482 protein-coding genes, 5 tRNA genes, 3 rRNA genes, 6 pseudogenes and 2 riboswitches (2 of these 498 cut by a window edge) are annotated in these 440,374 nt (G+C 68.4%); of the genes and pseudogenes, 304 read left to right on the top strand and 192 right to left on the bottom strand.

Annotated elements, in window-relative coordinates; genetic code table 11:
* From ACQP0P_RS37770 to ACQP0P_RS37760, 3 genes and pseudogenes are all read right to left on the bottom strand, one after another.
* Positions 1–72 (bottom strand): annotated as a pseudogene (locus ACQP0P_RS37770) (5-dehydro-4-deoxyglucarate dehydratase); its annotated part reaches 651 nt to the left of the window's first position; the annotation flags it as partial.
* A 36-nt stretch (positions 73–108) separates the two neighbouring features.
* On the bottom strand, positions 109–642 hold the full coding sequence (locus ACQP0P_RS37765) for a hypothetical protein (RefSeq protein WP_433364866.1): 534 nt from the start codon (positions 640–642) through the stop codon (positions 109–111).
* On the bottom strand, positions 639–1,310 hold the full coding sequence (locus ACQP0P_RS37760; RefSeq protein ID WP_433364863.1) for a carbohydrate ABC transporter permease: 672 nt from the start codon (positions 1,308–1,310) through the stop codon (positions 639–641). Before ACQP0P_RS37760 ends, ACQP0P_RS37765 begins: the two co-directional genes overlap by 4 nt.
* A 388-nt stretch (positions 1,311–1,698) precedes the next feature.
* On the opposite strand from ACQP0P_RS37760, the gene ACQP0P_RS37755 reads away from it, so the two are divergent.
* Positions 1,699–4,137, top strand: a complete 2,439-nt coding sequence (locus ACQP0P_RS37755) for a right-handed parallel beta-helix repeat-containing protein (protein ID WP_433364860.1) — start codon at positions 1,699–1,701, stop codon at positions 4,135–4,137.
* Positions 4,138–4,417: 280 nt separating this feature from the next.
* Here the strand turns inward: ACQP0P_RS37755 and ACQP0P_RS37750 are convergent, their stop codons facing one another.
* On the bottom strand, positions 4,418–5,980 hold the full coding sequence (locus tag ACQP0P_RS37750) for a glycoside hydrolase family 10 protein (protein WP_433364857.1): 1,563 nt from the start codon (positions 5,978–5,980) through the stop codon (positions 4,418–4,420).
* 172 nt (positions 5,981–6,152) lie between these two features.
* Complete coding sequence (locus tag ACQP0P_RS37745; RefSeq protein ID WP_433364854.1) at positions 6,153–7,103, bottom strand: LysR family transcriptional regulator; 951 nt, start codon at positions 7,101–7,103, stop codon at positions 6,153–6,155.
* A gap of 110 nt (positions 7,104–7,213) precedes the next feature.
* On the opposite strand from ACQP0P_RS37745, the gene ACQP0P_RS37740 reads away from it, so the two are divergent.
* On the top strand, positions 7,214–8,470 hold the full coding sequence (locus tag ACQP0P_RS37740) for an alpha/beta fold hydrolase (protein ID WP_433364851.1): 1,257 nt from the start codon (positions 7,214–7,216) through the stop codon (positions 8,468–8,470).
* A gap of 166 nt (positions 8,471–8,636) precedes the next feature.
* Positions 8,637–9,953, top strand: coding sequence for a M64 family metallopeptidase (locus ACQP0P_RS37735; RefSeq protein WP_433364849.1), 1,317 nt, complete (start codon positions 8,637–8,639; stop codon positions 9,951–9,953).
* A gap of 115 nt (positions 9,954–10,068) precedes the next feature.
* Here ACQP0P_RS37735 and ACQP0P_RS37730 read toward each other — a convergent pair whose 3' ends face one another.
* Positions 10,069–11,055 carry a M64 family metallopeptidase gene (locus ACQP0P_RS37730; protein WP_433364846.1) on the bottom strand — a complete coding sequence of 329 codons (987 nt, stop codon included), beginning with the start codon at positions 11,053–11,055 and terminating at the stop codon, positions 10,069–10,071.
* A 309-nt stretch (positions 11,056–11,364) separates the two neighbouring features.
* Between ACQP0P_RS37730 and ACQP0P_RS37725 the strand changes: the two genes are divergently transcribed.
* Complete coding sequence (locus ACQP0P_RS37725; RefSeq protein WP_433364844.1) at positions 11,365–11,697, top strand: STAS domain-containing protein; 333 nt, start codon at positions 11,365–11,367, stop codon at positions 11,695–11,697.
* Positions 11,698–11,720: 23 nt separating this feature from the next.
* On the opposite strand, the gene ACQP0P_RS37720 is transcribed toward ACQP0P_RS37725, so the two are convergent.
* Complete coding sequence (locus tag ACQP0P_RS37720; protein ID WP_433364841.1) at positions 11,721–13,007, bottom strand: hydroxyacid-oxoacid transhydrogenase; 1,287 nt, start codon at positions 13,005–13,007, stop codon at positions 11,721–11,723.
* A gap of 179 nt (positions 13,008–13,186) precedes the next feature.
* Between ACQP0P_RS37720 and ACQP0P_RS37715 the strand changes: the two genes are divergently transcribed.
* The 3 genes from ACQP0P_RS37715 to ACQP0P_RS37705 all read left to right on the top strand — a co-directional run bounded on the left by ACQP0P_RS37715 (position 13,187) and on the right by ACQP0P_RS37705 (position 16,223).
* Complete coding sequence (locus tag ACQP0P_RS37715) at positions 13,187–13,768, top strand: hypothetical protein (protein WP_433364838.1); 582 nt, start codon at positions 13,187–13,189, stop codon at positions 13,766–13,768.
* A 965-nt stretch (positions 13,769–14,733) separates the two neighbouring features.
* Positions 14,734–14,913 (top strand): hypothetical protein, encoded by a 180-nt coding sequence (locus ACQP0P_RS37710; RefSeq protein WP_433364835.1) that lies wholly within the window; start codon positions 14,734–14,736, stop codon positions 14,911–14,913.
* 5 nt (positions 14,914–14,918) lie between these two features.
* A complete protein-coding gene (locus ACQP0P_RS37705) occupies positions 14,919–16,223 on the top strand; it encodes a hypothetical protein (protein ID WP_433364833.1) in 1,305 nt (434 codons plus the stop codon).
* Between the two features lie 2 nt (positions 16,224–16,225).
* Here ACQP0P_RS37705 and ACQP0P_RS37700 read toward each other — a convergent pair whose 3' ends face one another.
* Positions 16,226–17,092: a pyridoxal-phosphate dependent enzyme gene (locus ACQP0P_RS37700; protein ID WP_433364831.1), complete on the bottom strand. Its 867-nt coding sequence runs from the start codon at positions 17,090–17,092 to the stop codon at positions 16,226–16,228.
* Between the two features lie 22 nt (positions 17,093–17,114).
* Positions 17,115–18,077, bottom strand: a complete 963-nt coding sequence (locus tag ACQP0P_RS37695) for a hypothetical protein (RefSeq protein ID WP_433364829.1) — start codon at positions 18,075–18,077, stop codon at positions 17,115–17,117.
* Positions 18,078–18,641: 564 nt separating this feature from the next.
* Between ACQP0P_RS37695 and ACQP0P_RS37690 the strand changes: the two genes are divergently transcribed.
* From ACQP0P_RS37690 to ACQP0P_RS37665, 6 genes are all read left to right on the top strand, one after another.
* On the top strand, positions 18,642–20,216 hold the full coding sequence (locus tag ACQP0P_RS37690; protein ID WP_433364826.1) for an L-tyrosine/L-tryptophan isonitrile synthase family protein: 1,575 nt from the start codon (positions 18,642–18,644) through the stop codon (positions 20,214–20,216).
* A gap of 229 nt (positions 20,217–20,445) precedes the next feature.
* On the top strand, positions 20,446–21,639 hold the full coding sequence (locus tag ACQP0P_RS37685; protein WP_433364823.1) for a hypothetical protein: 1,194 nt from the start codon (positions 20,446–20,448) through the stop codon (positions 21,637–21,639).
* A gap of 77 nt (positions 21,640–21,716) precedes the next feature.
* The gene (locus ACQP0P_RS37680) at positions 21,717–22,595 is read left to right on the top strand and encodes a 3-hydroxyacyl-CoA dehydrogenase family protein (RefSeq protein WP_433364820.1); all 879 of its coding nucleotides are present in this window, start codon (positions 21,717–21,719) and stop codon (positions 22,593–22,595) included.
* A 35-nt stretch (positions 22,596–22,630) separates the two neighbouring features.
* Positions 22,631–22,858 (top strand): hypothetical protein, encoded by a 228-nt coding sequence (locus ACQP0P_RS37675; RefSeq protein WP_433364817.1) that lies wholly within the window; start codon positions 22,631–22,633, stop codon positions 22,856–22,858.
* On the top strand, positions 22,845–23,981 hold the full coding sequence (locus ACQP0P_RS37670; protein WP_433364814.1) for an acyl-CoA dehydrogenase family protein: 1,137 nt from the start codon (positions 22,845–22,847) through the stop codon (positions 23,979–23,981). The genes ACQP0P_RS37675 and ACQP0P_RS37670 overlap by 14 nt, the downstream gene beginning before the upstream one ends.
* 45 nt (positions 23,982–24,026) lie before the next feature.
* On the top strand, positions 24,027–25,094 hold the full coding sequence (locus ACQP0P_RS37665; RefSeq protein ID WP_433364811.1) for an HAD-IIIC family phosphatase: 1,068 nt from the start codon (positions 24,027–24,029) through the stop codon (positions 25,092–25,094).
* 72 nt (positions 25,095–25,166) lie between these two features.
* Here the strand turns inward: ACQP0P_RS37665 and ACQP0P_RS37660 are convergent, their stop codons facing one another.
* Complete coding sequence (locus tag ACQP0P_RS37660; RefSeq protein ID WP_433364808.1) at positions 25,167–25,856, bottom strand: PIG-L deacetylase family protein; 690 nt, start codon at positions 25,854–25,856, stop codon at positions 25,167–25,169.
* A gap of 315 nt (positions 25,857–26,171) precedes the next feature.
* On the opposite strand from ACQP0P_RS37660, the gene ACQP0P_RS37655 reads away from it, so the two are divergent.
* The 3 genes from ACQP0P_RS37655 (at position 26,172) to ACQP0P_RS37645 (ending at position 28,462) form a co-directional block, all read left to right on the top strand.
* A complete protein-coding gene (locus ACQP0P_RS37655) occupies positions 26,172–26,801 on the top strand; it encodes a GNAT family N-acetyltransferase (protein ID WP_433364805.1) in 630 nt (209 codons plus the stop codon).
* Between the two features lie 132 nt (positions 26,802–26,933).
* On the top strand, positions 26,934–27,368 hold the full coding sequence (locus ACQP0P_RS37650; RefSeq protein WP_433364802.1) for a YybH family protein: 435 nt from the start codon (positions 26,934–26,936) through the stop codon (positions 27,366–27,368).
* A 32-nt stretch (positions 27,369–27,400) separates the two neighbouring features.
* Positions 27,401–28,462, top strand: coding sequence for an alpha-hydroxy acid oxidase (locus ACQP0P_RS37645; protein WP_433364799.1), 1,062 nt, complete (start codon positions 27,401–27,403; stop codon positions 28,460–28,462).
* Positions 28,463–28,543: 81 nt separating this feature from the next.
* Here ACQP0P_RS37645 and ACQP0P_RS37640 read toward each other — a convergent pair whose 3' ends face one another.
* From ACQP0P_RS37640 to ACQP0P_RS37630, 3 genes are all read right to left on the bottom strand, one after another.
* Positions 28,544–29,671, bottom strand: coding sequence for a glycosyl transferase family 90 (locus ACQP0P_RS37640; RefSeq protein WP_433364797.1), 1,128 nt, complete (start codon positions 29,669–29,671; stop codon positions 28,544–28,546).
* A 160-nt stretch (positions 29,672–29,831) separates the two neighbouring features.
* Positions 29,832–30,269, bottom strand: a complete 438-nt coding sequence (locus ACQP0P_RS37635) for an ATP-binding protein (RefSeq protein WP_433364794.1) — start codon at positions 30,267–30,269, stop codon at positions 29,832–29,834.
* A 53-nt stretch (positions 30,270–30,322) separates the two neighbouring features.
* Positions 30,323–30,613: a hypothetical protein gene (locus ACQP0P_RS37630; protein ID WP_433364791.1), complete on the bottom strand. Its 291-nt coding sequence runs from the start codon at positions 30,611–30,613 to the stop codon at positions 30,323–30,325.
* 292 nt (positions 30,614–30,905) lie between these two features.
* Here ACQP0P_RS37630 and ACQP0P_RS37625 point away from each other — a divergent pair, with 292 nt between their 5' ends.
* The 4 genes from ACQP0P_RS37625 to ACQP0P_RS37610 all read left to right on the top strand — a co-directional run bounded on the left by ACQP0P_RS37625 (position 30,906) and on the right by ACQP0P_RS37610 (position 32,916).
* Positions 30,906–31,232, top strand: a complete 327-nt coding sequence (locus tag ACQP0P_RS37625; RefSeq protein ID WP_433364788.1) for a helix-turn-helix domain-containing protein — start codon at positions 30,906–30,908, stop codon at positions 31,230–31,232.
* Positions 31,233–31,439: 207 nt separating this feature from the next.
* Positions 31,440–31,583: a DUF397 domain-containing protein gene (locus ACQP0P_RS37620; RefSeq protein ID WP_433364785.1), complete on the top strand. Its 144-nt coding sequence runs from the start codon at positions 31,440–31,442 to the stop codon at positions 31,581–31,583.
* Between the two features lie 117 nt (positions 31,584–31,700).
* Entirely contained in the window at positions 31,701–32,756 is a 1,056-nt protein-coding gene (locus ACQP0P_RS37615; RefSeq protein ID WP_433364782.1) for a TolB family protein, read from the top strand.
* Between the two features lie 37 nt (positions 32,757–32,793).
* On the top strand, positions 32,794–32,916 hold the full coding sequence (locus ACQP0P_RS37610; protein ID WP_433364779.1) for a hypothetical protein: 123 nt from the start codon (positions 32,794–32,796) through the stop codon (positions 32,914–32,916).
* A gap of 36 nt (positions 32,917–32,952) precedes the next feature.
* Here the strand turns inward: ACQP0P_RS37610 and ACQP0P_RS37605 are convergent, their stop codons facing one another.
* The 4 genes from ACQP0P_RS37605 to ACQP0P_RS37590 form a co-directional block, all read right to left on the bottom strand.
* Positions 32,953–33,756: an SDR family NAD(P)-dependent oxidoreductase gene (locus ACQP0P_RS37605; protein WP_433364776.1), complete on the bottom strand. Its 804-nt coding sequence runs from the start codon at positions 33,754–33,756 to the stop codon at positions 32,953–32,955.
* 187 nt (positions 33,757–33,943) lie between these two features.
* Positions 33,944–34,471 carry a GNAT family N-acetyltransferase gene (locus ACQP0P_RS37600; protein ID WP_433364773.1) on the bottom strand — a complete coding sequence of 176 codons (528 nt, stop codon included), beginning with the start codon at positions 34,469–34,471 and terminating at the stop codon, positions 33,944–33,946.
* 218 nt (positions 34,472–34,689) lie between these two features.
* Positions 34,690–36,921, bottom strand: a complete 2,232-nt coding sequence (gene katG / locus ACQP0P_RS37595; RefSeq protein WP_433364770.1) for a catalase/peroxidase HPI — start codon at positions 36,919–36,921, stop codon at positions 34,690–34,692.
* Positions 36,922–36,954: 33 nt separating this feature from the next.
* A complete protein-coding gene (locus ACQP0P_RS37590) occupies positions 36,955–37,392 on the bottom strand; it encodes a Fur family transcriptional regulator (RefSeq protein WP_433364767.1) in 438 nt (145 codons plus the stop codon).
* A 398-nt stretch (positions 37,393–37,790) separates the two neighbouring features.
* Between ACQP0P_RS37590 and ACQP0P_RS37585 the strand changes: the two genes are divergently transcribed.
* On the top strand, positions 37,791–38,243 hold the full coding sequence (locus ACQP0P_RS37585) for an NUDIX domain-containing protein (RefSeq protein WP_433364764.1): 453 nt from the start codon (positions 37,791–37,793) through the stop codon (positions 38,241–38,243).
* Between the two features lie 117 nt (positions 38,244–38,360).
* Here ACQP0P_RS37585 and ACQP0P_RS37580 read toward each other — a convergent pair whose 3' ends face one another.
* Positions 38,361–38,744 (bottom strand): DUF427 domain-containing protein, encoded by a 384-nt coding sequence (locus ACQP0P_RS37580; protein ID WP_433364761.1) that lies wholly within the window; start codon positions 38,742–38,744, stop codon positions 38,361–38,363.
* A 112-nt stretch (positions 38,745–38,856) separates the two neighbouring features.
* Here ACQP0P_RS37580 and ACQP0P_RS37575 point away from each other — a divergent pair, with 112 nt between their 5' ends.
* Both ACQP0P_RS37575 and ACQP0P_RS37570 read left to right on the top strand, forming a co-directional pair.
* The gene (locus tag ACQP0P_RS37575; RefSeq protein WP_433364759.1) at positions 38,857–38,991 is read left to right on the top strand and encodes a hypothetical protein; all 135 of its coding nucleotides are present in this window, start codon (positions 38,857–38,859) and stop codon (positions 38,989–38,991) included.
* 42 nt (positions 38,992–39,033) lie between these two features.
* On the top strand, positions 39,034–39,351 hold the full coding sequence (locus ACQP0P_RS37570; protein ID WP_433364756.1) for a hypothetical protein: 318 nt from the start codon (positions 39,034–39,036) through the stop codon (positions 39,349–39,351).
* Positions 39,352–39,584: 233 nt separating this feature from the next.
* Here the strand turns inward: ACQP0P_RS37570 and ACQP0P_RS37565 are convergent, their stop codons facing one another.
* The 3 genes from ACQP0P_RS37565 to ACQP0P_RS37555 all read right to left on the bottom strand — a co-directional run bounded on the left by ACQP0P_RS37565 (position 39,585) and on the right by ACQP0P_RS37555 (position 42,306).
* Positions 39,585–40,244, bottom strand: coding sequence for a rhomboid family intramembrane serine protease (locus tag ACQP0P_RS37565; protein WP_433364753.1), 660 nt, complete (start codon positions 40,242–40,244; stop codon positions 39,585–39,587).
* A 216-nt stretch (positions 40,245–40,460) separates the two neighbouring features.
* On the bottom strand, positions 40,461–41,405 hold the full coding sequence (locus tag ACQP0P_RS37560; RefSeq protein WP_433364750.1) for a sugar kinase: 945 nt from the start codon (positions 41,403–41,405) through the stop codon (positions 40,461–40,463).
* Positions 41,406–41,520: 115 nt separating this feature from the next.
* Positions 41,521–42,306, bottom strand: coding sequence for an IclR family transcriptional regulator (locus ACQP0P_RS37555; RefSeq protein ID WP_433364747.1), 786 nt, complete (start codon positions 42,304–42,306; stop codon positions 41,521–41,523).
* 11 nt (positions 42,307–42,317) lie between these two features.
* Between ACQP0P_RS37555 and ACQP0P_RS37550 the strand changes: the two genes are divergently transcribed.
* The 6 genes from ACQP0P_RS37550 to ACQP0P_RS37525 all read left to right on the top strand — a co-directional run bounded on the left by ACQP0P_RS37550 (position 42,318) and on the right by ACQP0P_RS37525 (position 48,266).
* Positions 42,318–42,479: a hypothetical protein gene (locus tag ACQP0P_RS37550; RefSeq protein ID WP_433364744.1), complete on the top strand. Its 162-nt coding sequence runs from the start codon at positions 42,318–42,320 to the stop codon at positions 42,477–42,479.
* Positions 42,476–43,738, top strand: coding sequence for an extracellular solute-binding protein (locus ACQP0P_RS37545; protein ID WP_433364741.1), 1,263 nt, complete (start codon positions 42,476–42,478; stop codon positions 43,736–43,738). The genes ACQP0P_RS37550 and ACQP0P_RS37545 overlap by 4 nt, the downstream gene beginning before the upstream one ends.
* Positions 43,735–44,673, top strand: a complete 939-nt coding sequence (locus ACQP0P_RS37540) for a carbohydrate ABC transporter permease (RefSeq protein WP_350964520.1) — start codon at positions 43,735–43,737, stop codon at positions 44,671–44,673. The genes ACQP0P_RS37545 and ACQP0P_RS37540 overlap by 4 nt, the downstream gene beginning before the upstream one ends.
* A complete protein-coding gene (locus ACQP0P_RS37535; RefSeq protein WP_355552427.1) occupies positions 44,670–45,509 on the top strand; it encodes a carbohydrate ABC transporter permease in 840 nt (279 codons plus the stop codon). The genes ACQP0P_RS37540 and ACQP0P_RS37535 overlap by 4 nt, the downstream gene beginning before the upstream one ends.
* Before the next feature lie 218 nt (positions 45,510–45,727).
* Positions 45,728–46,474 carry a DUF4253 domain-containing protein gene (locus ACQP0P_RS37530; protein WP_433364737.1) on the top strand — a complete coding sequence of 249 codons (747 nt, stop codon included), beginning with the start codon at positions 45,728–45,730 and terminating at the stop codon, positions 46,472–46,474.
* 423 nt (positions 46,475–46,897) lie between these two features.
* Positions 46,898–47,039: riboswitch (cyclic di-AMP (ydaO/yuaA leader) on the top strand.
* Between the two features lie 234 nt (positions 47,040–47,273).
* The gene (locus ACQP0P_RS37525; protein WP_433364734.1) at positions 47,274–48,266 is read left to right on the top strand and encodes a hypothetical protein; all 993 of its coding nucleotides are present in this window, start codon (positions 47,274–47,276) and stop codon (positions 48,264–48,266) included.
* A gap of 96 nt (positions 48,267–48,362) precedes the next feature.
* Here the strand turns inward: ACQP0P_RS37525 and ACQP0P_RS37520 are convergent, their stop codons facing one another.
* From ACQP0P_RS37520 to ACQP0P_RS37495, 6 genes are all read right to left on the bottom strand, one after another.
* On the bottom strand, positions 48,363–48,734 hold the full coding sequence (locus ACQP0P_RS37520) for a hypothetical protein (protein WP_433364731.1): 372 nt from the start codon (positions 48,732–48,734) through the stop codon (positions 48,363–48,365).
* A gap of 12 nt (positions 48,735–48,746) precedes the next feature.
* Positions 48,747–49,133: a roadblock/LC7 domain-containing protein gene (locus ACQP0P_RS37515; protein WP_433364728.1), complete on the bottom strand. Its 387-nt coding sequence runs from the start codon at positions 49,131–49,133 to the stop codon at positions 48,747–48,749.
* A 61-nt stretch (positions 49,134–49,194) separates the two neighbouring features.
* Positions 49,195–50,055, bottom strand: coding sequence for a hypothetical protein (locus tag ACQP0P_RS37510; RefSeq protein WP_433364725.1), 861 nt, complete (start codon positions 50,053–50,055; stop codon positions 49,195–49,197).
* Positions 50,056–50,059: 4 nt separating this feature from the next.
* Positions 50,060–50,440, bottom strand: a complete 381-nt coding sequence (locus ACQP0P_RS37505) for a hypothetical protein (RefSeq protein ID WP_030911916.1) — start codon at positions 50,438–50,440, stop codon at positions 50,060–50,062.
* Between the two features lie 144 nt (positions 50,441–50,584).
* Complete coding sequence (locus tag ACQP0P_RS37500) at positions 50,585–51,805, bottom strand: DUF4032 domain-containing protein (protein ID WP_433364722.1); 1,221 nt, start codon at positions 51,803–51,805, stop codon at positions 50,585–50,587.
* 95 nt (positions 51,806–51,900) lie between these two features.
* Positions 51,901–52,548, bottom strand: a complete 648-nt coding sequence (locus tag ACQP0P_RS37495; RefSeq protein ID WP_433364719.1) for a class II aldolase/adducin family protein — start codon at positions 52,546–52,548, stop codon at positions 51,901–51,903.
* A gap of 331 nt (positions 52,549–52,879) precedes the next feature.
* Between ACQP0P_RS37495 and ngcE the strand changes: the two genes are divergently transcribed.
* From ngcE to ACQP0P_RS37465, 6 genes are all read left to right on the top strand, one after another.
* Positions 52,880–54,334 (top strand): N-acetylglucosamine/diacetylchitobiose ABC transporter substrate-binding protein, encoded by a 1,455-nt coding sequence (ngcE, locus tag ACQP0P_RS37490; RefSeq protein ID WP_433364716.1) that lies wholly within the window; start codon positions 52,880–52,882, stop codon positions 54,332–54,334.
* Between the two features lie 5 nt (positions 54,335–54,339).
* The gene (locus tag ACQP0P_RS37485; protein WP_433364713.1) at positions 54,340–55,251 is read left to right on the top strand and encodes a carbohydrate ABC transporter permease; all 912 of its coding nucleotides are present in this window, start codon (positions 54,340–54,342) and stop codon (positions 55,249–55,251) included.
* Entirely contained in the window at positions 55,251–56,156 is a 906-nt protein-coding gene (locus ACQP0P_RS37480; protein WP_433364710.1) for a carbohydrate ABC transporter permease, read from the top strand. Before ACQP0P_RS37485 ends, ACQP0P_RS37480 begins: the two co-directional genes overlap by 1 nt.
* A gap of 108 nt (positions 56,157–56,264) precedes the next feature.
* Positions 56,265–56,867 carry a hypothetical protein gene (locus tag ACQP0P_RS37475; protein ID WP_433364708.1) on the top strand — a complete coding sequence of 201 codons (603 nt, stop codon included), beginning with the start codon at positions 56,265–56,267 and terminating at the stop codon, positions 56,865–56,867.
* On the top strand, positions 56,854–57,144 hold the full coding sequence (locus ACQP0P_RS37470; RefSeq protein WP_433364705.1) for a 4a-hydroxytetrahydrobiopterin dehydratase: 291 nt from the start codon (positions 56,854–56,856) through the stop codon (positions 57,142–57,144). The genes ACQP0P_RS37475 and ACQP0P_RS37470 overlap by 14 nt, the downstream gene beginning before the upstream one ends.
* 165 nt (positions 57,145–57,309) lie before the next feature.
* Complete coding sequence (locus ACQP0P_RS37465; RefSeq protein ID WP_433364702.1) at positions 57,310–57,879, top strand: superoxide dismutase family protein; 570 nt, start codon at positions 57,310–57,312, stop codon at positions 57,877–57,879.
* Between the two features lie 27 nt (positions 57,880–57,906).
* Here the strand turns inward: ACQP0P_RS37465 and ACQP0P_RS37460 are convergent, their stop codons facing one another.
* Both ACQP0P_RS37460 and ACQP0P_RS37455 read right to left on the bottom strand, forming a co-directional pair.
* Positions 57,907–58,893, bottom strand: coding sequence for a pirin family protein (locus ACQP0P_RS37460; RefSeq protein WP_433364699.1), 987 nt, complete (start codon positions 58,891–58,893; stop codon positions 57,907–57,909).
* A 96-nt stretch (positions 58,894–58,989) separates the two neighbouring features.
* Positions 58,990–59,838 (bottom strand): spermidine synthase, encoded by an 849-nt coding sequence (locus ACQP0P_RS37455; protein WP_433364696.1) that lies wholly within the window; start codon positions 59,836–59,838, stop codon positions 58,990–58,992.
* Positions 59,839–59,995: 157 nt separating this feature from the next.
* On the opposite strand from ACQP0P_RS37455, the gene trhA reads away from it, so the two are divergent.
* Together trhA and lat are read left to right on the top strand one after the other, a co-directional pair.
* Positions 59,996–60,664: a PAQR family membrane homeostasis protein TrhA gene (gene trhA, locus ACQP0P_RS37450; protein ID WP_350921137.1), complete on the top strand. Its 669-nt coding sequence runs from the start codon at positions 59,996–59,998 to the stop codon at positions 60,662–60,664.
* A 262-nt stretch (positions 60,665–60,926) separates the two neighbouring features.
* The gene (gene lat / locus ACQP0P_RS37445; RefSeq protein ID WP_433364693.1) at positions 60,927–62,333 is read left to right on the top strand and encodes an L-lysine 6-transaminase; all 1,407 of its coding nucleotides are present in this window, start codon (positions 60,927–60,929) and stop codon (positions 62,331–62,333) included.
* Here the strand turns inward: lat and ACQP0P_RS37440 are convergent.
* The 7 genes from ACQP0P_RS37440 to ACQP0P_RS37410 all read right to left on the bottom strand — a co-directional run bounded on the left by ACQP0P_RS37440 (position 62,275) and on the right by ACQP0P_RS37410 (position 68,566).
* A complete protein-coding gene (locus tag ACQP0P_RS37440) occupies positions 62,275–62,529 on the bottom strand; it encodes a helix-turn-helix domain-containing protein (RefSeq protein WP_433364690.1) in 255 nt (84 codons plus the stop codon). The two genes, lat and ACQP0P_RS37440, sit on opposite strands and share 59 nt — an antisense overlap.
* 152 nt (positions 62,530–62,681) lie before the next feature.
* Positions 62,682–62,757 (bottom strand) — tRNA-His (locus ACQP0P_RS37435).
* Between the two features lie 76 nt (positions 62,758–62,833).
* Positions 62,834–63,436, bottom strand: coding sequence for an oligoribonuclease (gene orn / locus ACQP0P_RS37430; RefSeq protein WP_433364688.1), 603 nt, complete (start codon positions 63,434–63,436; stop codon positions 62,834–62,836).
* Positions 63,437–63,457: 21 nt separating this feature from the next.
* On the bottom strand, positions 63,458–64,549 hold the full coding sequence (locus ACQP0P_RS37425; protein ID WP_433364685.1) for a DUF2510 domain-containing protein: 1,092 nt from the start codon (positions 64,547–64,549) through the stop codon (positions 63,458–63,460).
* A 55-nt stretch (positions 64,550–64,604) separates the two neighbouring features.
* Positions 64,605–66,023, bottom strand: a complete 1,419-nt coding sequence (locus ACQP0P_RS37420; RefSeq protein ID WP_433364682.1) for a hypothetical protein — start codon at positions 66,021–66,023, stop codon at positions 64,605–64,607.
* A gap of 19 nt (positions 66,024–66,042) precedes the next feature.
* The gene (locus tag ACQP0P_RS37415) at positions 66,043–67,728 is read right to left on the bottom strand and encodes a protein kinase domain-containing protein (protein ID WP_433364680.1); all 1,686 of its coding nucleotides are present in this window, start codon (positions 67,726–67,728) and stop codon (positions 66,043–66,045) included.
* Between the two features lie 193 nt (positions 67,729–67,921).
* Positions 67,922–68,566: a pyridoxamine 5'-phosphate oxidase family protein gene (locus ACQP0P_RS37410; protein ID WP_433364677.1), complete on the bottom strand. Its 645-nt coding sequence runs from the start codon at positions 68,564–68,566 to the stop codon at positions 67,922–67,924.
* Between the two features lie 67 nt (positions 68,567–68,633).
* Here ACQP0P_RS37410 and ACQP0P_RS37405 point away from each other — a divergent pair, with 67 nt between their 5' ends.
* Complete coding sequence (locus ACQP0P_RS37405; RefSeq protein WP_433382301.1) at positions 68,634–70,028, top strand: PLP-dependent aminotransferase family protein; 1,395 nt, start codon at positions 68,634–68,636, stop codon at positions 70,026–70,028.
* Between the two features lie 34 nt (positions 70,029–70,062).
* Here ACQP0P_RS37405 and ACQP0P_RS37400 read toward each other — a convergent pair whose 3' ends face one another.
* On the bottom strand, positions 70,063–71,148 hold the full coding sequence (locus ACQP0P_RS37400; RefSeq protein WP_433364674.1) for a GNAT family N-acetyltransferase: 1,086 nt from the start codon (positions 71,146–71,148) through the stop codon (positions 70,063–70,065).
* 197 nt (positions 71,149–71,345) lie between these two features.
* On the opposite strand from ACQP0P_RS37400, the gene ACQP0P_RS37395 reads away from it, so the two are divergent.
* Together ACQP0P_RS37395 and ACQP0P_RS37390 are read left to right on the top strand one after the other, a co-directional pair.
* Positions 71,346–72,371: a phosphotransferase family protein gene (locus ACQP0P_RS37395; RefSeq protein ID WP_433364671.1), complete on the top strand. Its 1,026-nt coding sequence runs from the start codon at positions 71,346–71,348 to the stop codon at positions 72,369–72,371.
* Between the two features lie 363 nt (positions 72,372–72,734).
* Entirely contained in the window at positions 72,735–73,988 is a 1,254-nt protein-coding gene (locus ACQP0P_RS37390) for a GH39 family glycosyl hydrolase (protein WP_433364668.1), read from the top strand.
* Positions 73,989–74,013: 25 nt separating this feature from the next.
* Here the strand turns inward: ACQP0P_RS37390 and ACQP0P_RS37385 are convergent, their stop codons facing one another.
* The 9 genes from ACQP0P_RS37385 to ACQP0P_RS37345 form a co-directional block, all read right to left on the bottom strand.
* Positions 74,014–75,231, bottom strand: coding sequence for a DUF418 domain-containing protein (locus tag ACQP0P_RS37385; protein ID WP_433364665.1), 1,218 nt, complete (start codon positions 75,229–75,231; stop codon positions 74,014–74,016).
* A 95-nt stretch (positions 75,232–75,326) separates the two neighbouring features.
* Positions 75,327–78,158 carry a hypothetical protein gene (locus ACQP0P_RS37380; RefSeq protein WP_433364662.1) on the bottom strand — a complete coding sequence of 944 codons (2,832 nt, stop codon included), beginning with the start codon at positions 78,156–78,158 and terminating at the stop codon, positions 75,327–75,329.
* Positions 78,159–78,422: 264 nt separating this feature from the next.
* A complete protein-coding gene (locus ACQP0P_RS37375; protein ID WP_433364660.1) occupies positions 78,423–79,226 on the bottom strand; it encodes a polysaccharide deacetylase family protein in 804 nt (267 codons plus the stop codon).
* Complete coding sequence (locus tag ACQP0P_RS37370) at positions 79,223–80,164, bottom strand: glycosyltransferase family 2 protein (protein ID WP_433364657.1); 942 nt, start codon at positions 80,162–80,164, stop codon at positions 79,223–79,225. Before ACQP0P_RS37370 ends, ACQP0P_RS37375 begins: the two co-directional genes overlap by 4 nt.
* Positions 80,165–80,166: 2 nt before the next feature.
* Positions 80,167–80,997, bottom strand: coding sequence for a glycosyltransferase family 2 protein (locus ACQP0P_RS37365; protein WP_355559619.1), 831 nt, complete (start codon positions 80,995–80,997; stop codon positions 80,167–80,169).
* A 153-nt stretch (positions 80,998–81,150) separates the two neighbouring features.
* Positions 81,151–82,278: a GNAT family N-acetyltransferase gene (locus ACQP0P_RS37360; protein WP_433364653.1), complete on the bottom strand. Its 1,128-nt coding sequence runs from the start codon at positions 82,276–82,278 to the stop codon at positions 81,151–81,153.
* A gap of 521 nt (positions 82,279–82,799) precedes the next feature.
* Positions 82,800–84,584 (bottom strand): sigma factor, encoded by a 1,785-nt coding sequence (locus ACQP0P_RS37355; RefSeq protein ID WP_433364650.1) that lies wholly within the window; start codon positions 84,582–84,584, stop codon positions 82,800–82,802.
* A gap of 190 nt (positions 84,585–84,774) precedes the next feature.
* Positions 84,775–86,556: a substrate-binding and VWA domain-containing protein gene (locus ACQP0P_RS37350; protein ID WP_433364647.1), complete on the bottom strand. Its 1,782-nt coding sequence runs from the start codon at positions 86,554–86,556 to the stop codon at positions 84,775–84,777.
* Positions 86,557–86,778: 222 nt separating this feature from the next.
* Entirely contained in the window at positions 86,779–87,405 is a 627-nt protein-coding gene (locus ACQP0P_RS37345) for a hypothetical protein (protein ID WP_433364644.1), read from the bottom strand.
* A gap of 180 nt (positions 87,406–87,585) precedes the next feature.
* On the opposite strand from ACQP0P_RS37345, the gene ACQP0P_RS37340 reads away from it, so the two are divergent.
* On the top strand, positions 87,586–88,395 hold the full coding sequence (locus tag ACQP0P_RS37340) for a DUF4184 family protein (protein WP_433364641.1): 810 nt from the start codon (positions 87,586–87,588) through the stop codon (positions 88,393–88,395).
* Positions 88,388–89,296, top strand: a complete 909-nt coding sequence (locus ACQP0P_RS37335; protein WP_433364638.1) for a TrmH family RNA methyltransferase — start codon at positions 88,388–88,390, stop codon at positions 89,294–89,296. Before ACQP0P_RS37340 ends, ACQP0P_RS37335 begins: the two co-directional genes overlap by 8 nt.
* A 588-nt stretch (positions 89,297–89,884) precedes the next feature.
* On the opposite strand, the gene ACQP0P_RS37330 is transcribed toward ACQP0P_RS37335, so the two are convergent.
* From ACQP0P_RS37330 to ACQP0P_RS37320, 3 genes are all read right to left on the bottom strand, one after another.
* Positions 89,885–90,331 (bottom strand): RidA family protein, encoded by a 447-nt coding sequence (locus ACQP0P_RS37330; RefSeq protein ID WP_433364635.1) that lies wholly within the window; start codon positions 90,329–90,331, stop codon positions 89,885–89,887.
* 262 nt (positions 90,332–90,593) lie between these two features.
* Entirely contained in the window at positions 90,594–91,532 is a 939-nt protein-coding gene (locus ACQP0P_RS37325) for a D-alanyl-D-alanine carboxypeptidase family protein (protein WP_433364632.1), read from the bottom strand.
* Positions 91,533–91,672: 140 nt separating this feature from the next.
* Entirely contained in the window at positions 91,673–92,152 is a 480-nt protein-coding gene (locus ACQP0P_RS37320; RefSeq protein WP_433364630.1) for a DedA family protein, read from the bottom strand.
* Positions 92,153–92,374: 222 nt separating this feature from the next.
* Between ACQP0P_RS37320 and ACQP0P_RS37315 the strand changes: the two genes are divergently transcribed.
* Positions 92,375–92,920, top strand: coding sequence for a hypothetical protein (locus ACQP0P_RS37315; protein ID WP_433364628.1), 546 nt, complete (start codon positions 92,375–92,377; stop codon positions 92,918–92,920).
* Positions 92,921–92,926: 6 nt separating this feature from the next.
* Here the strand turns inward: ACQP0P_RS37315 and ACQP0P_RS37310 are convergent, their stop codons facing one another.
* Genes ACQP0P_RS37310 through ACQP0P_RS37300 form a run of 3 tightly spaced genes read right to left on the bottom strand, consistent with a single transcriptional unit; the run spans position 92,927 to position 98,314 of the window.
* Positions 92,927–96,298, bottom strand: a complete 3,372-nt coding sequence (locus ACQP0P_RS37310; RefSeq protein ID WP_433364625.1) for a BTAD domain-containing putative transcriptional regulator — start codon at positions 96,296–96,298, stop codon at positions 92,927–92,929.
* A 53-nt stretch (positions 96,299–96,351) separates the two neighbouring features.
* A complete protein-coding gene (locus tag ACQP0P_RS37305; protein WP_433364622.1) occupies positions 96,352–97,413 on the bottom strand; it encodes a lysylphosphatidylglycerol synthase transmembrane domain-containing protein in 1,062 nt (353 codons plus the stop codon).
* A 34-nt stretch (positions 97,414–97,447) separates the two neighbouring features.
* On the bottom strand, positions 97,448–98,314 hold the full coding sequence (locus ACQP0P_RS37300) for a PIG-L deacetylase family protein (protein WP_433364619.1): 867 nt from the start codon (positions 98,312–98,314) through the stop codon (positions 97,448–97,450).
* A gap of 27 nt (positions 98,315–98,341) precedes the next feature.
* On the opposite strand from ACQP0P_RS37300, the gene ACQP0P_RS37295 reads away from it, so the two are divergent.
* The gene (locus ACQP0P_RS37295) at positions 98,342–99,466 is read left to right on the top strand and encodes a glycosyltransferase family 4 protein (RefSeq protein WP_433364616.1); all 1,125 of its coding nucleotides are present in this window, start codon (positions 98,342–98,344) and stop codon (positions 99,464–99,466) included.
* 254 nt (positions 99,467–99,720) lie between these two features.
* Here the strand turns inward: ACQP0P_RS37295 and ACQP0P_RS37290 are convergent, their stop codons facing one another.
* Positions 99,721–100,116, bottom strand: coding sequence for a hypothetical protein (locus tag ACQP0P_RS37290; protein WP_433364613.1), 396 nt, complete (start codon positions 100,114–100,116; stop codon positions 99,721–99,723).
* Positions 100,117–100,249: 133 nt separating this feature from the next.
* Between ACQP0P_RS37290 and ACQP0P_RS37285 the strand changes: the two genes are divergently transcribed.
* Positions 100,250–101,590 carry an APC family permease gene (locus tag ACQP0P_RS37285; RefSeq protein ID WP_433364610.1) on the top strand — a complete coding sequence of 447 codons (1,341 nt, stop codon included), beginning with the start codon at positions 100,250–100,252 and terminating at the stop codon, positions 101,588–101,590.
* A 796-nt stretch (positions 101,591–102,386) separates the two neighbouring features.
* Entirely contained in the window at positions 102,387–102,752 is a 366-nt protein-coding gene (locus ACQP0P_RS37280; RefSeq protein WP_433364607.1) for an STAS domain-containing protein, read from the top strand.
* Between the two features lie 37 nt (positions 102,753–102,789).
* Here ACQP0P_RS37280 and ACQP0P_RS37275 read toward each other — a convergent pair whose 3' ends face one another.
* Positions 102,790–103,680: a nucleoside hydrolase gene (locus ACQP0P_RS37275; protein WP_433364604.1), complete on the bottom strand. Its 891-nt coding sequence runs from the start codon at positions 103,678–103,680 to the stop codon at positions 102,790–102,792.
* 249 nt (positions 103,681–103,929) lie between these two features.
* Here ACQP0P_RS37275 and ACQP0P_RS37270 point away from each other — a divergent pair, with 249 nt between their 5' ends.
* Positions 103,930–104,514 carry an HD domain-containing protein gene (locus ACQP0P_RS37270; RefSeq protein WP_433364601.1) on the top strand — a complete coding sequence of 195 codons (585 nt, stop codon included), beginning with the start codon at positions 103,930–103,932 and terminating at the stop codon, positions 104,512–104,514.
* Positions 104,515–104,632: 118 nt separating this feature from the next.
* A complete protein-coding gene (locus ACQP0P_RS37265; RefSeq protein ID WP_433364599.1) occupies positions 104,633–104,866 on the top strand; it encodes a hypothetical protein in 234 nt (77 codons plus the stop codon).
* A gap of 237 nt (positions 104,867–105,103) precedes the next feature.
* On the opposite strand, the gene ACQP0P_RS37260 is transcribed toward ACQP0P_RS37265, so the two are convergent.
* The 3 genes from ACQP0P_RS37260 to ACQP0P_RS37250 form a co-directional block, all read right to left on the bottom strand.
* A complete protein-coding gene (locus tag ACQP0P_RS37260) occupies positions 105,104–105,250 on the bottom strand; it encodes a hypothetical protein (protein ID WP_433364596.1) in 147 nt (48 codons plus the stop codon).
* A 68-nt stretch (positions 105,251–105,318) separates the two neighbouring features.
* Positions 105,319–106,047, bottom strand: coding sequence for a glycosyltransferase family 2 protein (locus tag ACQP0P_RS37255; RefSeq protein WP_433364593.1), 729 nt, complete (start codon positions 106,045–106,047; stop codon positions 105,319–105,321).
* Between the two features lie 279 nt (positions 106,048–106,326).
* Positions 106,327–106,611: a hypothetical protein gene (locus tag ACQP0P_RS37250; protein WP_030912059.1), complete on the bottom strand. Its 285-nt coding sequence runs from the start codon at positions 106,609–106,611 to the stop codon at positions 106,327–106,329.
* Positions 106,612–106,843: 232 nt separating this feature from the next.
* Between ACQP0P_RS37250 and ACQP0P_RS37245 the strand changes: the two genes are divergently transcribed.
* The 7 genes from ACQP0P_RS37245 (at position 106,844) to ACQP0P_RS37215 (ending at position 112,793) form a co-directional block, all read left to right on the top strand.
* A complete protein-coding gene (locus ACQP0P_RS37245) occupies positions 106,844–108,292 on the top strand; it encodes a helix-turn-helix domain-containing protein (protein ID WP_433364589.1) in 1,449 nt (482 codons plus the stop codon).
* Positions 108,292–109,197: a phosphotransferase enzyme family protein gene (locus ACQP0P_RS37240; protein ID WP_350921239.1), complete on the top strand. Its 906-nt coding sequence runs from the start codon at positions 108,292–108,294 to the stop codon at positions 109,195–109,197. Before ACQP0P_RS37245 ends, ACQP0P_RS37240 begins: the two co-directional genes overlap by 1 nt.
* A 23-nt stretch (positions 109,198–109,220) precedes the next feature.
* Positions 109,221–109,664, top strand: a complete 444-nt coding sequence (locus ACQP0P_RS37235; protein WP_350921241.1) for an SRPBCC family protein — start codon at positions 109,221–109,223, stop codon at positions 109,662–109,664.
* 24 nt (positions 109,665–109,688) lie between these two features.
* A complete protein-coding gene (locus tag ACQP0P_RS37230; RefSeq protein ID WP_433364585.1) occupies positions 109,689–110,435 on the top strand; it encodes an IclR family transcriptional regulator in 747 nt (248 codons plus the stop codon).
* Positions 110,436–110,497: 62 nt separating this feature from the next.
* Positions 110,498–111,673, top strand: a complete 1,176-nt coding sequence (locus ACQP0P_RS37225; protein WP_433364582.1) for a 4-hydroxybenzoate 3-monooxygenase — start codon at positions 110,498–110,500, stop codon at positions 111,671–111,673.
* Positions 111,670–112,350: a protocatechuate 3,4-dioxygenase subunit beta gene (pcaH, locus tag ACQP0P_RS37220; RefSeq protein ID WP_343969861.1), complete on the top strand. Its 681-nt coding sequence runs from the start codon at positions 111,670–111,672 to the stop codon at positions 112,348–112,350. The genes ACQP0P_RS37225 and pcaH overlap by 4 nt, the downstream gene beginning before the upstream one ends.
* Positions 112,350–112,793, top strand: a complete 444-nt coding sequence (locus ACQP0P_RS37215; protein WP_433364579.1) for a protocatechuate 3,4-dioxygenase subunit alpha — start codon at positions 112,350–112,352, stop codon at positions 112,791–112,793. Before pcaH ends, ACQP0P_RS37215 begins: the two co-directional genes overlap by 1 nt.
* 59 nt (positions 112,794–112,852) lie before the next feature.
* On the opposite strand, the gene ACQP0P_RS37210 is transcribed toward ACQP0P_RS37215, so the two are convergent.
* Positions 112,853–114,016, bottom strand: coding sequence for a sensor histidine kinase (locus ACQP0P_RS37210; protein WP_433364576.1), 1,164 nt, complete (start codon positions 114,014–114,016; stop codon positions 112,853–112,855).
* A 359-nt stretch (positions 114,017–114,375) separates the two neighbouring features.
* On the opposite strand from ACQP0P_RS37210, the gene ACQP0P_RS37205 reads away from it, so the two are divergent.
* Together ACQP0P_RS37205 and ACQP0P_RS37200 are read left to right on the top strand one after the other, a co-directional pair.
* Positions 114,376–115,008, top strand: coding sequence for a DUF998 domain-containing protein (locus ACQP0P_RS37205; protein ID WP_433364573.1), 633 nt, complete (start codon positions 114,376–114,378; stop codon positions 115,006–115,008).
* Positions 115,009–115,163: 155 nt separating this feature from the next.
* Positions 115,164–116,606 (top strand): WGR domain-containing protein, encoded by a 1,443-nt coding sequence (locus tag ACQP0P_RS37200; protein ID WP_433364570.1) that lies wholly within the window; start codon positions 115,164–115,166, stop codon positions 116,604–116,606.
* 76 nt (positions 116,607–116,682) lie between these two features.
* On the opposite strand, the gene ACQP0P_RS37195 is transcribed toward ACQP0P_RS37200, so the two are convergent.
* The 5 genes from ACQP0P_RS37195 to ACQP0P_RS37175 all read right to left on the bottom strand — a co-directional run bounded on the left by ACQP0P_RS37195 (position 116,683) and on the right by ACQP0P_RS37175 (position 123,005).
* Positions 116,683–117,192 carry a ricin-type beta-trefoil lectin domain protein gene (locus tag ACQP0P_RS37195; RefSeq protein WP_433364567.1) on the bottom strand — a complete coding sequence of 170 codons (510 nt, stop codon included), beginning with the start codon at positions 117,190–117,192 and terminating at the stop codon, positions 116,683–116,685.
* Between the two features lie 606 nt (positions 117,193–117,798).
* Positions 117,799–120,186, bottom strand: coding sequence for a Tex family protein (locus ACQP0P_RS37190; RefSeq protein ID WP_433364564.1), 2,388 nt, complete (start codon positions 120,184–120,186; stop codon positions 117,799–117,801).
* 311 nt (positions 120,187–120,497) lie between these two features.
* Entirely contained in the window at positions 120,498–121,007 is a 510-nt protein-coding gene (locus tag ACQP0P_RS37185; RefSeq protein WP_433364561.1) for a cellulose binding domain-containing protein, read from the bottom strand.
* A 110-nt stretch (positions 121,008–121,117) separates the two neighbouring features.
* Complete coding sequence (locus ACQP0P_RS37180) at positions 121,118–122,161, bottom strand: lytic polysaccharide monooxygenase auxiliary activity family 9 protein (RefSeq protein ID WP_433364558.1); 1,044 nt, start codon at positions 122,159–122,161, stop codon at positions 121,118–121,120.
* A 361-nt stretch (positions 122,162–122,522) separates the two neighbouring features.
* Positions 122,523–123,005: an N-acetyltransferase family protein gene (locus ACQP0P_RS37175; protein WP_433364555.1), complete on the bottom strand. Its 483-nt coding sequence runs from the start codon at positions 123,003–123,005 to the stop codon at positions 122,523–122,525.
* Positions 123,006–123,161: 156 nt separating this feature from the next.
* Here ACQP0P_RS37175 and ACQP0P_RS37170 point away from each other — a divergent pair, with 156 nt between their 5' ends.
* Positions 123,162–123,380, top strand: coding sequence for an EF-hand domain-containing protein (locus ACQP0P_RS37170; RefSeq protein ID WP_433364552.1), 219 nt, complete (start codon positions 123,162–123,164; stop codon positions 123,378–123,380).
* An 84-nt stretch (positions 123,381–123,464) separates the two neighbouring features.
* On the opposite strand, the gene ACQP0P_RS37165 is transcribed toward ACQP0P_RS37170, so the two are convergent.
* Entirely contained in the window at positions 123,465–123,833 is a 369-nt protein-coding gene (locus ACQP0P_RS37165; RefSeq protein ID WP_433364549.1) for an STAS domain-containing protein, read from the bottom strand.
* Between the two features lie 175 nt (positions 123,834–124,008).
* On the opposite strand from ACQP0P_RS37165, the gene ACQP0P_RS37160 reads away from it, so the two are divergent.
* Positions 124,009–124,323 (top strand): hypothetical protein, encoded by a 315-nt coding sequence (locus ACQP0P_RS37160; protein WP_433364546.1) that lies wholly within the window; start codon positions 124,009–124,011, stop codon positions 124,321–124,323.
* 64 nt (positions 124,324–124,387) lie between these two features.
* Here ACQP0P_RS37160 and ACQP0P_RS37155 read toward each other — a convergent pair whose 3' ends face one another.
* Positions 124,388–124,780 carry an isoamylase early set domain-containing protein gene (locus tag ACQP0P_RS37155; protein WP_433364543.1) on the bottom strand — a complete coding sequence of 131 codons (393 nt, stop codon included), beginning with the start codon at positions 124,778–124,780 and terminating at the stop codon, positions 124,388–124,390.
* 303 nt (positions 124,781–125,083) lie between these two features.
* Between ACQP0P_RS37155 and ACQP0P_RS37150 the strand changes: the two genes are divergently transcribed.
* Positions 125,084–125,704: a uridine kinase gene (locus ACQP0P_RS37150; protein WP_433364540.1), complete on the top strand. Its 621-nt coding sequence runs from the start codon at positions 125,084–125,086 to the stop codon at positions 125,702–125,704.
* Positions 125,705–125,918: 214 nt separating this feature from the next.
* On the opposite strand, the gene ACQP0P_RS37145 is transcribed toward ACQP0P_RS37150, so the two are convergent.
* Both ACQP0P_RS37145 and ACQP0P_RS37140 read right to left on the bottom strand, forming a co-directional pair.
* Positions 125,919–126,191 (bottom strand): hypothetical protein, encoded by a 273-nt coding sequence (locus ACQP0P_RS37145; protein WP_433364537.1) that lies wholly within the window; start codon positions 126,189–126,191, stop codon positions 125,919–125,921.
* A 126-nt stretch (positions 126,192–126,317) separates the two neighbouring features.
* On the bottom strand, positions 126,318–126,530 hold the full coding sequence (locus ACQP0P_RS37140) for a hypothetical protein (protein WP_433364534.1): 213 nt from the start codon (positions 126,528–126,530) through the stop codon (positions 126,318–126,320).
* A gap of 125 nt (positions 126,531–126,655) precedes the next feature.
* Here ACQP0P_RS37140 and ACQP0P_RS37135 point away from each other — a divergent pair, with 125 nt between their 5' ends.
* Positions 126,656–127,333 (top strand): hypothetical protein, encoded by a 678-nt coding sequence (locus tag ACQP0P_RS37135; protein ID WP_433364531.1) that lies wholly within the window; start codon positions 126,656–126,658, stop codon positions 127,331–127,333.
* A 175-nt stretch (positions 127,334–127,508) separates the two neighbouring features.
* Here ACQP0P_RS37135 and ACQP0P_RS37130 read toward each other — a convergent pair whose 3' ends face one another.
* Positions 127,509–127,991, bottom strand: coding sequence for a PepSY domain-containing protein (locus ACQP0P_RS37130; protein WP_433364528.1), 483 nt, complete (start codon positions 127,989–127,991; stop codon positions 127,509–127,511).
* A gap of 77 nt (positions 127,992–128,068) precedes the next feature.
* Positions 128,069–128,215 (bottom strand): hypothetical protein, encoded by a 147-nt coding sequence (locus ACQP0P_RS37125; protein WP_433364525.1) that lies wholly within the window; start codon positions 128,213–128,215, stop codon positions 128,069–128,071.
* Between the two features lie 202 nt (positions 128,216–128,417).
* Between ACQP0P_RS37125 and ACQP0P_RS37120 the strand changes: the two genes are divergently transcribed.
* The 4 genes from ACQP0P_RS37120 to ACQP0P_RS37105 all read left to right on the top strand — a co-directional run bounded on the left by ACQP0P_RS37120 (position 128,418) and on the right by ACQP0P_RS37105 (position 130,948).
* Positions 128,418–129,332 (top strand): helix-turn-helix domain-containing protein, encoded by a 915-nt coding sequence (locus ACQP0P_RS37120; protein ID WP_433364522.1) that lies wholly within the window; start codon positions 128,418–128,420, stop codon positions 129,330–129,332.
* 159 nt (positions 129,333–129,491) lie between these two features.
* Entirely contained in the window at positions 129,492–130,304 is an 813-nt protein-coding gene (locus ACQP0P_RS37115) for an SAM-dependent methyltransferase (RefSeq protein ID WP_433364519.1), read from the top strand.
* Between the two features lie 73 nt (positions 130,305–130,377).
* The gene (locus ACQP0P_RS37110; RefSeq protein WP_433364516.1) at positions 130,378–130,515 is read left to right on the top strand and encodes a hypothetical protein; all 138 of its coding nucleotides are present in this window, start codon (positions 130,378–130,380) and stop codon (positions 130,513–130,515) included.
* Positions 130,516–130,723: 208 nt separating this feature from the next.
* The gene (locus ACQP0P_RS37105; RefSeq protein WP_433364514.1) at positions 130,724–130,948 is read left to right on the top strand and encodes a hypothetical protein; all 225 of its coding nucleotides are present in this window, start codon (positions 130,724–130,726) and stop codon (positions 130,946–130,948) included.
* Here ACQP0P_RS37105 and ACQP0P_RS37100 read toward each other — a convergent pair.
* The 5 genes and pseudogenes from ACQP0P_RS37100 to ACQP0P_RS37080 all read right to left on the bottom strand — a co-directional run bounded on the left by ACQP0P_RS37100 (position 130,923) and on the right by ACQP0P_RS37080 (position 136,504).
* Positions 130,923–132,140 carry a helix-turn-helix domain-containing protein gene (locus ACQP0P_RS37100; protein WP_433364511.1) on the bottom strand — a complete coding sequence of 406 codons (1,218 nt, stop codon included), beginning with the start codon at positions 132,138–132,140 and terminating at the stop codon, positions 130,923–130,925. The two genes, ACQP0P_RS37105 and ACQP0P_RS37100, sit on opposite strands and share 26 nt — an antisense overlap.
* On the bottom strand, positions 132,127–132,990 hold the full coding sequence (locus ACQP0P_RS37095; protein WP_433364508.1) for a hypothetical protein: 864 nt from the start codon (positions 132,988–132,990) through the stop codon (positions 132,127–132,129). The genes ACQP0P_RS37100 and ACQP0P_RS37095 overlap by 14 nt, the downstream gene beginning before the upstream one ends.
* Positions 132,991–133,138: 148 nt before the next feature.
* Positions 133,139–133,525 (bottom strand): annotated as a pseudogene (locus ACQP0P_RS37090) (DUF779 domain-containing protein); the annotation flags it as partial.
* On the bottom strand, positions 133,525–135,042 hold the full coding sequence (adh, locus tag ACQP0P_RS37085) for an aldehyde dehydrogenase (protein WP_433364505.1): 1,518 nt from the start codon (positions 135,040–135,042) through the stop codon (positions 133,525–133,527). The pseudogene ACQP0P_RS37090 and the gene adh, both read right to left, overlap by 1 nt.
* Positions 135,043–135,178: 136 nt before the next feature.
* Positions 135,179–136,504, bottom strand: coding sequence for a GAF domain-containing protein (locus ACQP0P_RS37080; RefSeq protein WP_433364502.1), 1,326 nt, complete (start codon positions 136,502–136,504; stop codon positions 135,179–135,181).
* Positions 136,505–136,914: 410 nt separating this feature from the next.
* Between ACQP0P_RS37080 and ACQP0P_RS37075 the strand changes: the two genes are divergently transcribed.
* Together ACQP0P_RS37075 and ACQP0P_RS37070 are read left to right on the top strand one after the other, a co-directional pair.
* On the top strand, positions 136,915–137,145 hold the full coding sequence (locus ACQP0P_RS37075) for a hypothetical protein (protein WP_355625348.1): 231 nt from the start codon (positions 136,915–136,917) through the stop codon (positions 137,143–137,145).
* A gap of 31 nt (positions 137,146–137,176) precedes the next feature.
* Positions 137,177–137,377, top strand: coding sequence for a type II toxin-antitoxin system PemK/MazF family toxin (locus tag ACQP0P_RS37070; protein WP_433382298.1), 201 nt, complete (start codon positions 137,177–137,179; stop codon positions 137,375–137,377).
* On the opposite strand, the gene ACQP0P_RS37065 is transcribed toward ACQP0P_RS37070, so the two are convergent.
* Positions 137,331–138,254 (bottom strand): helix-turn-helix domain-containing protein, encoded by a 924-nt coding sequence (locus ACQP0P_RS37065; RefSeq protein WP_433364498.1) that lies wholly within the window; start codon positions 138,252–138,254, stop codon positions 137,331–137,333. The two genes, ACQP0P_RS37070 and ACQP0P_RS37065, sit on opposite strands and share 47 nt — an antisense overlap.
* Before the next feature lie 106 nt (positions 138,255–138,360).
* Here ACQP0P_RS37065 and ACQP0P_RS37060 point away from each other — a divergent pair, with 106 nt between their 5' ends.
* The 4 genes from ACQP0P_RS37060 to ACQP0P_RS37045 all read left to right on the top strand — a co-directional run bounded on the left by ACQP0P_RS37060 (position 138,361) and on the right by ACQP0P_RS37045 (position 142,288).
* Positions 138,361–138,531 (top strand): hypothetical protein, encoded by a 171-nt coding sequence (locus ACQP0P_RS37060; RefSeq protein WP_433364495.1) that lies wholly within the window; start codon positions 138,361–138,363, stop codon positions 138,529–138,531.
* 444 nt (positions 138,532–138,975) lie between these two features.
* The gene (locus ACQP0P_RS37055) at positions 138,976–140,409 is read left to right on the top strand and encodes a reverse transcriptase domain-containing protein (protein ID WP_433364492.1); all 1,434 of its coding nucleotides are present in this window, start codon (positions 138,976–138,978) and stop codon (positions 140,407–140,409) included.
* A 308-nt stretch (positions 140,410–140,717) separates the two neighbouring features.
* A complete protein-coding gene (locus ACQP0P_RS37050; RefSeq protein WP_433364489.1) occupies positions 140,718–141,479 on the top strand; it encodes an SDR family NAD(P)-dependent oxidoreductase in 762 nt (253 codons plus the stop codon).
* A 386-nt stretch (positions 141,480–141,865) separates the two neighbouring features.
* Positions 141,866–142,288, top strand: a complete 423-nt coding sequence (locus ACQP0P_RS37045; protein ID WP_433364486.1) for a gamma-glutamylcyclotransferase family protein — start codon at positions 141,866–141,868, stop codon at positions 142,286–142,288.
* A 118-nt stretch (positions 142,289–142,406) separates the two neighbouring features.
* On the opposite strand, the gene ACQP0P_RS37040 is transcribed toward ACQP0P_RS37045, so the two are convergent.
* From ACQP0P_RS37040 to ACQP0P_RS37030, 3 genes are all read right to left on the bottom strand, one after another.
* Positions 142,407–142,889: a winged helix-turn-helix transcriptional regulator gene (locus ACQP0P_RS37040; protein WP_433364483.1), complete on the bottom strand. Its 483-nt coding sequence runs from the start codon at positions 142,887–142,889 to the stop codon at positions 142,407–142,409.
* A gap of 297 nt (positions 142,890–143,186) precedes the next feature.
* A complete protein-coding gene (locus tag ACQP0P_RS37035; RefSeq protein ID WP_433364480.1) occupies positions 143,187–143,435 on the bottom strand; it encodes a DUF397 domain-containing protein in 249 nt (82 codons plus the stop codon).
* Positions 143,426–144,271: a helix-turn-helix domain-containing protein gene (locus ACQP0P_RS37030; protein WP_433364478.1), complete on the bottom strand. Its 846-nt coding sequence runs from the start codon at positions 144,269–144,271 to the stop codon at positions 143,426–143,428. The genes ACQP0P_RS37035 and ACQP0P_RS37030 overlap by 10 nt, the downstream gene beginning before the upstream one ends.
* A gap of 40 nt (positions 144,272–144,311) precedes the next feature.
* Between ACQP0P_RS37030 and ACQP0P_RS37025 the strand changes: the two genes are divergently transcribed.
* From ACQP0P_RS37025 to ACQP0P_RS37015, 3 genes are all read left to right on the top strand, one after another.
* On the top strand, positions 144,312–144,647 hold the full coding sequence (locus ACQP0P_RS37025) for an ATP-binding protein (RefSeq protein ID WP_433364476.1): 336 nt from the start codon (positions 144,312–144,314) through the stop codon (positions 144,645–144,647).
* 10 nt (positions 144,648–144,657) lie between these two features.
* Positions 144,658–144,789 carry a hypothetical protein gene (locus ACQP0P_RS37020; protein ID WP_433364473.1) on the top strand — a complete coding sequence of 44 codons (132 nt, stop codon included), beginning with the start codon at positions 144,658–144,660 and terminating at the stop codon, positions 144,787–144,789.
* A 573-nt stretch (positions 144,790–145,362) separates the two neighbouring features.
* Positions 145,363–145,935: a DUF6461 domain-containing protein gene (locus tag ACQP0P_RS37015; protein WP_433364470.1), complete on the top strand. Its 573-nt coding sequence runs from the start codon at positions 145,363–145,365 to the stop codon at positions 145,933–145,935.
* Positions 145,936–145,964: 29 nt separating this feature from the next.
* Here the strand turns inward: ACQP0P_RS37015 and ACQP0P_RS37010 are convergent.
* Positions 145,965–146,173: pseudogene (locus ACQP0P_RS37010) on the bottom strand (transposase family protein); the annotation flags it as partial.
* An 84-nt stretch (positions 146,174–146,257) separates the two neighbouring features.
* Entirely contained in the window at positions 146,258–148,204 is a 1,947-nt protein-coding gene (locus ACQP0P_RS37005; RefSeq protein WP_433364467.1) for an HsdM family class I SAM-dependent methyltransferase, read from the bottom strand.
* 154 nt (positions 148,205–148,358) lie between these two features.
* On the opposite strand from ACQP0P_RS37005, the gene ACQP0P_RS37000 reads away from it, so the two are divergent.
* On the top strand, positions 148,359–148,580 hold the full coding sequence (locus ACQP0P_RS37000; RefSeq protein ID WP_433364464.1) for a hypothetical protein: 222 nt from the start codon (positions 148,359–148,361) through the stop codon (positions 148,578–148,580).
* Between the two features lie 123 nt (positions 148,581–148,703).
* A complete protein-coding gene (locus ACQP0P_RS36995; RefSeq protein WP_433364461.1) occupies positions 148,704–150,917 on the top strand; it encodes a family 2 encapsulin nanocompartment cargo protein terpene cyclase in 2,214 nt (737 codons plus the stop codon).
* 630 nt (positions 150,918–151,547) lie between these two features.
* On the opposite strand, the gene ACQP0P_RS36990 is transcribed toward ACQP0P_RS36995, so the two are convergent.
* Both ACQP0P_RS36990 and ACQP0P_RS36985 read right to left on the bottom strand, forming a co-directional pair.
* Positions 151,548–152,291: a CbtA family protein gene (locus ACQP0P_RS36990; RefSeq protein WP_433364458.1), complete on the bottom strand. Its 744-nt coding sequence runs from the start codon at positions 152,289–152,291 to the stop codon at positions 151,548–151,550.
* A 19-nt stretch (positions 152,292–152,310) separates the two neighbouring features.
* Complete coding sequence (locus ACQP0P_RS36985) at positions 152,311–152,517, bottom strand: CbtB domain-containing protein (protein WP_433364455.1); 207 nt, start codon at positions 152,515–152,517, stop codon at positions 152,311–152,313.
* A 246-nt stretch (positions 152,518–152,763) separates the two neighbouring features.
* On the opposite strand from ACQP0P_RS36985, the gene ACQP0P_RS36980 reads away from it, so the two are divergent.
* Entirely contained in the window at positions 152,764–153,336 is a 573-nt protein-coding gene (locus tag ACQP0P_RS36980; protein WP_433364452.1) for a histidine phosphatase family protein, read from the top strand.
* A gap of 74 nt (positions 153,337–153,410) precedes the next feature.
* On the opposite strand, the gene ACQP0P_RS36975 is transcribed toward ACQP0P_RS36980, so the two are convergent.
* From ACQP0P_RS36975 to ACQP0P_RS36965, 3 genes are read right to left on the bottom strand one after another with little or no spacing between them, the layout of a single operon-like run.
* On the bottom strand, positions 153,411–159,743 hold the full coding sequence (locus tag ACQP0P_RS36975; protein WP_433364449.1) for an amino acid adenylation domain-containing protein: 6,333 nt from the start codon (positions 159,741–159,743) through the stop codon (positions 153,411–153,413).
* Entirely contained in the window at positions 159,740–160,000 is a 261-nt protein-coding gene (locus ACQP0P_RS36970; RefSeq protein WP_433364446.1) for an acyl carrier protein, read from the bottom strand. The genes ACQP0P_RS36975 and ACQP0P_RS36970 overlap by 4 nt, the downstream gene beginning before the upstream one ends.
* Before the next feature lie 21 nt (positions 160,001–160,021).
* Positions 160,022–161,491, bottom strand: coding sequence for an AMP-binding protein (locus tag ACQP0P_RS36965; protein WP_433364443.1), 1,470 nt, complete (start codon positions 161,489–161,491; stop codon positions 160,022–160,024).
* 398 nt (positions 161,492–161,889) lie between these two features.
* On the opposite strand from ACQP0P_RS36965, the gene ACQP0P_RS36960 reads away from it, so the two are divergent.
* Positions 161,890–162,564, top strand: coding sequence for a YoaK family protein (locus ACQP0P_RS36960; RefSeq protein ID WP_433364439.1), 675 nt, complete (start codon positions 161,890–161,892; stop codon positions 162,562–162,564).
* Positions 162,565–162,590: 26 nt separating this feature from the next.
* Here the strand turns inward: ACQP0P_RS36960 and ACQP0P_RS36955 are convergent, their stop codons facing one another.
* Entirely contained in the window at positions 162,591–162,902 is a 312-nt protein-coding gene (locus tag ACQP0P_RS36955) for a hypothetical protein (protein ID WP_433364436.1), read from the bottom strand.
* A gap of 107 nt (positions 162,903–163,009) precedes the next feature.
* Positions 163,010–163,426 carry a hypothetical protein gene (locus tag ACQP0P_RS36950; RefSeq protein ID WP_433364433.1) on the bottom strand — a complete coding sequence of 139 codons (417 nt, stop codon included), beginning with the start codon at positions 163,424–163,426 and terminating at the stop codon, positions 163,010–163,012.
* A gap of 425 nt (positions 163,427–163,851) precedes the next feature.
* Here ACQP0P_RS36950 and ACQP0P_RS36945 point away from each other — a divergent pair, with 425 nt between their 5' ends.
* The 4 genes from ACQP0P_RS36945 to ACQP0P_RS36930 are packed head-to-tail and all read left to right on the top strand — an operon-like array spanning position 163,852 to position 165,624.
* A complete protein-coding gene (locus ACQP0P_RS36945) occupies positions 163,852–164,277 on the top strand; it encodes a hypothetical protein (protein ID WP_433364430.1) in 426 nt (141 codons plus the stop codon).
* The gene (locus ACQP0P_RS36940) at positions 164,274–164,585 is read left to right on the top strand and encodes an SH3-like domain-containing protein (RefSeq protein ID WP_433364427.1); all 312 of its coding nucleotides are present in this window, start codon (positions 164,274–164,276) and stop codon (positions 164,583–164,585) included. The genes ACQP0P_RS36945 and ACQP0P_RS36940 overlap by 4 nt, the downstream gene beginning before the upstream one ends.
* Positions 164,582–165,289: a thiocyanate hydrolase subunit gamma gene (gene scnC, locus ACQP0P_RS36935; RefSeq protein WP_433364424.1), complete on the top strand. Its 708-nt coding sequence runs from the start codon at positions 164,582–164,584 to the stop codon at positions 165,287–165,289. The genes ACQP0P_RS36940 and scnC overlap by 4 nt, the downstream gene beginning before the upstream one ends.
* Positions 165,286–165,624, top strand: a complete 339-nt coding sequence (locus tag ACQP0P_RS36930; protein WP_433364421.1) for a ScnB — start codon at positions 165,286–165,288, stop codon at positions 165,622–165,624. Before scnC ends, ACQP0P_RS36930 begins: the two co-directional genes overlap by 4 nt.
* A 61-nt stretch (positions 165,625–165,685) precedes the next feature.
* Here the strand turns inward: ACQP0P_RS36930 and ACQP0P_RS36925 are convergent, their stop codons facing one another.
* Together ACQP0P_RS36925 and ACQP0P_RS36920 are read right to left on the bottom strand one after the other, a co-directional pair.
* Positions 165,686–165,865, bottom strand: coding sequence for an ATP-binding cassette domain-containing protein (locus ACQP0P_RS36925; RefSeq protein ID WP_433364418.1), 180 nt, complete (start codon positions 165,863–165,865; stop codon positions 165,686–165,688).
* 61 nt (positions 165,866–165,926) lie between these two features.
* Positions 165,927–166,019, bottom strand: a pseudogene (locus ACQP0P_RS36920) (hypothetical protein); the annotation flags it as partial.
* A gap of 284 nt (positions 166,020–166,303) precedes the next feature.
* On the opposite strand from ACQP0P_RS36920, the gene selD reads away from it, so the two are divergent.
* A complete protein-coding gene (gene selD / locus ACQP0P_RS36915) occupies positions 166,304–167,296 on the top strand; it encodes a selenide, water dikinase SelD (RefSeq protein ID WP_433364415.1) in 993 nt (330 codons plus the stop codon).
* 360 nt (positions 167,297–167,656) lie between these two features.
* Here the strand turns inward: selD and ACQP0P_RS36910 are convergent, their stop codons facing one another.
* Together ACQP0P_RS36910 and ACQP0P_RS36905 are read right to left on the bottom strand one after the other, a co-directional pair.
* Positions 167,657–169,000 (bottom strand): S8 family serine peptidase, encoded by a 1,344-nt coding sequence (locus ACQP0P_RS36910; protein WP_433364412.1) that lies wholly within the window; start codon positions 168,998–169,000, stop codon positions 167,657–167,659.
* A 564-nt stretch (positions 169,001–169,564) separates the two neighbouring features.
* Positions 169,565–170,941 (bottom strand): polysaccharide biosynthesis tyrosine autokinase, encoded by a 1,377-nt coding sequence (locus tag ACQP0P_RS36905; protein WP_433364409.1) that lies wholly within the window; start codon positions 170,939–170,941, stop codon positions 169,565–169,567.
* A 382-nt stretch (positions 170,942–171,323) separates the two neighbouring features.
* On the opposite strand from ACQP0P_RS36905, the gene ACQP0P_RS36900 reads away from it, so the two are divergent.
* Together ACQP0P_RS36900 and ACQP0P_RS36895 are read left to right on the top strand one after the other, a co-directional pair.
* Positions 171,324–172,529, top strand: coding sequence for an O-antigen ligase family protein (locus ACQP0P_RS36900; protein WP_433364407.1), 1,206 nt, complete (start codon positions 171,324–171,326; stop codon positions 172,527–172,529).
* Positions 172,530–172,542: 13 nt separating this feature from the next.
* Positions 172,543–173,460, top strand: a complete 918-nt coding sequence (locus tag ACQP0P_RS36895; RefSeq protein ID WP_433364404.1) for a class I SAM-dependent methyltransferase — start codon at positions 172,543–172,545, stop codon at positions 173,458–173,460.
* Here ACQP0P_RS36895 and ACQP0P_RS36890 read toward each other — a convergent pair.
* From ACQP0P_RS36890 to ACQP0P_RS36875, 4 genes are all read right to left on the bottom strand, one after another.
* On the bottom strand, positions 173,368–174,696 hold the full coding sequence (locus ACQP0P_RS36890) for a polysaccharide biosynthesis C-terminal domain-containing protein (protein ID WP_433364401.1): 1,329 nt from the start codon (positions 174,694–174,696) through the stop codon (positions 173,368–173,370). The genes ACQP0P_RS36895 and ACQP0P_RS36890 overlap by 93 nt on opposite strands.
* On the bottom strand, positions 174,693–176,555 hold the full coding sequence (gene asnB, locus ACQP0P_RS36885; RefSeq protein ID WP_433364398.1) for an asparagine synthase (glutamine-hydrolyzing): 1,863 nt from the start codon (positions 176,553–176,555) through the stop codon (positions 174,693–174,695). Before asnB ends, ACQP0P_RS36890 begins: the two co-directional genes overlap by 4 nt.
* Before the next feature lie 47 nt (positions 176,556–176,602).
* Entirely contained in the window at positions 176,603–177,775 is a 1,173-nt protein-coding gene (locus tag ACQP0P_RS36880; protein WP_433364395.1) for a glycosyltransferase, read from the bottom strand.
* Positions 177,776–178,333: 558 nt separating this feature from the next.
* Positions 178,334–178,528, bottom strand: coding sequence for a hypothetical protein (locus tag ACQP0P_RS36875; RefSeq protein ID WP_433364392.1), 195 nt, complete (start codon positions 178,526–178,528; stop codon positions 178,334–178,336).
* Between the two features lie 618 nt (positions 178,529–179,146).
* On the opposite strand from ACQP0P_RS36875, the gene ACQP0P_RS36870 reads away from it, so the two are divergent.
* The 4 genes from ACQP0P_RS36870 to ACQP0P_RS36855 all read left to right on the top strand — a co-directional run bounded on the left by ACQP0P_RS36870 (position 179,147) and on the right by ACQP0P_RS36855 (position 184,676).
* Positions 179,147–179,605 (top strand): hypothetical protein, encoded by a 459-nt coding sequence (locus ACQP0P_RS36870; RefSeq protein ID WP_433364389.1) that lies wholly within the window; start codon positions 179,147–179,149, stop codon positions 179,603–179,605.
* A gap of 131 nt (positions 179,606–179,736) precedes the next feature.
* Positions 179,737–180,498: a hypothetical protein gene (locus tag ACQP0P_RS36865; RefSeq protein WP_433364386.1), complete on the top strand. Its 762-nt coding sequence runs from the start codon at positions 179,737–179,739 to the stop codon at positions 180,496–180,498.
* Positions 180,495–181,418, top strand: a complete 924-nt coding sequence (locus tag ACQP0P_RS36860; RefSeq protein ID WP_433364384.1) for a hypothetical protein — start codon at positions 180,495–180,497, stop codon at positions 181,416–181,418. Before ACQP0P_RS36865 ends, ACQP0P_RS36860 begins: the two co-directional genes overlap by 4 nt.
* A gap of 3 nt (positions 181,419–181,421) precedes the next feature.
* Positions 181,422–184,676, top strand: coding sequence for a hypothetical protein (locus ACQP0P_RS36855; RefSeq protein WP_433364381.1), 3,255 nt, complete (start codon positions 181,422–181,424; stop codon positions 184,674–184,676).
* 281 nt (positions 184,677–184,957) lie between these two features.
* Here ACQP0P_RS36855 and lgt read toward each other — a convergent pair whose 3' ends face one another.
* From lgt to ACQP0P_RS36840, 3 genes are all read right to left on the bottom strand, one after another.
* Positions 184,958–185,773, bottom strand: coding sequence for a prolipoprotein diacylglyceryl transferase (lgt, locus tag ACQP0P_RS36850; protein WP_433364378.1), 816 nt, complete (start codon positions 185,771–185,773; stop codon positions 184,958–184,960).
* A 778-nt stretch (positions 185,774–186,551) separates the two neighbouring features.
* Positions 186,552–187,829, bottom strand: coding sequence for an ISL3 family transposase (locus tag ACQP0P_RS36845; RefSeq protein ID WP_433364375.1), 1,278 nt, complete (start codon positions 187,827–187,829; stop codon positions 186,552–186,554).
* 1,491 nt (positions 187,830–189,320) lie between these two features.
* A complete protein-coding gene (locus tag ACQP0P_RS36840) occupies positions 189,321–189,551 on the bottom strand; it encodes a hypothetical protein (protein ID WP_433364372.1) in 231 nt (76 codons plus the stop codon).
* A 122-nt stretch (positions 189,552–189,673) separates the two neighbouring features.
* On the opposite strand from ACQP0P_RS36840, the gene ACQP0P_RS36835 reads away from it, so the two are divergent.
* Both ACQP0P_RS36835 and ACQP0P_RS36830 read left to right on the top strand, forming a co-directional pair.
* Positions 189,674–193,213, top strand: a complete 3,540-nt coding sequence (locus tag ACQP0P_RS36835) for an NACHT domain-containing protein (RefSeq protein WP_433364369.1) — start codon at positions 189,674–189,676, stop codon at positions 193,211–193,213.
* A gap of 1,344 nt (positions 193,214–194,557) precedes the next feature.
* Positions 194,558–198,298 (top strand): hypothetical protein, encoded by a 3,741-nt coding sequence (locus ACQP0P_RS36830; RefSeq protein ID WP_433364367.1) that lies wholly within the window; start codon positions 194,558–194,560, stop codon positions 198,296–198,298.
* A gap of 77 nt (positions 198,299–198,375) precedes the next feature.
* Here the strand turns inward: ACQP0P_RS36830 and ACQP0P_RS36825 are convergent, their stop codons facing one another.
* A complete protein-coding gene (locus ACQP0P_RS36825; protein WP_433382295.1) occupies positions 198,376–199,644 on the bottom strand; it encodes an IS256 family transposase in 1,269 nt (422 codons plus the stop codon).
* A gap of 90 nt (positions 199,645–199,734) precedes the next feature.
* On the opposite strand from ACQP0P_RS36825, the gene ACQP0P_RS36820 reads away from it, so the two are divergent.
* The 3 genes from ACQP0P_RS36820 to ACQP0P_RS36810 are packed head-to-tail and all read left to right on the top strand — an operon-like array spanning position 199,735 to position 201,739.
* Positions 199,735–200,166 carry a replication initiator gene (locus ACQP0P_RS36820; RefSeq protein ID WP_433364364.1) on the top strand — a complete coding sequence of 144 codons (432 nt, stop codon included), beginning with the start codon at positions 199,735–199,737 and terminating at the stop codon, positions 200,164–200,166.
* Between the two features lie 23 nt (positions 200,167–200,189).
* Positions 200,190–200,360, top strand: coding sequence for a helix-turn-helix transcriptional regulator (locus ACQP0P_RS36815; RefSeq protein ID WP_433382292.1), 171 nt, complete (start codon positions 200,190–200,192; stop codon positions 200,358–200,360).
* Positions 200,357–201,739 carry a tyrosine-type recombinase/integrase gene (locus ACQP0P_RS36810; protein ID WP_433364361.1) on the top strand — a complete coding sequence of 461 codons (1,383 nt, stop codon included), beginning with the start codon at positions 200,357–200,359 and terminating at the stop codon, positions 201,737–201,739. The genes ACQP0P_RS36815 and ACQP0P_RS36810 overlap by 4 nt, the downstream gene beginning before the upstream one ends.
* Before the next feature lie 246 nt (positions 201,740–201,985).
* Here the strand turns inward: ACQP0P_RS36810 and ACQP0P_RS36805 are convergent.
* A tRNA-Arg gene (locus tag ACQP0P_RS36805) sits at positions 201,986–202,059 on the bottom strand.
* A gap of 199 nt (positions 202,060–202,258) precedes the next feature.
* Here ACQP0P_RS36805 and ACQP0P_RS36800 point away from each other — a divergent pair.
* A complete protein-coding gene (locus ACQP0P_RS36800) occupies positions 202,259–203,137 on the top strand; it encodes a tyrosine-type recombinase/integrase (RefSeq protein WP_433364358.1) in 879 nt (292 codons plus the stop codon).
* A 357-nt stretch (positions 203,138–203,494) separates the two neighbouring features.
* Positions 203,495–203,737, top strand: coding sequence for a hypothetical protein (locus ACQP0P_RS36795; protein ID WP_433364355.1), 243 nt, complete (start codon positions 203,495–203,497; stop codon positions 203,735–203,737).
* Between the two features lie 2 nt (positions 203,738–203,739).
* On the opposite strand, the gene ACQP0P_RS36790 is transcribed toward ACQP0P_RS36795, so the two are convergent.
* Positions 203,740–204,414, bottom strand: a complete 675-nt coding sequence (locus tag ACQP0P_RS36790) for a helix-turn-helix domain-containing protein (RefSeq protein ID WP_433364352.1) — start codon at positions 204,412–204,414, stop codon at positions 203,740–203,742.
* 179 nt (positions 204,415–204,593) lie between these two features.
* On the opposite strand from ACQP0P_RS36790, the gene ACQP0P_RS36785 reads away from it, so the two are divergent.
* The 16 genes from ACQP0P_RS36785 (at position 204,594) to ACQP0P_RS36710 (ending at position 212,303) form a co-directional block, all read left to right on the top strand.
* Positions 204,594–204,884, top strand: a complete 291-nt coding sequence (locus ACQP0P_RS36785; RefSeq protein ID WP_433364349.1) for a helix-turn-helix domain-containing protein — start codon at positions 204,594–204,596, stop codon at positions 204,882–204,884.
* Positions 204,881–205,153 (top strand): hypothetical protein, encoded by a 273-nt coding sequence (locus ACQP0P_RS36780; RefSeq protein ID WP_433364346.1) that lies wholly within the window; start codon positions 204,881–204,883, stop codon positions 205,151–205,153. The genes ACQP0P_RS36785 and ACQP0P_RS36780 overlap by 4 nt, the downstream gene beginning before the upstream one ends.
* Positions 205,150–205,986 (top strand): hypothetical protein, encoded by an 837-nt coding sequence (locus ACQP0P_RS36775; RefSeq protein WP_433364343.1) that lies wholly within the window; start codon positions 205,150–205,152, stop codon positions 205,984–205,986. Before ACQP0P_RS36780 ends, ACQP0P_RS36775 begins: the two co-directional genes overlap by 4 nt.
* Positions 205,983–206,120, top strand: coding sequence for a hypothetical protein (locus ACQP0P_RS36770; RefSeq protein ID WP_433364340.1), 138 nt, complete (start codon positions 205,983–205,985; stop codon positions 206,118–206,120). The genes ACQP0P_RS36775 and ACQP0P_RS36770 overlap by 4 nt, the downstream gene beginning before the upstream one ends.
* An 84-nt stretch (positions 206,121–206,204) precedes the next feature.
* Positions 206,205–206,351: a hypothetical protein gene (locus tag ACQP0P_RS36765; protein ID WP_433364337.1), complete on the top strand. Its 147-nt coding sequence runs from the start codon at positions 206,205–206,207 to the stop codon at positions 206,349–206,351.
* Complete coding sequence (locus tag ACQP0P_RS36760) at positions 206,348–206,644, top strand: hypothetical protein (protein ID WP_433364334.1); 297 nt, start codon at positions 206,348–206,350, stop codon at positions 206,642–206,644. Before ACQP0P_RS36765 ends, ACQP0P_RS36760 begins: the two co-directional genes overlap by 4 nt.
* A complete protein-coding gene (locus ACQP0P_RS36755) occupies positions 206,641–206,901 on the top strand; it encodes a hypothetical protein (protein WP_433364332.1) in 261 nt (86 codons plus the stop codon). The genes ACQP0P_RS36760 and ACQP0P_RS36755 overlap by 4 nt, the downstream gene beginning before the upstream one ends.
* Positions 206,894–207,205 (top strand): hypothetical protein, encoded by a 312-nt coding sequence (locus ACQP0P_RS36750; protein ID WP_433364329.1) that lies wholly within the window; start codon positions 206,894–206,896, stop codon positions 207,203–207,205. Before ACQP0P_RS36755 ends, ACQP0P_RS36750 begins: the two co-directional genes overlap by 8 nt.
* Entirely contained in the window at positions 207,205–207,489 is a 285-nt protein-coding gene (locus ACQP0P_RS36745; protein ID WP_433364327.1) for a hypothetical protein, read from the top strand. The genes ACQP0P_RS36750 and ACQP0P_RS36745 overlap by 1 nt, the downstream gene beginning before the upstream one ends.
* Positions 207,489–207,914 carry a MerR family transcriptional regulator gene (locus ACQP0P_RS36740; RefSeq protein ID WP_433364324.1) on the top strand — a complete coding sequence of 142 codons (426 nt, stop codon included), beginning with the start codon at positions 207,489–207,491 and terminating at the stop codon, positions 207,912–207,914. The genes ACQP0P_RS36745 and ACQP0P_RS36740 overlap by 1 nt, the downstream gene beginning before the upstream one ends.
* Entirely contained in the window at positions 207,914–208,084 is a 171-nt protein-coding gene (locus tag ACQP0P_RS36735; protein ID WP_433364321.1) for a hypothetical protein, read from the top strand. The genes ACQP0P_RS36740 and ACQP0P_RS36735 overlap by 1 nt, the downstream gene beginning before the upstream one ends.
* On the top strand, positions 208,081–209,037 hold the full coding sequence (locus tag ACQP0P_RS36730) for a hypothetical protein (protein WP_433364319.1): 957 nt from the start codon (positions 208,081–208,083) through the stop codon (positions 209,035–209,037). Before ACQP0P_RS36735 ends, ACQP0P_RS36730 begins: the two co-directional genes overlap by 4 nt.
* Positions 209,034–209,378, top strand: a complete 345-nt coding sequence (locus ACQP0P_RS36725) for a hypothetical protein (protein WP_433364316.1) — start codon at positions 209,034–209,036, stop codon at positions 209,376–209,378. The genes ACQP0P_RS36730 and ACQP0P_RS36725 overlap by 4 nt, the downstream gene beginning before the upstream one ends.
* Positions 209,375–209,869 carry a hypothetical protein gene (locus ACQP0P_RS36720; protein WP_433364313.1) on the top strand — a complete coding sequence of 165 codons (495 nt, stop codon included), beginning with the start codon at positions 209,375–209,377 and terminating at the stop codon, positions 209,867–209,869. The genes ACQP0P_RS36725 and ACQP0P_RS36720 overlap by 4 nt, the downstream gene beginning before the upstream one ends.
* Before the next feature lie 446 nt (positions 209,870–210,315).
* Entirely contained in the window at positions 210,316–211,398 is a 1,083-nt protein-coding gene (locus tag ACQP0P_RS36715; RefSeq protein WP_433364310.1) for an RNA ligase, read from the top strand.
* Positions 211,395–212,303: an AAA family ATPase gene (locus tag ACQP0P_RS36710; RefSeq protein ID WP_433364307.1), complete on the top strand. Its 909-nt coding sequence runs from the start codon at positions 211,395–211,397 to the stop codon at positions 212,301–212,303. Before ACQP0P_RS36715 ends, ACQP0P_RS36710 begins: the two co-directional genes overlap by 4 nt.
* A gap of 80 nt (positions 212,304–212,383) precedes the next feature.
* Here ACQP0P_RS36710 and ACQP0P_RS36705 read toward each other — a convergent pair whose 3' ends face one another.
* A complete protein-coding gene (locus tag ACQP0P_RS36705) occupies positions 212,384–212,677 on the bottom strand; it encodes a helix-turn-helix domain-containing protein (RefSeq protein WP_433364304.1) in 294 nt (97 codons plus the stop codon).
* Positions 212,678–212,848: 171 nt separating this feature from the next.
* Here ACQP0P_RS36705 and ACQP0P_RS36700 point away from each other — a divergent pair, with 171 nt between their 5' ends.
* The 27 genes from ACQP0P_RS36700 to ACQP0P_RS36570 all read left to right on the top strand — a co-directional run bounded on the left by ACQP0P_RS36700 (position 212,849) and on the right by ACQP0P_RS36570 (position 228,045).
* Entirely contained in the window at positions 212,849–213,091 is a 243-nt protein-coding gene (locus ACQP0P_RS36700) for a helix-turn-helix transcriptional regulator (protein ID WP_433364301.1), read from the top strand.
* Positions 213,088–213,930 carry a hypothetical protein gene (locus ACQP0P_RS36695; protein ID WP_433364298.1) on the top strand — a complete coding sequence of 281 codons (843 nt, stop codon included), beginning with the start codon at positions 213,088–213,090 and terminating at the stop codon, positions 213,928–213,930. Before ACQP0P_RS36700 ends, ACQP0P_RS36695 begins: the two co-directional genes overlap by 4 nt.
* Entirely contained in the window at positions 213,930–214,535 is a 606-nt protein-coding gene (locus tag ACQP0P_RS36690; protein WP_433364295.1) for a VVA0879 family protein, read from the top strand. The genes ACQP0P_RS36695 and ACQP0P_RS36690 overlap by 1 nt, the downstream gene beginning before the upstream one ends.
* A complete protein-coding gene (locus ACQP0P_RS36685; RefSeq protein ID WP_433364293.1) occupies positions 214,532–215,014 on the top strand; it encodes a hypothetical protein in 483 nt (160 codons plus the stop codon). Before ACQP0P_RS36690 ends, ACQP0P_RS36685 begins: the two co-directional genes overlap by 4 nt.
* Positions 215,011–215,484, top strand: a complete 474-nt coding sequence (locus ACQP0P_RS36680; RefSeq protein ID WP_433364290.1) for a hypothetical protein — start codon at positions 215,011–215,013, stop codon at positions 215,482–215,484. The genes ACQP0P_RS36685 and ACQP0P_RS36680 overlap by 4 nt, the downstream gene beginning before the upstream one ends.
* Positions 215,477–215,728, top strand: coding sequence for a hypothetical protein (locus ACQP0P_RS36675; RefSeq protein WP_433364287.1), 252 nt, complete (start codon positions 215,477–215,479; stop codon positions 215,726–215,728). Before ACQP0P_RS36680 ends, ACQP0P_RS36675 begins: the two co-directional genes overlap by 8 nt.
* 15 nt (positions 215,729–215,743) lie before the next feature.
* Entirely contained in the window at positions 215,744–216,082 is a 339-nt protein-coding gene (locus ACQP0P_RS36670; protein WP_433364284.1) for a hypothetical protein, read from the top strand.
* Positions 216,079–216,348: a hypothetical protein gene (locus ACQP0P_RS36665; protein WP_433364281.1), complete on the top strand. Its 270-nt coding sequence runs from the start codon at positions 216,079–216,081 to the stop codon at positions 216,346–216,348. Before ACQP0P_RS36670 ends, ACQP0P_RS36665 begins: the two co-directional genes overlap by 4 nt.
* A gap of 67 nt (positions 216,349–216,415) precedes the next feature.
* Positions 216,416–217,066: a hypothetical protein gene (locus tag ACQP0P_RS36660; protein ID WP_433364278.1), complete on the top strand. Its 651-nt coding sequence runs from the start codon at positions 216,416–216,418 to the stop codon at positions 217,064–217,066.
* Positions 217,063–217,947, top strand: coding sequence for a hypothetical protein (locus ACQP0P_RS36655; RefSeq protein ID WP_433364275.1), 885 nt, complete (start codon positions 217,063–217,065; stop codon positions 217,945–217,947). Before ACQP0P_RS36660 ends, ACQP0P_RS36655 begins: the two co-directional genes overlap by 4 nt.
* 5 nt (positions 217,948–217,952) lie before the next feature.
* On the top strand, positions 217,953–219,098 hold the full coding sequence (locus tag ACQP0P_RS36650; protein WP_433364272.1) for a DUF6745 domain-containing protein: 1,146 nt from the start codon (positions 217,953–217,955) through the stop codon (positions 219,096–219,098).
* 30 nt (positions 219,099–219,128) lie between these two features.
* Complete coding sequence (locus ACQP0P_RS36645; RefSeq protein WP_433364269.1) at positions 219,129–219,557, top strand: hypothetical protein; 429 nt, start codon at positions 219,129–219,131, stop codon at positions 219,555–219,557.
* A 149-nt stretch (positions 219,558–219,706) separates the two neighbouring features.
* Positions 219,707–220,273, top strand: a complete 567-nt coding sequence (locus ACQP0P_RS36640) for a hypothetical protein (RefSeq protein WP_433364267.1) — start codon at positions 219,707–219,709, stop codon at positions 220,271–220,273.
* 154 nt (positions 220,274–220,427) lie between these two features.
* Entirely contained in the window at positions 220,428–221,054 is a 627-nt protein-coding gene (locus ACQP0P_RS36635; RefSeq protein ID WP_433364264.1) for a hypothetical protein, read from the top strand.
* Positions 221,051–221,383: a hypothetical protein gene (locus tag ACQP0P_RS36630; protein ID WP_433364261.1), complete on the top strand. Its 333-nt coding sequence runs from the start codon at positions 221,051–221,053 to the stop codon at positions 221,381–221,383. The genes ACQP0P_RS36635 and ACQP0P_RS36630 overlap by 4 nt, the downstream gene beginning before the upstream one ends.
* A complete protein-coding gene (locus ACQP0P_RS36625) occupies positions 221,376–221,531 on the top strand; it encodes a hypothetical protein (RefSeq protein WP_433364258.1) in 156 nt (51 codons plus the stop codon). Before ACQP0P_RS36630 ends, ACQP0P_RS36625 begins: the two co-directional genes overlap by 8 nt.
* Complete coding sequence (locus ACQP0P_RS36620) at positions 221,524–221,814, top strand: hypothetical protein (protein WP_433364255.1); 291 nt, start codon at positions 221,524–221,526, stop codon at positions 221,812–221,814. Before ACQP0P_RS36625 ends, ACQP0P_RS36620 begins: the two co-directional genes overlap by 8 nt.
* The gene (locus tag ACQP0P_RS36615; RefSeq protein ID WP_433364252.1) at positions 221,814–222,353 is read left to right on the top strand and encodes a hypothetical protein; all 540 of its coding nucleotides are present in this window, start codon (positions 221,814–221,816) and stop codon (positions 222,351–222,353) included. Before ACQP0P_RS36620 ends, ACQP0P_RS36615 begins: the two co-directional genes overlap by 1 nt.
* Complete coding sequence (locus tag ACQP0P_RS36610; RefSeq protein WP_433364249.1) at positions 222,350–222,769, top strand: hypothetical protein; 420 nt, start codon at positions 222,350–222,352, stop codon at positions 222,767–222,769. Before ACQP0P_RS36615 ends, ACQP0P_RS36610 begins: the two co-directional genes overlap by 4 nt.
* Positions 222,766–222,957 (top strand): hypothetical protein, encoded by a 192-nt coding sequence (locus ACQP0P_RS36605; protein ID WP_433364246.1) that lies wholly within the window; start codon positions 222,766–222,768, stop codon positions 222,955–222,957. Before ACQP0P_RS36610 ends, ACQP0P_RS36605 begins: the two co-directional genes overlap by 4 nt.
* Positions 222,954–223,142 (top strand): hypothetical protein, encoded by a 189-nt coding sequence (locus ACQP0P_RS36600; protein WP_433364243.1) that lies wholly within the window; start codon positions 222,954–222,956, stop codon positions 223,140–223,142. The genes ACQP0P_RS36605 and ACQP0P_RS36600 overlap by 4 nt, the downstream gene beginning before the upstream one ends.
* On the top strand, positions 223,139–224,731 hold the full coding sequence (locus ACQP0P_RS36595) for a DNA cytosine methyltransferase (protein ID WP_433364240.1): 1,593 nt from the start codon (positions 223,139–223,141) through the stop codon (positions 224,729–224,731). The genes ACQP0P_RS36600 and ACQP0P_RS36595 overlap by 4 nt, the downstream gene beginning before the upstream one ends.
* 96 nt (positions 224,732–224,827) lie before the next feature.
* Positions 224,828–225,106, top strand: coding sequence for a hypothetical protein (locus ACQP0P_RS36590; RefSeq protein WP_433364237.1), 279 nt, complete (start codon positions 224,828–224,830; stop codon positions 225,104–225,106).
* A gap of 189 nt (positions 225,107–225,295) precedes the next feature.
* Positions 225,296–225,925: a WhiB family transcriptional regulator gene (locus ACQP0P_RS36585; RefSeq protein WP_433364235.1), complete on the top strand. Its 630-nt coding sequence runs from the start codon at positions 225,296–225,298 to the stop codon at positions 225,923–225,925.
* A gap of 67 nt (positions 225,926–225,992) precedes the next feature.
* Positions 225,993–226,205 carry a hypothetical protein gene (locus ACQP0P_RS36580; RefSeq protein ID WP_433364232.1) on the top strand — a complete coding sequence of 71 codons (213 nt, stop codon included), beginning with the start codon at positions 225,993–225,995 and terminating at the stop codon, positions 226,203–226,205.
* Positions 226,202–227,242 (top strand): hypothetical protein, encoded by a 1,041-nt coding sequence (locus tag ACQP0P_RS36575; protein WP_433364229.1) that lies wholly within the window; start codon positions 226,202–226,204, stop codon positions 227,240–227,242. The genes ACQP0P_RS36580 and ACQP0P_RS36575 overlap by 4 nt, the downstream gene beginning before the upstream one ends.
* Positions 227,239–228,045, top strand: a complete 807-nt coding sequence (locus ACQP0P_RS36570; protein WP_433364227.1) for a hypothetical protein — start codon at positions 227,239–227,241, stop codon at positions 228,043–228,045. The genes ACQP0P_RS36575 and ACQP0P_RS36570 overlap by 4 nt, the downstream gene beginning before the upstream one ends.
* A gap of 68 nt (positions 228,046–228,113) precedes the next feature.
* On the opposite strand, the gene ACQP0P_RS36565 is transcribed toward ACQP0P_RS36570, so the two are convergent.
* Positions 228,114–228,338, bottom strand: coding sequence for a hypothetical protein (locus tag ACQP0P_RS36565; protein WP_433364224.1), 225 nt, complete (start codon positions 228,336–228,338; stop codon positions 228,114–228,116).
* A gap of 150 nt (positions 228,339–228,488) precedes the next feature.
* Here ACQP0P_RS36565 and ACQP0P_RS36560 point away from each other — a divergent pair, with 150 nt between their 5' ends.
* The 13 genes from ACQP0P_RS36560 to ACQP0P_RS36500 all read left to right on the top strand — a co-directional run bounded on the left by ACQP0P_RS36560 (position 228,489) and on the right by ACQP0P_RS36500 (position 234,610).
* A complete protein-coding gene (locus ACQP0P_RS36560) occupies positions 228,489–229,058 on the top strand; it encodes an endonuclease domain-containing protein (protein WP_433364221.1) in 570 nt (189 codons plus the stop codon).
* A gap of 73 nt (positions 229,059–229,131) precedes the next feature.
* Positions 229,132–229,935, top strand: a complete 804-nt coding sequence (locus ACQP0P_RS36555; protein WP_433364218.1) for a hypothetical protein — start codon at positions 229,132–229,134, stop codon at positions 229,933–229,935.
* The gene (locus ACQP0P_RS36550) at positions 229,932–230,171 is read left to right on the top strand and encodes a hypothetical protein (protein WP_433364215.1); all 240 of its coding nucleotides are present in this window, start codon (positions 229,932–229,934) and stop codon (positions 230,169–230,171) included. The genes ACQP0P_RS36555 and ACQP0P_RS36550 overlap by 4 nt, the downstream gene beginning before the upstream one ends.
* Positions 230,168–230,356: a hypothetical protein gene (locus tag ACQP0P_RS36545; protein WP_433364212.1), complete on the top strand. Its 189-nt coding sequence runs from the start codon at positions 230,168–230,170 to the stop codon at positions 230,354–230,356. Before ACQP0P_RS36550 ends, ACQP0P_RS36545 begins: the two co-directional genes overlap by 4 nt.
* On the top strand, positions 230,356–230,766 hold the full coding sequence (locus tag ACQP0P_RS36540; RefSeq protein WP_433364209.1) for a hypothetical protein: 411 nt from the start codon (positions 230,356–230,358) through the stop codon (positions 230,764–230,766). Before ACQP0P_RS36545 ends, ACQP0P_RS36540 begins: the two co-directional genes overlap by 1 nt.
* The gene (locus tag ACQP0P_RS36535; protein WP_433364206.1) at positions 230,763–231,761 is read left to right on the top strand and encodes a DNA-methyltransferase; all 999 of its coding nucleotides are present in this window, start codon (positions 230,763–230,765) and stop codon (positions 231,759–231,761) included. Before ACQP0P_RS36540 ends, ACQP0P_RS36535 begins: the two co-directional genes overlap by 4 nt.
* A gap of 94 nt (positions 231,762–231,855) precedes the next feature.
* A complete protein-coding gene (locus ACQP0P_RS36530) occupies positions 231,856–232,281 on the top strand; it encodes a hypothetical protein (RefSeq protein ID WP_433364203.1) in 426 nt (141 codons plus the stop codon).
* Entirely contained in the window at positions 232,281–232,946 is a 666-nt protein-coding gene (locus ACQP0P_RS36525) for a hypothetical protein (RefSeq protein ID WP_433364201.1), read from the top strand. The genes ACQP0P_RS36530 and ACQP0P_RS36525 overlap by 1 nt, the downstream gene beginning before the upstream one ends.
* A gap of 109 nt (positions 232,947–233,055) precedes the next feature.
* Entirely contained in the window at positions 233,056–233,316 is a 261-nt protein-coding gene (locus tag ACQP0P_RS36520) for a hypothetical protein (RefSeq protein ID WP_433364198.1), read from the top strand.
* Positions 233,317–233,350: 34 nt separating this feature from the next.
* Positions 233,351–233,833 (top strand): hypothetical protein, encoded by a 483-nt coding sequence (locus ACQP0P_RS36515; protein WP_433364195.1) that lies wholly within the window; start codon positions 233,351–233,353, stop codon positions 233,831–233,833.
* Positions 233,834–233,868: 35 nt separating this feature from the next.
* Positions 233,869–234,057, top strand: coding sequence for a BldC family transcriptional regulator (locus ACQP0P_RS36510; RefSeq protein WP_433364192.1), 189 nt, complete (start codon positions 233,869–233,871; stop codon positions 234,055–234,057).
* Complete coding sequence (locus tag ACQP0P_RS36505; RefSeq protein ID WP_433364189.1) at positions 234,054–234,371, top strand: hypothetical protein; 318 nt, start codon at positions 234,054–234,056, stop codon at positions 234,369–234,371. Before ACQP0P_RS36510 ends, ACQP0P_RS36505 begins: the two co-directional genes overlap by 4 nt.
* Complete coding sequence (locus ACQP0P_RS36500) at positions 234,368–234,610, top strand: hypothetical protein (RefSeq protein WP_433364186.1); 243 nt, start codon at positions 234,368–234,370, stop codon at positions 234,608–234,610. Before ACQP0P_RS36505 ends, ACQP0P_RS36500 begins: the two co-directional genes overlap by 4 nt.
* A 4-nt stretch (positions 234,611–234,614) precedes the next feature.
* Here ACQP0P_RS36500 and ACQP0P_RS36495 read toward each other — a convergent pair whose 3' ends face one another.
* Complete coding sequence (locus ACQP0P_RS36495) at positions 234,615–234,800, bottom strand: hypothetical protein (RefSeq protein ID WP_433364183.1); 186 nt, start codon at positions 234,798–234,800, stop codon at positions 234,615–234,617.
* A gap of 141 nt (positions 234,801–234,941) precedes the next feature.
* Between ACQP0P_RS36495 and ACQP0P_RS36490 the strand changes: the two genes are divergently transcribed.
* From ACQP0P_RS36490 to ACQP0P_RS36315, 36 genes are all read left to right on the top strand, one after another.
* The gene (locus ACQP0P_RS36490) at positions 234,942–235,172 is read left to right on the top strand and encodes a hypothetical protein (RefSeq protein ID WP_433364180.1); all 231 of its coding nucleotides are present in this window, start codon (positions 234,942–234,944) and stop codon (positions 235,170–235,172) included.
* Between the two features lie 67 nt (positions 235,173–235,239).
* Positions 235,240–235,440 (top strand): hypothetical protein, encoded by a 201-nt coding sequence (locus tag ACQP0P_RS36485; protein WP_433364177.1) that lies wholly within the window; start codon positions 235,240–235,242, stop codon positions 235,438–235,440.
* Positions 235,441–235,523: 83 nt separating this feature from the next.
* Complete coding sequence (locus tag ACQP0P_RS36480) at positions 235,524–235,739, top strand: hypothetical protein (RefSeq protein WP_433364174.1); 216 nt, start codon at positions 235,524–235,526, stop codon at positions 235,737–235,739.
* Between the two features lie 13 nt (positions 235,740–235,752).
* The gene (locus ACQP0P_RS36475; protein ID WP_433364171.1) at positions 235,753–236,016 is read left to right on the top strand and encodes a hypothetical protein; all 264 of its coding nucleotides are present in this window, start codon (positions 235,753–235,755) and stop codon (positions 236,014–236,016) included.
* 223 nt (positions 236,017–236,239) lie between these two features.
* A complete protein-coding gene (locus ACQP0P_RS36470) occupies positions 236,240–236,650 on the top strand; it encodes a hypothetical protein (RefSeq protein ID WP_433364168.1) in 411 nt (136 codons plus the stop codon).
* A gap of 64 nt (positions 236,651–236,714) precedes the next feature.
* Positions 236,715–236,945, top strand: a complete 231-nt coding sequence (locus ACQP0P_RS36465) for a hypothetical protein (protein ID WP_433364165.1) — start codon at positions 236,715–236,717, stop codon at positions 236,943–236,945.
* A gap of 4 nt (positions 236,946–236,949) precedes the next feature.
* Positions 236,950–237,240 carry a hypothetical protein gene (locus ACQP0P_RS36460; protein WP_433364162.1) on the top strand — a complete coding sequence of 97 codons (291 nt, stop codon included), beginning with the start codon at positions 236,950–236,952 and terminating at the stop codon, positions 237,238–237,240.
* Complete coding sequence (locus tag ACQP0P_RS36455; RefSeq protein WP_433364160.1) at positions 237,237–237,470, top strand: hypothetical protein; 234 nt, start codon at positions 237,237–237,239, stop codon at positions 237,468–237,470. The genes ACQP0P_RS36460 and ACQP0P_RS36455 overlap by 4 nt, the downstream gene beginning before the upstream one ends.
* Positions 237,463–237,801, top strand: a complete 339-nt coding sequence (locus ACQP0P_RS36450) for a hypothetical protein (RefSeq protein WP_433364157.1) — start codon at positions 237,463–237,465, stop codon at positions 237,799–237,801. The genes ACQP0P_RS36455 and ACQP0P_RS36450 overlap by 8 nt, the downstream gene beginning before the upstream one ends.
* Positions 237,788–238,060, top strand: coding sequence for a hypothetical protein (locus ACQP0P_RS36445; RefSeq protein WP_433364154.1), 273 nt, complete (start codon positions 237,788–237,790; stop codon positions 238,058–238,060). Before ACQP0P_RS36450 ends, ACQP0P_RS36445 begins: the two co-directional genes overlap by 14 nt.
* Positions 238,048–238,200, top strand: a complete 153-nt coding sequence (locus ACQP0P_RS36440; protein ID WP_433364152.1) for a hypothetical protein — start codon at positions 238,048–238,050, stop codon at positions 238,198–238,200. Before ACQP0P_RS36445 ends, ACQP0P_RS36440 begins: the two co-directional genes overlap by 13 nt.
* Positions 238,193–238,612, top strand: coding sequence for a hypothetical protein (locus tag ACQP0P_RS36435; protein WP_433364149.1), 420 nt, complete (start codon positions 238,193–238,195; stop codon positions 238,610–238,612). The genes ACQP0P_RS36440 and ACQP0P_RS36435 overlap by 8 nt, the downstream gene beginning before the upstream one ends.
* Positions 238,605–239,003: a hypothetical protein gene (locus ACQP0P_RS36430; protein WP_433364146.1), complete on the top strand. Its 399-nt coding sequence runs from the start codon at positions 238,605–238,607 to the stop codon at positions 239,001–239,003. Before ACQP0P_RS36435 ends, ACQP0P_RS36430 begins: the two co-directional genes overlap by 8 nt.
* Positions 238,996–239,256 carry a hypothetical protein gene (locus ACQP0P_RS36425; RefSeq protein WP_433364143.1) on the top strand — a complete coding sequence of 87 codons (261 nt, stop codon included), beginning with the start codon at positions 238,996–238,998 and terminating at the stop codon, positions 239,254–239,256. The genes ACQP0P_RS36430 and ACQP0P_RS36425 overlap by 8 nt, the downstream gene beginning before the upstream one ends.
* The gene (locus tag ACQP0P_RS36420) at positions 239,256–239,708 is read left to right on the top strand and encodes a hypothetical protein (RefSeq protein ID WP_433364140.1); all 453 of its coding nucleotides are present in this window, start codon (positions 239,256–239,258) and stop codon (positions 239,706–239,708) included. Before ACQP0P_RS36425 ends, ACQP0P_RS36420 begins: the two co-directional genes overlap by 1 nt.
* On the top strand, positions 239,701–239,961 hold the full coding sequence (locus ACQP0P_RS36415) for a hypothetical protein (RefSeq protein ID WP_433364137.1): 261 nt from the start codon (positions 239,701–239,703) through the stop codon (positions 239,959–239,961). Before ACQP0P_RS36420 ends, ACQP0P_RS36415 begins: the two co-directional genes overlap by 8 nt.
* Positions 239,958–240,290, top strand: coding sequence for a DUF2283 domain-containing protein (locus tag ACQP0P_RS36410; RefSeq protein ID WP_433364134.1), 333 nt, complete (start codon positions 239,958–239,960; stop codon positions 240,288–240,290). Before ACQP0P_RS36415 ends, ACQP0P_RS36410 begins: the two co-directional genes overlap by 4 nt.
* Positions 240,287–240,685: a DUF6221 family protein gene (locus ACQP0P_RS36405; RefSeq protein ID WP_433364131.1), complete on the top strand. Its 399-nt coding sequence runs from the start codon at positions 240,287–240,289 to the stop codon at positions 240,683–240,685. The genes ACQP0P_RS36410 and ACQP0P_RS36405 overlap by 4 nt, the downstream gene beginning before the upstream one ends.
* Positions 240,682–240,975, top strand: coding sequence for a hypothetical protein (locus ACQP0P_RS36400; RefSeq protein WP_433364128.1), 294 nt, complete (start codon positions 240,682–240,684; stop codon positions 240,973–240,975). The genes ACQP0P_RS36405 and ACQP0P_RS36400 overlap by 4 nt, the downstream gene beginning before the upstream one ends.
* Positions 240,972–241,412, top strand: coding sequence for a hypothetical protein (locus ACQP0P_RS36395; protein ID WP_433364125.1), 441 nt, complete (start codon positions 240,972–240,974; stop codon positions 241,410–241,412). The genes ACQP0P_RS36400 and ACQP0P_RS36395 overlap by 4 nt, the downstream gene beginning before the upstream one ends.
* A 25-nt stretch (positions 241,413–241,437) precedes the next feature.
* Positions 241,438–241,626: a hypothetical protein gene (locus ACQP0P_RS36390; RefSeq protein ID WP_433364122.1), complete on the top strand. Its 189-nt coding sequence runs from the start codon at positions 241,438–241,440 to the stop codon at positions 241,624–241,626.
* A 105-nt stretch (positions 241,627–241,731) separates the two neighbouring features.
* Entirely contained in the window at positions 241,732–242,571 is an 840-nt protein-coding gene (locus tag ACQP0P_RS36385; RefSeq protein ID WP_433364119.1) for a hypothetical protein, read from the top strand.
* A gap of 921 nt (positions 242,572–243,492) precedes the next feature.
* The gene (locus tag ACQP0P_RS36380; protein ID WP_433364117.1) at positions 243,493–245,163 is read left to right on the top strand and encodes a TROVE domain-containing protein; all 1,671 of its coding nucleotides are present in this window, start codon (positions 243,493–243,495) and stop codon (positions 245,161–245,163) included.
* A gap of 136 nt (positions 245,164–245,299) precedes the next feature.
* Complete coding sequence (locus ACQP0P_RS36375) at positions 245,300–245,527, top strand: MerR family transcriptional regulator (protein WP_433364114.1); 228 nt, start codon at positions 245,300–245,302, stop codon at positions 245,525–245,527.
* Between the two features lie 289 nt (positions 245,528–245,816).
* On the top strand, positions 245,817–246,476 hold the full coding sequence (locus tag ACQP0P_RS36370) for a hypothetical protein (RefSeq protein ID WP_433364111.1): 660 nt from the start codon (positions 245,817–245,819) through the stop codon (positions 246,474–246,476).
* A gap of 43 nt (positions 246,477–246,519) precedes the next feature.
* Complete coding sequence (locus tag ACQP0P_RS36365; protein WP_433364108.1) at positions 246,520–246,708, top strand: hypothetical protein; 189 nt, start codon at positions 246,520–246,522, stop codon at positions 246,706–246,708.
* A gap of 238 nt (positions 246,709–246,946) precedes the next feature.
* Positions 246,947–247,141 carry a hypothetical protein gene (locus ACQP0P_RS36360; protein WP_433364106.1) on the top strand — a complete coding sequence of 65 codons (195 nt, stop codon included), beginning with the start codon at positions 246,947–246,949 and terminating at the stop codon, positions 247,139–247,141.
* A 217-nt stretch (positions 247,142–247,358) separates the two neighbouring features.
* Positions 247,359–248,267 carry a hypothetical protein gene (locus ACQP0P_RS36355; protein ID WP_433364103.1) on the top strand — a complete coding sequence of 303 codons (909 nt, stop codon included), beginning with the start codon at positions 247,359–247,361 and terminating at the stop codon, positions 248,265–248,267.
* Positions 248,264–248,929, top strand: a complete 666-nt coding sequence (locus ACQP0P_RS36350) for a hypothetical protein (RefSeq protein WP_433364100.1) — start codon at positions 248,264–248,266, stop codon at positions 248,927–248,929. The genes ACQP0P_RS36355 and ACQP0P_RS36350 overlap by 4 nt, the downstream gene beginning before the upstream one ends.
* Entirely contained in the window at positions 248,926–249,129 is a 204-nt protein-coding gene (locus ACQP0P_RS36345) for a hypothetical protein (RefSeq protein WP_433364097.1), read from the top strand. The genes ACQP0P_RS36350 and ACQP0P_RS36345 overlap by 4 nt, the downstream gene beginning before the upstream one ends.
* 220 nt (positions 249,130–249,349) lie before the next feature.
* Complete coding sequence (locus tag ACQP0P_RS36340; RefSeq protein ID WP_433364094.1) at positions 249,350–249,589, top strand: hypothetical protein; 240 nt, start codon at positions 249,350–249,352, stop codon at positions 249,587–249,589.
* A gap of 254 nt (positions 249,590–249,843) precedes the next feature.
* Positions 249,844–250,020 carry a hypothetical protein gene (locus tag ACQP0P_RS36335; RefSeq protein ID WP_433364091.1) on the top strand — a complete coding sequence of 59 codons (177 nt, stop codon included), beginning with the start codon at positions 249,844–249,846 and terminating at the stop codon, positions 250,018–250,020.
* Between the two features lie 40 nt (positions 250,021–250,060).
* Positions 250,061–250,285, top strand: coding sequence for a hypothetical protein (locus ACQP0P_RS36330; RefSeq protein WP_433364090.1), 225 nt, complete (start codon positions 250,061–250,063; stop codon positions 250,283–250,285).
* A 69-nt stretch (positions 250,286–250,354) separates the two neighbouring features.
* On the top strand, positions 250,355–250,648 hold the full coding sequence (locus ACQP0P_RS36325) for a hypothetical protein (RefSeq protein ID WP_433364088.1): 294 nt from the start codon (positions 250,355–250,357) through the stop codon (positions 250,646–250,648).
* The gene (locus ACQP0P_RS36320; RefSeq protein ID WP_433364085.1) at positions 250,635–250,913 is read left to right on the top strand and encodes a hypothetical protein; all 279 of its coding nucleotides are present in this window, start codon (positions 250,635–250,637) and stop codon (positions 250,911–250,913) included. Before ACQP0P_RS36325 ends, ACQP0P_RS36320 begins: the two co-directional genes overlap by 14 nt.
* 3 nt (positions 250,914–250,916) lie before the next feature.
* The gene (locus ACQP0P_RS36315) at positions 250,917–251,375 is read left to right on the top strand and encodes a hypothetical protein (RefSeq protein WP_433364083.1); all 459 of its coding nucleotides are present in this window, start codon (positions 250,917–250,919) and stop codon (positions 251,373–251,375) included.
* A gap of 334 nt (positions 251,376–251,709) precedes the next feature.
* Here ACQP0P_RS36315 and ACQP0P_RS36310 read toward each other — a convergent pair whose 3' ends face one another.
* The 3 genes from ACQP0P_RS36310 to ACQP0P_RS36300 form a co-directional block, all read right to left on the bottom strand.
* Positions 251,710–252,360 carry a hypothetical protein gene (locus ACQP0P_RS36310; protein WP_433364080.1) on the bottom strand — a complete coding sequence of 217 codons (651 nt, stop codon included), beginning with the start codon at positions 252,358–252,360 and terminating at the stop codon, positions 251,710–251,712.
* Between the two features lie 807 nt (positions 252,361–253,167).
* Positions 253,168–253,545, bottom strand: coding sequence for a hypothetical protein (locus ACQP0P_RS36305; RefSeq protein ID WP_433364077.1), 378 nt, complete (start codon positions 253,543–253,545; stop codon positions 253,168–253,170).
* A gap of 84 nt (positions 253,546–253,629) precedes the next feature.
* Entirely contained in the window at positions 253,630–254,550 is a 921-nt protein-coding gene (locus tag ACQP0P_RS36300; protein WP_433364074.1) for a hypothetical protein, read from the bottom strand.
* A 270-nt stretch (positions 254,551–254,820) separates the two neighbouring features.
* On the opposite strand from ACQP0P_RS36300, the gene ACQP0P_RS36295 reads away from it, so the two are divergent.
* The 27 genes from ACQP0P_RS36295 (at position 254,821) to ACQP0P_RS36165 (ending at position 276,901) form a co-directional block, all read left to right on the top strand.
* Positions 254,821–255,120: a hypothetical protein gene (locus ACQP0P_RS36295; RefSeq protein WP_433364071.1), complete on the top strand. Its 300-nt coding sequence runs from the start codon at positions 254,821–254,823 to the stop codon at positions 255,118–255,120.
* Positions 255,117–255,773 (top strand): glycosyltransferase family 2 protein, encoded by a 657-nt coding sequence (locus tag ACQP0P_RS36290; RefSeq protein ID WP_433364068.1) that lies wholly within the window; start codon positions 255,117–255,119, stop codon positions 255,771–255,773. Before ACQP0P_RS36295 ends, ACQP0P_RS36290 begins: the two co-directional genes overlap by 4 nt.
* Entirely contained in the window at positions 255,770–257,017 is a 1,248-nt protein-coding gene (locus ACQP0P_RS36285) for an NAD(P)-binding domain-containing protein (RefSeq protein WP_433364065.1), read from the top strand. The genes ACQP0P_RS36290 and ACQP0P_RS36285 overlap by 4 nt, the downstream gene beginning before the upstream one ends.
* Positions 257,014–257,598, top strand: coding sequence for a class I SAM-dependent methyltransferase (locus ACQP0P_RS36280; RefSeq protein WP_433364062.1), 585 nt, complete (start codon positions 257,014–257,016; stop codon positions 257,596–257,598). The genes ACQP0P_RS36285 and ACQP0P_RS36280 overlap by 4 nt, the downstream gene beginning before the upstream one ends.
* A 10-nt stretch (positions 257,599–257,608) precedes the next feature.
* Positions 257,609–258,301 (top strand): glycosyltransferase family 2 protein, encoded by a 693-nt coding sequence (locus ACQP0P_RS36275; protein ID WP_433364059.1) that lies wholly within the window; start codon positions 257,609–257,611, stop codon positions 258,299–258,301.
* 96 nt (positions 258,302–258,397) lie between these two features.
* The gene (locus tag ACQP0P_RS36270) at positions 258,398–258,703 is read left to right on the top strand and encodes a hypothetical protein (RefSeq protein ID WP_433364056.1); all 306 of its coding nucleotides are present in this window, start codon (positions 258,398–258,400) and stop codon (positions 258,701–258,703) included.
* Positions 258,696–258,854 carry a hypothetical protein gene (locus ACQP0P_RS36265; protein ID WP_433364053.1) on the top strand — a complete coding sequence of 53 codons (159 nt, stop codon included), beginning with the start codon at positions 258,696–258,698 and terminating at the stop codon, positions 258,852–258,854. Before ACQP0P_RS36270 ends, ACQP0P_RS36265 begins: the two co-directional genes overlap by 8 nt.
* The gene (locus tag ACQP0P_RS36260; RefSeq protein ID WP_433364050.1) at positions 258,851–259,030 is read left to right on the top strand and encodes a hypothetical protein; all 180 of its coding nucleotides are present in this window, start codon (positions 258,851–258,853) and stop codon (positions 259,028–259,030) included. The genes ACQP0P_RS36265 and ACQP0P_RS36260 overlap by 4 nt, the downstream gene beginning before the upstream one ends.
* A gap of 50 nt (positions 259,031–259,080) precedes the next feature.
* Complete coding sequence (locus tag ACQP0P_RS36255; RefSeq protein ID WP_433364047.1) at positions 259,081–259,689, top strand: hypothetical protein; 609 nt, start codon at positions 259,081–259,083, stop codon at positions 259,687–259,689.
* An 18-nt stretch (positions 259,690–259,707) separates the two neighbouring features.
* Entirely contained in the window at positions 259,708–259,932 is a 225-nt protein-coding gene (locus ACQP0P_RS36250) for a hypothetical protein (RefSeq protein ID WP_433364044.1), read from the top strand.
* A gap of 1,275 nt (positions 259,933–261,207) precedes the next feature.
* Positions 261,208–261,645: a hypothetical protein gene (locus ACQP0P_RS36245; RefSeq protein WP_433364041.1), complete on the top strand. Its 438-nt coding sequence runs from the start codon at positions 261,208–261,210 to the stop codon at positions 261,643–261,645.
* Positions 261,617–263,263 carry a hypothetical protein gene (locus ACQP0P_RS36240; RefSeq protein WP_433364038.1) on the top strand — a complete coding sequence of 549 codons (1,647 nt, stop codon included), beginning with the start codon at positions 261,617–261,619 and terminating at the stop codon, positions 263,261–263,263. Before ACQP0P_RS36245 ends, ACQP0P_RS36240 begins: the two co-directional genes overlap by 29 nt.
* A 22-nt stretch (positions 263,264–263,285) precedes the next feature.
* Entirely contained in the window at positions 263,286–264,689 is a 1,404-nt protein-coding gene (locus ACQP0P_RS36235) for a phage portal protein (RefSeq protein WP_433364035.1), read from the top strand.
* The gene (locus ACQP0P_RS36230; protein WP_433364032.1) at positions 264,676–265,443 is read left to right on the top strand and encodes a hypothetical protein; all 768 of its coding nucleotides are present in this window, start codon (positions 264,676–264,678) and stop codon (positions 265,441–265,443) included. Before ACQP0P_RS36235 ends, ACQP0P_RS36230 begins: the two co-directional genes overlap by 14 nt.
* Complete coding sequence (locus tag ACQP0P_RS36225; RefSeq protein ID WP_433364029.1) at positions 265,398–265,859, top strand: AAA family ATPase; 462 nt, start codon at positions 265,398–265,400, stop codon at positions 265,857–265,859. The genes ACQP0P_RS36230 and ACQP0P_RS36225 overlap by 46 nt, the downstream gene beginning before the upstream one ends.
* 99 nt (positions 265,860–265,958) lie before the next feature.
* Complete coding sequence (locus ACQP0P_RS36220) at positions 265,959–266,564, top strand: hypothetical protein (RefSeq protein WP_433364026.1); 606 nt, start codon at positions 265,959–265,961, stop codon at positions 266,562–266,564.
* A 73-nt stretch (positions 266,565–266,637) separates the two neighbouring features.
* The gene (locus ACQP0P_RS36215; RefSeq protein ID WP_433364023.1) at positions 266,638–267,591 is read left to right on the top strand and encodes a phage major capsid protein; all 954 of its coding nucleotides are present in this window, start codon (positions 266,638–266,640) and stop codon (positions 267,589–267,591) included.
* A 114-nt stretch (positions 267,592–267,705) separates the two neighbouring features.
* The gene (locus ACQP0P_RS36210) at positions 267,706–268,638 is read left to right on the top strand and encodes a glycosyltransferase family 4 protein (RefSeq protein ID WP_433364020.1); all 933 of its coding nucleotides are present in this window, start codon (positions 267,706–267,708) and stop codon (positions 268,636–268,638) included.
* Positions 268,639–268,647: 9 nt separating this feature from the next.
* On the top strand, positions 268,648–269,265 hold the full coding sequence (locus ACQP0P_RS36205) for a hypothetical protein (RefSeq protein WP_433364017.1): 618 nt from the start codon (positions 268,648–268,650) through the stop codon (positions 269,263–269,265).
* A 155-nt stretch (positions 269,266–269,420) separates the two neighbouring features.
* On the top strand, positions 269,421–270,251 hold the full coding sequence (locus ACQP0P_RS36200) for a glycosyltransferase family 4 protein (protein WP_433364014.1): 831 nt from the start codon (positions 269,421–269,423) through the stop codon (positions 270,249–270,251).
* The gene (locus ACQP0P_RS36195) at positions 270,248–270,571 is read left to right on the top strand and encodes a hypothetical protein (protein WP_433364011.1); all 324 of its coding nucleotides are present in this window, start codon (positions 270,248–270,250) and stop codon (positions 270,569–270,571) included. The genes ACQP0P_RS36200 and ACQP0P_RS36195 overlap by 4 nt, the downstream gene beginning before the upstream one ends.
* Before the next feature lie 11 nt (positions 270,572–270,582).
* Positions 270,583–270,888 (top strand): HK97 gp10 family phage protein, encoded by a 306-nt coding sequence (locus ACQP0P_RS36190; protein WP_433364008.1) that lies wholly within the window; start codon positions 270,583–270,585, stop codon positions 270,886–270,888.
* A complete protein-coding gene (locus ACQP0P_RS36185; protein ID WP_433364005.1) occupies positions 270,885–271,262 on the top strand; it encodes a hypothetical protein in 378 nt (125 codons plus the stop codon). Before ACQP0P_RS36190 ends, ACQP0P_RS36185 begins: the two co-directional genes overlap by 4 nt.
* Before the next feature lie 79 nt (positions 271,263–271,341).
* Entirely contained in the window at positions 271,342–271,926 is a 585-nt protein-coding gene (locus tag ACQP0P_RS36180; RefSeq protein WP_433364002.1) for a hypothetical protein, read from the top strand.
* A complete protein-coding gene (locus ACQP0P_RS36175; RefSeq protein WP_433363999.1) occupies positions 271,926–272,270 on the top strand; it encodes a hypothetical protein in 345 nt (114 codons plus the stop codon). The genes ACQP0P_RS36180 and ACQP0P_RS36175 overlap by 1 nt, the downstream gene beginning before the upstream one ends.
* 77 nt (positions 272,271–272,347) lie before the next feature.
* The gene (locus ACQP0P_RS36170) at positions 272,348–272,782 is read left to right on the top strand and encodes a hypothetical protein (protein WP_433363997.1); all 435 of its coding nucleotides are present in this window, start codon (positions 272,348–272,350) and stop codon (positions 272,780–272,782) included.
* Between the two features lie 36 nt (positions 272,783–272,818).
* Positions 272,819–276,901, top strand: coding sequence for an NlpC/P60 family protein (locus ACQP0P_RS36165; protein ID WP_433363994.1), 4,083 nt, complete (start codon positions 272,819–272,821; stop codon positions 276,899–276,901).
* A 15-nt stretch (positions 276,902–276,916) separates the two neighbouring features.
* On the opposite strand, the gene ACQP0P_RS36160 is transcribed toward ACQP0P_RS36165, so the two are convergent.
* Complete coding sequence (locus ACQP0P_RS36160) at positions 276,917–277,414, bottom strand: DUF4429 domain-containing protein (RefSeq protein ID WP_433363991.1); 498 nt, start codon at positions 277,412–277,414, stop codon at positions 276,917–276,919.
* An 85-nt stretch (positions 277,415–277,499) separates the two neighbouring features.
* On the opposite strand from ACQP0P_RS36160, the gene ACQP0P_RS36155 reads away from it, so the two are divergent.
* From ACQP0P_RS36155 to ACQP0P_RS36065, 19 genes are all read left to right on the top strand, one after another.
* A complete protein-coding gene (locus ACQP0P_RS36155; RefSeq protein ID WP_433363988.1) occupies positions 277,500–277,820 on the top strand; it encodes a hypothetical protein in 321 nt (106 codons plus the stop codon).
* Positions 277,810–278,274 carry a hypothetical protein gene (locus ACQP0P_RS36150; RefSeq protein WP_433363985.1) on the top strand — a complete coding sequence of 155 codons (465 nt, stop codon included), beginning with the start codon at positions 277,810–277,812 and terminating at the stop codon, positions 278,272–278,274. Before ACQP0P_RS36155 ends, ACQP0P_RS36150 begins: the two co-directional genes overlap by 11 nt.
* A gap of 68 nt (positions 278,275–278,342) precedes the next feature.
* Positions 278,343–278,828, top strand: a complete 486-nt coding sequence (locus ACQP0P_RS36145; RefSeq protein WP_433363982.1) for a hypothetical protein — start codon at positions 278,343–278,345, stop codon at positions 278,826–278,828.
* Positions 278,829–278,831: 3 nt separating this feature from the next.
* Entirely contained in the window at positions 278,832–279,533 is a 702-nt protein-coding gene (locus tag ACQP0P_RS36140; protein ID WP_433363979.1) for a hypothetical protein, read from the top strand.
* Positions 279,534–279,542: 9 nt separating this feature from the next.
* Positions 279,543–280,622 carry a phage distal tail protein gene (locus tag ACQP0P_RS36135; RefSeq protein WP_433363976.1) on the top strand — a complete coding sequence of 360 codons (1,080 nt, stop codon included), beginning with the start codon at positions 279,543–279,545 and terminating at the stop codon, positions 280,620–280,622.
* A gap of 36 nt (positions 280,623–280,658) precedes the next feature.
* Entirely contained in the window at positions 280,659–282,518 is a 1,860-nt protein-coding gene (locus ACQP0P_RS36130) for a hypothetical protein (protein ID WP_433363973.1), read from the top strand.
* 3 nt (positions 282,519–282,521) lie between these two features.
* Positions 282,522–282,929: a hypothetical protein gene (locus tag ACQP0P_RS36125; RefSeq protein ID WP_433363970.1), complete on the top strand. Its 408-nt coding sequence runs from the start codon at positions 282,522–282,524 to the stop codon at positions 282,927–282,929.
* Positions 282,930–282,941: 12 nt separating this feature from the next.
* On the top strand, positions 282,942–283,067 hold the full coding sequence (locus ACQP0P_RS36120) for a hypothetical protein (protein WP_433363967.1): 126 nt from the start codon (positions 282,942–282,944) through the stop codon (positions 283,065–283,067).
* Between the two features lie 83 nt (positions 283,068–283,150).
* Positions 283,151–283,564 carry a hypothetical protein gene (locus ACQP0P_RS36115; RefSeq protein ID WP_433363964.1) on the top strand — a complete coding sequence of 138 codons (414 nt, stop codon included), beginning with the start codon at positions 283,151–283,153 and terminating at the stop codon, positions 283,562–283,564.
* A gap of 125 nt (positions 283,565–283,689) precedes the next feature.
* Positions 283,690–284,082: a hypothetical protein gene (locus ACQP0P_RS36110; protein WP_433363961.1), complete on the top strand. Its 393-nt coding sequence runs from the start codon at positions 283,690–283,692 to the stop codon at positions 284,080–284,082.
* Positions 284,079–284,249, top strand: a complete 171-nt coding sequence (locus ACQP0P_RS36105; protein WP_433363958.1) for a hypothetical protein — start codon at positions 284,079–284,081, stop codon at positions 284,247–284,249. Before ACQP0P_RS36110 ends, ACQP0P_RS36105 begins: the two co-directional genes overlap by 4 nt.
* Complete coding sequence (locus ACQP0P_RS36100; RefSeq protein ID WP_433363955.1) at positions 284,246–284,980, top strand: CHAP domain-containing protein; 735 nt, start codon at positions 284,246–284,248, stop codon at positions 284,978–284,980. The genes ACQP0P_RS36105 and ACQP0P_RS36100 overlap by 4 nt, the downstream gene beginning before the upstream one ends.
* A 3-nt stretch (positions 284,981–284,983) precedes the next feature.
* The gene (locus ACQP0P_RS36095) at positions 284,984–285,109 is read left to right on the top strand and encodes a hypothetical protein (protein ID WP_433363952.1); all 126 of its coding nucleotides are present in this window, start codon (positions 284,984–284,986) and stop codon (positions 285,107–285,109) included.
* 66 nt (positions 285,110–285,175) lie between these two features.
* Positions 285,176–285,370 carry a hypothetical protein gene (locus ACQP0P_RS36090; protein WP_433363949.1) on the top strand — a complete coding sequence of 65 codons (195 nt, stop codon included), beginning with the start codon at positions 285,176–285,178 and terminating at the stop codon, positions 285,368–285,370.
* 126 nt (positions 285,371–285,496) lie between these two features.
* Positions 285,497–285,604: transfer RNA gene (locus ACQP0P_RS36085), tRNA-OTHER, on the top strand.
* 136 nt (positions 285,605–285,740) lie between these two features.
* Positions 285,741–285,863 (top strand): hypothetical protein, encoded by a 123-nt coding sequence (locus ACQP0P_RS36080; RefSeq protein ID WP_433363946.1) that lies wholly within the window; start codon positions 285,741–285,743, stop codon positions 285,861–285,863.
* Entirely contained in the window at positions 285,863–285,988 is a 126-nt protein-coding gene (locus ACQP0P_RS36075; protein ID WP_433363943.1) for a hypothetical protein, read from the top strand. Before ACQP0P_RS36080 ends, ACQP0P_RS36075 begins: the two co-directional genes overlap by 1 nt.
* Positions 285,988–286,281 (top strand): hypothetical protein, encoded by a 294-nt coding sequence (locus tag ACQP0P_RS36070; RefSeq protein WP_433363940.1) that lies wholly within the window; start codon positions 285,988–285,990, stop codon positions 286,279–286,281. The genes ACQP0P_RS36075 and ACQP0P_RS36070 overlap by 1 nt, the downstream gene beginning before the upstream one ends.
* Positions 286,282–286,548: 267 nt before the next feature.
* Positions 286,549–287,109 (top strand): hypothetical protein, encoded by a 561-nt coding sequence (locus tag ACQP0P_RS36065; protein ID WP_433363937.1) that lies wholly within the window; start codon positions 286,549–286,551, stop codon positions 287,107–287,109.
* A 63-nt stretch (positions 287,110–287,172) separates the two neighbouring features.
* Here ACQP0P_RS36065 and ACQP0P_RS36060 read toward each other — a convergent pair whose 3' ends face one another.
* Genes ACQP0P_RS36060 through ACQP0P_RS36050 form a run of 3 tightly spaced genes read right to left on the bottom strand, consistent with a single transcriptional unit; the run spans position 287,173 to position 288,720 of the window.
* Complete coding sequence (locus tag ACQP0P_RS36060) at positions 287,173–287,430, bottom strand: helix-turn-helix transcriptional regulator (protein ID WP_433363934.1); 258 nt, start codon at positions 287,428–287,430, stop codon at positions 287,173–287,175.
* Positions 287,406–288,278, bottom strand: a complete 873-nt coding sequence (locus ACQP0P_RS36055) for a phosphotransferase family protein (protein ID WP_433363931.1) — start codon at positions 288,276–288,278, stop codon at positions 287,406–287,408. Before ACQP0P_RS36055 ends, ACQP0P_RS36060 begins: the two co-directional genes overlap by 25 nt.
* Positions 288,250–288,720, bottom strand: a complete 471-nt coding sequence (locus ACQP0P_RS36050) for a glycine-rich domain-containing protein (RefSeq protein WP_433363928.1) — start codon at positions 288,718–288,720, stop codon at positions 288,250–288,252. The genes ACQP0P_RS36055 and ACQP0P_RS36050 overlap by 29 nt, the downstream gene beginning before the upstream one ends.
* A 161-nt stretch (positions 288,721–288,881) precedes the next feature.
* Between ACQP0P_RS36050 and ACQP0P_RS36045 the strand changes: the two genes are divergently transcribed.
* Positions 288,882–290,183 carry a hypothetical protein gene (locus tag ACQP0P_RS36045; RefSeq protein ID WP_433363925.1) on the top strand — a complete coding sequence of 434 codons (1,302 nt, stop codon included), beginning with the start codon at positions 288,882–288,884 and terminating at the stop codon, positions 290,181–290,183.
* Between the two features lie 135 nt (positions 290,184–290,318).
* On the opposite strand, the gene ACQP0P_RS36040 is transcribed toward ACQP0P_RS36045, so the two are convergent.
* The 6 genes from ACQP0P_RS36040 to ACQP0P_RS36015 all read right to left on the bottom strand — a co-directional run bounded on the left by ACQP0P_RS36040 (position 290,319) and on the right by ACQP0P_RS36015 (position 293,580).
* The gene (locus tag ACQP0P_RS36040) at positions 290,319–290,441 is read right to left on the bottom strand and encodes a hypothetical protein (protein WP_433363922.1); all 123 of its coding nucleotides are present in this window, start codon (positions 290,439–290,441) and stop codon (positions 290,319–290,321) included.
* Between the two features lie 16 nt (positions 290,442–290,457).
* Positions 290,458–291,438, bottom strand: coding sequence for a hypothetical protein (locus tag ACQP0P_RS36035; RefSeq protein WP_433363919.1), 981 nt, complete (start codon positions 291,436–291,438; stop codon positions 290,458–290,460).
* Positions 291,439–291,531: 93 nt separating this feature from the next.
* Complete coding sequence (locus tag ACQP0P_RS36030; protein ID WP_433363916.1) at positions 291,532–292,026, bottom strand: hypothetical protein; 495 nt, start codon at positions 292,024–292,026, stop codon at positions 291,532–291,534.
* A gap of 4 nt (positions 292,027–292,030) precedes the next feature.
* Entirely contained in the window at positions 292,031–292,369 is a 339-nt protein-coding gene (locus tag ACQP0P_RS36025) for a hypothetical protein (protein ID WP_433363913.1), read from the bottom strand.
* A gap of 119 nt (positions 292,370–292,488) precedes the next feature.
* Positions 292,489–293,076: a hypothetical protein gene (locus ACQP0P_RS36020; RefSeq protein ID WP_433363910.1), complete on the bottom strand. Its 588-nt coding sequence runs from the start codon at positions 293,074–293,076 to the stop codon at positions 292,489–292,491.
* A gap of 9 nt (positions 293,077–293,085) precedes the next feature.
* A complete protein-coding gene (locus ACQP0P_RS36015; RefSeq protein WP_433363907.1) occupies positions 293,086–293,580 on the bottom strand; it encodes a helix-turn-helix domain-containing protein in 495 nt (164 codons plus the stop codon).
* A 98-nt stretch (positions 293,581–293,678) separates the two neighbouring features.
* On the opposite strand from ACQP0P_RS36015, the gene ACQP0P_RS36010 reads away from it, so the two are divergent.
* The gene (locus ACQP0P_RS36010) at positions 293,679–293,834 is read left to right on the top strand and encodes a hypothetical protein (RefSeq protein WP_433363904.1); all 156 of its coding nucleotides are present in this window, start codon (positions 293,679–293,681) and stop codon (positions 293,832–293,834) included.
* 64 nt (positions 293,835–293,898) lie between these two features.
* On the opposite strand, the gene ACQP0P_RS36005 is transcribed toward ACQP0P_RS36010, so the two are convergent.
* The 15 genes from ACQP0P_RS36005 to ACQP0P_RS35935 all read right to left on the bottom strand — a co-directional run bounded on the left by ACQP0P_RS36005 (position 293,899) and on the right by ACQP0P_RS35935 (position 303,085).
* Positions 293,899–294,192 (bottom strand): hypothetical protein, encoded by a 294-nt coding sequence (locus ACQP0P_RS36005; RefSeq protein WP_433363901.1) that lies wholly within the window; start codon positions 294,190–294,192, stop codon positions 293,899–293,901.
* 2 nt (positions 294,193–294,194) lie between these two features.
* Positions 294,195–294,497 (bottom strand): HU family DNA-binding protein, encoded by a 303-nt coding sequence (locus ACQP0P_RS36000; protein WP_433363898.1) that lies wholly within the window; start codon positions 294,495–294,497, stop codon positions 294,195–294,197.
* A 153-nt stretch (positions 294,498–294,650) separates the two neighbouring features.
* Entirely contained in the window at positions 294,651–295,547 is an 897-nt protein-coding gene (locus ACQP0P_RS35995) for a tyrosine-type recombinase/integrase (RefSeq protein WP_433363895.1), read from the bottom strand.
* Between the two features lie 89 nt (positions 295,548–295,636).
* Complete coding sequence (locus ACQP0P_RS35990; RefSeq protein WP_433363893.1) at positions 295,637–295,918, bottom strand: WhiB family transcriptional regulator; 282 nt, start codon at positions 295,916–295,918, stop codon at positions 295,637–295,639.
* The gene (locus ACQP0P_RS35985; protein ID WP_433363890.1) at positions 295,915–296,280 is read right to left on the bottom strand and encodes a hypothetical protein; all 366 of its coding nucleotides are present in this window, start codon (positions 296,278–296,280) and stop codon (positions 295,915–295,917) included. Before ACQP0P_RS35985 ends, ACQP0P_RS35990 begins: the two co-directional genes overlap by 4 nt.
* 193 nt (positions 296,281–296,473) lie before the next feature.
* Positions 296,474–298,780, bottom strand: a complete 2,307-nt coding sequence (locus ACQP0P_RS35980) for a hypothetical protein (protein WP_433363887.1) — start codon at positions 298,778–298,780, stop codon at positions 296,474–296,476.
* Positions 298,780–299,175, bottom strand: a complete 396-nt coding sequence (locus tag ACQP0P_RS35975; RefSeq protein ID WP_433363884.1) for a hypothetical protein — start codon at positions 299,173–299,175, stop codon at positions 298,780–298,782. Before ACQP0P_RS35975 ends, ACQP0P_RS35980 begins: the two co-directional genes overlap by 1 nt.
* A gap of 3 nt (positions 299,176–299,178) precedes the next feature.
* On the bottom strand, positions 299,179–299,625 hold the full coding sequence (locus tag ACQP0P_RS35970; protein WP_433363881.1) for a hypothetical protein: 447 nt from the start codon (positions 299,623–299,625) through the stop codon (positions 299,179–299,181).
* The gene (locus ACQP0P_RS35965; RefSeq protein ID WP_433363878.1) at positions 299,622–299,921 is read right to left on the bottom strand and encodes a hypothetical protein; all 300 of its coding nucleotides are present in this window, start codon (positions 299,919–299,921) and stop codon (positions 299,622–299,624) included. Before ACQP0P_RS35965 ends, ACQP0P_RS35970 begins: the two co-directional genes overlap by 4 nt.
* A gap of 35 nt (positions 299,922–299,956) precedes the next feature.
* A complete protein-coding gene (locus ACQP0P_RS35960) occupies positions 299,957–301,441 on the bottom strand; it encodes a hypothetical protein (RefSeq protein ID WP_433363875.1) in 1,485 nt (494 codons plus the stop codon).
* Between the two features lie 2 nt (positions 301,442–301,443).
* Complete coding sequence (locus tag ACQP0P_RS35955) at positions 301,444–301,638, bottom strand: hypothetical protein (RefSeq protein WP_433363872.1); 195 nt, start codon at positions 301,636–301,638, stop codon at positions 301,444–301,446.
* A complete protein-coding gene (locus ACQP0P_RS35950; protein WP_433363869.1) occupies positions 301,638–301,817 on the bottom strand; it encodes a hypothetical protein in 180 nt (59 codons plus the stop codon). Before ACQP0P_RS35950 ends, ACQP0P_RS35955 begins: the two co-directional genes overlap by 1 nt.
* Before the next feature lie 82 nt (positions 301,818–301,899).
* A complete protein-coding gene (locus ACQP0P_RS35945; RefSeq protein WP_433363866.1) occupies positions 301,900–302,244 on the bottom strand; it encodes a hypothetical protein in 345 nt (114 codons plus the stop codon).
* Between the two features lie 141 nt (positions 302,245–302,385).
* Positions 302,386–302,577 (bottom strand): hypothetical protein, encoded by a 192-nt coding sequence (locus ACQP0P_RS35940; RefSeq protein ID WP_433363863.1) that lies wholly within the window; start codon positions 302,575–302,577, stop codon positions 302,386–302,388.
* A gap of 136 nt (positions 302,578–302,713) precedes the next feature.
* A complete protein-coding gene (locus ACQP0P_RS35935; RefSeq protein WP_433363860.1) occupies positions 302,714–303,085 on the bottom strand; it encodes a hypothetical protein in 372 nt (123 codons plus the stop codon).
* A gap of 57 nt (positions 303,086–303,142) precedes the next feature.
* On the opposite strand from ACQP0P_RS35935, the gene ACQP0P_RS35930 reads away from it, so the two are divergent.
* From ACQP0P_RS35930 to ACQP0P_RS35900, 7 genes are all read left to right on the top strand, one after another.
* Positions 303,143–303,298 (top strand): hypothetical protein, encoded by a 156-nt coding sequence (locus tag ACQP0P_RS35930; protein WP_433382496.1) that lies wholly within the window; start codon positions 303,143–303,145, stop codon positions 303,296–303,298.
* Positions 303,226–303,939, top strand: coding sequence for a GntR family transcriptional regulator (locus ACQP0P_RS35925; RefSeq protein ID WP_433382290.1), 714 nt, complete (start codon positions 303,226–303,228; stop codon positions 303,937–303,939). Before ACQP0P_RS35930 ends, ACQP0P_RS35925 begins: the two co-directional genes overlap by 73 nt.
* Before the next feature lie 186 nt (positions 303,940–304,125).
* Positions 304,126–304,533, top strand: coding sequence for a GntR family transcriptional regulator (locus tag ACQP0P_RS35920; protein ID WP_433363858.1), 408 nt, complete (start codon positions 304,126–304,128; stop codon positions 304,531–304,533).
* A gap of 794 nt (positions 304,534–305,327) precedes the next feature.
* Positions 305,328–306,128, top strand: coding sequence for a phosphotransferase (locus ACQP0P_RS35915; protein ID WP_433363855.1), 801 nt, complete (start codon positions 305,328–305,330; stop codon positions 306,126–306,128).
* Positions 306,129–306,183: 55 nt separating this feature from the next.
* Complete coding sequence (locus tag ACQP0P_RS35910) at positions 306,184–307,101, top strand: cobalamin biosynthesis protein (protein ID WP_433363852.1); 918 nt, start codon at positions 306,184–306,186, stop codon at positions 307,099–307,101.
* Positions 307,098–308,621: a cobyric acid synthase gene (locus ACQP0P_RS35905; RefSeq protein ID WP_433363850.1), complete on the top strand. Its 1,524-nt coding sequence runs from the start codon at positions 307,098–307,100 to the stop codon at positions 308,619–308,621. The genes ACQP0P_RS35910 and ACQP0P_RS35905 overlap by 4 nt, the downstream gene beginning before the upstream one ends.
* Before the next feature lie 118 nt (positions 308,622–308,739).
* On the top strand, positions 308,740–308,946 hold the full coding sequence (locus ACQP0P_RS35900; RefSeq protein WP_433363847.1) for an SHOCT domain-containing protein: 207 nt from the start codon (positions 308,740–308,742) through the stop codon (positions 308,944–308,946).
* An 18-nt stretch (positions 308,947–308,964) separates the two neighbouring features.
* Here ACQP0P_RS35900 and ACQP0P_RS35895 read toward each other — a convergent pair whose 3' ends face one another.
* Both ACQP0P_RS35895 and ACQP0P_RS35890 read right to left on the bottom strand, forming a co-directional pair.
* Positions 308,965–309,999, bottom strand: coding sequence for a 1-acyl-sn-glycerol-3-phosphate acyltransferase (locus ACQP0P_RS35895; RefSeq protein ID WP_433363844.1), 1,035 nt, complete (start codon positions 309,997–309,999; stop codon positions 308,965–308,967).
* Between the two features lie 85 nt (positions 310,000–310,084).
* Positions 310,085–310,918: a patatin-like phospholipase family protein gene (locus ACQP0P_RS35890; RefSeq protein WP_433363841.1), complete on the bottom strand. Its 834-nt coding sequence runs from the start codon at positions 310,916–310,918 to the stop codon at positions 310,085–310,087.
* A gap of 404 nt (positions 310,919–311,322) precedes the next feature.
* On the opposite strand from ACQP0P_RS35890, the gene ACQP0P_RS35885 reads away from it, so the two are divergent.
* From ACQP0P_RS35885 to ACQP0P_RS35875, 3 genes are read left to right on the top strand one after another with little or no spacing between them, the layout of a single operon-like run.
* A complete protein-coding gene (locus ACQP0P_RS35885; RefSeq protein WP_433363838.1) occupies positions 311,323–312,243 on the top strand; it encodes an ATP-binding cassette domain-containing protein in 921 nt (306 codons plus the stop codon).
* Positions 312,212–313,015, top strand: coding sequence for an ABC transporter permease subunit (locus tag ACQP0P_RS35880; RefSeq protein ID WP_433363835.1), 804 nt, complete (start codon positions 312,212–312,214; stop codon positions 313,013–313,015). The genes ACQP0P_RS35885 and ACQP0P_RS35880 overlap by 32 nt, the downstream gene beginning before the upstream one ends.
* On the top strand, positions 313,015–314,037 hold the full coding sequence (locus ACQP0P_RS35875; RefSeq protein ID WP_433363832.1) for a PucR family transcriptional regulator: 1,023 nt from the start codon (positions 313,015–313,017) through the stop codon (positions 314,035–314,037). Before ACQP0P_RS35880 ends, ACQP0P_RS35875 begins: the two co-directional genes overlap by 1 nt.
* 162 nt (positions 314,038–314,199) lie before the next feature.
* Here ACQP0P_RS35875 and ACQP0P_RS35870 read toward each other — a convergent pair whose 3' ends face one another.
* Genes ACQP0P_RS35870 through ACQP0P_RS35840 form a run of 7 tightly spaced genes read right to left on the bottom strand, consistent with a single transcriptional unit; the run spans position 314,200 to position 321,580 of the window.
* Positions 314,200–315,162, bottom strand: a complete 963-nt coding sequence (locus tag ACQP0P_RS35870) for a quinone oxidoreductase family protein (protein WP_433363830.1) — start codon at positions 315,160–315,162, stop codon at positions 314,200–314,202.
* 59 nt (positions 315,163–315,221) lie between these two features.
* Complete coding sequence (locus tag ACQP0P_RS35865) at positions 315,222–317,006, bottom strand: serine/threonine-protein kinase (RefSeq protein WP_433363827.1); 1,785 nt, start codon at positions 317,004–317,006, stop codon at positions 315,222–315,224.
* Between the two features lie 37 nt (positions 317,007–317,043).
* A complete protein-coding gene (locus ACQP0P_RS35860) occupies positions 317,044–317,739 on the bottom strand; it encodes an HAD family hydrolase (RefSeq protein ID WP_433363824.1) in 696 nt (231 codons plus the stop codon).
* The gene (locus tag ACQP0P_RS35855; RefSeq protein WP_433363821.1) at positions 317,729–318,835 is read right to left on the bottom strand and encodes an ABC transporter ATP-binding protein; all 1,107 of its coding nucleotides are present in this window, start codon (positions 318,833–318,835) and stop codon (positions 317,729–317,731) included. Before ACQP0P_RS35855 ends, ACQP0P_RS35860 begins: the two co-directional genes overlap by 11 nt.
* Entirely contained in the window at positions 318,832–319,689 is an 858-nt protein-coding gene (locus ACQP0P_RS35850) for an ABC transporter permease (protein WP_433363818.1), read from the bottom strand. Before ACQP0P_RS35850 ends, ACQP0P_RS35855 begins: the two co-directional genes overlap by 4 nt.
* Complete coding sequence (locus ACQP0P_RS35845) at positions 319,677–320,543, bottom strand: ABC transporter permease (RefSeq protein WP_433363815.1); 867 nt, start codon at positions 320,541–320,543, stop codon at positions 319,677–319,679. Before ACQP0P_RS35845 ends, ACQP0P_RS35850 begins: the two co-directional genes overlap by 13 nt.
* Positions 320,540–321,580 carry an ABC transporter substrate-binding protein gene (locus tag ACQP0P_RS35840; RefSeq protein ID WP_433363812.1) on the bottom strand — a complete coding sequence of 347 codons (1,041 nt, stop codon included), beginning with the start codon at positions 321,578–321,580 and terminating at the stop codon, positions 320,540–320,542. Before ACQP0P_RS35840 ends, ACQP0P_RS35845 begins: the two co-directional genes overlap by 4 nt.
* 526 nt (positions 321,581–322,106) lie before the next feature.
* Between ACQP0P_RS35840 and ACQP0P_RS35835 the strand changes: the two genes are divergently transcribed.
* Together ACQP0P_RS35835 and ACQP0P_RS35830 are read left to right on the top strand one after the other, a co-directional pair.
* The gene (locus tag ACQP0P_RS35835) at positions 322,107–322,862 is read left to right on the top strand and encodes a GntR family transcriptional regulator (RefSeq protein ID WP_433363809.1); all 756 of its coding nucleotides are present in this window, start codon (positions 322,107–322,109) and stop codon (positions 322,860–322,862) included.
* Positions 322,863–322,868: 6 nt separating this feature from the next.
* Positions 322,869–323,201, top strand: a complete 333-nt coding sequence (locus ACQP0P_RS35830; protein WP_433382287.1) for a DUF6504 family protein — start codon at positions 322,869–322,871, stop codon at positions 323,199–323,201.
* Positions 323,202–323,378: 177 nt separating this feature from the next.
* On the opposite strand, the pseudogene ACQP0P_RS35825 reads toward ACQP0P_RS35830, so the two are convergent.
* Positions 323,379–323,909 (bottom strand): annotated as a pseudogene (locus ACQP0P_RS35825) (DUF4328 domain-containing protein); the annotation flags it as partial.
* Between the two features lie 110 nt (positions 323,910–324,019).
* Entirely contained in the window at positions 324,020–324,670 is a 651-nt protein-coding gene (locus ACQP0P_RS35820; protein ID WP_433363806.1) for a response regulator transcription factor, read from the bottom strand.
* A gap of 175 nt (positions 324,671–324,845) precedes the next feature.
* Here ACQP0P_RS35820 and ACQP0P_RS35815 point away from each other — a divergent pair, with 175 nt between their 5' ends.
* On the top strand, positions 324,846–325,349 hold the full coding sequence (locus ACQP0P_RS35815; protein WP_433363803.1) for an RNA polymerase sigma factor: 504 nt from the start codon (positions 324,846–324,848) through the stop codon (positions 325,347–325,349).
* Positions 325,346–326,407, top strand: a complete 1,062-nt coding sequence (locus tag ACQP0P_RS35810) for a hypothetical protein (RefSeq protein WP_433363800.1) — start codon at positions 325,346–325,348, stop codon at positions 326,405–326,407. The genes ACQP0P_RS35815 and ACQP0P_RS35810 overlap by 4 nt, the downstream gene beginning before the upstream one ends.
* Positions 326,408–326,481: 74 nt before the next feature.
* Here the strand turns inward: ACQP0P_RS35810 and ACQP0P_RS35805 are convergent, their stop codons facing one another.
* Positions 326,482–327,501 (bottom strand): LLM class F420-dependent oxidoreductase, encoded by a 1,020-nt coding sequence (locus ACQP0P_RS35805; RefSeq protein WP_433363797.1) that lies wholly within the window; start codon positions 327,499–327,501, stop codon positions 326,482–326,484.
* 110 nt (positions 327,502–327,611) lie between these two features.
* Between ACQP0P_RS35805 and ACQP0P_RS35800 the strand changes: the two genes are divergently transcribed.
* Complete coding sequence (locus tag ACQP0P_RS35800) at positions 327,612–329,102, top strand: sulfatase family protein (protein ID WP_433363794.1); 1,491 nt, start codon at positions 327,612–327,614, stop codon at positions 329,100–329,102.
* On the opposite strand, the gene ACQP0P_RS35795 is transcribed toward ACQP0P_RS35800, so the two are convergent.
* Entirely contained in the window at positions 329,034–329,786 is a 753-nt protein-coding gene (locus ACQP0P_RS35795; RefSeq protein ID WP_350957109.1) for a FadR/GntR family transcriptional regulator, read from the bottom strand. The genes ACQP0P_RS35800 and ACQP0P_RS35795 overlap by 69 nt on opposite strands.
* 74 nt (positions 329,787–329,860) lie before the next feature.
* Between ACQP0P_RS35795 and ACQP0P_RS35790 the strand changes: the two genes are divergently transcribed.
* The 12 genes from ACQP0P_RS35790 (at position 329,861) to ACQP0P_RS35735 (ending at position 346,494) form a co-directional block, all read left to right on the top strand.
* The gene (locus tag ACQP0P_RS35790; RefSeq protein ID WP_433363790.1) at positions 329,861–330,649 is read left to right on the top strand and encodes a (Fe-S)-binding protein; all 789 of its coding nucleotides are present in this window, start codon (positions 329,861–329,863) and stop codon (positions 330,647–330,649) included.
* The gene (locus ACQP0P_RS35785; RefSeq protein WP_433363787.1) at positions 330,646–332,058 is read left to right on the top strand and encodes a lactate utilization protein B; all 1,413 of its coding nucleotides are present in this window, start codon (positions 330,646–330,648) and stop codon (positions 332,056–332,058) included. The genes ACQP0P_RS35790 and ACQP0P_RS35785 overlap by 4 nt, the downstream gene beginning before the upstream one ends.
* A complete protein-coding gene (locus tag ACQP0P_RS35780; RefSeq protein ID WP_433363784.1) occupies positions 332,055–332,675 on the top strand; it encodes a LutC/YkgG family protein in 621 nt (206 codons plus the stop codon). The genes ACQP0P_RS35785 and ACQP0P_RS35780 overlap by 4 nt, the downstream gene beginning before the upstream one ends.
* A 344-nt stretch (positions 332,676–333,019) precedes the next feature.
* The gene (locus ACQP0P_RS35775; RefSeq protein ID WP_433363781.1) at positions 333,020–333,928 is read left to right on the top strand and encodes a sirohydrochlorin chelatase; all 909 of its coding nucleotides are present in this window, start codon (positions 333,020–333,022) and stop codon (positions 333,926–333,928) included.
* A gap of 57 nt (positions 333,929–333,985) precedes the next feature.
* Positions 333,986–335,098 (top strand): nicotinate-nucleotide--dimethylbenzimidazole phosphoribosyltransferase, encoded by a 1,113-nt coding sequence (gene cobT / locus ACQP0P_RS35770; RefSeq protein WP_433363778.1) that lies wholly within the window; start codon positions 333,986–333,988, stop codon positions 335,096–335,098.
* A 155-nt stretch (positions 335,099–335,253) separates the two neighbouring features.
* Positions 335,254–336,486, top strand: a complete 1,233-nt coding sequence (gene cobA / locus ACQP0P_RS35765) for a uroporphyrinogen-III C-methyltransferase (protein WP_433382284.1) — start codon at positions 335,254–335,256, stop codon at positions 336,484–336,486.
* A 1,100-nt stretch (positions 336,487–337,586) separates the two neighbouring features.
* Positions 337,587–339,731: a dynamin family protein gene (locus ACQP0P_RS35760; protein ID WP_433363776.1), complete on the top strand. Its 2,145-nt coding sequence runs from the start codon at positions 337,587–337,589 to the stop codon at positions 339,729–339,731.
* Positions 339,728–341,368 (top strand): GTP-binding protein, encoded by a 1,641-nt coding sequence (locus ACQP0P_RS35755; protein ID WP_433363773.1) that lies wholly within the window; start codon positions 339,728–339,730, stop codon positions 341,366–341,368. The genes ACQP0P_RS35760 and ACQP0P_RS35755 overlap by 4 nt, the downstream gene beginning before the upstream one ends.
* A gap of 139 nt (positions 341,369–341,507) precedes the next feature.
* Complete coding sequence (locus ACQP0P_RS35750; RefSeq protein WP_433363770.1) at positions 341,508–342,317, top strand: single-stranded DNA-binding protein; 810 nt, start codon at positions 341,508–341,510, stop codon at positions 342,315–342,317.
* Between the two features lie 621 nt (positions 342,318–342,938).
* Positions 342,939–344,237, top strand: a complete 1,299-nt coding sequence (locus tag ACQP0P_RS35745) for a GGDEF domain-containing protein (RefSeq protein WP_433363767.1) — start codon at positions 342,939–342,941, stop codon at positions 344,235–344,237.
* A 25-nt stretch (positions 344,238–344,262) separates the two neighbouring features.
* Positions 344,263–345,927 carry an energy-dependent translational throttle protein EttA gene (gene ettA / locus ACQP0P_RS35740; protein WP_433363764.1) on the top strand — a complete coding sequence of 555 codons (1,665 nt, stop codon included), beginning with the start codon at positions 344,263–344,265 and terminating at the stop codon, positions 345,925–345,927.
* Positions 345,928–346,053: 126 nt separating this feature from the next.
* On the top strand, positions 346,054–346,494 hold the full coding sequence (locus ACQP0P_RS35735; RefSeq protein WP_433363761.1) for an acyl-CoA thioesterase: 441 nt from the start codon (positions 346,054–346,056) through the stop codon (positions 346,492–346,494).
* A gap of 89 nt (positions 346,495–346,583) precedes the next feature.
* Here ACQP0P_RS35735 and ACQP0P_RS35730 read toward each other — a convergent pair whose 3' ends face one another.
* The 4 genes from ACQP0P_RS35730 to ACQP0P_RS35715 all read right to left on the bottom strand — a co-directional run bounded on the left by ACQP0P_RS35730 (position 346,584) and on the right by ACQP0P_RS35715 (position 350,437).
* Positions 346,584–348,119, bottom strand: a complete 1,536-nt coding sequence (locus ACQP0P_RS35730) for a glycoside hydrolase family 13 protein (RefSeq protein ID WP_433363759.1) — start codon at positions 348,117–348,119, stop codon at positions 346,584–346,586.
* A gap of 30 nt (positions 348,120–348,149) precedes the next feature.
* On the bottom strand, positions 348,150–348,548 hold the full coding sequence (locus tag ACQP0P_RS35725; RefSeq protein ID WP_433363756.1) for a globin: 399 nt from the start codon (positions 348,546–348,548) through the stop codon (positions 348,150–348,152).
* 19 nt (positions 348,549–348,567) lie between these two features.
* Positions 348,568–349,617, bottom strand: a complete 1,050-nt coding sequence (locus tag ACQP0P_RS35720) for a mechanosensitive ion channel family protein (RefSeq protein ID WP_433363753.1) — start codon at positions 349,615–349,617, stop codon at positions 348,568–348,570.
* Between the two features lie 535 nt (positions 349,618–350,152).
* The gene (locus ACQP0P_RS35715; protein WP_350921562.1) at positions 350,153–350,437 is read right to left on the bottom strand and encodes a hypothetical protein; all 285 of its coding nucleotides are present in this window, start codon (positions 350,435–350,437) and stop codon (positions 350,153–350,155) included.
* Positions 350,438–350,778: 341 nt separating this feature from the next.
* Between ACQP0P_RS35715 and ACQP0P_RS35710 the strand changes: the two genes are divergently transcribed.
* Entirely contained in the window at positions 350,779–352,350 is a 1,572-nt protein-coding gene (locus tag ACQP0P_RS35710; RefSeq protein WP_433363749.1) for an XRE family transcriptional regulator, read from the top strand.
* The gene (locus tag ACQP0P_RS35705) at positions 352,347–352,841 is read left to right on the top strand and encodes a GNAT family N-acetyltransferase (protein ID WP_386323684.1); all 495 of its coding nucleotides are present in this window, start codon (positions 352,347–352,349) and stop codon (positions 352,839–352,841) included. The genes ACQP0P_RS35710 and ACQP0P_RS35705 overlap by 4 nt, the downstream gene beginning before the upstream one ends.
* A 253-nt stretch (positions 352,842–353,094) precedes the next feature.
* Here ACQP0P_RS35705 and ACQP0P_RS35700 read toward each other — a convergent pair whose 3' ends face one another.
* Positions 353,095–353,553, bottom strand: a complete 459-nt coding sequence (locus ACQP0P_RS35700; RefSeq protein WP_433363745.1) for an NUDIX hydrolase — start codon at positions 353,551–353,553, stop codon at positions 353,095–353,097.
* A 140-nt stretch (positions 353,554–353,693) separates the two neighbouring features.
* Here ACQP0P_RS35700 and ACQP0P_RS35695 point away from each other — a divergent pair.
* Positions 353,694–354,885 (top strand): annotated as a pseudogene (locus tag ACQP0P_RS35695) (RNA-guided endonuclease InsQ/TnpB family protein); the annotation flags it as partial.
* Between the two features lie 203 nt (positions 354,886–355,088).
* Positions 355,089–355,943 carry a formyltetrahydrofolate deformylase gene (gene purU / locus ACQP0P_RS35690; protein ID WP_433363742.1) on the top strand — a complete coding sequence of 285 codons (855 nt, stop codon included), beginning with the start codon at positions 355,089–355,091 and terminating at the stop codon, positions 355,941–355,943.
* A 161-nt stretch (positions 355,944–356,104) separates the two neighbouring features.
* On the opposite strand, the gene ACQP0P_RS35685 is transcribed toward purU, so the two are convergent.
* The 16 genes from ACQP0P_RS35685 to ACQP0P_RS35610 form a co-directional block, all read right to left on the bottom strand.
* The gene (locus tag ACQP0P_RS35685) at positions 356,105–356,461 is read right to left on the bottom strand and encodes a hypothetical protein (RefSeq protein ID WP_433363739.1); all 357 of its coding nucleotides are present in this window, start codon (positions 356,459–356,461) and stop codon (positions 356,105–356,107) included.
* Positions 356,462–356,490: 29 nt separating this feature from the next.
* Positions 356,491–357,630, bottom strand: coding sequence for a hydrogenase expression/formation protein HypE (hypE, locus tag ACQP0P_RS35680; protein ID WP_433363736.1), 1,140 nt, complete (start codon positions 357,628–357,630; stop codon positions 356,491–356,493).
* A complete protein-coding gene (hypD, locus tag ACQP0P_RS35675; protein WP_433363733.1) occupies positions 357,627–358,754 on the bottom strand; it encodes a hydrogenase formation protein HypD in 1,128 nt (375 codons plus the stop codon). The genes hypE and hypD overlap by 4 nt, the downstream gene beginning before the upstream one ends.
* A gap of 6 nt (positions 358,755–358,760) precedes the next feature.
* A complete protein-coding gene (locus ACQP0P_RS35670) occupies positions 358,761–359,012 on the bottom strand; it encodes a HypC/HybG/HupF family hydrogenase formation chaperone (protein WP_350921581.1) in 252 nt (83 codons plus the stop codon).
* The gene (locus ACQP0P_RS35665; protein ID WP_433363729.1) at positions 358,987–359,379 is read right to left on the bottom strand and encodes a hydrogenase maturation nickel metallochaperone HypA; all 393 of its coding nucleotides are present in this window, start codon (positions 359,377–359,379) and stop codon (positions 358,987–358,989) included. Before ACQP0P_RS35665 ends, ACQP0P_RS35670 begins: the two co-directional genes overlap by 26 nt.
* Positions 359,380–359,425: 46 nt before the next feature.
* On the bottom strand, positions 359,426–359,530 hold the full coding sequence (locus ACQP0P_RS35660; RefSeq protein ID WP_433363726.1) for a DUF6893 family small protein: 105 nt from the start codon (positions 359,528–359,530) through the stop codon (positions 359,426–359,428).
* Entirely contained in the window at positions 359,524–360,027 is a 504-nt protein-coding gene (locus ACQP0P_RS35655) for a hydrogenase maturation protease (RefSeq protein WP_433363723.1), read from the bottom strand. Before ACQP0P_RS35655 ends, ACQP0P_RS35660 begins: the two co-directional genes overlap by 7 nt.
* Positions 360,024–361,481 (bottom strand): hypothetical protein, encoded by a 1,458-nt coding sequence (locus tag ACQP0P_RS35650; protein ID WP_433363720.1) that lies wholly within the window; start codon positions 361,479–361,481, stop codon positions 360,024–360,026. The genes ACQP0P_RS35655 and ACQP0P_RS35650 overlap by 4 nt, the downstream gene beginning before the upstream one ends.
* Positions 361,478–362,110 (bottom strand): DUF6084 family protein, encoded by a 633-nt coding sequence (locus ACQP0P_RS35645; protein ID WP_433363717.1) that lies wholly within the window; start codon positions 362,108–362,110, stop codon positions 361,478–361,480. The genes ACQP0P_RS35650 and ACQP0P_RS35645 overlap by 4 nt, the downstream gene beginning before the upstream one ends.
* Positions 362,103–362,774, bottom strand: a complete 672-nt coding sequence (locus ACQP0P_RS35640) for a DUF5947 family protein (RefSeq protein ID WP_433363714.1) — start codon at positions 362,772–362,774, stop codon at positions 362,103–362,105. Before ACQP0P_RS35640 ends, ACQP0P_RS35645 begins: the two co-directional genes overlap by 8 nt.
* Positions 362,771–363,403 (bottom strand): NifU family protein, encoded by a 633-nt coding sequence (locus tag ACQP0P_RS35635; protein ID WP_433363711.1) that lies wholly within the window; start codon positions 363,401–363,403, stop codon positions 362,771–362,773. The genes ACQP0P_RS35640 and ACQP0P_RS35635 overlap by 4 nt, the downstream gene beginning before the upstream one ends.
* Before the next feature lie 57 nt (positions 363,404–363,460).
* On the bottom strand, positions 363,461–365,242 hold the full coding sequence (locus tag ACQP0P_RS35630; protein ID WP_433363708.1) for a nickel-dependent hydrogenase large subunit: 1,782 nt from the start codon (positions 365,240–365,242) through the stop codon (positions 363,461–363,463).
* Position 365,243: 1 nt separating this feature from the next.
* On the bottom strand, positions 365,244–366,320 hold the full coding sequence (locus tag ACQP0P_RS35625) for a hydrogenase expression protein HypE (protein ID WP_433363706.1): 1,077 nt from the start codon (positions 366,318–366,320) through the stop codon (positions 365,244–365,246).
* 65 nt (positions 366,321–366,385) lie between these two features.
* A complete protein-coding gene (locus ACQP0P_RS35620; RefSeq protein WP_433363703.1) occupies positions 366,386–367,129 on the bottom strand; it encodes a D-sedoheptulose-7-phosphate isomerase in 744 nt (247 codons plus the stop codon).
* Positions 367,116–367,364 (bottom strand): HypC/HybG/HupF family hydrogenase formation chaperone, encoded by a 249-nt coding sequence (locus ACQP0P_RS35615; RefSeq protein WP_030917862.1) that lies wholly within the window; start codon positions 367,362–367,364, stop codon positions 367,116–367,118. Before ACQP0P_RS35615 ends, ACQP0P_RS35620 begins: the two co-directional genes overlap by 14 nt.
* On the bottom strand, positions 367,361–368,032 hold the full coding sequence (locus tag ACQP0P_RS35610) for a D-sedoheptulose-7-phosphate isomerase (RefSeq protein WP_433363699.1): 672 nt from the start codon (positions 368,030–368,032) through the stop codon (positions 367,361–367,363). The genes ACQP0P_RS35615 and ACQP0P_RS35610 overlap by 4 nt, the downstream gene beginning before the upstream one ends.
* Before the next feature lie 169 nt (positions 368,033–368,201).
* Between ACQP0P_RS35610 and hypF the strand changes: the two genes are divergently transcribed.
* The gene (hypF, locus tag ACQP0P_RS35605) at positions 368,202–370,508 is read left to right on the top strand and encodes a carbamoyltransferase HypF (protein ID WP_433363696.1); all 2,307 of its coding nucleotides are present in this window, start codon (positions 368,202–368,204) and stop codon (positions 370,506–370,508) included.
* 17 nt (positions 370,509–370,525) lie between these two features.
* Here the strand turns inward: hypF and ACQP0P_RS35600 are convergent, their stop codons facing one another.
* The 3 genes from ACQP0P_RS35600 to ACQP0P_RS35590 form a co-directional block, all read right to left on the bottom strand.
* The gene (locus ACQP0P_RS35600) at positions 370,526–370,873 is read right to left on the bottom strand and encodes a VOC family protein (protein ID WP_433363693.1); all 348 of its coding nucleotides are present in this window, start codon (positions 370,871–370,873) and stop codon (positions 370,526–370,528) included.
* A 74-nt stretch (positions 370,874–370,947) separates the two neighbouring features.
* Positions 370,948–371,754, bottom strand: coding sequence for a helix-turn-helix domain-containing protein (locus ACQP0P_RS35595; RefSeq protein ID WP_433363690.1), 807 nt, complete (start codon positions 371,752–371,754; stop codon positions 370,948–370,950).
* Between the two features lie 100 nt (positions 371,755–371,854).
* The gene (locus tag ACQP0P_RS35590; protein ID WP_433363687.1) at positions 371,855–373,927 is read right to left on the bottom strand and encodes a prolyl oligopeptidase family serine peptidase; all 2,073 of its coding nucleotides are present in this window, start codon (positions 373,925–373,927) and stop codon (positions 371,855–371,857) included.
* 318 nt (positions 373,928–374,245) lie between these two features.
* Here ACQP0P_RS35590 and ACQP0P_RS35585 point away from each other — a divergent pair, with 318 nt between their 5' ends.
* From ACQP0P_RS35585 to ACQP0P_RS35575, 3 genes are all read left to right on the top strand, one after another.
* Positions 374,246–374,755, top strand: coding sequence for an HNH endonuclease (locus tag ACQP0P_RS35585; protein WP_030917850.1), 510 nt, complete (start codon positions 374,246–374,248; stop codon positions 374,753–374,755).
* An 89-nt stretch (positions 374,756–374,844) separates the two neighbouring features.
* Positions 374,845–375,666 (top strand): GNAT family N-acetyltransferase, encoded by an 822-nt coding sequence (locus ACQP0P_RS35580; RefSeq protein WP_433363683.1) that lies wholly within the window; start codon positions 374,845–374,847, stop codon positions 375,664–375,666.
* 91 nt (positions 375,667–375,757) lie between these two features.
* The gene (locus ACQP0P_RS35575; RefSeq protein WP_433363680.1) at positions 375,758–375,976 is read left to right on the top strand and encodes an FmdB family zinc ribbon protein; all 219 of its coding nucleotides are present in this window, start codon (positions 375,758–375,760) and stop codon (positions 375,974–375,976) included.
* Between the two features lie 77 nt (positions 375,977–376,053).
* On the opposite strand, the gene ACQP0P_RS35570 is transcribed toward ACQP0P_RS35575, so the two are convergent.
* The 3 genes from ACQP0P_RS35570 to ACQP0P_RS35560 all read right to left on the bottom strand — a co-directional run bounded on the left by ACQP0P_RS35570 (position 376,054) and on the right by ACQP0P_RS35560 (position 379,239).
* The gene (locus ACQP0P_RS35570) at positions 376,054–376,536 is read right to left on the bottom strand and encodes a helix-turn-helix transcriptional regulator (RefSeq protein ID WP_433363677.1); all 483 of its coding nucleotides are present in this window, start codon (positions 376,534–376,536) and stop codon (positions 376,054–376,056) included.
* Between the two features lie 81 nt (positions 376,537–376,617).
* The gene (ilvD, locus tag ACQP0P_RS35565; protein ID WP_433363674.1) at positions 376,618–378,456 is read right to left on the bottom strand and encodes a dihydroxy-acid dehydratase; all 1,839 of its coding nucleotides are present in this window, start codon (positions 378,454–378,456) and stop codon (positions 376,618–376,620) included.
* Between the two features lie 165 nt (positions 378,457–378,621).
* A complete protein-coding gene (locus ACQP0P_RS35560; protein WP_433363671.1) occupies positions 378,622–379,239 on the bottom strand; it encodes a nuclease-related domain-containing protein in 618 nt (205 codons plus the stop codon).
* Between the two features lie 360 nt (positions 379,240–379,599).
* Between ACQP0P_RS35560 and ACQP0P_RS35555 the strand changes: the two genes are divergently transcribed.
* Genes ACQP0P_RS35555 through ACQP0P_RS35540 form a run of 4 tightly spaced genes read left to right on the top strand, consistent with a single transcriptional unit; the run spans position 379,600 to position 382,353 of the window.
* The gene (locus tag ACQP0P_RS35555; protein ID WP_433363668.1) at positions 379,600–381,021 is read left to right on the top strand and encodes an amidase; all 1,422 of its coding nucleotides are present in this window, start codon (positions 379,600–379,602) and stop codon (positions 381,019–381,021) included.
* A gap of 38 nt (positions 381,022–381,059) precedes the next feature.
* Complete coding sequence (locus tag ACQP0P_RS35550) at positions 381,060–381,359, top strand: hypothetical protein (protein WP_433363665.1); 300 nt, start codon at positions 381,060–381,062, stop codon at positions 381,357–381,359.
* 35 nt (positions 381,360–381,394) lie between these two features.
* Positions 381,395–381,757: a TPM domain-containing protein gene (locus tag ACQP0P_RS35545; protein WP_433363662.1), complete on the top strand. Its 363-nt coding sequence runs from the start codon at positions 381,395–381,397 to the stop codon at positions 381,755–381,757.
* A 44-nt stretch (positions 381,758–381,801) separates the two neighbouring features.
* On the top strand, positions 381,802–382,353 hold the full coding sequence (locus ACQP0P_RS35540) for a hypothetical protein (RefSeq protein WP_433363659.1): 552 nt from the start codon (positions 381,802–381,804) through the stop codon (positions 382,351–382,353).
* Positions 382,354–382,420: 67 nt separating this feature from the next.
* Here the strand turns inward: ACQP0P_RS35540 and ACQP0P_RS35535 are convergent, their stop codons facing one another.
* Together ACQP0P_RS35535 and pepN are read right to left on the bottom strand one after the other, a co-directional pair.
* Positions 382,421–383,383, bottom strand: a complete 963-nt coding sequence (locus ACQP0P_RS35535; RefSeq protein ID WP_433363656.1) for a hypothetical protein — start codon at positions 383,381–383,383, stop codon at positions 382,421–382,423.
* 240 nt (positions 383,384–383,623) lie between these two features.
* Entirely contained in the window at positions 383,624–386,191 is a 2,568-nt protein-coding gene (pepN, locus tag ACQP0P_RS35530; protein WP_433363653.1) for an aminopeptidase N, read from the bottom strand.
* Positions 386,192–386,410: 219 nt separating this feature from the next.
* Here pepN and ACQP0P_RS35525 point away from each other — a divergent pair, with 219 nt between their 5' ends.
* Both ACQP0P_RS35525 and ACQP0P_RS35520 read left to right on the top strand, forming a co-directional pair.
* Positions 386,411–387,031, top strand: a complete 621-nt coding sequence (locus ACQP0P_RS35525) for a mycothiol-dependent nitroreductase Rv2466c family protein (RefSeq protein ID WP_433363650.1) — start codon at positions 386,411–386,413, stop codon at positions 387,029–387,031.
* A gap of 218 nt (positions 387,032–387,249) precedes the next feature.
* On the top strand, positions 387,250–388,659 hold the full coding sequence (locus ACQP0P_RS35520; RefSeq protein WP_433363647.1) for an aldehyde dehydrogenase family protein: 1,410 nt from the start codon (positions 387,250–387,252) through the stop codon (positions 388,657–388,659).
* Positions 388,660–388,702: 43 nt separating this feature from the next.
* Here the strand turns inward: ACQP0P_RS35520 and def are convergent, their stop codons facing one another.
* Positions 388,703–389,191, bottom strand: a complete 489-nt coding sequence (gene def, locus ACQP0P_RS35515) for a peptide deformylase (protein ID WP_350929719.1) — start codon at positions 389,189–389,191, stop codon at positions 388,703–388,705.
* A gap of 97 nt (positions 389,192–389,288) precedes the next feature.
* Here def and ACQP0P_RS35510 point away from each other — a divergent pair, with 97 nt between their 5' ends.
* Positions 389,289–389,756, top strand: a complete 468-nt coding sequence (locus tag ACQP0P_RS35510) for a ribose-5-phosphate isomerase (protein WP_433363644.1) — start codon at positions 389,289–389,291, stop codon at positions 389,754–389,756.
* Between the two features lie 3 nt (positions 389,757–389,759).
* Here ACQP0P_RS35510 and ACQP0P_RS35505 read toward each other — a convergent pair whose 3' ends face one another.
* Entirely contained in the window at positions 389,760–389,906 is a 147-nt protein-coding gene (locus ACQP0P_RS35505) for a hypothetical protein (protein WP_433363641.1), read from the bottom strand.
* An 85-nt stretch (positions 389,907–389,991) separates the two neighbouring features.
* Positions 389,992–391,221, bottom strand: a complete 1,230-nt coding sequence (locus ACQP0P_RS35500) for a GNAT family N-acetyltransferase (RefSeq protein ID WP_433363638.1) — start codon at positions 391,219–391,221, stop codon at positions 389,992–389,994.
* A 118-nt stretch (positions 391,222–391,339) separates the two neighbouring features.
* Here ACQP0P_RS35500 and ACQP0P_RS35495 point away from each other — a divergent pair, with 118 nt between their 5' ends.
* A complete protein-coding gene (locus ACQP0P_RS35495; protein WP_433363635.1) occupies positions 391,340–392,455 on the top strand; it encodes a PP2C family protein-serine/threonine phosphatase in 1,116 nt (371 codons plus the stop codon).
* A gap of 13 nt (positions 392,456–392,468) precedes the next feature.
* On the opposite strand, the gene ACQP0P_RS35490 is transcribed toward ACQP0P_RS35495, so the two are convergent.
* Positions 392,469–393,062, bottom strand: coding sequence for a LuxR C-terminal-related transcriptional regulator (locus ACQP0P_RS35490; protein ID WP_433363632.1), 594 nt, complete (start codon positions 393,060–393,062; stop codon positions 392,469–392,471).
* Positions 393,063–393,262: 200 nt separating this feature from the next.
* Here ACQP0P_RS35490 and ACQP0P_RS35485 point away from each other — a divergent pair, with 200 nt between their 5' ends.
* A complete protein-coding gene (locus ACQP0P_RS35485; RefSeq protein ID WP_433363629.1) occupies positions 393,263–394,570 on the top strand; it encodes a M50 family metallopeptidase in 1,308 nt (435 codons plus the stop codon).
* Between the two features lie 53 nt (positions 394,571–394,623).
* Positions 394,624–395,145, top strand: coding sequence for a MarR family winged helix-turn-helix transcriptional regulator (locus ACQP0P_RS35480; protein WP_433363626.1), 522 nt, complete (start codon positions 394,624–394,626; stop codon positions 395,143–395,145).
* A gap of 41 nt (positions 395,146–395,186) precedes the next feature.
* On the opposite strand, the gene ACQP0P_RS35475 is transcribed toward ACQP0P_RS35480, so the two are convergent.
* Positions 395,187–395,693: a DinB family protein gene (locus ACQP0P_RS35475; protein ID WP_433363623.1), complete on the bottom strand. Its 507-nt coding sequence runs from the start codon at positions 395,691–395,693 to the stop codon at positions 395,187–395,189.
* A gap of 150 nt (positions 395,694–395,843) precedes the next feature.
* On the opposite strand from ACQP0P_RS35475, the gene ACQP0P_RS35470 reads away from it, so the two are divergent.
* The 4 genes from ACQP0P_RS35470 (at position 395,844) to ACQP0P_RS35455 (ending at position 401,441) form a co-directional block, all read left to right on the top strand.
* Positions 395,844–397,367, top strand: a complete 1,524-nt coding sequence (locus ACQP0P_RS35470) for a serine/threonine-protein kinase (protein WP_433363620.1) — start codon at positions 395,844–395,846, stop codon at positions 397,365–397,367.
* 3 nt (positions 397,368–397,370) lie between these two features.
* Positions 397,371–400,181, top strand: a complete 2,811-nt coding sequence (locus tag ACQP0P_RS35465) for a BTAD domain-containing putative transcriptional regulator (RefSeq protein WP_433363617.1) — start codon at positions 397,371–397,373, stop codon at positions 400,179–400,181.
* Positions 400,182–400,258: 77 nt separating this feature from the next.
* A complete protein-coding gene (locus ACQP0P_RS35460) occupies positions 400,259–400,900 on the top strand; it encodes a hypothetical protein (RefSeq protein ID WP_433363614.1) in 642 nt (213 codons plus the stop codon).
* Positions 400,884–401,441, top strand: coding sequence for an OmpA family protein (locus ACQP0P_RS35455; protein WP_433363612.1), 558 nt, complete (start codon positions 400,884–400,886; stop codon positions 401,439–401,441). Before ACQP0P_RS35460 ends, ACQP0P_RS35455 begins: the two co-directional genes overlap by 17 nt.
* Before the next feature lie 264 nt (positions 401,442–401,705).
* Here the strand turns inward: ACQP0P_RS35455 and ACQP0P_RS35450 are convergent, their stop codons facing one another.
* The 3 genes from ACQP0P_RS35450 to ACQP0P_RS35440 all read right to left on the bottom strand — a co-directional run bounded on the left by ACQP0P_RS35450 (position 401,706) and on the right by ACQP0P_RS35440 (position 404,877).
* Positions 401,706–402,605 (bottom strand): carbohydrate ABC transporter permease, encoded by a 900-nt coding sequence (locus ACQP0P_RS35450; RefSeq protein WP_433363609.1) that lies wholly within the window; start codon positions 402,603–402,605, stop codon positions 401,706–401,708.
* Positions 402,606–402,607: 2 nt separating this feature from the next.
* Positions 402,608–403,453 carry a carbohydrate ABC transporter permease gene (locus ACQP0P_RS35445; protein WP_433382281.1) on the bottom strand — a complete coding sequence of 282 codons (846 nt, stop codon included), beginning with the start codon at positions 403,451–403,453 and terminating at the stop codon, positions 402,608–402,610.
* Positions 403,454–403,530: 77 nt separating this feature from the next.
* Positions 403,531–404,877 (bottom strand): extracellular solute-binding protein, encoded by a 1,347-nt coding sequence (locus ACQP0P_RS35440; protein ID WP_433363606.1) that lies wholly within the window; start codon positions 404,875–404,877, stop codon positions 403,531–403,533.
* A 356-nt stretch (positions 404,878–405,233) separates the two neighbouring features.
* On the opposite strand from ACQP0P_RS35440, the gene ACQP0P_RS35435 reads away from it, so the two are divergent.
* From ACQP0P_RS35435 to ACQP0P_RS35425, 3 genes are read left to right on the top strand one after another with little or no spacing between them, the layout of a single operon-like run.
* Positions 405,234–407,690 (top strand): glycoside hydrolase family 3 N-terminal domain-containing protein, encoded by a 2,457-nt coding sequence (locus ACQP0P_RS35435; RefSeq protein WP_433363603.1) that lies wholly within the window; start codon positions 405,234–405,236, stop codon positions 407,688–407,690.
* Positions 407,674–407,844 carry a LacI family DNA-binding transcriptional regulator gene (locus ACQP0P_RS35430; protein ID WP_433363600.1) on the top strand — a complete coding sequence of 57 codons (171 nt, stop codon included), beginning with the start codon at positions 407,674–407,676 and terminating at the stop codon, positions 407,842–407,844. Before ACQP0P_RS35435 ends, ACQP0P_RS35430 begins: the two co-directional genes overlap by 17 nt.
* A gap of 7 nt (positions 407,845–407,851) precedes the next feature.
* The gene (locus tag ACQP0P_RS35425) at positions 407,852–408,709 is read left to right on the top strand and encodes a substrate-binding domain-containing protein (RefSeq protein WP_433363597.1); all 858 of its coding nucleotides are present in this window, start codon (positions 407,852–407,854) and stop codon (positions 408,707–408,709) included.
* 95 nt (positions 408,710–408,804) lie between these two features.
* Here ACQP0P_RS35425 and ACQP0P_RS35420 read toward each other — a convergent pair whose 3' ends face one another.
* The 4 genes from ACQP0P_RS35420 to ACQP0P_RS35405 form a co-directional block, all read right to left on the bottom strand.
* Positions 408,805–409,728, bottom strand: a complete 924-nt coding sequence (locus ACQP0P_RS35420; RefSeq protein ID WP_433363594.1) for a coiled-coil domain-containing protein — start codon at positions 409,726–409,728, stop codon at positions 408,805–408,807.
* A gap of 54 nt (positions 409,729–409,782) precedes the next feature.
* Positions 409,783–409,919: riboswitch (cyclic di-AMP (ydaO/yuaA leader) on the bottom strand.
* A gap of 72 nt (positions 409,920–409,991) precedes the next feature.
* Positions 409,992–411,071, bottom strand: a complete 1,080-nt coding sequence (gene galT, locus ACQP0P_RS35415) for a galactose-1-phosphate uridylyltransferase (RefSeq protein WP_433363591.1) — start codon at positions 411,069–411,071, stop codon at positions 409,992–409,994.
* Positions 411,068–411,868, bottom strand: a complete 801-nt coding sequence (locus ACQP0P_RS35410) for a DeoR/GlpR family DNA-binding transcription regulator (RefSeq protein ID WP_433363588.1) — start codon at positions 411,866–411,868, stop codon at positions 411,068–411,070. The genes galT and ACQP0P_RS35410 overlap by 4 nt, the downstream gene beginning before the upstream one ends.
* 86 nt (positions 411,869–411,954) lie before the next feature.
* The gene (locus ACQP0P_RS35405) at positions 411,955–412,551 is read right to left on the bottom strand and encodes an HD domain-containing protein (protein ID WP_433363585.1); all 597 of its coding nucleotides are present in this window, start codon (positions 412,549–412,551) and stop codon (positions 411,955–411,957) included.
* Between the two features lie 211 nt (positions 412,552–412,762).
* Between ACQP0P_RS35405 and ACQP0P_RS35400 the strand changes: the two genes are divergently transcribed.
* Entirely contained in the window at positions 412,763–412,897 is a 135-nt protein-coding gene (locus tag ACQP0P_RS35400; RefSeq protein ID WP_433363582.1) for a 50S ribosomal protein bL37, read from the top strand.
* A gap of 40 nt (positions 412,898–412,937) precedes the next feature.
* On the opposite strand, the gene ACQP0P_RS35395 is transcribed toward ACQP0P_RS35400, so the two are convergent.
* Positions 412,938–413,525 (bottom strand): TIGR03086 family metal-binding protein, encoded by a 588-nt coding sequence (locus ACQP0P_RS35395; protein WP_433363579.1) that lies wholly within the window; start codon positions 413,523–413,525, stop codon positions 412,938–412,940.
* A gap of 185 nt (positions 413,526–413,710) precedes the next feature.
* On the opposite strand from ACQP0P_RS35395, the gene ACQP0P_RS35390 reads away from it, so the two are divergent.
* A complete protein-coding gene (locus ACQP0P_RS35390; protein WP_433363576.1) occupies positions 413,711–415,255 on the top strand; it encodes a choice-of-anchor I family protein in 1,545 nt (514 codons plus the stop codon).
* A 174-nt stretch (positions 415,256–415,429) separates the two neighbouring features.
* Here the strand turns inward: ACQP0P_RS35390 and ACQP0P_RS35385 are convergent, their stop codons facing one another.
* The 3 genes from ACQP0P_RS35385 to ACQP0P_RS35375 form a co-directional block, all read right to left on the bottom strand.
* Entirely contained in the window at positions 415,430–417,103 is a 1,674-nt protein-coding gene (locus ACQP0P_RS35385; protein ID WP_433363573.1) for an ATP-binding SpoIIE family protein phosphatase, read from the bottom strand.
* Positions 417,104–417,147: 44 nt separating this feature from the next.
* Positions 417,148–418,734 carry a phytoene desaturase family protein gene (locus ACQP0P_RS35380; protein WP_433363570.1) on the bottom strand — a complete coding sequence of 529 codons (1,587 nt, stop codon included), beginning with the start codon at positions 418,732–418,734 and terminating at the stop codon, positions 417,148–417,150.
* Positions 418,735–418,918: 184 nt separating this feature from the next.
* Positions 418,919–420,277, bottom strand: coding sequence for a TrpB-like pyridoxal phosphate-dependent enzyme (locus tag ACQP0P_RS35375; RefSeq protein WP_433363567.1), 1,359 nt, complete (start codon positions 420,275–420,277; stop codon positions 418,919–418,921).
* A 429-nt stretch (positions 420,278–420,706) separates the two neighbouring features.
* Between ACQP0P_RS35375 and ACQP0P_RS35370 the strand changes: the two genes are divergently transcribed.
* Complete coding sequence (locus ACQP0P_RS35370) at positions 420,707–421,054, top strand: tyrosine-type recombinase/integrase (protein WP_433363564.1); 348 nt, start codon at positions 420,707–420,709, stop codon at positions 421,052–421,054.
* 16 nt (positions 421,055–421,070) lie between these two features.
* On the opposite strand, the gene ACQP0P_RS35365 is transcribed toward ACQP0P_RS35370, so the two are convergent.
* Positions 421,071–421,144 (bottom strand) — tRNA-Gly (locus tag ACQP0P_RS35365).
* Positions 421,145–421,233: 89 nt separating this feature from the next.
* On the opposite strand from ACQP0P_RS35365, the gene ACQP0P_RS35360 reads away from it, so the two are divergent.
* Positions 421,234–421,307 (top strand) — tRNA-Pro (locus tag ACQP0P_RS35360).
* 142 nt (positions 421,308–421,449) lie between these two features.
* On the opposite strand, the gene ACQP0P_RS35355 is transcribed toward ACQP0P_RS35360, so the two are convergent.
* A complete protein-coding gene (locus ACQP0P_RS35355) occupies positions 421,450–421,959 on the bottom strand; it encodes an ATP-binding protein (protein ID WP_433363561.1) in 510 nt (169 codons plus the stop codon).
* A gap of 243 nt (positions 421,960–422,202) precedes the next feature.
* On the opposite strand from ACQP0P_RS35355, the gene ACQP0P_RS35350 reads away from it, so the two are divergent.
* From ACQP0P_RS35350 to ACQP0P_RS35295, 12 genes are all read left to right on the top strand, one after another.
* Positions 422,203–423,069 (top strand): helix-turn-helix domain-containing protein, encoded by an 867-nt coding sequence (locus ACQP0P_RS35350; RefSeq protein WP_433363558.1) that lies wholly within the window; start codon positions 422,203–422,205, stop codon positions 423,067–423,069.
* Between the two features lie 209 nt (positions 423,070–423,278).
* Positions 423,279–424,664 (top strand): trigger factor, encoded by a 1,386-nt coding sequence (gene tig, locus ACQP0P_RS35345; RefSeq protein ID WP_433363555.1) that lies wholly within the window; start codon positions 423,279–423,281, stop codon positions 424,662–424,664.
* 516 nt (positions 424,665–425,180) lie between these two features.
* Entirely contained in the window at positions 425,181–425,825 is a 645-nt protein-coding gene (locus ACQP0P_RS35340) for a ClpP family protease (protein WP_030917742.1), read from the top strand.
* A gap of 89 nt (positions 425,826–425,914) precedes the next feature.
* Positions 425,915–426,481: an ATP-dependent Clp protease proteolytic subunit gene (locus tag ACQP0P_RS35335; protein ID WP_433382278.1), complete on the top strand. Its 567-nt coding sequence runs from the start codon at positions 425,915–425,917 to the stop codon at positions 426,479–426,481.
* Positions 426,482–426,673: 192 nt separating this feature from the next.
* Entirely contained in the window at positions 426,674–427,954 is a 1,281-nt protein-coding gene (gene clpX, locus ACQP0P_RS35330; RefSeq protein ID WP_030917736.1) for an ATP-dependent Clp protease ATP-binding subunit ClpX, read from the top strand.
* A 173-nt stretch (positions 427,955–428,127) separates the two neighbouring features.
* Positions 428,128–430,764, top strand: coding sequence for a valine--tRNA ligase (locus tag ACQP0P_RS35325; RefSeq protein ID WP_433363551.1), 2,637 nt, complete (start codon positions 428,128–428,130; stop codon positions 430,762–430,764).
* Positions 430,765–431,416: 652 nt separating this feature from the next.
* Positions 431,417–432,941, top strand: a 16S ribosomal RNA gene (locus tag ACQP0P_RS35320).
* 397 nt (positions 432,942–433,338) lie between these two features.
* Positions 433,339–436,467: ribosomal RNA gene (locus tag ACQP0P_RS35315) — 23S ribosomal RNA — on the top strand.
* 131 nt (positions 436,468–436,598) lie between these two features.
* Positions 436,599–436,715, top strand: a 5S ribosomal RNA gene (gene rrf / locus ACQP0P_RS35310).
* The 16S, 23S and 5S rRNA genes sit together here, the layout of an rRNA operon.
* Positions 436,716–436,942: 227 nt before the next feature.
* Positions 436,943–438,235: a bifunctional folylpolyglutamate synthase/dihydrofolate synthase gene (locus tag ACQP0P_RS35305; protein ID WP_433382275.1), complete on the top strand. Its 1,293-nt coding sequence runs from the start codon at positions 436,943–436,945 to the stop codon at positions 438,233–438,235.
* A 49-nt stretch (positions 438,236–438,284) separates the two neighbouring features.
* A complete protein-coding gene (locus ACQP0P_RS35300; protein ID WP_355569452.1) occupies positions 438,285–438,623 on the top strand; it encodes a DUF4233 domain-containing protein in 339 nt (112 codons plus the stop codon).
* A gap of 92 nt (positions 438,624–438,715) precedes the next feature.
* Positions 438,716–440,374, top strand: partial view of a hypothetical protein gene (locus ACQP0P_RS35295; protein ID WP_433363547.1) — the 5' portion only. Its footprint extends 99 nt past the window's final position; only the first 1,659 of its 1,758 coding nucleotides appear in the window; it begins with the start codon at positions 438,716–438,718; its stop codon lies beyond the right edge, outside the window.

Raw genomic sequence — 440,374 nt, 5'->3', positions numbered from 1 at the left:
CACCGGTTCGGCGACCTGGCCGTCGGCTCCGAACGGGGTGACGGGAAAGAACAGAACACCATCAAAGCGCATCTTCAGGAACCTCCAGGGAAGTGCGCCGGTCGATGGTTATCGGATGCCCTCCCGGCGCAGAGTGGCAGCGAGCTTGTGGATGGAGAAGCCCCAGGCGCCCACCGGGAGGATCATCCCGGCGAAGCTGTCGATGAGGTTCACGTGCAGCAAGGGCAGGTCGGCCAGGACCAGCGAGAGCGGCAGCGCGATGATCTCCTCGGGCAGCATCATCGTGGCGAGCATGAGCAGCAGCACGAAGGTCATGCCGCGAAAGCGCTTGCGTGCCAGCGCGTAGGCGGCGAAGACGCTGACCGTCATCTGCAGCAGCAGGCCGAAACCGACCACGATGAAGGAGTTGGCGAGATAGCGGTAGACATCCTTGTCCGCGGTCTGGAGGAAGTTGTCCAGGGTGAAGCCCTGCGGCCACAGCGTGAAAGCGGTCGGATCCAGGGTCTCGCCGAAGGCGCTGACCAGCAGGCCCCACAGCGGGCCCGCGAACACCACCACCATGGCCAGGTAGAGGAGCCCCTTCAGGAGGAGGGTCAGCGGGCCGCGCCGCGCCTCCAGGCCCAGAGCCGTTTCGAACCTCATACGTCCCTCCTACGGCGCGCGAGCCGTACGATCACCGTCAGCGCGAGCGTGACGGTGAACAGCGCGACGCACCCGGCTGCCGCCACCCCCAGGTCGTTGCGCTGGAAGCCGGCCTTGTAGATCAGGGTCATCAGGACCTCGGAGGAGCCGTTCGGCCCGCCGTTGGTGAGCACGTAGACCTCGACGAAGACCCGCAGCCCGCGAATGGCCGCCAGCGTCGCGAGAATCCAGAAGACCGGCCGCAGGGCGGGCAGCGTGATGTGCCAGACGCGCCGCCACGTGGGCGCCCCGTCCACTGCCGAGGCCTCATACATCGTGCGGTCCACGCCGACCAGCCCGGCCAGGAAGATCATCATGTCGTACGGCGCGCCGCGCCAGATGTTCATGCCCATGATCGACAGCAGTGAGGAGTCCTCGTCGGCGAGGAAGGGCTGGGGCGCCACGCCCGCCAGGCCCAGGACGGAGTTGAGCGTTCCCGACTCGCCCGGGTGATACATGATCCGCCAGACCTCGGCCACCGCCGCCATCGTCACCACCACCGGCAGGAACGCGGCGGTCCTGATCAGCCACAGGTGCCGGGCCTTGCCCTCGACCAGCAGCGCGAGCACGAAGCCGAGCAGCAGCGAGCCCGCCGTGGTCCCCACGGCCAGGGTCACGCTGTGCCCCATGGCCGACAGGAAGGCCTCCTGTCAGCACCCGCCGGTAGTTGTCCAGGCCGAGGAACTCATCTCCCAGGAACGGCTGCACCTTGAAGAATGGTCATGCGCGGCGCGGGCATGGGACAGACGACCCTCAGCTTCCGTCCTGACGCCAACACCCGCTACGACGCGCTCACCCCGGACGGCAGCGACTGGGACGAAGACGGCATGACGCATGGTGCGGGCAAGGGCGGCTGGATGTGGCCGGGCCGTGGCCTCCTGCGCGTGCAGACCCGCGAGGTGTCGAGCAAGTACGCCGGCGACTACGCCTCGGCACCCGCCAACCGCAAGGACCAGCGTCAACCAGCACTGGGCCAGCGGCATTCCCCTGCGCGAAGGCACCGCGCTCGGCGGAACCGTGATCAAGCTCGCGACCAACGCGGACATGACCCGCTTCAAGGCGGGCGGCTATCTGTGGGTGGGGGCTGCCAACAGCGTCAAGTTCTACGAGACGCAGACCGTGACCGACACCTCGAAGTACCAGAACCTGCACATGCGGCAGCAGATCTTCCAGATCGCCTCGGTCGACACAGCCGGCCGGAACGTCACGATCGACAAGCCGCTTGAGTACGACCTGCCGCTCAACTCCACCTCCGACGGCTCGGCCGCGATCGGCGGTACGGTCTACCCCAGCCGGGTCACCCCGCTCAAGGTCGTCCAGGGCGTCGGCATCGAGGACCTGACCATCACCCAGGAACTCGACGGCATGCCCAAGAACGGCGGCGGCACCTACAGCGCCAGTCCCGCCGACGCCAAGTTCAACTACGGCAACATCGCGCCCGAGTACGAGATGCACGGCATCGTCCTGAAGTGGGCGGCGAACGTGTGGGTCCGCCGGGTCGGCACCCAGATGACCGGCTCGCATGCCGTGGTGACGGAGAGCGCCAAGAACATCCAGGTCCAGGAGTCGTCCTTCGACGGCTCGTGGAACAAGGGCAAGGGCGGCAACGGCTACTTCCGCGGCTCGCGGGTGTGGGACTCGCTCTACGCCCACAACACCAGCCGTAACCTGCGGCACTTCACCTTCCAGTGGTCGGCCTCCGACAACGTGGCGATCGGCAACGACTTCGACTCCGACCTGAACGTGCACGGCGGGTGGGAGCGGCGCAACCTGTTCGAGAACAACACGGTGCGCGTGCCGTACGAGCACGCCTCGAAGAACTGCAGCGCCAACTGCGGCGAGGAAGGCGGGGGCGCACCGGACGACTCCACCTGGTGGCCGATCTGGTGGGCCGCCGGGCCGAAGGCGGCCAAGTGGTCGGGCTCCAGCGGGCCGCAGAACGTCTTCTACAACAACGCGATGAGCAAGCAGACCACCCAGGGCGGTGCCTACCAGCCGTACTACGCCGACCGGCAGCGGGTCTACCAGATGGGCAGTTCCTCCACCAATCCCTCGCAGTTCCAGCATCTGGCGCTCGGCGGGAGCACGATCCTGGACTGGGCGGGACAAGAGACGGCGGACTACACCGGCTCCGGGGTGCACGCGGGGGTGACCGACTCCTCCGGGTCGCTGTTCCTCAAGGGGCAGGGCAGCGGTGGGGACACCACTGCGCCGAGTGACCCGGGCAACCTGCGGTCGACCGGCACGACGTCGTCCACCGTGTCGCTGGCCTGGGACGCGTCGACGGACAACGTCGAGGTGACCGGGTACGACGTCTACCGGGGCTCCACCCTGGTCGACACCGTCACCGGCACGTCGTTCACCGACACCGGCCGGGCTTCTGCCACCGGTTACACCTACACCGTCAAGGCCCGTGACGCCGCGGGCAACACGTCCGGGGCGAGCAACGCCGTCACGGCCACCACCCAGCCAGGCAGCGGTGGCAACACGGTCGACGTCTCGACCGCCGCCCAGCTCAAGAGCGCCCTGGCCAACGCCCAGCCCGGCCAGACCATCAGGCTCGCGGCAGGCGAGTATCACGGCGACTTCCTCATCCAGCGCCCGGGAACCTCCTCCCAGCCCATCACGCTGACCGGCCCCTCGACCGCCGTGCTGGTCAACGACGGCCCCTCCGGCACCGCCCCGTCCTGCCCGGCCCCGACCGGCGGCTGGGACTCCGGATATGGGCTGTGGCTGTACGGCTCGCCGTACTGGAAACTGACCGGCTTCACGGTCAAGGACTCCAAGAAGGGGATCGTGCTGGACAACTTCCACCACGTGACCATCGACGGCGTGTACGTGCACCACACCGATGAGGAGGGCGTGCACTTCCGCAAGTCCTCGGCGGACGGGGTGATCCAGAATTCGAGGATCTCCCACGCGGGGCTCGTCCAGCCCGGCTACGGCGAGGGCGTCTACCTCGGGTCGGCCAACTCCAACTGGGGCTGCCACGGCAACTCCAGCGGCGTCGACCGCAGTGACCGGGTCAAGGTGCTCAACAACGAGTTCGGCCCCGGCATCGCGGCCGAGCACATCGACATCAAGGAAGGCACCGCCGACGGGGTCGTCCGCGGCAACACCTTCAACGGCACCGGGATCAGCGGGCAGAACTCCGGCGACTCGTGGGTGGACGCCAAGGGCGTCGGCTACCTGATTGAGAACAACACCGGCACGTTCGCCTCGCCCGGGACCTTCGCCAACGGCTACGAGACCCACAACCCGTCCACCACCCCGTCGTTCGACAACGGCTGCGGGAACGTGTGGCGCGGCAACACCTCCAACCTGGGCGGCGTCGGCAAATACGCCATCTACGTCAGCTCCACCTCCAAGTGCGCCGCCAAGCCCAACGTCGTCCACGCGTCCAACACCGTCAGCAACGCCGTGACCGGCCTGACCAACATCAAGGTCACCCCGTAGCGGGAAAGGAGCTCAGCATGTCCTCACCACGGACTGCCACCCATCGTCGGGCGGCCACCTCGACCGCGCTCGCGCTCGCCCTTCCGATGGACTGGCGCGTGTGTGGCGGGGCGTTCCACATCTCCTGATCGAGGCGGGCGCGTGGCAGGACCTCCGGTTCAGGCCGCGCGCCCGCCGTCGAGTCTCGTCAGGGCCTGTCGATCTGGGCTTTCCTCATGGTGTCGCCCCTGGCGGGGGCGCCGGCCGGCCGGTCCCGCTCGCGGGTCCTCGGTGAGTCGGGTCAGCGGACCCGGCGGCCGTGGCTGGGCTCGCTCCGGCGGTTCGCCCGGTCCACGGCCGTCACGTGGTAGTGCGCGCCGCCGGCTCCCTCGGGGTCCACCCAGCGCACGTCGCGGCCCGCGGGGATGACCGCGACCAGGTTGCGGGCGTCGGCGAAGTCACCGGGACCGGCCTGCCGGTCGAACCGGAAGACCGCGAACTGGAATGGGACGTCCCTGCCGGGGGCGACGATGTGCAACTCGGCGCCACCGGCCACCTTGTGCGCGGTGGCCAGGACCGGGCGGCGCGGTGGCCGGCCGCCCGCGAGGCGCGGCAGCAGCGGGGCGAGGGCCGGGCGGGTGTAGTGGTCGGTCACCGCGGTGCTGACGCTGCCCAGCCGGTCCGCACGTACATCGCCGGAGTTGTACCAGATGTCGCCGCCGACCTGGGGGTTGTCCCGGTTGAGAGTGAGGTGCCGGGAAAGCTCGTCCGGCTGGAACCACTGGGCGGGCTGCCCGGCGGCACCGGCCTTGTAGGCGGCCTGGCCGATCCAGAGCTGGACGTCGGTGCCCGCCGCCACGCCGGACCACCAGGGGATCAGCTTGGCGTAGTCGGCGTTCGACTGGCCGATGTACCAGTAGATCTGCGGTGCGATGTAGTCCAGCCAGCCCTTCCTGACCCAGCCCCGAGTGTCGGCGTGCAGGTTGTCGTACGACTGGCTGCCGGCGGTGTCCGAGCCGAGGGGGTCGGTGGACCTGTTCCGCCAGATGCCCGAGGGGCTGATGCCCCAGGCGACCTCCGGCTTGGCCTGCCGTACCCGCTGCTGCATCTCCCGGACGAGCAGGTCCACGTTGTCGCGCCGCCAGGAGGCGAGATCGGGGAAGCCCGCGCCGTAGCGCGCGAAGGCCGCGGCGTCGTCGAAGGCCGCGGTGTTGACCGGGTAGAAGTAGTCGTCGAAGTGCAGGCCGTCGATGTCGTACCTGGTGACCGCGTCCATCATCGCGTCCTGGACGAACGCCCGCACCGCGGGGATGCCCGGGTTGTAGTACAGCTTGCCGCCGTAGGAGACGATCCAGTCCGGATTCCTGCGGCCCGGGTGCTCGGGGTGCAGTTTGGCCGGGTCCGGCTGCATCGACACGCGGTACGGGTTGAACCAGGCGTGGAAGGCCAGGCCGCGCCGATGCGTCTCCTCGACCAGGAAGGCCAGCGGGTCGTAGCCCGGGTCCTGGCCCTGAACGCCGGTCAGGTACTCCGACCACGGTTCGTGCGGCGAGGGCCAGAAGGCGTCGGCGGTCGGCCGGATCTGGACGAAGACCGAGTTGAGCCGACGGGTCCGCGCGAGGTCCAGCCAGGCCAGGTACTCGGCCTGCTGCGCCTCGACGGTCAGGCCGGGCTTCGACGGCCAGTTGATGTTGAGCACCGAGGCGATCCACATCCCGCGCATCTGCCGCAGCGGCGGGACCTTATCGGCGGCGCTGTCGGCGGCGAAGGCGGGCGCCGAGGTGAGGGCCGACAGCGGGAGAGCCGTCGCGGCCGCGGCCAGGGCCAGACCGCTCAGGACGGAACGTCGGGTGGGTGTGCTCATGCGGACCTCCGGGGGGCTGAAGAAGAAGGCGCCGAGCGTGACATTGACAGAAACTTACTTTCAAATCAATGACAATGAAGGAAAATATCGTTGAGATGCGATCCGCTCCACGGCGTTCGGACAGACATGGTCCGCTGCACGCCGAGCGCGGCATCGGCCGGTTCAACCGGGATCACGGCCGGAGGTCCGCCGGGTGGCGGGCGCGCCAGGCGGTGTAGTGCGGCTGACTTTCGAGGGATTCGCGGTGGGCCTCGATGGCGAGGCGCGTCAGCTCCTCGGCCCGGTGGGCGAGGGCGCCGTCGCGGCGCCAGGCCGCCAGGTGCCTGATCCACAACGGTGATCCGGCGAGCGGGCGGACCACGAGCCCGGATCCCGCGGGGAAACTGGCCTGGCAGGGCGAGATCGCATGCTTCTCGGCGATGAGATTACGGATCATCATCGGCTCGATCATGATGTACGGCATCTTCGGGACGAAGCCCTCGTTCTGGCAGGCGGTCACGAAACACTCCGGCCAGCCGGCACCGTCCGGTGGTGAGAGCACCCAGTCGTCGTCCGCCAGCTCCGCCAGTGGCACCTCCTCCAGCACCGCGAGGGGATGGGCCTCGGCCATCGCCACGAAGACAGGTTCCACGGCGATGGGGCGCACGCCCACCGAGGGCGGGATGACCAGTTCGTGGCCGGGGTAGTCGATGAGGGTCGCGGCGTCCAGCCGCCGGGAGGTCAGCAGATCCAGCAGCAGGCGGGGCGAGTGCTCGGTGTGCACGGTGATCGAGGCTCCCGGGACCTCGAACAGCCGCCGCAGCAGGCCGCTGAACAGGGGGTTGGCGTAGCCGCCGATGCGGGCGACGTCCGTCTGGCCGCTGGGCGGCAGGGCACCTGTCATCAGCTCGTCCACGGTGTGCAGCGCGGACCTGGCCCGGGTGAGCACGAACTGGCCGAACGGGGTCGGTGTCACGCCCAACCGGCTGCGCCGGAAGACCTGGCCGCCGAGCGTGGACTCGATCCGGTGCAGCTGGGCGGTCAGGGCGGGCTGGGAGACGCCCAGGGAGGCCGCCGCCTTGCTGAGACTCCCCGCGCCGGCGATGGTGCATAACGCTCGAAGATGCCGTAGCTCCAGCTGCATGGGCCAAATATAGTGCGGCATAACGCTGGATTTATATGTCTCTGGGATAAGACGCGATTCCCTCGTTTGGCGCACAGTTGACGGTGATCCCGACTTTCGAAGGAACCCATATGCCAGTGACCTACCGCCGTTCCGGCCTCGTCTTCACCGATCACACGATCACCGTCCCGCTGGACCACTTCAGCCCGGACGGTGCGACGATCGAGGTGTTCGCGCGGGAGGCGGTCGCGGCGGGGCGGCAGGGGGACGACCTGCCGTGGCTGCTGTACCTGGAGGGCGGCCCCGGCCACAGTGCCCCCCGCTCGCCGGCCGGGTGGCTGCACCGGGCCACCCGGGACTACCGGGTGCTGCTGCTGGACCAGCGCGGCACCGGGCGCAGCACTCCCGCCAACCGGCAGACTCTGGCCGGTCTCGACAACCCCGCCGCCTACCTGCGCCATTTCCGGGCCGACGCCATCGTCAGGGACGCCGAACTGCTTCGCGCGCACCTTCTGGGAGACCGGCCGTGGAGCCTGCTGGGGCAGAGTTTCGGCGGGTTCTGCGCGCTGACCTACCTGTCGCTGGCCCCCGAGGGGTTGCGCGAAGTCATGATCGCGGGTGGACTGCCACCGCTGGCCGGGACACCCGAGGACGTGTATCGGGCTGCCTACCCCCGGGTTCTGGCGCACAACGAGCGGTTCTTCGCCCGCTATCCCGGTGACCAGGCGATCGCCCGTCAGGTGGTCGACCACCTGTACCGGCAGGAGGTTTTCCTGCCCGGCGGGGATCGGCTGACCCCGCGGCGCTTCCAGACCCTTGGCATCACGTTCGGCACGGAGAGCAGGTTCGACACGCTGCATCACCTGCTTGAGGAGGCGTTCGCCGGTGAGAAGGAGTTGTCCGAGGTCTTCCTGCGCCGGGTGGACGCGCTGGTCTCCTACGCCGAGCACCCGCTGTACGCGCTGCTGCACGAGGCGTCCTACTGCCAGGGCGGGGCCTCCGACTGGGCCGCGTACCGCGCGCTGGGCGAGTTCCCCGAGTTCGATGTGGAGCAGGGCGGCCCCGTCCGGTTCTTCGGCGAGATGATCTTCCCGTGGTTCTTCGACGAGGACCCGGCGCTGGTCCCGCTGCGGGCCTGCGCCGAGGCGCTGGCCGTCTGCGAGTCCTGGCCGCGCCTCTACGACCCGGACCGGCTGAGCGGCAACACCGTCCCGGTGGCGGCGGTGATCTATCACGACGACCTGTACGTGGACCGCGACAGCTCCCTCCGCACCGCGAGCACGGTGCGTGACCTGTCTTCCTGGATCACCAACGAGTACGCCCACGACGGGTTGAGCGCCTCGGGCGGGGCCGTGCTGGACCGGCTCGTCGCGATGGTCCGCCGGTGAGCCCATCACTCCATCTCAACTGCCCATAACCCACCGGTTATGAGCAGCCTTGACCTGCGGCTCCCCGGCAGGTACGAACGGGCCGACAAGCTCGACACTCTCGCGTGATCACCCCGTTATCCGACACCGGTGACAATCTGCGGCATTCCCCAAGCAAGGAGAACCCGTGCGCAGATCGTCCGTGGTCGTCGCCACGCTCATGGTCATGGCGTGTCTGTCGACCGGCCCGGCTCACGCCGAGGATCCGGGCCAGACGCGAAAGGTCGAGGTCTTCGGCGAGCACGCCCCCGAGGGCTACACCGAAGTTCCGGTGGAGAGCGGCGACAAGGCGAGGGGCCTGGCCGTGCCGTCCGCCACGGTGACGCCGATCGAGGTCAACGGCCCCAGCGACAAACGCATCGACCTGGTCTACCTCGGTGACGGTTTCACCGAGGCCGAGCAGGACGCCTACACCGCCCAGGTGGCCAACAGCTGGAACATCCTGGCCCAGCGCGAGCCGTTCAAGAGCTATCGCAAGCTGTTCAACGTCTGGCAGGTGAACGTCGTCTCAGGCGAGTCCGGGGTCGACAACGACCCGGTCAAGGGGGTGCGGAAGGACACCGCGCTGGGCGGTGAGTACTGGTGTGAGGACCTGGAGCGCCTGGTCTGCGTGGACATCCCCACCGCTCAGTCCTACGCCGGGCTGGCCCCCGCCTTCGACCAGATCGCCGTCGTGGTCAACAGCCCCACCTACGGCGGTGCCGGCTACATCGAGGAGAACCTGGTCACCTTCTCCGGCGGGCACCGGAGTGGTCCGGAGATCCTGCCGCACGAGTTCGGCCACTCCATCGGCGACCTGGCCGACGAGTATCCCTACTGGGCCTACCCGGACGACGGCAGCACCTACACCGGCGACGAGCCGCCCGACACCAACGTCTCGATCCACAACGCCGGGCAGCAGACCGCGCGGCGGGCCAAGTGGTGGTACTGGCTGGGCGCCGAGACCCCCGACGGCGGCGTGATCGACACCTTCGAGGGTGCCGCCTACTACAACCTCGGCATCTACCGGCCCAGCGACAACTCGCTGATGCGCTCCCTGCTCAAGCCGTTCAACCTGGTCGGCCGTGAGGAGATGGTCCGCACGTTCGTCGAGACGACCGGCCTGATCGACGACTCCACCCCGAGCGGCAAGGTCAGGGCGGGCAGCACCCTGACGGTCACCCCCGTGGGGCTCCCGACCGTGTCCACCCGCTGGTTCATCAACGGCCACGAGATCGCCGAGTGGGCGGGCGGCACCTCGGCGGTGGCTCTGACCAAGAAGCCCAAGGGCCACGGAAAGCCCGAGGCGCCGTGGTGCGGGCGCAAGGACCTGAAGGCCAAGAAGGGCGACTGCACCTACTCGGTGCAGGTCGGTGACTCCACCGACTTCGTGAGGAACCCCGCCTACAAGGCGGACATCCTCACCCAGTTGATCATCTGGACGATCGACAAGCACAAGCACTGAACCAGACGGTCCTGCCGCGCCCCGAGCGGGGCGCGGCAGGAGGACGGCGATCGCCGAAAGATGCTCTGCGGGAGCGGGCGTCTTCCGGCGATCGTGTGCGTTCAGCGCCGGGTCGTCATCCCGTCTTGGCGAGAATCGCCTTGGTCATCGCGTCGAGACCGATCAGGTTGAACTTCTTCCCGAGGGTGCGCATGATCGAGTTCTCCGACGGGCGGTAGATGCCGTACGCGTAGTCGGCGCCCCCCTGGTAGGCGCCGATCACGCCACCGTCGGGAGTGGCCTGACCCAGGTACTGGTACCACTTGCGCCTGCCCGAGGTGAGCTGCGCGGCGGTGTACTTCGACACGTTCGCCGCCGACGGCTCGCCGCCGTTGTAGGTGGTGTTGAGGGTGGAGTACTCGTCCGCGAGGTTACCCATTGAATGTCCGAGCTCGTGCACCACGACCTGGCCGGAGCTCGCGTTGCCGCCCGAGGCGGTGGCGACGCCGCCGCCCGCGCCGTACCCCGCACCGCCGTACTTGGTGCTGTTACCCAGCGCCACCACCTGGTCGACACCGGGTGCCAGTGCGGCGTAGGACTTGGCGGTGGCGGTGTTCACGCAGAGCAGGCGCTCGATTCCCGAGCACCAGAACCCCATCCCGAGCGCGGTGTTCCTGCTGACGCCCTGGGTGGGGTCGTTGTCGACGCCCGACTGGCTAGAGACGACGTTGACCATCCACACGTTGAAGGAGTTCTTGTAGGTGCTGAACGGTTCGACGGCGGTCATCTCGGCCCACTTGCTCGCGGCGTGGGCCTGGAAGGTGGCGATCTCGGCGGAGGTGTAACCGTCGCCCACGAAGACCAGGTCGAAGCGCTGGGAGGAGGGGCCCGTCTGCTGCAGGGCGGTGACCGTGGCGGCCGGCGCGGCGCGCGGGGCGGGAGGCACCTGCCGCTTCGGGATCTCGACCTGCTGGATCGTGCCGTCGGGGGAGAAGACCTCCACCCGCTCGGTGGATCCCGGCGGGGACGGTTCGGCGGCGGCGGACGTTGGTGTGGCGAGGGAGGCGATGACGACCGGGATGACGACCGGTACGAGCAGCGCCAGGCGGAGGGGGCGGGGCACGGCGTCTCCTTGGGGGTGAGCGCAGTGGATCTAGTGCCCACATCGTGAATTACCGCCATACGCCCAGATAATCCCTTTTCGAGATAACCCTCCCGTTATAGTGGTGAATCCTGAGCCCTCACGCCCCCGTCCTGATCCCGGTGCAGAGCGGACAGCAGGCGTAGAGTGGAGATACCGAGGACATTTCAGATATTTGCCTTCAGGTCGACGTCGCCCAAGGCGACAGGTGGCTCCGGTTCCCTTACGGGTCGCGGGCCGCGCCCCTGCCGCCGGTCACCAGGACGCGGATCCTCTCTGAGAGGAGGCATCATGACCGTCCTGCAAACTCAGACTTCTCACGGAGCGGGCCCTCAGGCCGCCGGCCCCGCCGCCACAGTCATCCATCTGTACGGCGAGATCGACGTCTTCACCAGCGCGGCGCTGCGCGAACGACTGCTCCGCGCGTTGCGGCGCGGCGCGAACCCGCTCATCCTCGACCTGTCCGGGGTGTCGTTCTTCGACACCTCAGGGCTGGCCGTACTGGTCGGCATCCAGCGCCGCGCCAGATCGCTCGGAGTCACCTTCGAGCTGTCCGCGCCTCGTCACCAGACGGCGGCCCTGCTCCGGGTCACCGGCCTGGACCGCACCTTCACCATTCGCTGAGCGTCAGCGGAGCGGACTCCCCGTCACCAGAGCGCGATGGAACGGGTCAGGATCCTGGTGAGGTCGTCCTCGGTGACCGGCCGGGGGGCGGTGCTGAGCAGGCGCTGCTGCTTCATCGCGCCCTCCGCCAGCGCGGGGACGTCCGCCTCGGTGTAGCCGACGCCGCCGATCCCGTCGGGGAGGCCGATGTCGCGCATCAGCCCGGTCAGCACGCCGGGCAGGTACTCGGAAAGGTCGTCGGGCCTGGCGGCGGACGGGTCGAGCAGCTCGGCCGCGCGCAGGTGCCGCTCCGGCCGCGCCTCGAAGGTGAACCTGAACGCCTCGGGAGCGGTCAGCGCGACGGCCATGCCGTGCGGCACCATCGGCTCGCCCGCCGGGTAGCCCTCGGGGTGGAAGTCCCTGACCCGCCCGGCGATCGGGTAGGCGTTGGCGTGCGGGATGTGCACGCCCGCGTTGCCGAACCCCAGTCCGGCGAACGTCGCCGCCAGCGCCATCCGCCCCCTGGCTTCGACGTCGTCCCCGTCGCGTACGGCGGTGCGGAAGGACTGCGCGAGCAGCGCGATGGCGCGCTCGGACCACATGTCGGCCACCGGGTTCGAGCCGCAGTAGGGCACCCGCTCCTCGGGGCGTTTGCGCTCGTATGAGGTGTAGGGCCGGGCGGTGTAGCTCTCCAGGGCGTGGCAGAGGATGTCCATCCCGGCGGCCGCGGTGACCCCGGCGGGCTGGGTCATCGTCAGGTCGGGGTCGACGACGGCCAGCACCGGGCGGAGCCGGGCGTGGCTGATCCCGGTCTTCACCTTCAGGTCGAGCACGTCGAGCACGCAGATCGTGGTGCTCTCCGAACCGGTGCCCGTGGTCGTGGGCACCGCGACCAGTGGCTTGAGCGGCCGGGACGGGGCCAGGCCGCCGCCCACCGGCGCGTTGACGTAGTCCATCAGCTCGCCCGGGTTGGTGGTGAGCAGGTTGACCGCCTTGGCGGTGTCGATGCTGGAGCCGCCCCCGACGGCGACGAAGGCGTCCCACGGCCCGGAGGCGCGGGCGTGTTCGATGGCCGCCAGCAGGCTCTCGTCCGTCGGCTCGACGCGTACGCCCTCGTACACGCCCGCCTCCATGCCGAACCCGGAGAGCTGCTCGGCGATCCGCTGCGGCGCGCCGGTCGCGGCCACCCCGGGGTCGGTGACGACGAGGACGCGCCGGGCGCCGTACTGTCCGAGATCGAAGCCGATCTCGGCCGAGGCGCCGGAGCCGAACTTCAGGGCGGGGGCGCCGTAGGTGAAGACGGACTCGGGATTGCCCGGAGTACTGAACACGCCCGGCTCCTCTCTCGCTGGTCTTGCCGGTGTCATCGGGAGGGAGCCGCATGTGTCAGCGGGCATACCCAGCGGTATGTTACGCCCGCCCGGCGAGCTAGGGTCGCACCGGTATGGACTTTTCCGTACGCAAGAAACCTGCAAACCGATGGCAAGCCGGACTTACTACGATCGCCGCCATGATGAAAAGAATGATCGCGGTGACCGCTGTCGCCGGAGCCGCCGTGCTGGCGGCCCAGCTTCCCGCGTCCGCGAGCTCCTCCACCGCGCTGCTCCGGCTGCGCGGCGGTTTGACGCTGGAGATCCCGAACTCCTGGCGGGTGTACGGGACCGCGGACCAGGTCCGGGTGGTGACCGGTGCCTGCGCGCGGCCCAACGGCGGTTACTTCCAGCCCAGGTGCGACAGCTTCTGGGTCATCGGGCCGAAGGCCCTCAAGACCGGTGCCGAAGGCTTCGGGCGCTACAACCCCGACCAGGGGCCGTTCTATCCGGCGTCCGACGTGGTGCCCTGCGCGACCAACCCCAGGTACGGCCAGGTCCTCGGCAAGGCGATCGCGGTCGGCTACCGCGACATCGGGGTGGCCCACAAGGCGCACTACCGGGTGTGGCCCGGCCGGTGCGTGACGTACACCGGCGGTGAGCAGAAGTCGACGTTCAACCAGCGCGAGTGGTACCTGCCCCAGTCGAAGATCCTCATCGTCGACCAGTGGGCCACCCCGGGCCTGGCCACCATCCTGAAGAACGCCGTCTGGGACAACTGACCGCCTGACCCGTTGCCTGGAACCAGAGGCCCGATCCTCTGGGTCCAGGAAGCTCGTTCCGTTCACCGGGAAGCCGGCGGCGTGACACCGGCCGAAAGGTCACGTCCCCGCATGTCGAAGCCGATCTTCCAGACGAGGTCAGAGCGGTGTCGTGCTGGGCGACAGGGTGACGTTGACCTGGTAGTCGACGCCGTTGCCGCCGGCGTTCGGCCGCAGCGCGTACTGGACGTCGTTGGTCAGCGGGTCGAGTTTGATGGAGTGGAGGAAGACGTTGTCATCGGCGAATATGACGTCGTTGTCCCGGACGTTGATGGTGACCCAGCCCCCCCTTGGCGGGGAATGAGGGACTGCTCGCCTCGCTGACCGTCCAGGACCGGCTGTCGTCGCTGCCCGGCGGGCACGGGGCCTTGTTGAAGCTGTAGCAGTAGCCCGAGTCGACCGGCAGGAACGCTCCGTTGGCGGGCCAGACACGCACGGTCCGGGTGCTGAACGGCACCAGCCCCGGTCCGGAGACCTTGGCGAAGATCTCGTCGCCGTTCCTGCCCAGCTGTGGGTTCTCATCTGATCTGGCGAGGACTACCTACCTTGACCTGCGGCTCGCCACTTACCCTGGGGACCTTGTTGGCAGAGTCTTCTCAGCTGACGTGGCGAATTTCCGCCGCTCATGCCGACCCCGGCGGGAGCAGTGTCCGGCGGTGGTGGCGCGTGCGGACGATCCCCGCCACATCAGCTGAGAAAAGGGCTGCTCTCGCCACCGACTTCGCCAGATCACTTGAGAACTCGCCACTTCGGCTGAGACCTCACACCCTGGCCCTCAGCGCTTGGGTCGATCAGCACGAGGTCCGCCGGCCTCCAGCCCACACTTCGCTGTCATCACACTCTGGTACTATCCTGTTACATAGGGTCATGATGTCGATAATTCTGGGAGAGGCGCGACCAGCGCCACATCCGTCACTGGAGGGGACATGGGCGAGACTTATACAGCAGCGAACGCGGGCGCGAAGCGCAAGGTCGTGATCGAGATCGCCGAGGAGCACATCGGGACGGTCGACGATGTTCGCACAGCGCTTCGCAAGCGCATCGACGACGTTACCGACGAGCAACTCAGCTGCGCGCGAGGGATTCAAGTCCTTCTCATGTGCTGAGTCACATGTCGGCGATCCATCGAGATGATCTTACTGCGGACGAGACCACGCGCGAGAACGCCCGCATCAATCTCAGACTGGCACTGGAAGCGTACCCTTTGTGGGTAGAACGGGTGACCTGTCCAGACCTGAAGCGATCGTTCCTTGCGAACTGTTCGGCCGCGGTGCCTTACTACCGGAACCTCTTCAACGGCACCGTGCAGGATCTGGACCGGTTTCCCGTCATTGATCGAGCTGATCACGATGACAGACGCCTCGAATTCATCAGCACTGCTTTCGAGGATCCCCGTAGCGAATTCCTCCGGATTTCCACGAACGGCACCTTCGGCCGCAGCCTTCGCGTCGCCTGGGACCTACCGAGCCTCTTCGATCTCAATCACGCGAGCTACCTTCGGCTCTCGACGGTCCTGCCGAACCTCTTTTCGTCCCTGGTCCGGGGTGAACCCTCGGCCTTCGTGATCTCGGATTCACCTCGCGATCTTCGTACCTCGGTCGTGATGCCCGCCCTGGATGGAGCGATCCTGCGAAGACTGACCCTGGGACGCGACGAGGCGACCGACGCCGCGCTCGTCGAGCATCTTCGCCGCGCGCGGATCGCATTGCTGCACGGCAAGCCCTCGGCGCTGCTGAACCTCGTCGAGCTGGACAGCCTGCATGACGGAGGCGGACGGATCGCACCGGCCAACGTGGTGTGCAGCGGCGAGAACCTCTACGCCGACAACCGCGCACGCATCGAGGCATGGTTTGGGTGCCCGGTCGTCGACGCGTATACCGCCAGCGAAGCGGGCCTGATCGCGTACGAGTGTCAGCACCGCGGCGGCATGCACGTTGTGACGGATCATCTGACGGTCGAGGTGGCAGTGAGCGACGAAAGCCTCAGCCCGACCGGGACGGGGCAGTTGCTCATCACCAATGCGCTCAACTGGCGCCACGCCTTCGTCCGTTACCGTATCGGCGACAGGGCGACGGTGACGTCGGGTGAGTGCGGCTGCGGTCACGACGGACAGACCATCGTCGCCATGCCCGGACGCGAACGGGCGACCTACTGGGATGGAAGCACTTCGATCACCGCCGAGGAGATCAATACAGTGATCGAAGCGACCGATCCTCCAGTGAAGCAGTATCAGGTCGCGCCAGGCGAGGATCATCAGATCGTGATCTCCTGGGTGGGTGAGCCTGGCGGGGACACTGCTCGAACATCGACTGCCCTGGCCGCGGCCTTGCGTGAGCGTTTCCCCGGTAGCAGGTTCGGGCTGTCCAACGTCCCGGCCATCAATCTGCCCGGCGGCAAGCTCCGGCGGTTTCTGTAAGGTCAACCGGTAAGAATCACCACGTGCGCCGATGTCGGATCGAGCTGTGACGCGAATGCCCGCAGGCCCACCAGACCGGCTGCGCCTGCCGGGGACACGCGGAGGTCGGCGTACCTGAACATGCTGTCACTGGCCACGCCCAGCTGTTCGTCCGTCGCGTCGCAGAAGTGGCCACCTGTGCGCAGGACCGCGTCCATCGCCTCGCGGGCATGAAACGAGCGCCAGTTCACGAGCGGCTCGTTCACTTCCGTCTCCAGCAGCTGCGCGGCGTCGAGCTCAATCAGTCGACCTCTGGCGAGGCTTGCCGTCAGCGCGGTGTTCCCGGCGCTTCCCACCACGCCGATGCTCACCGTGAGTGCCCGATGCTGGAGTCGGGCGTACACGCCGGCCGCGCACGTGCCGTTGCCGACGGGCAGCCAGATCGACCCTAGCGGTGCCGGACACTGCGCTATGAGCTCGTCGACGATCGCGCCGTACGCCAGGATCGCGATCCTTCCTCCACGGCCGATGGGGTTGGCATCGAACAGCTGACGCTCCCTGGCGAAGTTCCGGCTCGCCTTGACCGCCGCCTCGTAGTTGTCCCCTCTGGCGACCACCACGGCTCCGAGACCGATCATCTCTTCGGACCGGGTATGGCGATATCGGATCGGCACGAAGACGGTGCACGACAACCCGCGCGCACGACTCGCCCAGCTCAGGGCCACTCCGAGGTTGCCGCAGCTGCCGACCGTGACACCGACCGCTCCGTCGCGGATCGCCGCGAGCACCAGCCCGCCGGCAACCCTGTCTTTGTGCGTTCCCGTCGGGTTCCTCATCTCGCACTTGGCATAGACGTACGGCAGATGCAGACGGTCCTCCAGGTAGCGCAACCGGATCAGTGCCGTCTCCCGCTTACCCCCCATCGGGGTTCCGCACGAGACCCGACCCGAGATAGGCGAGCAGGTCGGGATGTCCTCCGTTGCCCCAGGAAGGCGTCGTGTTGATGTCGATCAGGTAGAGCCCGCCGTGGTCATCGCCGACCACGTCGAAAGCTCCGTACTCCACCTGTGCGGCGTCCGCGACGCGGGCGGACATCGCCGCGACGCCGCCGATATCCGCAGGGAGCGCCGCCGGGCGGTCAGCATCGGCTGTGTTCAGGTAGTAGCTCTCTCGCGTGATCCCCACAGGCATCTTCTTGAAGATCGCCGAGTCGAACACCCGCGATACGACCATGGCCTCACCCGCGAGATAGACACGATGGAAGCGATGGGCCGCATTGGTGATGTACCGCTCGACGACCCAGTGTGCCGAGGTCCAGACAGCCGCGGGGACCTCATCGCGCCTCATCACGTGATAGTCCGCCTCCGCTCTCGACGACGGCATGTCGTGCGGTGACTCGTATCCCAGCATGTCCCTTTGCGGAACGGTCAATTCGCACTCACGCACGCCGTGGTAGTTGCAATTCGTTTTGACCAGCAGCAGCTCGTCAGGATCGCCGTCGCGTGGCGCGATGGCCGAGGAGACCCCGGCGCGGGCGCAAGCTCGTTGGACGGCGCGCTTCGAGATATCGGAGATCCCGGCGTTTCGCACCGTGACGCCTCGGGTCCGCAGTTCGTCGACGAGCTTTTCTCGGTCGAACGGCACCCGGGCGGAAAGCGTCAGGTTGACATGGAACACGAAGACGCGACACATGGCCGGTATTCGTGAAAGCACATCCTGGAACCTTTCTCCGAGGCTGACGCTGATGCGGTGCGCCCCCGGTAAGATAGCCGGAAGCAGGGACCCCTTCCAGGCGCTGTGCTCGTAGACGGCCACCTGATCGAAGCTCCGCATATCGCAGTATCGACACACATCTTCGCGCACGTCAAGCGACATTAATCGATCTCCTGGAGACGATGTCCGTCGGCGTTCCCGAGACTCCGCAGGGCCTTTCGGTCCAGCTCGTATGAATGCGGCCCAAGCGTATGTCGACGATCACAGAATTCCTCATCCAGATCCGCTGAGGCGTCACGTAATAACGAGATCGTTCCAGTAACCTCCGAGCCCGCTCGGACAGCGGCGAAGACGATCTCCGGAGCAGCGGCGACTCGTTCCGGCCACGGAAACGACTGCTTGTTGGAAAAGGTAAGGCTGTGATATTAGTGGGTCAGTCATGTTCCACCCGTGGCACAGTCGGCGGATGGACCGAAGGCACATCATCACTTAGGCCCGCTGAGGCGGGCCGACGGGGCGCATCCCGAGACCGATCAAAAGCACCGCGCCCACACCGGGATTCGCCTCACGGCTCTGTGGGTCGGCCAGGGGAACCGTCTGTCCTGACCACCATCGTGCCCTTCTCAGCGTGCCACTCGACCTCAACTCGAACCTGGAGAAACCACCGATCCAGGCTCAACCAAGGGGGCGTCGACACATGGACCGGATACTCGACGATCTGGCGTCATGAGGTTCCCGCGAGCTCCTTCTTCGGAGCATTTATCCTACCAGGTCGGCCTCGACAAGATCCAAGAGGCCGTGATCAGTTCCCATTTCATGCATGAACTGGCCGCCAATTCGGAGCTTCAACTCTACGATGAGGGTCAGTTCGTCGCGAAGGCACTCGACATCGATGCCGAGGCCGTCCATAACCGCCTGATTCCCGCCATGCGCGAGGCATGCGACACCTTCTCCAAGGATCGGGCCACCGCCGCACGATCTAGGGCGCGTGAGAACTATCGGAAGTACGGACTGGCTGATCCACGCAAGGTCGGAACAGCTCAGTTCATCACGGAAGTCATGTTCGACCGGCAGTATCGCAGGGAGCCTCTGGAAAGCTGCTCCAGGGAACTGCTGTGCAGTACCGTGGCGGAGCGAATCGAGTCCGGCTCCCCGATCGAAATGGTCATTCCGGCGCTGCCGTTCAAATTCTCCTCACCCCTCAAGACCCGCGGTCGACTACCGGACCTGGCCGAGCTCAACTTCATTCTCGGTCTTTACGAGATCGTGTCAACGATCGAGCAGATCTACCGAGCGGCAAGACCTGACCTGCGAGGGCGTCTGGCGGGATTCACAGTCGTTTCGGACGGGAGTCGCTACAACAGACTGGTGAACGAGCCGGACAGCGTCATCGAGCGCTACCGGAATCGCCTCGGACTCTGGATCGAACGATTACGGCTTGAGCAGCACATCAACATACTCGACTATCGATCGCTTCTTCGGGACTCGATGCCGGCGAGTGCCTGGCAGCGGAAGGCCGAAATCGCCGACAGGGCGCGTACAGAGTACGGACAAGCGCTGTGGCCGATATTTGACCCGAACGAGATGGCTTCCGCAATGACCATGGCCGCCCGGGTCGAACCCGATCCGGAATACTCCAATCCTGCGGGCCGGTTCGTCTCCCTACTGAAATCCTTGGTCTACACGATCAAGTATGACTCGCTCAAGATGTTCGAGCGCATGCCGGTTGATGCCTACCACGCTCTCTACCGCGATCTCACAGCACACATCTTCAAGCCGTACACCGCGATCTCGCCCTCCGAACTCGCCCGCATCCGCGCGGAAGCCGACGTCGGCGCGGGGCTCGCACCGACGGAACGAGTGAAGGAGTACCTGAGGCAGACGATGCTGAGGGAGTCCTGGGGCTGTGCGATCGACTACATGGCCGAGATCAAGAGCGACCGGGAGCTTGCGGAAGACCCCATATTGACCTGCCTGCCAGGCCATCTCCGCTGGACCATCCACGCGAAGGCCGGTCAGCTGGCGGTGTCGACGCCGATCGCCGCTGGAATCAGAGTCCAGGCATGGGCGGGAGCCGCCGTGTTCAGGCTCACCAGGAAGAACGACATCAAACTGTGCACCCTTCCGGTCCTCGCCCTGGAGGGAGCCGGCGCCATCCCGGTGCGAGTGAGCGGCATGGACGATGCGCTGGCTCTCGCCGACCAGCCTCTCTTCTACATCTACCCGGACGTCACGTTCGCCGACATGGATGACTTCCTCGCTGTCGTCCGAAGGTCGCTCGTGCGCAGGAGAACGAATTAATTCAGCTCGTTCGACTTTCCGCAAAGTATTGACGATTGCCCTTTGTTTATCACATCTATATTAATGTTAGGTCATCCACACCAAAGCGCGTCGAACCGCAGCGCCGCGCTGCGCAGCGACGACGGCGCCACCAAGTGGGAGGTCCACATGGACGGCGGGGGCGCGACCCGAGGTTTCATCCCGTCCGTTCGCCGCGGTGCCGCGGTCATCTCCGGACCGGAAGTCAACGATGGCGGCTGAGGCGGCGGGCCGCCCACCCAAGAGGGCGATCTTCTTCGTCTACGACGGGGGCACCGGCGTAGGGCACCTGAGGAGACTCGGTTGCATAGCCAGAAGACTTCAAGGGCGTCTTTCCTGCCTCATCGTCACCGGCCACCGATCAGCGGCGCACTGGTTCGTGCCAGAGGAGTGCGAGTACGTCCACCTGCCGAGCTGGGACAGTCTCCTGGAAGCCAAGGCGCGTTACTGGGGCCGCCGGCCGTTCGTCTTCCTGGACGAAGCCGACGCCGTTCGGCTGCGAAAGGCGATCCTGACGGCGGTCGTGGAGGCGTTCGAGCCCGATGTCATTTTCGTCGACCACCTTCCGCTGGGAGCGGGGGAAGAGATCGCGGACGTCATCAAGGACACGCGATGCCTCAAGTACCTGGTGACAAGGGGCGTTCTGAACGAGACCGTGAACCTGCGCGAACTCGTATTCGGCGGAAAGGCCGGCCGGTATCTGGATTCGTACTATCACCGGATTCTGGTCGCGACCGACCGGAAGGTCTTCGATTTCGCGGCGCAGTACAACATCTCGCCCGAAATACGCGAGAAGACGGTCCACACCGGTTACGTCACGGACAGCGTGCCGCAAGGCACGGTGAAGACGGCCCGCGAGGATCGTGGCCTCAAAGACGGTGACACCTGGGTAGTCGCCTCGGCCGGCGGTGGCCAGCTCGGAGAGCCGCTGATCGAGGGCTGTCTGGAACTCGTCCGCGCATACCCGGACGTCACGTTCGACATCGTTCAGGGGCCCCGATCGAACATCGCCTGGACGTGGCGGCACCGCGACGTCATCGAAACAGGCAACCTGCGGCTGCACAGGGAGACCCACCAGATGCCCTTCTTCCATGCCGGCGCGGACCTGGTGGTCTCCTCGGGCGGATACAACTCGCTTCTGGAGGCGCTGCAGGGGAACGCCAAGATTCTCTGCTTCCCGTTCTGGAAGGATCGGCGCGATGAGCAATATCGTCATGCCGCCCGGTTGAGGCAATTCGTCGACCTTGACGTATCGGTCGACCTGTCCGAACTACCGGAACTGTTTGCGCGGGCCATCGGCTCGATCGGCAGCCGTGGAGTGCGCGACCGGCGTGCGGAGCTGGACTTCGATGGCACCGGCGCCATCGAGCGAATAGTCCATCGGGATCTCGGGCTGAGCGGCTGAGCGAGCCGTCGCGCACACTCGCGCACAGCAGTGGACGTACGAGTCAGACGGCGTTGTGACCAGGCAGGGGAATCTCCATGGAATATCCGAACATCGGCGTCATCGGTGCGGGGACCATCGGAACCGAGGTCGCACAGAGCCTTGCTCAGGCCGGGCACCTGGTGGTCCTGGTGGATATCGAGACTGAGATCCTCGACCGGGCACGGTGCGACATCGGCAAGAACCTGAAGTACGCGTCCCTGTTCGATGCCAAGGTCCGCGAGACCAGCCATGCCGACATATTGTCGCGCATCGACTTCACGACCGACTACCGCCGTATGGCCGAGGTCGGCCTCGTCGTGGATAACAGCACCGAAAGCTGGCCGATCAAGGAGGCGGTCTTCAGGCAGCTGGATCGAACCTGCCCACCGGACTGCATTCTGGCAGCCAACACCTCCGCGATCTCGATCACCCGCTTGGCCGGCACGACACAGCGACCCGACCGCGTCATCGGCGTGCACTTTATGAATCCCGTCTTCCGAAAGGCCGTCGTGGAGGTCGTCAAGGGCTGGCACACCAGCGACGCGACCGTGGAGGCGGTCCGATGTTTCCTCGGTGGGCTGGGCAAGCGGGCGATCGTCGCCAATGACATGCCCGGTTTCGTATCGAACCGGGTTCTCATGCTGGCGATCAACGAAGCGATCTTCGTCGTGCAGGACAGGGTCGCCACCCCGGCCGATGTCGACGAGATATTCGTCAAGTGCCTGGCACACGAGATGGGGCCGCTGGCGACCGCCGACTTGATCGGTCTGGACACGGTCCTTCTCACGCTGGATGTCCTCTACGAGAGCTACCGGGACGGCAAGTTCCGCGCGTGCCCGCTGCTGAGACAGATGGTCGACGCGGGCCTGCACGGACGGAAGTCGGGCAAGGGTTTCTTTGACTACTCCGGACAGCGAGGACTTCGATGGACGTGAGAACCAGGATCAGAGGCTACCTCAGGCGGGCGATCGTGGAAGAGATCAGCGACGGGGACGACTTGTTCGAACTGGGGCTCGTCAACTCCCTGTTCGCTCTGCAGCTCGTACAGTTCGTCGAGAACGAGTTTTCGATCACGGCCGAGCGAGAAGACCTGGACATCAACAACTTCTGCTCGATCGACACCCTGACGGCGTTCGTTCTCCGGAAACTGAGCACGCCGACGGAGCCGCCACTCGGACACGGCCATGCGGCTGACTGACGCCCAGACCGGCTGGCGCGACAGGGCACGACAGTTCGCTTCCGAGCAGATCGCCCCGCTGGCAGACCAGATCGACCAGCAACAGATCACCCCCGCTTCCGTCCTGGTCGCGATGAGGGAGAACGGGTACCTCGGTGCGGCCCTTCCTGCGCGGTGGGGCGGGGGTGGGATCGATCCGGTCAGCTACGGCCTGGTCACCGAGGAGATCGGAAAGGCGTGCTCGTCAGTTCGCAGCCTGATGACGGTGCACAACATGGCGGCTCAGGCGCTCGTCGCGCTGGGCGACCGGGATCAGCACCAGCGATGGCTGCCGGAGCTCTGCGCGGGTAAAAAGATCATCGCCTTCGCCTTGAGCGAGCCGAACGCCGGCAGCGCGGCGCATGCGATCGAGACGCAGGCGGTGAAGCTGAGCGACGGCTATCTGGTCAGCGGCACGAAGAAATGGATCACCTTCGGGCAGATCGCCGACCTGTTCCTGGTCTTCGCCCATTACGAACGCAAGCCGGTCGCGCTCGTGGTGGACCGGCACAGTGACGGCCTCACGGTGACACCGGCCAAGGACATCTTCGGCACCCGGGGTTCGATGCTGGCCGAAGTCAGGCTCGACAACGTCCACGTCCCGAGATCGCACCAGGTGGGTCCCACGGGCATGGGAATCAGTTTCGTCGCCAACTGGGCGCTTGACCATGGGCGGTTCTCGGTGGCCTGGGGAAGCACCGGAATCATGCAGGGATGCCTGGACGCCTGCGTCTCCTACACCCAACAGCGACGGCAGGGGGACCACCGGCTGAAAGACCACCAACTCGTCCGCCGGCACCTCACCGACATGCTGGTCGCTCACACCGCCGCCCAGGCGGTCTGCTATCGAAGCGCCTGCCTGCGGGAGGTGGGCGACCCGCGTGCCGTCATGGAGACCGCCATGGCGAAGTATCACGCCGCCGGCGCGGCGATCCGGGTCGCCACCGATGCGGTCCACCTACATGGGGCGAACGGCTGTACCACGGACTATCCGGTCGCCCGGTACCTGCGTGACGCCACCGTCGCGGGGATCATCGAGGGGACCCATGAGATCCACCAGGTGACCCTGGCGGACTACGCCTTCCAGCGGCCGTACCTGCGGTGATTCGATTGGCTTCTGGATTCGTCAATTCAGTTCGGGAGTGCGAGTATGCGGGCTGAGCGCAGCCACGCACCTGCCACGGACGAGCGGCCGGGCATCAAGTGCGTCGTTTGGGACCTCGACGACACGTTGTGGCAGGGCACCTTGCTCGAAGGCGACGATCTGGTCCTCGTACCCGGCGTCAGGTACGTCGTCGAGGAACTCGACAACCGAGGCATACTGCAGTCCGTCGCCAGCAAGAACGACTACGACCTGGCCTGGACGAGGTTGACCGAGTTCGGCCTCGCGGAGTTCTTCCTGTGTCCGCAGATCGGCTGGGCCGACAAGTCGGCGTCGATAAGGATCATCGCGGGTGAACTCGGCATCGGCCTGGACACCTTTGCCTTCGTCGACGATCAGGCATTCGAACGCGACGAGGTGCGACACGCCCTGCCCCAGGTGAGTGCGATCGACGCCGTCGACGTCGACAAGGTGCTGGACATGCCCCGGATGCGGCCCCGTTTCGTCACCGACGAATCGAGGAAGAGACGGCAGATGTGCCAGGCCGACATCCAGCGAAAACGGTCCGAAGACGAGTCTCCCGGCAGCCGCGAGAAGTTCTTCGAAACGCTCGACATGTGCATGACGATTCGCCCGGCCGGCGAACTCGACCTGCGTCGAGCAGAGGAACTCACGATAAGGACCAGCCAGCTCAACACGACCGGCCGGTTTTACTCATACGAGGAACTGAACGATCTCAGGGATTCGCCTGACCATCTCCTCCTGGTTGCCGAGCTGGAAGATCGATACGGGACCAGCGGAACCATCGGCCTGGCGTTGATCGAGCGAGGTTCGGACACCTGGCTGGTCAAGCTGCTTGTTATGTCCTGTCGCGTCATCACCCGCGGAGTGGGCGGGATCATGGTGAGCCACATCATGCAGTCCGCCAAACGCAACGGCGTGCGGCTGCGGGCCGACTTCGTCGCTAACGAACGCAATCGCATGATGTACCTGACCTACAAGTTCCACGGATTCCGCGAAGCCGCGGCCTGGGGCGGCGTGGTGCTACTGGAGCACGACCTCGGCACCATCCGTCCGTTCCCCCACTACGTCACGGTCCGGGTCGACGAACGATGAGTGACGGCACCGAGGTTCACCTTTGAAGGTGGCGTTGAACGCCTCGGCCAGAGCATTGTCCAGGCACGTCTTTCAGGTCGGCGCCGTGACAGTGTGCCGGACGACCTCGAACGCTTCGGCTGCCTGGCATCCGATCTGCGCGCCGCGCAGGCGCGCGGCGGCCAGCAGTGCCTCGGCCGAGCGCGTGTGGGGCCAGGGTCTCATTTCTGATGCGTACAGCTTCAGGGCCTGTTCTTTCACGGCGAGGGCTTGCGGGGTCAGGGGCTGGAACCAGGTGGGCCGGAACGGGGTCCCGGTGCCCCATTCGGTGGCTGAGCGGACCTCCCAGGCCAAGACGGTGCGGACGAGACAGCCGGGTTGCGGCCGGGTTGCGGCCGCGGTGGCTTCGGCGGTGATGCGGTGGTCCAGGGAGAGGTCGGCGACGCTGTGGGTGTAGACGACATCGGGCCGCCACCGGCGGACGGCCTCCTCCACCGTCTGGGTGATCCTCAGCCGGGCAACGGTGTCGAAGCCGTTGTCGGGGAAGTCCGCGACCTCGGCCTCGGCTCCGTAGAGGGCGGCGACCTGGCGGACGCAGTCGGTGCGATGGGCGCGGATCGCGTCCTGGCTCTGGCCGGGACGGCTGGTGGCGCTGGCGCTGAGGACCAGCACGTGTACTCGGTCTCCGGCGCGGACGTGCTCGGCCAGGGTGCCGCCGGCGCCGAGGACTTCGTCGTCGGCGTGGGCGGCGACGGCCAGGACGCTTCGCGCGGTGAGGTTCATGGTGCTCCTGAAGTGCACAGAGGCGGACCGTTACGCGGCTCGCGGCGCGGGCCGCGGGCTGATGAGAAGAGAGAAGGGAAACGTGACGTAGGCAGAGGATTTTCCCGGCGTGAGGCTGCGAATCGGCAAGGGCGTGCGGATCGGCGCGGGGACGGTAATCATAGCCGATGACCTGGTACTTCGTGAGGAGGCGGTGTGGCCGGGGTGCGCTGCCAGATCGCGCAGGAAACCCGGTGGTTTACACTTTTCTCTACATCTCTTGCTCTTGTCGCGCACCAGGGTGCTGTCGTCGCGCCACCAAGGAAGGGAAGGCGGATGAAGTTCGCCAAGCCCGGCCCGCTTTCCGGGCCCTGCGTCGTGCTGGAGCCGCTGACGAGGCAGCATCAAGAGCCGCTGCGAGACGCCGCCGGCGATGATCAGAGCATCTGGACGTACTTCACTACCGTACGTGGAGCCGACTTCGACGACTGGTTCGACTACTCCGTTGAACGGTATGCGAACGGTGAGCTCTACCCGTTCGCGGTCAGGCGCCGGGCAGACGACAGGATCGTCGGCTCGACCCGGTACTACGACATGGCGCCCGAGCACCTCCGCCTTGCCATCGGCTCGACGTGGTACACGAGCAGTGCCCGGGGAACCCTCATCAACTCCGAGGTCAGGTTGCTGACGTTGACGTACGCCTTCGAAACGCTGTCGGTCAACCGCGTGGAGCTGATCACCGACCCGTTCAATCTGAGTTCGAGGGCTGCCATGAAGATTCTGGGAGCCGTTCAGGAAGGTGTGATCCGCCAGCACATGATCTACGACGACGGCCGAGTCAGGGATTCTGTCCTGTTCAGCATCATCAAGAGAGAATGGCCTGGCGTCAGAGACAAGCTGCTGCGAAAGCTCGGTTATACCGAGGACATGATAAACATCAAGCCTTTTCCGACAGACTGCCGGTGACATTATCTCCCCGACGGATCGTCACAGGCACCCGTCCGGCACGGAGAATATTTGCATGTATTGACGTAAATCATACGTCAGTATAGCTTTTCGATTAGCCGGCTGTAGGAGAGTCCCGCATCGGGAGGTCTCGTGGGTGAACTCGACGATTTCCGTACCGACACCCTCGCCCGCCAGACCGAGGCGATGAGGGCGCTGTTCTCGGGAGACCAGGCACCGTTCATACGAATGTGGTCGATACAGGATCCGCTGAGCCTCTTCGGAGCATGGGGGGCGTGCACGACGGGAACCGACGAGCTGAACCGGGTCTACCGCTGGGTGGGTTCGAGGTTCTCCCAGTGCAGCGATCTCAGATTCGACGTGGAGGTCATCGACATCATCGGCGACCTTGCCTACACCGTGGGCTGCGAACGCTTCACCGCGTCCGTGGACGGGCGGCCCGCCGAGCCGATGACGATCCGGGTCACCCATGTCTACCGGCGTGAGAACGGCCAGTGGAAGATCGTGCACCGCCACGGCGACTGGGCCCCCATCGACGAGAGCCTGGCCGCGCCGCCCTCGCCATGACACCGACGGAAACCGGCACCTACGAGAGTCCGGTGAGGATCGACGATTTCAGGATGCTGGCAAGAGAGCGGATTCCACCGCACATATTCGACTACATCGACTGCGGCGCCTGCGACGAGATCACAAGCCGAGCCAACCGTCGCGACCTGGACGAGATTCGCCTACTGCCATTGTGCCTGCGTAACGTCGCCGACCTCGATCTGCGGACCAGTCTGCTGGAGCATTCGTTTAGCTTCCCCATCGGGTTCAGTCCGACGGCTTTTCACCGGCTCGTTCACGAAAGCGGAGAAGTCTCGACCGCGAAAGCCGCGAAGACCCTGAACATTCCGATGATCGTGAGTTCGATGTCCAGTATCGCGCTCGAGGACGTCGTCAGGGGTTCCGCCAACGAGAACCTTTGGTTTCAGACGTACATCTTCAAGGACAGAGCGCTCACGAAGGATCTCATCCAACGGGCGGAGAGTTCGGGCTACCAGGCCATAGTCCTGACCGTTGGGTGTCCGGTCGCCGGAAGACGCTACAAGAACGTCCGCAACCGGTTCGCTCTCCCGGATCACGTGGTCGCCGCCAACTTCAAACAGCGAAAGGTGGTCGTCCACAACAACCCTGTTCACTCGGTTGACGGTGCGGAACTCGATCCCGCGCTGACATGGAACGACGTGGAGTGGCTGCGCGGCCGTACCTCGCTGCCGGTCATGCTCAAGGGCATCATGAACCCGCTTGACGTACAACCGGCCTTGGACCTGCAGGTGTCCGCACTCATCCTGTCCAATCACGGGGGCAGGCAGTTGGATACCACGGAGTCGACGATAAGGATGCTGCCCGAGGTCGCCGCGGCCGTGTCGAAGCGAACCACTCTGCTCATCGACAGCGGATTCCGACGAGGCACCGACGTCCTCAAGGCGATCGCGCTGGGAGCCGACGGTGTCCTGCTCGGCAGACCGGTGATGTGGGCCTTGGCAGCCGGCGGAGAGAAAGGGGTCATCGACGCGGTCGGCCTTCTGCTGGAGGAACTGCGCATCGCGATGCGGATCGCCGGTTGTCAAAGCATCGACGAGATCAGGAAGAACTCGTCGGCCATCATCCGCGGGTGACCTTGGGCACCGGTCCGCGTCGGAGACCCAAAGGACGAGCTCGGCCTGGACATCAGCGGCCGGTCGATGGCCCGCGCCTTTTCAATCAGCACTGTACAACTCGCCGCACCTGTTCACGACTTGGACGAAGAAGGTCTCCAGAACCGTCGGGTGCAGTATTTCCCTGGCGAAGCGCTGCCCGTTGTCGGCGATCGTTCTCGCCTGTGCCGGATGGTCGACCAACCATCGATGAACTTCCGTCAAATCTGAGATGTCGTGCCGGACGGGTGCGTAGTGGACCCAGGGCTTCAGGCCCGGGTAGAAGAACTGGCTCCATTGATGCTGTAGCAGCAGGACAGACCTTGAAGCCAGGATTGTGGGCACGCGTTTCCATGCCGCCACCGCACCGTCCAGCGATATCAGGTACTTGTGGCGCACGAAGCTTTCAGCGGGCAGTTCTTCAGCGGGGTCCCCGAACATCTCCCGCAGGTGTAGTTGCAGTGCGACCGCGGACTCGCTGTCGGTCATGTTGTCATAGGTGATCAGGCGCGCGTCCAACACGTCCGGATGCCTCAGAGAGGCCATCAGGAGTGCGTACCGGGCGAAATCCCGCCGATTGTCGAGGTTCGGATACCCGGGACCCGACAGCGTGCCGCGCCACTTGATCACGCTGAGGCGCTGCTCGAACGCGATCGCGTCAGAGGCCCTCGCGATGGCGACGAGCTCGTCGGCGTACTTGGGCCCCAGGATGCCGAAATCAGGTATCAGAACGGAGTGCGAACTGATGTCGTCGTCGTCACGCCGGTCACATCTCAGCAGCGGCGCACCCTTGAGGAACTGGAGGAACCTGGCGCGATTGGCCGGGGAGACGTACACACTGTCGCTCAACAGCACGAAGAAATCCGCGGGCTGATGTATCCGGTGGAGCGTGCGCCTCAGGGAAGGCAGGAGGGACTGCGTCAGCCTCGGCCGCGATATGGGTTTGTCCACGACCACGCGGAAAGTGAGATCCTGAGCGCTGATCCGGCAGCGCACGATCAGTGACGGGCGAGAGAGAGTCCCGGGGGTGGCCAGGAATGCTTCGAAATCGTCCAAGAAGGATTTCTTGATACCATTCAAAGTGAGATGCCGGAATTGTTCTCGCTGCCGAGTGTGAATCGCCACCATCGCCTCCGATGGCATGGCGGGATCGACGGATACGCTCATCACAAGAAAAGTGTACTGGAGCATTCCCGAATCGTCCCGTGAGCCGTTCGAGGTTGGAACGCGTTGGCGAGGGCGGAGTCGTGCACGGCCGCACCGATCGCCAGGCCGCTGAAGCAACTCGCTGCCCCTTGCAGAGAAACACTGATAATCAGCGAGCGGTCAGCCCATCCTCCTTGACTCTCGATCATTGGATATCTCTGAGCTGCATATTGTTGAGCTGGAACCAGACCGATCTGCCCGGGCCGTCGTGCTGGAATCCCCACTCGGTGGCGAGCAGGTCTACCAGCCACAACCCCCGCCCGCCGTCGTCGTCGGCCTCCGGTACGCGTACGGCGGGCGCGCTCGTGACGGAGCCGTCGTCGGTGACCTGCGCGTGGACCATCGTGGTGGTACGGGCCAGGTAGACGGTCAGGCGCCCGTCCTTCGCACGCCCGGAGTCGGAGTGGGCCACCGCGTTGGCGGCCAGTTCGCTCAGCAGGAGCAGCACGTCGTCGAGCGCCGGGGCCGCGACGCGTCCGGTCAGCAGCTCCCGTGCCCAGGCCCGCACCTCCGGCACGGAGGCCACCCGGCCGGGAAAGACCTTCCGCCACGCGCTGTACGGCTCACCCGCCCACGGCATCATGCCGTGATGTCCGGGGCGCCGGTCCTCTTCCTCCGTTGCCTCCCGTTCGGATCTCAAGCGGTCACCGCCGACATGATCATGTCGGCCGCGTTGTCGGCCTCCGCCCAGACCCATTCCCCGCGCTGCCAGAGCCGCGCCCACCACGGCCGCCAGACGAACGCCCAGCCGCGGTAGCGCCGGACGACCGTGACCCTGACCAGTGCCGTGCCCGTCGCCGACCGGATCTCCAGAATCGGCTGCCCGGCCACCGGAAGGACCAGCGAGGTGCACACCCCGAGGCCGTGCAGATCCCAGCTGAGCAGGGTCAGATGAACGAATCGCGCACGCCGCTCGACCGCCGTCACGCTCCGGTCCTCCGGATGCCCCCGGCGGGCACGACCGAGGCGCGAAAGGTCGCCGTTCTGATCATTCATCACTCGTTCTCGCCCCTGATTTAAAGGTATGAGGATGCTTTCTTTTCTGTCCTGTCGAACCGAGAAGACGTGTGATTAGATTGCCCGCGTGGCAGGTGGATTCATGGCTGGATTGGCACCCCGGTGGATGCTCTGGAATGTCGGGTGAGGGTTTCCCCATACCAGGGCCTGGAATCGCCGCTATAACTAAAAATCCGTTTTTCTCTATTTCAGGAGGAATGCGATGAGCGACGAGATCCCCCCGGACCCGGGCTCCCCCCGCGCGCGCTTCGGCGCCGAGATGCGCCGCCTGCGCGAGGCCGCCCAGCTCTCCCAGAGCGCCGTGGGCAGACGCCTCGGCTGCACCCAGACCCAGATAAGCCGCCTGGAGAGCGCCAGCCGCACCCCGTCGAAATCCGACGCCGAACGACTCGACCTGCTCTTCGGCTCCGACGGCAGTACGTACTTCACCGACATGCGTCAACACATCGTCGCCCGCCACGGCGGCCCTACCTGGTTCGTCGGCTGGGCCGAAGAGATTGAGCCGGTCGCCCTCGTCCTGAGGTCCTGAGATCCGCTGCTCGTTCCGGGTCTTCTACAGACGGGTTTCGGGAGATCCCATCTTTGTGACCTCAATATGGAATCGCTATGAAGCGATACGCCGATGGGCTTACCCTGAACACATGTCCCTAAAAATGATCGAGGAAGTGAGGCGGGAATTCTGAGTGCTGCCGTGTGGCGGAAGTCATCGCTTTCTGGCGACAACGGTGGGCAGTGTGTGGAGGTCGCTGCCAACCTGCCCGGTGCTGTCGCGGTCCGTGACAGCAAGGACCCGCACGGCCCCAACCTGCTCTTCACCCCCGGCCAGTGGCGGACTTTCGTTGGTGGCGTCAAATCCGGGGGTTTCGATCGGCTGACCTGACTGACTCTCAGAATTTTTCTGAAGCGTCATTTATGGCCGGAAGTCAGGAACTCACGTGGTGCTTCATGCGTCTGATAGGCCGTGAATCACGCGCGGATTTTTCGGCTGCTCGCGGTTGTGGCGTTATTCGCCGTCGCGGTCGGTGCGGTGTCGGCATGTACGGCCACCGTCACCGACCGTCGGCCGCTGCCCACCTGGCCTGCGAAGCTGCCGAAGCCGCCCGAATTGAACCCCGCCGTCAAGGTATGGCCCGAGGCTGTCTTCACCCTGCCGGCCAAGCTCAAGAAGGGGCCCAACGTCCAGCCGGTCGCCATGCTGAGTGCGAACGAGGCCCTCATGGTCACCCCGTTCGCCCCGCGTGCCCAGTTCGTGGCGTACGACCGCCGAACAGGTCGGCACCGGGTGCTGGCCACGGCTCCGAAGTGGAGCGACTGTGATCTGTGTTACGAGATTCGAAGCGTGGCCGTGGGTGAGGAGCAGGTCGTCTGGACCGTCGGGGTCTACCGCTCCGAGCGCTGGAACCCGGGCCTGCGGCACGTCGAGCTGTGGGCCATGCCGAGGTCGGGCGGGCAGATGAGGCTGGTGACCTGGCTGACGGGTCACTATGACGAGTTTCCTCTCCAGGATGAGCTGACGATCGACGGTGATCAGATCACCTGGCGGAACGAGAACGGCTCCTATCGGATCCCGCTCTCCGGCGGGAAGCCGCAGGAGATCACCGTTCCGGCCGGAAATCCACCCACGGACCGGTCCGATCCGGATGTGCGGTACATGACCTGCGGGGGCGAATGGTGCGCGGGCGAGCTGGAGCCGGGTTACCACGAACTGACCAAGGGGTTCATCCAGCGCAGGGACGGTTCGGAACGCGTCACGTTTCCCGCGGCTTGGGGAGGCGCGCTGATCGGTGACAGATTCGGTCTTTTCGCCCTGCCATATGTGCATGGAATCGAGGTGCGTGGTTCCGTCAAGGATTCGGGCTCAACCGCGCTCCTGTACGACCGGTGCGCCGCCAGGTCGGTGCGGGTCGGTGTGAAGCACGAGGTCGAAGGCTCCAGCGCGATCGGCAGGGGAGCGTCAGGCCCGGAAGCGCCGATCCTGTTCTGGAGAGAACGGGGCAACCGGTATACGGTGCTGGACCTTTCGCGCATCCCTGATCAGCCTTGCCGGAACTGAGCAGGCGACACCAGAGAGGCTCGTCCAGCAGAGCCTGTTGAAGGCGCGACACCGACAGCTCGCCACACTGGTCAAGACCAAGCTCAAACGGATGCAGTACCGTCCCGCGCTGCTCGACGGCTTCATCGCCCGGACTGGCCTGATCCTCGAACCGTCGTAACTCCGGACTTTCACCCTCAGATGCATGAGGGCGGGGTCAGCCGCCGGGTGGGAGCATGGTCCGGCGACCCGGGGCGGCAGGGGATTGGATGGTCATGCCGCCGTCGACGACGAGGAGTTGTCCGGTGAGGTAGCGCGATTCGTCGGAGGCGAGGAAGACCATGGTGTGGCCGATGTCCTCCGGGCTGCCGAGATAGGGCAGGGCGTTCGTGCGCCTGAGGTCGTCGACGACGTCCTGGGGCAGGTTGGCCAGCAGGGCGGGGGTGACCACCGCGCCCGGTGCCACGGCGTTGCAGCGGACGCGGTACGGGCCGTACTGCACGGCGATCGACTTCGTGAGGTTGATGACGGCGGCCTTCACCGCACCGTAGGAGATCTGCAGGACGTCTCCGACCAGGCCGGCCACCGAGGCGGTGTTGATGATCGACCCGCCACCGGCCTGGATCATGTGGGGAAGTGCGTACCGGGAGCCCAGGAGGGTGCTGCGCACATTGAGGGCGACGGCGCGGTCGAACTCGGCCATGTCCAGCCGCAGCAGGTCCAGGTCCACGCGCGGATTCGTACCGCCGACATGGTTGCAGAGCACGTCCAGACGGCCGAACTCGCGGATGGTGGCACTCACCATGTCGGCCACGGAGTCCTCGTCCATGACGTCGACCGTCATCGCGAGCGAGCGACCGCCGGCGGCGTCGATCAACCGAGCCGTCTCCTGTACGGCGCTCTGGTCGCGGTCGGCCACGGCGACCAGGGCACCCTGTGCGCTCATCAGTCGCGCGGCGGCGCGGCCGATGCCGCTGCCGGCTCCGGTGATCAGCGAGACCTTCTCCTTCAGACGGTCCATCGAGCGGCCCCTCGCTCTCCCATCGGCTTGTCAACAGTGATGACAAATGTATGTCACCTGTGATGGCCGGCCTCTTCGGCGGGAGTGGAAAGAGGTCCGTTCGCGGTAGCGCGGTCACGCGTCCCGGCACGCCGCCGGTTGATGGGAATCGAACAGCGCCCTTCCACGGGGCGCCGAGATGAACCGGTTACCGGCGAATCCGGTACAGCACATGCCGACGCAGTGGCCCGTCGGGCACGTTCGGGTGGTCGAAGTCGGCGGCGGGGGCACGGGTCATGCCGATCCGGCGCATCACCGCCTGGGAACGCAGGTTGGTGGTGGTCGTGATGGCGACGACCTCCGGCAGTCCCAGGGTCTTGAAACCGAAGTCCAGGCAGGCCAGGGCGGCCTCGGTGGCGTAGCCGTGGCCCCACGCCGAGCGGGTCAGCCGCCAGCCGATCTCCACCCCGGTGAACGGCATGCCCTCGTCCGCCGGATCCAGGCCGGTGAAGCCGATGAACTCGCCGGTCGCCAGGACCTCCACCGCCCACCATCCGTAGCCCCGCCGGTCGAGTCCGTCCTGGAAGCGCGCGATCGAGGCGGCACTCTGCTCACGGGTCAGCAGGTCTGGGAAGTGTTCCCGGACCTCGGGATCGGCGTTCATCGCCGCCCAGGGATCCAGGTCGGAGTCCCGCCAGTGGCGGAGCAGGAGGCGATCGGTACGTAGTTCGGACATGCCGCCAAACTAATGTGATCAAGGTCGGCGGGGCGACCGATTTTGCCGGGGGACCGCCGTCCGGAGGGAGATCGTCGTGCTCGCCGCGAAAACCGTCGTCGCGGCCACCGCCGTTCTGGCCCGAGAAGCCGCCGAAGCGGCCCGGGGACGTCCAGGCCGGCCGGCACGGGCCGGCCTGGACGTCACCTGATCAGACGAGGTTGATCAGACGAGGTTGATCAGACGAGGTCGAACCGGTCCAGGTTCATCACCTTGTCCCACGCCGCGACGAAGTCGTTCACGAACTTCTCCTTCGCGTCGTCACTCGCGTAGACCTCCGCGAGCGCGCGCAGCTCGGAGTTCGACCCGAAGACGAGGTCGGCGCGGCTGCCGGTCCACTTGACCTCGCCGGTGGCGGTGTCGCGACCCTCGAAGATGTTCGCGTCCTCGGCCGTCGCCTTCCACGCCGTGCCCATGTCGAGCAGGTTGGCGAAGAAGTCGTTGGTCAGCACCCCGGGGGTCGCGGTGAGGACACCGAGCGGCGACTGCTGGTGGTTCGCGTCCAGGACGCGAAGGCCACCGACGAGGACCGTCATCTCGGGGGCGCTCAGGGTCAGCAGGTTCGCCCGGTCGACCAGCAGGAACTCGGCCGGCAGCCGGTTGCCCTTCCCGAGGTGGTTGCGGAACCCGTCAACGGTCGGCTCAAGCGCGGCGAACGACTCCACGTCGGTCTGCTCCTGCGACGCGTCCACCCGGCCCGGCCTGAACGGGACCTCGACGTCGACGCCGGCCTCCTTGGCGGCCCGCTCGACGGCCGCACCACCGGCGAGCACGATCAGGTCGGCGAGCGAGATCTGCTTGCCACCGGTCTGGGCGGCGTTGAACGCCTCGGCGATCCCCTCCAGGGTGCTCAGCACCGTCGCGAGCCGGTCGGGGTCGTTGACCTCCCACCCGTTCTGCGGCTCAAGGCGGATACGCGCGCCGTTGGCGCCGCCGCGCTTGTCGCTGCCGCGGAAGGACGAGGCCGACGCCCACGCGGTGGACACCAGCTCGGACACCGACAGGCCCGAGGCGAGGATCCGCTCCTTGAGGGAGGCGATGTCCGCGGCGTCGACGAGCTCGTAGGTCACCTCGGGGAGGGGGTCCTGCCACAGCAGCGTCTCGGTCGGGACCTCCGGGCCGAGGTAGCGCGCGACCGGGCCCATGTCGCGGTGGGTCAGCTTGAACCACGCGCGGGCGAAGGCGTCCGCGAACTCGTCGGGGTTCTCGTAGAAACGCCGCGAGATCGGGCCGTAGACCGGGTCGAACCGGAGCGCGAGGTCGCTGGTCAGCATGGACGGCGCGTGACGCTTCGACGGGTCGTGGGCGTCGGGCACCGAGTCCTGACCGGCGCCGTGCTTCGGCCGCCACTGGTGCGCGCCGGCCGGGCTCTTGGTCAGCTCCCAGTCGTAGCCGAACAGGTTCCAGAAGAAGTTGTTGGTCCACTTCGTCGGCGTCGAGGTCCAGGTGACCTCCAGACCGCTACCGATCGTGTCGCCACCCTTGCCGGTGCCGTAGGTGCTCTTCCAGCCGAGACCCTGCTGCTCGATGGGGGCGGCCTCGGGGTCGACGCCGACGTGGTCCGCCGGGCCCGCACCGTGGGTCTTGCCGAAGGTGTGACCGCCCGCGATCAGGGCGACCGTCTCCTCGTCGTTCATCGCCATCCGGCGGAACGTCTCACGGATGTCGCGGGCCGAGGCCAGCGGGTCCGGGTTGCCGTTCGGGCCCTCCGGGTTGACGTAGATCAGGCCCATCTGGACCGCGCCGAGGGGGTTCTCCAGCTCCCGGTCGCCGGTGTAGCGCTGGTCGTCGAGCCAGGTGGACTCGGGACCCCAGTAGACGTCCTCGTCGGACTCCCAGACGTCCGCACGGCCGCCGGCGAAGCCGAAGGTCTTGAAGCCCATCGTCTCCAGGGCGACGTTGCCGGCCAGGATCATGAGGTCGGCCCAGGAGAGCTTCTGCCCGTACTTCTTCTTGACCGGCCAGAGCAGGCGGCGGGCCTTGTCGAGGTTCACGTTGTCCGGCCAGCTGTTGAGCGGCGCGAAGCGCTGCTGGCCGGCCCCGGCGCCGCCGCGGCCGTCGCTGATCCGGTAGGTGCCCGCGCTGTGCCAGGCCATCCGGATCATGAACGGGCCGTAGTTGCCGTAGTCGGCCGGCCACCAGTCCTGCGAGGTGGTCAGCACCTCCGCGATGTCCTGTTTGACGGCCGCGAGGTCGAGGCTCTTGAACGCCTCGGCGTAGTCGAACTCCTCGCCGAGCGGGTTGGAGACGGCGGGGTTCTTGGCGAGGACCTTCAGGTTGAGCCGCTCCGGCCACCACTGGTGGTTTCCACCACCCTGGGTCGGGTGCGGGGCGCGCTCGTGCGCGACCGGGCAACCGCCTCCGCCCTCCGTCTTCGCGTCTACGACGATTGCGTCTTGGTTCTCAGACATGGGAATCCTTCCGAACTATGCGGATCACGGTGCTCAGGAACCGCGGGTGGTGGAACAGCCGGGGCACAGGCCCCAGTAGATGACCTCGGCCTCGTCGATCGAGAAGCCGTGGTTGTCGGACGTGGTCAGGCAGGGCGCCTCGCCGACCGCGCAGTCGACGTCGGCGACGGCACCGCAGGACCGGCACACCACGTGGTGGTGGTTGTCCCCGACACGTCCCTCGAACCGGGCCGGGCTGTCGCCTGGTTCGATACGGCGCAGGAGTCCCGCCGCGGTGAGCGCGTGGAGGGCCTCGTACACGGCTTGCAGGGAGATGTGGCCTACGCGATCGCGCACCCCGGAGGCGATCGCCTCGACGCCGAGGTGGTTACCGTCCCGGACGGTCTCGAGCAGTGCGACGCGGGCGGCCGTCACCCGCAGGCCTGCCCCGCGTAGCTCCTCGGCGGTGGTCGGAGTCCTGGGTGCGGTCATGGTGCCAAACCCTAACGTCATAAACACGAACTGTCCAAGATAACGAATAGTCCAAGTCTAGTACCGTGTCGAGCAACGTTCGTCCCGTTATTGCGTGACATGCCATCCTGATGGTGGTCTTGGGGGCGCAGCACGGTCAGGCCGTCTCGACGGCGGAACGAGCACGCGTACGCGGAATCGCGGCATCCGGCTACGCAAGATCGCCAACAGGGCGAACGCCGTCTGACGCGGCACCGGCTTTCCCACGCCCCCAAGGCGATCACGCAGTAGGGCCGTCACGTGCCGGACACGGTGCCCGGCCGCGGAGAGGCGTCGAAAGCCGAAACCGAGGTGCCATGCCGCCTTTCCCCGGTAGCGTCCGATCTTCAGGCAGGCGCCGACCCGTGGATGGACTCACCGTGAAGAAGCTGATCGTCCGGCTCTGGAGGCTCGTCAACGGCTCGCTCCAGTGGCGCATCCTCTGGCTCCGGCACGCCAAGTTCACGGTCGGTGTGACCGGGGTCGTGCGTGACGCGGACGGCAACGTGCTCCTGCTGAAGCACCGTTTCTGGCCGGAGGGCAGGCAGTGGGGGCTGCCGACCGGCTGTGCGAACAGGTCGGAGACCTTCGAGGACACGGTCTGCCGCGAGGTGCGGGAGGAGACCGGGCTGAAGGTCCGCGCGGGAGAACTCGTTCGGCTGAAGAGCGGCTACCGGCTGCGCCTGGAGGTGGCGTACGAGGCCGAGTTCATCGGTGGCACGCTCGAAATCGACGATTTCGAGATTCTGGAGGCGAGATGGTTCGCCCCGGACGAGCTGCCGGAGGAGATGCAGGAGTCACACCGTCTTCTCATCCACCGCGAGCATCTCTAGCCCCCAGGCCGCGCCTGGCGGCGGGCGGTCACCTCGATCGACGACGCCGACCACGACGGAATCTGGAAGCTCGTGGCCGGCCGGTCGTGCCCTCGGCGGGACGGGTGTCCCCGGGGCTCAGCCGGTCGTCTCTTCGACGATGGAGTCGACCCGGTCGGGATAGCAGGCGATGTGGTCCTTGATCTCGGCGACGGCCGGGTGCGGCGACGCGTAGAACCACACCGCGTCCACCGACCGCTTCCCGTCCACCGTGATGGTGTAGTAGCTCGCGTCGCCCTTGTACGGGCAGTAGGTGGCGGTGCCGGTCCGTTCCAGCAGCGAGCGGTCGACGTCGGCGATCGGGATGTACTGAACCGGCGGGTACGCCGCCTCACGCAGCGTCAGCGCCCGCCGCGAGTCGGCGACCACCCGGCCGCCCACCGAGACGACGATCCGGGCCGGATTCGCCTCGATCGTGATCGGGTGATCGGGGCCGGGCTGCAGGACGGGCTTTTCGGTCATGAGAACTCCTTTCTTCCAAAGGTAGTCCGCCGGAGCCTCGGACCGCGCTCCCGTCACCTCGGAGGTCGCCGAGGAGTGGGGACGGCTGAACGCCATACGCACGCTTCCGACGATGGACGGTCTGATCGCCGCGACGGCCAGGGTGAACGGCTGGACCCTGGTCAGCCGGAACGTCAGGGACTTCGACGGCACGGGGCTGTCCGTCGTCAACCCGTTCGACCCCGCCGAGCATCCGCCGGGCGCATAGGATCCGACAGCCGGACAACCGGGGCGAGTGCGAGGACGTGGCGTGAGTGTTGAACTTGGAGTCTGGCTCGGGGCCGAACCGATCACCGCGCAGGAGGCGCTTCGCAGGTATCTCGTCTGGAGCCGGAGCGACGCCGTCCCCGGTGAGCCGCGCCCGGAGACGGCGGCCTTCTACGAGGAGCTGACCTCGCTCTTCCCCGACCTGACCGCCGAGAACTACGCGGTCTCACCGTGGTCCGCGCCGCTGATCGTGGGGGAGGAGTTCGTGCTGATGGACGCGGTCTTCCCACGCGCCGGAGAGGTGTGCCGCGTGGTGCTGGAGCTGGCCCGGCGGCATCCTCTGGTGCTGTTCGAACCGTAGGCCCGGCGCGCGGTGTAGTACACCGCCATCAGCGTGGTCAATCCGGCGGCGATGGCCGGCGCTCTTCCCCGGCTCGCGTCCAGCGCCGCAGGATCCCTTCTCCCTTCGGGCGGTGCGCCTTCGTCGGCGGCGTCAAGATCGGCGAATTCACCCCGCCGGTCCGATAGGAGGTACGGGGTGTCCCGTCCCGTTGCGCGTTGGCCCGCTTGGCGTGAAGCCGGTGCCTCGGGCGGTCAGAGCCCGAGCTCGTCCAGTTCCTTACGCAGTGAGGTCCGGGGGTCCTGGGGCGAGGAGGCCGGGACCGGCCGGGGACGCCTGCGGTCGCGGAAGAGCCAGCCGCCCAGCACTCCGGCGAGAAAGCCGAACAGGTGGGCCTGCCAGCCGATGCCCTCCTTGGGCAGCAGCCCGGTGAACTGGTAGGAGAAGCACAGGGCGATGACCACGCCTATCACGATGTCGATCACGTGCCGGTCGAACGCGCCGCGCACCAGCACGTAGCCGAAGTAGCCGAAGAGGACGCCGCTCGCGCCCGCTCCTGTGGTCTGCGGGTCGGAGGTGAACCAGGCGCCGAGGCCGCTGACCAGGATGATCAGCCCCGTCACGCCGAGGAACTTGGCGACACCCCGGTAGGCCGACAGGAAGCCGAAGATGAACAGCGGCCCTGAGTTGGCCTGGATGTGCTCCCAGCTCCAGTGCAGGAACGGTGCCGACGCGATGTCGGGCAGGCTCGCCGGGTTCCACGGCTGCACGCCGTGCTCCCAGCTCAGCGAGTAGTCCGACGCCCAGTTGGCAATCTGCATCACCCAGATGAAGGCCAGGAACCCGACCATCACCCAGAACGCCTTGCGCACCTCGGCGATCATGATCTCGGCCGTACCGCCTTTGGCCTCCACCGGTTCCTCCCCAGCTGTCCGCGTCTCGTCTGAGGGATAAGTGTTGGGGGGAAATATTACAGATATGGCAGTGGGCTGCGGCCATTCCCGAGCCGCATGTCCTGCCCGTTAACGGTCGGGTGTCGCCTGCCGCGCCAGGTCATCCGCGAGTGCCGCGGCCTGCTCTCCGCGCCGTGACAGCCGGACGGCGTCGGCCACGGTCAGCGTCGGCCACGGTCAGCGGCTGACCCCGTCGGACGGGCGGAGCAGGTCGAGGTCGGCGCGGCGGGGGAGGCTCTCCCAGTCGCCGTCGGCGGTCACCGCGAAGGCCCCGGCGGCGGAGGCGGTGGCGAGGCGTCGCTCGGAGGTCGCCCCGGCGAGGGTCTCGGCGATCCAGCCGGCGGCGAAGGCGTCCCCGGCGCCCACCGGGTCGAGCTCGACGACCCGGTGGGGCTCCGCGTGCCGTACGGCGCCGTCGGAGAGCTCGATCGCGCCGAGGGCGCCGCGCTTGATGAGGACGTGGCGCGGGCCGAGGTCCGACAGGGCGTGGGCCAGGGTGAGCGGGGCGTCGCCCTCGACGACCAGCCTGGCCTCGGCCTCGGTGGCGAACAGGACGTCCACGGCGGCGACGGTCTCGCGCAGCGTGGCGGACGCCTCGGCGGGCGTCCACAGGGCCCGGCGGTAGTTGATGTCCATCGACACGGTCGCGCCCGCGTCGCGGGCCTCGACGATCGCGGCCCGCACCGCCTCGGCGGCCGACGCCGACAGCGCGAGGGTGATACCGGTGACGTGCAGCACGCGTGCCGAGCGGATCAGCGAGACGTCCAGGTCGGCGGGGCGGAGCCGGGATCCGGCGCTCGCCGAGCGGTAGTAGCGCACGTCGACCACCTCGGACGTGCGTCTGCTCTTGATCATCAGGCCGGTGGGCGCCTCGGGATCGACCAGCATCCCCCGTATGTCGACGCCTTCGCCGGCCAGCGTCGAGCGGAGCAGTTCCCCGAACTCGTCGGCGCCCACCCTGCCGATCCAGGCCGCGCGCCCGCCGAGGCGGCAGACGCCGATGGCCACGTTGGACTCCGCGCCACCCACGCCGAGCCCGAAGTCGCGGGCGTGCCTGAGCGGGCCGGTACGCCGCGCGCTGAACAGCGCCATGCTCTCGCCGAGCGTTACCAGGTCGGTCATGGGAGAGGAGTCGTCCTTAGAGCTCGTGCTGGTTTCGCCGGTCAACGGGGCGTGCCGGTGGTGAGGTCGACACCGGTCTTGGCGTCGGCGGGCGGACCGTGTCCGGTTTCGCCGGTCACCGGGTCGCCCCGAGCTTCCTGGAGATGCGCAGGGCCGTCTCGGCCACCAGGGGTCCCAGCTCTCGTACCCTCGTGGCGGTGATCCGGGAGGTGAGGCCCGAGATGGAGATCGCCGAGATGGCGACGTCGTTGTGGTTGAAGATCGGCGCCGCGACGCAGCGCACCTCGGGCTCGTTCTCCCGGTCGTCGACCGAGTAGCCCCGCTGCCGGATCCGGCTCAGCTCGGTACGGAGGCGCGCGGCGTCGGTGATGGTGTGCCGGGTGACGTGCGGCAGCCCGGCGGCCACGATCTCCTCGACCGCCTCCTCCGGCTGCCAGGCGAGGATCGCCTTGCCCACGGCGGTGCGGTAGACGGGAGCGCGGCTGCCGATGCGCGAGGCCATGCGCACGTTGGTCTCGTTCTCGACCTTGTCGATGTAGACCACGTCGGGCGGGTCGTAGACCACGAGATGGACGGTCTCCCTGGCCTCCGTCATCAGCCGGTGCGACTCCTCGGCGGCCACGGTCCGCAGGTCGAGCGTGGCCAGGTAGGCCTGCCCGAGGTGGAGGGCGCCGTTCCCCAGCCGGTAGGCGCCGCTCCTGCGGTCGCGTTCCAGCAGCCTGGCCTCGATGAGCGGGGTGGCCAGCCGGAGCACAGTGCTCTTGGACATGCCGAGCGCCTCGGCGAGCCGGGTGAGCGACAGGCCGTGGCCCGCGCCCGCGTGGTCGCGTACGTGCGCGAGGACGGCGAGGGCACGCCGGAGCGAGGCCGACTGGTTGCGTTCCGGGGCGGGCTCACTCATCACGGCTTTCCATGGTGCTCTGGCAGATCGAATACCAGGTCAAGATAGGCGAGCACACCACCTCACGCCAGCTTGCAGCACAACCTTCTGCACTGCACAACAAATCGATGATCCGCTTCCCGTGGCGGACGGGGCTTTCTAGGGTCTGCCGCCAACAGGAGGAGGCGCTTTGAAATTCCTGAACATGGCCGTGGCGGGTGTGGCCCTGCTGGCCCTCGCCGCGTGCGCGCCGTCCACCGCCCCGTCGGCGGGCGGCGGCGACGAGAAGTCCGGAACCCTGCGGGTCTGGCTCTTCGACGAGCCCAACCGTGCTCCCAAGGAGAAGGTGGTGGAAGAGGCGATCAAAGAGTTCAGCGCGGCCAACGCGGGGGTGAAGGTCGAGGTCACCTACATCCCGACGACGCCGGCCCGGCACGAGAAGTTCAAGGGCGCGTTCAACGACCCGGCCAGCGCCCCCGACGTCGCCGAGTACGGCAACACCGACCTGGCCGAGTACGCCGCCGCGGGCGGCTTCGCCGACCTGAGCGCCGACCTCGCGAGCTGGCCGGAGGGCAAGGACGTCGGCACGGACCTGCTCGGGTCCGCGACCGTCGACGGCAAGGTCTACGGCCTGCCGTGGTACATCGGCATCCGGGCCCTCTACTACCGCACCGACGTCTTCGGGGAACTCGGCCTCAAGCCGCCCACGACGATCAAGGCCCTGACCGAGACCGCCCGCGAGATCCGTAAGAAGAAGCCCGACCTGTACGGCGTCGCCGTCGGAGGGGAGTACACCTTCGGCGCGCTGCCCTTCGTCTGGGACGCCGGAGGCGACATCGAGAGCCTTGACGGCGACGCCGCCCGCAAGGGTGTGCAGAGCTACACCGACCTGCTCAAGGACGACAACTGCCCGCCGCAGGCGTGTGCGAGCCTCACCGGCGGCAAGACCGTCGAACTGTTCGCCAGTGGCAAGGCCGCGATGGGCATCCTGGGCAACTTCAGCAGGTCCGCGGTGGACGCGGGCGCGGCGGCGGGCAAGTACGCGGTGGTGCCGCTGCCGGGCACCGAGGAGGGGACGATCGCCCCCGCCTTCTCCGGTGGCAACAACCTCGGCGTCATGAAGAACAGCGGGCACCGCTCGCTGGCTGTCAAGTTCGTCCAGCTGCTGGGTGGCAAGACCTACCAGACCAAGATGTACGAGGCCATGGGTAACCTGCCCACCCTGACCTCCGCGCGGGACGAGCTCGCGGCCTCGGACCCCTTCCTCAAGCCGTTCCTCGACACCGTCGCGGCGGGCACCCGCTTCGTGCCGATCGACCCGGCCTGGGTGAAGATCGACAACCAGAAGGTCATCCCGACCATGCTGCAGAAGATCGCCACGGGGCAGTCCACAGTCGAGCAGGCCACCGAGGAGGCCGCCGCGGCGGTGAAGGCGGCGTTCGGCCGGTCATGACCACCGCCACCACGACGACGGCGGGCTCCGGGGCCGGGGTCCGCCGGGCGGTGCCGCGCCCCGGCGGCGGGCTCAGGCCGTGGCTCTACCTGCTGCCCTCTGCTGCCGTGCTGCTGCCGCTCTTCGGCTACCCGATCTACATGCTCGGCCTGCTGTCGGTGTTCGACTACCGGCAGGCCCAGGTCAGCGGGGGAGAGCCGACGAGGTTCATCGGTTTCGAGAACTACGCCACGCTCCTGGGCGACCAGCGCTTCTGGTCGGTGCTGGCGCAGACCCTGGTGTTCGCCGCGGCCCTGGTGGTCGCGACGCTGGCCGTCGGCGCGACCCTCGCCGTCGTGCTCACCAGGGCGGGCCGGGTGCCCCGGCTGCTGCTGTCGCTGGCGGCCATGGCTGCCTGGGCCGCGCCCGCCATGACCGGCTCGACGGTCTGGATGTTCCTCTTCGACGCCGACCTGGGCCTGGTCAACCAGGTCCTGGGCATCGAGGGCTATAACTGGTTCTACGACAAATGGGTGACCTTCGGGGTCGTCGGTGCCACGGTGGTCTGGCACTCCTTCCCATTCGTCATGGTGACCCTCTACGCCGGGATCCAGGCCATTCCGGTCTCCGTCCTGGAGGCGGCGGCCCTGGACGGCGCCTCCGCGTGGAACTCGTTCTGGCGGATCATCGTGCCGATGCTGCGGCCGCTGATCACGATCGTGGTCATTCAGTCGATCATCTGGGACTTCAAGATCTTCACGCAGATCTATGTGATGACCAACGGCGGCGGCATAGCGGGGCAGAACTCGGTGCTCAACGTCTACGCCTACCAGACGGCCTTCGGCTCGTCGGAGTACGGGCTTGGCGCGGCGATCGGCGTCGTCATGACCCTGATCCTGCTCACGGTCACCCTCTTCTACATCCGTGCCCTCTACCGTACGGGGGAGAAGCTGTGAGCAGGTCCCGCCTGGTCGCCAACGCCGTGGCGCTGGTCACCGCGTTCGTCACCTTCTTCCCGATCTACTGGATGGTGCTCTCCGCGCTCAAGCCCGCCGGGGAGATCCAGTCACTCCAGGTGCGCCCGTGGACCCTGGCACCCACCTTCGAGCACTTCCGGCGGGTGCTCGGCGGCGAGAACTTCGGCCGCTACCTTCTCAACAGCCTGGGTGTCGCCCTGACCGTCGTCGTCCTGTCCGCGCTGGTGGCCTTTCTCGCCGCGGTCGCGGTGACCCGGTTCCGCTTCCGGTTCCGTACCACCGTGCTGATCATGTTCCTGGTGGCGCAGATGGTGCCGGTGGAGGCGCTCACCATCCCGCTGTTCTTCCTCGTCCGCGACCTCGGCGGGGTGGTGCCCGGCGTGGGCCTCAACACCCTGGGCTCGCTCGTCCTGGTCCACCTGGCGTTCTCGCTGCCGTTCGCCGTCTGGATGATGAGGGGGTTCGTGGCCGCGGTGCCCGAGACGCTGGAGGAGGCCGCGATGATCGACGGCGCGAGCCGGCCGGTGATCCTGTGGCGGATCCTCTTTCCCCTCGTCGCGCCGGGACTGGTCGCCACGAGCGTCTTCTCGTTCATCACCGCCTGGAACGACTTCATCTTCGCCAGGACCTTCATCATCTCGGCCAGGGACAACCAGACGCTGCCCTCGGCCCTGCTGGTCTTCTTCAAGCCCGACGAGAACGACTGGGGCGGCATCATGGCGGCCTCGACGCTGATGACCGTTCCTGTGCTGATCTTCTTCGTGGCCGTCCAGCGCAGGCTGGTGGCCGGGCTGGGCGGGGCGGTGAAGGACTGACACCCGCCAGGCTCCGTTCTCCTCTGTACCGATAATTTTTGCCTGGACCAGGGCAGAACTGTCCCTTGGGATGGTTGACAGGCCAAAATTGGTCCGTGGTCAGGATCGGATCGGTAGGAATGAGCGATTGCGAGGGTGGGAGGCTTCCGCCAGTTCTGGGCCAGTTGTTCGCTGACGGGGCCGACGGGAGCAGCGGGAGTGAGGGCCGGAGGCTCTCGGTGGACCTGCCACCGGGTGACGTGGTGTGGCCCGACCCCGGTTACGCTCAGCTCTCCTTCCGTCGCCGTCCGGCGTTCTGGCTCAGCGAGGTGGCCGTCTCAGGTGAGTACTGGGCACGGCTGCGGGCGCAGCACGGGCACTCCGGCCTGTGGCCGGTGCTGCTGGAGGACTCGATGCAGCCCTGGTCGGCCGGTCAGATCGCCCCGGACACCGCCGTCGAGATCGACAACTACCACGCCGCCGCGTTCATGGCCGAGGTCTGGTCGGACTGGATCGCCAAGGCGCACATCGACCAGCTCGAAATCCTCGACCCCTTCGGGGTCGAATGTCCAGGTCCGGCCCCGGCGGGAAGGCTCGCCGCCGATCCCGGCGTGGTCGCCGACTGGTACGCCGGCCTGGTGGCCGAGCGCAGGACCCCGCTCGGACTGGTCGCGGTCGAGCGCGGGGCCGACGCCCTCGCCGTCATGGGCTGGCAGGGCGCCCTGAACCACAACGAGTGGATGGTCCCGCTCGCGGCGGTGGTACGGAGCTGGGAGGACAGGTTCGGGGTGCGGCTGGTCGGGATGGGGTTCAACACCCTCGACCTCAGCGTCGCCGCGCCCCCGACGACCTCGGAGCACGCCCTGCACGTCGCCGCGGAGCACTGGACGTTCTGCCCCGACAGCATCATCCAGGGCGCGGGGAACCTCATCGACTACGCCGAGCAGATCAAGGGCAGGAACGCCTGGTCGTTCTGGTGGGACTGAGTTCGCCCGGCGCGGATTCCCGGGAGTGCCCGCCGTCGGAGCCGGAGCCGGAGCCGGAGCCGGAGCCGGAGCCGGAGCCGGAGGCTGGGGGGCGGGGAGTGCGGAGGGGCGGATCCGTGGGTGCGGGGAGGCTTCGGGGGCAGAGGTCGCAGGGCGTGGACTCCCCGTGCGCGTGGGCTTCTCGCGAATGTGGATGGGCCTCGGGTGCGGGCTTCCGGGGGGCGAAGTCCGAGATCGGGAAGATGTTCTCGCTGGTAGGGCGGCTGTTGGCCTGGCGGGGTTCCCGATGGGACTTTCTTTGGGGTAGTAGGTAGATCTTCTGGGGTTTTCATGGCATTTGCTTTGCTTTGTCCGATTTCGGTGGGTAGTGTCCACGGATATCGGTTGGCGACCTGCCCTTCACAAGAGGGAGCGGCCGGCCGACGTCGAATCCCGCCGGGCCCGCAGGGTCCAGGGAGCCGGGGAACCACTTTCCCGGGGTGAATCCGCCGCGAACGTGCGGCGGTAGGGCAACTCCATCGCCCGAACCCGTCAGCTAACCCGGTAGACGAGCTGGAGAGGAGATCCCCCTCATGGATCACCGCGTCACCGCGTCGGTGCCCGCCCTGCCCGTGCCGACCACCTGAACTTTCCTCATATCTCCGTCGCCGCGCCTGAGCGCGGCACCTGGACTGTGCTCCGCGTAGCGATCCGCTGATCTCGCCACGCCGCTTTTCCGAAGAGCGCGTCCCCGCCAGTGCACCCCTTGCCGTGTGTCGCAGCTGGCTGTCCCGTTCCCTCGTGAAAGAGCCACTTTTTCATGCGTCTCCCCTTTGACCTGCCCAAGAACAGCCTGCCCAAGAACCTCCTGTACAAGAACCGTCTCACCACCGCCGCCCTCGTCGGTGCGAGCGTGCTCGTCTCCGGCGGCGTCGCCTCCGCGCTGCCCGCCTCCCCCGCCATCGCCGCCCCCATCGCCGCCCCCGCCGCCCCCGCCGCCTCCCCCGGCGCGGACACCGAGGTGGCCGCCAACGAGGTCGTGCTCCTCCAGGGCTCGACCAGGGCCTCCTACTTCTGGGACGACTCCTCGGGCCGGGCCGGTGACACCGGTCTGCCGGCCAGTGGCAAGCCGATGCAGAAGGGCATGATCGCCAGCCCGAGCTGGCCCCTGTTCACCGAGGGCTACGTCGTCTACAAGGGCAAGAAGGCCAAGTTCTTCGTCGGTGACCGCGGTCCCGGCGTGCCCTCCAACGTGGGCGTCATGATCGACCTTGACGCCAAGACCTTCGCCGATCTGACCGGTGGCCGGTTCAACTCCGCCACGCTCGGTGTGGACGGCAACGGCGGCATGGGCCACATCAACGTCAAGTACGTGGTCACCAAGTGGGGTGACGGCGTGGGCAAGAAGAACCACCCCGTGGCGTTCTCCACCGGTGCCTGGCGTTACCGGGACGCGAACCCGGCGAAGCCTCCGCAGACGGTCCTGGTCAAGGCCGAGCAGTCCAAGAAGGCTGTGAAGACCCAGCAGGCGATCCAGACGTTCGCCAAGCCCAAGATCATGTCCGAACCCCTCATCGCGCCCGGGGCGATCATCGCCGCCAAGCCGGTCGCCCTGTCCGGCGCCGACACCAAGGCGGCCGAGCAGGGTGTCCGGGACCTGGGCGCCAACGCCCCGGTGGCGGCCGCGACCTCGGCCGCTCCCTCCGCCACCACGGCCGCCACCCTGGCCCTGGCGGGAGTGCTCGCCGCGGGTGGTGCCACCTACCTGGTCACCGGCCGTCTCCGTCGCAGGGCGGTCGCTGAGGAGAGCTGAGGCCCGGCGCGATCTCCGGCCACCCCGCACCGGCGCGATCGATGAGCTCCTGCCGCGGCCCGTGCCCTTTCTGAAAGGGCACGGGCCGCGGCAGTATCAGACCTCGAGCCGCTCCTCGATGCCGCGCAGGATGTGCCGCGCGAGCGCGAGGTTGGCCCGGTTCCGGTCGAGGGCCATGTAGATGAACAGGCCTTTGCCGCTCCGGCCGGAGAGCGGGCGGATCACGTGGTACTGCGTGCCGAGCGTGATGAGGATGTCCTCGATGCCGTCCTTGAGGCCGAGCGACTCCATGGTCCGCATCTTGGCCTTGACGACCTCGGTGTTACCCGCGGCCGCCACCTGGAGGTCGAGATCCTTGGAACCGCCGAGCGCGCCCAGCGCCATCCCGCTGTTGTAGTCGACGATGACCGCGCCGACGGCGCCGTCGATCGCCATCATCTCCTTGAGAGAGATGTCCATGTTGCCCATTTCTGTCTCCGATCACTGGGTTATCGATATGCGCGAGGTGATGGCGGCCAGTCTGGCCGCCGTCTTGCGACCCTCCAGCCGGAGCAGCCCGAGGTTGGTCCCCGGGCGTGCCAGGACTGTGAGGACGATCTTGGGTCCGGCGGCGTAGCAGGCCGCGTAGCCGTTGGTGCCGGAGATCAGCGTCTCCTCGAAGGTGCCCTTGCCGGCCATGCCCGTCATCCGGCGGCTGAGGGCCAGGAGCGCGGAGGAGAGCGCGCCGGTCTGCTCGGCGGCGGTGTCGCGGCCCAGATCGCTGGCCAGGGTCAGGCCGTCGACGCTGCACACGATGCTCCCGTCCACGTCGGGGATGCGCTCTCGCAGCAGCGCCATCTCCTGGCGTATCTCCTCACGCAGTTCCACCGGCACCCTCCTTCCGATCAGCTTCAGCGTCCGCAGCCTTATCGGCGGCATCGAACCAGGCTCAAGTCAGTGCCTCCAATGCGTTCCTGAGCCGGATGAGCAGGTTGACGTCGGTCGGGTCCCCGGTGGCTCCGGGGAGCGACGCAGGCGTCGCCAGGGAGCCCGTTCCGGCTGCCGGGATCTCCGTGGCACCCCTCGTCCGTCTCGGCAGCGGGTCCTGCGCGGCGGGTTCCGGGACGCGCAGCAGCCCACGGGAGGCGAGCTGCCGTACGGCGAGCAGCACCGAGTACGCCGGGCGGCCCAGCTTGCGTGCCAGGTCGGCCGGGGTCGCCGTGGAGTCGGCGCCGACCAGCACCTCCCACTGCAGCGAGCTCAGCACCACCCGCTGGGCGGCGATGCGCCTGCGCGGGACGACCGGGAGCGTGTCCAGCTCCGCGGACGGCCAGGTCTGTTCCAACTGCGCCTTCCTCCGCTTGCACTCCCGGAGCAGACCGGCCGCGTCGAAGTACCAGTGCGGTCCGAGCCAGTGCCGCTCTCCCCGTCGGAACCTGGGCCGGTGCCCGGTCGACTCCAGCAGGAAGTAGCCGGCGTCGAGCACCGTGCTCAGCACGCAGAACTCCAGCTCGCCCCTGGTGAGCAGACCCTGGGCGAGGAGCCGGTCGCCTCCGAGGATCTGCGGGGCGGCGAACGGCGGCTCGCCGCCCCGCAGATCCTCGGTCGCGGACTGCCTGGCCTGTCGTACGGCGTGGGTGGAGATCCCGCGGCAGGCCGCCAGCAGGTCCTCCAGCCGGGGGGCCGCCGCGCTCTCGGCGTAGGTCACGCGGCCGTCGGTGAGATAGATGGCGCCCGCCTTGCCGAGGCGGAGCGAGCCGGTGGCGCGATCACTGGCGAGCCCACTGAGGATGATCTCGACGCTCGGCACGGCTTCACGTCGATATCAGGCGGCCGGAAAGGGCCTGGAGGCGGTGGCGGGCCAGTGCCAGGTTCGACCGTTCCAGGTCGAGCCTGACATAAATGACCAGTGGGCCGTCGAAAAGCGTTTCCAACGGCCGCAGCAAATGGTGGCCGCCGTCCGTGGTTATGATCATGTCGTCGATCCGGACGGTGCCGCCCGGTGCGGTGACGGCGAGTCCGTCCAGCGTCGCGCGCAGGGTCTCGCTCAGTCCCGCGGCCGATCGCTCCACGTCACCGTGGCGGCTCGCGCCGCCGGTCGCCACGACCGTCCCGCTGGTCTGATCGATGAGGATCGCGTCCAGGGCACCGGGGATGGCCATTACCTCAGTGAGGCAGTCTTCGATTCCGAGCACGTGCTCTCCCTTGCCGGCGACTTCAGGCGTCGCCCGGTCAGCGTAGGGAAAGCCCTCGGGATTCGTCCTTTCCAGCCAGGGCCTTGATAGGAAAAAGCGTAGGATTCACCAACCGAGTAGGAAGATATACACCCCGGGTGGAAATCAACCCGTTGGTTGGTCGGTGATAATCGCCTTTTCGTCCGGCTTGAAAACAAGAATGTTCTTCACGTAGGAATTCGCCGCGGCGGGCAGGCCGACGTCGTTCCCGGCCTTCTCCGACAGGAACCAGCGGTGGTCGAGCACCTCGTGGAAGAACTGGGCGGGCTCCAGCTTGCCGCGCAGATTCTGCGGGACGGCCTCCACCGTGGGCTGGAAGACCTCGGCCAGCCAGCGGTGGGCCACGATCGCCTCGTCCTCGTGGCGCAGGCCGTACGACACACGGAAGCAGTCGAGGTCGTTGAGGAGCCGCCTGGCCTGGTTCTCCTCCACGTCCAGGCCGGTGAGCCGCAGCAGCCTGCGCTGGTGGTGCCCGGCGTCCACCACCTTGGGGCGGACGATCAGCCGCCCGGTGCCCGCCTTGCGGCGGATCATCATCTCGGCGACGTCGAAGCCCAGCGAGTTCAGCCGGCGGATCCGCTGGTCGATCATGTGCCAGTCGACCTCCTCGATGATGTCGTCGGAGGTGAGCTCGCCCCAGAGGCGGTGGTAGCGCTCGCAGATGGAGTCGGCGACCTGTTCGGGGTCGATGGAGGAGTGCAGCAACCCGCCCGCCTCCAGGTCGAGCATCTCGCCGAAGATGTTGGTGTGCGCCACCTCGATGTCGTACAGCCGCTGGCCCTCACTGATCATGGGATGCAGCTCACCGGTCTCGGCGTCGACGAGGTAGGCGGCGAAGGAGCCCGCGTCCCGGCGGAACAGGACGTTCGACAGTGAGCAGTCGCCCCAGTAGAAGCCGCTGAGGTGCAGCCGTACCAGCAGCACGGCCAGGGCGTCGAGCAGCCGGTTGAGCGTCTCGGGGCGGACCGTTCCGGACATGACCGCCCGGTAGGGCAGCGAGAACTGCAGGTGCTGGGTGATGAGCGCCGAGTCGAGCGGCTCACCGGCGGCGTCGGTCCGCCCGGTGACCACGGCCACCGGCTCCACCGACGGGGTGTCCATCCGGCTCAGGTCCCACAGCAGGCGGTACTCGCGCTTGGCGTAGTACTCGCTGATCTCCTTGATCGCATAGACCTTGCCGGAAAGGCGGGCGAAGCGCACCACGTGCCGGGAGATGCCGCGGGGCAGGGAGACCAGGCGGTGCTCGGGCCAGTCCTCCAGCGGGACGTCCCAGGGCAGGCGGATGAGGTCCGGATCGCTCGGGGCGCCGGTGAGCTGGAGAGGCATCGGGTCAGTCCTCGCGAAGGGGGGTACGGGGCGGGGCCGCGTCGCGCTCGGTCCTCGCGACGAGGGTGTACGGGCGGCGGGCGGTCGTGTCGCGGTCAGTTCCCGCGGCGGGGGAACGTGGGCGGATCGAAGGCGCGCCGGACCACCGCGGCGAGCTGTTCCTCGGTGAGCACGCGGGGCTCGCCGACGCCCTTGGCCCGCACGTAGACCTCGCAGAGCCACTCCAGCAGCCTGGTCGCCTCGAAGGCGGAGTCCAGGTCGTCGCCGATCGTGACCCCGCCGTGGTTGGCCAGCAGCGCCGCGCGCCTGTCCGCCAGCGCGGCCCGGACGGAGGCGGCGAGCTCGGGGGTGCCGTAGGTGGCGTATTCGGCGACGCGGACGGTCCCGCCGAGCAGCAGGGCGTTGTAGTGGATGGGCGGCAGCTCGCTCATGGTCGTGGCGACCACGGTGCCGAAGACGGAGTGGGTGTGCACGATCGCGCCGGCGTCGGTGGTCGTATAGACCGCCAGGTGCATGGGAGTCTCCGAGGACGGCCGCAGGTCGCCCTCGACGAGGTGGCCCTCGACGTCGACGATCGGGCAGGCCTCGGGTTCCAGCCGGTCGAGGGAGACGCCGCTGGGCGTCACGGCGACGAGTTCGCCCGCGCGCACGCTGAGATTTCCCGCGGTTCCGACGACCAGTCCGGTCGTGGCGGCTCGGCGACCGTACTCACACAGCAGGCGGCGCTGCTCGGCCAGCAACATGCCGTCAAAAGTAGGGGCTTGCGGTACCGGGCGGCAAACCCTCATTATCTGGTCTAGACCGGTTGTCGCCCCTTGGCTGCCGGCGAGCACGGTTCCTTTATCTCCCTGGCAGTGGTCGCGTCAATGGTTTCAGGGAAATATCGGCTACTGTGTGCCTTTTTGTCATTGAATTGCACCTCCTCGGCGTTTGGTAGCTAGCGGATAGGTCGCAGGGACATCACGGCTCGGTCTAGACCGGCCGGGAAGTCTTGACGCTGGACTCCGCGGATACGTACCTTCGGGCAAACGTTTAGGAAACTTTCCTAATTGATCCCCCGTTCAGGAGGGTTGCATGTCAAACTCGGTCGGTACGCCCGGAGACATCACCCGGCGGCAGTTGCTCCGCCGGATCGGCATGAGCGCTCTGATCGTCGGCCCAGGCGCCGGGCTGCTCAGCGCCTGCGCCACCGGCGGCGCGGCTCCGACGGCCAGCACCTCCGCGGCCCCCTCCGCGGGTGGCGCGATCTCCGCGGCGAACCCGTTCGGCGTCGCCGCCGACGCGCCGCTTGAGGTGGTCATCTTCAAGGGCGGCCTCGGTGACAGTTACGCCACCGAGGTGCACGAGCCGCTGTACAAGAAGGCGTTCGCCCAGGCGCAGGTCAAGCACGTCGCCACCCAGCAGATCGCACAGACCCTGCAGCCGCGGTTCGCCGGTGGCGACGTCCCCGACGTGATCGCCAACTCCGGCACCGACCTGATGGACAACGGTGCCCTGCAGCAGGAGGGCCAGCTCCTTGAGCTCACCGAGCTGTGGGACGCCCCCTCGATCGACGACCCGAACAAGAAGGTCCGCGACCTGGTCGCGCCGGGCACCGTCGAGTCGGGTCTCCTCGCGGGCAAGCCGTACCTGATGAACTACGTCTTCTCCGCGTACGGCCTCTGGTACGACTCCGTGCTGTTCGAGAAGAACGGCTGGACCCCGCCGAAGACCTTCGAGGAGTTCAAGGCCTTCGCCGAGAAGGCCAAGGCCGCCGGGATCACCCCGTTCGCGTACGCGGGCAAGAACGCCGCCTACTACGCGTACTGGATGATCCTCATCTCCGCCGCGAAGATCGAGGGCAACCAGATCCTGCTCGACGTCGACAACCTCGTCGACGGAGTCTGGCAGCGCGACGCCATGAAGCAGTCCGCCGCCGCCTGGGCTGAGATCGCCAAATACATGGACAAGTCCTTCGAGGGCCTGATCCACACCGAGGTGCAGCTCCGCCAGAACCAGGGCAAGGTCGCCCTCTACCCCTCCGGTTCCTGGCTGGAGAACGAGCAGAAGGAGCAGACCCCCGAAGGCTTCAAGTACGCGCTGTCGCCCACTCCCAGCGTCACCGCGGCCGACAAGATGCCGTTCGAGGCCATCCGCGCCGCCGCCGGCGAGGCGTACATCGTCCCGGCCAAGGCCAAGAACCCCAAGGGCGGCCTGGAGTACCTGCGCATCATGCTCTCCAAGGAGGGCGCGAGGGGCTTCACCGAGAAGTCCGGCAACATCACGGTGGTGACCGGTGCCGCCGACGGCCTGAAGCTGTCGCCGGGCAACGCCAGCCTCAGCGCCGCGCAGAGCGCCGCGGGCCAGAACATCGTCACCTTCAGCAACTTCGAGAACTGGTACAAGGAGTTCGAGACCGAGCTGCGCAAGCAGACCAACGCGCTCATGTTCGGCCGCATCTCCGGCGACGAGTTCTGCGAGAAGATGCAGAAGGCCGCCGACAAGACCAAGGCCGACTCGTCCATCACCAAGCAGACCCGGACGGTGTAGCCCCGATGCGGCAAGGCAAGTATCCGTTCATCGTCGGCTTTCTCGCCGCGCCGGTGCTCCTCTACGCGGTCTTCGTGGTCAGCCCGTACATCCAGGCTTTCTACATCGCGGTGACCAACTGGAAGGGCATCTCGGCGAACCCTCAGTTCATCGGCCTGGAGAACTTCACCAGGCTCCTTGACGACGAGGTCTTCTGGGCTGCGGTGCGTCACCACGGTGTTCTGCTGCTTGTCATGCCGCTGGTCACCATCGTGATCGCCCTGTTCTTCTCCTTCCTGCTCAACCTGAGCGGCGGGCAGCGGGGCGGTCGGATGACCGGGATCTGGGGCTCGAAGGTCTACCGGGTGATCTTCTTCCTGCCCCAGGTCCTGGCCGTCGCCATCGTCGGCGTGCTCTTCCAGGCGATCTACCGTCCGGACGGGACCGGCGTGATCAACAGCCTGCTCGGCAAGGTCGGCATCGAACCGGTCGGCTGGCTCATCGATCCCGACATCGCCCTGCTGGCCATCATCGGCGTGATGGTCTGGCAGGCCGTCGGCTTCTACGTGGTGCTGTTCTCGGCCGGCATGTCCTCCATCCCCAAGGATGTGTTCGAGGCCGCCGCCCTCGACGGCGCGGGCAGGTTCACCCTGTTCTTCAGGATCACGATCCCGCTGCTCTGGGACACCATGCAGGTCGCCTGGGTCTATCTCGGCATCGCCGCCTTCGACGCCTTCGCCCTGGTCCAGGTCCTCTCGGTCGACCGCGGTGGGCCCGACAACGCCACGACGGTGCTCCCGATGGAGATCTGGCGCACGGCGTTCAACTTCTCCAAGTTCGGCTACGCGTCGGCGATGGGCGTGGCGCTGTTCTTCATGACCATCACGTTCGCCGCCCTCACCCTGCGCGTGACCCGGCGCGAGAGGATCGAGTTCTGATGGCCACGGACACGGCTCGCAAGCCCGCCGCCTCCCGCCCCGCCGCCCACGCGCGTGCCCGGCGGAGCAAGGGCTCGCTCGGCCCCTTCGGGGTGCTGTCCCACCTCGCGCTGCTGGTCTGGGCGATCCTGATCGTCGGCCCGATCCTCTGGACGTTCCTGGCCTCCTTCAAGACCAACACCGAGATCTTCGGGGACGCCATCACGCTGCCCGCCTCCTTCGGCTGGGACGCCTGGGGCCGGGCCTGGGAGAAGGCGCACATCGGGCAGTACATGCTGAACACCGTCTTCGTGGTGGCGTGCAGCACGGCCGGCACCATGCTGCTCGGCTCGATGGCCGCGTACGTGCTGGCGCGCTACAGCTTCCCCGGCAACAGGGCGATCTACTTCCTGTTCGTGTCGGGGATGACGTTCCCGGTCTTCCTCGCGCTGGTCCCGCTCTTCTTCGTGGTGAAGAACCTGGGCCTGATCGACACCCACCTCGGCGTGATCCTGGTCTACATCGCCTACTCGCTGCCGTTCACCGTCTTCTTCCTGTCGGCGTTCTTCAAGACGCTGCCCACCTCGGTGGCCGAGGCGGCGATGATGGACGGCTGCTCGCACACCCGGACGTTCTTCCAGATCATGGTGCCGATGGCCAAGCCGGGGCTGGTCAGCATCACGATCTTCAACATCCTGGGCCAGTGGAACCAGTACCTCCTGCCGATCGTGCTGCTGTCGGGCAACGTCGAGAACAAGTGGCTGATCACCCAGGGCGTCGCCAACATCTCCACCAGTGCCGGTTACGAGGCCGACTGGCCCGGCCTGTTCGCCGCGCTGAGCATGGCCATCATCCCGGTCATGATCGTCTACATCATCTTCCAGCGCCAGATCCAGTCGGGTCTCACCTCCGGCGCGGTCAAATGACCGGATCCGGTCAAACTACCGCCTCCGGCGAGTAATCCCGGGAGTGTCGTCAGGAGTCGTTCATATTCGGAACGACTCCTGTCCCCTCTCCACGGAGAAACCCGACCCATGGCCCACCCCGACCAGGACTTTCCCTTCCCCTTCTTCGGAGCGGGGGAGGCGAGTTATTACATGTGGGCCGAGGTGCACGTCCGCTTCGCCCGGCAGCCCACGGCCTCCCAGCGCGCGGTCATCGTCGACACCGTCCCGGCACCCCTGCGCGGGGCGCTCGACTGGTGCGAGGGGCGCCAGCTCATGGTGGCCAGCGGCCTGTTCCTGCACGGCACGGTGGCCCGCTCCTACCCCGCGCTCGGCGGCGAGTCCGACCGGATCGGCGACGACGGCTGGCTGTACGCCGCGCCCTCCCGGATAGCCGCGCTCAACGCCGACATCGAGAGATGGCTGCTCCGCATTCACCGGGAGTGCCCGATCCTGGCCGGCTACCGCGCCGAGGACCCCGACAGCGGCGGCACCCGCCTGTCCGGCTGGCACGACTGGAGCCTGTCCCGGCTGCCCGGTCTGCTGCCCGAACTGGAGCCCCTCCTGGAGGGAACCAGCCACGCCACCGCCATGGCCCAGGGCATCATGGCCATGGCCCGGCGCGCCGGGAGCCTGCCCCGGCTTGGTGTCCTCGCCGGGGACGTGATCTCCTGGGAGGATGAACCTGCTTGACGACTCCGCGGTGCACGACCGGCTCACCGGCCTGCCCGAATGGCGGCGCGAGGGAGACGAGATCCGCCGGAAGATCACCGCCACCGACTTCCCGACCGCGATCCGCATCGTGGACGAGATCGCGGTCGAGGCCGAGAAGCTTAACCACCACCCCGACATCGACATCCGCTGGCGCACCCTCCACCTCGCGCTCAGCACGCACGACGCCGGCGGGCTGACGGAGATGGACTTCACCCTGGCCGCCCGCATCGACGAGATAGCCGCCGCCAACGCCTGAACGCCGAGCGGTTCGGCCGCCGGCACCCGTAGGGGGTCCGGTCTTCGTCTTCGCTCCCGGCCGGGAGCGAAGACGAAGACCGGAAGCGGTCAATACCCAATGTGATCATATGATTACTCGTTATGGTGGGCGCTGCACCGTCCCGGCCCGCCAAGGAGATCATGGATGCGCATTCTGGGAGTTCTCGCCGTCGCCCTGCTCTGCGCCGGCTGTGGTGAGCAGGCCGTCGACACCCATCCTGCGGGGCGCGGCCCGGCCGTCGCCTCAAGCGCCGCGGGGATCCGCCTTACCGGAGGCGGGGTGTTCTCCGCCCCCGGACCTCGTGCCTCCGTCATCGCCTACGACGCCACGCTGGTGCCGCCGGGAGCCACGGCCCGGGTCACCGCGGAGTCGGGGGCGGTGCTCGCCACCTCCACGGTCACCGTCACCGGCATGCTCCCGGGACGCACCTACGGGGTGCACCTGCACGTCAACCCGTGCGGTCTCAAGCCCGAGGACGCCGGGCCGCACTACCAGCACGCCCACGCCCACGCCAGTGCCCAGAACGAGGTCTGGCTCGACTTCACCACCGACGCCCGGGGGGAGGCCACCGCCACCGCCACCCGGGACTGGGCGTTCGTCGCGGGCCGGTTGCCCAGATCGTTGGTGATCCACGCCGAGCCGACCCGCACCGCCGGCGCCGAGGCCGGTGCCGCAGGCCCCCGCGTCGCCTGCGTCACCCTCATCCAGTCTTAGGACGTGTTCTGCCCCGGCGCTCCGCGATCAGGCGTGGCCCGCGGGGATGGTGCCGAGGCGGCCCGCCTGGTAGTCCTCGAACGCCTTGGCGAGCTCCGCCTGGGTGTTCATCACGAACGGCCCGTAGTGCGCGACCGGCTCGCCGATCGGGCGCCCGCCGAGCACGATGACCTCCATGTTGGGGCTCCGGCTCTCCTGGGTGCCGGCCGCCGACAGCGTGATGGTCTCGCCCTCGGTGCCCAGCCCCGGAAGGCTGCCGAAGCCGTCGAAGACGGCCAGCTGGCCCGATTCGATCGGCTGCCGGTCGCCGCCCGCGGTGCCGTGGCCCGACAGGACGTACGCGAGCGCGTTGAAATCCTTGCGCCAGGGGAGCGTCAGCTGGGAGCCGGGGCTCAGCGAGGCGTGCAGCAGGGTGATCGGCGTCCTGGTGGAGCCGGGGCCGGTGAACTCGCCGACCTCGCCCGCGATCAGGCGGACCAGCGCCCCGCCGTCATGGCTGCTGAGCAGGACGACGTTGGTCCTGCCGATGTCCTGGTACTTCGGCGCGACCATCTTCTCCTTGCCGGGGAGGTTGACCCAGAGCTGGATCCCGTGGAACAGGCCGCCCTTGGCGACCAGCCACTCCGGAGGAGCCTCCTTGTGCAGGATTCCACCGCCGGCCGTCATCCACTGGGTGTCGCCGTCGGAGATCGTGCCGCCGCCGCCATGCGAGTCGGCGTGCTCCATCACGCCGTCGATCATGTAGGTGACGGTCTCGAAGCCCCGGTGCGGGTGCCAGGGGGTGCCCTTGGGCTCGCCCGGCGCGTAGTCGACCTCGCCCATCTGGTCCATCATGATGAACGGGTCGAGATACTGGGACTTGATCGTCGCGAGTGCCTTGCGGACCGGGAAGCCCTCTCCCTCGAATCCGCTCGGGGCTGTGGTGATCGCCAGCACCTGGCGCTCGCGGACCGCGTTCAGCGGCTGCGGCAGGCGGGGCAGGGTCAGTAGGTTCTCTACGGTCACGGCCGGCATTGTGGATTCCTTCCTGCGATGTTCGCAGGCGACAACTCAGTTGATGTTTCAACTATTCCATGGCGGACGAGATCGGGGAAACGGGCCGGTCGCGGGTCAGCCGAAGACCGCGGGCGGGGGGACCGGGGTGACCACGGCGTCACCGTCGTGCAGCGGGCGGGCTCCGGCGATGAACCTGACGATGTCCTCGCCGTACACGCAGCGGGCCTGGGTGAGGCCGCCCGCGGCCCTGCGGGTCAGGTCGGAGACGGGGAGCGGCATCCGGGAGGCGGCGACGATGAGGTTGCCGAAGCGGCGGCCCCGCATGATGCCCGGCTCGGCGAGCAGCGCCACCTGGGGGAAGGTCTCGCGGACGGTGGCGAGCACCCGGCGGGTGAAGGCCAGCCCCTTGCCGTCGGCGACGTTGATCAGCACGGTGCCGGTGGCGCGCAGGACGCGGGCGACGTCTCCCATGTACTCGGAGGTGGCCAGCTCGATCGGCATCGTGGCACCGCTGAAGGCGTCCAGCACGAGCAGGTCGGCCGAGTCGTCCCCGAGCCCGGCGGTGGCGGTGCGGCCGTCGAGGACCCTGACCTTGAGCCGGGGCACCGACTTCAGCCGGAGCTGGTCCCTGACGAGCTGGACGAGCCCCTCGTCGGGCTCGGCGACGATCTGCCGGGACCCGGGACGGGTCGCCGCGACGTAGCGGGGCAGGGTGCAGGCGCAACCGCCCACGTGCACCGCGTCCAGCGGGCCCTCGGCGAGCAGGTCGACGACGCCGGCCATCAGCTGGACGTACTCGAAGTCGAGGTAGGTGGCGTCGTCGAGGTCGACGTACGACTGCGGCACGCCGTCCTTGGAGACCACCCAGCCGGAGGGCCTGTCGAGGTCCTGCAGCAGGTCCACCTCGCCGAAGGTCACCGGATACCGTCCCGGCATCGGCTCCCGCGCTTCCCGCCTGCCCATCAGCTGGATCCTCTTTTCCGCGACGTGAACCCGGAGAGAAACCATATGCCCCGTTTCCACTACGGCGGGTCCCGGCTGGAGGGGACACCGGTCCACGGCCGCGGCGTGTAGGGAGAATCACAACCTACGATGACGTAACTTACGCTACCGTAGGTTTATGGCCACGACCGTCGCAGAAACGCTCGCCGAGTCCGTCAAGCCCCGCCTCCGCGGCTGGTTGCACGCCGGGGCGCTCCCCGTGGCACTCGTCGCGGGATTCGTCCTGGTCGCGCTGGGGCCCACTCCGCAGGCGAGGATCGCCGCCGCGGTCTACGCGATCACCTCCGGCCTGCTCTTCGGGATCTCGGCCACCTACCACCGGGGGGTGCTCTCCCCGCGCACGGAGGAGGTGCTCCACCGGCTCGACCACGCCAACATCTACCTGATCATCGCGGGCACCTACACCCCGTTCGCGCTGCTCGCCCTGGACGCTCCGGCCGACGCGGTGGTGCTCGGCGTGATCTGGGCGGGTGCGATCGCCGGGGTGCTCTTCCGGGTGCTGTGGGTCAACGCCCCCCGGTGGCTCTCGACCGCCCTCTACATCGGCCTCGGCTGGACCGCCGTCTTCGTGCTGCCGCAGCTCGTACGGGGCGCGGGCGTGGTCGCGGTGGCCCTGGTCTTCCTCGGCGGGGTGCTCTACACGGCGGGCGGCGTCGTGTACGCCATGAGGCGGCCAGACCCCTCCCCCCGGTGGTTCGGCTTCCACGAGGTCTTCCACGCCTTCACCGTGGCCGCCTACCTGGTGCAGTACGTGGCGGTCTCCCTGGTGGTCTACGCGGCGGCGTAACGTGCCGTTCTCCGGTGAACCGACCTGGCCCAACCTACGGCAGGTCGATTTGACTGATTTGTGGTCTCGGAAGGAGTGGTCCCCGGGAAGGGAGACGGTCATCGAGAGGGGCTCGGGCCGCACGGTCCCGGCGCCCGGGTATTCATGTCCAGGATGTCGGTAAACCGAAAAATCTTCACAAGAACCGCCTCCAGTGCGTAATGTCTCCGTGTAGATGTGTCAATGGCGGGGGATCATCTCTTCGGATCACTGTGGAGGGGACATGGACGTGCACGCCCGTCTCGCTCGTCATCTGCTCGTCGACGGCTACCGGCTGGTGCTGGACCTTGAACGGAGCCGAGGTTCCCGGCTCGTCGACGCCCACACCGGCCGGAGCTACCTGGACTTCTACAGCTTCTTCGCCTCGGCCCCGCTCGGGGTGAACCCGTTCGACGACGACCCCGAGTTCCTGGCGCTCCTCGGCCACGTCGCCGCGAACAAGCCCGCCAACTCCGACCTCTACACCTCCCACCTCGCCGACTTCGCCGACACGTTCGCCAGGGTGCTCGGTGACCCCGAGCTACCGCACCTGTTCTTCGTGGAGGGCGGAGCCCTCGCCGTGGAGAACGCACTGAAGTGCGCCTTCGACTGGAAGAGCCGTCTCAACGCCTCGCGGGGGCGCTCACCCGAGCTCGGCGGCAAGGTGCTCCACCTCACCCGCGCCTTCCACGGGCGCAGCGGCTACACGCTCTCGCTGACCAACACCGACCCGATCAAGACCGACCGGTTCCCGAAGTTCGACTGGCCCAGGATCGAGGTGCCCGCGATCCACCTCGGCGACGTCGAGGCGGCCGAGGAGAGGTCCCTGGCCGCGGCGCGGGCGGCCTTCGAGCGCCATCCCCACGACATCGCCTGCTTCATCGCCGAGCCCATCCAGGGGGAGGGCGGCGACAACCACATGCGGGCGGAGTTCCTGCTCGCGATGGAACGGCTCTGCCACGAGCATGACGCCCTCCTTGTCCTGGACGAGGTGCAGACCGGTGCCGGGACCACGGGTACCCCCTGGGCCTACCAGCAGCTCGGCCTGAGTCCCGATGTGGTGGCCTTCGGCAAGAAGGTCCAGGTGGGCGGGATCATGGCGGGCCGCAGGGTCGACGAGGTGCCGGACAACGTGTTCCAGATCAGCGGCAGGATCAACTCGACCTGGGGCGGAGGACTGGTCGACATGGTCCGCTCCCGCCGGATGCTGGAGATCGTGGAGCGCGACGGCCTGATCCCGCGCGCGGGCAGGCTCGGCGCCGAGCTCCTCACGGCGCTGCTGGAGATCCAGGCCGGCTTCCCCGGCCTGGTGGAGAACGCCCGGGGGCGTGGCCTGATGTGCGCGTTCGACCTGCCGGACGCCGCGCGGCGCGACCTGTTGGTGGCCACGCTCAGGGAGGACGAGGGCGTGCTGGTCCTGCCCTGCGGCGAGCGCTCGGTACGGTTGCGCCCGGCGCTCTCGATCACCTCCGAGGAACTGAGGGAGGGCACGTCCGCCATCGCCCGCGCCCTGGAGGTCTCCCGCCGCCCGAGGCGCCCCGCCCGGTCGGGCCCGACGGCCCCGAAGCGGTCCGGAGACGTCGTGTCGCCGTTCAGCAGTGCTGAGGGTCCTCGCGCGCGGCCCGTTCCAGCCACAGATCGATCGCGGTGACCCGCGAGTCGACCCCCAGCTTGGCGTATATCCGGTTCACATGGTTCTTCACGGTCTTCTCGCTGAGAAACAGGTGCTGGGCGATCTGCCCGTTGGAGCGACCCGTCGCGATCAGTTCCATGACCTCGGTCTCGCGCCTGCTCAAGCCCGTCACGGCTGTGGGTTCCGCGTCGAAGGTGGCATCGTCGACTCTCATCCGGCCTCCGTGGTTGCAACACGGTCAGGTCGCCGAAACCCCCGGTCCTACGGCGTAGCGATAGCTGCGAGCATAACCCGCAATATCCACTTTTGGTGGGTAAAGGGAGTGGAAATGCAGAACGACCGGTCCCGAGGGACCGGCCGTTCTCTTGGGGTGAGCGAGGGGACTTGAACCCCCGGCATCTAGGACCACAACCTAGCGCTCTGCCAACTGAGCTACGCCCACCATCGCCGCCTTGGCAGCACATGAAAAGTGTAGCGGTCTTTGGGAGTCGTTTCGTACCGGGTTTCCCGCGAGCCGGTCAGGGGTTTCGCGCGGACACCGTCTCGGCCAGTTCCCTGGCGGTGGCGGAGTCGGGTCCCGGCTGGGGCACGAAGACCGCCGCGCGGTAGTAGCGCAGCTCCCGGATGCTCTCGACGATGTCGGCCAGCGCGCGGTGGCCGCCCTGCTTCTCGGGCGAGGCGAAGTAGACCCGCGGGTACCAGCGCCGGGCCAGTTCCTTCACCGAGGAGACGTCGATCATCCGATAGTGCAGGAAGGCGTCCACGGCGGCCATGTCCCGGGAGAGGAACGACCGGTCGGTGGAGATGGAGTTGCCGCACAGCGGAGCCTTCTTCGGCTCCTTGATGTGTCCCTTGATGTATTCGAGCACCATGGACTCGGCCTCGGCCAGCGTGACGCCCTCGCTCAGCGCATCCAGCAGGCCGGAGGCGGTGTGCATCTCGCGTACCACCTCCGACATCTGCTCGATGGACTCGGGCGGGGGTTTGATGACCACGTCCACACCGTCGTCAAGCTGGTTCAGCTCGCCGTCGGTGACCACGCAGGCCACCTCGACGAGCGCGTCACGGCCAAGGTCAAGCCCGGTCATCTCACAGTCGATCCAGACCAGCAGGTCACTCATAGCCCTCAGGGTAGTACTCCCTTACGAGAGCTTGAATGACTTGATCACCTTGTCCACCGTTGAGATGCCGAGATTGTCGGGCACGCTGATGTAGGCCAGCGCCGCTCGGCTGCCCTCACCTCGGTCGACGATCAGGAACGCGGCTCGCTCCCGCTTCCACTTCCAGCCGTTGGCCTCGGACTGCTCGGAGAAGTCCAGGTCGAAGACGAACAGCCAGGCGTCCTTGCCGCTCACCTTGACCGCCTTGTCCTCGACGATCTTCCGGCGGTGCGGGGGGCTGTAGAAGTTGGGCTCGACGACCTGCAGCAACGTCGTGGCGACCGAGCGCATGCTCTCCACACCCTGGTAGCCGTACTGGTCGGGAAGCTCGCCGGTCAGCACGTTGCCGACCCAGTTGCCGCCCTTGCCGTCGAAGTTCTCCTGGGCGGTGGCGACGACCGCGCTGTTCCAGGTGAACCCGAGCCCGCTGCCGGAGCTGGGAGGTATCTGCCACGGCCCTTCGGGGATCTGGTAGGACAGGCCGGTCACGGGGTCGGTGACGCGCCCGTCCACCGGCTGGGGCGGCGGGCTCTGCGAGGGCGTCGGCTCGGGGGTCGGCTCCCGGCTCGCTGAGGGAGGCGGCGTACGGGGCGTGACGGGCTCGCCGGCCTCGTTTCTGCTGTCGGGGTTGATCAGATACATCGCGGCGACCACGATCACGACGATCAGGACCAGCGCGCCGCCACCGCCGAGGATCCACGGGAGCGGACCGCTCTTGCGCGGCGGCGGCCCGGACGGGTGAACGCCGTACGGCGGGAGGGGCATCTGCGCCGTGTTGCCGTTCGGCTGCCCCGTACCCGCCGGTCCCTGCTGCATGGTCTGCCGGCTCCACTGGCCGGTCGGGCCCGTTCCCGCGGGCTCTTCCCGCGAGGGCGCCGCCGCCTGCCAGGTGCCCTGCCCCGCGGGGGGAGGCTGGGAGGAGAAGGGGCCGGTCTGTGATCCCTGAGGCGTGCCCTGCCCTGTGGGGACATCCGCCTGATGGGTGGCATCGGTCCACTGGTGGCCGTCCCACCACCGCAACAGCGGCGAGCCGTAGGGATCGGGGTACCAGCCGGAGGGGGTCTGCGTGGTCATGGCCGTCAGAGTAGTAAGAACGGCTTTGTACTGCATTGTGGACCTTGCGGATCACTCATGAACATTTGTAGGTGAAGGTGGCTCTGTCCTGGATCTTCTTGCCCTCGGGGGCCGGCGAGAGCAGCGACAGGGTGACGGTTCCCTTGAAACTTCCCTCGCCCTTGACCGTCCAGTCCAGGTTCACCTCGTGCGAGGTCGCCCCGGACGAGATCTGGTCGGTCTGCACGATCGGCTCCTTGCGGTCGCTCCGCTTCCACTGGTAGCTGACCTCCCCGCCCGCGCCGTTGGTGTGCAGGACACCGGTGATCTTCACCGTCGTGTCGCAGTCCTGGGTCTTCCTGGGGGCGCTGACGTCCACCTTCGTCACCTCAAGCGGTGTCGACGAACCGCGGAACAGCCAGAGCGCCAGCGCGCCCACGACCATCAGCGCGAGGATCGCCGAGGAGAGGATCGTACGACCGCGACGCCGCCGAGCATGGGGGGCCGCGGCGGCCCTGAGCCCGTCGGAGGGCGGCTCGGTCTGCTGCTGGTCCCGGCCGGCCCGCCAGATCTGGGCGGCCGTGGTCTCGGCGGGCACCCCGGGACCGAACCGCAGGACCACGTCCTCGGGCCGGTGCTCGTCGGCCCCCAGGGTTCGCTGCTCGCCGGTTCCCGGAACGTGGAGCAGCGTGACGATCTCCCCCTCGTCGGGGGCGGCCGGCACGGGCGGCGGGGGCCCTCCCCGGCCGGGCGCCTCATACGTCGGCCGCCGGTGCAGGGTCTCCACGAGCCTGTCGCGGGTGGTGAACCCGGAGGGCAGCACGTCACGCCCGGCGAGCAGGGCGTCGCGCGCGGCGGCGAGCCCCCGGATGGAGGCCGTCGCCGCCACCCGTTCCAGCAGCCCCGCGGCTTCCCGGTCGGCCGAGGCCCAGGTGGCGGCCAGCCCCCGGGCGAGTGACGCCCAGGCGGCCACGTCCCGCTCCGGCGCGGGCGGGCGGCCGAGCAGCGCGTCGAGCAGCCCTCGCTCGGCGAGCAGTGCCGACCCGTCCGGGGCGATCACCACGGTGCCCGGGTGAAGCTCACCGTGGACGAGCCCGGAGGAGTGGACGGCCAGCAGCACCCGCGCGGTCTCCATCAGGACCGTGGCCGCGCTGCCCGCGTCGGGCCCGGACGATCCAGGGGCTCCGGACAGCAGGTCGCGCACCGTCGGTGCCGCCGGTTCCGAGGTGATCAGCCAGACCTCGTCCTGGGCCGTGATGAGGTCGGCGATCGGGACCAGCCCGGTCAGGCCGCTCTGCGTGAGCCTGCGGTCGGCGACCACGGCCGCGATCAGCCTCTCGCGGGCCGAGGGATCGGCGACCAGTCGCGGGTCGAACCTGAGCGCGCCTCCCCGCCGTCCGTCGGCCGCGACGGCCGACGACCAGATTCCCAGGTCGCCGGCCCAGGTAGGACCGGTCAACCGGAATCCGGCGACGCCGCCCCGGTCAGTGTTCATGATTCTGCCCGTTTCCTGGTTACCGGCGTTTCCTGTGCCGTCCCGCCACGCCGCGCTTGACGGCCAGTGTGACCGGCACGGCACAGCTTGTCACCAGGCCCAGCGCGAGGAGCGCCGAGGGGGCCGTCTCGACGGGGGGCAGGGGCGAGCCGGTGAGCCGGGGGGTTCCCTCGGCGGTCGGGGTTTCCTCGGGGTTCGTCCCGGAGGGGGAGGGCGAGGACGTGGTCGGCCGCGTCGTCGGCCGCGTCCGGGTGGGGGAGGCCGACGGCTGGGTCGGGGTCGCCGTCGGGGACGGCGGCCTGGTCGCGGGAGTGTCCGGTTTGCCGGGATTGCTGAGCGTGGAGCTCTCCTCGGGGGCGGGAGACTCGGTCGGCGTCCCGGTCGGTTTCCCGGTCGGCCGCGGGGTCGGCCGTGTGGTCGGCCTCCTGGTGGGCTTCGCCGACGCCTTGGGCGTCTTGGAGGGCGTCGCGGTGGTCGGCACGGGCGGGAGGCCCGGGGTGGTGCTGCTCGGCGTGGGTGTCGCGGAGGGCGCGCTCGCGGTCGGCGACGCCTCCGCGGGCTCGTCGAGCTCGTCGCCGTCGTCCCCGGGGAGCACCGTCTCCAGCGGGTCCGAGGGGGTCGGGTCCTTCGTGACGGTGGAGCTCTGCGGCTGGATCTTCGTGGTCTCGCCCGATCCGACCAGTACCGCGGTCAGCCCGCCGATCACCGCGATGCAGCCGACACCAATGAGGATCTTGACGCTCAGCTTGCTGAGCGAGGAGGTCCTTCCCCCTTTGCCGCCGAGCTCGGTGGTGGCCAGCGAGGTGTCGGCCGCCGGGGCGGGCGCGTCCAGCGGGAACAGCCCGGCCAGCAGCCCGACGATCCCCGCCAGGCGGCGGCGGCCGCGCTCCTGCCAGTCGGGACCGTAGGCGTCGGCGGCCACGGCCTCCAACTCGGTGAGGAACGCGGAGGCGGTCGGCGGCCGGTCGGCGGCGTGCTTGGCCAGGCCGCGCTCCACCAGCCCCTGCAGGGCCCGGGGCACCTCCTCGACCGGCGGCGGCATGACCTGGTGCTGGCGGGCCAGTGCGGCGATGTTCGTGGCCCGGAAGGGGCGGGTTCCGGTCAGGCATTCGAAGAACACGACGGTGGCGGCGTAGACGTCCGTGGAGGGCCCGGCCGGTCCGCCCACCCACTGCTCGGGGGCCATGTAGGGCGGAGTGCCCGCGGGGGCGTCGCCGTCGCCGGAGCGGAGCGCGATGCCGAAGTCGACGAGCTTGCTCTTCCCGTCCGCCTCCACCATCACGTTCTCGGGCTTGAAATCGCGGTGCACCACGCCCGCCGAGTGCGCGGCGGCCAGCCCCATGAGCGAGCCCTTGAGTACGAGCAGCGCCGCCTCCGGGCCGGTCGGACCCTCCGAGCGCAGCAGCGCGCGCAGGGCGACGCCGTTGATCAGCTCCATGACGATGGCCGCGCCGTCGCCGGTCTCGACGTAGTCGTAGAGCCGGACGGAGTGCGGGCTGTTCAGGGTGTTGAGCACCCTGGCCTCGTGCCGGAAGCGCGCCACGAAGCCGACGTCGCCCCTGAGTTCGTCGGACAGGTACTTGATCGCTACCAGGACGCCGTCGGCATCGTGACGCGCCATCACCACGCGCCCCGCCGCGCCGGTGCCCAGTTCGCGGATCTCGGTGTATCCGGGGACTCGCCAGGCCGATGGCGTGCCGTACATAACGGTCTCCTCAGTTGTCTGGGCCCCCACCCATAACAGACGGACCGTAGCCTAGCCATAGAGAAACGCATTTCGCGCATTAATCGCGAATCAGTCTCACTCCACAAGGGGCGATCGGTACGAGCGGCGGGGCCTCGCACGGACAGGCGCGCCCCGTGGTGCGCCGGCCCGCCGCGGAGACTTAACGGGAGACTTAACGAACGGGCATGGTTCGTGACGCGATGTGCGCGGGGACGGCCAGGTCCTCGGTCATCGCGGGATCGGGCTCGGGAGCTCCCCAGACCTGGTGGAGCGGCAGGACCCCCGCCCAGATCGGCAGCTCGTAGTCCTCCTCCTCGTCGATCGGCGGGCCCTGTCGCACCTTCACCGACGCCTCGGCGAGAGAGAGGGCGAGCACCGTGGTCGCGGCGAGCTCCTTTCCGGTGGGCGCGCGGCTGGCGTCCCACTGGCCGGGGGCCAGTTGCTCGGTGATCGCCCGCAGCCCGGCCAGGTGCTCCTCGCCGCCCTCCACCCGGCGGACACGGCCGTAGACCATGGCGCAGCGGTAGTTGAGCGAGTGGTTGAAGGCCGATCGGGCCAGCACGACGCCGTCCAGGTGGGTGACCGTGACGCAGACCTCGTCCGCGTTCCGCAGGGAGGTGGCGCCGGTGGAACCGTGCACGTAGAGGGTGTCGCCGATCCGGCCGTAACCGGTGGGGACGACCATGGGGAAGCCGTCGACCACGACGCCCAGATGACAGACCAGCCCGGCGTCCAGCACCGCGTACAGATCCTCGCGAGAGGTCAGGCCCCTGTTCTTCGAGCGGCCGAGGGTGGTGCGGGGAGTCGTAGAGAGCATGGCACTAGCCTAGGGAGAAGTGGATACCGAGAACATGTCCACTTCCATGCGCTTACCGGAGACCACTTTGCCGCGCCTCGCCGTCGACCTGCCCGTTTCGGTGGACCGCGAGTCCGGTACGGCACTCGCCGTCCAGCTCGGTGACCGTCTCAGGGCCGCCATGCGCGACGGCGCCCTCGCCTCCGGCGAGCGCCTGCCCTCCACCCGCGCCCTCGCCGGCCAGCTCGCGGTCAGCCGTACCGTCGTCACCGAGGCCTACCAGCAGCTGTACGCGGAAGGCTGGCTCGAAGGACGCCACGGCTCCGGCACCTACGTGGCCGACATGGTGATCCCTCCCGTGAACGAGCGCGCTCGCGGCCCCCTCGCGCCACCTCCCGTCGCCCTTCCGGGCCAGGACGCCCCACCGGGGGACGGAGGGCAGGTGATCGACCTGCGTCCCGGGCGGCCGTGGGTCCACGACTACGACCGGGCGGCCTGGCGCAGGGCCTGGCGCGGAGCGGCCGACCTGCCGCCGGCGAGCGACCCCGATCCCCGCGGCCTGCCCAGGCTCCGCACGGCCCTGGCCGAGCACCTGCGCAGGACCAGGGCGATCCCCGTCGGACCGGAGAACATCATGGTCACCCGGGGTACCGGCAACGGGCTCGACCTGGTCGCCGCCACGCTCCTGCGGCCCGGTGACCGGGCCGGCGTCGAGGAGCCCGGCTACCGCGTCGCCAGGAACGTCTTCGCCGGGAGGGGAGCGGAGATCGTGCCCTGCCCGGTCGACGAGGACGGGGTCCTCGTCGACCGCCTCCCGGATGACCTGCGTGTCCTCTACACCACTCCGGCCCACCAGTACCCCCTCGGCGGCCGCCTGCCCATCCCGCGCAGGGAGCGCCTTCTCGCCTGGGCCCGACGCACCGGTGCGATCCTCGTGGAGGACGACTACGACGCCGAGTTCCGCTACGACGTCGCGCCGCTGCCCGCCCTGCACGGCCTCGGTCCCGAGCGGGTGGTGCTGCTGGGCAGCCTGAGCAAGGCCCTGACGCCGGACATCGGCGTCGGCTGGCTGGTCGCCCGGCCGAGCCTCATCGAAGCCATCGCCCTGACCAGGGACGACCTGGCCGACCGCACCGGCGGCCCGGCCCAGCAGGCGGTGGCGGTGCTCTGCGAGAGGGGGGACCTGGACCGGCACCTGCGCCGGATGCGGCTGGAGTACGCGCGCCGCCGGGCCGTGGTCGTCGACATCCTCGGCTCCAGGGTCACCGGCGACACCGCGGGCCTGCACGTCATGGTGGAGCTCGCGGAGCACGCGGTCACGCCGCTGGTCGAGGCCGCCCGTGCCCGTGGCGTGCTGCTCGACTCGATGACCCGCCACTACCACGGGCCGCGGCTGCGGCACGGCCTGGTGATCGGCTACGGCTCCGCGTCGCAGGCGGACGTCAGGCGGGGCGTCTCGGTGATCGCCGAGCTGATCGGGTGAGAAAGGACCGTTCCCACACCGCCGCGAACCCTGCTCAGGGAGATTGCAGGGATGTTCGCAGGCGGCCGTACGTCTTGAGCGCGCGGTCGGCGGTGGTGCGCAGGAGCGGGTTGGCCAGGACCGTGCCACGTGCCTTGCGCACCGGCACCCGCAGCATCCAGTGGACCCCGGCACCGGGGCTCAGCCGGGCGACCCGGCCCTCCGAGACCTCGTACTCGCCGTTCTTCAGCTTCTCCTTGTACTCCTTCTCCCCGCGGCCCATGTCGATGACCCCGATCCCGGCCTCGGCGGCCTTCTCGGCCATGGCCAGGTGGTGGATCAGACCGGGGGAGTACTTCGCGAAGGCGGTGTCGTAGGCGGGGAACCAGCCCGCGAGCGTGGTGCCGGTGCGCAGGCCGAAGTGCCCGGCGACCGGCCGGTCGTCCACGTACACCATGTCGAGGACCCCGCCGAAGTGCTCGGTGTCGGTGGCGAGGAACCGTTCGACCAGTTCCACGATCCACGGCCGGGCGAACCTGTCGTTGCGGCCGGTGCGCCGGTACTGCTCGGTCTTCCAGCCGAGCAGCGTGCGCAGCGGCGCCAGGTCGGTGGTGGCGTAGTCGTGCCGGAGCGGCCCGGTGTCACGCTGGAGCTTGCGGCTCTTGTACGCCGTCGAGCGGTAGGTCTTGCCGGAGGTCACCTTGATCGTCTCGATGTACGACTCGAAGCCGTCGCGGAGATCGATGATCGGTGAAGGGTGCCTGCTGTGCCCCGGCTGGAGCAGCGGCTGCCCGGCGATCAGGTGGTCGAACTCGTAGACGGCCAGGCCGCACGCCTTGATCAGGCTCTGCGCGTCGATCTCCACGTCCTTGGCGTGGACCAGCCCCTGCGCGTCGGTCAGGCCCGCGGCCACGGGCATGCCGATGCCCATCGGATGACGTTCGAAGGGGAAGAAGCCCACCACGTCCTGTCCTTCGTGCAACACCGCGACCCGGACGCGTTCCTGCAGGGCGCCTACGGTGACGGTGAACTCCGGCGACAGGAACGGGCTGTCGAAAGCGGCGTCGGCACCCTGGAGAGTCCTCCAGCGGTCGATGTCGACCGGTCCGAGATCACGGGGCTGAACGATTGAGACGCGCATGAGCTCCTACTGGGATGTGCGGGGTCCCTTTACGTCATCCTGTGCAGGATGACGTAAAGCCTAAGCATGCTGGTAGGGACGTAATGTAACGATAAAGTACGGAAGGAATTTCCCCGCAGTGGGGAGACAACGTTTCGGGATCTCATTGTGGGGTCCCGGCTGGCGCCACCCACCCGAGTGGCGTTCTAATGGGGGCCATGAGCACCCCCGGCATCGACTGGTCCCGCCTCGTCGAATGGATCGCGGCCAACGTCCCCGGCGTCGGCGAGCCCACCGGGGTCTCCCTGATCGCCGGTGGCAGGTCCAACCTGACGTACATCGTCGAGACCCCCGGGCGCCGCCTGGTGCTGCGCCGGCCGCCGCTGGGCCACGTGCTGCCGACCGCCCACGACATGAGGCGCGAGTGGCGGGTGATCTCGGCGCTCGCGCCGACCTCGGTCCCGGTGCCGGAGCCGGTCGCCTTCTGCGACGACCAGGACGTGATCGGGGCGCCGTTCTACCTCATGGCGCACGTGGACGGCGCGGCCGTGCGGAGCCAGGAGGACACCCGGGATCTCACCCCCGAGCAGACCCGGAGGCTGTCGGAGCGGCTGGCCGAGGTGCTTGCCGCGATCCACGCGATCGACTACGAGAAGGCGGGCCTGGGGGACTTCGGACGCCCCGAGGGATACATGGCCCGCCAGCTGGAGCGCTGGGGACAGCAGTGGGAACGGTCGAAGACCGGCGAGTTGCCCGCCTACGACCGTCTGGTGGCCCTGCTGCGCGAGCGCCTGCCCGCCCGCTCGGCCTCGACGCTGGTCCACGGTGACTACCGGCTCGACAACACGCTCGTGCGAATCTCGCCGGACCCCGACATCCTCGCCGTCGTCGACTGGGAGATGTCCACGCTCGGCGACCCCCTGGCGGACCTCGGCCTCACCCTCACCTACTGGCAGGACCCCGGCGACACCGAGCGCGCCTCGATCCCGGTCGCGGCGGGCGTCACCGTGGCCCCAGGCTTCCTCACCGCCCGCGAGTTCGCCGCACACTATGCCAAGGTCTCCGGCGCAGACCTGTCCGATCTGGACTTCTACCTGGCCTTCGGCAACTACAAGCTCGCCGTCATCGTGGAGGGCATCCACGCCAGGTTCAAGCAGGGCAAGACCGTCGGTGAGGGCTTCGAGCACATCGGCGCCGCCGTTCCCACGCTCGTCGACCGGGCGTTGCGGGTCCTGGAGGGCTGAACCCGCGGTCGCCGTCCACTCCGGACCCGTGGCGTGGGTGCCGCACGGCCCGGTGAGCGGGGGTATGACGGGAACTACTTCTGACTTTCAACCGTCATGCAAGTCGCCATGGATACGCTGGCGACGCGACCGGTAACGCTTGGCTGTGCAGCGGCTCAGCTCACTGGCACGTCCGTTGTCGCTGTGGAACGCTACATTCGTTGACCTGCGAGGATTGAGGAATCGGTGATACCGACTAACGGACGGCACCAGCGACGGCGCCCGGCCTGGCCGGTCGCACTGGGAGCGATGGCGGTAACGGTGGTGCTGGTGGTGGGTATCATCGCCTTCGCTGTCAAACCGGACATTCCCCGCGGACAGCGTATGACAGTTCCTCCCACGCAGGCGGCGCCGACACTGGAGGAACCACCCGCGGTCCAGGACTGGCCACGCTGGGGCATCACCCACACCGAGTTCAGCGCCGACAACGAGAGCGGCACGGTCACCGAGGCCGCCTCCCACATGCTCAGCCGGATCCCGATGCTGCAGAACCAGCACATCATGGGCTGGGGCGCGGGCAACCCCGAGCCCGCGCCCGGCAAGAACGACTTCCGCGACCTCGACCGTCGTATCAAGTTCATGTCCAGGTCCCAGGCCATCCCGATCATCACGCTCTGCTGCTCGCCCGACTGGATGAAGGGCGGCACCTCCGGCCGGACCGACTGGACGCAGCTGGAGACGGCGCCCCGGCGCGAGCACTTCGACGACTACGCGAAGCTCGCCGCGACGGTCGCCAGGCGCTACCCCACGGTCAAGCACTTCATGGTCTGGAACGAGCTGAAGGGTTTCTGGAACAACGCCCAGAACCGCTGGGACATCGAGGGCTACACCGAGTTCTACAACAAGGTCTACGACGCGCTGAAGGCCGTCGACAAGGACATCAAGGTCGGCGGGCCGTACGTGTCGGTCGGCAGCACCACCGTTCCCGAACAGGGGGCGGAGATCCAGGGGCCGTGGGGGAGCGTCATCCAGCGTGACCTGGAGGCGGTCGAGTACTGGATCGAGAAGAAGAAGGGCGCCGATTTCATCGTCGTCGACGGAGCCTCGGTCACCAGGGAGGCCGGTGCCTACCCCGACGAGTTCACCGCCCTGGGCAAGTTCGGAGCCCTCACCACCTGGCTGCGGCAGAAGAGCGGCGACCTGCCGGTCTGGTGGGCCGAGTGGTACGTCGAGCCGGACAGCAGGGACTGGACTGAGGAGCGCCGCATCGCGGTGCAGACCGCGGCGATGATGGAGTTCGCCACCAGCGGCGTCACCACCTCGCTCTACTGGAACCCCCAGCGCAAGTCCACCGACGACGACCAGATCTGCCTGGGCTGCCTGTGGCACCCGAGCACCGGTGCGGAGATGCCCATGGCGGGCATCCTGAGCGGCTTCACCAAGTGGTTCCCGCTCGGGACCACGCTGGAGACGGTCACCTCCTCCAACGAGAAGGTGCGAGTCCTCGCCCAGGAGCGGCAGCTCGTGATGGTCAACACCACCGACGCGGCCGCGAGCACCACCGTGGACGGCAAGCAGTTCGAGCTGAAGCCGTACGAGGTCAGGTGGAGTGAGCGCACCGGTGGCGCCCAGGGGTGACCCGCCGCAGCATTCACCAGGCAGGCTAGGCACGCTCAGGACGGGAGGGTCTGCGCCAGTTGGTGAACCAGCGCAGTAGCCATTCCACGGGCCCGTACTGATGGCGGCTCAGCCACCACCGGCTCCACACGGCCTGGACCGTGAAGATGGCGATGCCGATCGACACCACGGAGAGCGGGCTGAGCCGGTCGACCAGGCTCATCCCGTAGCCGGTGAAGATCAGCGAGCTGATCAGCGACTGCCCCAGATAGTTCGTCAGTGCCAGCCTGCCGGGAGGCGCGAGCGTCCCGGCCAGGCGAGGTGCCGAGGGGAGCAGGCGCAGCAGGGTGGCGGCGTAGGCCGCGGCCAGTAGCGGCGCGGTGACCAGGTTCACCGACTGGCCGACCATGTGGTACGCGTGCCCGCCGTCCGACCAGGTCGCGTGCGTGTAGACCACGGCCCCGGCGAGGCCGACGGTGAACCCCGCCCACTGCAGCCGCCGCAGCGTCACGGTGTGCCTGGACAGGTCACCCAGCAGGCGCATCTTGCCCAGTGCCAGCCCGACCAGGCAGGCGGCGAGCACCGTGGGCCCCTGGAAGAAGACCCGCAGCACGAGGATCCTGGCCAGTTTGTGCAGGTGCTCGTTGATGATCATGGATGCGGAGCCGTGCAGGGCGCGGTCGGACATGGCGGCCTGGGCGGCGTTCTCGGAGACGGCGCTTGAGGCGTCGGTGCCCAGCGTCGCCAGTAGGGCCAGCAACAGCATCCCCAGCGCCAGCGCCACGGTCAGCGCGATCGCGGAGATCATCGCGGTGCGCGGGGTGATCCGCCGCACCGCCAGCAGGACCAGCCCCACCACCGCGTAGGTGGCCAGGATGTCACCGGGGAACAGCAGGATGCCATGGGCGACGCCGAGCAGGAACAGCCCGCCCAGGCGGCGCAGGAACCTGGGGACGAACGCCGTCGCGGAGGCGTGGGCCGAGTCGAGCTGGAGGGTGAAGCTGTAGCCGAACAGGAAGGCGAAGAGCAGATAGAACTTGTTCTCGAAGAACAACGAGACGACCCAGCGCACCTCCCAGTCGAGCGGCGCGGAGAACGACGGCGCCGCCAGCCCCGCCATCCGGTATCCGGAGGCGAGGTAGGTGATGTTGACCACCACGATGCCCAGCAGCGCGAAACCGCGCAGCGCGTCGACCGCCGCGATTCGCCGCCCCGTGCCCTGGGTGGAGGTCCCCGCCCGGTCACGGGGTTCCCCTGTGAACATCCAACCGTCCTTCGACCAGGCTCTGAGACAGGCGTCTCCCGGCAAACGGTGCTCAGTATGGCGCGGGGAGGCCGTCGGCCAAGCGATTTTGTCCTTTATTGAAGTTGGTAGCCGATGACGATGAAGCGCTCCGCGATCACCGCGAGGGCCAGCACGAAGGCGGGCACCGCGATGAACAGGATGCGCCTCCTGGCCCTGGAACTCTGGCCGCGACCACGCAGCAGGAACACCTCGTAGGTGAACAACGCGATCCAGGTCACGCCCAGCGCGGCCAAGCCGACCGGCGTCCACGGCGAGGTCGGGTCGCTGCCGCCGAGCGGTACCCCGCGCTCGGGAATCTCGGTGCCCTCCGGAAAGGTGTTCAGGACGTAGACGGCGGCGTCCTCGCCGCTGAACACCCGCTTGAGATCCTTGTGAGCGTCCAGCGCGGCACGGAACCGGGGGGCCCAGTCGTTCGGGAAGCCGTGGTTGAGCTGCAGGTATCCGGCCTGTCCCCGGGTCGCCACCAGATAGGTGTTGGGCGGGGACGCGCGGAGTTTGTCGAGCACCGTGGAGAGCTGGGCCGGATCCTTGTGCACCAGCGCCTGCTCGTAGGAGATCTTGTCGAAGTCCCGCTCACCCCACGGGATGATGGGCGTGACCTCCGGGCCGAGCACCGGGGACAGGTAGAGGACGCGGGCGCTGGGCTCGTCGTGGTCGTAGATGTAGTGCATCGCCGCGACCTCGCTCGCCGAGACCCGCTCGAACTGCTCGTTGCCGTATCTGGCGATCAGGAAGACCATCGCCAGCGTCATGGCGCACCCGGCGGCCAGCAGCAGTGAGATCCGGCGCGTCAGCTCCGGGTTGAACCGGATGTTGCGCCTGCGGATCGGCACCGTCTCCTCCGGCGCGTCCTCCGTGCCGGCCGGAAGGTTCGGGAAGAAGGCGTACGCGGCCAGGATGCAGGCACCGGGCAGGGCGAACAGGTAGATCCGCAGGCCGATCTCGCCGCCGTAGCTCTGCAGCCCGAGCGCCAGCACCGGGACGCAGAGCAGGAGCAGGGCCGCGCGGTCGCCGACACCGCGCCGCACGCGGCGCAGCAGGCCGACGGCGGCCAGCGCCAGGATGACGCCGCAGATGCCGAGGCGGGCCATCAGGACGAGCGCGTGCCTGGGATCGCTGCCGTCGATCCGGTCGCCGGTGTTGCGCTGCAGGTTCTCCAGGATCCGGCCCAGCCCGCCGAAGAGCTGGTCGATGTGCCCGCTCCAGAAGGTGACCGTCTGGTAGCTGATCCACGCCAGCACCATCAGGCCCAGGAAGAACGGCAGCGCCCAGCTGAGCGAGGTGCGCCGGAGCAGGAGCAGGCCGGTCAGCGCGCCGAGCATCATGAACGGCGTGATCTGGTGCGAGGCGGTCGCGGTGCCGAACAGTCCGATCAGCACGATCAGCATGATCGTCCGGTCGTAGACACCGGTCGAGTGGGGCAGCTCGCCGGGGGTCAGCCCGTCCAGGCGGGCCAGCAGCCGCCGGATGGGGCCCTTGGCCGGCATCGGTTTGTCGCGGGGCTCGACCTTGCCGAACCAGCGCAGCACGATCGCCACGAAGGCCAGGTAGATCGCGTATGTGAAGCCCTGGGAGGAGAAGTAGTCCTGGCCGATCCACTGGACGATGACGAACAGCAGGGCGGCGAACCAGCGGGCCCGGGTGGTGGCGACCACCTGGCGCAGGATCAGCACGAACGGCAGCAGGTACAGCAGGTTCGACAGCAGCGGCGTCCACCGCATGATCGTCGCCAGGTCGGTGACCCCGGCGGCCTTGGTGACGAACGCCACCAGCGCGAAGAACCCCGGCCAGGCGAGGCGGGCGTCGAGGATCGCGGACGACTCGCCGGTGCGGTTGATGTACTCCACGAAGCCGGCATGGACGTAGGCCGTGGGGAACCTGGCCTCGTCCGAGATCAGAGCCGACGCCCCGTGCAGGGCGAAGGTGATCGCCGCGATCTGGAAGAGCAGCAGGAACTTGCGGTCGGTGTTCTGCGCGATCGTGACGAAGAACGCGACGAGCATCAGCAGGATCGCGGCGAACGCGGTCAGCGGCATGGCCGAGATCAGGCCCAGAGCGTCGATCTTGGTCACGTCGACGCCCCGCAGCGGACCCGGCGCCACGCGCAGGGCCAGCACGTACATGATCAGGCCTTCGACCGTGAGCAACGGCGGCAGCCACACCGCGGCCGACCGCATCACGTTCGGCATTCGCGACGGCCTGGCGGCGGCCGGAGCCGCCTTCCCCGGGCTCCGCTGCGCGCTCTGCGGCTCCCGATGGTCCGGTGGAGCCGTGGCCTCCGAAGCGGTCTCAGGGGTCCCTGGAAGCGGGCTGGACGTCGCGACGGCCCTTTCCCGCGGCCTCCGCTCCGGTGTGCCGCCTTCCGCGGTCACCGGTTCCGCAGGCTCCGGCGCCGGGCGGAGCGGTGCCGAGGGCAGACGCATCTCCGTCGTGGTGTCGATCTCGCTGCCGGAGGCGTCCTCGGACTCGGGAGCGTCCGCCGTGGGCGGTGAGATCGGGCGTGCGGGCAGCCGGATGACGGCGGTGACCTCCGAGTCGTCGCCGTCGGAGGTGTCCGGAGCCCCGCCGGGAGCCTGGTCGGAGATCACCTCCGGTGGCGTACCCGGCACGTCGTCGGCGTCGTCCGACGCACTGTCGCCGCCGTCACGAGGACCTTTGGTGGCCTCGCCGCCGGAAACCCCGCTCTTCGGAACCTCGCCGTCACGGCTGTCACCCGGTGCGGCGTGATCGGGAACCTCGCGGTCGGGCGCCCCCTCCGAAGCCTCGGAGGGCGCCGTGCCGGTGAGCTCGCCGCCGGACCCGGCCCGCGCTCCGTCCGAGGGCGCGGGCCGGGTGGGATCGGTCTCCCCGACCTCGGCAGTTTCCGCCGCCGGTGTCGTCGTCACGTCATTACCTGCCCGTTGCCTCACGTCTAACATCATGGCGGCTACGCGGACCGAGGTGCGACGAGCGAACACGAAGTTACGTCATGTTCGACTGCTTTGCGTAGACCGTTGAAGAGCAATACCGCGACCGAATTCCCGCCCGGTGGCTCCTGTCCCGCCGCCTTCGCTCCCTCGGGGAAGCGAGGACGAGGGCGGAGAGGGGTGGGCGCACCCGGGAGGGCGCCGGCCCGCGGGCCACGCCTCTCCCGGGGGCGGACCGGCCGCTCACACCTGGCCGCGCACCCGGCGCAGGCCGTATCTCGTACGCCTGACGACGGCGTAACCCTTCGTCAGCATCCGTTCTCTCATGTAGATCAGCGGGACCTGGTTTCCCTCGACGGCCCGGCTGAACATTCTCATCGACGTACCCTCGGCGACGGTCAGGCGCGGCAGCGCGAGCACGTCGTGCCGGTCGGCGGCGATGGCGTTGTTCACCGCGCAGGCGGCCCAGTAACCGGCCCGCCTGACCTCGCGCCGCACCCGCACGCTGGAGTAGCCGTACGGGTAGGCCATCGTCGAGACCAGGGAGCCGATCTTGTCTTCGAGCAGGGCCTTGTTGCGCCGCAGCTCCTGACGGAGCTCGTCATCCGGAAGCTGGTCGAGCTGAGGATGGCTGTGGCTGTGCCCGCCGATCTCGATGCCGCACGAGGCGGCCTCGCGCGCCTGGCTCCACGACAGCATCGTGTCCAGCGGCCTGCCCGCCGCGTCCTTGCCCGCGTCGCTGACCCACCCGCTGGTCAGGAAGACGGTCGCGGGGAAGTCGTAGTGCTCGAGCAGGGGCAGCGCCTCGCTGTGGAAGTCGGCGTACCCGTCGTCGAAGGTCACCACCACCGGACGCTCCGGGATGGAGCGGCCGTTGTTCTTGTGCAGCGAGGCGACCAGGTCGGCCACCGTCAGCGGCGTGAACCGGTTCTCCTTCAGGTAGGCCAGCTGCTCGGCGAAGGCGGAGGGTCGTACCGCCAGCGGCTTCGTCTCGGCGTTGGGCCGGTCGGAAACCGAGTGGTACATCAGGATCGGTACGCGGATCATGAACGCACCCGCTTCAGTCGAAGGGAACCGATGACGTAACCCCAGGTGGTCCAGGCGAGGCCGACGACGATCGCGCCGGCCCTGCCGAGACCGGACAGATCACCCCGCAGCGCCTCGCCGATCCCGCGCAACGCGCCCAGCGGCAGCGCCTTCATCGCGTGCGCCCGCTCGCTCGACAGCCCGTCGCTCGCCCCCACACTCTGGGTGACCAGCGCCTTGGACAGGCCCTCCGCGTAACACCGCGAGCGGAAGTAGGCGAAGGTGGCGCGCGCGGCCGGCACCTTGTGGCCGATCACCGCGGCGGGTTCGAACAGCATCCCCGAACCGGGCATCCGTTGCGAGAGCCGGATGCAGAACTCGGTCTCCTCGCAGCCCAGCGGGCGTGGCTTGCGCCCCTGCACGCTGCGGCCGATGCCGGTGTGGAACCCGCCGACCTCCTGCACGGCCTCCCTGCGGAAGGCCGCGTTGCCGCCCATGACGTTGCGGATCCGCGCCCGCCGCGTGGGCATGCCGCGATAGCTGCAGCCCACGGTCCAGTTGAACTCGTAGGGGTACCAGCCGGGCCGGTGCCCGGTGCCCCACAGCGGCCTGGTCAGCCCGCCCACCCCCACGATGGTCGGGTCCTGGAAGCCCTCCTCCAGCGCTTCCAGCCACCCAGGCTCCGCGACGGCGTCGTCGTCCAGGTATGCCACGATGTCGCCGGAGGCGGTCGCCGCGCCGGTGTTCTTGCCACCGGACAGCCCCTTCTCCTGGGCGTTCTCCACCACGACGACGCCGGGGTACTCCTTCTTCAGCCTCAGATGGAGGTCCGGGTTGTAGTCGACGACCAGGATGATCTCATGCGGCCGGCGGCTCTGGCTCTCGACCGACTCGACGGCTGCTCGGATGTCCTCCCAGCGTTCCTCGGTGTAGACGCAGATGACGACACTGCTTCTCATGGCTACGCGGCGCCCTGGTCCGCCGCGCGGGAGGTGGTGGCCGGCTCGTGCACCACGGGAGCCGGGTTGCTCCGCCACTCGCGGATGATGGTCTTCAACACCCGGATGCCGTCGCGGACGGCATGCAGGTTGCTCTCGCCGTGGATACGGCAGCGCTCGTGGCTGGGCACCTCGTGAACCTTGAGCCCGGCCTTGGCGGCGCGGACGTTCATCAGGGTCTCGATCTCGAAGCCGTCACAGTCGAGGTTGAGCACGTCCAGGTGGCGGGCCCAGAAGGCGTTGTAGCCGTAGCACAGGTCGCTGTAGCTGGTCCCGTACATCCTGTTGACCAGCGCGGTCAGCGTCTTGTTGCCGAACTTGCGGATGAACGTCAGGTCGTCGCTGCCGCCGCCGGACGCGTAGCGCGAGCCCTTGACGAAGTCGGCCCCGGTGACCAGCGCGCCCACGAACTGGATGATCTCACGGCCGTCCGTGGACCCGTCGGCGTCGATCATCACGATGATGTCGCCGGTGCAGGCGGCGAATCCGGCCGAGAGCGCGTTCCCCTTGCCCTTGCCGGTCTGGTGGACCACGCGGATGTTGGGGCGCAGTTTCCTGGCCACGGCGACGGTGTCGTCCACCGAGTTGCCGTCCACCAGGACGATCTCGTCGATCCACTGCGGCAGCGTCGCGAAGACGTGCGGAAGGTTCTCCGCCTCGTTCATGGCCGGTACGACGACGCTGACAGTCGGGGAGATCGCCATGTTGGGGGTGATGGGGGTGAACCGCTCGATGGGCGGCACCGCCCTCAGGGGGGGCTTGTTGTTGTAGTGCTTGGCGACTTCGGGACTCATGATGACGGATGTCCTTCCGGGCGGTCTGTCGTCAGGGGCGACTGGCGGACGGACCCGGGGCCATAGACGATCGAAACGATCGGGGGAAATGGCGAATGCGATGAGGGATGCATGCAAGGGTCCTGGCGAATGGGGTGTGATGACGGGAGCGGCCTAACCCACTCCCCATGGTTCCTTGACGACCGGAGTGCTTGATTGGTTCTGCGCGGGGGAGCGCATACGGCCGAACCCCTTCAGCACACGGTCAGCAAGCCTGTACAAATGCGGGCGATCCGTAACGATCGTTCGTGCTTTGTTGACCGGGGTACGGCCGATCCAGTGGACGGCGGCCGCAGGGGAGGGACGTGAGACGCGGCCTTCCGCGACGAAGAGGTCACCGCTCTTCAGCCAGCTCTTGTACTCGCGCCCGCCCTTGCCCATGTCGACCTGCCGCAGCCCTGAGCCGGCGGCGTGCTCGGCCATGTGCAGGTGGTGCATGATGCCGGGGGAGTAGCGCGCGAACTCGGTGTCGTAGGCGGGAAACCAGCCCACCAGGGTCGTCGCGGTACGGAGGCCGAAGTGCCCGGCGACGGGCCTGTCTCCGGCGTAGACCATGGTCAGGACACCCGCGAAACTCTCGGACTTCTCGGCGTGCATCTCGTCGAGCAACTGGACGATCCACGGCTGGGCGAAGCGGTCGACGCGGCCCGTCCTGCGGTACTGGTCGGACTTCCAGTTGGTGAGCGTGCGGAGCGTGCCGAGGTCGGACGAGTCCCACTCGAAGCGGATCTCGCCCTGCTCGCGGCCGAGCTTGCGCTCCTTGTAGCGGACGGTCTTGAGGTTCTTCGGCGAGTTGGCCTTCACCTGCTCGATGTAGGCCTCGAAACCCACGCTGAGGTCCATCACCGGCGCCGGTCGCACGCCGGACTCGTACGCCGCGAACGTCGGCTGGCCGGGGACCAGGTGGTCGAAGTCGAAGACCGAGAGCCTGCAGGCGCGCAGCAGGGTACGGACATCCAGGTCGAGCCCGGGAACCGAGATCAGTCCGTGGCAGGTGGTCAGGAAGCCGCCGAGCGGCTTGCCGATCCCGAAGCTGTGCCGTTCGTAGGGGAAGAATCCCACGATCTTGCCATCGTCCTGGATGACCGCGACGCGGACGTAGTCTCGCAGGCGCCCCATGGCGAGCGTGAACTCCACGGAGAGGAAGGGGTTGTCCAGCGACGGGTCCGCTACCTGCAACTCCCGCCACCGTGAGATCTCGGACTCCCCGAGGTCTCCCGGGCGAACGATGACGATGTTCACCTTGACCTGACCCCCTGTTCGGTCTGCAAGCTCCCGCTCCCCCGATACAACACGCGTAGTACGTATATGAAACCGCCGAGCACCGCGATCGTCGCGACTCCGGCACGAGGCGACCATGCGTCAAAAGTGAGCATCGCAGCGGCCAAGAGAACGTTTACAACCAGGCTTGCCGCTGCCCCCACTGATAGTGCCGCAAGAGGGTCACGATCACGCAACAGTCCTACCACTGCGATGCCTGGGACCGCCAACAGGAACAGAGGGGTGAGAACCAGGCGTAACGGGGTGTCGATGTCCACCAAGGCGATCACGGCCCCCGCGACACATGCGAAGGTGAGCGCCCATTTGAGCACTCTGCGGTTGATCGACATCTCCGAAACTCCCAGTTGGTAATGACGTGACTGATCGCGTCTTCATGTGATCAATCACTCAGCATGGACGTCAATGCCGACGCTCGGCACCAGTCCATGGTTTACCGGATTCCTGGGAGAAGTCTCGGTGTTAGGTAAAACGAGATACGGGAATCAGCCGATCTCCCCCTCGGAACTCGCCCCGGTGGAGGGGGTCGGGGTCGGGTCGGGGGCCGGATCCGGGGGAGGCGCGGAGGCGTCCGCCTCCGGGTTCTCCCAGGAAATCGCGCATCCGGTGTTGCCCCCGGCGGACCTGAACGCGATCCGTCCCGCGCCGCTCTCCGAGGGATCCCTGGCTGTGACCCAGATCACGGCCCTCGCCCCCGCCTTCAGCCGTCCCCGGGCGGGATGCACGTCGAGCCCGCCGGAGGTGGTCGCCGACCAGGAGAGCGTGGCGTTGCGGGCCGCGAGCTGAATCTGCCCGGCGCCCTCTCCGATGTCCGACGGGCACGAGACGGTCAGCCGCCCGGCCGCGGGAGGCGGGGTGGTGGCGCGGGTGGCGCGGGACGGTCCCGCCGAGGACCTGCGGGTCGGCGCCGGACGCGCCGCGGTGGGGGTGGGGGCGGGTATCCCGGTCTCCTGGGTCCTGCGCGGAGTGGGGGTCGGCGCGCTCTCCGTCTCCGGGTCCGCTGTCTCCGGGTCCGCTGTCTCCGGGTCCGCTGTCTCCGACTCCTCCGGCGGCAGGTCGGGCGTCGGCTCCGGGCCGGGCTCCAGGGTGATCAGCGCGGGCTCCGTATCCGGTACGGCCTGGGCGTTCCCCAACGCCCCACCGGCCAGGTCCTGCCCGCCCACCACGACCACCGCCCCGGTGGCCGCCAGCACGCACACCGCCGCCAGCAGCAGCACGGGCCCCCTGCGCCTCCGCTGCCTCCGCCGCTGCGCCGGCAGCACCTCCGTACGCCGCCCCTCGCCATCCGGCGGCGTTGCCACGCGCCGGGACCGGGCGCCCGCGGCGTTCACCGGGGGAGACGCCGCCTGCCCGGTCCCACGGCTCCCCTCGTCGCGCGCCCGCCTACCGGCCGGGTCCTTCCTCCCCGCCCGCCGGCGGCCCGGTGGCCGCTGCCCCTCCGCTGGGAAACCGGTCCTGTCGAAGTGGTCGCCCCGGGCGACGATGGAGGCGCGCTCCTCGCTCAGTTCCGGGTTCAGGCAGGTCTCGATCACCCTGCGGCGCAGCGAGAGCGGCGGGTAGGCGGGCGGCACCAGGTCCAGCAGCCGCCCGGCCGAGACATGCCGGTCCCTGCGCTCCACGCATACCTCGCAGCGGCCGATGTGGGCCGACAGCCGCCTGCGCAGGATCGTGGTGAGGGGACCCTCCCACGAGTCGACCATCGCCGACAGGTCGGGGCAGTGCGCCCGGCCGACCTTGGCGAGCACCACGGCGGCCGCCGCGTTCTCCAGGTGGTCGCGGGCCCGGCAGAGCCTCGCCGTCACCTGCCTGGAGGTCAGTCCGAGCACCGCGCCGACCTCGCCGCCGCCGAGGTCGTGCCGGAGCGAAAGCTCCAGTACCTCGCGTTCCTGCCCGCCCAGCTCCGCCAGCGCCTCGTGGACCAGGGCGGCCAGCTCCCGCTCGCCCGGGTCGTCGTGGACGTCGGGAGGCGGTGCCGTCCCCCGTGGGCCGCCGCGCTCCGCGCCCGCGCACCGGACCCGTACGAGGGCGTACAGCCACGCGCGCAGACGGCCGGGGTCGCGCAGACGGTCCACCTGGCCCTGGGCCGTGACCAGGGCGTCGTGTACGGCGCCTGCGGCGTTATCGCGGTCGCCCAGCAGCGAGTGGGCATAGTCGTGGAGACGTTCGGCATAGGAGTCGTAGAGGCTCGCGGGCGCCGTCGTGTCGGCGCGCCGCAGCGTCTCAACGAGTTGTTGATCGTCGGTTCGGCCGACGGTCGGCCATCCGGGCACGGACATTCCTCCCCGCGGGACGGGCTCGTTCACGGGCTTCACCACTCGCCCGTTCCAGGCCCCACACGCGTAGGACGTCACCTCCCCGCAACCGGTTGACCAGATGGGTCAATATCATGCCGACCTGGTATGACCTGGGAAAATTGGTACGGCTGGTGCCAATGTGACACCAGCCGTACGCGATGGAGGATCAGCAGTTGGGAGCGCAGAGCCGGCGCTTCATGCCCTCCAGGAAGAACTTCCTGACCTCCAGGACGTCCTTGGCGATGTATGCGTCACCGCCGGTCGCCTTGGCCAGGGCATCCATCTGGCGCTTGCCCTGGGGGGCGTCGGGGCCGAACGCGATGATCAGGATGCTGACCGGCTTCTCCGGGTTGAACTGCTCCTTCAGCCGCTTCAGGATCTGCTGGTTGCTGATCCCCCCGTCCGGGTCGTCGTTGCCCGCCCCGTCGGTGAGGATCAGCACTGTGTTGATCTTGTCGCTCTGATACTCGTCGGTCATCTGCCGGTAGGCGGCGGCGAGGGTGTCGTTGAGCCCGGTGTCGCCGGTCGCCTTGGCCTGGGCGCCGATCAGCTTCTGGTTGATCACGTCCCTGCGCAGCACGCCGTTCATGTCCTCGGTGAGCGGGCCGACCGGGACCGTCTCGCGGTAGTCGACCCCCTGGCCGTCGAGGTGCGTGGAGAACTCCCACAGTCCCAGCTCGCTCTTGGCGGGAAAGAGCCTCATGCCCTCGACGGCGATCCTGCTGATCGCCTGCATCCGGGTCATGCCGGTGCCCGGCACCGGCAGGGCCATGGTCCCCGAGACGTCCAGCAGGGTGACCATCCTCGTGCCCAGCTTGATCCGGGACCAGGTCTGCGACATCCTCGCGACGGTCTTGCCGTCGGGCGGCTCGATTGCCTGCGGCGCCTTGGCCTGGAAGCCCGCGGAGCCGGAGATCGCCTTTCCGCCCTTGCCGTCCGGGGTGCGGAAACCCTGATCCTGCAGGGTCTTCCTGGCGGACTCGCTGTCGAGTTCCTTCTGGAACGCCTCGGCGGCCTTGCGCACCGCGGCGTCCTTGGCGGTGATCACCACCGGATAGTCGAGGTTGATGGTCCCCTCGGCCGGGTAGAGCGGCACGGCGGGGACCTCGGGCTTCTTGGCCTTGTTGAACGCCCAGACGCCCTGCTCCGAGGCGATGCCCAGCGGGGCCTTGCTGCCCTTGACACCGAGGCTGGACAGCAGCGCGTCCTGGTCGCGGACCGTCGAGGTCGATCCCGACAGGTTCTTGAGCGCGCCGACCAGCTGCTCCTCGCCCGCGCCCGAGGCCGTGGCCACCCCGGCGGCGGCCAGCAGCGCGCCGAGCCCGGCGGCGTTGAGCGAGGGGTCCAGCACCAGCACGCGCACCTTGCGGCCGGGACCGTCGACGTTGGCCACGTTGGCGGCGCTGATCATGCCGCCCCAGCTGGCCTCGCCGAAGCTCTTCTTCAGGTTCGGTATCACCGAGCCCGAGGCCACCATGACGATGGGGGAGTGCGCGATGGACGCGCCCGCCTCCGGCACATCCCGGTTCCTCGCCCGCAGGTTCGCCACCCACAGCCCCGAGTCCGGGATCCACAGGTCCATCGCGGCGGCCTTGCCGCCGACCCCGCCCAGGGCGGAGGCCACGGTCGCCGAGGCGCCCTTGGTCACCGCGACGGTGGTGCACCTGCCCTCGACCTCGTGGGCCGCCTTGTTGAAGCGCTCGGCGATCTGGGACAGGGCGGGCTGGATGTCCGGCGAGGCGGTGATCCGCAGCGGCAGCGCGTCACCCGCGCACCCGCGGTCGCGGTTGATGACCACGAACGCGGCCACACCGAGCAGCACCGCGAGGGCGACGGAGCCGGCCAGCGGGACCAGCACCTTGCCGCGTCCCCCACGCCTCCGCCTGGGCCGCGCCTCCCTGTAGGAGCTGTAGCCGTCCTCGAGTTCATCCGTACGGTGACGTCCCACGGTTCCCTCTTCGATGTCGATGTCAGGAAGCTAGCGGGTCACCCTATCGGGAGGTTGTCCGCAATATTCACGGAACTGTACTTGGAACGGTTAGTGTGGCAAAACACCCCTTTTGGTGCTGTTATCACCATATGTGTTTAAAGTGATACCCTGCGTTCCGGTGGATCGACCGGTGGCCGCCGGTGCCGGAAGTGCTCGTCCGCCGGCGGGGGAGGCGCGTGGTCAGTGCCGGCAGGAGTGCCCGTGCCATGCCCTGAGTCCCTCCCGCGTCGCCACCGCCGCCAGCAGTACCGCCATGGCGGGATCCACCCACCACCACCCGGCGGTGTTCAGTGCCAGTCCGGCCAGCACCCCCGTGGCGAGCAGCGCGCACATCAGGTTCTGCGTCCCCTCGCCGGCGGTCGCCGCCGAGCGCAACCGGATGGCCAGCCGCCGCTTGGCCACCCCCAGAAACGGCATGCCGATCGCGCTGGTCGCCGTCACGGCGATCCCGAGCAGGCTCGGCAGGGGCCGGTGGCCCGCGTCCAGATCGTGCGCCACATGCAGCACCAGGTAGGGGGCCAGCAGCCAGAAGCTGACCGCCACCGCCTTGCGTGCCCGCTCCTCGGCGTGTGCGGACTCGGTCCTCGAACCGGTGAACCGCCAGACCACGATCAGGCTGGCCGCCGCCTCCACCAGAGCCGACATGCCCCAGCCGATGAGGGCGACGGAGTGCGCTCCCAGCCCCGCGGCGATGCCGAGCACGCTCTCCGCGCCCAGCCAGAGGAGGGTGGCCACGGAGAGCAGGCGGGCCCTGCGGGCGTCGCGCAGCCACTCGGCGCTGGGCGCCAGCACAGTCTGGTCGGTCACGACAACCCCCGAATCCCCGATCAACGGCGTTCGGTAATCTAGTCGTCACAGAGTGTTGGAATGCCGGGAAGCGGCAAAGCTCCTCACAATGCCGTCTCCTCCGCTCCCCGGGGAAGCGCCTCCCCGGGCCAAGCCCTGACCGCACGGCGGCGTGCCCGCGCGCTGTGTTCGTGTCACAGGATGGACCTGCCCCAGTGGATCGTCGGAGGGAAACCCGTGCCGTTCACGCCCAGTCATGTGGCCGCGGTGCTGCCGCTGATCTCCTCGGAGCGGATGCGCCGCCTGCTCGATCCCTGGGCGCTCGCCCTGGGGGCCATGGTGCCTGATCTGCCGATCTTCTTCCCGTTCCTGCCCGACTACATGATCTGGCACTCCTACGAGGGCGTTCTCACGATCGACCCGTTCGCCGTCGTCGTGCTGCTGGCGGTCTTCCATCTGGTGCTCCGCGACCCGCTGACCGCGCTCCTGCCCCCCGGCCTCGCCGGGCGCGCCGCGGCCCTGCCCCCCCGTATGTACGGGGTGCGGCGGCTGCCCGCCGTGATCGCCGGAGGCGCGGTGGGCGCCCTCACCCACAAGCTCTGGGACTCCTTCACCCACTCCTACAGCTCTGCCATGTGGGGCTGGAGCTGGCTGGACACCCGGGTGGCGGACGTGCTTCCGCTGTTCCGCCTGCTGCAGTACACCTCCACGGTGGTCGGCCTGGCGGTCGTGCTCTGGTGGGCCTGGCGCGGCCTGTCCAGGATGGAGCCCCGGCCGGTCCCCGAGCGGCTGATCATCCCCGCCCGCGGGCGGATGGCCGTGTTCCTGGCCACGGCCCTGTCCATCCTGCTGGGCGCGATCGCCTGGCCCATCGCCTTCCCGCCACGTGGCATGGCGGAACTCGTGACGAGGCTGGGCGCGGGAGTGGTCGTCGGCTGCTCCGCCATGCTCCTCGTTCACGCGCTGATATGGCAGCTCAGGCGGGTCATGGCAGTATTCGAGGGTGCCTGAAGCCATCGACCCCCACCTGGCCGACCAGTTGGCCGACTACGCCAATCTGCGTGACGTCGAGCTGCGCAAGAGCCTGGAGGCCGAGCACGGCCTCTTCATAGCCGAGGGGGAGAAGGTCATCCGACGCGCCGTCGCGGCGGGCTACCCCGTGCGCTCCGTGCTGCTCACCCCCCGCTGGGCCGAGCCCCTCGCCGACCTCCTCGACCCCCTCGAAGGCCGGGTCCACATCGTGGACGACGCCGTCATGGAGGGTGTCACCGGCTTCCAGGTTCATCGAGGCGCCCTCGCCGCGATGGAACGCCTCCCCCTGCCGGCTACCGGAGAGGTCCTGTCCGGCCGCGCCTCCTCCCCGGAGAGAGAGGCCCCGGAGCGGGGCGCCGGTCGTGATCCCGGACGGCTGCCCGATGCCCGGCCCCGGCGCATCCTGGTCCTGGAGGACCTGGTCGACCACGGGAACGTCGGCGCGATCTTCCGGTGTGCCGCCGCCCTCGGGGTCGACGCGATCGTCCTCTCGCCGCGTTGCGCCGACCCTCTCTACCGGAGAGCGGTCAAGGTGTCGATGGGCGCGGTTTTCGCGATCCCCTACGCCCGGATGGACAACTGGTACGAAGGACTGGAGGAGATCCGGGTGGCGGGATACCGGATGCTGGCGTTGACCCCGGATCAGGGCGCCACCCCCATGGACACCGCCGAGATGAGTGACCGGGTGGCGTTGCTGCTCGGGTCGGAGGGGGACGGGCTGTCCTCGCGCTGGTTGCGGGAGGCCGACGAGCGGGTGTGCATCCCGATGAGCCCCACCGCGATGTCCGCGGGCGTGGACTCGCTCAACGTGGTGGCCGCCGCCGCGATCGCGTGCCACGGGTTGATGCGCGGTGCCTCCGGGGGAGAGGCGCGAAGGTAGTGGAAGCCGCCCCGCACCGCTGATCTCACCGTGCGGGCTCGGCGGTCCCCGGTCACAACCAGGGGTCATCCCCGTCGGGTTCACGGCGAGGAACCGCGGGTTCGGTTTTCTCAGATGAATTCAAAGGGCCATGTCACAAAGCTCACTATTGGCTTTGGTCGCCATCGTCTCCGAGTCTCGACGTCTCGATGCGAGAGCGCCCGGCTGTGCCTCCCCACCCTGCGCTCCCCCGCGAGGAGTGCTTTCGGTCGCGCAGTCTTGACTTCGGCACGTCTTCCCTCCGGGCGTGTCTCCAGGGCCCCGATGCCGTGCGCTTCAGCTCCTGCCAGGGTATTACCCCGGGCACGTATGCGGGAAGAAATGTCGGACGCGCGACCATTGCTCCATTCGGAAGATCTTGGGGGACGGCGGATGTCGCTCTCCGCGCGGTCGCGCCCGGAGAGGCGGTTCCCGAGAAGGCCGTCCGCTAATCCGGTGACTTATTCAGGAGGTAATTTGGCCAATATTTGATTTGGTGTCATTTGTCGTATTTTTGTCGGCGACCGTCTTCCGGCGGCCGGACAGGTCGAGGTCACGCGCGTTCGACGGTCACGAGTCCGCCGCGGGCGCCGCACCGGGCGCGACGTCACCCGCCCGAACGGCGGCCGGTGCCGCGGGGCGGCGCGCGTCCACCTCGATCTCGATCTTCATGCGGGGGTCGGCGAGGCCGCACACGAGCATCGTCGCCGCGGGGCGGACCTCGCCGAAGCGGTCGCGCAGGGTCGGCCAGCAGGGCTCGAAGTCCTCGCGGTCGGGCAGCAGGTAGCGCACCCGGACGACGTCGGCGAACGAGCAGCCCGCCGCGCTCAGTGCCGCCTCGATGTTGCGCAGGCACTGTCCGGCCTGCTCGACCACGTCGTCGGAGATCGTCATGGTCGCGTAGTCGAAGCCGGTCGTCCCGGACACGTGCACCCGGTCGCCGTCGACCACCGCCCGCGCGTACCCGATCTGCTCCTCGAAGGTCGAACCACTCAGGATCGCGAACCGCTCTGTCATGCGGCAAACCGTAGGCAGCCGACGCCGGTACGTCCAATCCTTCGTGTTCTCGCGGTACGCGCGGTGGATCCGGCCGCCCCTGACGATCCGGTCCGGATGATCCCGGTCAACCGATGGCCGGAGCATCTGTGCCGGGGAAGTATCCCGCCTGGTCGCTCTCGCTCTTCCAGATGGGCGTGCCGTTGTGCTTCGTCAGGTCGATGATGTTCGGGGCACGCGTCATGTGGGGCACCGCCAGGCAGGCGCGGTTCGTACCGCCTGATCACAGCTCGGGCGGCGTCTGCTCGCTCGCCCAGTCCAGGAGTCGCGTCGCGGTCTGGAAGCGCCGGTCGGCGCTGGACTCGCCGAGGATGACGCCGATGAGGCGGTGGCCGTCGCGGTCGGCGGCGAACGACAGGCAGTATCCGGCGGCGCTGGTGTAGCCGGTCTTGAGGCCCAGGACCCCGGGCGTCTTGCCGAGCAGCTTGTTGGAGTTGGTCCAGGAGTGCGCCCGATGGACCTTGGACTTGGCCACCACGTGGCGCCTGCTGGAGGCGATGGTCCGCAGCACCGGGTCGCGCAGCGCGATGTCGGCCAGCTTCGCCTGGTCCAGGGCCGTGGAATGACCGGGGGCCGGCCTCGGCAGGCCGTCGGCGCTGGCGTAGGCGGTGTCGACCAGGCCCATGGAGCGGGCGGTGGCGTTCATCTTCGCCACGAACCTCGCGTTGCCCGGCCCGTAGACACGGGCCAGGGCGTGGGAGGCGTCCGCGGCCGAGGGGAGCATGACCGCGTAAAGCAGGTCCCTGACGGTCAACCGTTCCCCGGCGCGCAGGGAGGCGTGGGTCGCGCCGTTCGAGGCCGCGTGCCGCACGTCCGCCGCCTGGATCGTGACGACGTCGTCCAGCCTCGCCTCCCTGAGCACGACGTACGCCGTCATGACCTTGGTCAGGCTGGCCACCGGCATCCGCTTGCCGGCCTGCTTGTTCAGGTGGACCGCTCCGGTGCCCGTGTCGTACAGGTACGCGGCCCGTCCCGGTACCGAGGGCACGGAGGCACGCCCTTGCTCGGCGGGCGCGGTGCCGAGAACCGGTGCGGCCGCTCCGGTGATCAGGGCGGATACCGGGGGTCCGGTGGCCAGGGCCGGCGTCGGAGACGCGGTGACCAGGGTGGCCGTGGCGACCAGCGCCGCGCGGGTGATGAGGCGGATTCCCCCGTGATGCATGCGAGCCATGCTGGCAGAGGCCACCGTCGATATGCGGAAGTTGGCTGTTTGGCTATGGAAAAGTTGACATCGGCGCCGGGTGGGCGAGACCGGGAGAGGCGGCTCTCGGGGGCCGGCGTGTCAAACGGCCCGGGGGAGAGTCAGGGAGTGGCGGCCGGGATGTCCGCCTCGCTGTGGGCGACTCGGCGCCGGCGTCGGCGGACGAACCAGGCGATCACCGCGACCACCGCCACCGCCACCAGGCCCGCCAGGAGCGGCGACCGCACGGCCAGCTCCAGCCAGCCCCAGATCACCGAGTACAGGCCGAAGGACGTCACCGGCGCCCAGGTCAGGCAGCCGAGCGCGCTGGCCACCACGTACCAGGGATAGGAGATCCGCAGCACCCCGGCCACCCAGGGCAGCGTGTGGCGCAGCCCGGGCACCCAGAAGCAGGCGTAGACGGCGACCGCGCCCCATTTCCTGACGACCTTCTCGACCCGCAGGATGTTCTCCTGGCCGATCTTGATGGCCAGCCGGGAGGTGTAGAGCCTGGAGCCCAGGACGTAGCCGACCCAGTAGTAGACCTGGAACACGCCGAACAGGGCCACGCCGCCGACGATCACCCAGAGCCACAGGGGCATACCCAGGAAGGACGCGGAAGTCGGGTCAGGGATACCCGCCACAACAGATCGCACTCTGAACGTCACCGCCACGGTTGTCTCGCCTGCTTGACTCGATATTAGGGCAGGCTTACCTCATCCGTTACGGCGGAGCCCCCTTAGGCACACGGACTGCAAGCGGACGTCAACTCCAGAGCAACCACCCTGGCATACACCTGGGAGTGACAAAGGAAGGTGTCTGTGATGGGTTCGCGTAGCAGTGTGGCGCCGGTGGTGGCGAGTGGAACCGCGAGCGTCGCCAAGCTGCTCGTCGCCACCCTTGCCTTTACCGGAGCCTACCTGGGGGTGGAGACCGCGTACGGCACCGGTGCCCGGACCCCGGCCGGTACGGAGAGCACGGCCGGTACGGCGACGCGGGCACCGGTGCGGACCGTGGTGCTCTCCTCGCAGTCGGTGCCGGCCACCACGGAGCGGGCCCCGGTGGCCGGTGAGGTCACCGTCAGCGAGATCGACGCGTTCGGTCCCTGCGACAGGCCCTACCGGGTCCAGGGCGTGGTCGGCAACGACGACCCCCGGGCCGCCGTCTCCTACGGCTGGCGCCTGGAGCGCTGGAGCTCGAAGACCCACCGCTGGTACGCCTACCTGGGCACCGGCTCCGGCTTCACCGGCGAGACCCAGACCGTCGAGTGGCAGCCCAGGATCGTCAACAACCCCGGCTGGTACCGCGTCGTGCTCTCGGTCTCCGGCGACGCCCCGCTGCGCAGCAAGAAGTTCATGGTCGCCTGCTGAGGCGTGTCAGCCGCCGAGGGAGCGCCGCGCCGCCTCCACCCACCGGCTCACGCCGACCCGCTCGGCCACCGCGAGGGCGTTCTCGTAGTGCGGCCGCACCGCGTCGGTGAAGCCCAGCCGCAGCGCCAGGTCGCCCAGGGTCAGGGCGACCGGCCAGAGTGCCACCACGCCGGTGCCGGCGCCCGCGATCCGGTCGGCGAACGGCTTCAGCGTGTCGTACGCCTCGATCATCCGCTCCCGGTCGTCCAGCAGCATGCCCGCCAGGGCCCGCCAGATCATCGCCAGCTCGTAGAGGAAGTCCGGGCGCACCGGCGTCTTCACCGCGATGACGGCCCTCGCGTCGCGATGGTGGCCCGCGGAGGCGAGGGCCACCGCGTAGGCGTCGAGTGTCCATTTGGCCCCGCGCTGGTGCGCCTCGGCCAGCGGCTCGACCATCTCGGCGGCCTGCCCGTTGACCAGGTTCAGGCAGAACGTGGTGATCAGCGGCAGGTCCTGGCGGCCCTCCAGCATGCCGGCCCTGGCGGTCAGCCGGGCGGCGTCGCGGTAGGCGCGCTCCGCCCCGGCGAAGTCACCGGCGATCATCAGGCGCTGCCCGGCGTACCAGGCGACCACGGCGGCCGGCGCGGGCAGGCCGTACTGCCTGGCCAGCCTCTCGGTGGCGGCCACGTGCGCGTCGGCCTCGGCGAACGCGCCCGAGGCGGCCGCGCACTCCATCAGCACGAGGTGGGCCAGTGCCTGCACCGAGATCTGCCCGGTCGCCCTGCCGACCTCCAGCAGTTCCCTGCCGATGACCTCGCGCTCGCCCACCGGCGTGATGCCGTACGACTGGCGCAGCCGCCCGCTCAGCGCGGTCGCGAGCAGGGCGGGGTCGCCGGACCGCCTGGCCAGTTCCTCGGCCTCCAGCGAGGCCTGCTCGCCCCGGGGAGTGGCCGACCCCTCCAGCTCCAGGGCGAGTGTGGCCAGCAGGCTCGCCCGCAGTGACTGCTCACCGGCGGGCAACTCGACCAGCGCCTGCTCGGCGACGTCGACGATCTCCCAGGCGGTACGGGTGAAGTCGCGGGCCATGCCCTTGTGCGGCACCGCCAGCGAGGCGGCCACCCGGGCGGTGAGCTCCAGGTTGCCCAGCGGCAGTGCGGCGTCCATCGCCTCACGCCGCCGTCTGCGGGCCGCGGCCATGTCGCCGCAGAGCGCCAACGCCTTGATCAACCGCAGGGTCAGCAGCAGGCGCTCCCTGGTGCTGTCGGGGGTGTGGGTGATGCCCGACCTGTCGAAGGCGGCGATGGCCTGTTCCCACAGGGTGGCGGCCTCGCGGTGGGCGAAGCGGCGCTCGGCCTGCTCGGCGGCGAGCTGGGCGTAGTGCACCGCCTTGATGGCGGTCTCGCTGGTGCCCGCCGAGTCGTAGTGGTGGGCCAGCGCGGCCACGTCACCGGGATTCCTGCGCTCGATCACCGCGGCCACCGCGGCGTGCATCCGGGAGCGGCGCAGTCGGGAGGCGTCGGAGTAGAGCGTGTCGCGGACCAGGTCGTGGTCGAATCGGAGCATGCCGGGGCCCGGCTCGGTGACCAGCCCGGCGAGCAGCGCCGCCTCCACCGCGTCGACCACGGCGTCCTCGTCGCCGGAGACGTCGACCAGCACGTCCACGTCGACGTCGCGGCCGATCACCGCGGCCTGCAGCAGGATCTGCTGGGCGACCGCGGGCAGCCGGGAGATCCGCCTTCGCAGCACGTCACGGACGCCCGACGGCACTCCGGAGATCACCTCGGCGGCCGTCGCGCGGTCGCTCACCGCTTCGGCGTCGAGCAGGCGCACCGTCTCGCGGACGAAGAAGGGGTTGCCGCCGGTGCGCTCGACGATGCTGTTGACCGCGTCCTCGTCGACCTCGCGCACGCAGGTCGCCCGGACCAGCTCGGCCACCGCCTTGGTGTCGAGTCCGGTGAGACCGACCCGGACGGGACCGAGCCTGGCCAGCGCGGCCAGCACGTCGGCCTGCTGGTCACTCAGCTCACTGTCACGGCAGGTCACCACCAGCAGCACCCGGCTGGTGGCCAGCAGACTCGGCAGCGCGCGGAGCAGCGCCAGCGTCTGGTCGTCGGCCCAGTGCAGGTCCTCCAGGGTCAGCAGGATCGGCGTCTCCTTGGCGACGGCGGCGAGGTAGCCGCCCACCGCCCGGTGCAGCCGGAATCCGCCGGAGGCCTGGTCGTCGTCGGGCTCGGGGGCCGCGTCGTCCAGCAGCGGGGCCAGCAGCGCGGCGTACTCGCCCGGACCGGCCGCGCTCACCAGGGTGCGCAGGATCTCGACCCAGGCCCAGCCAGGGGGGGTGGCACTGCTGTCGGGGCAGGCTCCGGAGGAGATGCCCCACCCGTCGTCGGACAGCCGCCTGTTGAGCTGGCGGACCAGGGTGGTCTTGCCCGCGCCCGCGTCACCGCTGATGATCGCGACCGTGAAACGGCCGGTCCTGGCCGCGGCGGTGGTCAGCCTGCTCAGCTCCGCGTCGCGGCCGACGAACGGCTCGGGCTCCAGCGGGGGAAGCTCCACCTGGGCCACCGCGGGCCTGGGCGGCCAGGTGTCGGCGGTCACCTGCTGGCGCTGCCTGGTCGGCGGCGGGGCGGCGAGTTGCAGGCCCGGGTCCTGGGACAGGATGTCGGACTCCAGCTTGCGCAGCGCCGGGCCGGGGTCGATCCCGAGCTCCTCGGAGAGGATCGTGCGCGCCCTGCGCAGCGCCGCCAGCGCTTCGCCCTGCCGCCCGCAGCGGTACAGGCCCAGGGCCAGCAGCCGCCAGCCCTCCTCACGGAGCGGGTGCTCGGTGGTCAGCGCCTCCAGGTCGGGCACCGCCTCCGCGGGCATGCCCATCCGCAGGCCGCTGTCGGCGTGCCGCTCACGGGCCACCAGACGCAGCTCGGCGAGCCGGTTGACCTCGGCCTCGGCCCACGGCTGGTCGGCGAAGTCGGAGTACGGGGTGCCGCGCCACAGGCCCAGGGCCTTCTCCAGGCGGGGCCGCGCGGAGGTGGGGTCGTCACCCTCCAGGTGCTCTCCGGCGGTGCGGACCAGCGTCTCGAAGCGGAGCGCGTCGACCTGCTCGGGGGCCGCGCGCAGCGCGTAGCCCGAGGCCACGGTCACCAGCAGCCGGTTGGGACCTCCGCGTGGCCGGCCGGGCTCCAGCACCCTGCGCAGCCGGGAGATGTAGACCTGAAGGCCCGACTGTGCGCCCTTGGCCGCGTCGTCGTCCCACAGGTCGTACAGCAGGGAGTCGACGGGAACGACCTGCCCGCGCGCGACGAGCAGACGCGCCAGGACCGCACGTTGACGGAGCCCGCCCAGGTCGAGCTGGTCCTCACCGGAATGCGCCTCGACCGGGCCGAGAACTCGGAACGCCACCATGTCAGCCGCCACGCTATGTGGGCCTTCCAATCGCACACAAGGTATTTCCCAATCTAGCGGCCGATCGACTCCTTTTCAGGGGCCGGTGCGGTGTTCTCACGCCGGCGCAGGAACGACCACGCGCCGAGCGCCAGTCCACCGAAGGGGATTTCGACAGTGTAGGTCCAGAACCCGAAAAGCAGTGCGGCGGCGGTGGCGGAGTCCAGCGGCGCACCGAAGAAGACCAGCGCGCCGATGGTGCCCGCCTCCATTATTCCGGTACCGCTGGGGGTCACCAAAGCCGTGGTCAGCACCCGGGACAGGGCGAAGGCGGCGATCGACTGGGCCAGACCCGGGTAGGCGCCGGTCGCGTGCAGGCAGACGACCAGGATCAGCCACTGGAGACCGAGGAAGAAGATCATGCCCAGGGTCAGCCCGGCCCAGCGGTTCCGCACGATCTCGGAGGTGTCGGCCCGCAGCTTGGCCAGCGCCTCGGAGACGGTATGGCGACCGGGGCGGATCCGGTGGGGGAGCAGGTGGGCGAGGGCGTCGAGGACCCGGCCCAGGACGCCCGCGGCGCGGTCCCAGTAGAGCGCGACGGTCACCACGGCGACCAGCACCAGGATGGACGTCGCACCCGCCCAGCCGGCACTGGTCACCGCGGGGCTGAGCGGCTGCCCGCTGAGCAGCAGGGCCACGATTCCCACCGCGGGCAGCAGGAACCGGAACAGGGTGTTCCAGATGCCGCTGGTCAGCGTGGAGACCACGACGGCCCGGACGGGAAAACCCCAGCCCCTGGTCATTGCGAACGTCATCGCCACCCCGGCCGCGCCGCCGAAGGGGAGCAGGTTGCTCACCGCGCTGCCGCCCGCGTTCAGCGTCAGGGCCTGCAGGTGGGTGAGGCCGGGCAGGGAGGCGGTCAGCACGAACGTGTAGGCCAGCAGGCTGAGCAGCCAGACGGCGGCCATCAGCGCGACCTGGCCGGGCTGCAGCGCGGCGAACTGGGCGCCGATCTGTGACCAGGAGACGTGCTTGCCCGTCAGGGCCGCCACTATCTGGGGCAGGAAGATCACAAGTGTGGCGGCCAGCGCCAGCGACGCGACCGACAACCCAACCTGGAGCAATCTGCTCTTCACGTAACACCCCCGCCCCAGTGTGCCGCTTCCGGACTCATCCTCGGGGAGGAGTTTCGAACGGGTGCCTCAGGCGGGAGCCCAGGGGGACGTCCCGCCTGACGTACCACTCGGTGCCGAAGACCAGCCGGTAGAGGGGTTGGGGGATCTTGAGCATGACGCCGAGCGTGCGGGTGTCGGCGCCGGTGGCCTGGGAGGCGTGGGCGGCCATGCTCGCCCGCTTCTGGCGGGCGAAGCGCCGCACGCCGACCCGGTGGGTGATCACCTCGCCGGGGGAGTAGGCCCGCTCGAAGGCACGGATGTCGAGCTGCGGGTAGAACCTCCGGACGAGCCGCAGCCCCCGCAGCAGGGGGTCACGGTTGACCGTGGCCTCCAGCACGATCGGGGTTTTCGCGATCTCGGCGGCCCGGCCGCCGACCCGGTGCACCTGGACGTGGTCGGGGTGCCCGTAGCCCCCGGCCGGATCGTAGGTCGTCAGCAGGTCGGCCTTCTCCTCGGTGAGGATGGCGGCCAGCCGCCGGGCGGCCTCCTCCGTGTCGGCGTCGATGAAGGCGTTGTCCGGCCTGTCGTCGGCGATCCCGCCGCCGGGAGCCAGCCCGGAGTCCCCGTAGCCGAGGTTCACCACCCGGGCGCAGCCGAGCGCGGCCGCCGACGCGTACAGCTCGGCCATCCGGGCGGCGCCCAGTGCCTCCCCGGGTTCGAGGTCGGCCTGGCCTCGCTCACCCGAGGTCGCCACGACGAGCACCACCCGGTGTCCCTCGGCGGCGAGCATCGCCATGGTGCCCGCGGTCAGCAGGGCCTCGTCGTCGGGATGGGCATGAAAGAACACCGCTGTCTTGACGTCGCTGATCAGGCTGACTCCGTTCGCGAGGGCTGGATGTGCCCTCGGGGGGCACGCAGGCATGATCTCACGCGGGTCTACGCTGGCATCGTGAGGATCCTCCACATCAGTGACTGTTACCTGCCGCGCCTGGGTGGGATCGAGGTGCAGGTCGCCGATCTGATCCGGATGCAGCGGGAGGCCGGTCACCATGTCGAGGTGGCGACCGCCACCCCGGGGGAGCCCCTTCCCGGAGTGCACAGGATCGTCGCGGGACTCCCCTTCGACCTGCCGGTCCACCCGTTCGGGGTGGGACACCTGCTCCGTCTGGTGAGAGCGCGGCGCCCCGAGGTGGTGCACGTGCACACCGGCGCGGTCTCGCCGTTCGCCTGGATGGGCGTGCGGGCGGCGACGCGGGCGGGGTTGCCCCTGGTCGTCACGGTGCACAGCATGTGGGACCCGGTCACCAGGGCGCTCTATCGAGGGCTGCGGCTGCTGTTCGGATGGCACCGCTGGGGACTGGTGGGCACCGCGGTGAGCGAGGCGGCCGCCCTGCCGATCCGCGCGGTGGCCGGTCCCGGCGTGCCGGTGCACGTGGTCTCCAACGGCCTGGACGTCTCCGGCTGGCGCGCCGTATCCCCTGCCGTGGAGTCCGTTGCTGTGGATTCCGTACGGTCCGACCCGGTGCATGTCGTCGCGGTGGGGCGGCTGGCGCCCCGCAAGCAGCCGATCCGGCTGCTGCGGCTCCTGCGGGAGGCCCGTGCCCTGGTGCCTCGGGAGATGCCGATGCGGGCCACGATCGTCGGGGACGGCCCGGCCCGGTCGCGGATGGAGCGCTATCTGAGGGCCAACGGGATGACCGGCTGGGTCTCGCTTCCCGGCCGCTACAGCCGCGACCAGATCCGCGAACTGCTCGCCGCGACGGACGTGTTCGTCGCTCCCGCGCCCCGTGAGTCCTTCGGGCTGGCGGCGCTGGAGGCCAGGTCGGCGGGGGTACCGGTGGTGGCGCGCGCGCAGAGCGGGGTGGCCGACTTCGTCCGGCAGGGCAAGGAGGGGTTGCTCGGGCGGAGCTTCGACGACCTGGTCGCGTCGGTGGCCAGGCTGGTGCGCGACCGTGAGCTGCGCCAGGTGATCGCGGCGAACAACCGGGAGACCGAGCCCGTCCGCAGTTCCTGGCCCACGGTGCTCGAAGGCTTCGAACGCTGCTACGAGCAGGCCCGCGGGCGCGGGGCCTGACGGGGCCGGCCCGGTGCGGGCGGGGGAGCACCCCGCCGCCGTCTCGGCCCGGGGCTTTCCCGCCCCGGGCCCGCGCGGGCGGGGACCGGGACGCGGGTGGGGCCGGGGCGGGGTGAAACGGGCGAGGCCCCTGCCGTGCGGTGGCAGGGGCCTCGGGAGATGTTCGGTACGGCCGCCGCGCCGCACTGCCCCCCGCAGGCGGAGCGGCGGCCGTACCGGGAGTGCCTCCTGTCGGAAAGGAGGCACGGGTCCGGTTACGAACAGGCGGCGGCGAGCTTGGTGGTCGCCTCCTGGATCTTCGATCCGAACGTCGAGGCGGCCGCGGCCGCAGCGGTCGGATCACTCGGGTCGATCTTGAACGACCCGAACGACGTGGAGAGGTCGGTGAGCGCGGTGGCCAGATCGCCGTCCGCGGTGTCCGCCAGAGCCTTGAGGTCGGCGGCGAGCTTGGCGATGGCCTCGTTGAACTTGCCGAGGTCACCGGCGCTCGCGGTGGCGGCGGTGGTGTAGTCCGCGAAGGACTTCGACCAGGCGGCCTCGGTGCAGATCGCGTCGTTGGTGGACGACCCGCCGCAGGCGGCGGTCATCGATATGAGAGCGGCTCCCGCTGCGGCGACGGCGATACGGCGGAAGGAAAGGGCACGGAACATTTCTGCCTTTCATTGCATTTCGTGACAAGTGAAAACGATAGCGGAGGCGCTTGCGCGTCACTTTCACGACACTTACAGAAGTGACTCAGGTGACCTGGTGTGATTTCACTCTCGCTGTGGGTAAGAGCGGGGTATGGCTGAGGTGATCGTCGAATCCGGTTCCGGTCAGCGCTCGCTCAAGCGGGTCATCGGGCGCAGGGTCCTGCTGCTGTTCGTGGTGGGCGACATCCTTGGCGCGGGGATCTACGCGCTGGTCGGGAAGGTCGCGGGCTATGTCGGGGGAGCCCTGTGGCTGCCCTTCCTCGTCGCCTTCCTGCTGGCGGCGCTGACGGCGACCGCCTACGCCGAACTCGTCGGTAAATATCCGCAGGCCGCGGGTGCTGCGCTTTATGTGAATAAAGCGTTCAATATCCCCTTTGTCACTTTTATTGTGGCATTCGCGGTGATGATGAGCGGGATCACCTCGGCGAGTGCCGCGGCACGGGCCTTTGGCGGCAACTACCTCGCGGAGTTCGTCACGCTGCCGGTCGTCGTCGGCGCGTTCATCTTCCTCGGCCTGGTCACCCTGGTGAACTTCGCCGGCATCTCCGAGTCCATCAAGGTCAACGTGGTGCTGACGATCATCGAGGCGTTCGGCCTGCTGGTCATCATCGCGATCGGGATCTACGCCCTGCTGTCCGGTGACGGCGAGCCGTCCCGGGCCCTGGAGTTCCACCCGGTCAACGGCGCCTTCCTCGGTGTTCTGGGAGGCACGGCACTCGCCTTCTACGCGCTGCTCGGTTTCGAGGACTCGGTCAACCTCGCCGAGGAGGCCAAGAATCCGCAGCGGGACTTTCCCAGGGCGCTCTTCGGCGGCCTGGCCGCCGCGGCGATCATCTACCTGGGGGTCGCGTTCACCGCGACCATGTTGGTCGACACCAGGACGTTGACCACCTCGTCCGGCCCGTTGCTCGAAGTGGTCAAGGTCGCCGGGCCGGCGTTCCCGCCCAAGTTGTTCGCCCTGATCGCGCTGCTCGCGGTGGGCAACACCGCGTTGATCAACATGCTCATGGCCTCGCGCCTGGTCTACGGCATGGCGCGGGAGGGGATCGTGCCGCGAATCTTCGCGTCGGTCCATTCGACGAGATCCACCCCGTGGGTGGCCATCGTCTTCACCGTGGGGGTCGCGGCGGTGCTGGTCGCCACCGGCGACGTGGGCAACCTGGCCGACACCACGGTGCTTCTACTGCTCTGCGTCTTCATGATCGTCAATGTGGCCGTGCTGGTCCTGCGCAGGGAGCGCGTGGACCACGAGCACTTCCGGGCGCCGAGCTGGATGCCCGCCCTGGGGGCGCTGGTCTGTCTCGTCCTGGCGCTGCCGGTCACCGGCAGGGGGGCGGACGTCTACATCCGAGCGGGGGTCCTGCTCGCGATCGGGATGATCCTCTGGTTCGTCAACCGGCTCTTCCTGTCAGAAGGGCAGAGCTCGTCCTGAGGGGGTGCGGAGGTCGAGGGGGGCGGGTTTCCGGGGCGGCCGAGGCTTTTGGAGGATTAAGACCTTTTTCATGTCGTACTCCCTCTTTGTTGGAGTTTGAGAGAGACTACGCCAGCTGACTGACTTTTTCGCGGATTTTTTCGCCGAGCGCGGACCGCTCGGGGGTGGAGGTATCGTCCCCGGGGTCCCGGCTGTGTCGTTGAGGGAATCAGTAGTGGTGTTTGAGGGGTTGGGGGCGCTGTGTCCGCAGAGTACGGAGGGCATGTTTCCGGCAGGGACACCGTCTGTTCCAAGCCGGAGACCTTGTGGCCGTGCGGGGAGGCTCAGCGGCGGAGCACGAAGGCCCTCTCGTCGTCGCCGCCACGTCGAGCAGTGCCGTGGAGCCCGACAGCTTCGAGCTTCCCGCCTCCACCGCCCACTCGGCGGACGCGGCGATCACCGCGTTCGCCGAGGGAGTCGCCGTGGGATTCCGGGATCCGGCATCGGGAGAGGCCGTGGCCCGCGCTGTCAGGCTCTGGGAGTTCGTACGATCCGGCGTCGGTGTCGAGCTGGGTTCGGGCGCCGTCCGGCCCGCGCCGCACGCGGTGACCAGGAGCGTTCCGACGACCATGACCGCCATCGGGCGCGGTTTCAGCATGCCGTCATTGTTCCTTGTATCACCAGAGGAGGCGATGAAGGTGTTCCCGGAACGATGTGACCGACCGGTGAGGCCGGCGTGCTCCGTGGCCCACCGGGGTGGTTCACATCGTATGAGACAGTTGTGTTGCTTGGGACAAGGTAGGTCAGAAGGTTGGTCATGTTCGTGGGAAATGAGGCGGAGCCTGCTTTCACCGCCACCTCGGGGTTGCACGGCACCACGCTCGTCGTGCGGGCGAGTGGGGAGCTTGATCACTACCACACGCCGGTGCTGCGGGAGGAGATGGGAAGGGCGTGGAGTGCCCTGCCCTCGGAGCTTCTCATCCTCGATCTGTCGGCCCTGACCTTCTGCGACTCCTCGGGGATCGGCGAGTTGCTCCAGGTTCGCCACCACGGCCTGAGCGAGGGAGTGCGGGTCATCCTCACCGGAGTTCAGGGCAACCTCGCTCGGCGGCTCAACCTGGCCGGCCTGACCCAGGTGTTCGAGATGTTCCCTTCCGTGGCCGAGGCGCTGGAAGCGGCCTGAGGCGAGGTTCCGCACGACGCGCGACCACCGTGCGAGATCAAATGGTGCCCTCGCCGACAAAGGTCTCGAAGAGCCGCTCGCGATCGATCGCGGTCGTGATGAACGTCTGGCTGCCGATGGCCGGCCGCGCGCCCCACGCGCCGCCCTCCTCCTGGACCATCTCGACCTCCGCCCAGCCGGCGATGGCGTGGTCGATGGCCACGCAGGCCGCGGTGGGGTCGTGCAGCAGCTTTCCCCCCGGCTTCTTGCGCAGGTAGTGCTCCATGCCCGAGAACACCAGGGCGAGTCCGGCCGTGCGGTCCCGGTACGGCCGCAGCCGCTCGTGGAACTCCCGGTCGTAGCGAACCCCGTGGGTGACGTTCTTGGACACCAGCTCGCGCCGGGCGATCCGGTCACCGGACGACAGCGCGAGCCGGGCCGCCCCGGGGGCGCCGTTGAAGTTGAACGTCGGGCACGAGGTACGGCCGTCGAACTTCGGCAGCCGGTGCTCGGGCGGCACGACGTTGTCACCGGCGAACCCGCCCTGGGCCACCCACCGGCTCAGCCTCACCCCCGCCTGCTCGTCGAGGAACCGCCGGAGGTTGTGAAGCGGCCCGCCGGTGAGAAGCGTGGCCCGGGGGTGGCGCTCCAGAGTCCGGGCGATCAGTGCGCCGGGCGGGGCGTCCGGCAGAGCCGGCACGGGAGCGCCGAGCCAGCGGTGATGGAAGGCGGACACATGATCCTTGCCAGTGCCGGGATCACTGGCGCCCACCGGGACGTCGTCTCGGCCGGCCAGCCCGAGCACGTGCCGGACCAGCCCGACCTGGGCCGCTGACCCGGGGGTGACGGTGACGGCGCGCAGCCGTACCGCCGGATGGGTTGCGACCAGGCACAGGGTCAGCACATCGTCGGGATCCTGGGTCTCCAGATCGAACAACAGATCCAGCATCGCGCCTCGTGATCTTCCCCGCGTTGTGGTGAAAAGTCCACTGATCGTATGAACTCCAAGGAAACGGGGCGAGTCATTTATCGCGATCATGCCGCTGGGCCCGCTCCCCGGCCGGTTGTCCACCACCTCGTGAAGCGTCAACTCCCGCGTGCCGCTCAGCCGATGCGACGGGAAGAATCCCCGGCGTTCAGACCGGGTAGGAGTTCAAGCTCCGAGTGTGATCCATCGAGGGGGAGAGAGGGGGCCTCCATGGCCGAGGAACCGTCGAGGCTGGCCGGCCTGCTGTATGAGATCGGGCTGCTCAAGCGCTACAGGCGCACGGGCTGGCTGGTCGCGGGAGTACGGGACCCGGAAAGCATCGCCGACCACTCCTTCCGGACGGCGATCATCGCGAGCGTGATCACCGCGTTGGAAGGCGGCAACCCCGAGCGCGCGGCCTTCATGAGCCTGTTCCATGACACGCAGGAGACGCGGGTCACCGACATTCCCTACCTCGCCAAGCCCTACCTGAAGGCGGCACGGAACGAGGACGTCACCGCCGACCAGGTGCGCGGTCTCCCCGAGCCCGTGGCGGAGATGGTGAGCGGCGCGGTCGGTGAGTACGAGGAGAAGACCAGCCTCGAAGCCGTCTGCGCCCGTGACGCGGACAAGCTGGAGTGCCTGATCCAGGCGATCGAGTACCGGGAGCAGGGGCATCAGAACGTGCAGCCGTGGATCGACAGCTCTCTCGCCGCGCTGAAGACGCCGTCCGCCAAACGCCTCGCGGACGAAGCACTCGGCACGGGGTCGCTTGAGTGGGTGACACGCGTGCTCAACGGGGAGCGGGACATCTGACGCTCGCCGGCCGACCTCGGGCGGGGATCTTGAGGAAGAGCATCGCATTCTGTGTGGGCCTCTTACACGCTGCGCTCCGAACCAGCCGAGAACGTCATCTGTTGGGGGACGGACCAAGATGTTCGCGGAGCGTGGCGGCGACTTCGCCGGTCGCGACGAGTTGCTCCGCCGTGAGAGCTTCGACGAAGAGCTCGCGAACGGCTCGCAGATATCGAGCGGCTCTCCCGCACCCGGTTCCGGCCGGACCTCGGCCGTGCGCACCTGCTCTACGGCGAGTGGCTGCGCCGCGAAGGCCGCCGCGCCGACGCCCGCACCCACCTACGTACCGCCCACGACCTGCTGGCCGCCGTAGGAGTCGGCGCTGGGACCGAAGATGTGAGGATGTGCGGCCCGGGGTGCGTCATGGCCAACCGGGCCGCGTCCGTACAAGGGGGAGGCCGAACAGTGGTCGGTCGACGGCCGGGCGGATCTGGCCTGGTCGTACCGGGCCCCGTCGGAGGAGAGCCGGCGCGTCGCTTCTGCGACGAGAAGGTGGACGTCTACCTGGACGAGGTCCTTCAGGACCGTCCGAAGTCCAGATTCGCCTGAGTCAGGCCTGGTCCCCGAGATCGATCTCTCGGGGAAGGCCCTGGTTCCGTGGGAACTTCTCCGCGCCATCCCGGTCGGGGGCGGCGAGAAGGAAATGCCTGGAGCCGGAGGTGTCGCCTTCGAGGCGACGGTGCTCGGTGATGTCCATGACGACAGCGACCCCCCGTACCGGGGGACCAGCCGAGGGCCTTCGTGTGATCTCGCCGATCGAGGAGGTCAGGCGGCGACCTGTTCCCGGCGGAGCCGGACGTCGCCGACGCGGCCCTCGCGCTCGCGGAGGATGGTGCGGAGCACCCGAAGGCCGTCGCGGACGGCGTGCAGGTTGCTGGCGCCGTGGATCCGGCTGCGCTCGTGGCTGGGGACCTCGCGGATGACGAGTCCGGCCTGGGCGGCGCGGATGTTCATCAGCGTCTCGATCTCGAAGCCGTCGCAGTCGAGGTCGAGTGCGTCGAGGTGGCGGGCCCAGAAGGCGTTGTAGCCGTAGCACAGGTCGGTGTAGCGGGTGCCGTACAGCCGGTTGGTCATCTTGGTCAGCACCGTGTTGCCGAGCGAGCGGATCGGGCTGATGTCGTCGGATCCTCCGCCGGGAGCGCAGCGCGAGCCCTTGGCGAAGTCGGCGCCCTCGACCAGCGCGGTCACGAAGGCGTGGATCTCCTTGCCGTCGGTCGATCCGTCAGCGTCGATCATGACGATGATGTCACCGGTCGCGGCGGCGAAACCCTCGGTGAGAGCGTTGCCCTTGCCTTTTCCGGTCTGCCTGACGACGCGCAGTCCGGGCCGGAGGGCCTTGGCCACGGCCACCGTGTCGTCGATGGAGTTGCCGTCGACCAGGATCACCTCGTCGATCCAGGACGGCAGGGTCGCGAAGACGTGGGGGAGGTTCTCAGCCTCGTTCATAGCGGGAACGACCACACTGACACTGAAGGCGAAAGGGGCGCTGTTCATGCGCATAAGGTCTACCGAACCGCCTGCAGAACGCTTGAAAGCCCCTTGCAAGCCCGTCCGGGACGGAAGGCCGGTCGCCCCGACCTTCCCCTGGGGGTACGGGGAAGGTCTCTTTGCCGACGGTCAGAAAGGGAGCGTACGACCCGAGGGGCTGCGCAGGTCGAGCGGTACCGGCTTGCGGGGGGGACGGGGGCGTTGCACGACCAGGATCCTTTTCACGATGCCGCTCCATTCTGGGCTGGATCACCGGGTGTTACCCATGTCAGCCCCAAGAATCACCTATCTCCGTATCACATGAAGAACACTGGCCACACGCTCCGCGGCCGTGGCGACGTCCTCCGCGTGGCCGATACGACCGGCCCAGGACAACCAGAACCACCACTCGCCGTCGTCCTCATGGGCGGCCAACACGTCCTCGGTCCTGGCGGGGGCCATCGGGTTGATCACATGGAGCCTTGGATAAAGCCCCGCTGCCGACCTCAGGCGTACCTGGAAGGCGTGTGCCTCCAACTGGGCTGCCAACCGACGCAGGTGGTCGACGGCCTCGCCGCGTTCTGCCATCATCCGGATCACTCCTGGCGGACACTCGTGACTTGCCTCTTTGCAGAGTGCGGTTTCGTGGCACTTGAGGCAATCGGTCCTTCCGCAAACCCCCTCGGGATCAGTGGAATAGACCGGAAAGTCATGGATGTTCCGTGGAGAAACCGCGAATAAAGGGAATCCAGTGCACGGACGCGTTTACGCTGTGGTGCGCCCTTGTTAATGTTGTGTAAACAGCGACCGGGAGAGGGACGCCGTGGCCCGAGGTGAGCACTCGCCCGCATGTGCGCGACGCTGGCGCGAGCAGGCGGCCTCCAGGCAGTGGACCCACTGGCAGACCGCGCAGGCCGTCCACGGCTGCTGCGGGGTGAGCCTGCTCAAGGCACACCGCCTGGCCAGGGGATGGTCGGCCAGGCAGTCCGTTCAGGAGCTGGAGGAGCTCTGTGAGCGCCAGAACCTGGGCGAGGCGCGGGCCAGCATCGACCTGCTCAACGCCTGGGAGAACAACCGGGCCAGACCGCGCCCGCAGACCATCGATCTGCTGGCCCGACTGTACCGCGCGAACGCCGTCAGGTTGGGCCTGGCCGGAGATTACTGCGAGGACGGCGGAGGCGCCAAGGTCGTGGTCGTCTCCGGCGGCGAGGGACGCTCGCCCTACCAGGCCGAGGAGCGGGAACGGTCCGAAGACGACATCGAGCGGCGGGCGCTGTTCCACCACGCCCTGCTCGGCTCACGGTCCGTGATGACGGGCCGGCTACTGGCCGAGGTGGAGCGGACCCGTCAGGACCTGGACCGTACGCTCGCCATCTCCACCGTCTCCGAGGAGCAGCTCGACCGGCTCGACGAGCAGGTGCTGCGTTACCGGCGCGAGTACATCAGCAGCGCGCCGGTGCCGATGCTCTACCGGCTCATGCTGGAGCTGTCGGACGTCAGGACGCTCTCCCTGACCCGTCAGCCCGCGATGGCCCAGCGCCGCCTGCTCAACGCCACGGTCATGCTGGCGCTGCTGTCGGCCGACGCGCTGATGAAGCTCGGCGACACCCGCCAGGCCCACGCCTGGTACGGCACCGCGCGCACCGCCTCCGACGACATGGGGGATGTGCGGTTGCGCGCCCTCGTCCGGGCACAGCAGGCGATGCTGCCGTACTACTACGGAGACCTGGCCGAGACCGTGCGGCTGGCGCGCGAGGCCAGGATGCTCGCGGGGAACGCGCCCAGTTCCCCGGCGGCGCTCGGCGCGGCGGCCGAGGCACGGGCACTGGCCCGGATGGGCGAGCACAAGGCGGCCAGGGTCGCGCTGGCCGAGGCGGAGCGGATCTTCGCCAGGATGCCTCCCGAGGGCCACGACCACCTGGCCTTCCGCTTCTCCGAGCGGCGGCTGCAGTTCTACCGGATCGGCACCCTGATCGAGCTGGGGGAGGACGTCGACTGGAAGCCGGGGCCCACCAGCCCTTCGGAACCGTACGCCATCGACCCGGTGCTGATCCTGCTCGACCAGGCGGCGCACCTGGTCCGTGACGGCAAGATCGACGACGCCTGCCATCTGGCGGAGAAGGCACTGCTTCAGGTCCCGCAGGAGCACCGCACCTCCATCGTGCTCAACCGCGCGAGGGCGCTGCTGTCGGAGGTGCCGCAGACCAGGCACAGGGCGGCGGCGGTGCGCCGTCTGAACGACCTGGTCACCGGCGCGGCTCCGGTCAGCTGATGGGGTCGCTCGCCGAGGAGGCCTTCACCGTCCTGCGGGAGGTCTGCGAGGATCTCGGCATCGATCACCGGGACGCGGAGTTGCTGCGGGTGCGCAGCAATGCCGTCTTCAAGCTGCGTAGCGAGATCGTGGTCAGGATCGCCACCGCGCCCAACGCGCTGACCCGGCTGCCGCTGGTCCTCGCGGTGGCCCGCTGGCTCGCCGAGCAGGGGTTCCCCGCGGTGCGCCCGGCCGACGAGATCTCCGAGCAGCCCGTGGTGCACGAGGGCAGGGTCGTCACGTTCTGGCACTACGTGCCGGCCAGCGGCCGCCCCACCACCACGGAGCTGGGTGAGATCCTGCGCAGCCTGCACCTGCTGCCGGTGCCGCCGATGGCTCTGCGGCGGTTCGTCGACCCGCTGTGCGAGGTGCGCCGCGCCGTGGACCGCTCCGAAGAGCTCACCCCCTGCCAGCGGGCCTGGCTGCGCGACCGCATCGCGGAGCTGACGGAGCGCTGGCTGGACCTCGGCGTGGACGACGAGCCCGTGCTGCTGCACGGCGACGCCTGGATCGACAACCTGCTGCGCTGCACGGACGGCCATGTGGTGCTCTGCGACTGGGACGGCGTCGCGGTCGGCCCCCGTGAGTGGGACCTGGTCCACACCTACCACGGCCAGCGGCGCTTCGGACTGACCGCCGCCGACGTGGACGCGTTCGCCGACGCGTACGGCAGCGATCTGCGTTCCTGGCCGGGATACTCCACGCTCATGGAGGTCAGGGACATCTACGCGGTGGGCATCCACATCCGCAACGCCGCCGCGGACCCCTTCTCCCGGCGCGAGCTGCCCCGCAGGCTCGATTCCCTCACCCGAGGTGAACAACATGCTCGCTGGTACATGGCGGAACCCGCTAGTGTCTCTCAATAAAGATCTTCAAGCGGGGACAGAGCATGCCAAAGGTCACGCTTCGTAATACTTTTCATGTCCGTAACACTCCGGAGGCGCTCCGTGCCCACCTGAGCCAGCCGCAGAGCTACATTGGGCTCTCGCCCATGGTGGTCGCGGTCAAGGACATCGAGCAGGGGGAGGCCGAGACCCGCTACACCTCGGTGGAACGCTTCAAGTTCCTCGGCGTCGTCAAGTACGACAACATGATCAAGGTGACGTTGCGGAACACGCCGCGGACCGTCGAGGGCGAGGTCGACAGTCCCGGCGGGGTGCGTCTGGAGTACCGGTTCACTCTCAGCGAGAAGGACGGGGGAACCGAGGTTGAAGACATCCTGGTGGTGCACGCCTGGGTCAGGCCGATGCTGGGCTACGCCGCGAAGAAGGCTCGCGAGGTGCAGCTCGCCCGCGCCGGGATCCTGGCCGCCCGCCTGGGTTCCGCCTCCTAGGCCTCGGCGGCCGAAGCGGGACGCGTGAGAGCGCCCACGGTCACCGGGAAGGTGATGGCGATCCTCGGCGCGTTCCTGCCGGGAGACGTGAGGCTGACGCTCACCGAGATCTGCCGCCGGGCCGAGCTGCCTCCCGCCACCGGCCACCGGCTGGTCGGGGAGCTGGTGGCGGGCGGCTTCGTGGAGCGGCTCCCCGACGGCTCCTACCGGGTCGGGATGCTCCTGTGGCAGATCGGTGCCCAGGCGACGGAACCGCGGGAGCTGCGTGAGCTCGCCCTGCCGTACATGGAGGATCTCTACGCCGCGACCCGCGAGAACGTGCAGCTCGCGGTGCTCCGCGGCGACCGGGCGCTGTACGTGGAGCGACTACGCGGGCCCACCTCCGTGCCGATCGTCTCGCGGGTGGCCGGAGGGCTGCCGCTGCACGCGACCGGGGTCGGCAAGGTCCTGCTGGCCTTCGCGGACCCGGAGACGGTGGAGCGGGTGCTCGCCGGGGAGCTCACCCCGCACGCGCCCAACACGGTGGTGGACCCCACGCGGCTCCGTACCGAGCTGGAGGAGGTCCGCCGGACCGGGATCGCCCGCACACAGGAGGAGATGTCGGTGGGCACCTGTTCGGTCGCGGTGCCGGTGCGGGGGGCGGGCGGCCGGGTGGTGGCGGCGCTGTCACTGGTGGCCTGGCGGCACAACGCCGACCCGCGCCGGCTGGCATCCGCCGTGCTGACCGCGGCCGGGGCGCTCTCCCGAGATCTCGCCGCCCTCCAGCGCTGAAAGATTTCCGCTGAACGGAAGAGTGACGCGTGCGGGGGTGGACGGTGCGGAATGCTCGACGCATGCGAACTCAGGTCGGGATCGTCGGAGCGGGCCCCGCAGGGCTGCTCCTCTCCCATCTGCTCCACCTGCGGGGCATCGACTCGGTGGTCCTTGAGGCACGGAGCAGGCACTACATCGAACAACGCGTGCGGGCCGGGGTGCTGGAGCAGGGCACGGTGGACGTGCTCAACGAGGCGGGCGTCGGTGACCGGATGCGCGCCGAGGGGCTGCCGCACCACGGCATCGAGCTGCGGTACGGCGGGGCCGGGCACCGCATCCCCTTCGAGGAGCTCGTTCCCGGCCGGGCCATCACCGTCTACGGCCAGCAGGAGGTCGTCAAGGACCTCGTCGCCCGCAGACTGGCCGACGGAGGGAAGATTCTCTTCGACGTCCCGGACGTCGCCCTGCACTCGTTGGAGAGGGACCCCTACCTCACCTTCCAGGGCGAGCGCCTCGACTGCGACGTCATCGCCGGGTGCGACGGCTTCCACGGCGTCTCGCGGCGGTCGGTCCCCGAGGGCGTCCTGACGGTCTTCCAACGGGACTACCCCTTCGCCTGGCTCGGCATCCTCGCGCGGGTCCCTCCGTCGGCCAAGGAGCTGATCTACTCCCATACCGAGCGGGGCTTCGCGCTGCACAGCATGCGTTCCGAGGAGATCAGCCGCTTCTACCTCCAGGTTCCCCCGGACGCCTCGCTCGACGACTGGCCGGACGAGCGGATCTGGGCCGAGCTGCGGGCACGTCTGGAGACGGTCCCCGGGTTCACGCTGGCCGAGGGGCCGATCATCTCCAGGGACATGTCGGCGATGCGCTCGTTCGTCGCCGAGCCCATGCGCCACGGCAACCTCTACCTCGCCGGGGACGCCGCCCACATCGTGCCGCCCACCGGAGCCAAGGGGCTCAACCTGGCGGTCGCGGACGTCCGGCTGCTGACCGCGGCCCTGGCCGAGTTCTACGCGACGGGTTCCGGCGACCTGCTGGACGCCTACTCCGACAGCTGCCTGAAGCGGGTCTGGCGCGCCCAGCACTTCTCCTGGTGGATGACCACGCTGCTGCACACCTTCGACACCGACGACCCCTACGGGCGGCGCCTGCAGATCTCACATCTCGACTACGTCACCTCCTCAGAGGCCGCCGCGACCACGCTCGCGGAGAACTACGTCGGCCTGCCCTTCGATTTCGGAGCCCGCCCGTGACCCTCACAGATCCGCATCCGCACCACCTCACCCCCGGCTATCTCAGCACCCTGCTCCGCGCCCCCTCGTACCCGCCGGTGCGACCCGCCCTCGATCCCGAGGCGGCGGAGCTGCTCGACCCGGTCTACGGCCACCGGCCGGTCGGGCCGCTGGACCACGACCTGACCAGGCAGCACGCGGGCGAGCCGATCGGCGAGCGGATCATCGTCACGGGCCGGGTCCTCGACAGCCGGGGCCGGGCGGTGCCGAACACGCTGCTGGAGGTCTGGCAGGCGAACGCCACCGGCAGGTACGCCCATCCGGTGGACCAGCACCCGGCCCCGCTCGATCCGAACTTCACCGGGTTCGGCCGCTGCCTGACCGACGCCGAGGGCCGCTACCGGTTCGTCACGATCAAGCCGGGGTCCTACCCCTGGCGTAATCACCCCAACGCCTGGCGTCCGGCGCACATCCACTTCTCGGTGTTCGGCACCGCCTTCACCCAGCGTCTGATCACCCAGATGTACTTCCCCGGCGATCCGCTGTTCGCCTACGACCCGATCTTCCAGTCGGTCCCGGAGCCCAAGGACCGCGAACGGCTCGTCTCCGCCTTCGACCTGGATGTCACCGAGCCCGAGTGGGCGCTCGGCTACCGCTGGGACGTCGTGCTGGGCGCGACCCCGTTCGAGGAGGAGTGATGTCGCAGACCCCGTCGCAGACCGTGGGCCCGTTCTTCGGGTACGCCCTGCCGTACGCCGAGGGGCCTCTCGTCGTGCCCGAGGACCATCCGGACGCGATCGAGCTGCGTGGCCGGGTGCTGGACGGTGCGGGCGAGCCGGTGGCCGACGCGCTGCTGGAGATCTGCCAGCCGGGGCTGTTCGGTCGTGGCGAGACCGGGGCCGACGGCTCCTACCGCTTCCGCACGGCCAGGCCCGACGGCTACATCCCCCTGCTGATCTTCGCGCGTGGCCTGCTCAAGCCGGTCTGGACCCGGGTCTATCTCACCGCGGAGGCGCGGTTCCCCGCCGAGGTGGACCCGTCGCGCCGGAGCACGCTCGTCGCGGTGCCGGAGGGGGAGCGGTCCTACCGGTTCGACGTCCGCCTCCAGGGCGACGGCGAGACGGTGTTCTTCGCCTACTGAGTTCAGCGCCTGACCATCTCGGCACGGTCGCGCAGACGGTTGATGTGGGTGCCGACCGCTCAACCGGCGGGTTCCTCTCCGGTGGCCCGCACCGCCAGCGGGAACGAGACACTGACGCCGTAACCGCCGTCCCGTAGCGGCCCGGTGGCGAGCCGCCCGTGGAAGAGTGCGACCCGCTCCCGCATGCCGATCAGGCCGTGCCCGGCGCCCTGGAGACCGGCGTGGCCGTTTCTGGGGCCGTCGTCGACGACCTCCAGGCTGAGCGTACGCGGCAGGTGGGAGACGGTGACCGTGACGCGTGCCGGGCCCGCGTGCTTGAGCGTGTTGGTCAGCGCCTCCTGGATGATCCGGTAGGCCGACAGCTCCAGCCCGGCCGGGAGCGGCCGGGCCTCGCCCCGCACGGTCAGCTCCACCTCCAGCCCGGCGGCGCGTACCTGCTCCACCAGGTCCTCCAGCCGGGCCAGGCTGGGCTGCGGGGCCAGCCCGTCCTCGCCGGAGTCGGTGCACAGCAGGCCGAGCATGCGGCGGAGCTCCTCGACCGCCTCGCGGCCGGCCTCCTCCACCACGGTCAGCGTCTCGCGCTCGGCCAACTGCTCGGGGCGGAGCATCAACCTGGCCGCGCCGGCCTGCATGACCATGACGCTGACGCTGTGGGCGACCACGTCGTGCAGCTCGTGGGCGATCCGGGTGCGCTCCTCGGCCACGGCCTCGCGGGCGAGCAACTCGCCACGTTCTCGCGCCAGGGCCGCGACCTGCCGGTGCCGCCATACGGCGAAGCCCGTGCCGCCGGCGATCGAGGCCATCACCATGGTCACCACCACGTCCCTTGGAGCGGCTTGCTGGTCGACGGCCAGCATCATCGACCCGATGAAAAGTCCGGTGACCACGAGCCCGATCCCGGTCCTGGGATCTCGCAGGGGAGCCTCGCTGATCAGGGTGAACAGCAGGATGAGCTGGGTGTAGAACTGCCAGGCGGCGGCGAGGTCGCCGAAGTACGCGAAGCTCACCGCGCTCGCCAGCGAGTAGACGGTCAGGACCGTGAACGGGGCACGGCGCCGTACGAGCACCAGGGCCGCCGCGGCCATCACCGCGACCAGCCACCACGGGGACTGCTCGTGGTCGAAGGCCGACGTGCGTCTGCTGAGCTCCTCGGCGAGCCCGAACACGGCCATGACCGCCGCGATCAGCCAGTCGACGGCGGTGGGCGGGAAACGGCGGCTCACGACGCGGGGGGAGGGGGGTGCGGCATGACGTGAGGGTAAGGGGCGGGGAGGGAGGTTGACATCCATCTTTGGGGGGATTGCGGATCAAGGCAGGCCTTGATGGCGGTGAGGGGCACAGTACGTGGTTTTCGAGCCATGTTCACCCCGAGGGCGACCCTGATGGGGGCCGCCCTACCATCGCGGGTTTTCGCGCAGGTCAGGGAGATGGCGCGGGGAGCGTCCCCGGGAGGACGGCACCACCTGGCCCCGAGATCCTTACGGGACCGTTCAGGGACGTCAGGGGGCTCTCTCCGATATTCCGGAATCTTGATCGTCGCCATCGTTGAGGCATGGGAAGTCAGGCGTTCACGGGATCTGCGATGATCCTTGGCGGTTACGCGGCGATCGGCACCGGGGCGGCCACGATGCTCGGGCTGCACGTGGTCACCGGTCTCGACCCGGTGCACACGGTGATCAGCGAGTACGCGTTCGAGGCGGACGGCTGGTTGCTTCCCCTGTCGCTCACGCTCTTCGCCGCCGCCGCGACGATCATCGGGGCCATGCTGGCCCGGCGGGACGGGGACCGCGCGGCGGCCCTGCTGGTCGGAATCTGGGGCCTGTGCATGCTGCTGATCGGCGCCTTCCCCACCGACGAGCCGGGCGTGCCGCTGTCGATGTCCGGTGGCATCCACAGGTACGCGGCGTTCGTGGCCTTCCTGACGATGCCGGTCGCCGGACTGCTCCTGGCCAGGCGGCACGCGGCCGGTCCGTACGCCCGCACGATCCGGCTGCTCAGTCTGGCCTCCCTGGGCGTGCTGGTCCTGGTGGTCCTCCCGTACGTGGTGCGGATGGCCGGCGTGGACCTGGCGGGCGAGGACATCCCCGCCGGGGTGACGCAGCGGCTGGTGGTGGGCTTCGAGGTGGCGGTGCTGGCCATGCTGGGCCTGATGGCCGGAGCCGGGTGCGGCCGTACCCGCCGCACGCTCCCAGCGGCCGTTCGCGATCCGGGGTGACGTACTCCCGGTCCGGGGGGAGGCCGGAGCGTGCGAAACACGGACGGGTTCGGCTGCCGATCGACAACCCTCGCCGCTACTTTTCCTGACTTTTCATTATTTGTCGTACGGCTGCCCTACGCTCCGGAAACGTCGATCAACGGAGAGGGTGGAGCATGACCGCGCGGAGCACGTACCTGGAACTGTCCGAGGACGGCGGGAGCTCGCACAAGTTCTACGAGGTGGTGCTCGACGGGACCCAGGTGACGATCAGGTACGGCCGCATCGGCGAGTCCGGCCAGTCCAAGGCATCGGCCTTCGCCAGCGTGGCGAAGGCCGAGGCGGCCGCCGCGAAGAAGATCAACGAGAAGATCCGCAGGGGTTACGCCCCCGCCGTGCAGGGGGTGCGCCAGCGCCGCACGGTCACCAGGCGCAGCGTGGAGAGCGCCCGCTCCACCGCCACCCAGGCGCCGGTGCTCTGGCGCTTCGCCAGCGGCGCGGCGGCGTTCGGCATCTTCGTCGACTCCGAGCGCTGCTGGGTCGGCAACCAGCGCGGTGACGTCTACACCGTCACCCACGGCGGCACCGTCACCGGCCGCTTCCGGCTCCCCGACGGGGTCAAGTGCATCGTCGGCGACGACTTCTGGATCTACGCGGGCGCCGACGACGGCAAGGTCTACGACCTCGGCGGCAAGGTGCCGAGGGTCGCGTACGAGATCGCCGAGGACGTCGACATCTACTGGCTGGACATCCACGACGGCGTGCTGGGCGTCTCCGACCGTGCTGGGCGGATCACCACGATCGACCACGAGGACGAGTTCCAGTGGGCGCGCAAGGGCAGGGGCGACTCGGCCTGGATGGTCCGCTGCGACGACGAGGCCGTCTACCACGGACACTCCACCGGGGTGGCCCGCTATGACGCCGCGGACGGGGTGCCGGTGTGGGAGACGCCCATCAACGGCGCGGTGCTGTTCGGCTGGCAGGAGGCCGGTTCGGTCTACGCCGGCACCTCGCGCGGCGCCGTGCACCGGCTGCGCAAGTCGGATGGCGTCAGCCAGGCGGTCTACCGCTGTGACGCCACGGTCTTCTCCTGCGCCACCGCTCCCGAAGGCCGCTACGTCTTCGCCGGTGACAATCACTCCTCGATCTACTGCTTCGACCAGGGTGGCGAGCGCCTGTGGAAGCTGGCCACCGGTTGCGGCTCCGCCTTCTCCATGCAGTATCTCGACGACCGCCTCTACATCGTGACCACCGACGGCACCCTGGCCTGCATCGACGTGGGCGAGGAGGCGATCAGGGCGGCCCAGGGGGGCAGCGTCCCCGAGTCTGTCGACGTCAAGGCGTCCGCCGGACTGGCGGTGGTGGAGCCCACCACCGTGCTGGAGACCGTGGTGCTCGACACGGTCTCGCACACCGGCGAGGGCGTGGTGGTGGAGTGCTTCCGCGAGGGCGAGCGGCTCCGGGTACGGGTGGTCAGCGAGGGCTACGACACGCGGCGGAACGTGCAGTTCCCCAAGGGGGTGCGCGAGGCCGGGGCACGCTACCTCGTCGAGGGCGTCCGCTTCTCCGAGCGGGGCGGTTTCTACCGGGCCTACGGCGACATCAGGCGCCTGCTCTGACCGTGCGGCGAAGTCGGCCTCCGGCCGGTCGGGAGCCCGTCATGGGCCGAGACCGCCCGGCCCATGACGGGGGTGGTCAGGCCGCCGGGACGGTCCACTTCTGGTTGGCGTTGCCGCTGCACTCCCAGATCTGCAGGCGGGTGCCGTTGGCGCTGGACTGGCCGGTGGCGTCCAGGCACTTGTCGGCCGCGGGGTTCACGATGTCGCGGGCCCCGCTGTGGACCCACTGCTGGGCGGCGGTGCCGTTGCAGTCGTAGAGCTGGATCTGCGTTCCGTTGGCGGTGCCGGCGGCGGTGACGTCCAGGCACTTGCCGAGGGCGCGGATGGTGCCGTCGGTGCCGAGGGTCCACTGCTGGGCGGAGGTGCCGTTGCAGTCGTAGAGCTGGACGGCGGTGCCGTTGGCACTGTTGGCGGCGGCGACGTCGACGCACTTGCCGCCGATGCCGGTGATCTGCCCGGTGGCGGCGGCGGCCGGTGACGCGACCGTCACCCCGGCGAGGGCGAGGGCGACGACGGTGAGCATCCCGCCGAGGGTGGTCGGGAGCGGCGTGCGACGGCGCCGGGGAGGCGACTGTCTGGCGGCCATACGCGGATTTCCTTCCGTCTTGGAGGGGGCGTGCGGGGGGCCGGACATGACGAGCGTGCTTTTTGCGAGTGGCCGTACGCGATCCGGTGGGCCTGACGTGTGGCGGCGCGCCGCTCGGCGTGTCCTGAGGTCCTGCCGCGACGGATACGGCAGGGGGAGGCGAGGTCTTGCCCGGATGGGGAGCGGTCGGCGCGCCTCGCATCCGCCAACGTCCCGCGTTGGAGAGAGCGAGTCATGGGGGGTCCCTTCACGGCAAGGTCTCGCTTGCCCGGGACCCTAGGTCAGACTTCGTTCTCTAGTCAATACAAGAGGTAAAAAAAGTCGCGCGGCCCGGCTGGCAGGCCCGTGCGAAACGCTGTGATCTGTGCGGAGGCGCGAGGCGGTGACCTGCGGAGGGGGCCGTTCCAGGGGGCGGTCCCTGTCAGAGGAATTCGTCAGGACGCCCGCGGCCCGCCGACGGGGCGAGCGGAGCACCCGAGGGTCGTGCGGCACCGGTGGCCTCGTTCGCGGAGGCCACCGGGCCTGTCTTCGTCGTGGTTCCGTGCGGCACCGGCGGCCGCCGACGCCGAGGGTCTCTTACGCGCCGTCCGGATCATCCGGTACGGATCAGGGGCGACCGCCGGAGCCGTCGAGCCCGGCGCGGCGCAGGGCGTCGGCCATCGCACCGCTCGGCGCGTTACGCTGCCGGCCCCCGCGGTCCTGCCGCTGCCGGTCGCCGCGTGCCTGCCCGCCGCTCTGCCCGTCGCTCTGCCCGCCACCCCGCCTGCCGCCGTCGCCCTGGCGCTGACCGCCACCGCCCTGCTGGTCGCGCTGGTCGCGCGGTCCTCGCGGGCCGGACGGCTTGACGTCGTCATCCAGGCGCAGGGTGAGCGAGATGCGCTTGCGGGGGATGTCGACGTCGAGCACCTTCACCCTGACGATGTCACCGGGCTTGACCACCTCGCGCGGGTCCTTGACGAAGTTGTGCGACAGCGCCGACACGTGTACCAGGCCGTCCTGGTGCACGCCGACGTCGACGAAGGCGCCGAAGGCGGCCACGTTGGTGACCACGCCCTCCAGCAGCATGCCGGGGGTGAGGTCGGAGAGCTTCTCCACGCCCTCCTTGAAGGTCGCCGTCTTGAAGGCCGGGCGCGGGTCACGGCCCGGCTTCTCCAACTCGGAGAGGATGTCGGTGACGGTCGGCAGCCCGAAGGTGTCGTCCACGAACTCCGCCGGGCGCAGGGCCCGCAGCACCGTACCGTTGCCGATCAGGGTGGTGATGTCACCGCCGGTGCTCTGCAGGATGCGCCGCACCACCGGGTAGGACTCCGGGTGCACGCTGGAGGTGTCGAGCGGGTCGTCGCCGCCGCGGATGCGCAGGAAGCCCGCGCACTGCTCGAAGGCCTTCGGGCCGAGCCTGGCCACGTCCTTCAGCGCCTTGCGGGAACGGAACGGGCCGTTGGCGTCGCGGTGCTGGACGATGTTCTCGGCGAGCCCGGAGCCGATGCCCGAGACCCGGGTGAGCAGCGGTGCCGAGGCGGTGTTGACATCGACGCCGACCGCGTTCACGCAGTCCTCCACCACCGCGTCGAGGGAGCGGGAGAGCTTGGTCTCGGCGAGGTCGTGCTGGTACTGGCCGACGCCGATCGACTTGGGGTCGATCTTGACCAGCTCGGCCAGCGGGTCCTGGAGCCGCCGGGCGATCGACACGGCGCCGCGCAGCGACACGTCCATGCCGGGCAGTTCCTGCGAGGCGAACGCCGAGGCGGAGTAGACCGAGGCCCCGGCCTCCGACACCACGACCTTGGTCAGCCCGGGGACCAGCTTCACCAGCTCGCCCGCGAGCTTGTCGGTCTCGCGCGAGGCGGTGCCGTTGCCGATGGAGACGAGCTCCACGTCGTACTTCTTCGCCAGCGCGGCGAGGGTGGCCAGCGACTGGTCCCACTGGCGGCGCGGTTCGTGGGGGTAGATCGTGTCGGTGGCCAGCACCTTGCCGGTCGCGTCGACCACCGCGACCTTCACGCCGGTGCGCAGCCCCGGGTCCAGCCCCATGGTCGCGCGGCTCCCCGCGGGCGCGGCGAGCAGCAGGTCGCGCAGGTTCGCGGCGAACACGCGGACCGCCTCCTCCTCGGCGGCCTGCCACATGCGCGTCCGCAGGTCGATGCCGAGGTGGACGAGGATGCGGGTGCGCCAGGCCCAGCGGACCGTGTCGGCCAGCCACGCGTCGGCGGGCCTTCCCCGGTCGGCGATGCCGAAGCGGTGCGCGACGCGGCCCTCGTAGGTGCCGGTGGGCTCGGGCTCCGGCTCCAGGGTGAGGGTGAGGACCTCCTCCTTCTCCCCCCGGAACATCGCCAGGATCCGGTGCGAGGGCAGCTTGGTGAACGGCTCGGCGAAGTCGAAGTAGTCGGAGAACTTGGCGCCCTCCGCCTCCTTGCCCTCGCGGACCGCCGCGACCAGGCGCCCCTTCGTCCACATCCGCTCGCGCAGTTCGCCGACCAGGTCGGCGTCCTCGCCGAACCGCTCGACCAGGATCGCGCGAGCACCGTCAAGCGCGGCGGCGGCGTCGGCCACCCCCTCGCCGACGAACGCCTCCGCAGCGGCCCGCGGGTCGACCGACGGGTCCGCCAGCAGACCGTCGGCGAGCGGTTCGAGCCCCGCCTCCCTGGCGATCTGCGCCTTGGTCCGCCGCTTGGGCTTGTAGGGAAGGTAGATGTCCTCCAGGCGGGCCTTGGAGTCGGCCGCCATGATCTGTGCCCGCAGGGCGTCGTCGAGCTTGCCCTGGCCTTCGATCGATTCCAGGATCGCGGTGCGCCGCTCCTCCAGCTCCCGCAGATAGCGCAGCCTCTCCTCCAGAGTGCGCAGCTGCGTGTCGTCGAGCATCTCGGTGGCTTCCTTGCGGTAGCGGGCGATGAACGGCACGGTGGCGCCGCCGTCGAGCAGGTCCACCGCCGCCCGCACCTGTCGCTCGCGCACACCCAGCTCTTCGGCGATCCGCTGATGAATAGACGTGGTCACGATCTCTCTTCCTTCTTGATGGCGGTCCCAAGCTACCGCCTCACCTCCCCGGCGGGTCGGAGAGCCGGAGGCGGGAATCACGCGAGAGCCGGAAAAGAACCGCGCACCATCATGGGCCGTACCGCGGCGGCGACGGTCGTGAGCAGGAAGCCAGGGCGATACCTCCAGGGTGGGGGCGGCCGGGTCCACTCGATGGTGGCTCCGACCGCGGTGAGGGAGCCGATCACCACCGGTTCGAGGCCCGGGTGGGGACGCTCGCGGACGCGTCCGGCCTCAGCCGACCGGGAGCGGGCGCCCGCCCCGGGGTGCCGCTAACCGCAGGTGATCTCGGTGAAGGCCGGGGGGGTGGCGGCGGCTCCCACGAAGCCGATGTCGGTGGCGGTCGCTCCCGGCCGCAGCGGCGGCTTGTCGCCCAAGGCGTGGATCATCGCGACGGGACCGCTCTGCATGTGGGTGCCGTTCCACGCCTGGGTCAGGGTCGCCCCCTGCGGCAGCATCCACTGGATGTACCAGCCGCCCAGCGGCTGCTCGCCGTCGTTGGTGATCGTCGCGGCGCCCCGGTAGCCGCCGGGCCACGACTCCACCAGGGTGACCGTCGCCCGGCACTTCGCCGCGGCCGGGAGCGCGGCCGGGGTGTCTCGCTGGACGGCCGGGGAAGGCGGTGGCGCCGAGGTGGCCTGAGGGGGGATCGGGGAGGGGAGGTGCGCCGCGGTGTGCCGGCCCTCCGGCGTCCGGCCCGCGCAGGCCGCCGCGATCAGGGTCACCGCCGCGCCGAGCGAGACGAGACCCAGCAGTTGCGCGATCTTCGTGGTGGGCGGCACGGGATTCCCTTCCGCGAGGACACGTGCCCGGTACGGACACGGCGGGGTGAGGCGGGGAAACGCGCGTGGTCCCGCCGGCGCCCGTCAGGCACCGGCGGGACCACGACCGGTTATGGGCTGGTACAGGTGACGGTCGGGGAGCCGCTGGTGCCCGAGGCGGTGAACCCGAAGGTGGTCGAGCCTCCGGCCGCTATCGTCCGGTTCCAGTCGGCGTTCTTGGCCGTGACCGCGGACCCCGATGCGGTGTACGTGCCGTTCCACAGGCTGTTTATGGCACTGCCGCTGCCGAGCGTCCACTTCGCGGTCCAGCCGTTGATGGCGGCGGAACCCGGGTTGCTCACGGTCACCTCGGCCTGGAAGCCGCCCGACCAGGAGTTGACGGTCTTGTAGGAGGCGGTGCACGCCGCGTTCCCCGGTGGTGGCGTCACGGTCGGGGTCACGGTCGGGGTCACAGTCGGCGTCACGGTCGGGGTCGGGGTCGGGTTGGTGCCCGGCCGGCCGACACCGGTCACCTCGCCGTTACCGCCGTCGAAGACCACGTCGGAGCAGTTGTAGAACGTCTCGTTGGAGTCGGAGCGCTTCCACACCGAGTAGATGATGTGGCGGCCCGTCTTGTTCGAGGGCAGCGTGGCGTTCCAGTAGTAGTGGGCGTCGTTGGTACCCGGTGAGCCGACGCTCTGCGGGTGGTCGGCCGTGTGGAAGGGCGTGCTCTCCAGGTCACCCCAGGTCAGCGCCCGGTTGGGGTTCCAGCCGTCCTTGGTGATGTAGAGGTAGAACCAGCCGGGGTGGGCGGCCCACTTGTTGTACTTGAACTGGATCGACGCGCCCGAGGTCAGGTGCGTCACCGGCCAGTCGGCGCTCGGCAGGTCGTACCCGCTGTAGCCGGGGTTGCCGCCGCTGCACGCCTGGCCGTCCGGGATGAACCCCTGGGTCCGCCCGGCGCCGTCGGACCGCAGCACGCTGAACCAGTTGTAGAGCGAGTTGGCTCCGCTCTGGGCCACCGCCGCCGAGCAGGCCGGGTTGATGGGCACGATGTTCCCCTGCGGGGAGAGGCCGTCCTGCCAGCAGAAAAAGGTCCGGCTGCCAGGCGTCATCATGGCGCCGTGCGCCGAGGCCGACTGGGGAACGAGGACGACGGCGAGCAGTGCGGTCATTAATGTGGCCACACTGGCGACAGCCATACTTCGCCATTTACTCACAGAATTACCCTCCCTTTCGAGGGGTGACGAGTAGTTGATCAATGGCGGTGAGGCGCTCACGCGAGACGGACTCTAGGTCGTCGATCCAGGGGTGTAAACGGAGCGCCTTTCCCGAGGTCCGATGACAGGCTGTCGTAGCAGGTCAGATGAGTGGAGGGCGGCTTTGTGAGATGAAAGGTTCACAGCCTGAGCGTGTTCCGGTGAGGTTTTCGCACGAGGGCTTCCGGATGGTGCGGGGAATGCCATACGGAAAACGCCGAGACCGGCCGGAACGGTGTTCCGGCCGGTCTCGGCGGCAAGGACGGACCTGGTGTGACTACAGCTTTCTCTCCGTCGCGGCGAGCTTCTCGAGCGCGGGGCCCGCGAGCCGGTACCTGTCCCACTCGTCTTGCGGTTCCGCGCCGAGCGACCGGTAGAAGTCGATGGCGGGGGCGTTCCAGTCGAGCACCGACCACTCGAACCGGTCGTAGCCGCGCTCCACGCAGATGCGGGCCAGTTCTGTGAGCAGTTCCCTGCCGTACCCGCCACGCCGGTGCTCGGGGCGGACGAAAAGATCTTCGAGGTAGACCCCGTGCGTACCGGTCCAGGTCGAGTAGGAGACGAACCAGATCGCGAACCCCGTGGCCCTGTCCCCATCGGTGGCCATGTGGCAGAACACGCTGGGGGAGGGGCGGAAGAGCGCCTCACGGAGCAGGTCCGGGGTGTTCTTGACCTGATCCGGCGCCTTCTCGTACTCCGCGAGGCCGTGGATCATGTCGATGATCGTCGGAATGTCATCCGGTGTTGCGGGGCGAATCATGCTCGCAGTCTAGGCGCGGGATACAGGGGAACCACGCCAGCAAAGCGGATTTTTGATAATAAAACATGACATATATCGCGATGTAGCTGTGCGGGTGGCTCCTCCCGTAAGTTGGCTGCTGATCGAAGTGCGGGTCGTTGAGAGAGGCGGGTCACCATGTCGACAGAGCCCACGGGGGAGCGGTTGGCGGAACTCAGGCGGGCGTTCGCGGCCATCGACGCCGACGGTGACGGATTCATCACGGAGGCGGAGTTCGGCGGGCACTTCCCCGACCTGCCCGCGGAGGCCATCGGGTCGCTGAACCGGGACGGCGACTCCGATGGCGACGGCCGATTCTCGTTCGAGGAGTTCGTCCGCCTGGTCTCCCGCGGCTGATCCGCCCGCCCGCTCTCCTCGGGGAGCGGGCGCGCCCGGCAGCCATGTCCGTGTCCACGGTCCGGCTCACGATCCCGCCGGGAATCAACGTGAGGCGATGACGCTCTCACCGGAGAGTTCGCGCACCGACTCCTCGACCGTGGAGGCGATGGGAAACGCGTCTCGCAGTTTGGTCAGATCGAGCAGGCGGCCGAGGAATCCGTGCACGCCGACGAGGCGCAGCCAGCCCTTCCGCTCGTAGGCGCGCCGCAGGCTGGTCAGCAGCACCCAGATGCCCGTGGAGTCGCAGAATTCCAGCTTCGTCGTGTCGACGACCAGGCAGACATGGCCCCGTCTCATGAACTCCGCGAGTCTCTCCTCCAGCAGGGGAGCCGATGACTTGTCCAGATCGCCGATCAGGGTCACTACGGAGAACTGCGGACGCGCGTCCACGGTGACGGAAAGCCGAGTCATATCGCCCCGCTGTCTACGGCAGTTGGAGACAGCGCCCTGTCGGGAGCCGTGCAAGGACTGGTGCCATCAGCACCACCGTACGCCCGTGGCTTGTGACAGTTCAACGGGTGACCGGGAACCGCCGGATGTCAGGACGGCGCCCGACGCGAAGCGGACCCGCTCAGGGAGGCGCCGTTTGCCCGTTCCGCCTCCGGGCAGGCCCGGAAAATGGGAACCACAGGCCCGGCAGTGCCCACGGTCAACGCGGGAGCTTCACCTCGTCGACGGCGAGGTCCTGCGCACCGAGCACAGCGAGCGGAGTCCCGACCCCGATCCGGCGGAGCGGACGATCGGGGACCTCCTCACCGCCGCCGCGGCCTTGGCCCTGTCGCCCGCGACACCCTCGGCGTACTCGGCGGTCATCCGTGAGAACCCGGTCACCGTCCGCGGGCGGGGCAGCCTGCCTTTTCACGCCCTCGCGGGGACGGGAAGGGGCAGGTCGCCCCGGTGATCGCGGAGACGGCGCAACGGCATGTCCCGCGCACGGGACTCCGTTCCATGCGTGGTTCCAGACCTTACGAGGCGGATACCGAGTTCGTGACCGGCAGCCCCGCCGTGAGCGTCTGCCGCATCGGCTTGCCGACGCCGGGCGCCGAGGTGATTCCCTCCGGCGCTTCCTGGACGTCCACCGGGTTGATCCGGCCACCGTGCTCGTCGTGGTGATCGGCGTCGGCGTCGTCGAACCACACGCCGCCGTCCGCGAGGTAGCGGAAACGGATGGGCTGCCGTGCGGGGACGGTCAGGCTCACCTGGTAGGTGCCGTTCTCCTTGCGTTGCATGGGGTGGGCGTAGGGGTCCCAGCCGTTGAAGTCGCCGACCAGTGAAACCCCTCCCCTGGCCGGGCCCTCCGCTATGGTGAAAGTCAGCTTGACCTGGCCGTTCTTGGTCGGCTTACCGCGCTTGATCACTGAAATCCTCCTGACATCACTGTCTCCGTGCGTAACGTGCCGTGATCTCGGTTGCGGAAAGACGTGAAGATCACGCCAACTACCGGGTCGCGCCGACAGGGACGTGACGCGACCGGGAGGCCGACGCTCAGTCACGGCCGAGCCGTCGATCCCATATGGATCGTTACCGCCCGTAGCGGCGGGACAACCCGGGCAGACCGACTTTTGATCGGCATCACGTCCGACCTTGACCCGAGCATGGCGGTCGGCCGATCCACGGTCGGAGACTGGTCGGGTGTCGGCCAGGATGGTGGAGTGGACATAATGCCGATCTCCCCGTCGTCACTGGTGGAGGAAGTCGCGAACCGGGTGGACGCGGAGCCTCGTGACTCCTGGGTGCGCGTCGCGCTCGACGGAGCGCCGGCGGCGCGGCCCGGGGATCTCGCCGACGCGCTGGTCGACCCGCTCCGGCTCCGCGGCCGGGAGGTGCTCCGTGTCCTCTCCGCCGACTTCCTGCGCCCGGCCTCGCTCCGTTTCGAGTACGGCAGGATCGATCCTGACTCCTTCTACACCGACTGGTTCGACTACAAAGGGCTGGTCCGCGAGGTTCTGGGGCCGCTCGCTCCCGGCCGGTCGGGGAAGGTGCTGCCCACGCTGTGGGACAGCACGATCGATCGGGCCACCCGCGCGCCCTACGTCACCGTCCCCCCAGGTGGGGTGCTGCTGCTGGCGGGTCCGCTGCTGCTGGGCAGGGGGCTGCCGTTCGACCTGACCGTGCACCTGAGGCTCTCGCCGGGCGCGCTCGCCCGGCGCACCCCGGACGAGGAGCGCTGGACGCTGCCCGCCTACGCGCGCTACGAGGCGGAGGTCGCGCCGGCGCGGGTCGCCGACATGGTCGTTCGCGTCGACGACCCGAGACATCCGGCCCTGGTCACAGCGCCGTGACCCGTCTCCCGGCGGGCGGAGCGGGAATGAGGGCCGGGCACGAAGGCGGGGTGCGTCCCGGTGGACACGCCCCGCCTTCGATCATCCAACGGCACGGTCAGGTGGCGCCTCGCCGCGTTGCCGTCGATCACCGCGGCCCGCCGCGGCTCCCTCCTCCGCCTCGCGAGGCACCACCTGACCGACCCTCGCCACGGCAAGGTCCGCGAGAGGGGGCCTAGACACCCGCGCGCGAGGGCATTCTGCCCTCGGAGTACGTGCCGTGGAGCATCTCCTGCTCCGTCGGCCGCATCTCGTCGCGGGCCTCCTCCATGCGCAGCGCGATCCCGATCCCGAAGAAGGTGGGTGCCCACTCACCGATGAAGATCCCCCACCGGTCCGCCCGGTCGATGCCTGCCTTCTCCGCCGAATTCGATGCCAGCCACGCCGCGAAGGACAGGCCGATCGAGGCGATTCCGGCGATGTACATCGCGTTGGACTTCACGCCCATTTTGTGAAGCGTACTGATCATTTCATCCCCCTGATGGTGGTTCGCTGTTATGGTTACCCTGGGGAACCACAGATAACCAAGTGTGAAGAACCGCAGGTGGGGGCATCTTGGTGCCGGTGGTCCCGGTCACTCCTTGCCGAGGCGCTTGAGGAGGTCTTCGCGCCTGGCGTCGAGTTCGTTGACGAGGATCTCCTGCTCGTCGGCCTGGTTGATCATCATTGATCGTTCGACGAGGTCGGTGGGGCCGAGCTCTCCGACCTGCCTGCGTATCTCGGCGACCTCGTTACGCAGTCTCTCCAGATCCTCTTCGACCTGCCGCAGTTCTTCCTGAAGGCTCATCTGCTGTCCATACCCCTGCTTTCGGCCTCGACTCCCGGCCGTGGCCGTCTCGCCGTGCCCGCCGATCCGGCCTCGCGCCCGCCCGGTGACGGGAACCTGACCGGCCCGGCCGGTGTACCTCCCGCATGAGACGAATCCTTATCCTCCTGGCGTTCATCGTCCCCCTGCTGGCCCTGGCCGCACCGGCGCGGGCCGGAGGCTGGGCGATCACCGTGATGGACCCGGTTCCCGCGAAGACGGCCCCGGACACGACGTACACGCTCGGCTTCTGGCTGCTTCAGCACGGCACCCACCCGTACCTGGGCGACGACCTGGGCGAGGTCGCGCTGAAGTTCACGGACGGGAAGAAAAGCCTCAAGTTTGTCGGAGTGGAGTTGAAGGAGCCCGCCCACTACGCCGCCGCGATCTCGCTGCCCAAGGGAACGTGGCAGGTGGAGGCAGTCCAGGGCTGGTTCGCGCCCTACCGGATCGGCACCCTCACCGTGCCGGGAGGGCTGGAGATCGCCCCGGTTCCCAGGGAGTTCAGGCAGTCGATCGCCGGCCAGCCGCCGCAGGAGCACTGGGGGGCGATCCGGCCGCCGGCCGTCCCCCTGGGCGATGTCGCCTCCAGCACTCCCGCCACGCCCGTCGCCGCCACGCCCGTCGCCACCCCGGCGGCGGCGCCCGCGGGGGGTGCGCCCGGCGGTATGACCACCGTGGCGGTCGTGGAGCGCGGCTCCTGGTGGCGGCCCTCGTACCTGGTCGCGGGGCTTCTGGGGGTCACCGCCCTCGCGGCGCTGGCCTACCGGGTGCGGCGGCGCTGACGACCGCGTCCTCCGCGGCCGTTCGCACGGGCAGGCGGTACGTCCGGGAAGGTGCCGCCGAGGAGGTCGTGCGGGGTGCCGGGGACCGCGCCCCGCGGTCCGAGGAGGAGTAGCCCGTTCGGCAGGGGAGCCCGTGGCACAGGGGCGTCACGGGCTCCTCACACCGGTCAGGTGGTCAGTCATCGTCCCGATCGTGGTGGTCGTCCCGGTCATCCCGGTCATCGTGGTCATCGTGGTCGTTCTTGCCGTTGGTGGCGTTGTCGTCGGCGTCGTCGTCCACGGCCTCCCGGTCCTGCTCCAGGATCGCGCCGGTGGCGGCGTCGACGTCGAAGTCGTGCTCGACGTCGCCTTCGCGGAGCTCGACCTCCCAGTTGGCGGGAGTCTCGTCGCCGTCGAACTCGACCTTGACGAGCTTGGCGCCGGGCACCTTCTCCTGAGCGATCCTGACGGCCTCGTCCCGTGAGACCTTGGCCTCCGCCTCGCCGGGCGCGGGGGTGCTCTCGGCGTCGGGCGTCGGATTCACCGGCGCGGGAGTCGTCGCCGTGCCGCTGGGGGCCGGGGTGGGCGTCGTGGTTCCGGCGGAGGCGACCGCGCCACCTCCGGCGATGACGGCGAGAAGTCCGGTGGCGGCGATGGTGAGTTTCGTGGTGTTTCGCATGTCCCCGAGCCTGCCGGGTGCCCCGTTAGCGCCACGCTGCGCCAACCCTAAAAGCAGGTTAAGGTCCGCCGGTCGGTTCAGCGGGTGGTCTCGCCCTCGGAGGGGGAGAGCAGGCCGAGTTCCTCCGGGTCCACGGTGACGGTCACGCTCTCCCAGCACCTCCAACCCGGGTACGTGGGGGAGAGCAGTACCGCGGCCGGCCGGGGTGTCCCGCACGACGACACCTGCGACCTCGCCTTGGGCCGGTAGCCTCCGTGAGGTTTCGGACACGGGGCCTGAGTCGGAAAATGAGCTGTCAAGGAAGATCTGTCTATGTATGCACATGCGATTGCAAATGCATACGCAAGTGCGTCCTAGCAAGACTGTGAGATTCGCACCGTATATGTGACACTGTGGCACCGTAGGAAGGTGCGACAGGGAGCCGATATGGCCAGACAGACCGCCGAGGACGGTGGTGCGCAGAGCGGTGTTCTCACCTACGCGGGGGGTGCCGGCCCCACCATCCTGCGCATTCTTCTCGGTGCCCAGCTGCGGAGGCTGCGCGTCGCCAAGAACATCACCCGCGAGCAGGCCGGCTATGCCATCCGCGCCTCCCACGCCAAGATCAGCCGGCTGGAGCTCGGGCGAGTCGGTTTCAAGGAGCGCGATGTCGCGGATCTGCTGACGATGTACGGGGTGACCGATACCGAGGAAAGGGCCCCGCTGCTGACACTGGCCCGTCAGGCCAACGCGCCCGGCTGGTGGCACAAGTACGGCGACCTGCTCCCCAACTGGTTCGAGGTCTACGTCGGGCTCGAAGAGGCGGCCTCGACGGTCCGGACCTACGAGGTGCAGTTCATCCCCGGCCTCCTGCAGAGCCCCGAATACGCGCGGGCCGTCATCATGCTCGTGCACGGCGGCGCCTCGGCGAGCGAGGTCGACCGCCGGGTCTCGCTCCGTATGGCCCGTCAGCAGCGGCTGACCAGGCCGGACGCTCCGACGCTCTGGGCGGTGATGGACGAGGCCGTGCTGCGGCGGCCCATCGGCGGGCCCCAGGTGCTGCGCGTCCAGATAGACCACCTGCTCGAAGCCGTCGAGTTGCCCAACGTCAAGCTGCAGATCATGCCGTTCGACCGGGGCGGCCACGCCGCGGCGGGCGGTCCGTTCTCCATCCTGCGTTTCCCCGAGCGGGACCTGCCCGACGTGGTCTACATGGAACAGCTCACCAGCGCCCTCTATCTGGACAAGCTCGACGAGACCGACCACTACATGCAGGTCATGGACCGCCTGTGCATCCAGGCGTACTCCCTCGCCGAGAGCCGGAGGTTCCTGGAGGACCTTCGCGAGGAGCTCTCGGGCTGATACGGGACTGCAGCGGCCGTTCGCCGGTGGGTTCCGGGGGGATGCGCTGCCCGAGAGTTTGGGGCCGTCCTAATTGTCGATCAGATGATATGTCGTTTCATGATCTGAAATGCTCGCCGCTCGTCTAGCATGCCGGGAAAGAGTGGTGAAGGCGAGGATATGACTGAGCACGAGCAGGTCCCGGCGGGAATCGACCCCACGGTCCCGAGTGTGGCACGTATGTACGACTACTACCTGGGAGGCAAGGACAACTTCGCCTCTGACCGGGCGGCCGGTGACAGGATCGTGGAGCTTGTCCCCAACGTGAAGGACGTGGCGCGTTCCAACCGCGCCTTCCTCGGGCGCACCGTGCGGCATCTCGCCGCCGCGGGGGTCCGCCAGTTCATCGACATCGGCGCCGGCCTGCCGACGCAGGAGAACGTGCACCAGGTCGTCCTGCGCGAGGCGCCCGACTCCCGGGTGGTCTACGTCGACAACGATCCCATCGTGCTCGTGCACGCCCGCGCGCTGCTCGCCGACAACCCGCAGACCACCGTGCTCTCCGGGGACCTGCGGGAGCCGGATGCGATCCTGGATCACCCCGAGGTCCGCGAGCGCATCGACTTCGACCAGCCGGTCGCCGTCCTCATGGTCTCCATCCTGCACTTCGTCGCGGATGACAAGGAGGCCGCCGACATCGCCACCTCCTTCGGGCGGCGGCTGGCCTCGGGCAGCCACGTGGTGATCTCTCACGTTACCTCCGGCGACCTCAGCGAGGAGCAGGTCCGCCAGGGCCGTGGTGTCTACGGCACGACCACCGCGGGCGGTGTCTTCCCTCGTACCCTCACCCAGATCCGCGAACTGTTCGACGGGCTGGAGGTCCTCGAACCCGGTCTGGTGCCCGTCTACGACTGGCGGCCCGACCTCAGCGACGTCGTCATCCCGCCGGGAGCCGGCGCCGTCACGGTGGGCGCCGTCGGACGGGTTCCCTGACCGGCGATCCGTACCGTTCCCGGACGGCCGGCATCGTCCGGGGACGCCTCCACCCGGCGGGCGGTGAACTTAGTTGACACATTCGTGCCAGTCCGGTGTCGTCAGGAACGTACGCGTGATCGCCGCGGCGATCCTCGCCCTGTCGTTCGCCCTCGCCTGCAGCGCGGGCCGGCCCGCGGTTCCCTCCGTCGCCGCGGCGACCTGCACCTGACCGGCCACCGGGTGAGCCCCACCCCCACACCGCCCGCCGGGTGAGAGCCGGGGCTCGGCCCGTGCCGGGCATGCCCGCCTGGCACGGGCCGAGGCCGCCGTACCGCCCGGATGCCGGGTGTGTCAGCCATCCGGAAGGGCGAACTTTATCCCTGAATGAAATGGATACGGCATTGCCTGCGGATTCGTCGGTCCGTAGCATCCGTCACATGTCCATCACGCGTGAGTTCGCCTATGCCTCGCCCTCGCGTCCCGCTGACGGCGAGTGCGTGTGGTACCGCTCCAAGGGTGACGTCTACGACCTGATCCGTACGGGCAGTGACGGGGACTTCCGGTATCACGCCTTCCACGCCCGTGACGGCCGCTATCTCCAGGCGTTCGCCTCCTGGCAGGACGGCATGGAATGGATCAGGGAGCGCGTCGAGGACGAGTAGGGCCGCCCGCCGCGGACGCGTCGGGTACGAGGCGCAACGCCGGGCGCTGGTCGGGCAGGTCGAGCAGCTCACGCACCCGGGAGACCGGCCAGGCCAGCTGGGCGGCGAGCCGCTCCATGGTGAGGCCGGTCTCGCCGACGGCCAGGTCGAAGGCCTGGCGCAGCAGCACGGGCTGCTCGCCGGGGTAGCCGCTGATCGGCTCGGCGGCGAAGCCCGGCTGGTCGCGGAGCGTCTTGAGCCGTTGGTAGGCGCGGCTCGCCGCCGAGTCGGAGATCAGGCCGACCTCGCGGCAGCGGTACAGCAGGGAGTCGACGGACACGCCCCAGGTGCGCTTGAGCTCGACCAGCCTGCGCAGGTCGAGGCGGCCGGGCAGTTCGGGCAGGATGCTGTCGCGCGGGGTGAGGAACTCGGCGGCGAAGACGTCGGCCTCGCGCTCCTGCTGGGTGTCTCCCGAGGCCGTGTCACCGTGCAGCACCAGATGGCCCAGCTCGTGGGCGGCGGTGAAGCGGTAGCGGTGGATGTCGTCGAACCGGTTGGCGGTCAGCACCACGATCGGGCGCGGCAGCTGGGAGGTGGAGAAGGCGTCCACCGTGGTGGCGTCCTCGTCCGGCGGAGGGAGGACCACGACGATCCCCTGCGCCTCCATGTGCCGAACGACGTGCGACAGCGGGCCGGTGCCCAGCCGCCAGAGCCGTCGCAGGGCACGGGCGGCCTGGACGGGGTCGCGGGGCAACTCGACGCCGGAGTGGACCTCGCCGCCGGAGAAACCGGGAAGGGCCACGTCCGGCAGCCTGACCTGCTTCTCCAGGGCGTGAGCCAGCTCCCAGACCTGCTCGACGAAGGCCGCGGCCTTGGCGCGCTGGTGGGCACGGGTGGAGCGCAGGCTCCTGAAGTGCGCCATGGACCCGTCCAGCTTGCCGTGCGGGCGGCCGAGCAGGAAGAACGCCGGTGGCACGCCGAGCACGTCGGCCAGGCGGGGAACGAGCTCGGGGCGTGGACGGGTCATGCCCGTCTCGTACTGCCCCACCGCCGCGGGGGTGACGCCGATCCGCTCGGCCAGGTCCTTCTTCGTCATCCCCGCCAGCTGCCGCGCCTGGGTCAGTCGCGCCTGGTCGAACGCGTCGGTGACGGCCTGCGGGCTCGGACCGCCCTCGGCGACGCCGGACAGGGGGGTCTGGTTACGGTTGCTCATTGTCGCCGGTGACCGCGGTTTCCTCTGGTGCCTCACTACCTACGGGGAAGATCTTGCCATTCTTCCGCTCGGCTGAAGACCGCGTGCTCAGTGCGAGGTCGGGCAGGAGGCCGCCGTCGAAACGCGACGCGGCACCGGGCTCCGTCGCCCACAGGCCGCTGAGGGGACCTGTGGAGGCGGACGGCAACGGGATCGGCTCGTGGTGCAGCCAGCGGATCCTGCCGAACTCGTCGACGAGCTCCGCCTCGCCCCAGTAGAGCCGCAGCAGGCCGGCCTGCGCGTTGCCCGCGTAGGCGACCGGGACCAGCCGGGTCTCGTCGGGCAGTCCGGTGAGCGCGGGGCGGACCGTGGCCGGACCGTCCGCCCCCGCGGACAGGTCCAGCTCCTCCTGGGCACCTTCCCCGTCGAGCGCCAGGTCCAGTTCCTCCTGGCGGTAGGAGGTCGCCGGGCCGAACCGGTCGAACAGCTCGCGGACCAGCGAGGAGATGCGGCCGTCGCTGATCCGGGCCTCGGAGATCGGCGTGCGGTCGTCCTCGGCGTAGCGGAACGGCAGCAGCAGGTTGCCGCCGAGCACCACCAGGTGGTGCGCCGAGCCATGCGGCCTGACCAGCCGGAAGCCCGGCTCGTCACGCAGTCCCTCGGCGAGCGCCTCGTAGCGCCTGGCCATCATGGTGAAGCCGTAGGTGTACCGCTTGTCGCTGTGCGCGGAGCTCTGCGCGTCCTGCGCGTTGCCCATCGCCTCAAGCAGCGAGGCGGCCAGCTGCCGCCGTACGATCTCGGCACGCTCGCCGAACCGTTCCCTCGCCCAGCCTGACCCCGCCTGGCCCGGCGACGACGACCCCCTGCCCATCGGCGACCTCCGCTCACGCTTCGCCCGGTGTCAGACGCTCACCGCCGACACTTCATTTCCGTGCATCGTACTCCCGCTGTGACTCTATTTGATGTTGTCCATCCCTCGCGTCGCCGGCGGCCCCGCTCGGCAGGGGAGGCTCCGCCAGGATCCGCTCGGCCTCCTTGTCGGTGAACAGCCGGGAGCGGATGAGGAAGCGCACCCCCTCCGGGGCCTCAAGGGAGAACCCTCCGCCGCGGCCGGGGACCACGTCCACCGTGAGGTGGGTGTGCCGCCAGTAGGCGTACTGGGAGGCGCTGATCCAGAACGGGGTGTCCAGGGCCAGCACGCCCAGCAGCAGGTCCGCGCCGCCGACCCGGAACTCGCCCCGGGGGTAGCACATGGGCGAGCTGCCGTCGCAGCAGCCGCCCGACTGGTGGAACATCAACGGGCCGTGTCGTTCGTGGAGCACGGTCAGCAGTTCCCCGGCGGCGGGGCTGAGCCGCACCCGCTCCACTCGGAGCGGGTGCGGCTCACCGGTGGGGCCGGTCGGCATCAGAAGAAGCCCAGTCTCTTGGGTGAGTAGCTGACCAGCAGGTTCTTGGTCTGCTGGTAGTGGTCCAGCATGACCCTGTGGTTCTCGCGGCCGATGCCCGACTGCTTGTAGCCGCCGAACGCGGCGTGCGCCGGATAGGCGTGGTAGCAGTTGGTCCACACCCGCCCGGCCTTGATCGCCCGGCCGAACCGGTAGGCGGTGTTCATGTCGCGGGTCCACACTCCGGCGCCCAGGCCGTACAGGGTGTCGTTGGCGATCTTCAGGGCCTCGTCCTCCGAGTCGAAGGTCGTCACCGAGACCACCGGCCCGAAGATCTCCTCCTGGAAGACGCGCATGTCGTTGGTGCCCTTGAAGATCGTCGGCTCGATGTAGTAGCCGCCCTCCAGGCCGGGAACCGTGCGCGGGCCGCCGCCGGTGAGCAGCTCGGCCCCCTCCTTCAGCCCGATGTCGATGTAGGACAGGATCTTCTCGTACTGGTCGTTGCTCGCCTGCGCGCCGATCATGGTGGCCGGGTCCAGCGGGTCGCCGCCGATGATGGCCCTGGTGCGGTCGAGCGCCCTGCTCATGAACTCGTCGTAGATGGACGCGTGGATCAGGGCCCGCGAGGGACAGGTGCACACCTCACCCTGGTTCAGGGCGAACATCACGAAACCCTCGATGGCCTTGTCCAGGAAGTCGTCGTCGGAGGCCGTGACGTCGGGAAGGAAGATGTTGGGGCTCTTGCCGCCGAGCTCCAGCGTCACCGGGATGATGTTCTCCGAGGCGTACTGCATGATCAGCCGTCCGGTCGTGGTCTCGCCGGTGAAGGCCACCTTGGCCACCCGCGGGCTGGAGGCCAGCGGCCGGCCCGCTTCCGCGCCGAACCCGTTGACGACGTTGATCACACCGGGCGGGAGCAGGTCGGCGATCAGCTCCATCACCAGCAGGATGCTGGCGGGGGTCTGCTCGGCGGGCTTGAGGACGACGCAGTTGCCCGCGGCCAGGGCGGGGGCGAGCTTCCACACCGCCATCAGGATGGGGAAGTTCCACGGGATGATCTGGCCCACCACGCCCAGCGGCTCGTGGAAGTGGTAGGCGACGGTGTCCTCGTCCAGCTGGCTGATCCCGCCCTCCTGGGCGCGGACGACCCCGGCGAAGTAGCGGAAGTGGTCGACGGCCAGCGGCAGGTCCGCGGCGAGCGTCTCACGTACCGGCTTGCCGTTCTCCCAGGTCTCGGCGACGGCGAGCCGCTCCAGGTTCTCCTCGATGCGGTCGGCGATCCGGTTGAGGATGAGCGACCGTTCGGCGGGTGAGGTCCGGCCCCAGGACTCGGCGGCGTTGTGGGCGGCGTCCAGTGCCAGGTCGACGTCGGCCGCGGTGGAGCGGGCCACGCTGGTGAAGGTCTGCCCGGTGACCGGGCTCGGGTTGTCGAAGTAGGCCCCGTCCACCGGGGGCACCCACTCGCCGCCGATGAAGTTGTCGTACCGGGAGGCGTAGCTGACGATGCTTCCTTCGGAACCGGGTGGTGCGTAGACCATGGTTTCGCCCTCCTTCACGCGGCTGTAACAGAGCCAACGATGGATGGGCGAGGTTGGTGAAAGGTTGGCGTCGGAGTGGACGGTGCCGGATGCTCCTCCGGAGCCTCCGGACGGGTGACGGTGCCGAGGGGCGGCGTCAGTCGTTCCGCGCCGTGCGGTGGCGGGCGAGCGCCACCGCTCTGCGCGGGTCACCGGGCCCGAGGACCGCCAGGGCCCGCTCGTGTACCTCCAGGTCGTACGGGTGCAGCTCGCCGAAGCGGAACACCGGTCCCGGGTCGTGCCAGCGGAGCACGGCCTCGCGCAGCGCGACCTCGATGTGCTCGCGCCAGGTCCTGATCCCCGGCGCGTCGGACCACGGCAGCAGGGGGCCGCCGTAGAGCCGCGCCGCCTCCTCCACCCGCCCGGCGCGGAGGGCGGCGAGCACCTCGGCGGCGTCGCAGCCAACGGGCGCGGTCAGCTCGTACCGCCGGGTGGCCAGCGCGCCGGAGAGCGCCCGCCGCAGGTGGGAGACCTCCGCCTTGAGGGTGGTCGCGGCGACCTGCCGCTCGCCGTACAGCTCGTCCATCAGCCGCTCGGGGGACATCCCGGGTCCCTGCGGTCCCGCGAGGGCGAGCAGGGTGAGGATCTCCAGCCGGCGAGGGGGTAGCCGGACGGGAACGCCGTCACGACTCAGCCCGGCGCCGCCGAGGGCGCGCAGCCGCAGACCGGAGCCGCCGTTCCGGCCGGGACCCCCGGTGAAGTCGGGACCCCCGGTGAAGTCGGGACCCGTGGCGAAGTCGGGGCTCGCGGCGAAGGAGCCCTGGATGGAAGGCCCGCCTGCGGAGGGGGAGCCCATCCGTTCGGCCAGCCGGCTCTCGATGGCGCCGACCAGGGTGTGCAGCGCGGGCATGGCCAGGGGGTGCGAGCGCTCCCAGGTGCTCGACAGGTCGAGCACGCCGAGAACCCGGCCGCCGGGGGCCCGGATCGGGGCGCAGTAGCAGACCCATCCGTGCAGGGCCCGCACGAGGTGCTCAGCCGAGAACACCTGGGTCGGGCGGCCGGTGCGCAGCGCGAGGGAGAGCGCGTTGGTGCCCATGGCCTGCTCGTCCCAGCGGCCTCCGGGGGCGAAGTTCACCGCCTCGGCCCGCCGCCGCATGACCCGGCCGCCGCAGGTCCACATGATGGTGCCCGTCTCGTCGGTGACCGCCGCGATGAAACCGCCGTCCTCGGTGATCCCGCGTAGCTCGTCGGCGATCGCGGTCAGCGGCTCGCGCAGCGGCGAGGCCCGCCAGCGCTGGCGGGCCTCGCCTTCCTCGGGGGCGCTGTCCTGCTCGGGGCGCACCGTCGCGATGGACCGGCCCCAGGAGTCGACGATCTCCTTCCTGAGCCGCTCGCGGTCATGCGGGCGCCCGCCCTGGAGCCAGCGTGTCCACTCCAGTTCCAGGTTGGTGCGCTGCCGGCGCAGTGCCTGGCTTCCTTCCATGACCTGCCTCAAACCCGTTGCCGCCTACCGTGATGATGCCTCACCACGCGCTACGGCGCACCCTTTCGGGACGGGGCCGCACATCTCAGGCCTGTCGGCTCCGGCGGGCGGGACGCCCTTGGAAGGCATCGCCTGCCTGCGTGCCTTACTCCGTCCGCCTCTCGCGACGCCGGCCCCGGGCGGCTGGACGACGGGGTCGTACGGGCGGCGGCGGAGATCCACGCCTGCGGGCCGTAGGCAGCCGTCACCGGGTGGCCCCGTGAAGCCCTGGCCGGTCCCCTGTCACCCCGGTGCAGGTCCTACGGCTGATGTGCGGAGGCACGATCACTAAGCTTCGATTACTGTGAGCATCCAAATGATTACGAAATTCGGTCGAAGACCTGCGAGACGCCTGGTCGTACAGTGAAGATATGGGCATGTTGACTGTTGATCTCGATGCCAAGGCGGAGAAGGCTCTGAACGAGCTGACCTCCGATGGCCGTTCGGCGACCGAAGCCGTTCGCGAAGCGCTCGTCATCGCTCAGCGTCTCCACCGCATGGAGTTGGCCCGAGTCGCAGCCGAGAGGCTGGCCAACGATCCCGCAGACAGGGCCGAAGCGGAAGCGATCATGAGAGACACGGAGCACCTGCGTGCGTGGTGACGTGTATCGGCTGCGTGCTCCTCGTGACGCGATGGCCCATGAGCAACGAGGTGAGCGTTTCGCGGTAATCCTCCAGTCAGACTTCCTGGCTCATCTCTCCACGGTGCTCATCGCCCCGACCTCGGCCAGTGCGCCTCCCGCGCCTTTCCGCCCCGAGGTCGAACTCCTCGGCAAGCAGACGCGGATCATGGTCGGAGCAGACCATGGCTGTCGCCCCGCACCGCCTGGGTGACTTCGCGGGGCGCCTGGACCCAGCCGAGATCGAAGAGATCGACGACGCCCTGCACACCGTCCTTGGCATGCTCCAGTAGAGAGGACGCGGAGCACACCGAGCCCGCTTCCTCTGCCGTTCTCTTAATGAGGTCCATCGACATGTCCAATGGAAGTGCCTCTATGCGAATGGCCTCGAATTTTTCTGCGGCTGTTGAGATATCGTCCTGGTCGCTGGTGACCAGCCCGCGAACGGCCGTGCCAAAGTAAGCTACCTCGCTTCCGCCTTCCAGCGTAGCGATTGTGAATCCCGCTTCAAGGCCCGCACGCATGCCTCCGAGTGGCACCACCTGCACGCTGATACGGGGAGTGATGATCGAGGTCAGGTGCTCAAGTTGCGCGCGCATGATCTGAGGGCTTCCGATCAGACGATGGATTGCCGCTTCGTCGATCACGCATCGTAGGAGCGGCGGCGCGGGACTCTCCCGGCTGAATATTCCTTGGCGTGCGAGTCGGGCCTGCACGGTGGTCTCGTCCCCGTAGAGAACGTCGCGGGCGTACTCGGGGGTCTGGAGCAGTCCGGGAATCAAGATTGGCTCGTATGCGCGCAGAGCCGTCGCCACCTGCTCTTTGTCGGCCCACTTTCCGAACCAGGAGGGGAAGACCTGCCCCTTCCTCCAGTCGAGGAGGCGGTGGAGGGCGCCGCCGGTGTTGAGGACCGCGTCGCAGGCGTCGGCGAACTCCGGGCTGGCCGGGAGCTGGCCGGTCTCCACCCCGCTGATCAGGGACTCGCTGAAATGGATCTTCTCGGCCGGCTGACTCTGGGTGAGCCCGACCGCTTTCCGGTAGTGCTTCAGCTCCCGGCCCCATATTGCCTGAGGTGTGTAAAGGTCGACCACGATGCCCTCCTTGCCGGAATTCAACAACGGCCGTGCGAATCCCCAACGCTCGTCGACGGCAACCGTTCGACTACCAGGTGTAGCCATTCGGCGGCACGCTGGCCATATGGATTCCAAGGAAGAAGGGGAGGCCGGAAAAGAGGCTCTCAAGGCGTACGCGGCACTGGTCGAAGACCTCTCCCACAACTGGGGCTGGACTCTCAACCTCTACGGAAAGTCCGTCTGGTTCCAGTGCGCCGCGAGGCGCTCCGTTATATCCCCGGCTAAGCCGGGATGAACTTGGAGGAATGTTCATGGGTCGATGACTTTACCTGGACCCGAAAGGCGAAGGGAAAAATAGCATGTCAACGAAAGCAGCGAACACAGCGTAGGCGTCAAATGTGGGCCGCCGCGAGACCCGCGTGATATGGCGAAAGCTGGATTGCCTGAAGCCTAATCTCCAGTCGATGAAAAGACGCATCCGCCGGAAAGACGCCTGAAACCGGCGCCGCATCCTGCGCTGGCATCTTGGAACGGCCGGCGCAACCTCCAGGGTGCAGGGGCGATGCCCAGTGAGGGCATTCAAGGAGATGAGTGGGCCGCCTAAGTCACGCTGACACGTATAACGGAGACGAACGCGGGATCGCCTACAAGGCGCGAGCCTCAGGGCGACGGAGTTCTCGTAGTAGTCGCAGGGGTCACGTCCTGCCAGGGAGAACGGGAAAGCCGTTCACAGGGCGAAGTGATCCGCCTTCTCCTGGAGGCGTATTACGAGCCGTCCTTCTCCGGCCACTCCCACGGTTTCCGTCCCGGCGGGGGATGCCACACCGCGTTACGCGAAGCGGCCACCACCTGGACCGGGACGAGCTGGTTCATCGAAGGGGATGTCTCCGACTGCTTCGGATCGCTCGATCACGACATCATGATCGACATCCTGGCGGAGAAGATCCGCGATGGCCGGTTCCTGAGGCTGTTGCGCAACATGCTCCAAGCCGGATACCTGGAGGACCGGGTCTGGAACGCCACACTCAGCGGTGCCCCGCAAGGTGGCGTGCTCTCCCCAATCCTGTCCAACATCTACCTGCACCGCTTGGACAATTTCGTCGAGACGGTTCTGATCCCGGAATACACCCAAGGCGAGAGCAGAAACCGCAATCCCGCCTACCGCAAGGTGGAACAGGCGCTCGCTCAGGCCCGAAAACGTGGTGACCGTGCCTTGGCGCGGGAGTTACGCGGACGGCTGCGCAGCCTGCCCAGCAAGGATCCACGCGATCCGGGCTACCGGCGGCTGCGATATGTGCGCTATGCCGACGACACCCTGCTCGGGTTCGCCGGACCGAAGAGCGAGGTCGAACATATCAAGGCACGCCTTGCACAGTTCCTGCGTGAAGACCTCAAACTGGAACTGTCGCAAGACAAGACATTGATCACGCACGCCCGTACCAGGGCGGCGAGATTTCTCGGCTATGAGATCGCCGTCAAGCATGACGACACCAAAATCAGTCATGGCCGCCGAGGGCTCACTGCGATGATCTCGCTAAATGTCCCCGCAACGGTTATCAAGGCTCAATGCGCCCCCTATCTTCAACGCGGTAAACCCGCGCGCCAACCCTCGTTGACGGCCATGGACGACTACTCCATCATCAATGTTCACGGGGCACGGTATCGGGGCGTCGTCCAGTATTACCCATTGGCCGGTGACGTCTACAGACTGAGTCGGCTGCACTGGGTCATGCAAACCTCGCTGCTGAAAACGCCGGCGGGTAAGCATCGCAGCTCGGTCGCTAAGATGGTCAGGAAACTCAAGACCACCATCGAGACACCGACGGGGCGACGCATCTGCCTGCAAGGCAGTCGCGAACGCGGCCCGGGCAGGAAACCACTGGTCGCACGGTTCGGCGGTATTCCTCTCAAACGGCAGAAGTTCGCGGTCCTCACCGACCTGCAACCGGCTCGGGACACGACCCGCCGGAAGGAGCTCATCGAGCGCCTTCTGTCAGCTCATTGTGAGATCTGCGGACGAAATGACAAGGCGACTGTTCACCAGGTCAGGAAACTCGCCGATCTTCCGGCAACCGGACCAACGCAGCCTGAGTGGGCAAGGATCATGGCCAGACGACGACGTAAGACCTTAGTCGTCTGCCACCCATGCCACGACGTCATCCATAACAGATGACGAGCCGCTAAATCACGCATAAGTCACTGGAGAGCCCGTTGCGGTGAAAGTCGCACGGCGGGTTCGGAGGGAGGCCGTCGGAAAAGGACCAGCACAGCTGGCACCTCGCTGACGGCCTACCCTGCGCTCGGCGGCATGGGCCTGAAACTCAGGATGAGTGGAAGCGGTGAACCTGGTTGTCCAGATCATCGTTCGGCTCCCGGCTCCTTGTGCCGTCTCACATCAATTCCGGCCGGGTTGACGCACTTGCATCATGCAAGCGATGATCGTTCCCCGATCATGATGACGATCAACGGAAGGAACGTTTGATGCTCCTCAGCGGTAAGGTCGCGGTGGTCTTCGGCGCCGGCGGCGCGGTGGGTGGCGCCGTCGCACGTCATTTCGCCGAGGAGGGCGCGACGGTGTTCCTCAGCGGTCGTACGTCGACGTCCGTGCAGGACGTGCAGCGCGAGATCGTCGCCAAGGGCGGCACCGCGCACGTGGCGCGGGTCGACGCCTCCAACGAGTCCGAAGTGGAGAACCACCTCGCCGAGGTGGCCGGTCGTGCCGGGGCGCCGGACGTAGTGCTGAACGCGATCGGTATCCAGCCGGTGCAGGGTGTGCCGCTGCTCGAACTCTCCCTTGCCGACTTCGTGGCCCCGATCACCGCCTGGGTGTCGTCGCAGTTCCTCACCTCGCGCATCGCAGGACGGCACATGGTCCAGCGCGGTTCGGGCGCCATCCTCACGCTCTCCGCGTCGCCGGCCACGCTGGCCGTCGCGGGGACCGGTGGATTCGGGGTCGCCTGTGCGAGCGTCGAGGCGCTCAGCCGGACGCTCGCGGCCGAACTCGGACCGGCCGGCGTGCGGGTCGCCTGTCTGCGGCCCCATCGCATCGGCGAGACGATCGACGCGCCGGACCTGCCGATGCCGGAGGCCGAGTTCCGTGCCTTCCTCGAAGGCGTGACGTTGCTCAAGCGCCTGCCCAGCTTGAACGACGTGGCTCGCACCGCGGCATTCCTCGCCTCGGACGGCGCCGCCGCGATATCGGGATCAGTGGTGAACCTGACCTGCGGCATGAGCGTGGACTGAGTCGTTACGCGAGCCCTCCCGGGGTGCCGCGGTTTTCGGGGCCGACTTGGCCACCGCTACGGTCCCTGGTCGCGCGGCCGGTCAGGCGCGGGTGAGGTCACCCGCACCCGGTGGGGTCGGAGAAGATCCGTGGCCCCGCCCTCCCCGGAGCACCGGACGGCTCGGTGGCCCGGGCGATCTCCGAGACCGGAGACGGCTCGGTGCGGGAGCGGCGGACGGATGGCGGGCGCCGCCCCCGGGTGAACGCGGTACGAGACCCGCGCCGACGGGTGACCAGGGAGCCCCGATAGGACGGCTCACAGAATAGATGCCCATATATCCTGGCAATCGCCGGATCAAGCACCGGTCTGCCGTTGAAGGTGCCGTACTACTCCCGGGGGGTTCGCTTGTCCGATCATCTGCTGTTCTCCTACGGGACCCTGCGGCTGCCGCAGGTGCAGGTGGCCCGGTTCGGACGGGAACTCGCCGGTCGCCCCGACGCCCTGCTGGGCTTCCGCCTGGAGGCACTGACCATCACCGATCCCTCGGTGATCTCCGACAGTGGAAGCGACGAGCACCCGGTGGCCGTGCGCTCCGACGACCCGCACGACGCGGTCGAAGGCACGGTGTTCACCCTCACCCCGGCGGATCTCGCGGCCGCCGATGCCTACGAGGTCGACGACTACCTACGGGTCGAAGCGGATCTGCGGTCCGGCGCGAAGGCCTGGGTCTACATCGACGCCGCGACCGCCGAGGACCTCCGCTCCCGCCGCCCGCTCGACGCTCAGGCCGACGCGATCACGCGGACCGCTCCCGCCACCGGATCCTGAAGATCCAGCTGATCGACCCCGCGAGCGACTTCTCGACCTCGGCTGACGTGGAGCGGGTCAGGAGGCGCCGCGGGCGTTCCTGCCGTTCACCGGCCGGCGCCGTTTCGGGTCGGCATGCTCAAGAAGCCGTGGTCTCCCGTCTCGCCGTCTTCGACAGGCCGGGGCCCGGTGTCGCCCGTACGTCGGCCGGCGGTGGTGAGGTCCCGCAGTCGGCGCAGGACAGTCGCTGGTCGACATGCCCGCCGCAGGCATTGTGCCGGAAGATCACCGGGGGGCCGTCGGGTGCGGCCCAGCGGTCACCCCAGCGGGTCAACGCGATGATCACAGGCTGCAGGTCGAGGCCCTTCGGGGTCAGCACGTACTCATGAAGGTCGCCGTGTTCGGTGTAACGGCGGGTCCGCATCAGACCGGCCGCGACGAAACTCTCCAGGCGGCTGGCCAGCACGTTCGGCGCGATGCCCAGCTGACGCTGGAACTCGGTGAACTTGGTGTGTCCTCGGAAGATGGCGTCCCGCATGATCAGCAGGCTCCACCGCTCGCCGATGATCTCCAGTGCGCGCGCCGCCGAGCAGTTCTGGTTGTCATAGGTACGGCCGAGCAACGTTTCTCCCTCCTCGCGGGATAGTAGTGCTCTGACCGTAGGCGTTGGTGGTGCGGGTCAGGTCACGCTCCGGACAGGGGGTGACCCCATCGGTCGCACCCGCAGGTCGTGGGCGAGGTGATCGACGCGTTCCCGCAGGCTCCGGCCAGGCCCGTGACCACGCACGCCACCCGGCCGGCGGGCCGGGCGGCGTGTCATCCGACAGCGTGAAAGTTCGGCGTTGCCTGTGATCATGCCTCTGACCTGGGAGGGCGGATATGTTCCGGGTAACGCCAACCTTTGATCGCCAGTTTGTGGTCAATGCGACCGGCCGCGGTCGAACTCGTTGGCCTTCACGCCGTTGAGGAAGGCGTCCCACTCGGCGGGGGTGAAGAAGAGCTTGGGGCCTTCGGGGTCCCTGGAGTCGCGTACGGCGATCAGCTCGGGGTGCTCGGCCTTGTGGCCGGGGGCGTCGACGACATCCTTGAGCTCCGCGACCTCAACGCAGTTTCCGCCGTTGTCCCCGGTCCAAGTGGACTTACGCCATTGAGCTCTGCTCAGGCCCACCTTTCCTCTGCCGTCCTTTTGATGAGGTCTATCGACATGCGTAGCGGCAACGCCTCGGTCCTGATGGACTCGAACTTCCGGATTGCGTAGCGGACTTCTTCGTGATCATTGACGGTGAGTCCATGTAGAGCCGTGTCCACGTTCGCTACATCGATTCCACCATCAAAGGTTGCGATGGTGAACCCGCTGAGCAGACCCGGATGCATCCCGTGGGGAATCATCTGGATACTAAGCGTGGGGCTGGTTATGGAACACAGATACTCCAGCTGCCCTCGCATGTCCTTGGGTTCGCCTATGGGGCGATAGAGAACAGCCTCATCAATGATGCATCGGAGGATCGGGGGCTGCGGATTCTCCCGGGTGAGGATCGACTGATGTTCCAGGCGAGCTCTCAGGGCTATCTCGTCGCCATGCATCACCACACGGGCGTAAGCCTCGGTCTGAAGCAGCCCTGGAATCAGAAGAGGTTCGTAGGCGCGCAGTTCGGTTGCCTCCGGTTCCCTTGCCCGCCACTTGCCGAACCACGACGGGAACTGTTGCCCCTTCCTCCAGTCGAGGAGGCGGCGGAGGGCGCCGCCGGTGTTGAGGACCGCGTCGCAGGCGTCGGCGAACTCGGGGCTGGCCGGGGGCTGGCCGGTCTCCACCCCGCTGATCAGGGACTCGCTGAAATGGATCTTCTCGGCCGGTTGACTCTGGGTGAGCCCGGCCGCTTTCCGGTAGTGCTTCAGCTCCCGGCCCCATATTGCCTGAGGTGTGTAGAGGTCGACCAGGATGCCCTCCTTGCCGGAATTTAACAACGGCCGTGCGAATCCCCAACGCTCGTCGACGGCAACCATTCGACTACCAGGCGTAGCCATTCGGCGGCATGCTGGCCATATGGATTCCAAGGAAGAAGAGGAGACCGGAAAAGAGGCTCTCAAGGCGTACGCGGCACTGATCGAATATCGCTACACGCTGGACCCTTCCCTGGCCGTGCTGGGGGAGAGACGGATACCGCGCGAAACGAGAAACGTGGCCTCCGTCCGCCGATTCGTCCGGGACATCGCCACCGACTGGAACACGTCGGAAGACCCCCCGGAAATCGCCGAACTCCTGGTCTCCGAACTCGTCACCAACGCGATCGCACACGGCTCGTCAGATGTTCCAGACCCGACCGCCATCCGCATCAGAACCATCAGGGAGAAAGAATTGATGACCGTGGACGCTGCATAGCCGTCCCAGAATGAGGCAGGCCAACTGTCTGGATACCTCCGGCAGGGGCCTGGCCGTCGTCGAAGACCTCTCCCACAACTGGGGCTGGACCCTCAACCCCTACGGCAAGTCGGTGTGGTTCCAGTTGACGGCGTGGCCCTGAATCTCGGAAGAGCGTAAGCGGTCGGTTCGGGCGTTGGTGACACGCGTGGTGATGAACGCCGGCGTCTCGGGCCACCATGCTTCGATCGTCTCGGCCGGCGTGATCAGCTCGTCGACGCCGGAGTCGGCGCACCAGGAGAAGAAGCCGGAACAGCCGGTGGGAGATCACCGATCGTGGCGCCTGGGTGCGTGCGCAGGACAGCAGGGCACGCAGTTCTTCAGCCATCGATACTGGGTCCGGGTGGATCGGCTCACAGGACGAACAAACCAAGTAGGTCATGGGGGACGTAGCAGTGAGACTTTTTCATCCTTGAAGCCGCAGCTCAGAGCGGCTAAGCCGGTATAAGTGAACACCCAGGCCGCCGGGCAGGTCGTCGGGCGATCCCGCCCAGTCCAAGCAACTCCACATCACCCGCTCCTGAGCTGTCCGACTGGGAGGATGAAAAGGCTCACCGATCGCCAGAATCCTGAGTTCACGCTGGCCAGGGGTGCGTCACGCCGTATTGCGCCCAGCCCCATCGGCCCGTGACGACCGGGTTCTGTGTCTGTCGGTGGCGGCTGGCAGCATGACGACATGACTATGCAGCCCCTCGATATCTCTTGGCTCTGCGGCGAATACTCCGAGGAGTGCTACAGCTTCATCTACATCCGTGCCACGCCTGAGCAGGTGATTACCCGCCTCGGCGGTCGATGGGAGGACTTCACGCCGGGCCCCTTCCCCGACGACCCGGATCACTACCCACGTTCTGGGGAGCCTCTCGGCGTCACCTCCATCGGCGACTGGACGTTCGTTTTCGACCCTGACTGGCTCGGCACCTGCGAAAACGTGATCACTGAACTCTCCCAGGGCACCCGCCTCGTCTCCCAAGCCGCACTCGCCATCAAGGGCATGGACTACTTCTACTGGTGCGAGAACGGCGAGATCAGATTCCGCCTAGGAGTCGATGAAGAACATCTGACGGAGACCCCGGACGAACTCGCGGACACGATGACGGAGATCGACAAGCTCTACCCATCGTTTCCCCCGCTCTACGAAGGGCCGGCTTTCCTGCTCGTCGAGCACCTGACCGGGATCAGGGCGACGGAGCAACTACTGAAGGGCTCCACGTTCATGTGGGGCCTCGTCCCAGAACCAAGCAAGTCGTAACGTTGGCCAGCAGTGAACCCTTTTCATCCTCACACGGCCTGCGCGACGCGGTGGTTTTGAAGGACGGCATGGCCTTGCACAGATGACCGGCCTTGGAAGGGCTGCGGCGTAGCTTGCGGAGGATTTTCCAGCTTTTCAGCTGGACGTTCGCGCGTTCGCCGGGTCCGCGAAGGCGGGCGTGGGCGCGGTTGGCCTGCTTTTGGGACTCGGGCTTGTCCTTGCCCTTGTACGGGGTGAGGGCCGGGCCCTCGGCTCCCTGACAGCCACGAGCTTGACGTTCTTGTTGCCCTGGGTGGCGTCGTAGGTGAACCGGAAGAACACCTCAGGCCGGGGGAGCGAGGGTGCCGGTGGCGAGGGCGTGGGTCAGGGCGGTGGCGGCGGTCTGGCCCGAGGTGGTCAGCTCCCGGAGTTCGGCCTCGAAGGTGAAGATCCTGCGGAAGGTGTCACCGTACCTTCGCTGCTCCTCGACCGAGAGGCGCGGCACCTGGGCGCGGCGCGGGTCGAAGCGGGTGGAGCCCGACTGGGTGCCGGTCGTCGCGCCCGGGGAGAGCGCCCGGACGAAGCCCGCGAGGAAGAACGGGTCCAGCCGGTCGGGGTCGGGGCGCAGCAGGACGAGCCGGGGGCCGAGCAGCAGGCCGGTCTCCTCGATCACCCGGGTGGCCAGGCCGCCGGTCCCGATGGCGGCGACCACGTCTCCGGGTTCGGTCCTGACCCGGCCCTCGGGGCGGGTGCGCGTCTCCACCGCGCCCCCGTCCAGGACGTGCCGGTCGGTCAGCACCGGATCGCCCGAGCCGTCGATCTCGAAGCGCCCCGCCTGCCAGACGGCCAGCGCCCCGATCCGCTCCAGTTCCGCCAGCGTGACGGACGGCAACTCCTGGCCGGTGCCGGGGACGGCCTCGGGGACGAGGGTGGCCAGCCGCCCGAGCCGCTCGGCCAGGCGCTCGCAGAGCAGCAGATAACCCTCTGCGGAGACCTGCTCCTCGGTTCCGAGATACCGGGAAGGGGTGACGTCGACGTCCTCGTCGACCAGCTCGATGATCGGGACCGTCCGGCTCTCACCCGGCCTGTCGACGTCGAGGTCGGGGTCCGCATGGAACGCGCGCCACCGCTCGGCCACCGCGTCGAGGTTTCCCAGGTCGGCCTCGGCCATCAGGACGCGGGAGGGGGTGCGGTCGTCGGCGGTGGGCTTGCGCAGCACCCAGATGTGCACGGGCAGCGCGGTGCCGCCCGACGCGACCTTCGGGGGGAGGCCGATGACGGCCCGCAGGGTCCCGCGCCGCAGCAGGTTGCTGCGGATACGGCGGCCCGAGCGGCGGTTGGCGGCGATCGCGGGCATCAGCAGCACCGCGACGCCGCCCGGCGTCAGGTGGGCGAGCGCGTGCTGGACCCAGGCCAGTTCCGACTCCATCTTGGGCGGCAGCCCGTACTCCCAGCGCGGGTCGCTGGTCAGCTCGTCGTATCCCCAGTGGCGCTCGTTGAACGGGGGATGGCACACCACGGCGTCGACGGTCAGGTCGGGCCAGGCGTCATGGCGCAGCGAGTCGCCCGTTCTGACCTCGCCACCGGTCTCCGGCGCACCGCCCGCCTTCGCCCTGCCGCCCGCCCGCTTCCGGCCGGCCGCCGGCGTCTCGCCGCCCGCTCCGGCCAGTGCCAGGCGTGACTGCGCCAGCCGGGCGAGGGAGTCGTCGTACTCCTGCCCGTACGCGTGCCGCCCCGGGGCCGCCGCGGCGAGGAGGACGCCGAGACCGCAGGCGGGGTCGAGGACGGACCGGGTGCCTGGCCCCGCCAGGTGGGCCATGAAGTCCGCGATCTCGGCGGGTGTCTCGGCCAGGCGGCGCGAGTGGACGTCGGCGTAGCGGTCCAGCAGGAAGCGGACGGCCGCAGGGCCGCCCTCCTCCTCGGCATACCGCCTGATCAGCTCCCATACGGGGGCCGGGACGGTGCGGGGCCGGCCCTGGCCGAGCAGGAGCTCGGTGGCCTCGGCGACGACCTCGCCGAGCCTGAGGTCGTCGCCGGCGGCGCGGACCTGCTGCCAGACGCGCTCGCGTAGCGGGAGCTCGGCCACCTTGCCCTGCTGGAGCAGCCACGCCTCGACGGTGCCGAGTGAGAAGGTCGGGCTGGTCGCCGTCCCGCCCACGGGCTCGGGGAAGTCCTCGTGCCGTCGCCGCCAGTTGCTCACGGCCGCGCGGCCGACGCCCGCCATCCGCGCGATGTCGGCGGCGGTGACGCTCGCCTCGTCCCCTGCCATCGCCAGCCTCCGTTTTCCCACGTCAGCTCATTTGACATGTGGACGACAACTTATCTCACAGCGTTGACGGGCGTCGATCGGCGGCATCGGGTACGTGTATTTGGTTCACGCAGCGGGGGTGTCGGCGTAAAAGGACCTGCGAATTGTCGGTGGGGCAGGCAAGGATGACCCCATCATGGTTATCCACCCGTCTCTCCCGTTCACCGCCACGACGTCCTCGAGCGGGGACATCGTGGTCTTCTACGTCGGCACCGAGCCCCGGATGACACCGGAGCAGGCGCTCGCGTTCGCCGACCAGCTCCGTGATCTCGCGGCCGGTGTGTCGCGCCTGGGTCGCCAGGAGCACCGGCCGGCGGACACCGGATGTCCTGACCGCGCCATGGCGTATTCGCGATAATCCCTTTCACTCTCCGTGGTCATTGCGTAACGTTCTGCCTGTCGTGGCTTCCGGAAAGGGGAGCCACCTCGTCGATTCGCCGTGCTCCCGAGGACGTCGAAGTCGGATACGGAAGGACGGAACATGCAACCCTTCGAGCTCCCTGACTTCTACCTGCCGTACCCGGCCAGGCTGAACCCCCACGTGGAGACCGCGCGCGAGCACACCAGGGCCTGGGCGCACGACATGGGCATCCTCGATCCCGACCTCGGCATCTGGGACGAGGACAGGCTGGAGGCGATGGACTACGGCCTGCTCTGCGCCTACACCCACCCCGACGCGCCCGCCGGTGAGCTCGACCTCATCACCGACTGGTACGTGTGGGTGTTCTTCTTCGACGACCACTTCCTGGAGGCCTTCAAGCGCAGCGGTGACCTGGCCGGGGCCAAGGAATACCTCGACCGGCTGGCGGCCTTCATGCCGGTGCACCCCACCGGGCCCGCTCCCGAGCCGGAGAACCCGGTGGAGCGCGGCCTGGCCGACCTGTGGGCCCGCACCATCCCGGCCATGTCCGCCGACTGGCGGGCCCGGTTCGTCGAGAGCACCAGGAACCTCCTCGACGAGTCCCTCTGGGAGCTCGCCAACATCAACGCCGGACGCGTCGCCAACCCGATCGAGTACATCGAGATGCGGCGTAAGGTCGGCGGCGCCCCCTGGTCGGCCAACCTGGTGGAGCACGCCGCGGGCGCGGAGATCCCGGCCGCCGTCGCCGCCAGCAGGCCGATGCGCGTGCTGAGGGACACCTTCGCCGACGGGGTGCACCTGCGCAACGACCTCTTCTCCTACGAGCGGGAGGTCGGCGACGAGGGCGAGCTCAGCAACGGGGTGCTGGTCTTCGAGCGCTTCCTGGGCTACGACACCCAGCGGGCGGCCGACGCGGTCAACGATCTGATCACCTCCAGGCTGCACCAGTTCGAGAACACCGCCCTCACCGAGTTGCCGGCCCTCTTCGAGGAGCACGGCCTGGACCTGAAGTCCCGCATCGACGTCCTCGCGTACGTCAAGGGGCTCCAGGACTGGCAGTCGGGTGGCCATGAGTGGCACATGCGCTCCAGCCGCTACATGAACGGCGCCTCGCAGACCTCCCCGGTCGCCCCGGCCCTCCTCGGCGGTCCCGCCGGTCTGGGCACCTCGGCGGCGCGCATCAGGCTGGCGCCCGGCATCACCGGCCCGGGTGGGATCAGGAGTCACACCCACGTCCCTCTGCAGAAGGTGGGGCCGGTGCCGCTGCCCGAGATCTACATGCCGTACCCGGCCAGGATGAACCCCAACCTGGACGGCGCCCGCCGCCACGCGGTGGAGTGGGCGCGCGAGATGGGGATGTTCGAGCAGCTGCCAGGCTTCCCCGGGCTGGCCGTCTGGACCGAGCGCAAGCTCGACGGCTACGACTTCGCCATCTGCGCCGGGGCGATCAACCCGGACGCGACCGGCCCCGAGCTGGACATCTCGACGTTCTGGCTCACCTGGGGGACCTACGCCGACGACTACTTCCCGGTGGTGTTCGGACCCCGGCGTGACATGCTCGGCGCGAAGGTGTTCAACGCGCGGCTGTCGGCCTTCATGCCGCTCGACCTCTCCGCCACCCCGCCGCCGGCCAACCCGATCGAGCGCGGCCTGGCCGACCTGTGGTTCCGTACGGCGACCCCCATGTCGGAGAGCGCGCGTGCCGGGTTCCGCCGGGCCGTCGAGGACATGACGGAGAGCTGGCTGTGGGAGCTGGCCAACCACATCCAGAACCGGGTTCCCGACCCGGTCGACTACATCGAGATGCGCCGCAAGACCTTCGGCTCCGACCTCACCATGAGCCTGTCCCGGCTGGCCCACGGCAAGTCGGTGCCGCCCGAGGTCTACAACACCCGGACGATGCGCGGGCTGGACGACTCGGCCGCCGACTACGCCTGCCTGGTCAACGACCTCTGCTCCTACCAGAAGGAGATCCAGTTCGAAGGCGAGCTGCACAACTGCGTGCTGGTCGTCCAGGACTTCCTCAACTGCGACCTGCGACAGGCGGTCGACATCGTCAACGACCTGATGACGTCTCGAATGCGGCAGTTCGAGCACATCGTCGCCACCGAGCTCCCGGCCCTGTACGACGACTTCGACCTCGACGGGGAGGCCAGGGCGACGCTCGACGGATACGTGGCGGAGCTGCAGGACTGGATGGCGGGCGTCCTGCTCTGGCACATGAAGACCCGCCGCTACGACGAGTCCGAGCTGCGCCACCCACCCGCGACGCTCCGCCCGGTCGGCGGCCCCACCGGGCTGGGGACCCTCGCCGCCTACGTCGGCGGGCGCTGAACGACACACCCATCGTGCCCGGTCTCCGGCCGGGAAGCCCGGCTGTGGGCCGCCCGAGGGGGTGGAATACCGGAAGACCCCCAGGCCGGGTGCCTACTGCGTCAGGCGGAAGGGAGACCAGACCATGTATCTGACCCAGGCCCAACGTGACGCCGGCTGCCGGTGGCGGTTCGACAGGCCGAAGGCCGTCCACCGTTTCAAGAACAGTTCGAACTACTGCTACGTCTCCCGCTGACGAGGCCGCGAGCGGTCGTCGGACGTCCCGCTCGGTCACGTCGTGCGCCAGTCGTGGGACGTCCGGGCGGTCACGCCGTCATGTCGCGTGGGCGCGGTCGAAGGACGTCCCGGTCGCCCACACCGCGCGGTCGCCTCCTGTGGCGGCCGGGCGCGGGGCCGTACCGTACCCGGTCGGGTTTGGAACGCGTCGACAAAGGTGACGCGAGTCCGACACGCTCGCCGCGGTCGGCGACCGCAACAGCCGCCGGGACCACTCCAGGAACTTCTTCCGTATCGGCGGGCCGTGGGCAGGCAGGGCGAAGATGAGCCTCGTGGTCAACGGCGACGACACGATTGGCGATACGTGGCACGGATGTGCCCGTGTCCGGGACCGGACACGGGCATGGATACGGATCAGCCGACCGAGGCCGTTTCCTGGGTGGCCCGTGGCCGGGCGACCAGGCTGCGTTCCGTGAGGGCGCCGAACACCAGTCCGAGGGCGGACCACAGAACGACCTGGGTGCCGAGGGAGGCGAGACGGAATCGCCACAGCAGCACGGCGGGGAAGTCTGCGGGGACCTCGTTGACCTCCGGTAGGACCAGATAGGTGACGGTGACGAGTGCGACGAAGAGGGCACCGGCCACCAGCGTGGCGTTCCAGTTGCCCAGTCGCACCGTCAGACGGCGCCCCACCTGCACCGAGGCGATCACGATCGCCACCGAGATGGCGATCACCGCGAAGTACAGGCCGGTGCGGGCGCCGATGGTGTCACCCACGCCCACCGAGGGCGGATTGGCGGGGTAGATCAGGAACGGCACCAGCACGACGGTGACGAATCCGCCGCCGGCCACCAACGCCGAGGTGGCGCGGACGCCGAACCCTCCGATCCGTCCGTAGGCGAGGGCGAACGCCACGGCGAACAACCCGCCGATCGCCACTCCGAACAGGCCGATCGCGACGGCCAGACCTGAGGTCTGCTGAACGATACGTGAGACTGTTTCCGGCTCGGCGGCCGCCGCCTCGTGCGCCTGATGTCCCTCGAACGCGATGGCCAGGCTCACCTGGGGCTCGCCGAAGATCCAGGCGAACACCAGGGCGAGGGCGGCCGATACGAGCCCGACGAGCATTCCGCGCAGCAGCAGTGCGCGCATCGTCATGGAATCTCCCGTCTGCTGGTCAGTGACAGGGGAAGCCGAGGAGATGCCGGCCGTCGTGGACGAACTCGTGGACGAACTGACCACCGAACACGGAGAACGCCCCCTGCTCTGTTCCGACGAAGTAGAGGAGAAGGAGCGACAGCACCGCACCGAAGATCGCCCAAGGGAGGACTTCACGGAGGGGGATCCGGAGGGGCTGGGGGATGGGTACGGCAGCCTGTGCCATGGAATCGTCTCCTTCGGGAATGCCACGTCCCGATCGTTGGGAGGCTACGACGATGCGCAGACGTGGTCCAGAAGGCCGCAACGGTACGTTCACAGTGGCATGCAGGCTCAGATCCGACCGATTCCACTCGCCGTCGTAGTCAGGTTGATGACAACGTACGATGCGAGTCCGGCTCCGTCCATGGGCCGGAAGGAAACCAAAGGCATCCGCGGACGCCATCCCCCGCTCACCATTCGGAGCCACCACGTGACGATCCGTTTGACCTTGGTCTGTCATGGTCCCACCGTCGCGCTCTCCCGGGCGTCCTTCCCGGCCGACGAACCGCTCACCGAACGAGGCGGACAGGCGGCAGGGCACGGGGGGGAGTCCGCGGCGACGGCCTGGTGCAGCCCCGCCGCCGCGGCCAGAGAGACCGCGGCGGCGCTCGGACTGGACCCGTCGATCGAGCCCGCGCTGCGCGACTGCGACTACGGGCGCTGGCGCGGCCGCGGGCTCGCCGAGGTCCAGGCCGCCGAACCCGAGGCGATCCGGGACTGGCTCACCGACCCCGCCGCCAGGCCGCACGGCGGGGAGTCGATCGTGGATCTGATCGAGCGGACCGGCGACTGGCTGGCGGGCCTGTGGCGGGATTCCTTCCACGGTCGCGCGGTCGCGGTGACGCACGCCGCGGTCATCCGGGCCGCGTTGGTGAACGTGCTCGCCGCGCCTCCCGCCTCGTTCTGGCGCGTCGACGTCCCGCCGCTGGCCCGGGTTCGGCTCACCGCCCACCACGGCCGCTGGCAGCTGCGCGCGACCGAGCCTGACCGGCCGCCGGTCTGACGGAGAGCCACGACCTCAGGCACGGCGGTCGCGGCACCGGGCTCGACCGGCGGCCCGGCGAGCGAGGCGGCGGCCTACCCCGCCGGGTCTGATTCGCCGGGTTCACGCAGGTGCGCGATGAGATCGTGGTACCGCGGGGCGCGCAGCAGGTCGGTCACGCTCAACGCGCGGCCGAGGCGGGCCCCGACGCGGGAGGTCAGGCGCACGCTGTCCAGTGAGGATCCTCCCTCCGCGTAGAAGTCGCTGTCCGGGTCCGGTGACCTGCCGGTGATCCGCTGCCATTCCTGGGCCACCACCGCGTCGAGTTCGGTGGGAGCGGCCGTTACGGACGCGACCGTGTCGCGTGCGACAAAGGCCGCCGGGGCGTACCGCGCCTCGGCCAGCAGACGACGGTCGAGTTTTCCGTGCGCCGTGGACGGCAGCGCCGGGGCGAAGACGATCTCGTCGGGCAGCATCCAGGACGGGATGCGCGCGGCCAGGTGGTCCAGCAGCGCGCGGCGGTCCACCTCCGGCGGATCGGAGCGCGCCACCACGACGGCTCGCAGCCGTCCGCCGCCGTTCCGCACGACGGTCGCCGCCGCGTCCCGCACCTCGGGGTGAGCGCGCAGATGCGTCTCGACGTCGCCCAGCTCGATCCGCCGCCCGCGTACCTTGACCTGCCCGTCGTCGCGCCCCAGCCAGAGAAGGGTGCCCCGCTCGGTGAAACGGACCCGGTCCCCGGTCCGGTAGGCGACCACCGGGTGCGGCGCCGGGTCGGCCCGGAGGAACCGCCGAGGCTCGTCGTCGGCGTCGAGATAGCCAAGACCCAGGCAGGCCCCCCGTACCTGGAGCTCGCCCTCGACGCCGAGCGGCACCGGGCGGCCGCTCTCATCGGTGACCTCGCAGACGACGTTCGGGATGGGGCGGCCGATCGGCACGTTCCCGGTGATACCGGGGTCGTCGATCACCATGTGGGTGATGTCGTCGGCGCACTCGGTCGGCCCGTAGGCGTTCACCAGGGGAGCGCCGCCCGCGCGCAGCCAGCGCCGGCAGAGGTCGGCGCCGGCGGCCTCGCCGTTCACCATCATGCACTCCAGGCCGCTGCCCGGCCGTGGCCAGCTCACGCCGGTCGCCTCCGCCGCGTCGAGCAGGGTGGCCAGGTGGCTGGGGGTCGTCTCGTACACCCGGATGCCGCGCTCGTCGAGCGCGCCGAACAGGCGGCCGGGTTCCAGGAGCAGGTCGTCGTCCATCACCACGACCCGCCCGCCACGCAGCCACGGCACCGCGAACTGCCACACCGACACGTCGAAGGAGGCGGGCGCCGACTGGGCGACCACGCAGTTCTCGTCCAGGCCGAGCAGCTCGACCTTGCTCCACCAGTGGTTCACCATCGCGGCGGTGCCGATCCGCGCGCCCTTCGGGCGTCCGGTGGAGCCCGAGGTGAACAGCAGGTAGGCGCACTCGGCGGGGGCCCGCGGCGGCTGTGCCGGCACGTCCCCGGACGGCAGGCCCTCCAGAGGGAGCAGGGGCACGCCCCTGGGCAGTGCCGAGGCCACCTCCCGGTGGCGGGGGTCGGTGAACACCATCTCGACACCGGCCTGCTCGACGATCCGCGCCAGTCGTTCGGCGGGCAGCCGGGCCGAGAGCGGCACGTAGGTGCCGCCGGCGCGCCAGATCGCCAGCACGGCGGCCCATGAGCGGGCCGAGCGTGGCGCCAGGACGCCGACGACCGGGTGCCGGGCCGAGGTCAGCCGGTGGACGCCGCGCGCGTAGTGGCGGCTCAGCGCGGCCAGCTCGGCGTAGCCGAACGACTCGACGTCGTCCTGCACCGCAACGGCCCGGGGGCGGGTGGCCGCGTGGTCGTCGACGACGCGCGCCAGCGACAGCCCGGCGGGCCAGGTACGCGCCGGGCCGTGGCCGGCCTCGGCCAGGCGCGCCAGCTCCTCGGCGGGCAGCGGGTCGGCGTGCACGAGGGAGTCCAGGTCCCGTGCCGCCGTACGGGCCGCGTGGACCAGGCAGGTGAGGAAGCGGCGCGCGTCGGCCACGGTGACGGCGGGCGCGCGATGCTCCACGGACAGCCGGAGTCCGCGTCCGGCGGCGTCCAGGGAGCACTGCACGGTGAGGTCCATGTAGGTCTGGTCCAGGGCGGTGACATGTCGGACGCGCAGTGACCGGCCGGTGTCCTCGATCAGGTCGCGGTAGGGACGGAACTCGGTGTAGTTGAAAACCGTCGAGGGCTCGAAGCCCGGTGCCAGGGAGCGCAGCACCGCGTACGGGGTGCGCCGGTGGCGCCAGGAGTGCTGTTCGGCGGCCACGAGCCGGTCGACCAGATCACGCCAGGTGGTGTCCTCGTCGAGGTCGACGGTCACCGGCAGCATGTTCAGGAACAGCCCGCACATGGCCTCGGCGCCGGCCAGTTCCGGCCTGCCGTTCACCATCAGCGCGGATCCGCTGCGGCGCCGGCCGGTGAACAGCGCGACGGTGCGCATGTGGACCGCCCAGACGAGGGTGCGCAGCGACACCCGTGCGGCATCGGCCGCCGCGCGCAGCGCCCGCAGCTCCTCCTCGCCGAACACGTGGTCGTGCCGGTGCCAGGTGGTGGGGGTGCCCAACTCGCCCGCGCCCACGGCGAGCCGCCAGGACACGTCCGGGCTGTTGACGACGGCATGCCAATGCGACAGCGCGGCCTCGTCCCTGGCGGCGACGCGCTCCGCGGCCACGAAGGCGGCGTAGGAGGGGATCGACGGGATCGGTTCGCGCACGGTGGGCGGCAGGGGGTGGCCGTCACGGGCCGACCTGGCGCGTTCGTAGCCGTCCAGGATGTCGCGTCCCAGCACCGCGACGCTCCAGCCGTCCAGGAAGGGCTCCACGATGGAGAACACCGCCCGGCCGGGAGCCAGCCGGTGCAGGTGGAAGGCGAACAGCGGGGGGCTGTCCCACGCGAACGGCCGCCCGCGCACCTCGTCCCGCCAGCGCGTCAACGCCGCGTCCGGCTCCGCCACGCCGATCAGGTCGTGCTCGATCAGGCCGGTCTCGACCTGGTCGAGCACGACCTGCTCGGGGCCCGCGTCGGCGGTGAGGTCGAAGGCGGTGCGGACCGCCTCGTGGCGAAGGGCCGCGCCGGCGACGGCGGTACGGAGGAGATCGGCGTCCACGGTGCCGTCCAGCTCGTACGAGGTCACGTACGTCAGGTAGTCGTCGCTCACCTGCCGGTGGTAGACCAGTCCCGTCTGCAGGTGGGACAGCGGGAACCGCCGCTGGACGCGATGCCCGCGCTCGTCCGGTACGGGCTCCGGGGGCCTTTCGTCGCCGGGGCGCTCCTCGCGGCCGGGCGTGAGCCGGTCCGCGAGCGCGCGCAGCGTACGCGCCTCGTAGATGTCGGCCACCTCGACGGCGAAGCCGGAGCGGCGCAGCAGCGCCACCAGCCGCACCGCGTTGATGGAGTCGACCCCCAGATAGAACAGGTCGACGTCGGCGGGGATCTCCGCCTGCCCGAGCAGCTCGCATACCGCCGCCTGTGCCGCCACCCGCTCCGGAGGCTCACCCGGCTCGCTCGGCTCGGCGGGTTCGGCCGGCCCCGGCCCGGGGCCGGCACCGGGCCAGGGCAGATCCAGGCCGGTCAGCTCGCCGAGTGCGGCGCGGGCGAGCTTGCCGCTGGCGGCGTACGGCAGCCGGTCCACCACGGTGAACAGGGTCGGCACCATGACGCGCGGCAGCCGCTCCGCCGCGTGGGCGCGCAGGTCCTCCGCCGTCATCGCGTCGGCCGTGCCGTCGTCGTGCGGTACCAGGAACGCCTGGAGGCGGGCCGGCCCCGTCATGTTCTCGCGGTGGAGCACTCCCGCGGCCGTCACGCCCGGGTGCTCTCCGAGGACCGCGTCGATCTCCTCCAGTTCCACCCGCTGGCCGTTGATCTTCACCTGGTCGTCGCGGCGGCCGAGGAACTCCAGTACCCCGTCGGCTCGCCATCGGGCCAGGTCACCGGTGCGGTAGAGGCGATCCCCGGTGTCGGAGCGCACACCGAACCGGTCTTCGTCCCCGGCGGCGTCACCGAGGTAGCCCAGGCCGACGCCCACGCCCTCCACGACGATCTCGCCGACGGCCCCGAGCGGCACCTCGTGCCCCGCACGGTCCTGGAGCCGCACGCCGAGGTTGTCGATGGGCCGGCCGATGGGCACGAAAGGCCGCCGGTCGGTGGGGTCGAAGGTCCACCGGGTGACGTCGATGGACGCCTCGGTGGGGCCGTAGAGGTTGTGCACCCGCACGCCGAGCCGGGTGTGAGCCCGCTCCGCCAGCGCCCGCGGCAGCCGTTCACCGCTGGTGAAGACCTGCCGCAGGCTGGGCAGCGGCCGCCGGCCGGCGACGTCGAGGAAGGTGCCCAGCATGGCCGGCACGAAGTGCGCCGTGGTGACGCCGTAACGCTCGACGGCGTCGCACAGGTAACCCGCGTCGCCGTGGCGGCCGTGCGCCGCGGTGACGACCGTCGCGCCGGTCGCCGGTGGCCAGAGCAGCTCCCACAGGCACACGTCGAAGCTCAGCGGGGTCTTGGCCAGGACGACGTGGCCCGGCCCGATCGGGAAGGCGCGTTGCATCCAGGCCAGCCGGTTGGCGAGCCCGTCGTGGCCGACCACGACCCCCTTGGGGCGGCCCGTCGACCCCGAGGTGTACATGACGTACGCGGCCCGGGGGCGGGCCGGTGTGGTGAGCTCCGCGGCCGGTCCGGCCACCGAGACGCGGAGCGGCTGCCCGAGCACGGTGAGGTCGCCGGGCTCGGTGGTCGCGCCCTCCTCGACGAGGAGGCGGGCCCGGCTGTCGGAGAGCATGTACCGAGCGCGGGCCGGCGGCAGCTCGGGGTCGAGCAGCAGCAGCACGCCACCGGCGTCCAGCACGCCGTGCACCACGGCGATCAGTGCCGCGCCCCGTGGCAGGCGTACGGCCACGGCCTGGCCGGCGCCGATCCCGGCGGAGCCCAGCCGCGCCGCCACCCGCTCGCTCGCCTCGGCGAGTTCCCGGTAGGTGACCCGGCGGGCGCCCCGCGGGCGGTCCTCCACCACGGCGGGGCTGTCGGGATGCCGTTCCGCGACGGCGCGCAGCCCGCCGCCCGCCATGGCCTGGACGGGCGAGGCCTGGGCGGGCGGGGTCTGGGCGGGAGGTGTCCGGGTGGGCGGAGCCGTCGGCGCGCCCCGGCCGGCCAGGGCGACCGTCCGGTCGGCGGGCAGGGTGAAGACGTCGGTGACGGTGGCCGCGGCGAGGTCGGCGAACCACTCCAGCTCGGTGCGCCGCCCGCCCGCGGCCCGGCACTCGAAGGTCAGGGCCAGCCGGCCGTCGCGGGCGGCGACGTAGACGTTCATCGCGAACTTGGCGGTGCCGTTGTGCAGGAGCCGGGGCCTCCAGCGCAGGCCCCCGGCCTCGATGGGCGGCGGCCGATGATGGCCGACCATTCCGGCCGGTTGCAGCAGGTTGACGACGACCACCGACTCGCCGCCCACCCCCGCGCCGTCCCAGGCCCAGGTGCCCCAGTCGGCGTGCATGGCCGCGTCCCGGAGCTCGCGGCCCACGCGAGTCGCCAGCGATCCGAGGGTGTCCTCCGGCTCGATCTCCATCCGGGCGGGAAGCGTCCTGACCCGGTAGCCGATCTGGGCGTCCTCGGCGGGGGAACGGTGGCTGAACGGCACTCCCACGGCCACCGCGCGCGAGTCGCCGTCCCACCGTGACAGTGCCGCGGCCACCCCGCTCATCGTCAGGGCGAACATGCTGACGCCGAGGTCCCTCGCCCGTGGCGCGGCCACCTGCCGCAGGTCCACGGCGCAGACCCGTCGCAGGAGCACGCCCTCGCCGCTCGCCGCGGGTTCGCCGGTGCCGAGCGGCGAGCCGGCCCTGGCCAGGGCCAGCCGGGGCGTCCAGAAACGCGCGGCCTCCTCCGGCGTCACCAGCGGCCGGTACGGCAGCACCGGCCGCTCGGCCGCCGCCAGGCCCTGGTAACCGCGGATGATCTCCTCGACCGCCAGCCGCACGCTCAGCCCGTCGCACACGCAGTGGTGGAAGGTGAGCTGCAGGACGCCGCCCGCCGGGCCGAGATCCCAGTACACCGCCCGGTGCAGCGCCTCGCCGGGAAAGAACGGCCGCCGGGCCTCCTGGCGCACCTCGGTGGCCTCCTGCGCCCAGGCGTGCGGGCTCGCGGCGCCTGCCCGGATCACCCGTAGCCCCTCCGGGGCCACGTCCTCCCACTCCGGCCGCCCGTCGTCGTCGCGGACCGCCGAGCGCAGCAGCCGGTGCCGGGCGGCGAGGGCGGCGACGGCGGTTCGTAGCGAAGGGACGGCGACGGAGCCCTGGATCTCCAGGGCCACGCAGATGTTGTAGATCGCGCTGAGCGGGTGGCGCCGCTGGTGGCGCCAGAGGGTCGCCTCCTCCGGGGTGAGGGGTTCGTTCAACGCCGGTCCTCCCCGGAGGTGGAGACGGCGTCGAGGACGCGCGCGGCGAAGTCGCCCACGTCCGTGGCCGTGCTGAGATCGTCCCAGGTCATCCGGACGCCGCAGGCCCCGTACACCGCGCCGATGAGTCGCAACGCGCTCAGCGAGTCACCGCCGCCGTCGGTGAACGTGCCGCTGTGCCCGTCAGGCAGGAGGCTCAGCCACAGGTCGCGTACCAGGGCGCGGAGATCATGTGCGGTGTCGTACGTGTGCGACATCTCGCTCCTCACTGATGGGGACTACCCGGCATCGGGCCGATGCCGGGCGATCAGCAGCCGATGGTCTGTCTTGCCGTTGGGCAGCACGGGCCAGGCGGGGATGTCCGTGATCACCGCGGGCACCATGTGGCCGGGCAGCCGCTCGCGCAGCCACGCGGTGAGCGCGTGGGAGTCCAGCGGGGCGGACGCGGGCGTGCGGGCCACGACGCACGCCACGCCCCGCTCACCCGCGTCGACGACCGCGGCCTGGGCTATTCCCGGATAGGCGCGCAGGTGCTGCTCGACGGTCTCCGGAGCCACCCGCATCCCCCGTACCTTGAGCATGCGGTCGGTGCGGCCGGTCCACACCATGGTGCCGCCGGCGGTCGTGACCCGGTCGCCCGTCTCCCACTGCCGCCGGGCGCAGCCGCCGCCGGGCGGGAGCCCGCCGGAGAGGTAGCCCAGGGCGACGGCGTCGCCGGCGACGACGAGCTCGCCGTCGCCGGGCCGGGTCCGGAACGACACATGGCCGAGGGGCGTGCCGATCGGCACCAGGGAGCCGGCCGGCTCGGTGCCGGTGACCTCGTGGGCGGCGATGATCCCGGTGGTCTCGGTACAGCCGTAGGTGTTCCACAGCCTGGCCCGCGGCAGCAGCCGCCTGCTCCGGTGGGCGAGCGCGACGTCGAGGGGCTCGCTGGCGAACAGCACGCCGCGGACCGAGGCCAGCGCGTCGCCGAGCTCGCCGGCGGGCATCGCGTCGAGGACGGCACGCCAGTACGACGGTGTGAGGTCCAGATGGGTCACCCGGTGCTCGCGCACCAGGTCCGCCACTCCCCATGGGGTACGGACCTCCTCCTCACTCGGCACGACGACGCTCGCCCCGCGCGCGAGGGGGAGCAGCAGCTCCCTGATCGAGGAGGAGAAACCCAGCGGAGCCACCCCGAGACAGCGGTCCTCGCCGCTCAGGGAGAGGTGGGCCGGCAACGCGCGCGCGTACTCGGCCAGTCCCGCGTGACCGAGCAGCACGCCCTTGGGCAGGCCGGTGGATCCGGAGGTGAACATGACGTAGGCCGCCGCGCACGGCGCGGGCCCGGGGAGGCGGCCCGGGGTGGAGGGGGATGCCAGCAGTGGGGCGGCGTCCAGACTGGTATGCCCTGCGGCCGGCGGCCCGCCGGCGGCCCTGTCGACGATCACCGTCCGCACCGAGGCAGCCTCGGTCATGTGGGCCAGCAGCGGGGCGGGGTAGAGGGGGTCGAGCGGCAGATAGACCGCGCCCGCCCGCATGATGCCCAGCGCGAGCGCCGGCGCGCGCTCCGACCGGCCCGACGCGAGCCCGACCACGTCACCGGGTACGACTCCGGCGGCGGCCAGCCGGTCGGCCACCGCCCGTACTCCCCGTGCCAGCTCGCCGTAGGTGATCTCGTGCTCGCCGATGATCGCTGTCGTTTCCGGTGCCCGGGCGGCGGCCTCCTCCACCAGATCCGGCAGAGCGCGCCACCTTCCCCGCGTCACGCGGGGGCAGTCGGCGCCGTACGTTTCACAAAAGGACGAATGGGAGGACAATTCTTCCCCCATGATCTTTTGATCTCGATGCTCTCTGGCCGTGATGGATCCGATCGGCTGGTCGCAGGGCCCTCTTCGCCGTCAGTATTAAAGATTTCATGAAAAAAAGCCATACAGCCGGATAGCGCTGTTCACGGTCATCCGAAAATGCCGGCCAAAATTCGATGAGCCCGGGTTTTGGTACGGCCTTCCCCTTCCACCTCTGGTGGAGAGTGTCTGCTCAGAGACAGCCGGCGCGGGTACCGGGCAACGAGAGGTTCGACCATGCCGTCCAGAGGGGTTCACGTCCGGCCGCGGGGGAGCGCCGTGACCGGGGGCGTCGGCGCCCACGGATTCCCCCGGTCGCGATGCCGGAGGTGAAGAACGACCGGCCGTCCGACGTTTCGCTGGCCGGGCTGACCGTCATCAGCGGACTCGTGGACGCGATCAGCTTTGTGGGCATCGGTCAGGTGTTCATGTCGAACATGACGGGGAACCTGCTCATCCTGGGCTTCGCCGCGGGGGACCCGTCCCAGTTCCCGCTGGTCGCGACGGCCATCGCCGTGCTGGCTTTCTTCCTGGGGGCCGGGCTGGCCGGGCGGCTCACCGACAGGGTGTCGAACGTCCGCCGCAGGATGGTCCTCGCCATGACCATCGAGACCAGCCTGTTCGCCGCCACCGCGGTGGGCTCGTTCTTCCTGCCCGCCACCCAGGCCGGCCGCTACCCGCTGATCGTCGCCCTGGGGCTCGCCCTGGGCGGACGGAACACCGTCGTGCGCCGCCTCAAGATCCCCGACATCAGCACGACCGTGGTGACCGGCACGTTGACCAAGCTGGCGGCCGATTCGGTGCTCGGCACCGGAAGGCGCACGCGGGCCCGCCGGCGCGCGGGGGAGATCGTCGCGCTGGTCTTCGGTGCCTGGGTGGGTGTCCTGCTGCTGCGACACCTCGGGTTCAACATCGCGCTGGTGGTGCTGGCCGTTCTGATGGCCCTGATGACCGCCCTCTACATCTGGCGCACGTCACCGGCGCGTGCCCGCTGACCCGTTACGGTCCTACCGGTCGCGCCTTACTGGTCGCGGAAACAGACCAGGTGGAAGGAGCGCGCGGCGGGGGATCCGTCGGGATCGAAGGTGCGCACCTCCATCTGGTCAGGCTGCCGTCCCAGGCCGACGGTGATCAGGCCGGGCGAGACGGGTTCGTCCTTGGCGCTGCCGATCGTGCCGGCGAAGTTCGTCTTCGCCTCTCCCTGGAGCGGCACCTTCCAGGTGAGCGTGTACTTGTTCGGCTTCTCGAAACGGCAGTCGCCGATCAAATAGCCCCGGACCACCGATCCGTCGGCCGCGACGACACAGGCCAGCCTTTTCTCAAATTCCGCCATGGTCTTCTCCTTAATCGTGTTCATACGTTGTGGAAAGGTGCTCCGTCGTCCTTTCTCCCCGCGCCTTCTGCCGATAACCGCCATAAAAACTTTTCGCCGCGCCGGGTTTACTCCGGCTCTGCCGGCGCGGTCGAACTCCGGTGTCCCCGCCGCAACCGCTTGAACGTGTGCAGGCCGAGAACGGCCGGCAGGTCGGCGATGCCGGGACCGCCGGCGTCGACCCAGGCGACGATGTCCTCGATGACCTCGGTGTCCAGCACGAGGCCCAGCCAGACCGGGCGGCCACCCGCCCTCCGCCCCTTGGGCGAGGGGGTGACGACGATGACGTTCGACTGGAGGCAGGGGCCCAGGCAGTCGGTGACGACGCGGACCCGGAAGGGCCGTGGTAGTCGCCCGCGGAGCAGGTTCAGGTGTTCCTGGTGGTCGACGTCCGGGTGCTTTCTCAGCGTGCCGCAGCAGCAGCCCCGGCACACGGTGATCAGGCAACCCTGCTGCCGCGCGGAGGTGAGGACGGCACCGCTCATCGGACACCTTCCCTTCGGACTCGCGCTCTTCCGCTGCGCCCGGACGGCGTGCGGCCGCCTTCCGGCCCACATCTGCCCGTCATATCTGGAAATTTCCTGCTAACCACCACTGAACCCCCGATCCAGCACACGAACACCACTCCAAGGAACCAGTCGACTGTCTATCTTGCTGGAATTTGTCACACCGTGAGCTGTCGGCCTTTGTTCTGGAAACACCTGGCATGCAGTCCGGCGGGCTGATCAGCGTCTATATCGCCCTGTTCAAGGGGTGCTTACCCGGAACGGTGGAAAGTCTTGTTAAGGTCTTCCGGGGTGTTTTTAGGGTCAAAAATTATTTGCGTTTATTTATTCCGTGCTGCAGCATTTGCGGCAAACCTTCAGGGTAGATCGACCAGCGACGTTCTCTCAATGGGACGGAGCCAACAATGGCCACGATGCAGTACGACAAACTCCTGACCAAGGTCAGGAATCTCTCACCGGAAGAGCGCGACGTTCTCGACTCGCCGTACACGATCCCCAACGAGCTCTACGCCGCGCTGCGGTCGGTGCTTCACGACGTCGGTGGTCAGCCGGACACCCCTCAGCCCTACTTCCTGAAGGAGGAGGAGGAGTGGGAGATGAACGCCTACCTCACCTGTGAGTGCCTGGGCTGGCGTGGCGCGTGGAACTCGGAGATGCGGCGCAGAAGGGAGAACGATCTCGGCGCGACCGAGTACTTCGGGCTGCCCTACTACGCCCGGTGGATCACGTGTGCGGCCAAGACGCTGGTCGACGAGAAGCTCATCACCGTCGACGAGCTGAGCACCAAGATCGATGAGATACGCGACCGGTTGGAGGCGAAGAAGAAGTGACGGCCAAACGAAAGTTCAACATCGGTGATCGGGTCGTCATCCACGACAAGACGACGCTGTTCCACCACCGCGCCCAGAAGTTCACCCGTGGCCAGACCGGCGTCGTCACGGATTACCGTCCCGAATGGGTCATCCCGGAGGACGAGGCGTTCGACCCGGCGGGCAACGGGCGGAAAGAGCCCTTCTACATCGTCAGGTTCAAGCAGGACGATCTGTGGCCGGACTACACGGGCCACCACATCGACACGCTGGAGACGGAATTCTCGGAGAGCTGGCTGGAGCCGGCGACTAGCAAGGGAAAGCGATGAGCACACGGCACAACGGTCACGGCGAAGCACCTGGCGAGTTCCAGATAGCCACGAAGGTCAGCGAGTTCGAGATCCTGGAACTCGCGGTCCGGGAGCTGGCGATCGAGAAGGGGCTCTTCTCCGCCGAGGACCACCGCAAGTTCGCCGAGTGGGCCGACGGCATCGGCCCGCACGGCGGGTCGAAACTGGTGGCGAAGGCCTGGGTCGACCCGGATTTCAAACAGCGACTGCTCACCGACGGCACCAAGGCGTGCCTTGAGGTGGGGATCGACTGGCTGCAGCCGACAGGTGTCGGGACGCCCAGCGACTACACCTTCTTCTACGTGCTGGAGAACACTCCGAAGCTGCACAACGTGATCGTCTGCACGCTCTGCTCCTGCTACCCCCGGCCCGTTCTCGGCATGTCGCCGGACTGGTACCGGACCCCGAACTACCGTCGCAGGATGGTCCGGCGCCCCCGTGAGGTGCTCGCCGAGTTCGGCCTGCACCTGCCGGCGGATGTCGAGCTCCGCGTGCACGACTCCAACCAGAAGTCACGCTTCATGGTGATGCCCATGCGCCCCGAGGGCACCGAGGGATGGAGTGAGAAGCAGCTCGCCGAGATCGTCACCCGGGACACCATGATCGGTGTCGCACTGCCCGCGCCGAACCGCAAGTCGGACACCAAGACGGAGACCCTGGTCAGTGGAGGAAGGCGGAGATGAGCACCGCGCCGACGACATATGACGTCCTGATGGACACCCTGTCGGACATCGGTGAGCGCACGGACGCCGGTATGGGGTGTCTGGAGCACGAGCCGGCCGTGTGGGAGTCGAGGATGCAGGCGACCTGCGAGGCCCTGTCCTCGCATGGCGTGCTGGACAACCTGGAGCGCCGGCTCGCCGAGGACAAACTGGGCGAGTCGCTCTACGCCAGGTTCCCGGTGCAGACGCGCTCCACGCTGGTGGTCACCCACCTGCTCATGGACCAGAAGGTCTTCACCGAGGAGGAGCTCCGGAAGAGGATCGAAGTGGTGCGCGAACGCTTCGCCGAGGAGTGACCTTTCAAGAGCTCGTCGCCAGGTAGGGGCCGAGGAGCTCCTTGCCGGGGGGCGACGACGGTCAGGGCGATGGCATCGGCGCGGCCGTCGGCTCGTCGACCAGCGGCAGGGACGGCCCCGCCGTCAGGGGCCGGGCGATGCCGATCCGCCGGCGCCCGCCACCGGATAGCCGGTGCGGACGCCGGTCGGCCTTGTGCCCCACCCCGGCCACCGCGCCGGCGCCGGTGGAGGCCGGCAGCACGACGAGGGCCGGCGAGCATGTTGGTGACGAACCGCTCGTGCCCGGGGACGTCGACGAACGCCAGTCGCCGGCCAGAGCCGAGCGTGGTCCAGGCGAAGCCGAGATCGATGGTCATGCCCCGACGCCGCTCCTCGGCCCAGCGGTCGGGCTTCATCCCGGTGAGCGCCCGGACCGGAGTCGACTTGCCGTGATCCAGGTGCCCTGCGGTCGCGATCACCCACATGAGCGCCTGGCCGCCAACGGAACCTCATCGGGGACGATGACTCCGTTCCTTGCCATCTACTGGGCCTGATTAATGACCGTTTTCACCCATATATAGCCGAATTGCAAGAGTGCCTCGGCGAACCTTGGGTCGGCGAGGACCGTGTTCGTGCGCGGATTGAGGCGACGCAAGTCAGCTATATGGCTGATTATTACCCCAAACCTTAAGCTGCGATCATGAATAGATTGACGCATTACGCGGCAGGCGGCGGATGTGCATGCAAGATCCCCGCGGGAGAGCTGGAGGAGGTGCTCGCGGGCTTCGGCCTGGCGGCGCCGGAGCGGCCGGCGGGCGAGCTGATGGTGGGCATGGAGACCGGGGACGACGCCGCGGTCGTCCGCATCGAGGGCGGTACGGCCATTGTCAGTACCGTCGACTTCTTCACCCCCGTCGTCGACGACGCCTACGACTGGGGCAGGATCGCCGCGGCCAACGCGCTCTCGGACGTGTACGCGATGGGCGGCCGGCCCCTCGTCGCGCTCAACCTGTTGTGCTGGCCCCGGGAGACGCTGCCGTACGAGATCGCCAGAGAGGTGCTGCGCGGTGGCGCGGAGATCGCCCGGCAGGCCGGCTGCCACCTGGCCGGCGGGCACAGCATCACCGACGCCGAGCCCAAGTACGGCATGGCGGTCACCGGGCTGGCCGATCCCGCACGGCTGATGCGCAATGACATGGGGCGGGCGGGGCTGCCGATCTCGCTGAGCAAGCCCTTGGGGCTGGGGGTGCTGAACAATCGGCACAAGGTGACCGGCGAGGCGTTTCCCCAGGCGGTCGAGACCATGACCCGGCTCAACGCCGAGGCGAGCCAGGCCGCGCTGGAGGCCGGAGTCGAGTGCGCCACCGATGTCACCGGTTTCGGACTGCTCGGCCACCTGTACAAGCTCGCCCGCGCCTCCGGTGTCACCGCGGTGGTCGACGCGGCCGCCGTACCGCTGCTGGCCGGTGCCCGTGAGGCGGTGCGCGACGGCTACGTGCCCGGAGGCTCGCGCCGCAACCTGGACTGGGTGGCCCCGCACACCGACACCCGCTCCGTCGACGACGAGACGATGATCCTGCTCGCCGACGCCCAGACCTCCGGCGGCCTCCTGCTCGCCGGCGAGATTCCCGGCGCCCCGGTCATCGGTGAGTTGATTCCCCGAGACTCCCATCCCGTAGTCATCAGAGGCTGATTTCGAGGCCGTGTCCACCCTTTGATCGCGAACATCGGCCGCGGCATCGTGCCCGGGCCGGTGAACCGCGAACCGGCAGATCCGATCGTCAGGTCGGGTGCTGGAATCCCCGGTTTTCGGGCCGTGGCAGGACGTCAAGGTCCCACGAGGTGCGACTCCCGCTTCAAGAAGCGATGCGGCGGCACATATGTTTGCGGACGACTGTGTCGCCGAGGAAAGCGTGGAGATCGTGGCAGCAGATGGCGTCTCCTCTGCCCGTGGTACTGAGGCCACCACCGGCCAGGGAGTGGCGGCGGGATCGTGTGTGCTTGCTCGCGCCCTGGCGCCGCCCCTGTCGTTCGGCCGTACGATCTGCGAGCCTCACCTGCGCGGTGGCGGTGGCGGTGCTTGCCATGAGGGCGGACCCGTCGGCGGAGGCGGTGGCGGTGGCGGTGCTTGCCATGAGGGCGGACCCGTCGGCGGTGGGGCCGGTCGTCCGGAGGGGGGTGCGTACGGTGGAGGTCGCTGGTACCCCTGGTGGGGATGGTGTGGCCCCGGCTGGGGCGGCATCCCGTACGGCGGGGGCGGCGGCCCGGCCACACCCGCCTGCCGCGAGCGGCGATTGCGGATCACGAGGACGATGACGAGGATCAGGACCAGCACCATGACGGCCGCCTGTATGGCCGCGCCGACGGGGTCGGTGAAGGTGATCTCGATCGCGGGCCCGTCGTCGGCCCTGCTCTCCGAGGGCCGGGGAGTCGGGGCGGGGGAGGCCGGGGGCGCACCGAGTGGGTTGGCGTCGACCTGCCGCGTCCTGGCGGTCAGTGCCCGTACCGGATCGACGACACCGTAGCCGGAGAATATGTCGCGCCCCCTGTCGTCGCGGTCCCTCGCGGTGCGTATCAGCCGGTTGACCACGTTGTTCGCGTCGAGGTCGGGGTACTTCGCCCGTACCAGGGCGGCCACCCCCGACACGATCGCCGCCGCGTTGCCCGTGGTCTCGCTGACGAGGTAGCGATTGTCCGACAGCCGCTGGGGCGCGGGGTGGATGATCTTCACGGCGGGAGCCGCGAGCGCCAGCTCACGGCCGGTTATGGAACTGGACCAGGCATCTCCGGTTCTGGTCGTGCCGGCGACGGCGATCACGCCGGGGACCGCGGCGGGGCACTCGACACCGACACCGTATTTGCGGTCACCCGTGGGCGCGACGATCACGACGTCCTTGCGGAGCGCGTAGCGGATCGTCTCGTACTCCTCCTGGGAGCAGCGGTTCAGGGACACCGAAATGTTGATCACGTGCGCGCCGTTGTCGGCGGCCCATCGGACGGCTCGGTTGAGGGTGTCACTGGTGAACGACCTGCCGAGGTTGACGGGCAGGATCCTGGCATCGGGCGCGATGCCGAGCAAGCGCATGTCGTTGCCGCCGGGGCCCACGATGAGCCCGGCGACGCCGGTGTCGTGGCCGTGGTCGCTGCCGTCCTCCCGGCCGTCGGCCGCCGTGGCCTTGTCGTAGGAGCGCCCCCGGAGAACGCGCCCCTTGAGGTCGGGGTGGTCGGCGTCGACGCCGCTGCCGATGACGGCCACCACCACCCCTCTGCCTCGGGACAACCGGTGTGCCTGCTCGACCCGCAGTGCGTCCAGGTGCCAGGCCAGCCCGCGCACGGTGTCGGCCCGTGCGGGAGCGGCGAGCGCGCCTGGTACGACGACGAAGGAAAGGACGCTCATCGCCACGGCTACACCGGCTCGAATCAGCCGCCGTGGGGTGTTCGACAGATACATGCGGCTTCCCAGACTCGGGAGCCTTGCGGCTCGGGACGTTTCTCAGCCTGCCGTACTCGATCATGGCCTGGCAACCGATGCCGGTCCCGGAGACGACGGCCGAGTATTCAGGTACGACGCGACAGGACCCCGGGACACCCCGGAGTCCTGTCGCCGGGCACCTGCGCGCCGAGAGCCGACGACGTGGGCCAGGTGCCAGGACGCGGCGGGGACCGGTTTCAACCGGTCATCGTCTGTTCTCCACGGAATTCCAGTGACGTCGGGATGTTCGGAGACGATGAGGTGCGGGCCGCCGGCCACCTGCTACGCCCGGACATCATTTCTCCCGGCCAAGACGCGTGGTCTTCGAACCGCTGCTGAGCGAGGATTTCGGGGGCGCGACGAAATCGTCGCCCGAAAACGGCGACAGGCAGCTTCCGCGGGATCGCGTCCAATGTCGTGACCGGCTATTTCTGATCGGGAGCGCATGGAGAGCCCTCGATCGCGTCGCGCCCTGACTCAGGCGTCTCCTCAGAGTGGGCCGACGGTCAGCCCGGGTTCCACAGGGGAACGGGAGGCGTAGCCGAGCGCGTCACCGCGCCGGTCGGGGGCGAAGTTCAGCACGGTCCCCACCAGGTGAGCGCCGACGGAGGAGAGCAGGTCCAGTGCCCGTGCCATGTCCTGCCGGTGCGACCTGCCGCACCTGGCCACGAGGAGCACTCCGTCACAGCTTGCCGCGAGCGTCGCCGCGTCGGTGACCGGCAGGAGCGGCGGAGTGTCGATGAGCACGATGTCGCAGGCGTCGACAAGTTCGTCGATCAGCAGGCGCATCCGCTGGGAGCCGAGCAGCACGCTCGGATTGGCCGGTAGCGGCCCGCTGGGCAGTACGGACAGCCGGCCCGCCGACACGTCCCGCTGCCGCAGCACCGCGGACACCTCGGCCCGGCCGGTCAGCACGTCGGTCAGCCCGGGTCCGTCGCCGATCCTCAGGTACTCGGCGATGCTCGGCCGCCTCAGGTCTCCGTCGACGAGAGTCACCCGCAGGCCGGCCTCGGCCAGGACGATGGCGAGGTTGCTGCAGACCAGGGACACGCCCTCGCCGGACAGGCAACTGGTGATCACCAGTGATCTGGGTTTGTGCTCGGTGTTCATGAACTGCAGGTTCGTGCGCAACGTGTTGAAGGCCTCGACCCGGCTGGAGGGGCTGTTCCGTTCGGCGATCAGCGGGTGCCGCCGGGCGCTGTGCTCGTAGCCGATCTCGCCCAGCACCGGCACCGCGGTGGCCTGCTTCAGTGCCTGAGGAGTCCGGATCGTCGTGTCCAGCTGATCCTTCACGATGATCGCGCCCCCGATGAGCGTCAGACCGACCAGTACGCCCAGCGCCAGGTTGATCGACAGCCGCGGTGCGATCGGCGCGGACGGCACCTGCGCCTGGTCGACCACCGAGACACTCACCTTCGCTCCCTCCGAGGGCTGAGCGGGGTGTTCGAGCTTGTCGATCAGTTCCGCGAAGGCCCGGCCGAGGGAGTTGGCCAGCCGTGCCGCACGGTGCGGATCACCGTCGGTGACGGTGGCGCGCAGCAGTACGGTGTCGGGCACGGCCTCGGCCTCGACGTTCTCCCGCAGTCTGTCCACATCCTCGCCTTCGGCGATGGCCTGAATCACCCTTCTGCTGGTGAGCAGGTTCGCGTACGACTGCATGCGTTGCTGGGAGAGCAGGGCGGCCTGGTAGGCGGTGATCGTGCCGCCCTCCTGGTTGCTGGTCGAGACCAGCATGGAGATGCTCGCGGCGTAGGTCGGAGGCGTGCCGGCGGTCAGCGCCAGTGCCGTCACCACCGACAGTGCCAGCGACCCGGCGATGAGCGGCCAGTTCCTCCACAGCAGCCACAGACAGGAGAGCAGGTTCACCGCGGGACTCCGTCTTTCGCGATACTTGTCGGTGGAAGTGGTGGCTGTACTGGATTTACCGCAACCCATTCCGCCAATACTGGACATTAAGCGTTTACTGCTTTTTGGACGTACGTTTTCGATTAATCGCCCGGCCGTACCGGCGCTGCATTCCTCGTGTGATCGATCGATTGCGATAAGTTATAGTCGCTGTTTTGGGGAATTCGGGTAACACGCTGTGCGTGCGCACATTTTTTGCGGCGAGATTAGCGTGAGTGGGCGAGAAAATCAGCAAGGCGCTGAGGGGGCCGCTGCGATGGCAGGGGTAATGCTGCTGAAACGGCCTTCGCCGGACCATGTCATCGTATCGGCGATATTCGCGACGCCTCTCCTCATCGCCGCGATGGTGTGGTACCCGTGGTCGACCGCCCTGCCGGCCCTCGGGGTTTGCGGGCTCGCGCTGGTGCGGCGCCCGTGGCGAGGCGGCCTGCTCATGGTGCCGCTGGCCGTCGTCGGCGGCGTGGCGGGGCTGCCCTGGTGGTGCGCCCCGCTGCTGGCGCTGGTGACGGCCGTCATGTGCCTGGCCTGCTCCCGGCGGATCAGGGTCGGCTCCGAGCACGCGATCGTGGTGTTGCTGGTTCTGCTGCTGGTGGCCAGTTGGGTATCGCCCGGGGGGCAGGGCAGCCCGGGCCATCAGGCCCTGCACGACATGGCACAGGTGACGGCCGGACTGATGATCCTGGCCGTCTGCGCCGCCGCACCGCCTTCCGCGGCGCGATTGCCGATGGTGGTCGTGCTCTCGGGGGCGGCCGTCGCGGTGGCGGCCCTGCTTGTCGGGGACGCTCAGGCCGGGCCCCGGCTGGAGGGGTTCGGACTGAACTCGAACTATCTGGGGAGCCTGCTGGTCCTGCCCACGGTGATGTCCCTCGCCATGGCCTGGCTCCGGCGTGCCCCGTTGTGGGTGGTTCCCGGGGCGGTCGCGCTGGTCGCGCTCGTCGCCACCCAGTCGAGGGCCGCGCTGTTCGCGGTTCTGGCCGGTATGGCGACCGTCGTGCTGTTGCGCGGCCCGCGCGTGGTCCGACTGCCGCTCACGTTGGCGATCGCGGCTGTGGCGGTGCTGGTCGCCGCCGCGCCCGGCGTGCTCGATGTGAGCGGCGGCGCCCGCGGCATCGACGAACTGGAGCGTAGCAACGAAGTCAGGGCGCAGTCGGCCATCCTGGCAGCCAGGATGGCCGCCGATCACCCGCTGCGCGGGACGGGGTACGGCACCTTCGCCGAGCAGGCCGCTCGCTCCCCCCAGCTGGGCATTTTCATCAACACCCATAACGACTACCTGCGGCTGGCCGCCGAGACGGGCATCATCCCGGCGCTGCTGCTGCTGTTGCTCGTCTACCGGGCGGTCCGGCGGGCCACGGGCACGCACGAGCACGCCCTGGCCGGCGGGGTCACGGCCTACGCGGTCGTGCTGCTGTTCGGCAACACGCTGTCGAACCTGATGGCCAGTGTGCCCTTCTGGGTCTGCCTGGGAACGCTGCTCGGGGCTCGGCATCTCGAAACGGCCTACGTCACGACTCACCGAACATCGCCGCGCGCGGCGCCAGGCACATGACAGGAGCACGGTAATGGACGACAACCTTCTGCAGATCCGGCGGGGCGACAGGTTCGCCTTCGGCCGCAACTGGAAGGCCTTCGCCAACCTCGTCGACGAACGTCGCATCCAGCACGCGATCGGCTCGCTGCGGGAGGCCCTGGACGTCGAGCACCTCGCCGGGCGCACCTTCCTCGACGTGGGGTGCGGCAGTGGCCTGTTCTCCCTCGCCGCGCATCGCCTCGGAGCCCGCGTGCACTCTTTCGACTTCGATGCCGAGGCGGTGGAGTCCGCCTCGCGGCTGCGGCACGCCTTCGCCCCTGACGCCTCCTGGACGATCGAGCAGGGGTCGATCCTGGACGGCGACCACCTCGCACGACTGGGGACCTTCGACGTGGTCTACATCTGGGGAGTCCTGCACCACACCGGGGACATGTGGCAAGCCTTCGACAACGCCGTCGAACTCGTCGCCCCCGGCGGACTGCTGTTCGTCTCGCTCTACAACGACCAGGGCTGGGAAAGCCGGATCTGGACGGTGGTGAAGCGACGCTACAACCGGTCGGGACCGGTGACCCGGGGCGCTCTGATCGCCGGCAGCTCGGCCTATATCCACCGGGCCTGGCCCCTGCTCCACATCGGGCGGCTGCTCACCGGGCGGCCCCGCCCCGCGGCGGTCCGGCCGCGGGGCATGTCGCGCTGGCACGACATGCTCGACTGGGTGGGCGGTTACCCGTTCGAGGTCTCCAAGCCCGAGCAGGTCCTCGCCCGCGCACGCACGCACGATCTCAGCCTCATGCGGCTCAGGACATGCGGGGGCGGACTCGGCTGCAACCAGTATCTGCTCAGGCGGCCGGGCGGGTCAGCCGCCGCGCAGGAGCCCGCGGATTCGACGGACGATCTCGCGCATCTCAGCGGCACCCGGGCTCAAGCACCGCAGGGGCACTCCCGTTGAGCGCACGAACCAGCCTGTCTGGGCGGCGGCGAGCGCGGTATAGGCGACCGTGGAGGCCAGAGCACACCCCGTGACGCCCATCCTGGGGATCAGCAGGACGTTCAGGGCGAGGTTCGTCAGCAGTGCCGCGCCGTACATCAGCGAGGTGGGCAACGGCAGGTTGAGCCGGAGCAGATAGGCCGCGGCCGGTCGCGCCGCCGCGGCGGCCGCGACACCCGGTGCGAGCACCAGCATCGGCACGGCGCACCCCGCGAAAGCCTGGCCGGCGGCGGCGATGACCAGAAACGGTCCCGCCAGACAGAAAAGGGTGATCGACAGGACGGCGAGGAGCACGGTGATCCGGATCGTCCGTGCCGTGTACGTCGCGGCCGTCTCCTGGCTCGACTCCATCTGCCGGGGCAGGGCGATCTGAACCACCGCGTCGGTCATGGCCCGCAGCAGCTCGGCCGGCGTCACCGCCATGGAGTAGATCCCCACCGCCGTCGGCGTGCTCATGGCGTTCAGGATCAGGACGTCGAGCCGCAGCAGCAGAAAGTGACAGACGGAGCCGAGGTGGTAGCGCAACCCGCACGACAGCGTGCGGGCGGCCAGCCGCCATTCGCGCGGCCGGCGTACGGGCAGGGGCGGCAGTAGCAACAGGAGGTGCACCGCGGCGGAGACGGCCCATATGATCATCACCCACTCGACGGTGAGTCGCCCGAGCAACCCCAGGGCCGCCAGCGCGGAGCACTGGAAGGTGGCGCCGGCCAGCGAACCCCGGTTGACGACCCCGGTACGGCCGTGCAGAACGTACACGTTGTTGAGGTAGACGACCGCCATCATGACGGGCACCGCGGCCAGTCCCCAGATCAGCATGGATCGATCCGCCGTGGGCTCCACGTCGGCGCCGGTATGGAGCACGGTGGCGAAGGCGGCTCCCGCGGTCGCCACGCCTACGGCAAGTCCCAGCCACAGGGCGTTCGCCGTGATCGCAGGCCGGTTGCCCTCCTGTGCCCACAGGGCCGTCTGGGACTTCTCCACCGACAGGTTGCCCACGGCTGTCGCCGTGGTCGCGATGGTGATGATCACCCAGTAGGCGCCGCGGTCGCCCGGCCCCAGGGCACGGGCCACGATGATGCTGGTGAGGCCACCGGCCACGACGAGTACCAGGCGGGTCAGGAGAAGCTGGGCCAGGCGGGTGGCGATCGCGTCTCGGTGGCGTTCGGGCGCGGCCGAAGGGAGTGCTGGGGCGTTCACATGGACCGCAGTCGCCGCTGACCGTCCACCACTGGTCGCACGGTCGGTCGTGCGGGCAGGTGGGTTCGATGCCAGAGCTCGAACTGCATCAAAGTCCAGATGCGGTTGGAGTGGTCTCGCCCGCGGGCGTGCTCGGAGAGCAGGCGGGCGACGGCCCGTGGATCGAAGATCCCCCGGTTACGGGCGGTGGCGTCGGTGAGCAGATCGTGTGCCAGGGGGCGCAGCCCGGTCCTGAGCCAGGAGGCCAGCGGCACCCCGAACCCCATCTTCTGGCGCTGCAGCAGATGCGCGGGCAGCCAGTCCGCCAGAGCGCGCTTGAGGAGGTACTTCGACGTCCCCCCGCGGATCTTCAACTCGCCGGGCAGGCCTGCGGCCCACTCCATCAGGACGTGGTCCAGGAAGGGGGAGCGCGCCTCCAGCGAGTTGGCCATCGTGCTGAGGTCGACCTTCACCAGCAGGTCGCCGGGCAGGTAGGTATTGACGTCGACGTCCATGACCCGGGTGAGATCGCAGCCGGCGAACGACTCCTCGAAGGCCCGCTCGATGATGGCTCCGCTGCGGACGCCCGCTACCCGGCCGCGTTGCCCCGGGGTGTAGATCTCCCGTTTCTGTCTCTCGGTGAAGTAGGACATCAGACGCGTGTACCTGTCGGCGGTCGGCAGCCCCGCCAGCTCCAGGCCCCACCCCACCCTGCGGAGCAGCGACCCCCGGCGCGACAGGGACCGCAGGCTCCTGCCCGCCGCGTCCAGCACCGGTGCGGCCGTCGGCGGCACCCACAGCCGGGAGGCCCGCTGCAACAGCGCGTAGCGGCGGTAGCCGCCGAAGATCTCGTCCGCACCGTCCCCGTTGAGCACCACCGTCACCTCCCGGCTGCTCATCTTGGCCACCAGGAAGGTGGGAATCGCCGAGGAGTCGGCGAACGGCTCGTCGAAGTGCCAGGCCAGGGTAGGCAGCACGTCCAGCGGGGAGTCGGGGAGGACCAGCTCCGAGTGGTCGGTGCCGTAGAGGGCGGCGACCTCTCTGGCGTGCTCCCGCTCGTCGAAGCCGGTTTCCTCGAAGCCGACGCAGAACGTGCGGACCGGCTGTGGTGACTGCCGTGCCATCGCCGCGACGACCGCGGAGGAGTCGACTCCTCCCGACAGGAAGGCGCCGATCGGGCGTTCACCGATCATCCGCAGCCGGGTGGCCTCCAGCAGCAGCTCACGCAACCGCTCGGCCTCCTCCGCCGCCACGACGGGGCCCAGGCGGGGAGTGGCATCCAGCCGCCAGTAGCGGTCGACGCGCACCTGGCCGTCCTGCCACACCAGGGTCGAACCCGGAGGGAGCTTGCCGATGCCCTCGAAGATCGACCAGGGAGCCGGAACGTACTGGAACGTCAGGTAGTGGTGGAGTGCGACCGGGTCGACCTCGCCGCGCCACCGCGGGTCGTCGATCAGGGCCTTCAGCTCGGAGGCGAAACGCAGCGAGCCGGACCGCATCCCCCAGTAGAGCGGTTTCTTGCCCACTCGGTCGCGGGCCAGCAGCAGCCTGCGTCTGCGCCCATCCCACAGGGCGAAGGCGAACATGCCGCGCAGGCGATGTACGAAGGCATCCCCGTATTCCTCGTACAGGTGAACCAGGCACTCGGAGTCGCCGCTCGCGGCCAGGCGGTGTCCTCTGTCCAGCAGTTCGGCGCGCAGCTCGGCGAAGTTGTAGATCTCACCGTTGAACACCGCGACGACCGCGCCGTCCTCGCTGTAGACGGGCTGGTCACCGCCGGCCACATCGACGACGGCCAGGCGACGCATCCCGAGCACGGCCGAGGGCTCCACGTGCAGGCCACTCCCGTCAGGACCGCGGTGCGTGATCGTCTCACACATGCCGCGGACCGTCTCCGGATCCACTCCGCTGGAGCAGACGGCACCCGCTATTCCGCACATCGCCCCTCCAGCAGCCGTCGATACAGAACCAGGTGCCGGTCGATCATGGAATCCAGGTTGAGGTTGTCCAGCGCCCAGGCGCGCGCGGCGGAGCCAAGGGACGCACCCAGGCGGGGGTCACGTAACACGCGCTCCAGGGCATCGGCCAGTGCCCGAGGGTCCGCCGGGGGGACCAGCAGGCCGCGCCCGCTCAGCAGTTCGCAGGTCCCGCCCACCGCGGTGGCGACGATCGGCTTGCCCGCCGCCATCGCCTCCATGACGGCGTTGCTCATCCCCTCGTGGAGCGATGCGAGCACCATCACCGACGCCCGGCGCATCAGGGCCTCGACATCCCGGCGAAGGCCCAGAAGGCGCAGGTCCACGCCCGAGCTCTCCGCCTGCCGCAGCAGGACATCGCGCTCGGGCCCTTCGCCCGCGAGCACCAGGGTGCACGGCATACCCCGGGCGGCCAGCAGCGCGACGGCCTCGATGAGGAAACGGTGCCCCTTGTGCGTCTTCAGGTTGGCCACACTGCACACGATTGGCAGGTCAGTGCTGATCTGAGCCGGTGTGGCGGGCAGGAAGGCCGACTCGGGCAGGCCGTTGTAGATCACGCTGAGCTTCTCGGCTGGGAGTTTTTCCACCCTTCTGGCATCCTCCGCCACGGCCACGGCGTTGGCCACCACGTGCCGGGTCAGCCGGGTGGCGACGCGTTCCAACGTGTAACTCCCGTACCGGACCCGCTTGAAGACGCTCAGGCTGCGCCGCCCCGCCACCACGACAGGCACCCGGGCGAGCCAGGCGATCGGCGCGCCGACCACATAGGCGTGGTACAGAAAGGCGTGCAGCACGTCAGGTCTGAGCCGCCGTATCAACCTGATGAGGCGTGCCGCCGCGAGCAGGTTGCGAGGAAATGCCATGGGACCCGTCGACAGCCCGGTGAATCTGGCGTTGTGCACGGTGATGCCCTCGCGTTCGAGCGCGTCACGGTAGGGCCCGTCCGAGTGCAACGTCACCACGTCGACCGCCACACCGCTGCGGATCAGCCCCGTGGCCAGAAGGAAGATCTGTTTCTCGGTGCCGCCGACCTGAAGCTGCCCGATCAGCAACACGACATGGCGGGGTCCGCCGGACGTCGCCTCCAGGGGCGAGATCACCCCACGGCTACCTTTCGCTTCCATGTTCTTACCTTGGGTGATCAACGCTCGCGGGTGGGGGACTGTCATGACCGGCGAGCGTGTCGCGGAAAGGAATTTCGCCTGCGTTTACGTGGTCCGGACCGTCTCAGAACGACCTCTCAGGTCAGATCGCCTGTCGGAACCGTACGTAACAGCCGTGAGGTGCAGGACTGTTGTGAGCGCTTCGACCCGTCGACCCCGCCGGGGCCGCGCCTGCTCACCTCGGCGGAGATCCCCGCTGACGGCGCGGAGCCGGACCGGTCGTCTTCCGCCGTTACGAAGTGGGAGCTGTACCGCCACGGGGCGAAGCCCCTTCCCGTGGCCATCGGGACGGCCCCGAGAACGACCAAGGCCCGGGTTGGGATGTGCCGCGCGGGGGATAGGAATCGAACCCGCGCTGCCGGCCTGGGAATCGTGGTCACCGCCACCTCCGTCGTCGGACGCTCGGCCGTCGGCGAGAGGTCGTGGACGGGCGACCGGACGGCGGTGCCGTCTCGCGGTGACGGCCTCGTCCTGGAGGGGAACGAGGCCGCCTGCATTTCCAGACCTGTGCGGTTACTCCTAGAGGATGCCGAGGCCGATGTTGCCGTAGTCGAGGAGCGACCCGGTCCCGATTCCGTTCCCGAGTTCGATCCCGAGTCCGTCCCACGGGTCGGAGGGGGAGGCCGTCGCGTGCGCCGGACCGGCGGCTAGCGCGGGCGCGGCCAGGACGGCGCCGAGAGTGATCAGCCCGGCGGCGATCGTGGTGCGGTTCATCGCGGTCTTCTCCTTTGGGCGAGGGCGGCCCGCCTGTCGCGGGCCACCTCTCCATTGCTGTGCGCACTCATACGACTGCCTGGAGAGAGCCGGTTCAACTTCGAACACCATCCGGACAGTCGTCGGAGTTCGGGGCACTCCCGCAGCTGTCCGGCCTGAACCGGGAGGGGGAGCGGCTTCCGCTATGTATCGAACACGCGTCCCCGTTCGGGCCACCTCTCCGGGGAGAAACCGGTCCGACACCGGAGGGTGCGGGTGGTCCGGCCGGTGGTGCCGTTAGCCGCCCATCTCGTCCCACCGGCCGGAAGACCTGGAGGCCCAACTTTTTTGGGTACGGCCGTGTGGTGATCCGGAAGAGCGGCCGGGAGCTCTGCTTGGAAGTAGAGCGGTCGCTGAGGACTCCGTACCGTTTTCGTGTCCCTCTTCAGACAGCGGCCTCCTCGCCGCGTCTGAAAGCTACAGCTCGACGTCGAGCGCAGGTCCGCCTTACTGCGACTTCCATGGCCCGCGGTGTGTGAAGGACCTCGTTCTGGAGCGGACGACGGCCCGCAAGCCCTGATACGTCTACTGAACCGGGGCAGCTCCAGTTGCTCGTGGACAACTGTAGCCTTGGCCGTTATGTCCAAGTTGATAATGAACGGGCGAATTCCCGCGCTGCTTGCGATGGTCCTGCTCCCCCTTGCCGCCTGTGGTGGAACCGACGAGTCGGCGTCCGCGCCGTCCGTCGCCGCTCCTCCCGCGTCAACCTCGCCGTCCATGCAGCCTGCCGCGCCCCAGAAGGTGACCCGCGAGGTCACTCTGGAGGTGAACGGTAAGGGCAAGCTCCAGCAGCCGATCGTCTATTTCGCCGACACCGACGGCAGCGAGTCGGGTGTCACCCTCCCCTGGAAGAAGACCGTGACCATCGAACTGACCGCGGCCGAACAGAAGGTTGGCTACCTGCTCTCCATCATCCCCGGCTCTGTCAGCGACTCCAGCGGCATGCTCAAGCCTGCCAAGTGCCGCATTCTGGTTGATGGCCAGGAGGTCGCCACTAACGACGGCGGCGAGAACATGTGCAAGCACACCCTGAAATGAACTGAGCCTGTTCCTCATTCCCCAGCGCCACGCCCAGTGGCTGGGAAAACCCGTACACCGCCTCCGTGGACGCAACCCACATGGCCCGGGGACCGGTCGACGAACCGGGGTGAGTCCAGCGCCGCCAGTACGTGCGCGCGTTCTTCCTGCGACAACTCGGCCGGGTGATGAAACGGTGTGCGCTCACGGATCACACGCGGCCGGGGATTGCGTTTCCGGTACACGTCGGCGCGGGATTCTCCGAGGATCCGGCACGCTTTCTGCGTGCCGGCGGCGACTTCCAGGCCGGGGAAATACTCATCGAGGGCCTGGTTCAGCTCTCGTCGGAGTCCGCGCTGCCTGAAACCCGTTCCAGCAACTCCGCCGACGGCTGCCGGCCCAGAACCCGGAATGACCTCATAGATCACCAACAGCATCCGAACTTTGTACCAGGGCCAATTTCGCGAGATTTGAGCGCCATCATGGGAATCGCGGCAAGATGGCTCCCAAAGAAGATCGCCGTTCCGGTGGGGCTGATGGATCTCTTGCAGGTGATTGTGTATGGCGGGCTCGGCGGCCTGGTCGTTGAGTTCATGAGCAGCTGGGCCTATCTGAGAGAGTGGCAGGCCGCTCGGCGAGAGCACCTGCGTGTGGACAAACAGCCGTTGCCGCGGCTGAGCGACTACGTCGATTTCCGGGCCGACACGCTGGTGGCGCTGACCCGCATCGCCCTGGGCGCCCTGAGCGGGAGCGTGCTCGCATCTCAGGTGACCGGCCCGATCGCGGCGATCGCCGTAGGTGCGGCAGCGCCCGCACTGTTGAAGCAGATCGGGAGCGCGCAGTCGCTGGGCGCGGCCCAGCAGCGCGCCGAGGCGCTTGGGGAACCCCCGGTGCCTCCCGGGCAGGTTCCATGAGTGGCGTCTCCTTCGGCCGCAGGTACTGGGCGAGCCTCGTAGGCGGTGATCCGGCACCGGTTCCCCCGCCCAGGGCCCGGGAGGGCGTCGCGCTTTGGCAGCGCTACTGGGCGTCGTTGACAGGTAAGCCGCTGCGGCTCTCCTACGGGCTGGCTGCGGTCGCTGTACCCGTCGTGAGGGATACGCGAAGGGAAGCGCCGGCGAAGCCCGGGATCGAGACACTCACCGACGCGTTGAGCAGCGCCACCGGCGCCGTTCAGCGGCGAACCCGGGCGGCATCGCTGATCGCGGCGATCGAGACCAGGCGGGAGCATCTCACGGACGATCTAGCGGCCCGCGTGACCGCCTTGCTCCTGCCGTTGGGGGGAGAGGACCGGTTCCTCACCTTCGCCATCGACCGCGCGCTCGCGCGGATCCGCGGCGAGGACGTTCCCAGCGGTCTCCGCGTCGAGACGCGGTTCGCGATGGCTGCCGGGGAGGATAATGACCACGGCCGGGTGCGGGTGGCGCGCGGCCCCGTCCAGCTGACCGCAGCCCTGACCCGGGACGGCCGTCTCCGGGTAGGTGCCGGCGCGACCCTCGACATGAGAGAAGCCGAATCGATAGCACGTACGTACGGGACGATGTTTCTTCCGATCCGGGTGACGGACGAGTCCGGCTCGGTTCGCGTATGGATGGTCCTGCGGGCGGGATCCGGCGACACGCACGGCGAACTGAGCCTTCCCGAGCCAGTCGGCGCCCATGTGACCGTCGACCTGGACGGACTGCCGGCCGGATCAGCGGAGATCGCTGACAGGTCCGGGGAGGAACTCGTCCGTTCGCTCACCGCGGTCACGACGAGACACGATCTGGCCAGTTGGGAGGCGATCGCTCGGGATCTTCCGAACGGTCATCCGCTCAGGCAGGCGCTGGACTCCTGATCGATGACGTCGCAGGAGACAACTCGCGAACTGCTGACCCGGCTCACCGGCGAACGCCAGGAGTTGTTCCTGCGCATCGCGGAGATGACGGCCGCCGGTGACGTCGGCGGGCTGCGATCCCTGCACGCCGACCCGTCCCATCAACTGCATGTGATCGTGGATGAGCTGCTCGGCTACCGGGACGATCCGGACGCCGCCCGCGTCCTCGGCGCACCGTACCGCGCCGAGCAGGGTTCGCCCGTTCACGCGCTGCGCGCCCTGGCGGGACTCGGCCTAGCCTTGGTGGACGCCGCGGCGGCGCCGGACGCGATCGAAGCGGCACTGCGCTGGCTCGCGCGGGCGAACGGTGCGGCGGACGCGGGCTTCACCGCGATGACGGCCGACCACCCCGCGCTGGTGCGCTGCCTGGGGCTCGTGTGGGCGAGCACGGCGCCGGACCGGGCCAGGGCCGCGGCGCAGGTGATGCTCGCGCGACTGGCCCAGGCCGCGACGCCGGTGCTGCGGTCGGAGGCCGTCGGTGTCCTGTTCGCCTTCCGCGTCGGCGATGGGCAGCGGGCCCGGCTGCGCGCGATGCTGTGTCCCGGGCCGCCCTGCCTGGTGCCGGATCCGGAGCGCATGAGCCTCTTCGCCGCCGACGCCAGGTTCGGCGAGGCACTGAACCTTGCGTGGACGAAGGCGGCGGCCGGGCGTCTCGAGGGCACCGTGCTCTACGCGGTGGAGACCGCCGCCGGGCCTGTTCCCTACGTCCAGGACGGCTCGCTCGGCGCGGCGTTCGCCGTCGTCCTCGATGAGTTGTACCGCCGTAACCGACGGACCGGCTTCTTGCGGATCCGGCGGCTGAGATCAGCGACGTTCGTGGTTGGTGCGCTCAGTTCCGGGGATGCGCTCGCGTCGGTCGGCGGCTACGCGCAGAAACTCCGGGCTGCCGGTGCCGGCAGGGTCGTCTTTCCCGCAGCCGACCACGACGCGGCGGTCGAGGAGGCCCATGACGCCGACCTGGTGCCCGCCCGAACCTGGAAACGGGCGGCGAGCCTGGCGCGCAGGCTGGACCGCAGGGCGCTCGTGCGGCAGGTGCTGGCCGCCACACTTGCCGTGATCATGGTTGCGGTCGGGCTGGTCTGGTTTATCAGCCGGAAGGAGCAGGATGCGTCCTGGCTTGCGCTGGCACGGCGGCTGGCCACCGAGGCCGCCCAGGTAGCGTCCTTCGATCCCGGGTTGGCTGGGCTGCTCGCCGCCGAGGCGTACCGAATGCAGGAAACCCCCGAAATGGAGGCGGCGCTGTTCGGTGCGCTCACAGCCGTCCCGCTGCTGGTCCGCGACGGCACCGAGGAGGAGCGACGGGTCAGGCGGGAGACGGTCCCATCTCCCGACGGGGCCCTCGTGGCCGTCCGTCGTGTCCGCGGTGCTGTCGACGTCGTCGAGACCGGGTCGGGAAACATGATCTTCACGGTCACGGAGGCCAGGGAAAGCGATGCGCCCTCCCGAACCGCGCTCGTCTGGAGCCCGACCGGCGACCGGCTGGCGGCGCTCGACGACGCCACCGGAAGACTTCGCGTATTCGACCGGCGAGGGAACGTGCTCGCGGCCGTACGGCCGTACGAGCTCCAGCCGTACCGGCGCGCCCGCCACCAGTCCGCTCTCGCGTTCGGCCCCGACGGCCGGGTGATCTTCGTCGCGGGGGACGGCAGCGTCCAACCGTTCGTCACCGACACCCTGAGACCTCTGAGCGGACGGTGGCCACGTCCCGGCTCCGGCGACGGCCTGGAAGGGCTGCCCTTCGGGGTCTCCGCCACGCTCGAACGGCTCGTGGCGTGCCAGGACGGACGCGTGGTGTCGTACAACATCCGGGCCATCCTGAAGGGGCGGCGCACGCCCGCGAGCAGGATCGGGAAACGGAACCTTCCGGGGGTGTCCGGCGGGTGCACCGGCCTCGGTCTCTCTCCCAACGGGAGGTTCCTCGCCGTGATCTCGGACACCCGCGTCGCCCTGTGGGACATGTTCGGGGAAGACCACCGGATCGGGACTGAGCGCGTCTTCAACCGGTCGTTCCTCACCGCTGTCCACTGGGACAGCGCCGGCGACCGGGTCCTTCTCCAGGGCCAGGACCGCATCGAGGCCGTCGACCTACTGGAGATCACGCCGCCGCGCACGCTCCCGCAGAACGAGATCCCCGGCGCCTCGGGCACCAACCGAGTGAACGACGTGTGGTTCGACACGGAAGACCCGAACCTGTTCGCCGTCCTCCTCGAAGACGGCCGCCTGCGCTGGATGAGCTGGAAGAACCGTAACCCGCTGGAGACCGGCCGCCGGCTTCCTTTCCAGGGAGGACGGCCCTTCGCCGTCAGCGGGGACAAGGCCGCCGGATACGGGCCCGACGGCTGGGCCATCACACGGCCAGGGACCGATCTGCCACCGATACCGGTGGAAACACCGCCAACCGATCCGGGTGAACTGCGGTTCAGTCAGGATGGATCAGTATTGGCAGCCTGGGAGAACGCCGGCGGGGCGACGCTATGGGACTCCGAGACCGGTCGGGGCCTAGGCACCGTCGACCCGGGGAGCCTCGCGCAGGAGTTCGCGCTGAGCCCGGACGGACGGTTCGTGGCCACGTCCGTCGGGCCCGGGTCCTCCGGGGGAGGCGGCTACATCACCCTCTGGTCGGTCGATGACGGCCAGATCGCTAAGGTCCGCACGTCGGATGGCATCGCGCAGAGCGGTATGACCTTCACGGACAAGGAGCTGATCTTCAACGACGGACCCCGCCTGATCGCATGGCGGACCAGCCGGGTATCTCCCGGGGACGACCGCACCCACACCCTGGGGGACGTACCGACCGGTCTCGCGGCCGATGAGAATGCGCTCTATGTCGCGATGGTCGGCTCCGTGCGTGCGCTCGATGTGGGCACCTGGCAACAGGAGAACGACCCGCTTCCCATCAACACCTCCGAAATGCAGATCGAGAACGGCCGGCTGATCAACCGTCCGTACGTAGACTCCGACCGAGAGGTCTGGAACCTCGGCACCGGGCAGCGCATGGGGGTGCTGCCGACCGTCGACGACGCCGATCTCACGGCCCCCTGGGCGTTCTCCGGTGACCACAAGACCGCTTACGCAGCCACAACGCTTGGGGGCAAGGCGCTCGCCTGGCATCCCGAGGGGTGGATCCGCCTCGCTTGCGCCCGCGCTGCCCGCGCCCTGACACCGGCGGAGTGGCGGCGATTCCTGGATCCCCGCCCCTACGAGCCTGTCTGCCGGTGACGGCCTGTACGGTCCTGCCCTCGCTCGTCCCGATACTCATGAGCTCCGTACTGCCCTCCGCAAGTACATCCTCCTGCCCGAGGACAAGCGGCCGGAGGTGCCGCAGCAGTACGCGGTAGACCCACGCATCGTGGTGAGCAGTGGATACGGCCCGGCCACCAACCGGATGCTCCGCCTCGTTCGCGAAGGCGGTGATTGGCGGACGCTCTCGGCCGAACTGTTCGACGGCAAGGGCTCGTGGGGCAACGGCGCCGCGATGCGGGTGGCGCCATCGCGTGGGGTCACTTCACCTCGGCGGGAACCCGTTCATCGCCCAGAGACTCCTCGGACCTCTTGTTTCGGGTCAGGTAGACGTAGGCCATCGCGCCCAGGAACAGAGCGATCGACGTCCACTGGTTCAGCCGCATCCCGAGGATCTCGTTGGCCGGGTCGACGCGCAGGCCCTCGATCCAGAACCGGCCCGCGGTATAGCCCGCCACATACAAGGCGAAGAGCCGGCCGTGCCGCAGCGCGAAGCGACCGCCGATCCAGATCAGTGCCAGCGCCAGGCCCAGGCTCCACAGCGACTCGTAGAGGAACGTGGGGTGATAGGTGGTGGCGCCCGGCACGGTCCCCGGACGGCCCGCATCGATCTCCAACCCCCAGGGCAGGTCGGTCGGGCCGCCGAACAGCTCCTGGTTGAAATAGTTGCACCACCGGCCGATGGCCTGGCCGATGGCGACGGCCGGGGCCACGGTGTCGGCGACCGCGCTCAAGGCGATGCCCCGGCGGCGGCAGGCGATCCACACGCCCACCCCACCCAGGGCGACGGCGCCCCAGACACCCAGGCCGCGCCAGCCCGGGCCGGAGTCGCTCCAGATCAGGATCGTGTCGATCGGCCGGTGGGGGGCATCAGGCCCGAAGTACAGCTGCCAGTCGGTGATGACGTGGTACAGCCGCGCACCCACGATGCCGAACGGGACCCCCCACGTCGCCAGGTCCAGCATGGTTCCCGGCGTCCCACCGCGATTCCGCCAGCGGCGCTCGGCGATGACGACGGCCACCACGACACCGAGAATGATGCAGATCGTGTAACCACGGATGGGCAACGGCCCCAAATACCAGACTCCTTCGGAGGGACTGGGAATGCTGGCAAGCGACATGGCAGGCAATCTAGTGCAGCCCGCCGCGATCACACATCCCACCGAAGTCCATATTTCGCATGCCTTCACCGCCCTGGCGGCAGGCGTACGACGAGTGATTCCGTTCATCGCCTCGAAGACCACGGTCGCAGGTCAGATGGTAGGGCGCCTGGGACTCGAACCCAGAACCTACGGATTAAAAGATCGATTTTGCGCTGTCCTGGATCGTTCAATGCAGGTCAGAGGGCACGCGCGGTCCGTCCTGAACGGTTCTGAACGACCCTGTATTGCAACCCAAGGTGCAACCTCGCTGTCGGTGGGCCGGGGCTGAGGGACGGAGCCTGCCCTCGACCTCGAACGGAGACCAACCATCATGGGCGATATTGGTCCGGCGCCGCATCACGGGTTCAAAGGATGTAGAAGTCAATCGATCGGAGGGGATGAACTTCTAGCACTGAAGGTGCACCCCTTTTAGGGGACTGTCTTGCAGAGGACGACGTTCTTCACTCTCGCACCGATCTTCTTCTGCGCCGTGGAAGCAGGTGGCCTCAGAGCGCGCGCTCTTTCCTCTTCCGTACGACGCTCTGCCTCCGCTTCTCGTGTGAGGCGGGCTGCTTTGATCTGGGGATTGGGATTGCACAAGGTGTCATATTCCGCCTGCGCGCGTGCTCGGTTCCGTTCGAAGTCCTCGCGTGGCTCTGACGCTCCCGCCAGCGCCAAAGCGGCTCTTCGATTTTGAGGGGGATGTTCACCCTCATGCCGCTGGCACGTTGATCGTTTGATGTGTGCAGGCCAACCGTACGCGGCGGCGTTGGTTGTGGAGGTTGCGGAAGCCGAACGCCACGCGGGCGGCATCCTTGATCAACCGATTCGTTCCCTCGGTACGGGCGTTGGTGATGCCGGTGGTGATGAACGCCGGTGTCTCGGGCCACCAGGCGTCGATCGTCTCAGCCAGAGTGAGGAGTTCGGGGATGCCGGAGTCGGCGCACCAGGACAGGAACCGGTGGAGCCGGTGAGAGATCACCGACCGCGGTGCCTGCTCACGGGCGCAGGCCAGCAGAGCACGGAGTTCTTCCTTGGCGATCCACGCGGTCAGGATCTGCCCGGTGGGCTCGTGGTCGATCAGGTCGTTCCACATCCGGGTGAACGTGCGCTCCGACAGGCGTTCACGGCCGCGCAGCAGGCGGCGCCGGTTGGCCCATTCCGGATCGGTGGCCCGGCCCCGGCGTCCGCGGTGCTCGCGGGTGACGCGCCGGCGCACGCTGGTGAGCGCCTTGTTCGCGAGTGCGACCAGGTGGAAGTGATCGACGACGATGACAGCGTGTGGCAGAGCCTGCTTGACCGCGGTGCGGTAGCAGGCGGCCGGATCGATCGCCACGACGCGCACCTGGCTCCTCCAGTCCTCGCCGCGGGTGTTCAGCCAGTCCACCACGGCCTTACCGGTCCGGCCGGCGGCTTGGCCGAGCAACCCACCAGGCCCGGACAGGTCGACGAAGTTGGTCTCGAACAGCTCGGTCCGCGCCCATCGGCCGGTCGCCTCGTTCTTGATCCACTTTGGTCTGCCTCGGCGGGTCTCGTCGATGCCCAGCACGATCGGCGGTTCGGGTTCGATGAGCAGCGCGTCGGCGTGGGCGGCGAAGTGGCGGTGCACCAGCGGCCGGCCCACCGTGTACTCGCGGCCCACCGCGGCCACGGAGCGGCCCGAGGCGACCTGACGGGCCACCGCCCGGCACAACCGGCCCGTCACCCGCGCCCGCGGCGGGATCTCGGCGACCGACTCGGTGAAGGCCTTGCGTGCACACAGCTTCTCGGTGCAGGCGAACTGCCGTTTGTGCCAGCGCACCCCGAGCGGTTCTGGGCCGTAGGGCAGGTCGCGGGGGCGGGTCGTGCGCCGCTGGCGCACCGAGGTGGAGACGACCCCGCACTCGGGGCAGGCCGCCCAGTCTTCCGGGCGTTCGATATGCACCAGCCGCCCTGGTTGTCCGCCGTCATCGGCGACGCGCTCGACCTTCACCACCGTGATTTCCGGCATGCCGAACAGGATCGAAGTACTGTCGTTCACAGCTTGTGGCCCCCGTCACCAACTGTCCATTGATCAACAGCCAGTGTCGCGGGGTCACGAGCTCTCGCCCGTCAGGCCACGCCCGGGCACTTCCCCCTCAAGATCGAAGAGCCCCTTTCGAGAGATGTTCCTCTATTTCAATTGGGCGTCTCCTCAGCCGAGACACATGGCGATGGGCTGGACTGTCGCGGCACGGATAGCTTCATATCTTCTTCCGGAGGTTGAGCGCGATCACGAAGGCATCGTGAGGTTCTGCGGCATCCCTGGATTGCGATTCACAAAAACGAGCGCACGCAGCATTCGCCTCACCCACATCCCTACTAGCGGCATCATTGACCTCTCAGAAAGGAATCGCCAGACGGCGAGATTCATGGAGGAGCATCTTCGGAGCGAGGTGGGATGCGCCCACAGCCCAGCATCCGATGATGTCACCTGGACGGCGCGCCGGCTGACTGAAGCCGAAGAGATTGCTCTACGCGAATGGCCTCTCTCTCATCACGCTCCGCTCCTATCTGCCATAATGGCCCGCATAAGCCTCCTGTGGAGATATTGGGATAATGGCTCAGAGCTAGACATTAACCCAATATCCCTGCGCCCCCGACTCTCATGGTGGGCAGGGCCAAGTTCGGCGACTTTGGTGGAACTCCTCAAAGACTCCCCCATAAGCGTTAAAGGTCTCAGTGTTTCGTGAGTCGACACAAATACGCGCATACTACGGCTCGGAGATTCGGCGCTAGAACTTCGCGGGCCAAGCCGGGATTCCGAGGATCCTTACATGGATTGATGCTCCCTAGAAATGTAGCGTGGCCAACAAGCGGATCTTGGAAGCGCTCACGGCGCGACATCCCTGGCGGCAGGACACAAAGGACCCCGGGTACCCCTTGGGGTCCTTTGTTGTGTTGGATTCGCCATCCCCGGAATCGTTCCGCGAGCCTCCGGAAAGCTCGTGCTGACCTAAGGAAACGCCAGTGGTCCCATTCCGCGTATATTCCGGGACCACTGGCAGACGGCTGCATATGACTGCATCCAGCTGCATGGACGGTGCAAGATCAATAAGAGTAAAGGCCTAGGGTAGAGCTTAAGTTCCTGGTTGGGAGTGGCAGGACGCCTGGGACTCGAACCCAGAACCTACGGATTAAAAGTGGAAGGTTTTCTCCGGGACGGGTGGTGCCGTGACGTGGAGCTTTATGCCTCACCGGGCATGACAGGCAGAGATCCTTCCGTGTATGTTCCGGATCTTCATGAGCGAGAAGCGTCAGCGGTAGGAAGATGGTCGGTGGAGTCGATCAAAGTCGGACTGGCGTAACGAGTAAAAGACAGGCGGATGCCGGTGGCGCGTTCGGCAAGGGCGAGAACGCTGGAGAGGGATCGTCAGGGAAATCGAGCCCGCCATCAGCGGGTCGAACGGCTTCATCCTCGACAGCCTCGTCTCGGGCCGTACAGCGTTCTCCGACCATGACGTTAGCGCTGTCGGCGGGTGACCACGGGGGCGAGATGACTGGCGGCGCGCACCACGGCCGCCCGGTGGGCCCCCTCGGTGTGCCGCACGGCCAGCTCTACCCGACGGGTGTGCTCCTCCTCGCGCCGCACGGCAGTCCGGTAGGCGAGCCATCCGCGGAGCGCCCCCGTTAGCGCACTAACAATCAGCGCGACGGTCCACAGAGCCGGATGGGCGGCGAATAACGCTTCCACGGCAGTTTCTCCTGACGTACCCCTCGAACGTGATTGAACTGATCTCAGCGTGCGTTTCCCGCGGAGTTTCCGGCTAGCGTGGAAAAACACCGGTAAACTCGCTGACCGTTCTGGGGTGAGCCATGCGAACAGGACGACCGCCCTCGGCTGAGCGCAAGAGGCTCCCGGAGCTCGAGGCGCTCGCCGACTGGTTCGTCCAGGCGATCGACGGGTTCGGGCATGGTTCCATTCGGCGTACGGCGGAGTTAACAGGCCTGAGCCAGCGGGCTCTGTACGATGCCGTCAACGCGGAACGCATGCTGCCGCTGCGACTCGTCCGGGCCCTCGCCGAAGGGCTCGGCCAGGACCCCGAGGACATCGCCCGACTGTGGGCCGAGGCCAAGCGGCAGCGCGACCGGGCGGAGGAGGCCGAGCGCCGCAAGACCCATCCCCACCCGGCGGCCTGGGAGGAGATCCCGCTGCCTTCTCCTGCGCTGCGCGACCTCCTGGAGGCGCAGGACGGCATCCTCAACTGCCTGCCTTACTCACTCCTAGGTCTGGTGGAGCCGCCGCTCTCCGCCATATACGTTCGGCAACAGATTCGGCACCGCCCAGACCCGCAGCCGAGTGACGTCGCGGAGCAGCCGCCGGTGTCCCCGTCCGGCGGCGGGGACAACCTCGGCTCCCATTCCCCGCACCCGGACGGAACCGCTGAGCTTCCATCCCGTTCGACACGGAACACCGCGGCGCACCTGCCGGCAGCGGATCTGGTGTTCTCTTTATCCGACGCCCTCGCCCGGTACGACCACCTCCTCATCACCGGTGAGGCAGGCGCGGGGAAGTCCACCCTAGCCAGCCACATGGTGCGGTCGTTGTGCGGTGTGTGGGTGCGCCGATCGTCCTTCCACGACGCGCCGACCACCGAGCCCCTGCTGCCGCTCCGCGTCTCGGCGTCCCTGCTCGCCGCAGAGCGCGGGTCGTGGAGCGAGCGGGTGCGCCGCGCCGCCCTGAGCATGCTCGGAGGCGTCCTCGTCGCCGACCCGCCAGCCTCACTGTTCGTCGGACGTACACAGGGCGCCCGCTGGATCATCTTCGTGGACGGCATCGACGAGATCACCGATCGGCGCCACCGTGCCGAGCTGATCCGCACCTTGTCCCGGCACTGCCACCGGGAGTCTGACTTCCGGCTGGTGGTCATGAGTCGTCCACTGCCCTCGACGGAATTCGCGCCGCTGCGCGAAGCCCGGCTCGGCGAGTTCGAGATACAGCCGTTCGAACGGCCTGAGCTTGAGGACTACACGCGCAAGTGGTTCGACCAGCAGTGTCCGCGCGCGCAGAACCCAGCTGCGGCCGCGGACCGGTTCCTCGCCGAGGTCGTGGACGAAGGAGAGCTCAAGGAACTCGTTCGCAATCCGCTGCTGGCCACCATGGCCCTGGCGAACGCGACGCTGGAGCCTACCTTGCCGCCCTCGTCGAGCCGCCTGGCCCTCTACGGGAGCTTCCTGGAACGGCTGCGCGACCGTGCCCCGCAGCACGCGGGCGACGCCTTCCCCGCCTGGCTCACCAGCTCCGTCGACGAGCTGGTCCGCCAACTGGCCCGGTTACGCGCCGAGGGCGAGAAGGACCTCGTCGCGGCGGGACGCGCGTGGCTGCGCAGGCACGTGCCGGGCCCGCTGCCACCCGGTTGGGAGAGCGAGTTTCCCGCCGCGCTCGCGGGCACCGGCCTGCTGGTGGTGACCGGGGAGCAGGTGCGCTTCCTCCACCAGAGCTTCGCCGAGTTCCTCGCCTCCTTCGACTACGCCGGAGAACTCCCCACGGACGGCACCGGCCTGGAGACTTGGATCAGGCGGGCCTGCGATGGTGCCCAGCGGTCGTTGGCGCTCTTCGTGCTCTGCCAGTGGGCGGCCAGGGCGGGATGTTCGCCCGATGCCGTCATCGACCGGATCTTTGTCCATCCGTCCAACGTGCGCACACTGCTGGCTGGCTCACTTCTCGCAGAAGGGCTGGAGCCCGAGCCTGGCTGTGCTGACAGGGTGATCCGAAGACTCATCGCTTTGGTACGCGTCCACGCCGATGACATGTGCGATAGGGCCGCGACCGCGCTCGCCGTGCTCGACCGGCGCTTCGGCACCAGGGCGGTTCTCGAGGAGCTTGCCGAGGCTCCGGAACTGGTCGTCGACGCACGCTTCTATGCTCTGTCCGCGCTGAGCAGAATCGCTCCTCCCGCCGTCACCGCGCCCCTGCTCGTGTCTATGCTGGAAGTGCTCTACACACTCCTGCCGAAGGCCGCCCGGCTCGCGAACCAGCTGGACGAGCAGACCAGGCAGGCCGTGCGGGAGCGCCTCAAGGATCTCCTCGCCGAGCTGGACGCCGATGCCTGGGAGTACACCATAGCCGCGGAGGCTTATGGCGTGCTCGGGGCGGCGGAAGAGGCCGAACGATTCGCGCGGCGCGTGCTCGAGGATCCGCTCGCCGATTCGCACGATGTGCGCCGCGCCGTCGCTGTCTGGCTTGGGTCCTCGCCCGCGCCGGCCACCATAGCCCGGTTGGTCGGGCTCGGCTACGCGCGGCCGCGGGGCGATCACGCTGGCCGCATGGCCATCGCACTGGCGCTGGAGCAAGCCGACGCACTCGACGAGGCCGCCGAACTGACCCAGACGATCGTGGACGCCCGGGACAAGGCGACGCACGTCCAGAGGGAGGCCGCCGAGCTGTGGTTGAGAATCCGTGGCTCGCACGAGGCCGAACCCGTCCACCGGCTGCTCTCCTGGTACGACGAGACAGGAAGCGACCTCTGGCGTCAGGTACGGTTGATTCGGTGCCTGCTCGACGCCGGAGTGGAGCATCCCTCCAGGGAATGGGCTCGGGAACGTCTCGCTGGCGAGCATGCGCTGGCTTTCGGCAGCGAGGAAGTCATCTCGCTGGCGATCATCGGCCAGGAGCCCGAGGCCGCGGCTGTGATCGTGTCTCGGTACGGCGATGCGCTCCGTCTTCACACCTTCAACCGGGCCGAATACGCGAAGAGCCTGCTGGACAACGGCTTACCTGATGAGGCGTTCCGGGTGGCGGAGTCGACGCTGCGGTGCTCGTCGGCACGAGACGTGGATTGCCACGTCGCGGCGGGCGTGCTGCTGAAGATCGATCGGCTGCGCGCGGTCGAGACGCTGCGGGCGCAGCTCGAGGGCATGAGCACCAGCGCCTGGGGAGCCGGTGTGATCGAGGCCTTGGATGACGACGGCATGCCGGACCTCGACGAACTGAGCCTGCGGATCGCCGAACGGGTGCTTGTCCTTCCCGAAGTCGAGAGCTTCCACGTCCAGACCGCTCTCGGTGTGATCGCCACGTACGGGGGCCATGACCGGATGACTGTGGTCATCGAAGGGATCTGCCGCCACCCTGCGCTGACGTTCTCGCAGCAGCGCCGCATGGCCCAGATCCTCGCGGCCAGCGGCGAGGACGACGCCGCCAGGGCCGTCTGGCGGCATCTCCTAAGCGTACGGGGCCGTGCGTCGGACAACATTGTGGTCAAACTGCTCGAGGACATCGCCCAGGTTCTGACATACAAGGGGGTGATGGAGCTCGTCCGCGAGGCGCTGGAATCCGGCCCCAAACAGGCGGCCCACCAGCGCCGCCGCCTGGAACGTATGATGTCCTGGCTCGCCAGCTCGCCCGCACGCGGCTAGTCAACTTGCTGAGGGCCGCTCTTGCTCTCCATGCCTCCACCGATGGCTTTGCCCGGCGCAAGCCATCTGGACAGGAACGCTTAAGATCGACCCTTGGTCGTTACGTATGTGTGTTCTCGCCCCAGGCACTGTTCATCCATGCGCGCCCATGATGGCCTCCGCCGTCATGAGGGAGTCCCGCCGAGTCGGGGGCTCATCTGCACTCCCTCCATGCCGCCTCGATACCCTGAGCGACACCGATGCTCCTATAAGCGTGAGACGACCAGCGAGGTTGCTCGCTGAGCCAGGGTGAGGAACGAACCCTGGATCGTCGATCGCCCCTACGCACATACGGCGACGGACCATGCCGTGGCGATCGTAAGGGCTGCATGTGTGCGGCGGCGTGGCAACCCTGGCCGATGTGTTGGGTCGGTACGGCAGGGCCAGCGTGCGGTGCCCGGCCCGGTGTCCCGCTGCCGTCCGGGACCGGCCCCCAGGCCGCACGCCTGGACGGCGGGCGGGCGGAGGGCCGGAGGTACGGCGGCGCGCCGCGCCGCCGCTTGATACCTACAAGAACAATTCGGCAATGGTCTAAGGACACCCACATGAGAGTGGTTGCTTCTCGGCCACCATATGCACTTGAAGTGCAGGGATGTCCTCTAGGCAAGTTCTCCGAGCGACACCACCCTGTCCATCTCGATCTCGCGGCCGGTCACTGTCGTCCAACGGCAAGTCGACTCGCAACGCGAGACCGCCAGGCCGAGAAGCCAGAAGCCGCAGCAGCCGTAGCAGTGAAAGTGGAGCTCTACGGGCTGTTTGGTAGGGAATTGTTTCCTGATTTCGCGTCGATTGCTCATCGTTAACGCGGACAATCCCTGCTATGACGGCACGACGGTGGGTGTTGGTGGGGACGGCTGTAGCGGTGGCTGTTCTAGCGACGGTGCTCGCAGGCCTGGGATGGGATGCGGCAGACAAGGCCGGCTCTGCCATATCGGCGCTGGCCGGAGTGGCCGCGCTCGGAGTAGCGGTGTGGGCTGCCTGGCCGATGGCTTCAAGCGGCAAGAGCATACACATCGCGGATACGGGGCGGGCTACAACTCATGGTCAGGGCCGGGCCAACACGGGCTTGTCGGGACCTGGGGCAGCTCCTGATCAAGTGCGAGTGGAGCGGACAGGAGACGCCGATGCCTCCGGGGGCGACGCCAACACCGGCGTACAGCTCGATTGATGATCCGTTCTCTGTTGGTGTAGTGATCGGGGGAGCCAATGAGGCGTGATCCTCGAATAAAGAGCACTGTTCGTGATACCGGTGATGCTACGGGTGGACCTGGCAGTTATGCCAATACTGGAAGCCACCATGGGGATGTGTACCTTTTTAGCACGCCTGTGGCGCAATCTGCCTATCGCGAGCAGGTCGAGCAGATCTTCCCGTGGCGGCTGGTCGGGCGCGAGGAAGAATTAGACGAGCTGGCCGTGTTCTGCACCGATGAGCATGCAGACGGCTATGTGTGGTGGCAGGGACCAGCTTGGGCAGGGAAGTCGGCATTGATGGCGACGTTCGTGCTCAACCCTCCGCCAGGGGTGCGCGTGGTGTCATTTTTCATCACCGCTCGCTATGCCGGACAAAGTGACCGAACGGCATTCCTAGACGTTGTGATCGAGCAATTGGCCACGCTGTTAGGCCAGCCAATGCCCGCGTTGTTGACGGAAGCGACACAGCGGGGCTGGTTCGGCCGGTTATTAAAGGAAGCAGCGTCTTCATGCCGCAAGGCTGGCGAGCGTCTGGTTTTAGTAGTAGACGGGCTCGATGAGGACCAAGGAGTGAAGGTCGGGCCGGGTACGCACAGTATTGCGGCGCTGCTGCCCGCGGTGCTGCCAGATGGGATGCGAGTGGTAGCGGCGGGGCGACCGAATCCCCCCGTGCCCCCAGATGTGCCGGGACGACATCCTTTGCGAGATCGAAAAATCGTCCGCCACTTAAGTCCGTCGCCTGCGGCTCAAACGGTTCGGGATGATGCCGAGCAGGAGTTGAATCATTTACTGTACGGCAGCCAAGCTGAGCGTGACCTGCTCGGTTTGATCGTTACTGCTGGCGGAGGGTTGAGCAGTGATGATCTAGCCGAATTATCTGGGTCGTCTACTGATGCGATAAGCAAACAGTTGCGAGCGGTTTCTGGCCGCTCGTTCAGTAGCAGGGACAGCACCTGGCGGCCTCGGGATGGCGCCAAGGTATTTGTCTTGGCCCATGAAGAGCTCAGCGTTGCTGCGCTGAAGGCATTCAGCGCAAAAGCCGTGGCTGAGTACCAAGACAAGATCCATATGTGGGCTGATCGATATCGCGACCAGGGCTGGCCAGCGGGAACACCCGAATATTTGTTACGAGGGTACTTTCGGCTCCTCCAGGCGAACCATGATCTAGAACGTATGGTGGCGTGTGCGATTGATCAGGTCCGACTTGATCGAATGCTTGACCTTAGTGGTGGGGATGCCGCGGCGCTGGCCGAAATCCTTGCTTGTCAGAGCATTATTTGCGAACAGACCGTGCCCGACTTACAAACGATGTTGCTTCTGGCCCGTGTGCGTGACCATCTTGGTGATCGCAACGCAAACGTCCCAATCGGTCTGCCCGCAGCCTGGGTCAGCCTCGGCAACACGATTCGTGCCGAAGCACTCGCTCGCTCCATCACTGACCCGAATTCCCAAGCCAAGGTCCTGGCTCAGTTGGTCACCGCTCTGGCTGTCGCAGGCCACCTCGCCTATGCCGAAACCCTCGCCAGCTCCATCACCGATTCGTACTACCAAACCCAAGCTCTGACCGGGCTGGTTACCGCGCTGGCCACCGCCGGCCACCCCAACCACGCCCAACGCATCGCACACAAAGCAGAAATCCTTACTAGCTCCATCACCGACCCGAACTATCAAACTGGGGCGCTGACCGCACTGTTCACTGTGCTGGCTACCGCAGGCCACGTCGACCACGCCGAACGCATCGCACGCGAGGCGGAAACTCTCGCCAACTCCATCACCGAAACGAGCTCCCGTGCCCAGATACTGATCGGCCTGGTCGCCGCCCGGGCTACCGCAGGCCACGTCGGCCACGCCGAACGCATCGCACGCGAGGCGGAAACTCTCGCCAACTCCATCACCGAAACGAGCTCCCGAGCCCAAGCTCTGACCCAACTGGTTACTGCGCTGGCCACCGCAGGCCACCCCAACCACGCCCAACGCGTGGTCGAAGTGGCGTACAAGGTCGAAACTGTTGCCCACTCCATAACTCACCCGTATTACCAAACCCAAGCTCTGACTCAGCTGGTTACTGCGCTGGCCACCGCAGGCCACCCCAACCACGCCCAACGCGTCGCACGCGAGACCGAAACCCTCGCCCGCGCTATCACTGATCCGCGCTATCAAGTCGAGGCGCTGATCGACCTGGTCACCGCGCTAACCAGCGCAGGCCACGCCGATCACGCCCAACGCATCACACACAAAGTCGAAGCTCTCATCCGCACTATTACCCCTCTGGAATCCCAAGCCCGAGCGTTGATGCAGTTGGTTAACGCTTTGGCCACCGTAGGTCACTTCTCTCATGCTGAAACCCTCGCCCTAACCATCACTGACCCGGACCACCAAGCCAGAGCACTGATCGGCCTGGTCACCGCTCTAGTCACCGCAGGCCACCTCAACTACGCCCAACTCGTCGCGTACGAGGCCGAAAGCCTTATCCGCTATATCAACCATCCCGGTTCCCGAGCCACGGCACTGATCAACCTGGTCACCGCCCTAGTCACCGCAGGCCACCTCGACCATGCTGAAACCCTCGCGCGCTCCGCCATCTACCTAGACGCCCAATCCCAATCCCAAGCCCTTACCCAGTTGGTTACTGCGCTGGCCACCACAGGCCATCTCGACCACGCCCAGCACCTCGCACACGAAGCCGAAACCCTCGCTCGCACCATCACCGATCCGTACCTCCGAGCCGAGGCACTGACCCAGTTGGCCACCGCGCTGGCCACCGCAGGCCACCTCGATGAGGCCGAAACCTTTGCTCGTTCCATCACCGACCCGGACTCCCAAGCCGAGGCGCTGATCGCGCTAGTCACCGCGCTGGCCACCGCAGGCCACCTCGACCACGCCGAAATCATCGCTCGTTCCATCACCGACCCGGACTCCCAAGCCGAGGCGCTGATCGCGCTAGTCACCGCGCTGGCCACCGCAGGCCACCTCGACCACGCCGAAATCATCGCTCGTTCCATCACCGACCCGGACTCCCAAGCCGAGGCGCTGATCGCGCTAGTCACCGCGCTGGCCACCGCAGGCCACCTCGACCACGCCGAAACTCTCACCCACTCCATCACCGACCCGTACTCCCAAGTCCGGGCCATGATCCAGCTGATCACCGTGGGCCTCCCCGATCATGCTCAACGCGTCGCACGCGAAGCCGAAACCCTCGCCCGCGCCATCACTCACCCGTACTCCCAAGCCAGGGCACTAATTGACCTAGTCACCGCTCTGGTCGCCGCAAGCCACCTCGACCACGCTCAACGCGTCGCACGTGAGGCCGAAACCCTCGCCCGCGCCATCACTCACCCGTACTTCCAAGCCAGGGCACTAATTGACCTAGTCACCGCTCTGGTCGCCGCAAGCCACCTCGACCACGCTCAACGCGTCGCACGCGAAGCCGAAACCCTCGCCCGCACCATCACCGACCCGTACTCCCAAGCTCAGGTTCTGACGCAGTTGGTCACTGCTCTAGTCACCGCAGGCCACTCCAATCACGTCCAGTACGTCGCACGCGAAGCCGAAACCCTCGCCCGCACCATCACCGACCCAGACTCCCAAGCTGAGGTGCTGATCGCGCTAGTCACCGCGCTGGCCACCGCAGGCCACCTTGACCACGCCGAGACTCTCACCCGCTCCATCACTCATCCAAATTCCCAAGCCAAGGCCATTGCCTCGATCGTCAGCTATGCCAATGAAGAGAGATCTCGCCGGCTAATCGCATGGGGACTGACAAAGGTCCGGTTCACCGCACTACTTGTGAGCTTTGCCAGTATCGAACCATCAGCGGTCCTCGAACTTGCCCAGATGTTCCAGGACAGAGATTAAGGTTTGCTCGTTCTAACATCTGAGGTGTCGCTGTGCGGGTGTGTCCAGTTAACGGTGTAACTCAGTTTTGATTGGTTCTATCGGGAGGTCGGGGTCAGACGGCCTTCGAAGGTGATCGCGAAGGCGTTGAGCGCGGCCTTCCACCGGTTGACCCAGCGCTTGCGGCCCTTCCCGGTCGGGTCCAGGCTCATGATCGCCATGTAGACGCACTTGAGCGCGGCCTGCTCGTTCGGGAAGTGGCCGCGTGCCTTGACCGCGCGGCGGATCCGGGCGTTGACCGACTCGATCGCGTTGGTGGAGCAGATCACCCGGCGGATCTCGGCGTCGAAGTTGAGGAAGGGCACGAACTCGGCCCAGGCGTCCTCCCACAGCTTGACGATCGCCGGATAACGCCCGCCCCAGGTCTCGGCGAACTCATAGAACCGCTCCAAAGCGGCGGCCTCGGTCGGGGCGGTGTAGATCGGCCGCAGCGCCTTGGCGATCGCGTCCCAGTGCCGGCGGGCGGCGTAACGGAAGGAGGCTCGCAGCAGGTGCACCACACAGGTCTGCACGACAGCCCGGGGCCAGACCTGCTCGATCGCCTGCGGCAGGCCCTTAAGCCCGTCGCAGACCACCATCAGCGCATCGCCGGCGCCGCGATTCTTGATCTCGGTGAGCACGTGCAGCCAGAATTTCGCACCCTCACCGCCCTCCCCGGCCCACAAACCGAGGATGTCGCGCTCGCCGTCGACGGTGACCGCCAACGCCACGTAGACGGGCCTGTCGGCGACCTGGCCGTCACGGATCTTCACGTGGATCGCATCGATGAAGATCACCGGATAGACGGCATCGAGTGGCCGGTTCTGCCACTCGGCCATCCCCTCCAAGACCTTGTCGGTGATGGTGGAGATGGTCTGCCTGGAGACCTCGGCGCCGTAGACCTCGGCCAGATGCGCGGAGATCTCCCCGGTGGTCAGCCCCTTGGCGGCCGGCGAGATGACCATCTCGTCGACGCCTGAGAGCCGCCGCTGCCGCTTGCGCACGATCTTCGGCTCGAAGCTGCCGTCCCGGTCTCGTGGAACGGTGATCTCCACCGGCCCGACATCGGTCAGCACGGTCTTGGACCGAGTGCCGTTGCGGGAGTTGCCCGTCTGACTGCCGGCCCGCTCGTGCTTGTCATAGCCGAGGTGATCGGTGATCTCGCCTTCCAGCGCCGATTCCAGCACCAGCTTCGTCAGCCGGCCCAGCAGCCCGTTCTCGCCCACCAGGTCCAGGCCCTCGGCGCGGGCCTGGTCGACCAGCCGGCCGACCAGCTCGCGATCCGACGCCTTGTCTTTCCGCGTCACCGCGGCTTCCTCCAGGTCCATGTCTGCGGATGCCTGAATCACAGTACTCATCAGGTGTATCTCCTTGATCAGGAGTTACACCGAAAACCGTACAGTCCCGCACGTGCCCGCATGGTCGAAGCGCTGCGCTACGAACCCTGTTCCCCGGCCTGCCCGAACTGGCTGCGCTACGGAGTCCAGCCCAAGGGCGCCAAGCAGGGCATGATCCCGGGCCGGTGCCGGGGCAAGGCGCATAAGCCCGAACACCTCGGCTATGCGGGCCGTCGTGTCCTGGTCTCCCGTAAGTGGTCCAACAAGACCCTGTCCGAGCACAAGCGCGACCGCCGTACCTGGGTCATGGAAGCCCTCGGCCTGGCCGACGAGGTCCTCGACCCGCACCGCTACGTCTGGAAGCCCGTCCCGGCCGGCGACGGCGATATCCCCTCCCTGGCCCTGCGGCTGCTGCGTATGGTCGCCGAACGCCAGCGCTGGCGAGCAACCCTGCTCACACTCCGAGAGAAAGCGACCGGACAAGATCTTTCGGCAATCAGGGAGGCGGCGTGAAGAAGAAGGACGACGACAAGCTCATGACCGTCCCCGAGATCCTCGACAAGCTCGGCGGAGTCTCCGCCCGGACCCTCTACCGCTGGCGGGAGATCGGCAAGTTCCCCCGTGGTCTGCGACTGCCCAACGACGAGATCCGCCTCTACCGCAGCGAGTTCGAGGCCTGGCTTGAAACCCTCCGGGAGGCGGCGTGAGCACCTCGTACAAGGTCAAGTTCTGGGACATCCGGACCAACACGAAGTCCCAGGGGCAGGGCAAGAAGCCGCGCATCGTCTCGCATACCGTCCGCTGGACCGTGGGCAACCGGGAGAAGTCCGCGACCTTCAAGACCAAGGGACTGGCCGAGAGCTTCCTGTTGCAGCTACGGCAGGCGGCCAAGAACGGTGAGTCCTTCGACCTGGCGAGTGGTCTGCCGACGTCGATGGCTGAGGCGAAGGACGCGCGCACCTGGTACGACTTCGCCGTGGCCTATGTGCACGCCTGGTGGCCCCACGCGGCGGCCAAGTCCCGTGAGGGCATGACCGATGCGCTGGCCAATGTCACTCGCGTGCTCATGAAAGATCTGCCCGGCCGACCTGACGACGAGATCATCCGGCGGGCGCTGCGCGAGTTCTCCTTCCTTCCGGAGGAGCGTCGCCCGGTTCCCTCGCCGGAGATCGCTCGCGCTGTGCGGTGGTTGGAGGCGGCCTCGCTGCTTCTGAAGGCCCTGGAGGAGGCCAGGAACACGTGGGCGGCTCTGGAGGCCCTGGCGCTGATGCTGAACGGCAAGGCGGCGGCCGTCTCGACCTACCGGCGCAAGCGGGCGGTCTTCCATCACGTGCTTGAGTACGCGGTCGAGTTGGAGGAGCTTCCGGCGAATCCGCTGCACAAGGTCAAGCTCCGTAAGGCGAAGTCCGGGGGTGAGATCGATCGGCGTTCGGTGGTCAACCCGGCTCAGGCCCGTGAGCTGCTGATCGCGGTGACCTATGTGGGCCGGTCCCGGGGGCCGATGCTCGCGGCGCTGTTCGCCTGCATGTACTTCGGTGGCCTGCGTCCGGGGGAGGCCGCGGGGCTCCGGAAGAAGGACTGTCACCTTCCGGCGTCCGGCTGGGGAGTGCTCACGCTGGAGAAGACCAAGCCGCAGAGCAACAAGCGGTTCACCGACTCGGGGGAGACCCATGACGATCGTGGTCTCAAGCACCGGGCCGAGAAGGAGACGCGGCCGGTGCCGATCCCGCCGGAGCTGGTGGCCATCCTGCGTGATCACATCGACCGTCATGGCGTCGCCGCCGATGGCCGGCTCTTCCGGACCCGTACAGGCGGGCTGATCTCCGGGTCGGCGTACGCCAAGGTGTGGAAGGAGGCCCGGACGTACGCCTTCACCCCCGACCAGGTCGCCTCACCCCTGGCGGGCAGGCCGTACGACCTGCGGCACGCGGCGGTCTCCCTCTGGCTGAATGCCGGGGTGCATGCGCCGGAAGCGGCGGAGAGGGCCGGTCACGGGGTGGACGTGATGCTGAGGGTCTACGCCAAATGCATCGACGGCCAACGCGAGGTGGCCAACCAGCGCATCCTGGCCGCACTCATCAGGTGAGGCCGACCACGTACCACGACGGGACCCCGGGACACCTCGGGGTCCTTCGTCGTTCCGGCCCCGGAATCGGTCCGCGAAGCTCCGAAACTCCCGGTCCCACCTGGGAAAACAGGGCCGGGTCCATTCCGCGTATGTTCCGCGAGCGGTGGCATGCGGCTGCTTCCGGCTACCTGCGGCTGCCTGAGGGGCACGGGCCACGGACAAGCAAAAGACCAGGTCAACGGCTAGATGACCTGGTCTTGGCTGCGCACCCTGCAGGATTCGAACCTGCGACCGTCGGATTAGAAGTCCGGTGCTCTATCCAGCTGAGCTAAGGGTGCCTACTTTAGGGCTTTGAGCTGTACTTTCTTGAAACCACCAAGAAGGTACCACGTGTGCATGCATTGGATAGAGCATAGTATCCGCTGCATGCCCCCCGCCAAGAGACAGGATAGATCACCGCGACTCCGATCCCTACTCGCTTCGTGGACTCTCGCCCTGGAATCCGCCAACCGGTCCAACCACACGATCGTCTCCTACATGGCGACTTGCCGCCAGTTCTGCGCCTACCTCGATCACCACGAGTTGCCCGACCGCGTCGAAGCCATGAAAGCCGAGCACATCCGCGCCTTCCTCGTGGCCTGCCTGCAAGGCTGCTGGGCCGACGACGACAGGAACACCCCTTGCCCGTGTGGTGTCCGCAAGAACAGCCCCGGCAACGCCGACAAGCACTACCGGAATCTCAAGGCGTACTTCGGCTGGCTGATCAAGGAAGGGGAGCGCAAGGGCCCACACCCCATGGCCAACGTCATCCGCCCCACCGTCCCCGACGTTCCCACTGAGACGTTCTCGGACGAGGACCTGCGGGCGCTGCTGAAGGTCTGCGCCGGCGCAAGTCTGCCCGACCGCCGCGACACTGCGATTATTCGGATCTTCATGGACATCGGTATCCGTGTGGAGGGCATGGCGGGGCTGCGCTACAGCAGCGACCCGGAGGACTCCGACGTCATGCTGTCCAAGAAGCTGCTGAGGATCCGAAAGAAGGGGGGAGATGTCGTCTTTGTCCCTATCGGCAAGAAGGCCGCCCGGGAACTGGATCGTTATATCCGTGTACGCGCCCGTCATCCCGACGCCGACTGTGAATGGTTGTGGCTTGGCAAAAAGGGGCAGTTAAAGAAGTCCGGAATTCAGCAGATGCTCAAACGTCGTGGCATGCAGGCGCAGGTGCCCAACGTTCACCCCCACCGGTTCAGGCACACAATGGCCGATGACTGGCTGGAAAATGGTGGCGACGCTGGCGATCTCATGAGGATCGCCGGGTGGGAGTCGTATGCGATGGTGCTGAGATATGGGCGAGCAGCCGCAGACAGGAGGGCGCGTTCCGCCCATGCGCGCCTGTCGCCGGGGGACCGAATCTAAGGGCCGGGTTAGGTCTTTTTTGCAAATGTATCTCCGGAGATACATTCACCTTACCTGAAGCTGCGAGTTTCGGGCATATCGGTCACCGATTAGCGCATTGATCACTTTTTCAACTACGTACAGTGAGAACGCTTATCGATGCTGGTTGCGCCTAGTATCCGCGCAAGAGTGCTAAAACATCGCACCTATTCCGCAACATTCCACTGTCACATACAGTGGTCCGCACTGCCGCAAACGCCTCGGGAAGCAACGCTGCAGCGGCCACCTCCGGGGGTGGCCGATGGAGGGAACGCAATGGCACGACGCACGCGATGGGCCCTCACCGGATGCGCGGGGGCGCTCTGGGGGGCCACGGCGATGACTGCGCTGAACGACATCCACATGAAAATCTACCTGACGACCGCCATGGTGACGATGCTGGTCACCGTATGCGCCATTGGAGTATGGATCCTCAGCGCCGACCATCTCGCCGCCGCCGTGGCCCGAAACAAGATCAGGGAAGCTCGGCTCACCAAGGCACTCTGGGAGGAGGCAGAGGCTCGCGACAAGCAGCGCTACGCAAGGGTGCGATACGAAAGCACCGCCCAAGACCACAATTAGGGTTACCTGTCCTCAGTGATCTCCCCAAGGCTTTGCCGTCGCCTCCTTTCCGCGTCAGCGCGTGCTTTCTCCCGCTGGCGAGGTGTGAGGTGAGGGGATGACACGTTCTCACTGACGCCATCGTCGTATTCGGAGAGTGCTTCGCTCCTTGGTTGAGGAGTGGGGCGCTCTTTGACGACGAGATCGTCCTCTGTCGCCATGCCGACATAGACGAGCAGACTCCCAAGGGTGCGGCCAGAGTCGTCGGCCATCCGGCGTAGCGTCTCCACCGCGTCGTCGAGTTCCTCGGCCCTGACTCCTCGCCGGTCTGCTTCGCGGACGAACCATGGGGGATAGCGGCGGATCGTTGCTGTCTCGGACAGGGTCCCTGTGTCACCAGCCCGGATATTGAGGAGCGGGAACTCTGCCCGCGTCTCGAACCCGGCTTGTTGCGTAAGAGGCGGAGTCGGCTCTCCGCCGTTTGCGATCTTAGCGAGGTCGCCTTGCTGCCAGCCCAGGGCGCTTTCTATGGCGCTCCTGTTGCCCGTCTGGGGCCAGCGTTTCGCTGACTCCAGGTTGTAGATGGTCTTGATGTCGACGCCAGCCGCTGCCGCGAGGGCGGCTTGGGTGAAGCCCAGAGCTCCGCGTCGTGCCACGACATACGAAGCGGCGCGGCCGAGGTCAGGTCGGCGGTTCATGACTCCTCATCATCCGGGAACGAGAGGGAACAATCCAGAACTTGACAAGGCCACACTTCTGGAACAACTGGCAAGGTCAGGGCTAATCAGGGAAGTTTGACGATAGTTACTGCCCGGTAGTTTCCGTTTATGCCCGTTCCGGTCTTGTTAAGTTCCCGATTGTTCCCTAGAGTTCCGGCATGGCAACAAACCCCCTCCACACCGAGGACGTGCGAGACCCCGAAGACATTCGGGTCGGCGCCACGATCCGAGCGCTCACCGAGGCGCACGGCTGGAAAGTGGGCGAACTCGCAGCCGCTCTGAAGTGCAGCCACAGCTACGTGAGCAACGTCATGGCAGGCCGAAAACGCGCGAACCCCAAGCTGTGCCGCCAGATCGCCGACCTCCTCCGCATTCCTCTTGCGGCGATCATCAGCGGCGACGAATACGCCAAGGCCACCAGCCTCGCGGAGAGCGAGGTGTCGGCATGAGCACTGCCGCCGAGCGTAAGAGCATCGCCAAGATCGCCGCGAACACCCGCTGGGCCAACGAGCCCGACCGCACCGCCGCGACCGCGAGAGCCCGCGAGAAGTCGCCGGCCAGCATCAGCTACTGGCTGAAGCAGGTCGATCCCGAGAACGCCATGCCGTACGCCGAGCGGATCAAGCGGGCCGAGAACGCCAAAACCGCCTATTACCAGAAGCGGATGCGGCTGGCGCGTCAGGCCAAGGCAGCCAAGGCTTCAGCAGGTGCCGAGTGAACGAGCTCGCCCTGATCGAGTCGGCGTCTCTGCGTGCTGAGCACGCGGGGCGGGTCGACGTGCTGGACAAGGTGAAGGCACTCACCCTGCTTCCTGACGGCGTCCACATGAGCACCGAACTGGTCGCGAACTACTACGAGGTAGATGTCGACGCCATCGAGAGTGTCATCCGACGCAACCGGGTCGAGTTGGAGTCGAACGGCTACGAGGTCCTGCGAGGTGCGAGGCTCCGCGAATTTGAGACCGTCAATCTGACGGTCTCAAAGCGCCGGGCGTTCGCCCTGTTTCCTCGCCGTGCGATCCTCAACGTGGGGCAGCTCCTTGAGGAATCCAAGGTTGCGCAAGACGTCCGCGCCTACCTTCTCAACCTTGAAGAGATCGCCACCCACGACCAGCGGGCCGACGCGATCGACCGCGTGCGCCTCGCTCAGGCCCGGGTGGAACTCCTGAAGGCCGGCGAAGGCTACCTCGACCCTCAGTGGCAGCGGACAAACATCCGCATTCAGACAGCGATCGGCCTCGGCAAGGAGCCGGAGATCGACCCCGACGATGTCCCTCTGTACGTCCCGGACTTCCTGAAGGGCAAGAGGCTAAAGAAGGACGAGGTCACGTCTGTTCAGTCGATGTTCGGCAAGCGGGCTGCGTCCCTGTATGAGGCGGAGCACGGCGAGAAGCCGGGCAAGCGGCCGACAGAGACTCCGAACGGCAGCATCCGGAACACACTCGCGTGGACTCAGCGTGACCTTTCGATCTTCGAAGAGGTCTGGGACCGCTGGTACGCCTCGAAGTACGCGCCGACGCCCGAGCACACCCTGTTCGGAGTTGACGCGTGAACGCCCCACTGAGCCCCCGTGAGATGCAGGAGCACGGCGCCGCGTACTTGGTCATCGGCTTGTTCGCCCGCGCCGGCGAGCTGGCCGCGCTGGACCGTGAGGCCGACCGTGAGGCCGCTCACCCCCTGACGTAGTGCGGGCCCCGAGCCGAGGCAACGGCTGGAGCCCGCTGATGACCCACCCGCTCAAGAGCACTTCAAAGAGAGAGCAGGCAAGCCATGGTTAAGAGTAAGCCCGATGTCGCGGCTGATGCCCGCGCATGGCAGAACGTCAAGACCCAGTTCCCGGGGACGACGCGTGAGGCGCTCGACCGGATCGAGCTGGGGGAGCGCGCGGCTGACGCGCTGAACGGTGGCGAGCAGTGACCGCCTCTGCGACCCTCGCCGCGCAGCCGATGGCCCCCGCCGCCGTCCTCGCTGCTGCCGCCGACGTGCTGGAAAGTCACATGCACGCCCGGATGGGGCGCGTGGACCTGCACCTGGCTCTCCACGAGGCGGCCCCCACCTACGAGCTGGCGCAGGCGGGCATGGACCTGCTGGTCGATCACCTGCGTGCCACGGGTGCTGATGACCGGTGGGTGGTCCGCTGGACTGCCCGGTGCGGGCGGGACGAGATCGCCGCTCACCTGCGTGCTGCGGCCGAGGCGGTGGTCGCGTGAACGCCCCGACCAAGCCGTTCGTGGAGACCTACTGGAAGGTCGTTCACACCGGTCTCGACGGCGACGGAGACCAGGTTCACGCGGAGTTGCCGTGCGACGGGAGGGTCCTCGCTGAGATCGCCCTGGAGCAGATCCGCGAGTGGCAGGACGACAACGAGTTGCCGGTGGACGCGACCATCCTGACCCGTCGCGGCTGCGAGCCGTGGCGTGTCCTCTCCCGCGCCGGTGAGCGGATCGAGGTGCCCGCCCATGTCTGAGTTCATCTGGGAAGAGCCGCCTGTATGGGGTTTCAACAATGCGAAGTACCATCGCGAGGCCGAAGTGCTCAAGAGTCGACCGGGCGAGTGGTGTCGGCTTTTTGAGTTCAGCAGGCAGGGCAGGGCGAACACGCTCACGCAAACCATCAAGAAGGGGCAGGCGGGCTTCGCCCCGATGGGCGCGTTCGAAGCGGTGACGCGAACCGTCAAGTCCGGCCAAACCGGCGACCGGATCGTCTACGTCTATGCCCGTTACAAGGGAGTCGCCGAGCTGTCTTCTCCCTCTCCGCGAGGTGAGGAGTGATGGCTGCCCGCAAGCTGATCACCATCGAGGGGCAGCAGCGCCCCTACACCGACGGCGAGTGGGTCGTGTATGCGCCCGACGGCTCCGCGTGGGGCAGCATGCGCCCCGGCGCGCGGACCGCTGATGACCCGGTCAAAGCCGCCCGCGAGTTCTGGGGCGGCAGCACCGAAGCGATGGGCTACCTGGTGCGCGGCTACCGGATCGAGCTCATGTCCCGGGAGCGGTGGCAGCGGGAGATCTTCCCGCAGCTGCTCGGGGACTCCCCGCAGGGCGGTGAGGGCTGATGGGTGCCCCCGCAGTGCTGCCCGCCACGATCACGTTCCCGGACGGGGTGACACACCTACGCTCCGGCCAGGTCGCGCAGCTGCTCGGAGTACAGCCTCGGCGGGTCGCTCAGTGGCAGATGAACGGCCTGATCACCGCATCCCTGGTAACCCTGGGCGGGCACCGCAGGTTCACCGCCGCGGACGTGCAGGCGTTCCTGCGTGAAGCTCGTCCCGCCGCTGCTCTCACGCCGCGAGACATCGTGTCCTGCCGGGCATGGAACGGCGGACGCCCAGTACGGATCGCCGCGGTGACGCACACCCGCCGGTGGGGTGTGTACGTGCGCTGGCAGGACGTAGCCGCACACCAGCACGCCATGGACGTGCTGGTCGCCCGCACCTTGTGGGTGCGCTGCCTGTCCCACGGACACGCAGGGGCCGCCTGATGTGCCCCTGGGAGGACGCCATGTCCGCCTACCTGTCACAGGAGGCGGGCGTGGCCCACCTGCCCTCGCTCCCGGGACCGATCACGGACCCGGTCGAGCGCTACGAGCGGCTCCTGGAGTGGGCCGACGACCGACACGACCACGACGACCGAGGAGACGACCAGCAGTGACCATGGCCGAGGCCGAGCAGTTGGAATCGCTGCTCAAGCTGAGGGAGCCATTCCCGGCCGAGCAGATCGGCAAGCTTCCGCGCGTCACCTGCCCGAACTGCTCAGACTCGCGGAAGATCTGTACGGAAGCAGGGCACCGCAAGGAGCGCTGCCAGACCTGCAACGCCTACACCTACAACAAGCACATCCACATCGACTACGTCGGCCATGCCGACGTCACCCAGCGCTTGCTGGATGTGGACCCGTTCTGGTCATGGGAGCCGTTCGCTCTCGACGAGACCGGCCTGCCCGCGCTCGACACCGACCAGTTCGGCGCCCCTGTCGGCATGTGGATCCGCCTCACGGTGTGCGGGGTGACCCGCCCCGGCTACGGGTCGGTGCCCTCCAACCAGCACGACGCGGTCAAGGTCCTCATCGGTGACGCTCTGAGGAACGCCGCTCAGCGGTTCGGTGTAGCGCTGGCCCAATGGCAGAAGGGCGACCGCGACAACCCCGCCGCGGAGAACCCTGTCGCTGATCCTGGACAGCGTGCGGCGCCGAAGCACCAGGCAGCGCAGGCCCGGATCGTCGTGGACACCGACTGGGTCGCCGAGTTCGAAAAGCGCCTTGCCGAAACCGACCTGCACAACGTTCCCCGGTTCCGCCAGGAAGTCACGGACGCCATGCGCGCCGAGCGGATCAACGCTGACACAGCGAACCGGCTGCTGGACCTCGTCAAGCAGAAGCAGCAGGCGTTGAACGCGCCGGCCGATGGGCTGCCACGGAACCAGGACGGCACGATCGCCCGTCGTCAGGTGACGGATGACCAGCTCGCCGCGGTCGGCACGATGACGGGGCCGGAGAAGTCGGCTCACAATCGGCTGGTCAAGGACGTCACCTCGAACCCGAAGACCGCCGAACGCGGGAAGACGCCTGCGGCTGAAGACCCGTGGATCAGCGGTGGTACGTCATGACGGACATGCTGACCGTCGTCAAGCAGCTCGGCCAGCTGTCCCGCGACCTCGACGACGCCGTGAACAAGATGGCTGACCTGGAGTTCACCGCGGTCGAGGCCGAAGGCGACTTCAAGGTGGCTTTCGCGGAAGCGTTCCGCAAGGCGGAGGGGTCGATCGAGGACCGCAAGCAGATCGCGATCATCCAGACCGACCGTCTGTGGCGCACCCACGGCAAGGCAGCCGCGGCGGTGCGGCTCCAGAAGGAGCACCTACGTGCACTCCACGCCCGCATCGATGTGGGACGAACGATCCAATCCACAGCGCGAGCCGAGATGCAGCTGGCAGGTGGTCAGCTGTGAAGCGCACTCCCTTGGAGCGGAAGACGCCGCTGCGGACGACGGCGCCCATGGCCCGCGGCAAGGGACTCCAGCCGGGCGGGACCGCGCTCAAGCGGGCTGTGGTGAAGCCGAAGAGTGTCCGCCGCACCGGCCCGCCCCCGGCGGTCATGGCGTTGCTCGCGGCGAGGTCGGCCGGCTGGTGCGAGCTGGGCATCGTGTGCCTCGGCAACGCGCCCGCGGTGGACCCGTCGCACAGGATCGCGAAGGGCATGGGCGGTACCCGAGACCCGAGGTCGAACACGGCTGCGAACAACCTGCATTCGTGCCGGGCCTGCCATGACCTGGTCGAGCGTAGCCCTGCTGAGTCGTACGCGAACGGGTGGAAGATCCGCCGCGGTAACGCCACCCCCGCCGATGTTCCGGTCCGGCACTGGGTGCACGGCTGGGTGTACCTCGACGAGGCCGGCGGCTGGCGGTCGGCCTTGGAGTACGCCCCCGAGGGGGAGCCGTGACGGAGCTGGCCGGCGTCGAGCGCATCGACTGTCCCACTGCGGCCAATGCCCCGTGTGGCTGCTGTCCGTCTTGTTTCGCCTTGCAGGCCGCGGACCCGAGGTATGGGTCCCCGTCGGATCTGGACGTGTCGGCGTGAGCGGCGCTTTGGCGGTTGCGGTGGTCCTGATCGTCCTGCTGATCCTCCTGCCCCTGCTGTGACCCCGTGTCGGCCCTGCGCTCTCGGGGGTGCAGGGCCGACACCCCCACCTATCTGAAGGAGACCCGCATGGTCCCGTTCCCCGTGTTCCTGGAGCCGGCCGACCCCGACGACGACCCCGCCGAGGGCGTGCTGTTCGCCGTCGAGCAGCCCGACCCCTCAACCGCGCCCCCTCACCTCTGACCCCCTGGTTCCGCTCTTCGGAGGGGGAGAGCGGAATCCCACCCCCTGACTGACAGGAGGCCCACCGTGGCCAAGCTTCACATCGCTGACCTGTTCGACCTCGAATACCTGGAGACCGCGATCGAGGCCGGCTTCATCCGTGAGCAGGCCCACCCGATCGAGCCGCTGCGCATCCTCAGCTACACGGAGAAGACCCAGTACGAGGGGGAGTGGAACCACGCCACCCAGACCTGCCGGGGTCTGATCGTTGACGAGAAGGGCTGGGTCGTGGCCCGCCCGTTCCACAAGTTCTTCAACTTCGGCGACCCCATGACGGGTGAGCTGGACGCGTCAGCGAAGGCCGTCGTGGTCGACAAGATGGACGGCTCACTTGGCATTCTTCACCCGACGTCGGCGGGGTTCGCGATTGCCACCCGTGGGTCGTTCACGTCCGACCAGGCGCAGCACGCCACGGAGGTTCTTCGCTGGCGGTACCCGGACTTCATGCCGCCCGAGGGCGTCACCGTGTTGTTCGAGATCGTCTACCCCGAGAACCGCATCGTGTGTGACTACGGCGGCGCTGACGACCTGTTCCTGCTCGGCGGGGTCGAGATCGACACCGGGCGAGTGCTTGGGCCGGACGAGGTGGCCGGTTGGTCGGGGCCGACGGCGGCGGTGTTCAACGTGCCGACGCTGGCGGACGCTTTGGCGATGCCGCCGCGGCCCGGCGCTGAGGGGTTCGTGGTGCGGCTGGTCGAGTCGGGCCAGATGGTGAAGCTAAAGCAGGCGGATTATGTGGCACTCCACAAGATCATCACTGGGTTGAATGCTCGCGGAGTCTGGGAACTCCTCGGCGAAGGCAAAACCATCGCCGACATCTGCGAACCCCTTCCCGACGAGTTCCACAAGTGGGTGCGCGACCTCGCTGACGACCTTCAGCGAGAAGCCTCCGAACTCCTCGAAGACACCGAGGGCTACCACGAGAAGATCCTCGCTGGCCTGCCTGAAGGGTGGACGCGCAAGGACTACGCGTTGGAGGCGTCCAAGTCCACGCTCCGCGGCTGGCTGTTCATGCTCCTCGACGAGCGCGACCCCCGACCGCACATCTGGAAGACGCTCCGCCCGTCCGGCGACATGCGCCCCGTCCAGTTCTCGGAGGCGACGGCATGACGGAGCTGCTGATAACGCGTGGCCTCCCGGGCTGCGGCAAGACGTACTACGCCTCCGCCTGGGTGGCTGAGGACCCGGGCAGGCGGGCACGCGTCAATCGGGACGACCTGCGCTCGATGATCCATGACGGGGCGTGGATCAAAGGAGTGACGGAACCACGGATCCTCGTAGCTCGCGATGCCCTGGTGTCCGCTCTGCTGAAGCGCGGCGTGTCCGTCGTGGTCGACGACACCAATCTGCCGCAGCGCACCGTCCGAGACCTCGCCAAACTCGCCAAGCGAGCCGGGGCCGAGTTGCGGGTCGTGGACTTCACCCACGTGCCCGTCGAGACGTGCATCGAGCGGGATGCCAAGCGGGACCGCGCCGTGGGTGAGGACGTCATCCGCGGCATGCACCTGCGGTACCTGCGCGGCCGGGATCTGCCTCTTCCGCTGCCCGAGGAGGGTGAGGGCGAGTTGGCCGGCGTCGTCCGTTACGAGGAGAAGCCCGGAACTCCGAAGGCTGTCATGGTCGACATCGACGGCACGGTGGCGCTGATGACCGACAGGTCCCCGTTCGACGAGACCCGGGTCCATGAGGATCTGCCGAACCTGCCGGTCATCAAGGTCGTGCGGGCGCTGCACGCGGCGGGGCATCGGGTGGTGTTCCTGTCCGGCCGGAGGGATGCGTGCCAGGCCGAAACCGAGAAGTGGCTGGCCGAGCACGTCGGCGTGCCGTACGAGGGTCTGTTCATGCGCCGCACGGGCGACGGGCGCAAGGACTCGATCGTCAAGGCGGAGCTGTTCGACCAGCACGTCCGCGACGTCTACGACGTGGCGTGCGTCCTCGATGACCGTGACCAGGTGGTCCGCATGTGGCGTGACCTCGGGTTGACGGTGCTCCAGGTCGCCGACGGCGCTTTCTGATCATCCCCGGTCCCGCTGTACGAGGGCTACAGCGGGGCCAACCCACACAGAGACCAGCAGCGGAAGGAGGGGTGTGTGTGTCAGCCAGGGATGCGGCGACGAACCTCGGCGAGCAGGGCGTCGGTGTCGATCTCGGCGAGGTTAACTGGCGCTTCCGTGATCTTCACCTCCTCCTCGCTGAGGAACCCCGCGTACTTGAACGCCTCCACGGTGGGGCGACCGTAGGCGCGAGCGAACGCGGCGGCACTGTCCGGCCGTGGACCCTTGTCGCGCCACCGGGCGATGCTCGATTGGCCGATGCCGGTCTTGTCGGCGATGGCCTGTTGGGTCGCCGAACCGGTGATGCGCTGCACGTACTCCCACCACTCGCTCACGCGGGCCACTTTATGCGCGTCCGGGTTACCCGTCCACGCATGTCAGGGCTTTGTGTGCCGGTTTCTGGGGTGACATTGCCGTTGCGGTCAATGCATGCGTGCATTATGGTGAAGCTGCAAGCAGATTATCCGCCCTTGCATATAGGGCTTGGCCAGCAGAAAGGAGGCACAGTGAGCGCCCCGCTCCGAATCCGTCACGCCAAACTCGCGAAATACCGCGAGCAGACCGGACTCACCACAGAGCAGCGCCTCGCCGACGCCATGGGAGTGAACCAGGGGACCGTCAACCGGATCCTCCGTGGCAGCAAGATCCCGAGCGCCCGATTCATCTGCGCTCTGGTCCGTGCCTTCGACGGCGCGACCTTCGACGAACTGTGGGAGATCACGATCAGCACCAAGCAGGCGGCCAAGTGAACGAGTTGGCCCTGACCGAATCCGCCTCGCTGCGCGCTGAGCACGCCGGGCGGGTGGACGTGCTCGACAAGGTGAAGGCGCTCAGCCTTCTTCCGGACAACGTCCATGCCACGACGGAGATGGTCGCCACCTACTACGAGGTGTCGCCCGAAGCGATCGACCAGATCGTGAAGCGCAACCGGCCCGAGCTGGAGAGTAACGGCTACAGGGTCCTGTCCCGGACCGAGTTTGAGGGTGTCGCGGGTGACACTCTCAAATTGTCCCCTCAGGCCCGCCGTGTCGCAGTGTTCAACCGCCGGGCGATCCTCAACGTCGGCCAGATCCTCACTGGATCCAAGCCCGCCAAGGACGTCCGCGCCTACCTCCTGAACCTCGAAGAGGTCGCCACCCACGAGCAGCGATCCGAGGCCATCGACCGGGTTCAGCTTGCCAAGGCGCGGATCGAGATGCTCGCGGCGGCGGACGGCTACCTCGACACCAAGTGGGTGCGCCTGAAGATGCGCATTCAGGCTGCGATCGGTCTCGGCGAAGAGCCGGAGATCGAGCCCGACGAGATGCCGCTCTACGTCCCGGACTTTCTCAAGAGCAAGGGGCTGAAGGGCGACCAGATCAAGTCGATCCAGTCGTGGTTCGGACGTCGCCTCGTGAAGTTTGCCCTCGCCGAAGGTCGCCCGGTGCCCGAGAAGCGCGCCGAAGACACCACGTCTGGCGCGCTGCGCGAGACCAACGCTTGGACCCGCAAGGACCTGCCCCTCTTTGAAGAGGTCTGGGACACCTACTACGCCTCGGAGTTCGCTCGCGACGAGCAGGCCGAACTCTTCGCTGGGAGCGATGCCTGATGAGTGAGCGTTTCCGTAACCGCCCGTTCGAGGTGACCGCTATCCAGTGGGTTGGCGAGTCGAACTGCGCTGAGGTGTTCGCGTTCGTTGGCCTGAACCACGACGACTGGGCCGACGAGTTGGACCACTCGAAGCTGCACCTGCCGGTCCTTGAAGGCGACACTGCTGTTCACGGTGACTGGTTGGTGAAGTACGCCGACGGCGCGGTGAAGGTCATGAAGCCGTCGGAGTTCGAGGCCGGCTTCGAGAAGGTCTCGTCCATCCTGTCCAACGCCGAGTGGCGCGCGGAGGGCACCCGCCGATTCGGCAAGGACGCCGCCCAGTGGAAGTTCCGCTGTCCGGCCTGCGGCAACGTCGCCAGTGCCTCTGACTTCATTGCCCTTGGCGTCAGCGGACACAGCGCCCCGCACGGGTGCATCGGTGGTGTACAGGTGGAACTCGGCGGCCTGCCCGGCGTGAAGCACTGCAAGTACCACGTGTCCGACCTGCCGCGCCTGCCCGAGGTCATCAAGGTCGAGGGGGCGGCGGGAGACGCCCTGCTGGCCTTCCCTTTCGCTGAGGCCGCCCCTGCCTCGGCTGCTCTTCCCCTTGGGGAGGCGTCGTGAGCCCCGCTGAGGAGATCCGCGCGGCCGTGGCCCCGCCGAGGCGCCCCGAGAGCGTCGTCGGCAAAGAGGAAGGCATCAAGCACGGCACCCCGGCCGGGTACAAGCAGCACCTGTACCGGAAGGTGCCGCCATGCGCGCAGTGCCTGAACGCCCTGGGCGCGTACCAGAAGACGCGGAAAGCTGCCGGGCACAAGCCGAAGCGGAAGTCGGCAAAGACCTCCCCGGCGGCAGAGTCCGCCCCTGTCGAGACCACCTCCCCGTGGGGTGTGATCCACGGGGACACCGCACGCGAACCCGCCCTCACCTACATCCCCTACCTCGATGAGCGAGGCCAGGTCCTCGCCCGCCACGAGCAGGCCGAGGCCGCACTGCGCGTCGCGGAGCGGGCGACGGACGCCGCCGAGCTCCGGGATCTGCTGGACATGTTGGGCGTGGATCTCGAATCGCTGCGTGACCTTCTTGCCGGGAGCGCCCGGTGAGCGCCGAGACGACCACCACGTCCGACAAACTCCGCGCCGCTGTTGAAGCGCTGACCAGCGACGCCCCGGTGTACGCGCCCGGTACGGCCCGCATCATGAGCAACCCCGCCGAGAACGAGCTGATCATCAGCGTGTGCGACCAGCACGGCGAGGCGGCGCCTGCGGTGAGGTTCGACGCCTTCGGCCACTGCCGGTCCTGCGTCTTCGTCCGCCTGCACTCCAGCGACCTTCGGTTCGCCCAGCAGATCGCGGCCCTGATCAACGCGCGGAAGCCGCTCGCCGCCTGGCTGGAGTCGTGGGACGGCATCGAGATCCGCGAGGACGGGCCGATGTCGGACGACTTCCGGCACACCCTCGTTGTCGCCCGCCACATCAACGCGATCGCTGCTGACCTCATCGCCTCTTCGAAGGCTTCCGCTCCGGCCACGCTGACCACCCCCACCCCTGAGCAGGAGAGCCCCCATGCCTGAGCTGACCATCCCCGCCGCCCCCATCACCGCTGAGGTCGCCTCCCACGTGCTGGCCCACCATGAAGCGCCCGGCGGGGTCGAGCCCACCGACTTCATCGACACCGTGATCGCCGTGGCCACTCGCGTGGGTGCCGAGCAGTTCCTTGCCCTGATCACCCCGTACGCCCACGCCGCCGAACTCGCGACCAAAGACGACGGCATCGCGCTGCTGCAGGTCCTCGCCGGCCAGCCCACCAACTTCTGAAAGGACGTTCTCCTCATGTCTGAGCAGACCAGCACCAAGCCACCGCTTCCCTCCGGCATGTATGACCCGTTCCCCCGCATCGCTGTGGACGAGAGCGAAGACAGCCCGTTCCGGCGAGTGCTCCGCCTCGGCGTCGGTGTCGCTGACAACTGGATGCTCGGACCGGATGGCCCGTACAAGAAGCCTGGCCAGACCGGCGCCGACATCACCAGGGCTCAGGTGCGTGAGGCGCTTCTGCACCTGCTGGAACTCGGGTTCATCGACATCGACGTGGAGCGGCTGATGGCGGCTCCCGGATACCCGCTCCAGCGTGAGGCGGCTCCGGCTGCTCTTCCCCTTGGGGAGGAAGCGTGACGATCACACTCCCTGGACCGGACCTTTCGCTGAACTCTGCCGAGGCTTCGTGCCGGGTCGGCGACCCCGGGCTGCTGTGTGGACGTGATGTGGTGATCACCTTGGTGGTCGGCTGCGTCCACGAGCACCTTCTCCGCAGGCCCTTGTGCCAGTTCCACGTGGAGCGCCTCGCGAACGGGCGCGTCATCTGTGGCCACTGCTTCGACGCCGATGGGCACCGCTGTGAGTTGCACCTTCTCCGCGAGATTCCCGCCTCCATCCCCTGAACGCACGAAGCCCCGCCTGGGCTTAGCAGGCGGGGCTCCACTCCCAACCCTAGCTAGGAGCACAGCAATGACGTTTCACATCGGTGAGACCCTCAACGTCGGCTACTACGGCGTCAAGGTCGTCGACATCACCGACCTCGGAGACGCCGAAATCACGGTCGAACTGGACTGTGTTCTCGGCACCTACCGTCTGACCGTCCCGCTCGGCGTCGCCGAGGTTCAGCGTGTCATTCCCGCCGAGGGCGAGCTGCAGCCGGGTGACGTCTGGAAGGACAGCACCGGTAACCCGTGGTTCGCCGCCCGCTACTACCCCGACTACGACAACAAGGAGGACTCTAGGGGAGTCAACGCGGACGGCTGGCGGACCGTGCTTGTCCCCGAGGACATCAGCGAGGCGGGGGCTCCGAAGCGTCCCGAGGACGTCAACCAGGACTACGGCCCGATGACGCTGGTGTACCGCGAGGCGTCGCCGGGTCAGGTAGAGCCGGAGCCCGCCGCCTCGGTCCGAATCGACAGCCTGTATGGGCGGATCAAGTCCGAGGATGTCACTGTCTCCCACCCCGACTGGAACGACGGGAAGCCGGTGGTTCTCACTGAGCTTCACGGCAGGTTCGACGGGCGCGTGGAGGTCACGTACGGGGTGCCGGAGACCCGCGACTACCTTTCCGCCACCGTGCCCGCTGACACTCTCGTCACCCCCTATGGCGGTGCGGCATGAGCGGACTCACCCCCGAGCGGCGCGCCGAGATCGAGTCCCGCGCCGCGAAGGTTTTCGAGATCTTCGGCGACGACTGGCACCTCATCTACGACAAGGACGAGATCGAGGTCGAGTGCCGCGCTGACTACACGGGAACGAGACCGTTCCCCGGCGCGTACACTCCGATCTTTCTCACTACCCAGTGGCCGGATCACGACCCGACCTCACCACTCGCGGAGTTCCTCGCCGCGTCGATCGTGGACATCCCCACGCTCCTGGGTGAGGTCGACCGGCTGCACGAGGTCGGGCGTGCGCAGCTCGCGATGTGCATGGCGGCAGAACTGGAGCGAGACGCCCGCCTGACAGCCGGGGACGTCGAGCGCTTCTTGAAGCGGGAGCGCGACGAGTACGAGCCGCGTGGTGAGTGCTGGAACACCGTGGACGACGTCCTGGACGCCTTCCGCTTGCACATGGTCACTGGCACCCCGCTCACGTCCCCGAGGCCTGCCGAAGGCCCTGAAGCGCCCTTCGTGGGCGAGGAGCCGAAGACCGAAGCCGAAGAGCTGCGGGAGAAAGTTGAGCAGCTGCGCGCCGAGCGGAACAACGCTGTCGCCACCGTCGCCGAGCAGTGGAAGCGGTCCGTCACTCGGGAGCGGGAGCACAACGCCGACCGCGCTGCGATGGAGCGGTTCCGGGCCGAACGGGATCAGCTGCGCGCCGTCTTGGAGGACCTGACGGTGTCCGTCGAGCACGACCGGGACTCCTCCGCCTGCCGGGAACGCCCCGCCTACCAGGAGCGGCTCAAGCCCTGCCAGCAGCGCGAGGCCGACCATGGCGAGGACTGCCCCGCCTGCACCCTCCACGCCGCCCTTGCTCAGACGCAGAAGGGCGGTGCCCAGTGACTGCTTTGCCTCCCTACACAGGGGTGCTCACCGCTGAGCATCTGGCGGTGGTGGACGAGGTGAGAGAGCAGTGGATGGCCGATGGGCTGTCCACTGAGCGGGTGGACCGGGCCGTTGCCGAGGACGCGGTACGTCGTGCGTACCGGGCGGCAGGGGTGGATGAGCCCGCTCTGATCGTGTGGATGGGGTCGCCGCTGGGCTGTATGGTCGCCGCTACTGCCGTAGCCCAGCTCGGGGGTCAGCTCGGGGGCCAGCTCAGGGACCAGCTCAGGGGCCAGCTCAGGGACCAGCTCTGGGGCCAGCTCAGGGGCCAGCTCAGGGGCCAGCTCTGGGACCAGCTCTGGGACCAGCTCTGGGACCAGCTCTGGGACCAGCTCAGGGGCCAGCTCTGGGACCAGCTCAGGGGCCAGCTCAGGGACCAGCTCAGGGGCCAGCTCGGGGACCAGCTCTGGGGCCAGCTCAGGGACCAGCTCTGGGACCAGCTCGGGGGCCAGCTCAGGGACCAGCTCTGGGGCGTCATCGATGTGCACCGTGACGCCTACTGGGCCGCGCTGTACCACCTCGCGCTCCGCATCGCTCACACCTCCAACGACCGCCTCGACACACTCGCCACCGCGATCCGCTCCCTTGGCTGGTGGATCCCCACACGCGGTGCAGTCATCCTGTCGGACCGTCCCACCGTCATCCACCGAGACGACGACCACCGTCTGCACTGCGAGGACGGCCCAGCCATCGCCTACCCCGACGGGTGGGCCATCTACGCCTGGCACGGCACCCGAGTCCCCCAGTGGGTCATCACCACCCCAACCCCGGAGCGGATCTTCGAAGAGCCGAACGCGGAGATCCGCCGCTGCGCAGTGGAGTCCATGGGATGGCCGCAATACATCCAAGCAGCCGGTCTCGCCCTGGTCGCGGAGGCCCCTGACCCCGGCAACCCCGGCCACACCCTCTCGCTGTACGACGTCCCCGAACGGATCTTCGAAGAGCCCGTCCGGGTCCTCGTCTGCGTCAACGGCTCCGTGGAGCGTGACGGCACCCGCCGCGTCTTCGGCCTCACCACCCCCGCTGACATCGCCGACCCTGTAGCCGCCGCAGCGTGGACGTACGGGCTCCCGGCTGAGACGTACGCGCGCCTACAGCGCCGTACCTAACCAACCCGACAACCAGGGAGAGAGAACAGCATGATCACGCTCCACGAGCTCGTCAGCCGCACCGGGCTGACCGTCGACAACCACCTCGCCGACGCGGAGATCCCCGTCATCGACGGCCCGCAGTGCCAGGGAGACCTGGCCATCATTCCGCTCACGATGGTCGACGGGAGGGTGCGTGTCCGCCCCGGCGCTGATTGGGCGCCGGTCCAGCGTGCCGGGGTGGAGGTGCTGCGCGGCGCCGCCATGGGCAACGCGCACACGCTGGTGGCCGACCCCGGCACCTGCCGGTGGACCGCCGACGTCGACGACCAGGACAACCTGGCGCTGGGCGTCCTTGACACCACCGCAACCGCGTACCTGCTGCATCGCGAGCACGGCGGCACCGGCATCGCCCCCGGCTGCTACGTGGTGCGCCGGCAAAGGGAGCAGCGCGACCTGATCGCGTACGTCGCCGACTAGCCCTCCCGGTGGCGGGGGTGCCAAGCGGGATCCCCGCCGCCCTGTGCCCACTACGCCCCCAGCTAGCACGGTGCCGGATCTCCTCGCCGTAATCGAGGAGATCCGGCACCCCCCATCCAAGCAAATCCTCCCGAACAACGGAGACCCCCGTGGCATCACGCAACACCAACACCGATCAGCGCGTCGCCCCCAAGCCGGAATTCGGCCAGATGACCGAGGGGCAGCGCCGCTTCGTTCAGACAGCGGTCACCGCCCGCGACACCTTCTACGGAAGGTCTCGCACCCACACCGCGCGAGCCAACCAGGTCGGCGCTCGCCTCGACGAGAAGTCCCGCCAGCTTGAAGCGCTCCGCCAGGAGATAGCGCAGCTGCTCGCGGAGAAGACCGAAGATGAGCGTCTCGCGTCGGTCAACTGGGACGACTACCAGGCGCACGAGGACGCTCTGAAGCAGCTCGGCGCGCAGGTGCCGCCGCCGCAGGACCCTCAGGCGTATCCGCTGAACGGCTCCCAGGGGAGCATCCACGAACACGCGGACGCGTTCGGTTCCCCTATCGATCAGCCCGCCGATGGGTTCTGCAACTACTGCGGAAAGCCGGTGTGGAAGCACCCGGACGGCAGTCTCCGGCACGCGTTCAACGGCGTCATGTGCAACCCGGAGGACCCGAACTCCACGAACGCCATGATCTCGCCTTCCGGGAGCGAGGCCGTCGCGTGACCCGCTGGAAGGCGTTCTGTATCGCCTTCTCCTCAGTGGTCATGCGCCGCGGCCAAGGACGCCACCACCCCGCCCGGACCGCGCCGGCTGTTTCGGACGACGCCGCCCCGATCCCCGCCCTCCCCCGTAACCCCTACCCGCAGGAGCCCACCCCATGAACAGCCCTCGCGTCCCCGACGACCTCGACATGATGCTTCTCCTCGCTGACGCGATGGGCGGAGGCGACGTGTCGTCCGCGATCGAACGGCAGGAGAAGCAGGCCCAGCGTGAACTGGTCAACTCCACTGTCATCCCGACCGAGATTCTCAGCGGCTCCGAGGAGGAGTTGACCGCACTCGGTTTCAAGCTCGGCGCCGTGGTCGAAGGTGACCCGCTGTTTCGCCACGCCGAACTCCCCACCGGATGGAAGCGGGAAGGCTCCGACCACGCCATGGGGTCGTACATCGTTGACGAGTTGGGGCGTCGCCGCTGCTCGGTGTTCTTCAAGGGGGCGTTCTACGACCGCAAGGCGCACCTCGGCATCACCTCCGTGTACGGCTACCTCAGCGATTGCTTGTACGAGGATGCGGCGCCGGTCCTCGATGACTCGTGGGCGACCCGTGAAGTCGTTCTCAAGACGCTGGGGGAGATCCGCCAGAGCGAGCAGGAGGGGGTGGACCGGTGGGCTGGTGGGTCCGAGTCCTACGCCGCTGAGTACGAGGCGGAGCACCGCGAGAAGCTCGCCAAGATCGAGGCTCTCCGCTCGTCCTTCGCTGAGCAGACTCCCGGCGGTGCCGCATGACCGTCTCCCCATACGCCCGTACATGGCCGCAGAGACTCGCGGACGGAGCCCCCTTCCTCGGCGGCGCCGTCCTGGCTGTGGGTGAGGCATCGTGGGCTGACCCGCTGTGGATCTCCCTCCTGATCACCGGCGTCGGCTTCGGCCTGATCGGCTTCGGGCTGGAGCATTGCGCCCGCTACCGGCGTCAGCGGAACACCTACCGGCGCCTACTCGTGGGCGCGATCCGCGACTGCGCCCAGCACGAGGGGCGGGACGACCGGTTCGAGCACCTGCCCGGCGATGTCGTCGCTGAGGCGTTCCACGTCAACAAGGAGAACCGCCGTGGCTGACCGCCGCCTGCGCATAGGCCGCTTCTCGATCTACGTGGAGCCCCGTGACATCTGGGTCGGCGTGTACATCGCCCCCGCCGCCGTCTACATCTGCCCGCTTCCGCTGCTGGTCTTGAAGTGGGATCGGAAGGGAGACCGCCGTGGCTGAGTCCCCTGGCCTCGATGCCCTCACCGCTGGATTCCGCGCCGAGATCGGTCCGCCGGTGGAGGAGCTCAACGCCCTCAACGTGCCTGCGGAGCGGATGGCGGTCAAAGACCTGCTGTGGTCCGTGGAGTGGCTGCGCGCCGAGCGGGAGCGGCATCGTGCCGCCCTGGTCGCCCTGGTTCGCAAGGTCAACGAGGACCAGGCGCCCGCCTACTACGAGCACCTGGTGCCCGCCGACGTCATCGCGGAAGCACTCGACACCCCCACCGCGACGGAGACCGACTGATGTCTGAGCCCATGCCCGCGTCTACGCGAGATGCCATCCGCGCCCGCCGGGACGCCGCCGCTGAAGGCCCGTACGAGCCTGAGTGGGACTCCTGCGACTGCGACGACCCTGCCCAGTGCGGGCTAGGCCACCGCTGGGTTCATGCCCTTCGCCTGCCTGAGCCGCACACACGCAACCACGAGGGCAAGGCGCACCCATGGGAGTTCCTCTACTCCGAGATGGGCCAGTTCACCCCGGAGACGGTGCTGTTCTTCGCCGCCGCCCGCCAGGACGTGGGTGATCTGCTCGCCGAGGTGGATCGCCTCACCTCCGCTCTGGAGGAGTCCCGCCGTGACACTCACTGCGCCCGCACGGACTACTCCCTCGCCCGCACCCGCGCAGACAAGGCCGAGGCCGAGTGCGACCGGCTCCGCGTCGAGCTCGACACCGCCAGGGCCGCCATGAGCAGGGCGCTGGGCGAGGCCGAGCACGAGAACGCGGTCTTCCTCCTGCACCGGTACCTGACCGTCTTCCCTGCCACCACAGGGGAGGGGGAGTGACCTTCTCCAAGCTCCGCGCCGTCGCCTCAGCGGTATCGGCCAGCGCGAAGGCCAGCCCCCGTGTCTGGCAGCCGGTTCTCGCCGCAACGGTCTACGGCCTCACGATCACCTGCTCCGGCCTCCTGTACGGCACAGCGGGCGTGTTCATCGCCTGGGTGTGCTTGGGAGTGGGTGCAGCGCTCGGGTTCGTCGCCGGCCTCGATTTCGACCGCACCCAGCGCACCGGGCCATGGCGTCGCCTGGAGCGGGAGTGCGCCGAGCAGGCCGAAAGGCTCGCCCTGGTCGAGGCACAGAACGTCTCTCTGCAGCGTCTGCTCGCCCAGGCGAAGAAAGACCTGGTGTTGGCGACCCAGACCAGCGAGGGCCACTACGCGGAGATCCTCCGCCTCCGCGCGGCAACAGGGGAGACGCCGTGATCACCCTGTTTCCGTACCTCGTGTTCGGCGCCGTGATGTTCCTGGTCGGGTTCGGCTGCTGCCTGGCCATGGTGCTGGTGTGGCATCTCCTGCAACACCTCCGAGAGCTGCCCCGCCCTGCTGAGGCCGCCCAGGCCGATCTCTGGGACGACGCGCTACGGGACCTGACCGCGAGGGAGGGCCGTTGAGCGCCTTGCTCCTCGGCGCCGCGGTGTTGGCGGGCGGCTTCCTAGCCGCCCGCCACCTCGGCACCCTCACCTCCGCTGACGACCTGCACGACGTGTTCGACGACGACGACCTCGTACTCGGCGGACGCCTCACCTACGTACTCCACGACGAAGCCGAAGACCTGATGAAGGGGGAGGGGCGTTGACCCTCACGTTGATGGACTGGTTCTGTGGCGCCGGCGGATCCTCCCAGGGAGCGCACGCCGTGCCCGGTGTTCACGTTGCCCGAGCCGCGAATCACTGGGACAAGGCCATCGAGTCCCATGCCAGCAACTTCCCGCAGGCTGACCACTACAAGGGCGACATCCGTGACGCGCCTGTTGAGAACTGGCCCGCCTGCGACATCTTCTGGGCGTCGCCGGAGTGCACCAAGTGGAGTCGGGCCCGCGGGAAGAAGCGGGACTTCCACAACACCCGCCAGGTGGAGCTGTTCGCCAAGGAGAAAGTGATCACGGGCAAGGCCCTTGCCGAGGAGATGCAGCGCCAGCGGGAAGAGGAGGAGCGCTCCCGTGCGCTCATGGATGAGGTCCCGAAGTACCTCGAAGGTGTGCAGCGCCGCGGCGGTCTGGTCCTCGCCGGTGTCGTCGAGAACGTCATCGACGAGCGCGAGTGGGACGAGTGGTACCGCTGGCTGGCCGATATCCACATCCTCGGCTACCGGACCCGTGTGATCGCGCTCAACAGCATGCACGCCCAGCCCGCCCGGATGCTGATCGCCCCGCAGTCCCGTGACCGCCTGTACGTGGCGTACTGGCACCGTTCGCTGGGCCGTGATCCGGACTGGGACAAGTGGATCCGCCCTCAGGCGTGGTGCGGCAAGTGCGAGGAGATGGTCGCCGCGGTCCAGGTGTTCAAGCGGCAGGGCGCGGACATGGGCCGCTACCGCCAGCAGTACACCTACCGGTGCCCTCGGACCTCGTGCCGTCACGCCGTGGTCGAGCCCGCGGTTCTGCCGGCCGCGTACGCGATCGACTGGAGCATCGCCGGTAAGCGGATCGGTGACCGGGCGAAGCCGCTGGCCGAGGCGACGATGGAGCGGATCCGCGCCGGCATGGAACGGTACTGGGCGCCGCTCCTGACCCCGGCGGGCGGAACGTGGCGGGACGGCGCAACCCCGGTCACCTCGGTGATGCCGACCCGCACCACGACCGAAAGCGATGGCCTTGCGGTGCCGCCGCTGTTCGTGCCCGTCGAAGGACGAGACGGCAAGGTCGCCAGCCTTGCGGTTGAGCCGATGCGCACCCAGACGACCCGTAACGAAACTGGGCTGGCGTGGCTGCCGTTCATCACCGAGCTCCGCGGCGGCGGATCCGATGCCCGATCGGTCGCGGACGCGTTTGCTGCGTTCTGCGCTGCTGGCCAGCACCATGCTCTCACTGCCCTGCCTGCCCAGTCTGGTGAGCACCTGCTGGTGCCGTACTACGGCGAAGGTGAGGCGTATCCGACGAGCCGCCCGGTGGGCGCGTTCTCTTGCCGGGACCGGTTCGCTCTCGCCTCTCCGTCGGTGGACATCGAGGACGTTCTGTTCCGCATGTTGGAGCCGCACGAGATCGGCCGCGGCATGGCGTTTGCCTCTGATTACGTCGTGGTGGGCAACAAGCGGCAGAAGGTTCGCCAGTACGGCGGCGCTGTCACTCCTCCCGTGGGGGAGGTTTTGGTGTCAGCGCTGGCTGAGTGCATCACGGGTGAGGACCTGGATCGCGGGTTCACCACGGCGCTCGCGGGAGTGGCGTGATGACCCGCCCGTACTGCTGCTCCCTCGCCGAGTGGGAGGGCAACGCTGCTGAGCACTCCCGGACGTGCCCTGAGATGCCCGCTGAGGAGGCTACGGATGTCTGAGACCGCCCTGACGCTCCCTGGGGGCGCTGTGAGCGTCGCCGCCCTGGTCGCCGCGGAGTACGCCTCCCACGCGGACCATACCCGGCAGCGGTTCGCCCAGGATGCGGCTCGCACGTTGCTCGCGATGCGGCCCGCGGTGCATGACGAGGCCACCAACGCCTCCGCGGCGGCCCTGGACGCTGCCGCCCGGGTGGTGCTGATGCTCGCCGGCCTGGACACCGGACAGGGACGGACTGGCTCGGACGCTCTCGCGGAGGTGGACCGTGACTAGTTGGAACATTTCCTCTCTCAGCCTGCAGATCGGCACGTGCACCACATGCGGCAAGAAGTCATACGGGACCCGCAGTGCCGCGAAACGAGCTGGTCGAGCCCTGCACCCGGATGCGTGTATGCGCGCCTACCAGTGCGGCGTCTTCTGGCATCTGACGAGCTCTCCCCGCAAGCAGCAGGGAGGCAGCTGGTGAGCGCGAAAGCAGGAGTCGCCCGAGAGGTCCGTGACCGGCCCAGCGGAGCCGGGTGGGGGTGGCAGGACAACGCTTTATGCCGAGGTGAATCCCTCGCCTTGTTCTTCGGCGCCGATAAGGAGCGCCAGCCCGAGCGTGACATCCGCGAACGCCAAGCCAAAGAGATCTGCTCGCGGTGCTCGGTCCGCACGGAGTGCCTCAGCTACGCCCTGTCCCGCCCGGAGCGGCACGGCGTCTGGGGCGGATTGAACGAGGAAGAACGAGCCTCCGAGCGTCGCCGTGAGGCCCGCCGAACCGCGCCCACCCCGCCCACCTCGCCCGCGCCGCGCAAGCTCAGCAAACGCGACGCCGACCTGTACCGGGCGAGCATCCTGCTCATGGACCGCCGCAAGCTCACCTTGGCCGTGGCGGCTAAGCAGCTCAAGGTGAGCGAGCGCGACCTGCGGGCGCTCCGCCGGCGTGGCCGCCAAGCGCACCGTGTGGAAGCGCTACTGGAAGACGGCGCCGAGATCGTCGAGCAGGGCCACACGTGGAAGCAGGCCGCTGAACGTCTCGGGGTGAGCCCCAAGCATCTACGGCGGCTGCGTCACGATGCCCGCCGAGACCTGGCGGAGGTGACCCAGTGATCTACCGGGTGCTCGTCACCGGCGGCAGGGCGAGGGCTGCCGGGATCGAAATCATGGAGGTGGCCGCGTGACGCCGTCCCAGCTGATTGCGGCGCAAGCCGAGCACATCCTCGCCTTGACCAGAGAGAACACACGGATGCGTGCCGCCTTGGAACAGATCGCTCACACGACCATGCAGGCGCCGCTGAACCGGCTCGCCCACCAGGCGCTCGGCCACGAACCGAACCCCTACACGGTCGAGCTGCTCGCGGACATCGAGAGCGATCGGAGGATCGCGTGAGTAGCACCCGAGACGTGAACCGGGTCTTGCAGGACGCAGAACGAGCCGGGTTGAAAGTCGAGATGCGTGGTTCGAAATGGCGGGTGACGAACGCCGAGACCGGCGGTCAAGCCTTCGTCCCAACTAAAGGCGCCGGCCGGAGCCTGGCGAACATCCGCGCGGAGTTGCGGCGCCTTGCTGAGCCGCCGGCGCCGATGGCCGCCGCAGTGAAGCCCGCCCAAGTGGAGGAGGAGTACGACGTGGCGATGCCTGTTGAGGAACTGCTGGGGCTCGCCGCGAAGCAAGGTGTGCGGGCGGAGGTCCGCGGCGGGGTGCTGGCCGTGTCCGGGCCGCTCGACGCTGAACCATTGGCCCGCCTGCTGCGGGACCGATCTGTTGAAGTTCTCGCCCATTTGAACCCTCCGACTGAGGAACCGCCCATGCCGAAGATCAGCGAGATAGCCAGCGTCGCCGGAGACCTCCCCGTGCGGGACGTGGCCGCTGATGCGCGGCGCCTCTGGCAGGTCGTCCGTGGTCTCGCCGCCACCCAGGAGCATCCGCCGGGGCAGAACGCCGGAGCTCAGGGGGCGATCTGGCACGGCGCTCTCCTGCGAGTCATGAAAGAAGCGTTCGCTGACTGGGACAACGACTGGCGCCGCGACGTCTCCACCTACCTGGAGAGGTCCAACCACATGAAGTGCCAGTCCAAGTCAGCTTCCCCGCCGGTGTGGTGGGTGCGAGAGGAGTGGAACGACGGGGGACTGACAGTGACGAAGACCGCGGCCAAGACGCCGGCGAAGGCCGCACCCAAACCGAAAGCGCCACAGCCCGCACCCGTCGTGGCCGTGGACCTCGGGAACGCCGCAGACCCGTTGACGATGCTCCAAGCCGTCGCCAAACGCATCTCCGACGCCGAAACCCGAGCCGACGACGCCGAACTCATGAACGCCATGCTGGAGGAAGAACTCGTCAAAGTCCGCGGGGAGCGAGACGAGTACAAGGCGCAGCTTGACCAGTTCCGCGACACGTTCCGAGTCCTCGCAGGAGGCGGAAAGTGACAAACCATCACTGGGAGCAGGAACGCCGTGCTGTCGAGGCTCTCGGGGTGCGCCCGGCCACTGCTCGGGTCTGCCCGCGGCTGGTCGCCGGCAAGCGGTGCCTTGCCTCGAACCGGCCGTGCGCGTGTCTCCCGTATCACCACCTGCTTGACCACGGTCGGATCTGGCTTGACCAGGAAGGCCGCTACGTTCTCACTGGCGAACCGTACGAGATCGACGACCACAACCTCGGTCGCTTCACCGCGGACATGGCCGAACTCGGGCTGCAGGTCAGCGTCAAGCCCAAGAGCGAGTCGTTCTGGTACCCCGGCCACACCTTCCTGATCGTGATCACGCGGAAAGGCGAGGTGGCGCGGAAGCCGTCGCCGAACGTCGACTCCGGCCACGTCTCATGGGAGGTCATCGAAGAGACCGTCAAGCAACGCTGGGGCGGAGAGCGCAAGCACCGCAACGCCCGGGAGCGGGGCTACAGCATCCCCTCACCGACTGGCGGACACATGACTCTGGAGGTCAAGCTCCGGCCGCGCTGGTGCTCGCTCGCCGTGGACCGGTGGCGGACCACTGACCGGCAAGAGGAGCCTTCCCGAGCATGGTTCGAAGAGCACGCCTGGCCTGTGGTCCAGAAGGCGGTCAGGGAGAAGGCGGGGGCCGGACATTTGCCGGGCGGAGGCGGATCTTTCTCGTCAGCCTCCCCGATCAACCGCTCCGACCTTCTTGATCTCCTCATCGCCTGGGTCGACGCGGAACTCACCTGGGGAAAGCCCGCGGACTCAGCGGAGACGGCCGGCGAGGTGTCTCCGTGACCCTGTCAGGAGTCAGCAGAACCAGGGGAGGCGGAACGAGGCGCCAGCCGTCTGAGGTTGCTTCGACCTCAGTCGTCGAAGAGGTCGCTGAACTCGTCTTCCGGGAGCCCGAGCTGCTGCCGGGTAGGGCGCTCTGGCCGCTCTGCTCCTGCTCGGCGCAGATGCCAGCGGATATAGGCGTTGATCACCTGCGCCCGGTTCGTACCCATCTTTTGGGCCGCCGCGTCGAGGTCTGCCCAGTCGGCGTCATCGACGCGGACCGACCGGTGCTGGGTGCGGGGCTGGTTAGGCACGCCTCCCAGTCTGCGGGGTGTACGTGCAGTTTTCAAAATAGCCTCCCTTTGGTGTACGTACACCAGAGTGTAAGGTGTACGTACACCCGGATCAAGGGAAACCTTGACCAACGGTGCTATTTGGCAACCCCTGAAACGCTAAGAGGCCAGGTGGAACGCACTCTCCCCGCACATCAGACCTGCCACCACAAGACTTTCCGCCTCACCTGCGAGCAGTACGAAGCGCTGATCGCAGAGTCGGAGAACGAGTGCATGGCCTGTGCTACGCCCGCGAGCAAGACCTCCTTGGGGAAGCTCGTCATCGATCACGACTACGACCACGGCAAGTGGGCGGTTCGCGGGCTGATCTGCGGTAGCTGCAACAGCCTGTTCGTGCACGGCGTCGAGGCTCCGTACTGGGCACAGCCGTACCTCACCGATCCGTGGTTCCTGCGCGAGGTTGCCCGGCTGGGGCTGTCGCCTGACCTGCCGCCCGAGCCGGGCCGTGACGCCTGCTTCCGTGACTTCGACAACCACATCTGGTTCTTCGAGGACGGCGCGTGGCGCTGGGCGTGGAAGAGGTCGCTTCGCCTTACGTGGGCGGAGCTCTTCAAGCGGTTCGGGCCGATGGGCCTCACCCTGGCAGACCGTGGCGACCTCGTTGGCTCTCGGGCCTACAAGGCGTACCTGCAGATGCGCGCCTGGCGGCAGGAGTCGGAGGCCGATGAGCCGCCCTTCTGATCGTGAGCCTGCCCGTTCGGGCGGGCTCATCCCATAGCCCCACCCCCTGCTCACCAAGAGGAGACGGCGCAACATGCCGTGGTTCAAGGTCGACGATGGCTTCCACTGCCACCCGAAGGTTCTCCGGGCTGGCAACGAAGCTGTCGGGCTGTACGTCCGCTGCGGTGCGTACGCCGCCCAGCAGCTCACTGACGGGTTCATCCCCGAGCACATCGCCCTGCTCTACGGCAGCGACTCGCTCGCGGACACGCTCGTCAAGGTGGGGCTGTGGCGCCGTGCCCGCGGAGGCTGGCGGATGCCCGACTATCTCGACTACAACCCGTCCAAGAAGCAGGTGCTTTCCGAACGGGAAAAGACGCGGGAGCGGGTGCGTAAACACCGTGAATCCGCAGGTGGAAAGCAGAAAAGTAACACCGTTACTAACGGCGTTAGTAACGGTGTTGGTACGGCTGCCCCGTCCCGTCCCGTCCCGTCCAGTCCCGAAGGGACTAGGACGGATACAGGTAGTCAGTCGTCTTCTCGCCGTACTGCGCGAGGCAATGACGACGACTCGATTGATCTTCAAATTGTTGAACTCCTCGCCGACCGCACCGGGTCAGAGATCAGCGCCCTGTGGGCGACTCAGGTCCGGCAGAACATCCTGACCGGCCGCAACGTCCGCCCCGGTGCCCGCATGGCGTACGTCATCAAGGCGATCAGCGAACGCCCTCACGACTTCCTGCCGCCCGTCGACTCCCACGTCGGCGAGCGTCCCCCGATCCAGGCCGCCCCCGAGTGGTGCGGCTACTGCGACGCCCATGACCGGCGAGTCGAACTCGCTGACGGCACTGTCGCCCGCTGCGAGATGTGCCACCCCCTCGTACGGAGGACCGCATGACCAACGATCCCAACCTCGATGAAGACACCCGTAAGGCCGTCGCCGCACTCGCCTCCCGGGTCCGGTTGCGCGACGCGGCGCTGCGCTGGTCGAGCCCGCGGCACCGTGGCGCTGACCCGTCCCGGCATGCGGATGCTCTGGCTGAGGCTCGCGCCCGGTGTGTGGACGGGGCGGCGAAGCTCAAGGCCGCGGAGCAGGCCGCCGTGGACGCCACGTTCGGGCAGGCGGCCGAGTGAACGCTGAACTCGCTGAGCGCCTCGCCGCTTTGGAGGCGGAGCGGATGCGCCCTGAGCGGCCGGACCCGCGTACGGAGCCGGTGTGGGCGGATGACTTCCGGGCGCTGCTGATCATCCTGGCTCGGCTTCTGGTGAAGCCCGGACCACCTGACCCGAAAGATCACGAAGCTGAGGAGGTGCGCTGATGCCCGTTCGCCCGGAGAACAAGATCCGCTACCCGGCTGACTGGCGGGCGATCAGCGACCGCATCCGTTTCGACCGCGCCGGCGGCCGGTGTGAGTGCGTCGGCGAGTGCGGCGAAGACCACGGCGGCCGGTGCGTCCAACGCCACGGTTTGGAGCACACAGAGACCGGCTCCCGTGTGGTGTTGACCACCGCCCACCGTGATCACCAGCCGGAGCATTGCGACGAAACGAACCTGTTCGCCGCGTGCCAGAAGTGCCATTTGCGCTACGACGCCGACCACCACCGGGCCAACGCCGCCCGGACTCGGGAGGCGCGGAGGACGGCCGGGATGGACCCGCTGTTCGAGCTGGCGCCGCTTGGGTCGCCCGCCCCCGCCCTGCAAGATCACGAAGCTGAGGAGATGTCATGACCGCCCTCGTCCTCCGCGGCGACGCCCGCCACCTGCCGCTCCCCGACGCCTCCGTCGACCTCATCATCACGAGCCCGCCCTACTTCGGCATGAGGTCATACGTCGACGGCGACGAGCATTACTCCGGCCAGATCGGCGACGAGTCGACCCCGCGGGAGTACATCGGCAACCTGCTCGACTGCACTCGCGAATGGGTGCGCGTCCTCAAGCCGGAAGGCTCCCTGTGGATCAACCTGGGGGACGCCTACTACAGCGGCAAGGGTGCGCCGACCCAGCCTGATGTCAAGTCCGTCGCCCGCCGCCCAGGCGTGCGAGCACTCGACCGGTCAGGGCTCGGCTTCCCTCGAAAGTCGCTGCTTGGCCTGCCCTGGCGCTACGCCATCGCGTGCATCGACGAGCTGAAGTTGACGCTTCGGGCAGAGGTGATCTGGGACAAGCCCAACGCCTTGCCCGAAGGGGTCACCGATCGGGTACGGCGCTCCCATGAACACTGGTTCCACCTGACAAGGCAGGCACGGTACTTCGCCGCCATCGACGACATCCGGGAGCCTGGCAGCGGCTACATGCGCCGTCCCGGCGCGACTCGTGAAACCCCTCCCGGACAGCGGCGCCGCGCGATGGCTGACACCGTCAACCCGCTGGGCGCCCTGCCGGGCAGCGTATGGAAGGTCGCCACCCAGCCCTTCAAGGCTCCCGACGAGCTGGGCGTGAACCACTACGCCGCCTTCCCGATGGAGTGGCCGCGCCGCATCATCCGCGGCTGGTCACCCGCCGGAGGTCTCGTCGTCGACCCGTTCGGCGGCACCGGTACCACCGCGCTCGTCGCCGCGGCGCTCGGACGCCGCGGCGTCACCGTCGACCGGTCCGCCGATTACTGCCGCATCGCCGCCTGGCGCACCACCGACCGCGGCGAGCGTGCTCGTGCTCTTGGTCTTCCCAAGCCGCCTCCGCAGGTTGCGGGACAGGCTGACCTGTTCGGCGAGGTGGTCGCATGATCCGCTGCATCCGAGCGGTCTTGGACGCTTCTCGACCGCCTGTGACCGGCCCCCAGGTTGGGGACAAGCCCGCCTCTGACCCGAAGGAGCATCCGTGACCACCCCCGAGGGACACGCGGGCGGGATCGCCCTCACCCACATCAAGCCCGTCCCCGGCGGACACGAGGCGGACGAGTGCAGGGCGGTGAGCAAGCACGGGGACGTGTGCGTCCGCCCGAAAGAGCACACGGGCCTGTGCCGGTCCGGGGTGGGGCGCAAGCACGTGTCCTCGCCCGAGAAGGCCGGAAGGCCTTGGCACTGGTACCGCGCCGCCGAGAAGACCGCGCCTGCGGATGTCGCCCAGGCCGCCGATTTCGAAGAGCACGACGATGGCGCCTGCACCCGTTGCGGCGATGCCGAGGGCGACATCTGGCCGGTTCGCGGACGGCCCGGCTACTTCTGCCGGGCCTGCGCGATCCAGCTCACCGACCGGGATCCCGAAGGCGGACCGGCCCCCACCTCTGACCTGAAGGAGTTCTGATGTCCATCTACGCCCCGCCGAGCACCGCGATGATCACCGAACCGGTGCTTGTCCTGATCCTGCACTGCTCCCGCTGCAACAAGCCGTTCACGGACTACGAGACCGCATCGATCGTGTACTGGCCGACCCGCGAGATCGCCGAGGCCGCCTTCGTGGGAGACGGGCCGGACGGCTGGGCAAAAGTCGGCGATCGGTACCTGTGCGACGGCTGCTGGCACCGCAACCGGGACAACGCTGCGGTTGAGGCTGGTCCGCTGCGGGCGATCGACGACGTCGTAGCCATCCGGGAGCGGGCGGGGTACGCGTCCTCGACCGAGATCGGCGGGCTGGTCGAGGAGGTGGCTCGCACTGCCCGCGCCTGCCAGGACCACGCCCGCAACGTCGACACCCTCGCGGAGATGACCCGCTCGGCTCTCGTGGCCGCCCACCGAGACGGCGCGGACGCCGGAATCCGGGCCTTGTGCGAGCAGGCGGCGATGGTGCCGGAGCTCTTCGACGGCTTGGACCTGCCGCACTTGTGCGGCAACTGCGAGGGCGTCGATCCGGAGACCTGCCTCAACCGTCCTCGCGTCTCGGGGAGTCGTGCGCCGGGTGGGGTTGGTGGGGCGGACGAGGATGCCCCGAGAAGGCCCCTGGAAGCCACTGAGAGCGTCTCGCAGCGCTAGAGCGGCCTCGGCTTAGGGGGAACGGTGTGCGGCCTTCTGTGTCGATTTGAGCCGCACACCAGTTTGAAAGATCACCAAAACCTGGAACTCCAGCTCGGAAAGAGGCGCCATGACCACCCTCGCAGACCTTGACAAGGTCGTTCTCATCGACTTCCGCACCGGCGCCGTCACCGTCGTCACCCTCTGCTGGCAAGACGTCCGCCGCCTCGTCGCGACCGCCGAGGACGCCAACAGCCACGATCCCGACACCACGCTGTTCGCGCTGGCCAGCATCCGCGACGCCCGCGTCACCGAGGTCTACCTCGATGCGGCAACGATCGCCCGGATCACCGCTGACGCGCTCGCCGCCAAACCTCACCCCGCCCTGTAACCCCTGACAGCCAACCCTGACAAGGAAGATCACCATGGGTAGTTCGCCAACCGGGGTCCTCGCCTACGGCTACGCCCTCGGAGGCGCCGGCGGCTGGAACATCAGCGAAGTCGACGAGTACGACGGCATCGACCCCGCCAAGGTCACCTGGTACGACGACGATGACGAGGAAGACGACTTCACGAAGCAGGCCGAAAGGCGCCTGCTCGACGCCTCCGGGTTCACCGAGACCTACGAGGACGGGCATGAGGGCTACTTCGCCCGCGAGCGTGAGGCGAAGGCCCGTCTGGGCGTGGAGTTCTACGGCCACGGCTACGACGAGGGCCAGGTGTACGCCCTCGTGACGAAGACCATCACCGTCGACTGGGGCGAGTCGAAGGTCCTCGATCTGCCCGCGCTGCTCGCGGAGCCCGCCGAGAAGGGGTGGGACGACAAGCTTCGCGCTGCGCTGACGGCCCTCGGGATCACCCCCACGCAGGAGCAGCCCGCCTGGCTCCTGTGCACCTACTACGGCTGACCCACACCTCCCAACCTCTGAAAGGTCCGACTCACGTGTCCGACAACCCCAAACTCCTCACCCCCGGCGAAGTCGCCCGCCTTTTCCGTGTCGATCCCAAGACTGTGACCCGGTGGGCACAGGCGGGCCGTATCGACTCGATCCGCACCCCGGGCGGGCACCGCCGCTTCCGCGAAACCGACGTTCAGGAGCTGCTCCGCGGGCCATCCGGGGAGGCGCTGTGAAGGTCACCGACGGCATGCTCGCTGCCACGTGGGAGCGCCTGACCCGCCTCTGGGACACCCCGGACACCACACCCCGCATCGAACCCGTAGACCCGCCCGCGGACGTCCTGGCCGCCATGTCAGCCCCACCCGTCGACCCGGACCCGCCGACCGCCTGCGACCTCACCGGCGGCGAGATCGAGCCGACCCCGCTCGTCGGCTACCGGGGACAGATCGAAGACGCCGAGTGCGCAGTCCTCGATGACCTCGCCGCGCGGATCGCTGGCGGCATGTCGCCGCTCGCTGCCGCCCGCGACAGGTTCGCCCGACCGTGATCCCCTTCCCCGCCGACGACGAGGCCCCGGCTGCGCCCCGCTTTACCCGGTGCAGGGCGTGCCGGAAGCCGTTGAAGGCCCGCAAGTGGCAGGAGCTCGGCTTCGGCCGGTGCTGCGCGAGACGCCTCGGCCTCCTGCCTGCGGCGGGTCCTCGGCTGGTGCGTCTCGCCCGGGTGCGTGCCGGCGGGGACGTGGAGGGGCAGGCGGACCTGCTCGCGGAGGAGGAGGGGGAGGAGTGACGGGCTATTCGGCGGTCTCCCCGTTGTCGGCTTGTGCTCGACGTCGCCGCCACGCGCGCACCTTCTTTTCGACGTGTGTGCGTACGTCTTCGGTGGGCGTGGTGCCTTCGTCGGCGCACGCCTTTTTGAAGTCTTCCCAGAGTTCCGGGGCGAAGCGGAACGCCTGGCGCGGGTTGCCTTTGGTGGGCATGGCGGCTCTCTCCTTGTCGCGACACCCTGAAGGTAGCACGCTGGGGATTTGGGTGAAAGAAAGGGTTGCGGGTGTCGCGCCACCCTGGCAGTATGGGTGTCGCGCCACCCGTACTGCTTCCTCCCAGCTAAGGAGCGCTAAATGACCGCCACCGCCCCCCGCACCCGCCTCGGCTCCAACCTCGCCAGCCTCCGCGCCACCGCCCGCCCCAACAAGCTCATCGCGGAGCTGGCCGACGCCGCCGCCAAAGCCGCTCACATCGCCGCCGCCGACCGCGCCGCCCGCCTCGCGGTCGCCCTGCTCGCCGAGGGCAACACCGAGACGGCGGCCCTGCTGTTCAAGTCCGCCATCGAGCACCGCGCCGCCGCCTGACGTTGCGATCGGGGCTCCTACGGGAGCCCCATCCGCACCACCCCGCCTCGACGAACTGGAGCCCCCGATGACCGACCTTTACACCGCCAGCCCGTTCGACTCCCTCGTATTCAGCGACGCTCTCACCGCCCGCCTCCTGGAGAAGCTCGCACCCGCCGCCGCCGCTGACCTTCGGGCGACGCTGCCGCCGCCGCTGCTCAAGCAGGTCAACGACGCCATTGAGCGCCACGCGTGGCGTCACCGGTGGTGCGAGTGCTGCCACGCCTGACCGGTTGATCCGCGAGCCGCTCCGCACTTCCGGAGCGGCTCGCAGAACACCCGACCAGACGCCCACCCTTCAAAGGAGAAGCGATGACGAGCACGACCTTCCGTATCGGCCAGCGCGTCCGTACCACCGTTGACGCCCCCGCCGCCTGGCCCGGCGCCTTCTCCGCTCCCGCCGGGACGCCCGGCACGATCACCGACCTGCACGACAAGTGGGACAGCTACGGCGTGCTCCTGGACGGAGACCCGGACAACCTCCCTGCTTCCTTCCGTGCCGACGAACTTGCGCCCCTCAACCTCTGAACGGAGAACCGAGATGCCCAGCAGTGATCCCGTCGACCAGCACCTCTTCAACAGCGTTCGGAAGCGGCACCAGAAGAAAATCGGTGACCTCGCGAAGCACATAGAGGAGTACGCGCTGTACCTGCTGAATGACGTGCAGGCAGGTCAGCACAGCCTCGGCGAGCAGTACGCCCAGACCATCGAGAACGACGTTGCGGAGATTCGGCGCCGGATGGCTGCGCTGGACGCGCTCGACGAGGTTGCTCCCATCGTGGCTGATCCGCCCGCCGCCCCCTGACCCTCTCGGCTCTCTCTTCCCAGCGTCATGGCTGGTCTCGCCTCAGAAGCGGGAGAGAGCACTCACCCCTGACCGCACCGCTCGAAAGGCTCCCCGTGAACTTCCCTCGCTCGCCCCGCCAGTTCGCCCTCGCGTTCACCGCTGGCCTGGTCGTTGTCGCCCGGGTCACCACCCTCCACACCACCCGCCCCTGACCACCGCCCCCCGAAAAGGAGCACCCCCGATGCACAGACTGGAGCGAGAAGCCGACCGAATGTCGCGCTTCCGACAGGGCGCGGTGTACGTCCAGATCAGCGGGGCGGTCACGTCGCTGATCACGTGGTTCACGACGCACGAACCGCGCCTGCTCGGAGCGGCAGCGGCAGCGCTGGCCGGTGCTGCTGTTGCCCGGCTCAGCGCCCGCAGGTGGGCGGCACGCACCCGCTGGTACGCCGAAACGGAGCACTGGGCAGCGCACATCGAAGACGCCCCAACCGTGCGCCTGTTCCCTGGCTTGGAGAAGTGGTTCAACCGGCAGATCCAGACCTGGCCCGGCGTGCTCAGACTGCTCGCGGCGCCGTTCCTGGCGATGGTGCTCGTGCTGGTGTTCCGCGACCAGGTGTCCGCTTGGTTTGGGCCGTTCATCGCGAAGTGACCACTTCCCTTGGCCCTGCAGGCACCTGCAGGGCCACCCGACATCACCAAGGAGAACTGACCCGATGGACCCCACGCAGTTTGCGATCCAGGCCGTCCGCCACGACGAGCGCCAGAAGGTCGCTGCCCGCCTCAGAGAGATCGGCGGCCTGAAGGTTGCCAACATTCTCGCGCAGCGCGACTTCATCGGCCGGCACAAACTGTCCTTCCCCCTCGCGATCAGCGACGTGATTCTCGCCGTCGCCGCCGAGATCGAGAGTTGGCCGACCCCTGACCCTGCATCCGAGGAGGACTGACCTGATGGTGCTCGAAATGCTCACCGGCGGCGGGCTCATCTTGGTCGGCTGGGTGGTTGGCCGGTTCGCTCCCGCCCGCCGACGCCCGTCGAAGCCGATCAAGCCCGTGTGCGGGTGCGGCCACGAGTTGGCCTACCACGACCCCGCGACGGGCGAATGCCACGGCCTGAAGGCCGTGGACAAGCACAACAGATACGGCGACTGGATCGGCAAGGAGCAGGTCAGGTGCACGTGCCGCCAGTACACCGGTCCGACTCCGCTGCCGACCGTGTACGCCCCCGAGGTGGCCTCGTGACCGCCCCTGATCCCCGAGAGGCGCCCACACCTGCCGCCCTGCTCGCCTGCGAGTACTGCTGCAACACCCCTGCTACGCAGGTGTTCTCCGCCGACGTGTTCAACATGGGCCGCCACACCACGTTCACGTGCGGCCCGTGCGGCGACGAGCAAGAGTCCCACGTGCGCCGCCTGAAGGGCCAGGTGTGGCGGTACACCATCACCCCGATCAAGGAGAAGGCCAATGCCTGAGATCCCCTCAGAGGCCGTACAAGCCTGCCCGTGCGTCTGCCACGGCGACCATCCGGGCGTAGAGCATGTGCGCGCATGCTGCCCCCACTGGGATGGACCGCTGGGCTGGCACGTGGGCGAGTCCCTGCCGCACATCGAAGCGCGCACACGCCGCAAGGTAGCCGAGGAGATCCGCAAGCTCGCCAAGTGGGAGTTCTCGGGCGGCTTCGTCAACCTGTTCGCCTTCCAGGCGCGCCATGAGCGCCTGTCGCATGTCGAGACGACGCACCTGTCGATGGCGTTCCGCGCGCTGGCCGACGAAATCGAGGGAGAAGCCCTTGACGCCCGCTGAGCTGATCGAGGCCGCTCTCCGCGACCAGATGCGTGTGTGCGCTGGCGTCCCCATGTCGGGGAGCGAGGCCGAAGACGCTGCCCGCATCGCTGTTGACGCTCTGACCGGGGCAGGGCTGGTCGTCGTCCCCGCCGCGGACTACCGCCACGTGCTGGACTGCGCCGAACAGTTCGCGATGTACCGGTTCGACGCGGACGACTCCATCCTCGTCGCCCGTCTCCGCGCCGCCCTCCCCGAGGAGCGCCCATGCGATACGTGATCTCCGAGTACTACGACGACCTGCGGCAGGTGTGCACCAACACCGGAGACTGCGACTGGAGCGGCGCCGTCCATGACGAGCCGTGGAAGCTCTGCCCGCGCTGCTCCTGCCGCCTGAAGGAGGTTGGCCCCGGTGCCTGAGACCCGTGACCTCGGCGAAATCCTCCGCCAGGAGAGCCTGCTCGATCGGCTCGACGGCATGCTCGCCAACCTCCAGGCACACATCGACCAGCGCGCGCAAGAACTCGCCCAGCCGCTCATCGCCGAGGCCCAACTCAAAGCCGACGCCAAGGTCAGCGAAGCCCAGGGCAGGCAGCAGCGCGCCGAGGACCTCGCCACCGAACTGCGCCGCCAGCTCAAGTACGCCGACCGGCGCGCCGTCGACCACCGCTCCCGCGCCGAAGAGGCTGAGGCGGCGCTCGCCCACCTCCACTCCTACACTGCCCACTGCCGCTCTTGCCGCGCAGACGGCGCGGGGGAGCCCTGCACCTGCGGCCTCGCTGCCCTCACCGCCCTCACCGCCCTCACCGACAAGGAGACCCCCGATGCCTGAGATCCGCGACTTCCACCTGGGCGACATCCTGTCCATCACCACGGGCCTGCTCGTCTCGCCCACCCACATGGACGGCATCTACCGCATCCTCAACTGGATGACCAGCGACAACCTGTTCACTCACCAGTTACCGCGCGCAGGGGAAGAATGCAGGGAGCCGCTCTTGGAGCAGCATCCCGACCTGGCCGACGTTCAGACACCCGACGAGTTCGATGGCAAGGAGCACGTTGAGCGGTGGCTCGCCGAGCAGGTGGAGCGCTTCGGCGAGACGCGCCCCGTGGCCCCGCTCCACCCCGAGGATCACACCCGGATCAACCCGTTCGACGAGTTTCGGATGATCGCCCCCGATGTGCCCATCATCGGTGTAGAGGTGAAGGGCGACCGTGACTGACGACCTCCGCGAGCGCTGCCTGTCCGCCCTCGATGATGAGAGCGGCGGTCTCGGCTTGACCCGGGAGGCCGCGGTGGACGCCATGCTGGCAGTGGTCGGCCCGGACCTGGACGCTGCCCGCGCTGCTCTGGCCCGCGCCCGCACCCTCGCCGGCGTCATGCTGAACGAGGCCTACTGTGCCGGCCACCCGGACACGGCACGGTGGCGGGCCGAGTACGCGGCGATCGACGGCACCTCGGAAAGGACCACCTGATGTCCATCTACGCCACCTGGTTGTGGATCGACGACAACAGCCACGTCATCGGCGGGTGCGCCCAGTACGTGAAGGCCACCGCCGAGGAAGCGCGTGCCGCTGGCGGCTACGCCGCGTCAGGTGGCCGGTACTGGTACAGGGACCGCAGCATCGCCTGCTCGTGCGGGCAGCAGGCGCCCATCATCTACCAGGGCAGTCACATCAATCCGTCCGCTGAGGATCCTCGCGGCGGCGCTGTGCTGTTCTGCGGCGTCCCGAACCACTGTCACCCGTCCGTGAGAGGCACCGATACTGATGACGCCCCCTCCGTGGACTACGGACGCCTAGCAGTCCACCAAGACGACGGGGAGAGCGGCGCGGTCATCCTCGACCGCAAACAGATCACCCAGCTACGGGACACACTGACCGAGTGGCTCGACAGCCGAGACCCGCAGGAGACGCCGAATGCCTGACGTGCGAGGTCCGTCCCTGCGTGACCGCCTCGCCTGGTGGTGGATGTTCCGCGACGTCGCCGCTTCCGACATCACCCTGGCCGCATCAGGCGGGAGCGTGTTCCTGGAGCTCCACACCCGCGCCCGGTTCAAGGGCTGCATCGTTGCGGAGACCACCCCAGACGAGTTGCGCCTGCTGGCCGAGCAGATCCGCGACATCCTGGACGACACCGAGACGCCAGCCGTACCCGCAACCTCCGAGGAGATCGCGTGAGCAACCAGATCGACTACGACGCCGTACGTGAAGCGATGGGAAGGGCGGGCAGGGCGATGAGTGCAGCTGTCGCCGCAAGCGGGCTCTCCAAGAAGGCGCCCGCCTCGCGATCCAAGAGGCCCGCCCGCGCTTTCTACACCTACGACGCTGAGGCAGGCGCCACGTACGTGGCCTTGCACGGCCTTGTCCTGCCTGGCGACGTCACCCGGACTGTGGAAGTGCCCGCTACGGTCAATCTCGACCTCGACGAGGGCGGGCAAGTGATCGGCATCGAGATTCTCGCCGCCTGGCCCGAGGCGTCAGCCGTACCCAAGGGGGAGAAGCCGTGATCGAGGACATGCTGTCCTGGCTGCGCCAGCAGATCGAGACCAGAAAGGCACTCGCCGAAGCGGCATCGCCAAGCCCGTGGTCCGCCAACGCTGAGCATGACGAGGTACTGGCCGTTGACGGAGAGCGGGTCGCGGACGGGTTCGCGTTGAGTGGCAATCAACTTCGGAACACGGTGGACCACATCGTGTTCAACGACCCCCGCCAGATCCTTACCGACTGTGAAGCCGACCTCGCCGAGATCGCCCACCACGTGGAGAACTTCGCTTATGACTGCGAATGGTGCGGCGAGCATGAGGCAGACTTCCCGTGCACCTACCTGCGACGGCAGGCGCATCGCTATCGCCACCGCCCTGGATACCTGCCTGAGTGGGCACCCGAAGGGACGACACCGTGAGCGCCTACGACGCTGACGAACGCGTGGCACGCTTCATCCTGGCCACCTACCGCAAACCTGGTGAGGCCGACAACGAGCATCTCGCCGCCTGCCCAGAGGCGCACGTCGAAGACCCCGACGCCTACAACGGAACGTACGGTTGCGACACCGGATGCGACTACGCCCGCTTCGAGGCGATCATCGCCTGTCCGCACGGCGAGCGAGCAGACTTCAACTGGGGTGATTTCGGCGACGTAGCGAGCATCCTCGAAGAGCTGGACAGGCAGACAGCGGAAGGCGGAGCGCCGTGACCTCCTGGGAAGAGCCTAAGAGCAAGGCCCTGTGGATCGTTGACCTCGACGGCACTCTCGCTCTCCGAGGAGACCGGAACCCTTACGACTGGCACCGGGTAGGAGAAGACACCCCGAACCCGCCGGTTGTCGCCGTCGTCCAGGCGCTCATCCTCGCCGGGCATCCGGTGGCGTACGTGTCCGGGCGCAAGGAGCAGTGCCGCCGCCAAACGGAGATGTGGCTTGAGGCCAACGTCGGCTACTGGGATGACGCGGAAGGACTGTGGATGCGCGCCGACCACGACAACCGGCCCGACGTGAAAGTGAAACGCGACATCTACCAGCGGAACTTCGTCCTCAGGGAGGTCGCCGGAGTCATCGACGACCGCGCATCGGTCACCGCCATGTGGCGGAGCCTCGGCCTGACCGTCCTACAGGTCGCCGAGGGCAACTACTGAGGACACCCCTGCGACAATGCCATCCGTGATCTTCTCCCCTCCGCTCGTCCTCGCCCACCCGCGCATACCCGGCGTTGAGCTTCACCGCGGCCCGCGCTCGGGCGAGTCGTACCTGATCGCCATGGCGGTACGGCTGGACGGGGAGGACCTGGTCGACGTCGGCGAATGGCTCGCCCAGCGAGGCAGGGAAGAACTCGACCGGCAAGAGCGCTAGACAGCAGAAGCGGCCCCCCGCCCACCGGGAAGCCGCCCGCCAACCTCGCCAGCCCCAGCCGTCACCAGAGCCTGTCCCAAGCGTACGACCTCGGGGAGGCCACCAATGTCCGATCGCGTCTGTATCGGTCGCTGCAATGCGTCTCAGCGCCGCAGGACCGAGGAATACACCCGCAACCTCGCCGCATGGCAGACAGAGATGACCGCCTGGGCGAACACCACCAACGATGACTGCGGACCCGAACCTGTCTGCCCCATTGAGCCCACCCTCCGCTGGACGGCCGGCACCCCCATCTGGTGCCTCGAAGACAGCGCAGCGATTCGCGCCTCCCTGCTGGACCTGGATCAGCAGATGGCGCTACGCCTCATGAACGCGGACGGGTATGGATCGATCAGCCTCGAAGAGCGCGTCTCCTCCAGCCCTGAACCGAACTCGCCATCTCCTGCTCATGACCAGCTCGACGATCTCGTCCGGTGGCTCCGTGGCTGGCAAACGGACTACTGGAAGTCCCAAGGCCTGACCGTACCCCCGTACCGAGGTGAGTCGGCTCCGGCGCTGATGGCGGTTGTGTCGCTGCTCTCCGCTCAGTTGGACGGCATACTCGCCCACCCGGAGTACGCCGAAGACTTCGGCGTTGGAGTCTTGTGGTGGCACAACCAGATCAGCGCGGCGGCGAAGACCCGCCCGCGCCGCATCAGCAAGCAGCTCCGCTGCCCGCAATGCCGCCTCGCGACCCTCTCCCAGATCGAGGGCGAGGACCGTATCGAGTGCCGCAACCGCGACTGCGGAGCATCCCGCGGCGGTCCCATGGTCATGACCGTCGACGAGTACATGGCACTTGTCGAAGCCGCGACCCCGGCCCGCAAGGAGCAGGCCGTTGCTCTCGCGGCCCAGCGAACGCCCAAGCCGCACATCGACTACGGTCAGCTGAGTGGGCGAGCATGAGCGAGTCATGCCCCACCTGCCGGGGCCGCGGCACTCTGCCTGATGTGAAGACGTGCGCTCTCGTCGGCTGCGGGCGGGAGTTCCGCTGGCAAGACGAAGGCCGGGGGCGGGAGCATCCTCGCGAAGATGCGATCTACTGCTCGACGTCCTGCCAGAACGTCGCCGCAAAGCGCGCCCACCGCCAGCGAGCAAAAGATGTCAGGTCTTCGCTCGCGACGATCGCCTGACATTTCGCGACGCGCCAGAAAACGGGATGTGCTCACACGAACTGATCGGTAGCGTTGCATGCAGTTCATCGGGCCTGGAGTCGGTGCGGGTCGAAGGACATCGGTTATCTCTTTGCGTAGATCCCGCCGGTGTCTGCTCCCATATCCGCGCCTTCTCCCGGCTCGATGAACTGGTCAGGTCTGGTGTTGGCACGGGTCGAAGCATCATCGGTTATCCACTGTTAATGGGGTGGTTGCGGGTTCGAGTCCCGCCGCAGGCTTCGGCCTGTGTAGCTCAATTGGCAGAGCACCAAAAATACCGGTGGGCGTCCCCATATCCGTGCCTTCACCTGGCCTGATCGCTCGTCAGCCCTGTCGGTGGTGCGGGTCGAATCTGATCGGTTATCACTCACGGTGAATGCAGGTTCGAATCCTGTCGGGCCGTTCGCGGCCCGCCGCCCGATTGGTTAGGGCAAACCCGGTCGGAGTCTCCATATCCGCACCGCTGGCAGGGCTGACGAGCAGGGGAGCGGGTCGAAGAACGTCGGTTATCGGGAACAATTTGTCGCGGGTTCAAGTCCCGCCGCCCAGACCAGAAGTTCCTGGGTGTAGCTCAGCCTGGCAGAGCGATTGTCAAAACCCCGGCGTCCATCACCACATCCGCTCCCCTTTCGCATATCCGCCCACGGGCGGGTCGAACAAAGGAGAGAGCACCATGGCGCGCGACCCCTACGCGGCGATCAACACGATCACCACCCCGCAGACGCAGCGCATCCCCGGCCGCACCGACCAGGTCCGCAACAACGCCGGCGGCTACGTCTTCGCCAAGGACACCTGGACCAAGCTGGAGGACTTCCTGATCCTCGGCACCACGGGCGGCACCTACTACGTGGGCGAGGACAAGCTGACGGCAGACAACGCCGACGTGCTGTTCCAGGCGATCGCTGAGGACGGGCCTCGCGTCGTCAACCTCATCGTGGCGATCTCCACCGCCCGGCCGCCTCGCGCACCGAAGCCGCGGCCGGCCATCTTCGCTCTTGCCGCCGCGTTCGCCCGCGGTGACCTCGACAGCCGCCAGGCTGTGAAGGGTGCGCTTCCACTGGTCGTGCGGACCACGGATCATCTGGCGATGTTCGTCGGCTACCTGAAGAACCTCGGCGGTAAGGCGTCACGCAACGGCTCCGGCCTGGTCGTGGGCCGTTCTCTGCGGACCGCGCTGGCGTCATGGTTCCTGCGGGACGAGCCCGACAACGTGGCGTTCCGGGCGTGTAAGGCGATGCAGCGCAAGACGCCGCAGGGCGAGGCGCTGGCGCTGCGGGACGTGCTACGCATCGCCCACCCCAAGGCCGACACCGCCGAGCACAAGGCGCTGTTCGGGTGGATCGCAGGCAACGTCACCGACGACCAGGCGCGCGAGGTGCTGCCCGCGGTGGACAGGTTCCTCACCGCGAAGGCCGTCACCACGCCGGCCGAGGCGATCCGCGTCGTGGGCGAACTGCGAGTGCCGTGGGAGTTCCTGCCCGACGCGATGCTGCGTGAGCCTGCGGTGTGGGAGGCGCTGGTGGACACGGTCGGTATGACCGCGCTCATCCGTAACCTCGCCCGTATGACCCGCCTCGGCACGCTCAAGCCCATGGGGGAGGCCACCCGCCGCGCGGTCGCCCGCCTCACCAACGGCGAGGCGATCGTCAAGGCACGCATCCACCCGATGGACGCCTGGCTGGCCATGCGTGTCTACGCGTCCGGCACCGCCCAGCCGAACCCGCGCGCCGACGTTCAGAGGTGGAAGCCTGTCCCGGTGATCCTCGACGCGTTGGAGGAGACCTACGAGCTGTCCTTCGGCAGCGTCGAGCCGTCTGGCAAGCGCCTCCTCGTCGCCGTCGACTCCTCAGGGTCGATGAGCGGCGGCTGGGGCGGACGCCTCATGGTGGGCGGGTCTCCGCTCGGCGCTCCCTACGAGGTGGGGTGCGCCATGGCGGTCATGCTGGCCCGTATCGAGAAGGGCAACGTCCACGTCATCGACGTCGACACCTCCGTCCACGCATCCAAGGTGACGCCCCGCACGAACCTGCGGGAGATCGCCTCCTGGCGGCCGTCCGGCGGCGGCACGAACCTCGCACTGCCGTTCGACTGGGCGCGGCAGGAGAAGATGAACGTCGACGGCATCCTGGTCTTCACTGACAACGAGACCTGGGCGGGCCGCTCTCACCCCAGCCAGTCACTGACGGCCTACCGCAAGGCGATCAACCCGGGCGCCCGCGTGGTGGTCGCGGCGATGACTGCGGCTGGCCACACGATTGGCGACCCGAACGATCCAGGGGTGCTGAACATGGCGGGCTTGGATGCATCGCTGCCGATGGTTGTGGGCGGCTTCATCCGGAGCTGATTCGACGAATTTCGGCCCTGCATGCAGGTCAGATTGGACAAGCCCCTGACCTGCATGCAATCCTAGATCGCGCCGATAGGTGTGCCCTCAGGAGAGTGTTCTCCGAGGGCCTTTTTTGTGTGCCCGGGGGGTGACAATGCTCCCTGGAATTGACCCCGATATCGACCCGTCCGAAGTGGTCACCCCTTCGCAGGCCGCAGAGCGTTTCGGTGTCCCGCCTGGCACGGTCCGGTCGTGGATTTCCCGCAGCGATGACGTTAGACCGTTAGGGAAGATCGGCCGGTACAACGTGTACGACTACCGTGACCTGGCCCGCCTTGAGTGCCAGATGCGATTTCGGCCTGACGAGGCCGACGCGGCCTAGATTCCTTTAGACATTCCGAGATGCGCGCCCCTGGCGAGGCGTGCCGGCTCCGCGCTGCTCTTCCCCGATGCGGCGTGTTGAGCCCTGGTGGTGGTCTGGTCTGCGCGCGAGGCGGACCAGACCACCACCCTCAAGAACGCACGCCCGGTCGCACGGGCGTGTGGCGTGACGCTGAGCAGGAGCCCCCAAGCGACAGCTCGCCGCGCTGCGGTGCCGGTCCTCCTCCGCTGGGGGGTGGGGACAGGATCGGCGCCGCTCAACCTCCCCCCGAAACCCCCCTTGGAGAACCATGAAGGTCTACCTGACTGCCAGCGATCAGCCTGGCGAGTACAACTACACGAACCTGCGGATCTTCACCCGCCGCGAGGACGCTGAAGCGTACGAACTCGCTGCCCACATCGAGGAGTTCGACCTCACCGAGGGGCCAGTTGAGGTTCGGACGTGGCACACCATCCGATGGCACCTGGGTGAGAATCAGGAGCCGCAGGAGCGCACGGAGCGCCGCGACTTCGACGGCAACACCAGCACCTTCCGCGCCACATGGGAGGGGCCAGCCCGACGTCCTACGGCCATCGTCGTCGGTAGTTGGGACATGGAGACCACACGCGAAGCGTTCGCCGATGAGCGCGCCCAGTACATGGGGGTGCGCAACCACCAGGCAGCCGAGTGCACGGCAGGGTTGGACCGGATCGAGGTGCAGGTCTGGTACGAGGTCGACGGTCGGGCTGTGCTCAAGACGCCGGTTCACACCACCAGCGACCACTTCACAGTGCCTCGTGATCGCATCGCTGAGCAGGCAGGGATCGCGCCGGGCGTGTCGTTGCATGGGCTCTGGTTCACGGTGGACACCCTCACGTTCACCGACGCCGACGGGTTCACCATCTGTGCCGCGCCGAGCAAGAGCGCGCCGGACTTCACGACCCCTGACGGACGGGGGGCATGGCTGTGAGGTGGTTCCGCCGTCACCGGGGAAGCCAGACCGGAGACGTCGAGTGAGCCGCTCCCTGCCGATCTACGTCGCGGCTCAGTCCACGGGCTACGGGACCGGCTGGTGGTTGTCGGAGTGGCTGTGGCAGCCCGGCAGCGACGCCACCGACGTGATCGTGTTTCAGGCGTTCGCAGCGAACTTCCTGGTTCTGGCATCGCTGGCCGTTATCGGGGCGTTCAGGGAGCAGGCGTGATCCGCCAGGCTTGGCGTGTCCTCGCAGACCCGCCCACCAGCGACACCGCCCGCCTCCTCCGTGTCATGGTGCCGCTCTGGGGCTTGGCGGCAGTGCTCAGCTTCGTACCGGGTTGGCCTGTGCCACTTCACCGGTTGATCGATGTGGCGTGGCTGTACGCGCTGCTGTGGGTGGTACGGCAGCGAGACGAAGCACGAGCCGACGCCGCTGGGCTCCGTCAGGCGGAGAGGAGCCCACGATGACGGCCCTGACGGCGAAGAGCGTCCGCGAGGTCGCCGAGTGGATCCAGACGTGGCGCGCAGAGGACCGGGTTGACGTCGAGACGACCCCCACGCCGAGGATCACCGTGCAGCGGGCGGGCGGGGTGTCGGTGTACGAGGCCGACTCCATTCGGCGTCTCGTGCCCGGCACTGGTCGATCTGCCTGCTGCTGATCCGTTTTCTGTACAAATTGCCTACTCGAAGATGCCGGGAAGCGTTTACCTGCCCTGCATCGGACAGCCCAATATGGGAGAATTAGAACGACAGTTCTTCAACTGAAAAACCCCGGCGACGGCGGTAACCGTCCCGGGGATGGCCAACCCTTCACCAGAGAGTTGACATGCAAAACCATACTTCCCCCACCGTCCGCGCACTGCCTCAGGGGGCAGCGTGAACGAGCTCGCTCTGACCGAATCCGCGTCGCTGCGCGAGCAGTACGCCGACCGGGTCGAGGTGCTCGACCGGGTCAAGAAGCTCCGGCAGTTGAAGGGCACCGACCACGTCACGGTGGAGATCGTCGCCGACTACTACGAAGTGCCCATCGAGACGATCAAATCCACGATCAAGAACAACCGCGCCGAGCTGACCAAGAACGGTCTGCACGTTCTCCGTGGTCGGGAGGCTAGGTCTTTCGCTGACCTAGCAGGACTGAGCTCGGCCATCACGCAGATCGCCCTCTTCCCGCGCCGCGCCGTGCTCAATGTCGGTCAGCTACTGCGGGGATCCGACGTGGCCAAGGCGGTCCGCACAGCGCTGCTCGACGCCGAGGAGCGGGATGCGGGGCTTGTCCCGGCTCAGGCAAGCGGGCTCCCGGGGGACTACGAGGAGGCGCTGGCCGCTCTGCTCGTCAAGGTCCGCCGGGAGAAGGCGCTTGAGGCCGACAACCAGAAGCTGACCGCCCGCGCGGAGATCGCCGAGCGGAAGTTCGAAGAGTTCGAGGGCGGACCGGGCATCACGCTGACGAAGTTCCACAAGAAGTACTTCTCCGAGGTGCCCGCCCGGGTGTTCTTCGAGCACCTGTACTCGCGCGGCTACCTGATCGACCAGCGCGGCATGGGCGCATGGGACGAGAAGAACCAGTCCTACAAGGACGGACCCCAGCACTTCGAGCCCGGGTTCAAGGGCAAGCCGTTCCTGTACCTGCACGAGGCCGGGATCTTCCGGAAGAAGCGGCGCTTCAAGACGCTGGTCCGGCCGGGCGATCCGGAGCTGAACTTCAAGCACCGCCTCGTCGCTGATGGCCTTCGCGGCAACGCCCACACCACCGACTACCTGTTCGCGATCGAGGGCGGCCGATGAGCACTCCGGATTTCGGCTCCTTCGCGACCGCGCTCGTGGGCCGCCACGCCGGGAACCTGATGGATTACGGCCCCGAAGAGCAGACCAAGCGCGTGCTCGCTGCTCTGATGCGCTTCCACTCCTTCACCGGGATCCGTCCCGCCCTGCCCGGCCACATGATCGACCTCGCCGGGTTCGGTGAAGTGCCCGTCCACTTCGAGAGCGACGACAAGCGCTACCTCCTAGTCACCGAGGTTGGGGCCGCTCTCGGCATGCCCGTCTACGAGTCCTGCCAGTGGGCACGCAAAGAGCAGCAATGGGCCTACCAGGAACAGCGGGAACTCGACGAAGAGCGCGGAGACGGCAAGCTCGGCTGGGAATGCCTGGACGACTACTGCGACCTCGGACTCTGGTGTGCCACCGAGAAGCCGCCCAACCCGGAGACGGGCAAGGTCCACCACGCCGACTACGGCGAATGGCTGATCTCCCACGACCGCCTGATGCTGTTCATCCTCGACTCCCCGTGGTCGAAAGAATTCATGGCAAACACCAAGGACCTGATGGCTCACGGCATGAAGAAGCTTTTCGGTATGGGCGGCCTGTTCGACACCGACGTGCCCGAGGACGATGCCCGACGCAAGGCGCGGCGCGGTCCGAACATCCCCTTGGGCGAGCGCGAATGAGCGTCATCCCCTTCCCGAAGCGGGAGCCCGACCCTGATCCGGATGCCCTCATTCAGCCGTGTCGCCTCTGCAAGGAGCAGGGGCGCTCGTTCGAGGGGACCGGCTTCCCGGTCTTCAAGCGTTTCCTGCTGGAGAGTGCGCGCGTCCAGGCGTGTCTGCTCTGCGACGGGAGCGGGTGGCCGGAGTACCGCCTGATCTGATGACCTCGTAAAACTCCACGCTTCCTGACGTCAGGAAGCGCACGTTCTTCGACCCGATCGTTCAGGTCCACGCCGCGTCACGGTCGGGTCGAGCACTACTCCGGGCGGGCGGCAAGGCAAGAAGAGTGGAAGACAGCAACTGGAATCCTTCTGATCTTGCGCCCTTCGCTGGGGATCGTCGCCCGCCCGGCACCACACCCCGACCCCCAGGGAGCTCCGCGTGAACACAACCGCAGACAGCACTCGGCACCTCCGCACGTTGTGGCGCGGAGACAAGCCGTGGCACTGGTTGGCCCTGTACGTCGGACATGTGCAACCGCTCGGCTACCGCAACCACTGGCATAACCGCTGGCGCTGGCAGTTCCACCTCACGCCCATCCACGTCTCACGAGACGGCTCGAAGTGGACAGTAGGTCTGTGCTTCGGCCGCCGCACGATCTTCGTGTTCAAGCACGCCTGACCCTTCCCCTCCGCAGCCGCGCTGTATGTGCGGTAAGTGGTCCGTCTACCTAGGCGTGTACGACAGCGATGGCTACACGTACCGCTGTCACGGCTGCCTGCGCGCTGTGTGGAAATGCAGGTGCAGGTGAACTGGTGTAAGCGCCGCCCCCACGAGTCGACCCCGTGATCAGCACCACGGAGCCCCACGGCTCGACTGCTGGGTGTGAGACTCCTGACGGCTCCTCCTGGTACTCCCACTGCCACTCCCACAGCGTGGATGAGCCATGGACTGCTGACGTACATCAGGTGTGCGGCGAGTGCGGCCACGTCTTCCCCACCGCCGCCGCACTGCTCGCGGATGACGCTGCGACTGCTAAGGAGTTCGGGCTGACCCCGGCTGCTACGGCGGAGCAGGTCGTGGCCTGCCCGCACTGCTCACATGACCTCTGATCTTCACGTCCCTGTCGGTGCCCGCCCGTAACCTGCGGGGATGGACGAGTCTCGGTTGCCGCCGCGCCCGCCGCTCGTAATCTTCCGGGACCGGGTGGCGTGGATTCGGGCTCGCCGCCAAACGGACCTCGGCGCGTGGCTCGCCCTCGTCTACTGGGACACCATGATCGGCCCCAACCGGCACGTCAACGAGCAGTGGGTACCGTTGGCCGACGTCGTCCGGATCCCTGGCGAGGACTACTCCGCCGTCCCCACCCTGACCTAACCCCCACCTGATCCAACGAAAGGCCGTCCACGCCGGGCGGCCTTTTTGGCGTGCCCGCAGGAGGTCGTCGTGGCTCTCTCGCCCACCACCTGGACCCCGGACACGGGCCTCACCTACGCGGAGTGGCTGCGAGACAAGAGCCCGCAGACCCGCCCTCAGGGGTGGACGCACGCCACCCACGACCAGGTCCGCGAGGGCTACGGCAAAGACGGGCGCCGCTTCAAAGCCGTGACCGACCAGCTCGGCAACGACGTGATCGAGCACGGCCAACTCCAACAGTCGGTCCACATCAAGTCCGTGGAGACCGTCCACGCCGTCATCCCCGCATCCGCGATCCAAGGGAGCACCGATGTCCAGCGCTGACCGCGCAGCCGCCCTGCGAGCACAGGCCGACGCCCTCGACGAGCTTGGCCGCCTGGAGACCGAACTCCTCGCCGCGAAGGCCGCCTACGACGACGACCCGTCCGACGAGAACAAGGCCGCCAAGACCGACGCCGCGCATGCGCTCCGCGAGGCCCGTTCCGATACCCGATCCGAGGGCGTGCAGGTCGGCGGAGACGCCTACCTCACCCCCGGCGACGAGCTTCCGCAGTCCGTCACCGTCGCCGACCACGACCAGGAGGTCTGAGACATGGCGATTTCCAGCTCGGGCCTGTTCGTCGCCAACATCGTTGACGTCTTCGACACCACGCAGCTCGCGATCGACCTCGACAGCGAGACCAACAACAAGGTCGCCCTGTTCACCAACTCGGTGACACCGGACTTTAATGCGGCTGCCGCGAGTGCCGCCTACGGGGCGGGTGTGTGGAATGCCAACGAGGTCAGCGGCACTGGGTACACCGCTGGCGGGGCGACACTGACGAGCACCACGTTCACCGGCTCGTCGGGGGTGGCGACGTTCGACGCCGCTGACTCCTCGTGGTCCACTTCCACGATCACCGGTGCTCGCGGAGCTTTGATCTACGCCAACAACCTCACCCCAAAGGCTGCGATCGCGCTGGTCACGCTGGGCGCCGACTACAGCACCAGCGCGGGCACGCTCAGCATCACCTGGAGTGCGTCGGGCATCTTCTACCTGACGCTGGCGTAGCAGCCCGCACCACCTCCCCGCAGCCGCCCACGGGCGGTTTTTTGTTGCCCGTCCCCACCTGAAGCGGAGGGGCGGGCATGGCCGTTGCGCTGCGGTCCACGACGTCGGGTACCCGTATCGGCGGGTTCACCTCCACGACCGTCACCAAACCAGCCGGCGTCGTTGCCGGGGACGTGCTACTGGCGTTCGTCTCCACCGACATCGGGACCCTCGCGAACATCGGCACCCCCACAGGCGGCGACACGTGGCTGCTGCTCGACTCACGCACCAACGGGTCCGGCCAGCTGAACACGAAGGTGTTTTGGAAGGTCGCGGGCTCGTCCGAGCCCAGCAGCTACACCTTCACGAAGAGCAACGCGTCGCAGATGACGATAGTGATCGCGGCTGTCAGCGGCGCGTCGTCGTCGACTCCGACGTTCGCGCAGACTGGTACCGGCTCCGACACTTCGGCCAGCACCCCAGGCATCACTCCGGCCGGGTCTGCGGATCTGGAACTGCGGTATGTCGCCGGGGTCATGTCCGGCGCGAACACGTTCACGCCTCCTGCCGGGTTCACTGAGCAGGCCGATATCAGGGCGGGCAACATCACAGCCGCGACGTTGGCGACCCGAATCCTCGGTTCGGGGTCGGCTACCAGCGCGGAAACGTTCACCGCGTCACTGACCTTGTCACAGCGCATGGGCTTCACCGTCGGCGTGACATCCGGGGCGACGGACGCCACCGCCACCCCGGCTGTAGTCGCCGGTACTGCGGCGGTTCCTGCTCCGACGATCGGCGCGGGCGCCACCGTGGCGCCCGCTATCGTCGCGGCTACCGCGAGTGTCCCTGCCCCGCAGGTAGCGACAGCGATCGTCGCCGCCCCCGCTGTGGTGGCGTGCGCTGCTTCCGTGCCGGCGCCCACAACCTCGACCGGCTCCACCGCCGCACCAGCGGTCGTCTCCGCAACAGCGACCATTCCCACCCCGGACGTCTCTGACGGATCCACACCGCCCACGCTGCGCGGAGACGTCGTCGCAGCCGCACTCGTGCTCGCGAACAACCCGGTCGACAAACCCGCCGGCACCATGCAAGGCGACATCCTGCTCGCTTTGCACGCCGCCGACGTCGGCGTGCTCGACGACATGCCGACCCCGACCGGCGGCGCCACCTGGCAGCTACTGGACTCCTACACCGCAGGCACTTCCGCCCTGCAGACCAAGATCTGGTGGAAAGTAGCGGGCAGCTCTGAGCCGTCCACGTACAACTTCGCCCAGCATCCCGGCGCTGACGGGATCGCGTTCGTCGCCGCCATCCAAGACGCCGCCGACACCACCCCGGTGGTCGCCCAGGCCAGCGCAGGAGCCGGCGCCGCCTCCACCACCCCCGGCATTACCCCCGCGGGCAGTGCAGACCTAGAGGTCCGCTTCACCGCGGCGATGCCCAGCACCGGATCCGGCCTCATGGACTGGACCCCACCAGCCGGATACGCCGAGCAAGGCGACCTGCAGTCCCGCTCCTACACCGCCGCGGCGCTCGCCACCCGCGAGCTGACCTCGTCGTCTCCGACGACCGCTCAGGACTTCACGGCGTCGATCGCGCTCGGCTACAGGGTCGGCTTCACCCTCGGCATCACCGGCGGAGGATCAGCCCCGGTCGACGCGACCGCTTCCCCAGCCGCCGTTGAGGCGACGTCTTCGGTCCCGGCGCCCACCGCCTCGGCGGGCGTGTCCGCAAGCCCTGCTGTGGTTCAGGTCTCGACAAGCATCCCGGCGCCTGCCACAGCAACCGGTTCCGCGGCTTCGCCGGCCGCGATTCAGGCCACCAGCTCGGTTCCGGCGCCGTCGGTGTCTGCTGGTGTTTCGGCTGGCCCGCAGGTGGTGTCCGCGGTTTCGTCTGTGCCTGCCCCGCAGGTGTCGGCCGGCCAGTCCGCGGCGCCTTCGGTGGTGGCGGCCACGGCCAGCGTGCCCGCTCCGGCGGTCACAGCGGTCAAGACCGCTTCGCCATCCACGGTGCAAGCAACTGCCTCGATTCCGGCCCCTACGGCGTCGGCGGGCGCTACAGCCTCACCAGGCGTGGTCGCTGCGACCGCCTCGGTTCCAGGCCCGGCGATCGTCGCGGAGAAGGTCGCCTCACCGGCCGCCGTCCCCGCGGCGGCGTCGATACCGGCACCCTCAGTCTCGGCAGGCTCCACGGCCACCACATCGGCCGTGATCGCCTCGGCGATCGTCTTGGCCCCTGCCGTAAGCGCGGGCGCCTCGGCGGCTCCTGCGGCTGTTCAGGCATCGGCGAGCATCGACTCCCCGACAGTGGAGAGCAACTCCACCATCACAGTGGGCGTTGTCTCCGCAGTCGCTTCCGTACCGGCTCCGAGCGTGTCGGCGTCGGGCAACACCACCGCGAGCCCCGCAGCGGTCGCTGCCTCGGCGAGCATCCCGACGCCCACGGCGAGTGCCGGCCAAACCGCCAACCCGACGGTGGTCGAGGCTACGTCCACGGTGCCTGCGGCGTCCCCATCTGCGGGATCCACAGCCACCCCCGACACGGTAGCCACGACCGCTTCGGTTCCGGCGCCCACAGTCGTCTCCGACTCCACGGTGACACCTGGGGTTATCGCTGTAGCGGTGTCCGTACCGGAGCCTACGACCACGTCAGGCCAAGCCGTCACGCCGGCCACCGTGGCAGCCTCGGCGAGCATCCCCGCTCCGGACGTCACCGCGGGCTCGACCACCCACCCGGTGGCCGTTGCCGTGACGATGTCCATCCCGGCGCCTGCGGTGCAGTCCGGTTCGTCGACGACCGCAACCCCGGGCGCGATCCAGGCCGCCGCGTTGGTCGGCTCGCCCACGACCACCGCGGACTCCACTGCTCTTCCGGCTGTGGTGGCTTCTACGGCGTCGGTGAGCACCCCGGATGTCTCTACGGGCAGCACGGCCTCACCGCCTGCGGTGGTGGCATCCGCGATCGTTCCGAGCCCAGCAACGACCACAGGAGCGTCGGCGAGCCCCTCGGTGGTCACGGCCACCGCGTCGATCCCGGTGCCGGACGTTCTAGCCGACGGCAACTCCACCGCCTCACCAGCGGCGGTCACCGCAGCTGCTGCGATCCCAGCGCCCACCACCTCGGCAGGCGCCTCGGTCACCACGGCGGTCGTCTCGGCCACGGCGGCGATCCCTACGCCCACCGTGTCCACACTCACCACAGCCACCCCGGCGGCGGTTCAGGCCACGACCACGATCCCCGCCGCATCCATCACCACTGCGGCGAGACCATCCACAGTCATGGCCACGGCCAGCATCCCTACGCCCAGCGTGTCCACTGGCGCTCCTGGCGGAGAAATCCCCTGGACGATCGGACCACCTGAGAGGTTCTGGTCAGCTGGCCCGCCCACTTCAAGAGGCTGGTCTGCCGGTCCGCCCTCGCGGGCTTGGTCTATCGGTTTACCCCAACGCTGAAGGGCGGGTAGCTCATGAGCGATATTCCTTGCTACCCGTCCGGAACGAAGGAGTTCATCCGCTCGGGAGTGGTCACGGGCCCGTACACCGAAGCCACACCCGTCTTCATGGCGCTCATGCCGTACGACGTCGAACCCGGCGACGATGACTGGCACGTCGCCCAGTGGGAGAACGGGGCAGGCAGAGCGATGGTCTTCTACGGCAGCGATGAAGGTATCAGCGAGCTTGATGAAGGCCGCTACGTCATCTGGGTGAAACCCATCGCTACCCCTGAGGAGCCGTTCCTCCGCAGTGGCGTTATCCGGATCACATGATCTCTGTTCTGCTGCCATCCCGCAGGCGCCCAGAGTCGCTGGTGGACTCGATCGGCTCTCTCCGCGTCATGGCCGACAACCCAGATGGGCTGGAGATCCTCGTTGCTGCAGACCCAGACGACCCGGACACGGCGGTTGCCGCCGAGCGGTCCCGGGCCATCTGCTGGGTGGCGCCCACCAGGTACGGCTACCACCGTCTCCACGAGTACGCGAACCACCTCGCCCGCCTGGCGTCGGGGGAGTGGCTGCTGTTGTGGAACGACGACGCCCGAATGCTCACCCCCGGCTGGGACTCGCGCGTCGAGGAAGCTGATCGCGGCGTGCTGTGGCCGGCACACAACGACTCGCACCTGCTGGACATTTTCCCGATCGTTCATCGGTCGATCGTCGAGACACTCGGCCACTTCTCCCTGTCGCCGCACTGCGACTCCTGGATGCAGGACATCGCGACCGCGGTAGGCGCCCACCACCGCATCCCGGTGACCATCCTGCACGACCGCCATGACCTGACCGGCGGCCACAACGACCAGACGTGGCGCGACGCCCAAGCTGGGTACCGCACCGCGGACTACCACTCACCCCCCATGCAAGCCGCCCGAGCTCGCGACATCGAGACGCTCAAGGCTGCTTGGACCCCCGAGAGGACACCATGAACGTCGGCTGGATTGGGCTTGGCAAGCTCGGCGCACCCTGCGCCTTGGCCCTGCAGCACTTCGCCGGCCATGACGTCATTGGCTACGACCTCAACCGGGTCCGGGTTGAGCGCATGTTCTCCGAGGGCGGCGACCACGGAGAGCAGGGGCTCACTGATCTGATCGACCGCGGCCCGTTGAAGCTTGCTCACACGGCGGCTGAGGTCGTCGCCCACGCCGACGTGGTGTTCGTGGCGGTGCAGACACCACACGCTCCCGCCTACGGCGGCGAGACCCCTGCCCCCTGGGACCGTCGCGACTTCGAATACGCGTTTCTCGTCCAGGCAGTTCGGGACGTGTGTCGTGCCGCCGCCCACCAGGGCAAGCCGATCACGCTCGTGGTGGTGTCAACGGTGCTGCCGGGGACGTGCAACAAGCACATCCGCGGCCTGCTGAACCCGTTCGTGTCCCTCGTCTACTCACCGCTGTTCATCGCGATGGGTACGACGATCGCGGACTTCCTGCGCCCGGAGTTCGTCCTCATGGGCGCTGACCGGCCCGAGCACCTGGCCCCCGTGGTCGAGGTGTACGGGCAGCTCCATGACCGGCCGGTGTTCAAGACGTCCATCGAATCGGCTGAGCTGATCAAGGTGGCGTACAACACGGTCATCTCCGCGAAGGTCGTCATCGGCAACGCCATCATGGAGATCTGCGAGAAGACCGGCGCAGACTGCGACGAGGTCATCGACGCGCTCTCCCTGGCCACCGACCGGGTGATCTCCTCGAAGTACCTGCGTGGCGGCATGGGCGACGGTGGCGCATGTCATCCCCGTGATCTGATCGCCATGTCTTGGCTTGCCCAACGCCTGGACCTGTCCTACGACCTGCTCGGCCAGATGGCAATCGCCCGGGAGGCGCAGACCGGCTGGCTGGCCAATCTCGTCGAGCGTTGGGCGGACCAGACCGGCCACCCGATCTGCATCCTAGGCAAGGCGTACAAGCCTGAGAGCGTCCTGACCGCCGGCTCCCCGGCGCTGCTGCTCGCCCACCAACTGCGTGAGCGCGGCCACGAGGTGATCCACAAGGACATCTACGTCGATGGCGAGTTCGACCGCCCTGACGAGCCGCGCGTGTACGTGATCGGTACGAAGCATCCAATCCACGCTACGTGCAACTTTGCGCCCGGCTCCGTCGTTTTGGACCCGCATGGCTACATGCCTGATCAGGCAGGGGTGACTGTGATCCGGATCGGCCGCAAGTCATGAACGCCCACGACGTCATCAAGGCGTGGGACGAAGCGGGTCCGAAGCACATCCACCCTTCCCGTGGCGTGTCCGAAGAGGCGTACTGGGCTTCAGGTGAGCAGACCGCCCACCAGCTCGCCGAGGTCCTCAAGCCCGGTTGGCGGGTCGTGGACTTCGGTGTCGGTGACGGCAGGGTCGCGATCCCGCTGCGCAGGCTCGGGTTTGAGGTGACGGGTGCGGATGCGTCGCCCACCATGCTTACGGCCCTGGCGGGCAACGATCCGGGCTTGCCGCAGGTTCAGACGGATGGCTCGGACCTGTACGCCCAGCTCGGGCACAAGGCGGATGCGGTGGTGTGCCTGGCGGTGCTAATCCACCACGGCCGCGCCTCGGTGCTGACCATCCTCGATGGGTTGTGCAAGGCGGTCCGTAAGGGTGGCCTGCTCATCTTGGATTGGCCGACGAGCGCCCACCCCGAAGAGGCACAGATCTGGATTGACGTCACCACGTGGGATCCCGACGTGCAGCAGGCGGAAGCAGCCAAGCGCGGGTTGAAGCGCGTCGAAGGCGACCACCCATGGGCCGTGTTCCGCAAGAGCTGAAGGAGGCGGTGTGCGCGTCGCTGTAGTGATCCCGTGGCGTGGTGGCCAGCCTGACCGGGAGCGCCACCACGAAACGGTACGCGCCCACCTGCGGTCACTTCTGCCGGACGCCTGGCACATCGACGCCGACTCCGGCCACCAACCGTTCAGCAGGGCAGGCTCCCGCAACCACGGCGTGCGCCTCGCCCAGGACGTCGGCGCCGAGGTAGTCGTGCTGTGCGACGCCGACACGCTGCCCGAGCGGGAACCGCTTCTCGCCGCGATCGACAGCGCCCACGACGAACTCCTCCACCTGCCCTACCGGCTGTTTCGGGGCTTCACTCCAGCAGGCACCGACGCCTACATGGCGGGCACACAGCCCATGGACTGCGGCATCGAGCTGGAATCCGAATGGAGCACCGGCGGGTGCATGGTCATTCAGCCGCCGAGCTGGTGGCGCATGGGCGGCATGGACGAGCGCATGACCGGGTGGGGTGCAGAGGACACGGCAGCCAGGGTGGCCTGTGACGCTCTGCTAGGCCCGACCGTCAAGCACCCTGGGGTGATCTTTCATCTTTGGCACCCCTCAGAGATTGACCCCGCCAGCACGCTCTACCAGGCGAACATGGCGCTGATGGCCCGCTATGTGGCTGCTGAGGGCAACCCTGACCAGGTGCGGCCCATCGTCGCCGAGCACAATCCCGCTGTTCTCGCTTCTACCTGAAGCGCCCACCAGAACCCTCCGGCCGTACACCGGAGGTAGAGAGCCCGGCGTCCTCATGCGCCGGGGCTCTCGCCCACCCATGAGGAGAGATACCCAATGCAGACCAAGGAGTGGTACGGCGAACTCGCCCAGGTGTTTAGGGGCGCCGTCGATTCGGGTCAGCCTCCCGCGAAGGCCGTGGAAAGGCGCTTCGGGCTTGCGAAGTCCACCGCCACCAGGCGCATCAGCGAAGCACGCAAACTCGGCATCTTGCCCTCGGGGCACGGCCATCTGGAACAACGGAACCCCAAGGCTCTCGCCGTCGCCAACGCGCTTGACGTGACCTACGAGGACCTTGTCCGCGCGGTCCATGAGCATGCGGGCGGCGACCTGCGGATCGCCCGGGATGCGCCGAATGCCTGAGCCTGAGGACCCCATCACTCAGCTCGCTGAAGCCGCCATGTCCCTCCACGAAATGTTCACCGCCTACGTCGGCGCAGGCTTCACCGACAACCAAGCCCTCTACCTTGTCGGCCAGCTCGTCGCAGGCGCCCACCGAGGACCCACAGGATGACCAATCCCGCCCTGGTCGTCCTCCGCCCAGGCGACAAGGTCCTCATCACCCTCGAAGACGACCCACCCGACGACGTCATCGCCCACGTCACCTCCGGCCTCCGCAGAGACTTCCCTGGCGTGCACTTCACCGTCGTTACTGCCGTCTCCGGGATTGCTGTACTCCCACCCACCTAGGGCTACGCGGCCACGCGGCAGCGCCCACCACCCACGAAAGCGAGGGCCCCGTGCCGCACCCCTACCCTGGCCAGCAGTGGAAGCACGGCTGGAAACCCCTCACCCCCGGCGCCGTGAAATCCAAGAACCACGGCAAGAAGCCCGCGCCGGGCTCGAAACTCGCCAAGGGCACAAGCGACTCGAAGAGCCCCAGGGACTCCTCGCCCACCGACTCCCAAACCACGAGTCAGCGCATGGACGACGCCATCCGCGCCAGGGCAGGCCGCAGCAACGGCGCCTCCGGATCCTCCTCCCTCCCCTCGCCGGGAAGCAGAACAAACGGCTCCAACCGAGGCCGCTCCGGCCCTTCCGGAGGATCCATCGCCCGCGACGCCCTCACCCGGAAAAACGGGTCCGAGCGAAGCGCCCGAATGGACGAGCGTGAGGCCGCAGCGAACCGCAACGCCACCCCCCTCCGTAAGGAAGCCCTGGAAAGGGAAGCCAGCAACCCATACGGCAAGGGCACCATCGCCCGCGACCCCGACAACATCAAAATCGGCCAAACCGTGTGGGCGGGCAACAAGTGGGTCAAGGCCAGAACCGCCCAAGAGGCGAAAGACCTGTCGCGTCTCGCGAAGCGCCACCTCGACGACCTGCACTCCCAGCCCCGCTACCGCTGAGGCCCACGGGAGGTAGCCATGGCAGACACCAACCCCGGAGACGGTGGCGCCGAGAGGCTCATGCAGTATTGGACGTCCGGCCCTGGCGCCCTCAAGATCCGCTGGGGCACAGACGGATCTTTCGACCGCTGCGTCAAGGAACTCTCCAAGCACGTCGGCCCCGCCATGGTGAAGGGCCTCTGCGCGAATCTCCACAAGAGAGCTACCGGCGAATGGCCGGCCGAGAAGGGCATCGAAAGCTGACGACCCCCAGGAGGTGATCCTCCATGGCACGCCGCATACAGGCCAACCCCAGAGACCGGGTCGAGACGGCCACTATGTGGCGCTCAGCCCCCAGGCCCGTGGATTGGCCGGCGAGAGTCGCCGCGGTGAAGGCCCGCGACCAGTCCTGTAGATGGGTCCTGCATGGCCGTATATGCGGCTCTATAGAGGACATCGAGGTGGACCACATAGGAGACCCGAGAGATCACCGCCTGGAGAACCTCAGAGCCCTGTGTAGAAGCCACCACAGGTTCCGCACAGGGCAGCAGGCAGGGCTGGCAGCAGCGGCCAAGCGGATCCCCAGGAAGAGGCCAGGAGAGCGTCATCCTGGCCTTCTCTGACCCCCTACCTGAGTAAGCGCCGATCTGGCCTGCACGAGCACAGCCAGCGCATCCAACAGGATGTACCGGCCATTCGCATCCCTCATCTCCTCGGGTTTACATGCCAGGCCAGAGAGGGAGATCTCGTCAAGCAGGCCATGCCTAGCCGCCTCGTAGGCATCCCCAAGGCGACTGATCACCGCATACAGCAGGGACCCAAGGCACTCACTCATGAGGCCATCATCCTGCACACACTTCGCACAACAGAGCGTGACGTGTGCTGCATCCATGCAGCTCACATATGCGCGCACTGTAATCACCGCAGGAAGAGACACCTCATGGACATCTTCATACTGCTCGCACTCATCGCCTTCCTCGCCTCGACCATCTGGTCAGCCATACAGAGAGCATGGCCACTCGCTCTCCTCGCAGCCGGCGCATTCCTCCTCACGCTCTCCAGCACAAGCCTCGTCTCATAAGAGAAGGCCAGAAGCAGGAGAGAAGGTGTCCCTGCGCATGGCGACATTGATGGTCGCGTGAGACAATGAGCACGTGTCGATGATGTGGAGTTTCGATGTTGAGGCCAGGCGCCTCCCGGCTCCCGCAACCGCCAAAACGGGCACTTCCGACACATTCCGCCAAAACCATCAAAGCGAACAAATCATCCCATAGTGGGGGGTGCCCCCGCCCCCTCGGCAAGCGAGCGCGGTAGGTGATAGCGCTGCGGATTCTGTACGGGCCATGACGAGTTGTGAGCTCGCGACGACGGCCGGGAGTAGCGCTCGTTCGCGCAGCGCTTTCGGTATTTCCGCAGGTCAGAGCATTTTTTGAAGTAATTGGCGGCTGTCTCGCTTCTGGGTCACCGACATGGTGGCCGGTCTAGGGATGGCCGCTTCGTTGTTGCAACGACCCCGACAGGGGGTGTTGCCATCCCGACATGGGAGAGCAGATGGCTCGTTCTGGTGGGCCTGTGCCCAACCGCAGTGATCAGCGGCGTCGCCGCAACAAGGTCGATATTGACAAGGTGCCAGTCGTCCTGGCGGACGGTGTGGTCCGCGGCCCTGACTGTCCTGATGGAGTGAGGGGGCTGGCGCGCGACTGGTATGAGTCGCTGCGCACTTCGGGCCAGTCGGTGTTTTACGCCGACTCGGACTGGACGTCGGCGTTCATCATTGCTCGCGCAATCGAGAAGTTCGAGGAGCGACCGACTGCGCACATGCTGTCCGCGATCCTGTCAGGGTTCGGTTCGCTCGCTGCGACCGAGGGGGACCGGCGCCGGCTGAAGATCGAGCTGGAGCGGGCTCCGGAGATCGATGCCGACGAGGAGGCGGCGGTCGCGGAGATCGATGAATGGCGCGCTCGCCTCTCCCGCTGATCGTCTCGTCACCCTGCCCCTTGGCGTCCCGGAATACACGCTGGGTTTCGAGGTCATCGGGTGGGCCAAGCAGTTCTTGAAGCACCCCAACGGCCCGCGGGCTGGTCTGCGATGGCAGTACGTGGAGTCTCAGGTCCGTTTCCTCCTGTGGTGGTATGCGGTCGACGAGAACGGCAACTGGCTTTTCCATCACGGGGTTCGACGTCTGGCCAAGGGGTCAGGGAAGTCACCGTTCGCGGCGTCGCTGGCGCTGGCCGAGTTCTGCGCGCCAGTCCGGGTGGACGACTTCGACCCCAGAGCGCCCGGCGGGGTGCGCGGCAAGCCTGTCGACATGCCGTTGGTGCAGATCGCGGCCACTGCGGAATCGCAGACCGCGAACACCATGCGGATGGTGCGCGCCATGGCGGCGAAGGGGTCGCGACTAGTTCAGGCATACAGCCTGGATCCCGGCAAGATGAAGTACTACAAGGCGCCCGAGGGCACCTTGGAGGTCATCACCGCGTCGTCAACCGCAGCCGAAGGCGCTGAGTCGAGTTTCGTGGTCGGAGATGAGACCGAACACTGGAAACCTTCCAATGGCGGGCCAGACTTGGCGTCCACGCTGGAGGACAACCTCACCAAGAGCGGCAACCGGATGTTGGAGACCTGTAACTCCTGGATCCCCGGGATCGGGTCGGTAGCCGAAGCAAGCTGGGACGCGTGGGTCGCGCAGGAGGAAGGCAAGACCCGCGGCGAGTCGAAGATTCTGTACGATGCCCGGGTGGCCCCGCCGGACACCGACATGTCTGATGAGGAGTCGCTTCGCCGGGCTTTGGAGTTCGTGTACGAGGATTGCTTCTGGCAGAAGGTCCGACCCATCATGGAGCGCATTTGGGACCCCAGGGCCCGGCCAGATGACTCCAAACGTAAGTACCTGAACTGGCCGACGGCCGCGCAGGATGCCTGGATGACTCCGCAAGCTTGGTCAGCGATCGCGGACCCGAGCGAGTTCGTGGCCGACGGCGAAGAGATAGTCGCGTTCTTCGACGGCTCTAAATCCCGTGATGCCACTGCGCTGGTCGGCTGCCGCGTTTCCGACGGCTACACCTTCACTCTCGGCGTGTGGGAGCCCGACACCTCCCACGACACCGAATCGGTGGTGCCCGTGACCGAGGTCGACACCGCAGTGGAGCGGATGTTCGACCGCTGGGATGTGCTGGCTTTCTTCGCCGACGTCAAGGAATGGGAAGGCTTCACCAAGGTCACCTGGCCAGGCAGGTACGCCGACAAACTGCTCGTCCACGCGGTGCCGGAGGGCAAGGATCCGCAGGCCATCGCCTGGGATATGCGGGCCCGCACTTACGACTTCACGCTCGCCTGCGAGCTCACCGAAACCGAAATCAACGAGCGGGCATTCCGGCACGACGGCGATGCCCGAGTGGCCCGACATGTCGGTAACGCTCGCCGCCGGCCGAACCGGTGGGGCGTATCGATAGGCAAGGAGTCTCCGGACTCGCCAAAGAAGATCGACGCCGCTGTGTGTGTGATCGGTGCCCGCATGGTCCGCCGCCTGGTACTCGCTTCCCCGAAGTACAAGAACCGCAAGAAGAAGACCTCAGGGCGCGTTTACGGATTCTGACAACCAATTCGAGGGGGTGCTTGTGGCCCTCTCCGAGAAGGATGTTGTCGATACCTCGCGGCGGCTGCTGAAGATGCGCGAGCAGGAGCAGCCCAGGCTGCGGAAGATATCGGCGTACATGCGGGGCGAGGCGTCGTCGGTGTACGTGCCGCGGGGGGCCAGGCAGGAGTACCGGTGGCTGATCAAGCGGGCCAAGGTGAACATCTTGCCCTTGGTCATCACGGTGGTTGCGCAGGCGCTGTACGTGGATGGTTACCGGCCCAATGGTAAAGACGTCAACGCTGACGCCTGGGACAGTTGGCAGGCCAACCGTATGGATGCCCGCCAGCACGGGCTTCACCGGGCTTCGCTGAAGTACGGCGTCTCCTACAACGTGGTGATGCCAGGTAAGCCGACGCCGGTGATCACGCCAAAGAGTCCGAAGCGCATGACGGCGTTCTACGAGGACCCGGTTGATGACGAGTGGCCCGAATTTGCGGTTGAGGAGACGATCCGCAACGGGCTCAAGGGGCAGACCCGGTCGGTTCGCCTCTATGACGACACACACCGGTACATCCTCAAGGAGGACATCAAGCCAGGCGGCAAGCTGCTGTTCGTTCGGAGCGAGGAGCATGGCCTCAAGGTCTGCCCGGTCGTCCGGTACCTCAACGGCGATGACCTGGATGGCGAGGACTGCATCCGCGGCGAGGTCGAGCCGCTGTTCGAGATGCAAGACCAACTCAACAGCACCACGTTCAACCTGCTCATGGCTCAGCAGTACGCCGCGTTCAGGCAGCGATGGGTCACAGGTATGGCGCCTCCGATCGACTCGGAAGGCAACCCGATGGAGCCGTTCAACGCCTCAGTAAGCCGCCTGTGGGTGGCTGAGGACGAGGGGACGAAGTTCGGGGAGTTCGGCCAAACGGATCTTTCGGGCTACCTGAAATCGGCCGAGGAGACGATCCGGCACATCGCGACTGTCTCCCAGACGCCTCCTCACCACCTGCTCGGGCAGATGAGCAACCTCTCAGCGGAAGCTCTCGCTGCTGCCGAGTCGGGGCTTCAGCGGAAGATCGCTGAGCGTAAGTCTGGGTTCGGCGAGAGCCACGAGCAGACCCTCCGCCTTGCCTCCCTCGCGGCTGGCGACAAGCGCGGCTGGTCTGACATGTCTGCGCAAGTCGTATGGCGCGATACCGAGGCCCGCGCTCTGGCCTCGACGGTGGACGCGCTTGGGAAGCTGAAGCAGATGCTCGATGTGCCCGCGCAGGAGCTGTGGGAGCGGATCCCGGGTGTGACGCAGACCGATGTGGCCCGCTGGAAGGCTGCCGCTGAGCGAGGCGACGCCGAAGCGCAGTTGAACGCGATCGTCGACAAGCAGAAGGCCGCCGCGAACGCGATGGAAGATGCCCCGCCTCCTCCTCCGGTTGGCGTCAATGTCGGCGGCTGAGCAGAAGCGCGCCGCGGCGGCCTACCAGGCGCAGCAGCGGGTCGTCTCGTCCAGTCTCGTCCGTGATCTCGTGAAGCTGTTGAAGATGCTGTTCAACGTGGAGCGGGCCGAGGAGTCGTGGCCGGCGACGCAGATGGCGCTCGCCGCGATGGTCGTCGCGTCTAGGCAGCAGTCTGCGAACCTCGCCGGACCGTACTACCAGCGGCTGCGGACTGCGGTTGGCCTGCCTGGCGGGATCGTGCCTGCCGAGCCGCGGGAACTCACCCCGGATCGGTTGTCGGCGGCTCTCGACAGTGCGGGCATGGCCGTGATGCGGCGGTCGCTGCGGCTGGGGGCTACGTCGGCGCAGGCACGGGATCGGATGGCGGTCACGTTGTCCGGCACCGCGACCCGACTTGCTCTTGAAGGCGGTCGGGACGTCATGGAGGCCACCTCCTACGACGACGAGGACGCGCTCGGCTGGGCCCGGATCGGCGACGGCGACTCATGCTCGTGGTGCCTGATGCTGATCGGCCGCGGAGCCGTGTATACGTCTGCCAAAACTGCTGGTGACGTCAGGTACGGCGGCGCCAAGTACCACGACCACGATGGTTGTCAAGCGGTGCCGATCTTCGATGCTGACAGCCCTATCCTTCACCGGGCCGAAGAGTTGTACGCCGACTGGAAGCGCATCACTGCCGGTCATGGCGGCGAGGAGGCGCGCAAGGTATGGCGTCGCCACTGGGAGAGCCGCGACAAGGCTGCGGGGGGATGATGGCTGTCACTCTGGTCTGCGGTCCTCCTGCCGCAGGCAAAACCACATGGGTTGAAGCACGTGCCGGCCCAAGAGCCCGGATCATCGACCTGGACGCAATCTGCCGGTCCCTTGGCTCCCGCTCCTCCCACGACCATCCGCGGCACATCAAACGCATGGCCGAACAGATACGGCGCAGCCTCGAAAACCGCGCCGCAGGAGGCGATGGCGAGACGTTCGTCATCCGTTGCCTGCCGAACCCCGCTGATCGTGAAGCGGCTGCTGAGCGTCTCGGTGCCCGCGTCGTCGTCCTAGCAGTCCCCGCAGATGAAGCCCTCGCTCGGGCCGAAGCCGATGGCCGGCCTGAGTGGACCGGCCAGGCGATCCGTGACTGGTGGGACCGCTACGAGCCGTCCCCAGTCGACGACCCTCACTGACTTTTTCCTTGACCGGACCAGCCGACATGGCAGGCGCCGGTCTTTCCGCATGCCCAAAGGTCGCCGACACGGCGGCTTGTCCCGACACGGGAGATGTCAATGTCTGAAACCGCGACCGAGTTCGCCGAGCCGGCCGAGCCGACGCAGGACGACCAGAACGTCGAGGACGCGCAGCCTGAGGAGCCCGACACGGGCGAACCGCAGGAACCGCAGAAGGACTGGGAAGCCGAAGTCTCGAAGTGGCGCAGCATGGCCAGGAAACACGAGGCCACGGCTAAGGCGAACGCTGAAGCGGCGCGGAAGTACGCCGAGTTCGAGGAGAGCCAGAAGACCGAACAGCAGCGCCTGGCCGACAGGGTCGCCGCTGCTGAGGAGCGGGCTGTTGCCGCGGAGATTGGGCGGGCCAAGCTGCTCGCCGCCGCGGCGTACAACATTCCGACGTCTCTGCTGGATCGGCTCGGCGGCAAGTCCGAGGACGAGATCAACGAGGCAGCTCAGGAGCTCAGCCGTGAGCTTGAGGCTGAGCTGGCGCGGCGCCTTGCGGCGATGCCGCCTCCGCCCGCTCCGCAGGTCGACGAAGGCGAGGAGGAGTACTCCTACCCCGCCCGAACTCGGCCCGTTGAATCGCTCACCCCTGGCGCTCTGCCCGCCGACTACGAGCCCGCGGACGGCAACGACTTCCTACGTCGCCTCGCTGGCCGCTGATCCCCATCACCGCAGCTACCGGATTCCTTGCACGGGGCCCGGCGCCGCTGCATACCTGAAATGAGGTTGCCCCGTGCCCACCTATAACTCTCTGGTCTCCCGCGACAATTCCGATGACCCGCTGATCCCGACTCCTGTGTCGGACCAGATCATCCAGGAGATGCCGACCAAGTCGTTCCTGCTGGAGCGGGCCGGGCAGGTGCGGATGAGCACCAAGACTCAGCGTCAGCCCGTCCTGGACGTGCTGCCGATGGCGTACTGGGTCAACGGCGACAGCGGGATGAAGCAGACGTCCAGCGTCGACTGGAAGAACGTCAGCCTCGTCGCTGAGGAGCTCGCGGTCATCGTCCCCATCCCGGAGGCGTACCTCGATGACGCGCAGGTGCCGATCTGGGATGAGGTTCGTCCCCGGATCGTTGAGGCGATCGGCGCGAAGATCGACGCTGCGGGCCTGTTCGGCGTCGACAAGCCCACCAGTTGGCCGTACAGCATCCACCACTCGGCGGTCGCTGCGGGCAACGTCGTCACCGGTACCTCAGGCAACGACTTCGGCCAGGACGTGGCCGCTCTCGGTGAGCTGATCGCCAAGGACGGCTTCTCCATCACCGGTTTCGCTAGCCGCCCTGGCCTGAAGTGGAAGCTCGTCGGGATGCGGTCGGACGACGGCATCCCGATCTACCAGCCGAACCTGCAGGACGGCACCGGCGCGGGCAACCTCTACGGGTACCCGATTCGGGAGGTCACCAACGGCTCCTGGGACGCGACGGCGGCGGACCTGATCGCGGGCGACTGGTCGAAGGCGATCATCGGTATGCGCCAGGACATCTCGTGGAAGATGTTCGACCAGGGTGTCATCTCCGACGCCAACGGCGCAGTCGTCCTCAACCTTATGCAGCAGGACTCGGTGGCGCTCCGCGTCACCATGCGGGTGGCGTTCGCGACGTCCAACCCGGTCACGGCGCTGCAGTCCAACGCTAACGCGCGGTTCCCGTTCGGCCTGGTGGTCGCTCAGGGCGCCGGTTCCTAACCCCCTCGCAGGCGGAGAGCGCACGGCTCTCCGCCTGCCTGCTCAAGGAGTCTCATGCGGGTCCTCGCGATGCTGCACCTGTTCCCGCCGCACCACAATGCGGGGGCGGAGCGGATGGTGCTGGCGATGCTGCACGCCCTGGTTGACCGAGGCCACGAGGTGGACGTGCTGCTGTCGCAGCGGCACCCAGAGATCACGTCGTCCTACGAGATCGGCGGGATCACCGTCCACCCGCATCGCGGGAAAGAGGACCCGTTCCGATTCCTTGCCGACACCGACGTGATCGTGACCCATCTGGAAAACACCCCACGGGCCGCCGCACTGGGAGAGTCGTACAGGATCCCGGTGGCGAAGGTCGTCCACAACACCTTCACCGCGACCCGCGGCCAGCTCAAACGCGGGATCAGCTTGGCGGTCTACAACAGCGAGTGGATGGCCGAGGAGTTCGCTGACCTGCCGGTGGACTCGGTGGTGGTCCGGCCGCCGGTCGCAGTCGCCGATTATGCGACCACACCAGGGGACTGCATCACCCTGATCAATTTGTACGAGCCGAAGGGCCCGAAGACGTTCTACGCGCTGGCGGAACGCTTCCCGAACCTGCGTTTCTTGGCTGTACATGGGGCGTACGGGCATCAGGTCCTCCGAGATCTGCCGAATGTCGAACACGTCGAGCACCTGGATGGCGACCGGATGCGGGACGCGGTGTACGCCCGGACGCGGATCCTGCTCATGCCGTCCGACTACGAAAGCTGGGGTCGGGCTGGCGTCGAGGCCATGTGCTCTGGCATCCCGGTCATCGCTCACCCGACGCCGGGGTTGCGGGAGTCGCTTGGTGAGGCGGGGATCTTCTGCGATCGGCGGAAGATCGACGACTGGGAAGCGGCGATCAACAGCCTGCTCAAGCCTCGCGCGTACGCCGCGGCGAGCAAGAAGGCCAAGGCTCGCGCCGCTGAGCTCGACCCCGCCGAGGACATCGAGCGCTGGATCGCGGCCATGGAGATTCTCGCCGTCCGCCGAGCTGCTTTCCGCCACCTTGCGACCGCTTAGGAGGTGCTCGTGGCCAATTTGGCAACCAAGACCGACCTGGCGGCTCGTCTCGGACGGGACCTGACATGCGAGGAGGATGCCCGCTTGGATGCGCTGCTCGCGGATGCGTCCGCGCTGGTGCGCTCCTACACGGGCCAGAATTTCGGGCCGGCGACGTCCACGGTGACGCTGCGATCACAGGCCGGGATGATCCTCCTGCCGCAAAGACCCGTCACCAGGGTTACCTCGGTTATCGCGATCGGCATCAACGGCGCCCCGAATGTCGGGCTTGTGGACTGGTGGTGGGACGGCCTCGACAAGATCCGACTCGGCGCGGGCACCTTCGTGATCAACCTGCCGGAGGTGTGGTGGGACGATGACGACGGCTACCCGGGAACATTCGCCGTCACCTACAGCCACGGCGCCGAGGTGCCGCCGGACGTGGTCATGGTCGTATGCGGCATGGTGCTGCGCACCGTCACCGCCCCCACTGCGGTAGGCGGCATCACCTCAGAGACGATCGGCCCCTACTCCTACCGGCTCGAATCCGCTGGCATCGGCACGATGGTGTCGCTGTCAGAGGCTGAGCGAAAGACACTCGACCGCTACCGGCGGACGACCGGCATGATCTCTGTGCGGGTGGGGTGACGATGAGGATCCTCACGAAGCTCCACGCCTACCCGCCGCACCACAACGCCGGCGCCGAGTGGGCTGCTCACAGCCTCCTGCGAGCCCTCGCGGCGCGCGGACACCAGGTCGAGGTGCGCCTGTCGGAGGTGACTGGCCAGCGGGAGCCATTCGAGTTGGACGGCGTCCTCGTTGTCCCGCCTGCGGCCCGCCGCGACTTCGGAAAGGAAGCCCGCACGGCGAAGGTGGTCGTCTCCCACCTGGAGAACGTGCCGTCGGCTGCTGCCGCTGCCCGCGGCTGGGGTCGTCCGCTCGTCATCTTGGCGCACAACACGTTCCCGGCGACGTTCAAGGCGATCGGCTCCGGTACGACGGCGCTCGCGGTCTACAACTCGCAGTGGATGGCCGCGGCGGCAGCCGAGTACTTCGACCAGCATCCGAAACTGGCCCGCCCCGAGCGGGAGGTCATCGTCCGGCCGCCGGTCATCGCAGCCGACTACGCGGCCAGCCCAGGCGACCACATTACGCTGATCAACCTGTTCCCCAACAAGGGAGCTGGGTTGTTCTGGGACCTCGCTGCGCGCATGCCTGAGCGGCAGTTCCTCGCGGTCCGCGGTTCCTACGGCGAGCAGGACGTTCGCGATCTGCCGAACGTTGAGATCGTCGACAACGTCCCCGGCGATGAGATGGCGAAGGCTGTCTACGGACAGACACGGATCCTGCTCATGCCGTCGGAGTATGAAAGCTGGGGCCGGACCGGCGTCGAGGCCATGGCGAGCGGTATCCCCGTGATTGCCAGTCCCACGCCGGGGCTGAAGGAGTCACTCGGCAAGGCCGGCACGTTCGTCCGCCGGGATGACCTGGACGGGTGGCAGGCGGCGATCGAGCGCCTTGATGATCCGGCCGTGTACGAGACAGCGTCCGCCGCGGCGAAGCGCCGTTCCAAGCAGCTCGACCCGGCTGCGGATCTGGCGCGGTGGTGTGAGGCGATCGAGGCCCTCGGGTGAGGGGCGAGGTCGTCGTCTTTCTCCACCGTTCTCCTGGGCCTCGGGACGCTCACGGCAACTCGACCTGGACGTGGGCTGAGACGCCGGTACCGGGCTGCATCGTCTGGCCTACCGGCAGCACCGAGAAGATCCAAGGCCAAGACCAGACGAGCGAGTCGCTGACCCTGCTGGCGCCGTACGGCACAGACGTCACCGCCTACGAGCGCGCCCAGGTGCGGGGGCTGGTGTACGAGGTCAACGGGATCCCGTCGAAGTGGGCCAGCCCGTTCACACAGACCCGGGCTGGCGTCGAGGTCCGATTGACCCGCATCACTGGCTGAGGGGGTGGCTCGTGGCTCCTCGTGCGAAGTTCAGAGGCGACTACAAAGGCATCGGGAAGATGCTCCGCTCCAAGCAGATGCAGCGGGAGATGGAAGCCCGAGCAGAGCGCGTCAAGAGCAAAGCTGAAGGGCTCGCCCCGCGTGACAGCGGCCAGTACGCGGCCTCGTTCAAGGTCGAGACCGGCGTCCGAGCAGGCAGGAAACCCCGCGCTGTGTCCAAGGTCGTCAACGATGCGCCGAACGCCGCGTATGTGGAGTGGGGCACGTCGAAGACACCGCGCCATCGAACGATGGGCAAAGCGGCAGGAGCCGAATGATCGACATTGAGGCGCTGCTGGTGGCGTGGCTTGAGGAGACGATCGTAGGCGCCACTGCCTCCACCGAGACCCCGTCCGACCTCGACGATCAACTGCCCTGGCTGCTGGTGCGGCGCGTCAGCGGCGCCTACGACGGGTTCAGAGTCGACCGGCCGTCCGTGGACATCGCCACGTTTCATACGGACGGGCCTACCGCAATGGACTTGGCCCTTCAGGTGCAGCGCCTTCTTCACGAGGAACTCGCCCGCACCACGTATCGGGGGGCCGTGATCAACAAGGTGAAGACCAGCACCGGGCCTCACCACGTGCCGTACGACAACCCGAACATGCGGAAGGCCGAGGCGAACTACGAGTTCGCCATCCACCCCGCCTGACCTCTTTCCCCTCCCGCCCCCGAGCCATCTGGCCGGGGGCTTTTGCATGCCCACGACCAGCGGCTTGAAGGAGCTCACCATGGTCAACATCATCCGCGCCGCCGATCTCTCGGTCGTCGGCAGCAACGGCGGCGCGTGGTGCGCGCAGCTCGGCACTGCCCGTCCCACCAACCCGGCTGCCGCTCCGACTGGCGCGTGGCTCGCGATCGGCGCGATCTCCGACGACGGCTTGACCAACGGTATCGAGGAGGACTCTGAGTCGTTCACGCCGTGGGGGCAGGTGTCGCCGTTCCGAACGGTGACGACCAGTTCGGTGCGGACCTTCAGTTTCACCGCGTGGGAGACGAACCGCCCCATTGTCAGGAGTCTGCATAACCGCATCCCGGTAGTGGACCTTATCCCTGACGTGGACGGCATCGTTGAGTACGTCGAGACCGCGACTCCGACTCCTGACCGGCGTTCCTGGCTGTTCGACGTCTACGACGGCGAGACGTGGGAGCGGTTCTACGTCCCCGAAGGGGAGATCACCGAGCGGTCGGACGTGACCTACGCGCAGGGTGAGATGGTCGGCTACGAGTGGACCATCTCCACCTACCCGGACGCTCTGGGAGCTCTCGTCTACCACGCTTACCTGGCGCCGGCGGTTGGGGAGCACCTGTCCTGATGCCTCCTACTCAGCGCGCCATCAAGGCATCCAAGGTCATCACAGAGGACGGCGCTCTCGTCTCCCTGTTCTCCCTGCGGGACCGGCAGCGCGAAGCGGTCGGCAAACCGTTCGTGTTCGACATCGACGGCGAGTTCTTCACCATGAAGCCGCCCGGCGAGGCCGACTGGCAGGTCGCGGCAGACCTCGGCGGCGACAGCGGTGACTTCCGTAAGTTCGTTGCTGAACTGCTCGGCGACGACTACGAGCGGTTCTGTAGAGTCCCGAACGTCTCCAGCGAGGACATCAACGCCCTCTTCGAGGCGTGCACTAAGCACTACCAGGGTCTCACCCGGGGGGAATAGCCGGCCTCGTCGCGCTGCTCGCCGAGCATTACGACGCGATCGAGGCCGATCTGTGGATCCACTGCCACCGCACCGACTTGCGCGACCTGTGGAGGCCCGGCGGCGGCGAAGCAAAGCTGACCTGGCGGCTGGTGGGGAACCTGATTCGTCACCTGCCACCGGAATCGGCGTTCAAGACGGCGATGCGGAACAAGATGTCGAGCTCGGAGATCGAACGGGCGAGTAAGTCCGCTGACCCCTCTCAAGGCCAGTGGTCGCATCTGGAGATGTTGGTCGCAGCCCAGAGCGACACGCTGCGGTGGATCGCCTACATTCTCGCCGCGGCCAACGGTGGCAAACCCAAGAAGCCCGAACCCACCCCGCGACCTGGGGTGAAGGTCAAAGGCAAGACGCGTCGCCAGCTCACTCCGCAGCAGCAGGAAGCGGTGTGGGCTCGCATCAACGGCGGCACCTTGGCGGGCACTTGGCAGAACAGTCCGCCGGTGAAGGCCGCACCACAAGCTCGCCCCTGACATAGCGATCCCACGACTCACGATTGGTGGTGGGTCGTGGCGGAATTCCAGGCTGGCGAAGTCGTCGTCCCGGTCATCCCGTCCGCGAAGACCTTCACCGCCGACCTGAAGCGGCAACTCCTCCCCGGCGCGTACAAGGTCGGACAAGACGTCGGCCGTGACATCCAGCGCGGCATCAAAGACTCCCTGGGGGGCGTCTACGACTCGCTGAAGCAGCAGTCACAAAGGCAACAGCAGCAGGCCCCGGCCGAAGGTGCCGCAGTTGGCGGCGCCTTCGCACAGGGATTCAAGCGCGCTCTTCAGAGCGCGTTGCAGTCCTTGCCGAAGGTCGAAGTAGATGCCAATACCTCGCCTGCCCAGGCGCAGATCCAGCAGCTTCGCGCACGCATGGAAGCCCTGTCGTCTCGGACCGTTGGTATCGACATCGACGCTGGCGCCGCACAGGCGGAGCTTGCGGCGATCCAAAGGGAACTCTCCTCGATCGACGGCCGTGCCGTGTCCGCTGACCTGCGGGTAGATGTCGCCTCCGCGCTGGCGGAACTCGCCGCAGTCGAGGCGGGCTTGTCCCGGGTCGACGGGCGCACTGCGAACGCCCGTGTGGACGTGGACGTCGCTGGCGCGCTCGCACAGATTGGCCTGGTCACCGCAGCATTGGCGGCGATCCCTCTCGCGGCATCGGCCGCTTTGGGAGTCGGCGCGCTCGGTGGAGTACTCGCGTCCGCCGGCGCGGGGCTCGTGGGGCTCGCCGCAGTAGCGGCGCCAGCGGTGGGGCGGATCAACGAGGCGCTGAAGGAGCAGGAGCAGGCTGCGGGGAGAGCCGCGTCCGGTCTCAGCTCGGCCGCAGGGGCAACCCGGAACCTGGCGATCGAGTCGGCTCAAGCGCAGATCAAGCAGCTTCAGGCGGCGAATGCCGCTGATCAGATGCGGGCTGCCCAGGACCGAGTGAAGGACGCCGTTGCTGGGGTTACTACTGCCAAGCAGCGGCTGAGTTCGGCGGTTCAAGCTGCGGCTCAGGCGCAGGTATCCGCCGCTGCTCGGGCAGCTCAGGCGGAGAAGTCGCTCGCTGACGCTCAACGATCTGCGCTGAAAGCACAGGAGTCTCTCAACAAGGCCCGCCGTGATGCGATCAAGAATCTGCAGGACATTTCCCGCAGTCTCAGGGGCAACGCTCTCGACCAGCGGCAGGCAGCGCTCGACCTCGCCGACGCCGAGCGGGACCTGAACGCTGCCCGCGCGAAGGGCAACCCCGAGGACATTGAGCGCGCGTCGATCGCCTATGAGCGCACACAGTTGCGCGTCGAGGAACTGCGGGCCGAGCAGGAGAAACTCCAAGAAGAGCAGGCCAAGGGCGTTGAGGGAAATGACCGTGTGGTCTCGGCGAAAGAAGCTGTCGAGGCAGCGAACCAGCGGGTCATCGACCAGGAACGCCAACTCGCGCAGGCGTACGCGGAGTCCGGCAAAGCGGGCGAGGAAGCAGCTAAGCGTGTAGCCGAAGCCAGGAAGGCAGTCCAGGACGCAGAGGACCGCGTCGACGACGCCAAGCGCGCCATTGAGCAGCAGAAACGCCAGCGCAAGATCGCGGAACTGCAGGAGAAGATCCGCAAGGAGCAGGCGAAGGACGCCGCGAAACGCGCCGCTCAAACAGCAGCCGCGACACAGGCGAAGAGCGGGCAGAAGACCGCTGAACTCTCGCCTGCGGAAGCGGTCGCCGCCAAGCAGATCAAGGCGTTCAAAGACGCCTACGAGCAGTTCCAAAAGGAACTCGGCCCTGCGGTCCTGCCGGTGATCACTGGTGGGCTCGATGTGGTGGCGAAGCTTTTCAAGCCACTAACCCCGTTGATCAAGGGGAGTGCAGACGCGCTGGTCGGGCTGGAGAAGTCCGCGGCCAAGGCAGTCGGGGCGTCGACCTTCTTTAAGGATCTGTCGACCGTGGCGCCTACGGCGATCACCGGGCTCGGTAAGAGCCTCGGCAACATCGGTGTCGGCATCGCCGGGCTGATCAGGGCATTCCTGCCGTTTGTCTCGACGTTCGTCGGGGGGCTGGAGAAGGCCACCGCCGCGTTCGCTACCTGGGGCAAGAACCTCGGAAAGTCCGAAGGGTTTAGGGCATTCGTCGGCTACGTGCAGGCGAATTGGCCGACTGTAAAGACGCTGTTCGCTAACGTCGCCGCGGCGGTCAAGAATCTCATTGTCGGCCTGGCTCCGCTGGGGTCCGGCGCCCTGTCTGGCCTGTCTGGCCTAGCGGGTCTGCTCGCCAAGATGCCGCCCGAGACCCTCGCCGCTATAGCCACTGCGGTTGGTGCGGTCGCGTTGGGTGTGAAGGCTTGGGGCATCTCGCAGAAGATCCTGAACGTCGCGTTAAGTGCGAACCCGATCGGCCTGATCATTACAGCGATCGGCCTGCTCGTGGCTGGGCTGACGTACGCCTATCAAAACTCGGAGACGTTCCGGCAGATCGTCGATGCGGCGTTCCAAGCGGTCGGGCAGGCCGTGTCCTGGGCGTGGGAGAACGTCATCAAACCAGCGCTTGAGGCGCTGGTGACGTTCTGGAACACCGTGCTGGCGCCTGCTTTGAAGTGGCTGTGGCAGAACGTCATCGTCCCCGCGTGGACGGGGATCTCTACCGCGGTCAAGGTCGCGTGGGAGAACGTCATCAAGCCCGCGTTGCAGGCGTTGTGGACGTTCATTACGACGGTGCTTGCCCCAAAGATCAGCTGGTTGTGGGAGAACGTCATCAAGCCCGCGTTCGCCAAGGCGGGCGAGGCTATCAAGGCGGCGTGGACCCTGGTGATCCAGCCCGCTTTGAAGGCTTTGTGGTCGTTCATCACTGAAACTCTCGCCCCGAAGATCAGTTGGCTGTACGAGAACGTGATCAAGCCCGCGTTCTCGAAGATCGGCCAGGCGATCAGCGACGCGTGGACCAAGGTGATCCTTCCGGTCTTCAACTTCCTGAAGGACTTCATCACCAAGGACATCCCGAACGCGTTCGACAAGGGCGTCGGGATGGTCGGTTCCGCGTGGGCCAAGATCCAGGAGATGGCGAAGAAGCCGGTGAACTTCATCATCGGCACCGTCTACAACGGCGGCATCGTCAAGCTGTGGAACACGGTGGCCGACGCCCTCGGCCTGGAGTTGAAGCTTAAAGAGATTCCACAACTCGCAACCGGCGGCATCTACCCGGGGTACACGCCGGGTCGCGACATCGGGCTCGCCGCAGTGTCCGGCGGTGAAGCCATCATGCGGCCCGAGTGGACCCGCGCTGTCGGTCCGGGGTTCGTCGACTCGGCGAACAAGGCGGCACGGTCCGGCGGAGTGTCCGGCGCTGCGAAGTTCATGGGTGGTTTCGCGAACGGCGGGATCATCGACGGCTTGATCGGCGCCGGGGTGAAGGCCGGCAGCGAGGCGTTCTTGAACCCGCTACTGGACAAGGCCGCCGCGGCGATGGGCAACAGCCCGTGGGCCAAGATGCTGGTCGGTGTGCCGAAGCGGATGATCGCCGAGGTGGTGGCGTTCCTCACGAAGAAGGACGCCGAAACGGGCGGCCTGTCCGGCGGGAAAGCCGTTCAGTACGCGCGGGAGCAGATCGGTAAGCCGTACGAGTGGGGAGCGACCGGCCCGAACTCGTTCGACTGCTCCGGCCTGGTCATGCGTGCCATGCAGGCTGCGGGTCGTACCGACGTGCCGAGAGTCAGCCAAGATCAGATGAAGTGGGTGACGCCGGCAGCCAAGCCGCAGGCGGGCATGCTGGGCTTCCCAAATCCGGGGCACGTGTGGATTTATGGCTCGCCGAACCGGATCATCGAGGCTCCGCAGACGGGGCTGAAGGTTCGGGAGGTCGCCGCCCGCGCTGCTCAGTTGATCGGGCACGCACCAACGTACGACAGCGGCGGGTTCCTCATGCCTGGCACGTCGTTGGTGCACAACGGTACTGGCAGGCCCGAGCCGGTTCTCACTGACCAGCAGTGGCAGGCCGTCCAGCAAGGCGGGACACGCGGCGGCGACGGAGCACTCCTCAACATCGAGGAGTTCCACGCCACCCCGGAGCAGTCGCCGTATGGGATTGCGAAGGACCTACAGTTCATCATGGGTACCGGAGTCCGAGCTCGCGGTGGCCGGTAGGAGGCCGTGGGGGAACTAACCCCGCGGCCTTTGCTGATTAGGGCGAGGCGCTGGTGTGCCGAGGAGGCGAGCCTTCTGCGCCTCGAACTCGTCGCGAGTCATGGCGCGCTGCTCCACGAGTCGCCACATCGTCGCGAGTTGGCTTGCCACATCGCTCTGCTGGGGCGAAGGGGGCGGCATGCGTATTGCTGCTTTGGCTTGATCGATCGCGTGGGCTAGAGCTTCGAAATGGGGTTGGTGCTTACGGGTGAATATGACGCTGTTCTCGTCGCGTCCGGCTTCCATCGTTCGGTGGCCTACCCGTGAGCGCAGCTCAGGGGAGCCGCTGATCGCGAACTGGATGAAGCCGTTGGTGAGCAGCCCTGCAGGTTTGAGCTGGATGGCGCCGATATCGGTGACGTGGACTCGTTTGGTTCCTCCGCCGGCCACCATGCGGGAGACGCCGCTGTGGCCGATGGTGACGAACTGGCCGTCGAACTCAACCCATCCACCCAAGTAACCGTCCGCGCGCATCGGGCCTCTTTCCTGCTGGTGGTTAGCGCGCATGCGCGTTGGTTTTCCCCGACCGACCGGCAGTTTGCCATGTCCCGTCGGCGTCATGTGGTCGTATCGCGTCGATCTGTTACCGAGAATCCCGAATTCCTACTTCTTTGACCTGTTGGGAGGCGGCTTCGGCGTGCCCGAATACGACCCGTCCCGGTGGCCGTCCTATGGGGCGTACCTGCGGGACAAGCACATCCAAACCCGCCCTGAGGGCTGGTCTCACGCCACCCATGACCAGCGCCAGAGCGGTCGGCGTGATGACGGCACCACCTGGCAGAAGACCCGCGACCAGTTGGGCCACGACACCACAGAGCACAGCGACGGCCGCCGTGATGTCCGTATCAACTTGGGATTGCGAGGCGCTGATGGCAATTGACCGCGACGCTGTGTTTGTCGACACGTTCGTCAAGGCGCTGACGAACACGATTGCGCTGGATCTGTCGTCAGCAGCTGCATTCAAGATCGCCATGTACACCAATGCGGTCGTGCCGAACTTCTCCCAGTCCAATCCCGCCTACGGCGTGGATCCATGGGACGCCGGCGAGGTTTCAGGTACCGGCTATACGGCAGGCGGAGAGACACCCGCCGTGGTGTCGTTCGCCGAGCTCGGGAGCACAGGCAAGGCGGGCTGGAAGTTCGATCCGGTCGGCTGGGCGGACTCGACCATCACCGACGCTGAGGGTGGTTTGGTCTACGCGCCTGGCCTGTCCGATCGGTGTGTTCTCTTCCGCCGCTTCGGCCAGGCATACTCCACCCAGGACGGCCTTTTTGAAATCACCTTCCACTCCGATGGGGTGTGGCGGCAGAACCTCCTGGGCGCGACCGCCTAACCCGACCTCCCCCTGATGCCTCACCCAGCCGGTGGGGCTTTTTTCATGCCCCGAGACGGAGAGCATCCATGGCCAAAAGTGGCTACTCGATCACTACTGAGGGCGCCGTCCCCCTGACCGGAGGTACGGCCCGAACCATCCTCGGCGTCAAGAGCGGCGCCACCACCGCCAACCACGGCGTTGACCTGCGAAAGCTCCGTGTCGGCTTCAACGGCACGTCGGCCAGCGCGGTCCCGGTACTGGTCGAGGTGTGCGCGGCTACGTTCGCCACGAACGCTCCCGGCACACAGTCCACGAGCGTGACCGTGCGCCAGGCGTACGGGCGGCTCGCGGGCACCGGCTTCACTGGCGCGAAGGCGTGGAACGCGTCGAACGAGCCGACCGTGCTGGCCGTCATCGAAGAGTTCTTGCTCACCCCGAATGGCGGCTTGGTTCTCTACGAATGGGCTCTCGGTGAAGGCCCGGATTCGCCGCTGGGTGAGGGTTTCGCGCTCCGTTGCGCCGCCCCTGCCGGTGTTGATGTTCGAGCTGGCTTGTGGTTTGAGAGGGCTTAGCAGGTGGCGGCTTCTCTGCGTTCGGTCGCCAGCGCAACCCCTAACAGCGTTGGATCATTCAACGTCACCAAGCCTTCCGGCACGGTGGTCGGTGACGTTCTGATCGCTCTTCATTCCACGGACGAGGGCACCCTGGCACAGATGGGCACCCCGACGGGGGGCGCCACCTGGCAGTCTCTCGGCACCCGCAACAGCGGCACCACGCATGACATGAAGACCAAGGTGTCGTGGAAGGTCGCAGGCAGCAGCGAGCCAGCGAACTACGGTTTCACGCAAAACAGTGCGGGCATGGGGGTCGTCGCGGTCGTCGCCATCATGGGTGCCGATGGAAACATCACCCCAGTCCTGGCACAAGCAGGCGCTGACACGTTCGGCACCACAGTCACCACACCAGCAACCACTCCCACAGGGGTTAACGACTTCGAGTTGCGGTGGGCAGCGGGCAACCCGGACTTCGAACCAGTCACCTGGACTGCTCCCGTTGGGTACACCAAACAAGCTGACCTGCAAGGCGACAACACGACTGCTTGCCTCGCGACCAAGCTCCTCACCTCAGCTGATGCGACGGACGCGCTGAACTTCATCGCCTCAGAAACCATCGGCTACCGGCATGGTTTCACCATCGATGTGGCGTCCCTGCCTGATCAGCCGCCGCGCCGCCCTGTCGTTGTCTCTCAGGCGGTCAACCGCTCCTCACGCTGGTAAGGGGGGCTTGTGGCTCGTATCGGGCGAGGCCATCCGAACCGGCCGATCGTTGTCCGGCAGCCCCGCAACCACGATGCTCACCCGTCGCTGCCAGCCTTCGAGACGGCTGCCGAGTTCCCGGCGCTCGACATCTTCACGCCGGGCATCACCGTCCCACTCGGCGCCTTCGAGACGGTCGCCGAGTTTCCGGCGCTGGTGGTCCGCAAAGACGTCCGCCTCGCTCTGCCGATCTTCGAGACATCCGCCGAGTTCCCGGCGCTCGACATCTTCACGCCGATCCTGGCCGGCGAGCTCATCACCGGCGACTTCCAAATCGAGTGGGGGCGCCTTCTCCTCGGCGGCCACGGAAACGTGTACCAAATCCTCGAACCAGGCGTCGAAGGCTGGGACGACCTACCCGAGCTTGACTCCGGTAACGCGCCACGGTCGGCCCGGCATGGCTCCTGGTCAGGGCGGGACTACGCGCAAGAGCGCACCGTGTCAGCGACGATCGCGATCGACGGGCCTCGGGACTCCACCGCGTGGGTGCTGGCCATGCGTAACCTTCGTCGCGCACTCGGCGTCTCAGAGGACGGCTCCGAGCAGACACTGACGATCCGCACCCTCGGAGAGACCCTGCTCGCCCGAGCGAAAGCACAGGCGCGCGTCATGCCAGCAGGGTTGTACGGGCAGCGCTGGACCGCAGTGTCCGTGCGCTGGGTGTGCCCCGACCCCAGACGGTACGACCTACAGCAGCAGTCCGTCACCGTGGACGCCGGAGGGGCGGACGACTGCACCAACGACGGGGACGTGTCCACCAGCCCGCGGATCAAAGTATTCGGCCCAGTCGCTAACCCGGTCATCACCAACACCAGCCTCGGTCGGATCCTCCGATTCGTCGTCAACGTCGAAGAGGGCCAACTCCTCGACATCGACACCAACGCCGGCACCGTCACGATCAACGGCGAAGACGCCATGGACACCCTGTCGTCTTTGTCCGTGCCCGTCGAAGAGTGGGTCCTCGGAGCTGGCGCGAACACGATCTCGTACAACGTCTCCTCCGGCGGAAGCGCCGGTATCGAGCTGCAGTTCCGCAGCTCCTACCTCTAGCCCTAGCCGTGTCGACCCACCCGAAGGGGGGCCGGCATGGCACCCGAGATCCGCTCCGTATCCGAACGCGCATGGGACGGGCCGTCAACACTCATCAGCCGCCCTCTCCTCGCCGTCAACGGCGACCTGCTGCTGCTGATCCACTCAGCGGACAACGGCTCTCAAAGCGACATGCAGGTCTCTGGCGGATGGACACTCGTCGAGACCGCAGGCGGGTCATCAGGTAATTGGGCTGGCACGAAGGTCTGGCAGCGGGTCGCAGCCAACGAGCCATCGACGTACACGATCAGCCAGGGCGGGGCGGCTGACGGCGTCGCCGTCATGCTGGCCATCAGCGGCGCCGGATCCGGCGTGGTCGTTAAGACCATCAGCCGCTCCTCACAGACCATTTTCATCCAGACGCCGGCGGCGACGCCGCCAGCGATTGGATGCCTGGAATTACGGTGGGCGGCCGGTGTCCGGTTCGCCTCAACGCACATCAACTGGATTACTCCTGCCGGGTATGACGAGGTTGCTGAGCTGCAGTCCCGCACTCACGCAACAGGTGCGCTGGTCGAGCGGACACTGACCAGTAACGCGCCGGTCGGCGGAGCAGAGTTCCTGTCCTCACTGGGCTTGAACGTCTGGAACGGCCTCACCATCCTGGTGCCGCCCTCGGCGGGCGGGCCTGGTGGTGAGCCGCCGCCTCCGACGTCGCCGCCTCCGACGATCCCCGCGATCCCGTCGGGCGAGCAGGTTGTCCACTACACCTACGAGTTCTGTGATCTCCTCACAGATCGCCTGGTCTGCAAAGACCTCGACCTGTACGACGTGTCCTATGACCGGCGGATCATCGAGGCCGGCACGTTCTCTGCCAGCATGAAGGTCACCGACGAGGTGACGGCTGCGAAGGTCGCCCGCATCGTCCCCCGGCACCCTGATGACCTCTCTACGGGGCCGGGCAGGGTGATCGTCCACGTCTACCGCAACGGGGTCGTATGGGGAAGCTATGTCATCTGGCGGGCCTCAGTATCCCGGTCAGGGCGCAGCTCTCCTATCGAGGTGCGGATCGAGGGGGCGTCGCTGGAGTCTTACCTCGCACAGGTCAAGATCCGCGACGATCTCGGCCCGTACGAGGGCATCGACCAAATCGATATAGCCCGCAACCTGCTCAACTCCATGCAGTCGAAGGCGCGCTACAACATCGGCCTAGTGCTGCAGGGCGGGACGTCCAGCGTCACCAGCACCGCGGCCTACCTCGCTTCGGAGGCCAGCACGTACGGGGAGCGCCTTGCCCAGCTCGCCACCAACGAGCACGGCTTCGAATGGTGCATCCAGGTCGTCGATAACGGCGACGGCACCCGCACCCGGTACTGGGTGTGGGGCTCTCCGACGATCGGCTCCGAGGCTGCGAACCATAAGTTCATGGAGCCCGGCAACGTCTTGTCCTGGTCCGAGGACATTGACGCGCTCCGCGGCGGTACCACGTTCCAGGTCCGCGGGGAGAGCGTCAATGACGACGCATCCACGACCAGCGAACCGCTGGCGTCCATCGTCGCTCTCGCACAAGCACACATCGATGCGGGCTGGCCAGGCATCGATGTCACCGCAGACCGCTCTGGGGTATCGGATCGAGACGCTTTGAACGGCTACGCCGCCTGGTGGGCAGCGCACCGGGCGGGCACGGTTCGGGTGCACCAGGCGACCGTACGTCTTCCGCCGAACACCAGTTTCGGGCCGGGCAATCTCGGCGACTGGGTGACGATCATGCTGGTCAACCCGTGGTGGCCCATCGTTAACGGCGTCGCGAGCTTCGCTAAGTCATGGCGAGTCGTCGGCATGGCCTTCAAGCCGCCGAGCAAGGGGAGCGGCCAAGAGGAATGCACCCTTGTTTTCGAAGAGGCCGAGGAGGCGTAGCTCGTGCCTGAATACCCAGATGACATCCTCGCCGATATCGCTGACATGCGGAAACAGCTATCCCAGCTGTTCGGTAGCGGCCAGCAGCGGCCACCGATCACGCAAGCATCCGCAGGCCTGATCATGCCCAACCGGGCCTCCCCGGATGCGCCGGCGAGCGGCGTCCACTACTTCGCGAAGAGCAATCGGCCCACGGCGCTTGCAGCGAACGGCACTGAGTATGACTTGGTGCCGATCCCGCCGCTGCGAGCACAGCCTGTGGATATCGCCGCGAACATGGTGTCGGGCCCGATCGGCGGTGCTCCGAACGCCACCCAGTACAACAACCTGTACAACGACGTGCGGGAAGTACGGGCTCAGCTCAACGCGCTGATCAACAGCTTGCGTGCGGCGGGCATCCTCCTCACCTGATCGGAGCGGCTCGTGCGGACCACTTTGGCCTTCGAAGACGACGACCGCTCCGAGCAGCTACGACGTGATGCCGCTGAGATGCGCGACAAGTTCAACAGCCTGCTGGACGCGCTCCGCGCCAAGGGCATCGTCTCCTGATCCTCTCGCCCTCCGCAGGAAGGCTTCGCTGTGCTCATTCATCCTGGAGTCGCCTGATGGGGCGCCCCGCGTGGCTGTGCCGCATGCGACATCGCGTCGGCATCCGCGGCGAGTTCCTTCTCGCCCTGGCGTTGATTGACCTCGTCCAGTGCTACCGGCTGTCGTTCCCGACAGCCGAGACGCTGGCTTCGACGACGACGCAGTTCCTCGCGATCGTGCTGCCGCTGCCGGTGTGGGGCGCGATCTGGGGTGTGGGCGGCGTGTTGTGCCTGGTGCAGGCGTTCATGGCGTCAGATCGGTTTGCGTTCGCCGCGGCCAGCACGCTGAAGGTCGGCTGGGCTCTTACCCATGTTGCGGCGTGGGTGTGGGGTGTGCCGCAGGCATGGTGGTCGGTTGCGATCTGGCTGGTTTTCGCCCGGGTTGTCCATGTGATCGCGAAAGTTCCTGAACGGCCAGAACTGGTCATTCCTTCTACTCCTACTGGTGGTGTCCCCTGAACACGGTCCTGCTGCATCTGGTCGAGCCTGCGGAATGGGCTCCAGGGGACACTGTCGCTATCACGGTAGCGGTAGTGGCGTTGATCAGCGCAGTAGTCACAGGCGTCCTTGCAGGTAGGGCGTCGGTGAAAGCGAACAAGGTGACCGCGGAGTCTGCGGAGCGGGTAGCGGAACAGGCTGCTGCTTCGGAACGCGCGAGAGTCGAGTCAGAGGCGTTCTCCCGGGCGAAAGAGATTTACGACCACGCCATCACTGAGTTGCGTGAGGAACTGGAGCGGGTCCGCAACCAGTACGAGCGGACACAAGAGCAGCTCGACAAGATCTCAGAAAAGCTGATGACCGAGCGGACCTTGTCCCGCGAGGTGCGTGACCAGCTCGACCAGGCGCAGCGAGACATGCGGGCGATGAGCGCCCGTATCGAGCAGATGGAGCGCCTCATCGCTCAGCTGCGTCAGCAGATCCTCACCGCCGGGTTGCAGCCCGATGAGCACATCGTTCACCGAGGAGGTTCACCGTGACGGAGAAGACCGAGGCTGAGCTCGTCGCCGAGGGTGTCGATACCCGCGACTGGGGGCCGACCGAGCCTGACGAGGGTGCCGTCCTGGAGTCGCTCGGCTACGTCCTGAACGAGGAGACCGGCATCTACGAAGGCCCCGGCCACGAGGGTGGGGAGGTGACGGAGTGACTGCGGCGAAGATGCTCGCCGAGGCGCGCAAGTCCCTCGGCATGGCGGGCCGGCCGAACGCTGTCACGAGGGACTACTCCGGCCGCCATGGCGTCGTGTTCCTGCTGGCGCCTTGGTGTCAGCAGGCGGTCACTAAGTGGGCGCGTGACTCCGGCAACGATGGCCCGGTGCTACCTGCCGGAGACCGTGCCTACACGGTGTGGCACGCCGAGGACGGCGACCGGCTGGGGCTCTGGTACGCGGGCACGGCCATGAACATCCGCAAGTACGCCGAGCCCGGAGCGGTCATCTTTTTCGACTGGGGGGGATCTGACCGCATCAGTGCGATCGACCACGTCGGCATCGTCGAGGTGAACTTGGGCGATGGTCGGGTGCAGACGATCGAGGCGAACACGGGTAACGCCTGCAAGCGGCGCGTGAGAGGTCCGGACGTCACCGCAGGGTTTTGGAACCCGCGCTACGCCAAGAAGGTCGAGAAGGATCCAACGGAGGTCATGGTGGGAAAGCTGCCGCTGGTCAAACCTGGCGCGAAGGGCAACCACGTCAAGACGATCTTCTTCCTGCTGAAGGCGCGCGGCTACGCCAAGGACCTGGACGAGAAGGTCTACGACTCGACCGTGTACTCGCCGCAGATCGTAGCTGAGGTCAAGCGGATGCAGGGCGACAAGGGCCTCACGAAGGACGGCGAGGTCGGCCCCGGGGAGACCTGGCCGGCGCTGCTCGGCGTGTGAGTCGTGGACGTCATCCACGCTCTGGTGTGGCCGTACCTCGCCCGGGTGTCCGTGCTGTGGCCGGACCTGCCCGCCGAGCCCGACGAGGACGACGGGCCGATCCCTGGACTCGTTGACGAGTCCAACTGATCCGTCACTGAGAAGTGGCACCATTCCTCCCGCCGCCCCTGGCGGGCATCCCCCAAGGAGGGGCGAATGATCAATGTAGGTAGCTTCGCTAAGGCCATCGTCGCCGCGCTGGCAGCCGGTACCGGAGCGCTCGCTCAGGCCATGGCTGACGGCGTCATCGTGCAGGGCGAGTGGGTGACGACCGCGCTGGCTGTCCTCGGAGCGCTCGGTATCACCTACGTGGTGCCCAACGCCAAGCAGTCGGACGTGTCGCAGCGGTAGGCTGTCCGGGTCGGGCACCCGGGAGTGCTCGGCTTTTTGCTTCCTGTCGTCCTCCGGGACTGGCAGGTGCCCGCCTCTGCCACGGGACGCCGTGGCACCCGCCTCTGGGTGGTACATCGGCGGGGTGCTCTCGTCGTCCAGTGGCCTAGGACACCGCTAGGAGTAGGGATCGAGGCCCGCCGTAAGGCAATGGCCCCCCTAGCGGAAACGCCGGTTCGAATCCGGCCGAGAGCACGTGGGGGCGCCGGGGTTCCCGACCGGCTGGCGTGATGCCGATGTACCAGAGCTGGACGACCCGCCAAGCGCCTTGCGGCGCCCCCAACTACCAGCCTGGCGCGAAATAGCAGCAACTGGGAGTTGGGAGGTCAGCGTGAGCAAGCAGGACCCGCGCCTGTCGGAGCTGCGGCGGACCATGCTGGATGCCGGGCTGGATCTCGTCTGGGAGATCCACCTACCTCCGCTGCCCGAGGGCGCCGACGACGCGGAGACGTGATGGCCGACGGTCGAGAAGAGCAGGCCATCGCCGAATGGCTGACCATGGTGTGGGCCATCGAGGAGCTGGCCGATGCTCGTGACTGTGCACGCCTGTGGCTGTTCGAGCAGACAGGGGAGTGGTGATGGCCCGCATGCTTGGCCGCTACCAGGCTCCAGGTTGCTGCCCTGGGATGCGTGAGGGGTGGCGAAGAACCCGCAGGGTGGACGGCCCTGACTGCTCCGGCGGCGGCACGGACACCCGGTGGCGGAAGCGGGTAGAGCAGCGCGAGTTCGCCCGCGAGCTTCGCCCGACGATCCTGCTGCCTCACCCGATGGAGGACCTCTCCGACTGCCGTCATGGCTGCAACGGCGACTGTTTGGTCAGCGGGTCCGACGTGTGCACCTTCGCCTGCCATGCTCCGGCCTCCGGAGTTTGAGCAGGCCGCGCGCCAGCGAATCGAACTACTCAACGTCGCACGCCATACTGGTGTTGGAGCCCCGGACGCGCGGCCATGCCCGGTCGGGGCTCCACACACGAAGCGCCCGCCTCCTCACGGACGGCGGGCGCTTTTCGTCGCGTCCAGGATTACGCGGCTTATCTCTTTTCCGTAAATGCCCGCATTTGCCTACGTGGATCGTTCCCGCCTGCCACTCTGGTGGTGCCGCGCCACGGCTTTCCCTCCCCTCTCTCCTGGAGTTCCCGCATGCGCTTCAAGACTCCCGCCGCGATCCTCGCGACCGCTGTGCTCGCGGTCGGCTTGACCAGCATCACCACCGCCTCCGCCGCACAGACCACCTCCGCTGACGGCGAGGTGCACGCCTGCGTCAACACCAAGACCCGCTACGTGCGCATCGTCAACGCCGGCGCGAAGTGCCGCACCACGGAGTACAAAACGTCGTGGGGCGCTCAGGGACAGACCACCGTCGCTGGCCCTGGCCCGCAGGGAGAGCGCGGCCCCGCCGGCCCGCAGGGGCCGAAGGGTGAGCCCGGCATCGGCACTCAGGGTCCGCGTGGGCTCCGTGGCCCGGCTGGCGCCCCGGGAGAGCCCGGCAAGGACGGAACGGATGGCAAGGACGGCCAGGGCCTCGACGGGCCGTTCGTCCTCGACATCAACGGCGTCCAGTCCCTGTGCAAGTGGGACGGCTCGGTGAAGGGCTACCCGAGGCTGAAGTGCAAGCTCGGCGTCCCCAACCCGGCGCCGACTCCGACCGCCACCCCGACGTCTACCTCCACCCCGCAGCCGACTCCGACGCAGGCCCCGTAGCTCGCACCGCACACATGAGAGCGCCGCCCCCAGATGGGGGCGGCGCTCTTTTGCGTTGTATGGCTACCGCTCGGGCAGTGCCCGCCGGGTGAGGAGCCACGCGGTCACAGTGGTCTCGTGCCACCGCGGCTTGCGGGTTCCCTCGCCAATGTCGGGCTCCGGGGCCTGCTTGCGCGCGACGTAGCTGGTGAGGGTAGTGGTGGCGATCTTCGCGCGCTCAGCGACCTCCTCGGTGTCGAGCATCTGGCCGCCGAGCTCGACGTTGGCCTCGGCGAGGGAGGCGAGGATGCCAGCGGTCAGCTGGTGCGGTACTCCACCCACGCCCGGCAGGCCGCGGACATCCGCCGCCGTTTGCTCTGCAGATGCTCCGGCCCGACCAAGGCCATGCGTGCGGCGAACAGGGCGCGGGTCGCGGCCAGCGCGGTCACCGCGTCACCGGGGGCCGAGCTCCACGCGGGCACCCGGGCGGCCTTCTGCTCTGCCTCGGCGGGTGTGTGTCCGGCGTCGACCAGGCGGGGAACCAGCAGGGCCACGTCCACCCAGGCGGACCCCTGGCAGGCCATCGACCAGTCGACGACTCGGCACCGGTCTCCGTCGACGAGCAGGTTTCCCGCGTGCAAGTCAGCGTGAAGCAGGGATGCCCCGTCGAGTTCGTCCAGGTTGAGGGCTTTGACGAGCGGCTCGTAGTCGCCGTAGCCGGGGGAGTCCGCGAGGAACACCTCCGCCTCCCGTCGCAGGGCGGCGGCCTTGACTGTCACCGACGGTGCGCTGGGCCATGGGCACGGCACGGAGATGGCGGCGACCGCGTCCATCACGGCGGGGACGTCTAAGGAGCCGGGCGCCAGGTCAGCTTCCCGGCCAGGCGCGTGCTCGAAGAGCAGGAGGTGCCAGTCGGCGACATCGCCAGCCCACAGCAGGCGGGGCGCGGGGATGTCCGCGGGGAGCGCCTGGTTGGCGGCGCGCTCACGCAACAGGTGCCCGGCGACCGGTGCAGCAGCGGGGGCCGCCTTCACGAAGAAGACAGCCCCCTCTGCGGTAATGGTCGCGGCGACGCCGGAGGTCAGCCCGGCCTCGGCCGATCGGATGTTGACGACCGGGCCGGTCCGCTCCTCAATCGCGGCACGGGCAGATAGTGGCAGGTCAGCCCACTGCCTTCTTCGGACTGTCACTGCACCCCGCATAGCACTGGTTGCACTTGCCGCTGCTGCACTCGGCGGCGGTCGGCCACACCATCGGGTCGACCCGGTAGCCGGCCGCTTCCATCGCCTCGATGGTAGCCGCGAGACCGGTCCCCGTCCCGGAGTCGTCGGGGTTGTCGTCGGGGGCGTGGTGGATGAACCGGCCCGCGGCACGCTGGCAGAACTCGGCGTACTCGCGGGTGTAGAGGATGAACGTGTGCCAGCCGATGTCGACGGTGTCGGACGGGCCCAGGCCGGCGCCCGGGTTGGCGGCGCAGGTGGCCAAGAAGGCGAGCGCCTGCTCCATGATGACGTCGGCCTGGTGGGCGTGCTCGGGGTGGTCGACTGCGATCCGCGCGGTGAGCCGGTCGAACAGGTCGGGGGTGATGAGGGTGCGGGGGGTGGTGGCGGGCCGGTCGAGGATGACGGTCACGGAGTCCTCCGGGGAGGTTGGAGCCCTAACCCTGTGTTAAGGGCTGCTACTCCTTGACGTTCCTCCGGTCAGAGAGGAACGTCGAGGCTCCACCGATGTGAACCGATGTGAATGGTCCCCACATGGCCCCTAAACGATCACGTCCGGTCGTGAATCCAGCCTTGGCTACAGCGATTGACCAGGCAGGATGGACCCGCGCCGAGACCGCGCAACGCGTCAACGCCGTCGCCGCGGAAGCCGGCACCCCGCTGTATTACGACCACTCCACGGTCGGCCACTGGCTGACCGGGACGACTCCCCGCCCGGAGGGTATAAGCGCCGCAGTGGAGGCATTCCGCCGCAGCCTGCACCGGCCGGAGTTGACCGCCGCGGATCTCGGCTGGCCCGGCGTTGCCTCGGCGCCTGGTGCGACGGATGATCCGTGGCAAGGAGACGTGGTCGCCCGGCTGATGGCCCTCGGGGAGGACGACATGCTGAATCGCCGAACGATGCTGACCGCAGGAGCGTTCTCTTTGGCCGGACTCGCGGTCCCTCCGCCGATGAGCCCAGCCCGCGCGTCAGCGCGCCGAGGCGGCCCTGGAGACGTGGAGCGCATCCGTGACACCACTCGGCATTTCGCCGACCTTGACGACCTGTACGGCGGCGGCCACGCCCGGCGGGCAGCCGCCGCCTACCTGGTGCATGACGTCGCCCCGCTGCTGCACGGCACCGCGGGCAGGGCCAGGCCGGAGCTGTTTCGGGCTGCCGCGGAGCTGACGTACCTGGCGGCGTACATGGCGATGGACGCCGGCGTCCAAGGGCTCGCGCTGCGCTACTACGTGCAGACGGTGCGGCTCGCGGACGAGGCGGGGGATCGGGTGCTGCGCGCCACCTCGCTGCGGTCCATGGCAGTCCAGGCGCGAGAGCTCGGCCACAACCGTGAAGCGCTGGCGTTGGCGGATGGGGCGGCGTCCGCGCTCGGCGGCAAGGCTCCAGGGCGGACGGTGGCGTGGGTGACCGGGATGCAGGCCGAAGCGCACGCTGGGGTCGCGGACCGGTGGGATGCGCTGGCGCTGCTCCGTCAGACAGAGGCGCAGTTGGAGCGCGTCGACTCGATGCCGGACTCCGAGTTGGTCGGCAACTACCGGCGCGAAAGCCTGGAGCACCAGACCGGGCTCGCTCTCACCGCGCTCGGCGACCACGTCACCGCGGCGACGCACTACGCGGCCTCCATGCAGACCCGCAGGCCAGCAGAGCGGCGTACCCGCGCTGTGGTTGGTCTGAGGTGTGCCGGGGCGCACCTACAGGCCGGGGATCCTGAACGGGCCGCTACGGCTGTGCTGGGGTTGCGGCAGGACCTGGAGGGGGTCGTGTCAGCGCGGGTCCGCGGGGAGCTGCGGCAGCTACGTCAGGGATGGCAGGGGTACCGATCTGACGCGCACGTCGCGGAGGCTGACGCGTTGGCGGCCGGCCTGCTGCGTTGAGGCCCCGACTCCCCTCGCCGGAGCCGGGACACGATCATGAGACGTCTCAGGAGTCCCACGGGTTACATCCCATACTCGGCCGGCATACCGAGAGCCCCCGCCCTGTGTCGGGGCGGGGGCTCTCACATGGGGTGGCTACCGGGGCAGGAGCTCCGGGGCCCACTCGTGGCCATTGATGCACCGCACCAACGGCCCGTCCTGGCTGGTCTTCTCGCCCGGGTTCCAGCACGTCGGGCAGGTCGGGTAGGGCTCGCTCATGGTCTTCCCTCTCTTGTTAGAGGCCGAGGAGTACGGCGGCCTGCACGGCCCCGGTGATGTTGGCGGTGGACAGGCCGGATGCGACTCCCTGGGGGGAGCCGATGATGCTGGTGGAACCACCCCACCCGGATGCTTCGGTCGCGGCGGGGTCCTCCTTGTTGAGCTGGGCGGCCAGAGCTGCCCAGTCCAGGTGTGGCAGGGTGCTGCTGTTCCAGCGGGCCACGGTGTGCTTGCGGTGCGGCTCGCCCCCGGCGAAGGAGAACGCCGGGTTGGTGGCGACGACGACGGGGGCGTGCCGGTAGCCGATGCTCATGGCCAGCCGGTGCGCGCCGGTGACGGTCGCGATCTCGCCCCACACCTGCACCCGCAGGTCGGCCAGCGCCGTCTCTGCTTCCGCGAGCGCCCGCGCCCGGTAGTCGTCCTGGCCGGTGAACTGCCCACACAGGAGCCAGTTCCGCATCCGGAGCACCCTGTCACGGAGGGGCAGTCGGTGGTCCATGCACATGGCCTCCAGGGCGGTGGTCTCCCGCAGCAGGCTCTCCGCGCCCTCGATCGGGCGGGGGCCCGGCCACGGCCCGGTGGCCTCCTTGTCGGCGTCGGCGATGAGCTTGGCCCGCTCCAGCAGGCCGGGGCCGCCCTGAACGGCGCGGCCGTCGGCGAGGGTGTACGCGGTGTCGATGAGGCTGTCGCCGTACCCGGTCACAGCCTCCTCTCGGAGGGTGAGGATGGCCATGGCTCCGAGCGCGTCAGCGTCCGGGCGGACGGTGACCAGGCAGGTGCCACCCGGCGGGATCGGCCACGTCAGCGCCGCCTCGATCGCCGCCGTGGTCGCGTCCCCGCCGAGGTGCTGGGGGTCGATGTTGCCGAGGCTGCACCGGGCAGCCAGCGCGGGGATGGTGACCTCCACGCCGAGCACCGGCCCGGCCAGGATCGCGTCATTCGCGGTTGCCGCTTCCGGGGTACGGCGGAGGTCCAGGGCTGCGTAGGTGTAGATCATGGTCCCCTCCTTGGGGGGTTGTGTGCGGCCTGCCCCGGGCGGGGCTGACCGTGGGACCCCTCGGAGGGGCGATGAGGATCCTGCTTCCACTTACTACAGATGGACGAAGCCGAGCGGGGTCAGGCGGTAACGGATGTTGTCGTACGTGAGACCGCTCAGCTTGTCCGAGGTGCGATGGTCCTCGACAAGCTCAAACCCTCCCTCGGTGAGAACTTCTACGGCGCGGCCCAGGAGATCCTGGGCCGCTTGAATGTCGGAGGGGGTGGAGTTGGTCGGCAGCGCGGCCTCCATGACGACCCGGCCGGCATCCCCCCAGGAGAGCGTCTCCCCCTTGACGTAGATGCGGATCACTGGTTCTGGGAATGTCCGGGTGGGGTCGTGCTGGAAGTTCACCGGGATGCCCCTGCTGATCAGGTGTTCCGTGGCGCGGAGCCTGGTCAGGTGGGTTAGGACGTTGAGGGGGACGACGGCGGCGATGTGCTTGCCGTGGCGGGTGAGGTAGGTGACTTCCCGTCCGAATTGAGCGTTGTCCGCAATCGGGCCGATCTTGGCCCGTGCAGCCTCGATGCCGATCTCTCCGATGTTCACCTGTTCACCGGCAGTCGTAGCAGTGGCCGTTTACGGCTTGGAGCCCGGGGGCGTCGCCGTGTGGGTTGAGGGGGCCTCCGCAGCCCTGGCAGCCGCCGTGTCCGCGCCGGGGCGCCGGGGTGTTGCTGAGGCGGTTGGCCTCCAGGGTGGTGAGGCCGATGACGGCGTCTTCGCCCTCGCACTTGATGCCGTACGTGGCGCCCCCAGAGGGGTTGGCCAGCTTGACCAGCTGGCCGATGCCACCGAACGGCTGGCCGTCGATTTTCACCAGGTAGCCCTCCCGTCGGGGAGTGCGGGTGATAGCGGCGGTTTGGCCGCTTCGGAGCTTCTTCGAAAGCGTCATAGTTAAACCTTAAGGACCTTAAGGTTTTCTGTCTAGGGGTTTGCTGACTGCCGGGCGAGAAAGGTTGGGGCCCCAGGAACAGCCAAGCCCCCGCCGTAGCGGGGGCTCTCGCGGTGTGGCTATCGGTTCAGCCAGGCGTCCACGTCGACCTGTTCCCACAGCGGGGTACGCCCCACCCGATCCGTGGGGGGAGGGGCCAGCCGCTTGGACGGGTGCGCTTTGGATCGCCACGACGCGGCGGTCATGTGTCGGCCGTGGGTGGCCAGGTAGGCGGCGACCTGCTCGGCGGTCATCAGTGTGCTGGAGTCCTCCACCTGCACGAGCGGTTCCCCGCCTAGGCTGGAGCGGGTGGCGCCGACGATCCGCCAGCCGGGCGGGATCTTTGCCGCCTGCCGCTCCAGCCACTCGACGGCGGACATCGGGGAGTCGGCGGGGTACTTGTCCCAGCGCGCCCAGTCCATCGTGAGGGGCTGATCGGCCTGCTCGGGGGTGAAGTAGTGCTCCCAGTTCAGCTGGGTGTCGCGGATGCGCTTGTCGGAGCGCAGACGAATCGTGTCCGCGACGGCGGCAGCGCAGTGTGAGATGGCCTCGGCGAGCGCGCGGGCACGAGGCGACAGCTCATCCAGGTCCACCTCGTCGTAGGGGGCGATGACGCGCTTGCCGTCCTGGGTGCGGGCTGTGCGGATTTTGATTTTCACGGTGGCCATGGGGGTGTCCTAGATGCAGTCGCAGATGCGGGGGTCGAGGCCGCAGTAGTGGCACTCGTCGGCGGAGGCGCGGGAGAACAGGCCGGTCAGCGCGGTCATCTCGCGGTGGGCGAAGTCGCCTCGGTGTCCCTGCTGTGGGCGGGGCTGCGGCGGCGTCCATCCGGCCTCGTGGAGCGCCTTGCCCCTGGCGACCATGAGGCGGTCGTACTCGGTGTCAGCGGAGTACGAGCCGGTGGCCTCATAGGTGCGGTACTCGGCGATGCAGCGGGCGTCCTTGAAGGGGTGGCGGATGCCGAGCTTGGCGACAGCGGCTTCGAACTCGTCGCGGCTGATGGCGGTGATGGTCACGGTCTTGGCTCCCAGGACGATGCGGCGGGAGAGGGATGCGGCTTCGATGACCCACCGGCCGCCGAGCTTGATGGCGGCGATGACGCCTTTGCGGCACCAGGTGCGGATGGTGGCGACGGTGACGCCGGCCTGGGTGGCGGCTGCGGTGGTGTCCATAACCCAAGTATGCATTGTCACGATGCGCATCGTCAAGATGCACGCTTGGGTTAGGTAATGAGTCTGCCATTGGCGCCATCGCCAGGATCGCTCTGCCTGTGCTCACCCCGCCTGATCACCGCGGCTTCTTCCTCGGTCCCGCCTGCGGCGAGGTGGAGCCGCGCCAGCGCGGCGTCCCGGTCAAGACGGGTCAAGGCGGCGAGGGCGGCGCCGAGCTCAGGATCCATGCCGCCCATGCTCGCGTCTCGGGGTGATCGTGCGCAGGAAGACACAGCAACGCCCCCACCCCGAAGGGCAGGGGCGCCAGACCGTACAAGGTCAGATCTGGGCGACCGCGGTCTCTTCCGCGTCCTTGGCCGCCTGCTTCTCTGCTGCGTCGAAACACGGCTCGCACATCTGAGGCTCGTCGTCGCGCATGCTCACGAACAGGTGCTCTTCGCAGAAGTAGTGCCCACACCCGAACTCGTCGCCGCCCGGGGTGTGTCCGCAGAGGCAGCCGAGCCCGCGATCGATCTTCGCTTCGCATCCGTCCCGGTTGCAGGTGTCCTCGACGGCGTATCCGGCTTCGATCCTCTCGCCGTTCCGGTAAACCTCGTATCGCGCGTACCCCATGGCTACGAGACCGCCGCAGCCTGCTTGCCGCCCGCGTTGACGACCTCCTTGAACTCCGAGCCAGGCTTGAACTTCGGCCCCCAGTTCTCGGGGACACGGATCTGCTCGCCGGTGCCCGGGTTGCGTGCGCCGCGCTCCGGCTTGTGCTGCCTCTCGAAGGTGCCGAACCCCGGCAGGCTGACCCTGTCGCCGGACGCCACCGCAGACTGGATCGCGGAGAGGGCGGCGTCGAGCGTTTCGCTGGCGGCCTTCTTCGTCGCACCGGTCGCGGTAGTGATGGCCTCGATGAGCTGATTCCGATTCACGATCTATCTCCCACGTGAGGTGAGTTAACAATGTTTTCGCGAAGTTGCAGTGAATATCGCATATGTGGGGCAGACTGTGTGGCCGAACGTGATTCGGGGGATCGCGGGAGCATGATCGCTGCGACACCCGCATAATCCGCGTTATCGATGAAGTCACCACAAGACCTTCGCAACCTTCACCGAAGGGTCATTTTCGAGACGCCTCAGCGCGTGAACGTAGATTTTGGTCGTATCCGTCGACTCGTGACCAAGAGCCTCGGACACCTCGTCAAGGGACGCACCACGCTCTATGGCCAGCGTGGCGAAAGTATGCCGAAGCGCGTGCGGAGTGACACGCTCGGGACGATGTAGCCCAGCTTGCCGAGCGACCCGCTTCACAAGATCAGTGATGTCTCCAGCGAGCATCGGCCGACCGGCCGCGGTCGCGAACAACGGACCCTGTGCGAAGCCGCGCCCGACGAGGTAAGCACTCAAGACCTCCATCGCCTCCGGCGGAATCTGCCGGGTGCGGATCTTCTCACCCTTGCCGACGATCCTCACCGTCTGCATGCCGTGCTCGTAGCCGAGCGAGGCGTGCGTCAACGTCGTCACCTCGGCCACCCGAGGGCCGACCGAGAGCATGAACGGGATGATCGCCGCCGTCCGTAGCCTCTGCCATCCGTGGTCGTTCGCCGCGGCGTAGACCATCGCCCGCGCTTCGGACTCTGTCAGCGATACCGTGCTCGACTCCTTCCGGTTGGTTTCCGGACGGTTCGCGCCGCCGAACTCGTTCGCCTTGATGACCCGCCGGCGAACGAGGTAGCCGTACCACGACGACACCGCGGCGAGCTTCCGAGCAGCCGACCGGGCGGACAGGCCGCGCACCTGGAGCGAGCGGGCGTACACGTCGCCGTGGCCCACATCCACCGACAGCGGGTCGAGGTCGAACTGATTGCAGAACGCCAGCCACTCCCGGAGGTCCCTGCCATAGGCGGCGCCGGTGTGCGGGGACCTTTGGCGCATCAGCCACGCCCACACCAGCTCCTGAACCGACGGCTCCAGCAGAGACATCTCGCCGCGGAGTTGCTGCCGCCACAACGGCTCCGCCCCCTGGGATGACGGGGTGAGGGCGGAGCCGACGATCTGGCCAACGAGGACCGTCATGCCGCTACTCCGAGGTTCCGGCGCCGCTGGAGTGTGCGGCGGCTCCGCTCGGAGATGCCGCCCCAGATGCCGAACATGATCTCGTTGTCGAGCGCGTACTCAAGGCACTCGGCGCGCACCTCGCAAGAGCGGCAGATCTTCTTAGCGGGGCTGGGGCCGCCCTCCTCGGGGAAGAATGCCTCGGGGTCGGTTTCCGCGCACAGGGCGAGGTCCTGCCAGTCGAGTTCACGCTCAGGGATGTCGTCGTGCTGGCGGGGTGGCCAGTAGGTCGCGGTCATGAGAGGGCGCCTGACAGGTGGGCCAGGGCGATGGCGACGATCGTCACTCCCCCACCCATGCAAACGATCATGACTGTGGGCGTCCGCAGATGCTGGCCGCGGATCGAGCGGACCGCGACGTCGAGGGCGGCGAGATGGAAGACGGCCAGAAGGATCCAGAACTGGGCTGGCTGTAAGGGTGGGGCGAGGCTCATCAGATCGGGGTAGAAGATCAGTCCGAGCAGGGCGACGATGATCGTGATGGTCGCGTTCGTGATCTCTCTTGAGCGGCTCGGGCCTGCGAAGCGAGGCGTTCGCCGCCGGGCTGGCAGGGGTAGCTCGATGTCGTCGTCAAGGGGGGTCTGGGGGGCGTCGTCGGCCATGGCCGCTCTCCGTTCGTGATCTTGGCTGGTTACTGTGCGTGCGCGGGCGCCGAGCCGTGCGCGGCGCCGGGCGGACTGTGACGGCGACTGTGACGTTCCGGCTGTTCCGCCTCGTGTCCTTAAGGGGGGGAGGGGTTTGCGCCCGGTTTGCGCCCCTGTAACTGTGACGTGATCTTGCATCACAGTTACGGCGTCACACCTCCATCGTCAGCGACTCTGCGTAGTCGTCGAGGTCGCCGCGGCGGGTATGCCGAACCTCGTACACGCCATAGCCCTCGGCGTCCTCGACGCACCCCCACTCCTGCAGAGTCTTGAGCTCCTTACGCACCCAGGAGTCCCCTCGGCGAGCCCGCCGATCCAACGCGTCATACAGGTCACTCGGCCGGAAGGTGCCGCCCTCGCCGACGTCGTCGTGCAGCACAGCGAGCAAAACGTCCAGGGCCTCGTTGCGGTCGAGGATCGGCGCGAAATGCGCCTCGTCGGGATCCGGCGGGAACTCGATGTCGGCCGCGGCAACCGCGGGCCCCGCCATCTCGTCCTCGTCGCTTTGGGTGTAGCGCTCAAGCCCGTCGACCGCCATGCCCAGCACGGCGCCCGCCTCGTCGTCGCCATGCAGCATGTTCGCCATCTCGCCGACGACGTCCTCGGCGGCCTCGGTCAACTCGGCGCGCTCGTCTTCGGCCGTCGGCACACTGTCGTCTGGGTCGCCGAGGTCGAACCCCTCCTCCGGCTCCGCAGAGAGCGGAGCGGTCGAACTGGTGGCCGCAGGCAGGGGTGCGGCCAGGGCGGGGCGTTCGTCGAGCAGGGCCGCACCGGCGAAGGCATGCTGTTGTGGCCGGCGGCCGAACTTGGCCTCGATCTGCGCCCGGTACTGCTGGTAGGGCTCACCCCACGTCTTCGCCGTCCACGGGTCACACGGGTTGGCCAGGTGCATGTACTCGGCCAGGGCCGCGGCGATGTCAGATCCGTCAGGGGCATGCCGGGCGAACCGCGCCGGCACGGCTTGCCGCGACAAAGGCAACTCGGGGAACACGACGAGGCAGGTGCCGGGCTGCTTGTTCTTCCACGCGCCGGGGTTCACGCCGAGCTCAAGCAGTTCGGACGGCACCACGAGGGCGGCGTCGTCGTAGTCGTAGGTGCCGAACACCAGCATCGCAGCCATGTTCGAGCGGGCGTTCGTGTCGACGCGGTCGTGAATGCCTTTCTGCGCTTCCAGGATGATTTCAATGCCGACCGAGGCGGCCCGCTCGGTCAGCTTGGTCATGTCCTGGTTGTTGTACAGGGCGGCAGCCTCATACACGTGCACGGCCACCCATGACAGGCCGCAGCCCGGCTCCCACTCCCGGCACACCTTGCCGAGCAGGTTACGGCGAGGGTCGCCCAGCACCGCCGCACGGGTCGGGATCGTGGAGTTCACAAGCCGGTGAAAGAACGATCTGATCTTGGGGGCGGTGTCGAGCACATAGTCGGCGCCCTCAGCGATCGGGCCGAGCTGCTGGTCGGCCTTGACCGGGTCGCACACGACGAGGACCGCGTCGGATCGGGTGGCGATGTTGACGTCGAGCAGTTCGCCCGCGGCGCCCTTGCCTGCCCGGCTCATGCCGTAGATGCCGAGGTGAGACTGCATTTTAGGGTCGTCGTCGGGGGTGCGCGGCGCGACGTAGGGCAACGTCAGCGACAAGTCGAGCAGGTCCCGGTAGCGGCCGATGCCCTCGATGGGCTCGATCATCGACTCACCCGGCGCGTTCGGACCCTGCCAGTGCATCGCCACCTTGAGCGGGTCGCGGCGGGCAACACGCACGATCACCTGGTCGAGGTAGTCGCCGACGATGACCGACGCGCCACCGGCGATGCCGCCGGCGAACCGTGTCATCCGCTCCAGCAGCGGGCCCACATCCGAGGGGATCCCTGCCTCGCCGAGGTCGAGGCCGACTGCGAGCTCGTCGGCGTCGTCTTTGAACACGGTCATCTGCGAGTCGACCAGCGAGGGCGCGTGTTCGGCGGTGAATGTCTTCCAGCGCCGCGGCAGTGCCGTCGAGGCGCCACCGCCTTGGCGTTCGAGCTCGCGCATCGCCGTGCTGGTGTGGCGCCGGTTCCAGACGATCGCGGACGTGATGCCGAAGATCCCGGACGCGATGAGCACGTACTTGTCGGGGCCGTACGCCACGGTGTAGGCGATCACACCGACAGGCGCTGAGACGTTGAACAGCTCGTGTCCGCGGCCGAGGGTCATCCGGCCCCGGGTCAGCGTCAACGAGACGTACAGCATCACCAGGCCGGCGACGGCGATGCAGAGCGCGGTGAACGTCTGCACCTGCCCCCAGCGGGCCAGGAACCATGCCGCGGGGGCCAGGCCGAGCGCGGTCGCCAGCAGCGCCCAGGGCGCCAGGACACGCCATGCCTGCGACAGTTCGCCGCCGACGTCGCCGAGCGATTTGCGCAGGGTCTTTTCGCTGCGGCGGGTCTCCCGCAGCCCCTTGTTCGTCAGCACCTGCGACATCAGACGTCCATTCGATCGTTGACGTCGGGCTTCCACCGGCCCTCGGTCTTGCCGTACTTCTTCTCTCGCAGCCGGTCGATCTCGACTCCGGCGTGCTTTTCAAGGGCGGGGTAGAGGATCCGCACGCCGTGCCGGGCAACCCGAACGGCGACAGCAGCGGTGATGAGCCCCCTGGTGGCTTGCAGGGCGCGCAGGTACTTGTCCTCGCCCGTTCCGAGGCCCTGCTTGTGGGCCTCCTTCAGCAGGGCGAACACGCGCTTGACGAGCTCCTTGCGGCGCATCTCGAACTCGGTCGCCAGGTCACCGAGCAGCTCGTCGGCGGCTCGGCCGTACACCCGCACCTGTTCAGGTGTGCGGGTCGGGATCTTGCCGAGATCGGCCGATCGGCGTGCCACGGGTCAAACCTCCAAGATCGGGTTGTCGGGGTCGTCGTCTCGGCCGGGCGGCAACGTGCCGGGCGGCCAGATGACTGCGGGAGCCGGGCCAGCGGTACCAGGAGCCTTGGGCGCGAGATCGACGTCGTCGCGCTCGACTGGGTGGATGCGCGGCGTCGCGGCGCGGGCGCCGAGCCGCAGCCAGTACCAGGCCGCGCCCACCGCGGCGGCCACCACCAGGCCGGCCAGGACGACGCCAGCCAGGATCAGCGCGGCGACGAACGCACCGACCAGGCAGGTGGCGCCGAGGAAGGTCTTGGCCAAGCGGGCGAGGATGTGCGCGGGACGCCGGTGCATTCGCTCTTGCGCCCACCAGACGCGCAGCGAGGTGCCGTCGTAGCGGGAGCGCCGGAACCCGGCGAGCAGGGCGAGGACTCCCGCGGTGGCCAGCAGCCACGACAGGGTGCTCATCGGGGTGTCTTGGTTGGGCTGATCCACCGCGACAGGTTCGCGCGGAGGCTGCGCCACAGGGGCCACAGGACACCACCGGAGCAGATTCCCGCGACGAGTCCGGCGGCGACGAGAGCGACGTCTCGGTGCCAGCCGAGTACGCCGGCCACGAGGAAGTAGGCGCCGATGCCGAGGCCGGTCGTCACGACCAGCGCGCCGATCGAGATCTCCATGCCCCGCTTGCTCCTGGTCTGGGCGGGGGCGGTCTTGGCCGCGGTCTTCTTGCGGCGGATCGGCTGGAACGCTGAGTCAGCCATAGTCGGGCTTCCTTAAGGCGGGATAGGGAAAGGGGTCAGCTGGACGGCTTGGAGCCGTTGACGGCCTTCTTGGCGTTGGCCTTGCGCTTCTCCCGCCAGGGGAGCGCCGCGACGAGCTCGGCCCGCAATCTTGACGCCTGGCCTACGTCGGCGCCGGCCTCACGGGCGAGGTCAACAACCCGGGGGTAGCGGCCCTCCGCGCGCTCCTGCTCCCAGTGGCCGCGCATGACATCGGCCTTGCGCTGGTCGTTGACCTCGGCGTTGACGCTGCCCGGGGTCACATCGGGGGTCAACTCCGGGGTCATGTCGGTGAGAGCTGGCGGCGGCCATCCAAGATCGAAAATGGCAGGGTTGTTGATATCGAAGTTGACGACCTCGGTGACACCCGGGCGAGTCACATCGGCTGTCACATCCGAAGTCACGGCCGGAGCCTCACCGGTCCACTCCGGCGGCACGATCATGACCAAGTCGTTGATCCCGGAGTTGACGGGGTTGATGACCCCGGGGCGAGTCATGGTCGAGGTCACGTGGTTGGCGAGCATGGAGACGTTCGCCTCGATCGCGCGGAGCTCGTCGCGCACGGCGAGGCTCTCGTTGAGTTGCTGTGTTTCGTTGGCCAGGCGGGCGAAGTCGTTCGGCGCCTCTTTGACGGCGGGCATCCACTCAGAGGCCGGGACCACGTCGAGTAGGCCGCTCGTGCTGTACAGGGCGCCGGTCTCGGAGCGCAGCCGCTCTTGCACCTGCGGGTCGCGCGCCAGCCCGGCATGCTCGGCCGCCCTCTCGAACGCCCGGTCCAGCTTCGTCAGCGCGGCGCGCATCTTCCGCTCTGATGCGCCGGTCTCGCGGAGCATGCGGGCGCGCTTGGCGGCCAGCGCGACGCGGGTGAGCCGGCGCTGTGCGTCGACTTCCTCCGCGGTACGGTCCCGGCTTTCGGCCAGGCCGAGGCGGACGAGGATCCGTTCGGGGGTGAGCCGCCAGTGGATGCGCTTCCTGCCCGTGGCGCGGTGGCGTTCGATCGCCATGCCGCGCTCCCACAACCAAGCGGCCACCAGGGGTGCGGCGAGCCGGAAGACCGCCTCGGGCAGGGACGAGGCTTCCATGGCGGACAGGACCGCGGACAGGCCGGTGAGCGCCCACACCGCGATGCCGTCGATGCCGGCCGAGAAGTTCTCCCGCATGTTCTTGCGGGCGCGTACGGCGGAGATGACGACAGCGACCTCGATGAAGGCGAACATCAGGGCGCGGAGTGACCAGTGGACGTCGCCGATGATGCGGTCGAGGAACTGCCACATGCCTTGGGCGGACACGATGGTGGCGATGGTCGCCGCGAGCCAGGTCAGCAGGTCCGCGCCAGTCGGTTTGGTCGTGCTGGCCTTCGCCTTACGAGCGAGAGCCGCGGCCCCTTTGAAGACGCCCCAGCTGGTGAGGAGAACGGCGATGACGCCGAGGCCGATCGTGATGGCTGCCACCACGTCGGGCACCCATGACGGGATCGGCGGAAGTGTGGGCCATTCGGGCATGGTCACTGCTCCCCCCGCAGGAGGTTGGGCTCGGCGCTGAAGAACACGATGTTGGCGCCCTCGAACCCTTCGGGGGCCTTCTGGAGCGCCCAGTTCAGCAGTCCGTTGCGGGTGTTGCCGGGTTGGGCAGCGGCGACCCGGTTGATCGTGGCGTACTGGCCGTCTTTGGCGAGGGTGAGGATGACGTGGAACTCCATCACCGGCCGCCCTTCCGCTGCCGGTCGAGCCCGGCGTCGCAGGCGGCGCGCACGCTGTCGGGCTCTCCGCCGGGCCAGCCGAAGGGCACTCGGGGGCGACTGCTGCGGATTGCCGGGAGGCTGGCCAGGTCCGGACTCGCAGGTGACGCGGGTGCGGTGGTGTCGCTACGGTTCTTCATTGGTTCGGACTCCAAGGCAAGTTGGGGCTTCGTGCCAGGTAGAGGCCCCGTCCGGTTGCCGCCGGGCGGGGCTCTCCTGCGTTCAGGGGCGGGGCTGGAAAGTAGGCTCGTCAACGAGGGGCGGGTTGCTGGGGTCTGCCAGCTGGTCCAGGCACTCCTGCAACAGTTCGTCGGTCGTCTTACGGGGTGCTCGCGGGGCGAGCTCGGCGGGGCGGGTGGTGCTCCACTTGTCACCTGGCCCGCGCCGGTAGACGACGATGGCGTCCGGCTCGTGGTCGAACAATGCCTGCGAGCCGCCCATGCTCTGGGCGAGCTCTTGGGCGAGCTCTTCGGTCATCGGGGTCGTCTCCACGCGGGGCTCCCCGGATCGGGGGGTCCATTGGACGCCGAACTGGATGGCGTGGGCAGGTGTGCTGGGGTCGGTCACGGCTCTCCTCGGATGGGCGGGGTCGTGTGGGTGGCCTCGCACCCCTCCGTGCGAGGCCACCACCCTCCAGGGGCAGGCGCGCTGCACCCGGAGGGGGCGTGCACCGGCCGCCACCGCCTCAGGGCAGGGGCGGCCAGGAGATCAGGAGGGCGGAGTGTGCGGGCCGTAGGCGACGCCCATAGACACGTTCCGCTTGCACTGTCCCGGCCCGAGATCGCCTTCCCGGGCGCCCCAGAAGTGGCCGACATACAAGGACCACAGCCTCTCCAGCGGCAGGCCACATAGCTGGCAGGCGAAGGGGCGGAAGGGCGGCGCGGGAGGGGGCGCTGTCATGGCAGCCAGGCTTCCCGCCAGGTGGCCAAGACGGAGGAGACCACGGCAGCGCGGATCTGCGGAGAGTCAGGGTGGCCGGTACGCCAGTCCCGAGGCTCGCAGCGCTGCTCCAATGAAGGTTCGGCGGGTGCGCTGCTCATACCGGCGCGACCTGTCGGACGTGCAGCTCAACCCACGCCATGTGGCCGCCTCGGGTACCGCCGGAGCCGTAGCGGTCAGCAAGGGCCGACACCAGTTGGTGTGTTCCTGGGTTCGTTGACGCGCCGGGTACGGGCGTATTGGCGTCGTGGATCTCGAAACGGACGTGACTGAAGTCGACGGTCGTGATGAAGCTGATGTTGCCGCTGGGGGCGGTACGGGTGAGTGCGTCTGTGAACAGGACCCGCACGACCTGTTCGGCGTCGTCGACACGGTCAGGCTGGTACTGCTTGGCGACGGTGCGAGCGTGTTGTACGGCTGCGTCGATGCTGCCGGGTAGCGCGGGGTAGTCCTGAGTGAAGGTCGGCATGTGTCACCACCAAGGGAGAGCAATCCGGCTATCCGGCTCGCTATTCGTATAGCCAGCTTGCAAGCCGGATATCCGGCTGTCAAGCTGGTGGCGTGGATCAGCCCCGCTATCTTCAACTCGCCGCACTCATCCGACGACAAATCGTCACTGGAGAGCTCCCGGCAGGCGCTCGCCTGCCCGCACGCCAAGACCTGGCCGCTGAGCACGGTGTAGCCGAAGGCGTCATCCGGGAGGCGATCCGCCAACTCGCCCAAGAGGGCCACGTCGTGTCCCGCCCTGGTGCTGGAGTGTTCGTTCGCGAGCGGCCCATGGTGCGCCGCATTCCCCGCTCCTGGCACCGAGAGCGGCGGGCCGGCAGCCCGTTCTTCGCGAGCATGCTGGAACAAGGCATGGCGGGGAGCTGGGACTACGAATCGTCCACGGTGCGGGCGTCGCCAGAGATACGTGCCCGGCTCGCTCTCGACGAGCCCGAGGATGGCCGCGATGACGTCATGCACACCCGGTACGTATTCCGTGCTGATCAGACGGCCTGGATGTTGTCGGACTCCTATGAGCCGCTATACCTGACCAAGGGCACAATCATCGCTCTCCCCGAGGACGGGCCCCTCGCAGGTTGCGGGGTGACCCATCGAATGGTTGAGATCGGCGTCATCGTGGACGACTGGGTCGAAGACGTTGGGGCTCGTGCCGCTCTCCCCGGTGAGGCCAAGCTCCTCGGTATCTCCCCTGGCGGCATTGTGCTGACGGTCGAGCGGACCTACCTCGCAGAGGGGCGCCCGGTTGAGGTTGCGGACATCGTCGTCCCTGCAGAGACGTCCCGTCTTGGCTACTCGGGGCCGGTCGGGGAGAGCTAGTTAGATCGTCTGACGAACGAAGCGGGCCCCAGCAAATACGCTGGGGCCCGTTTCGCGTTCCATACCTGCGGCCAGTCCAGATCCATACCGGCCGATCCACCGTATAGCAGGAGGTGTCGGCCCCTAAATCTGTAGACACAGGTCTACAGATTTAGGCGGCCTGGGCTCGTCTTAAAGTGCGTGATCATGAAGATCGATCCGACGAGCGACGAGCCGCGCCACCGGCAACTAGCGAGGCAACTCCGTGAGCGGATCGATGCCGGCGACTACCGTCCTGGCCAGCAACTGCCCAGCGAGGAGCGACTTCAGCAGATTTCCGGACTCGGTCGTACTACGGTCCGAAGGGCCCTAAGCATCCTGCGGAATGAGGGGATTGTCCGCACCGTGACAGGCTCTGGCACTTACGTGCGGGGCGGCCAGGAGGTCACCATGATGGAAGTCACTCGCGGCGACATCATCGGGACTCGGATGCCTACCGAGGAAGAGCGCCGAGTCATGGGGATCGACCAGGGAGTCGCCCTGTTCGAGATCCATCGCCCTGGACAGAAGCCCGAGCTGGTGCCTGGGGACAGAGTCAGGCTGATCGTTGGATAGGACGCGATTCACCCCATTGAGCCCGGGGAGCAAGAAGCCGGTGCTTCCCGCGGGATGGGCCACCCCGGCAATATGACTGTCGGGGTGGCCCGCCCCCTTGCGGGGCCGCACCGCCAAGCCGCATGCCTCGGGTTGGTCAGAGCTGGCGGCGCGGTGGCCGTGTTCCCTCGCCTGACCTAGTCATGCGGTCGTGGTTTCGGATGGTAGTCGCTCAAGTCGCGACTGTCACCAATGAACAGTGGGTTAATGCTCCCGCGAACTTCGATAGATGTTGTGTCATCCGGTGTCTGCGAGGTGGCGTCACCGCCAGGTTTGTCTATCCCAAGCAGACGTTCAGGCGCATGGATCAACAGCATCGGATTTCACGCATACACACAAATGCCGACCTGTATCAACACAGGTCGGCATGCATAGAACGGTTTGAAGGATTAGAAGTCCGGTGCTCTATCCAGCTGAGCTAAGGGTGCTCCCGCTTAATTGTGCATGATCCGGGGAGTGCTCATGTATCGGTTTCGGGGCTGTGTCGCGAGGATCACTCCGCGGCGCCTCGCGCCCTCGGCGGGAACGGCCGTCAGGGCGCCTCGGCCCGGGTGGGCGGCGGCCGGATTCCGGCTGTTCGGGACGGGGAAACCGGGCCGGACGGGGCGGGTACCTCTCCGGTGACCTGCCGCTCTCCTGCCGGGCGGGGCAGCGGATGTCCGATGGGCGGACGACTTCCGGATGTTCCATCCGACAGGGAGATGTCTGCCCGAATCGTCCCCGCGGGGAGGCCGGGCGGTCTACGCTCGGGTGGCATGTTCGCCGTCACGACCCAACAGGAGATCCCCCTTCTGGGCGGTGATGTCACCGACGGGGTGGTGCGGGTCGGGGACACCGTCCGCCGGCCCAGCCGGGCCTCCACCGCTTCGGTGCACGCGCTCCTGCGGCACCTGGAGCGTTCCGGGTTCGAGGGGGCGCCCCGGGCGTTGGGCGTGGACGAGCGGGGCCGGGAGGTACTGAGCTACGTCGAGGGTGGCTCCGCGGCCAGGCCGTTGCCCGGGTCCGCGCTCGGCGGGGAGTCGCTGGCCGCGCTGGCGCGGCTGCTGCGCCGCTTCCACGACGCGGCCGAGGGGTTCGTCCCGCCGCCGGGGGCCGTCTGGGAGGGCGGGTCCAACGACGACGCGGCCCCGAAGCTGATCGGGCACTGCGACGTCAATCTGGACAACGTGATCTTCCGTGACGGGCTGCCGGTCGCGCTGATCGACTTCGACATGGCCCGGCCGACGACCCGGCTCTTCGACGTGGTGACCACGCTGCGGCACTGGGCGCCGATCGCCGATCCCATCGATCTGGAGCCGCTCCAGCGCCGTCTTGAGGTCGGGCCCCGGCTCCGCCTGTTCTGCGACGCGTACGGCCTGGCGCCTCGCGACCGCAGACGCCTGCTGGATCTGGCCCGGCTCCGCTTCGACCGCTCGTACCAGGTGATGCGTGCCAGGGCCGAGGCCAGGGGCGGCGGATGGGCCCGGATGTGGGCCGGTGGGGCGGGGATGCGCATCCGGCGGGCCCGGGTGTGGCTGGAGACCCACCAGGATGAACTCCATGAACATCTCATTTAGTCGACTAGTCGCCAAAGTGGGACTAAGGGGACCTGGGGTAGCCGAAGGGGTGGGGATGCTCGCCGGGGTCGTGATCGACGCCGTGCTCGCCGATCCCCGGCGCGGGCACCCGGTCGCGCTGTTCGGCACCGCCGCCGCCGAGGTGGAGAAACGGGTGTACGGCGACGGCCGGGCAAGGGGCGTGCTGCACGTCGCACTGTGCGTGGTTCCGGTGGCGTTGCTCGGCCACGCCGCAACCCGGCCGCGTGATCCCATGGTGCGGGCCGCGCTGAGCGCGGCGGCGACCTGGGCCGTCCTCGGCGGCACCACGCTGGGCCGCGAGGGGGCGGCGATGGCCGAACTCCTGGAGGACGGTGACCTGGCCGGGGCCCGGGAGAGGCTGCCTCATCTGTGCGGGCGGGATCCTTCCGGGTTGGCAGCGCCCGGGCTGGCGAGGGCCACCGTGGAGTCGATCGCGGAGAACACCTCCGACGCGGTGGTGGCGCCACTGTTCTGGGGGGCGGTCGCCGGGGTGCCCGGCCTGCTCGCCTACCGGGCGGTCAACACGCTGGACGCGATGGTCGGCCACCGCAACGAGCGCTACCAGCGCTTCGGCTGGGCCGCGGCCCGCCTCGACGACGTGGCCAACTTCGTACCCGCCAGGATCACCGGGCTGCTCGCCGCGCTCGGCGCCCCCCTGGTGGGCGGTTCGACGCGGCGGGCGGCGGCGGTGCTGCGCGGGGACGGCCACCGCCACCCCAGTCCCAACGCGGGCCGCTGCGAGGCGGCCTTCGCGGGTGCGCTGGACCGTACGCTCGGCGGGGTGAACGTGTACGGCACCCGGGTGGAGCACCGGCCGAAGATGGGCGAAGGGCCCGAGCCCTCGGTCGCCGACATCCGCAGGTCCGTACGGCTGGCACGGGCGGTCGGCCTGGCCGCGGCGGGGCTCGCCGTCCTGGCCGCCGTACGCGGATCGCGCGGGAGGAAGGGGTGAAGGGGGCGCTGCTGGTCGCCGGGACCACCTCCGACGCGGGCAAGAGCGTCGTCACCGCCGGGATCTGCCGCTGGCTGGCCCGCCAGGGGGTGCGGGTCGCGCCGTACAAGGCGCAGAACATGTCGTTGAACTCCTTCGTCACCGCCGACGGCGCCGAGATCGGCCGGGCCCAGGCGGTGCAGGCCGCCGCGTGCGGGCTGGAGCCCGGCGCGGACATGAACCCGATCCTGCTCAAGCCGGGCAGTGACCGGCGCAGCCAGGTCGTGGTGATGGGCAGGCCGATGACCGAGGTCGACGCGATGGAGTACTGGGACGTCAAGGAGCGGCTCCGCCAGGTCGCGGTGGACGCGCTGGAGCGGCTGCGGGCCTCCTACGACGTGGTGGTCTGCGAGGGGGCGGGCAGCCCGGCGGAGATCAACCTGCGTGCGGGCGACATCGCCAACATGGGCCTGGCCCGTGCCGCGAACCTGCCGGTCGTCGTGGTCGGCGACATCGACAGGGGCGGGGTCTTCGCCTCGCTGTACGGGACCGTGGCGCTGCTGGAGCCCGCCGATCAGGCGCTGATCGCCGGGTTCGTGATCAACAAGTTCCGGGGGGCGCCCGAGCTCCTCGAACCGGGCCTGGACATGATCAGGGAGCTGACCGGCCGCGAGGTGTACGGGGTGCTGCCCTGGCTGGACGGCCTCTGGATGGACGTCGAGGACTCCCTGGCCCTGGACAACCGGCCCGCGCTCGGGGCGCGCGCCCCGTACGGCAGGCAGAGTCTGCGGGTGGCGGTGGTACGGCTGCCGAGGATCTCCAACTTCACGGACCTGGACGCGCTGGCCTCCGAGCCCGGAGTGACGGTCCGCTACGTGACCTCGCCGGGCGAGCTGGAGGACGCCGATCTGGTGGTGCTGCCCGGCTCCCGGGCCACGGTCTCCGACCTGGCCTGGCTCCGCGCCACCGGCCTGGCCGAGGCCCTGCGGGGACGGGCCGTGCTGGGCATCTGCGGCGGCTACCAGATGCTCGCCAGGACCATCCGTGACGACGTCGAGTCGGGGGCCGGCCTCGTCGAGGGACTGGGGCTGTTGCCCGCCTCGGTGGAGTTCGCCGAGGCCAAGACGCTGGGCCGCCCGGTGGGCGCCGCCTACGGCTGCCGGGTCGAGGCGTACGAGATCCACCACGGCGTCGTGACGGCCGACGGCGGCGAGCCCTTCCTGGACGGCTGCCGGTACGGCTCGGTGTGGGGCACCACCTGGCACGGCGCCCTGGAGAACGACGATTTCCGCCGGGCGTTCCTGGCCGACGTGGCCGCCGTCTCCGGCCGCGACTTCACCCCGGCCCCTGACGTGTCGTTCGCCGCCCTGCGCGAGGCGCGGCTGGACGCGCTCGGCGACCTGGTCGAGCGGAACGTCGACACCGGGGCACTGCTCCGGCTGATGGAGGGCGGGGCACCTTCGGGCCTGCCGTCGCTTCCGCCCGGCGCCACCCGGAGCGAGGCCCCGTACCTCTCCCGGGGCGGATCCTCCGCCGGCTGACCGGTGGCGGGGACGGGCGTCCCCGTTCTTTTCCAGCGCGACAGGGAAGAAGAAGGCGATAGCCTAGTAAAATTGATATTTCCCCTGCCAGATCCGATGGGGGAAGTCTGGGAGGTCGATGATGGTCCGCATCATCGTGTTGCTTTTCGTCATCGCCGTGATCGCCATGATGGTTCTCGGCACGGCCCGGAAGATCCGCTCCTTCTCGGCTCCCAAACCCGCCGTCGACAGCCCCCGCGAGATCCTCAGACGTCGTTACGCGGCCGGTGAGATCGACGAGGACGAGTACCTCCGCCGGATGTCGGGTCTCTCCCAGGAGTGGTAGGCCCACCTCCGCGGCCGGTCAGGCGGCGGGGGCGGAGGTGGGCCGATTCGCGGTGATCCAGGCGTCGATCTCCTCCCACTGGTCGAAGAGCCACCGGATCTGGCTCTCGCGGTCGCGCGGCACGTCGGCGGCCTGGACCCGCCACCATTTGGCCTTGATCTCGGCGCTCATCGGCAGGCGGCGCCAGATGTCTCCGAGGGTGACCAGGTCGTCGAGGCCGGTGTGCGCGACGAAGATCACATCCGCCTCGGGGCAGGCCTCGATGGCGGTGATGGCCCCGTTGGGGCGGGGCGCCATCAGGTGTTCCAGCCCGCGGGCCCGCGCGGCCTCCTCGGACAGGCCCTTGCGTTCCAGCCGGAGGATGGCCCGCCAGCGACGCCTGGGGGTGAAGTTGCCGCCCTCCGGGAAGATCACCAGGGCGTCGTCGGCGTCCATGCCCGAGGCCAGGCGGCGGATCTCGCTGAGAACGCCGTTCTCGGAGGCCTTGCGCGGGACGAAGGCGTTGGGGAGGCGGTTGATCACCACGTCCAGTGAGGGGTCGAGTTGCAGGGCGGCCTTCATCACGATCCTCGGGCGCCTGCCGTACCGGGCGAGAAGGTGGTGGACGAGCAGGAACGAGTCGCCGGGACCCGCGTGGCGGGACAGCACGACGACGGGGCGGGTGAGGCGCCGGGAGAGTTCGTCGGAGGTGAGGGTCGGCTCGTCGATCTCGACGCTCAGCCGGAAGATCCGCACGGCCACTCCGTACACCTTGGACAGGAGCCACCGGATCAGCGCGTAGTGCCGCTCCTGGTGCTCGTCGCGGTGGAGCCATCCGCCGAACCCGCTCGCCACCCAGAGGCCCAGGCAGGCGACCAGCGCCATCGACTCCAACGTCAGCCACGCCACCGCGAACCAGACCAGCCGGATGCCGCGCCGCTGCGGGGGCGGCAGGCGCAGCGAGGCCGCGGCCACCACCAGCAGCCAGATCGGGAGCGTGACCACCGCGACCACGGTGAGCACGATGACGAGCGGAGCCAGGATCAGACGGCGGATGATGCGAGGAGGCAGCATGAGCGGCTCCTGCCTGGGGGTGTACGGCTCTGACGGGTTGATGATCGGTATGGAGGGGAGCGCCGGTTCCCTCGGGGTGGGGGACTCAGGTGGACGGGTTACGGGCCAGGTAGTCGGACGAGGCCTGGTACGCCCGTTCTATGTATCCAGATATATTCGATATATCCCGATAGCGCAGCTGGGCCAGATCCATTCCCGGGCGTGCCTCGCCACCCGACGGCATGACGTGGACCTCGATGTCACCCGGCAGGGTGGCCATCTCCTCGGCGAAGCGGTGCCGCCTGGCGATCTCGAAGGCGGTCATCCCGACCTCCCACGGGCGCCGCGGCACCAGCAGGGGACGCTCGATCCTGCCCACGTGCAGCACGTAGACCCGGCGGGCGCCCAGCGCGACCGCGCGGCCGACCGGGATGCTGTGCACCAGCCCGCCGTCGAGGAAGTGCTCGCCGCCGATGCGGACCGGGGGCAGCAGTCCGGGGACGGCACAGGAGGCCAGCACCGCCTCGACCAGGGGTCCCTCGGTGAACCAGTGCGCGGTGGCACGCTCGACCGAGGCGGCCACGCACTGGAACGGCACCGCCAGGTCCTCGATCCGGGAGACGGAGAGCGTCCGGGTCAGCAGGTCGCGCAGCGGCTGGCCGGAGTGCAGGTGGGTGCCGGTCCTGGCGAGGGTGGACAGCCGGGTCACCCACGACCCCGCGAACGCGGTACGGACCACGTTCGAGCCCCACAGCGTGGTCAGGCGCGTGACCGCGTCACCGGGGGAGGCGGCGAGCACGACGCCGTTCAGCGCGCCCACGGACGTGCCGACGATCACATCGGGCTTGATACCCGCCTCGTCGAGTGCCCGCAGCATGCCCACCTCGTGAGCGCCGAGGACCCCTCCGCCGCCGAGGACGAAGGCGGTGTCCACGCTCATCGATCCTCCGTAGGTTGCCAGGCGGCCCGGTGCCGCGTGATTCGTCAACGACCTCACGATAACCGCGCCGGGGATTGGTACGGCTCTTGCGGGGGCGTGGCTTCGGTGTCGCGACGGGTCGGAGACTGCGCCGGGGGTCGGTACGGCTCTTGCGGGGGCGTGGCTTCGGTGTCGCGACGGGTCGGAGACCGCGCCGGGGGTCGGTACGGCTCTTGCGGGGGCGTGGCTTCGGTGTCGCGACGGGTCGGAGACTGCGCCGGGGGTCGGTACGGCTCTTGCGGGGGCGTGGCTTCGGTGTCGCGACGGGTCGGCGGGGCGGGGTCCGGATTCGGGCAAGGAAAAGGCGGCCAACTGTCGGGATCCGGCCATGGCCCCCGCACCGGCGGGCGGGCACGATCGGGTGCATGACAGCGGTGGTGGAGACCGAGGGGCTCACCAAGTTCTACGGCGGGCGCCGGGGACTTGAGGATCTCGACCTGGAGATCCGGCCCGGGGAGGTGTTCGGGTACCTCGGCCCGAACGGCGCGGGCAAGACGACCACGATCCGGCTGCTCCTGGACGTGATCCGCCCCACCAGGGGCCGGATGACGGTCCTCGGCGGCGATCCCCGCGAGGCGGGCGTGCGGAGCCGGATCGGTTACCTGCCCGGCGAGCTGGCCCTGGAGGGCAGGGAACGGGCGGGAGACTACCTCGCCTTTCTCGGCGCGGTACGCGGCGGCGTGCCCAGGGGCCGGATCGCGGAGCTGGCCGAGCGGCTGGAGGCCGACCTGGCGGTGCCGATGGGCAGGCTCTCCAAGGGCAACAGGCAGAAGGTCGGGCTCATCCAGGCGTTCATGCACGAGCCGGAGTTCCTGATCCTCGACGAGCCGACCAGCGGCCTGGACCCGCTGGTGCAGCAGGAGTTCCTGGCGATGATCCGCGAGGTCCGCGCCTCCGGCCGTACCGTGCTGATGTCCTCGCACGTGCTGGCCGAGGTCGAGCACGTCTCCGACCGGGTCGGCATCGTGCGTGCCGGCAGGCTGGTCGCGGTGGAGGACGTCTCCGCGCTCCGCGAGAAGGCGGTGCGCCGGGTGGAGTTCCACTTCGACGCGCCGGTGCCCCGCGAGGCGTTCGAGAACCTGCCCGGCGTGCGGGACCTGCGGGTGGAGGGCGCCGGGGTGCGCTGCACCATCGACGGCCGCCCGGACGCGCTGGTCAAGGCGGCGGCGCGGTTCACCGTGGTGCACATGGTCAGCGCCGAGCCCGACCTTGAAGAGATCTTCCTGACCTACTACAGCGATGAGGAGGCGCGTCATGCCCGCGCTGGTGTCGAAGAGCCTGCGTGACTACCGGCGGGCGCTGCTCGGCTGGACGATCGGGATCAGCGCGTTCTTCGGGCTGTACCTGGCGTACTACCCGACCATCGTGAGCAACCCCGAGCTCTACGGGCAGGTGGCGCTGACCAAGTTCCCCGGGGCGATGCGCGATCTCATGGGCGGTCTGGAGGACGGCTTCACCAGCGGTCCCGGCTACCTGCAGGCGCTGGTCTACCAGCTGTTCGGGCCGATGCTGTTCATCATGTGCGCCGCGGTGATCGGTAACCGGGCGATCGCCCAGCCCGAGGAGACGGGCACCCTGGAGCTGACCCTCACTCTCCCGATCACCCGCAGGCGGCTGGTCCTGGAGCGCTTCGCCGCCCTCGCCCTCGCCCTGCTCGGCATGACGGCGGTCACCTTCCTCGTCGTGCTCGGTCTGGCCTCGGCCGTCGGCATGGACGTTCCGGCCGACCGGATCCTGGCCGGTCACACCGGTGTCTTCCTGCTCGCACTCTTCTTCGGCACGCTCTGTCTGACCGTCGGCGCGGCGACGGGACGCAGGGGGGTCGCCCTGGCGGTGGTCGGGGTGGTCGCGGTGGCCGGCTACGTGGTCGAGACGATGGGCAGGGACGTGGACGGGGTGTCCTGGCTGCGCTGGATCTCGCCGTTCCACTACTACCTCGACGGACGGCCGATCCAGCAGGGATTTCCCGCGTGGGAGTATCTCGTGCTGGTAGGGGCGATCGTCGCGCTGGTCCTGACCGCGATACCGGCCTTCGACAGGCGTGACGTGGGAGTCTGATGGACGAGCTGCTTGGCGGCCATCTCCGGACGTTAAGGGAGGCGGCCGCCACCGGCAGGCCGCCGGGCAGAGCCGAGCTCGACGACTGCCGCGCCGCCGGTGCGCTGGCCGCGGAGCGAGGCGTGTCCGTCCGGGCCCTGGTCGAGGCGGCCCTGGCCATGGCCGAGTCGGTGAGCCCCGCTCCGCTCCCGGCCCTGCGGCGTACGGTCTCCGCGCTGATGGAGGGGTACGAGAACGCCCAGCGGTCCGCGCTGCGCCAGGAGGAGCTCGCGCGCCGGGAGTTCGTCGACGACCTGCTCCAGGGACGCGTCCATCGGCTCGCCGAGCGGGCCGAGCACTTCGGTCTCCGCCTGGTCGAGAGCTACGCGGTCGCCGTCGCCCGCCCCGCCGCCGATGCGAACGGCGGGCTCGCCGAGGGGACGGTCCGGCGGATCGAGGACGCGCTGATCACCCGGTTCGGCTCGCACAACGTGCTGGTCGCGGTCCGGGACGGGATGCTCGTCTGCGTGGCGCCGGGCGGCCTCGCCGCCGCGACCGGCGAGTTCACCCACCACGTCCGCCAGCTGTTCGCGCCCGGCTGGCGGGTCGGTCTTGGCAGGGCACACCGAGGCCCCGGCGGGGTGGTCGCCTCCTATCGCGAGGGCGCCAACGCCATCGAACTCGGCGACCGGCTGGGGTTGCGCGCCCCCGTGCTGAAAGCCGCCGACCTGCTGGTCTTCCCGGTGCTGCTGCGGGACCGGGCGGCCATCGAGGACCTGGTGACGACGGTGCTCAGCCCGCTGCTCGAGGCGCGGGGCGGTCCCGATCCGCTGCTCGCCACGCTGGAGGCGGTCTTCGCCTCCCAGGGCAACCAGACCGCCGCCGCGCGCAGGCTCGACGTCAGCACCCGGGCGGTGACCTACCGGCTGGAGCGGATCCGTCGCACCGGGTTCTCACCGGACGACCCCACCCAGCGTTTCACCCTGGAGACGGCGGTCCTGGGCGCCCGGCTGCTGGACTGGCCCGCCCAGCCGCTGCGCTGACCGCTCCGCCGTACGCGGAGCCCCGGTGGCCCGTCATCGAAGAACAGGGCGACGGGCCCCGGAGTCGCGACCCGGGTCGACGCCGGACGCGGTGCCTTCGCGCGTGCCGCCCTTCAACGCGCCTTCGCGCGTTCCTGCACGCCCGGTACCGGGCAAAGGGCGTCAGGGGATCAGCAGCACCTTGCCGGTCGTACGGCGGGATTCGAGGTCTGAGTGGGCGCGGGCGGCCTCCGCCAGCGGGTAGCGGTTGGAGATGTGCACCCGGATCCGCCCGTCGGCCACCCAGCCGTAGATCTCGGAGGCCCGCCAGACGAGCTCGTCGCGGGTGGCGATGTAGGCGTTCAGGGTGGGGCGGGTCAGGAACAGGGAGCCGTTCCTGGCGAGGATCTGCGGGTCGACGGGTGGGACCGGGCCGCTGGCCTGGCCGTACAGCGCCATCATGCCGCGCGGGCGCAGCGAGACGATGCTCTCGTCGAAGGTGGCCGCGCCCACGCCGTCGTAGACGACGTGCACGCCGGAGCCGGTCAGCTTGCGGACCGCGTCGGCGAAGTTCCGGTAGCGGAACACCTCGTCGGCGCCCGCCTGGCGGGCCAGGGTCTCCTTCTCCTCGGTGGAGACCGTGCCGATCACCCGGGCGCCGCGCAGCTTGGCGATCTGGGTGAGCAACAGGCCCATGCCACCGGCGGCGGCGTGCACCAGCACGTCGTCACCGGGCTTCACCGCGTAGGTGGAGTGGGTCAGGTAGTGCGCGGTCAGTCCCTGGAGCGTGACGGCCGCCGCGGCCTCCGGGGCGACCCCCTCGGGTACCGGGAGCAGCCTGGAGGCGGGTATCGCGACCCTGGAGGCGTAACTGCGCGGCACGGACGCCCAGGCGACGGTGTCGCCGACGGCGACGTCGTGGACGTCCTCGCCGACCGCGACGACGGTGCCCGAGCCCTCCTCACCGGGGATGAAGGGCAGGGAGAGCGGGTAACGGCCCATCCGGTGGTAGATGTCGATGAAGTTCACGCCGGAGGCGGCGACGTCGACCAGGACCTCCCCGGGGTTCACCTCGGGGTCCGGATGGTCGTCGACGTAGGTGAGAACCTCGGGGCCGCCGGTGGCGGAGACGGCTATGGCGCGCATCGTGCTGAACTCCTTCGATCTGTCAGTGTCCCGATCGTCCCCAACACCGGGCGGATCACTCAGGGCTGCCCGGTGGCTGCGGGGCCGTGCAGTGTGAAGTTGTCGAACGCGGTCCTGAGCACGGCGTCGCTGTTCTCGCCGACCCGGGCGATCACGCCCACCAGGCCGTTGGGCAGCGGGTTGGTGTCGAGGAAGGACTGCGTCCGATCGCCGTTGACCCACATGTTGAGCTGCACGCCCCCGTCGACCCCGGTGCACTCGGCTTGAAGGCGGGCGGTCTTCCCCTTGGGCAGGTCGACCTTGACGGGTTTGGTGAGCTCGCCCCCAGCGCTCTTGACGGTCTTGCGGATGCGGGCGTTCCCCGCGGTGTCGAGCAGGAACTCGTACCGGGTCGCCTTGTTGTCGTCCTCGCCCCGGCAGAACAGTCCGTACTCGCCCATGCCGATGCTGCCGGAGCGGATCGTGATGTCGGTGCCGAGCAGGATCCGGCTCGGCGTGACCGGTGTGGGGCTCGCCGTGGGGTTGGGGGTGGCGGGGGGTGCGGGCACGAAGGGGATCGGGGCCTGCTCCCGCTTGATGGGGGAGTAGCCGCTGACGTCGATGGCGTAGTAGCCGTCGGGGGCGTAGCCGTAGCCGTAGGTGTCAGCGAGCGGATTGTAGGCGCCGCCGCTCCAGCCGGTGCCGCTCTGGGTGAAGTCGTCCTGGTAGAGCAGAGCGAGGTTCTCCGGGGGGCCGCCGGGGGAGAGGGCCAGACTCAGGCCGAACGCGCCGGCCACCACCAGGGCCGCCGCGGCCGCTCCGATGACCAGCTTGCGGCGCTTGGCCGACTGCTCACGCGGAAAGATCCCGAGATCGCTCTGCGGACCCAGGAGCGTGTGGCCGGGGCCCGTCTGCGGGTTGCCGGAGAACGTGTAGCCGGGCTGGGAGGACATCGAGGTGGGGGTCCACCGGGGGTCGTCGGTCCCCGGGGCGTTCGCGGGCCCGGCCGGCTGCCCCTGCCAGGAGGCCTGAACCGAGTGGACGGTCTGCTCGGGCGCGGCGGAGCGGCCCACCAGATGGTCGAGGAGCTGCTGGGAGGTGGGCCGGTGCCGCGGGTCCTTGGCCAGGGCGTAGCCGACCAGCTCGCGCAGCGCGGGCTCCATGCCCTCCAGGGTGGGCTCGGTGTTGAGCACCTGGTACAGCACCGCGGGCAGCGCCTCGCCGCCGAACGGAGCTCGCCCGCTCGCGGCGAAGGCCATCAGGCAGCCCCACGAGAACACGTCGCAGGCGGCCGAGACCGGCTCGCCGCGGAGCACCTCGGGCGCCATGTAGCGGGGGGTGCCGAGGATCTCCCCGGTCCCGGTCATCCCGCTGAGCGTGTCCAGCGCGCGGGCGATGCCGAAGTCGATCACGCGGGGGCCGACCGGGGAGAGCAGCACGTTGGAGGGCTTGAGGTCGCGGTGCACCACCCCGGCGGCGTGGATGGCGGTCAGCGCGGTCGCCACCCCGACGGCCAGCGCGTCCAGGCTGGAGCCGTGCAGCGGCCCGCCGGACTCCACCGCCTCCTCCAGGTTGGGGCCGGTGACGTACTCGGTGACGACGTAGAGCTGGTCGCCGTCGAGCGCCGCCTCGATGACCGCGGCCGTGCAGAACCTGCGGACCCGCTGCGCGGCGTCGGCCTCCCTGCGGAAGCGCATCCGGAACCGCTCGTGCTGGCTGTACTCCGAGTTGATGACCTTGATGGCGACCTGTTGACCGTCGGGGGACTCGCCGAGATAGACCGTGCCCATCCCGCCTCGGCCCAGCCTGCTGACCAAGCGGTATCGGCCTATCTGTAGTGGTTCGTCGGGACTGAGGTTGTTCACCTTTGTACCTAACCGCGTACGCCATCACATGAGTGGCTCAGCCTATCGATCTCTGGCCGCTCGCCAGCTGTCGCAACAGCGGAAGGTCCACTTTTTCCAGGCCGTCCACGGCCAGCACGCCCTCCCGCGCCATGCCGCCCGCGACCGACACCACCCGGCATCCGGCCGCGCGGGCCGCCGCGAGCCCGGTCGGGCTGTCCTCCACCGCCACGCACTCGCCGGGATCGACGCCCAGCTCGGCGGCCGCCCGCAGGTAGGGGTCCGGCAGCGGTTTGCCGCGCGCGGTGTCCTCGGCGGCCACGACCAGGGTGAACCGCTCGGCCCCGACGGTCTGGAGCACCATGTCCACGATGCGCCGGGGGGAGGCACTGACCAGCGCCGCGGGTACGCCACCCGCGGCCAGGTCGTCCAGCAGCCGGATCGCGCCGGGCAGCGGCGTCACCCCGCCCGCGATCCGCTCGGCGAAGGCGTCGGTGAGCCGCGCCCCCACCCGTTCGACGGTGTCCGCTTCACCGGGGAGCGCGGACGCGTCGGAAGCGGTGGACGACGCGCGCCGTACCAGGTGGGCGGCCACGTACTCGACCGGGCGGCCGAGCACGTGGCCGGCGTCGGCCTCGGCCAGTTCCAGACCCGACTCCGCGGCGACCGCCGCGCACGCCTGCCACCACATTCCCTCGGTGTCCACGAGTGTGCCGTCCATGTCGAACAGGACGGCGCGGAGCTCACCCGACACCCGCGGGATCCTCCGACGCCTCGGACGCATCCGGCCCCGAGGGCCCCGAGGGCCCCGGGAGAGCGGGGGCGGTGCGCGCCGCGACGAGGACGGGCCGCTGCACGAGGGCGACGTCCACCCGCGTGCCCGGCGCCAGCCGCACCGCGTCGTGTCCCGGTACGTCGCTGAGGATCTCCAGCTCGCCCAGCCGCACCCGCAGCCGCGCGACCGAGCCGCGGAAGGACGAGGCCACGATCGTGGCACTTCCCTCGGAGGAGGGCGTGACCAGCACCGCCTCGGGGCGGACCAGCACGTCGACGTCGGAGGCGGCGGGCCGCGGGCCGTCCACCGGCATGAGCCGGCCCAGGACCGTGACCTCCTGACCGGACAGGTGGCCGGGCACGTGGTTCATCGCGCCGACGAACTCCGCGACGAACGGGGTGGCGGGCCGGTCGTAGACCTCGGCCGGGGGACCGCACTGCTCCAGCCGTCCGGCGCGCAGCACCGCGACCCGGTCGGCGACCGACAGGGCCTCCTCCTGGTCGTGGGTGACGAAGATGGTGGTGATGCCCAGTTCGAGCTGGAGCCGGCGGATCTCCTCGCGGAGCGTGACACGGACCTTGGCGTCCAGCGCGGACAGCGGCTCGTCGAGCAGCAGCACGCGCGGCTCCAGCGCCAGCGCCCTGGCCAGGGCGACGCGCTGTTGCTGGCCGCCGGAGAGCTCGTGCGGGTAGCGCTGGGCGTGCGCCGGCAGGCCGACCAGCTCCAGCAACTCGGCCGCCCGCGCGTGCCGTCTGGCGGTGGGCACCTTGCGGACCCGGAGCCCGAAGGCCACGTTGTCCCTGGCGTTGAGGTTGGGGAACAGGCTGTAGGACTGGAAGACCATGCCCGCGTCCCGCCGGTTGGCGGGGACCCGGGTGATGTCCTTGCCGTCCACCAGCACCGCCCCGGCGTCGGGGTGCTCGAACCCGGCGACGCAGCGCAGCGCCGTGGTCTTCCCGCAGCCCGACGGGCCGAGCAGGGCCATCAGCTCGCCCTGCTCCACGGTGAGGTCCAGGCCGTCCAGCGCGACCGTACGGCCGAACGCGCGGCGCAGTCCTCGGAACTCGACGGTCACGAACGCTTCCTTCCCGCACCCGAGAGGGTGAGCAGCAGCAGCCAGATGAGGAGCAGGCTGATGATCGACAGTGCCACGGAGAGCTGCCCGTCGTTCCCGGAGATGGTGACGATCCAGACCGGGAAGGTCTGGTAACCGAGCAGGGCGGCGACCGTGTACTCGCCGAGCACCAGCGCGAGGGTGAGGAACGAGGCGCTGGCGATGGCGGAGCGGATGTTGGGGATGATCACCCGGAACAGCACGTACGGCCACGAGGCGCCCAGGTTGCGGGCCGCCTCCACCAGGGTCCGCACGTCGATCGCACGCAGCCCGGCGTCCAGCGACCGGTAGGCGAACGGCAGCGTCAGCACCACGTACGCCAGCACCAGGACGATCGGGAACCGCTCGTCCTGGACGGCGATCAGCGTCGCCCAGAGCGGTGTGGCGGCCAGCGCGTCGATGCCGCCGCGCAGCGCCGTGCTGATGCCGACCACGTAGGTGATCGGCGGCACGACCAGCGGGAGCGTGGCGATCAGCTCCAGCACCGGCCCCAGCCTCGACGCGCCGAGCCGTACGGCCAGCATCGCCGGAAGGGTCAGCAGCAGCACCGCGACGATGGTGGCGGCGGCCAGCCCGAGGGAGAGCAGCAGGCTGGACAGGAAGCCGGGCGCCGACAGGATCCGCCCGTAGGCGGCGAGTGAGAAGCCCTGCCTCTCGGAGTAGACGGTGAACCAGAACGACACGGCCATCGGCACGACGAAGTAGAGCGCCGCGACGATCAGCACGACCCCCCGCCAGGCCCGTCGCCGCCCGGGGCGGGCGGCGGGGCCCGGGCCGCCGGGAGTGACGTCGGGCAGGGCGGCTACCGCAACCATCTGGAGCTCCTCCTCTGCAGCGGCAGGTAGACCGCCATCACCAGCAGCGCGATGACGATCATGTCGAGGCTCAGGGCGAGCGCGATGTTCTCGTAGCCGATGAGGACGTCACCGGTGAGCGCGTCGGCGATCTGCAGGGTGACCAGCGGGACCGTGCTGCCGACCATGGCGGCGGCGGTGGCGTAGGCGGCGAACGCGCCGCCGAACAGCAGGACGACGCCGCCGAGCAGCGCGGGGGTCAGCACCGGGATGCCGACGTGGCGCCAGAACTGCCAGGTGGTGGCGCCGCTGTTCTGCGCCGCCTCCCGCCACTGCGGGCGCAGGCCGTCCAGCGCCGGGGTCACCACGAGCACCATCAGCGGCACGGAGAAGTACAGGTAGACCAGGGCCAGGCCCCAGAAGTTGTACAGCGTGCCGGGGCCGATGCCCAGCGCGGTGGTGAGCACCCCCGAGTTGCCCAGGGTGGCGATCCAGATGAAGGCCAGTGGCACGCCGCCGAAGTTGGCCAGCACGCCGGAGAAGGTCAGCACCGCCTCGCGCAGCGCCGTGAAGCGAGAGGTGATCACGGCCTGGGCCAGGAACGTCCCGAGGACCGCGGCGACCACCGCCACCACCGCCGACAGTTGCACGCTGCTGAGCAGGGCGTTGAGGTAGGCGCCCTGCAGGCTCCTGGACAGGTTGGCGGTGCCGATGGACGACACCCTGGTCGCCGGATCCCTGACGGTGAACGCCCCGACGAGCAGGGTGATCGCCGGGATGCCGAACGCCACGGTCACCACGACCAGCAGCGGCAGGGCGCCCAGCCAGTTCCTGGATCGGCCGTGGCCGCCGCGCGGGGCGGTGCGGGCCGTCATCCCGAGACCGCGGCGCCCCAGCCGTTCGCCAGGACCTCCTTGGCCTTGTTGACCTGCGCCTCCGACGGGAAGGTGGGCTCGCCGTCGACCGGCGGGAGGTTGGCCTCGGCGGCCTTGTCGACCGAACCGTCGGCCTGCATGGCGGGCAGCAGGACCGGGCGGGCGAAGCCCCCGAGGTAGAGGTTCTGGCCTTCGGTGCTGTAGAGGAACTCCTGCCACAGGCGCGCGGCGGCCGGGTGCGGGGCGTCCTTGTTGATGGCCTGGGCGTACAGCTGGAAGTACTTGCCGTCGCTGGGGATGACGGTCTTCCAGTCGATGCCCTTCTCGGCCATCTTGGGGGCGTAGGCGGCGTTGTTGTAGTCCCAGTCGATGCTGATCTGGGTCTCGCCCTTCTCGATGGTGGCCGGGGTGGTCTCCACCGGGTTGAAGTTCCCGCTCTCCTTGAGTTTCTTGAAGAAGTCCAGGCCGGGCTGGATGTCGTCGAAGGAGCCGCCGTTCGCGAGGGCCGCCGCGTACACGCCCGCGAACGCCGAGCCGGACTTGGTCGGGTTGCCGTTCAGGGCGATCTTGCCCTTGTACTCGGGCTTGAGCAGGTCGGCGTAGGTCTCCGGGCACTTGTCGATCTTCTTGGCGTCGCAGCCGATGGAGATGTAGCCGCCGTAGTCGTTGAACCAGAGGCCGGAGGGCTCCTTCTGGTTCTCGGGGATCTTGTCCCACGTCTGGACCTTGTACGGCGCGAACAGGCCCTCGGCGGCGCCGCTGATCGCGAAGGACTGGCCGATGTCGAGAACGTCGGGGGCGCGGTCCTGACCCTTGCGGGTCTTCACCGCGTTGATCTCGTCGGCGCTGGAGGCGTCGGGCGTCTCGCTCTCGATCTCAATGCCGTACTTCGCCTTGAACGCCTCGATGATCTTTCCGTAGTTGGCCCAGTCCGGCGGCAGGGCGATGACGTGGAGCTTGCCCTCCTTCTTGGCGGCCTCGACGAGCTTGTCCAGCCCGCCGAAGTCGGCCGCGGAGGTGGCGGTTCTGGCGTCCACGCCGGCCGCGGAGCCTCCATCGGAGGCGGTTCCCGACGGGGTCGACGTGCCGGGGGCGGCCCCGCACGCGGTGGCTCCCACCAGGAGGAAAGCGGCCAGACCTGCAAGGCGAACTCGGGATGCGATCACTGTGTCTCCCAAGGGGGTGTCGCGCAATATTTCATGAAAGTAGACGAACTTGTACAAACAAGCTAGACCTCGTATGCCGTGAATAAGTTGCTGTTTGGTGAACGCGTGGAGTACGTGGGTGAAATGCGAAAATCGCAGCTATGTGGGTGATTCAGGGGTGTTTAGGGTGGAGGTCGGCCTCGTCGGTCGGTGCGCGCAGCCAAGCAGCGCGCCCACCTTCGAGAACAGGGGCGGGAACAGAGCCGGATGTCGGGCCGAATGCGAGGGTGGTTCTGAGAGGTGAGGCGGGATTGCGCGGTCACCGGACGTTCGCGGGTGTCCTGAAGGGGGCGCGGGTGTTGGAAGGCGCAAGGGAAGGAATCCCGTCGTTCGGGGGGTCGAGGGAGAGGGGCCTGATGTGACCCCCCGTTACCTGGGCATCGCGGAGAGGCTGCGCGACGCGATCATGCGAGGCGAGTACGCCGTGGGGGCCCAACTGCCCTCGGAGGCCGATCTGGCCACCCGCTTCGCGGCCTCCCGGGGCACGATCCGTCAGGCCGTCGCGGTGCTCGCCACCGAGGGCCTGGTCGGCTCCCGGCAGGGGGCCAGGCGCATCGTGCTCGGCCGCGAGCGCAGCCAGAGCTTCGCCGAGCTGCACAGCTTCGCCCAGTGGGCGCGGGCGCTGGGCTACCGGGTCAGCGGGCAGGTGCTGCAACAGCGTCGCAGGGGCGCGGACGCCACCGAGGCGGCCCGGCTGGCGCTCCAGCCGGGCGAACCGGTGCTGTCGGTGCTGCGGCTCCGTTCCCTGGAAGGCGAGCCGGTGATGCTGGAGCGCACGACCTACGCCGGATGGATCGCCCCGGCCGTCGAGCGGATCGAACCCGGCTGCGAGTCGATCACCCGGGCCCTTTACGACAGTGTCGGCCTCGTCTTCGCCTACGGTGAGCACCTCATCGACGCGGTGGCCGCCGGCGTGCAGGACTCCAGGCTGCTGGCCGTGCGCAGGGGCAGCCCGCTGCTGCGTCAGCGCCGGGTCACCACCACCCACGAGGGCCGGCCCGTCGAGTGGTCCGACGACCGCTACCGCGCGGGCAGCGTGACCTTCGGCATTCGCAACTCGGTGGACGCCAACCCGCTGGTACGGCAGATGGGTGACTTGCGCCCGGCTCGATGAGAACGTATGTTCGATACGGTAGGCCCGCCTTCCCCCGGGCACTCATCCGAAGCCGCGGGGAGAAGAGGCGTCTTGAACCGACTCTACGGCGACCCTGTCGAGGTGTGGACCCGCGAGGGACGGCCCGTCCAGTTCGTCTGGCGAGACCGGCTCTACACGGTCCACCGGATTCTCGACCACTGGGTTGTCGCGCGCGAGTGGTGGAAGGTCTCCGACAGTGATCCGGGCGAGCGCCGGTTCTGGCGGGCCGAGGCCGCCACCGGTGGCCAGGTCGGCACCTACGAGCTCCGGTTCGACACCGCGGGCGAGGGCTGGCTGCTGATCAGGGCCTGGGACTGACTTCCCGCCCCAGGCCGCGGCCACGCTCCAGGACCCCACTCCGCCCCGGCGTCCGGCACGCTCCGGACGGTTCGCCGGGATCCGGTGCCGGCGCCTGGCGCCCGCGGTCTGGATCCCGGTGATCTGCCGGACCGTCGCCGCGCAGAGCAGTGCGGCGACCGTGACGGCGGTCAGCTCGGGTGGGCCGAAACCGGTCAGGCCGCTGCTCGCCTGGGACACGCCCGGCCAGAGCCGTACCAGCACCAGCGTGAGCGCGACCAGCCAGCTCAGCCACCAGGCGGCGAGCAGCACCCGCCAGCGCGTGCGGCGGTCGGCCGGCGGACGGGAGGCCCGCCACAGCCGGTCGACCAGCACGGCGGGGGCGACGAGGTTGACCACCGGCACGAACCAGCTCGCCAGGACGGTGACCACCGCGGGCCGGTCGGCGTACTGCTGGGCACGGAGCAGCCAGTTCAGGTACGCGACGACGGCGGCGATCGCGGCCGCGGCGAAGAAAATGATCAGGATCGCGAAGACCGTTACCGCGCCGAAGATCGCGTCGGCACCGGGGGCGTGGGGGTCGCCGCCGAGTTTCGAGATCTCCAGGACGAGTCGCCGGCCACGGGCCTGTTCGAACACGGCCAGGGCGGCGGTCGCGACCACCAGGACGGTAAGGGTGAAGTAGACGGCCGAAGCCGACCTTTTCTGTAGAGATGGGATAGAGCGCATGTATATCTCCCCCCGCCATGCGCTGAGGACCTGCCCTTTTTCTATCCCGTCAGCCCTTTCGCTAATCAGCCCACTCGGACCACTCTGTCCACTCGGCCAACTCGGCTCGCTCAGCTCACGGTGCCCGACTCCCAGGCCCACGCGGCGATCTCCACCCGGTTCCTGGCGCCGAGCTTCGCCTGGATGCTTCCCAGGTGCGTCTTCACCGTCGACAGCGACACGAACAGCTCGGCGGCGACCTCCTGGTTGGTCCGTCCCCTGGCCACCAGGCGTACGACGTCCAGCTCGCGCTCGGTGAGGGGATCGCGGGGCGGCCGGAGGGCACCGGCCCGCGGGTGGGCCAGGTGTTCGAGCAGGCGCACGGTCACCGAGGGCGACACCAGCGCGTCCCCCGCCGCCGCGGCCCGGATCGCCTCGATGAGCAGGGTCGGCCCGCTGTCCTTGAGCAGGAAACCGGTCGCTCCGGCGCGCAGCGCTCCGTAGACGTACTCGTCCAGGTCGAAGGTCGTGACGATGACCACCTTCATCGGGTTGGGCACCTCCGGTCCCGCCAGGAGGCGGGTGGCCTCCAGGCCGTCCAGCTTGGGCATCCGGATGTCCAGCAGGCAGACGTCGGGCCGCAGCCTCCGCGCCAGCTCGACGGCCTCGGCTCCGTTGGCGGCCGTCGCCAGGACCTCCATGTCCTCCTGGGCGTCCAGAATCATCTGGAACCCGGTCCGCACCAGCTCTTGGTCGTCGGCGATGAGCACTCGAATCGTCACCTGACGGATTTTGCCAGTTCCGTACCGAGGTGAAATCGGCAGTCCGGTCAATGTGCCCCGGCCGACGACGGCAGGGTAGGGCGCCGGCGGGTCCGCGCGGCACCATGGAAGCGGGCGCATCGGACAATTTTGTGGCCGGCCAGTGATCGGAGCCCCGGGAAAGGCATTACTGGGTGTGGATGATCCAGAAGCGCGATTCACCGCGCTGTACGACCGGCACTATCGCAGCGTGCTCGGCTACGCGCTGCTGCGGGCCGAACGACAGGCGGCCGAGGACATCGCGAGCGAGACGTTCCTGATCGCCTGGCAGCAGCTGGAGCGGCTGCCGGAGGCGCCGCTGCCGTGGCTGCTCGGCATCGCCCGCAACCTGCTGCGCAAGCAGTGGCGTTCCGGGCTACGACGGCAGGCGCTGGCGGACCGGCTGGCCGACCTCTCCCCCGAGGGAGACGTGGCCGAGCAGGTCACCGAGCGCGAGGCGGCGCTCGCGGCGCTCACCGGGCTGTCCGAGCTGGACGTCGAGGCCGTGGTCCTGGCCAGTTGGTACGGCCTCACCCCGGCCGAGGCCGCCAAACTCGTGGGCTGCTCGGCCCGCGCGTTCACGGTCCGTCTGCACCGCGCTCGCCGCCGCCTGTCCCAGGCATTCGACTTCACCCCCATCACCCTGCAGGAGCAGTCATGAACGACGTTGACGAGCGCATCCGCGCGCTGCGCCCCGACGCCCTCACCGACGACGCCTACCGGCGTCGCCGCGAGGCCGACCTCGCCCGCGCCTTCGCGACGGCCAAGCCTCGCCTCCGCCCCGTGTCCCGCCTGCGTCTCAGGCCGCGACTCGTGCTGACCGGCGCCCTCATCGGGCTGGCCGCCGCAGTGGCGGTACCGGCGGTCATGACGGGCACGATCGGGCTGCGGGGACCGGGGGGCGGCCGGAGCGAGGGGGCCCCTTCCTCCGTCGCGGCCCCGGACAGGTCCCCGGCAGAGAAAACCGCCGTGACGCTCGACGCCCGGTCGTTCCTGCTGGCGAGCGCGAAGACGGTGGCGCATGAGAGCACCCCCGAGGGCCGGTACTGGTTCGACCGCACCCGGACCTTCGAGCCCGTCGGGTCCGGCGCGATCGTCGCCCACACCGACGAATCCTGGTCCGACGGCAAGAACGGGCGGCTCTCCTCCAACCAGGACGTCCAGGTCACCTTCGAGACCGCCGCCGATGAGGCGGCCTGGAAGGCCAAGGGATCCCCGTCCCTGTGGCCCGCCCCGCGTACCGAGGACTTCTCCATGGTCCTGGGAATGCAGATCGGTGCCAAGACGCTGACCCTGGGCACGGAGCAGAAGCTGCCAGGCGACGTCGAGGGACTGGAGCGCTGGCTCCGCTCGGCGCACCGCGAGGGATCGTTCGCGAACTTCGCCTTCGAGGGGGCGCGTCACCTGCTCTCCATGCCGACGAGCGCGGCCACGCGCGCCTCGATGCTGCGCATCCTGGCCGCCCAGCCGGGACTCGTCCTGAAGCAGGGCGTCCTCGACCCGATCGGCCGCACGGGCACCGCGGTCACCACGGCCAACGGCCACCACACCCTGGTCATCGACGAGTCGGGGGCGCGCCTGCTGGCCTTCCGCTACGACGGCCCGGACGAGAAGCCCCGCGCCACCGACTCCCGCACCGTGTTCATCCCCGCCCGTAAGGGGCTCAAGGTCGCGTACGAGAGCTCCGGCTGGGTCAACGAACTCGGCGCCCGGAAGTGATCTCCCGCCCCGCCGCCCCGGAGGGGGCGGCGGGGCACCCGGCGGGTCCGCCACCCCGGCGGGGGCGGGGTGGCTCAGCCGAGGACCAGGTCCCGGATCGCCTTCAGGGAGGTCTCGTCGCGGGGGCCCATCACCAGGAGGTTGCTCACCGGGCTCTTGCGCCACAGCTCCAGGCGTTCGCGGATGCGGCCCACCGGGCCGACCAGGGAGATGCCGTCGGCCAGCTCGTCGGGGATCGCGTTGAACGCCTCCTCCCTGCGCCCGGCCAGGTAGAGCGCCTGGATCTGCTCGGCGGCCTCGGCGTAGCCCATCCTGCCGATGATGTCGGCGTGGAAGTTGCGGCTCTTGGCACCCATGCCGCCGATGTAGAGGGTCAGCATCATCTTCACCCCGTTCAGCGCCGCCCTGACGTCGTCGGTGATCAGTGTCATGACCATGGCGGCGATGTCGAAGTCAGGCCCGGCGCCGGCGAGCGAGGGGCCGTACATCCGCTCGATCTTCTCGGGGAACACGAAGAGCGGCAGCCAGCCGTCGGCGATCTCGGTGGCGAGCGCGACGTTTTTCGGGCCCTCCGCGCCGAGATAGAGGGGGATCTCGCCGCGGAGCGGGTGGGTGATCAGCTTCAGCGGCTTGCCGAGGTTCGCGCCGCCCGGGTAGGGCAGGGGGTAGTGCTCGCCGTCGCTGGTCACCGGCTCCTCGCGGCGCCAGACCTTGCGCATGATCTCGACGTACTCGCGGGTGCGGGCGAGCGGCTTGGGGAACGGACGGCCGTACCAGCCCTCGACCACCTGAGGGCCGGACGCGCCGATGCCGAGCAGCAGCCGCCCGCCGGTGAGGTGGTCGAGGGTCATCGCGGTCATCGCGGTCGCCGCCGGAGTCCTGGCGGAGATCTGCACCACCGATGTGCCCAGCTTGATGCGGGACGTCCGCGCGCCGTACCAGGCCAGAGGGGTGAAGGCGTCGCTACCGTAGGCTTCCGCGGTCCAGACGGACTCGTACCCCAGCCGTTCCGCGGCCTGGACGAGTTCGGTGGCGTCGTCGGCGTCGCGCTGCCAGTAGCCGAGGTTCAGGCCGAGTCTCAGGTCGGTACTCACCGGGTCTCCTCGCAACGTAAGGCCGGACACGCTCCGCAATTAGAACACGTTCTACATTGGTCGGTCGAGTGTGAGGTGTCGAAATTCGGTCTCCCGGGAAGCGTCCATCTGTGCTCTATGCAGCTCGCAAGCTCCTCTCCCTGATCTTTCTCCTTGCCCTCGCCGTCGCGGGAGCGATCCCGGCCGTGGCGCACGCGGCGGGGCGGCCCAACATCGTGCTGGTCCTCGTTGACGACCTGGATGCAGGGGATCTCCAGAAATTTCCCAACATCTCAAACCTCCTTGCCCGGGGTGGCACCAGCTTCGACCGGTTCTTCGTGCCGAACTCCTGGTGCTGCCCGTCACGCGCGTCGATCATGCGCTCCCAGTACGTGCACAGCCACGGAGTGCTGACCAACACCGCTCCCGAGGGCGGTTTCACCAAGTACTACACAACCGGCCTGGAACGTTCCACGCTCGGGACCTGGATGAAGTCGGCCGGATACCGCACCGGCCTGATGGGCAAGTACCTCAACCACTACCCCGGCGGCGCCACCGCCGCCACCTACGTGCCACCCGGCTGGGACGAGTGGGACGTGCCGGTGCGCAGGCTCTACGAGGAGTACGGCTACACGCTCAACGAGAACGGCGCGCTGCGGGCCTACGGCTTCGCGCCGGAGGACTACCTGGCCGACGTGCTCAGTGCGAAGGCGGGGGCGTTCGTCTCCCAGCCGGGCGGCGACCCGTTCTTCCTCTACCTCGCCCCGATCGCCCCGCACAACCCGGCCAACTACGCCCCCCGGCACGAGGCCGCCTTCGCCGGAGCGGTGGCCCCGCGCACCCCGTCCTTCAACCAGCCGGATGTCAGTGCCGAGCCACTCTGGCTCAGGTCGCTCCCGCAGTTCGACGCCAGGAAGGTGCAGAAGATCGACCGGCACTACCGCGACCGGCTCCGGGCGATGCTCGGCGTGGACGACATGGTGGGTGCCCTGATCGAGTCCCTCAGGGTCTCCGGCAAGCTGGATGAAACGTATATCTTTTTCGCCTCCGATAACGGGTTCCACCAGGGCCAGCACCGGCTCGCCCAGGGCAAGACCACCCCCTTCGACGAGTCGATCAAGGTGCCGCTCCTGGTCCGCGGCCCCGGCGTACCGGCGGGCCGCGTCATCGGCGACATGGCCTCCACGGTGGATCTGGCCCCGACGTTCGCCCAGCTGGCCGGTGCCACGCTCCCCGACTTCGTCGAGGGCCGCTCCCTGCTGCCGCTCCTGCAGGGCCGCACGCCGCCCTCGTGGCGCCAGAACGTGCTGCTGGAGTTCTACCGCCCGACGGACCCGGGCTCGGCTCGCCAGACTCCGGTCCCGGCCTACCAGGGCATGCGGACCGCCTGGCACACCTTCGTCCGCTACGCAACCGGTGAGTACCAGTTCTACGACCTCGTCGCGGATCCTTACCAGCTCCGCAACATCGCCGCCGAGACCCCGCTCTCCGTGATCGCCCAGTTCAACCAGCAGCTCGACGCCCTGGTCTCCTGCTCGGGCGCCACCTGCAGGTCAGCCGACTCGGTCAAGCCGCCCGTGCTGCCCGTCAGGCCCCTCTTCCTCGGTCCGTGGGGACCGTGAGATGCCGGGGTAGGCCCGCAGCAGGTGGGCCTCGACGGCGGCGGCGGCCCCCGCCGCGTCCCCGGCGACGATGGCCCGGTGGATCCGATGATGATCGGCCATCAGTCCTGCCGTGTCGCCGAGGCGCTCGACCGCGCCGACCGCGTAGCGGCGGAGCGAGTCACGCAGCGAGAGCATCATGGCGGTGGTCAGCCTGTTGCCCGACGCCTCGGCGATGGCCACGTGGAAGGCCGTGTCGTGCTCGACGAACTCCTCCGCGGTCGTCGAGGCGTCCATCCTCTCCAGCGCGGCGGTCAGGGCCGACAGGTCCGCCCCGTGTGCCGCGGCGTGCGCGGCGGACCACTTTTCGATCATCAGCCGGGCGTCGACGACCTCCGCCAGTGACAGGTTCGACAGCCCGAGATGGAGTCTGAGCAGGTCGCTCAGGGCGTCCGCAGGCCTGGAGATGAGGCAGGCCCCCGCGTCCGGCCCCCGCCCGACCTGCGACGACACCACGCCCAGCGTCTCCAGAACCCGCATCGCCTCGCGTACGGACGACCGGCTCACCCGCAGTTGCTCGGCGAGTTGCCGCTCGCCGGGCAGGCGGTCGCCGACCGTGAGCCCGTCGTCCGCGATGCGCCGCTCGATCTGGGCGATCACGTCCTCGAACGCCCGGGTGCGCCGGACCGGCTGCCAACCGCTCAAGGGGGCCTCCTCCTTGTGACGGAATATGGTCAGACCATACTATGGTCTGACCATATTCCGTCACAAGGAGTGCCGTGCGCGTCGCCTTGTTCATCACCTGCGTGAACGACACGCTCTTTCCCGGCACCGGGCGAGCGGTCGTCACGCTGCTGCGTCGCCTCGGATGTGACGTCGAGTTCCCGCGGGCGCAGACCTGCTGTGGCCAGATGCACGTCAACACGGGGTACCCCGAGGAGGGCAGACGGCTCGCGCGGCACTTCGTGGACGTCTTCGCCGAGTACGACGCGGTCGTCACGCCGTCCGGGTCGTGCGCCGCGATGGTCCGTGAGCAGTACCCGCGTCTCGCCCGCACCCCGGCCGCCGCCGGGGCCCCCGCGGGGGAGAGGCCCCCGCCCGGCTCGTTCGCCGCGGAGGTGACCGAGACGGTGCCGAAGGTCTACGAGCTCTCGGAGTTCCTCGTCGACGTCCTCGGTGTCACCGACGTCGGCGCCTACTTCCCGCACCGGGTGACCTACCACCCGACCTGCCACTCGCTGCGCGGCCTCCGCTTGGGAGACCGGCCCACCCGCCTGCTTGAGCAGGTCAGGGGCCTGGAGCTGGTCCCGCTCCCCGGAGCGGACGAGTGCTGTGGCTTCGGCGGCACCTTCGCGGTGAAGAACCCGGCGATCTCCGCCGCCATGTGCGCGGACAAGGTGCACAATGTCGCGACCACCGGTGCCGAGGTGCTGTGCGCCGCCGACAACTCCTGCCTGATGCACATCGGCGGCGCCCTCGTACGCCAGCGCGCCGGTGTACGGATCATGCACCTCGCCGAGATCCTCGCCGCCACGGAGAGCGGCGACGACAGGGCGGTGCGCGGATGAGCGGGGGCGCCACCTTCCTCGGCATGCCGGCCTTCCCCGCGAACGCCGCGGTCGCCGTGCGGGACTCGCAGCTCAGGTACAACCTTCGCAAGGCCACCCACACGATCCGCGGCAAGCGGGCCGCCGTGGTCGGCGAGCTGCCCGACTGGGCCGAGCTCCGCCGGGCGGGCAAGGAGATCAAGGACCACACCCTGCGCAACCTGGAGCGCTACCTGGTGCGCATGGAGGAGGCGGTCACCGCGGCGGGCGGCCACGTTCACTGGGCGGCCGACGCCACGGAGGCCAACCGGATCGTCGCCGACCTGGTCAAGGCCACCGGCGAGACCAGCGTGGTCAAGGTCAAGTCGATGGCGACCCAGGAGATCGGCCTCAACGAGGCACTCGAACTGGAGGGCGTCACCGCCTACGAGACCGATCTGGCCGAGCTGATCGTCCAGCTCGGCGACGACTGGCCCTCACACATCCTGGTCCCGGCGATCCACCGCAACCGCGCGGAGATCCGCGAGATCTTCCGGGAGAAGATGGCCGACTGGGGGCGTGCCGCGCCAGAGGACCTGACGGACGACCCCCGCGCCCTCGCCGAGGCCGCCCGGCTCCACCTGCGCGAGCGCTTCCTTTCCACCAGGGTCGCGATCTCCGGCGCCAACTTCATGATCGCCGAGACCGGCACGCTGGTGGTGCTGGAGTCCGAGGGTAACGGGCGGATGTGCCTCACCCTGCCCGAGACGCTGATCAGCGTGGTCGGCATCGAGAAACTGCTGCCCGGCTGGCAGGACCTGGAGGTCTTCCTCCAACTGCTGCCCAGGAGCTCCACCGGCGAGCGGATGAACCCCTACACCTCCACCTGGACCGGCGCGGTCGAGGGGCAGGAGTTCCACCTGGTGCTGCTCGACAACGGCCGGACGAACGTGCTGGCGGACGAGATCGGCCGTCAGGCGCTGCGCTGCATCCGCTGCTCGGCCTGCCTGAACGTCTGCCCGGTCTACGAGCGGGCCGGAGGCCACGCGTACGGCTCGGTCTATCCGGGACCGATCGGGGCGATCCTCACCCCGCAGCTGCGCGGCACCGCCTCGAAGCTGGACGCGTCGCTGCCGTACGCCTCGACCCTCTGCGGCGCCTGCTTCGACGCCTGCCCGGTCGCGATCGACATTCCCGAGGTCCTGGTCCACCTGCGTGGCAAGGTCCGCCACGCGCGCGTCGAGCGCCTGGGCATGCGTGCCGCCGGCTGGGTGTTCAACCGCCCCGCGCGGCTGGCACGTGCTCAGCGGCTCGGCGGCCGCCTGCGCAGGTTCGTCCCCGGACGCCTGCCGGGCCCGCTGTCGGCCTGGACCGACACACGCGACATTCCCGATATTCCCCCCGAGTCATTCCGTGACTGGTGGGACCGTACAGACGGAGGCGTTCAATGACCGCTGCGGGCAGCAGGGAGCTGATCCTGTCGCGGATCCGCTCCGCGGTGGCCGGGGCCGGCGAGGTCGAGATCACCCGCGCCTACCGCACCGCACCGGACCAGGCCCGCGCGACGGGCCTGGTGGAACTGCTCGCCGAGCGGGTGGCCGACTACCGGGCCGTCGTGCACGTGGTGGACGAGGGGGAGGTGGCCGCGACGATCGCGGCGGCGCTGGCCCGCCGGGGCGCCACCCGGCTGGTCGTCCCCGAAGGACTGCCACCCGAGTGGGTCCCCGGAGAGCCGGTCACCGACGATCCGCCGCTGAGCGCGGCCGAGCTGGACGGGGTGGACGGTGTCGTCACCGGGTGCGCCGTGGCGATCGCGGAGACCGGCACGATCGTGCTGGACGCCGGCCCCGGGCAGGGGCGCCGGGCGCTGACCCTGGTACCGGACTACCACCTGTGCGTCGTGCGCGCCGGGCAGATCGTGGCCGGCGTTCCCGAGGCCGTCGGCAGGCTCGACCCGTCCAGGCCGCTGACCTGGATCAGCGGCCCCTCCGCGACCAGCGACATCGAGCTGAACCGGGTGGAGGGCGTGCACGGCCCGCGCGCGCTGGAGGTCGTCGTCATCCGCTGACCCGGCAGCGGGAGGCGCGTCGGGCGCGAAACACGGATGTGGCCGTGCTGGACGTCTACGGCATGCCCGGCTAGCGTGCCATGGCGTGTGATCCACAGGGCTCGGCCGGCGGACGGTTGTCGCCCGCCGGAGCCGATCTGATCCTCGCCGTCCAACACGTCCGCAGGGAAAAGGCGAAATTTACCGATCCGTTACCTGTTCATGCGGTGTCAAAATCGGATATTGTCGCGAGTCGCTACTGCGTAGTCCCAGGTCAAGGTCATTGGAGTCCTGTTTCCATGATATTTAGCGAGGGGACTGCCGGATTTACCCGGCAGGTGAATTGCCTCCCTGCTACGGTTCCGATGTCTGAAGCGGTCAGGGCTTGGCCGTCGCCCACCTCGGCCGAGGGAAGCGAGAAGCCGCTCCCCTCGGGGAGCGGAGGAGTCACGAAACCGCCGCTGCTGCTCATCGGGCAGGGCTCGCACAACGACAATGGATCCGCTGAATTCGGCAGGTTCATCCACCGGCTCCGCTGCCGCCTGGACCAGACGGCAGCGGACGTCTCCGGTGGCTACATCGCCAAGGCCAGGCCACGCCTCAGTGACTCCGTCGCATCGCTGGTCGCGCGCGGGCACCACCGGATGGTGGCCCAGCCCATGAGTCTCACCGGCGGTACGTGGCTCGGCACGGACATCCCCTCCGCGATGGCCCGCGAGCGGGAGAGACATCCCATGCTCACCTGCGACTACGGCCGTCCCCTGGGCTCCGACCCCCGCATTCTCGCGCTGCTCGCCGAGCGTCTGGCCGACGCCGCCGCCGAGGTCGCCAGCCTCCGGCTGGTCCCCGCCGCCGGGCCGCTCGACGAGGAACCCGAGCACATCGAGATCGGCGAGACCGCCGTCGTCCTGGTCGGTGACGGCTCCACCAGCCCCGAGACCAACGCCGACGTGCACCGGGTCTCCCGGCTCTTCTGGGAGACCCACGCCCACGAGTACATGACCGTGGAGACGGCGTTCGTCTCCCTCACCCCGCCCGGTGTCCCCGGCGGCATCGAGCGCTGCCGCCGCCTCGGCGCCAAGCGCGTGATCGTCGTGCCCTACCTGCTCTTCGCCGGCGGCCTGCTCGACCGCGTCTGGGCTCAGGCCATGGCCTACGCCGCAGGCCACTCGAACCTGGACGTCCGCTGCGCCGACGTCATCGGCGACTGCGAGGGCCTGGCCGACGTGGTCATCGAGCGCTACGAGGAGGCGCTCAGCGGCATCGCCTGGTGATCCCGCTATGGTTTTTCGTGTTTTTCCGAAAGGTGGTTTCCGGGCAGACTGGAGCGCATGACCATCCTCGAGGAGACCATCGCGGCGATCCGACCCGCCGATCCGGCGGCCGTCGCCGAGGCCCGAGCCCATCAGGACCGCCTGACCAAGCCCAGGGGCGCGCTGGGCGTGCTGGAGGACGTGGCGATACGGCTGGCCGGGGCCGCGGCGGTCAGCCCGCCGCCACTCCCGGTTCCCGCGGCTCTGGCGATCTTCGCCGCCGACCACGGTGTCCACGCCAGGGGCGTGACCCCGTGGCCGCAGGAGGTCACCCTGCAGATGGTCGGCAACTTCCTCGCGGGCGGCGCCGTGGCCAACGCCTTCGCCGCCCAGGTAGGCGCCTCGGTGACGGTCGTCGACGTCGGTGTGGCCGCCGACCTCGACCCCGCGCCAGGACTGACGATCAGTAAGGTCGCGTACGGTACGGCCGACCTGTCCCGCGGACCGGCGATGACCCCCGAGCAGGCGGTCGCGGCCCTGGAGGCCGGGATCGCCCATGCCCGCGATCTCGTCGACGGAGGCGCCCGCTGCCTGATCACCGGAGACATGGGCATCGCCAACACCACCGCCTCGGCCGCGTTGATCTGCGCGTTCACCGGGCACGAAGCGGCGGCCGTGACCGGCAGGGGCACCGGTATCGACGGCGAGACCCTGGAACGCAAGGTCGAGGTGGTCCGCGAGGCACTCCGGGTGAACGGCCTGGAGCGCGAGCCGGGTGCCGCCCCCTCGGTGTCCGCCCCCTCGGTGTCCGCCCCATCGATGTCCGCCCTGGAGACGCTGGCCGCGGTCGGCGGCCTGGAGCACGCGGCGATCGCCGGATTCGTCCTCGCCGGGGCCGCTCTGCGGGTGCCGGTCATCCTGGACGGTGTCATCGCGGGGGCGGCGGCGCTGGCGGCGGCGGCGATGGCGCCCGACGTCGTCGACCACTGCGTGGCCGGGCACCGCTCGGCCGAACCCGGTCACGCCGCGGCCCTGGATCACCTGGGCCTGCGCCCCCTGGTGGAGTTGGAACTCCGGCTCGGCGAGGGCACCGGCGGCCTGCTCGCACACCCGCTCGTCTGCGCCGCGGCCAGGGTGATGCACGAGGTCGCGACCTTCGATTCCGCCGGTGTGACAGACAAGGAAGCCTGACCTGCGGAAGTCTTGAAGCCGGCCGGTTGACAACAGTCAGCCGTCTCTTGACACCTGTTAACACAGGTGCAGCAAAGAGAGCCTCGTTAGCCGGTAGGTTTACCTCTTAAGCACGTCATGATTCACAATTCCTCGTGAACGGGAGATCGGTCGCCATGTCGCCCTACCTGCTCGGCTTGCGCCTCTCCGGGCGGCGGGTACTCGTCGTGGGCGGTGGGCGCGTCGCCCAGCGGCGTGTGCCGGCGCTGCTCGACGCGGGCGCACTGGTCACCGTCGTCTCGACGAGCGTCACGCACGCCCTCGACGATCTCATCGCGACAGGCCGCGTGACCTGGGAGGCCAGGCGCTACCAGGCCGGCGACGTCGACGGGGCCTGGCTGGTGCAGGCCTGCACGGACAACCCGGAGGTGAACGCCGCCGTGGCCGAGGAGGCCGAGGCGAAGCGGATCTGGTGCGTGCGCGCCGACGACAAGGACGCCTCCGCGGCCTGGACCCCCGCCGGCGGCAAGGTGGACGAGATCAGTGTGGCGATCACCGCCGGCGGCGATCCCCGGCGTGCCGCCGGGATCAGGGACGCCGTCGTGAGCGCCCTCAGGGACGGTACGGTCGACGCCCGGCGCAACCGCACCAAGCCCGTGGGCGTCGCCCTGGTCGGTGGCGGTCCCGGCGACCCGGGCCTGATCACGGTCCGTGGCCGGCAGTTGCTGGCCCAGGCCGACGTGGTCGTCGCCGACCGTCTCGCCCCGCAGGCCCTGCTCGACGAGCTCTCCCCGGACGTCGAGCTGATCGACGCCGCGAAGATCCCCTACGGGCGCTACATGGCTCAGGAGAGGATCAACGAGCTGCTGATCGAGCACGCCAGGCAGGGCAAGTTCGTGGTCCGGCTCAAGGGAGGCGACCCGTTCGTCTTCGGCCGCGGCGGTGAGGAGTTGCTCGCCTGCGCCCGCGAGGGCATCCCGGTGGTCGTGGTCCCCGGCATCACCAGCCCGGTCGCGGTGCCGGCCGCCGCCAACGTGCCCGTGACGCATCGCGGTGTCAGCCAGGAATTCCATGTGATCTCCGTACACGTCCCGCCGGGCGACGAGAGATCCACGGTCGACTGGCCCAATCTGGCCAGATCCGGCGGCACGCTGGTGCTTATGATGGCGGTCGAACGGATCGGGGTGATCGCCGAAACGCTGCTCCATAACGGACGTTCGCCGGAAACTCCCGTAATGGTGGTACAGGACGGTACCCTTCCGACCCAGCGCGCTCTTTACGCCACGCTCTCCACCGTGGCGGAGCGCGTAAGCGCGGCTGAGATTCGGCCCCCTGCGATCGTGATCGTCGGTGATGTCGTGAAGGTCGGCCAGGAGGTCGAGATGGTTCGAGCGGAGCGAGTACCGTGAAATCGGCTTCCAACAGGCCTCCCCATTCGGGTGGTGGCCGTGACCCTCGCCTCGCCGGCACCCCCCAGGAGCCACCCGGCGGCACCCCGCCGGATGACCAGGAATCCCCCGGCGAGCAGACGGTGACCTTCGGCGCCATCCGTCCAGACGATGACGCCGCCTCCATCCGCGCCCGCACCCAGCCCTCCGCCGGTGCGGCCGGTCCCGCCGTGCCCCCCGGCAGAACAGCGGGTCCCGCCACGCCTCCGGGCAGGAAGGCCGGTCCAGCCGCCCCGGGCGGGGCGGTCGATCCAGCCGCCCCGCCCGCTTCGGAGGAGGCGATGGCGGCCTTCCACGCCGCCGCGGCCGCCGCCCAGGCCGCGATCGCCGCCATCACCACCTCCCGGGAGGTGGCCAAGCCCACCTCCGCCGGTGCTCCGGGCAGCCGTCCTCCGGGTGCCTCCCGCAGCGGCCCCGCCACGGCCTCGCCCGGTGTGGCCTCCGGTCCGAACGCCTCTCCGGCCGCTTCCCGCGGCGGTGCCCCCGCCCCTCAGAAGGCCCCCCGTGGTGCCGGCCCCGCCTCGCCGGGTGCTCCCCGTGGAGGCGCTCCCGCCCCGCCGGTGGCGGCCCCGGGCCAGGGTGCCCCTGCTTCCCCCGGCGCTTCGCGTGGTGGTGGCCCTCCCACCACTCCTCCCGGTGTCCCTCCGAGGCCGGGTGCTCCCGCCTCCCAGGGGGGTTTTGCGGGAGCTTCTCGCGGAGACGGCCCCGCGGAGGGCTCTCGCGATGCGATTTTCCGTCCGGGGCCCGCTTTCCCGGGCGCTCCCCGTGCCGGTGGTGGCCCCGTCACACCTTCTCCCGGCGCCCCTGCTCCCCAGGCCGGTCCCGGCGCGCTCTTTCGCCCAGGTGCCCCCGTTCCCCCGAGCGCTCCCCGCGCCACCCCCTCACCCGGCGCTTTCGGGGGTGGCGCCTCGAGTTCCGCCCCAGGGGAAGGTGCCGCAGGCTCTCCCCGTACGGCGAATGAGGGCTTCTCCCCCCGGGCCGAGGGGGGCGGGCCCGCGCCCGGAGTCCCCGGCGCCGAGGACGGGCGGCCTCGCGCCGAGCCCGCCGCTCCGCCCCTTCGGGTGAGCAGACCCCAGGAGAAGCAGGAGGAGCCCGAGAAGGACGCCGAGTCCGACGAGGTCGTGGTCCTCCTCGCGGATGACGGTGAGATCGGGGACGTGCGGCGGGAGGGGCGTCGCGAGGGGCCGGAGAACGAGGCGGAGAGCGACGCCGGGATGCCTGGCGCCGGCGGAGCCGAGGATGGCGGCGAGGCCGGAGAGCGGGCCCTGAGCGGCGACGAGGCTCAGCGCGACACCGAGCCCGCCGAGATCGATGAGCAGGCTCCGCGGGAGGGCGAGACCGGTGAGACCGGCGGTGCGAACCGAAGTGACGGCGAGCCCTCCGAGACCGGCGAGGAGACTCAGCGCGACGGCGAGACCGGCGCCGAGGTCCTGGACGGGGCCGGCGACGCGGACGAGAACGACCGGAACGAGAAGGCCGGAGGCAAGGAGGACGCGGGGTCGCCGGGCGACCGGATGCGGGAGACGCCGCTTCCCGACGCCGTCTCCGAGGCCCTGAGCAGCGCGCTCACCGCCGTACGCGCCGGTGTCACCGACCTCGGTTTCGGCCTGGACATCCCCGGGGCCGAGGAGGCCAGGCGGGTCCAGAGTGAGATCCTGGCCCAGCTCGACGACTACGTGATCCCCCGCGTCCACACGAGCACCGCGCCCGCCCTCGTCGTGGTCGCGGGCTCCACCGGCGCGGGCAAGTCCACACTCCTCAACACGCTGGCCAACGCCAAGGTCAGCGCGACCGGCGTGCGCCGTCCGACGACCGGAACGCCTGTGCTGGCCTGCCACCCCGACGATCACGAGTGGTTCGCCAAGGGCGACCTGCTCGGTAGCCTTCGGCGGCTCAGTGAGCCCGACCCCGAGGCGGCCTCCGGCGGCCTTGTGCTCGTCTCCACCGAGCGCCTACCTCCCGGTGTGGCACTGCTCGACACCCCCGACATCGACTCGGTGGTCGAGGAGCACCACGAGATCGCGCACCGCATGCTCGACGCGGCCGATCTGTGGATCTTCGTCACCACCGCCGCCCGCTACGCCGACGCCCCGGCCTGGCGGCTGCTCCGCCTGGCCAAGGAGCGTGGAGCCAAGCTGGCCATCGTGCTCTCCAGGGTGCCGCCCAAGTCCAGAGAAGTGATCACCAAGCACTTCGTCAGGATGCTGACCGAGTACGGTCTCGGCGAGGTCGACCGGTTCGTCGTCAACGAGGGCAAGGTCACCGACGGCATGCTCCCCGACCACGAGGTGAGCGAGCTGCGCCTCTGGCTGACCGAGCTGTCGGTTGACGAGCGGCGTCGCGAGCAGGCCGTGCGGGCCACCCTGGACGGGGTGCTGAACAGCTTCCGCACTCGTGTCCCCGCCCTGGCCAAGCAGCTGGAGATCCAGGTCGCCTTCCGCAGAGACCTCCGCGCCGACGTGGAGAGCGCCTATGCCCAGGCACTGGTCGAGATCGACGAGAGCACCGGCGACGGCTCGCTGCTCCGGGGTGAGGTGCTCGCCCGCTGGCAGGACTTCGCCGGTTCCGGCGATCTCATGCGCACCCTCCAGCTGCGCAAGCCCGGCCGCCTCGCGGGCAAGGCGAGCCATCAGGCGCCCGAGCGGCTCAGCGCGCTGAGATCCGCGCTGCGGACGGGGTTGGAGTCGGTGGTCGTCTCGGCGGCGCAACGGGCCGCGGAGGAGGCCGCCTCGCGCTGGTTGAACCGTCCGGGCGCACAGGAGGTCCTGGCGGCGGCCGCCGAGCTCGGGCACGCGTCCGACGATCTCCCGCGCAGGGCCGGCCGGACCATCGCGGCCTGGCAGGAGCACATCACCGAGCTGATCCGCACCGAGGGGGTGACCAAGCGATCGGTGGCCAGGGTGATCTCCTTCGACGTCGAGTCCCTGTCGCTGATCCTGACCATCGGGCTGCTCGGTTACGGCGCCTCGGAGGCGCGGAACGGCACCGGTGCGTTGCCGCAACGGCTGGTACACGCGCTGCTCGGCGCGGAGTCGCTGCGCAACATCGGGGTGAAGGCCCGAAGTGATCTTCGCGCCCGGATCGGCATGCTCTTCGACGATGAGACGGCGCGGTACATCCAGGCTCTCGACGGCGCCGGCATACCGGATGAATCCGCCGCCACCCGCCTTTACCAGGCAACGTACAACCTTGAGGTCGCCCGATGAGTGTTGGCACCACCCAGTCACGCCAAGGGCTCGGCAGCCGGCTCGCCGCGCTGGCTCGGATCGTGGAGCTGGGGCCGGGCAAGGTCGAGCCCAAGCTCCTCACCGATTCGGGGCAGCTGTTGCTGCGTGCCGGTGACAGGCTCAAGCTCTCCTCCGACCACACGGTGGTCGCGCTCGCGGGGGGCACGGGCAGCGGCAAGTCGACGCTGTTCAACTCGATCTCCGGCCTGGAGTTGTCGCCGACGGGAGTGCGCCGCCCGACCACGGCCCGCACTCACGCCTGCGTCTGGGGCCTGGACGGCGCAGGCCCGCTGCTCGACTGGCTGCAGATCCAGTGGCGCCACCGCTTCGCGCGGGCCAGCGCCCTGGACCGCGGGGAGAGCCGGCTGCACGGGCTGATCCTGCTCGACCTGCCCGACCACGACTCCATCCGGGCGCTGACCGACACCGAGGCCGACCGGCTGATCCAGGTCGCGGACCTCGTCGTGTGGGTGCTCGACCCGCAGAAGTACGCCGACGCCTCCACGCACCGGCGCTACGTGACCGACCTGGCCGGGCATGAGGCGGTGACGGTCTTCGTGCTCAACCAGTCCGACCGGCTCGACGAGGAGGAGTTGGCCGAGTGCGTCGCGGACCTGGAGGACCTGCTCCACCGCGAGGGGGTCGAGCACCCCGTGGTCGTCACCACCTCGGCGATCACGGGTACGGGCGTGGACGACCTCAAGGCGGTCCTCGCCGAGACCGTGTCCAGGCGCAGGGCCGCCACCCAGCGCCTGGAGGCCGACCTCGACCGGCTGACGCTCCGCCTGGCGAAGGTCATGCCCGCCGACGGCACCCCGGCGCCGCCCTCCTCCATTGACGACGCCCGCCGGATCGGTCTCACCGACGCCCTCTGCGACGCGGCCGGAGTCCCCGCCGTCGGCGAGGCGATGGAGAACGTCTACGCCGCGAGGTCCGGTGAGTGGGTCGGCTGGCCCTACACCCGCTGGGCGGCCAAGCTCCGCCCTGATCCGCTGAACAGCCTGCGCCTGGGCGATCTGCGAGACGAGATCCGCAGCCTGACCGGTGGCTCGGTCAGCGCGCAGCCCGCCGAGGTGGACACCGCCGTCCAGGCCCTGGCCGACGGCCTGACCTCCGGCATGCACGAGGCGTGGCAGAGCGGGATCAGGGATGCCGCGCGCTCCCGCTCGGCGCAGCTGCCCCAGGTGCTGTCGGAGGAGCTCTCAGAGGTCGCACCGCGCCTGGACAGGGTCCCCGGCTGGTGGCGGCTGCTTCTCGCCTGGCAGTACCTGCTGGTCCTGCTCTTCGTCGCGGGCCTCGCCTGGGTCGGTACGGCTCTGGTCTACGGCGTGTTCGGCACGGGGGAGCCGCCGGCGGGGCTGGAGGTGTTCGGCGACGCCGCCTCGCTGCCGTGGGTGGGGTTGATGATGCTCTCGGTACTCGGGCTCGGGCTGCTCACCGCGGTGGCCAGCCGCAACTTCATCGTGCTCGGCGCGGGCAACGAGCGTGACGCGCTGGAGCGCGAGATGCGCCGCAGGGTCGCCGGGCTCGCGGAGAGCATGGTGATCGAGCCGGTGGAGCGCGAGCTGACCCGCTACAACGAGTTCTACTCGGCCATGCGGAGCCTGCGAGGCTGATTCCCGGGGGTTGTCCACAGCGTGGCCGAGGATCCGGCGGTTGTCCCCAGAGCGCGATTCGGCGACTCGCGAGGGGTACGGCTCGGACCATCGTGTCTCTCACACCGCCGGCACTCAGCCGGCTCTCATGGGAGGCACGATGAACGACATCTACGTCACGCTGACCGGTAACGTCGCGGCCACGCCGCGCCAGCACACCTTCCCCGACGGTTCCCGGGTCACCTCGCTCAAGATCGCCTCGACGAGTCGTTACTTCGATCGGGAGAACCAGCAGTGGCGCAACGGTGAGACGACCTACTTCGGCGTCCGCTGCTTCCGCGGGCTCGCCGACAACGTCGCCCAGTCGGTCCAGCTGGGCCAGCCCGTCGTCGTTCAGGGACGGTTGCGGATCCGCGAGTTCACCCACGAGGGTGAGCGCCGATTCATGCCCGAGGTGGAGGCCAACTCGCTCGGACACGACCTGCGCTGGGGGCTCGGGAGCTTCAGCAAGCCACAGCGCGGCGGCCCGGTCGCGGCCCTGGGCAGCACGGAGCGGATCGAGCTCGATCGCGAGACGTCGGACTGGGCCATGAGCGGCGGTGCCCCCGTCGAGGCGGGGGCTTCCGGAGCCCTGCCCTCGCTGCGGGCCGGGCTCGACGACGAGCGGGTCGCGCCGGGCGGCGGACCGGCCGAGGGGGGTGCGATTCACGGAGAGGCCGCAGAGGCCGCCTCGCGTGCGGTGGATCACGGCTCCACCGGGGAGGAGCCGGCGGGGGGAGAGGCCGTGACCAGGAGAAGGAAGGCGGCGAGGGGCACGACAAGGCGGGTGGAGGCGGTGGGTGCCGACGACGACCCGGCCACGGGGATCACCGGGGAGGAAACGGCCGGGGCCGTGCCGGGCGCGGTGAAGATCCACCCAGACGTGAGCGATGAGGCACCCTGGCCGACGCGGGTGCGCGTGGCGGCCTGAGCCGCCTCCCGTTGGGAGGCCCGGGCCGCGGGCCTCCCAACCCGATCGGCTGTTCGGAACCGGAGAGGCGGGTGGAGGAATCGTTCGAGGTGGGCAGGGAGTCGAATTCGGGCAGGGGGATGGGTGCGGGTCCGCGCAGGGGAAGAACGCGGACAGCGGGATGGGGCGGATTCGAACACAAGACTTAGAACGGAAGATTCAGCGGAGAAGATTTCGGACGGGAGATGAGGACGGGCAGGCGTCCGGTGAAGTGCGGACTTCGCAGGATGGGATGTCTGACGGAAGTGCAAGGCCTCGCACGGTAATAGGGCCTGGTCTGAGCGGAGTGAGGGGGCACCGGCCGGACGCGGTCGGTGTCTCACCACGGAAGCGCGGGGACGCCGAGATGACCAGCCGATGGTCTTGCCCGTGTCAGATGCCCAGGACACCTGTTTAGGTCCAGGTCACGCCCCGCAGCATGGCTTTGCTCCTTTCCCACACGGCCCGCTCGCGAGGGAGCGGTTTCCAAAACGTAGGTCAACCGGTGGGCTGGCCCACTCCGTCAAAGGTAGCGGTTCCCATCGCGCGTCGCACACTCCGCAACTATTGTGTTACACATCGTTAGTCGGAGAGGGGGACGACATGGCGGCTCCCAGCCACACCTCGGTCAAACCGCGCGACGGCATGACACCCTTGGTCGATCGCTGGCCCCTGCTTGGACAGCGTCGCCCGCTGGTCGGCTATCTCTGCGGGATAGTGGCGCTGGATCTCGCCGCGATCGTGTTCTTCCTGGCATCCGGGGTCTTCCGCTGGTCCGATGTGCTGACCTTCAGCGCGCTGATGGCGTGTGGAGCCGTGTGTATCGAGGCGACCCGGAGGCTCGGCATGCCGGCCGGTGTCCACCGGGACCTGCTCTCCGCCTGGTGGCTGCCCGCCGCGCTGCTGCTCCCGCCGCTCTACGCGCTTCTGGCGCCCATTCCGCTCCAGTTCCTGCTGCAGAGGCGGGTGCGCGCGACGGTCGTCTACCGGCGGGTCTTCAGCTCGGCGGCGATCGGCCTGGCCGGATGTGCGGCCTCCCTGCTCTTCCACGCCGCGGTCGGTGACCTGAACGCGCTGACCAGGGGCGACGGCGGGCCGATCCTGGTGGCCGTCGGCTGCGCGGTCCTGTTCACGGTGATCAACACCGCGCTGATCGCCATCGCGGCGCACACCGCCGACCCCGACAGTCGCTGGCGGGAGGTCCTGTGGAACCGGGAGAACCTGCTCCTCGACGTCGTCGAGCTCTGCCTCGGCGTCATCATCTCCATCACCTGCGGGCTCAATCCGGCTCTGCTGGTCCTGGCGCTGCCCCCGGTGGTGCTGCTCCAGCGCAGCCTGCTGCACGCCCAGCTTCAGGCCGCGGCCCGCACCGACCTCAAGACCGGCCTGCTGAACGCCGCGGCCTGGCAGCGAGAGGCCGACACCGAGATCGTCAGAGCGCGTCGCACGGGGGAGACGCTCGCGCTGCTGATCGTCGACATCGACCATTTCAAGAGGGTCAACGACACCTACGGTCACCTGATCGGCGACCAGGTCCTCGTCGGGGTGGCCGACACCATCCGCAGCCAGCTGCGCGACTACGACGTGGTGGGCCGGTTCGGCGGTGAGGAGTTCGTCGTCCTGCTGCCCAGGGCCGACGTGACAGAGGCCCGCAGGGTTGCCGAGCGGCTGCGCTCCCGGGTGGGACGGATGGCGGTCCCGGCCGACGACAACATGATCACCGTGACCATCTCGGTCGGTGTCGCGATCATGAGCGTGCACGGGGACGACCTGATCGAACTGCTCGCCGCGGCCGACCTCGCCCTCTACCGTGCCAAGGAGCTCGGCCGTGACCGGATCTGCCTGTCGGCCACCATCGTGCCTCCGGCCCGCAGGCCCGGACCCGAGGCCGCCCCTAACTGAACTTTCCAGGCCCTAAACTAAAGGCATGCCGGAGTACATCTACACACTGCAGCGCGTGCGCAAGGCGCACGGCGACAAGGTCGTCCTCGACGACGTGACGCTGTCGTTCCTGCCGGGCGCCAAGATCGGTGTCCTGGGTCCCAACGGCACCGGAAAGTCGACGCTGCTGAAGATGATGGCGGGCCTGGAGCAGCCGTCCAACGGCGACGCCCGGCTCATGCCCGGCTTCACCGTCGGCATGCTCCAGCAGGAGCCCCCCCTCAACGAATCCAAGACCGTCCTCGGCAACGTCGAAGAGGGCGTCGCCGAGACCAAGGCGATGCTCGACCGCTTCAACGAGATCGCCGAGCTGATGGCCACCGACTACAGCGACGAGCTGCTCGACGAGATGGGCAAGCTCCAGGACGCCCTCGACCACCGCAACGGCTGGGATCTCGACAGCCAGCTGGAGCAGGCGATGGACGCCCTCCGCTGCCCTCCGCCGGACGCCGAGGTGACTCAGCTCTCCGGTGGAGAGCGCCGCCGGGTCGCCCTCTGCAAGCTGCTCCTGGAGCAGCCCGACCTGCTCCTGCTCGACGAGCCCACCAACCATCTCGACGCCGAGAGCGTCCAGTGGCTCGAGTCCCACCTGGAGAAGTACCCGGGCACCGTCCTGGCCGTCACCCACGACCGCTACTTCCTGGACAACGTGGCCAACTGGATCCTGGAGCTCGACCGCGGCCGTTGCCACGCGTACGAGGGCAACTACTCCACCTACCTGGAGGCCAAGACCGCGCGGCTCAGGCTCGAAGGTCAGAAGGACGCCAAGCGCAAGAAGCGCCTGGAGGAGGAGCTGGAGTGGGTCCGCTCCAACGCCAGGGCCCGCCAGACCAAGAGCCGGGCGCGCCTGCAGCGCTACGAGGAGATGGCCACCGAGGCCGACAAGTACCGCAAGCTCGACTTCGAGGAGATCCAGATCCCGCCGGGCCCGCGTCTGGGCACCACGGTCATCCGGGCCGAGAAGCTCACCAAGGGCTTCGAGGAGCGCGTCCTGATGGAGAGCCTCTCCTTCGACCTGCCGCGCAACGGCCTCGTCGGCATCATCGGTCCGAACGGTGTCGGCAAGACCACCCTGTTCCGGATGATCACCGGCGGCGAGACACCGGACAGCGGTGAGATCATCGTCGGTGACACCGTCAAGATCTCTTATGCCGACCAGAGCCGGGGCGGGATCGACCCGACGAAGAACGTCTGGGAGGTCGTCTCCGACGGGCTCGACTACATCAAGGTCGGCCAGGTCGAGATGCCGTCGCGCGCCTACATCGCCGCGTTCGGGTTCAAGGGCCCGGACCAGCAGAAGAAGGCGGGCATCCTGTCCGGCGGAGAGCGCAACCGGCTCAACCTGGCGCTTACCCTCAAGCAGGGCGGCAACGTGCTCCTGCTCGACGAGCCCACCAACGACCTCGACACCGAGACACTCTCCAGCCTGGAGAACGCGCTGCTGGAGTTCCCCGGCTGCGCGGTCATCACCTCGCACGACCGGTGGTTCCTGGACCGCATCGCGACCCACATCCTGGCCTGGGAAGAGGGTTCGAACTGGTTCTGGTTCGAGGGCAACTACGCCGACTACGAGAAGAACAAGATCGAGCGTCTGGGTGCCGAGGCGGCCCGGCCGCACCGTGTCACCTATCGCAAGCTCACCCGCGACTGACCCCGGTTTCCGGGACGGGCAGGGCATCTGGCACGGGCCGTGTCAGGTGCTCTCCCGGTCGCGACCGCACGAGCCTCCGGTGCCCCGCCGTACGACGGGCAGCGGGGGCTCGCTACGGTTCTGGGTGTGTTTGGACAGAGCGTCGCGGACGAGGTCGGCCATGGCCACCGGCATGTGTTCCCCAGGACTGTCAGGTTCGCCGACATCGACTCGCTGGGTCACGTCAACAACGTGCGGTTCCTCGACTATCTGGAGGACGCGCGGATGGGGATGTTCCACATCGACCCCCATCACGAGGGGAACGCCCCTTTCGCCGGGCTGGTGATCGCCCGGCATGAGATCGACTACCGGCGTCCCCTCACCTTCCGTCCCGACCCGGTCCGGGTGGAGTCGTGGGTGACGGAGATCCGTCCGGTACGGTTCACTCTCGCGTACGAGATCCGCGACGATGACGAAATCTTCGTCGAGGCCCGCTCGGTGATCGTGGCCTATGACGTGCAGGGTGCCTCCCCCCGACGGCTGAGCCAGGACGAGATCGCCTACCTGCGCAGGTTCGCGGCGGACTGAGGCCCCCGGGCGAGGCGGGCCTTCTCCGGCTCGACGACCGACCCGGACCGGCGGGCGGTGGACGCCCGTCCACCGCCCGCCGGGAGCCGTCAGACCTCGGGGGCGTACAGCCAGACCGCGCTGTCCGGCAGGAGCAGGTGGCCCTCCACCGGGGCGCTGCCGATCAGGACGCGGTCGTGCGGTGGCAGTCGCACCGGTTGGGAACCGCAGTTGACGGCGCAGATCAGGGAACCCCGGTTGAAGATGAGGGCGCCCTCGGCGCTCTCCTGCCAGGTGATCTCTTCGGGCAGCGTGCCGCGGAGGTCGCGGCGGACCCGCAGGACCTCCTGGTAGAAGCTCAGCGTTGAGCCGGGGTCGCTCGACTGGCGCTCGGCGGAGAGCACGGCCCACTCGACGGGCTGGGGCAGCCAGGGCCGTGTTCCATCGGGCGAGAAGCCGTACGGTTCGGCCATGCCGGACCAGGGGATGGGAACCCGGCAGCCGTCGCGGCCGGGCAGCTCTCCCTTGGAACGGGCGAAGATGGGGTCCTGACGGGCCTGCGGGGGAAGATTCTTCACCTCGGGGAGGCCCAGTTCCTCCCCCTGGTAGAGATATGCGGAGCCCGGTAGGGCGAGCATGGCGAGCAGCGCCGCGCGGGCGCGGGCCAGGCCCGTGGTGGAGTTGGTCAGGCCGTCGCCGTACCGGGTCACATGACGGACCACGTCGTGGTTGGAGAGCACCCAGGTGGGAGCGGTCACCGCGGCCAGTGTGTCATCGATGATCTTCTTGAACGCGGGTCCGGACCAGGGGGCCTCCAGCCAGGCGAAGTTGAAGCTCTGGTGGAGCTCGTCGGGGCGGAGGTAGAGCGCGAGATCCTCGACGGAGTCGGTCCAGACCTCGCCGACCGCCACCCGCTCGCCGTCGTAGGAGTCGAGCACCTTGCGCCAGGCGCGGTAGACCTCGTGCACCTCGGGCCGTCCCCAGATCGGCGACTCGGCCTTGAACGCCTGATCCTGCGGCGGGGTGTCCGGCAGATCCTCGGCCTTGTACAGGCCCATCGCCACGTCGATCCTGAACCCGTCCACCCCCCGGTCGAGCCAGAACCGCAGCACGTCGAGGAACTCGGCGTGCACCTCGGGGTTGCGCCAGTTGAAGTCAGGTTGTTCCGCGGCGAAAAGGTGCAGGTACCACTGTCCGTCGGGGGTCCTGGTCCAGGCCGGGCCGCTGAAGGTCGACTGCCAGTTGTTGGGAGGCAGATCACCGCCGTCACGGAAGATGTAGCGATCGCGTCCCTCACCGCGCAGCGCGGCCTGGAACCACTCGTGGGCCGAGGAACTGTGGTTCGGGACGATGTCCACGACCACCCGGAGACCGAGCCGATGCGCCTCGGCGACGAGCTCGTCGAAGTCGGTGAGCGTGCCGAAGAGGGGGTCGACGTCACGATAGTCGGCCACGTCGTAGCCGCCGTCGGCCATGGGGGAGCGGTAGAAGGGAGTCAGCCAGATCGCGTCCACACCGAGTTCTGCGAGGTACGGCAGACGCTGCCGGATGCCGGGCAGATCGCCGACGCCGTCTCCGGAGGCGTCGGCGAAGCTGCGAACGTAGATCTCGTAGACGACGGCATCACGCCACCAGGGGGATTCCATGTGCTTTGGACTGCCCCCGCTTGACGATGTTTATGCGTCAGGGGCGTTGATCATGCTGCTCGCCGCGTACACGAGATAGTCCCAGAGACGTTTCTCCAGGTCCTCGGGGAGCTTCAGGGAGAGCACCGCGTCATGCATGTGCCTGAGCCAGGCGTCGTGCTCGACCGAGCGGATGACGAACGGGTTGTGCCGCATCCGCAGGCGCGGGTGGCCCCGCTGAGCGCTGTAGGTGCTGGGGCCGCCCCAGTACTGGATGAGGAACAGGCGCAGCCGCTCTTCGGCCCCGTCGAGATCATCTTCGGGATAAAGCGGCCGTAGCACCGGATCGGCCGCCACCCCCTGGTAGAAGTGGTGCACGAGACGCCTGAAGGTCTCTTCGCCGCCGACGGCGTCGTAGAAGGACTGGGATTCCTCGGGGGTAGCGGACACGCCTCCAGCCTAATCGACGTCAGCCGGCGATCGGGATTTCGGCTCGGTCGAGGGCGGACTTGACCCGGATGCGGAGCTCGCGGGCGACCTCCGCCTGCCGGGAGGGGATGGTCTTGACGCTGATCCTGAAGATGACGGCGGTGTCGGAGATCTGCTCGATACCCCAGACCTGCGGCTCCTCGACGATGATGGAGTCGCGGAAGGCGAGGTCGTTCCATATCTCGTCCGCGACCTGCTTGAGCAGGTCGCGGACCGCGGGGATGTCGGAGGCGTAGGCCACGGGCACGTCGACGGTGGCGCGAGACCAACCCTGGGACTCGTTGCCGACGCGGGTGATGGTGCCGTTACGGATGTACCAGACCCGGCCGTCGCTGTCGCGCAGCCGGGTGATGCGCAGGGTGACGGCCTCCACGGTGCCGATCGCGGTGCCGGTGTCGATCACGTCGCCCACGCCGTACTGGTCCTCCAAAAGCATGAACATGCCCGCGATGAAGTCCTTGACGAGTTCCTGGGCGCCGAAGCCGACCGCCACGCCCAGAATGCCCACGCTGGTCAGCAGGGGGGCGATGGGGACGGAGAGCCGCTCCAGGACGGTCAGCGCGGCGGTGCCCAGGATGATGATCGAGGCGACCGGCTTGAGCACGGAACCGATGGTCTCGGCCCGCTGTCTGCGCCGCTCGGCCACGATCGCGTCGAGCCCCTCCGGGCTCACTACCTCCCTACCGCGTAGCCGTCCCGCCAGGGACGCGCGCTCGGAGGAGGCCTTCCGTACCACCCGGCTGATCAGCCGGTGCGCCACGTTGCGCAGAACCAGCGCGATGACCACGACCAGCGCGATGGCGATCATGCCGGCGACCGCGGGAGCCGCCCAGCTCACAGGGATGATCATCTGCACGAAGTCGCAGATCATCCCTCCGCCGTCCCCGCATCCCTTTGTCAGACCCGCGCTCATGTCGAGAAGCTCCTCGACCACGACCCCAGGGCCGGGGGTCGAGGTGACGCCGGGGGTCACGCTGGGAGTCAAGCTGGGGGTGGGGCTGGGGACGGGAGTGGGGGAAAGCAGGAACACGGAGTGGATCCCTCTCGGATCGGATCGACGAGTCAGATGGGCGAGTCATGCGACCTACCCATATTGCCGATCGAACCGGCCTCCGTCACATCACGCCGGGGAAGACGGGGACATCCGGATCTGGGGCCGCGGAGGCGGACCCGGATGCCCCGGTGACGGGCGGCCCGGACGGGACACGCACCCGGAAGCGCGTCCCGTGCCGTTCCCGAGGGGGATCCCTCCTACTCACCGCCTGGACGAGAGACCAGGCGGCAGCCTTTGCCTTACAGCAGTTCGTGGGCTTCGGCTCGGGAGAGCCTCCGCGGTTTCACCGTTGGGAGTCCGCGCCTGTCCGGCCGGCGGTCCCTCATGGAATGCGGCACGGCCGGGCGGTCCGCTGATCCGGTTCGTGCGGACCGGTCCGGCCGGTCCGACGATTCGGAGCCGACGGGGTGCCCAGCGTCCGAGGACGCTCCGCACCGGTCACCCCGTCGGCTCCGCCGGGCCGTGGTAGGTACGGCGCATCGGGCGGGTGAAGCCCTCCGCACCGCTCACCTCATTCCCCTACCGCGGCAAGTACGCGTGCGACCTTGGTCGCGGCACCGGCTGGGTCTTCCACCGTGTGCATCCGTTCACCCCAGGACCACCAGTAGTACCAATCCCGGTGGCTGGGGGTGGCGTGTGCTCGGCAGGTGACGTTCTCCGCGAGGCTGGTCGCCTTCGGGTTGATCACACGCACGAACGCACGACCGGAGTGGGTCCGCACCACACGGGCGTGCAGCCCGCGGCAGTCAAGCTCCGTCACCAGTCGTTCCAGGTGCCGGAAATCGTCTTCACCCACCTCGCCCCTCCTCGTGGTTTCGGTTTGCCGGCACCGAATCGTGTTCGCTCGATCACGCCTTCGGTGCTGCCCGCCAAAGATGACTCACGGCGGCCCTGTGGGTCAATTCAGGGAAAACCCAGTTCAGGGTGGGCGTTGTGCCAAGTAGGTTGAAAGAAACAGTCCGCCGGAGGACGATTCTTAGCCGATGGCTTTATTGGCGCGTTCCGGATGAGTCAAACGTGGTCCATCATTCTCGGTAGGCACAGTGCGACGAAGAGATCACAGTGTGTCAAGGGAGAGAGGACCGGTCGGGACTAAGTGTGCCAGCCAGCCCAGCTGGCCACGAGAGAGGGGCCGGTATGTCCGGCAGGCAGCACAGGGAGACAGAACTAGCACGGCAGGTCCGGGCCCGTGGCCTGGCCGCCGGGAAGTCCTCGGCGCAGATAGCCGAGGAAATCTACGAGAAATGCAATTCGCAATTCGGGACTACCCGGGTTAAAGGTCACCGCCTAGCACACGGTGTCGCCCTCGCGGACGTCATCGAACAGATACGGGCGCTGTTCGAACGTGACGGCAAGTCGGCCCCCGGCATCGGTGAGACGCTCCTGTCCGCGTACGAGAGCGGGCTGAAGCGGCCCGGTCCCGAGTATCTGCACTACCTGTGCTCCGCCTACCGAGTCGAGCCGGCCTCCCTCGGGTACGACGGCCCGTGCATCTGCGGCCACGGCCACAGGATGCCCGGTGTCGTCCGAGGCGATCTCCAGGACGGAAGACCCGACACATCCCCTGATCCGCGCGAGCTGCTGATCCAGCCGATCGGCTTGGACCTTTCCGCAGACGGGGGCGAGGAGGACGAGAACGTGTTACGGAGGACACTCTTACAGCTCCTGGCCGGCAGCGGCATCGTGCTGGACGGGCAGGTGCTTGGATCGGTGGAGAGCATCCGCAGAAGGATGGACGACACGCTGGTCTCGGCCACCGTCTCGCCCGCGATGCTCGACCAGTGGGAGGAATCCACCATCGGCTTCGGCCGCCAGTACATGAACACCCCCCCGCTCAGGCTGCTGTGCGACGTGATGCTGGAGTTCAGCGCGGTGCGCAAGGCCATGGAACGGCGCCAGCCGGTCGACCTGCAGGAACGGTTGTGCCGCATGGCGGCCCAGCTGGCCGGCCTGAGCGGCATGATCATGGTCAATCTCGGCGACCACAGGCTCGCCCGATCCTTCTTCAGGACCGGCAGGACCGCCGCGGACGAGACCGGCGACCGCGCGCTGCGGGCGTGGGTCACGGCCAGGGAGGCTCTGGTCCCGCTCTACTACGGTGACCCGCGTGAGGCGCTCAACCTCGCGAAGAAGAGCCGGGACCTGGCAGGGCAGACGCCCTGCGCGGCCCAGGCCATGGCCCCGGTGGTCGAGGCCCGTGCACTGGCGATGATGTCGGGCGCGGGCAAGAAGGACGTGGTCGACCAGGCGAAGCGGGCGCTGTCCCGGGCCAGGGCGGCCTTCTCCCAGATGACCGCCGCGGACCAGGACGACGCGACCTTCGGTTACACCGAGCGCCAGCTCTACTTTCACCAGGGAGACGCGCTGGTCAAGCTCGGGCAGGCGATGGAGGCCGACCTCATCCTGGAGCAGGCGCTCACCAAGTACGGCCCGACCGACTGGCTCGACCCGACCTTCATCAAGTTCGACCGTGCCCAGTGCAAGATCCTTGAGGGCGATGTGGACGAGGCGCTGGAGATCGCCCAGAGTACGATCTCGGGTCTCGACGAGGCGTGCAGGCCCGACATCCTCATGCAGCGCGCCCACGAGGTGGGCAGGCAGGCCGAGGTGAAGGCTCCCGGGCATCCCAAGCTCAAGGTCTACCTGGAATCGCTGCGCGGTCGCAGCGCGTGGACGGATGACGCGGTGGCCGACGGGGGTGGCAGTTGAGGCCGAGGCTTCGGCGTTATCGCTGGTCCGACATCGAATCCGTCTGGGCGCTCCACCAGATATGCCTCGCCCAGGTCGGTCTCGCGCCGGGAGACGGCGTCTACTACGAGGACGATTTCCCCAGGATCCACGAGATCTACCTCGCCGACCGGGGAGAGTTCCTCGTGGGTGAGACGCCGGACGGGCGTGTTGTCACGATGGGTGGGCTCCGTCGCGTTGACGATCAGACCGCTGAGATGTGCCGTATGCGGGTTCATCCGGAGTTCCAGCGTCGCGGGTTCGGTGCCCAGATGGTCGTCGCGCTGGAGGCGCGGGCGATCGAACTCGGCTACGTAAGGCTCCGTGGGGATACCACCCTGAGCCAGCCCGCGGCGATGGAGCTCTATCGCAAGTTCGGGTGGCGCGAGATCCGCAGGGAAGAGCGAGGGGGATCTGTGGTGGTTTATGGAGAAAAAGAGCTAATAGTCGCTATGTCCACATTAATGCAGTGACTCGAATTTAGACCACTTTGCTATTTGGCATTGCCAATTTCGAAAATATCCGAATACTTGTTCTTTGTGGCTATCGCCGTCCTCGGGTGTGAGTGCGATGAAAAAGATCATTGTTCACAAATTTGGCGTGTCCAGGCTCGGTGGCATTGCCGGTGCCATCCACAAGGGGTGAGGGTCTCCCCGCTCGGAAGAATCGTTCCCTGACGACCGCGGCCCTCGATCTTCGAGATCGAGGGCCGTGCCGCACGGGATTTCACCCCAGCCGGGTGATGCGGGAGACGACCTCCGGCAGGTCCGGGGGCTCCAGGTGGTCGGGGAGGTCGGCCATCTCCTCCGTCGAGAACCAGCCGGAGCCCAGGTAGGTGGTGTTCTCTTCGGCGCTGAACGACCCCGGGCCCACCTCGGGGGTGCCCTCGAACCTGGCCAGGTAGAACCGTTCGGTCTTGGCGTAGTGGACGCCGAGCCAGTGGAAATCACGGCGTACCGGCACCCAGCGGTCCATGATCGCCTCGCCGGGCAGGCCCGTCTCCTCGGTCAGCTCTCGCCGTGCCGCGTCAAGGGGGGTCTCGCCCGGGTCAATGCCGCCGCCCGGCGGCTCCCACAGGTTCTGGCCGCTGACGGTGTCACGCCAGTGCATGAGAAGCACCCGGCCCAAGGAGTCCACACAGATCACCCGGGCGGCGGGCCGGTCGTTCGGCTGGGGGGCGTTCATCTAATAACTCCCGTGGATACCCCGGCCTTCAGGCCGGGGAGGAAACGGGAGCGGGAAGGCGCTCTAGCGCCTGAGCGTGCCTGGACCCGCACGACCCACCCCACCCAACACTTAACTGATCTTGCAGTAGGGTGTGAAACATGGCGCAGATCGTGAAGCGGGCATTCAAGTTCCGCTTCTACCCGACGGACGAGCAGGCAGCGGAGCTGTCTCGCACGTTCGGCTGCGCCCGCCTCGTCTACAACAAAGCCCTCGAACACCGCACCCGCGCCTACACCCAGGAAGGCCGCCGCGTCTCCTACGTGGAGTCCTCGGCCGCGCTCACCGCGTGGAAGAAGACCGAGGACCTCGCGTTCCTGTCCGAGGTGTCCTCGGTCCCGCTCCAGCAGGCGCTTCGCCACCTGCAGGCCGCGTTCTCCAACTTCTTCGCCAAACGCGCGAAGTACCCCACGTTCAAGTCCCGTAAGAAGTCCCGGGCGAGCGCCGAGTACACCCGTAGCGCCTTCCGATGGAAGGACGGCCGGATCACCCTCGCGAAGATGAACGGGCCACTGGACATCGTGTGGTCGCGTCCGCTGCCCGAGGGGGCCGAGCCGTCCACGGTGACCGTGTCGAGGGACGCGGCCGGGCGCTGGTTCGTGTCCCTGCTGGTCGAGGAGCGCATCACCCCGCTCCCCCGGCCGCGAGTACGGTTGGGGTGGACGCGGGCCTCACCGCCCTGGTCACCCTCTCCACCGGGGAGAAGATCGTCAACCCCGGGCACGAGCGGGCCGACCGCAGGCGCCTGGCCAAGGCTCAGCGCAGCCTCGCCCGCACGGAGAAGGGGTCGAACAACCGGCGGAAGGCGAAACTCAAGGTCGCCCGCGTCCATGCCCGGATCGGTGATCGGCGCCGTGATCACCTGCACAAGGTCACCACTCGTCTCGTCCGTGAGAACCAAACGGTCGTGATCGAGGACCTCACCGTGCGCAACATGGTGAGGAACCACAGCCTGGCCCGCGCGATCTCGGATGCGAGCTGGCGTCAGATGCGGTCCATGCTGGAGTACAAGGCCGCCTGGTACGGGCGGGAACTCCTCGTCGTGGACCGCTGGTTCCCCTCCTCCAGGCTGTGCTCGGCGTGCGGGGCGATCCAGCGGTCCATGCCGTTGGGCGTCCGGGACTGGGTGTGTGCCTGCGGCGCCGCCCATGACCGGGACGTCAACGCCGCGAAGAACATCCTCGCCGCCGGGCTGGCGGAGAGGTGAAACGCCTGTGGAGCCGGTGTAAGACCTCAAAGGGGATTTCTCCTGGCGGGCGACTGGCGGTGAAGCAGGAACCCTCACGGGCGACCGTGGGAATCCCCCTCGTTTACGAGGGGGAGGATGTCAAGGATCAGGGACGCTATCACCGACGGATCCGGGTCCGGGCGGCTCTCCGTACCTCCTGGCTCGCCGCGTGCCGACCGACTGGGTGTGGCGCCGGGATTCGCTGTACTCTGCCCAGGTCAGGTGGAAGTACCTTACGATCCGACCTCTCCAGCTCAAGGGTGAAGGCATGAGTTCCAGGGCCGAGTTTGTGTTGACGCTGTCCTGCCCGGACCGTCCTGGCGTGGTGGCGGCGGTCTCCGGTCTCCTGGCCGGACGGGGCTGCAACATCATCGAGAGCCAGCAGTTCGGTGATGCCGTGACCGAGCGGTTCTTCATGCGGGTGCAGTTCGCCTCTCCGCTGCCCGACGGGGAGCTGCGCGAGGCCTTCGCGGCGCTCGCTCCCGAGTTCGGCATGGATTTCAAGCTGCGGGAGGCGTCCGTCAAGCCGCGCGTGCTGGTGATGGTCAGCAAGTTCGGCCACTGCCTGAACGACCTGCTCTACCGGACGCGCTCGGGCCTGCTCGACATCGAGATCGTCGCGGTCGTCTCCAACCACCCGGATCTGCGGCCGCTGACCCAGTCGTACGGCATCGACTACCACCACCTGCCGGTCACTCCCGAGACCAAGGCCAGGCAGGAGGCGGAGGTGCTGACCCTTGTCGATCACTACCAGGCCGACCTGGTGGTGCTCGCCCGCTACATGCAGGTGCTCTCCGAGGACCTCTGCGTCAAGCTCGCGGGCAACGTGATCAATATCCACCACTCGTTCCTGCCGTCGTTCAAGGGCGCCAAGCCCTACCACCAGGCGCACTCCCGCGGCGTGAAGCTGATCGGCGCGACCGCGCACTACGTGACCGCCGACCTCGACGAGGGACCGATCATCGAGCAGGAGGTCGCCCGGGTCAACCACACCCACTCCGCGGACGACCTCGCCGCCATCGGCCGTGACGTCGAGTGCCAGGCCCTGGCCCGTGCCGTCCGCTGGCACACCGAGCAGCGCGTCCTGCTCGACGGCCACAAGACGATCGTCTTCCCCCGCTAGCGCGGTGATCGCGAGCCCTCGCCGGGTCCGGAACGGCCGACTCGGCCAGAGCGCGCGTATCACCCACCCGGCAGCCTCCGTGTTCGAGACGGTCAGGGCTTGGCCGTCGCCCACCTCGGCCGAGGGAGGCGAGAAGCCGCTCCCGGCGGGGAGCGGAGGCGTCAGGGGTTATTCTTTTTCGCAGTTTTCTGGGGTTTGACTCCGGTGGCGTCCTCGGGGTGGGAGGCCCCGTAGGGGCGCCCCTTCTCGTCGGTGCCGATCTTCTCGCGGCCCTTCTCGTCTTTGCGTGCGATCTTTTCGGCGCCGGGGCGCTCGCCGGTGCCGGCGCCGCGGGCGGACCGGGCCTCGGTACCGGAGACGCGCCCGGGTCCCCTGTCGCCCGGCGGGTGTCCGAAGGCCAGGTTGCCGGATCGCACCACCTCCTCGCTCGCGTGGCTCACGCCGGAGGAGCGGCCGCGCTCCCCCGGCGTGGTCTTGTCCTGCCTGCTCGGGTGTTCGGGTTTGTTTTTCTTGCTCATGTCGTGAAACCTCATGGATTCGCTGGTGCTCAGCAGATTCTCGGTAGCGGGTCGCCGACCAGCAGGTCGACGATCCGGGTGCCCCCGAAAGAGGTCCTCAGCAGGACCAGCCCCGGCGGGTCGTCGTTGATCCGTCCGATGATCGCCGCCTCGGAGCCGAGCGGGTGGGAGCGGAGGGCGGCCAGTGCCGCGTCGGCGAACTCCCCGGCCACCACCGCGACCATCCGGCCCTCGCAGGCGACGTAGAGCGGGTCGATCCCCAGCAACTCGCACGCCCCTCGTACCGCCGGGCGGACCGGCACGGCCGCCTCGTCGAGCACGACGGCGACCTGCGAGGCACCGGCTATCTCGTTGACGATCGTCGCCACCCCGCCGCGGGTCGCGTCGCGCAGGCACCGCACCGCGCCGTCCTCGCAGGCGTCCAGCAGCAGTTCGGTGAGGGCGTTGAGCGGTGCGGTGTCGGAGCGCAGGTCGGCTTCGATGTCGAGCTCTCCCCGGGCCAGCATGACGGTGATCCCGTGCTCGCCGATCGGCCCGGACACGATGACCGCGTCACCCGGCCGCGCGGCGGCGGCGCTCAGCCGGATGGGCCGCTCCAGTGTCCCGACGCCGGAGGTGGTCACGTAGCAGCCGTCGGCCTTGCCCCGCTGCACCACCTTGGTGTCGCCGGTGACGATCCACACACCCGCCGCCCGCGCCGCCTGGGCCATCGAGGCGGTGATCCGCCGCAGGTCGGCGACGGGGAAGCCCTCTTCCAGGATGAATCCGGCCGACAGGTAGCGGGGGCGGGCCCCGCACATGGCCAGGTCGTTGACCGTGCCGTTCACCGCGAGGTCGCCGATGTCGCCCCCGGGGAAGAACAGCGGCGTCACCACGAACGAGTCGGTGGTGAAGGCGAGCCCGTCGGCGACCGCGCCGTCCTCCAGGGGTTCCAGCATCGGGTTGCGGAACGATTCCAGGAACACCGCCTCGATCAGGGTGTGTGTGGCCTTGCCGCCCGCGCCGTGCGCCAGGGTGATGCGGTCCTCCCGGACGCGTGCCTTGCGGCGCCGCACCCGCTCGATCCGCTCCAGGACCTGCCGCTCCCGGTCGGATGTGTCCGGGCCGCCCGCCTCTCCCGTCCGGTCCAGGACCCGCTGCTCCCCGGTGTAGCCCTCCCCGTCGTTCACCTCCGGGTCGCCTCCCTGACGCGCTCGCGCGAGAACCGGCCGAAGTTGTAGTACGCGGCGCAGGCGCCCTCGGACGAGACCATGCACGTGCCGATCGGTGTCTCCGGGGTGCACGCGGTGCCGAACACCTTGCACTCCCAGGGCTTGAGCACCCCCTTGAGCACCTCGCCGCACTGGCACGCCTTCGGATCGGCCACCCGCCCGCCGGGGATCTGGAAGATCCGCTCGGCGTCGAAGGCGGCGTACCGTTCGGTGACCCTGAGGGCCGACTGGGAGATGAACCCCAGCCCGCGCCACTCGAAGTACGGTCGCAGCTCCATCACCTGGTTGATGACGTGCAGAGCCTTGGGGTTACCGTCCCACGGGACCACCCGGGAGTACTGGTTCTCCACCTCGGAGCGTTCCTCGGCCAGTTGCGCGAGGAGGCGGTAGACCGTGTGCAACAGGTCCAGCGGCTCGAAACCGGCCACCACCAAGGGCTTGCCGTAGCCACGCGAGATGAATCCGTACGGCCGGCAGCCGATCACGGTGGAGACGTGGCCGGGGCCGATGAACCCGTCCAGACGCAGGTCGGGGGAGTCCAGGATCGCCTTGATCGCGGGGATGATCGTCACGTGGTTGCAGAAGATCGAGAAGTTCTCGATCCCCTCGGCCTCGGCGCGCAGGACGGTCATCGCCGTCGAGGGCGCCGTGGTCTCGAACCCGATGGCCATGAAGACCACGCGTCTGCCGGGGTTCTGCCGGGCGATCTTCAGCGCGTCCAGCGGGGAGTAGACCAGCCGGATGTCGGCGCCCCGCGCCTTGGCGTCGAGGAAGGAGCCGTTCCCGCCGGGTACCCGCATCATGTCGCCGAACGACGTCATGATCACATCTGGCTGCTCGGCGATGTGGATGGCGTCGTCCATCCGTCCCATGGGGATGACGCAGACCGGGCAGCCGGGGCCGTGCACCAGCGTGACGGCCTCGGGCAGGTAGTCCTCCAGGCCGTGCTTGTAGATCGTGTGGGTGTGCCCGCCGCACACCTCCATGAACTTGTAGTCGCGGCCCGGCTCGCAGAGTGCGGCGATCCGCGCGGCGAGCATCCGGGCCTTCTCCGCGTCGCGGTACTCGTCGACGAAACGCATCAACCCTCACCCCTCTTCGATCATGGATTCTCGGAGGGCCGCGATCTCGTCCTCGTACGCCTGGCCGATGCTCTCCAGGAAGTCGAGCGCGGCCCTGGCCTCCACCTCGTCGATCTTCGACAGCGCGAACCCGACATGGATGAGGATCCAGTCGCCGGGTACCACGAACTCGCCCTCCAGCAGGCCGATGTTGATGGCGCGCTTGACGCCGCTGACGTCGACCATGGCCAGGTCAGGACGGTCGGACAGGATCTCCACGATCTCCCCGGGAATTCCCAGGCACATGAGCGGCCTCCGCCATCTGGATGGATTCGAGGACGAGGTCGTCGCCGCCCTCGGTGTCGATATCGGTGCCGCCGCACCCCGCGCAGGCGGCGAAGGGGTCGACGGAGGTGGACGTGCTCCCGCAGGAACGGCAGGTCATCCGCACCGGGACGATGACCAGGTCCACCTGGGCGCCCTCGGCCACGGACCCGTCGGCGATCGCGGAGAACGCCTGGTTGATCATCGGTTCGGTGACGCGGAGCAGGGCACCCACGTGCACTCGCGCCCGCCGTACCCTCCTGCCGTCCGCCCGTTTCTCCACAGCGGTGAGAATCGCCTCGGCGATCCCGAATTCGTGCACGGCTGTTCCCTCTCGTTCGAGCTCGATGTCCCAGTGGCTGGATGTGTCACATGCTGCGCATCCTCATATAGCGCTTGATGTCGGGAAATGTCAGGTAGAGCAGTACGGCCGCTCCCACCAGCACCGACCCGGCCAGAAGGCGTTTCAGCATGTTCGTTCCTCCTCGTGACCCGCGGTGGCGAGTGCCATCGCGATCTGTTGCCCGGCCAGCTCGACGACCAGGTCCGCCGCCCTGCCGACGGCGTCCGCGACCGGCGCGCTGAGCTCCATGCCCGGCGAGGTGTCGGCGGGCTGGCAGCCGACGAGCAGGACGCGGCCTGCTCCGCCACCGAGCGTGTTCACCAGCGACAGCACGGTCTCGGGTGTCATCGAGTGCGCGTCGGCGAAGGAGCCCGGCGTCTCGCCCGCCGTCGGTTCGAGGACGTACAGGGTGCCGGGCGGGCCGTCGCGGGACACCGCGTCGATGAGGATCGTGCTGTCGTACCCGCCGCCGGTCAGCTCGTAGGCCAGGTGGATTCCCCGGATGCCGAAATCCCGCAGCTCGACCTCGTCGGGCAGGTCGATGTCCGCCAGGTGCCTGGCCACCGCGACCCCGAAGCCGTCGTCGCCGAGGAAGACGTTCCCCACACCGGCCACCAGGATCCTCATGCGCCGGTCTTCCCGTCGGGCGACCTCTCCGAGGCCGACTCACCCGAGGCCGAGCCGCCGGTGAGCGGGTCGTCCGGGAGTGGCTCGACCTCGTCGGGGGCGAAGTAGAGGAAGCGGCCGTGCGATCGGTGCAGGTCGGCGCCCGGGTCCTCGTCGAGGGTGACGGCCAGGTGGTGGGCGCCGTCGAGATCGAGGAGCACCGCCTCGACGTGTGCGGTCCGGCCGGCCAGGAACATGTCGTGGGCGTCGGCGCGCCGCCTGCCGGGAACCAGCCGGACCCTGCTGCCCCTGGAGACGGCCACCCCGCAGACCGTCACGCTGTCGGTCTCCGGCGAGACCGTGGCATCGCCCGCGGGGTCCCACCAGGGCGTGGGAACCTCCGGCCGGTTCTGGAAGCCCCCCTCCTGCCACGGAGGCTCGCCGGGCCGTAGGTCCGTGGTCGCGTCCACCGAGCGGATCGCGCCGTGCAACCGCTCCACCAGTTCGGGCGGCATGCCGCTGACCATGTCGATGAGCTCGGCCACCCGGGGGTCGGTCGCCCGAGCCTCCCGCGTCTCCTCGTCGGTGAGGGTGAGCGTGCGGAGGTGGAGCATCTCGTCGATCTCCGTGGAGTCGAACAGGGTGCCGGGGCTCTCCGGAGCGATGTCCGGGTGGTCGTAGAGGATGATCGGCGAGGAGAGCATCACGTCCCGGTGGCCGGGCTCGCCCACGAGTACGGGCCAGGTGTGCTCGTTGCGGCAGGTCTCCACGGCCGGCCGTGCCCATTCCGGCGGGTCGAGCAGGGAGACGAAGGCCCCGGCGGTCACCGCGATGAGCAGGTGCGCCGAGATCAGCGAGTGCCGCAGCGCCTGCTCGCGCGGCGCGCCCAGCGGTTTCCAGTCGTCGGTGTTCGCCACCCGGGCGCGCAGCTTGACCAGGTCGTAGGGGCCGGGCACCAGTTCGGCGGAGACCCTGAGCTCGGCGTGGAGCGGCAGGTGTTCGGAGACGACGCGTCCCACGACCTCTCCGGACGATGCCACGATCGGCTCGATCACGCGATCCCCGGGAATCCGTACCTCGATCACCCGCTCGGGGGCGTCGAGCAGACCGGCGATGGGGAGCACCGTCTCCACCTCCCGCTCGGTCGCCTCGTCGAAGCTGAGGTAGGTCCGCTGGCCGTTCCGCAGCTGCTGGACCGGCCAGTAGCCGTCGTCCTCGGCGCGCTCGACGCCGCGTGTTCTGAGGTGGAGGAAGCGCAGGCTCAGGTGCGCCACGGCGTATGTGGCCCCTTCCAGGAGGCATTCGGTCACGCTGGCCGGATGCTCGGCGGTCGCGGTGAACCCCGGCGGGACGAGCACCCCGAACTGCCAGCGCACCTGGTTCTTGGCCGCCGAGGCGCGGTAGGGATAGAGCAGGTAGCCCTCGTACAGCACCGCGTCCGCCACCCGCCGGGCGATGTCCATCGGCACGCTCATCGTCGCGCCTCCTTGAGCAGTAGTTCCAGGGTCTCGTCCCAGGTGGCCAGGGCGCGGGCGGACTTGAAGCGGCTGAGTTCCCGAAGCGTGTCGCGCCGCAGCCGCAGCCACCCGGAATCCGGGAAGTAGCGGTCCATGAGCTCCCGCCACACCGCCACCGGCAGCCGGCAGCGGGCCTCGTGGTGCCAGGGCACCTGGCTCACCGAGAAGCCGCCCGGCGTCCTGGCGAACACGGTCCCGCTGAAGAGCATGAGCATCGGGATCTCGCCCTCGTCCAGCGCGGCGAAGTACCTGCCCGCGGCCACCTCCAGGTCGTAGCCGCAGGGCACCGGCAGGTCGATCTCGGTACTTCCGGTGAACGCCGGGACCATGACCGAGACGTTGGCGAACTGCAGGGGCTTCAGCGTGTCGCCCCACCGGGCCGGGTCACCGAACAGGTCGCCGAGCAGTTCCGCCTCGGCATCGCCGTAGCGCCTCAGCTGCGGCTCCACCCGGAGCTGGCAGCGGAGCGCGATGGTGTGCACCCCGTCGGGGGAGGGGTCAGTGACGCGCAGCCGGAAGACGAGCGTCGGGAAGGCTGCGTACGCCTCCGCCCGGACGCCCACGCAGTCGAACGCGAGCTCAGCCACGGCCGTCACAGCCCCTTACCGAAGTACCGGACGCCTCGGGCGTGGGCGGTACGGTGCGACTGCGGCCGCGCAGGCCGGCGAAGAAGCCCTCCACGGCCTCCCGCGCCTCCTGGCCGCCGTCGAAGCCCTTCCAGTGCGACCGCACCAGGCCGACCAGCTCGTAGCAGGTGTCGATCGGCACCAGGTGGCAGGCGAAGCCGCCGTCGGGGCGGCGGTCCACCAGGAGCGCCTCCACATCGGGCTGGACGTCGGCCATCGCCGGGTTGGCCATCAGGACCCGCTCCCACGTCTCCAGCGGCAGCAGCGACTCGGTGGCGCCCGCCGGGCTCGGGTAGAACGCGACCGTCCTGCCCAGTACGGAGTTGTGGAAGAAGAACGCCGTGCGGACCGGGATCTGCATCTCGTCCCAGTCGGCCGAGCTCAGCGGGAACCGCGGGTCGTGAAGGTAGCGCCGAGGGATGGCCCGGTAGCGTGCCCGGCCCCCCGTGCCGTGGGTGAACAGCAGGTGGCAGGCCCGGCAGGCGCACAGCAGTCCCCGGGTCTCGACGTTCACGACGTGGCCGTGGTCCTCGCCGGCAGGCTCCGCGCACAGCTCGCAGAGCGGCACCGGCGGACCGCCCCTGCTGGGCGGCTCGCGGAACCTGCGCAGTCCGGTGGCCGTCACGACACCGGCCCCGGCCCCGGCCCCGGCCCCGACACCGGCCCCGGCCCCGACACCGACGCCGACGCCGACGCCGGCGTCCGCTCCGGCACCGGGCACGGGCCGGGCGCGCGGCGCTGGATCTGCAACAGTTCCGAGCGGTCGTCGGTCACCCCCTCGACCTCCACCCCGGACACCTCGGGAGCGGCCTGGCCGATGGCCCGCTCGATGGCGTCGGTCACGGTGAGCCGCGAGGACGGGCAGCCGTGGCAGGTGCCCTCCAGGCGGAGCCGCACGATCCCGTCCTCACCAACGCCGAGCAGTTCCACGCCGCCGGAGTGCGACCCCAGGTAGGGCCGTACGCCGTCCAGCGCCTCGCGAACGCGCTCGGCCGTGCTCAGCGGGTGCAGGTCGTGCAGCACCAGCAGGCCGGACACGAGCGGGTCGCCGACCAGGCGGCGCAGCACCTCGGCCGCCTCGGTCTCGGTGACGATCTCGACGACGCGCTCCAGACCGGCGCCGTACAGCTCGACGAGGGCCCGTACCAGGTCCTCGGCCTTGGCGCGGGTCACGGCGTCGCTCAGCGTGCCGAGGTCGGCGATCAGCGCCTCGACGCGATCGCCGGTCACCCGGATGTCATGGGCTTGCGGCATCTGCCCAGGCCCCCTTCCCGGTGCCGGGGAGCGGTCGGCCCCCCGGCGGCCGCTGGATCAGGTGGTGTCGAAGGCGTGCGGGGTGTGCAGCCTGCGGAGCTCCTCGCCGCCGCCGAGGTACATGTGCACCCCGCACGGCAGGCACGGGTCGAAGCTTCGCACGGTGCGCATGATGTCGATGCCCTTGAAGTCCGCGGGCGGGTTCTCCTCGAAGATCGGTGTGTTCTGCACCGCGTCCTCGTAGGGTCCCGGCGTACCGTGTACGTCGCGGACGCTGGCGTTCCAGGGGGTCGGTGGATACGGGTGGTAGTTGGCGATCTTCCCGTCCCTGATCACCATGTGGTGGGACAGCACGCCCCGCACGGCCTCGGTGAAGCCGCAGCTGATCGTCTCGTCGGGAACCGTGAACGGCGTCCAGGTCTGGGTGCGGCCCGCGCGTACCTCGGCCAGGCCCTGCTCGACGAAGTACAGCGCGCACGCCGCCGCGTAGGCCTGGAAGTAGGTGCGGGCCCGGTTGCGCTCCAGGGCGTTGGACAGCGGCTGCCCGTTGTGCTCGGGGATCGTCCACTCGAACGTCTTCTCCGGTTTCAGCGCCGTCCGCGGCAGGTTGATCTCCACGCTGTGACCGGTGGACCTGACGTAGCCGATGTCGACCTTGCCGGCCAGTGCCGTCGCCCAGAGCCTGGCGATGGGGCCGCCGCCGGTGTCGAGCGCGAGCGTGTTCTCCCCGTCGAACCAGCGAGGCGACATGACCCAGCTGTACTTGTCGCTGAAGTCGCGTTTCTGTGGGTGCGGAATGGTGTGCTGGTTCCACGGGTGCCGGATGTCGACCGGGTTGCCCAGCGGATCGTGGGTGACGAACGGCTCCTGCCCCTGCCAGTCGTCGTAGTAGGAGCTGCCCAGCAGGATCCGGATGCCGAGATTGATGTCGACCAGGTCGTTGGTGACGAGCCTGCCGTCGACGATCACCCCCGGTGTGACGAACATCTCGCGACCCCAGTCGCTCATGTTGCGGTAGGTGTAGTCGCAGTGCGCGGGGTCCTGGAAGCTTCCCCAGCACCCCAGCAGCACGCGCCTGCGGCCGACCTCCTCGTAGCCGGGCAGCGCCTGGTAGAAGAAGTCGAACAGGTCGTCGTGCATGGGCACGACCCGCTTCATGAACTCCACGTAGCGCATCAGCCGGGTCAGGTAGTCGGTGAACAACTGCACCGTCGCGACCGTGCCGACCCCGCCGGGGTAGAGCGTGGAGGGGTGCACGTGCCTGCCCTCCATGAGGCAGAACATCTCCCGGGTGGTGCGGCTCACCGCCAGCGCCTCGCGGTAGAACTCGCCCTCCAGCGGGTTCAGCGAGCGCATGATGTCGGCGATGGTCCGGTAGCCGTGATCGCCCGCGTGCGGCGCCTCGGTGCGCTCGGCCATCGCCAGCACGCCGGGGTTGGTCTCGCGGACCATCTTCTCGCAGTAGTCGACCCCCACCAGGTTCTCCTGGTAGATGTTGTGGTCGAACATGTACTCGGCGGCCTCGCCGAGGTTGACGATCCACTCGCCCAGGGCCGGGGGCCGCACCCCGTAGGCCATGTTCTGCGCGTAGACCGAGCAGGTCGCGTGGTTGTCGCCGCAGATCCCGCAGATGCGGCTGGTGATGAAGTGGGCGTCGCGCGGGTCCTTGCCCTTCATGAAGATGCTGTAGCCGCGGAAGATCGACGAGGTGCTGTAGCACTCGGCGACCTGCCGGTTCTTGAAATCGATCTTGCAGTAGATGCCGAGGCTCCCGACGATCCTGGTGATGGGGTCCCAGGCCATTTCCACGAGTTCCGGGTTCTGCTCCGATGTCGTCATGTCAGCTCCAGGGCGCCTTGTAGCCGGTCAGCAGCTCGCGCCCTTTGTGGCGCCATTTCGGTTCCTTCTCGACGGTCTTGGAGGTGATGCCGCGCAGGGTCCGGATGACCGTCCCGTACGCGCCGCTCACCGTCGAGGAGATGAGGGCGCCGGGAGGCTCGTCCATGAACGGCATGAACTTGTCGGGGAAGCCCGGCATCGTGCAGGCGATGCAGATGCCTCCCACGTTCGGGCAGCCGCCGATCCCGTTCATCCAGCCGCGCTTGGGGACGTTGCATCGGACGACCGGCCCCCAGCAGCCGATCTTCACCAGGCACTTCGGCGAGCCGTACTCGGTGGCGAACTGGCCCTGCTCGTAGTAGCCGCCGCGGTCGCAGCCCTCGTGGACGGTCTGGCCGAACAGCCATGTCGGCCGCAGCGCCTCGTCCAGCGGGATCATCGGCGCCTGCCCGGCGACCTGGTAGAGCAGGTAGAGGAGCGTCTCGGAGAGGTTGTCCGGCTGGATCGGGCAGCCGGGCACGTTGACGATCGGCAGGCCCGCCTTGGACCTCCAGTCCCAGCCCAGGTAGTCGGCGACGCCCATCGCCCCCGTCGGGTTCCCGGCCATCGCGTGGATGCCGCCGTAGGCCGAGCAGGTGCCCGCGCACACGATCGCGGTCGCCTTGGGGGCGAGCCGGTCCAGCCACTCGCTGGTCGTCATGGGCTGGCCGGTGTCGGGGTTGTTGCCGAAACCGCACCAGTAACCCTCCTGCTTGATCGCCTCGTTCGGGATCGAGCCCTCGACGACCAGCACGAACGGATCCAGCTCGCCGCGATCGGCCTTGAAGAACCACTCGATGAAGACGTCCGCGCCCTGCATCGGCCCGGACTCGAAGTCGATCAGAGGCCAGTGCACAGCCACCTTGGGAAGCCCGGGAAGCGCGCCGAGCACGATCTCCTCGATGCTCGGCTGTGTCGCCGCGGTGAGCGCGACGGAGTCACCGTCACAACTCATCCCGGCGTTGATCCACAGTATGTGGACGGTCGGTTCCTGCCGCTCCGGAGAGCTGCTGCTTGCCGCGTCTGTCGGCGCTGCCATGACGTCTCCCCACTCCTGGTGGATGTCTTCTGTGGAACGTGAAGGGGGAGGGGGAACGCCGGCTCTCAGCCGGGGTCGTGCGCCCGCGGGATCGGTGCCGGTCCGAGCGCGTGCCGGGTGAGCTCCCACAGGACGTGGTAAAGGGTGGTCTGTGCCTCCTGGATCCGGTGCACCGAGGAGGAGGGGACGACGAACAGATGGGCCAGAACGCCCAGCTCGGACAGTTCGGTCAGCCTGCCGCCCCCTCCGCCGGCCAGCCCGACGGTGAGCATGTTCCGGCGGGCCGCCTCCTCGAACGCCCGGACGACGTTGGCGGAGCCGCCACTCGTGGACAGGCCGACGGCGATGTCCCCCGGCCGGCCAAGCGCCGCGAGCTGCCTGGAGAAGACCACCTCGAACCCGACGTCGTTGGAGAGCGCGGTGACCACGGCGACGTCACCGGTCAGGGAGAGCGCGGGCAGGGCCGGGCCGCGGTGGGGGTGCAGGAAGGCGGTGGCGACCTCCTGGGCGTCGGTGCTGCTCCCGCCGTTGCCGAAGCTGAACAGCCTGCCGCCGGAGGCGAACCTCGCTGCCATCTCCCCGGCGCACGCCGCCAGCTCCGCCGCCGACTCCTCACCCAGCCACCGGCGCAGCCGCACGATCTCGCCGGTCTTCTCCACCGCCGACCGCCTGGCCTCGGTCTCGGTCTCGGTTTCGGTCTCCGCCGTGTCCGGCGTCCGGTCCGCGTACTCGTACTCGTACTCGTACTCGTCGAGGAAGGGGTACAGCCCCCGGGTGCCCTCCGCGGGCGTTCCGTCAAGCGTGCTCATCGTCGTCCCCCCGTCCTTCGTTCCCGTGCGCGATCACGGCGATGGCCTCCCTGGCGTGTACGAGGACGGTGTCGCCCACCACCGGGTCGATCAGTGCCACGCTCACCTCTTCGAGGACCCCGCCGGCGTCGACGATCGCCAGCTCCCCCTCCAGCAGCCTGACCACCCTCACCGGCAGTGCCTGGTCGGAGCAGGTGATGCAGACACCGGCGGTACAGTCCTCGGGCCCGTTCACCTGGACGCCCCTTGCGCGGGTGGGCCGAGCCGGTCGAAGAACACATGGACCAGCTCCCAGAGCAGGTGGTAAGCGGTGACGTGGACCTCCTTGACCACGGCAGGGTCGTCGGACGCGGCGACCAGGACGTGGTCGGCCGGTACCCGGTCGGTCACCTCGCCTCCGTGCCCGTCCCCACGGTCTGCGCCGCCGGTCAGGGCGATGGTCAGCAGGCCCAGTTCCCCAGCGGTCCGCAAGCCTCGCGGGACGCTCACGCACCGGTCGTCACGGGAGATTCCCAGGGCGATGTCGGAGGCGTCCGCCCAGTGGCGCACCTGGTGGGCGAAGACCTCGGCGGCGTCCCCGCCGTCCTCGCCGTCCTGGCCGGCCGTCGTTGCGTCGTTGCTCAGTGCCACCGCCGCGAGCGCCCTCTTGCCCACGATGACCGGGTGCATGAACTCGACCGCGATGTGTGCCGCGTCCGAGCCCGCGCCGCCGTCGCCGAAAACGATCAGTTTGCCGCCGAGGTGGAACCTGGCGGCCATGGCCCGGGCGGCACGCGCGATGCGCTCCACGTCTCCCGCCAGGGCGCGCCCGGCGTGCTCCCGCCGCGCGAAGGCCGCGATGACCTCCGCCTCCGTGACCGGGGTGACGGCGGACGGTGGTTGGGTACTCGGTGTGACAGGCATGTCAACGCTCCGTATTTTTCACGGTAGCCGCTACGTTACGGTTGGCCGTTTCAGGGCCGACACCCTTGGCTCGACAACCAACGGCAAAGCTCTGATCATCGACGTAACCTTCCCGTCCAGATCATGCGAGCCCTGAGGCGTTCCCGCCGGGCGCGGGAAGGATGGCGGGATGGGCACGGGGCGGGCGCGGGTCCGCGTCAGGATCAGGGTCGAGGGGATCGTGCAGGGGGTGGGCTTCCGCCCCCATGTCCATTCCCTGGCCCGGCGGCTGGAGCTGTCGGGTTGGGTGGGCAACGACGGCCACGGCGTTTTCATCGAGGCCGAGGGGGTGCCCGGCGACGTCGCGCGGTTCCAGGAGGACCTGCGAGGTCAGGCCCCGCCGCTGGCGGTGATCCACCGCATGACGGCCACCGCGATACCGGCGCGTGGAGAGCGCGGATTCCGCATCGCGGCCAGCCGGGACGGAGACCAGCGGGTCACTCTTATCTCACCTGATGTCGCGACATGTGATGACTGCCTGGGCGAGCTGTTCGACCCCGCCGACCGGCGATACCGCCACCCTTTCGTCAACTGCACCAACTGCGGGCCGAGGTTCACCATCATCCGGGACCTCCCCTACGACCGGCCCGCCACCACGATGGCCGGATTCGCCATGTGCGGGGAGTGCGAGAGGGAGTACCTCGACCCGTCGGACCGCAGGTTCCACGCCCAGCCGATCTGCTGCCCGGCCTGCGGCCCGGTTCTGCGCCTGCTGGACGGCGGCGCTCCCCACGGCGGCGGTGACGATCCGATCGTGGCGGCGGCGGAGGTGCTGCGGGCGGGCGGCGTCCTGGCGGTCAAGGGGCTCGGCGGGTACCACCTGGCGGTCGACGCGGCGGACGAGGAGGCCGCCAGGACCCTCCGCGCTCGCAAGCGCCGCGAGGACAGACCGTTCGCGATCATGGTTCCCGACCTGTGCGCCGCCCACGCGCTCTGCGAACTGGACGACGAGAGCGAGCGGCTGCTCACCGGCCCGCGGCGCCCGATCGTGCTGCTGCCCCGCCGCTCCGGCACCGCGCCGGCCGGAGCCGTGGCGCCGGGCGACCGCACCCTCGGCCTCATGCTGCCGTACACGCCGGTCCACCACCTGCTCGCCGCCGAGTTCACCCGGCCGTACGTGCTCACCAGCGGGAACCTCTCCGATGAGCCCATCGCCCACCGCGACGGCGACGCGCTCGTCAGGCTCGCCGGGATCGCGGACGCCTTCCTGACCCACGACCGGCCGATCCACATCCGTGCGGACGACTCCGTGGTCCTCGTCGCGCGAGGGCGGGCGTTACCGCTGCGCAGGTCCCGGGGATACGCCCCGGAGCCACTGCGGCTCTCACCGCCCGCCCGGCGGCCCGTGCTCGCCTGCGGTGCCGAGCTGAAGAGCACGTTCTGCCTCGCGAGGCGGGGGTACGCCTTCGTCTCCCAGCACCTGGGCGACCTGGAGAACTACGAGACGCTGCGCTCCTTCACCGAGGGGATCGAACACCTCGGGCGCCTGCTCGGCATCACCCCCGGCCTCGTCGCGCATGACCTCCACCCCGAGTACCTGTCCACCAAGTACGCCCTCGATCTGGAGTCGGTGGACCTGACCGGGGTGCAGCACCACCACGCGCACATCGCCTCCTGCCTGGCCGACAACGCCGAGAGCGGCCCGGTCATCGGGGTGGCCTTCGACGGTCTCGGTTACGGCACCGACGGCACGATCTGGGGTGGCGAGCTCCTGGTGGCCGACCTCGTCGGCTTCATCCGTGCCGGCCGCCTGGCGCCGGTGCCGATGCCCGGCGGTACCGCGGCCATCAGGCAGCCCTGGCGGATGGCGGCAGCCCACCTGAACGCGGCGTACGGCGCCGCGCTCCCCGAGGACCTGCCGGTCAGGACACGCCACGGCACCCGCTGGGACGAGGTGCTCGCCGTGGCCAGAGCGGGGACGAACTCCCCGCTCACCTCCAGCGCAGGCCGCCTGTTCGACGCGGTGGCGGCGATCCTCGGGCTCCGCGACACCGCCGGATACGAGGGACAGGCCGCGATCGTCCTGGAGCAGCGGGCCGACCCGGCCGAGGGCGGCGCCTACCCGGCGCGGATCCTCGACGAGGGGTCGCTCGTGACGATCCAGGTCGCGGATCTCGTCCGTGCGGTCGTCGAGGAGACCCGCGCCGGGGTGGTCCCGGCGCTCGTCTCCGCACGCTTCCACAACGGACTCGCCGCCGTCACCGCCGCGGCGTGCGCCAGGATCCGCGAGAGCACCGGGATCGGCACGGTCGCCCTGTCCGGCGGGGTCTTCCAGAACCGCCTGTTGCTTGACGGCCTCGCCGGCGCCCTCGGGCTCGGAGGCTTCCGGGTCCTGACCCACCGCGCCGTACCCCCCAACGACGGCGGCATCAGCTTCGGCCAGGCCGCCGTGGCGGCGGCGCGCGACGTCCTGGGCCATCCCTGCCCCGGGTCCTGACGAGGGACGCCGCGGAGTCAGGGCCGGTACGTCCCGAAGTACCAGAGGTTGCCCTCCGGGTCCTTGCAGGCGTAATCGCGCGAGCCGTAGTCCTGGTCGGCCGGCTCGAGGGTGACCTCGGCTCCGGCCGCGACGGCCCTGTCGTGGTGGGCGTCGGTGTCGTCCACGGCGATGTAGATCCCCGGGCCGCCGGGCTCGCCTCTACCAGTCATGATCATTCCGGTGCCGACGATCAGCTCACCATGGCCGACGTCCCCGTCGCCGGACGTGACGAGCTCGTGGACCTCGAATCCGAATGCCTGGACCAGCCAGTCGACGGCCTTGGCGGGGTCGTGGTAGCGGACCAGCGGATACACGGTTCGCATGTTTCCTCCTCCTGTTCGGTGATCACCACGATGTCACCGGCAGGAGGGGCCGGGCTTGGAAAAATCTGACCTGATCATCCGGGGGCGCGCGGCGGCGCGGCCAGCTCGCGGGGGGTGACCCCGGCCATGGCCCTGAAGTCGCGGTTCATATGGGCCTGGTCGTAGTAGCCACAGACGGCCGCGGTGTCGGCCAGGGACATGCCGGACCTCAGCCGGCCGGTGGCGTGCTCGAAGCGCAGTACCCTGGCCGCGGCCTTCGGCGCCAGCCCGACCTGGTCGTGGAAGCGGGAGACCAGATGCCGGTGGCTCCACCCCAGCTCGGCGGCTATCGAGGCCACGGACACCGCGCCACGGGTGGCGACCAGGCGGCTCCACGCCCAGCCGACGCGGCGGTCGGGAACCGGCGCGGAGTCGATCCGCTCGCTGAGCGCCTCGTCCAGCAGCACGAGCCGGGCGGCCCGGCCGGAAGCCTGTGCCAACCGCTCGACCGTGGTCGTGGCCCACGGCCCGAGCACCTCCTCCAGCGACACCACCCGGTTGGTCAGTTCCCGCAGGGGCACTCCGAGCAGCCGTCTGGCTCCGAGCGGCGTGAGGTTGACCTGCACCCCCTCGGCGGTTCCGGCCGTGGTGGTGTCGACGTAGGTGTCGTGCAGGCCGCCCGCGAACGACGCCAGCCGCCGGTCCCCCCGCGGCCCGTTCAGCGCGAGCGGCGCGCCGAAACCGAAGATCATCACAACGCCGGCGAACGGCGGTTGCCGCCGGGGCACGGGCTCGGCGTAACGCTCGGTATAGGCCGACAGGTGCGTGATGTAGGGCCGAAGGAAGGCGCCGGGCTCGCCTTCGACGAAGGTCAGGCCCTCGGCCACCGCTGCGTCGTCCACCCCCCGACCATAACCGCCGCCCACGACAATCCGGCGTCGCGGCCGTGCTGGGAGAGGACGCCCCAGGAGGTGCCCTCTCCGCTTTTCGGGAGGTCGCTTTTCAGGAGGTCAGCCCGGTGTGGTAGGCGAGAAAGGTCAGCTGGTCGGCGGCGAGCTCGATGGTCTTGCTCACCGAACGGGCCCCGTGACCGGCCTCGATCTCGTTGCGGAGCAGGATCGGCCGGTCACAGGCCTGGGCGTGCTGCAGGGCCGCGCACATCTTCCAGGCGTGCAGCGGATGGACCCGGGTGTCGGACTGGAAGACCGTGAACAAGGTCGCCGGGTAGCACTCCCCCTCGCGCACATGGTGGTAAGGGGAGTAGGAGTGCAGCCAGGCGAACTCGTCGGGCTTCTCGGCGGAGCCGTACTCGACGTTCCACGTCGCGCCCAGGCCGAACAGCTCGTAGCGGATCATGTCGAGCAGCGGCGCCGAGCAGACCACCGCGGCGTACAGCTCCGGGCGCTGGGTCAGGGCCGCGCCGACCAGGAGGCCGCCGTTCGAGCCGCCGGAGATGGCCAGTTGCGAGGATGTGGTCACGCCGGTGGCGATCAGGTACTCGGCCGCCGCGTGCAGGTCGTCGAAGACGTTCTGCTTGTGGGAGAGCATCCCGGCCCGGTGCCACTCCTCACCCTGCTCACCGCCGCCACGCAGCTGGGCGATGGCGTACGTGCCGCCCGTCTCGACCCAGCTCAGGATGGACGCCGAGTAGCCGGGGGTCATCGAGAGCCCGAAACCGCCGTAGCCGTACAGGACCGTGGGGCGCGGGCCCTCGGTGCCGGGGCGGGAGATCACCAGCATGTGGACCTCGCTGCCGTCGGCGGAGCGGTAGGTCACCTGCTCGGTGTTGACGGTGGGCACCTCGACGGCACCGGGGGAGGCGGCCCAGAGCGTCGTCTCGCCGGTGCGGGCGTCGTAGCGCTGGATGCTCGGCGGCGTGGTGTTGTCGGTGTAGCCGAACCACGCCTCGTGACCACCCTCCGGGCGCTCGCTGATGCCGCCGATGGTGCCCAGGCCGGGCGTCGGTACATCTCCGACGCGCTCACCGGTGGCCAGGTCGTGTACCGAGATCTCGCTGATCGCGTGGCGGGTCCAGCCGACGAGCATGACCGGCCGGTCGAGCTCGTCGAGGATCGCGAAGTCCGTCAGCACGGCCTCGGAGTCCTGCGGGACGAGGTCACGCCAGTTCTCGAACCGAGGGTCGGAAGGGTCGGTCACGCAGACCCGGGCGCGCGGGGCGTCGCGGTCCGTGAAGACGTACAGGCGGCCGTCGCGGCCGAAGTGCAGGGCCGTCTGGGCGTCGACGTCCTGCTGGACGACGACCAGGTCGGGGGAGGAGGGGGAGGAGGCCTCCAGGTCGGCCACCCACAGGTCGTTGCGCGGCGCCGTGCCGCGGGAGGCGGAGATCTGCAGCCAGCGGCCGTCGCGGGAGACCGCCACGCCGTAGTAGTTGGTCTTCTCCAGGCCCTCACCGAAGATCAGGACATCCTCCTCGGTGGAGGTGCCGACCCTGTGCAGGTAGACCCGGCGGTGGAACTGCTCCTCCCCCTCGGGCACCTCGGTGGCGGGCAGTCTGCGCACGTAGTAGAAAGCCTCGCCGCCGGGCAGCCACGCCACCGGGGAGTAGCGGCACCGGTCGATCGGTCCCTCGATGCGGTCGCCGAACGCGACGTCCATCAGGTAGAGGCTCGACTCCTCGTCGCCGCCCACCGAGACCTGGTAGGCGAGCAGGCGGCCCTCCTTGTCGGGCTGCCAGGAGTCGAGGGTGGTCAGCCCGGTCGAGTCGAGCGCCATCGGGTCGAGCAGCGCCCGCTCGGTGCCGCCGGGATCGACGGTGTAGAGCACGGCGTGCTCCTGCTCCGGGGTGCGCCTCATGAAGAACCGCCGCTCTCCGCGCCACGTCGGCGCGCCGACCGAACCGGACCTGAGCAGCTCCGTGATCCGCGCCTTGAAACCCTCGCGCCCGGGGAGGATGTCCAGCTCGGTCTCCAGCAGCCTCTCCTGCCCCACCAGCCAGTCCTTCGTCGCCGGATCGTCCGAATCCTCCAGCCAGCGGTAGGGGTCGGAAACAGGCACCCCGTGGAGCTCCTCGACGAGCTCAACACGGCTGGCTGGAGGATATGGCTGTCGCGTCATGGCAGGAACCCTACGACCTCGGCAGGGCAGAACGCGGGCATTGCGCGACGGGCGTATCTGATCTGCGGCAGGAGGAGTTAAGAACTAGTAATGCGGGCATAAAACGTATCAGGTTTCTCTCCAGTCATTTATGGGTGGCGGGAACCGCGACGCAGAAGCCAAACTTGGTGAAGGACGGTGCCGTGGTGAGCATCCGCTGGGCCGTCCGGCGGAGGTCCTCGTGACGGAAGCACCCGGGCCCCAGGAGGGGCCGCCAGCCGGGGCACGCGGTGGCGTGCCCCCTCAACTGACACGTCCTGCGGCGGGAGAGGCCCGCTGATGCGCCAGGTCCTGCTCTTGAACGCCACCTACGAACCCCTGACCACCCTGTCCCTGCACCGGGCCGTCGTGCTCGTGCTCAGGGAGAAGGCGGACGTCGTGCACCGCGACGGGCGGGGCGCCGTGTTCCGCTCGGCGAGCCGCACGCTCGACGTTCCTTCGGTGATCAGGCTTCGAAGATATGTCCGGATTCCCTACCGGTCGCGGATTCCGCTGACCCGAACCGCGTTGATGCGTCGGGACGACTACCGATGCGCCTACTGCGGCCAGCGGGCCGAGACCATCGACCATGTCATCCCGCGCTCGCGAGGTGGCCCCCACACCTGGGAGAACTGCGTCGCGTCGTGCACGACGTGCAACCACCGCAAGGCCGATCGCATGCTGGAGGAACTGGGGTGGACGCTCAGCGTCGCCCCGGTGGTGCCACGCGGCGTCCACTGGCGGTTGATCGGCGCGCACATCGTCGGCGATCCCCAGTGGGCGCCCTACCTCGCGGAGAGCGCGGCCTGAGAGCGGGGCCGCCGTGCTCGCGCCGCACGGCGCGAGCACGGCGGCATGCCCGTTGGCGCCGGTGATCCCCGATAGGCACAATCATGGTCATGACATGGACCTTCACCTCCGACATCGAGGCGTACGCGGGGATGGCGGAGCCGTGGCTGCTGCGGGATCCGGTCCGCAATACCGTCCCTCTCACGGTCCTGCGCGCCATACGGAGCGGTCTGTGGGGCGATGACGTGCTGCTGGGCAGGCTGGAGCGCGACGACCGGATCGTGGCGACCGCGATCCAGACGCCTCCGCACCCCCTGCTGCTCCCCGATATCCCCGCCGACACCGTGCTCGATCTCGCCACCGACCTGATCGAGAAGGAGCGGGCGATCCCCGGCGTGACCGGGCCGCTCCCGCTGGCCGAGGCGTTCGCCGCCTCCTGGTGGCGGCCCGAGGTCAAGCGCCGCGCGGAACGCCTTTACCGGCTCGGCGTGCTGCTCGGCCCGGACCCCGCTCCGCAAGGGGCCTCGCGCGTGGCCGTCGCCGACGACCTCGATCTCCTGGTCCGGTGGGGCGAGGAGTTCCAGGCCGAGGCCGAGGCCGTCGGCCCCGTCGACCTGACCCCGCTGGTGGCCAGCCGGATCGCCAGGCGGGAACTGGTCGTGTGGGAGGCGGGCGGGCGGCCCGTCGCGTTCGCCGGGGCCTCCTCTCCCATCGGCGGAATATCGCGGGTCGGCCCCGTCTACACACCCGCGGAGTTTCGCCGGAAGGGCTACGGCACCGCGCTCTCGCATGCCGTGAGCGCCAAGATGATCACCGAGGGTGCCGAGGAGGTGCTGCTCTTCACGGACCTGTCCAACCCCACGTCCAACTCGATCTACCAGGCGATCGGTTACCGGCCGGTGGCCGACTACGCCTCCATCACCTTCGGCTGACCTTTCCCGCCCGCCCGGGGAGGCCTCGCGCGAAGAGGCAGGACGTCGGCGGCACGGGTGTTCGGCGAGCGAGCCGGGTAACCTTGGGGTCATGCCCCGATACGACTTCCGCTGCCGCGCCTGCGGGTCCACCTTTGAGATCTCCCGTCCGATGGCACGCTCCGGTGAGCCGGCGCTCTGCCCCGACGGCCACGACGACACGGTCAAGTTGCTGTCCACCGTCGCGGTGACCGGCGGCTCCGCGAGTCCCTCGGCCGCGCCCCGGCCCTCCGGCGGTGGCGGGTGTTGCGGCGGCGGTTGCTGCGGCTGACCACATCGGGAGTCTGCCACCCGGACCGGCCCGGACCGGCCCGGGATGGCAGCTCGAGATGACCTGACCGCGACCGGTTATGCGGCGCGCTTGCCCTGGAAGGGCAGGAATCCCTCGGCTCGGTGCGGGCGGGCCGGCATGAAGGTGGGTTCGGTGGCGACGATCCGGTCGAACCGGAACGCCCGGATCGCGTGGCGCATGCGGCACATGCCGACGAGATACCAGTATTCGCGGTGGACCATGCAGGTCACCGGGTCGACGTCACGGACTGTGATCCGTCCGGAGACGTCTCGGTAGTGGAGGCGGATGACGAGGCCTGAGGTGATGGCGTTGGCGATCGTCCGGGCACGGTCGGCGATCGGGGCGGGCATCGGCTCGGTGAGGGTCGTCAGGGTGGCGGCGACGACGGCGTCGTCGATCTCCATCTGCTCGAACGCATGACGCAGGCCGCTGCGGGCGGCGTTGGCCTGCGGGCCCGACCCAAGATGCGCCATCGACAGGGCGAGGGCGGCGATCTCGGCGGCCGTCAGCGGGGTGGTGAGCTTCATGACGCTAGTCATACCCAGATAATACGTCCGAGCACTGACATTTTTTCGAACTTCCTATCGGGTAAGGAATCTCTACCCGACAGGAAGCCCAGGTCAGCGTGACAGCTGTGACAGGTCGCGCGAGGCACCGGTGGAGGCGGAGGTGGTGAGCGCGGCGTATGCCTGCAGTGCGGCGCTCACCGGGCGCTGGCGCATCCGCGGCCGGTAACCGCCCAGGTCGGCCAGGAGCCTCTCCCGGCGGGCGGCCAGTTCCTCCTCGGAGACCTTCAGCTCGATCGAGCGGCCGGGGATGTCGATCGTGACGAGGTCGCCGTTCTCGACGAGCGCGATGGTGCCGCCCTCGGCCGCCTCGGGGGAGGCGTGACCGATGGACAGCCCGCTCGTACCGCCGGAGAAGCGGCCGTCGGTGATCAGCGCGCAGTCCTTGCCCAGCCCCTTGCCCTTGAGGAACGAGGTGGGGTAGAGCATCTCCTGCATGCCGGGCCCGCCCTTCGGCCCCTCGTAGCGGATCACCACGACGTCGCCGGCCTTGACCTTGTTGTTGAGGATGCCCTCGACCGCGTCGTCCTGCGACTCGAAGACCACCGCGGGGCCCTCGAACCTCCAGATCGACTCGTCGACCCCGGCGGTCTTGACGATGCAGCCCTCGGTGGCGATGTTGCCGTAGAGGACGGCCAGGCCGCCGTCGCGGGTGTAGGCGTGCTCGATGTCACGCACGCAGCCCTCGGACCGATCGAGGTCCAGTTCCTCCCAGCGGGCGCCCTGGGAGAAGGGCTTCACGGTGCGGGCGTTGCCGGGGCCCGCGTGCCACAGCTCAAGGGCCTCGGGCAGCACGTGCGGCGACTGCGGGTCCCAGGCGTCGAGGTAGTCGCCCAGGGTGCCGCCGTTGACCGTGTGGGCGTCGCGGTGGAGCAGGCCGCCCCGGTCGAGCTCGCCCAGGATCGCCGGGATGCCGCCGGCGCGGTGGACGTCCTCGACGTGGTACTTCGCGGTGGCGGGGGCGACCTTGCACAGGCAGGGCACCCGCAGCGAGATCTCGTTGATCTCCTTCAGCCCGAAGTCGACCTGGGCCTCGCGGGCCGCGGCGAGGATGTGCAGGATCGTGTTGGTCGAGCCGCCCATCGCCACGTCCAGCGCCATGGCGTTCTCGAACGCGTCCCTGGTCGCGATGGCGCGCGGCAGGACCGTCTCGTCGTCCTGCTCGTAGTAGCGGCGAGTGATCTCCACGAGCTGGCGTCCGGCGTCCTCGAACAGCTTCCTGCGTGCCTTGTGCGTGGCCAGGATCGTGCCGTTGCCCGGGAGCGCGAGGCCGATGGCCTCGGCGAGGCAGTTCATCGAGTTGGCGGTGAACATGCCGCTGCACGAACCACAGGTCGGGCAGGCGTTCTCCTCCATCTCCAGCAGCTCCGCGTCGGAGACGGCGTCGTTGGCCGCGGCGATCATCGGGTCGATCAGGTCGAGCTTCCCGTTGGGGGTCTTGCCCGCCTCCATCGGACCGCCGGAGACGAAGATCGTGGGGATGTTCAGCCGGAAGGCGGCGAGCAGCATGCCCGGAGTGATCTTGTCGCAGTTGGAGACGCAGATCAGCGCGTCGGCACAGTGCGCGTTGACCATGTACTCGACCGCGTCCGCGATCAGTTCGCGGCTGGGCAGCGAGTACAGCATGCCGCCGTGACCCATCGCGATGCCGTCGTCGACCGCGATCGTGTTGAACTCGCGAGGGATCGCCCCCGCCTCGCGGATCGCGCCGGCCACGACGTCGCCGACCTCGCGCAGGTGGACGTGCCCGGGGACGAACTGGGTGAAGCTGTTGGCCACGGCGATGATCGGTTTCCCGAAGTCCTCGCCGGCTACGCCCGTCGCCCGGAGTAGGGCCCGGGCCCCGGCCATGTTCCTGCCGTGAGTGACCGTACGAGACCTGAGGGCGGGCATGAGGCTTCTCCCATCATCGAAACCGTGGTCTATGAATGGTACGGCCACCGCTCAGCGCGTGAGACGACTGCCCATGCCATGAGACATCGGGTTCGTGACCACAGGTTCCGCGAACACCGCCGCTTCGCGGACACCGTGTGGGAGAGCCGGTGAGGACGACCGAGGTCAGTTCTCCGGGTAGCGTGCGGGCAGGACCTGCGCGGCGACCTCGTAGATCCTGTCGATCTCGGTGTCGGTGAGTGAGCGCTCCCGCTTGGTGATCCATTTACGGACACGACTGCCGTCGAACACATCGACCTCGCGGACGTTGAGGACCTTCCATGGGATGGCCGGGCCGTAGATCGCCAGGGACGGCACGATCGCGATCTCACGGCCGAGCTCCGCACCGATCAGCTCGGCGGCCTGGGACGCCTCCCAGCGCGCCTCGTCGAGACGGGGCTTCTGGTTGAACGGGCCGTGGAACAGCTTGCGGTGCGACTGGACGCGGACGGGCAGGCGCTTGTCCCACTTCTCGGAGTCGACCGCGTAGACGCCGGTGGGACCCACGACCAGGTGGTCGATCTGGGCCTCGCTGCCGGGGATCGCGCGGGCGTGCAGGGTGCGGTAGCCCCCGCGCTCCAGCCGTTTCAACTGCATCTCCGTCCGCCGTTCCGCGACCGAGGAGCGCCGCCAGGCGGGCACCGACGAGTTGGAACGGGCGTGAAGCACCGTGTCGACGATCGCGGCCACCACGGCGGCGGTGAAGCCCAGCTGCCAGCTGGCCAGCAGGATGGCCGCGAGCACGCCCACACCGACCGCGACGAGAACGCGTCGGCGCAGGTGGCGGTACTTGGGATGATCGAGCAGGCTGCGCAGCGCGGCGCGCTCGACGGGTGCGTACGTAGACGCTGGTGCGGCGGGTCGAGACGTCGGCCGGTCCTCGGCCTGTCGGTCACTGACCCAAATCGGTGACGTAGTGTTACCGTCTTCTGGTACCTGACCGGAATCCACGTAACTCACGGTAGCTGACGTCCTCGGGGGGTGCCTAGTATTGCGTATCTCATACTTTTGTGACCACCCTCACCCGCTTGGCGATGCTATGAACCGGGTATCTACGGGCTTCCACTCTGGATAACCGCGCGCTCTGCGCCTACTGTGCGGGGCGTGGCTCACATTCACGATCTTAACGCTCTGGAGCAGGCGGCAGCCGTGCGGCGCAGGGAGGTCTCGCCCGTCGAGATCACCGAGCACTACCTCGATCGGATCGCCCGCCTGGACCCCCAGATCGGCGCGTACGTAACGGTGACCCCCGAACTCGCCCTGGAGCAGGCGCACAAGGTCGAGGCGAGGGTGCTCGCCGGAGACGATCCCTCACCCCTGGCCGGGGTGCCTATCCCGATCAAGGACCTCAACCTCGTCAAGGGCGTGCCGATCCACTTCGGCTCGGCCACCTACGAGGACTTCGTCGCGCCGGTGGACGACAGCGTGGTCGAGCGGCTCAGGGACGCTGGAACGATCATGCTCGGCAAGACCGCGACGCCCGAGTTCGGGTTGCCGTGCTACACCGAGACCGCCGTCTCGGCGCCCAGCCGCACCCCGTGGGATCTCTCCCGGTCGGCCGGCGGGTCCAGCGGCGGCGCGGCGGCGGCGGTCGCCGCGGGCCTGGCCCCCGCCGCGCAGGGCAGCGACGGCGCCGGGTCGATCCGCATCCCCGCCTCGGTCTGCGGGCTGTTCGGTATCAAGCCCTCCCGGGGCAGGATCAGCTTCGCACCGATAGTTCCCGACCTGGCCGGCCTGTCGACCAACGGCCCGATCACCAGAACCGTCGCCGACGCCGCCGCGCTGCTCGACGTGATGGCCCACCACAACCCCGGCGATCTCTATCACGCGCCGCCGCCGGAACTCGGCTCCTTCCACGCGTACGTGGGCCGCGACCCCGGCCGCCTGCGGATCGCCCGCTACGCCGAGCCGCTGGTCCCCGGTGTCGTGGTGGACCCCGAGGTGCTCGCCGCCTACGAGCACGCCTCGGCGGAGCTGGCGGCGCTCGGACACGAGGTGGTCGACATCGCCCCGCCGTTCGGGCCGGACATGGTGCCGCAGTTCGTGACGCTCTGGTACGCGTTCTCGTGCATGCACCCGGTCGATCCGACCAAGCAGGACAGGCTCCGGCCGCTGACCGCCTGGCTGCGCGAGCGCGGCTTCGCCACCCCGGCCCCCGACTTCCTGCAGGCTCAGTCGGCGCTGCAGCTCGCCACCCGGTTCGGCCTGCTGGCGACCGACCCCTACGACGCGGTGCTCACCCCGACCGTGACGCAACCGCCCAGGCCCGTGGGCTGGTTCGAGGACGTCGAGGGCCCCGAGGAGACCTTCGAGCGGATGAAGCGGTTCGCCGCCTTCCCCGCCGTCTACAACGTCAGCGGCCAGCCCGCGGTCAACCTGCCGCTGCACTGGAGCGCGGACGGCCTCCCGATCGGCGTGATGCTGGCCGGCAGGTTCGGCGGCGAGGGCACCCTGATCTCCGTGTCGTCGCAGATCGAGGCCGCTCGCGGGGGTTTCTGGGGTGAGCGCAGGCCCACCACCTGGTAGTCCTCGACGGGCCGCCGACCTGGGGTTACTTTTGAGACATGGACAGCGCGATCGGGGTCCTCGGCTTTCTCATCGGGGTCTCCGGGGGCCTGTTCCTGCTCATCGTCCTGCTTGTGACGATGCCCGGCAGGATGCGCGACAGGGCCGCGAGGAGCACATCGGCGGGTGCGGTCTGGCTGGGGGGACCGTTCGGCAGCGAGCGCGGGGTCAGCGATGTCGTCCTGGTGCTGACGGAGCGGCGTCCGAGCCTGCCTCCGGCGCCTGAGGCAGACTGGGTCTCGCTCGCGGAGACCGCCGAGCCGGGGCGGCACACCGGTGGAGCGTCGGCGGCCTGGTGAGGCCCGGCGAGAGCCGGTGAAGGCGAGGTACGGAGATGCTGACCCTGACCTCGACAGAGGGGGACGACGTCCGCGGGGCCCTGCGCACCGCGGAGCGGCTCACCGGACTGCGCTTCGCCGCCTACCTCGGGCCGGCGATCGGCCCGCGCCGTCACTTCTCGGAGCGGCTGCACGCCGCGCTGGGAGAGGAGGCCGACAGGGCGGTGCTCGTCTTCGTGGACCATCCCGGGAGGGCGCTGGAGATCGTCACAGGTCCGCGGGCCAGGGCGTGGCTGCCCGACGCCGAATGCCGCGCGGTCGCGATGTCGATGGCCGCGATCCTCGGCCTGGGCGACCTGGTGGGCGGGGTGGTCACCGGAGTCCTGCTACTGGCGGACCGGGCGTCGCGGCGCGGATGATCCGTTCGCGCTGAGCGAAGATGATTTTCCCGGATAATCGGCTCGTGCTGAGGATCAGGTGGGACGCGCTGCTGGGTCGCTCTTCCAGGGGGTTCACGGCGGCGCGGGAGCCCGACATGATCATCGGCTACGTGCAGGAGGCAGCCGCCGATGTCCGGGCGAAGGTCCGCAGGGAGGACGAGACGGCGGTCATCCTGCTGGTCACGACGGGCGCGGCAGCCGGTACCGTCGTCGCCGGGCTGCTGAACGGGTACTGGAGGCCCGGCGAGCTGTCCAGCAGGATCGAATGGCTCTGGTGGACCGGCATGTTCTTCTGGCTGATGGGGATCCTCATGCTGGTCGGAGCCCTCTACCGCCGTACCGCGAGGCTGGCGGGCAGGACGCTGGAGAGACGCCGGTTCTATCCCGGGGGGTTCGGCGGCGAGGTACGGCCGGGACCGAGGTCCGGCGACAGGGTCGACCTGCTCGTCCTGGAGATCAGGAGGCTCAGCGCCGTCGGAGACGCCAAGCAGCGCTACATCCGCCGGGGCGTCTGGCTGATGCTGCTCTCCATCACCTGCTGCGCGCTGTCGGTGTTCGTCAGCCGGTTGCTCTGATCCGCTCCGCCGTCAGTGCCGGCTCAGTGCCGGCTCAGCGTCGGCTCAGGGCCGGTTCAGGGCCGGTTCAGGGCTGGAGAAGCCGCACCAGGTGGCTGCTGATGTCCGTCAGCAGTGTCGAGGGCGTCACCGGGGCGCTCGCGACGGCGGAGAACAGGGCCGGCAGCCCCGGCAGGGGGAAGCCGTCGTCACCGGAGGCCTCGGCGCCCACCTCGTTCTTGGCCAGGATGGTCCGGCTGCGCTCCCAGGCCTCGATGACCTCCTCGGGAGAGGGCACGCCGAACCCGTGGCCCACCGGAGCGGCGTGGCGCAGCCGCACCAGCGGGGTCTCGGCGAAGGCCAGCGCCACACCGGCACGCAGGGCGAGGTCGTCGCGGCGGTCCGCTCGTACCCAGTCCATCGCGGTGCAGGGGCTGCGGCAGTCGGCCACGCAGGTGGCCAGCGCCCCGGCGACCTGGCTGTGCTGGCGGTCGAAGTAGGCGCGCCACCCCTCGGCGGGCTCTCCCGCCACGCGCAGTGTCCGGTTGACCGCCGACTGCTCGGCCTTCGTGTGATCGCACTCGCGGTCGCCGATCACCCCGAACCTGCTGTCCGGCGCGGTCAGGCCCTCCGGCCAGCGCGCGGGATCACCGGCGTTGCCGAGTACCGGCTCGAATGCGAGCAGCGGGAGATACTCGCTGGCGATGTGGATGGCGGCGACCATGGGGCTCAGCTCGCGACGGTGCCACCTGACCGCGATGACCTCCAGCAGCAGCCCGTACGCGGGCCGCAGCGACTCCAGCGCGCCGCGTGGCTGCTCGCGGGGTGTCTGTGGCATCGTGCAGGCCCGAGCCCGCCGCCGTAGGTCACCCGGTACGGCCCGCGCCTCGGCGGCGAAGTCCTCCGCGTCGAGCGAGAGCAGTCGCTGGCCGAACTCGCACGCCGCCTCGATGTCGCCCGCCTCCTCCACGACACCGGAGGCGAGGGCTCCGACATCACCAAAGGCGTACCTCCTGGCCAGGGAGACGAGCAGATCACGTGCCGATTCCACGGGGTTGCCCTCTCTTGACTTCGCTTTCCGGGGCCGGAGCCCGGAGTCTTCACCTCCGGCGAGATCTCGATGACCGGACGGAGCCGGACATGAGGTGTTTCTTGCGGTTGACACCTATCTCTACCAGCGTTCGCCCCGAGGTGCTCAGGGCCGCCTGGCCTCAGCGGCCCGTGACGGCGCACCGGACGGACACCCCTCGCCGTCCTGGCGGGGAGTGTCCGTCCGGTCTCAGCGGCGAGGTCAGCCCGTGGAGGCGTCCTTGGCCTGGGCGCGCAGGGCGCGGCCGATACCGTCGGCGCCTTCGAGCAGCAGGCGCCGCAGGGCGTGCGGCGGCTGGTCGGCCGAGATGAAGTCCTGGGTCCTGGCGACCGTCTCGGGGGAGATGACCAGAGCCGGGTAGCAGCCGTTGGCGAAGTTCTGAGCGCTGTCGGAGGTCCAGGACTGCCAGATCCTGCCGACCTCCTCGAAGTACTTCGCCGCGTACGGCTCCAGCAGCTCCGGGTGGCGCGCGTCCATGAAGCCGAGGATCGTCGAGCGGAGCAGCGCGCCGCTCAGCTGGCCCTCGATGATCGCGGCCCAGGCGTTCGCCTTGCCCTGGGCTGTCGGGATCGAGGCACGGGAGAGCGCGGCGGAACGCTCGCCCGTCGCGGTGGCGTCGCGCAGCAACTCCTGAGCGATGTCCTCCTCGCCGAGCAGGCCGCCGGAGACCAGGGCGTTGGTCAGCGTCCAGCGCAGGTCGGCGTCGACGGTGAGGCCGTCGAGCACGGTCTCACCGTCCAGCAGCCCCTTCAGGAACGCCAGGTCCTCGGTTGAGGTGCCGGCGGCCGCCAGCGCGTTCAGGTAGGCGAGCTGGTAGTCGGAGCCGGGGGCGGCACCGGTGACCAGGTCGCGCAGCGTGGAGGCCAGCCGGGCCATGCCCTGGGCGCGCCAGGCGGGGTCGGCGTACTGCTGGAGGGCCAGGCGGGTCTGGCGGAGCACGGTCTGGGCGACCGTGATGTCGGTGATCGACTTGATCCCGGAGACGGCCAGGGCGAGATAGTCGCGGGCGGACATCTCGGCGTCCCGGGTCATGTCCCAGGCGGCCGACCAGCACAGCGCACGGGGCAGGGACTCGGTGAACTTGCCGATGCCGCCGTTCACCACGGTCTGCAGCGACCGCTCGTCGAGCCTGACCTTGGCGTAGGTCAGGTCGTCGTCGTTGATCAGGATCAGGTCCGGCTGTACCTCGCCGACCAGCTCGGCCACCGCGGTGCGCGCGCCGACCACGTCCAGCTCGACTCGCCTCACCCGGACCAGCCTGTCGTCCCGCAGGGAGTACAGGCCGATGGCCACGCGGTGCGAGCGCAGCGTCGGGTAGTCGGCGGGGGCCTCCTGGAGCACGTCGAACTCGATGAAACGGCCCTCGGGGTCGGTGGTGAACGACGGGCGTAGCGTGTTGACCCAGGAGGTCTCCAGCCACTCCTTCGACCAGGAGGACAGGTCGCGCCCCGAGGTGCGCTCCAGCGCGCCGAGCAGGTCCGCGAGCGTGGTGTTGCCCCAGGCGTGCTCGCGGAAGTAGTCGCGTACCCCGGCCAGGAAGTTGTCCAGCCCCACGTAGGCGACGAGCTGCTTGAGGACCGAGGCGCCCTTGGCGTACGTGATCCCGTCGAAGTTGACCTCGACCGCGTGCATGTCGACGATGTCGGCGGCGATCGGGTGGGTCGAGGGCAGCTGGTCCTGGCGGTAGGCCCAGGACTTCTCGACGTTGGCGAAGGTGGTCCAGGCGCCCTGGCCCCAGCGGGTGGCCTCGGCCTGGCAGAGCACCGAGGCGTAGGTGGCGAACGACTCGTTCAGCCACAGGTCGTCCCACCAGCGCATGGTGACCAGGTCACCGAACCACATGTGCGCCATCTCGTGCAGGATCGTCTCGGCGCGGCGCTCGATCATCGCGTCGGTGACGCGCGAACGGAAGACGTAGTCCTCCAGGAAGGTCACGCAGCCCGCGTTCTCCATCGCCCCGGCGTTGAACTCGGGGACGAAGAGCTGGTCGTACTTCCCGAACGGGTAGCGGACGCCGAAGATCTCGTGGAAGAAGTCGAAGCCCTGCCTGGTCACCTCGAAGAGGTTCTCCGGGTCGAGGTGCTCGGCGAGCGAGGCCCGGCAGTACAGGCCCAGCGGGATGCCGTCGTGCTCGGAGGTCACCTTGTGGTACGGCCCGGCGCACAGCGCGGTGATGTAGGTCGACATCACCGGGGTGGGCGGGAAGTGCCAGCGCTTGGCCGCCTGGAGCGCACCGTGCTTGCCATGGTGCTCCGCCAGCTCCTCGGCCGAGTCGGGCGCCGCGTTGGAGATGACCTCCCAGTGGGACGGCGCGAGCACGGTCAGCTCGAAGGTGGCCTTCAGGTCGGGCTGGTCGAAGCACGTGTACATCCGGTGCGCGTCGGCCGTCTCGAACTGGCTGTACAGATAGACGCTCTTGTCGACCGGATCGACGAAGCGGTGCAGGCCCTCGCCGGTGCGGGTGTAGGAACAGTCGGCGTCCACGCGCAGTTCGTTGGTCTCGGCCAGACCCGGCAGCGGCAGCCGCCCGGTCTCCAGGTCATAGCCGCTCACGTCCAGCTCGACGCCGTTCAGGACCGCCTTGCGCACCTTCGCGCCGGCCAGGTCGACGAACGTCTCGGCACCCGGGCGGGTGCTGGTGAAGCGGACCGTGGTGACGCTCTCGAAGCGCTCCTCACCTTCGGTCAGGTCGAGCTCCACCGCATAGGACTGCACGCTGAGCAGCCGTGCGCGCTCGCGCGCCTCGTCACGGGTCAGATTGCCTGCCACTACCGCTCCCTCTTCACAACTTCCCCCGCTTCGTTGCTAGGGGGTGACTGAATCCTGCCACGTAAGGCCGCGACGCGCGGCGTTGGCACAACCTGTAGGACGATCATTAAATTTGAGAATAAAGCCACATGTAAAGGTATTAATCCACCCATGGAATAGGGAACTTGGCTGCCCGGGTTGTGACTGTCGACGAAGCCTTGCGATCAGGAAGCCGAGAAGATGACTGAGCGAATCCCCGTTGACCTCTGGTTTGACCCCTTTTGCCCGTTTGCGTGGATGACCTCTCGCTGGCTGCTGGAAGTGGAGAAGGTGCGGCCGATCGAGCCGCGCTGGCACATCATGAGCCTCAACGTGCTGAACGAGGACAAGGAGATCCCCGACAGCTACCGGGAGATGATCGCCAAGGCCATCGGCCCGGTCCGAGTGGTCACCGCCGTGCAGGAGAAGTACGACTCCGAGACGGTGGGCCGCCTCTACACCGAGCTTGGTACCCGCTTTCACAACCAGGGCAGGGTCAAGGAGCTCGACACGCTCCGCGAGACCGTCGAGGAGGCGCTGGAGGCCGCCGGGCTCGACCGCGCGTTCGCCGACGCGATGGACTCGACGGAGTTCGACGAGGCACTGCGCGCCTCGCACAACGACGGCATCGACCGGGTCGGCCAGGAGGTCGGCACCCCGGTGATTTCGGTCGAGGGCGTCGCCTTCTTCGGCCCGGTCATCTCGCCCGCGCCCAAGGGCGAGGACGCGGGCAAGCTCTGGGACGGGGTACGGCTGGTCGCGGCCACCGACGGCTTCTTCGAGCTCAAGCGGTCCAGGGACCGGCGTCCGATCTTCGACTGATCCGCGGCTCCGCCCTTTCTCCGGCCCGCCGGACTCGACCGCGGCGGGCCGGAGCCGGGCACGCTCGGCCTCCCCGGAGCCGTGAGGAGGGAACCGGGGCCGAGGTCCGCCGGGCCGGCGGAATCGCGGTTCTGTCTCCGTACAACGATGATCTCTGTGTGATCGCGGTACCCGCCGTGCCCTCGCGAAACAGGGGCACGCGCGCAAGGATGAGGGGCATGCGTCACCTTTATCTGGATGGAGCCTGGCAGCCCTCCGCGTCGGGCGAGAGCATTGACGTGATCAACCCGGCGACCGAGGAGCTGATCGACAGGGTGCCCGCCGGGACGCCCGCCGACGTCGAGGTCGCCGTGGCCGCCGCCCGCGAGGCCTTCCCCTCCTGGTCGGCGACGGCCCCCGCCGAGCGAGGCCGGATCCTCACCGCCGCCGCCGGGCTGATACGAGAACGCTCCGACCAGATAGCCAGGATCATCGCTACGGACATGGGCGCGCCGTACGGCGTGGCGATGAGGGTGCAGACGCTGATGCCGGCCGGGGTGCTGGCCTCCTACGCCCAGCTGGCCGAGACCTACGACTTCGAGGGCGGGCAGGTCGGCAACTCCCGCGTCTTCAGGGAGCCGGTCGGGGTGGTCGCCGCCATCACCCCCTGGAACTACCCTCTCCACCAGGTCGTCTGCAAGGTGGGCGCCGCGCTCGCCGCGGGCTGCACCGTCGTGCTGAAGCCCAGCGAGGTGGCCCCGCTGGCGGCCTTCGCGCTTGCCGGGATCTTCGACGAGGTCGGGTTGCCCGCCGGGGTCTTCAACATGCTCAGCGGTTACGGCCCGGTGGTGGGTGAGGCCCTGGTCACCCACCCGGAGGTGGACATGGTGTCGTTCACCGGTTCCACCGGGGCCGGGCGCCGGGTCGCCTCGCTCGCGGCCGAGACGATCAAGCGGGTGGCCCTGGAGCTCGGCGGCAAGTCCGCCAGCCTGGTCCTGCCGGACGCGGACCTTCCGGCGGCGGCCAAGGCGACGGTGGCCAACGCCTTCCTCAACTCCGGCCAGACCTGCTCGGCCTGGACTCGCATGATCGTCCACCGGGACCAGTACGACGAGGTGGTCCGTCTCGTCGTCGACGCCGCGCGGAAGTACCCGGTCGGCGACCCCTTCGACGAGACGACCCGGCTCGGCCCGCTCGTGTCGGCGGCCCAGCGTGACCGGGTGATCCGCTACATCAACCGAGGCCAGGAGGAAGGTGCCCGGCTGGTCACCGGAGGCACCGACCGGCCGATGGAGCGCGGTTTCTACGTGGAGCCCACGGTGTTCGCCGGGGTGGAGCCGGGGATGGTGATCGAGCAGGAGGAGATCTTCGGTCCGGTCCTCACGATCATTCCCTACACCCGGGGTGAGGACGAGGCCGTCGCCATCGCCAACGGCACCCCGTACGGCCTGGCCGGCGCGGTGTGGGCGGGTAGCGAGCAGCGCGCGGTCGAGGTGGCACGACGGCTGCGCACCGGCCAGGTGGCGATCAACGGCGGTCAGTTCAATCCGCGAGCCCCCTTCGGCGGCTACAGGCAGTCGGGCCTCGGCCGCGAGCTGGGCGAGTTCGGCCTTGAGGAGTATCTGGAGATCAAGGCGATCCAGTTCTGAGGGCGCCGGGCGCGGCTGTCCGCGCCCGGCCGGCCCCGCCGGATCAGGGCGCCTGGAGCAGAACCTTCCTGGCGGCGTCCTTGGCCAGCCGGTCCACGTAGAGCATGCCGTCGAGGTGGTCGGTCTCGTGCTGGAAGCAGCGTGCCAGCAGGCCGCGGGCCCTGAGCCGGATCGGCCGCCCCAGCCGGTCCAGGCCGCTTACCGTCACGCCGGCGGCCCGGGGCGTTCTGGCGTAGAGCGGGGTGCCGGTCTCGCGGCTGGGAACGGACAGGCAGCCCTCCTCGTCGAGGACCTCGGAGTCGTCGTCCACGGTCAGCTCAGGGTTGATCACGTGCCCTTTGCGGTTGCTGCAGTCGTAGACGAAGATCCTTTTCGACACGCCGATCTGCGGGCCCGCCAGGCCGACGCCCTGCGCGGCGTACATCACGTCGAACATCTCGTCGATCATGCGCCGCAGGTCGCGGTCGAACTCGGTGATCGGCTCGGCGGGCGTGCGCAGGACGGGGTCACCGACCACTCGGATGTCACGCATGTGGAGTTCTCTCTTGTAAGGGTTAGGTGAGCATAGGGACTATTACTCTAGCCGGGGCCGGGTAAAGCCGCCCGCGCACACCTGCGAAACTGGGTGGGTGCGTGTCTACATCGGTGCCGACCATGCCGGCTATGAGCTCAAAAACCACATCGTCTCCTGGTTGGAGGAGAACGGCCACGATGTGGTGGACTGCGGTCCCTTCGTCTACGACGCGGAGGACGACTACCCGCCGTTCGTGCTGCGCGCGGCCCAGGGCGTCGTGGACGACCCGGGCAGCCTGGGGGTCGTCATCGGTGGTTCGGGCAACGGCGAGCAGATCGCGGCCAACAAGGTGCGCGGCATCCGCGCCGCCCTGGCCTGGAGCGAGGAGACCGCCAGGCTCGCCCGCGAGCACAACAACGCCAACGTCGTCAGCGTCGGCGCGCGGATGCACCCGGAGGAGGAGGCGACCCGGTTCGTCGAGGTCTTCCTCGACACCTCGTACTCCGGGGCCGAGCGCCACAACCGCCGGATCGCGCAGCTCACCTCGTACGAGACCATCGGCCAGCTCCCGCCGCTGCCGTAGTCCTCACCGCCTGCGCGTGGGCTCCTTGCGGGGCGTCTCGTCGCGCAGCGGGCGGCGGTCCGCGCTGTCCTGCTGCTCCTGTGTCGGGCGGGAGACATCCCGCGCCCGCATCGCGATGATCGTGTTGATCTGCAAGCTCTGCAGTGCCATGCCGCAACCATAACCCGCCCGGCCCGTCCGGGCGGGTCCACTCCGGGTCCGGCCTGATCGGCGGGCTGGACGGCCGTGGCCGTGGTCAGAAGATCGTGCCGCCCCAGGGGGCGGGATCCCACGACATCGCGGTGGACAGTTCCCGCAGGGCCCCCGCGCGCGACTCGCGTACCACTCCCGCCGCCAGCAGGGCCGCCAGCGGGCGCCCGCCCAGGTAGGCCGCGCCCAGCACGGAGACCGGCAGTGCCAGGTCGGCCGGATCGTCGCAGGGCACGCAGCGGGCGGCGGAGGTGTCGGCGGTCAGCCGCCAGCGGCGCGCGTTCCACGGGCAGACGTCGTCCTCGACGTCGATCACCACGTCCACCGGAGCGGAGTAGCGGCGGGCCGGAAGGGCCCGCTCGACGTCCACGACGCGGATCCACAGCTCGTCCAGCCAGCGCGCGTGGAGCATGCGGGGTTCGGCCAGCAGGTGGATCAGCGGGTCGTCCGAGGGACGGTTCCTGGAGGTGACGTGCGAGACCAGGTCGCGGTCCAGGACGTGCCGCCAGAGCAGTGCGTAGGCGGCGGGATCAAGGCCGAACAGCTCCTTGATCTGCAGTTCGCCGTCGGGGACGTCATCCTCGGTCCAGCTCTGCCTGATCCTGAAGAGCGCGTAGCCCCGCGGACCGGCGTCGTCCTCGACGACCACGGCGCGCAGCGGTCCGGCGCCGCCCTGGTCGGCCTCGTGGTCGCTCAGCACCGAGTTCCAGCGCCCGGGCGTGCGGGCGTACAGTCCCGGACGCTCGTCGAGCGCCGACTCGTGGATCTTCTCGAAGGTGGCCCTGGCGTCCGCGGGCCTGACGACGCGCAGCCGCAGGCCCGGATCGGCGGGGGCGTGCCGGGTGAAGGCCGCCTTCGCCGTGGGGATCCGGAAGACCAGGCTGTCCGCGGCCCTGCCGTAGCCGTAACGTCCGTAGATCGCGGCCTCGGAGGCGTAGAGCGCGGCGACCGCCTCGCCCCGCTCGTGCAGATCGGACAGCTGGCGGGTCATCAGTGAGGAGAGGACTCCCCGGCGGCGATGGGAGGGCAGCACGCCGACCGCGGTGACGCCGCCGACCGGCATCGGGCCGCCGGGCACGGTCATGGTGAAACTGCACACCGCCGTGGTGCCCACGAGCAGATCGCCGTCGAACACCCCGAGCGAGCGGTCGAACTCGGTGACACCTCTGTACAGCTCCGCCCGGTGCGGGGGGACGGGAGCGTTGAACGCCTCCTCGTCGACGGTCGTCCAACCTGACCACTCGGCTTCGGTGATCGGACGCAGGCTAAGAGTCATTTTTCACACGGTAGATGGGACAAACAGTTCCCGCCAGCTAATATCCACGCTTAGTGATCAAGGCATTGGTCAAGTCGGCTGCCCAAATGGGGGATAGCCAGATACAGTCAGGCGCATCATGAGTTCCCGTCCGGTGCCGCTGCTTCCCCCGGCGGTCCGCGCGTTCCTGGTCCGCATCCCGCTTCTCGTCCCCATCGTGCGCCTGCTGCGCCGGGGCCCCCTGGCGCGCGACCGAAACCTGCTCATCACGCTGATCCTGCTGACCCTGTTGATCGGTGTGCTGGCCGCGAAGGTCTCCATGGAGTGGTTCTCCCCGGCGCTCATGATCCCGATCACCCTGGTGGCCGGGCTTCAGCTCCGGCTGAACAGTCTGGTCAAGCTGCTGTGCGCGGTCGCGGCCTCGCTGATCTACGTGGCCGTGGTGCGCGGGGTGGACTACATCGGCCCCGGCCTGCTGGTCACCTTCGGTTTCACCGCCGTGCTGGCCGCGCTGATGGCCCGTACCCGGGGCAAGCTCGGCGTGCAGGGCCTGCGCGGCGACGCGATGCTGCTGGAACTGCGCGACCGTCTCAAGAGCCAGAGCGACCTGCCCTCGCTGCCCAAGGAGTGGGGCTCCAAGGTGGTGCTCAAGCAGGCCGGAGGATCCTCCTTCGGCGGTGACTTCCTGGTCTCCATCCGCGAGGGCGACACGATGGAGCTCGCCCTGGTCGACGTGTCGGGCAAGGGCGTCGACGCGGGCACCCGGGCACTGCTGCTGTCGGGCACCTTCGGCGGGCTGCTCGGCTCGGTCGACGACTTCCTGCCCGCCTGCAACACCTACCTGCACCGCCAGCGCGAGGCCGAGGGCTTCGTCACCGCGGTCCACCTGCGGCTCAACCTCGCGACGGGCGAGTACGTCATCACCTCGGCCGGTCATCCCCCGGTGGTCAAGTACGAGTCGGGCGCGGGAACGTGGCGGGTCTCCACGGCCAAGGGCGTCGTCCTCGGCGTCGTACCCGACCTGCACTGCGAGGCGGACCAGGGGATGCTCCGCAAGGGCGACGCGCTCATGCTCTACACCGACGGCCTGATCGAGCAGCCGGGGCGCGACATCGACGCGGGCCTCGACCGCCTGCTGGGAGAGGCCGAGCGCCTGGTGCCCTCCGGGTTCCGCGATGGTGCCCGTAACCTGGTCACCTCCATGTCGGCGGGGCACAACGACGACTGCGCCCTCATCCTCATCTGGCGCCCCTGAGGTGTGAAAGGCGTCAGAGCCAACCGGAGTCGACGGCGACACGCACGGCGTCGAGACGGTTGCGGGCCTGGGTCTTGCACATGATCCGTGACAGGTGGTTGCGGACCGTTCCCACGGAGAGAAACAGTTGGCCGGCGATCTCGCCGGGCCTGGCGCCCCGCGCGACCAGCCGGAGCACGTCGAGCTCCCGGCGGGTCAGGGGGTTGTCCGCCGACCTCAGGGCCGCCACCGCGAGTTCGGAGTCGACCGCGCGGCGGCCGGCCGCGACCCGGCGGACGCCGTCGGCCAGTTGCCCGGGGTCGACCTCCAGGCTCATGAAACCGAGCGCGTGGGCGGCGAAGGCGCGGCGGACCTGGCCCGGGTTCGGGGCGCGGGAGAGCAGCAGGACACTGCAGCGGGGAGCCTCCTCGTGCAGCCGGAGGGCGGTGGTGAAACCGTCGGCCCCCGGCAGGTCGAGGGCGATGACCGCGGTCTCGGGCGCGTACCGCAGCACGGCGGGGACGACGTCCTCGCCGTCGGCCACGTCGGCCACCACCCGCATGTCGCTCTCGCCCTCCAGCGACGCCACCAGCCCGCGCCGTATCAGGGGTAGGTGTTCGGCAACCAAAATTCCGATCAAAACGCTCCGATCTCTCGTCCTCACCATCATCAAAGAGTGATTGTATGATCGCTTAATGTCAATGAAGTGTGGCTGATCGGCAAAGTGTCCGCACGTGACTCGATGAGGAACGGGGCCGTGAAGGCCGGATACTTCGGCTAATCTCTTATGGGGCATTGTCGGTGAAACCGCGATGGGAGTATGAACCTGTGAGCTGGCTCTCCGTGGTCGGAGTCGTTGTGTTCCTGGTGGGACTGATGGTGTCGATCGGGCTGCACGAGATCGGCCACCTGGTGCCGGCCAAGCTGTTCGGCGTCAAGGTCACCCAGTACATGGTCGGTTTCGGCCCGACGATGTGGTCGCGCCGCAAGGGCGAAACCGAGTACGGGATCAAGTGGCTCCCGCTCGGCGGCTACATCCGGATGATCGGCATGCTGCCGCCCCGGCCCACCGACGCCCCGGGCAAGGTGCGCTCGGTCTCCACCGGGCCGTGGCAGGGCCTGATCGAGAACGCGCGTGACGTGGCGCTGGAGGACGTGCGGCCGGGCGACGAGAACCGGGTGTTCTACCGCAAGCCCTGGTGGCAGAAGGTCATCATCATGTCCGGCGGTCCGGCGATGAACTTCATGCTGGCGTTCATCCTGTTCGGCGTCGTGCTCATGGGATTCGGCATCCCCGTGCAGAAGACCGAGATCGCCTCGATCCCGCAGTGCGTGAAGACCGCGGCCGACTACGCCAAGAACCAGGAGTGCACCGCGGCCGACAGGCCCAGCCCGGCCAGCGTGGCGGGGCTGAGGCCGGGGGACGTCATCGTGGCCGTGGCGGGCAGGCCCGCCGCGAGCTGGGACGCCGCGACGCGGGCCATCCGCGACCACGGCGCGGGGCCGATCGCGATCGGTATCAGGCGCGGGGGGCAGGAGTTGACCGTCAACGCCACCCTCATCGCCCAGGACCGCGAGTCGCTCGACGAGCCCGGCAAGATCGAAAAAGGTGTCGGATACCTCGGGGTCAGCCCGAAGATCGCCATAGAGCAGCAGAGCCTCGGCGCCGTGACCGAGCACATGTGGGACCTCACCTCGGCCACCGCCTCCGCGTTGGTCAGGCTCCCCGAGAAGATGGTGGGCGTCTGGAACGCCGCCTTCTCCGGTGACGAGCGTGACAAGAACGGCCCGATCGGCGTCATCGGCGTCAGCCGCATCGGCGGTGAGATCGCCGCCTCCGCGATCCCGCTGGAGAACAAGATCGTCGTCTTCATCAACCTGCTGGCGGGCTTCAACCTGGCGATCGGCCTGTTCAACCTGATCCCGTTGCTCCCGCTGGACGGCGGCCACATCGCCGGTGGCCTCTGGGAGGGCCTCAAGCGCGGCTTCGCGCGCGTCGCCCGCCGCCCCACCCCCGGCCACGTCGACATCGCCAAGGCGCTTCCGCTCACGTACGCGATCGCCTTCCTGATGGTCATCATGGCGGGTCTGCTGATGTACGCCGATCTGGTCAACCCGGTCCGCCTGGCCGGCTGACCGTCTTCTGGCGGGGGGCTCCCGTCGCCCTCCGCAGGCGTTAGGGTGGCGCCGTGAACGAGGGGACGCCCGGAGCGATGATCGATGTGGCCCTGTTTCGGCTCCGCCGGATCTGGTCGCGGCCACTGCGCGTGCGCAGGGCCGAAGAGCCGCAGCGGCCGGTGCAGATGTCGAACGTCATGGTCGTGCACGCCGTGCACAAGCTGAGCCTGGACGTGCCCGAGGTGACCGTGGGTGCCGTGGCCGAGCAGTTGGACGTTGATCCCTCCACCGCCAGCAGGCTGGTCAACGACGCGATCGGCGCGGGGCTCGTGGAGCGCGAGGAGTCGGCCGTGGACGCCAGGCGGGCCAGGCTCGTGCTGAGCGAGCGGGGCCGCCGCGTGCTGGAGGTGGTGGTCCGCCACCGGCGCACCTACCTGGACGGCCTGATGGCCGACTGGGACGAGCAGGACCGCGAGGTCTTCGCCCGGCTCCTGACCCGTTTCGCCGATGCCGCCATCGCCCGTCCGGCGAGCCCGGCCAACCTCGACCGGCTGATCGCCGAGACGCTGGCGGAGACCCCCGCCTCCAGCTGAGCCGCCCGCTGCCGGCCCGCCTGGTTTCCGGCGGGCCCCGCCTACTCCCCGGCGACCCCGTCGATCCGCTCGCGGATGATGTCGGCGTGGCCGTTGTGCCGGGCGTACTCCTCGATCATGTGGACGAGGATCCAGCGCAGCGATACGTCGTGGCCGTGGCGTTGCGCCTTGCCCACGGTGTCGACGGGGAGCCCGGCGGACACCTCGCGAGAGTGGGCGATCTCCTCCCGCCAGCGGGCGAAGGCCTGCTCCGTCGTGGTCGTCTCCAGGGTGTCGAAGTCGCCGTCGGGATCGTCGTCGGAATAGTAGAACGGGCCGATGTCCTCACCGTTGAGGACGTTGCGGAACCAGCTGCGCTCGACCTCGGTCATGTGGCGGACCAGACCCAGCAGGGAGAGCGTGGACGGCTCGGCGGAGCGCAGGCGAAGCTGCTCGTCCGACAGACCGGCGCATTTCACCGCCAGGGTCTCCCGGTGCCAGTCCAGCCAGGAGTGCAGCATGGTGTTCTCGTCGGTGATGAAGGGGGTGTCAACGCGTGTGTCGGTCATGGTGCCCGATCCTTTCGCCGCCGGTGGCCGTTGTCATGAGTTTTTCGCAGCCCGGCGGGCGCACGCCGGTCCGCGGAGATGCCGGCGATGAGTCGTGACGAGGGGGAGGGCTTGTCCCGGATGTAATCGTTTGATCGTAAGGTGACTCCGGTGAAGGCGATCGGGGGATACGAGCTCAGGCGTGAGCTGGGCCGGGGCGGTATGGGCGTGGTGCACCTCGCCACCACCCCGGCCGGTGGCCTGGCCGCGGTGAAGGTGATCCATCCGGAGCTGGCCGGCGACCCGGCCTTCCGGCGGCGCTTCGACCGCGAGGTCACGGCGGCGCGCAGCGTGGCCAGGTTCTGTACCGCTCCCGTGCTCGACGCCGGGATCGAGGAAGGTGCCGCCTACCTCGTCACGGAGTACGTGAGGGGACCCGACCTGGCGCAGGCCGTACGCGAGCAGGGGCCGCTGACCGGCGCCAACCTGGAGGCGCTCGCGGTCGGGATCGCCACGGCGCTGCACGCCATCCACGGGGCGGGGGTGATCCATCGCGACCTCAAGCCGTCGAACGTGCTGCTGTCGCCGCTCGGCCCGCGCGTGATCGACTTCGGTATCGCCCAGCTCGTCGACCACCAGAGCCTGACCAGCCAGACGATCATGGGTACGCCCGCCTTCATGGCCCCCGAGCAGGTGCGCGGCGAGCCGCTGACGCCCGCGATCGACGTCTACGCGTGGGGCGGGGTGATCGCGTTCGCCGGCACGGGACGACTGCCGTTCGGCGGCGGCCCGCCGCCGGAGGTCCTCTACCGGATCCTCAACGAGGGGCCGAATCTCGACGGCCTCGACGAACGCATGCGGGCCGTCGTCGAGCGGGCCATGGCCAGGGATCCCGCGCGGCGGCCGAGCGCCCAGCAGTTGCTGGACGAGCTGATCGGCGGCCGGCCGACCCCGGCGGCGGCAAGCCAGGTGGTCGAGCGAGCCTGGGCCGTCACCGGTGCGCCGGGCGGCCCTGAGGGACCGGTCACCCCGGAGACACGGCCCGGAAGGGGCACGCGGCGGTGGCCGTGGATCACGGGCGCCGCCGCGCTGCTCGTGGCGCTCCTGGCAGGCGGATGGGCCGCCTACACCGGCCTCGGCACACCGGCGCTGCCCTACCACGCGGACTTCGCCGAATCCTGGGCCGTCGGCGCGTCCGACGGTGGCAGGGCCGAGCAGGACGGCGAGTCCTACCTGCTGACCGCGAACCCCGGCTGGCGGCTGTGGAAGTCGGCGCCCTTCTCCGGCGAGCCCGCCGAGGGCATCGTGGTCAGCTCCAGGATCCGGCTGGAGCGGGGCTCGGGGGAGTTCGGCGTCTGGTGCCGCGGCGACGCGAGTACCGGTGACCGCTACGACTTCGCGGTCACCGGTTCGGGCAGCGCCTCGATCACCAAACGGCACGGCGGGCAGAGCACGGTCCTGCACGGGCCCGTACGGGTGCAGAAGTCAGCCGACAACCGGATCGTCGCCCAGTGCGAGCAGCGGGGGGACCGGGTCGCCCTGAGCATGTGGCTCAACGACGAACTGGTGAGCGAGACCGCCGACACCCGGAACCCCTACGGCCCGGGGGAAACCGGCGTCTACGCGGCGCCGGACACGGCCGAGCCCGTCCAGGTCAGGTTCCGCTCGTTCGAGCTTCGCCCGGCGAAGGGCTGAGCGGTGCGGTTCGGCGTGCTGGGACCGCTGCGGGTCCTTGACGGCGACCGTGACCTCACGCCCGGACCTGCCAAGCACCGGGCGCTGCTGGCCGCGCTGCTGCTGCGGCGAGGGCGGGTGCTGACCGTCGACCGGTTGATCGCCGAGGTGTGGGGCGAGGAGCCGCCGGCTTCGGCCGAGCCGGTGTTGCGAGTGTACGTGAGCGCGCTGCGCAAGGTGGTGGACGGGATCCGGACCGTGCCCGGAGGCTATCTCCTCGACGTCGACCCCGACCAGGTGGACGCGCACAGGTTCGAGCGCCTGGTGAGCGCCGGCAGGCGGGCCAGGGACGCGGGCAGGATCGCCGAGGCGGCCGACGAGCTGCGCGCCGCCCTGGCGCTCTGGAGGGGACCCGCGCTGGCCGGCATCGACTCGGGGCCGCTGCGGCTGGCCTATGCCGTACCGCTGGAGGAGCTGCGGCTCACCGCGCTCGAAGAGCGCGTCGCGCTGGACCTGACGCTCGGCCGCGGCGCGGAGCTGACCGGGGAGCTGCGCGCGCTCGTGGCCGCGTACCCGCTGCGGGAGCGGGCATGGGGGCAGCTCATGCTGGCGCTCAACCAGGCGGGACGCAGGCCGGAGGCGCTGAGCGCCTACCAGGAGGCGCGGCGGCTGCTGATCGACGAGCTCGGCCTGGAACCCGGTGCCGAGCTGCGGGAGGCGCACGAGCGGGTACTGGCCGGGGACGCGCCTCCGAGAGCCGTGCCGAACGAGATGCCGCCGGACGTCGTCGATTTCGCCGGGCGAGAGCGCGTGCTGGACTGGATCCGCGGGGCGGTGCCCACGGCCGGTAGCGCGCCCGTCCACCTGGTGCTGCACGGCCCGGCGGGAGCGGGCAAGTCCGCGATGGCGATCCACGCGGCCACCGCGCTCGAATTCCCCGACGGACGGCTTTACGCCTCGCTCAGGGCCAGGACGCCGGGCGCGGTGCTGGAGGACCTGCTGCGCTCGCTCGGTTGCCCGCAGGGGGCCGTGCCCACCGAGCCGGCCGAGCGGGCCCGTCTCTACCGCAGCATGGTGAGCGGGCGGCGGCTGCTGGTGGTGCTGGACGACGCGGTCGACGAGGCACAGGTGCGCCCGCTGCTGCCCACCGGGCCCGGCTGCCTGACGTTGGTGACCAGCCGCTCGCCGCTGCTCGGCCTGGAGGCGGCGCGCACCTGCGAGCTTGACGTGTTCGATCCCGGCGAGTCCGTGGCGATGCTGGCCAGGGTGGTGGGCGAGCAGCGCGTGCGGGCCGAGCCGCAGGCGGCGGCGCGGATCGCGGCGCTGTGCGGCGGGCTGCCGCTGGCGCTCAGGATCGCCGGGTCCAGGCTGGCGCGGCGGCCGGACTGGACGCTGAAGCACCTGGCGGGGCGCCTTGAGGACGAGCGCGGCCGCCTCGACGAGCTCAGCGCGGGCGATCTGGCGGTACGGAGCAGCCTGGCGCTCGGCTACCACGCGCTCTCGGGTCGGGAACGCCTGCTGCTGCGCCGCCTCGGTGCGCTGTCCGCGCCCGACTTCGCCCCGTGGGCGGCCTCGGCGGTGCTCGGCGCGCCCGCCGACCGGCTGCTGGAGGCGCTGGCCGAGGCGGGCCTGCTGCAGGAGCGCGGGCTCGACGCGACCGGCCAGGAGAGGTACGGCTGGCACGATCTGACCAGGCTTTATGCCGCCGAGCGCCTGGACGAGGAGGAGGGCGCGCCCGGGCAGGTCCTCGCCGTGGCCGGGCGGGAGATCCTTGACCGCACCCGGCGGGCCAGGGCACTGCTCCTGCCCGCGGAGCCGGGCTCGGGCCAGACCCTGGCCCATACGGCGGAGCAGGTCATGGCCCTTGCGACCACGCAGTTCAGGGAGTCGGCCCGCTGGCTGGCCGCCGAGCGGGGGTTCCTGGTCGCGATGGTCGCCGACTTCCAGCGGACCGGCCTGGACGAGGCGGCCTGGCGGCTGGCCTTCTACCTGACGCCCTTCTTCGAGCTCGGCGCGCACCATGAGGACTGGCGGACGGCCGCGGAGATCGGCCTGCGGGCCGCGAGGCGGATGGGCCACCGCCACGGCGAGGCGCTGCTGTTGCGATCCACGGCGGACCTGCACCGGGTGCGGGGCCACCTGGTGGCGGCGGCCGAGGCCCTCCAGCGGGCGCTTCCGCTGGCGGAGGCGGGAGAGGTGGCACGTACCCGGCACCGGCTCGGCCTGGTCCACCTTGCCAGGGGGCGGCCGCAGGAGGCGGAGGCGTGTTTTGTGGCCTGCCTGACCGCGTTCTCGGCCGCGGGCGACCAGCGCGGCAGGGCCGATGCGTTGCGCGCCCTCGGCGGGCTGCGGCGTGCGGAGGACCTGCTCGTCAGGAGCCTCGCGGCCTATCGCGAGCTGGGCGATCCGCGCGGTGAGGCGGCCGTCTCGCTCGACCTCGCCGGGCTCCATCTGGACCAGCGGCGCCCCATCGAGGCGCGTGAGCGGGCCGAACGCGGTCTCGGTCTGCTCAGGCGGCTGGGTGATCGGCTGCCCGAGGCCGCGGGACTGGTGATCCTGGCCAGGGTGGCCATGGCGGAGGGCCGGCCCGACGTCGCCCGCGGGGCCGCGGAGGAGGCGCTCGGTACGTTCCGCGAGCACGCGGACCGCAGGGGGGCCGCGCAGGCGCTACTGACCCTGGCCGCAGCTCTTTTAGACCTTGATGAGATAGATGGTGCAGTTGGTGCGATAACAAGCTCTATGGGAGAGTTTGACGTTCTCGGCGACCGGTATGGCCTCGCCGGGGCAGAAGAACTCGCCGGCGAGGTACGGCGCCGCCGCGGCCTGCGCCTTTAGCGCACTATGCGGATCCTGAAGGTGTCCTGCCTAGGGTCGGGTTCGATTCGATCCATGACGGTTAGAGGTGGGACGCGTTGAGAAGAGGAATCACGCCGGCGGTGGCCGCGTCCGTGCTGGCGATCGTGTTGGCCGGTTGCGGGGTGCTTCCCGGGCAGCAGGGCGGCGGTGGCGGCGAGGAGAAGCAGGCCACCGGCTCCACCGAGCTCGTCGAATCCGCTGACTCCGCTGACTCCGCCGTGCCTTCCGGGTCCGCCGAGCCTTCCGAAGCCGCTGGGTCCGCCGAGCAGCAGGTCGCGCCCGCCGAGCAGGGCGAGGTGATCGCCGGCAGGGAGGTCAAGGCCGGCGGTGCCGACCTGACCGTGCAGATCACCGGCCTCAAGCGGCAGGGCCGGCTCTCCACACTGACCTGGACGGTCACCAACAAGGGCGAAGAGCGCTGGCAGATGAGCAGCGACATGGGGGACACCCCGGACGGTCTCGGCCTGACCGTGGCCGGGATCAGCCTGGTCGACCCGGTCAACGGCAAGCGGTACACCGTCGCGCGCACGGGCAAGTACCCCAAGGCCAAGTGCCTGTGCTCCGACTACGACGTGTTCACCGAGCCGGGCGAGGTGCTGCCGCTGCACGCCACGTTCGCCGCCCCGCCGCCGGACGTCACGAAGATCAATGTGGACCTCAAGGTGCTGGGCGTTTTCACCGATGTCCCGATCTCCTGAGCGTCTCGCGGTCCTCGCGCTCGCGCTCACCCTGGTGACGGGCCCGGCCGCGGTCGCGTGGGCCGATCCGGAGGAGGCCGTGGCCGGGGTGGAGGACATCGTCGCCCCCGTCGAGGACGTCATCGCCGAGGTGGAGTCGCTCGACGGCGCCGAGAGCGAGTCCAAGCAGGGTGATCAGGTCACCGTGGCGCTCGCCGGCGACGTGCTGTTCGCGCTTGACCGGGCCACGCTGACGCCGCAGGCGCAACAGCGGCTGCGGCGGGTCGCCGAGCGGATCCAGGCCGACTCCGCGGGCGGGACGGTCAGGGTCGAGGGGCACACCGACGACCAGGGGGCCGACGCCTACAACGACGCGCTGTCCCTGCGGCGGGCGCGGGCCGTGCGGCAGGTCCTTGCGCGGCAGCTGTCACACGTGACCTTCCAGGCCATGGGTTTCGGCGAGAGACGGCCCAGAGTGCCCAACGCCGTCCAGGGGCGGCCGGTGAAGGAGAACCAGGCGAAGAACCGGCGGGTGGAGATCGTCTTCGACGCCAAGCGGTGATCCGAGCCCTGCCCGGCGGGTCGGCGCGTCGAGACCCGATCCGTCACGGCGGCCGCCCTGTGGCCCGGGGCGGAACGTCGTACACAGGAACGGAAGGGGTCGCGTCCGAACCCGTTTCCTTCCCGGCCCAGCCGGTGTCCGGGAACTCTCTCCCTGGTACGGGTGGCTAAGCACACTGGGGCGTGCTTAGCCACCCGTACCAGGGAGAACCGGACCTCCGCGAGCCCCGCGGCTCGGAGCGCCGGTACATCGAGAGCCGAGCTGTCACCTGCTGAAACCGGCCGTCAGGCCGCTGAGCAGCTGACGGCGGCCGACCACGTACAGGATCAGGAGGGGGAGCGTGGTCAGCACGACGGAGGCGAGTACGGCGGGCACGTTCACGCTGTACTGTCCCTGGAAGGTCCACAGCGCGAGCGGCAGCGTGCGCTTGTCGGGGCTCTGGGTGAGGATCAGCGGTAGCAGGAATCCGTTCCAGATCGTCAGCGCGTTGTAGATCGTCACCGTCACCACGGCCGGCAGGGTGAGCGGTAAGGCCAGGCGCCAGAGCGTCGTCATCTCGCCCGCGTCGTCCAGCCGCATCGACTCGAACAGCTCTTTGGGCACGTCACGGATGAAGTTGGCCAGGACCAGCACCGACAGCGGGATCGCGAAGGCGATGGACGGGAGGATCAGCGCCGTCAGCGAGTCGTAGAGGCGCAGCCGGATGATGATCAGGTAGATCGGGATGATGGTCGCCTGCAGCGGGATGGCCAGCCCCATGAGAAAGAGCGAGTTCACCCCGCGCAGAAAGCGGTGGGCGCCGCCCCGGACGATCGCGTACGCCGCCATGAACGCGACCGTGACCGCCGGGACGACCGCGCCGACGGTCACGATGAGGCTGTTGAGGAAGTACAGCGGGAAGTCGGACTCGATGACCATCTTGTAGTTGGTGAGGGTCGGCTCGGTAGGCGGCGCCAGCGGGTTGGTGGCGTAGTAGGTGCTCTGTGCCTTGAAGCTGGTGATGAGGATCCAGTAGATCGGCACGATCACGATCGCCAGCCACAGCCAGCCCGCGGCCCCGCCCAGCCGGTTGGGGCGTTCGCCGCCTGGACGTGGTCGGCGCCGGCGCGGTTCCGTTTCGGCCGCAGGGGTCCGCTTGAGCCCGGTCGTGTGGGTCAAGCCCATGGTCAGGCCCCTTCCATCTGGCTGGCTCCTGCGTCGCCGCCGCCGAGCCGGCGCAGGAGCAACGCCAGGGCGAGGCCCACGAGGACGAGGATGACGGCGATGGCACTGGCCGGTCCCATGAGGTTGGCCTGGAACCCGCGCTTGTACATGTCCAGGGCGAGCACCCGGGTGGCGTCGCCAGGACCGCCCGCGGTCAGCACGAAGATCAGGTCGAAGAAGGTCAGGGACCCGACGACCATGAGGGTGGAGGACGTGATGATCGTGTACTTGAGCTGCGGCAGCGTGATGCTGAAGAACGTGCGGACACGGCCCGCGCCGTCCAGTTCGGCGGCCTCGTACATGGAGCGCGGGATCTGCCGTACGCCGCCCTGGTAGATCAGCGAGTGGAAGGGAATGAACTGCCACGACACCACGAAGATCACGACGCTGAAGGCGAGGACGGGCTCGCCGAGCCAGTCCTGTGCGAGCAGTTCGATGTGCAGCCCGGCACCGAGCCCGAAGTTCGGATCGAGCAGCGCCTTGTAGGCGATGGCGACGGCGGCCGAGCTGAGCAGCAGTGGGATGAAGTACAGCACGGCCAGCAGCGCGCGATAGCGCTGGTGCCCGGCCAGGAACACCCCGATCAGGATGCTGACCGGGGTCTGAACCGCCCAGGAGGCGGCCATCACCAGCAACGTCACCCACAGCGCGTGCAGGAGGCCGGGGTCGCTGAGCACGGCCCACCAGCTGGTGAGCCCGGACATCTGGATGTCGCCGAGCCCGTCCCAGGATGTGAAGCTGAGGAACAGGACCCCGACCAGTGGAATTACCCCGAAGGCGACGAAGACCGCCAGAGCCGGCACGGCCAGCCACGGGAGGACGCCGCCTCGGGCCTCTCCCGTGGCGGCCGGCGGCGTCCCCCTCCGAGCGGGGGTGGCGAACGCGCTCAACTGCCGATGACCGCGTTCATGTTGGACACGAACTGCTGCGGCGTGATCGACAGCTGGAACAGCTTGGCGATGTTGTCCAGCAGCACCTCGGCCGCGGTGGGGCTGAGCGCCTGGTCCCAGGATTGGGCGAACGACTTGGCGTTGCTGGCGATGCCGTAGACGAACTTCAGGAAGTCCGCGTCCTTGGCGGTGGCGAACGCGCTGTCGGCGCCATTGACGATCGGCACCGCGCCCGTGCCGGCCCACTCCTTGACGTCCTCGTCGTTGAGCACGGCGGTGGCGAAGAACTTCTTGGCGATCTCCTTCTGCTCGGCGGTCGCGTTGGACGAGATCGACAGGTATTGGCCCGGGTTGCCGACGGTGTTGCTGGGGTCGCCCTTGCCGCCCTCGACCGGCGGGAAGTTCATGTAGCCGAGGTGGCCGCCGGAGACGAAGTCACCGCCGTCGGTCGACATGCTGCCGTACGTCCAGCCGCCGTGCAGCATCATCGCGGCCTTGCCGGTGTACAGCAGGGCCTGGTCGGCGTTGGAGTCGGCGGTGATCGAGGAGAAGCCCTTGATGAACCCGTCCGCCTTGACGAGGTCCTGCAGCTTGGTCAGGGCGTCGAGGGCGGCGGGGTGGGACCAGGCGTCCTTCTTACCGTCGAACACGGCTTGGAACACCTCGGGTCCGCCGATGCGGTCGAAGAGGAACTCCAGCCACATCATGTTCGTCCAGCGGGACTGGCCGCCAAGGGAGAACGGGGCGATGCCGGCGGCGTTGAACTTGGGGACCAGGGCCATGATGTCGCCCCACGACTCCGGCGGCTGCACGCCGACCTGGTCGAAGATCTTCTTGTTGTAGTACAGGACGATGGGCTGCATGGTCTCGCACGGCATCGCGTAGATCTTGCCGTCGATCGTGGCCGCCCCGAAGGAGGAGGGGAACAGCCGGTCCTTCACGGCGGCGTTCTGGTCGAACCACGGGGTGAGGTCCTCCACCTGGCCGGCCTGCACGTACGTGCGCAGGGTCCCGCCGCCCCAACCCCAGATGATGGTGGGGGCCTGGCCCGCCCCGATCGCCGTCTTGATCTTCGTCTTGTACGCGTCGTTCTGCAGGATCGTCGTGGTGATCTGCCCGTTGGGGTTGGCCTTGTTGAACCGCTCCACGGCCCGGGTGCGCACGCCCTCCTGTGGCTGGACCGCCAGGTACCAGTAGGTGGCCTTGGTCCCGCCGCCTCCGCCGGCCCCGCCTCCGCCCGCCGCGGTGGGGCCGGAAGTGCCGCAGGCCGCCAGCGCGGCTCCCAGGGGGATGCCCATGGAGAGGGTGAGGAAGGTGCGGCGAGATGGTGTCGTTGACTCCACGCTGATCTCCGTATGTCGAATGCCGAGCTGGGCGCGGCTCCATGTGAAACATCGGTGGCGGTGGTCGTCGGTCGTGGATCAGCACCTCCGCTGCCAGGCACCCACTCTTCTTGAGCCCGGCATGTCGAAACATTTCCGAAACAGGCCGCGTGGCACGCAAATTTAGATTTCCGCTACTTGCCTGTCAAGGGGTGGCCTCATATCGGCACGAGCTTCGTATATAAGGTATGTAAGGTACTCTCATCTGGGGCTTTTCCTGGTCATCTCGTGTACGCCAGGATTCGAGCAGAGCTGCCGCAACACACCGAAAAGTTTCGGAAAGTTGTCCGGATGAGTTTTTCTTGAGGAGAGAGCAGATGACGGCGCTAGATGGGGCCTCCGCGGCGGGCCGGACCCTCCGTCCGTGGCAGGACCCGGCACTCCCAGTGGCCGACCGGGTCGACGCCCTCCTTGAGGAGATGACCCTGGAGGAGAAGGTCGGCCAGCTCGGCAGCCGATGGCTCGGCAACGACATGCGGGCCGACCAGGGCGGGGAGCCCGGGGAGGAGGCCGAAGGACCGGCGAACGTGGCCCCGATGCAGGACGTTTTCGCGGCCTCGGGGAGGGTGCCCTTCGAGGAGGCGATCCGCCACGGGCTCGGCCACCTGACGCGGGTGTTCGGCAGCGCTCCGGTGACTGCGGCGGAGGGCGCCGCGGAGGTGGTACGGCTGCAGTCCGAGGTGGTGAAGCACTCCCGGCTCGGCATCCCGGCGCTGGTCCACGAGGAGTGCCTGACCGGTTTCACCACTTACGGCGCGACCGTCTACCCGGCGGCCATCGCCTGGGGTGCGACGTTCGACCCGGACCTGATAGAGCGGATGGCCGCCGCCATCGGGCGGGACATGCGCGCCGTGGGCGTCCACCAGGGCCTGTCACCGGTGCTGGACGTGGTGCGCGACTACCGCTGGGGCCGGGTCGAGGAGACCATGGGCGAAGATCCGTACCTCGTCGCGATGCTCGGCGCGGCCTACGTGCGCGGCCTCGAGAGCGCCGGGATCATCGCCACGCTCAAGCACTTCGCCGGCTACTCCGCCTCCCGGGCGGCCCGCAACCACGGCCCGGTGCCGATGGGCCGGCGCGAGCTGATGGACATGATCCTGCCGGCGTTCGAGACCGCCATCGTCGAGGGCGGCGCGCGTTCGGTCATGAACTCGTACTCCGACGTGGACGGTGTCCCCGCCGCGGCCGACTCGTGGCTGCTGACCGACCTGCTGCGCGACGAGTGGGGGTTCACCGGGACGGTGGTGTCGGACTACTGGGCGATCCCGTTCCTCGCGACGACGCACCAGGTCGCCGCGGACACCGACGAGGCCGGGGTGCAGGCGCTGACCGCGGGCATCGACGTCGAGCTGCCCGACACGCTCGGCTTCGGCCGGCACCTCGCCGGGCGGGTGCGGCGGGGCGAGCTGCCGGAGTCGCTGGTCGACCGGGCCGCCCGGCGCCTGCTCACCCAGAAGGTGCAGCTTGGACTGCTGGACCCGGACTGGACGTCGGAGAAGTCGGTGGCCGGGGCGCGGGCCGTGGACCTGGACTCGCCGGCCAACCGGGCACTGGCCCGGGAACTGGCCGAGCGGTCGATCGTGCTGCTCGACGCGGGCACCGCGCTGCCGTTGCTCGGCGAGGGGCGTCCGGGGCCGCGCCGGGTGGCCGTGGTCGGCCCCTGCGCCGACGACCCGCACACGTTCATGGGTTGCTACGCCTTCCCCAACCACGTGCTGCCCCGTCATCCGGGGCTCGGGCTCGGCGTGACCGCGCCCAGCCTGCTCGACGCGCTGCGGGCCGAGCTGCCCGATGCCGAGCTGATCCACGAGCCAGGCTGCGGCGTGCGGGGCGACGACCGCTCCGGCTTCGCCGCCGCACTCCAGGCGGCCCGTGAGTCCGACGTGTGCGTGGCCGTCGTCGGCGACCTGGCGGGAATGTTCGGGCTGGGTACGTCGGGCGAAGGCTGTGACGCCGAGGACCTGCGGCTGCCCGGCGTGCAGGAGGACCTGCTGGTCGAGCTGGCCGCCACCGGCACGCCGGTCGTGGTGGTCGTCGTCTCTGGCCGCCCGTACGCGCTGGGCAGCGTGTCCGGGACGGCCGCCGCGCTCGTCCAGGCGTTCATGCCCGGCGAGGAGGGCGGGGCGGCCGTCGCCGGGGTCCTGTCCGGCAGGGTGCAGCCCAGCGGAAAGCTGCCGGTGCAGATCCCACGCGGCCCGGGCGGGCAGCCGGGCACCTACCTGCAGCCGCCGCTGGGCTCCAACAGCCACGGCATCAGCAATCTCGACCCGACCCCGCTGTTCCCGTTCGGGTACGGCGCCTCGTACACCACCTTCGAGCTCGACTCCTTGAGGATCAGCGACGCCGAGGTGCCCACCGACGGCGAGTTCACCGTGTCGGTGCGGGTACGCAACACCGGGGGCCGGGCGGGTGAGGAGGTCGTCCAGCTCTTCCTGCGCGATGTGGTCGCCCAGGTCACCCGGCCGGTGCGGCAGCTCACCGGGTTCGCCCGGGTCCGGCTGGAGCCCGGCGCGAGCGCCCTGGCGACCTTCACCGTGCCCGCCGACCGGACCGCGTTCACCGGGCGCGACCTGCGGCGCGTCGTCGAACCGGGGGATCTTGAGGTGCTCGTGGGCACGTCGGCGTCCGACCTGCCCTGCCGGGGTCACATACGATTGACCGGCCCGCTGCGTCACGTCGGCCCGGGCCGCCGACTGGTCACCCGCGTGGATGTGGAACCGATACCGAGCTCTTCCGCCACACAGCAGGGAGGAACAGATGCCGGCCAGTCCTAAACGGGCCACGCTGGCCACGGTCGCGGCCTCGGCGGGCGTGTCGGTCGCGACCGTGTCGAAGGTGCTCAACGGCCGAGGTGACGTCTCCCCGGTGACCCGCTCCCTCGTGGAGTCGTTGCTGGAGCAGTACGACTACGTCGCGCCGCCGGGGTGACGCGGCCGTGCCGGCCACGATCGAAGTGGAGCTGGACGCCGATCTCAACGCGTACTCGACCGAGATCGTCCAGGGCGCCGTGCAGGCCGGGGCCGAGGTCGACGCGGCGATCGTGGTGAGCATCCGGACGAACGCCGACCGCGCCGGAGCCTGGGCGCGCGGCCTGGTCACGGCCGGACGACGGGCCCTGATCGCCATCACCAGCGAGTTGACCGCCGGGCAGCTCGCCGCCCTGTCCCGGGTGCGGTTGCCACTGGTCGTGATCGACCCGCTGAACCTGCCGCAGACCAGGGGGGTCACCAGCGTCGGTTCGACGAACTTCGCCGGGGGCCTGGCCGCGACGCAGCACCTGCTCACGCTCGGGCATCGGCGCATCGCCTACCTCGGCGGCCCGGCCACCGCCGCCTGCAACCAGGCCCGGCTGCACGGCTACCGCGCCGCCATGGAGGCCGCGGGCGCTTCGATTCCGCCGGGTTACGTACGGGCGGGGCACTTCCGCTACCAGGAGGGTGTGACGGGCGGCGCGGCCCTGTTCGACCTGCCTGAGGTCCCCACTGCCATCTTCACCGGCTGCGACGACATCGCGCTCGGCGTGCTGGAGGCGGCCAGGGCGCGAGGGTTGCGCGTGCCCGAGGATCTCAGCATCGTCGGCTTCGACGACACCCAGGTCGCCTGCATGGCCTCGCCCCCGCTGACCACCGTACGCCAGCCGCTGCGCGAGATAGGCGGCGTCGCGGTACGCACGGCCCTGCGCCTGGCGGCAGGCGAACGAGTCGACTCCCACCACGTCGAACTCGCCACCGAACTGGTGGTACGCGGTTCCACCGCCCCCGTCCCACCCGAGGGCTCCACCGGCCGCAACTGACCCGCTTACGGCCGCCCACCGGGGTACCGACGCCGTCCAACACAGTGGCGCGTTGTCAACACGGGGCCGCCCAGACCTGTTGTCAGCCCGGTGGATCAGTACATCGAGATGTGCGGGTGGTCGTAGTGGTTGGCGGTGATGCCGCCGCGGTTGGACATGGTTCTCCAGCCGGAGCCGTGGTTGATGCGCTGGCGCCAGATCACGTACTTCACTCCGAGCTTGGCCTTGTTCTTGATGGCCCAGGCGGCGATCTCGTCGCCGAGCGCGAGGTTGGCGGCTGAGGGCATCGTGCCGCCGGTACTCATCATGAAGTCGCAGGCGCGGCCGAGGGGGTGCTCGCCGCCGTCGTTCGCGGACCGGTAGCAGCCGACGGCGTACGGGAGGTCGAAGCGTCTCCTGACGGCCTCACGCATGATCCGGGTCCGGTCGGTGATGTTGTCGGCGCCGGTGGGGAGTTGCGGGGCCCAGCTGCCGTCGGCGCGGCGCCCGGAGCCGACGGGGGCGAGCCGGTCGAGTCTGTTCTTGATCTCCTTGATCACATCTTCGGCCTCATCGCGCTGGGCCTGCAGATCCTTGGCCTCCTCGATGATGTCGTCGGTGAGCCTGGCGGCCGTCTCGGTCGCCCTCTTCCTACGTTCGAAGCTCTCGGCGAAGCCCTGCAGGTGCGCGCTCTGCTGGGCGGTGAGCTGCTCCATCACCGCGGCTCCCCCCATGTCGTCGGCGAACAGCAGCGCGGGCAGGCCTCCGATGCTGCTCTGGTAGCGGAGCTGGACTATGGAGTCGACCTGCTTTTCCGCCCTGGCGTAGAGGTCGGAGGCCCTGGCCAGGTTCTGCTTGGCGACGGCCTCGGCCTTCTGTGCCTTCTTGAGGGACTCGCGCTTGGCCGCGTATGCCTCGATCAGCCCGTCGACCTTCTTGCCGAGCTTGGCCAGCTCGGCGCGGAGCTTGGCCTCGGTCGGCTTGGGCTCCGCGCTTCCCGCGGTGGGGGCACCGAGGGTGAACGTGGCGATCAGGCTCAAACAAAGGGCCAGAGTCGCATGCCGACGGAACGTGGGGGACGGGGCCGCCACGAACTCTCCTCTCCTTCCGCCTACCGGGTTAGCTGACGGGTTCGGGCTGGAGAACGCCCTTCCACCGAAGTGGTTTCACCCCAGGTGCGGTGGTTCCCCGGCTCCCGGGCGATGCGCCTGGGATTAGGCATATCGGCTGTTGCAGCCGATGTGGGAAGGATAGTAGTGGTAAACACAGAGTCACGCGACTTCAAGACGAGACCAATTGGTGATTAGTTCGTGACAACAGAGCGCAGAAGGTGTGCTGTCTCCTCGGGCAGCACGTCGTTCACGAAGGCACCCATGGCCGACTCGGAGCCGGCGAGATATTTCAGCTTGTTCGGCGCGCGGCGGATGCTGAACAGCTCCATGTGCGCGTACGACAGGTCGCGACCGGTGTTGACCGGCGCCTGGTGCCAGGCCGCGATGTAGGGCATCGGCACGCCGAACAGCCCGTCGAGGCGGCGGAGCACGTCGGTGTAGAGCGGTCCGAACGCCGCGCGCTCCGCGGGCTCCAGCCCGACCAGGTCGGGGACCTGCCGGTGGGGGTAGAGGTGGACCTCCACCGGCCAGCGCGCCGCGGCCGGGACGAACGCCGTCCAGTGCTCGTTCGAGGCCACCACCCGGACCCCGGCCTCCCGCTCCGCGGCGAGCACGTCGGCGAACAGGTTGCCGCCGGTCCGCTCCCGGTGGCGCCCGGCCGCCCCGAGGGTCAGCTTGGTGCGCGGGGTCACGTAGGGGTACGCGTAGATCTGGCCGTGCGGGTGGGCCAGGGTGATGCCGATCTCGGCTCCCCGGTTCTCGAAACAGAACACCTGCTCCACACCCGGCATCGCCGACAACTCCGCCGTACGGTCGATCCAGGCCTCCATGACCAGCTCCACCTGCTCGGGGGGGAGCAGCGCGAATGAGGAGTCGTGCTCGGAGGTGAAGCAGACCACCTCGCAGCGGCCGATCCCAGGGCGGACCTCGCTCAACCCGCCGACCTGCTGATAGTCGCCCAGATAGGTGGAGAACGAGGGGAACCTGTTCTCGAAGACCGCCACGTCGTAGGCCGCGGAGGGGATCTCGGTGAGGTTGCCGGAGGTGGAAGGGCAGAGCGGGCACTCGCTGGCCGGAGGCAGGAAGGTGCGGCCCTGGCGGTGTCCGGCCACCGCGATCCACTCCTCGGTCAGCGGGTCGTAACGCAACTCGGAGGCGGTGGGGCGGGGCGGCAGGTCGCGTCCGTCGACCGCTCCGCGGTCGGCGTCGTCGTGGCGGTCGAAGTAGAACAGCTCCCGGCCGTCGGCCAGGTGGGTGATCGTACGCTTCATCGGCCGACGCTCTCGCTCTCCTGCTGTGGCTCTGTGATGATCAGCTCTCCCACCGAGGCGGCGAGCTCCTCGCGGGCCTCCTCGGTCAGGCCGGAGTCGGTGACCACGATGTGGGCCTGGGCCAGCTCGGCGATCGTGCTGATGCCGACCGTGCCCCACTTGGTGTGGTCGGCGAGCACCACCAGGCGGTGTGCGGAGGCGACCAGCTCGCGGTTGGTCTCGGCCTCCAGCAGGTTGGGTGTGGTGAACCCGGCTCGGGCGCTCATCCCGTGCACGCCGAGGAAGAGGGTGTCGACGTGGAGTCCCCGGATCGCCGTGACCGCGATCGGGCCGACCAGCGCGTCGGAGGGGGTGCGGACCCCGCCGGTGAGCACGACCGTGCGGTCGGCCCTGGGGGAGCGGTGGAAGACGTCGGCGATCCGAATCGAGTTGGTGATCACGGTCAGCTCGGGCACGTCGGTCACGTGGTGGGCGAGCGTCCAGGTCGTGGTTCCCGCGGAGAGTGCGATGGCGGTGGCGGGCCGGACGAGCAGGGCGGCCTGCTGGGCGATCGTCTCCTTCTCCGCCTGCTGGCGCGCCGACTTGGCGGCGAAGCCCGGTTCCTCGGTCGAACCGGACCCGGTGACGGTGGCGCCACCGTGGACCTTCTCCACCAGCCCGCGCTCGGAGAGCACCTCAAGGTCGCGCCGGATCGTCATGTCGGACACGCCGAGCTCCCGGACGAGATCGGCGACCCTGACCCCGCCCCTGCTCCGCACCCTCTCCAGGATCGCCTGCTGCCGCTGCTGGGCGAGCATTGACTCACTCCCTTTAATCCACCAGATTCCACCAAAATACCACAGCGAGTATCGGGAAATAATGGTGAATTATGGTGGTCACCTGCTCACAGCCGCTCAAGCTCCGCCATGATGTTCGCCCGCGCCGCCTCCTCCAGATCGGCGATGTGGAAGATCGCCGGAAGATCGAGCAGCGAGCGCAGCACCGCGGCCCTGCCGGACCTGAAAGCGTCGTCGGGCACGAAGGCGTACTCCTCGCGCACGGCGGTCGTGTAGCCGGCATAGACCTCCGGCGACGCGCCCAGGATCGCCAGGTCCGCGTCGGACAGCACGGCCCCGTCCGCGTCGCCCGGTGCGGGGGCGTGTGTGACGGTCAGCCTGACCAGCCGGGCGACCGTGGCCACCGCCTCGGGGGAGAGCCCCATCTCCGGCAGCGCGCGCTCGGCCAGGATGGCGCTCCGCTCCTCGTTGTCGCCGCGCCGCGGGTCGTAGACGGCGTCGTGGAACCAGGCCGCCAGCCGTACCAGGTCCGGGTGCTCGGCATGAGAGGCCAGGGTGTCGATGTGGGCGAGCACGGCCTCCAGGTGGGTGACGGTGTGATACCTGCGGTGCGGCTCGTCGTACCGGGTGATCAGTTCACGGCCGAGGGGTTCGGCCTCGAGGCTGGCCAGGGACCGCCAGCGGGCCATCAGCTTCTCGCGCATGAGGGCGAGCCTAGAACCTGGCCGGAGGGGAGGGTCCTCCGGTGCGGGAGGCACTGATCGTCAAGGTTGGGGCAACGCACTCACCGGAGCGGGGCGGATCGCGGTTCGGGCCTTGTGCGCCGGGCGTCGCAGGAGGAACGTGAAGGTCTGAACCGGTGACATCGAGTCCCGTACGGGTCCGGAATGACGGGTCCGGAATGACGGGTCCGGAATGACGGAGGCCGGCACTCGCGGGACCTGGAAGGACCTCAGGGAAGGGGTGGTCGGCATGGCCAGAAGATCGCGTAAGGGCAAGGCCCGCAAGAAGCACAAGGCCAACCACGGCAAGCGGCCGACCGCTCGCTAGCCGCACTGATCACAGAGGCCGACTCCACGGGGACGGGCGGTCACGCGGGGCGGCCCCAGGAGGCCAGCAGCCGGGTCTGCGCGTCGGTGTCGGAGGGCACCTTCCGCTGCTCTCCGGCCTGGTGCTCCCCGACGGCCGCGGTCTGCCGGTAGCCGGGTTCCGCGTCGGCGAACCAGGTGGCGCAGGCCGCGACCAACTCCGGGTCGAGCCGCTCGTCGGCGCCGATGGCGCGAGCCAGGTCCCAGGTGTGGATGAGAGCGTCGGCGAACAGTTCGGTGATGTACTCCCGGCCGGGCACGTCGCCGAAGGGCAGGTGGACGACGCGGTCGAGGACCCGGTGATCGACCGCCGCCTGGACGGCGGGCACGGCCGAGGTGTCGAACGCCTTGATGGGGTCGTCGCCGAGCAGGTCGCCCTCGAAGGCGTCGCCGATCTCCGCGTGGGTCCGCCCGGCCAGCAACTCGGGAGCCCACAGGTTCTCGCCGACCACGTGGTTGACGAGGGAGCGCACGTCCCAGTCGACGCACGGTGTCGGATTCTCCCACTGGTCGGGGCCGATCCGGTGGACGAGAGCGCCGAAGTCGTCCAGCGCGCGACGGTAAGCCTCGGGTACGTCGATGGTCATCATGTCCTCCCGATGCCCTCCCGGGTTCTCTCCCGGCCCTCATCTTGACCGTAACCCCTGGCCCGCCAGTAGTCATCGCGTCAATGGACATGACCGGTACGTCCGGGAGCGCATCCGACCGGACGGCTTCATCTCCCGGTCATCTCGGCGTCGGGGAAGAGTCACGGTATGGCGTGAGGATTTCTCCTATGCGCACCACGACCTTCACCCGAGCGGCCGTCGCCGCGGCCACCGGCCTGATCCTGCTGCCCGCGGCCGTGGCCCCGGCCGCCGCCGGATCCGGCCCCCGAGGCATCGAACTGACCTTCCTCGGCCGCTACACCACCGGCACCGTCGCCGCCGGTGCCTCGGAGATCACCGCGTACGACGCCAAGACCCGTCGGGTGTTCGTCGTGAACGCGCAGGCCGGTACCGTTGACGTGCTCGACATCCGCGACCCGCGCAAGCCTCGCAAGGTCGCCACCCTGGCCACCCCCGGGGCCAACAGCGTCGCGGTACGCGACGGTCTGGTCGCCGTCGCCCAGCAGGCCGCGGTCAAGACCGACCCGGGCACCGTCGCCTTCTTCGACGCCCGGAGCGGGAAGAAGCTCAGGCAGGTGACCGTCGGCGCGCTGCCCGACATGGTGACCTTCACCCCCGACGGGCACCGGGTGGTCGTGGCCAACGAGGGCGAGCCGTCCTCCTACTGCGAGGGGGAGAAGGCCGACCCCGAGGGCTCGGTGAGCGTCGTCGATCTGAAGCGCTGGACGGTGCGGACCGCGGGGTTCCAGAAGTTCGACGCCGAGCGGCTGCGGGGCAGGGGGGTGCGGATCACCGGTCCCGGGGCCACCGCCGCCCAGGACCTGGAACCCGAGTACGTCACGGTCGACGGCGACACCGCCTACGTCACCCTCCAGGAGAACAACGCGCTCGCGATCGTCGACCTGAAGCGGGTGGAGGTCCGCGACGTCGTCCCACTGGGCCTGAAGGACTGGTCGAAGAGCGGTTTCGACGCCTCGGACAGGGACGGGAGGATCGACATCAGGCCCAGGCCGGTGAAGGGCCTCTACCAGCCCGACGGGATCGCGCACTTCCGCGACCGTGGGCGCACCTACCTGGTCACCGCGAACGAGGGCGACGGGCGTGACTGGGGCTGCCACGCCGACGAGGTCAGGGTGAAGTCGCTGAACCTCGCGATGCCCGACGCGGAGAACCTCAAGAAGGACGGCGAGCTCGGCCGGCTGAACGTGGCCGTCGACTCGCCCAGGGACGCGAGCGGCGCCTACACCGAGCTGCACGCGTTCGGCGCCCGTTCGATCTCGATCAGGTCCGCCTCCGGAGAGCTCGTCTGGGACTCCGGCGACGAGCTGGAGCGGCTCGTCGCCAAGGAGCTGCCCGAGGCGTTCAACGCCGACAACGAGGCGAACGACTCCTTCGACAGCCGCAGCGACAACAAGGGCCCCGAGCCCGAGGGGGTCACGGTCGGTGAGGTGCGCGGCCGCACCTACGCCTTCGCCGGGCTGGAGCGGGTCGGCGGGATCGTCGCCTACGACATCGACGATCCCCGGGCGCCGAGCCTGGCCGGATACCTCAACACCCGCGACTTCGCCGGCTCGGTCGCGGACGGCACCGCCGGGGACGTAGGCCCCGAGGGCGTGCTGTTCATCTCCGCCTCCGACAGCCCGACCCGCCACGCGCTCCTGGTGGTGGGCAACGAGGTCAGCGGTACCACCGCGATCTACGAGGTTCGCTGAGCCGCACGGCCGCGAAGACACGCCGCACACCAACCGGCCTGTTCCCACGCCGAGCACGTCAACGGCACGGGAACAGGCCGGTGACGTCGCCGGTCTGACCGGGAGTGATCCCGGCACCGTGCGGCGAAGCGGCGACCCACCCGAAGCCACGCACGCGGCAGGGCGGAGAGGGGGTCAACGCAGCCGCTGCTCGATCCAGACGATCTTTCCCTTCGGGGTGAGGCGGGAGCCCCAGCGGTGGGCGAGCCAGTTGATGAGGTGCAGGCCGCGACCGGTGTCGCTGGTGGTGGACGCCTCCCGCATCACCGGCTCGGACGCGGAGCTGTCGGACACCTCGCAGACCAGCGTGGGCCCACGCAGCAGGCGTAGCTCGACCTCGCCCTGGCCGTGCTCGACCGCGTTGGCGACCAGCTCGCTGACCATCAGCTCGGTGTTGTCGCACAGGGAGTCGAGTCCCCAGCCTCCGAGTGTGGCCCGGACGAAGCGGCGGGCCTGTGCGGCGGAGCGGCGGTCGGCGGGCAGCGACGTCTCGACGAACTCCTTCTCCGTCAGCTCGGACACCCTGGCCAGCAGCAGGGCGATGTCGTCGCGCTCGTGCCCCGGCCGCTGGGCGCCGATCGTGAGGTCGCAGACCTCCTCCAGGTCCTGGTCCTGGCCGGAGAGCAGGCCGCGCAGCGCGCTGATGCCCTCCTCGATGTCCCGGTCGCGGCTCTCCACCAGGCCGTCGGTGTAGAAGGCGAGCACGCTCCCGTCGGGAAGCGTGAACTCCCGCATCACGGCGGGCTCGTTGCCGATGCCCAGGGGCAGTCCCGGCGGCAGCTCCAGCAGTTCGGTCTCGCCGCCCGGTCGCACCAGAATCGGCGGAACGTGACCCGCGCAGGCTATCGCGCACCGCCGCGTGACCGGATCGTAGGTGGCGTACACACACGTGGCGATCTGGCTGGCGTCCAGGTCCTGGCTCATCAGGTTGAGCCGGAACAGCACGTCGGCCGGGCTCAGGTCCAGGCTGGCCAGCGTGCGGGCGGCCGTGCGGAGCTGGCCCATGGTGGCGGCGGCCCTGATGCCGTGCCCCATCACGTCGCCGACGACGAGGGCGACCCGGCAGCCGGGCAGCGGGATCACGTCGTACCAGTCGCCGCCCACCCCGACCAGATCGCTGGCGGGCAGGTAACGGGAGGCGACCGTCAGGCCCAGCGGCTGGGAGAGGTCGACGGGCAGCAGGCTGCTCTGCAGAGTCAGCGCGGTACGGCGCTCACGGTTGTAGAGCCTGGAGTTGTCGAGGCACACCCCGGTCCTGGCCGCCAGTTCCTCGGCCAGGTTGACGTCCTGCTCGTCGAAGGGCTGGCTGGTGGGACGGCGGGTGAAGATGACGAAACCGAGCACCCGGCCGCGCGCCTTCAGCGGTACCACCAGGAACGAGCTGTCCTCCAGCACCTTCGACACCGAGTCGCGCTTCCAGAACCGCCCGATCTCCTCGGCGGTCCGGCGCCCCAGGCGGGGGTAGAGGATCGGGTTGCCGGTGGCCATGCACCGGGCATAGGGGGTCCACGACTCGTAGACGGCCACCTCGTCCACGGGGAACGCCCTGGCGTACATGTCGGGGGAGTTGTCGGCCACGCCGACCGCGATCCGCCGCACCAGGGCCGAGCCGTCGGTGGTCTCCTGGGGGAAGTCCCCCTCGGTCACCAACCGGTCCTGTACCAGGATGCCGGCCGCGTCCGCGAAGCGCGGCACGGCGACGTCCATGAGTTCCCTGCCGGTCTCGAACATGTCCAGTGTGCTGCCGATGCGTTTGCTGGCCGCGTTGAGCAGGGACAGCTGCTCGTGCATGGATGCGGGACTGCCCATCCTGAACCCTGGCGTCGCTGGATCTTTGGTGACGAAACGGGACTTCACTCGCTCCACCGGGGTGCGGGAACCGGCGTCCACCAGGTTGCCAGTTCGAGATCTTCTGCGATGGCGTTGGCGCCGTTGTATCCGGGGGCCGCGGAGACCGAGCCACCGGGGTGGCTGCTGGCGCCACAGAGATAGAGGCCGTCGACAGGGGTGCGGTACCGGCCCATCTCGGGGACCGGCCGGTTGCCGCCCAGCTGGGACGGCTCGTAGGCCCCCACGTGGTGGCTGCCTCGCACCATGTTGACGCAGTGCCGCTCGATGTCGAGCGGTGAGAAGACCCGCCTGCCGAGGACGGCGCCTCCCGCGAGGTTGGGGGCGTACTCGGCCCACTCGGCGAGCAGCCGCTCACCGACCTCCTCGCGCCGACGGTCCCAGTTCACCGGGTCGCCGTCGAGGTCGTACGGGGCCCATGGCCACCAGAAGGCCACGTGTTTACCGTCCGGCGCGTACGAGGGGTCGAACAGCGAGGGGCATGCGCCGTTGCCGGCCAGCCGGTCGGGCAACTGTCCCTGATGGATCTGGTCGAAGGTGCGGCCGAGCTGCTCGCTGTCGTCGGCGCCGAGCACGACGAGGAAGGCCCGGTCCACGTCGGGCTCGAACTCGGCGGCCCGATAGCGCGGCGCCTCGTCGAGCGCCAGGTGGAGGGTGACGAGGCTGTGCCCGGCCCACTTGTAGTCCTCGACCTTGGCCGCGATCTCCGGGCCGAAGTTCTCCGGGCCCGCCAGCCGAACGGTCTGCGGGGCGTCCACCGCGCTGGCCACGAACCGGCGGGCGGTGAGCACGTCGCCGCCCGCCAGCTCCACCCCGGTGGCCCGCCCGTCACCGACGAGGATCCGCTCGACGTGGGCACCGGTCACCACGGTGCCGCCGTGCTCCTCGACGACGGCGCGCAGCGCGCTCGCGACGTTCCCCGCACCGCCCACGGGCACGCCGAGCCGGGCGATGCGCGACAGCAGCCGGGGGAAGAATCCGCCGGTGCCCGGCACGTCCTCGATGGAGATGGCGTGCAGGAAGGACTTGAACAGGACCCTGACCTGGTCGCTCTCGAAGTTCCTGTCGACGGCCTCGTACAGCGAGAGCGGCATGTAGCTCATCAGGTCGCGGCCCAGGTCGCCCTTGAGCCGCTCGGCGAGCACCGGGGGTGGTAACGGGCTGGAGTACAGGAACCCGTTCATCAGGTCCCTGGCCGCCTCGGCATAGCGCTCGTACAGCTCCAGCCAGCGCCCGGCGTCGGCCTTGGAGAACCGGGCGAAGGAGTCGGCGGTGCGTTTGGGGTCGGTGTAGACGGTGATCGCCCGGCCGTCCCGGAAGATCGTGGCGTGCTGGGTCTCGGGATAGACGTAGCTCAGGCCGTACCGCTGGAGTTCCAGGTCGGCGGGGACCGGTCCCTCCTCCAGGAAGTGGTAGCTGCTGTGGGTGTTGTGCCGAAACCCCGGGAGGGTGAGCTCCTGGGTGCTGCAACCACCGCCGGCGACGTCGTTGCGCTCGACGACCGCGACCGACAACCCCGCCTTCGCGAGGTAGGCGGCACACGTGAGGCCGTTGTGGCCCCCGCCCACGATGACGCCGTCGAACTCCGACACGTTCCCTCCAGGGCACTCTGACTGCTGGTATGGAGGATTGTAAAGAATGATCTATATGCGAACCCTGTGTTTAACAGAGATTCGTAGATATTTCCACATGGACTAGGACTTAGTGGCGCTTAGCCGACGAAGTGGCCACGCCAGGCCGCACCGGGAACTCCCTGAGTTCCCGGTGCGCGCCGGGTCACAGGGAGGGCAGCCCGGCCAGGGCCGTGTCGATCCGGTCCTGCGGCGGCGAGAGATCCTCAAGCCGCCCCGACAGGTAGCGGTCGTAGCCGTCCAGGTCGAAGTGCCCGTGCCCGCACACCGCGGTCAGCAGGACCTTCTCCTCACCCGTCTCCCTGCACCGCAGTGCCTCGGCGACGACCTCGGCCAGCGCGTGGGCCGCCTCGGGTGCGGGGACGACCCCCTCGGACCTGGCGAAGCGCAGCCCCGCCTCGAAGCAGTCGTTCTGGCCCATGGCCACCGCCTCGAACATCCCCAGCTCGTACAGGTGTGACAGCAGCGGGGACATGCCGTGGTAGCGCAGCCCGCCCGCGTGGATGGGATCGGGGACGAAGCCGTGGCCCAGGGTGTGCATCTTCAGCAGCGGGGTCAGCCCCGCGGCGTCGCCGAAGTCGTAGGCGTAGACGCCCCTGGTGAGGGACGGGCAGGCCGCCGGCTCGACCGCCCGGATCACCGGGGCCATCCGCCCGGCCAGCTTCTCCCGCAGGAACGGAAAGGCCAGCCCGGAGAAGTTGGAACCGCCTCCGGTGCACCCCACGACCATGTCCGGTGCCTCGCCGAACGCGGCCATCTGCTCGATCGCCTCCTCGCCGATCACCGTCTGGTGCAGCAGCACATGGTTCAGCAGGCTGCCCAGCGCGTACCGGGTGCCCGGTTCGGCCCCCGCGGCCTCGACGGCCTCGCTGATCGCGATGCCGAGGCTGCCCGGCGAGTCGGGGTCGTGGGCCAGCGCCTCGGCGCCGTACGCCGTCAGCGGGGACGGGCTCGGGTGCACGGTCGCGCCGTAGGCCCGCATCAGGCTCCTGCGGCCGGGTTTCCCGTCGTACGAGACGCGGACCATCCACACCTCGCACTCCAGGCCGTACTGCGCGCAGGCGAACGCCAGTGCCGAGCCCCACTGGCCCGCCCCGGTCTCCGTGACCAGCTTCCCGACCCCCTGGCGCGCGTTGTAGTAGGCCTGCGGGACGGCGGTGTTCGGCTTGTGCGAGCCGGCGGGTGAGCCGCCCTCGTACTTGTAGTAGATCCTCGCGGGGGTGCCGAGGGCACGTTCGAGCCTGCGGGCCCGGATCAGCGGGGTGGGCCGCCAGAGCCGGTAGACGTCGCGGACGCTCGCCGGGATCGGGACGAACCGTTCGGCGCTCGCCTCCTGGTCGATCAGCTCCACTGGGAACAGCGGCATGAGATCGTCCGGCTCGATGGGCCGCGAGGTGGCCGGATGCAGGATCGGTGGTGGCGGGACCGGGAGGTCGGCCACGATGTTGTACCAGTTATAGGGGATACGGGACTCGTCGAGCAGGATTCGGGTGGCTTCGGTCATCGGGTGCCTCCACATGTCGGATCCACTCAGTGCCCTTCTCGTCACCCACCGTAGTTCAGCTCGCGCGCGACGTCCCGGCTCCTCGCGACACCCGCCGTCACCGAGGCCGCGACGGCCCGATCGGTTCCCGGCGAGAGAGTCCGCGCCCCTGAACACGCCCGCCACGCGGAGAAACCATCACTCATACAACGCCCCTGAAAGCGGGAAGAGCCCCGGGAAAGCCGTAGGGCCGGCTCGCCCACAAGGGGTCTGAGCCGGCCCGTCCCGATCAGTCCCAGCTGAACCGACAGAGTTCGGCGGTCCAGCTGGAACAGGGCCGGACGGTGCTGGATTGCAACTGGGAACTGGAGCGCGGGCCGGTCTCCATCCCTCCGGAGATCATTCCCGATCTGCGGGCGCACCTCGACGAGTTCGCGGAGCAGGGGGGCGATGCCGCGGCGCTCCGGCTTCCGCCGGATCTGCAGGAAGGTACAGGCCGACGTGGGCTTACCGGGGTTCCGCTTCCATGATCTCCGGCACGTCGGTAACACCTTGGCATCGGACAGCGGAGCAGGCCTCAAGGAGCTGATGACCAGGATGGGACACTCCTCCACCAGGGCGGCGCTGATCTACCGGCACGCGAGCAAGGATCGTGGCCAGGCCATCGCGCGTGCCCTCGGCCAGGCTTTCAAGAAAGCTCGGGATGTCGGGCACAAAAAAGCGTCGGGCACGCCACGGGCACGAAAGATCCTGAAGTTTTGGAAAAGCGAAAAGGCCAGGTCGCCGTGTATGGGCTGACCTGGCCTTTTGCTGTTGGAGCGGACGACGGGAATCGAACCCGCGTAGCCAGTTTGGAAGACTGGGGCTCTACCATTGAGCTACGTCCGCGCGAAGCGGCTTCAGTCTGGTCTAGACTTCATCCGTTCGTCAGGGCGTAAGCGTACCGGAGTTCCGGAGCGTGCGCGCACTCGACCTACCGGGGTGTGGCGCAGTTTGGTAGCGCACCTGCTTTGGGAGCAGGGGGCCGCAGGTTCAAATCCTGTCACCCCGACGTATGCCGGGCATCGGTTCCGACCGGTGCCCGGTTTCTCGTCGTGCGGGATGCGATTTCTCGGCCAGGCGAGACAGGCAGGGCACCTGGATGATGCACGTCCGGAAGATCGCCTCGCGGCGCGGGAGCGCGGTGCGGAACGTCAGCGGTGGGCGCTGAAAAGGGCCCAGACGGCCTTGCCGCCGCAGTTGAGGTAATCCCAGCCCCAGCCCTGACTGTAGGTCTCCACGATGTAGAGGCCCCGGCCGTTCTCCGAGACGAAGTCCGGCTCCTTGGGGGTCGGAACCTCGTTGCTGGGGTCCATCACGGCCAGGAGCACATGGGGCGAGAGACGCAGCAGGACGAGCGTGATCGGGGTGATTTCCGGCTGGCCGGGCGGACACAGTGCGTAACGGACCGCGTTGGTGACGAGTTCCGAAACCACTAGCGCTGCGTCATCGCTGAGCTCTGCCAGTCCCCAGTCGCGGAGCGTCGAGCGGGTCACGTCCCGGGCGGTCTTCACCGAGTCGGCCTGGCTGGGCAGAGGGCACGCGGTGGCGTCGGACTGGTTGGCCTCGAGCAGCTCGTCAAAGCTCACCTCGCGGGTCGCCTGCAGGTAGTCGGCAGCCGATTTTGGCTCCTCCACCATCCTGCCGGTACCTCCCGCTGTCATCGTGAGTCTCCGTACCACGTGAGAGTTTTCAGAGCTTGTGCACCATAAGCCCAATATGCACTAAGCCATCATGGGTCACTGGAACGTCTGCTGCAAGACCCAAATGCACGTGCAGTTGCAATGTGCAGCGGCGTGGCTGGTTAGGTCGGCGACTTGGCGAATTGGGCAGTGACTTGAGACCTTGTCATAGCGGCCGGAAGTAGTGACACTGTGTGCGCTGGCCCAAGTAGAGAGGGAGGCGAAGTGGCGCAGGTTCAACCGGGATCAGGTCCCACAGCTCTGCGTATCCTCTTAGGCTCCCAACTGCGTCGTCTACGCGAGGCCAAGGGGCTCTCGCGAGAGGAGGCAGGCCATCTGATCCGCGGATCCGAATCCAAGATCAGTAGGATGGAGCTCGGCCGGGTTGGCCTGAGAGAGCGCGACGTGGCGGATCTGCTCACCTTCTACGGGGTGGAGGACGACCGCGCCCGGTCGGCGATCATGGATCTGCTGCTCAGAGCCAACGAACCCGGCTGGTGGCACCGGTTCAACGATCTGCTGCCCTCGTGGTTTCAGACGTACGTCGGCCTGGAGGAGGCAGCCTCCCGGATCCGTACCTACGAGGTGCAGTTCGTGCCGGGCCTGCTGCAGACGAAGGAGTACGCCAGGGCGGTCATCACCGCGGGGAGCGCCGGCATAGCGCCCGACGAGATCACCCGCCGGGTCGACCTGCGGATGGAGCGCCAGCAGGTGCTCGGGCGGCCCGACGGCCCGTTCTTCTGGGCCGTCATCGACGAGGCCGCGCTGCGACGTCCCATCGGTGGCGCGGACGTCATGCGGGCACAGCTGGAGCATCTGCTCGACCTCATGCGGCAGCCGAACATCACAATCCAGGTGATGCCCTTCAGCTTCGGCGGCCACAGCGCGGAGGGCGGTGCCTTCAGCGTGCTCCGCTTCAACGACAGCGAGCTCCCGGACGTGGTCTACGTCGAGCAGTTGGCCAGCGCCCTCTACCTGGACAAGCGCGAGGACGTCGACCGCTACAGCGAGGTCATGGAACGGCTGTGCGCGGTCAGCACCACCCCCGGTGAGACGAACGACATCCTGAGGCGGATCATCAAGGAGGACTGAGCGGCCATTGGTCGCTCCAAGGTGCCGCTCTGCCCTAGACTGGCCTGCGGCGCTGAACACCCGCCGCAGTGGAGCGTGCCCTAATCTCGCGCGTCTCGATGGCTGTGCCAGGTGCCACTCATGTGGGCGCGGCGCGAGAGCTTGCCGCGATAGCCGCTACGACTTGGCGCGCCCGCGATCACTCGAAGTTTGATCAAGGAGACGACCCCGTGAAGACCGCTGTGGAGGAGCTCAGCCCGACCCGGGTAAGGCTTACCGTCGAGGTGCCGTTCGAGGAGCTCGGTGAGAGCCTGCAGGCGGCGTACAAGAAGGTCGCGCAGCAGGTGCGCGTCCCCGGGTTCCGCCCCGGCAAGGTTCCGGCCCGCATCATCGAGCAGCGGTTCGGCCGCGCGGTGGTGCTGGAGGAGACCCTCAATGACGCGGTGCCCAAGCTGTACGGCCAGGCCGTCGACGAGAGCGAGATCTTCCCGGTCAGCCAGCCGGAGATCGAGGTCACCAAGATCGAGGACGGTCAGCAGGTCGAGTTCACCGCCGAGGTGGACATCCGTCCCGAGTTCGACGTCCCCGACTACCAGGGCATCGAGGTGACCGTCCCGGTCTCCGAGGTCTCCGACTCCGACATCGACACCCAGCTGGACGGCCTGCGCCAGCGTTTCGCCACGCTGACCGGCGTCGAGCGCGCCGCCGCCGCAGGCGACTTCGTCGTCATGGACCTGGCCGCCTCGATCGACGGTGTCAACATCGAGGAGCAGCAGGCCAACGACGTCTCCTACGAGGTCGGCGCCGGCTCGGTGCTGCAGGGCCTGGACGACGCCCTGGTCGGCCTGTCCGCCGGTGAGACCAAGGAGTTCACCACCAACCTGGTCGGCGGCGAGAACGCCGGCGAGGAGGCCGTGGTCACCATCACCGTCAAGAGCGTCAAGGAGAAGGTCCTCCCCGAGCTCGACGACGAGTTCGCCCAGCTCGCCAGCGAGTTCGACACCCTTGACGAGCTCAAGGCGAGCATCAGCGAGCAGGCCCGCCGCAACAAGCTGATCGACCAGGTCGTCCAGGCCCGTGAGAACGCGCTCGACGCCCTGCTCGGCAAGATCGACATTCCGCTGCCGGAGAGCGCGCTCAAGGCCGAGGTCGACAACCGCAAGCACAACCTCGAGCACCAGATCGCCGACAGTGGCCTGAGTAAGGAGGCGTTCTTCCGCCTCTACCAGACCACCGAGGAGGAGCGCCTCGCCGAGTTCGACGAGAGCGCCGCGAAGGCGCTCAAGACGGGCTTCGTCCTCGACAAGATCGTCAAGAGCGAGGAGCTCGGCGTCAGCGAGCAGGAGCTGACCAACTTCGTGGTGCGCCGCGCCATGCAGATGAACGTCGCGCCCAACACGCTGGCCCAACACCTGGCCGACAACGACCAGCTCACGCTGGCCATGGTCGAGATCGTCCGTGACAAGGCCAAGAGTGTCATCGGCGATGCCGCGAAGGTGACCGACGAGGCGGGCAACGAGGTCGACCTCAAGGCCATCTACACCGAGATCAACGGTGAGGAGTCCGCCGAGACCGAGGAGGCCGCCGAGGCTCCCGAGGCTGACGCCGCGAAGTAGCCCCAGGCCGAAGCGAAGGGTGCCGTCGAGTGCCCCGGACGCCCCCGCCGCGCCCAGCGTGACGGGGGCGTCCGCGCTCTCCCGGTCCCGGCCAGGGCCTTCGGCCGCTCCTCCAGGCCGAGCCGAGGGCGATGTGGGGTGAGCGCGCCGCAGAGCGCCGCCCTGGCGCTCTCCTGGATTCCTCCGGCTCCTCCCCTGCTTCCAAGGGGTTCGCGGGCTCCTGGGCCCTCTGAGCGCCGCGATTTCCCTGTCTTTCGCCCCGGAAGTCCACTCAGCGGTCCTCCACGATCCGCTTCCGGCGTCCGCCCCCGTGTCCGCGGGCTCCGACACGCCGTGCGGGCTCCGGTTTCCGAGCCTTTACCGAGGCGCGCGGCGGGAGGTTCCAGGCGCGGTGCGGAGGCGGCGGGCAGCATGCGCCGTCAGCGAACAGTGCGTTGAGGGGGCATGTCCGGTAGGCCGCGCGCGTTAAGGTCACAAGCAAAGCCAATCGATTACGACGCATCGGAAGGTGACGCTGTGACCAGCCCGCCGACCTTCTACCAGCCGACCGGCTCCGGGCCCGAGTCGATGAGCCAGCCGAACGGCTCGTTCAGGCTCGAAGACCAGCTCTACCAGCGGCTGCTGCGTGAGCGCATCATCGTGCTGGGCACCCAGGTCAACGACGAGATCGCCAACCGAATCTGCGCCGAGCTGCTGCTGCTCGCCGCGGACGACTCGGAGCGCGACATCTGGCTCTACATCAACTCGCCAGGCGGTTCCGTGACCGCTGGTATGGCGATTTACGACATGATGGAATACGTGCCTAACAATGTGTGCACGGTCGCGATGGGTCTGGCCGCTTCCATGGGCCAGTTCCTGCTCTGCGCCGGCGAGCGGGGCAAGCGCTACGCCCTGCCGCACGCCCGCATCATGATGCACCAGCCGTCCGGCGGCATCGGCGGCACCGCCGCCGACATCGCCATCCAGGCGGAGCAGATGCTCTACGTCAAGAAGACCCTCGCTGAGCGCATCGCGTTCCACACCGGTCAGAACCTGGAGCAGATCGAGGCCGACTCCGACCGTGACCGCTGGTTCACGGCCGAGGAGGCCAAGGACTACGGCTTCATCGACCAGGTCGTGCGCAGCGCTCGACAGGTGCCCTCCACGGGCGCCGTCTCCTGAAGGGGCACAAGGTGAGTGAGTTGATCCGGCCGGGAGACATCAACGGCCGCTACGTTCTTCCGTCCTTCACCGAGCGCACGTCCTACGGCATGCGGGAGATGAACCCGTACGCCAAGCTCTTCGAGGACCGCATCATCTTCCTCGGCGTGCAGGTGGACGACGCGTCGGCCAACGACGTCATGGCACAGCTGCTGACCCTGGAGTCGCTCGACCCCGACCGTGACATCAGCATCTACATCAACTCGCCGGGCGGTTCTTTCACCGCCATGACGGCGATCTACGACACGATGCAGTTCGTCCGGCCGGAGATCCAGACGGTCTGTCTGGGCCAGGCGGCCTCGGCGGCGGCGGTCCTGCTGGCCGGCGGTACGCCCGGCAAGCGCTTCGCCCTGCCGAACGCCCGCATGCTGATCCACCAGCCCTCCACCGAGGGGGGTGGCCAGGGGAGCGACATCGAGATCCAGGCGCGTGAGATCCTCAGGATGCGCGCGCAGATGGAGAGCATCATCGCTCAGCACTCGGGCAGGGCGCCGGAGGCGGTCCGCAAGGACATCGAGCGGGACAAGATCCTTGACGCCGTGGAGGCCAAGGAGTATGGGCTGATCGACGACATCATCCCGTCCCGCAAGAAGCTCGCGAAGGCCGTAGCCTCCTAACGAGGCATATCGCACCGGAACCGTGCCGAATCGGGCACGTTCCGGTGCGACTCGCCGCTAGGGGGCTCACTGAGGGCTCAGAAGACGGTAACGTCGAAACCTAAGCGGGATGACTTTTCGATCGGGTATCGGGCCGGTCGGAAGAAACGGACCGCGGCAGCCAGGGCGGTCCCACGCAAAGGAGTATCTGGGGTGGCACGCATCGGCGACGGGGGAGACCTGCTGAAGTGCTCTTTCTGTGGAAAGAGCCAGAAGCAAGTCAAAAAGCTCATCGCCGGACCCGGCGTATACATCTGCGATGAGTGCATTGATCTCTGCAACGAGATCATCGAGGAGGAGCTCAGCGAGTCCTCTGAGCTCAAGTGGGACAGCCTTCCCAAGCCGAGGGAGATCTACGAATTCCTCGACGCCTACGTCATCGGTCAGGACCAGGCGAAGAAGGCTCTCTCCGTAGCGGTCTACAACCACTACAAGCGGGTGCAGTCCGGCGAGCGCGGGCGTGACGACGGCATCGAACTGGCCAAGTCCAACATCCTGCTCCTGGGCCCGACCGGTTCCGGTAAGACGCTGCTCGCCCAGACGTTGGCGAAGATGCTGAACGTTCCGTTCGCCATCGCCGACGCCACAGCCCTGACAGAGGCGGGCTACGTGGGCGAGGACGTCGAGAACATACTGCTCAAGCTGATCCAGGCCGCCGACTACGACGTCAAGAAGGCCGAGACCGGCATCATCTACATCGACGAGGTCGACAAGATCGCTCGTAAGAGCGAGAACCCGTCGATCACCAGGGACGTCTCCGGTGAGGGCGTGCAGCAGGCCCTGCTGAAGATCCTGGAGGGCACGACCGCGAGTGTGCCGCCGCAGGGCGGCCGTAAGCACCCGCACCAGGAGTTCATCCAGATCGACACCACCAACGTGCTGTTCATCTGCGGTGGGGCCTTCGCCGGTCTCGAAAAGATCATCGAGTCCCGGATCGGCCGCAAGGGCATCGGTTTCAACGCCATCATCCGTTCCAAGGAAGACATCGACAGCTCCGACATCTTCGGGGACGTTATGCCCGAGGACCTGCTGAAGTTCGGCATGATCCCCGAGTTCGTCGGCCGGCTTCCGGTCATCACGAGCGTTCACAACCTTGACCGTGAGGCGCTCATCCAGATCCTCACCGAGCCGCGCAACGCCCTGGTCAAGCAGTACCGACGCCTGTTCGAGCTGGACAATGTCGAACTCGAGTTCACAGACGACGCACTTGAGGCGATCGCGGACCAAGCGATCCTGCGCGGCACCGGTGCCCGTGGCCTGCGAGCGATCCTGGAGGAGGTTCTCCTCTCGGTGATGTACGAGGTGCCGTCGCGGCAGGATGTGGCGCGCGTCGTCATCACCCGCGAGTCGGTTCTCGAACACGTCAACCCCACGCTCGTGCCGCGTGACCAGCTCAACAAGCAGCAGCGGCCGCCGCGCGAGAAGTCCGCGTGATCCAGCCTGAACAAACCGGTTTTCACGGCTGACGCCCCCGCAGGATCTCCCTGCGGGGGCGTCAGCCGTTTCCGGCGGTTTCCGCCGGGCCGGCCGGTGGTGCATTCGCCGGATGATTTCAGCAGCCGGTCCGCGGGGCCGATGGCATGGCGGGGCTCGCGAGATGGGGGAAGATGCCGCAACTCTTCGGCTGGGGAACATCGAGTGCGCGGACATCCCTAGACTTGGGCATCGTGACGACGCCAGAGCTGCCCACCCAGTACACACCTGCCGACGTGGAGACCCGGAGCTACGAGCGCTGGGTATCGGAGGGATACTTCACCGCTGATCCGAGCGGCGAGCGCGAGCCTTACAGCATCGTCCTGCCTCCGCCGAACGTGACCGGTGTCCTGCACATCGGCCACGCACTCGACCACTCGATCCAGGATGCGCTGACCAGGCGCGCTCGCATGCGCGGCCAGGAGACGCTCTGGCTGCCAGGCATGGACCACGCCGGCATCGCCACCCAGAACGTCGTCGAACGCGAGCTGGCCAAGGAGGGCCTGTCCCGGCACGACCTCGGCCGAGAGGCGTTCGTCGAGCGGGTCTGGCAGTGGAAGGAGGAGTCCGGTGGCCGGATCCTCGGCCAGATGAAGAAGCTCGGCGATGGCGTCGACTGGTCACGCGAGCGCTTCACGATGGACCCCGGACTCTCCCGCGCCGTTCAGACGATCTTCAAGAGGCTCTTCGACGACGGGCTCATCTACCGCGCCGAGCGCATCATCAACTGGTGCCCGCGCTGCCTGACCGCGCTCTCGGACATCGAGGTCGAGCACAGCGAGGACGAGGGCGAGCTCGTCTCGATCCGCTACGGCGACGGCGACGACTCCATCGTGGTCGCCACGACCCGGGCCGAGACGATGCTCGGTGACACCGCCGTGGCCGTGCACCCCTCCGACGAGCGCTACGCGCACCTGATCGGAAGGGAAGTGGAGCTACCGCTCACCGGGCGCCTCATCCCGATCGTCGCCGATGAGCACGTCGATCCGGCCTTCGGCACCGGAGCGGTCAAGGTCACCCCGGCGCACGACCCGAACGACTTCGAGATCGGACGTCGCCACTCGCTGCCGTCCCTGACGATCATGGACGAGCGCGGTGTGGTCACGGCCCACGGCCCGTTCCAGGGGCTCGACCGCTTCGAGGCCAGGCCCGCAGTGGTTGCCGCACTACGCGCCGAGGGCCGGATCGTGGCGGAGAAGCGCCCCTACCTGCACTCCGTCGGGCACTGCTCGCGCTGCAAGACCGTGGTCGAGCCGCGGCTCTCACTCCAGTGGTTCGTCAACGTCTCGCCCCTGGCGAAGGCGGCGGGCGACGCGGTCCGTGACGGCCGGACGAAGATCCACCCGCCGGAGCTGGCCAAGCGCTACTTCGACTGGGTCGACGACATGCACGACTGGTGCATCTCCCGGCAGCTGTGGTGGGGGCACCGCATCCCGGTCTGGTACGGCCCCGACGGTGAGGTCGTCTGCGTCGGCCCCGACGAGCAGGCACCCGATGGCTACGTCCAGGACCCCGATGTCCTCGACACCTGGTTCTCTTCCGGACTGTGGCCGTTCTCCACTCTCGGCTGGCCGGACAGGACACCTGAACTGGCGAAGTTCTACCCGACCTCGGTCCTGGTGACCGGTTACGACATCCTGTTCTTCTGGGTCGCCCGGATGATGATGTTCGGCATCTACGCGATGGACGGCGAGCCGCCGTTCCGGACCGTGGCTCTGCACGGCATGGTCCGGGACCAGTACGGCAAGAAGATGTCGAAGTCGTTCGGCAACGTCGTCGACCCGCTCGACTGGATCGAGCGCTTCGGCGCCGACGCCACCCGTTTCACGCTGCTACGCGGAGCCAACCCCGGCTCCGACGTGGCGATCAGCGAGGAATGGGCAGGAGGGTCGCGCAACTTCTGCAACAAGATCTGGAACGCCACTCGCTTCGCGCTGATGAACGGCGCCGTGACGGGTGAGCTTCCGGTTGAGGAACTGACCGCCGCCGACAGGTGGATCCTGTCCAGACTCCAGGAGATCGTCGCGTCGGTGGACGCCGCGTTCGAGGACTTCGAGTTCGCCAAGATCTCCGACCTGCTCTACCACTTCGCGTGGGACGAGGTCTGCGACTGGTACGTGGAACTTGCCAAGATCCAGATCGCCTCCGGGCAGGAGCACACCCGGCTCGTGCTGGGCCATGTCTTCGACTCGTTGCTCCGTCTGCTTCACCCGCTGGTTCCGTTCGTCACCGAGGAACTGTGGCGAGCGGTCACCGGGAACAAGTCGATCGCGGTCGCGCCGTGGCCGACGGTCCAGGAGTCATTGCGTGATCCCTCGGCGGAGGAAGAGATCATCGCGGTGCAGGGGCTGATTACCGAGGTGCGCAGGTTCCGTTCCGATCAGGGCCTCAAGCCAGGGCAGCGGGTCGCCGCGCGGCTCTCGCTCGCCGGTACGGCCTTGGCCTCTCACGAAGGGGCGATCCGGTCGTTGCTCCGGCTCGACCAGCCGTCCGATTCGTTCGCCGCGACCGCCCGTCTCGATGTGAGCGGGGTTGTCGTGGAGATCGACACGGCGGGGACGATCGATGTGGCCGCCGAGCGTAAGCGCCTGGAGAAGGATCTCGCGGTGGCGCGTAAGGAGGCGGCCCAGGTCGCGGCCAAGCTCGGCAATGAGCAGTTCATGGCCAAGGCGCCGGACGATGTGGTGACCAAGGTGCGGTCCCGTGCCGCACAGGCCGACCAGGACATCGCGCGGTTGCTCGCTCAGCTGGCGGCGTTGCCGGCGAACTGACTGGCCGATGGCCTGAGTTCGAGAGCAGTGCGAGAGTCCTGATCTGAGAGTTCCAGCCGGTGGCTGGGAGGAGAACGGCCCAGGTCAGGAAGTTGGGGCGAGCCGAGAACCCGGAGTCTTTTGACTCCGGGTTCTCGTGTTTGAGAGCTTGAGTCTCAGGGAAGACCTAGTCGTTACCAGGAAGTTGGTCATGGTGGCCCTAGGAGGCTGCTAGAGTTCTTCAAGCAGGGCAGAGTCCTGCGATCCCCTCTGAAAATCTGGAAAATCGGGCGTGTCTGCACAAGTTGGACATCGGCCGGATGTTGGAGTAAGTTAGAGGGGTTGCCCTGGAGACAGGGTGGTCGCAATCCTAGCGGGTTCGGCGGGTCTGGGTCGATGGTCGGAAAGCCGACAAGTTGACACAAGTCCGGCAGATCCGATAAGATGGTGACACGGAATGGAACGCCCCGAAGTCCGGGACACCGCGAACGCGGGCCTTCGGACAACGGTGTACGCGTCCGTTTCTTGAGAACTCAACAGTGTGTTAAAAGCCAGTGCATGAAGCACAACCCTGTCCAACCTGCCCTTTCATCGGGGTGGGGGACGGATTCCTTTGGTTGAACATCCATCATGTGAGATGGGTGCTTTCAGCCGGGAGCAACTGTTCAGACATTGTTTGGAGAGTTTGATCCTGGCTCAGGACGAACGCTGGCGGCGTGCTTAACACATGCAAGTCGAGCGGAAAGGCCCTTCGGGGTACTCGAGCGGCGAACGGGTGAGTAACACGTGAGTAACCTGCCCCTGACTCTGGGATAAGCCCGGGAAACTGGGTCTAATACCGGATACGACACCTCCCGGCATCGGGTGGGTGTGGAAAGTCTTTTCGGTTGGGGATGGACTCGCGGCCTATCAGCTTGTTGGTGGGGTAACGGCCTACCAAGGCGACGACGGGTAGCCGGCCTGAGAGGGCGACCGGCCACACTGGGACTGAGACACGGCCCAGACTCCTACGGGAGGCAGCAGTGGGGAATATTGCGCAATGGGCGAAAGCCTGACGCAGCGACGCCGCGTGGGGGATGACGGCCTTCGGGTTGTAAACCTCTTTCAGCAGGGACGAAGTTGACGTGTACCTGCAGAAGAAGCGCCGGCTAACTACGTGCCAGCAGCCGCGGTAATACGTAGGGCGCAAGCGTTGTCCGGAATTATTGGGCGTAAAGAGCTCGTAGGTGGCTTGTCACGTCGGGTGTGAAAGCTTGGGGCTTAACTCCAGGTCTGCATTCGATACGGGCTGGCTAGAGGTAGGTAGGGGAGAACGGAATTCCTGGTGTAGCGGTGAAATGCGCAGATATCAGGAGGAACACCGGTGGCGAAGGCGGTTCTCTGGGCCTTACCTGACGCTGAGGAGCGAAAGCGTGGGGAGCGAACAGGATTAGATACCCTGGTAGTCCACGCTGTAAACGTTGGGCGCTAGGTGTGGGGACCTTCCACGGTTTCCGCGCCGTAGCTAACGCATTAAGCGCCCCGCCTGGGGAGTACGGCCGCAAGGCTAAAACTCAAAGGAATTGACGGGGGCCCGCACAAGCGGCGGAGCATGTTGCTTAATTCGACGCAACGCGAAGAACCTTACCAAGGCTTGACATCGCCCGGAAACACTCAGAGATGGGTGCCTCTTCGGACTGGGTGACAGGTGGTGCATGGCTGTCGTCAGCTCGTGTCGTGAGATGTTGGGTTAAGTCCCGCAACGAGCGCAACCCTTGTTCAATGTTGCCAGCACGCTCCTTCGGGGGTGGTGGGGACTCATTGGAGACTGCCGGGGTCAACTCGGAGGAAGGTGGGGATGACGTCAAGTCATCATGCCCCTTATGTCTTGGGCTGCAAACATGCTACAATGGCCGGTACAGAGGGTTGCGATACCGTGAGGTGGAGCGAATCCCTAAAAGCCGGTCTCAGTTCGGATTGGGGTCTGCAACTCGACCCCATGAAGTCGGAGTCGCTAGTAATCGCAGATCAGCAACGCTGCGGTGAATACGTTCCCGGGCCTTGTACACACCGCCCGTCACGTCACGAAAGTCGGCAACACCCGAAGCCCGTGGCCCAACCAGCTTGTCTGGGGGGAGCGGTCGAAGGTGGGGCTGGCGATTGGGACGAAGTCGTAACAAGGTAGCCGTACCGGAAGGTGCGGCTGGATCACCTCCTTTCTAAGGAGCATCGAACCTGAGTGGCTATGGCCGCGAGGGTCCATGCCGTGTTCGTGGGCGAACGTTCCACGCTCGGCGCGCTCATTAGTGGAGCACTGGCTAATCGGATGATTCGGGTCTGCCCGGGTCGGCTGGTACCGCCTTGGTTCTTCGGAGCCGGGGAGTGGGAACGTCGGCTGGGAGACGCGGATGGGTCTGGACACACTGTTGGGTCCTGAGGAAACGGACATCATGGCGGGCCCGCCTGTGGCGGGCTTGCTGTCTGTTGGAGCCTCATGCGGGACCGGCCTCCTGTCATACCAGCTCGACCTGTTGAGGGTTCGGGCGATCGATGGCGGGGCGGGTTTGGTCGCTGTTTGTTGTTTGAGATTTGCATAGTGGACGCGAGCATCTTTGTGGCCAAGTTTTTTAGGGCACACGGTGGATGCCTTGGCATCAGGAGCCGATGAAGGACGTGGGAGGCTGCGTTAAGCCCCGGGGAGTCGCCAACCAGACTTTGATCCGGGGATGTCCGAATGGGGAAACCTAGCACCAGTCATGTGGTGTTGCCTCCGCCTGAATGTATAGGGCGGTTGGTGGTAACGCGGGGAAGTGAAACATCTCAGTACCCGTAGGAAGAGAAAACAAATTAGTGATTCCGTGAGTAGTGGTGAGCGAAAGCGGATCAGGCTAAACCGTAGGCGTGTGATAGCCGGCAGGCGTTGCGTTTACGGGGTTGTGGGACCCTCTGACGGTTTCTGCCGAGACCGTAGACAGTAAGAAATCCTTCCGATAGCCGAAGCTTCTGGGAAGTGGCGCCGTAGACCGTGAGAGTCGGGTAGGCGAAATTGGTTGGACTGTTGGAGGGGATCCCAAGTAGCACGGGGCCCGAGAAATCCTGTGTGAATCTGCCAGGACCACCTGGTAAGCCTAAATACTCCCTGATGACCGATAGTGAACAAGTACCGTGAGGGAAAGGTGAAAAGCGCCCCGGTGAGGGGTCGTGAAATAGTACCTGAAACCGTGTGCCTACAAGCCGTAGGAGCGTAAACGAGGCTTGCCTTGTTTGTGATGTGACTGCGTGCCTTTTGAAGAATGAGCCTGCGAGTTATGGTGTGTGGCGAGGTTAACCCGTGTGGGGGAGCCGTAGCGAAAGCGAGTCTGAATAGGGCGTTTGAGTCGCATGCTGTAGACCCGAAGCGGAGTGATCTAGGCATGGGCAGGTTGAAGCGCGGGTAAGACCGCGTGGAGGACCGAACCCACCAGGGTTGAAAACCTGGGGGATGACCTGTGTTTAGGGGTGAAAGGCCAATCAAACTCCGTGATAGCTGGTTCTCCCCGAAATGCATTTAGGTGCAGCGTTGCGTGTTTCTTGCCGGAGGTAGAGCACTGGATGGCTAATGGGCCCGACAAGGTTACTGACGTCAGCCAAACTCCGAATGCCGGTAAGTGAGAGCGCAGCAGTGAGACTGCGGGGGATAAGCTCCGTAGTCGAGAGGGAAACAGCCCAGACCACCGACTAAGGCCCCTAAGCGTGTGCTAAGTGGGAAAGGATGTGGAGTCGCAGTGACAACCAGGAGGTTGGCTTAGAAGCAGCCACCCTTGAAAGAGTGCGTAATAGCTCACTGGTCAAGTGATTCTGCGCCGACAATGTAGCGGGGCTCAAGTACACCGCCGAAGTCGTGGCATTCACACGTATAACTGAGCCTTTGTGGTTTAGGTGTGTGGATGGGTAGGGGAGCGTCGTGCGGCCGGTGAAGCAGCGGAGTGATCCAGCTGTGGAGGCTGTGCGAGTGAGAATGCAGGCATGAGTAGCGAATCAGAAGTGAGAAACTTCTGCGCCGGATGACCAAGGGTTCCTGGGGCAGGCTAATCCGCCCAGGGTAAGTCGGGACCTAAGGCGAGGCCGACAGGCGTAGTCGATGGACAACGGGTTGATATTCCCGTACCCGCTACGATGCGCCAATACTGAATCCAGTGATACTAAGGGTCCTTAACCCCTCCGAGCCTTCGGGCTTGGGGTGAGGGTGAACGCCTGGCCTGAACTGGTAGTAGGTAAGCGATGGGGTGACGCAGGAAGGTAGCCCAGCCCAGGCGATGGTAGTCCTGGGGTAAGCATGTAGGGAGAGAGGTAGGCAAATCCGCCTCTTATGTATCCTGAGATGTGATGCCGAGCCGATTGTGGCGAAGTGGGTGATCCTATGCTGCCGAGAAAAGCCTCTAGTGAGTGTCGTGGCGGCCCGTACCCTAAACCGACTCAGGTGGTCAGGTAGAGAATACTAAGGCGATCGGGTGAACTGTGGTTAAGGAACTCGGCAAATTGCCCCCGTAACTTCGGGAGAAGGGGGGCCTTCGCTGGTGACGAACCTTTGCGTTCTGAGCTGGTGGGGGTCGCAGAGGCCAGGGGGAAGCGACTGTTTACTAAAAACACAGGTCCGTGCGAAGTCGTAAGACGATGTATACGGACTGACGCCTGCCCGGTGCTGGAACGTTAAGGGGACCGGTTAGTCGCACTTGTGTGGCGAAGCTGAGAACTTAAGCGCCAGTAAACGGCGGTGGTAACTATAACCATCCTAAGGTAGCGAAATTCCTTGTCGGGTAAGTTCCGACCTGCACGAATGGCGTAACGACTTCCCCGCTGTCTCAACCGCAGACCCGGCGAAATTGCACTACGAGTAAAGATGCTCGTTACGCGCAGCAGGACGGAAAGACCCCGGGACCTTCACTATAGCTTGACATTGGCGTTTGGAACGTCTTGTGTAGGATAGGTGGGAGACGGTGAAGCTATCACGCTAGTGGTGGTGGAGTCATTGGTGAAATACCACTCTGGTCGTTTTGAACGTCTAACTTCGGTCCGTGATCCGGATCAGGGACAGTGTCTGGTGGGTAGTTTAACTGGGGCGGTTGCCTCCTAAAGAGTAACGGAGGCGCCCAAAGGTTCCCTCAGCCTGGTTGGCAATCAGGTGTCGAGTGTAAGTGCACAAGGGAGCTTGACTGTGAGACCGACGGGTCGAGCAGGAGCGAAAGCTGGGACTAGTGATCCGGCGGTGGCATGTGGAAGCGCCGTCGCTCAACGGCTAAAAGGTACCCCGGGGATAACAGGCTGATCTTCCCCAAGAGTCCATATCGACGGGATGGTTTGGCACCTCGATGTCGGCTCGTCGCATCCTGGGGCTGGAGTAGGTCCCAAGGGTTGGGCTGTTCGCCCATTAAAGCGGCACGCGAGCTGGGTTTAGAACGTCGCGAGACAGTTCGGTCCCTATCCGCTGCGCGCGCAGGAGACTTGAAAGGAGCTGTCCCTAGTACGAGAGGACCGGGACGGACGAACCTCTGGTGTGCCAGTTGTTCCGCCAGGAGCACGGCTGGTTGGCTACGTTCGGAAGGGATAACCGCTGAAAGCATCTAAGCGGGAAGCTCGCCTTGAGATGAGGTCTCCCACCACGAGAGTGGGTAAGGCTCCCGGTAGACGACCGGGTTGATAGGCTGGAGGTGGAAGCGCAGTAATGTGTGGAGCTGACCAGTACTAATAGGCCGAGGACTTGACCACAAAGCAACATGCTTGATCTGTGCAGCGCTCTGTCCCTTCGCCGGGTCCGGAGCAGCGCCAGATCAAGGTCTTGCTCGCGTCCACTAGGCAATTCTGAGACAGCAAACAGTGGTTTGTGTGTTTCATAGTGTTACGGCGGTTATGGCGAAGGGGAAACACCCGGTTACATTCCGAACCCGGAAGTTAAGCTCTTCAGCGCCGATGGTACTGCACCGGGGACGGTGTGGGAGAGTAGGTCGCCGCCGGACAATCTTTATTGAGGGCCCTCACCTTTTGGTGGGGGCCTTCGTGTTTTCCAGGGAGTCTTCCGGAAGACCGGGACTCCCTCCCACCGGTCGGTTTCGTATCTCGTACTGGGAAAGTGTCCCGCCGGGTGGTGAGGGTCTTTTTTGCGGTGGGGGTACTCGTGTCCGGAACCTGACCGGGACGTCAGTAGGCTGGAGACGTGGACTATCGAGCGGTTGAACAAGCGATCATGCAGCGCGGAGTCGAGTGGAACTTCGAGCCCAGTCTCGACAGGATCGCCGCGCTCATGGACCTGCTCGGCTCCCCGCAGCACTCCTATCCCGTCGTGCACGTGGCCGGTACGAACGGTAAGTCGAGCACGACCCGGATGATCGAGGCGCTGCTGCGCGAGCGCAATCTGCGTGTCGGCCGGTTCACCAGCCCGCATCTCGTCTCCATGCGCGAGCGCATCAGCGTGGACGGTGCTCCACTGAGTGAGGAGCGCTTCGTCGAGGTCTACGAGGACATCGCGCCCTACCTGGAGATGATCGACGCTCAAGGGCGACGGCTCTCCTTCTTCGAGACCCTCACCGCGATGGCGTTCGCCGCGTTCGCCGACGCCCCCGTGGACGTCGCGGTCATCGAGACGGGAATGGGCGGCATCACCGACGCCACCAACGTCGCGGACGGCGCCGTGGCGGTCATCACGCCCATATCCCTCGACCATGTCGACTACCTCGGGCCCGACGTCGAGACGATCGCGGGGGAGAAGGCCGGCATCATCAAGGCCGGGGCGACCGCGGTGCTCGCGCAGCAGGAGCTTCCCGCAGCCGCGGTGCTGATGCGGCAGGCGGCCGAGACGGGCGCCACCGTGGCACGCGAGGGACTGGAGTTCGGAGTGCTGGGCCGGGAACTCGCCATCGGTGGGCAACTGCTCCGGCTCAAGGGTCTCAAGGGTACCTATGACGACATCCTGCTCCCCCTGTACGGCGCTCACCAGGCCGGCAACGCCGTCTGCGCCCTGGCCGCGGTCGAGGCGCTGACCGGCGGGGACGAGCCTCTCGACGCCGAGTTGGTGCGGCAGGCGTTCCTGGGGGTGCGCTCGCCCGGCAGGCTGGAGGTGGTGCGCCGGGGCCCCACGGTCGTCGTCGACGCCGCGCACAACCCGGCGGGGATGCGGGCCACTCTGGACGCCGTGCATGAGTCCTTCGACTTCGCGAAGCTCATCGGAGTGCTGGCGGTGTTCGAGGACAAGGATGTCGAGGGCATCCTGGAACTGCTGGAACCGATGATGGACGAGATCGTGGTGACCCGGAACTCCTCGCCAAGGTCCATGGATGTGGACGATCTCGCCGCGCTGGCCGAGGAGATCTTCGGTCTTGACCGGGTGCACCAGGTCGAGCGGTTGGACAGTGCGATCGACAGGGCGATCGGCATGGTCGACGCTCTGGGAGAGTTCAGCGGTGCCGGGGTGTTGATCACAGGTTCCGTGGTCACCGCCGGCGACGCGCGGCTCCTGTTCAAGGCAGACGAGACGCAGTGAGCGGTGAGTGCCGACGGCCGTCGGCCGGGCGACTGAGAAGGAGCGAGAAATGATCACGGTCACTCCGGGCATGAGGCGCCTCTGCGCCAGCGTGCTCGGCATGGAGGCCATAGTCGTCGGGCTGTTCACGCCGGTGGCCATCAACACCCAGGGCGTCGAACCGGCCATCGCGGCCACCGTCGGGCTGGGTCTGGCGCTCCTCTGCGTGCTGGTCATCGGCCTGCTCAAACGGCCTTTCGCCTACGTCGCGGGAAGCCTGGTCCAGGTGCTCGCCATCGCCTCCGGCTTCATGGTCCCGACCATGTTCTTCCTCGGAGTGATCTTCGCCGCGCTGTGGATCACAGCGATATTCGTCGCTCGCCGTGTCGAGGGCGTGACTTCTCGCTAAAGTCGGCCAACATGGCCGTCCCTCCCATTCAGCCGACTCGGGCAGTGGGCGCCGGGCCCACGGGCCTGATGCGCGCGCTTCATGTCCCGTTGATGCTCGACGTCGTCCTCGGACTGCTCGTCGCAGTAGTGCTGCCGTTGGCGATCGTCGCCATCCCCAACACCATCTCGGTGGTCGCCGCCCTTCTGCCACCGGAAGTCTCACAGATAGCGATGATCAGGGCGCATGGGCTGGCGCTCCCCGGGATGGTCCTGACCATGCCGGTGGCCGCGGTGCTCGTGCGCCGGGTGCGGGCGGCCCCGATGGTGGTCGCGGGGCTGACCCTGCTCGCCCTCGCGGACGCCGCCGGCGGCTATGCAGGGTCCACGGTGCTGGTGGGGGTCCTGCGGGTCCTGCACGGTGTCGGCGCGGGCCTGCTGGTCCCCGCCACCCTGATGGCCGTCTGGGGGCGCTCACCGTTCCTGCGGGCGCTGTGGGCGGCGGCGCTGGCGGCGAGCCTCCTGGCCGCACAGGCGCTCGCGCTCTGGCCCCTCGACCAGGTCGACTCCTGGCGCGTCACCCTGCAGCCGTACCCGATGCTCACCGGGGTAGCGCTCGTGCTGGCCGCGCTCTACCTCGTGCTGTGGCTGAAGGAGGGTGAGAGTGCCGGTCCGGGCGCGGTCGGCGCGGCACGCGGGCGCACGCTGTGGGCGGTGGTGCCCGCCGCGGGCGTCGCGGCCCTTGCCCTGGGCAGCACGTTCGACTGGTCGGCGAGTCTCGTGATCCGCGCGGCCCTGGTGTCCGTCGCCGTGCTGCTCGCCCTGGCCTCCGCGGGGGCCTCACGGGGGGCCGCCGGCCGCGCGCCGGCCTACGCGATGGTCGCGGTCGGCGTCGTTGTCCTGCCTACCGCGGCCCAGGTCACCTACGTCGAACTCGGCGGGCTGGGAGGTCCGGGTCTGTCCGGCCTGTGGTCGGCCTTCGCGATCGCCACCGTGATGGCGCTCCTGGCCGCCGCGCTGACGAACCGGCTGGGCGCCACGGCCATGCCCATGGTCACCGCCGGTGGACTGGTGGTGGTGGTCGGGGGCCTGTGTGCGGTACGGCTGTTCCTTCCTGCTCCGGGCGGGCTCGCGCTGATCCTTCCGTTCACGCTGCTCGCGGGTGGTGCCTCGGTGGCCCTCACCGGCGCGCTGCGCTCCTGTGCCGAGGAGGCCGCGCTCCTGGCGCTGTCGCTGTTCTTCCCCGCGGTGCTGGCCGGATTCCTGCTGGGCAGCGGTGTCCAGGTCGCCCAGCTGCGGGAGGCCAAGACCCCGCAGGCGCTGGTCGACGGGTTCGTGGACGCTCTGCACCTGTGGGCACTGATCGGGGGTGGCCTGGTGCTCGTGGTGATCGTGCTCGCTGCCGTGCTGGCCCGTCTCCTGCCGGGGAGTCCGGGGAGTCCGGAGAGCCCGCCGGATGCCGGTACGGCGGACACCTCGCCCGTGGCGGGCCCCAGCTCCGGGCTGGTGCCCTCTCCCGCGGGGGAGGTCGATCCCGCCGGCGGGGTACGGCAGGGAGGCGTCATGCGAGGACAGCCAGGGCCCACGGTGGTGCGGCCGCGCCCCGAGGCGATGACCGGTTCCCACACGCCGGCCCGCTCGAAGCCGGAGGCCGGGCCCGTGCGCGGGTCCGTCGCCGCGGCGGGAGGAGGTGCCGGGGCGGGCAAGGGCAACAGGTCCAGGCCCCGGCACGAGCCGGACCGCGTTCCCGAGCGGGACCCCGACACGGAGCCG

Origin of the sequence: Streptosporangium sp. CA-115845 (assembly GCF_050943795.1) — a bacterium.
GTDB lineage: Bacteria > Actinomycetota > Actinomycetes > Streptosporangiales > Streptosporangiaceae > Streptosporangium.
Note: the sequence above shows the minus strand (reverse complement) of the source record. Positions and strands in the feature narration are given on the sequence as shown.

Coding starts and splice junctions, on each gene's coding strand:
- ACQP0P_RS37765 (WP_433364866.1), bottom strand. CDS start 642: ATGAGGTTCGAAACGGCTCTGGGCCTGGAGGCGCGGCGCGGCCCGCTG.
- ACQP0P_RS37760 (WP_433364863.1), bottom strand. CDS start 1,310: ATGGGGCACAGCGTGACCCTGGCCGTGGGGACCACGGCGGGCTCGCTG.
- ACQP0P_RS37750 (WP_433364857.1), bottom strand. CDS start 5,980: ATGAGCACACCCACCCGACGTTCCGTCCTGAGCGGTCTGGCCCTGGCC.
- ACQP0P_RS37745 (WP_433364854.1), bottom strand. CDS start 7,103: ATGCAGCTGGAGCTACGGCATCTTCGAGCGTTATGCACCATCGCCGGC.
- ACQP0P_RS37740 (WP_433364851.1), top strand. CDS start 7,214: ATGCCAGTGACCTACCGCCGTTCCGGCCTCGTCTTCACCGATCACACG.
- ACQP0P_RS37725 (WP_433364844.1), top strand. CDS start 11,365: ATGACCGTCCTGCAAACTCAGACTTCTCACGGAGCGGGCCCTCAGGCC.
- ACQP0P_RS37715 (WP_433364838.1), top strand. CDS start 13,187: ATGATGAAAAGAATGATCGCGGTGACCGCTGTCGCCGGAGCCGCCGTG.
- ACQP0P_RS37710 (WP_433364835.1), top strand. CDS start 14,734: ATGGGCGAGACTTATACAGCAGCGAACGCGGGCGCGAAGCGCAAGGTC.
- ACQP0P_RS37705 (WP_433364833.1), top strand. CDS start 14,919: ATGTCGGCGATCCATCGAGATGATCTTACTGCGGACGAGACCACGCGC.
- ACQP0P_RS37695 (WP_433364829.1), bottom strand. CDS start 18,077: ATGTCGCTTGACGTGCGCGAAGATGTGTGTCGATACTGCGATATGCGG.
- ACQP0P_RS37690 (WP_433364826.1), top strand. CDS start 18,642: ATGAGGTTCCCGCGAGCTCCTTCTTCGGAGCATTTATCCTACCAGGTC.
- ACQP0P_RS37685 (WP_433364823.1), top strand. CDS start 20,446: ATGGCGGCTGAGGCGGCGGGCCGCCCACCCAAGAGGGCGATCTTCTTC.
- ACQP0P_RS37680 (WP_433364820.1), top strand. CDS start 21,717: ATGGAATATCCGAACATCGGCGTCATCGGTGCGGGGACCATCGGAACC.
- ACQP0P_RS37670 (WP_433364814.1), top strand. CDS start 22,845: ATGCGGCTGACTGACGCCCAGACCGGCTGGCGCGACAGGGCACGACAG.
- ACQP0P_RS37665 (WP_433364811.1), top strand. CDS start 24,027: ATGCGGGCTGAGCGCAGCCACGCACCTGCCACGGACGAGCGGCCGGGC.
- ACQP0P_RS37660 (WP_433364808.1), bottom strand. CDS start 25,856: ATGAACCTCACCGCGCGAAGCGTCCTGGCCGTCGCCGCCCACGCCGAC.
- ACQP0P_RS37655 (WP_433364805.1), top strand. CDS start 26,172: ATGAAGTTCGCCAAGCCCGGCCCGCTTTCCGGGCCCTGCGTCGTGCTG.
- ACQP0P_RS37640 (WP_433364797.1), bottom strand. CDS start 29,671: ATGCTCCAGTACACTTTTCTTGTGATGAGCGTATCCGTCGATCCCGCC.
- ACQP0P_RS37635 (WP_433364794.1), bottom strand. CDS start 30,269: ATGATGCCGTGGGCGGGTGAGCCGTACAGCGCGTGGCGGAAGGTCTTT.
- ACQP0P_RS37625 (WP_433364788.1), top strand. CDS start 30,906: ATGAGCGACGAGATCCCCCCGGACCCGGGCTCCCCCCGCGCGCGCTTC.
- ACQP0P_RS37605 (WP_433364776.1), bottom strand. CDS start 33,756: ATGGACCGTCTGAAGGAGAAGGTCTCGCTGATCACCGGAGCCGGCAGC.
- ACQP0P_RS37600 (WP_433364773.1), bottom strand. CDS start 34,471: ATGTCCGAACTACGTACCGATCGCCTCCTGCTCCGCCACTGGCGGGAC.
- katG (WP_433364770.1), bottom strand. CDS start 36,921: ATGTCTGAGAACCAAGACGCAATCGTCGTAGACGCGAAGACGGAGGGC.
- ACQP0P_RS37590 (WP_433364767.1), bottom strand. CDS start 37,392: ATGACCGCACCCAGGACTCCGACCACCGCCGAGGAGCTACGCGGGGCA.
- ACQP0P_RS37580 (WP_433364761.1), bottom strand. CDS start 38,744: ATGACCGAAAAGCCCGTCCTGCAGCCCGGCCCCGATCACCCGATCACG.
- ACQP0P_RS37575 (WP_433364759.1), top strand. CDS start 38,857: ATGGACGGTCTGATCGCCGCGACGGCCAGGGTGAACGGCTGGACCCTG.
- ACQP0P_RS37560 (WP_433364750.1), bottom strand. CDS start 41,405: ATGACCGACCTGGTAACGCTCGGCGAGAGCATGGCGCTGTTCAGCGCG.
- ACQP0P_RS37555 (WP_433364747.1), bottom strand. CDS start 42,306: ATGAGTGAGCCCGCCCCGGAACGCAACCAGTCGGCCTCGCTCCGGCGT.
- ACQP0P_RS37550 (WP_433364744.1), top strand. CDS start 42,318: ATGGTGCTCTGGCAGATCGAATACCAGGTCAAGATAGGCGAGCACACC.
- ACQP0P_RS37540 (WP_350964520.1), top strand. CDS start 43,735: ATGACCACCGCCACCACGACGACGGCGGGCTCCGGGGCCGGGGTCCGC.
- ACQP0P_RS37525 (WP_433364734.1), top strand. CDS start 47,274: ATGCGTCTCCCCTTTGACCTGCCCAAGAACAGCCTGCCCAAGAACCTC.
- ACQP0P_RS37520 (WP_433364731.1), bottom strand. CDS start 48,734: ATGGGCAACATGGACATCTCTCTCAAGGAGATGATGGCGATCGACGGC.
- ACQP0P_RS37500 (WP_433364722.1), bottom strand. CDS start 51,805: ATGCCTCTCCAGCTCACCGGCGCCCCGAGCGATCCGGACCTCATCCGC.
- ACQP0P_RS37495 (WP_433364719.1), bottom strand. CDS start 52,548: ATGTTGCTGGCCGAGCAGCGCCGCCTGCTGTGTGAGTACGGTCGCCGA.
- ngcE (WP_433364716.1), top strand. CDS start 52,880: ATGTCAAACTCGGTCGGTACGCCCGGAGACATCACCCGGCGGCAGTTG.
- ACQP0P_RS37485 (WP_433364713.1), top strand. CDS start 54,340: ATGCGGCAAGGCAAGTATCCGTTCATCGTCGGCTTTCTCGCCGCGCCG.
- ACQP0P_RS37480 (WP_433364710.1), top strand. CDS start 55,251: ATGGCCACGGACACGGCTCGCAAGCCCGCCGCCTCCCGCCCCGCCGCC.
- ACQP0P_RS37475 (WP_433364708.1), top strand. CDS start 56,265: ATGGCCCACCCCGACCAGGACTTTCCCTTCCCCTTCTTCGGAGCGGGG.
- ACQP0P_RS37470 (WP_433364705.1), top strand. CDS start 56,854: ATGAACCTGCTTGACGACTCCGCGGTGCACGACCGGCTCACCGGCCTG.
- ACQP0P_RS37465 (WP_433364702.1), top strand. CDS start 57,310: ATGCGCATTCTGGGAGTTCTCGCCGTCGCCCTGCTCTGCGCCGGCTGT.
- ACQP0P_RS37460 (WP_433364699.1), bottom strand. CDS start 58,893: ATGCCGGCCGTGACCGTAGAGAACCTACTGACCCTGCCCCGCCTGCCG.
- ACQP0P_RS37455 (WP_433364696.1), bottom strand. CDS start 59,838: ATGGGCAGGCGGGAAGCGCGGGAGCCGATGCCGGGACGGTATCCGGTG.
- trhA (WP_350921137.1), top strand. CDS start 59,996: ATGGCCACGACCGTCGCAGAAACGCTCGCCGAGTCCGTCAAGCCCCGC.
- lat (WP_433364693.1), top strand. CDS start 60,927: ATGGACGTGCACGCCCGTCTCGCTCGTCATCTGCTCGTCGACGGCTAC.
- ACQP0P_RS37440 (WP_433364690.1), bottom strand. CDS start 62,529: ATGAGAGTCGACGATGCCACCTTCGACGCGGAACCCACAGCCGTGACG.
- orn (WP_433364688.1), bottom strand. CDS start 63,436: ATGAGTGACCTGCTGGTCTGGATCGACTGTGAGATGACCGGGCTTGAC.
- ACQP0P_RS37425 (WP_433364685.1), bottom strand. CDS start 64,549: ATGACCACGCAGACCCCCTCCGGCTGGTACCCCGATCCCTACGGCTCG.
- ACQP0P_RS37420 (WP_433364682.1), bottom strand. CDS start 66,023: ATGAACACTGACCGGGGCGGCGTCGCCGGATTCCGGTTGACCGGTCCT.
- ACQP0P_RS37415 (WP_433364680.1), bottom strand. CDS start 67,728: ATGTACGGCACGCCATCGGCCTGGCGAGTCCCCGGATACACCGAGATC.
- ACQP0P_RS37410 (WP_433364677.1), bottom strand. CDS start 68,566: ATGCTCTCTACGACTCCCCGCACCACCCTCGGCCGCTCGAAGAACAGG.
- ACQP0P_RS37400 (WP_433364674.1), bottom strand. CDS start 71,148: ATGCGCGTCTCAATCGTTCAGCCCCGTGATCTCGGACCGGTCGACATC.
- ACQP0P_RS37395 (WP_433364671.1), top strand. CDS start 71,346: ATGAGCACCCCCGGCATCGACTGGTCCCGCCTCGTCGAATGGATCGCG.
- ACQP0P_RS37390 (WP_433364668.1), top strand. CDS start 72,735: ATGACAGTTCCTCCCACGCAGGCGGCGCCGACACTGGAGGAACCACCC.
- ACQP0P_RS37385 (WP_433364665.1), bottom strand. CDS start 75,231: ATGTTCACAGGGGAACCCCGTGACCGGGCGGGGACCTCCACCCAGGGC.
- ACQP0P_RS37375 (WP_433364660.1), bottom strand. CDS start 79,226: ATGATCCGCGTACCGATCCTGATGTACCACTCGGTTTCCGACCGGCCC.
- ACQP0P_RS37370 (WP_433364657.1), bottom strand. CDS start 80,164: ATGAGAAGCAGTGTCGTCATCTGCGTCTACACCGAGGAACGCTGGGAG.
- ACQP0P_RS37365 (WP_355559619.1), bottom strand. CDS start 80,997: ATGAGTCCCGAAGTCGCCAAGCACTACAACAACAAGCCCCCCCTGAGG.
- ACQP0P_RS37340 (WP_433364641.1), top strand. CDS start 87,586: ATGGACCTGCCCCAGTGGATCGTCGGAGGGAAACCCGTGCCGTTCACG.
- ACQP0P_RS37330 (WP_433364635.1), bottom strand. CDS start 90,331: ATGACAGAGCGGTTCGCGATCCTGAGTGGTTCGACCTTCGAGGAGCAG.
- ACQP0P_RS37325 (WP_433364632.1), bottom strand. CDS start 91,532: ATGCATCACGGGGGAATCCGCCTCATCACCCGCGCGGCGCTGGTCGCC.
- ACQP0P_RS37320 (WP_433364630.1), bottom strand. CDS start 92,152: ATGCCCCTGTGGCTCTGGGTGATCGTCGGCGGCGTGGCCCTGTTCGGC.
- ACQP0P_RS37315 (WP_433364628.1), top strand. CDS start 92,375: ATGGGTTCGCGTAGCAGTGTGGCGCCGGTGGTGGCGAGTGGAACCGCG.
- ACQP0P_RS37310 (WP_433364625.1), bottom strand. CDS start 96,298: ATGGTGGCGTTCCGAGTTCTCGGCCCGGTCGAGGCGCATTCCGGTGAG.
- ACQP0P_RS37300 (WP_433364619.1), bottom strand. CDS start 98,314: ATGCCTGCGTGCCCCCCGAGGGCACATCCAGCCCTCGCGAACGGAGTC.
- ACQP0P_RS37290 (WP_433364613.1), bottom strand. CDS start 100,116: ATGTTCCGTGCCCTTTCCTTCCGCCGTATCGCCGTCGCCGCAGCGGGA.
- ACQP0P_RS37285 (WP_433364610.1), top strand. CDS start 100,250: ATGGCTGAGGTGATCGTCGAATCCGGTTCCGGTCAGCGCTCGCTCAAG.
- ACQP0P_RS37280 (WP_433364607.1), top strand. CDS start 102,387: ATGTTCGTGGGAAATGAGGCGGAGCCTGCTTTCACCGCCACCTCGGGG.
- ACQP0P_RS37275 (WP_433364604.1), bottom strand. CDS start 103,680: ATGCTGGATCTGTTGTTCGATCTGGAGACCCAGGATCCCGACGATGTG.
- ACQP0P_RS37270 (WP_433364601.1), top strand. CDS start 103,930: ATGGCCGAGGAACCGTCGAGGCTGGCCGGCCTGCTGTATGAGATCGGG.
- ACQP0P_RS37265 (WP_433364599.1), top strand. CDS start 104,633: ATGTTCGCGGAGCGTGGCGGCGACTTCGCCGGTCGCGACGAGTTGCTC.
- ACQP0P_RS37260 (WP_433364596.1), bottom strand. CDS start 105,250: ATGGACATCACCGAGCACCGTCGCCTCGAAGGCGACACCTCCGGCTCC.
- ACQP0P_RS37255 (WP_433364593.1), bottom strand. CDS start 106,047: ATGAACAGCGCCCCTTTCGCCTTCAGTGTCAGTGTGGTCGTTCCCGCT.
- ACQP0P_RS37250 (WP_030912059.1), bottom strand. CDS start 106,611: ATGATGGCAGAACGCGGCGAGGCCGTCGACCACCTGCGTCGGTTGGCA.
- ACQP0P_RS37240 (WP_350921239.1), top strand. CDS start 108,292: ATGGGGTCGCTCGCCGAGGAGGCCTTCACCGTCCTGCGGGAGGTCTGC.
- ACQP0P_RS37235 (WP_350921241.1), top strand. CDS start 109,221: ATGCCAAAGGTCACGCTTCGTAATACTTTTCATGTCCGTAACACTCCG.
- ACQP0P_RS37225 (WP_433364582.1), top strand. CDS start 110,498: ATGCGAACTCAGGTCGGGATCGTCGGAGCGGGCCCCGCAGGGCTGCTC.
- ACQP0P_RS37215 (WP_433364579.1), top strand. CDS start 112,350: ATGTCGCAGACCCCGTCGCAGACCGTGGGCCCGTTCTTCGGGTACGCC.
- ACQP0P_RS37205 (WP_433364573.1), top strand. CDS start 114,376: ATGATCCTTGGCGGTTACGCGGCGATCGGCACCGGGGCGGCCACGATG.
- ACQP0P_RS37200 (WP_433364570.1), top strand. CDS start 115,164: ATGACCGCGCGGAGCACGTACCTGGAACTGTCCGAGGACGGCGGGAGC.
- ACQP0P_RS37195 (WP_433364567.1), bottom strand. CDS start 117,192: ATGGCCGCCAGACAGTCGCCTCCCCGGCGCCGTCGCACGCCGCTCCCG.
- ACQP0P_RS37180 (WP_433364558.1), bottom strand. CDS start 122,161: ATGACCGCACTGCTCGCCGTCGTCCTCGTTCCCCAGTCGGCCTCGGCG.
- ACQP0P_RS37175 (WP_433364555.1), bottom strand. CDS start 123,005: ATGATTCGCCCCGCAACACCGGATGACATTCCGACGATCATCGACATG.
- ACQP0P_RS37170 (WP_433364552.1), top strand. CDS start 123,162: ATGTCGACAGAGCCCACGGGGGAGCGGTTGGCGGAACTCAGGCGGGCG.
- ACQP0P_RS37165 (WP_433364549.1), bottom strand. CDS start 123,833: ATGACTCGGCTTTCCGTCACCGTGGACGCGCGTCCGCAGTTCTCCGTA.
- ACQP0P_RS37150 (WP_433364540.1), top strand. CDS start 125,084: ATGCCGATCTCCCCGTCGTCACTGGTGGAGGAAGTCGCGAACCGGGTG.
- ACQP0P_RS37145 (WP_433364537.1), bottom strand. CDS start 126,191: ATGGGCGTGAAGTCCAACGCGATGTACATCGCCGGAATCGCCTCGATC.
- ACQP0P_RS37140 (WP_433364534.1), bottom strand. CDS start 126,530: ATGAGCCTTCAGGAAGAACTGCGGCAGGTCGAAGAGGATCTGGAGAGA.
- ACQP0P_RS37135 (WP_433364531.1), top strand. CDS start 126,656: ATGAGACGAATCCTTATCCTCCTGGCGTTCATCGTCCCCCTGCTGGCC.
- ACQP0P_RS37130 (WP_433364528.1), bottom strand. CDS start 127,991: ATGCGAAACACCACGAAACTCACCATCGCCGCCACCGGACTTCTCGCC.
- ACQP0P_RS37120 (WP_433364522.1), top strand. CDS start 128,418: ATGGCCAGACAGACCGCCGAGGACGGTGGTGCGCAGAGCGGTGTTCTC.
- ACQP0P_RS37115 (WP_433364519.1), top strand. CDS start 129,492: ATGACTGAGCACGAGCAGGTCCCGGCGGGAATCGACCCCACGGTCCCG.
- ACQP0P_RS37105 (WP_433364514.1), top strand. CDS start 130,724: ATGTCCATCACGCGTGAGTTCGCCTATGCCTCGCCCTCGCGTCCCGCT.
- ACQP0P_RS37100 (WP_433364511.1), bottom strand. CDS start 132,140: ATGAGCAACCGTAACCAGACCCCCCTGTCCGGCGTCGCCGAGGGCGGT.
- ACQP0P_RS37095 (WP_433364508.1), bottom strand. CDS start 132,990: ATGGGCAGGGGGTCGTCGTCGCCGGGCCAGGCGGGGTCAGGCTGGGCG.
- adh (WP_433364505.1), bottom strand. CDS start 135,042: ATGGTCTACGCACCACCCGGTTCCGAAGGAAGCATCGTCAGCTACGCC.
- ACQP0P_RS37080 (WP_433364502.1), bottom strand. CDS start 136,504: ATGGAAGGAAGCCAGGCACTGCGCCGGCAGCGCACCAACCTGGAACTG.
- ACQP0P_RS37075 (WP_355625348.1), top strand. CDS start 136,915: ATGGGCATGTTGACTGTTGATCTCGATGCCAAGGCGGAGAAGGCTCTG.
- ACQP0P_RS37070 (WP_433382298.1), top strand. CDS start 137,177: ATGGCCCATGAGCAACGAGGTGAGCGTTTCGCGGTAATCCTCCAGTCA.
- ACQP0P_RS37060 (WP_433364495.1), top strand. CDS start 138,361: ATGGATTCCAAGGAAGAAGGGGAGGCCGGAAAAGAGGCTCTCAAGGCG.
- ACQP0P_RS37050 (WP_433364489.1), top strand. CDS start 140,718: ATGCTCCTCAGCGGTAAGGTCGCGGTGGTCTTCGGCGCCGGCGGCGCG.
- ACQP0P_RS37030 (WP_433364478.1), bottom strand. CDS start 144,271: ATGGTTGCCGTCGACGAGCGTTGGGGATTCGCACGGCCGTTGTTAAAT.
- ACQP0P_RS37025 (WP_433364476.1), top strand. CDS start 144,312: ATGGATTCCAAGGAAGAAGAGGAGACCGGAAAAGAGGCTCTCAAGGCG.
- ACQP0P_RS37020 (WP_433364473.1), top strand. CDS start 144,658: ATGAGGCAGGCCAACTGTCTGGATACCTCCGGCAGGGGCCTGGCCGTC.
- ACQP0P_RS37015 (WP_433364470.1), top strand. CDS start 145,363: ATGACTATGCAGCCCCTCGATATCTCTTGGCTCTGCGGCGAATACTCC.
- ACQP0P_RS37000 (WP_433364464.1), top strand. CDS start 148,359: ATGGTTATCCACCCGTCTCTCCCGTTCACCGCCACGACGTCCTCGAGC.
- ACQP0P_RS36995 (WP_433364461.1), top strand. CDS start 148,704: ATGCAACCCTTCGAGCTCCCTGACTTCTACCTGCCGTACCCGGCCAGG.
- ACQP0P_RS36990 (WP_433364458.1), bottom strand. CDS start 152,291: ATGACGATGCGCGCACTGCTGCTGCGCGGAATGCTCGTCGGGCTCGTA.
- ACQP0P_RS36985 (WP_433364455.1), bottom strand. CDS start 152,517: ATGGCACAGGCTGCCGTACCCATCCCCCAGCCCCTCCGGATCCCCCTC.
- ACQP0P_RS36970 (WP_433364446.1), bottom strand. CDS start 160,000: ATGTCGCACACGTACGACACCGCACATGATCTCCGCGCCCTGGTACGC.
- ACQP0P_RS36960 (WP_433364439.1), top strand. CDS start 161,890: ATGCCGGAGGTGAAGAACGACCGGCCGTCCGACGTTTCGCTGGCCGGG.
- ACQP0P_RS36955 (WP_433364436.1), bottom strand. CDS start 162,902: ATGGCGGAATTTGAGAAAAGGCTGGCCTGTGTCGTCGCGGCCGACGGA.
- ACQP0P_RS36950 (WP_433364433.1), bottom strand. CDS start 163,426: ATGAGCGGTGCCGTCCTCACCTCCGCGCGGCAGCAGGGTTGCCTGATC.
- ACQP0P_RS36945 (WP_433364430.1), top strand. CDS start 163,852: ATGGCCACGATGCAGTACGACAAACTCCTGACCAAGGTCAGGAATCTC.
- scnC (WP_433364424.1), top strand. CDS start 164,582: ATGAGCACACGGCACAACGGTCACGGCGAAGCACCTGGCGAGTTCCAG.
- ACQP0P_RS36930 (WP_433364421.1), top strand. CDS start 165,286: ATGAGCACCGCGCCGACGACATATGACGTCCTGATGGACACCCTGTCG.
- selD (WP_433364415.1), top strand. CDS start 166,304: ATGAATAGATTGACGCATTACGCGGCAGGCGGCGGATGTGCATGCAAG.
- ACQP0P_RS36910 (WP_433364412.1), bottom strand. CDS start 169,000: ATGAGCGTCCTTTCCTTCGTCGTCGTACCAGGCGCGCTCGCCGCTCCC.
- ACQP0P_RS36900 (WP_433364407.1), top strand. CDS start 171,324: ATGGTGTGGTACCCGTGGTCGACCGCCCTGCCGGCCCTCGGGGTTTGC.
- ACQP0P_RS36895 (WP_433364404.1), top strand. CDS start 172,543: ATGGACGACAACCTTCTGCAGATCCGGCGGGGCGACAGGTTCGCCTTC.
- asnB (WP_433364398.1), bottom strand. CDS start 176,555: ATGTGTGAGACGATCACGCACCGCGGTCCTGACGGGAGTGGCCTGCAC.
- ACQP0P_RS36880 (WP_433364395.1), bottom strand. CDS start 177,775: ATGGAAGCGAAAGGTAGCCGTGGGGTGATCTCGCCCCTGGAGGCGACG.
- ACQP0P_RS36875 (WP_433364392.1), bottom strand. CDS start 178,528: ATGAACCGCACCACGATCGCCGCCGGGCTGATCACTCTCGGCGCCGTC.
- ACQP0P_RS36870 (WP_433364389.1), top strand. CDS start 179,147: ATGTCCAAGTTGATAATGAACGGGCGAATTCCCGCGCTGCTTGCGATG.
- ACQP0P_RS36860 (WP_433364384.1), top strand. CDS start 180,495: ATGAGTGGCGTCTCCTTCGGCCGCAGGTACTGGGCGAGCCTCGTAGGC.
- ACQP0P_RS36855 (WP_433364381.1), top strand. CDS start 181,422: ATGACGTCGCAGGAGACAACTCGCGAACTGCTGACCCGGCTCACCGGC.
- ACQP0P_RS36845 (WP_433364375.1), bottom strand. CDS start 187,829: ATGCCGGAAATCACGGTGGTGAAGGTCGAGCGCGTCGCCGATGACGGC.
- ACQP0P_RS36835 (WP_433364369.1), top strand. CDS start 189,674: ATGCGAACAGGACGACCGCCCTCGGCTGAGCGCAAGAGGCTCCCGGAG.
- ACQP0P_RS36825 (WP_433382295.1), bottom strand. CDS start 199,644: ATGGACCTGGAGGAAGCCGCGGTGACGCGGAAAGACAAGGCGTCGGAT.
- ACQP0P_RS36820 (WP_433364364.1), top strand. CDS start 199,735: ATGGTCGAAGCGCTGCGCTACGAACCCTGTTCCCCGGCCTGCCCGAAC.
- ACQP0P_RS36815 (WP_433382292.1), top strand. CDS start 200,190: ATGACCGTCCCCGAGATCCTCGACAAGCTCGGCGGAGTCTCCGCCCGG.
- ACQP0P_RS36800 (WP_433364358.1), top strand. CDS start 202,259: ATGGCGACTTGCCGCCAGTTCTGCGCCTACCTCGATCACCACGAGTTG.
- ACQP0P_RS36795 (WP_433364355.1), top strand. CDS start 203,495: ATGACTGCGCTGAACGACATCCACATGAAAATCTACCTGACGACCGCC.
- ACQP0P_RS36790 (WP_433364352.1), bottom strand. CDS start 204,414: ATGAACCGCCGACCTGACCTCGGCCGCGCCGCTTCGTATGTCGTGGCA.
- ACQP0P_RS36785 (WP_433364349.1), top strand. CDS start 204,594: ATGGCAACAAACCCCCTCCACACCGAGGACGTGCGAGACCCCGAAGAC.
- ACQP0P_RS36780 (WP_433364346.1), top strand. CDS start 204,881: ATGAGCACTGCCGCCGAGCGTAAGAGCATCGCCAAGATCGCCGCGAAC.
- ACQP0P_RS36765 (WP_433364337.1), top strand. CDS start 206,205: ATGGTTAAGAGTAAGCCCGATGTCGCGGCTGATGCCCGCGCATGGCAG.
- ACQP0P_RS36750 (WP_433364329.1), top strand. CDS start 206,894: ATGTCTGAGTTCATCTGGGAAGAGCCGCCTGTATGGGGTTTCAACAAT.
- ACQP0P_RS36745 (WP_433364327.1), top strand. CDS start 207,205: ATGGCTGCCCGCAAGCTGATCACCATCGAGGGGCAGCAGCGCCCCTAC.
- ACQP0P_RS36740 (WP_433364324.1), top strand. CDS start 207,489: ATGGGTGCCCCCGCAGTGCTGCCCGCCACGATCACGTTCCCGGACGGG.
- ACQP0P_RS36735 (WP_433364321.1), top strand. CDS start 207,914: ATGTGCCCCTGGGAGGACGCCATGTCCGCCTACCTGTCACAGGAGGCG.
- ACQP0P_RS36725 (WP_433364316.1), top strand. CDS start 209,034: ATGACGGACATGCTGACCGTCGTCAAGCAGCTCGGCCAGCTGTCCCGC.
- ACQP0P_RS36710 (WP_433364307.1), top strand. CDS start 211,395: ATGACGGAGCTGCTGATAACGCGTGGCCTCCCGGGCTGCGGCAAGACG.
- ACQP0P_RS36690 (WP_433364295.1), top strand. CDS start 213,930: ATGAGTGAGCGTTTCCGTAACCGCCCGTTCGAGGTGACCGCTATCCAG.
- ACQP0P_RS36675 (WP_433364287.1), top strand. CDS start 215,477: ATGCCTGAGCTGACCATCCCCGCCGCCCCCATCACCGCTGAGGTCGCC.
- ACQP0P_RS36670 (WP_433364284.1), top strand. CDS start 215,744: ATGTCTGAGCAGACCAGCACCAAGCCACCGCTTCCCTCCGGCATGTAT.
- ACQP0P_RS36660 (WP_433364278.1), top strand. CDS start 216,416: ATGACGTTTCACATCGGTGAGACCCTCAACGTCGGCTACTACGGCGTC.
- ACQP0P_RS36655 (WP_433364275.1), top strand. CDS start 217,063: ATGAGCGGACTCACCCCCGAGCGGCGCGCCGAGATCGAGTCCCGCGCC.
- ACQP0P_RS36645 (WP_433364269.1), top strand. CDS start 219,129: ATGATCACGCTCCACGAGCTCGTCAGCCGCACCGGGCTGACCGTCGAC.
- ACQP0P_RS36635 (WP_433364264.1), top strand. CDS start 220,428: ATGAACAGCCCTCGCGTCCCCGACGACCTCGACATGATGCTTCTCCTC.
- ACQP0P_RS36630 (WP_433364261.1), top strand. CDS start 221,051: ATGACCGTCTCCCCATACGCCCGTACATGGCCGCAGAGACTCGCGGAC.
- ACQP0P_RS36615 (WP_433364252.1), top strand. CDS start 221,814: ATGTCTGAGCCCATGCCCGCGTCTACGCGAGATGCCATCCGCGCCCGC.
- ACQP0P_RS36590 (WP_433364237.1), top strand. CDS start 224,828: ATGTCTGAGACCGCCCTGACGCTCCCTGGGGGCGCTGTGAGCGTCGCC.
- ACQP0P_RS36555 (WP_433364218.1), top strand. CDS start 229,132: ATGCCGTGGTTCAAGGTCGACGATGGCTTCCACTGCCACCCGAAGGTT.
- ACQP0P_RS36550 (WP_433364215.1), top strand. CDS start 229,932: ATGACCAACGATCCCAACCTCGATGAAGACACCCGTAAGGCCGTCGCC.
- ACQP0P_RS36540 (WP_433364209.1), top strand. CDS start 230,356: ATGCCCGTTCGCCCGGAGAACAAGATCCGCTACCCGGCTGACTGGCGG.
- ACQP0P_RS36535 (WP_433364206.1), top strand. CDS start 230,763: ATGACCGCCCTCGTCCTCCGCGGCGACGCCCGCCACCTGCCGCTCCCC.
- ACQP0P_RS36525 (WP_433364201.1), top strand. CDS start 232,281: ATGTCCATCTACGCCCCGCCGAGCACCGCGATGATCACCGAACCGGTG.
- ACQP0P_RS36520 (WP_433364198.1), top strand. CDS start 233,056: ATGACCACCCTCGCAGACCTTGACAAGGTCGTTCTCATCGACTTCCGC.
- ACQP0P_RS36515 (WP_433364195.1), top strand. CDS start 233,351: ATGGGTAGTTCGCCAACCGGGGTCCTCGCCTACGGCTACGCCCTCGGA.
- ACQP0P_RS36495 (WP_433364183.1), bottom strand. CDS start 234,800: ATGCCCACCAAAGGCAACCCGCGCCAGGCGTTCCGCTTCGCCCCGGAA.
- ACQP0P_RS36490 (WP_433364180.1), top strand. CDS start 234,942: ATGACCGCCACCGCCCCCCGCACCCGCCTCGGCTCCAACCTCGCCAGC.
- ACQP0P_RS36485 (WP_433364177.1), top strand. CDS start 235,240: ATGACCGACCTTTACACCGCCAGCCCGTTCGACTCCCTCGTATTCAGC.
- ACQP0P_RS36480 (WP_433364174.1), top strand. CDS start 235,524: ATGACGAGCACGACCTTCCGTATCGGCCAGCGCGTCCGTACCACCGTT.
- ACQP0P_RS36475 (WP_433364171.1), top strand. CDS start 235,753: ATGCCCAGCAGTGATCCCGTCGACCAGCACCTCTTCAACAGCGTTCGG.
- ACQP0P_RS36470 (WP_433364168.1), top strand. CDS start 236,240: ATGCACAGACTGGAGCGAGAAGCCGACCGAATGTCGCGCTTCCGACAG.
- ACQP0P_RS36465 (WP_433364165.1), top strand. CDS start 236,715: ATGGACCCCACGCAGTTTGCGATCCAGGCCGTCCGCCACGACGAGCGC.
- ACQP0P_RS36460 (WP_433364162.1), top strand. CDS start 236,950: ATGGTGCTCGAAATGCTCACCGGCGGCGGGCTCATCTTGGTCGGCTGG.
- ACQP0P_RS36450 (WP_433364157.1), top strand. CDS start 237,463: ATGCCTGAGATCCCCTCAGAGGCCGTACAAGCCTGCCCGTGCGTCTGC.
- ACQP0P_RS36440 (WP_433364152.1), top strand. CDS start 238,048: ATGCGATACGTGATCTCCGAGTACTACGACGACCTGCGGCAGGTGTGC.
- ACQP0P_RS36430 (WP_433364146.1), top strand. CDS start 238,605: ATGCCTGAGATCCGCGACTTCCACCTGGGCGACATCCTGTCCATCACC.
- ACQP0P_RS36420 (WP_433364140.1), top strand. CDS start 239,256: ATGTCCATCTACGCCACCTGGTTGTGGATCGACGACAACAGCCACGTC.
- ACQP0P_RS36415 (WP_433364137.1), top strand. CDS start 239,701: ATGCCTGACGTGCGAGGTCCGTCCCTGCGTGACCGCCTCGCCTGGTGG.
- ACQP0P_RS36385 (WP_433364119.1), top strand. CDS start 241,732: ATGTCCGATCGCGTCTGTATCGGTCGCTGCAATGCGTCTCAGCGCCGC.
- ACQP0P_RS36380 (WP_433364117.1), top strand. CDS start 243,493: ATGGCGCGCGACCCCTACGCGGCGATCAACACGATCACCACCCCGCAG.
- ACQP0P_RS36375 (WP_433364114.1), top strand. CDS start 245,300: ATGCTCCCTGGAATTGACCCCGATATCGACCCGTCCGAAGTGGTCACC.
- ACQP0P_RS36370 (WP_433364111.1), top strand. CDS start 245,817: ATGAAGGTCTACCTGACTGCCAGCGATCAGCCTGGCGAGTACAACTAC.
- ACQP0P_RS36360 (WP_433364106.1), top strand. CDS start 246,947: ATGACGGCCCTGACGGCGAAGAGCGTCCGCGAGGTCGCCGAGTGGATC.
- ACQP0P_RS36350 (WP_433364100.1), top strand. CDS start 248,264: ATGAGCACTCCGGATTTCGGCTCCTTCGCGACCGCGCTCGTGGGCCGC.
- ACQP0P_RS36345 (WP_433364097.1), top strand. CDS start 248,926: ATGAGCGTCATCCCCTTCCCGAAGCGGGAGCCCGACCCTGATCCGGAT.
- ACQP0P_RS36330 (WP_433364090.1), top strand. CDS start 250,061: ATGGACGAGTCTCGGTTGCCGCCGCGCCCGCCGCTCGTAATCTTCCGG.
- ACQP0P_RS36320 (WP_433364085.1), top strand. CDS start 250,635: ATGTCCAGCGCTGACCGCGCAGCCGCCCTGCGAGCACAGGCCGACGCC.
- ACQP0P_RS36315 (WP_433364083.1), top strand. CDS start 250,917: ATGGCGATTTCCAGCTCGGGCCTGTTCGTCGCCAACATCGTTGACGTC.
- ACQP0P_RS36295 (WP_433364071.1), top strand. CDS start 254,821: ATGAGCGATATTCCTTGCTACCCGTCCGGAACGAAGGAGTTCATCCGC.
- ACQP0P_RS36290 (WP_433364068.1), top strand. CDS start 255,117: ATGATCTCTGTTCTGCTGCCATCCCGCAGGCGCCCAGAGTCGCTGGTG.
- ACQP0P_RS36285 (WP_433364065.1), top strand. CDS start 255,770: ATGAACGTCGGCTGGATTGGGCTTGGCAAGCTCGGCGCACCCTGCGCC.
- ACQP0P_RS36280 (WP_433364062.1), top strand. CDS start 257,014: ATGAACGCCCACGACGTCATCAAGGCGTGGGACGAAGCGGGTCCGAAG.
- ACQP0P_RS36270 (WP_433364056.1), top strand. CDS start 258,398: ATGCAGACCAAGGAGTGGTACGGCGAACTCGCCCAGGTGTTTAGGGGC.
- ACQP0P_RS36265 (WP_433364053.1), top strand. CDS start 258,696: ATGCCTGAGCCTGAGGACCCCATCACTCAGCTCGCTGAAGCCGCCATG.
- ACQP0P_RS36260 (WP_433364050.1), top strand. CDS start 258,851: ATGACCAATCCCGCCCTGGTCGTCCTCCGCCCAGGCGACAAGGTCCTC.
- ACQP0P_RS36250 (WP_433364044.1), top strand. CDS start 259,708: ATGGCAGACACCAACCCCGGAGACGGTGGCGCCGAGAGGCTCATGCAG.
- ACQP0P_RS36245 (WP_433364041.1), top strand. CDS start 261,208: ATGGGAGAGCAGATGGCTCGTTCTGGTGGGCCTGTGCCCAACCGCAGT.
- ACQP0P_RS36240 (WP_433364038.1), top strand. CDS start 261,617: ATGAATGGCGCGCTCGCCTCTCCCGCTGATCGTCTCGTCACCCTGCCC.
- ACQP0P_RS36230 (WP_433364032.1), top strand. CDS start 264,676: ATGTCGGCGGCTGAGCAGAAGCGCGCCGCGGCGGCCTACCAGGCGCAG.
- ACQP0P_RS36225 (WP_433364029.1), top strand. CDS start 265,398: ATGGCGTCGCCACTGGGAGAGCCGCGACAAGGCTGCGGGGGGATGATG.
- ACQP0P_RS36220 (WP_433364026.1), top strand. CDS start 265,959: ATGTCTGAAACCGCGACCGAGTTCGCCGAGCCGGCCGAGCCGACGCAG.
- ACQP0P_RS36210 (WP_433364020.1), top strand. CDS start 267,706: ATGGTGCTGGCGATGCTGCACGCCCTGGTTGACCGAGGCCACGAGGTG.
- ACQP0P_RS36185 (WP_433364005.1), top strand. CDS start 270,885: ATGATCGACATTGAGGCGCTGCTGGTGGCGTGGCTTGAGGAGACGATC.
- ACQP0P_RS36180 (WP_433364002.1), top strand. CDS start 271,342: ATGGTCAACATCATCCGCGCCGCCGATCTCTCGGTCGTCGGCAGCAAC.
- ACQP0P_RS36175 (WP_433363999.1), top strand. CDS start 271,926: ATGCCTCCTACTCAGCGCGCCATCAAGGCATCCAAGGTCATCACAGAG.
- ACQP0P_RS36160 (WP_433363991.1), bottom strand. CDS start 277,414: ATGCGCGCGGACGGTTACTTGGGTGGATGGGTTGAGTTCGACGGCCAG.
- ACQP0P_RS36155 (WP_433363988.1), top strand. CDS start 277,500: ATGTGGTCGTATCGCGTCGATCTGTTACCGAGAATCCCGAATTCCTAC.
- ACQP0P_RS36150 (WP_433363985.1), top strand. CDS start 277,810: ATGGCAATTGACCGCGACGCTGTGTTTGTCGACACGTTCGTCAAGGCG.
- ACQP0P_RS36145 (WP_433363982.1), top strand. CDS start 278,343: ATGGCCAAAAGTGGCTACTCGATCACTACTGAGGGCGCCGTCCCCCTG.
- ACQP0P_RS36130 (WP_433363973.1), top strand. CDS start 280,659: ATGGCACCCGAGATCCGCTCCGTATCCGAACGCGCATGGGACGGGCCG.
- ACQP0P_RS36115 (WP_433363964.1), top strand. CDS start 283,151: ATGCGACATCGCGTCGGCATCCGCGGCGAGTTCCTTCTCGCCCTGGCG.
- ACQP0P_RS36090 (WP_433363949.1), top strand. CDS start 285,176: ATGATCAATGTAGGTAGCTTCGCTAAGGCCATCGTCGCCGCGCTGGCA.
- ACQP0P_RS36075 (WP_433363943.1), top strand. CDS start 285,863: ATGGCCGACGGTCGAGAAGAGCAGGCCATCGCCGAATGGCTGACCATG.
- ACQP0P_RS36070 (WP_433363940.1), top strand. CDS start 285,988: ATGGCCCGCATGCTTGGCCGCTACCAGGCTCCAGGTTGCTGCCCTGGG.
- ACQP0P_RS36065 (WP_433363937.1), top strand. CDS start 286,549: ATGCGCTTCAAGACTCCCGCCGCGATCCTCGCGACCGCTGTGCTCGCG.
- ACQP0P_RS36040 (WP_433363922.1), bottom strand. CDS start 290,441: ATGAGCGAGCCCTACCCGACCTGCCCGACGTGCTGGAACCCGGGCGAG.
- ACQP0P_RS36035 (WP_433363919.1), bottom strand. CDS start 291,438: ATGATCTACACCTACGCAGCCCTGGACCTCCGCCGTACCCCGGAAGCG.
- ACQP0P_RS36025 (WP_433363913.1), bottom strand. CDS start 292,369: ATGACGCTTTCGAAGAAGCTCCGAAGCGGCCAAACCGCCGCTATCACC.
- ACQP0P_RS36020 (WP_433363910.1), bottom strand. CDS start 293,076: ATGGCCACCGTGAAAATCAAAATCCGCACAGCCCGCACCCAGGACGGC.
- ACQP0P_RS36015 (WP_433363907.1), bottom strand. CDS start 293,580: ATGGACACCACCGCAGCCGCCACCCAGGCCGGCGTCACCGTCGCCACC.
- ACQP0P_RS36005 (WP_433363901.1), bottom strand. CDS start 294,192: ATGGGGTACGCGCGATACGAGGTTTACCGGAACGGCGAGAGGATCGAA.
- ACQP0P_RS35995 (WP_433363895.1), bottom strand. CDS start 295,547: ATGTCTCTGCTGGAGCCGTCGGTTCAGGAGCTGGTGTGGGCGTGGCTG.
- ACQP0P_RS35990 (WP_433363893.1), bottom strand. CDS start 295,918: ATGACCGCGACCTACTGGCCACCCCGCCAGCACGACGACATCCCTGAG.
- ACQP0P_RS35985 (WP_433363890.1), bottom strand. CDS start 296,280: ATGGCCGACGACGCCCCCCAGACCCCCCTTGACGACGACATCGAGCTA.
- ACQP0P_RS35980 (WP_433363887.1), bottom strand. CDS start 298,780: ATGTCGCAGGTGCTGACGAACAAGGGGCTGCGGGAGACCCGCCGCAGC.
- ACQP0P_RS35970 (WP_433363881.1), bottom strand. CDS start 299,625: ATGAGCACCCTGTCGTGGCTGCTGGCCACCGCGGGAGTCCTCGCCCTG.
- ACQP0P_RS35965 (WP_433363878.1), bottom strand. CDS start 299,921: ATGGCTGACTCAGCGTTCCAGCCGATCCGCCGCAAGAAGACCGCGGCC.
- ACQP0P_RS35960 (WP_433363875.1), bottom strand. CDS start 301,441: ATGCCCGAATGGCCCACACTTCCGCCGATCCCGTCATGGGTGCCCGAC.
- ACQP0P_RS35955 (WP_433363872.1), bottom strand. CDS start 301,638: ATGGAGTTCCACGTCATCCTCACCCTCGCCAAAGACGGCCAGTACGCC.
- ACQP0P_RS35950 (WP_433363869.1), bottom strand. CDS start 301,817: ATGAAGAACCGTAGCGACACCACCGCACCCGCGTCACCTGCGAGTCCG.
- ACQP0P_RS35940 (WP_433363863.1), bottom strand. CDS start 302,577: ATGACAGCGCCCCCTCCCGCGCCGCCCTTCCGCCCCTTCGCCTGCCAG.
- ACQP0P_RS35935 (WP_433363860.1), bottom strand. CDS start 303,085: ATGCCGACCTTCACTCAGGACTACCCCGCGCTACCCGGCAGCATCGAC.
- ACQP0P_RS35920 (WP_433363858.1), top strand. CDS start 304,126: ATGAAGATCGATCCGACGAGCGACGAGCCGCGCCACCGGCAACTAGCG.
- ACQP0P_RS35915 (WP_433363855.1), top strand. CDS start 305,328: ATGTTCGCCGTCACGACCCAACAGGAGATCCCCCTTCTGGGCGGTGAT.
- ACQP0P_RS35910 (WP_433363852.1), top strand. CDS start 306,184: ATGCTCGCCGGGGTCGTGATCGACGCCGTGCTCGCCGATCCCCGGCGC.
- ACQP0P_RS35900 (WP_433363847.1), top strand. CDS start 308,740: ATGATGGTCCGCATCATCGTGTTGCTTTTCGTCATCGCCGTGATCGCC.
- ACQP0P_RS35895 (WP_433363844.1), bottom strand. CDS start 309,999: ATGCTGCCTCCTCGCATCATCCGCCGTCTGATCCTGGCTCCGCTCGTC.
- ACQP0P_RS35890 (WP_433363841.1), bottom strand. CDS start 310,918: ATGAGCGTGGACACCGCCTTCGTCCTCGGCGGCGGAGGGGTCCTCGGC.
- ACQP0P_RS35885 (WP_433363838.1), top strand. CDS start 311,323: ATGACAGCGGTGGTGGAGACCGAGGGGCTCACCAAGTTCTACGGCGGG.
- ACQP0P_RS35880 (WP_433363835.1), top strand. CDS start 312,212: ATGCCCGCGCTGGTGTCGAAGAGCCTGCGTGACTACCGGCGGGCGCTG.
- ACQP0P_RS35875 (WP_433363832.1), top strand. CDS start 313,015: ATGGACGAGCTGCTTGGCGGCCATCTCCGGACGTTAAGGGAGGCGGCC.
- ACQP0P_RS35870 (WP_433363830.1), bottom strand. CDS start 315,162: ATGCGCGCCATAGCCGTCTCCGCCACCGGCGGCCCCGAGGTTCTCACC.
- ACQP0P_RS35850 (WP_433363818.1), bottom strand. CDS start 319,689: ATGGTTGCGGTAGCCGCCCTGCCCGACGTCACTCCCGGCGGCCCGGGC.
- ACQP0P_RS35845 (WP_433363815.1), bottom strand. CDS start 320,543: ATGACGGCCCGCACCGCCCCGCGCGGCGGCCACGGCCGATCCAGGAAC.
- ACQP0P_RS35830 (WP_433382287.1), top strand. CDS start 322,869: ATGTTCGATACGGTAGGCCCGCCTTCCCCCGGGCACTCATCCGAAGCC.
- ACQP0P_RS35810 (WP_433363800.1), top strand. CDS start 325,346: ATGAACGACGTTGACGAGCGCATCCGCGCGCTGCGCCCCGACGCCCTC.
- ACQP0P_RS35785 (WP_433363787.1), top strand. CDS start 330,646: ATGAGCGGGGGCGCCACCTTCCTCGGCATGCCGGCCTTCCCCGCGAAC.
- ACQP0P_RS35780 (WP_433363784.1), top strand. CDS start 332,055: ATGACCGCTGCGGGCAGCAGGGAGCTGATCCTGTCGCGGATCCGCTCC.
- ACQP0P_RS35775 (WP_433363781.1), top strand. CDS start 333,020: ATGTCTGAAGCGGTCAGGGCTTGGCCGTCGCCCACCTCGGCCGAGGGA.
- cobT (WP_433363778.1), top strand. CDS start 333,986: ATGACCATCCTCGAGGAGACCATCGCGGCGATCCGACCCGCCGATCCG.
- cobA (WP_433382284.1), top strand. CDS start 335,254: ATGTCGCCCTACCTGCTCGGCTTGCGCCTCTCCGGGCGGCGGGTACTC.
- ACQP0P_RS35755 (WP_433363773.1), top strand. CDS start 339,728: ATGAGTGTTGGCACCACCCAGTCACGCCAAGGGCTCGGCAGCCGGCTC.
- ACQP0P_RS35750 (WP_433363770.1), top strand. CDS start 341,508: ATGAACGACATCTACGTCACGCTGACCGGTAACGTCGCGGCCACGCCG.
- ACQP0P_RS35745 (WP_433363767.1), top strand. CDS start 342,939: ATGGCGGCTCCCAGCCACACCTCGGTCAAACCGCGCGACGGCATGACA.
- ettA (WP_433363764.1), top strand. CDS start 344,263: ATGCCGGAGTACATCTACACACTGCAGCGCGTGCGCAAGGCGCACGGC.
- ACQP0P_RS35730 (WP_433363759.1), bottom strand. CDS start 348,119: ATGGAATCCCCCTGGTGGCGTGATGCCGTCGTCTACGAGATCTACGTT.
- ACQP0P_RS35710 (WP_433363749.1), top strand. CDS start 350,779: ATGTCCGGCAGGCAGCACAGGGAGACAGAACTAGCACGGCAGGTCCGG.
- ACQP0P_RS35700 (WP_433363745.1), bottom strand. CDS start 353,553: ATGAACGCCCCCCAGCCGAACGACCGGCCCGCCGCCCGGGTGATCTGT.
- purU (WP_433363742.1), top strand. CDS start 355,089: ATGAGTTCCAGGGCCGAGTTTGTGTTGACGCTGTCCTGCCCGGACCGT.
- ACQP0P_RS35685 (WP_433363739.1), bottom strand. CDS start 356,461: ATGAGCAAGAAAAACAAACCCGAACACCCGAGCAGGCAGGACAAGACC.
- hypD (WP_433363733.1), bottom strand. CDS start 358,754: ATGCGTTTCGTCGACGAGTACCGCGACGCGGAGAAGGCCCGGATGCTC.
- ACQP0P_RS35660 (WP_433363726.1), bottom strand. CDS start 359,530: ATGCTGAAACGCCTTCTGGCCGGGTCGGTGCTGGTGGGAGCGGCCGTA.
- ACQP0P_RS35655 (WP_433363723.1), bottom strand. CDS start 360,027: ATGAGGATCCTGGTGGCCGGTGTGGGGAACGTCTTCCTCGGCGACGAC.
- ACQP0P_RS35650 (WP_433363720.1), bottom strand. CDS start 361,481: ATGAGCGTGCCGATGGACATCGCCCGGCGGGTGGCGGACGCGGTGCTG.
- ACQP0P_RS35635 (WP_433363711.1), bottom strand. CDS start 363,403: ATGCCGCAAGCCCATGACATCCGGGTGACCGGCGATCGCGTCGAGGCG.
- ACQP0P_RS35630 (WP_433363708.1), bottom strand. CDS start 365,242: ATGACGACATCGGAGCAGAACCCGGAACTCGTGGAAATGGCCTGGGAC.
- ACQP0P_RS35625 (WP_433363706.1), bottom strand. CDS start 366,320: ATGGCAGCGCCGACAGACGCGGCAAGCAGCAGCTCTCCGGAGCGGCAG.
- ACQP0P_RS35620 (WP_433363703.1), bottom strand. CDS start 367,129: ATGAGCACGCTTGACGGAACGCCCGCGGAGGGCACCCGGGGGCTGTAC.
- ACQP0P_RS35610 (WP_433363699.1), bottom strand. CDS start 368,032: ATGCCTGTCACACCGAGTACCCAACCACCGTCCGCCGTCACCCCGGTC.
- hypF (WP_433363696.1), top strand. CDS start 368,202: ATGGGCACGGGGCGGGCGCGGGTCCGCGTCAGGATCAGGGTCGAGGGG.
- ACQP0P_RS35600 (WP_433363693.1), bottom strand. CDS start 370,873: ATGCGAACCGTGTATCCGCTGGTCCGCTACCACGACCCCGCCAAGGCC.
- ACQP0P_RS35590 (WP_433363687.1), bottom strand. CDS start 373,927: ATGACGCGACAGCCATATCCTCCAGCCAGCCGTGTTGAGCTCGTCGAG.
- ACQP0P_RS35585 (WP_030917850.1), top strand. CDS start 374,246: ATGCGCCAGGTCCTGCTCTTGAACGCCACCTACGAACCCCTGACCACC.
- ACQP0P_RS35580 (WP_433363683.1), top strand. CDS start 374,845: ATGACATGGACCTTCACCTCCGACATCGAGGCGTACGCGGGGATGGCG.
- ACQP0P_RS35575 (WP_433363680.1), top strand. CDS start 375,758: ATGCCCCGATACGACTTCCGCTGCCGCGCCTGCGGGTCCACCTTTGAG.
- ACQP0P_RS35570 (WP_433363677.1), bottom strand. CDS start 376,536: ATGACTAGCGTCATGAAGCTCACCACCCCGCTGACGGCCGCCGAGATC.
- ilvD (WP_433363674.1), bottom strand. CDS start 378,456: ATGCCCGCCCTCAGGTCTCGTACGGTCACTCACGGCAGGAACATGGCC.
- ACQP0P_RS35550 (WP_433363665.1), top strand. CDS start 381,060: ATGGACAGCGCGATCGGGGTCCTCGGCTTTCTCATCGGGGTCTCCGGG.
- ACQP0P_RS35545 (WP_433363662.1), top strand. CDS start 381,395: ATGCTGACCCTGACCTCGACAGAGGGGGACGACGTCCGCGGGGCCCTG.
- ACQP0P_RS35525 (WP_433363650.1), top strand. CDS start 386,411: ATGACTGAGCGAATCCCCGTTGACCTCTGGTTTGACCCCTTTTGCCCG.
- ACQP0P_RS35520 (WP_433363647.1), top strand. CDS start 387,250: ATGCGTCACCTTTATCTGGATGGAGCCTGGCAGCCCTCCGCGTCGGGC.
- def (WP_350929719.1), bottom strand. CDS start 389,191: ATGCGTGACATCCGAGTGGTCGGTGACCCCGTCCTGCGCACGCCCGCC.
- ACQP0P_RS35505 (WP_433363641.1), bottom strand. CDS start 389,906: ATGGCACTGCAGAGCTTGCAGATCAACACGATCATCGCGATGCGGGCG.
- ACQP0P_RS35500 (WP_433363638.1), bottom strand. CDS start 391,221: ATGACTCTTAGCCTGCGTCCGATCACCGAAGCCGAGTGGTCAGGTTGG.
- ACQP0P_RS35495 (WP_433363635.1), top strand. CDS start 391,340: ATGAGTTCCCGTCCGGTGCCGCTGCTTCCCCCGGCGGTCCGCGCGTTC.
- ACQP0P_RS35475 (WP_433363623.1), bottom strand. CDS start 395,693: ATGACCGACACACGCGTTGACACCCCCTTCATCACCGACGAGAACACC.
- ACQP0P_RS35455 (WP_433363612.1), top strand. CDS start 400,884: ATGTCCCGATCTCCTGAGCGTCTCGCGGTCCTCGCGCTCGCGCTCACC.
- ACQP0P_RS35450 (WP_433363609.1), bottom strand. CDS start 402,605: ATGGGCTTGACCCACACGACCGGGCTCAAGCGGACCCCTGCGGCCGAA.
- ACQP0P_RS35435 (WP_433363603.1), top strand. CDS start 405,234: ATGACGGCGCTAGATGGGGCCTCCGCGGCGGGCCGGACCCTCCGTCCG.
- ACQP0P_RS35430 (WP_433363600.1), top strand. CDS start 407,674: ATGCCGGCCAGTCCTAAACGGGCCACGCTGGCCACGGTCGCGGCCTCG.
- galT (WP_433363591.1), bottom strand. CDS start 411,071: ATGAAGCGTACGATCACCCACCTGGCCGACGGCCGGGAGCTGTTCTAC.
- ACQP0P_RS35410 (WP_433363588.1), bottom strand. CDS start 411,868: ATGCTCGCCCAGCAGCGGCAGCAGGCGATCCTGGAGAGGGTGCGGAGC.
- ACQP0P_RS35405 (WP_433363585.1), bottom strand. CDS start 412,551: ATGCGCGAGAAGCTGATGGCCCGCTGGCGGTCCCTGGCCAGCCTCGAG.
- ACQP0P_RS35400 (WP_433363582.1), top strand. CDS start 412,763: ATGACGGAGGCCGGCACTCGCGGGACCTGGAAGGACCTCAGGGAAGGG.
- ACQP0P_RS35395 (WP_433363579.1), bottom strand. CDS start 413,525: ATGATGACCATCGACGTACCCGAGGCTTACCGTCGCGCGCTGGACGAC.
- ACQP0P_RS35390 (WP_433363576.1), top strand. CDS start 413,711: ATGCGCACCACGACCTTCACCCGAGCGGCCGTCGCCGCGGCCACCGGC.
- ACQP0P_RS35385 (WP_433363573.1), bottom strand. CDS start 417,103: ATGGGCAGTCCCGCATCCATGCACGAGCAGCTGTCCCTGCTCAACGCG.
- ACQP0P_RS35375 (WP_433363567.1), bottom strand. CDS start 420,277: ATGACCGAAGCCACCCGAATCCTGCTCGACGAGTCCCGTATCCCCTAT.
- ACQP0P_RS35370 (WP_433363564.1), top strand. CDS start 420,707: ATGCCGCGGCGCTCCGGCTTCCGCCGGATCTGCAGGAAGGTACAGGCC.
- ACQP0P_RS35355 (WP_433363561.1), bottom strand. CDS start 421,959: ATGACAGCGGGAGGTACCGGCAGGATGGTGGAGGAGCCAAAATCGGCT.
- ACQP0P_RS35335 (WP_433382278.1), top strand. CDS start 425,915: ATGCGGGAGATGAACCCGTACGCCAAGCTCTTCGAGGACCGCATCATC.
- ACQP0P_RS35325 (WP_433363551.1), top strand. CDS start 428,128: ATGCCGCAACTCTTCGGCTGGGGAACATCGAGTGCGCGGACATCCCTA.
- ACQP0P_RS35305 (WP_433382275.1), top strand. CDS start 436,943: ATGCAGCGCGGAGTCGAGTGGAACTTCGAGCCCAGTCTCGACAGGATC.
- ACQP0P_RS35300 (WP_355569452.1), top strand. CDS start 438,285: ATGATCACGGTCACTCCGGGCATGAGGCGCCTCTGCGCCAGCGTGCTC.